Origin of the sequence: Nocardioides sp. NBC_00163 (assembly GCF_045206295.1) — a bacterium.
Classification (GTDB): Bacteria; Actinomycetota; Actinomycetes; order Propionibacteriales; family Nocardioidaceae; genus Nocardioides.
This window is the reverse complement of the sequence record NZ_CP108155.1, coordinates 4,806,573-5,263,700: the sequence shown is the minus strand read 5'-3', so window position 1 is coordinate 5,263,700 and position 457,128 is coordinate 4,806,573. Positions and strand designations below refer to the sequence as shown.

At 69.8% G+C, this 457,128-nt stretch carries 424 protein-coding genes, 4 tRNA genes, 2 pseudogenes and 2 riboswitches (2 of these 432 running past the window's edge); of the genes and pseudogenes, 123 read left to right on the top strand and 307 right to left on the bottom strand.

What is annotated here, in order from left to right:
• Positions 1-759: the 5' portion of a DUF3068 domain-containing protein gene (locus tag OG801_RS25220; RefSeq protein WP_355018320.1), read on the bottom strand. The gene continues 204 nt to the left of window position 1, outside the view; only the first 759 of its 963 coding nucleotides appear in the window; its start codon is at positions 757-759; its stop codon lies beyond the left edge, outside the window.
• A gap of 110 nt (positions 760-869) precedes the next feature.
• On the opposite strand from OG801_RS25220, the gene OG801_RS25215 reads away from it, so the two are divergent.
• Complete coding sequence (locus tag OG801_RS25215) at positions 870-2,789, top strand: hypothetical protein (RefSeq protein WP_406031822.1); 1,920 nt, start codon at positions 870-872, stop codon at positions 2,787-2,789.
• Positions 2,717-3,808, top strand: a pseudogene (locus OG801_RS25210) (acyltransferase family protein); the annotation flags it as partial. The gene OG801_RS25215 and the pseudogene OG801_RS25210, both read left to right, overlap by 73 nt.
• Positions 3,809-3,873: 65 nt before the next feature.
• Here OG801_RS25210 and OG801_RS25205 read toward each other — a convergent pair.
• Positions 3,874-8,121, bottom strand: a complete 4,248-nt coding sequence (locus OG801_RS25205; RefSeq protein ID WP_406031821.1) for an alpha-(1->3)-arabinofuranosyltransferase family protein — start codon at positions 8,119-8,121, stop codon at positions 3,874-3,876.
• Entirely contained in the window at positions 8,088-8,885 is a 798-nt protein-coding gene (locus OG801_RS25200) for a class I SAM-dependent methyltransferase (protein WP_406031820.1), read from the bottom strand. Before OG801_RS25200 ends, OG801_RS25205 begins: the two co-directional genes overlap by 34 nt.
• 134 nt (positions 8,886-9,019) lie before the next feature.
• Here OG801_RS25200 and OG801_RS25195 point away from each other — a divergent pair, with 134 nt between their 5' ends.
• Positions 9,020-10,177, top strand: a complete 1,158-nt coding sequence (locus OG801_RS25195) for a glycosyltransferase family 4 protein (RefSeq protein WP_355018316.1) — start codon at positions 9,020-9,022, stop codon at positions 10,175-10,177.
• Between the two features lie 64 nt (positions 10,178-10,241).
• On the opposite strand, the gene OG801_RS25190 is transcribed toward OG801_RS25195, so the two are convergent.
• Together OG801_RS25190 and OG801_RS25185 are read right to left on the bottom strand one after the other, a co-directional pair.
• Positions 10,242-10,397: a hypothetical protein gene (locus OG801_RS25190; protein ID WP_160024268.1), complete on the bottom strand. Its 156-nt coding sequence runs from the start codon at positions 10,395-10,397 to the stop codon at positions 10,242-10,244.
• Between the two features lie 20 nt (positions 10,398-10,417).
• Positions 10,418-12,121: a hypothetical protein gene (locus OG801_RS25185; protein WP_406031819.1), complete on the bottom strand. Its 1,704-nt coding sequence runs from the start codon at positions 12,119-12,121 to the stop codon at positions 10,418-10,420.
• 172 nt (positions 12,122-12,293) lie between these two features.
• Between OG801_RS25185 and OG801_RS25180 the strand changes: the two genes are divergently transcribed.
• Complete coding sequence (locus tag OG801_RS25180; RefSeq protein ID WP_355018475.1) at positions 12,294-13,535, top strand: oligosaccharide flippase family protein; 1,242 nt, start codon at positions 12,294-12,296, stop codon at positions 13,533-13,535.
• Positions 13,536-13,686: 151 nt separating this feature from the next.
• On the opposite strand, the gene polA is transcribed toward OG801_RS25180, so the two are convergent.
• Entirely contained in the window at positions 13,687-16,374 is a 2,688-nt protein-coding gene (gene polA, locus OG801_RS25175) for a DNA polymerase I (protein ID WP_406031818.1), read from the bottom strand.
• A gap of 102 nt (positions 16,375-16,476) precedes the next feature.
• On the opposite strand from polA, the gene OG801_RS25170 reads away from it, so the two are divergent.
• Complete coding sequence (locus OG801_RS25170; RefSeq protein WP_355018313.1) at positions 16,477-16,947, top strand: hotdog fold thioesterase; 471 nt, start codon at positions 16,477-16,479, stop codon at positions 16,945-16,947.
• 56 nt (positions 16,948-17,003) lie between these two features.
• On the opposite strand, the gene OG801_RS25165 is transcribed toward OG801_RS25170, so the two are convergent.
• Positions 17,004-18,248, bottom strand: a complete 1,245-nt coding sequence (locus tag OG801_RS25165; RefSeq protein ID WP_355018312.1) for an ABC transporter substrate-binding protein — start codon at positions 18,246-18,248, stop codon at positions 17,004-17,006.
• Positions 18,249-18,575: 327 nt separating this feature from the next.
• Between OG801_RS25165 and OG801_RS25160 the strand changes: the two genes are divergently transcribed.
• Entirely contained in the window at positions 18,576-19,148 is a 573-nt protein-coding gene (locus tag OG801_RS25160; RefSeq protein WP_406031817.1) for a GNAT family N-acetyltransferase, read from the top strand.
• A 64-nt stretch (positions 19,149-19,212) separates the two neighbouring features.
• On the opposite strand, the gene OG801_RS25155 is transcribed toward OG801_RS25160, so the two are convergent.
• From OG801_RS25155 to OG801_RS25135, 5 genes are all read right to left on the bottom strand, one after another.
• Positions 19,213-19,992: an ABC transporter ATP-binding protein gene (locus OG801_RS25155; RefSeq protein ID WP_378680199.1), complete on the bottom strand. Its 780-nt coding sequence runs from the start codon at positions 19,990-19,992 to the stop codon at positions 19,213-19,215.
• Positions 19,989-20,939, bottom strand: coding sequence for an ABC transporter ATP-binding protein (locus OG801_RS25150; protein ID WP_406031816.1), 951 nt, complete (start codon positions 20,937-20,939; stop codon positions 19,989-19,991). The genes OG801_RS25155 and OG801_RS25150 overlap by 4 nt, the downstream gene beginning before the upstream one ends.
• Before the next feature lies 1 nt (position 20,940).
• Positions 20,941-21,933: a branched-chain amino acid ABC transporter permease gene (locus tag OG801_RS25145; protein WP_355018308.1), complete on the bottom strand. Its 993-nt coding sequence runs from the start codon at positions 21,931-21,933 to the stop codon at positions 20,941-20,943.
• 8 nt (positions 21,934-21,941) lie between these two features.
• Positions 21,942-23,282 carry an ABC transporter permease subunit gene (locus OG801_RS25140; RefSeq protein ID WP_355018307.1) on the bottom strand — a complete coding sequence of 447 codons (1,341 nt, stop codon included), beginning with the start codon at positions 23,280-23,282 and terminating at the stop codon, positions 21,942-21,944.
• Positions 23,283-23,449: 167 nt separating this feature from the next.
• Positions 23,450-23,989, bottom strand: coding sequence for an ANTAR domain-containing response regulator (locus OG801_RS25135; RefSeq protein WP_406029389.1), 540 nt, complete (start codon positions 23,987-23,989; stop codon positions 23,450-23,452).
• A gap of 165 nt (positions 23,990-24,154) precedes the next feature.
• On the opposite strand from OG801_RS25135, the gene OG801_RS25130 reads away from it, so the two are divergent.
• A tRNA-Leu gene (locus OG801_RS25130) sits at positions 24,155-24,230 on the top strand.
• 77 nt (positions 24,231-24,307) lie between these two features.
• Here OG801_RS25130 and pyk read toward each other — a convergent pair.
• Together pyk and OG801_RS25120 are read right to left on the bottom strand one after the other, a co-directional pair.
• Positions 24,308-25,777 (bottom strand): pyruvate kinase, encoded by a 1,470-nt coding sequence (pyk, locus tag OG801_RS25125; protein ID WP_355232074.1) that lies wholly within the window; start codon positions 25,775-25,777, stop codon positions 24,308-24,310.
• Between the two features lie 205 nt (positions 25,778-25,982).
• Positions 25,983-27,116 (bottom strand): NAD(P)/FAD-dependent oxidoreductase, encoded by a 1,134-nt coding sequence (locus tag OG801_RS25120; protein WP_355018304.1) that lies wholly within the window; start codon positions 27,114-27,116, stop codon positions 25,983-25,985.
• 123 nt (positions 27,117-27,239) lie between these two features.
• On the opposite strand from OG801_RS25120, the gene OG801_RS25115 reads away from it, so the two are divergent.
• The gene (locus tag OG801_RS25115) at positions 27,240-28,352 is read left to right on the top strand and encodes a helix-turn-helix transcriptional regulator (RefSeq protein WP_355018303.1); all 1,113 of its coding nucleotides are present in this window, start codon (positions 27,240-27,242) and stop codon (positions 28,350-28,352) included.
• A gap of 116 nt (positions 28,353-28,468) precedes the next feature.
• Here the strand turns inward: OG801_RS25115 and OG801_RS25110 are convergent, their stop codons facing one another.
• The 7 genes from OG801_RS25110 to trpC all read right to left on the bottom strand — a co-directional run bounded on the left by OG801_RS25110 (position 28,469) and on the right by trpC (position 39,208).
• A complete protein-coding gene (locus tag OG801_RS25110; protein ID WP_406031815.1) occupies positions 28,469-29,935 on the bottom strand; it encodes a glutamate synthase subunit beta in 1,467 nt (488 codons plus the stop codon).
• Positions 29,928-34,484, bottom strand: coding sequence for a glutamate synthase large subunit (gltB, locus tag OG801_RS25105; protein WP_406031814.1), 4,557 nt, complete (start codon positions 34,482-34,484; stop codon positions 29,928-29,930). The genes OG801_RS25110 and gltB overlap by 8 nt, the downstream gene beginning before the upstream one ends.
• Before the next feature lie 277 nt (positions 34,485-34,761).
• The gene (gene lgt, locus OG801_RS25100; protein WP_406031813.1) at positions 34,762-35,721 is read right to left on the bottom strand and encodes a prolipoprotein diacylglyceryl transferase; all 960 of its coding nucleotides are present in this window, start codon (positions 35,719-35,721) and stop codon (positions 34,762-34,764) included.
• A gap of 28 nt (positions 35,722-35,749) precedes the next feature.
• Positions 35,750-36,355 (bottom strand): SCO family protein, encoded by a 606-nt coding sequence (locus tag OG801_RS25095; protein WP_406031812.1) that lies wholly within the window; start codon positions 36,353-36,355, stop codon positions 35,750-35,752.
• Positions 36,352-37,161, bottom strand: coding sequence for a tryptophan synthase subunit alpha (trpA, locus tag OG801_RS25090; RefSeq protein WP_406031811.1), 810 nt, complete (start codon positions 37,159-37,161; stop codon positions 36,352-36,354). Before trpA ends, OG801_RS25095 begins: the two co-directional genes overlap by 4 nt.
• Entirely contained in the window at positions 37,158-38,417 is a 1,260-nt protein-coding gene (trpB, locus tag OG801_RS25085) for a tryptophan synthase subunit beta (RefSeq protein WP_406031810.1), read from the bottom strand. The genes trpA and trpB overlap by 4 nt, the downstream gene beginning before the upstream one ends.
• Before the next feature lie 8 nt (positions 38,418-38,425).
• Positions 38,426-39,208, bottom strand: a complete 783-nt coding sequence (gene trpC / locus OG801_RS25080) for an indole-3-glycerol phosphate synthase TrpC (RefSeq protein ID WP_406031809.1) — start codon at positions 39,206-39,208, stop codon at positions 38,426-38,428.
• A gap of 149 nt (positions 39,209-39,357) precedes the next feature.
• Between trpC and OG801_RS25075 the strand changes: the two genes are divergently transcribed.
• Positions 39,358-39,696, top strand: a complete 339-nt coding sequence (locus OG801_RS25075; protein ID WP_355021878.1) for a DUF4190 domain-containing protein — start codon at positions 39,358-39,360, stop codon at positions 39,694-39,696.
• Between the two features lie 80 nt (positions 39,697-39,776).
• Here the strand turns inward: OG801_RS25075 and OG801_RS25070 are convergent, their stop codons facing one another.
• The 3 genes from OG801_RS25070 to hisI all read right to left on the bottom strand — a co-directional run bounded on the left by OG801_RS25070 (position 39,777) and on the right by hisI (position 40,956).
• Positions 39,777-39,977: an HGxxPAAW family protein gene (locus OG801_RS25070; protein ID WP_350661342.1), complete on the bottom strand. Its 201-nt coding sequence runs from the start codon at positions 39,975-39,977 to the stop codon at positions 39,777-39,779.
• 74 nt (positions 39,978-40,051) lie between these two features.
• A complete protein-coding gene (locus OG801_RS25065; protein ID WP_355021877.1) occupies positions 40,052-40,603 on the bottom strand; it encodes a Trp biosynthesis-associated membrane protein in 552 nt (183 codons plus the stop codon).
• Positions 40,600-40,956: a phosphoribosyl-AMP cyclohydrolase gene (hisI, locus tag OG801_RS25060; RefSeq protein WP_355021876.1), complete on the bottom strand. Its 357-nt coding sequence runs from the start codon at positions 40,954-40,956 to the stop codon at positions 40,600-40,602. Before hisI ends, OG801_RS25065 begins: the two co-directional genes overlap by 4 nt.
• Positions 40,957-41,129: 173 nt before the next feature.
• Here hisI and OG801_RS25055 point away from each other — a divergent pair, with 173 nt between their 5' ends.
• Positions 41,130-41,384: a CD225/dispanin family protein gene (locus OG801_RS25055; protein ID WP_355021875.1), complete on the top strand. Its 255-nt coding sequence runs from the start codon at positions 41,130-41,132 to the stop codon at positions 41,382-41,384.
• The gene (locus OG801_RS25050) at positions 41,381-41,797 is read left to right on the top strand and encodes a DUF2752 domain-containing protein (protein WP_406031808.1); all 417 of its coding nucleotides are present in this window, start codon (positions 41,381-41,383) and stop codon (positions 41,795-41,797) included. Before OG801_RS25055 ends, OG801_RS25050 begins: the two co-directional genes overlap by 4 nt.
• 8 nt (positions 41,798-41,805) lie before the next feature.
• On the opposite strand, the gene OG801_RS25045 is transcribed toward OG801_RS25050, so the two are convergent.
• A complete protein-coding gene (locus tag OG801_RS25045; RefSeq protein ID WP_406031807.1) occupies positions 41,806-42,555 on the bottom strand; it encodes a helix-turn-helix domain-containing protein in 750 nt (249 codons plus the stop codon).
• A 105-nt stretch (positions 42,556-42,660) separates the two neighbouring features.
• Here OG801_RS25045 and OG801_RS25040 point away from each other — a divergent pair, with 105 nt between their 5' ends.
• Positions 42,661-43,053: a nuclear transport factor 2 family protein gene (locus OG801_RS25040; RefSeq protein WP_406031806.1), complete on the top strand. Its 393-nt coding sequence runs from the start codon at positions 42,661-42,663 to the stop codon at positions 43,051-43,053.
• 10 nt (positions 43,054-43,063) lie between these two features.
• Here OG801_RS25040 and OG801_RS25035 read toward each other — a convergent pair whose 3' ends face one another.
• Both OG801_RS25035 and OG801_RS25030 read right to left on the bottom strand, forming a co-directional pair.
• Positions 43,064-44,881: an ABC transporter ATP-binding protein gene (locus OG801_RS25035; protein WP_406031805.1), complete on the bottom strand. Its 1,818-nt coding sequence runs from the start codon at positions 44,879-44,881 to the stop codon at positions 43,064-43,066.
• A complete protein-coding gene (locus OG801_RS25030) occupies positions 44,878-46,662 on the bottom strand; it encodes an ABC transporter ATP-binding protein (protein ID WP_355021870.1) in 1,785 nt (594 codons plus the stop codon). Before OG801_RS25030 ends, OG801_RS25035 begins: the two co-directional genes overlap by 4 nt.
• A gap of 88 nt (positions 46,663-46,750) precedes the next feature.
• Between OG801_RS25030 and OG801_RS25025 the strand changes: the two genes are divergently transcribed.
• Both OG801_RS25025 and OG801_RS25020 read left to right on the top strand, forming a co-directional pair.
• On the top strand, positions 46,751-47,374 hold the full coding sequence (locus tag OG801_RS25025; protein WP_406031804.1) for a TIGR03085 family metal-binding protein: 624 nt from the start codon (positions 46,751-46,753) through the stop codon (positions 47,372-47,374).
• 309 nt (positions 47,375-47,683) lie between these two features.
• Entirely contained in the window at positions 47,684-49,111 is a 1,428-nt protein-coding gene (locus OG801_RS25020; protein ID WP_406031803.1) for a YncE family protein, read from the top strand.
• Positions 49,112-49,222: 111 nt separating this feature from the next.
• On the opposite strand, the gene hisF is transcribed toward OG801_RS25020, so the two are convergent.
• The 12 genes from hisF to hisD all read right to left on the bottom strand — a co-directional run bounded on the left by hisF (position 49,223) and on the right by hisD (position 57,849).
• A complete protein-coding gene (gene hisF / locus OG801_RS25015) occupies positions 49,223-49,984 on the bottom strand; it encodes an imidazole glycerol phosphate synthase subunit HisF (RefSeq protein WP_406031802.1) in 762 nt (253 codons plus the stop codon).
• On the bottom strand, positions 49,981-50,730 hold the full coding sequence (gene priA / locus OG801_RS25010) for a bifunctional 1-(5-phosphoribosyl)-5-((5-phosphoribosylamino)methylideneamino)imidazole-4-carboxamide isomerase/phosphoribosylanthranilate isomerase PriA (RefSeq protein WP_406031801.1): 750 nt from the start codon (positions 50,728-50,730) through the stop codon (positions 49,981-49,983). Before priA ends, hisF begins: the two co-directional genes overlap by 4 nt.
• 157 nt (positions 50,731-50,887) lie before the next feature.
• On the bottom strand, positions 50,888-51,607 hold the full coding sequence (locus OG801_RS25005; protein WP_406031800.1) for a VOC family protein: 720 nt from the start codon (positions 51,605-51,607) through the stop codon (positions 50,888-50,890).
• Between the two features lie 63 nt (positions 51,608-51,670).
• On the bottom strand, positions 51,671-52,141 hold the full coding sequence (locus tag OG801_RS25000; RefSeq protein WP_406031799.1) for an SRPBCC family protein: 471 nt from the start codon (positions 52,139-52,141) through the stop codon (positions 51,671-51,673).
• On the bottom strand, positions 52,138-52,806 hold the full coding sequence (locus tag OG801_RS24995; RefSeq protein WP_406031798.1) for an isochorismatase family protein: 669 nt from the start codon (positions 52,804-52,806) through the stop codon (positions 52,138-52,140). The genes OG801_RS25000 and OG801_RS24995 overlap by 4 nt, the downstream gene beginning before the upstream one ends.
• 15 nt (positions 52,807-52,821) lie before the next feature.
• Positions 52,822-53,274 (bottom strand): DinB family protein, encoded by a 453-nt coding sequence (locus OG801_RS24990; protein WP_406031797.1) that lies wholly within the window; start codon positions 53,272-53,274, stop codon positions 52,822-52,824.
• 52 nt (positions 53,275-53,326) lie between these two features.
• The gene (locus tag OG801_RS24985; RefSeq protein ID WP_406031796.1) at positions 53,327-53,758 is read right to left on the bottom strand and encodes a DUF1801 domain-containing protein; all 432 of its coding nucleotides are present in this window, start codon (positions 53,756-53,758) and stop codon (positions 53,327-53,329) included.
• 9 nt (positions 53,759-53,767) lie between these two features.
• Entirely contained in the window at positions 53,768-54,100 is a 333-nt protein-coding gene (locus tag OG801_RS24980) for a hypothetical protein (RefSeq protein ID WP_355021860.1), read from the bottom strand.
• Complete coding sequence (gene hisH, locus OG801_RS24975) at positions 54,101-54,760, bottom strand: imidazole glycerol phosphate synthase subunit HisH (RefSeq protein WP_355021859.1); 660 nt, start codon at positions 54,758-54,760, stop codon at positions 54,101-54,103.
• Positions 54,761-54,839: 79 nt separating this feature from the next.
• Positions 54,840-55,454, bottom strand: a complete 615-nt coding sequence (gene hisB / locus OG801_RS24970) for an imidazoleglycerol-phosphate dehydratase HisB (RefSeq protein WP_406031795.1) — start codon at positions 55,452-55,454, stop codon at positions 54,840-54,842.
• Positions 55,451-56,545 carry a histidinol-phosphate transaminase gene (locus OG801_RS24965; RefSeq protein ID WP_406031794.1) on the bottom strand — a complete coding sequence of 365 codons (1,095 nt, stop codon included), beginning with the start codon at positions 56,543-56,545 and terminating at the stop codon, positions 55,451-55,453. The genes hisB and OG801_RS24965 overlap by 4 nt, the downstream gene beginning before the upstream one ends.
• A complete protein-coding gene (gene hisD / locus OG801_RS24960) occupies positions 56,542-57,849 on the bottom strand; it encodes a histidinol dehydrogenase (RefSeq protein ID WP_406031793.1) in 1,308 nt (435 codons plus the stop codon). Before hisD ends, OG801_RS24965 begins: the two co-directional genes overlap by 4 nt.
• Before the next feature lie 138 nt (positions 57,850-57,987).
• Here hisD and OG801_RS24955 point away from each other — a divergent pair, with 138 nt between their 5' ends.
• The 3 genes from OG801_RS24955 to ybaK all read left to right on the top strand — a co-directional run bounded on the left by OG801_RS24955 (position 57,988) and on the right by ybaK (position 59,450).
• The gene (locus tag OG801_RS24955; RefSeq protein ID WP_406031792.1) at positions 57,988-58,194 is read left to right on the top strand and encodes a hypothetical protein; all 207 of its coding nucleotides are present in this window, start codon (positions 57,988-57,990) and stop codon (positions 58,192-58,194) included.
• Positions 58,195-58,269: 75 nt separating this feature from the next.
• On the top strand, positions 58,270-58,938 hold the full coding sequence (locus OG801_RS24950) for an LON peptidase substrate-binding domain-containing protein (protein WP_355021854.1): 669 nt from the start codon (positions 58,270-58,272) through the stop codon (positions 58,936-58,938).
• Positions 58,938-59,450, top strand: coding sequence for a Cys-tRNA(Pro) deacylase (ybaK, locus tag OG801_RS24945; protein ID WP_406031791.1), 513 nt, complete (start codon positions 58,938-58,940; stop codon positions 59,448-59,450). The genes OG801_RS24950 and ybaK overlap by 1 nt, the downstream gene beginning before the upstream one ends.
• Positions 59,451-59,503: 53 nt before the next feature.
• Here ybaK and OG801_RS24940 read toward each other — a convergent pair whose 3' ends face one another.
• The 3 genes from OG801_RS24940 to dnaE form a co-directional block, all read right to left on the bottom strand.
• The gene (locus OG801_RS24940; RefSeq protein ID WP_355017893.1) at positions 59,504-61,024 is read right to left on the bottom strand and encodes a hypothetical protein; all 1,521 of its coding nucleotides are present in this window, start codon (positions 61,022-61,024) and stop codon (positions 59,504-59,506) included.
• 88 nt (positions 61,025-61,112) lie between these two features.
• Complete coding sequence (locus OG801_RS24935; protein ID WP_355017894.1) at positions 61,113-61,742, bottom strand: hypothetical protein; 630 nt, start codon at positions 61,740-61,742, stop codon at positions 61,113-61,115.
• Positions 61,727-65,311 carry a DNA polymerase III subunit alpha gene (gene dnaE / locus OG801_RS24930; protein ID WP_406031790.1) on the bottom strand — a complete coding sequence of 1,195 codons (3,585 nt, stop codon included), beginning with the start codon at positions 65,309-65,311 and terminating at the stop codon, positions 61,727-61,729. Before dnaE ends, OG801_RS24935 begins: the two co-directional genes overlap by 16 nt.
• A 161-nt stretch (positions 65,312-65,472) precedes the next feature.
• On the opposite strand from dnaE, the gene mmuM reads away from it, so the two are divergent.
• Positions 65,473-66,336 carry a homocysteine S-methyltransferase gene (gene mmuM, locus OG801_RS24925; protein ID WP_406031789.1) on the top strand — a complete coding sequence of 288 codons (864 nt, stop codon included), beginning with the start codon at positions 65,473-65,475 and terminating at the stop codon, positions 66,334-66,336.
• A gap of 1 nt (position 66,337) precedes the next feature.
• Here mmuM and OG801_RS24920 read toward each other — a convergent pair whose 3' ends face one another.
• The 22 genes from OG801_RS24920 to mraZ form a co-directional block, all read right to left on the bottom strand.
• Positions 66,338-66,805, bottom strand: a complete 468-nt coding sequence (locus OG801_RS24920; RefSeq protein ID WP_406031788.1) for a GNAT family N-acetyltransferase — start codon at positions 66,803-66,805, stop codon at positions 66,338-66,340.
• On the bottom strand, positions 66,783-67,649 hold the full coding sequence (locus OG801_RS24915; RefSeq protein WP_406036302.1) for an RluA family pseudouridine synthase: 867 nt from the start codon (positions 67,647-67,649) through the stop codon (positions 66,783-66,785). The genes OG801_RS24920 and OG801_RS24915 overlap by 23 nt, the downstream gene beginning before the upstream one ends.
• A 71-nt stretch (positions 67,650-67,720) precedes the next feature.
• Positions 67,721-68,260, bottom strand: a complete 540-nt coding sequence (gene lspA, locus OG801_RS24910; protein ID WP_406031787.1) for a signal peptidase II — start codon at positions 68,258-68,260, stop codon at positions 67,721-67,723.
• A 29-nt stretch (positions 68,261-68,289) separates the two neighbouring features.
• Entirely contained in the window at positions 68,290-68,718 is a 429-nt protein-coding gene (locus OG801_RS24905; RefSeq protein WP_160024321.1) for a TraR/DksA family transcriptional regulator, read from the bottom strand.
• A 469-nt stretch (positions 68,719-69,187) separates the two neighbouring features.
• On the bottom strand, positions 69,188-69,955 hold the full coding sequence (locus OG801_RS24900) for a DivIVA domain-containing protein (RefSeq protein WP_229788310.1): 768 nt from the start codon (positions 69,953-69,955) through the stop codon (positions 69,188-69,190).
• Between the two features lie 152 nt (positions 69,956-70,107).
• A complete protein-coding gene (locus OG801_RS24895; protein WP_141803932.1) occupies positions 70,108-70,593 on the bottom strand; it encodes a cell division protein SepF in 486 nt (161 codons plus the stop codon).
• A gap of 116 nt (positions 70,594-70,709) precedes the next feature.
• Positions 70,710-71,414, bottom strand: a complete 705-nt coding sequence (locus OG801_RS24890; RefSeq protein WP_406031786.1) for a YggS family pyridoxal phosphate-dependent enzyme — start codon at positions 71,412-71,414, stop codon at positions 70,710-70,712.
• Positions 71,414-72,124, bottom strand: coding sequence for a peptidoglycan editing factor PgeF (pgeF, locus tag OG801_RS24885; protein WP_406031785.1), 711 nt, complete (start codon positions 72,122-72,124; stop codon positions 71,414-71,416). The genes OG801_RS24890 and pgeF overlap by 1 nt, the downstream gene beginning before the upstream one ends.
• A 9-nt stretch (positions 72,125-72,133) precedes the next feature.
• On the bottom strand, positions 72,134-73,363 hold the full coding sequence (ftsZ, locus tag OG801_RS24880) for a cell division protein FtsZ (protein ID WP_355017902.1): 1,230 nt from the start codon (positions 73,361-73,363) through the stop codon (positions 72,134-72,136).
• A 184-nt stretch (positions 73,364-73,547) separates the two neighbouring features.
• The gene (locus OG801_RS24875; protein ID WP_406031784.1) at positions 73,548-74,462 is read right to left on the bottom strand and encodes a cell division protein FtsQ/DivIB; all 915 of its coding nucleotides are present in this window, start codon (positions 74,460-74,462) and stop codon (positions 73,548-73,550) included.
• A 17-nt stretch (positions 74,463-74,479) separates the two neighbouring features.
• On the bottom strand, positions 74,480-75,898 hold the full coding sequence (murC, locus tag OG801_RS24870; RefSeq protein WP_406031783.1) for a UDP-N-acetylmuramate--L-alanine ligase: 1,419 nt from the start codon (positions 75,896-75,898) through the stop codon (positions 74,480-74,482).
• Positions 75,895-76,971, bottom strand: coding sequence for an undecaprenyldiphospho-muramoylpentapeptide beta-N-acetylglucosaminyltransferase (gene murG, locus OG801_RS24865; RefSeq protein WP_406031782.1), 1,077 nt, complete (start codon positions 76,969-76,971; stop codon positions 75,895-75,897). The genes murC and murG overlap by 4 nt, the downstream gene beginning before the upstream one ends.
• Before the next feature lie 13 nt (positions 76,972-76,984).
• Positions 76,985-78,277 carry a putative lipid II flippase FtsW gene (gene ftsW / locus OG801_RS24860; RefSeq protein WP_357355996.1) on the bottom strand — a complete coding sequence of 431 codons (1,293 nt, stop codon included), beginning with the start codon at positions 78,275-78,277 and terminating at the stop codon, positions 76,985-76,987.
• Between the two features lie 108 nt (positions 78,278-78,385).
• A complete protein-coding gene (gene murD / locus OG801_RS24855; protein ID WP_406031781.1) occupies positions 78,386-79,858 on the bottom strand; it encodes a UDP-N-acetylmuramoyl-L-alanine--D-glutamate ligase in 1,473 nt (490 codons plus the stop codon).
• The gene (gene mraY / locus OG801_RS24850; RefSeq protein ID WP_406031780.1) at positions 79,840-80,958 is read right to left on the bottom strand and encodes a phospho-N-acetylmuramoyl-pentapeptide-transferase; all 1,119 of its coding nucleotides are present in this window, start codon (positions 80,956-80,958) and stop codon (positions 79,840-79,842) included. Before mraY ends, murD begins: the two co-directional genes overlap by 19 nt.
• Positions 80,959-81,096: 138 nt before the next feature.
• Positions 81,097-82,557 (bottom strand): UDP-N-acetylmuramoyl-L-alanyl-D-glutamate--2,6-diaminopimelate ligase, encoded by a 1,461-nt coding sequence (locus OG801_RS24845; RefSeq protein WP_406036301.1) that lies wholly within the window; start codon positions 82,555-82,557, stop codon positions 81,097-81,099.
• A gap of 151 nt (positions 82,558-82,708) precedes the next feature.
• Positions 82,709-84,424: an MFS transporter gene (locus OG801_RS24840; protein WP_406031779.1), complete on the bottom strand. Its 1,716-nt coding sequence runs from the start codon at positions 84,422-84,424 to the stop codon at positions 82,709-82,711.
• Between the two features lie 56 nt (positions 84,425-84,480).
• Entirely contained in the window at positions 84,481-84,915 is a 435-nt protein-coding gene (locus OG801_RS24835) for a MarR family winged helix-turn-helix transcriptional regulator (protein ID WP_406031778.1), read from the bottom strand.
• 153 nt (positions 84,916-85,068) lie between these two features.
• Entirely contained in the window at positions 85,069-86,895 is a 1,827-nt protein-coding gene (locus OG801_RS24830; protein ID WP_406031777.1) for a peptidoglycan D,D-transpeptidase FtsI family protein, read from the bottom strand.
• Positions 86,896-86,907: 12 nt separating this feature from the next.
• The gene (locus tag OG801_RS24825; protein WP_355017911.1) at positions 86,908-87,504 is read right to left on the bottom strand and encodes a hypothetical protein; all 597 of its coding nucleotides are present in this window, start codon (positions 87,502-87,504) and stop codon (positions 86,908-86,910) included.
• The gene (rsmH, locus tag OG801_RS24820; RefSeq protein ID WP_355017912.1) at positions 87,501-88,511 is read right to left on the bottom strand and encodes a 16S rRNA (cytosine(1402)-N(4))-methyltransferase RsmH; all 1,011 of its coding nucleotides are present in this window, start codon (positions 88,509-88,511) and stop codon (positions 87,501-87,503) included. The genes OG801_RS24825 and rsmH overlap by 4 nt, the downstream gene beginning before the upstream one ends.
• Before the next feature lie 250 nt (positions 88,512-88,761).
• Positions 88,762-89,184, bottom strand: a complete 423-nt coding sequence (mraZ, locus tag OG801_RS24815; protein WP_008363047.1) for a division/cell wall cluster transcriptional repressor MraZ — start codon at positions 89,182-89,184, stop codon at positions 88,762-88,764.
• A gap of 289 nt (positions 89,185-89,473) precedes the next feature.
• Between mraZ and OG801_RS24810 the strand changes: the two genes are divergently transcribed.
• From OG801_RS24810 to OG801_RS24800, 3 genes are read left to right on the top strand one after another with little or no spacing between them, the layout of a single operon-like run.
• Positions 89,474-90,427 (top strand): MoxR family ATPase, encoded by a 954-nt coding sequence (locus tag OG801_RS24810; RefSeq protein ID WP_355017913.1) that lies wholly within the window; start codon positions 89,474-89,476, stop codon positions 90,425-90,427.
• 29 nt (positions 90,428-90,456) lie between these two features.
• Positions 90,457-91,749: a DUF58 domain-containing protein gene (locus tag OG801_RS24805; protein ID WP_406031776.1), complete on the top strand. Its 1,293-nt coding sequence runs from the start codon at positions 90,457-90,459 to the stop codon at positions 91,747-91,749.
• On the top strand, positions 91,749-94,037 hold the full coding sequence (locus OG801_RS24800) for a transglutaminaseTgpA domain-containing protein (protein ID WP_406031775.1): 2,289 nt from the start codon (positions 91,749-91,751) through the stop codon (positions 94,035-94,037). Before OG801_RS24805 ends, OG801_RS24800 begins: the two co-directional genes overlap by 1 nt.
• A 24-nt stretch (positions 94,038-94,061) precedes the next feature.
• Here the strand turns inward: OG801_RS24800 and OG801_RS24795 are convergent, their stop codons facing one another.
• The 5 genes from OG801_RS24795 to OG801_RS24775 all read right to left on the bottom strand — a co-directional run bounded on the left by OG801_RS24795 (position 94,062) and on the right by OG801_RS24775 (position 97,804).
• On the bottom strand, positions 94,062-94,430 hold the full coding sequence (locus OG801_RS24795; protein ID WP_160024339.1) for a DUF3040 domain-containing protein: 369 nt from the start codon (positions 94,428-94,430) through the stop codon (positions 94,062-94,064).
• A 144-nt stretch (positions 94,431-94,574) separates the two neighbouring features.
• Positions 94,575-95,780 (bottom strand): DNA polymerase IV, encoded by a 1,206-nt coding sequence (gene dinB / locus OG801_RS24790; protein ID WP_406031774.1) that lies wholly within the window; start codon positions 95,778-95,780, stop codon positions 94,575-94,577.
• Positions 95,781-95,804: 24 nt separating this feature from the next.
• A complete protein-coding gene (locus OG801_RS24785; RefSeq protein ID WP_355017917.1) occupies positions 95,805-96,530 on the bottom strand; it encodes a methyltransferase domain-containing protein in 726 nt (241 codons plus the stop codon).
• Positions 96,531-96,579: 49 nt separating this feature from the next.
• Positions 96,580-97,041: an SAV_6107 family HEPN domain-containing protein gene (locus OG801_RS24780; RefSeq protein ID WP_406031773.1), complete on the bottom strand. Its 462-nt coding sequence runs from the start codon at positions 97,039-97,041 to the stop codon at positions 96,580-96,582.
• Positions 97,042-97,210: 169 nt separating this feature from the next.
• Complete coding sequence (locus OG801_RS24775; RefSeq protein WP_355017919.1) at positions 97,211-97,804, bottom strand: hypothetical protein; 594 nt, start codon at positions 97,802-97,804, stop codon at positions 97,211-97,213.
• A 143-nt stretch (positions 97,805-97,947) separates the two neighbouring features.
• Here OG801_RS24775 and OG801_RS24770 point away from each other — a divergent pair, with 143 nt between their 5' ends.
• Positions 97,948-98,583 carry a DUF4126 domain-containing protein gene (locus tag OG801_RS24770; protein ID WP_355017920.1) on the top strand — a complete coding sequence of 212 codons (636 nt, stop codon included), beginning with the start codon at positions 97,948-97,950 and terminating at the stop codon, positions 98,581-98,583.
• Positions 98,580-99,905 (top strand): phytoene desaturase family protein, encoded by a 1,326-nt coding sequence (locus OG801_RS24765; RefSeq protein WP_406031772.1) that lies wholly within the window; start codon positions 98,580-98,582, stop codon positions 99,903-99,905. The genes OG801_RS24770 and OG801_RS24765 overlap by 4 nt, the downstream gene beginning before the upstream one ends.
• 7 nt (positions 99,906-99,912) lie before the next feature.
• Here the strand turns inward: OG801_RS24765 and metF are convergent, their stop codons facing one another.
• The gene (gene metF, locus OG801_RS24760; RefSeq protein WP_406031771.1) at positions 99,913-100,803 is read right to left on the bottom strand and encodes a methylenetetrahydrofolate reductase [NAD(P)H]; all 891 of its coding nucleotides are present in this window, start codon (positions 100,801-100,803) and stop codon (positions 99,913-99,915) included.
• A 34-nt stretch (positions 100,804-100,837) separates the two neighbouring features.
• Between metF and OG801_RS24755 the strand changes: the two genes are divergently transcribed.
• Entirely contained in the window at positions 100,838-101,923 is a 1,086-nt protein-coding gene (locus OG801_RS24755) for a polyprenyl synthetase family protein (protein WP_355017923.1), read from the top strand.
• A 6-nt stretch (positions 101,924-101,929) separates the two neighbouring features.
• On the opposite strand, the gene OG801_RS24750 is transcribed toward OG801_RS24755, so the two are convergent.
• Together OG801_RS24750 and sigK are read right to left on the bottom strand one after the other, a co-directional pair.
• Positions 101,930-102,601, bottom strand: a complete 672-nt coding sequence (locus tag OG801_RS24750; RefSeq protein WP_355017924.1) for an anti-sigma factor — start codon at positions 102,599-102,601, stop codon at positions 101,930-101,932.
• Positions 102,591-103,193, bottom strand: a complete 603-nt coding sequence (gene sigK / locus OG801_RS24745) for an ECF RNA polymerase sigma factor SigK (protein WP_406031770.1) — start codon at positions 103,191-103,193, stop codon at positions 102,591-102,593. Before sigK ends, OG801_RS24750 begins: the two co-directional genes overlap by 11 nt.
• A gap of 101 nt (positions 103,194-103,294) precedes the next feature.
• On the opposite strand from sigK, the gene OG801_RS24740 reads away from it, so the two are divergent.
• Entirely contained in the window at positions 103,295-104,857 is a 1,563-nt protein-coding gene (locus tag OG801_RS24740; RefSeq protein WP_406031769.1) for a molybdopterin-dependent oxidoreductase, read from the top strand.
• On the opposite strand, the gene OG801_RS24735 is transcribed toward OG801_RS24740, so the two are convergent.
• From OG801_RS24735 to OG801_RS24725, 3 genes are read right to left on the bottom strand one after another with little or no spacing between them, the layout of a single operon-like run.
• Complete coding sequence (locus tag OG801_RS24735; RefSeq protein ID WP_406031768.1) at positions 104,858-105,280, bottom strand: barstar family protein; 423 nt, start codon at positions 105,278-105,280, stop codon at positions 104,858-104,860.
• A 5-nt stretch (positions 105,281-105,285) separates the two neighbouring features.
• Positions 105,286-105,702, bottom strand: coding sequence for a ribonuclease domain-containing protein (locus OG801_RS24730; RefSeq protein WP_406031767.1), 417 nt, complete (start codon positions 105,700-105,702; stop codon positions 105,286-105,288).
• A gap of 33 nt (positions 105,703-105,735) precedes the next feature.
• Positions 105,736-106,107 carry an Rv2175c family DNA-binding protein gene (locus OG801_RS24725; protein WP_355017929.1) on the bottom strand — a complete coding sequence of 124 codons (372 nt, stop codon included), beginning with the start codon at positions 106,105-106,107 and terminating at the stop codon, positions 105,736-105,738.
• Positions 106,108-106,220: 113 nt separating this feature from the next.
• On the opposite strand from OG801_RS24725, the gene pknB reads away from it, so the two are divergent.
• The 4 genes from pknB to OG801_RS24705 all read left to right on the top strand — a co-directional run bounded on the left by pknB (position 106,221) and on the right by OG801_RS24705 (position 111,050).
• The gene (gene pknB / locus OG801_RS24720) at positions 106,221-108,359 is read left to right on the top strand and encodes a Stk1 family PASTA domain-containing Ser/Thr kinase (RefSeq protein WP_406031766.1); all 2,139 of its coding nucleotides are present in this window, start codon (positions 106,221-106,223) and stop codon (positions 108,357-108,359) included.
• A 2-nt stretch (positions 108,360-108,361) separates the two neighbouring features.
• Positions 108,362-109,270, top strand: a complete 909-nt coding sequence (locus OG801_RS24715) for a deoxyribonuclease IV (protein ID WP_406031765.1) — start codon at positions 108,362-108,364, stop codon at positions 109,268-109,270.
• Positions 109,271-109,454: 184 nt separating this feature from the next.
• Entirely contained in the window at positions 109,455-110,414 is a 960-nt protein-coding gene (locus tag OG801_RS24710; RefSeq protein WP_406031764.1) for a hypothetical protein, read from the top strand.
• A gap of 168 nt (positions 110,415-110,582) precedes the next feature.
• Positions 110,583-111,050 carry a GNAT family N-acetyltransferase gene (locus OG801_RS24705; protein WP_406031763.1) on the top strand — a complete coding sequence of 156 codons (468 nt, stop codon included), beginning with the start codon at positions 110,583-110,585 and terminating at the stop codon, positions 111,048-111,050.
• A 99-nt stretch (positions 111,051-111,149) separates the two neighbouring features.
• On the opposite strand, the gene OG801_RS24700 is transcribed toward OG801_RS24705, so the two are convergent.
• Both OG801_RS24700 and OG801_RS24695 read right to left on the bottom strand, forming a co-directional pair.
• Entirely contained in the window at positions 111,150-112,490 is a 1,341-nt protein-coding gene (locus OG801_RS24700; protein ID WP_406031762.1) for a class II 3-deoxy-7-phosphoheptulonate synthase, read from the bottom strand.
• A gap of 110 nt (positions 112,491-112,600) precedes the next feature.
• Positions 112,601-114,019, bottom strand: coding sequence for an APC family permease (locus OG801_RS24695; RefSeq protein WP_406031761.1), 1,419 nt, complete (start codon positions 114,017-114,019; stop codon positions 112,601-112,603).
• A 189-nt stretch (positions 114,020-114,208) separates the two neighbouring features.
• Between OG801_RS24695 and OG801_RS24690 the strand changes: the two genes are divergently transcribed.
• From OG801_RS24690 to OG801_RS24675, 4 genes are read left to right on the top strand one after another with little or no spacing between them, the layout of a single operon-like run.
• Positions 114,209-115,051: a DUF1028 domain-containing protein gene (locus OG801_RS24690; protein ID WP_406031760.1), complete on the top strand. Its 843-nt coding sequence runs from the start codon at positions 114,209-114,211 to the stop codon at positions 115,049-115,051.
• The gene (locus OG801_RS24685) at positions 115,048-116,517 is read left to right on the top strand and encodes a glycerol kinase (protein ID WP_355017936.1); all 1,470 of its coding nucleotides are present in this window, start codon (positions 115,048-115,050) and stop codon (positions 116,515-116,517) included. The genes OG801_RS24690 and OG801_RS24685 overlap by 4 nt, the downstream gene beginning before the upstream one ends.
• Complete coding sequence (locus tag OG801_RS24680) at positions 116,514-116,978, top strand: hypothetical protein (protein ID WP_406031759.1); 465 nt, start codon at positions 116,514-116,516, stop codon at positions 116,976-116,978. The genes OG801_RS24685 and OG801_RS24680 overlap by 4 nt, the downstream gene beginning before the upstream one ends.
• A gap of 29 nt (positions 116,979-117,007) precedes the next feature.
• Positions 117,008-117,880 (top strand): metallophosphoesterase, encoded by an 873-nt coding sequence (locus tag OG801_RS24675; RefSeq protein WP_406031758.1) that lies wholly within the window; start codon positions 117,008-117,010, stop codon positions 117,878-117,880.
• Between the two features lie 92 nt (positions 117,881-117,972).
• Here the strand turns inward: OG801_RS24675 and OG801_RS24670 are convergent, their stop codons facing one another.
• Positions 117,973-119,307 carry an endo-1,4-beta-xylanase gene (locus OG801_RS24670; RefSeq protein WP_406031757.1) on the bottom strand — a complete coding sequence of 445 codons (1,335 nt, stop codon included), beginning with the start codon at positions 119,305-119,307 and terminating at the stop codon, positions 117,973-117,975.
• 193 nt (positions 119,308-119,500) lie between these two features.
• Here OG801_RS24670 and OG801_RS24665 point away from each other — a divergent pair, with 193 nt between their 5' ends.
• Positions 119,501-120,028 (top strand): GNAT family N-acetyltransferase, encoded by a 528-nt coding sequence (locus OG801_RS24665; protein ID WP_406031756.1) that lies wholly within the window; start codon positions 119,501-119,503, stop codon positions 120,026-120,028.
• 14 nt (positions 120,029-120,042) lie between these two features.
• On the opposite strand, the gene OG801_RS24660 is transcribed toward OG801_RS24665, so the two are convergent.
• From OG801_RS24660 to OG801_RS24645, 4 genes are all read right to left on the bottom strand, one after another.
• A complete protein-coding gene (locus OG801_RS24660) occupies positions 120,043-120,936 on the bottom strand; it encodes a hypothetical protein (protein WP_406031755.1) in 894 nt (297 codons plus the stop codon).
• Positions 120,937-120,961: 25 nt separating this feature from the next.
• Complete coding sequence (locus OG801_RS24655) at positions 120,962-121,804, bottom strand: arylamine N-acetyltransferase (RefSeq protein ID WP_406031754.1); 843 nt, start codon at positions 121,802-121,804, stop codon at positions 120,962-120,964.
• Positions 121,805-121,812: 8 nt separating this feature from the next.
• Positions 121,813-122,223 carry a flavin reductase family protein gene (locus OG801_RS24650; protein ID WP_406031753.1) on the bottom strand — a complete coding sequence of 137 codons (411 nt, stop codon included), beginning with the start codon at positions 122,221-122,223 and terminating at the stop codon, positions 121,813-121,815.
• A gap of 74 nt (positions 122,224-122,297) precedes the next feature.
• On the bottom strand, positions 122,298-123,050 hold the full coding sequence (locus OG801_RS24645) for a lysophospholipid acyltransferase family protein (RefSeq protein ID WP_355017944.1): 753 nt from the start codon (positions 123,048-123,050) through the stop codon (positions 122,298-122,300).
• Positions 123,051-123,148: 98 nt separating this feature from the next.
• Between OG801_RS24645 and OG801_RS24640 the strand changes: the two genes are divergently transcribed.
• Positions 123,149-123,637 (top strand): hypothetical protein, encoded by a 489-nt coding sequence (locus OG801_RS24640; RefSeq protein WP_355017945.1) that lies wholly within the window; start codon positions 123,149-123,151, stop codon positions 123,635-123,637.
• On the opposite strand, the gene OG801_RS24635 is transcribed toward OG801_RS24640, so the two are convergent.
• The 5 genes from OG801_RS24635 to OG801_RS24615 are packed head-to-tail and all read right to left on the bottom strand — an operon-like array spanning position 123,634 to position 127,675.
• Positions 123,634-124,599, bottom strand: coding sequence for an ROK family protein (locus tag OG801_RS24635; protein WP_406031752.1), 966 nt, complete (start codon positions 124,597-124,599; stop codon positions 123,634-123,636). The two genes, OG801_RS24640 and OG801_RS24635, sit on opposite strands and share 4 nt — an antisense overlap.
• A 24-nt stretch (positions 124,600-124,623) precedes the next feature.
• The gene (locus tag OG801_RS24630) at positions 124,624-125,577 is read right to left on the bottom strand and encodes an ROK family glucokinase (protein ID WP_406031751.1); all 954 of its coding nucleotides are present in this window, start codon (positions 125,575-125,577) and stop codon (positions 124,624-124,626) included.
• A gap of 3 nt (positions 125,578-125,580) precedes the next feature.
• Positions 125,581-126,003, bottom strand: coding sequence for a DUF5304 family protein (locus OG801_RS24625; RefSeq protein ID WP_160024370.1), 423 nt, complete (start codon positions 126,001-126,003; stop codon positions 125,581-125,583).
• Positions 126,000-127,232, bottom strand: a complete 1,233-nt coding sequence (locus OG801_RS24620) for an ArsA family ATPase (protein WP_406031750.1) — start codon at positions 127,230-127,232, stop codon at positions 126,000-126,002. Before OG801_RS24620 ends, OG801_RS24625 begins: the two co-directional genes overlap by 4 nt.
• Positions 127,229-127,675 (bottom strand): SRPBCC family protein, encoded by a 447-nt coding sequence (locus tag OG801_RS24615; protein WP_406031749.1) that lies wholly within the window; start codon positions 127,673-127,675, stop codon positions 127,229-127,231. The genes OG801_RS24620 and OG801_RS24615 overlap by 4 nt, the downstream gene beginning before the upstream one ends.
• 132 nt (positions 127,676-127,807) lie before the next feature.
• On the opposite strand from OG801_RS24615, the gene OG801_RS24610 reads away from it, so the two are divergent.
• Entirely contained in the window at positions 127,808-129,601 is a 1,794-nt protein-coding gene (locus tag OG801_RS24610; protein WP_406031748.1) for an AMP-dependent synthetase/ligase, read from the top strand.
• 77 nt (positions 129,602-129,678) lie between these two features.
• On the opposite strand, the gene OG801_RS24605 is transcribed toward OG801_RS24610, so the two are convergent.
• From OG801_RS24605 to OG801_RS24590, 4 genes are all read right to left on the bottom strand, one after another.
• On the bottom strand, positions 129,679-130,911 hold the full coding sequence (locus OG801_RS24605; RefSeq protein ID WP_406031747.1) for a M48 family metallopeptidase: 1,233 nt from the start codon (positions 130,909-130,911) through the stop codon (positions 129,679-129,681).
• A 94-nt stretch (positions 130,912-131,005) separates the two neighbouring features.
• Positions 131,006-132,208 (bottom strand): hypothetical protein, encoded by a 1,203-nt coding sequence (locus OG801_RS24600; protein ID WP_406031746.1) that lies wholly within the window; start codon positions 132,206-132,208, stop codon positions 131,006-131,008.
• Between the two features lie 38 nt (positions 132,209-132,246).
• Positions 132,247-133,233 carry an NlpC/P60 family protein gene (locus tag OG801_RS24595; protein ID WP_355017953.1) on the bottom strand — a complete coding sequence of 329 codons (987 nt, stop codon included), beginning with the start codon at positions 133,231-133,233 and terminating at the stop codon, positions 132,247-132,249.
• A gap of 17 nt (positions 133,234-133,250) precedes the next feature.
• A riboswitch (cyclic di-AMP (ydaO/yuaA leader) is annotated at positions 133,251-133,455 on the bottom strand.
• A 96-nt stretch (positions 133,456-133,551) separates the two neighbouring features.
• Positions 133,552-133,734 (bottom strand): hypothetical protein, encoded by a 183-nt coding sequence (locus OG801_RS24590; protein ID WP_091049976.1) that lies wholly within the window; start codon positions 133,732-133,734, stop codon positions 133,552-133,554.
• A 122-nt stretch (positions 133,735-133,856) separates the two neighbouring features.
• On the opposite strand from OG801_RS24590, the gene OG801_RS24585 reads away from it, so the two are divergent.
• Together OG801_RS24585 and OG801_RS24580 are read left to right on the top strand one after the other, a co-directional pair.
• A complete protein-coding gene (locus tag OG801_RS24585; protein WP_406031745.1) occupies positions 133,857-135,122 on the top strand; it encodes an NYN domain-containing protein in 1,266 nt (421 codons plus the stop codon).
• Positions 135,123-135,204: 82 nt separating this feature from the next.
• The gene (locus OG801_RS24580) at positions 135,205-137,115 is read left to right on the top strand and encodes an APC family permease (RefSeq protein WP_355017955.1); all 1,911 of its coding nucleotides are present in this window, start codon (positions 135,205-135,207) and stop codon (positions 137,113-137,115) included.
• Here the strand turns inward: OG801_RS24580 and OG801_RS24575 are convergent.
• Positions 137,096-138,991: a hypothetical protein gene (locus OG801_RS24575; protein ID WP_406031744.1), complete on the bottom strand. Its 1,896-nt coding sequence runs from the start codon at positions 138,989-138,991 to the stop codon at positions 137,096-137,098. The genes OG801_RS24580 and OG801_RS24575 overlap by 20 nt on opposite strands.
• 82 nt (positions 138,992-139,073) lie before the next feature.
• Between OG801_RS24575 and OG801_RS24570 the strand changes: the two genes are divergently transcribed.
• Complete coding sequence (locus OG801_RS24570) at positions 139,074-140,792, top strand: DEDD exonuclease domain-containing protein (protein ID WP_406036300.1); 1,719 nt, start codon at positions 139,074-139,076, stop codon at positions 140,790-140,792.
• A 23-nt stretch (positions 140,793-140,815) separates the two neighbouring features.
• Entirely contained in the window at positions 140,816-141,094 is a 279-nt protein-coding gene (locus OG801_RS24565; RefSeq protein ID WP_141803873.1) for an Lrp/AsnC ligand binding domain-containing protein, read from the top strand.
• Between the two features lie 33 nt (positions 141,095-141,127).
• Here OG801_RS24565 and trpD read toward each other — a convergent pair whose 3' ends face one another.
• Both trpD and OG801_RS24555 read right to left on the bottom strand, forming a co-directional pair.
• Positions 141,128-142,165, bottom strand: coding sequence for an anthranilate phosphoribosyltransferase (trpD, locus tag OG801_RS24560; protein WP_355017958.1), 1,038 nt, complete (start codon positions 142,163-142,165; stop codon positions 141,128-141,130).
• Entirely contained in the window at positions 142,162-142,572 is a 411-nt protein-coding gene (locus OG801_RS24555; RefSeq protein ID WP_355017959.1) for a hypothetical protein, read from the bottom strand. The genes trpD and OG801_RS24555 overlap by 4 nt, the downstream gene beginning before the upstream one ends.
• Before the next feature lie 216 nt (positions 142,573-142,788).
• Here OG801_RS24555 and OG801_RS24550 point away from each other — a divergent pair, with 216 nt between their 5' ends.
• From OG801_RS24550 to OG801_RS24530, 5 genes are all read left to right on the top strand, one after another.
• On the top strand, positions 142,789-143,376 hold the full coding sequence (locus tag OG801_RS24550; protein WP_406031743.1) for a heme-copper oxidase subunit III: 588 nt from the start codon (positions 142,789-142,791) through the stop codon (positions 143,374-143,376).
• A gap of 13 nt (positions 143,377-143,389) precedes the next feature.
• Positions 143,390-144,271, top strand: coding sequence for a cytochrome c (locus OG801_RS24545; RefSeq protein ID WP_355017961.1), 882 nt, complete (start codon positions 143,390-143,392; stop codon positions 144,269-144,271).
• The gene (locus OG801_RS24540; RefSeq protein ID WP_406031742.1) at positions 144,268-145,431 is read left to right on the top strand and encodes a Rieske 2Fe-2S domain-containing protein; all 1,164 of its coding nucleotides are present in this window, start codon (positions 144,268-144,270) and stop codon (positions 145,429-145,431) included. Before OG801_RS24545 ends, OG801_RS24540 begins: the two co-directional genes overlap by 4 nt.
• A complete protein-coding gene (locus tag OG801_RS24535; RefSeq protein ID WP_406031741.1) occupies positions 145,428-147,155 on the top strand; it encodes a cytochrome bc complex cytochrome b subunit in 1,728 nt (575 codons plus the stop codon). The genes OG801_RS24540 and OG801_RS24535 overlap by 4 nt, the downstream gene beginning before the upstream one ends.
• Positions 147,156-147,275: 120 nt before the next feature.
• A complete protein-coding gene (locus tag OG801_RS24530) occupies positions 147,276-147,626 on the top strand; it encodes a hypothetical protein (protein ID WP_406031740.1) in 351 nt (116 codons plus the stop codon).
• Here the strand turns inward: OG801_RS24530 and OG801_RS24525 are convergent.
• The 10 genes from OG801_RS24525 to OG801_RS24480 all read right to left on the bottom strand — a co-directional run bounded on the left by OG801_RS24525 (position 147,623) and on the right by OG801_RS24480 (position 157,174).
• A complete protein-coding gene (locus tag OG801_RS24525) occupies positions 147,623-148,474 on the bottom strand; it encodes a MurR/RpiR family transcriptional regulator (protein ID WP_091049949.1) in 852 nt (283 codons plus the stop codon). The two genes, OG801_RS24530 and OG801_RS24525, sit on opposite strands and share 4 nt — an antisense overlap.
• Positions 148,471-149,349 (bottom strand): phosphonate ABC transporter, permease protein PhnE, encoded by an 879-nt coding sequence (phnE, locus tag OG801_RS24520; RefSeq protein WP_406031739.1) that lies wholly within the window; start codon positions 149,347-149,349, stop codon positions 148,471-148,473. Before phnE (OG801_RS24520) ends, OG801_RS24525 begins: the two co-directional genes overlap by 4 nt.
• Positions 149,346-150,170, bottom strand: a complete 825-nt coding sequence (gene phnE / locus OG801_RS24515) for a phosphonate ABC transporter, permease protein PhnE (RefSeq protein WP_406031738.1) — start codon at positions 150,168-150,170, stop codon at positions 149,346-149,348. The genes phnE (OG801_RS24520) and phnE (OG801_RS24515) overlap by 4 nt, the downstream gene beginning before the upstream one ends.
• Positions 150,167-150,970 (bottom strand): phosphonate ABC transporter ATP-binding protein, encoded by an 804-nt coding sequence (gene phnC / locus OG801_RS24510; protein ID WP_406031737.1) that lies wholly within the window; start codon positions 150,968-150,970, stop codon positions 150,167-150,169. Before phnC ends, phnE (OG801_RS24515) begins: the two co-directional genes overlap by 4 nt.
• Positions 150,967-151,941, bottom strand: coding sequence for a phosphate/phosphite/phosphonate ABC transporter substrate-binding protein (phnD, locus tag OG801_RS24505; RefSeq protein ID WP_406031736.1), 975 nt, complete (start codon positions 151,939-151,941; stop codon positions 150,967-150,969). The genes phnC and phnD overlap by 4 nt, the downstream gene beginning before the upstream one ends.
• Positions 151,935-152,672 (bottom strand): hypothetical protein, encoded by a 738-nt coding sequence (locus tag OG801_RS24500; protein WP_355017969.1) that lies wholly within the window; start codon positions 152,670-152,672, stop codon positions 151,935-151,937. The genes phnD and OG801_RS24500 overlap by 7 nt, the downstream gene beginning before the upstream one ends.
• Before the next feature lie 150 nt (positions 152,673-152,822).
• The gene (locus tag OG801_RS24495; protein WP_406031735.1) at positions 152,823-154,031 is read right to left on the bottom strand and encodes an Ig-like domain-containing protein; all 1,209 of its coding nucleotides are present in this window, start codon (positions 154,029-154,031) and stop codon (positions 152,823-152,825) included.
• Positions 154,032-154,182: 151 nt separating this feature from the next.
• Complete coding sequence (locus OG801_RS24490; protein WP_355017971.1) at positions 154,183-154,599, bottom strand: cytochrome c oxidase subunit 4; 417 nt, start codon at positions 154,597-154,599, stop codon at positions 154,183-154,185.
• A 5-nt stretch (positions 154,600-154,604) separates the two neighbouring features.
• A complete protein-coding gene (gene ctaD, locus OG801_RS24485; RefSeq protein ID WP_350661549.1) occupies positions 154,605-156,287 on the bottom strand; it encodes a cytochrome c oxidase subunit I in 1,683 nt (560 codons plus the stop codon).
• On the bottom strand, positions 156,284-157,174 hold the full coding sequence (locus tag OG801_RS24480; protein WP_355017972.1) for a cytochrome c oxidase subunit II: 891 nt from the start codon (positions 157,172-157,174) through the stop codon (positions 156,284-156,286). Before OG801_RS24480 ends, ctaD begins: the two co-directional genes overlap by 4 nt.
• A gap of 175 nt (positions 157,175-157,349) precedes the next feature.
• Between OG801_RS24480 and OG801_RS24475 the strand changes: the two genes are divergently transcribed.
• Together OG801_RS24475 and OG801_RS24470 are read left to right on the top strand one after the other, a co-directional pair.
• Positions 157,350-158,459, top strand: coding sequence for a cysteine desulfurase family protein (locus tag OG801_RS24475; protein ID WP_406031734.1), 1,110 nt, complete (start codon positions 157,350-157,352; stop codon positions 158,457-158,459).
• Positions 158,456-158,692 (top strand): sulfurtransferase TusA family protein, encoded by a 237-nt coding sequence (locus OG801_RS24470; RefSeq protein WP_355017974.1) that lies wholly within the window; start codon positions 158,456-158,458, stop codon positions 158,690-158,692. Before OG801_RS24475 ends, OG801_RS24470 begins: the two co-directional genes overlap by 4 nt.
• Positions 158,693-158,777: 85 nt before the next feature.
• Here the strand turns inward: OG801_RS24470 and OG801_RS24465 are convergent, their stop codons facing one another.
• Positions 158,778-159,761 (bottom strand): carbohydrate kinase family protein, encoded by a 984-nt coding sequence (locus OG801_RS24465; RefSeq protein ID WP_406031733.1) that lies wholly within the window; start codon positions 159,759-159,761, stop codon positions 158,778-158,780.
• Between the two features lie 119 nt (positions 159,762-159,880).
• Between OG801_RS24465 and OG801_RS24460 the strand changes: the two genes are divergently transcribed.
• Complete coding sequence (locus OG801_RS24460; protein WP_355017975.1) at positions 159,881-160,096, top strand: hypothetical protein; 216 nt, start codon at positions 159,881-159,883, stop codon at positions 160,094-160,096.
• 84 nt (positions 160,097-160,180) lie between these two features.
• Here OG801_RS24460 and erpA read toward each other — a convergent pair whose 3' ends face one another.
• The gene (gene erpA, locus OG801_RS24455) at positions 160,181-160,534 is read right to left on the bottom strand and encodes an iron-sulfur cluster insertion protein ErpA (RefSeq protein ID WP_350661565.1); all 354 of its coding nucleotides are present in this window, start codon (positions 160,532-160,534) and stop codon (positions 160,181-160,183) included.
• 64 nt (positions 160,535-160,598) lie between these two features.
• The gene (locus OG801_RS24450) at positions 160,599-161,684 is read right to left on the bottom strand and encodes a glycerate kinase (RefSeq protein WP_406031732.1); all 1,086 of its coding nucleotides are present in this window, start codon (positions 161,682-161,684) and stop codon (positions 160,599-160,601) included.
• A 94-nt stretch (positions 161,685-161,778) separates the two neighbouring features.
• Here OG801_RS24450 and OG801_RS24445 point away from each other — a divergent pair, with 94 nt between their 5' ends.
• Positions 161,779-162,828, top strand: a complete 1,050-nt coding sequence (locus tag OG801_RS24445) for a DUF695 domain-containing protein (protein ID WP_406031731.1) — start codon at positions 161,779-161,781, stop codon at positions 162,826-162,828.
• 63 nt (positions 162,829-162,891) lie between these two features.
• Positions 162,892-164,064, top strand: coding sequence for a quinolinate synthase NadA (gene nadA / locus OG801_RS24440; protein ID WP_355017978.1), 1,173 nt, complete (start codon positions 162,892-162,894; stop codon positions 164,062-164,064).
• Between the two features lie 32 nt (positions 164,065-164,096).
• Here nadA and OG801_RS24435 read toward each other — a convergent pair whose 3' ends face one another.
• The 16 genes from OG801_RS24435 to OG801_RS24360 form a co-directional block, all read right to left on the bottom strand.
• Positions 164,097-164,738 (bottom strand): response regulator transcription factor, encoded by a 642-nt coding sequence (locus OG801_RS24435; RefSeq protein ID WP_350718968.1) that lies wholly within the window; start codon positions 164,736-164,738, stop codon positions 164,097-164,099.
• Positions 164,735-165,967: a histidine kinase gene (locus OG801_RS24430; RefSeq protein ID WP_355017979.1), complete on the bottom strand. Its 1,233-nt coding sequence runs from the start codon at positions 165,965-165,967 to the stop codon at positions 164,735-164,737. Before OG801_RS24430 ends, OG801_RS24435 begins: the two co-directional genes overlap by 4 nt.
• A 17-nt stretch (positions 165,968-165,984) precedes the next feature.
• Positions 165,985-167,334: an FtsX-like permease family protein gene (locus OG801_RS24425; protein WP_406031730.1), complete on the bottom strand. Its 1,350-nt coding sequence runs from the start codon at positions 167,332-167,334 to the stop codon at positions 165,985-165,987.
• Complete coding sequence (locus OG801_RS24420; protein ID WP_406031729.1) at positions 167,334-168,101, bottom strand: ABC transporter ATP-binding protein; 768 nt, start codon at positions 168,099-168,101, stop codon at positions 167,334-167,336. The genes OG801_RS24425 and OG801_RS24420 overlap by 1 nt, the downstream gene beginning before the upstream one ends.
• Before the next feature lie 109 nt (positions 168,102-168,210).
• A complete protein-coding gene (locus tag OG801_RS24415; RefSeq protein WP_406031728.1) occupies positions 168,211-169,632 on the bottom strand; it encodes a sensor histidine kinase in 1,422 nt (473 codons plus the stop codon).
• Positions 169,629-170,354 (bottom strand): response regulator transcription factor, encoded by a 726-nt coding sequence (locus OG801_RS24410; protein WP_406031727.1) that lies wholly within the window; start codon positions 170,352-170,354, stop codon positions 169,629-169,631. The genes OG801_RS24415 and OG801_RS24410 overlap by 4 nt, the downstream gene beginning before the upstream one ends.
• A gap of 60 nt (positions 170,355-170,414) precedes the next feature.
• A complete protein-coding gene (locus OG801_RS24405) occupies positions 170,415-172,271 on the bottom strand; it encodes an efflux RND transporter periplasmic adaptor subunit (protein ID WP_406031726.1) in 1,857 nt (618 codons plus the stop codon).
• Positions 172,268-173,149 carry a DUF5666 domain-containing protein gene (locus OG801_RS24400; RefSeq protein WP_406031725.1) on the bottom strand — a complete coding sequence of 294 codons (882 nt, stop codon included), beginning with the start codon at positions 173,147-173,149 and terminating at the stop codon, positions 172,268-172,270. The genes OG801_RS24405 and OG801_RS24400 overlap by 4 nt, the downstream gene beginning before the upstream one ends.
• Before the next feature lie 31 nt (positions 173,150-173,180).
• Positions 173,181-174,410, bottom strand: coding sequence for an ABC transporter permease (locus OG801_RS24395; protein ID WP_406031724.1), 1,230 nt, complete (start codon positions 174,408-174,410; stop codon positions 173,181-173,183).
• Positions 174,407-175,117: an ABC transporter ATP-binding protein gene (locus OG801_RS24390; protein WP_406031723.1), complete on the bottom strand. Its 711-nt coding sequence runs from the start codon at positions 175,115-175,117 to the stop codon at positions 174,407-174,409. The genes OG801_RS24395 and OG801_RS24390 overlap by 4 nt, the downstream gene beginning before the upstream one ends.
• The gene (locus OG801_RS24385; RefSeq protein WP_406031722.1) at positions 175,114-176,394 is read right to left on the bottom strand and encodes an efflux RND transporter periplasmic adaptor subunit; all 1,281 of its coding nucleotides are present in this window, start codon (positions 176,392-176,394) and stop codon (positions 175,114-175,116) included. Before OG801_RS24385 ends, OG801_RS24390 begins: the two co-directional genes overlap by 4 nt.
• 99 nt (positions 176,395-176,493) lie before the next feature.
• Positions 176,494-177,273, bottom strand: coding sequence for a class I SAM-dependent methyltransferase (locus OG801_RS24380; RefSeq protein WP_406031721.1), 780 nt, complete (start codon positions 177,271-177,273; stop codon positions 176,494-176,496).
• 5 nt (positions 177,274-177,278) lie between these two features.
• Complete coding sequence (locus OG801_RS24375) at positions 177,279-177,878, bottom strand: hypothetical protein (RefSeq protein WP_406031720.1); 600 nt, start codon at positions 177,876-177,878, stop codon at positions 177,279-177,281.
• A 175-nt stretch (positions 177,879-178,053) separates the two neighbouring features.
• On the bottom strand, positions 178,054-178,962 hold the full coding sequence (gene htpX, locus OG801_RS24370) for a zinc metalloprotease HtpX (protein WP_355017991.1): 909 nt from the start codon (positions 178,960-178,962) through the stop codon (positions 178,054-178,056).
• 4 nt (positions 178,963-178,966) lie between these two features.
• Positions 178,967-179,245, bottom strand: a complete 279-nt coding sequence (locus OG801_RS24365) for a PspA-associated protein PspAA (protein ID WP_355017992.1) — start codon at positions 179,243-179,245, stop codon at positions 178,967-178,969.
• Positions 179,242-180,024 (bottom strand): PspA/IM30 family protein, encoded by a 783-nt coding sequence (locus OG801_RS24360; protein WP_355017993.1) that lies wholly within the window; start codon positions 180,022-180,024, stop codon positions 179,242-179,244. Before OG801_RS24360 ends, OG801_RS24365 begins: the two co-directional genes overlap by 4 nt.
• A gap of 184 nt (positions 180,025-180,208) precedes the next feature.
• Between OG801_RS24360 and OG801_RS24355 the strand changes: the two genes are divergently transcribed.
• Positions 180,209-180,793 carry a DUF3043 domain-containing protein gene (locus OG801_RS24355; RefSeq protein ID WP_406031719.1) on the top strand — a complete coding sequence of 195 codons (585 nt, stop codon included), beginning with the start codon at positions 180,209-180,211 and terminating at the stop codon, positions 180,791-180,793.
• Here OG801_RS24355 and OG801_RS24350 read toward each other — a convergent pair.
• Positions 180,784-181,176, bottom strand: a complete 393-nt coding sequence (locus tag OG801_RS24350; protein WP_355017995.1) for a hypothetical protein — start codon at positions 181,174-181,176, stop codon at positions 180,784-180,786. The genes OG801_RS24355 and OG801_RS24350 overlap by 10 nt on opposite strands.
• On the bottom strand, positions 181,176-181,520 hold the full coding sequence (locus OG801_RS24345; RefSeq protein WP_406031718.1) for an STAS domain-containing protein: 345 nt from the start codon (positions 181,518-181,520) through the stop codon (positions 181,176-181,178). The genes OG801_RS24350 and OG801_RS24345 overlap by 1 nt, the downstream gene beginning before the upstream one ends.
• Positions 181,521-181,635: 115 nt before the next feature.
• Here OG801_RS24345 and OG801_RS24340 point away from each other — a divergent pair, with 115 nt between their 5' ends.
• From OG801_RS24340 to OG801_RS24330, 3 genes are read left to right on the top strand one after another with little or no spacing between them, the layout of a single operon-like run.
• A complete protein-coding gene (locus tag OG801_RS24340; RefSeq protein ID WP_355017997.1) occupies positions 181,636-182,370 on the top strand; it encodes a response regulator transcription factor in 735 nt (244 codons plus the stop codon).
• The gene (locus OG801_RS24335) at positions 182,367-183,758 is read left to right on the top strand and encodes an ATP-binding protein (RefSeq protein WP_406031717.1); all 1,392 of its coding nucleotides are present in this window, start codon (positions 182,367-182,369) and stop codon (positions 183,756-183,758) included. Before OG801_RS24340 ends, OG801_RS24335 begins: the two co-directional genes overlap by 4 nt.
• A gap of 5 nt (positions 183,759-183,763) precedes the next feature.
• Complete coding sequence (locus OG801_RS24330) at positions 183,764-184,405, top strand: GerMN domain-containing protein (protein ID WP_406031716.1); 642 nt, start codon at positions 183,764-183,766, stop codon at positions 184,403-184,405.
• Positions 184,406-184,423: 18 nt separating this feature from the next.
• Here OG801_RS24330 and dapB read toward each other — a convergent pair whose 3' ends face one another.
• A complete protein-coding gene (dapB, locus tag OG801_RS24325; RefSeq protein ID WP_406031715.1) occupies positions 184,424-185,170 on the bottom strand; it encodes a 4-hydroxy-tetrahydrodipicolinate reductase in 747 nt (248 codons plus the stop codon).
• Positions 185,171-185,349: 179 nt separating this feature from the next.
• On the opposite strand from dapB, the gene OG801_RS24320 reads away from it, so the two are divergent.
• Positions 185,350-185,817 (top strand): class I SAM-dependent methyltransferase, encoded by a 468-nt coding sequence (locus OG801_RS24320; RefSeq protein WP_336738557.1) that lies wholly within the window; start codon positions 185,350-185,352, stop codon positions 185,815-185,817.
• Positions 185,818-185,918: 101 nt separating this feature from the next.
• Here OG801_RS24320 and OG801_RS24315 read toward each other — a convergent pair whose 3' ends face one another.
• The 16 genes from OG801_RS24315 to rimP form a co-directional block, all read right to left on the bottom strand.
• Entirely contained in the window at positions 185,919-187,280 is a 1,362-nt protein-coding gene (locus tag OG801_RS24315; RefSeq protein WP_406031714.1) for a M16 family metallopeptidase, read from the bottom strand.
• A gap of 5 nt (positions 187,281-187,285) precedes the next feature.
• On the bottom strand, positions 187,286-189,547 hold the full coding sequence (locus tag OG801_RS24310; protein ID WP_355018002.1) for a polyribonucleotide nucleotidyltransferase: 2,262 nt from the start codon (positions 189,545-189,547) through the stop codon (positions 187,286-187,288).
• Positions 189,548-189,815: 268 nt separating this feature from the next.
• Positions 189,816-191,000 (bottom strand): molybdopterin-dependent oxidoreductase, encoded by a 1,185-nt coding sequence (locus OG801_RS24305; RefSeq protein ID WP_406031713.1) that lies wholly within the window; start codon positions 190,998-191,000, stop codon positions 189,816-189,818.
• Positions 191,001-191,023: 23 nt separating this feature from the next.
• The gene (locus OG801_RS24300; protein ID WP_355018004.1) at positions 191,024-193,111 is read right to left on the bottom strand and encodes an MMPL family transporter; all 2,088 of its coding nucleotides are present in this window, start codon (positions 193,109-193,111) and stop codon (positions 191,024-191,026) included.
• A gap of 126 nt (positions 193,112-193,237) precedes the next feature.
• Positions 193,238-193,513 (bottom strand): 30S ribosomal protein S15, encoded by a 276-nt coding sequence (gene rpsO / locus OG801_RS24295; protein ID WP_008363208.1) that lies wholly within the window; start codon positions 193,511-193,513, stop codon positions 193,238-193,240.
• A gap of 300 nt (positions 193,514-193,813) precedes the next feature.
• On the bottom strand, positions 193,814-194,989 hold the full coding sequence (locus OG801_RS24290) for a hypothetical protein (protein WP_406031712.1): 1,176 nt from the start codon (positions 194,987-194,989) through the stop codon (positions 193,814-193,816).
• Positions 194,986-195,312 carry a PadR family transcriptional regulator gene (locus tag OG801_RS24285; protein ID WP_045548854.1) on the bottom strand — a complete coding sequence of 109 codons (327 nt, stop codon included), beginning with the start codon at positions 195,310-195,312 and terminating at the stop codon, positions 194,986-194,988. The genes OG801_RS24290 and OG801_RS24285 overlap by 4 nt, the downstream gene beginning before the upstream one ends.
• 104 nt (positions 195,313-195,416) lie before the next feature.
• Positions 195,417-196,295, bottom strand: a complete 879-nt coding sequence (locus tag OG801_RS24280; RefSeq protein WP_406031711.1) for a hypothetical protein — start codon at positions 196,293-196,295, stop codon at positions 195,417-195,419.
• A gap of 48 nt (positions 196,296-196,343) precedes the next feature.
• The gene (locus OG801_RS24275; RefSeq protein ID WP_355018007.1) at positions 196,344-197,291 is read right to left on the bottom strand and encodes a bifunctional riboflavin kinase/FAD synthetase; all 948 of its coding nucleotides are present in this window, start codon (positions 197,289-197,291) and stop codon (positions 196,344-196,346) included.
• Positions 197,292-197,399: 108 nt separating this feature from the next.
• Positions 197,400-198,272: a tRNA pseudouridine(55) synthase TruB gene (gene truB / locus OG801_RS24270; RefSeq protein WP_406031710.1), complete on the bottom strand. Its 873-nt coding sequence runs from the start codon at positions 198,270-198,272 to the stop codon at positions 197,400-197,402.
• Positions 198,269-198,733 (bottom strand): 30S ribosome-binding factor RbfA, encoded by a 465-nt coding sequence (rbfA, locus tag OG801_RS24265; RefSeq protein WP_406031709.1) that lies wholly within the window; start codon positions 198,731-198,733, stop codon positions 198,269-198,271. Before rbfA ends, truB begins: the two co-directional genes overlap by 4 nt.
• Positions 198,734-198,811: 78 nt before the next feature.
• Positions 198,812-201,742, bottom strand: coding sequence for a translation initiation factor IF-2 (gene infB, locus OG801_RS24260; RefSeq protein WP_406031708.1), 2,931 nt, complete (start codon positions 201,740-201,742; stop codon positions 198,812-198,814).
• Between the two features lie 93 nt (positions 201,743-201,835).
• A complete protein-coding gene (locus OG801_RS24255) occupies positions 201,836-202,108 on the bottom strand; it encodes a YlxR family protein (RefSeq protein WP_406036299.1) in 273 nt (90 codons plus the stop codon).
• A gap of 184 nt (positions 202,109-202,292) precedes the next feature.
• The gene (locus OG801_RS24250; RefSeq protein ID WP_406031707.1) at positions 202,293-203,126 is read right to left on the bottom strand and encodes an alpha/beta fold hydrolase; all 834 of its coding nucleotides are present in this window, start codon (positions 203,124-203,126) and stop codon (positions 202,293-202,295) included.
• Positions 203,127-203,153: 27 nt separating this feature from the next.
• Positions 203,154-204,131: a transcription termination factor NusA gene (nusA, locus tag OG801_RS24245; RefSeq protein ID WP_355018013.1), complete on the bottom strand. Its 978-nt coding sequence runs from the start codon at positions 204,129-204,131 to the stop codon at positions 203,154-203,156.
• A 3-nt stretch (positions 204,132-204,134) separates the two neighbouring features.
• Positions 204,135-204,617, bottom strand: coding sequence for a ribosome maturation factor RimP (rimP, locus tag OG801_RS24240; RefSeq protein WP_355018014.1), 483 nt, complete (start codon positions 204,615-204,617; stop codon positions 204,135-204,137).
• Between the two features lie 178 nt (positions 204,618-204,795).
• On the opposite strand from rimP, the gene OG801_RS24235 reads away from it, so the two are divergent.
• Together OG801_RS24235 and OG801_RS24230 are read left to right on the top strand one after the other, a co-directional pair.
• On the top strand, positions 204,796-205,233 hold the full coding sequence (locus OG801_RS24235) for a hypothetical protein (RefSeq protein WP_406031706.1): 438 nt from the start codon (positions 204,796-204,798) through the stop codon (positions 205,231-205,233).
• Entirely contained in the window at positions 205,230-205,661 is a 432-nt protein-coding gene (locus OG801_RS24230; RefSeq protein ID WP_355018016.1) for a DUF4439 domain-containing protein, read from the top strand. Before OG801_RS24235 ends, OG801_RS24230 begins: the two co-directional genes overlap by 4 nt.
• 215 nt (positions 205,662-205,876) lie before the next feature.
• Here the strand turns inward: OG801_RS24230 and OG801_RS24225 are convergent, their stop codons facing one another.
• The 3 genes from OG801_RS24225 to OG801_RS24215 all read right to left on the bottom strand — a co-directional run bounded on the left by OG801_RS24225 (position 205,877) and on the right by OG801_RS24215 (position 209,751).
• Entirely contained in the window at positions 205,877-206,581 is a 705-nt protein-coding gene (locus OG801_RS24225; RefSeq protein WP_355018017.1) for an HAD family hydrolase, read from the bottom strand.
• Between the two features lie 45 nt (positions 206,582-206,626).
• Entirely contained in the window at positions 206,627-207,871 is a 1,245-nt protein-coding gene (locus tag OG801_RS24220; protein ID WP_406031705.1) for an acetyl-CoA hydrolase/transferase C-terminal domain-containing protein, read from the bottom strand.
• Between the two features lie 119 nt (positions 207,872-207,990).
• Positions 207,991-209,751, bottom strand: coding sequence for a proline--tRNA ligase (locus tag OG801_RS24215; RefSeq protein ID WP_406031704.1), 1,761 nt, complete (start codon positions 209,749-209,751; stop codon positions 207,991-207,993).
• An 89-nt stretch (positions 209,752-209,840) separates the two neighbouring features.
• Between OG801_RS24215 and OG801_RS24210 the strand changes: the two genes are divergently transcribed.
• A complete protein-coding gene (locus tag OG801_RS24210) occupies positions 209,841-210,848 on the top strand; it encodes a hypothetical protein (RefSeq protein ID WP_406031703.1) in 1,008 nt (335 codons plus the stop codon).
• A 12-nt stretch (positions 210,849-210,860) separates the two neighbouring features.
• Here the strand turns inward: OG801_RS24210 and OG801_RS24205 are convergent, their stop codons facing one another.
• The 4 genes from OG801_RS24205 to OG801_RS24190 all read right to left on the bottom strand — a co-directional run bounded on the left by OG801_RS24205 (position 210,861) and on the right by OG801_RS24190 (position 215,307).
• Entirely contained in the window at positions 210,861-211,706 is an 846-nt protein-coding gene (locus tag OG801_RS24205) for a GNAT family N-acetyltransferase (protein ID WP_406031702.1), read from the bottom strand.
• Positions 211,707-211,762: 56 nt separating this feature from the next.
• On the bottom strand, positions 211,763-212,422 hold the full coding sequence (locus OG801_RS24200) for a hypothetical protein (protein ID WP_406031701.1): 660 nt from the start codon (positions 212,420-212,422) through the stop codon (positions 211,763-211,765).
• Between the two features lie 118 nt (positions 212,423-212,540).
• Positions 212,541-213,323: an SDR family NAD(P)-dependent oxidoreductase gene (locus OG801_RS24195; protein WP_406031700.1), complete on the bottom strand. Its 783-nt coding sequence runs from the start codon at positions 213,321-213,323 to the stop codon at positions 212,541-212,543.
• Positions 213,307-215,307 carry a hypothetical protein gene (locus tag OG801_RS24190; protein WP_406031699.1) on the bottom strand — a complete coding sequence of 667 codons (2,001 nt, stop codon included), beginning with the start codon at positions 215,305-215,307 and terminating at the stop codon, positions 213,307-213,309. Before OG801_RS24190 ends, OG801_RS24195 begins: the two co-directional genes overlap by 17 nt.
• A 221-nt stretch (positions 215,308-215,528) precedes the next feature.
• Here OG801_RS24190 and OG801_RS24185 point away from each other — a divergent pair, with 221 nt between their 5' ends.
• From OG801_RS24185 to OG801_RS24175, 3 genes are all read left to right on the top strand, one after another.
• On the top strand, positions 215,529-215,684 hold the full coding sequence (locus OG801_RS24185) for a hypothetical protein (protein WP_355018025.1): 156 nt from the start codon (positions 215,529-215,531) through the stop codon (positions 215,682-215,684).
• Positions 215,681-216,094 carry a hypothetical protein gene (locus tag OG801_RS24180; protein WP_406031698.1) on the top strand — a complete coding sequence of 138 codons (414 nt, stop codon included), beginning with the start codon at positions 215,681-215,683 and terminating at the stop codon, positions 216,092-216,094. The genes OG801_RS24185 and OG801_RS24180 overlap by 4 nt, the downstream gene beginning before the upstream one ends.
• 351 nt (positions 216,095-216,445) lie before the next feature.
• A complete protein-coding gene (locus OG801_RS24175; RefSeq protein WP_406031697.1) occupies positions 216,446-217,285 on the top strand; it encodes a hypothetical protein in 840 nt (279 codons plus the stop codon).
• An 8-nt stretch (positions 217,286-217,293) separates the two neighbouring features.
• Here the strand turns inward: OG801_RS24175 and ispG are convergent, their stop codons facing one another.
• The 6 genes from ispG to OG801_RS24145 all read right to left on the bottom strand — a co-directional run bounded on the left by ispG (position 217,294) and on the right by OG801_RS24145 (position 227,490).
• The gene (gene ispG, locus OG801_RS24170) at positions 217,294-218,448 is read right to left on the bottom strand and encodes a flavodoxin-dependent (E)-4-hydroxy-3-methylbut-2-enyl-diphosphate synthase (protein ID WP_355018028.1); all 1,155 of its coding nucleotides are present in this window, start codon (positions 218,446-218,448) and stop codon (positions 217,294-217,296) included.
• A gap of 22 nt (positions 218,449-218,470) precedes the next feature.
• Complete coding sequence (locus OG801_RS24165) at positions 218,471-219,829, bottom strand: M50 family metallopeptidase (protein WP_406031696.1); 1,359 nt, start codon at positions 219,827-219,829, stop codon at positions 218,471-218,473.
• Entirely contained in the window at positions 219,826-220,950 is a 1,125-nt protein-coding gene (dxr, locus tag OG801_RS24160; RefSeq protein ID WP_355018030.1) for a 1-deoxy-D-xylulose-5-phosphate reductoisomerase, read from the bottom strand. The genes OG801_RS24165 and dxr overlap by 4 nt, the downstream gene beginning before the upstream one ends.
• A gap of 50 nt (positions 220,951-221,000) precedes the next feature.
• Positions 221,001-223,622, bottom strand: coding sequence for a substrate-binding and vWA domain-containing protein (locus OG801_RS24155; protein ID WP_406031695.1), 2,622 nt, complete (start codon positions 223,620-223,622; stop codon positions 221,001-221,003).
• Between the two features lie 247 nt (positions 223,623-223,869).
• A complete protein-coding gene (locus tag OG801_RS24150) occupies positions 223,870-225,906 on the bottom strand; it encodes an acyltransferase family protein (RefSeq protein WP_406031694.1) in 2,037 nt (678 codons plus the stop codon).
• 141 nt (positions 225,907-226,047) lie between these two features.
• Positions 226,048-227,490 (bottom strand): gamma-aminobutyraldehyde dehydrogenase, encoded by a 1,443-nt coding sequence (locus tag OG801_RS24145; protein ID WP_406031693.1) that lies wholly within the window; start codon positions 227,488-227,490, stop codon positions 226,048-226,050.
• 117 nt (positions 227,491-227,607) lie between these two features.
• Here OG801_RS24145 and OG801_RS24140 point away from each other — a divergent pair, with 117 nt between their 5' ends.
• Complete coding sequence (locus OG801_RS24140) at positions 227,608-228,996, top strand: aspartate aminotransferase family protein (protein WP_406031692.1); 1,389 nt, start codon at positions 227,608-227,610, stop codon at positions 228,994-228,996.
• Here the strand turns inward: OG801_RS24140 and OG801_RS24135 are convergent.
• On the bottom strand, positions 228,983-230,410 hold the full coding sequence (locus OG801_RS24135; protein ID WP_406031691.1) for an amidase: 1,428 nt from the start codon (positions 230,408-230,410) through the stop codon (positions 228,983-228,985). The two genes, OG801_RS24140 and OG801_RS24135, sit on opposite strands and share 14 nt — an antisense overlap.
• 82 nt (positions 230,411-230,492) lie before the next feature.
• Here OG801_RS24135 and OG801_RS24130 point away from each other — a divergent pair, with 82 nt between their 5' ends.
• Positions 230,493-231,137: a TetR/AcrR family transcriptional regulator gene (locus OG801_RS24130; protein ID WP_406031690.1), complete on the top strand. Its 645-nt coding sequence runs from the start codon at positions 230,493-230,495 to the stop codon at positions 231,135-231,137.
• Here the strand turns inward: OG801_RS24130 and OG801_RS24125 are convergent.
• On the bottom strand, positions 231,108-231,722 hold the full coding sequence (locus OG801_RS24125) for a hypothetical protein (protein ID WP_355018037.1): 615 nt from the start codon (positions 231,720-231,722) through the stop codon (positions 231,108-231,110). The two genes, OG801_RS24130 and OG801_RS24125, sit on opposite strands and share 30 nt — an antisense overlap.
• Positions 231,723-231,739: 17 nt before the next feature.
• Here OG801_RS24125 and OG801_RS24120 point away from each other — a divergent pair, with 17 nt between their 5' ends.
• Positions 231,740-231,913 carry a hypothetical protein gene (locus tag OG801_RS24120; protein ID WP_355018038.1) on the top strand — a complete coding sequence of 58 codons (174 nt, stop codon included), beginning with the start codon at positions 231,740-231,742 and terminating at the stop codon, positions 231,911-231,913.
• 118 nt (positions 231,914-232,031) lie between these two features.
• Here the strand turns inward: OG801_RS24120 and OG801_RS24115 are convergent, their stop codons facing one another.
• Positions 232,032-233,420, bottom strand: a complete 1,389-nt coding sequence (locus OG801_RS24115) for an NAD(P)/FAD-dependent oxidoreductase (protein WP_406031689.1) — start codon at positions 233,418-233,420, stop codon at positions 232,032-232,034.
• 124 nt (positions 233,421-233,544) lie between these two features.
• On the opposite strand from OG801_RS24115, the gene OG801_RS24110 reads away from it, so the two are divergent.
• The 4 genes from OG801_RS24110 (at position 233,545) to OG801_RS24095 (ending at position 237,787) form a co-directional block, all read left to right on the top strand.
• Entirely contained in the window at positions 233,545-234,018 is a 474-nt protein-coding gene (locus OG801_RS24110; RefSeq protein ID WP_008363265.1) for an Lrp/AsnC family transcriptional regulator, read from the top strand.
• Positions 234,015-235,394, top strand: a complete 1,380-nt coding sequence (locus OG801_RS24105) for an NAD(P)/FAD-dependent oxidoreductase (RefSeq protein WP_406031688.1) — start codon at positions 234,015-234,017, stop codon at positions 235,392-235,394. The genes OG801_RS24110 and OG801_RS24105 overlap by 4 nt, the downstream gene beginning before the upstream one ends.
• Positions 235,395-235,449: 55 nt before the next feature.
• Entirely contained in the window at positions 235,450-236,763 is a 1,314-nt protein-coding gene (locus OG801_RS24100) for a hypothetical protein (protein WP_406031687.1), read from the top strand.
• 151 nt (positions 236,764-236,914) lie between these two features.
• Positions 236,915-237,787, top strand: coding sequence for a serine protein kinase RIO (locus OG801_RS24095; RefSeq protein ID WP_406031686.1), 873 nt, complete (start codon positions 236,915-236,917; stop codon positions 237,785-237,787).
• A 60-nt stretch (positions 237,788-237,847) separates the two neighbouring features.
• Here OG801_RS24095 and OG801_RS24090 read toward each other — a convergent pair whose 3' ends face one another.
• Both OG801_RS24090 and OG801_RS24085 read right to left on the bottom strand, forming a co-directional pair.
• Positions 237,848-238,438, bottom strand: a complete 591-nt coding sequence (locus OG801_RS24090) for a hypothetical protein (RefSeq protein WP_406031685.1) — start codon at positions 238,436-238,438, stop codon at positions 237,848-237,850.
• Positions 238,439-239,032: a TetR/AcrR family transcriptional regulator gene (locus OG801_RS24085; RefSeq protein ID WP_357360784.1), complete on the bottom strand. Its 594-nt coding sequence runs from the start codon at positions 239,030-239,032 to the stop codon at positions 238,439-238,441.
• 71 nt (positions 239,033-239,103) lie between these two features.
• On the opposite strand from OG801_RS24085, the gene OG801_RS24080 reads away from it, so the two are divergent.
• Entirely contained in the window at positions 239,104-239,982 is an 879-nt protein-coding gene (locus OG801_RS24080; RefSeq protein WP_406031684.1) for an oxidoreductase, read from the top strand.
• 18 nt (positions 239,983-240,000) lie between these two features.
• Positions 240,001-241,113, top strand: a complete 1,113-nt coding sequence (locus OG801_RS24075) for an LOG family protein (RefSeq protein ID WP_406031683.1) — start codon at positions 240,001-240,003, stop codon at positions 241,111-241,113.
• On the opposite strand, the gene OG801_RS24070 is transcribed toward OG801_RS24075, so the two are convergent.
• Positions 241,088-242,248 (bottom strand): glycosyltransferase family 4 protein, encoded by a 1,161-nt coding sequence (locus OG801_RS24070; protein ID WP_406031682.1) that lies wholly within the window; start codon positions 242,246-242,248, stop codon positions 241,088-241,090. The two genes, OG801_RS24075 and OG801_RS24070, sit on opposite strands and share 26 nt — an antisense overlap.
• Positions 242,249-242,435: 187 nt before the next feature.
• On the opposite strand from OG801_RS24070, the gene OG801_RS24065 reads away from it, so the two are divergent.
• A complete protein-coding gene (locus tag OG801_RS24065) occupies positions 242,436-242,870 on the top strand; it encodes a hypothetical protein (RefSeq protein ID WP_406031681.1) in 435 nt (144 codons plus the stop codon).
• Positions 242,871-242,897: 27 nt separating this feature from the next.
• Here OG801_RS24065 and rlmN read toward each other — a convergent pair whose 3' ends face one another.
• From rlmN to rpsB, 8 genes are all read right to left on the bottom strand, one after another.
• Positions 242,898-244,022 carry a 23S rRNA (adenine(2503)-C(2))-methyltransferase RlmN gene (rlmN, locus tag OG801_RS24060; RefSeq protein WP_355229282.1) on the bottom strand — a complete coding sequence of 375 codons (1,125 nt, stop codon included), beginning with the start codon at positions 244,020-244,022 and terminating at the stop codon, positions 242,898-242,900.
• A 121-nt stretch (positions 244,023-244,143) separates the two neighbouring features.
• Positions 244,144-244,542, bottom strand: a complete 399-nt coding sequence (locus tag OG801_RS24055) for a hypothetical protein (RefSeq protein ID WP_355018072.1) — start codon at positions 244,540-244,542, stop codon at positions 244,144-244,146.
• Between the two features lie 79 nt (positions 244,543-244,621).
• Positions 244,622-245,125, bottom strand: a complete 504-nt coding sequence (locus OG801_RS24050; RefSeq protein WP_406031680.1) for a histidine phosphatase family protein — start codon at positions 245,123-245,125, stop codon at positions 244,622-244,624.
• A 15-nt stretch (positions 245,126-245,140) separates the two neighbouring features.
• Positions 245,141-246,049, bottom strand: a complete 909-nt coding sequence (locus tag OG801_RS24045; protein WP_355018074.1) for a phosphatidate cytidylyltransferase — start codon at positions 246,047-246,049, stop codon at positions 245,141-245,143.
• Between the two features lie 161 nt (positions 246,050-246,210).
• Entirely contained in the window at positions 246,211-246,765 is a 555-nt protein-coding gene (gene frr, locus OG801_RS24040; protein ID WP_406036298.1) for a ribosome recycling factor, read from the bottom strand.
• 62 nt (positions 246,766-246,827) lie between these two features.
• Positions 246,828-247,541 carry a UMP kinase gene (gene pyrH / locus OG801_RS24035; protein ID WP_355018075.1) on the bottom strand — a complete coding sequence of 238 codons (714 nt, stop codon included), beginning with the start codon at positions 247,539-247,541 and terminating at the stop codon, positions 246,828-246,830.
• Positions 247,542-247,709: 168 nt separating this feature from the next.
• A complete protein-coding gene (gene tsf / locus OG801_RS24030; RefSeq protein WP_355018076.1) occupies positions 247,710-248,519 on the bottom strand; it encodes a translation elongation factor Ts in 810 nt (269 codons plus the stop codon).
• 48 nt (positions 248,520-248,567) lie between these two features.
• Positions 248,568-249,497: a 30S ribosomal protein S2 gene (gene rpsB, locus OG801_RS24025; protein ID WP_406031679.1), complete on the bottom strand. Its 930-nt coding sequence runs from the start codon at positions 249,495-249,497 to the stop codon at positions 248,568-248,570.
• Between the two features lie 421 nt (positions 249,498-249,918).
• On the opposite strand from rpsB, the gene OG801_RS24020 reads away from it, so the two are divergent.
• Positions 249,919-250,542: a peptidoglycan DD-metalloendopeptidase family protein gene (locus OG801_RS24020; protein ID WP_406031678.1), complete on the top strand. Its 624-nt coding sequence runs from the start codon at positions 249,919-249,921 to the stop codon at positions 250,540-250,542.
• Positions 250,543-250,672: 130 nt separating this feature from the next.
• On the opposite strand, the gene OG801_RS24015 is transcribed toward OG801_RS24020, so the two are convergent.
• From OG801_RS24015 to rplS, 8 genes are all read right to left on the bottom strand, one after another.
• The gene (locus tag OG801_RS24015) at positions 250,673-251,635 is read right to left on the bottom strand and encodes a tyrosine recombinase XerC (RefSeq protein WP_406031677.1); all 963 of its coding nucleotides are present in this window, start codon (positions 251,633-251,635) and stop codon (positions 250,673-250,675) included.
• Between the two features lie 29 nt (positions 251,636-251,664).
• Positions 251,665-252,837, bottom strand: a complete 1,173-nt coding sequence (dprA, locus tag OG801_RS24010; RefSeq protein ID WP_406031676.1) for a DNA-processing protein DprA — start codon at positions 252,835-252,837, stop codon at positions 251,665-251,667.
• Complete coding sequence (locus OG801_RS24005; protein ID WP_406031675.1) at positions 252,834-254,417, bottom strand: YifB family Mg chelatase-like AAA ATPase; 1,584 nt, start codon at positions 254,415-254,417, stop codon at positions 252,834-252,836. The genes dprA and OG801_RS24005 overlap by 4 nt, the downstream gene beginning before the upstream one ends.
• Positions 254,417-254,782, bottom strand: coding sequence for a YraN family protein (locus OG801_RS24000; protein ID WP_160024477.1), 366 nt, complete (start codon positions 254,780-254,782; stop codon positions 254,417-254,419). The genes OG801_RS24005 and OG801_RS24000 overlap by 1 nt, the downstream gene beginning before the upstream one ends.
• Before the next feature lie 139 nt (positions 254,783-254,921).
• Entirely contained in the window at positions 254,922-255,230 is a 309-nt protein-coding gene (locus OG801_RS23995; RefSeq protein ID WP_045550889.1) for a DUF2469 domain-containing protein, read from the bottom strand.
• An 83-nt stretch (positions 255,231-255,313) separates the two neighbouring features.
• A complete protein-coding gene (locus OG801_RS23990) occupies positions 255,314-256,006 on the bottom strand; it encodes a ribonuclease HII (protein WP_406031674.1) in 693 nt (230 codons plus the stop codon).
• Positions 256,003-256,905, bottom strand: a complete 903-nt coding sequence (lepB, locus tag OG801_RS23985; protein WP_355018083.1) for a signal peptidase I — start codon at positions 256,903-256,905, stop codon at positions 256,003-256,005. Before lepB ends, OG801_RS23990 begins: the two co-directional genes overlap by 4 nt.
• A 76-nt stretch (positions 256,906-256,981) precedes the next feature.
• Complete coding sequence (rplS, locus tag OG801_RS23980) at positions 256,982-257,332, bottom strand: 50S ribosomal protein L19 (RefSeq protein ID WP_350661736.1); 351 nt, start codon at positions 257,330-257,332, stop codon at positions 256,982-256,984.
• A gap of 250 nt (positions 257,333-257,582) precedes the next feature.
• On the opposite strand from rplS, the gene OG801_RS23975 reads away from it, so the two are divergent.
• On the top strand, positions 257,583-258,794 hold the full coding sequence (locus OG801_RS23975; protein WP_406031673.1) for a Fic family protein: 1,212 nt from the start codon (positions 257,583-257,585) through the stop codon (positions 258,792-258,794).
• A gap of 59 nt (positions 258,795-258,853) precedes the next feature.
• On the opposite strand, the gene OG801_RS23970 is transcribed toward OG801_RS23975, so the two are convergent.
• The 14 genes and pseudogenes from OG801_RS23970 to OG801_RS23905 all read right to left on the bottom strand — a co-directional run bounded on the left by OG801_RS23970 (position 258,854) and on the right by OG801_RS23905 (position 273,058).
• A complete protein-coding gene (locus OG801_RS23970; protein WP_355018085.1) occupies positions 258,854-260,110 on the bottom strand; it encodes an ammonium transporter in 1,257 nt (418 codons plus the stop codon).
• Positions 260,111-260,266: 156 nt separating this feature from the next.
• A complete protein-coding gene (locus OG801_RS23965) occupies positions 260,267-260,653 on the bottom strand; it encodes a GNAT family N-acetyltransferase (protein ID WP_406036297.1) in 387 nt (128 codons plus the stop codon).
• A 102-nt stretch (positions 260,654-260,755) separates the two neighbouring features.
• A pseudogene (trmD, locus tag OG801_RS23960) lies at positions 260,756-261,424 on the bottom strand (tRNA (guanosine(37)-N1)-methyltransferase TrmD); the annotation flags it as partial.
• Positions 261,421-261,981 (bottom strand): ribosome maturation factor RimM, encoded by a 561-nt coding sequence (gene rimM, locus OG801_RS23955; RefSeq protein WP_406031672.1) that lies wholly within the window; start codon positions 261,979-261,981, stop codon positions 261,421-261,423. The pseudogene trmD and the gene rimM, both read right to left, overlap by 4 nt.
• Before the next feature lie 176 nt (positions 261,982-262,157).
• Positions 262,158-262,400, bottom strand: a complete 243-nt coding sequence (locus OG801_RS23950) for an RNA-binding protein (RefSeq protein ID WP_355018087.1) — start codon at positions 262,398-262,400, stop codon at positions 262,158-262,160.
• A gap of 5 nt (positions 262,401-262,405) precedes the next feature.
• Positions 262,406-262,888 carry a 30S ribosomal protein S16 gene (rpsP, locus tag OG801_RS23945; RefSeq protein WP_160024482.1) on the bottom strand — a complete coding sequence of 161 codons (483 nt, stop codon included), beginning with the start codon at positions 262,886-262,888 and terminating at the stop codon, positions 262,406-262,408.
• 164 nt (positions 262,889-263,052) lie between these two features.
• Positions 263,053-264,126, bottom strand: coding sequence for an amidohydrolase family protein (locus OG801_RS23940; RefSeq protein ID WP_406031671.1), 1,074 nt, complete (start codon positions 264,124-264,126; stop codon positions 263,053-263,055).
• A 14-nt stretch (positions 264,127-264,140) separates the two neighbouring features.
• On the bottom strand, positions 264,141-265,748 hold the full coding sequence (locus OG801_RS23935; RefSeq protein ID WP_406031670.1) for an FHA domain-containing protein: 1,608 nt from the start codon (positions 265,746-265,748) through the stop codon (positions 264,141-264,143).
• Between the two features lie 168 nt (positions 265,749-265,916).
• Positions 265,917-267,809 carry a glycoside hydrolase family 3 protein gene (locus OG801_RS23930; RefSeq protein ID WP_406031669.1) on the bottom strand — a complete coding sequence of 631 codons (1,893 nt, stop codon included), beginning with the start codon at positions 267,807-267,809 and terminating at the stop codon, positions 265,917-265,919.
• Between the two features lie 238 nt (positions 267,810-268,047).
• Positions 268,048-268,410, bottom strand: coding sequence for a hypothetical protein (locus OG801_RS23925; protein WP_355020061.1), 363 nt, complete (start codon positions 268,408-268,410; stop codon positions 268,048-268,050).
• Positions 268,411-268,422: 12 nt separating this feature from the next.
• Complete coding sequence (gene ffh, locus OG801_RS23920) at positions 268,423-269,985, bottom strand: signal recognition particle protein (protein WP_406031668.1); 1,563 nt, start codon at positions 269,983-269,985, stop codon at positions 268,423-268,425.
• A 100-nt stretch (positions 269,986-270,085) separates the two neighbouring features.
• Complete coding sequence (locus tag OG801_RS23915; protein ID WP_406031667.1) at positions 270,086-272,308, bottom strand: [protein-PII] uridylyltransferase; 2,223 nt, start codon at positions 272,306-272,308, stop codon at positions 270,086-270,088.
• Between the two features lie 23 nt (positions 272,309-272,331).
• On the bottom strand, positions 272,332-272,670 hold the full coding sequence (locus OG801_RS23910; RefSeq protein ID WP_008363338.1) for a P-II family nitrogen regulator: 339 nt from the start codon (positions 272,668-272,670) through the stop codon (positions 272,332-272,334).
• A 49-nt stretch (positions 272,671-272,719) separates the two neighbouring features.
• Entirely contained in the window at positions 272,720-273,058 is a 339-nt protein-coding gene (locus OG801_RS23905; RefSeq protein ID WP_141803747.1) for a P-II family nitrogen regulator, read from the bottom strand.
• Positions 273,059-273,254: 196 nt separating this feature from the next.
• Here OG801_RS23905 and OG801_RS23900 point away from each other — a divergent pair, with 196 nt between their 5' ends.
• Positions 273,255-274,301, top strand: coding sequence for a class I SAM-dependent methyltransferase (locus OG801_RS23900; RefSeq protein ID WP_406031666.1), 1,047 nt, complete (start codon positions 273,255-273,257; stop codon positions 274,299-274,301).
• 8 nt (positions 274,302-274,309) lie between these two features.
• Here the strand turns inward: OG801_RS23900 and OG801_RS23895 are convergent, their stop codons facing one another.
• The 20 genes from OG801_RS23895 to OG801_RS23800 form a co-directional block, all read right to left on the bottom strand.
• Entirely contained in the window at positions 274,310-275,878 is a 1,569-nt protein-coding gene (locus OG801_RS23895) for a glycosyltransferase (RefSeq protein ID WP_406031665.1), read from the bottom strand.
• A 190-nt stretch (positions 275,879-276,068) separates the two neighbouring features.
• A complete protein-coding gene (locus OG801_RS23890; protein ID WP_406031664.1) occupies positions 276,069-277,031 on the bottom strand; it encodes a sugar phosphate isomerase/epimerase family protein in 963 nt (320 codons plus the stop codon).
• 31 nt (positions 277,032-277,062) lie between these two features.
• A complete protein-coding gene (locus tag OG801_RS23885) occupies positions 277,063-278,070 on the bottom strand; it encodes a sugar phosphate isomerase/epimerase family protein (protein ID WP_406031663.1) in 1,008 nt (335 codons plus the stop codon).
• 28 nt (positions 278,071-278,098) lie between these two features.
• Complete coding sequence (locus OG801_RS23880) at positions 278,099-279,472, bottom strand: alkaline phosphatase family protein (protein ID WP_406031662.1); 1,374 nt, start codon at positions 279,470-279,472, stop codon at positions 278,099-278,101.
• The gene (gene eboE / locus OG801_RS23875) at positions 279,469-280,653 is read right to left on the bottom strand and encodes a metabolite traffic protein EboE (protein WP_406031661.1); all 1,185 of its coding nucleotides are present in this window, start codon (positions 280,651-280,653) and stop codon (positions 279,469-279,471) included. The genes OG801_RS23880 and eboE overlap by 4 nt, the downstream gene beginning before the upstream one ends.
• Entirely contained in the window at positions 280,650-281,507 is an 858-nt protein-coding gene (locus OG801_RS23870; protein WP_406031660.1) for a TatD family hydrolase, read from the bottom strand. The genes eboE and OG801_RS23870 overlap by 4 nt, the downstream gene beginning before the upstream one ends.
• Positions 281,507-282,112, bottom strand: coding sequence for an EboA domain-containing protein (locus OG801_RS23865; RefSeq protein WP_406031659.1), 606 nt, complete (start codon positions 282,110-282,112; stop codon positions 281,507-281,509). The genes OG801_RS23870 and OG801_RS23865 overlap by 1 nt, the downstream gene beginning before the upstream one ends.
• Positions 282,109-282,984 (bottom strand): sugar phosphate isomerase/epimerase family protein, encoded by an 876-nt coding sequence (locus OG801_RS23860; protein ID WP_406031658.1) that lies wholly within the window; start codon positions 282,982-282,984, stop codon positions 282,109-282,111. Before OG801_RS23860 ends, OG801_RS23865 begins: the two co-directional genes overlap by 4 nt.
• Complete coding sequence (locus tag OG801_RS23855; protein ID WP_406031657.1) at positions 282,981-283,829, bottom strand: SCO3242 family prenyltransferase; 849 nt, start codon at positions 283,827-283,829, stop codon at positions 282,981-282,983. Before OG801_RS23855 ends, OG801_RS23860 begins: the two co-directional genes overlap by 4 nt.
• Complete coding sequence (locus tag OG801_RS23850; RefSeq protein ID WP_406031656.1) at positions 283,826-284,992, bottom strand: inositol-3-phosphate synthase; 1,167 nt, start codon at positions 284,990-284,992, stop codon at positions 283,826-283,828. The genes OG801_RS23855 and OG801_RS23850 overlap by 4 nt, the downstream gene beginning before the upstream one ends.
• On the bottom strand, positions 284,989-285,810 hold the full coding sequence (locus tag OG801_RS23845; RefSeq protein ID WP_355020075.1) for a ThuA domain-containing protein: 822 nt from the start codon (positions 285,808-285,810) through the stop codon (positions 284,989-284,991). Before OG801_RS23845 ends, OG801_RS23850 begins: the two co-directional genes overlap by 4 nt.
• A 60-nt stretch (positions 285,811-285,870) precedes the next feature.
• Positions 285,871-287,046 carry a Gfo/Idh/MocA family protein gene (locus OG801_RS23840; protein ID WP_406031655.1) on the bottom strand — a complete coding sequence of 392 codons (1,176 nt, stop codon included), beginning with the start codon at positions 287,044-287,046 and terminating at the stop codon, positions 285,871-285,873.
• An 82-nt stretch (positions 287,047-287,128) separates the two neighbouring features.
• The gene (locus OG801_RS23835; RefSeq protein WP_355020077.1) at positions 287,129-288,166 is read right to left on the bottom strand and encodes a substrate-binding domain-containing protein; all 1,038 of its coding nucleotides are present in this window, start codon (positions 288,164-288,166) and stop codon (positions 287,129-287,131) included.
• An 80-nt stretch (positions 288,167-288,246) separates the two neighbouring features.
• The gene (locus OG801_RS23830; RefSeq protein ID WP_355020078.1) at positions 288,247-289,302 is read right to left on the bottom strand and encodes an ABC transporter permease; all 1,056 of its coding nucleotides are present in this window, start codon (positions 289,300-289,302) and stop codon (positions 288,247-288,249) included.
• Positions 289,299-290,858 (bottom strand): sugar ABC transporter ATP-binding protein, encoded by a 1,560-nt coding sequence (locus OG801_RS23825; RefSeq protein ID WP_406031654.1) that lies wholly within the window; start codon positions 290,856-290,858, stop codon positions 289,299-289,301. Before OG801_RS23825 ends, OG801_RS23830 begins: the two co-directional genes overlap by 4 nt.
• Positions 290,855-292,117, bottom strand: a complete 1,263-nt coding sequence (locus OG801_RS23820) for an ROK family protein (RefSeq protein WP_406031653.1) — start codon at positions 292,115-292,117, stop codon at positions 290,855-290,857. Before OG801_RS23820 ends, OG801_RS23825 begins: the two co-directional genes overlap by 4 nt.
• Positions 292,118-292,345: 228 nt before the next feature.
• Entirely contained in the window at positions 292,346-294,478 is a 2,133-nt protein-coding gene (locus OG801_RS23815) for a PQQ-dependent sugar dehydrogenase (RefSeq protein WP_406031652.1), read from the bottom strand.
• Positions 294,479-294,634: 156 nt separating this feature from the next.
• Positions 294,635-295,840: an ROK family transcriptional regulator gene (locus tag OG801_RS23810; RefSeq protein ID WP_355020082.1), complete on the bottom strand. Its 1,206-nt coding sequence runs from the start codon at positions 295,838-295,840 to the stop codon at positions 294,635-294,637.
• A 30-nt stretch (positions 295,841-295,870) separates the two neighbouring features.
• A complete protein-coding gene (gene ftsY, locus OG801_RS23805; RefSeq protein ID WP_355020136.1) occupies positions 295,871-297,004 on the bottom strand; it encodes a signal recognition particle-docking protein FtsY in 1,134 nt (377 codons plus the stop codon).
• 18 nt (positions 297,005-297,022) lie between these two features.
• Positions 297,023-297,277 carry a hypothetical protein gene (locus OG801_RS23800; RefSeq protein WP_355020083.1) on the bottom strand — a complete coding sequence of 85 codons (255 nt, stop codon included), beginning with the start codon at positions 297,275-297,277 and terminating at the stop codon, positions 297,023-297,025.
• A gap of 168 nt (positions 297,278-297,445) precedes the next feature.
• Between OG801_RS23800 and OG801_RS23795 the strand changes: the two genes are divergently transcribed.
• Positions 297,446-298,438, top strand: a complete 993-nt coding sequence (locus OG801_RS23795) for a glycosyltransferase family 2 protein (RefSeq protein WP_406031651.1) — start codon at positions 297,446-297,448, stop codon at positions 298,436-298,438.
• A gap of 26 nt (positions 298,439-298,464) precedes the next feature.
• A complete protein-coding gene (locus OG801_RS23790) occupies positions 298,465-299,508 on the top strand; it encodes a methyltransferase domain-containing protein (protein WP_406031650.1) in 1,044 nt (347 codons plus the stop codon).
• A gap of 136 nt (positions 299,509-299,644) precedes the next feature.
• Here OG801_RS23790 and OG801_RS23785 read toward each other — a convergent pair whose 3' ends face one another.
• The 8 genes from OG801_RS23785 to OG801_RS23750 all read right to left on the bottom strand — a co-directional run bounded on the left by OG801_RS23785 (position 299,645) and on the right by OG801_RS23750 (position 310,758).
• A complete protein-coding gene (locus OG801_RS23785) occupies positions 299,645-300,655 on the bottom strand; it encodes an FUSC family protein (protein ID WP_355020086.1) in 1,011 nt (336 codons plus the stop codon).
• 81 nt (positions 300,656-300,736) lie between these two features.
• The gene (locus OG801_RS23780; protein ID WP_406031649.1) at positions 300,737-301,357 is read right to left on the bottom strand and encodes a maleylpyruvate isomerase family mycothiol-dependent enzyme; all 621 of its coding nucleotides are present in this window, start codon (positions 301,355-301,357) and stop codon (positions 300,737-300,739) included.
• A 20-nt stretch (positions 301,358-301,377) separates the two neighbouring features.
• A complete protein-coding gene (locus OG801_RS23775) occupies positions 301,378-304,536 on the bottom strand; it encodes a glycosyltransferase (protein WP_406031648.1) in 3,159 nt (1,052 codons plus the stop codon).
• A gap of 106 nt (positions 304,537-304,642) precedes the next feature.
• A complete protein-coding gene (locus tag OG801_RS23770) occupies positions 304,643-305,095 on the bottom strand; it encodes a thioesterase family protein (protein WP_355020089.1) in 453 nt (150 codons plus the stop codon).
• Between the two features lie 18 nt (positions 305,096-305,113).
• Positions 305,114-307,183, bottom strand: coding sequence for an acyltransferase family protein (locus tag OG801_RS23765; RefSeq protein WP_406031647.1), 2,070 nt, complete (start codon positions 307,181-307,183; stop codon positions 305,114-305,116).
• Positions 307,180-308,916 carry a glycosyltransferase family 2 protein gene (locus OG801_RS23760; protein WP_406031646.1) on the bottom strand — a complete coding sequence of 579 codons (1,737 nt, stop codon included), beginning with the start codon at positions 308,914-308,916 and terminating at the stop codon, positions 307,180-307,182. Before OG801_RS23760 ends, OG801_RS23765 begins: the two co-directional genes overlap by 4 nt.
• A complete protein-coding gene (locus OG801_RS23755; protein WP_406031645.1) occupies positions 308,913-310,001 on the bottom strand; it encodes a glycosyltransferase in 1,089 nt (362 codons plus the stop codon). The genes OG801_RS23760 and OG801_RS23755 overlap by 4 nt, the downstream gene beginning before the upstream one ends.
• Positions 310,002-310,227: 226 nt before the next feature.
• Positions 310,228-310,758 carry a hypothetical protein gene (locus OG801_RS23750; RefSeq protein ID WP_406031644.1) on the bottom strand — a complete coding sequence of 177 codons (531 nt, stop codon included), beginning with the start codon at positions 310,756-310,758 and terminating at the stop codon, positions 310,228-310,230.
• A 138-nt stretch (positions 310,759-310,896) separates the two neighbouring features.
• On the opposite strand from OG801_RS23750, the gene OG801_RS23745 reads away from it, so the two are divergent.
• Positions 310,897-311,583, top strand: a complete 687-nt coding sequence (locus OG801_RS23745) for a hypothetical protein (RefSeq protein WP_406031643.1) — start codon at positions 310,897-310,899, stop codon at positions 311,581-311,583.
• Positions 311,584-311,668: 85 nt separating this feature from the next.
• On the opposite strand, the gene OG801_RS23740 is transcribed toward OG801_RS23745, so the two are convergent.
• On the bottom strand, positions 311,669-312,619 hold the full coding sequence (locus OG801_RS23740; protein WP_406031642.1) for an ATP-binding protein: 951 nt from the start codon (positions 312,617-312,619) through the stop codon (positions 311,669-311,671).
• 58 nt (positions 312,620-312,677) lie between these two features.
• Positions 312,678-313,226, bottom strand: a complete 549-nt coding sequence (locus OG801_RS23735) for a CGNR zinc finger domain-containing protein (protein WP_406031641.1) — start codon at positions 313,224-313,226, stop codon at positions 312,678-312,680.
• Positions 313,227-313,252: 26 nt separating this feature from the next.
• Between OG801_RS23735 and OG801_RS23730 the strand changes: the two genes are divergently transcribed.
• Entirely contained in the window at positions 313,253-313,447 is a 195-nt protein-coding gene (locus OG801_RS23730; RefSeq protein WP_406031640.1) for a hypothetical protein, read from the top strand.
• A 30-nt stretch (positions 313,448-313,477) separates the two neighbouring features.
• Here OG801_RS23730 and OG801_RS23725 read toward each other — a convergent pair whose 3' ends face one another.
• On the bottom strand, positions 313,478-314,053 hold the full coding sequence (locus OG801_RS23725) for a TetR/AcrR family transcriptional regulator (RefSeq protein WP_406031639.1): 576 nt from the start codon (positions 314,051-314,053) through the stop codon (positions 313,478-313,480).
• Positions 314,054-314,086: 33 nt separating this feature from the next.
• On the opposite strand from OG801_RS23725, the gene OG801_RS23720 reads away from it, so the two are divergent.
• Positions 314,087-314,494 (top strand): nuclear transport factor 2 family protein, encoded by a 408-nt coding sequence (locus tag OG801_RS23720; RefSeq protein WP_406031638.1) that lies wholly within the window; start codon positions 314,087-314,089, stop codon positions 314,492-314,494.
• 1 nt (position 314,495) lies between these two features.
• Here the strand turns inward: OG801_RS23720 and smc are convergent, their stop codons facing one another.
• From smc to OG801_RS23645, 15 genes are all read right to left on the bottom strand, one after another.
• On the bottom strand, positions 314,496-318,035 hold the full coding sequence (gene smc / locus OG801_RS23715; protein WP_406031637.1) for a chromosome segregation protein SMC: 3,540 nt from the start codon (positions 318,033-318,035) through the stop codon (positions 314,496-314,498).
• Between the two features lie 288 nt (positions 318,036-318,323).
• Positions 318,324-319,439, bottom strand: a complete 1,116-nt coding sequence (locus OG801_RS23710; RefSeq protein WP_406031636.1) for a polysaccharide pyruvyl transferase family protein — start codon at positions 319,437-319,439, stop codon at positions 318,324-318,326.
• A 243-nt stretch (positions 319,440-319,682) separates the two neighbouring features.
• Positions 319,683-319,880: a hypothetical protein gene (locus tag OG801_RS23705; RefSeq protein WP_141803713.1), complete on the bottom strand. Its 198-nt coding sequence runs from the start codon at positions 319,878-319,880 to the stop codon at positions 319,683-319,685.
• Between the two features lie 182 nt (positions 319,881-320,062).
• Positions 320,063-320,866 (bottom strand): DUF6576 domain-containing protein, encoded by an 804-nt coding sequence (locus OG801_RS23700; RefSeq protein WP_355020103.1) that lies wholly within the window; start codon positions 320,864-320,866, stop codon positions 320,063-320,065.
• A gap of 85 nt (positions 320,867-320,951) precedes the next feature.
• The gene (locus OG801_RS23695) at positions 320,952-322,109 is read right to left on the bottom strand and encodes a glycosyltransferase family 2 protein (RefSeq protein ID WP_406031635.1); all 1,158 of its coding nucleotides are present in this window, start codon (positions 322,107-322,109) and stop codon (positions 320,952-320,954) included.
• 14 nt (positions 322,110-322,123) lie between these two features.
• A complete protein-coding gene (locus OG801_RS23690; RefSeq protein WP_406031634.1) occupies positions 322,124-323,398 on the bottom strand; it encodes a hypothetical protein in 1,275 nt (424 codons plus the stop codon).
• 7 nt (positions 323,399-323,405) lie between these two features.
• The gene (locus tag OG801_RS23685) at positions 323,406-324,338 is read right to left on the bottom strand and encodes a glycosyltransferase family 2 protein (RefSeq protein ID WP_406031633.1); all 933 of its coding nucleotides are present in this window, start codon (positions 324,336-324,338) and stop codon (positions 323,406-323,408) included.
• A complete protein-coding gene (locus tag OG801_RS23680; RefSeq protein WP_406031632.1) occupies positions 324,338-327,445 on the bottom strand; it encodes a DUF4422 domain-containing protein in 3,108 nt (1,035 codons plus the stop codon). The genes OG801_RS23685 and OG801_RS23680 overlap by 1 nt, the downstream gene beginning before the upstream one ends.
• Before the next feature lie 93 nt (positions 327,446-327,538).
• A complete protein-coding gene (locus OG801_RS23675; RefSeq protein ID WP_406031631.1) occupies positions 327,539-328,693 on the bottom strand; it encodes a glycosyltransferase family 8 protein in 1,155 nt (384 codons plus the stop codon).
• A 322-nt stretch (positions 328,694-329,015) separates the two neighbouring features.
• Positions 329,016-329,882, bottom strand: a complete 867-nt coding sequence (mutM, locus tag OG801_RS23670; RefSeq protein WP_406031630.1) for a bifunctional DNA-formamidopyrimidine glycosylase/DNA-(apurinic or apyrimidinic site) lyase — start codon at positions 329,880-329,882, stop codon at positions 329,016-329,018.
• Positions 329,883-329,894: 12 nt separating this feature from the next.
• Positions 329,895-330,593 (bottom strand): ribonuclease III, encoded by a 699-nt coding sequence (gene rnc, locus OG801_RS23665; protein WP_355020137.1) that lies wholly within the window; start codon positions 330,591-330,593, stop codon positions 329,895-329,897.
• A gap of 20 nt (positions 330,594-330,613) precedes the next feature.
• Positions 330,614-330,799 carry a 50S ribosomal protein L32 gene (rpmF, locus tag OG801_RS23660; RefSeq protein WP_008358292.1) on the bottom strand — a complete coding sequence of 62 codons (186 nt, stop codon included), beginning with the start codon at positions 330,797-330,799 and terminating at the stop codon, positions 330,614-330,616.
• 66 nt (positions 330,800-330,865) lie between these two features.
• Positions 330,866-331,420, bottom strand: coding sequence for a YceD family protein (locus tag OG801_RS23655; RefSeq protein ID WP_355020110.1), 555 nt, complete (start codon positions 331,418-331,420; stop codon positions 330,866-330,868).
• A gap of 40 nt (positions 331,421-331,460) precedes the next feature.
• Positions 331,461-332,840: a hypothetical protein gene (locus OG801_RS23650; RefSeq protein WP_406031629.1), complete on the bottom strand. Its 1,380-nt coding sequence runs from the start codon at positions 332,838-332,840 to the stop codon at positions 331,461-331,463.
• Positions 332,792-333,796, bottom strand: a complete 1,005-nt coding sequence (locus OG801_RS23645) for a lysylphosphatidylglycerol synthase domain-containing protein (protein WP_406031628.1) — start codon at positions 333,794-333,796, stop codon at positions 332,792-332,794. The genes OG801_RS23650 and OG801_RS23645 overlap by 49 nt, the downstream gene beginning before the upstream one ends.
• A gap of 24 nt (positions 333,797-333,820) precedes the next feature.
• Here OG801_RS23645 and OG801_RS23640 point away from each other — a divergent pair, with 24 nt between their 5' ends.
• The 7 genes from OG801_RS23640 (at position 333,821) to OG801_RS23610 (ending at position 342,872) form a co-directional block, all read left to right on the top strand.
• A complete protein-coding gene (locus OG801_RS23640; RefSeq protein ID WP_406031627.1) occupies positions 333,821-334,897 on the top strand; it encodes a glycosyltransferase in 1,077 nt (358 codons plus the stop codon).
• A 23-nt stretch (positions 334,898-334,920) separates the two neighbouring features.
• The gene (locus tag OG801_RS23635; protein ID WP_406031626.1) at positions 334,921-335,676 is read left to right on the top strand and encodes a class I SAM-dependent methyltransferase; all 756 of its coding nucleotides are present in this window, start codon (positions 334,921-334,923) and stop codon (positions 335,674-335,676) included.
• A gap of 81 nt (positions 335,677-335,757) precedes the next feature.
• Entirely contained in the window at positions 335,758-338,538 is a 2,781-nt protein-coding gene (locus OG801_RS23630) for a YfhO family protein (protein WP_406031625.1), read from the top strand.
• Positions 338,539-338,603: 65 nt separating this feature from the next.
• A complete protein-coding gene (locus tag OG801_RS23625; RefSeq protein ID WP_406031624.1) occupies positions 338,604-340,217 on the top strand; it encodes an acyl-CoA synthetase in 1,614 nt (537 codons plus the stop codon).
• A gap of 141 nt (positions 340,218-340,358) precedes the next feature.
• Positions 340,359-340,646, top strand: a complete 288-nt coding sequence (locus OG801_RS23620; protein ID WP_355020117.1) for an enoyl-CoA hydratase-related protein — start codon at positions 340,359-340,361, stop codon at positions 340,644-340,646.
• A gap of 256 nt (positions 340,647-340,902) precedes the next feature.
• Positions 340,903-341,904: a glycosyltransferase family 2 protein gene (locus OG801_RS23615; RefSeq protein ID WP_406031623.1), complete on the top strand. Its 1,002-nt coding sequence runs from the start codon at positions 340,903-340,905 to the stop codon at positions 341,902-341,904.
• On the top strand, positions 341,901-342,872 hold the full coding sequence (locus tag OG801_RS23610; RefSeq protein WP_355020119.1) for a lysylphosphatidylglycerol synthase domain-containing protein: 972 nt from the start codon (positions 341,901-341,903) through the stop codon (positions 342,870-342,872). The genes OG801_RS23615 and OG801_RS23610 overlap by 4 nt, the downstream gene beginning before the upstream one ends.
• Here the strand turns inward: OG801_RS23610 and OG801_RS23605 are convergent.
• The 8 genes from OG801_RS23605 to OG801_RS23570 form a co-directional block, all read right to left on the bottom strand.
• Positions 342,781-344,325, bottom strand: a complete 1,545-nt coding sequence (locus OG801_RS23605; protein WP_406031622.1) for a phospholipid carrier-dependent glycosyltransferase — start codon at positions 344,323-344,325, stop codon at positions 342,781-342,783. The two genes, OG801_RS23610 and OG801_RS23605, sit on opposite strands and share 92 nt — an antisense overlap.
• A 123-nt stretch (positions 344,326-344,448) precedes the next feature.
• Entirely contained in the window at positions 344,449-346,203 is a 1,755-nt protein-coding gene (locus OG801_RS23600; protein ID WP_406031621.1) for a hypothetical protein, read from the bottom strand.
• A 317-nt stretch (positions 346,204-346,520) separates the two neighbouring features.
• The gene (locus OG801_RS23595; protein ID WP_406031620.1) at positions 346,521-348,197 is read right to left on the bottom strand and encodes a hypothetical protein; all 1,677 of its coding nucleotides are present in this window, start codon (positions 348,195-348,197) and stop codon (positions 346,521-346,523) included.
• 108 nt (positions 348,198-348,305) lie between these two features.
• Entirely contained in the window at positions 348,306-349,004 is a 699-nt protein-coding gene (locus OG801_RS23590) for a class I SAM-dependent methyltransferase (protein WP_355230117.1), read from the bottom strand.
• Positions 349,005-349,109: 105 nt separating this feature from the next.
• Positions 349,110-349,601 (bottom strand): pantetheine-phosphate adenylyltransferase, encoded by a 492-nt coding sequence (gene coaD / locus OG801_RS23585; protein ID WP_406031619.1) that lies wholly within the window; start codon positions 349,599-349,601, stop codon positions 349,110-349,112.
• 20 nt (positions 349,602-349,621) lie between these two features.
• A complete protein-coding gene (gene rsmD / locus OG801_RS23580; protein WP_160024539.1) occupies positions 349,622-350,185 on the bottom strand; it encodes a 16S rRNA (guanine(966)-N(2))-methyltransferase RsmD in 564 nt (187 codons plus the stop codon).
• 9 nt (positions 350,186-350,194) lie between these two features.
• Positions 350,195-352,483, bottom strand: a complete 2,289-nt coding sequence (locus OG801_RS23575; protein ID WP_406031618.1) for an ATP-dependent DNA helicase RecG — start codon at positions 352,481-352,483, stop codon at positions 350,195-350,197.
• 13 nt (positions 352,484-352,496) lie between these two features.
• Positions 352,497-354,140, bottom strand: coding sequence for a DAK2 domain-containing protein (locus tag OG801_RS23570; RefSeq protein ID WP_406031617.1), 1,644 nt, complete (start codon positions 354,138-354,140; stop codon positions 352,497-352,499).
• Positions 354,141-354,378: 238 nt separating this feature from the next.
• Between OG801_RS23570 and OG801_RS23565 the strand changes: the two genes are divergently transcribed.
• Both OG801_RS23565 and rpmB read left to right on the top strand, forming a co-directional pair.
• Positions 354,379-355,407: a methyltransferase domain-containing protein gene (locus OG801_RS23565; protein ID WP_406031616.1), complete on the top strand. Its 1,029-nt coding sequence runs from the start codon at positions 354,379-354,381 to the stop codon at positions 355,405-355,407.
• Positions 355,408-355,532: 125 nt separating this feature from the next.
• Positions 355,533-355,718: a 50S ribosomal protein L28 gene (gene rpmB / locus OG801_RS23560; RefSeq protein WP_141803692.1), complete on the top strand. Its 186-nt coding sequence runs from the start codon at positions 355,533-355,535 to the stop codon at positions 355,716-355,718.
• A gap of 58 nt (positions 355,719-355,776) precedes the next feature.
• Here the strand turns inward: rpmB and OG801_RS23555 are convergent, their stop codons facing one another.
• Positions 355,777-356,733, bottom strand: coding sequence for a thiamine-phosphate kinase (locus OG801_RS23555; RefSeq protein ID WP_406031615.1), 957 nt, complete (start codon positions 356,731-356,733; stop codon positions 355,777-355,779).
• 188 nt (positions 356,734-356,921) lie between these two features.
• Here OG801_RS23555 and OG801_RS23550 point away from each other — a divergent pair, with 188 nt between their 5' ends.
• Complete coding sequence (locus tag OG801_RS23550) at positions 356,922-357,158, top strand: Lrp/AsnC family transcriptional regulator (RefSeq protein WP_091049571.1); 237 nt, start codon at positions 356,922-356,924, stop codon at positions 357,156-357,158.
• Between the two features lie 39 nt (positions 357,159-357,197).
• Positions 357,198-358,154 carry a D-alanine--D-alanine ligase gene (locus OG801_RS23545; protein ID WP_406031614.1) on the top strand — a complete coding sequence of 319 codons (957 nt, stop codon included), beginning with the start codon at positions 357,198-357,200 and terminating at the stop codon, positions 358,152-358,154.
• 133 nt (positions 358,155-358,287) lie between these two features.
• Here the strand turns inward: OG801_RS23545 and OG801_RS23540 are convergent, their stop codons facing one another.
• The 4 genes from OG801_RS23540 to OG801_RS23525 all read right to left on the bottom strand — a co-directional run bounded on the left by OG801_RS23540 (position 358,288) and on the right by OG801_RS23525 (position 362,921).
• Positions 358,288-359,241, bottom strand: a complete 954-nt coding sequence (locus tag OG801_RS23540) for a type IV toxin-antitoxin system AbiEi family antitoxin domain-containing protein (protein ID WP_355020129.1) — start codon at positions 359,239-359,241, stop codon at positions 358,288-358,290.
• Positions 359,242-359,533: 292 nt separating this feature from the next.
• Positions 359,534-360,649, bottom strand: coding sequence for a hypothetical protein (locus tag OG801_RS23535; protein ID WP_355020130.1), 1,116 nt, complete (start codon positions 360,647-360,649; stop codon positions 359,534-359,536).
• 20 nt (positions 360,650-360,669) lie between these two features.
• Positions 360,670-362,160 (bottom strand): UDP-N-acetylmuramoyl-tripeptide--D-alanyl-D-alanine ligase, encoded by a 1,491-nt coding sequence (locus tag OG801_RS23530; protein ID WP_355020131.1) that lies wholly within the window; start codon positions 362,158-362,160, stop codon positions 360,670-360,672.
• Positions 362,161-362,183: 23 nt separating this feature from the next.
• Positions 362,184-362,921, bottom strand: coding sequence for an alpha/beta hydrolase (locus tag OG801_RS23525; RefSeq protein WP_355020132.1), 738 nt, complete (start codon positions 362,919-362,921; stop codon positions 362,184-362,186).
• An 87-nt stretch (positions 362,922-363,008) separates the two neighbouring features.
• Here OG801_RS23525 and OG801_RS23520 point away from each other — a divergent pair, with 87 nt between their 5' ends.
• The gene (locus OG801_RS23520; protein ID WP_406031613.1) at positions 363,009-364,076 is read left to right on the top strand and encodes a trans-sulfuration enzyme family protein; all 1,068 of its coding nucleotides are present in this window, start codon (positions 363,009-363,011) and stop codon (positions 364,074-364,076) included.
• On the opposite strand, the gene ggt is transcribed toward OG801_RS23520, so the two are convergent.
• Entirely contained in the window at positions 364,073-365,902 is a 1,830-nt protein-coding gene (gene ggt / locus OG801_RS23515; protein ID WP_406031612.1) for a gamma-glutamyltransferase, read from the bottom strand. The genes OG801_RS23520 and ggt overlap by 4 nt on opposite strands.
• A 175-nt stretch (positions 365,903-366,077) precedes the next feature.
• On the opposite strand from ggt, the gene OG801_RS23510 reads away from it, so the two are divergent.
• Positions 366,078-367,730 (top strand): glycosyl hydrolase family 18 protein, encoded by a 1,653-nt coding sequence (locus OG801_RS23510; RefSeq protein ID WP_406031611.1) that lies wholly within the window; start codon positions 366,078-366,080, stop codon positions 367,728-367,730.
• Between the two features lie 124 nt (positions 367,731-367,854).
• On the opposite strand, the gene OG801_RS23505 is transcribed toward OG801_RS23510, so the two are convergent.
• Both OG801_RS23505 and OG801_RS23500 read right to left on the bottom strand, forming a co-directional pair.
• Complete coding sequence (locus tag OG801_RS23505; protein ID WP_160024550.1) at positions 367,855-368,865, bottom strand: NAD(P)H-dependent glycerol-3-phosphate dehydrogenase; 1,011 nt, start codon at positions 368,863-368,865, stop codon at positions 367,855-367,857.
• Between the two features lie 79 nt (positions 368,866-368,944).
• Entirely contained in the window at positions 368,945-369,709 is a 765-nt protein-coding gene (locus OG801_RS23500; protein ID WP_355022150.1) for a lysophospholipid acyltransferase family protein, read from the bottom strand.
• A gap of 61 nt (positions 369,710-369,770) precedes the next feature.
• Between OG801_RS23500 and cofC the strand changes: the two genes are divergently transcribed.
• Complete coding sequence (cofC, locus tag OG801_RS23495; protein ID WP_406031610.1) at positions 369,771-370,412, top strand: 2-phospho-L-lactate guanylyltransferase; 642 nt, start codon at positions 369,771-369,773, stop codon at positions 370,410-370,412.
• Here the strand turns inward: cofC and OG801_RS23490 are convergent.
• Positions 370,409-370,990, bottom strand: a complete 582-nt coding sequence (locus OG801_RS23490) for a hypothetical protein (RefSeq protein ID WP_355022148.1) — start codon at positions 370,988-370,990, stop codon at positions 370,409-370,411. The genes cofC and OG801_RS23490 overlap by 4 nt on opposite strands.
• Positions 370,991-371,153: 163 nt before the next feature.
• On the opposite strand from OG801_RS23490, the gene OG801_RS23485 reads away from it, so the two are divergent.
• Positions 371,154-372,431, top strand: a complete 1,278-nt coding sequence (locus OG801_RS23485; protein WP_406031609.1) for a hypothetical protein — start codon at positions 371,154-371,156, stop codon at positions 372,429-372,431.
• Positions 372,432-372,646: 215 nt separating this feature from the next.
• Here OG801_RS23485 and leuD read toward each other — a convergent pair whose 3' ends face one another.
• Together leuD and leuC are read right to left on the bottom strand one after the other, a co-directional pair.
• The gene (gene leuD, locus OG801_RS23480; RefSeq protein WP_160024554.1) at positions 372,647-373,252 is read right to left on the bottom strand and encodes a 3-isopropylmalate dehydratase small subunit; all 606 of its coding nucleotides are present in this window, start codon (positions 373,250-373,252) and stop codon (positions 372,647-372,649) included.
• 1 nt (position 373,253) lies between these two features.
• Positions 373,254-374,666 (bottom strand): 3-isopropylmalate dehydratase large subunit, encoded by a 1,413-nt coding sequence (gene leuC, locus OG801_RS23475; protein WP_355022082.1) that lies wholly within the window; start codon positions 374,664-374,666, stop codon positions 373,254-373,256.
• 143 nt (positions 374,667-374,809) lie between these two features.
• Here leuC and OG801_RS23470 point away from each other — a divergent pair, with 143 nt between their 5' ends.
• Complete coding sequence (locus OG801_RS23470) at positions 374,810-375,532, top strand: IclR family transcriptional regulator (RefSeq protein WP_008358359.1); 723 nt, start codon at positions 374,810-374,812, stop codon at positions 375,530-375,532.
• A gap of 53 nt (positions 375,533-375,585) precedes the next feature.
• On the opposite strand, the gene OG801_RS23465 is transcribed toward OG801_RS23470, so the two are convergent.
• Genes OG801_RS23465 through OG801_RS23455 form a run of 3 tightly spaced genes read right to left on the bottom strand, consistent with a single transcriptional unit; the run spans position 375,586 to position 377,995 of the window.
• Positions 375,586-376,029, bottom strand: a complete 444-nt coding sequence (locus tag OG801_RS23465; RefSeq protein WP_406031608.1) for a hypothetical protein — start codon at positions 376,027-376,029, stop codon at positions 375,586-375,588.
• Positions 376,029-376,508 (bottom strand): methylated-DNA--[protein]-cysteine S-methyltransferase, encoded by a 480-nt coding sequence (locus tag OG801_RS23460; protein ID WP_406031607.1) that lies wholly within the window; start codon positions 376,506-376,508, stop codon positions 376,029-376,031. The genes OG801_RS23465 and OG801_RS23460 overlap by 1 nt, the downstream gene beginning before the upstream one ends.
• Positions 376,508-377,995 (bottom strand): Ada metal-binding domain-containing protein, encoded by a 1,488-nt coding sequence (locus tag OG801_RS23455; protein WP_355022085.1) that lies wholly within the window; start codon positions 377,993-377,995, stop codon positions 376,508-376,510. Before OG801_RS23455 ends, OG801_RS23460 begins: the two co-directional genes overlap by 1 nt.
• Positions 377,996-378,169: 174 nt before the next feature.
• On the opposite strand from OG801_RS23455, the gene OG801_RS23450 reads away from it, so the two are divergent.
• The 6 genes from OG801_RS23450 (at position 378,170) to hutI (ending at position 386,420) form a co-directional block, all read left to right on the top strand.
• Positions 378,170-379,324, top strand: a complete 1,155-nt coding sequence (locus OG801_RS23450) for an LCP family protein (protein ID WP_406031606.1) — start codon at positions 378,170-378,172, stop codon at positions 379,322-379,324.
• 17 nt (positions 379,325-379,341) lie between these two features.
• Entirely contained in the window at positions 379,342-380,889 is a 1,548-nt protein-coding gene (hutH, locus tag OG801_RS23445; RefSeq protein ID WP_406036296.1) for a histidine ammonia-lyase, read from the top strand.
• Positions 380,890-380,897: 8 nt separating this feature from the next.
• Positions 380,898-382,553, top strand: coding sequence for a urocanate hydratase (hutU, locus tag OG801_RS23440; RefSeq protein ID WP_406031605.1), 1,656 nt, complete (start codon positions 380,898-380,900; stop codon positions 382,551-382,553).
• A gap of 126 nt (positions 382,554-382,679) precedes the next feature.
• Positions 382,680-383,903: an allantoate amidohydrolase gene (locus OG801_RS23435; protein WP_406031604.1), complete on the top strand. Its 1,224-nt coding sequence runs from the start codon at positions 382,680-382,682 to the stop codon at positions 383,901-383,903.
• Positions 383,900-385,195, top strand: a complete 1,296-nt coding sequence (locus OG801_RS23430; RefSeq protein WP_406031603.1) for a formimidoylglutamate deiminase — start codon at positions 383,900-383,902, stop codon at positions 385,193-385,195. Before OG801_RS23435 ends, OG801_RS23430 begins: the two co-directional genes overlap by 4 nt.
• Positions 385,196-385,274: 79 nt before the next feature.
• Positions 385,275-386,420: an imidazolonepropionase gene (gene hutI, locus OG801_RS23425; RefSeq protein ID WP_406031602.1), complete on the top strand. Its 1,146-nt coding sequence runs from the start codon at positions 385,275-385,277 to the stop codon at positions 386,418-386,420.
• Between the two features lies 1 nt (position 386,421).
• On the opposite strand, the gene OG801_RS23420 is transcribed toward hutI, so the two are convergent.
• Positions 386,422-386,994 (bottom strand): helix-turn-helix domain-containing protein, encoded by a 573-nt coding sequence (locus tag OG801_RS23420; protein ID WP_406031601.1) that lies wholly within the window; start codon positions 386,992-386,994, stop codon positions 386,422-386,424.
• A gap of 18 nt (positions 386,995-387,012) precedes the next feature.
• Between OG801_RS23420 and OG801_RS23415 the strand changes: the two genes are divergently transcribed.
• Entirely contained in the window at positions 387,013-387,552 is a 540-nt protein-coding gene (locus OG801_RS23415; RefSeq protein ID WP_406031600.1) for an arsinothricin resistance N-acetyltransferase ArsN1 family B, read from the top strand.
• Between the two features lie 21 nt (positions 387,553-387,573).
• Here the strand turns inward: OG801_RS23415 and OG801_RS23410 are convergent.
• The 6 genes from OG801_RS23410 to OG801_RS23385 all read right to left on the bottom strand — a co-directional run bounded on the left by OG801_RS23410 (position 387,574) and on the right by OG801_RS23385 (position 391,451).
• Positions 387,574-387,646 (bottom strand) — tRNA-Glu (locus OG801_RS23410).
• Between the two features lie 164 nt (positions 387,647-387,810).
• Positions 387,811-387,883: transfer RNA gene (locus OG801_RS23405), tRNA-Glu, on the bottom strand.
• 63 nt (positions 387,884-387,946) lie between these two features.
• Positions 387,947-388,018, bottom strand: a tRNA-Gln gene (locus OG801_RS23400).
• Between the two features lie 121 nt (positions 388,019-388,139).
• Positions 388,140-389,078 carry a CPBP family intramembrane glutamic endopeptidase gene (locus tag OG801_RS23395; protein ID WP_355021009.1) on the bottom strand — a complete coding sequence of 313 codons (939 nt, stop codon included), beginning with the start codon at positions 389,076-389,078 and terminating at the stop codon, positions 388,140-388,142.
• Positions 389,079-389,097: 19 nt separating this feature from the next.
• Positions 389,098-390,627, bottom strand: a complete 1,530-nt coding sequence (gltX, locus tag OG801_RS23390) for a glutamate--tRNA ligase (protein WP_406031599.1) — start codon at positions 390,625-390,627, stop codon at positions 389,098-389,100.
• An 11-nt stretch (positions 390,628-390,638) separates the two neighbouring features.
• Positions 390,639-391,451: a fumarylacetoacetate hydrolase family protein gene (locus tag OG801_RS23385; RefSeq protein WP_406031598.1), complete on the bottom strand. Its 813-nt coding sequence runs from the start codon at positions 391,449-391,451 to the stop codon at positions 390,639-390,641.
• A gap of 70 nt (positions 391,452-391,521) precedes the next feature.
• Here OG801_RS23385 and OG801_RS23380 point away from each other — a divergent pair, with 70 nt between their 5' ends.
• The 4 genes from OG801_RS23380 to OG801_RS23365 all read left to right on the top strand — a co-directional run bounded on the left by OG801_RS23380 (position 391,522) and on the right by OG801_RS23365 (position 395,235).
• Positions 391,522-392,367, top strand: a complete 846-nt coding sequence (locus tag OG801_RS23380) for a 3-methyladenine DNA glycosylase (protein ID WP_406031597.1) — start codon at positions 391,522-391,524, stop codon at positions 392,365-392,367.
• Between the two features lie 68 nt (positions 392,368-392,435).
• A complete protein-coding gene (locus tag OG801_RS23375) occupies positions 392,436-393,524 on the top strand; it encodes an alpha/beta fold hydrolase (RefSeq protein WP_406031596.1) in 1,089 nt (362 codons plus the stop codon).
• 44 nt (positions 393,525-393,568) lie between these two features.
• Complete coding sequence (locus tag OG801_RS23370) at positions 393,569-394,177, top strand: pentapeptide repeat-containing protein (RefSeq protein ID WP_406031595.1); 609 nt, start codon at positions 393,569-393,571, stop codon at positions 394,175-394,177.
• A 20-nt stretch (positions 394,178-394,197) separates the two neighbouring features.
• Entirely contained in the window at positions 394,198-395,235 is a 1,038-nt protein-coding gene (locus tag OG801_RS23365; RefSeq protein ID WP_406031594.1) for a DUF2330 domain-containing protein, read from the top strand.
• Here OG801_RS23365 and OG801_RS23360 read toward each other — a convergent pair.
• Positions 395,221-395,790, bottom strand: coding sequence for a TetR/AcrR family transcriptional regulator C-terminal domain-containing protein (locus OG801_RS23360; RefSeq protein ID WP_406031593.1), 570 nt, complete (start codon positions 395,788-395,790; stop codon positions 395,221-395,223). The two genes, OG801_RS23365 and OG801_RS23360, sit on opposite strands and share 15 nt — an antisense overlap.
• Positions 395,791-395,901: 111 nt before the next feature.
• Between OG801_RS23360 and OG801_RS23355 the strand changes: the two genes are divergently transcribed.
• From OG801_RS23355 to OG801_RS23345, 3 genes are read left to right on the top strand one after another with little or no spacing between them, the layout of a single operon-like run.
• The gene (locus OG801_RS23355; RefSeq protein ID WP_406031592.1) at positions 395,902-396,510 is read left to right on the top strand and encodes a biotin transporter BioY; all 609 of its coding nucleotides are present in this window, start codon (positions 395,902-395,904) and stop codon (positions 396,508-396,510) included.
• Complete coding sequence (locus tag OG801_RS23350; protein WP_406031591.1) at positions 396,503-397,207, top strand: energy-coupling factor ABC transporter ATP-binding protein; 705 nt, start codon at positions 396,503-396,505, stop codon at positions 397,205-397,207. The genes OG801_RS23355 and OG801_RS23350 overlap by 8 nt, the downstream gene beginning before the upstream one ends.
• A 2-nt stretch (positions 397,208-397,209) precedes the next feature.
• Positions 397,210-397,809, top strand: a complete 600-nt coding sequence (locus OG801_RS23345) for a CbiQ family ECF transporter T component (RefSeq protein WP_406031590.1) — start codon at positions 397,210-397,212, stop codon at positions 397,807-397,809.
• A 122-nt stretch (positions 397,810-397,931) separates the two neighbouring features.
• Here OG801_RS23345 and OG801_RS23340 read toward each other — a convergent pair whose 3' ends face one another.
• From OG801_RS23340 to OG801_RS23305, 8 genes are all read right to left on the bottom strand, one after another.
• Positions 397,932-399,338, bottom strand: a complete 1,407-nt coding sequence (locus tag OG801_RS23340) for an amidase (protein ID WP_406031589.1) — start codon at positions 399,336-399,338, stop codon at positions 397,932-397,934.
• 9 nt (positions 399,339-399,347) lie between these two features.
• Positions 399,348-400,307, bottom strand: a complete 960-nt coding sequence (locus OG801_RS23335; RefSeq protein ID WP_355021020.1) for a GNAT family N-acetyltransferase — start codon at positions 400,305-400,307, stop codon at positions 399,348-399,350.
• Positions 400,308-400,407: 100 nt separating this feature from the next.
• Positions 400,408-400,947, bottom strand: coding sequence for an NADPH-dependent FMN reductase (locus OG801_RS23330; protein ID WP_406031588.1), 540 nt, complete (start codon positions 400,945-400,947; stop codon positions 400,408-400,410).
• A 64-nt stretch (positions 400,948-401,011) separates the two neighbouring features.
• Complete coding sequence (gene cimA, locus OG801_RS23325) at positions 401,012-402,622, bottom strand: citramalate synthase (protein ID WP_406031587.1); 1,611 nt, start codon at positions 402,620-402,622, stop codon at positions 401,012-401,014.
• Positions 402,623-402,792: 170 nt separating this feature from the next.
• Entirely contained in the window at positions 402,793-404,298 is a 1,506-nt protein-coding gene (locus OG801_RS23320; RefSeq protein WP_406031586.1) for a serine/threonine-protein kinase, read from the bottom strand.
• Positions 404,299-404,444: 146 nt separating this feature from the next.
• Positions 404,445-405,524: a branched-chain amino acid aminotransferase gene (locus OG801_RS23315; RefSeq protein WP_406031585.1), complete on the bottom strand. Its 1,080-nt coding sequence runs from the start codon at positions 405,522-405,524 to the stop codon at positions 404,445-404,447.
• Between the two features lie 120 nt (positions 405,525-405,644).
• Positions 405,645-406,700 carry a 3-isopropylmalate dehydrogenase gene (locus OG801_RS23310; protein ID WP_406031584.1) on the bottom strand — a complete coding sequence of 352 codons (1,056 nt, stop codon included), beginning with the start codon at positions 406,698-406,700 and terminating at the stop codon, positions 405,645-405,647.
• 9 nt (positions 406,701-406,709) lie between these two features.
• Positions 406,710-406,877: a hypothetical protein gene (locus OG801_RS23305; RefSeq protein ID WP_355021026.1), complete on the bottom strand. Its 168-nt coding sequence runs from the start codon at positions 406,875-406,877 to the stop codon at positions 406,710-406,712.
• 267 nt (positions 406,878-407,144) lie between these two features.
• On the opposite strand from OG801_RS23305, the gene OG801_RS23300 reads away from it, so the two are divergent.
• On the top strand, positions 407,145-407,714 hold the full coding sequence (locus OG801_RS23300) for a class I SAM-dependent methyltransferase (RefSeq protein WP_355021027.1): 570 nt from the start codon (positions 407,145-407,147) through the stop codon (positions 407,712-407,714).
• Positions 407,715-407,733: 19 nt separating this feature from the next.
• Here OG801_RS23300 and OG801_RS23295 read toward each other — a convergent pair whose 3' ends face one another.
• Positions 407,734-408,429, bottom strand: coding sequence for a DsbA family oxidoreductase (locus OG801_RS23295; RefSeq protein WP_406031583.1), 696 nt, complete (start codon positions 408,427-408,429; stop codon positions 407,734-407,736).
• A 148-nt stretch (positions 408,430-408,577) separates the two neighbouring features.
• Here OG801_RS23295 and OG801_RS23290 point away from each other — a divergent pair, with 148 nt between their 5' ends.
• Positions 408,578-409,495, top strand: coding sequence for an ATP-binding cassette domain-containing protein (locus OG801_RS23290; protein WP_355021029.1), 918 nt, complete (start codon positions 408,578-408,580; stop codon positions 409,493-409,495).
• Complete coding sequence (locus OG801_RS23285; protein WP_355021030.1) at positions 409,492-410,310, top strand: ABC transporter permease; 819 nt, start codon at positions 409,492-409,494, stop codon at positions 410,308-410,310. Before OG801_RS23290 ends, OG801_RS23285 begins: the two co-directional genes overlap by 4 nt.
• 182 nt (positions 410,311-410,492) lie before the next feature.
• Here OG801_RS23285 and ilvC read toward each other — a convergent pair whose 3' ends face one another.
• The 3 genes from ilvC to OG801_RS23270 form a co-directional block, all read right to left on the bottom strand.
• Complete coding sequence (gene ilvC / locus OG801_RS23280; RefSeq protein WP_406031582.1) at positions 410,493-411,518, bottom strand: ketol-acid reductoisomerase; 1,026 nt, start codon at positions 411,516-411,518, stop codon at positions 410,493-410,495.
• 121 nt (positions 411,519-411,639) lie between these two features.
• A complete protein-coding gene (gene ilvN / locus OG801_RS23275) occupies positions 411,640-412,203 on the bottom strand; it encodes an acetolactate synthase small subunit (protein ID WP_141792540.1) in 564 nt (187 codons plus the stop codon).
• Entirely contained in the window at positions 412,203-413,954 is a 1,752-nt protein-coding gene (locus tag OG801_RS23270) for an acetolactate synthase large subunit (protein WP_406031581.1), read from the bottom strand. Before OG801_RS23270 ends, ilvN begins: the two co-directional genes overlap by 1 nt.
• Positions 413,955-414,330: 376 nt before the next feature.
• Between OG801_RS23270 and OG801_RS23265 the strand changes: the two genes are divergently transcribed.
• Positions 414,331-414,813 carry a nitroreductase/quinone reductase family protein gene (locus OG801_RS23265; RefSeq protein ID WP_406031580.1) on the top strand — a complete coding sequence of 161 codons (483 nt, stop codon included), beginning with the start codon at positions 414,331-414,333 and terminating at the stop codon, positions 414,811-414,813.
• A gap of 10 nt (positions 414,814-414,823) precedes the next feature.
• Here OG801_RS23265 and OG801_RS23260 read toward each other — a convergent pair whose 3' ends face one another.
• On the bottom strand, positions 414,824-416,944 hold the full coding sequence (locus OG801_RS23260; protein WP_406031579.1) for a prolyl oligopeptidase family protein: 2,121 nt from the start codon (positions 416,942-416,944) through the stop codon (positions 414,824-414,826).
• A 54-nt stretch (positions 416,945-416,998) separates the two neighbouring features.
• Between OG801_RS23260 and OG801_RS23255 the strand changes: the two genes are divergently transcribed.
• Positions 416,999-418,336: an ABC1 kinase family protein gene (locus OG801_RS23255; RefSeq protein WP_406031578.1), complete on the top strand. Its 1,338-nt coding sequence runs from the start codon at positions 416,999-417,001 to the stop codon at positions 418,334-418,336.
• A 4-nt stretch (positions 418,337-418,340) separates the two neighbouring features.
• Here the strand turns inward: OG801_RS23255 and OG801_RS23250 are convergent, their stop codons facing one another.
• The 3 genes from OG801_RS23250 to OG801_RS23240 form a co-directional block, all read right to left on the bottom strand.
• Positions 418,341-418,751, bottom strand: coding sequence for a VOC family protein (locus OG801_RS23250; protein WP_406031577.1), 411 nt, complete (start codon positions 418,749-418,751; stop codon positions 418,341-418,343).
• A gap of 46 nt (positions 418,752-418,797) precedes the next feature.
• The gene (locus tag OG801_RS23245) at positions 418,798-419,115 is read right to left on the bottom strand and encodes an SHOCT domain-containing protein (RefSeq protein ID WP_355021036.1); all 318 of its coding nucleotides are present in this window, start codon (positions 419,113-419,115) and stop codon (positions 418,798-418,800) included.
• A gap of 71 nt (positions 419,116-419,186) precedes the next feature.
• Positions 419,187-420,443 carry a multidrug effflux MFS transporter gene (locus OG801_RS23240; protein ID WP_406031576.1) on the bottom strand — a complete coding sequence of 419 codons (1,257 nt, stop codon included), beginning with the start codon at positions 420,441-420,443 and terminating at the stop codon, positions 419,187-419,189.
• A 58-nt stretch (positions 420,444-420,501) separates the two neighbouring features.
• On the opposite strand from OG801_RS23240, the gene OG801_RS23235 reads away from it, so the two are divergent.
• The gene (locus OG801_RS23235) at positions 420,502-420,966 is read left to right on the top strand and encodes a MarR family winged helix-turn-helix transcriptional regulator (protein WP_406031575.1); all 465 of its coding nucleotides are present in this window, start codon (positions 420,502-420,504) and stop codon (positions 420,964-420,966) included.
• Here OG801_RS23235 and OG801_RS23230 read toward each other — a convergent pair.
• The 7 genes from OG801_RS23230 to OG801_RS23200 form a co-directional block, all read right to left on the bottom strand.
• Positions 420,944-421,648: a GNAT family N-acetyltransferase gene (locus tag OG801_RS23230; protein WP_406031574.1), complete on the bottom strand. Its 705-nt coding sequence runs from the start codon at positions 421,646-421,648 to the stop codon at positions 420,944-420,946. The two genes, OG801_RS23235 and OG801_RS23230, sit on opposite strands and share 23 nt — an antisense overlap.
• A gap of 48 nt (positions 421,649-421,696) precedes the next feature.
• Positions 421,697-422,197, bottom strand: coding sequence for an MFS transporter (locus OG801_RS23225; protein ID WP_406031573.1), 501 nt, complete (start codon positions 422,195-422,197; stop codon positions 421,697-421,699).
• A gap of 33 nt (positions 422,198-422,230) precedes the next feature.
• Positions 422,231-422,794 carry a pyridoxamine 5'-phosphate oxidase family protein gene (locus OG801_RS23220; protein ID WP_406031572.1) on the bottom strand — a complete coding sequence of 188 codons (564 nt, stop codon included), beginning with the start codon at positions 422,792-422,794 and terminating at the stop codon, positions 422,231-422,233.
• A gap of 6 nt (positions 422,795-422,800) precedes the next feature.
• The gene (gene ilvD / locus OG801_RS23215; RefSeq protein ID WP_406031571.1) at positions 422,801-424,648 is read right to left on the bottom strand and encodes a dihydroxy-acid dehydratase; all 1,848 of its coding nucleotides are present in this window, start codon (positions 424,646-424,648) and stop codon (positions 422,801-422,803) included.
• A 57-nt stretch (positions 424,649-424,705) separates the two neighbouring features.
• Entirely contained in the window at positions 424,706-425,680 is a 975-nt protein-coding gene (locus OG801_RS23210; protein ID WP_406031570.1) for a M28 family metallopeptidase, read from the bottom strand.
• Positions 425,677-426,603 (bottom strand): CapA family protein, encoded by a 927-nt coding sequence (locus OG801_RS23205; protein WP_406031569.1) that lies wholly within the window; start codon positions 426,601-426,603, stop codon positions 425,677-425,679. Before OG801_RS23205 ends, OG801_RS23210 begins: the two co-directional genes overlap by 4 nt.
• Positions 426,604-426,803: 200 nt before the next feature.
• A complete protein-coding gene (locus tag OG801_RS23200; RefSeq protein WP_406031568.1) occupies positions 426,804-427,871 on the bottom strand; it encodes a WD40/YVTN/BNR-like repeat-containing protein in 1,068 nt (355 codons plus the stop codon).
• Positions 427,872-428,009: 138 nt separating this feature from the next.
• On the opposite strand from OG801_RS23200, the gene OG801_RS23195 reads away from it, so the two are divergent.
• From OG801_RS23195 to OG801_RS23175, 5 genes are all read left to right on the top strand, one after another.
• On the top strand, positions 428,010-428,777 hold the full coding sequence (locus OG801_RS23195; protein WP_406031567.1) for an HAD family hydrolase: 768 nt from the start codon (positions 428,010-428,012) through the stop codon (positions 428,775-428,777).
• Positions 428,774-431,419 carry a glycosyl hydrolase family 65 protein gene (locus OG801_RS23190; protein WP_355021047.1) on the top strand — a complete coding sequence of 882 codons (2,646 nt, stop codon included), beginning with the start codon at positions 428,774-428,776 and terminating at the stop codon, positions 431,417-431,419. Before OG801_RS23195 ends, OG801_RS23190 begins: the two co-directional genes overlap by 4 nt.
• A 30-nt stretch (positions 431,420-431,449) precedes the next feature.
• On the top strand, positions 431,450-432,337 hold the full coding sequence (locus OG801_RS23185; RefSeq protein WP_406031566.1) for an EamA family transporter: 888 nt from the start codon (positions 431,450-431,452) through the stop codon (positions 432,335-432,337).
• A 118-nt stretch (positions 432,338-432,455) separates the two neighbouring features.
• Entirely contained in the window at positions 432,456-432,713 is a 258-nt protein-coding gene (locus OG801_RS23180; RefSeq protein ID WP_355021049.1) for a hypothetical protein, read from the top strand.
• Positions 432,710-433,633, top strand: a complete 924-nt coding sequence (locus OG801_RS23175) for an alpha/beta fold hydrolase (protein WP_406031565.1) — start codon at positions 432,710-432,712, stop codon at positions 433,631-433,633. Before OG801_RS23180 ends, OG801_RS23175 begins: the two co-directional genes overlap by 4 nt.
• 1 nt (position 433,634) lies before the next feature.
• Here OG801_RS23175 and OG801_RS23170 read toward each other — a convergent pair whose 3' ends face one another.
• Genes OG801_RS23170 through OG801_RS23150 form a run of 5 tightly spaced genes read right to left on the bottom strand, consistent with a single transcriptional unit; the run spans position 433,635 to position 438,820 of the window.
• A complete protein-coding gene (locus OG801_RS23170; protein WP_406031564.1) occupies positions 433,635-434,432 on the bottom strand; it encodes an ECF transporter S component in 798 nt (265 codons plus the stop codon).
• The gene (locus tag OG801_RS23165; RefSeq protein ID WP_406031563.1) at positions 434,429-436,018 is read right to left on the bottom strand and encodes an ABC transporter ATP-binding protein; all 1,590 of its coding nucleotides are present in this window, start codon (positions 436,016-436,018) and stop codon (positions 434,429-434,431) included. Before OG801_RS23165 ends, OG801_RS23170 begins: the two co-directional genes overlap by 4 nt.
• On the bottom strand, positions 436,015-437,130 hold the full coding sequence (locus OG801_RS23160) for a CbiQ family ECF transporter T component (protein ID WP_406031562.1): 1,116 nt from the start codon (positions 437,128-437,130) through the stop codon (positions 436,015-436,017). The genes OG801_RS23165 and OG801_RS23160 overlap by 4 nt, the downstream gene beginning before the upstream one ends.
• On the bottom strand, positions 437,127-437,729 hold the full coding sequence (locus OG801_RS23155; protein WP_406031561.1) for a hypothetical protein: 603 nt from the start codon (positions 437,727-437,729) through the stop codon (positions 437,127-437,129). Before OG801_RS23155 ends, OG801_RS23160 begins: the two co-directional genes overlap by 4 nt.
• Positions 437,730-437,746: 17 nt before the next feature.
• On the bottom strand, positions 437,747-438,820 hold the full coding sequence (locus OG801_RS23150; protein WP_406031560.1) for a prenyltransferase/squalene oxidase repeat-containing protein: 1,074 nt from the start codon (positions 438,818-438,820) through the stop codon (positions 437,747-437,749).
• A gap of 86 nt (positions 438,821-438,906) precedes the next feature.
• A riboswitch (cobalamin riboswitch) is annotated at positions 438,907-438,988 on the bottom strand.
• Between the two features lie 99 nt (positions 438,989-439,087).
• Between OG801_RS23150 and OG801_RS23145 the strand changes: the two genes are divergently transcribed.
• Entirely contained in the window at positions 439,088-439,723 is a 636-nt protein-coding gene (locus tag OG801_RS23145) for a hypothetical protein (RefSeq protein WP_406031559.1), read from the top strand.
• A 10-nt stretch (positions 439,724-439,733) separates the two neighbouring features.
• Here the strand turns inward: OG801_RS23145 and OG801_RS23140 are convergent, their stop codons facing one another.
• The 6 genes from OG801_RS23140 to ligA form a co-directional block, all read right to left on the bottom strand.
• On the bottom strand, positions 439,734-440,498 hold the full coding sequence (locus OG801_RS23140; RefSeq protein WP_350663910.1) for an NYN domain-containing protein: 765 nt from the start codon (positions 440,496-440,498) through the stop codon (positions 439,734-439,736).
• 131 nt (positions 440,499-440,629) lie between these two features.
• Positions 440,630-442,138: an Asp-tRNA(Asn)/Glu-tRNA(Gln) amidotransferase subunit GatB gene (gene gatB / locus OG801_RS23135; RefSeq protein ID WP_406031558.1), complete on the bottom strand. Its 1,509-nt coding sequence runs from the start codon at positions 442,136-442,138 to the stop codon at positions 440,630-440,632.
• On the bottom strand, positions 442,135-443,631 hold the full coding sequence (gene gatA, locus OG801_RS23130) for an Asp-tRNA(Asn)/Glu-tRNA(Gln) amidotransferase subunit GatA (protein WP_406031557.1): 1,497 nt from the start codon (positions 443,629-443,631) through the stop codon (positions 442,135-442,137). Before gatA ends, gatB begins: the two co-directional genes overlap by 4 nt.
• Entirely contained in the window at positions 443,628-443,927 is a 300-nt protein-coding gene (gene gatC, locus OG801_RS23125) for an Asp-tRNA(Asn)/Glu-tRNA(Gln) amidotransferase subunit GatC (RefSeq protein WP_091049380.1), read from the bottom strand. Before gatC ends, gatA begins: the two co-directional genes overlap by 4 nt.
• Before the next feature lie 66 nt (positions 443,928-443,993).
• A complete protein-coding gene (locus tag OG801_RS23120; RefSeq protein WP_406031556.1) occupies positions 443,994-446,258 on the bottom strand; it encodes a glycosyltransferase in 2,265 nt (754 codons plus the stop codon).
• 25 nt (positions 446,259-446,283) lie between these two features.
• Complete coding sequence (gene ligA, locus OG801_RS23115) at positions 446,284-448,398, bottom strand: NAD-dependent DNA ligase LigA (RefSeq protein WP_406031555.1); 2,115 nt, start codon at positions 448,396-448,398, stop codon at positions 446,284-446,286.
• Positions 448,399-448,632: 234 nt separating this feature from the next.
• On the opposite strand from ligA, the gene OG801_RS23110 reads away from it, so the two are divergent.
• Complete coding sequence (locus OG801_RS23110) at positions 448,633-450,126, top strand: hypothetical protein (RefSeq protein ID WP_406031554.1); 1,494 nt, start codon at positions 448,633-448,635, stop codon at positions 450,124-450,126.
• 6 nt (positions 450,127-450,132) lie between these two features.
• Here OG801_RS23110 and OG801_RS23105 read toward each other — a convergent pair whose 3' ends face one another.
• From OG801_RS23105 to OG801_RS23090, 4 genes are read right to left on the bottom strand one after another with little or no spacing between them, the layout of a single operon-like run.
• Positions 450,133-451,230, bottom strand: a complete 1,098-nt coding sequence (locus OG801_RS23105) for a hypothetical protein (protein WP_406031553.1) — start codon at positions 451,228-451,230, stop codon at positions 450,133-450,135.
• 9 nt (positions 451,231-451,239) lie between these two features.
• Positions 451,240-452,238 (bottom strand): methionine synthase, encoded by a 999-nt coding sequence (locus OG801_RS23100; protein WP_406031552.1) that lies wholly within the window; start codon positions 452,236-452,238, stop codon positions 451,240-451,242.
• Positions 452,235-453,335 (bottom strand): tRNA 2-thiouridine(34) synthase MnmA, encoded by a 1,101-nt coding sequence (gene mnmA / locus OG801_RS23095; RefSeq protein WP_355020608.1) that lies wholly within the window; start codon positions 453,333-453,335, stop codon positions 452,235-452,237. The genes OG801_RS23100 and mnmA overlap by 4 nt, the downstream gene beginning before the upstream one ends.
• Positions 453,336-453,360: 25 nt before the next feature.
• Positions 453,361-454,554: a cysteine desulfurase family protein gene (locus OG801_RS23090; RefSeq protein ID WP_406031551.1), complete on the bottom strand. Its 1,194-nt coding sequence runs from the start codon at positions 454,552-454,554 to the stop codon at positions 453,361-453,363.
• 81 nt (positions 454,555-454,635) lie between these two features.
• Here OG801_RS23090 and ppk2 point away from each other — a divergent pair, with 81 nt between their 5' ends.
• The gene (gene ppk2 / locus OG801_RS23085) at positions 454,636-455,526 is read left to right on the top strand and encodes a polyphosphate kinase 2 (RefSeq protein WP_355020610.1); all 891 of its coding nucleotides are present in this window, start codon (positions 454,636-454,638) and stop codon (positions 455,524-455,526) included.
• Here ppk2 and OG801_RS23080 read toward each other — a convergent pair.
• Positions 455,445-456,188 (bottom strand): phosphotransferase, encoded by a 744-nt coding sequence (locus OG801_RS23080; protein WP_406031550.1) that lies wholly within the window; start codon positions 456,186-456,188, stop codon positions 455,445-455,447. The two genes, ppk2 and OG801_RS23080, sit on opposite strands and share 82 nt — an antisense overlap.
• Positions 456,189-456,686: 498 nt before the next feature.
• Positions 456,687-457,128 carry the 3' portion of a DUF222 domain-containing protein gene (locus tag OG801_RS23075; protein ID WP_406031549.1) on the bottom strand. Its footprint extends 830 nt past the window's final position, so 442 of the gene's 1,272 nt are visible here — the last part of the coding sequence; its start codon lies off the right edge, out of view; it ends in the stop codon at positions 456,687-456,689.

Here is a 457,128-nt window from a genome sequence, read left to right as displayed (position 1 = left end):
GTAGCTCATGTCCGCGTCGATCAGCACCGTGCCATCGCTGGTGACCATCTTCTGGGTCGCGCTCTGGTCGATGTAGGAACCGGTGGTCGGCTCGACGTAGATCGTCTGGGTCGCCTCGTAGGTGCCCCGGATGTCGTCCTCGGTGTCCTTCACCTCGTCCTCTCCCGCCGAGAGCGACGCGTCGTCCTCGGAGGCAGCGACCTCGAACTGGTAGGTCTTCACGCCCTTGACGTCGACGTCGTCGACGTAGGTGGCGATGACGGTCGTGCCGAGCGTGTCGTCCCAGTACTCATAGTCGTGGCGCTCGGTGTCGAACGGGAACTTGCCGGCCAGGCCGGTCATGCCGTCGACGGCCCGGTCCTCACCTACGTACTTGGCCTGGTCCTCGACGACCTCGGAACTCTTGCGGTCCATGGCGTAGGCGCGCTCCGTCGTGGTCACCACGCGGTCGTCGTCCTCGGCGCGGGCGCACGGAGGCGTGTCGCCCTCCTGGATCATGATGCAGCCGGCCTCGACGAAGACGACGACGTCGTCGGTCGACTCCTTCGGCGCCGCCTCGGTGGTCCGGGTGTACTTCACCGGAACTGGGGTATCCGACTTGGCCAGCGCGCCGCTGGCGGTGCCGTCCAGGACGGTCGTGGTGTTGACGTTGAGCGGCACGGTCGCCGCGGCGTCCCGGCCCCAGAAGCCCGCTACCGCGGCAGCGGCCAGCGCAAACGCGCCGACCAGCAAGAAGATGTAACCAATCACTCTTCGCATGTTTTTGCCCCTCCCAAGGCCTCAGTTCCCCCCTCGATCCGCGAACCGTAGCAGCAATACCTGGGCAGGTGTGCAACGGGTCACAAACTGCTGTGCGACACTTCCTCTTCGTGTCCTCCCCCCATCCCACAACCACTGCTGCCGGGCACACCGGCGGGCCAGCCGACGCGCCCGCTGCCGACGGCCTGCTCGCGACTCCCCGCAACGTCGTGGCGACCGCGCTCGCCCTGATCGTGGCCCAGCTCGCCTTCCGCGCCTGGGCGCTGAGCGGCTCGTGGTACCGCTTCGACGACGCGAACTTCATGTCGAAGCTGATGTCCGACGGCCTCTCGGCCGACCTGCTCTTCCACGGGTTCGCCGGACATCTGATGCCGGGAGCGTTCGCGCTGACGGCCTACAACTTCGGCCTCGACCCGTACGCCTGGGCCTACCCGGCCGCCGAGCTGCTGGTGCTGCAGGCGATCGCGAACCTGGGCGCGCTGGTCTTCCTCTGCTCCGCATTCGGGAAGCGGCGCGGGATCCTGCCGCCGCTGGCGCTGTTCCTGTTCAGCTCGATCAGCCTGCCGGCGTTCCTGTCCTGGGGTCCCGGGATCACCCAGCTGCCGTTCCTCGCCGCGATCTTCTGGGGGTCGTGGGCACACCTCAACTACCTGCGTACGCGGCGGTTCCGCTGGGCTCTGCTGGCGATGCTCATCACCCTGGCCGCCATCGCCTTCGGCGAGAAGGCGATGCTGCTGTTCTGGCCCTACGCCGTGCTGGCACTGGGCTGGTTCGCGAGCGGTGACATCCTGACCCGGCTGCGGACCATCATGGGCCGCTACCTGCCCGGCGTACTCCTCTACGGGGTCGTCTCGATCGGCTCCGTGGTCGCCTACCTCACCCTGGGCGCGGGCTCGTCGAAGGCGTCGGGCAGCTCTGACGCCAACGGGTTCGCGCTGGTCGCACAGCGGTTCCTGCTGGAGTCGTGGGCGCCCGGCGTGGTCGGCGGGCCGCTGCGCTGGAAGTGGATCGAGGGCAACTCCGCCGGCTGGGCCGAGCCCGGCGCGGTGGTCTCGGTGCTCGCCGTCGGCGTGCTGGCACTGCTGACCTTCGAGCTCGCCCGCACCCGCTCGATCGCGCTGCGGGCCTGGTGGCTGGTCGGCGGCATCCTCGTCATCGACATCGCCCTGATCACCGCCATCCGGGCCGGCGGCGTCGGCGCCGACATCGCGCTCGCCTACCGCTACCTCACCGACACGATCGCGGTGACCGCGATGGCGCTCGCGCTGGCCACGCTGCCGCTGCGCGGGGCCGTGGAGACGCTCACCCCGACTCGTACGTCACCCTTCCTCGACGTCCCCCGGCGGGTCGCCGTGGCGACCGCGGTCGTCGCCGCCCAGGGGCTCTTCTCGTCCTACTCCTACACCCAGGGCTGGCACGACGACGACAACACCCGGCGCTACATCGACACCGTCCGCGCCGACCTGGCCGAGGTCGAGGAGCCGCTGCCGATGGCCGACGGACCGGTGCCCGAGTGGATGGTCTGGGGCGCGTCGTACCCCTACAACCAGGTGAACCGGGTGCTCCGGCCGCTGTCGGACAAGATGGCGTTCCCCCGGGCCAGCACCGACAATCTCTACCTCGTCGACAAGGACGGCCACATCCGGCCGGCCCTGGTCGAGCCCGAGCGACGCTCGGTCGGCGCCGTCGACCCGACGCCGAGCCTGGACCAGTGCAAGCTGCGCGTGCGGCAGACGCCGCTCGAGGTGGGCCTGGACGGCGGCGTCGACGGCGCCGGGTGGTGGATCCGGGTCGCCTACGTGGCTGCCGCCAAGGACGCTGGCCGGATGCGCGTGACCGCCGGCGACCACTCCTACGATGTCGAGGTCGAGCCCGGGTTCCGCAGCCTCTACCTGCGCACGGGCGAGGGACGCTTCGACACCATCGGCCTCCAGAGCCTGACTCCGGGGTCGAAGCCATGCCTGGGTGGCATCGAGGTCGGCAGCGTGGTGCCGTTCGGCGACCCGATCTCAGGGCCTGTGGAGGACTGATGATGGACGGCCGAAGCGAAGCCCGAGGCGATATGGATCGCCGATTCCTCACGCTCGACGCGCTGCGCGCCGTCGGGGCGCTGATGGTCGTGCTGACCCACGTCGCGTTCCACACCGGCCGCTACCCGCAGGGCTGGACCGGGGCCATGCTCGCCCACTTCGACCTCGGCGTGGCGCTCTTCTTCGTGGTCTCCGGGTTCCTGCTGGCCAGGCCGTGGTTCGCGGCCAGCGCCGCCGGAGCTCCGCCGCCGAGCACCGGACGCTACCTGTGGAAGCGGGCGCTGCGGATCCTGCCGCTCTACTGGGTCGTCGTCGCCGTCTGCCTGATCGCCGCACCCGCGAACTCCGACGTCGGCGTCGGCGGCTGGATCGCCAACCTGACCCTGACCCAGATCTACACCCAGGACACGCACGCCTACGGCCTGGCGCACATGTGGAGCCTGTGCACCGAGGTCGCCTTCTACCTCGCGCTGCCGCTGGTGGTGCGGCTGCTGACGCCGCGAGACCGCCTGGACGTACGCCGCGTGCTCGTCGTCTGCCTGCTGCTCTCGATCGGCGGCGTGGCCTTCGCGGCCGGCGCCCGGACCTGGTTCGACCAGCCTTTCGCGGCGGAATGGCTGCCGGCCTACCTGCCGTGGTTCCTGGCCGGCACCGCGCTCGCGGCCTGCTCGGTCGACCCGGGCATGCGGGCGCGGCTGGACGCTGCCGCGCGCGACCTGGCCGGCTGGTGGCTGCTGGCGCTGGGGCTCTTCGTCGCGGCCTGCACGCCGATCACCGGCCCGACCGGGCTGGTCGATGCGCCGACGCCGGCCGAGTCGGCGCTCAAGTGCGTGCTCTACGGCGCGGTCGCCGTGTGCGTCATCTTCCCGCTGGTCTTCGGGCCCGAGCTCGACGGCCCCGTACGCCGCTGGCTGGCCAGTCCGGTGCCCAGCGCCCTGGGCGAGATCTCCTACGGCGTCTTCTCGATCCACATGTTCGTGCTGCTGATGGGCATGGAGCTGCTCGGGTTCGGCACCTTCAACGACCGCTTCTGGACCGTCCTGGGGATGACGCTCGCCGTCACCATTCCGATCGCGGCGCTGTCCTACATCTTCTTCGAGCGCCGGATGATGCGGCTGCGCGGCTGGCGTCCCTCCGGGCGCCGGCCGAAGCGGCGGCCCGAGCCGGAGCCTGACGCCGAGACCGTGCCCGCGTCTGCGTCAGAGCCCGGTGAGACCGAGGCGGCCGCGGCGACCAGCACGATCGCGACCAGCGAGAGCGCCTGAGCCGTCCAGGCGGGCGGGTCCCAGGGCAGGTCCCAGGCTGTCGGGAGGATCTCGACGGCCAGGGCGCCGGCGAGCAGCGCTGCCCCGGACCCGGCGGCCAGGAGGCGTACGAGAGCCGGCCGGCGGCCGGTCAGGCGTGGCAGCAGCCAGGCGACCACGGCGGCCAGGGCGCCCCACCAGCCGGCGAGCAGACCTGCCACGAGGACCAGCAGAACGCCGTCGTACCACCGCCACGGCGCGGCCACGGGGAACAGCTCCAGGCTCGGCGGGGTGCCGCGGCGGCGCCATGAGGTCACCAGCGCGAGCGCCAGGACCAGCGCCGCGCCGCCCGCACCGGCGATCAGCCCGGCACGGTAGGTGTCCTCGGGCGCGAAGCCGAAACGTACCTCTCCCCCGGCGCCGGCGGGCACGATCCAGCCCTGCTGCCAGCCGTCGACCCGCTGGGCGCGCAGGACCTCGCCGTCCAGGGTCGCGGTGGCGCCGGTGTTGATGTTCTGCGGGAGCACGAGGACCCGGTCGTACGCCTCGGCGGAGACCGTCGCCGAGACCGCGGTGTCGCGCTCGTCGCGCTCGACCTCGACCGCCTCCGGGGATTCCGCATCCGCGATCACCTCAGCGCTGAGCTCGAGGCTGTCGACGCGGAGCGCATCCACCGGGTCGGCGAGCAGGGTGTTCTCGCCGGCAGCCAGGTTGATCGGGGCCGTACCGCAGACCCTCAGCGGCAGCTCGCCACCGCGCAGCAGGGCGGAGAGCGACCCGTTGACCGCCGTACGCAGCACCCGCTCGCCGACGCGGATGGGAGGACCGTCGGCGCAGCCTGCCCGAAGCGTCCCGTCGCCGAGCGGACGGCCGTTGACCTCCAGCTCGGAGATGCCGGCGGGGAGCTCGGTCGCGTCGGCCATGCTGGAGGGCTGGTCGTAGGCGGCGTCGGTCTCGGTGATCCGGATCCGGAGCCGGTCGGTGCGCCAGCCGCTGGGCACCGCGACGTCGCCGTCCGAGTCGACCTCGCGGGTGACCGTGCGCTTGGGGCGGCGCAGGTCGGTGATCTCGACCTCGGTGGGGATGCTGACCGGGGCGGCCTCGTTGACCACGAGCCGCAGCGACCTGATCCGCTGCCGCTCGGACAACCCGAGGGTCACCGTGGCCGGGCCGGTCGACGGCGCCCGCCAGGACGTGCCGTCGTCGCCGTCGGCCATCGCGAGCGCCGACTGGGCGATGTCCCCGCTGCTCGGGGCGGTGATGTCCACGCCGGCGAGGGCTGCGGCCGCCGCGGCGTAGGCGTGGTCGCGGCGCAGCGACACGGTCCCGGTGACGTCGAACGACTGTCCGCGGGTGAGGGTGATGAGCCGATCCAGGTTGTCGCCGTCGTCGCCGTTGGCGGCCAGGAACGGCTCGCAGTAGAGCACGCCGCCCTGGTCTATGCAGCCGCTGCGGTCGGTGTCGCGACCGAGCCGGATCTTGCGGATCGTGGTGTCCTCCGGCGGCTCCGGGAGCGCGACCAGGCGCTGGGCGTCGACGCCCTCGATGTCGAGCTCGCTGATCCCCCAAGGGCCGTAGGCGGTGGCTCCGCGGGCGGTGATGGTGAGGTTGCGCGCGCTGAACCCGGTGAGGTCGTACGTCGCCTCCTCCCCCGGCAGCGGGGCGTAGACCTTGCGCATCTGGGCACCGGCGACGAGCTCGAGGCGTTCGACCCCGACGACGTTCGCAGGGATCGTGATGGTGACCTTGCCGAGGTCGGTCTCGTCCTCGAACCGCACCCGGAACCAGGCGCCCTCCGGGGTGCGGTCCCATCCGGTCTCGGTGCGCCACGCGGTGTCGGGGTCGCCGTCCAGGGCCGCCGAGGGCGCCCGGCCGCGGTCGACCGGGACCTCCTCCGGGGTCGCCGCCGAGCTGGAGGCCTCCACGGCCTCGACCCCGCGCCAGACCATGGTGCTCTGCCACCGCTCCTGATCCTCCAGGTAGCGGTGGAAGCTCTCGGGCTGATCGGAGTCGACGCCCTCCTCGGCGGTGCGGGTCGCGGAGGAGTTGGCGCGGACCCCGGAGAAGAGGGTCGTACGCCGCCGCTGGCCGTCGGTCAGGATGACGTCGGCCCTCTCCTCGGAGCCGTCGGCGTCCGACCGGGTGTCGTCGGCGGTCAGCACCGCCGGCGCTCCGCTGGCGGGCTCACCGGGGTCGCCCATCACGGTCGTCTTCGCCGGGATCAGGGTGCCGTCGGCGGTGGCGCCGTCGACCTCGTAGATCTCGATCGGGGGGTACTCCCCGGCCAGTCCCCCGTCGACGAGGACGCGGGTGCCCTTCTCGCGGTGGTAGGTGGTGTTGCCGAACTCGGTGCCGAAGCTCGCCTCCCGGGTCAGCCCGGGCGACTGGGCGAGGGTGGCGTGGACCAGGGAGGGCGGCGGGGCGCCAGTGGTGCCCCAGTGCAGGTCGTTGCGCACCAGCAGCCGGGTCACGCCGGCCTTGGCCAGCATCGGGGCGAGGTCCGCACTGGGGGTGCCGCGCTCGATCTCCTCGGTGACCCGGTCGAGCCAGACGACGTTGCCGGGCTCGGCCAGCGGCACCACGCCGCGTACCGCCCAGCGGGAGTCGGCGTAGGGCTGCAGGACCTCGTCGTGGGTGCTGCCCCACAGGTAGTCGCCGAACCGGGCGGCCGGGACCACGAGCGTCACGCCGCCGTCGTCGTTCTCGGAGAGGTAGTCGGCGGCGTCGGTCCAGAAGGCCGGGACGTTCTCGATCGACCCCGGTGGCGGCACCTGGCCGCGCACCCAGGGCACCGCCAGGCCGGCCAGCGCGGCCACCACGGCGATGACGAACACCCTCCTGAGCCACTGCGCGGCCTTCGTGGCCGTCCCGGAGGCTCGCGCCAGCTCGGCGCGGAAGAGGATGGTCTCGACGGTGAGCACGACCCCGGCGGCGAGCCCGAGACGGAGCACCGCGTCGTACTTGTGGCTGTTGCGCACCGCGGCCAGAGCGCCGTCGACGAGGTCCTGACGGGCCTCGGCTCCCCAGCCCGCCAGCGCGCCGGTGTAGCCGATCCCGACCAGGACGGCGCCGGCCAGCACGCAGCCGATCAGGAACCGGGTCTCGGGGTGGCGACGCGCGCGGCCGATCCCGGCCAGCCCGGCGAGCCCGATGGCGACGACGGCGGCCGCGTCGAGAACCAGGAAGGGCGTGGCGTGCAGGCTCTGCCCGGCCGGGTAGTAGAGCGGGTCGGCGTACGCCACCCAGTCGGAGGTGCCGAGCAGCGTCGGCAGCAGACCGGTGGTCGAGGAGGTCACCGCGGCGGTCTCGATGTAGTCGAGGAAGGGCGGGATGTAGCGGCCCTGGAGCACCAGCGGGATCGTCCACCACAGGGTGGCGAGGATGGTGAACACGCCCCACAGCGCCAGTGCGGCGAACCGCCGGACACCGGTCCTGGTCAGCAGGAAGACCACGCCCGGGACGATCACCGCCGAGACCGCGGTCGCGTTGACCCCGCCCGCGCAGGCGACCGCGAGGGCGGCCACGGCGCACCAGCGCACCAGGTCCTTCGCCGTGGTCGTGCCGCTGGCCCGGATGACCGCGAGCAGCACCCACGGCGCGACCGCGGTCGGCCACAGCTCGGCCGAGTTGGCGCCGAGGATGGTCATCACGCGTGGCGTCAGGACGTACGCGGCGGCACCCGCGACCTGCGCCCACGGCCGCCCCAGCTGCAGCTCGCGGGCCACCGCCAGCACGCCGAGGAAGGCCAGGTTGAGCAGCAGCGCCCACCACAGCCGCTGGATCACCCAGTCCGGCAGCTGCGCCAGCTGGCCCAGACCGTAGAAGGGACCCATCGGCCACAGGTAGCCGATCGCCTGGTTCTGCACCTGACCGAAGGCGCCCTGGGCGTCCCACATGTTCAGCGCCCGGGCCAGGAAGGTCCACGGGTCGGCGCTGAGGTCGAACTTGGTGTCCGCGACGATCCGGCCCGGGGCCTGGGTGAACGTGATCGCGGTCAGGATCGCGACGTACGCGATGAGCCGGAGTTTTGAAGTGGCGCTCGGCGGGTCCGGGGTCACGTCTTGCGCAGCACGAGCAGGAGGTTCCATGAGAGCACCTCCCTCACCACCGGGACCCGCATCAGCCACGCCGCCCACGCCGGGTGGTAGCGCGGAACCGCAGCCAGGATCTCGGCGTTGCCCGCCCGGCGCTGGGCGCGCGCCCAGCGCAGCCCGGCGGAGGCGGTCGCTGCGTACATCGACTCGCCGAACTTGTTCTTGGGCTCGTGCCCGTACTTGCGCAGGTAGCGGCGGCGCGCGTACCGGCCGCCGAGCAGGTGCCACGGGCTGGTCTCGTGGCCGCCCCAGGGACCCCACCACAGCGTGTAGGAGCAGAAGACGACGCCCCCGGGCCTGGTGACCCGGAGCATCTCGTCCAGCATGGCTGTCGGGGTCGGGACGTGCTCGAGCACGTTGGAGGAGTAGCAGGCGTCGACCGAGCCGGTGCGGACGGGCAACCGCATCCCGTCGCCCAGCATGCTGCCCTCGGCGACGATCCCGGCACCCTGCATCTCACCGGCGTCGGCGTCGAGCGCGAGGTAGGTCGCGCCGGCCCTCATGAAGGCGTCGCGGAAGTAGCCCGGGCCACCGCCGACGTCGAGCAGGACCGTGCCCTGAAGTGTCTCTCCGTCGGTGTAGTGCGCGAGCTGGCCGACCGAGTCTGCCGCCAGCGCGGTGTAGAAGCGCGCGGGATCGGTCTGCTCCACGCGGAAGTCACTGAAGAGGCGTACGGAGCGCCGCAGCGTCGCCCGCCAGCCGCTGCCGACCGGGGCGTCGATCTGGTCCCCGCTCCGGGGGTCGAGGAGGTTCGGCACGGCGGGAACCCTAACCGAATTACCCCAACGGGTGTGCATTTGGTCACGAAGTGTCCTACTCTCCGGTAACTGCGTGACCCCTGGGGAGGGAGCGCTCAGTGCGGGGAAACTGCGAGTCAGGGGAGAACTGAGTTTTGCGCGCCAACGAGGGAGCGCAGCTGGAGGGTCGCCATGTGGCGGTCTTCAGCTGGCGCGATACAGACAACCCTGAAGCCGGTGGAGCCGAGCACTATCTCCACCAGATCACCGCCGGACTGGTCGGCGCGGGAGCACGGGTCACCGTGTTCACCGCCGCCTATCCAGGGGCGCGTGCCCGGGAGGAGCGCGACGGCATCCGCTACGTACGCCGCGGCGGCAAGCTCAGCATCTACCTGTGGGGCGTGCTGCTGCTGGCGCTGGGCCGGCTGGGCCCGATCGGCCGCGTCGACGCGGTCATCGATGTGCAGAACGGGCTCCCGTTCTTCTGCCCGCTCGGCACCAGGGCGCCGGTCACGGTGCTCGTCCACCACGTCCACCGCGAGCAGTGGCCGGTGGTCTACCCAGGGCTGTCCGGACGGATCGGCTGGTGGGTCGAGTCGTGGCTCGCGCCGCGGCTCTACCGTCACAAGCAGTACGTCGCGGTCTCCCGCGCCACCCGGGCCGAGCTGGCCACGCTCGGCGTCGACCCCGCCCGGGTCGCGGTCGTGCACAACGGCGCCGCCCCGGCGCTGAGCGACCGGCCGGCGAAGACCGAGCACCCCTCCATCTGTGTCGTCGGGCGGCTGGTGCCGCACAAGCGGGTCGAGCTCGCCGTGGACGCGGCGGTGGCACTGCGGGCGTCCTACCCGGACCTGAGGCTGAGCATCGTGGGCGGCGGCTGGTGGGCCGACGAGCTGGCTGCGTACGTCTCCCGGGTGGGGGCCGGCGACTTCGTCGAGATGCTGGGGCATGTCGACGAGGAGACCAAGGAGTCGGTCTACGAGCGGTCCTGGCTGATGGCGCTGCCGTCGCTGAAGGAGGGCTGGGGCCTGGTCGTCACCGAGGCCGCCCAGCACGGCACCCCGACCGTCGCCTTCCGCGACGCCGGCGGGACGACCGAGTCGATCGACGACGGCGAGTCCGGGGTGCTGGTCGACGACCAGGCCGGCTTCGTGGCCGCGCTCGACCACCTGCTCGGCGACGAGATCCGCCGCAAGGAGCTGGCCGAGGGTGCCCGGTGGCACGCGCGCAAGCACACCTGGGAGCAGAGCCAGCTCAACTTCAACGCCGTGCTCGCCTCCGCGCTCCAGGGGCACGTGGTCAGCGCGGACTGACTGCTCGTAGAGATTGAGAAGAGGCCCGGCGGATCACCGCCGGGCCTCTTTCGCTTTGTCGAGCTCAGTCGTTGGTGCCGTACTGAACCGTCGACTCAGAGACGCTCGGAGGATTCTCGACGGTGTTGTCCGTGCTGCTGGTGACGACTCCGACGATGGTCGCTGCGGCGACTCCGCCGCCGACAAGAATGCTGGCGACGATGGCAATGATGTTGCCCATGGATATGTGACCTCCCTCTCCTAGCGGCGAACTTTAGCAGCCGGCCGGCGAACAATACTGATCAGTAGCAGAACTGTTGATGTTGTGGCTCCGAGCCAGGCCAGGCCGTATGCCACCCACGCGACGATCACCGCCGTCAGCGCCACCGGGCCCATGGCGTACGCGGCCGGCTGGGTCGCCTCCCCCGGCAGGCGCTGCAGGACCAGGTCGCCGCTGTCGTGGACCGTCTCGCCCGCTATCTGCGGCGCCTCGCCCGCGGTGCGGTCGGTGATGACGTACCCGATCCCGAGGCGGCTCAGCTCGGCCGCCCGCGCTTCGGGGTCCGGTGCGGCGAGGGCCTCGGCGGCGGCCGTTGCGCGCGGGTCCTCCCCCTCGATCTCGGTCTGACCGATGACGAGGTCGCCGTTGGTCACGCTCGCCCTGGGCAGCATCCTCGGCAGCGGATCGAGGACGGGACGATGTTCGTTCCACGCCGGCGCTCGGTAGGCGGACCAGGGCAGGACGAGTACGTCACCCGGTGCCGACTCCTCGGCGAGCGTCGCGCTCGCCTGCTGCCAGGACGTCGGGTAGTCGGCCGTGCCGATGCCGCCGGCGAGACCCCAGGCGGCGTCGGGCAGGACGGCGACCGGGGCGAGGACCAGGGCGACGGCGGCGGCCCATCGTGGTGCGGTCCCGCGAAGCCGGTCGCGCAGCGCGTCGACCCCGGCCGCGACGGTCAGGACGAGCAGCGGCAGGCACAGCGGAAGCAGACGGCTGCTGTCCCGCATCAGCGCGAGACCGGGGATGTCCTGAGCGAGGTCGTCGAGGGCCTCGGGCGCCGCCCAGCCGGCGACGGCGATCGCCATCCCGGCCAACCACAGCCCCAGGATCGCGATCCGTTGGCTGTCGGAGACCCACCACCGCCGGAGTCCGGCACCGATCAGCGCCACCAGGAGCGCCAGGGCCACCCAGGCCGGCCAGCTCTCGCGGCTCGCGGGGACGACCGAGGTGTTCCAGATCCCGCCGAGGGTCAGGGCTGCCAGCGGGGCGGGCAGGGCGTCGCCGCGCAGCGCGAAGACCTCGAACCCGGTCGCCGACGCCGCCTCGCCCGCGTGAGCCAGGCCCGCGATCACCCAGGGCGCGTTGACCGCGGCCACCATCGCGAGCAGCAGCACCGGTCGCCGGCCCCGGCGCAGACCGGTCGCGAGCAGTACGGCGGCCGACACGATCCCCGCACTGGCGCTCAGGCTCCCGACGAGCAGGACCGGGAGCAGCCACAGGGGGCCGCGCTCGGCCGGGTCGGGTTCAGTCGCGACCCACCGTCGGCCGGCCAGCACCAGCCAGGGCACCGCGGCATAGGCCAGCAGCATCGGCCAGTGGCCCATCCACAGCCGCTCGGCGACGTACGCGCTCCATACGGTCAGGCTCACCACCGCCAGCCGCGCGGCGAGCGAGCGCTCCCGAACCAGCTCGGCGGCACCCGCCCCGGCGAGGACCAGCGCTCCCACCAGCACGAGCTTCTGCAGCGCGAGGCCCGGCACGACCTCGTCCAGCACCGCGATCACGGCGTCGGAGGGCACCGCCCGCGGCAGCCCGGACCCCAGGCCGAGCACATCCCGGGTCAGCGCGAGATCCGGCACCCACACCATGTCGTAGCTGAGCACGAACCCCGCCCCCAGCGCCGGCCCCAGCATCAGCACCGCCAGCACACCCGCCCACACGGTCGGGGCCGCCCGTTCGATCACGCGGCAACCCTAAGCCCTCCCCAGGCCCCGCCCCGCCGAGAAGTCACCCCGGTCGCGCGAGACGTCAGTTACGTCGGACGAGACGTCAGTTGTGGCGATCGAGTTCCGGTCCTGGGCGGATGCCGGTGCCGGCATGTGACCCGCCGCACCCTAGGCTTTCCAAGTGCCCACGATGACCGCCAGCCCGACCAGCGCCCGCCGGCGCAGGCTGTCCGCGCTCATCCGCAGCAGCGGCTTCCTCGCCGTCTGCATCATGGTCACCAACATCGCGACGTACGGCTTTCAGATCATCGCCGCCCGGATCCTCGGCCCCGGACAGTACGGCGGCGTCGCGTCGATGATGTCGCTGCTCCTCGTGGTCGGCGTCGTCCAGCTCGGCATGCAGGCGACGGCGTCGCGACGGGTGACCGAGACGCCCGGCCAGGAGCGCGTCATCGAGCAAACGGTGCTGCGAGCGACCTACCGTGCGGCCATCGTCGTCGGGATCGTCATGCTCGCCGCCTCGCCGCTGGTGTCGCGGGTGCTGCGGCTCGACTCCATCTATCCCGCTCTGCTGGTCGCGGTGTGTGCCGTACCGCTGACCATCATGGGTGGTCAGGCCGGGGTGCTGCAGGGTGAGCGCCGTTGGCTCGCCCTGGCGATGGTCTACCTGGCTCTCGGTATCCCCCGCGTCATCGTCACCACCGCCGCGATGTGGATCCGCCCCACCGAGGGCGCCGCCATGGCCGGCGTCGCGCTGGCCCAGTTCGCGCCGGCGGTCGTCGGATGGTGGGTGCTACGACGTCGCGCCGACACCGAGGCGAGGCCCGGGCCGGTGAAGCCCGTCGTCGTCGAGATGCTCCATGGCTCGTTCGCGCTGCTGGGCTTCTTCGCGCTCTCCAACGTCGACATCCTGATCGCGCGCAACGTGCTCACCGACCACGTCTCCGGCCTGTACGCCGGTGGCCTGATCCTCACCAAGGCGGTGCTGTTCCTACCGCAGTTCGTGGTGATCATCGCCTTCCCGTCGATGTCGGCCGAGGCCAGCCGCCGCTCCGCGCTGGTCAAGTCGCTCGCGCTCGTCGGCGGTCTCGGCGCGTGCGCGATCGCCGGCTCGTGGCTGCTGTCGTGGCTCGCGATGATCTTCATCGGCGGCCCCGACTACGCCGAGATCGAGGGCCTGCTCTGGGTCTTCGCGATCCTCGGCATGGTGCTGTCCGTACTCCAGCTGCTCGTCTACTCGGTCCTGGCCCGGCGCAGCCGGCTCTCGGCGTACCTTCTCTGGATGGCCGTCGCCGCCGCCCTCGCTCTCGGCGCGATGCAGACCACCGTCGAAGGCCTCGTCTGGACCGTACTCATCGTCGACGCCGCCCTCGCCGCCGTCCTCCTGACGGTCACCTTCTGGCGCCTCAGCCAGACCCCACACCGCGCCTGATCCACCGAGGCGTCACCCCCGCACACCGAGACGTCAGTTGCGTCGGCCGAGATGGCAGTTGTGGGCGACGAAAGTAGAGTTTCGTCGCCCACAACTGCCGATTCGACCTACCGAATTGACGTCTCGGACGACGTACGGGACGCCTCGGCGCTCAGTGGGCGGCTTCGTGCCAGGACAGGCCGGTGCCGACGGAGACGTCGAGGGGGACGTTGAGGTCGGCGGCAGAGCCCATCTGCTCGCGTACGAGCGACTCCAACGCCTCCCGCTCCCCCGAGGCGACCTCGAAGACGAGCTCGTCGTGGACCTGGAGGAGCATCCGGGAGGAGAGGCCGGCCTCGTCGAGGGCGGCCTGGACCCGCAGCATGGCGACCTTGATCAGGTCGGCGGCCGAGCCTTGGATGGGGGCGTTGAGCGCCATCCGCTCGGCGGTCTCGCGCCGCTGGCGGTTGTCCGAGAGCAGGTCGGGCAGGTAGCGGCGGCGGCCCATGATGGTCTCGGTGTAACCGGTGCGCCGTGCCTCCTCGACCAGGCTGCGCAGGTAGTCGCGGATGCCACCGAAGGTCTCGAAGTACTCCTCCATCAGCCCACGCGCCTCGCTCGGCTCGATCCCGAGCTGCTGGGAGAGGCCGAAGGCGGACAGGCCGTAGGCGAGGCCGTAGTTCATCGCCTTGATCTTGGCCCGCTGCTCGACCGAGACCGCGTCGGGGTCGACGCCGAAGACCCGAGCGGCGGTGATCGAGTGGAAGTCGCGTCCGGAGCGGAACGCCTCGATGAGCAGCTCGTCCTCGGACAGATGCGCCATGATCCGCATCTCGATCTGGCTGTAGTCGGCGGTCATCAGCGACTCGAAGCCGTCGCCGACCACGAAGCCCTTGCGGATCCCGCGACCCTCCTCGGTGCGTACCGGGATGTTCTGCAGGTTGGGCTCGGTCGAGGAGAGCCGCCCGGTGGCCGCGATGGTCTGGTTGAAGGTGGTGTGGATCCGGCCGTCGTCCTGCACGGTCTTCAGCAGGCCCTCGATGGTGACCCGCAGCCGAGTGACGTCGCGGTGACGCAGCAGGGCGAGGAGGAACGGGTGCTCGGTCTTCACGTAGAGCTGCTGCAGCGCGTCGGCGTCGGTGGTCCAGCCGGTCTTGGTGCGCTTCGTCTTCGGCATGTCGAGCTCGTCGAAGAGCACCACCTGCAGCTGCTTGGGCGAGCCGAGGTTGATCTCCTTCCCGATCACGCCGTAGGCGTCGTCGGCCGCCTGCTTCATCTGGCCGGCGAAGTGTCGCTCCAGGGCGTCGAGGTGCTCGGTGTCGACCGCGATGCCGGTCTTCTCCATCCGCGCCAGCAGATGCAGCAGCGGAAGCTCCACCTCGGAGAGCAGGCGGTGTCCGCTGGCGGCCTCGACCGCCGAGTCGAGCTCGACGGCGAGGTCGAGCACGGCCCTGGCATAGAGCATCGAGGTCCTGGCCACGCCGTCGCCACCGACCTCGTCGTCGCCGAAGAGCGACTCCTGGCCACCGTCGTCCTCCTGCTTGAGCTCACGCTTGAGGTAACGCAGCGTCAGGTCGGCGAGGTCGTAGGAGCGCTGGTCGGGCGCCACGATGTAGGCCGACAGCGCCGTGTCGGTCACCAGCCCGCCCAGGGACCAGCCGTGGGCGTCGATCGCCAGCTCGGGCCCCTTGGCGTCGTGCATGATCTTCGGCTTCGACGCGTCCGCGAGCCAGCCCGCCAGCGCGGCTTCGTCCTCGGGGGTGAGCTCCTCCACCCCGACGTACGCAGCCCGCTCCTGCGTCGCGAAGCCGAACCCGTCCACGCGGCCGGTGCCGGAACCCCAGGTCCCGCGCACATGCACCCCGACGGGCGTGGCCCCGAGCTCCTCGAGGAACGTAGCGACGGCACCGGGCGCCAGCATCTCGCCCTCAAGTGCGAACCCGCTCTCGTCGACCGGGACGTCGTCCTCGGGAGCGAGGACGTCGGTGATCCGGGTGCGGATCTCGCCGCGGAACTCGAGCTCGTCGAGGAGCTCCAGCGCGGCTGCCCGGTCCCACTCGACCCGCCCGAAGTCTGCCGGGCCGACCTCCAGGGTCAGGTCTCGGACCAGGGCGTTGAGCCGCCGGTTGCGCATCACGTCGCCGAGGTGGGCGCGAAGGTTGTCGCCTGCCTTGCCCTTGATCTGGTCGGCGTGGGTGATCACGTTGTCGAGGCCGTCGTAGGTGTTGATCCACTTCGCGGCGGTCTTCGGGCCGACGCCCGGGATGCCGGGCAGGTTGTCGGAGTCCTCCCCCACCAGCGCGGCGATCTCGGGATAGCGGTGCGGAGGGACCCCGTACTTCGCCTCGACGGCCTCCGGCGTCATCCGCGCCAGGTCGGAGACACCACGCATCGGATAGAGAACGGTCGAGGACTCGGTGACCAGCTGCAGCGAGTCGCGGTCGCCGGTCAGGATCAGCACCTCCATCCCGGCCTCGAGCCCCTGGGTCACCAGGGTCGCGATGATGTCGTCGGCCTCATAGCCAGCCAGCGAAAGGTGGCGGATGTGGAGTACGTCGAGCAGTCGCTGGATCAGCGGCAGCTGGGACTTGAACTCGTCGGGGGTCTTGTTGCGCTTGGCCTTGTATTCGGAGTATTCCTCCAGCCGGAACGTCTGGCGCGACAGGTCGAAGGCGACCGCGACATGGGTCGGGGTCTCGTCGCGCAGCACGTTGACCAGCATCGAGGTGAAGCCGTAGACGGCATTGGTGTTCTGCCCCGTGACGGTCGAGAAGTTCTCCACCGGGAGGGCGAAGAAGGCCCGGTAGGCCAGCGAGTGCCCATCGAGAAGGAGCAGTCGGTCACGCGTCACGTCAGCCACGGTCCGACTCTATCCACGACCACCGACAACGGCGCGACCGCGGGTCGAGACCCGCGCGTCCCCCGGGCGCCGACCCCGTACGGCACATGCGACGATGCATCCATGACCGATGCATCGACCACCGACCAGACCGTCTCGCCGAGCGACAAGACCGCGGGCGAGACGTTCTTCGCCTCGCTCCCCCACGGCATGGGCGGCCTCAACGACAAGATGGGCGTCAAGATCCTGGAGATCTCCGCCGAGAAGGTCGTCGGCACCATGCCGGTCGAGGGCAACACCCAGCCCTACGGGCTGCTGCACGGCGGCGCCTCGGTCGCGCTCGCCGAGACGCTCGGGTCCACCGGCTCCGGCATGCACGCCGCGTCCATGGGCAAGCTTGCCGTCGGCGTCGACATCAACGCCACCCACCACCGCTCCGCGACCTCCGGCATCGTCACCGGCACCGCGACAGCCATCCATCTCGGCCGCAGCTCAGCGGCCTACGAGGTCGTGATCACCGACGAGCGCGGCAAGCGGGTCTGCACCTCGCGGATCACCTGCTCGCTCATCGACGCCGACCGGATCTCGATGTAGGCACCTACGTCGAAGGGCCCCGGAGCGTGTCGCTCCGGGGCCCTTCACTGGGTGGATCAGACTTCCCCAGCGATGTACTTGACGGGGGCGTAGGTCGCCTTGTCGTTGTACTGGTAGATACCGATGGACGCGGCCGTCGGGCTACCGGTCTCGCCGAGCTCGATCGGACCGGACTTGCCGTCGTAGTCGATGTCCTTGCCGTCCTCGACGAGCGCGAGGCAGTCGGCGTACGTCTCGCACTTCTCACCACCGGTGGTGATGTCGACGATCTCCTCGGCGATGGCCTCGCCAGCGTCGCTGTCAGCCTTCACCGCGGCCAGCGCGGAGACGATGGTCGCGTCGTAGGACTCGGCAGCGTAGGAGTAGTCGGCCAGCTTCGGGTCGACCTTCAGCAGCTGCTCCTTGAAGTCACCAGTGGTCTCGGCGCCCGGGAGGGTGCCCTTGACACCCTTGAGCTCACCCTTGGTGAAGTCCTTGGAGTAGTCCGACAGGTTGCCGTCGACGAAGTACGTCGGCAGCTTGGCCGGACCGGCACCCGCGGCGATGAGCTGCGGGATGAGCTTCTTGGTCTCCTCGAAGGCCACGACGACGACCGCGTCGGCACCCGAGCCGGCGACCTCGTTGATCTGGGCGTCGAACGAGGTGGCGTCCTCGGAGTAGAACGCCGTGGTGGCGACCTTGGAGCCGGCACCCTCGAGGTTGGCCTTGATCTCCTCGGCGAGCGTCTCGCCGTAGGCGTCCTGGCGGGCCAGGATCGCCACGTTGGTGCGCTTGTCCTCGAGCAGCAGGTTGGCCATGACGGCGCCCTGCAGGATGTCGGACGGAGCCGTGCGGAAGTAGAGGTCCGCCTTGGCGAAGTCGCCCTCGTCGAACTCGGTCGAGGTGTTCGCCGGGGAGAACATCACGGTGCCCGACGACATGATCTTGTCGATCACGGTCATCGACACGCCCGAGGACGCGGTGCCGACGATGACGTCGGACTTGGCGTCGATGAGCTTGTCGGCCTCGGTCGGGGCGATCGCGGAGGTGGTGTCACCGGAGTCTGCTACGACGGACACGACGTCCTTGCCGAGCACACCACCGGCGGCGTTGATGTCCTGGATCGCCAGGTCGGAACCGGCGAACTCGGGCGGGCCGAGGAACGCGAGGCTGCCGGTCTGCGGGAGAAGCTGCCCGATGGTGAGAGTGCCGTCGCCCTTGGCGGCGGCCTTCTTCTCCGGCTCCTCGGAAGCGGTCTCGCCGCCGCAGGCGGCGAGGGTGAAGCTGAGCGCCAAGGCGCCGGCGCCTGCGGTCAGCTTCATCCAGGTAGAGGATGATGAGTTCACTGCTTAGTCCCTCTTTCGTATGGGCTGGCCCGACTCACGTCGGACCTTGCGGAGACACATTAGAGACGCTCGGAGGGTGAATCACCCGAGGGACCTGTCTTTTCACCAATCCGTTACATCTCCCCCATGGCATCATTGCCTGGGTTGCCGCCATCATCGGCTCCGTAATATCGGCGCCGTGGTGACCAATAATCACTCGGGAAACCCGATTCCGCCCAGGAACAGCCACGATCGTGGAGGAATTGTGATCATCTGTACGCACGGCACTCTCGGAGGACGGACTCGATGAGGGTGCCGGTGACGATGCGAGAGGCACGAGCCGATGACGCGCTCTTCCTCCTCGGCATCTGGCAGGACTCGCTGCGGATGGCGGACGCCCAGGACCAGCTGAGCGACCTGGAGACGATCATCCGTGCCGCCGACGCCTCCCCCGACCAGCGCCTCTTGGTCGCCGAGTGCGGCAGCGAGCCCGTCGGGGCGGTCTACGTACGCGCGACCACCTTCGGTCCACTCAACCTGGAGCCGACGGTGCAGATCTTCGCGCCCCATGTCGTTCCCAGCTTCCGCCGCCGGGGCGTGGGCCGGATGCTGATGGAGTCGGCCGTCGCCTTCGCCGAGGAGCGCGGGGTCAGGACGATCGCGGCCGCGGCAGCCGCCGGTGGCCGTGACGGCAACCGGTTCCTCGCCAGGATCGGCCTCGGCGCCCAGGCCGTCATGCGGGTGGCCCCGACCGCGGTCGTACGCTCCCGGCTCACCGTCCTGGGCCGGGCCCTGCCCCACCACGCCCGTCTGCAGCGCGGCCCGAAGCAGTCCAGCGCCGTCGGCGAGCTGCTCGCCGCCCGGCGCTCCCAGCGACGCTCGCACACCGTCGCCTGAGCACGAACGAGCCGGGCCCCGGAGCAGCATGCTCCGGGGCCCGGCCGTATCAAGACGTACGCCCTCAGTCCTCCTTGGCACCCAGGGTGCCGAGGTAGAGCTCGATCACCTTGGGGTCGTCGGCGAGCTCGCGCCCAGCGCCCGTGTAGGCGTTGCGGCCCTGGTCGAGCACGTACCCGCGGTCGCAGATCTGCAGGCAGCGGCGGGCGTTCTGCTCGACCATCACGACCGAGACACCCGCCTGGTTGATCTTGCGAGTCTGCACGAAGACCTCGTCCTGCATGACCGGCGAGAGGCCCGCGGAGGGCTCGTCGAGCAGCAGGACCGACGGCTCCATCATCAGCGCCCGGCCCATCGCGACCATCTGACGCTCACCACCGGAGAGGCCACCGGCACGCTGCTTGCGGCGCTCACCGAGGGCAGGGAAGATCCCGGTGACGAACTCGAACCGCTCAGCGAACTTCTTCGGGGCCTGGTAGCAGCCCATCTCGAGGTTCTCCTCGATGGTCAGGCTCGGGAACACGTTGTTGTTCTGCGGGACGAACCCGATACCCCGCGAGACCAGCTCGTCAGCACGCTTGCCGGTGATGTCCTCACCGTTCAGCTTGACCGTGCCCTCGTGGATCTTCACCAGGCCGAACAGCGCCTTGAGCAGGGTCGACTTGCCGGCACCGTTGGGGCCGATGATGCCGACCAGCTCGCCGGGCTGGCAGTAGAGGTCGGTGTCGTTGAGGATGTTGACCCCGGGAAGGTAGCCGGCGATGAGCCCGTCGGCGCGGAGCACCGCACCATCGGCCTCGCTCAGATGCTGCTCGCGGAACTTCTCCGCATCGGTGGAAGTCACTTCGAGTCCTCCTCTTCGACGATCTCGCCCTCGAGCTCTGCCTCGACCTCTGCCTCGAGGACCTCTTCGTCGAGCTCGCTCAGGTCGGTGTCGTGGTGGGCCCCGAGATAGGCATCGATGACACGCTGGTCGGCCATGACCGAATCAGGAGTGCCCTCAGCGACGATCTTGCCCTGGGCCATCACGATGACCCAGTCGGAGATGTCGCGGACCATGTCCATGTCGTGCTCCACGAAGAGGACCGTGCGGCCCTCATCGCGCAGCGACTTCACGTGACCCAGCAACGACTGCTTCAAAGCTGGGTTCACCCCCGCCATCGGCTCGTCGAGCATGACGACCTCAGGGTCGACCATGAGCGCGCGGGCCATCTCGAGCAGCTTGCGCTGACCGCCGGAGAGCGAGCCGGCGAAGTCCTCGCGCTTCTTGTCCAGCAGGAACCGGGCCAGCAGGTCGTCGGCCTTCGCGGTGACCTCGTCCTCCTGGTTGCCCCAGAGGAACTTGAACGGCGCGGCCCAGATCCGCTCACCCTTCTGTCCCGTGGCGCCCAGGCGCATGTTCTCGATCACGGAGAGCTTGGCCAGCACCTTGGTGAGCTGGAAGGTGCGCACCATCCCGAGGCGGGCGACCTTGTAGGGCGCGACGCCCTTGAGCGACTTGCCCTCCAGGCTCCACGAGCCGGTGTTGGGCTGGTCGAAGCCGGTCAGCAGGTTGAAGAACGTCGTCTTCCCGGCTCCGTTGGGGCCGATCAGCGCGGTGATCGCACCACGCTGGATCTCGACGTGGTCGACGTCGACGGCGGTGAGTCCTCCGAACGTACGCGTGATGTGGTCGGCGACGATGATCGGGTCGGACTTCTTGCTGCCCGGCTCCGTGCTCGCCCCGACCAGGCCCGCGGGCCCGGTCTTGCTCGCCACGTCGTTCGTCTCGGTGCTCGTCTGGTCAGTCATGTCAGCGTCCATCGATCGCGATCTCCCTACGGTCGCCGATGATCCCCTGGGGACGGAAGATCATCAGCAGCATGATGGCCAGCCCCAGCATGATGTAGCGGATCACACTGGCCTGGGTGTCGGTCATGATCACCGTCGGGATCCATCCGCCCTTACCTGCCGACTGGCTGAAGAACGAGCCTAGCCCCGCGATCAGGAACCAGAACAGGACCGAGCCGATGACCGGGCCCATCACCCGGCCCGCGCCGCCGAGGAGCAGAGCGGCGAAGGCGTAGAACGTCATCAGCGTGGAGTAGTCGCTCGGCACGACCGAGGCCTGCTTGAGCGCCAGGAACATGCCGCCCAGACCACCGATGACACCACCGAGAGCGAGCGCCTGCATCTTGTACGCGAACACGTTCTTGCCCAGCGAGCGGACCGCGTCCTCGTCCTCACGGATCGAGCGGAGCACACGGCCCCACGGGCTGCGCATCAGCGCCCACACCAGCAGGCAGCACAGCGCGACCAGGGTCCAGCCGACGGTCAGCGACCACAGGTCGCCGCGCCCGAAGGAGATGAACCCCAGGTCGATGCCGCTGCTGTAGGGGTTGGCCTCCTGAAACGGCCTGGCGTAGCCGTTGAGCCCGTTGGAGCCACCGAAGGTGTCCTTCATCTCCACCGAGCCGAAGACGAACCGCAGCACCTCCGCCGCGGCGATGGTGACGATAGCCAGATAGTCGGCACGCAGACGCAGCGTCGGCACACCCAGGACCACGGCGAGCAGCAGCGGGGCCACGATCGCCATGACGATACCGAGCCAGAACGGTGCCCCGTAGGTGACCACGGAGACGGCCAGACCATAGGCGCCCACCGCGACGAACCCGGCCTGGCCGAAGTTGAGCAGCCCGGTGTAGCCGAAGTGGATGTTGAGGCCTATGGCGGCCAGGGCGAAGACGATTGCCTGCGGGCCGAGTGCCTGCTGCAACGCTGCCCGGAGAATGTCGAGAATATCCATTGTCTCTCCTACCCGAGCCGCTCTTTACGACCCAGGATGCCCTGGGGCCGCACCAGCAGGATCACGATCATGATCAGCAGCGGGCCGATCTCCTTGATCGAGGCGGGCACGCCGAACAGCGGCCCGAGCTCGTAGACGAGCCCGATCACCAGCGAGCCGACGAGAGCGCCCCAGATCGTGCCGAGACCACCGAGGGTGACCGCGGCGAGGATGACCAGCAGGATCCGCATGCCCATGAAGCTGTTGACCTGCAGCTGCATCGCGTAGAGCACACCGGACAGCGCGGTCAGCGCGCCACCGATCACCCACGCGTTGGTGATGACGCCGTCGACCCGGAGGCCGGAGGACGCGGCCAGTGCCGGGTTGTCCGAGACCGCGCGCATCGCCTTGCCCATCCGGCTCTTGGCCAGCCACAGGCAGACCGCGGTGATCGTGATGATCGCGACCAGCACGATGACCACCTCGCGGTCGGCGAGCGAGAGACCGAGGTAGTACCAGTGCTGCTCGCGCTGCTGGCCGTTGTACTGCGACAGCGACCGGGTCGAGGAGCCGTAGAAGTACTGGAACAGGTAGCGCAGGAAGATCGCCAGGCCGATCGAGACGATCATCATCGCGATCAGGCCGGTGCCGCGCCGGCGCAGCGGGCCCCACAGGATCTTCTCCTGCGCGAAGCCAGCCAGGCCACCGAGGAGGACCGCGATGATGCCGGCGAGGAGCACCGAGACCGAGGCCAGGGCGCCGGTCTTGAAGACCTGGTCGAAGGTCCAAGCCATCAACGCACCGAAGGTGAGCATCTCACCGTGGGCGAAGTTGGACAGGCCGGTCGTGCCGAAGATCAGCGAGAACCCGAGGGCAGCCAGGCACAGGACCAGTGAGAACACAAGGCCCGCACGCAGGTTCTGTGCGAGGTCCTTGCCAAAGTTGGACTCCTCACCGGCGGTGACACCGATCGGGAAGATCGCCCGGTTGTTGGGGCCCTGGAAACGTACCTGGACGGTGGCTTCACCCTTGGTGTTCTCGTCGAGGATCGTCCCTTCCGGGAGCGTCTTCTCGTCGAGGGTCACGGTGTACTTCCCGAGCTCATCGACGACGATGATCGCCACGCCCTGGTCGTCGGTGACGCCCTCACCGGCCTTCTCGCCGTCCTTGCTGACCTCGAGGGTCACTCCCGGGATCGGTTTCGGATTGCCTTGGGCATCCTTGTTGGCCTCGTCCTGAAGCGTCACCTGGATCGCGGTGGCGTCCGGCGGTGGGGTCTCGGTTGCCTGTGCGGCACCCGGGCTCCCAACCAACAGCACCATCAGCGCACCGATGAGCGCGACGAGGACTCTGTAGAGCCGCTTGCGCACGTGGGTACTCCTGCCTGTGTGTCCTAAAGACGGACCCTGACACCAGCTGAATACGCTGGTCGGCCGGATCCGCGCGGGCAGTCTAGGCCGAGATCACCCACGAACAAGCCACAGGTTGACCCTCATCTGAGACCGCAACCGATCTGTGACACGCCGTTTACACGGATTCAGGTACGTGGCCCACTCACGCCGTGCTCGATGACGCCCTCGGCGACCTGGCGCATCGACAGCCGCAGGTCCATCGCGGTCTTCTGAATCCACCGGAAAGCGTCGGGCTCGCTCAGCGTCAGACCCTCCTGCAGGATCCCCTTGGCCCGGTCGACCGCCTTGCGGGTCTCCAGCCGGTCGGTCAGACCGGCGACCTCCCGCTCGAGCTGGGCGAGCTCCTGGAAACGGCTCACCGCCAGCTCGATCGCTGGCACCAGGTCGGTGATGTTGAACGGCTTGACCAGGTAGGCCATCGCACCCGCGTCTCGGGCCCGCTCCACCAGGTCACGCTGGGAGAACGCGGTCAGCATGACCACCGGCGCGATCCGGTCGCGCGCGATCGCCTCCGCCGCCGCGATCCCGTCGAGCACCGGCATCTTCACGTCGAGGATCACCAGGTCGGGTCTGTGCTCGGTGGCGAGCTCGATCGCGGCCTTGCCGTCTCCCGCCTCACCGACGACGTGGTAACCCTCCTCGGTGAGCATCTCCTTGAGGTCCATCCTGATCAGGACCTCGTCCTCCGCGATGACGACCGTACGCCGCGCCTGGCTCTCCGGGGTGCTGCTGGGGTTGCTCTCCGTCACGAGCACAGACTAGGCCATGAGCAACCATGTCCCGAGGTGATCTTGCCCTCTGCGCTCATGTAGGTTTTGACCGGCCGAGATGCCCCGGTAGTCCAACGGCAGAGACGATGTGCTCAAACCACATACAGTGTCGGTTCGAATCCGACCCGGGGCACCACAGACCAGAGGCCGTGGAGCGCGATCCGCACCAGGTGCGTACAGCGCTCCACGGCCTCGGTCCGCAGGTCGTCTCGACTAGCTCTTGCGCTCGTAGGCGGGCGCGACCTCGTTGATCGCGTCGCCGATGCGGTGGATGCGCAGGGCGTTGGTGGAGCCGGGGATGCCGGGAGGCGAGCCGGCGATGATGACGACGAGGTCGCCCTCCTCGACACGGCCGAGCTTGAGCAGGTTCTCGTCGACCTGGCGGACCATCTCGTCGGTGTGCTCGACCTCGTCGGTGCGGAAGGTCTCGGTGCCCCAGCTGAGCGCGAGCTGGCTGCGTACGGCATCGGAGGGGGTGAAGGCGAGCAACGGGATCGCGCCGCGCAGCCGGGAGAGGCGGCGGGCGGAGTCACCGGAGGTGGTGAAGGCGACCAGGTATTTCGCGCCGACCCGGTCGGCGACCTCGGCGGCGGCCTTGGCGATCACGCCGGAGCGGGTGTGCGGGTCCCAGTCGATGGGGCTGAGCTCGGCGGCGCGGCTGCTCTCCGAGGAGAGGGCGTGGCGCTCGGTGGCGGCGATGATGCGGGCCATCGTCTCGACGGTGTGGATCGGATAGTCCCCCACGCTCGTCTCGGCGGAGAGCATCACCGCGTCGGCACCGTCGAGGACGGCGTTGGCGACGTCGTTCGCCTCGGCGCGGGTGGGCGCCGGGTTGGAGATCATCGAGTCGAGCATCTGGGTGGCGACGATGACCGGCTTGGCGTTGAGGCGGGCCAGCTCGATGATCCGCTTCTGCAGGAACGGCACCTCCTCGAGCGGGCACTCCACGCCGAGGTCGCCACGGGCGACCATGAACATGTCGAAAGCGGCGATGACCTCGTCGAGGTTGTCGATCGCCTGCGGCTTCTCGATCTTGGCGATGACCGGGACGACGCGCCCCTCCTCGTCCATGATCTTGCGGACGTCCTCGTAGTCCCTCGCGTTGCGCACGAAGCTGAGCGCGATCATGTCGACGCCGAGCTTGAGCGCGAACCGGAGGTCCTCCTCGTCCTTCTCGGACAGGGCCGGCACGGAGACGGCGACGCCGGGCAGGTTGATGCCCTTGTTGTTGGAGACCGGCCCGCCGACCAGCACCTCGGTGTGGACCTCGGTGTCGTCGACCGCGGTGACCCGCAGGCGCAGCTTGCCGTCGTCGATCAGGATCGGGTCACCGACCTTCACGTCACCGGGAAGGCCCTTGTACGTCGTCCCGCAGATCTCGTCGTCACCCTGCACGTCGCGCGTGGTGATCGTCCAGGCCTGGCCGCGTCGCAGCGTCGCGGAGCCTTCCTTGAACCGCTCCAGCCGGATCTTGGGCCCCTGCAGGTCGGCGAAGATGCCGACGCTGTGCCCGCTCGCGGCGGCCGCCTCCCGCACCAGCGCGTAGTTGCTGGAGTGGTCGTCGTGGGACCCGTGGCTCATGTTCATCCGGGCGACGTCCATGCCTGCGTAGACGAGCTCGCGGATGCGACGCTCCGTCCCGACGGCGGGTCCCAGGGTGCAGACGATCTTCGCTCTTCTCACGGGAGCCCAGACTACCCCTCTGGATCGTTCAAACCAGCACTCGGACCACGTCCTGATCAGGCCGTTCGTTCAATGTTTACGCCGCCACCGGCGGCTAGCCCGTCGCCGCAGGCCCCGGCAATGCACGTGTGCGACAAACTCCTCGCCACAAGTGTGTAGGAGCGGCGCCGGGCCGGTGGTAGGTGATCGCGAACAGTAGTGTCGATCAGCGAGCCCGAAGTTCCTTGGCGATTGCCTTGGCGGCGTGTCTGGCTTGTTTGGCGGCGTACCCGATCTGTGCGGCACGTGGGACGAAGCCGATGAAGCGCAGCCCGGGTTCGGCGGCCACCTTGCCGGTGGCTGTGGGACGGCCCTGCTCGTCGAGCACGCCGAGGTGGCCGACCACCTTCGCCAGCCCGCGTCTGAAGCCGGTCGCACAGACGAGGGCGTCGGGGCGGATGGTGCTGCCGTCGACCAGGTGCACGGTGTCACTGGTCAGCGAATCGACTGCGCCGACGACATCGAAGGCACGGTCACGGATGGCGGTGATGACCTCACGGTCGACGATCGCAGGAGCGACCCCGAGCCGCTCACTCCGGGCGAAGATCCCCTCTTCGGGTGCGGGGAGCCCGAACTCGCTCAGGTCGCCGATGGCGAGTCGGCGTCCGAAGCGGGCGATGGCATCCGCGATCCGGACGGGCGAGTTGTGGAGAGGGATCGCGATCACGTCGCCGGGCAGGCCCAGCGGACCTTCGCGCAGCATGATGTTCGGCGGTGTTCGTACGGCGAGCCAGACCTTGGCCGCGCCGCCGGTGGCCAGGTCGAAGGCGAGCTCGAGGCCAGAGCTGCCGGAGCCGACGACGAGGACCGTGCGCCCGACGAAGGCAGCGGGGTTGGCGTAGCGCGAGGAGTGCACCAGGTCACCGATCCACGACTCGCGACCGGGCCATTCGGGCAAGAAGGGCTCATGGTCGTAGCCCGTCGCCATGACGACCTGGGGAGCCTCGAAGACACCGCCGGAGGTGATGATCCGCCAGCCGTCCCTGCTCCGCTCGATCCGCTCGGTCGAGCAGCCCAACCGCAGCTCGATGCCGCCGTCCGTCGCGTGCTGCTCGAGATGGGCGATCACCTGGTCGCGGGTGGGGTACGTCGGTGTTCCCTTGGGGTACGGGCGCTTCGGCAGGTGCGAGAACTGCCGTCCGGTGTTCAGGCAGAGCCGGTCGTAGCGACTGCGCCACGAGGAGCCGACCTGGTCGGCCCGGTCGACCACCAGCGGCCGGACGCCGCGGTCGGCAAGCGCCACCGCGGCTGAGAGGCCCGAAGTCCCAGCGCCGATGATCACGACCTGTCGGGGGTGCATGTCAGGCCAGTGATCGGTTCGGGAGTGATGTCGTCCATGCCTCCACCATCAGCCCCCTGGACGCGGAGGTAACTCCCAGATTTCTGGGCTGTTCATCTGGTGCTGCGGGCCTATCGTGGAGCCATGGACGCCGACAGGCTCGCCGACCAGCTGCACGGCCTCGCCCGTGACGGACTGGCCTGGACCGACTATGTGGCCGCGGCCGACCAGCTCCTCGGTCGAGCCATCGACTTCGACCGGTCCTGCTGGCACACGGTCGATCCGGGCACGGTCTTGCTGACCGGCAGCGTCAACCGCGAGGTGAGCTGCAGCGGGTCGTGGCTCGCGGAGTTCGAGTACGTCGTCGAGGACGTCAACAAGTGGAGCTTCCTCGCACGCTCCGGCCGACTGGCCGGCTCCACGAGCCAAGCCACCCACGGCACGTTGACGCGCAGCGCACGCCATCGCTCACAACGTGACTTCGGCATCGGAGACGAGCTCCGGGGAAGCATGGTTGACGGGGATGGCTACTGGGCCGCCGTCGGGCTGCTCCGCGACGATGGCCGTGCCTGGTTCGCCGACGAGGACGTCGCCCTGCTCGCCGGCCTCTCCGCCGTCATCGCCGTCGCCGCACGTCGCGCGCTGGTGAGCACCATCGCGGCCGAGACGATGGCTGGCTCGGTCGGCCCCGGGGTGGTGACCTTCGACGCCGACGGCAGGGTCGAGTCACTGACACCCGCGGCCGAGCAGTGGATCGGCCTCATGACCGAGAACCCGCCACCCGACACGCCCGGGGAATCCAAGGTCCTCCAGGCCGTGGCCGCTCGAGCCCGCAAGGCGACGGACGGCGACCCCCTCGAGACGGCGGCACGCGCCCGCCTGCGAGCCGCCGACGGCACCTGGCTCCTGCTCTACGGCAGTCGGCTCAGCGGCGGTGACGGCCGGACCGTGGTGGTCATCCAGCAGGCCTCGCCCTCCGAGGTCGCGCCGCTCGTTGCTCTCGCCTACGGACTGACTCCGCGCGAGGTGGACGTGACCCGCATGTGCATCGCCGGCCTCACCACCAAGGAGATCGCCGCGCGGCTGCACCTGTCGGCGTACACGGTCCAGGACCACCTCAAGGCGATCTTCGAGAAGACGGGTGTGCGGTCACGAGGAGCGCTGCTCGGGCAGGTATTTCTCGAGCACTACATTCCCCGCTGGCAGCCACTGGAGCACGCACCCGAAGGCTGGCACGGCTACCAGTCGCGCCCCTGACTGCGCGCTCCCTCGCGCCCGTCGGTCGTCCGCTCATAACCCGACTGGCCCGGCACCGCCGATGTGGAGGTGCCGGGCCAGTGGTCGGCACGCCGTTGTGCCTAGGCCTGTGGGCCTCAGACCATCAGTTGCCGGTCCGTCGGACGGATCGGCGCGGGCAGGTTGGTCGAGCCGGTGAGGAAGGTGTCGACGGCGGCCGCGGCGGCGCGGCCCTCGGCGATCGCCCACACGATCAGCGACTGTCCGCGACCCGCGTCGCCGGCGACGTACACGCCGGGGACGGAGGTGGCGAAGGAGTCGTCGCGGGCGACGTTGCCGCGAGCGTCGTACTCCACACCCAGCTGGGTGAGGAGGCCGTCCTTCTCCGGCCCGGTGAAGCCCATGGCCAGCAGCACCAGGTCGGCGGGGATCTCCTTCTCGGTCCCCTCCTTCTCGGTCAGCTTGCCGTCGATGAACTCGACCTCGACGAGCTTCAGGGCGCGTACGCGGCCGTCCTCGGTGCCTAGGAACTCCTTGGTGGAGACGGCGTAGACCCGCTCGCCACCCTCCTCGTGCGCGGAGGCGACCCGGTAGGTCATCGGGTAGGTCGGCCACGGCTGAGCATCGGGACGCTCCTCCGGCGGACGCGGCATGATCTCCAGCTGGGTGATCGACTCCGCGCCCTGGCGGATCGCGGTGCCGAGGCAGTCGGCGCCGGTGTCACCGCCACCGATGATGACCACGTGCTTGCCCTCGGCCAGGATCTGGTCGGGGACCGCCTCGCCGAGCGAGGCCCGGTTGGACTGCGGCAGGTACTCCATCGCCTGGTGAATCCCGTCGAGCTCACGCCCGGGGACCGGCAGGTCGCGACCGACGGTCGAGCCGTTGGCCAGCACGATGGCGTCGTAGCGGTCCCGGAGCTGCGCACCGGTGATGTCGGTGCCGACGTCGACGCCCGGACGGAAGACCGTGCCCTCGCGGCGCATCTGCGCCAGGCGCTGGTCGACCTGCGACTTCTCCATCTTGAACTCCGGGATGCCGTAGCGCAGCAGCCCGCCGATCTTGTCGGCCCGCTCGTAGACGGCCACGGTGTGGCCCGAACGGGTGAGCTGCTGGGCGGCGGCCAGGCCCGCGGGGCCGGAGCCGATGACGGCGACCGCCTTGCCGGAGAGCCACTCGGGCGGCTGCGGCTTGACGTGGCCCGCGTCCCAGGCCTTGTCGATGATCGCGACCTCGATGTTCTTGATCGTCACCGCGGGCTGGTTGATGCCCAGCACGCAGGCGGCCTCGCACGGAGCCGGGCAGAGACGACCGGTGAACTCGGGGAAGTTGTTGGTCGCGTGCAGCCGCTCCGAGGCGCCCTCCCAGTCGTTGCGCCAGACCAGGTCGTTCCACTCGGGGATGATGTTGCCGAGCGGGCAGCCCTGGTGGCAGAACGGGATGCCGCAGTCCATGCAGCGCGAGGCCTGGGTGTTGATGATCGGCAGCAGGGTCTTGCCGACCTTGCCCGGGTAGACCTCGTGCCAGTCCTTGACTCGCTCATCGACCGGACGACGGGTCGCGACCTCGCGACCGTTCTTCAAGAAACCCTTGGGGTCAGCCATGAAGGACCTCCATAATCCGCGCGGCAGCCTCGTCCTCGTTAAGACCCTCCTCGAGGGCCTCCTCCTGGGCTTCGAGCACGCGCTTGTAGTCACTGGGCATGACCTGCGTGAAGCGGGTCAGTGAGTTCGGCCAGTCGGCCAGGAGCGCCTCGGCGACGGCCGAGCCGGTCTCCTCGAGGTGGTCGCGGACCAGCTGCTCGAGCTCGGCGGCGTACTTCTCGTCCACCGGGGTGGCATCGTCCAGCTCGCTGTTGAGGCGCTGCTCCTCGAAGTCGAGGACCCAGGCGACCCCACCGGACATACCGGCCGCGAAGTTGCGCCCGGTCGGGCCGAGCACGACGACACGACCGCCGGTCATGTATTCGCAGCCGTGGTCGCCGACACCCTCGGTGACGATGCAGGCACCCGAGTTGCGGACCGCGGCCCGCTCCCCCACGCCTCCGCGGATGTGGATCCGCCCGCTGGTGGCGCCGTAGGCCAGCGTGTTGCCGGCGATGATGTGCTCCTCGGCCCGGAACCCGGCCGTACGCTCCGGGCGGATGACCACCCGGCCGCCGGAGAGGCCCTTGCCGACGTAGTCGTTGGCGTCGCCCTCCAGGCGCAGCGTCAGGCCGCTCGGGATGAACGCGCCGAAGGACTGGCCCGCCGACCCGGTGAAGGTGATGTCGATCGTGCCCTCGGGCAGGCCCTCGCCGCGGTAGCGCTTGGTGATCTCGTGACCCAGGATCGTGCCGACGGTGCGGTTGACGTTGCGGATCGGCAGCTGGGCGCGTACGGGCTCGCCGCGCTCGAGCGCCGGGGCCGCGAGCGGGAGCAGCTCGCTGACGTCGAGCGACTTCTCCAGACCGTGGTCCTGGCCCTTGGTGTTGTAGAGGGCCTGGTCGGAGAACTGCTGCGGCGACTCCACGCGGGTGAAGATCGGCGACAGGTCGAGCCCGGAGGCCTTCCAGTGGTCGATCGCGTCGCGGGCGTCGAGCGCCTCGGCGTGGCCGACGGCCTCGTCGATGCTCCGGAAGCCGAGCTCGGCGAGGAGCTCGCGGACCTCCTCGGCGATGTAGCGCATGAAGTTGACGACGTACTCCGCCTTGCCGGTGAACCGCTCCCGCAGGACCGGGTTCTGGGTGGCGACGCCGACGGGGCAGGTGTCGAGGTGGCAGACCCGCATCATCACGCAGCCGGAGACGACCAGCGGCGCGGTGGCGAAGCCGAACTCCTCGGCACCGAGCAGCGCGGCGATGACGACGTCGCGGCCGGTCTTGAGCTGACCGTCGGTCTGCACCACGATCCGGTCGCGCAGGCCGTTGAGGAGCAGCGTCTGCTGCGCCTCGGCGAGGCCGAGCTCCCAGGGACCACCGGCGTGCTTGAGCGAGGTCAGCGGGGAGGCACCGGTGCCGCCGTCGTGACCGGAGATCAGGACCACGTCGGCGTGGGCCTTGGAGACACCCGCGGCGACGGTGCCGACGCCGACCTCGGCCACGAGCTTCACGTGGACGCGAGCGCTCGGGTTGGCGTTCTTGAGGTCGTGGATCAGCTGAGCCAGGTCCTCGATCGAGTAGATGTCGTGGTGCGGCGGCGGGGAGATGAGGCCCACGCCCGGCGTCGAGTGACGCGTCTTGGCGACCCACGGGTAGACCTTGTGGCCGGGCAGCTGGCCGCCCTCACCGGGCTTGGCGCCCTGGGCCATCTTGATCTGGATGTCGTCGGCGTTGGTCAGGTATTCGCTGGTGACGCCGAAGCGTCCCGAGGCCACCTGCTTGATCGACGAGCGGCGCTTCGGGTCGTAGAGACGATCCGGGTCCTCGCCGCCCTCGCCGGTATTGGACTTGCCGCCGAGGAGATTCATCGCGACGGCGAGCGTCTCGTGAGCCTCCTTGGAGATCGAGCCGTACGACATCGCGCCGGTCGAGAAGCGCTTGACGATCGCCTCGACGGGCTCGACCTCGTCGATCGAGATCTTCTGGCGACCCAGCTCCTCGGCACCCTTGAGCTTGAAGAGCCCGCGCAGCGTCATCAGTCGCTCGGACTGCTCATTGACGCGGTCGGTGTACTGCTTGAAGACGTCGTAGCGGCCGCTGCGGGTGGCGTGCTGGAGCCGGAAGACCGTCTCCGGGTCGAACAGGTGCGGCTCACCCTCGCGGCGCCACTGGTACTCGCCGCCGATGGGCAGCGCGCGGTGGGCGTTGGCGACGCCGTCGCGCGGGTAGGCGGTGGCATGCCGCTTCGCGACCTCCTCGGCGATCACGTCGAGGCCGATGCCGCCGAGCTTGGAGGTGGTGCCGGTGAAGTAGCGCTCCACGACCTCCTTCGAGAGGCCGACGGCCTCGAAGATCTGCGCGCCGGTGTAGGAGGCGACCGTGGAGACGCCGATCTTCGACATCACCTTGAGGACACCCTTGCCGAGCGCCTTGATCGTGTTGGCCATCGCCTTCTCGGCGTCGGCCTTCACGTAGTAGCCCTCGTAGGCGAGGTCCTCGACGGACTCGACCGCCAGATAGGGGTTGACCGCGGCGGCGCCGTAGCCGATCAGCAGGGCGACGTGGTGGACCTCGCGTACGTCTCCAGCCTCGATCAGCAGGCCGACCTGCGAGCGGGTGCGCTCGCGGACCAGGTGGTGGTGGACGGCGCCGGTCAGGAGCAGCGACGGGATCGGCGCCATCTCCTGGGTGGAGTGGCGGTCGGAGAGGACGATGATGCGCGCGCCGTCCTCGATCGCCTGGGAGACCTCGGCGGAGATCTCGTCCAGGCGCGCCTGAAGTGCCTCGGCCCCGCCGTCGACCTCGTAGAGGCCGCGGACGATGTGGACCTGGAAGCCCGGCATGTCGCCGTCACGGTTGATGTGACGGATCTTGGCCAGGTCGTCGTTGGAGATGACCGGGAACGGCAGCACGATCTGACGACACGAGGCCGGTCCGGGGTTGAGCAGGTTGGACTCGGCGCCGATGGTGCCGTTGAGGCTGGTGACGAGCTCCTCGCGGATCGCGTCCAGCGGCGGGTTGGTGACCTGCGCGAAGAGCTGGGCGAAGTAGTCGAAGAGCATTCGCGGCTTGTCGCTCAGCGCCGCGATCGGGCTGTCGGTGCCCATCGAGCCGATCGGCTCGGCGCCGGTGTTGGCCATCGGCGCGAGCAGGATCCGGAGCTCCTCCTCGGTGTAGCCGAAGACCTGCTGGCGGCGGGTGACGCTCGCGTGGGTGTGCACGATGTGCTCGCGCTCGGGGATGTCGTCGAGGCGTACGAGACCGGCGTGGAGCCACTCGTCGTAGGGGTGCTCGGCGGCGAGCTCGGACTTGATCTCGTCGTCCTCGATGATGCGGTGCTCCGCGGTGTCGACGAGGAACATCCTGCCCGGCTGGACGCGGCCCTTGCGGACCACGGTGGCGGGGTCGATGTCGTCGAGCACACCGGCCTCGGAGCCGAGCACGACCAGGCCGTCCTCGGTGACCCAGTAGCGGGAGGGCCGCAGACCGTTGCGGTCGAGGACCGCGCCGATCTGGGTGCCGTCGGTGAAGACGACCGACGCGGGGCCGTCCCAGGGCTCCATCAGCGAGGAGTGGAACTCGTAGAACGCCTTGCGGGCGGGGTCCATCTCCTCGTGCTTCTCCCACGCCTCCGGGATCATCATCAGCATGGCGTGCGGCAGGCTGCGGCCGGCCAGGTGGAGGAGCTCGAGGACCTCGTCGAAGGAGGCCGAGTCGGAGGCGCCCTCGGTGCAGATCGGGAAGAGCCGCTCGAGGTCGCCGGGGATCAGCTCGGACTCGAGCAGCGACTCCCGCGCCTTCATCCAGTTGCGGTTGCCCATGACGGTGTTGATCTCGCCGTTGTGGGCGATGAACCGGAACGGGTGGCTCAGCGGCCAGCTCGGGAAGGTGTTGGTCGAGAACCGGCTGTGGACGACAGCGATCGCGGAGGCGACCCGCTCGTCGACCAGGTCGGGGAAGACCTCGGCCAGCTGGGGCGTGGTGAGCATGCCCTTGTAGACGATGGTGCGGCTCGACAGCGACGGGAAGTAGACGTCGGTCTCCTTCTCCGCGCGCTTGCGCAGGCAGAAGGAGAGCCGCTCCAGGGCCAGACCCGTGACGCGCTGCTTGGCGCCGGCGACGAAGAGCTGGCGGAAGGTCGGCATGACCGCCTTGGCGGTGGCGCCGAGGGAGTCGGGGTTGACCGGCACGTCACGCCACCCGAGGACCTCGAGGCCCTCCTCGGTCGCGATCTCCTCGACCATCTTCACGGAGCGCTCGACCTGGTCGGCGTCGCCGGGGATGAAGGCGGTACCGACGGCGTAGGCACGCTCGGCCGGAAGGTCGAAATCGACGACCTCACGAAGGAAGGCGTCGGGGACCTGCAGCAGGATCCCGGCGCCGTCGCCAGAGTTGGTCTCGGCGCCGGCGGCGCCGCGGTGGTCGAGATTCACCAGGGCACGGATGCCCTGCTTCACGATGTCGTGGCTGGCCACGCCGGTCAGCGTCGCAACCATGGCGACGCCGCAGGCGTCCTTCTCGAACCGAGGGTCGTAGAGGCCCTGGGGGGATGGATACGAGTGCTCGTACGGCACCGGGATCTCCCGTCTGTCCGGGCTCAGGCACGCACCGACCGACGCAGCCCAATAGCCCCGGATTTCTGACTCTGCTTCGAGTCCAGTCCGGAGCGGGGGATGTCTGCGACGAGTGCGCGCGCCCTTGCGGGGATGAAACTGGCAATCTGCAGGGGACAGCGTTGGCCCGCGCGAGTGCGGCTAGGTTACCACTGTGTCACGCGTAGGTTGCGAACGAGGGTCCATCGGTGGACACCCTCCCGCGAGGCGCTACGTTGCGCCCAATATCTGCGTCTGATCAGGCCTTTGTCGAGGATTCCTCGTCGTCGGTCCCGTTGTCGGCTGCGTTGCCGTCAGTGTCGCTCGCGGGTTCGTTCTCGGTGTCGTCGGTGTCGTTCTCGATGTCGTTCGCCGGGGCCTTGGCAGGATCGCTGTAGACCTCCTCCTCGAGACTACCCCGGCCGGTCACGGTGGCGTACGTCCACCACGCTGCTGCCAGGACGAACAGGATGATCGACATCCACTCGCTCCAGCGCAGGCCGAGCACGTTGACCAGCTGCACGTTGTCGATGCGCAGGGTCTCGATCATGCCGCGGCCGAGGCAGTAGGCCATCACATAGAGAGCGACCACACGGCCGCCGCCCAGACGCAGCTTCTTCTGCAGGTAGACGATCACGAAGAAGGCGAGGATGTCCCAGCAGAACTCGTAGAGGAACGTCGGGTGGAACGTGGTGCCGACCGGGAACTGGCTGGGACCGCCGGGGTAGAACGACGGGTCGATCTCCAGCCCCCAGGGCAGGTCGGTGGGCCTGCCGAAGAGCTCCTGGTTGAACCAGTTGCCCCAGCGGCCGATGCCCATCGCGAGCAGGCAGGTCGGGGCGATCGTGTCCAGCAGCGGGACGATCTTGATGCCCTTCTGCTTCGCGCCGATGACCGCGCCCACGGCGCCGAGCGCGATCGCGCCCCACACACCGAGCCCGCCGCGCCAGATGTAGAGCGCCTCGATCGGGTTGGCCCCGTCGCCGAAGTAGAGCTGCCAGTCGGTCATGACGTGGTAGATCCGGCCGCCGACCAGGCCGAACGGAACCGCCCACAGCGCGATGTCCTGGATGTCGCCGGCCCGGCCGCCGCGGGCCTGCCAGCGGCGCTCGGAGACCCATACGGCGACGATGATGCCGAGGATGATCGCGAAGGCGTAGCCGCGCAACGGGACCGGCCCGAGCCAGAGCACGCCTTCGGCGGGGCTGGGGATGGACATCGGGAGGATCATGCGGGGCCCTTCTTGGCTACTTCTGAGTGAGAAGGCGGTGGATGTCGTCGGCGAACTGCTTGGGAGAGGTGTTCATCGACCACACCACGCTGGCCTGTCCCTGGGAGACCGCCGAGACGTGGGTGTCGTGGACCCCGAGATCGTAGCCCCCACTGGGTAGCCGGTCGGCCTCCCCTATGTAGAGCCGCATCGACTCGGCCAGGGTGACGATCTCCTTCAGGTCACCGGTGAGGCCGATGAAGTCCTTGCCGTAACGGTCCAGGTACTCGCGCAGGACCTCCTCGGAGTCGCGCGCCGGGTCGGTGGTCACGAACACGACCTCGACCTTCTCCCGGTCCGCGTCGTCGAGGCGAGTCAGTGCCGCGGTCAGGCTCGACATCACCAGCGGGCACTCGTCAGGGCAGCTGGTGTAGCCGTAGAAGACCAGCGTCAGCGGCCTGTCGGCGTCGGTGGCCAACGAGTACGGCTGGCCCTCGGTGTCGGTCAGGGCGATGTCGGAGAGCTGGTACGGAGTGTGCTCCTGCCCGGTCATGGCCGAGGCCGGCGCCTGGCCGGTGCCGGCCGCGCCGCAACCGGTGAGCACCCCGATGAGGACGAGCAGGACGGGTAGGAGATGCCTCAACGCGCGCGGACTCCCGCGGCCAGGTCCTCGGTCAGGCTCGCCAGCGCTTTGAGCGCCGCCTGCTCGTCGGAGCGGTTGTCCAGCAGCGTACGCACGAAGGCGGAGCCGACGATGACCCCGTCGGCGTACGCAGCCATCTCGGCCGCCTGGGCGCCGTTGCTGACTCCGAGACCGACGCCGACGGGTAGGTCGGCCCCTGATCGGTTGAGTTTCTTCGTGCGGGCGACCAGCGGGGCGGCCAGGTCGGAGGTCTTGGCGCGGGCGCCGGTGACGCCCATGACCGCGGTGGCGTAGACGAACCCTCGGCACTGGGCCGTGGTCATCGCGATCCGCTCGTCGGTGCTGCTCGGCGCGACCAGGAAGACCTTGTCGAGGTCACGGGCGTCGGCGGCCTCGATCCACTCCTGCGCGAAGTCGGGGGTGATGTCGGGCGTGATCAGGCCCGCGCCGCCCGCGTCCTGCAGCTGCTGGGCGAAGCGGTCCACACCGCGGCGCTCGATCGGGTTCCAGCTGGTCATCACCAGGGTCGGCACCCCGGTCGCGGCCACGGCCTCGACGACGCGGAACACGTCGTCGACACGTACGCCGCCGTCGAGCGCCTGCTGCACCGCGTCCTGGATGGTGGGGCCGTCCATGACCGGGTCGGAGTAGGGCAGGCCGATCTCGATGATGTCGCAGCCGGCCTCGACCATCGTCGTCAGCGCCTCGATCGAGCCCTCGACCGTCGGGAAGCCCGCCGGGAGGTAGCCGACCAGGGCGGCGCGGTTCTCGGCCTTCGCCTTCGCGAACGCTACCGACGTACTCACTTTGCTTCTCCCTGCTTGCTGTCCCCGAGCCCGAAGTAATCGATGGCCGTGCCCATGTCCTTGTCGCCGCGACCGGACAGGTTGATCAGGATCGTGGCGCCCTCGCCGTGACGCTCCTTGATCTGCGGCGCGATCTTGATGGCGCCGGCGATCGCGTGGGCCGACTCGATCGCCGGGATGATGCCCTCCGAGCGCGAGAGCAGCGCGAAGGCGTCCATCGCCTCCTTGTCGGTGACCGAGGTGTAGGAGGCGCGGCCGGACTTGGCGAGCCAGGCGTGCTGGGGCCCGACCCCGGGGTAGTCGAGACCGGCGGAGATCGAGTGGGACTCGATGGTCTGGCCGTCGTCGTCCTGGAGCACGTAGGTGCGGGCGCCGTGGAGCACGCCCGGGTCGTTGGCCTGGATGGTGGCGGCGTGCCGGCCGGTCTCGAACCCGTCTCCCCCGGCCTCGAAGCCGTGGATCTCGACGTCCTCGTCGTCCAGGAACGCGGTGAAGAGGCCGATCGCGTTGGAGCCACCGCCGACCGCGGCGAGGACGGCGTTCGGGAGGCCGCCGAACTGCTCGAGGGACTGGGCCCTGGCCTCGTCGCCGATGCCGCGCACGATGTCCCTGACCAGCGTCGGGAACGGGTGCGGCCCGGCGGCGGTGCCGAACAGGTAGGCGGTGTGGTCGACGCTGGCGACCCAGTCGCGTAGTGCCTCGTTGATCGCGTCCTTGAGGGTGCCGCTGCCGGAGGGCACCGGGACGACCTCGGCGCCGAGCAGCCGCATCCGGGCCACGTTGAGCGCCTGGCGGTCGGTGTCGACCTTGCCCATGTAGACGGTGCAGTCGAGACCGAAGTAGGCAGCCGCGGTCGCGGAGGCCACGCCGTGCTGGCCGGCGCCGGTCTCGGCGATGACCCGGGTCTTGCCCATCCGCTTGGTCAGCAGTGCCTGGCCGAGCACGTTGCGGATCTTGTGGGCGCCGGTGTGGTTGAGGTCCTCGCGCTTGAGGAGGACGCGTACGCCGAGCTGCTCGGAGAGCCGGGTCGCGTGGTAGAGCGGGCTCGGCAGGTTGGCGTAGTCACGCAGGATCGCGTCGAACTCCTCCACGAACTCCTTGTCGGCCTTCGCGTCCTGCCACGCCTCGTCGAGCTCGATGAGCGCCTTCATCAGCGCCTCGGGCATGAAGCGGCCGCCGAATCCCTCGGCCTCGCCACCGAACCAGCCGAACTCGTCGGCGTCGTAGCTCGTCGTTTCGTGGATGTGAGTTGTCATGGCTGGTCCTAGCCTTGGATTCCGGTGAACTCGGCGACCGTGCCTTGCGGGTCGCCATGCTTGACCAGCGCCTCGCCGACCAGGACCGCGTGGGCCCCTTCGGCGACGTGGCGCTTGACGTCGGTGGCGGTGAAGATGCCCGACTCGGCGACCTTCACCCGGTCCTCGGGGATGAGCGGCGCGAGCCGTCCGAAGACGTCCTGGTCGATCTCCAGGGTCTTCAGGTTGCGGGCGTTGACGCCGATCAGGTCGGCGCCGATGTCGACCGCCCGGGCGACCTCGGCCTCGTCGTGGGTCTCGACCAGCACGGTCAGCCCGAGCTCACGCGCCTGGTCGTAGAGACTGCGCAGCGTGTCGTCCTCCAGCGCGGCCACGATCAGCAGCGCGAGGTCGGCGCCGGCTGCCCGGGCCTCCAGCAGCTGGTAGGGCTCGACGATGAAGTCCTTGCGCAGGATCGGGGTGTCGACGGCGGCGCGGACCGCGCGCAGGTCGGCGAGGGACCCGCCGAAGCGGCGTTCCTCGGTGAGCACCGAGATCGCGGCGGCACCGCCGGCGGCGTACTTCTGGGCCAGCTCGGCCGGGTCCGGGATGTCGGCCAGGGCGCCCTTGGAGGGGCTCTTCCGCTTCACCTCGGCGATCACGCTGCTGCCCGCCGCACGGAAGTGCGGCATCGGGTCGCGGGGCGCGTCGACGTCGGCCAGCAGGGCCCGCAGATCCGCCTCGGACACCGTCGCCTGGCGCTGCGCCAGGTCCAGACGTACGCCGTCGATGATCTTTTCGAGCACCGACATGTTTAAACCTCTCGTTTCCGGGTATGACCCACGTGCAAAGCCTCTCACCCGAACCGTGACACGCCCGATTTGGCGCCACAGTGCGGGCGGGAAACGTTAAGTTTCTTCCATCTCTACCCAACTCGCCTGACTTTGGAGGTCAGACACACATGAGCTACGGAACTCCTCCGCCGCCGCCCCCGTACGGTTCGCCGGCACCCGGGCAGCAGCCCGGTCAGCCTGCGGGCAACAACAAGAAGGCGATCTGGGCACTTGTCCTCGGCATCCTCGGCTGTATCTGCTGCGGAATCTTCACCGGTATCCCGGCGATCATCCTCGGCAAGATGGCCCAGAACGAGATCGATGCCTCCGGCGGAGCGCAGGGCGGGCGTGGCATGGCCACCGCCGGCTTCATCCTCGGCATCGTCGCCATCGTCCTGTTCGTCATCGGGCTCATCCTGAACCTGTCCGGTGCTCTCGACTTCAGCGGCAGCACCACCACGTACTGAGCTGAGTCCATGTGAGCTCGGCTCTTTGAAATCAGCGAGGCCCCCGGCGATTCCGCCGGGGGCCTCGCTGTTTCACAAGCTCAGTGTGACTCGACGTTGAAGCCGAGCTTGGCGAGCACGATGAAGAGCAGGCCGCCCGCGACGGTGACGGCGACGCCGACCCAGAAGACGAACCAGCTGATCGGGTCGAGCATCATGGCGACGCTTCCGATGAGGAAGCCGAGGAGGCCGACCGCGACTGCGATCCAGGCTGCCGGGGTGTTGCCGTGGCTGGCGGACATGCGATGACTCCTCTACGAGTTCTCTTGCTGAAGCGAAGCCCGAAGCGATGCAGGTGGGCTTGGCTGCAGTGTATTCATTGATCCCCCGTTGTCGGGTCCCGACCCTCGTCCAACGACTTCCAGACATCGATCGTGGACTGCTCCTCCAACGGCTTCTGCTCCGGCTTCGCGGTGGCCGGGGCGTCGTACCTGCGGCCCATCTCGGGCCACGAAGGAGCCAGGCGTACGGCCGCGACCGCCGCCGCGACGGTCAGGACCCCGCCGAGGAGCGCGAGGTAGGGCCAGGGGGTGGTGGTGTGCTCGGTCTCGCCCCAGACCACCTCGGAGTCGATCGCCCGGCCGAGCGCGTCGATCCCGGCATGGCCGAAGAAGGTGACGATCACGCCGATCCCGGCCAGGCCCGCGAGGGCGGCCACCAGGCGGCGTACGAGACCTCGGGTGACCAGGACCACGCCCCAGGCCGCGAGGGCGACCAGGGCCAGGCCGGTGGTGGCCGGCGAGTCGTTGAGGTCGGTCGGCATCTGGGCCGGGGCGGTCACCTTCACCCATTCGTTGGAGCCGGCCCACGCGGCCAGGGCCGCGCCGGCGAGTCCGGCGATGACGGTGGGGCCGAAGGTGGCCTTCATGAGATCAGGCCGGCGTCGAAGCAGGTGTGGTCGCCGGTGTGGCAGGCGGGGCCCTCCTGGTCGACCTTGAGCAGGATCGTGTCGCCGTCGCAGTCCAGGCGGACCTCCTTGACGTACTGCCGGTGGCCGGAGGTCTCCCCCTTGACCCAGTACTCCTGCCGGCTGCGGGACCAGTAGGTCGCCCGGCCCGTCGCGAGCGTGCGCGCCAGGGCCTCGTCGTCCATGTAGCCGAGCATCAGCACCTCGCCGGTGTCATGCTGCTGCGCCACCGCGGGCACCAGCCCGTCGGGGTTGCGCTTGAGGCGGTCGGCGATGGCGGGGTCCAGTCCCTCGCTCGTGGGTCCAGTAGTCACGCCTCCAGTATCCCGCCGGGCAACAGTACGGACACAACCGGCATGTCGCGGCGCTGATCGGGCGCCCTCGAGGCCCCGGGCTGCCAGACTCTGCCGGTCATCTGGGCCGGTCTCGGTACGGCCCTGTCAGCCGACTCGTCGAGTCGACTATTCAAACTGGAGAACACCGCACCATGGCTAACCCCACCCCGCAGCCGGCACCGGCGAAGCAGACCGACACCAGCGCCCTCGTGATCGGCATCCTGGTCACGCTCTTCTGCTGCCTGCCCTTCGGCATCGTCTCGATCGTCAAGGCCGTCCAGGGTGACGCCGAGGGCGCCAAGAAGTGGGGCATCATCGGCGCCATCACCGGCGTCGTCGTGATCGTCCTCTACATCATCGCCTCGGTCGTCCTCGGCGTCGGCATGGCCCAGTCGGGGACCATGTGACCACACCCTCACGGGTGCGCGCGGGGCTCGTCCCACTGGCCGTCGTGGCCGGCGGGGCGGGCCTCGCGGCCGTCTTCGCCACCTCTCCCGGGCTCGTCGCCTACGTTCCGCCGTGCCCGATCCACGCTCTCACCGGCATCGACTGCCCCGGCTGCGGGATGACGCGCGGCACGATGTCGCTGCTGTCGGGTGACGTCTCCGGCGCGATCGGCCACAACGCGCTGATGTTCCTGCTCGGGCTGCCGATGCTCGCGCTGCTCTGGCTCTTCTGGCTTCGCGGCCGCGTCGGCGGTCGCCCCGCGCCCGGCTGGGCGCGCTCCCCCGCAGCCCTCTACTCCTGGCTGGCGTTGACCGTCGTCTTCACGGTCGTCCGCAACCTGCCCTGGGCGCCGTTCACCGCACTCGCGGCGTAGCGTCGCCGCTACCGGTCGGCGAAGTACGCGGCGCTGGCGTCGTCGGCCGGGTAGTACGACTCGATCGCCACCTCGTCGAGGGTGATGTCCATCGGGGTCCCGAAGGTGGTGATCGTCGAGAAGAGGTTCAGCTCTCGGCCGTCGACACGAAGCGTCATCGGGATCACGACATCCGCCTCGAGCGCGAGCGACCATTCGTCATCCTGGCCGACGGGTGCCAGCACCTCCTCGTAGAGCCGGGTCAGCTCGGGGTCCGCGACGATGGCGAGCTGACGCCTGACCCGCGCTCGGAACACTGCACGTACGTCGGCCAGGTTCACGACGAGAGGTGCCAGGCCCCGAGGGTCGAGGCCGAGGCGTACGAGGTTGACGGGTGGTTCGAGCAGCTCGGGGTCGACGCCGGCGAAGAACCGGTCGACCGCGCGGTTGGTCATCAGGATGTTCCAGCGACGGTCGACCACCAGGGCCGGGTACGGCTCGTGGGCACGCAGAACCCGGCCGATCGCGTCGCGAGCGGCCGCGAGCGCATCGTCCTCGAGGGGCCGCTGGGTGTAGCGCGGCGCGAAGCCGGCGGCGAGCAGGAGTCGGTTGCGGTCCCGGAGCGGGATGTCGAGCTGGTCGGCGAGCCGGAGGATCATGTCGGTGCTCGGCCGGGACCGGCCGGTCTCGACCAGGCTGACGTGGCGTGCCGAGACATCGGCGGCGATCGCCAGGTCGAGCTGGCTGAGGCGACGACGATGCCGCCATTCCCGCAACATCTCGCCCACTGTGTACACAGGCCCCAGGATCGCTCATCAGCAGGTCGTGCGCCATGAACTCCCATGTCATCGACACCGGTCCGGGACGCCGAACACACTGGCGGCATGACCACACAGAGCACATCCACGGACGCCGTCAGGGCTGTCACCACCGCCTTCGCAGGGCTTGTCGCGACCGGTGACACCGGGCCGCTCGAGCAGCTGCTCGCCCCGGACTTCCGCCAACATCGACCGGACGCGACCTCGTCCACCAAGGAGCAGTGGCTCGACGCCGTCGGCGGCTCGCTCGAGCGGATCGACGGCATGGAGGTCGAGGTGAAGCACGTGCTGGCCGCCGACGATCACGTCGTGATGCACACCCGTCGCCGGCTGCCGGGCGGACCCGAGATCACCGTCGTCGACATCTGCCGGTTCGAGGGCGCGATGATCGCCGAGGTCTGGGAGATCATCGAGCCCGCCGCCGAGGCCGCCGCCCACCTGTCGTGGTGGGACGCCTGAGCTCTCGGTCTCAGCTGCCCTGCTGGGCGACCCAGGAGGCGTGCAGGCGTGCGTACGTCGAGCCGGCCTGCGCCACCAGGTCGCTGTGCGGGCCGCGCTGGGCGAGGCGTCCGGCGTCGACGACGATCACCTCGTCGGCCGCCTCGGCGGTGGAGAGCCGGTGGGCGATGGTGACCGACGTACGACCGCTCATCAAGCGCTCCAGGGCCCGGTTGATCCGCATCTCCAGCCGCGGGTCGACGGCGGAGGTCGCCTCGTCGAGGACGAGCAGGTCGGGGTCGGCCAGCTGGGCTCGCAGGAGCGCCACGAGCTGGCGCTCGCCGGCCGAGAGCGACTCGCCGCGCTGCCCGACACTGGTGCGGACGCCGGCGGGGAGACCGGCCAGCCAGTCCCCCAGGCCGAGGATCCGGGCGGCCTCCTCGATCTCCTCGTCGGTCGCGTCCAGCCGCCCGTAACGGACGTTGTCGGCCAGGGTGGAGTCGAAGAGGAAGCCCTCCTGCGGGACGAGCACGACGCTGGTGCGCAGCGAGGCGTTGCCGATCTCGCGTACGTCGACGCCGTCGAGACGGACCCGGCCGTCGGTCACGTCCATCACCCGGGTGAGCAGCTTCGCGATCGTCGACTTCCCCGACCCGGTCTCGCCGACCACGGCGACCCGGCGGCCGGGCGCGATCTCGAAGGAGATGTCGTGCAGGACCGGACGGCCGCCGGGGTAGGCGAAGGTGACCGCGTCGAACTCGATCGAGAGCGGGCCACGGGGCAGGACAGTGCCGGCCGCGCCCGGGTCGACGAGGTCGGCGGGCGTGTCCAGGATCCCGATCGTGCGCCGCCAGGAGGCGATCGCGTTCTGCGCGTCGGTGAGGATCTGCGTACCCATCTGCACCGGGCCCACGAACAGCGTCACCAGGAACGCGAAGGCCAGGATCTCGCCGACGGTCAGCGCGCCGCTCGTGCCCTGGTAGGCGAGCGCCAGCAGGACGCCACCGACGATCACGCCGGCGTTGGCGAGGCCGCCGGAGAGGCCACCGAGACTGAAGAAGACCGAGGTGTAGGCCTGAGCCTTGATCTGGGCGGCGCTGGTGGCGTCGATCTCGCGGTCGATGCGCTCCTGGGTGCGGTCCTCGACGGCGTACGCCTTCACCACGGCCGCGCCGACGACCGGCTCGGAGACCGCGGAGAGCATCTTGGCGACCTGGCGGCGGGAGAGGGTGTAGGCCGCGGACAGCTTGCGCTGGAAGAACCGCAGGCTCAGGAAGAGCGGGCCGAAGCAGAGCCACACCAGGATCGCGAGCTGCCAGGAGTAGATCACCATCACGACGGTGGCGATCAGCATCTGCCCGATGCTGACGATGAAGAGCAGACCGCCGAAGACGATGAACTGGCTGACCTGGTCGACGTCGCTGGTCACCCGCGAGACCAGCGCCCCGCGGTGCTCGGTCGACTGGGTGAGCATCGGCAGGTCGTGGACGTGCCGGAAGGCCTTCGTACGCAGCGTCGCCAGGCCTCGCTCGGCGGCGGTGAAGAGCCGGCTGGTCATCTTGAACGACGCCCAGCCGGTGACCGCGATGGCGACCACCGCGATGAGGCCGGCGCGCAGGACGTAGCCGAGGTCGGGGCCGTCGGGACCGCTGAGGCCGTTGTCGAGGGTCTGCTGGACGACGACAGGTACGACGACCTGCCCGACGCTCGCGACCACGGCCAGCGCGAAGGTGCCGCGGATGCCCTCGACCAGCTCCGGGGAGTGCTTGATGCCCCGGCGGATGGTCTCGATCGCACCGAGCTCCTCGCCGCTGCCGACCCGGGTCTCGGGCTCGAGGGTGGCGGTCACTGGGCGGTCTCCGGGGTCTCGTAGGCGTTCACCAGGCGGGCGTAGGACTCGTCGCGGGCGAGCAGCTCGGTGTGGGTGCCGCGGTCGCGGATGCGGCCGTCCTCGAGGTGCACGACCTCGTCGGCGAGCGCGATGGTGGCCTTGCGGTAGGCGACCACGATGAGGCTGGTGTCGTTGGCGCCGTCACGCAGCGCGGCAAGGATGCGCTGCTCGACCTCCGGGTCGACCGCCGAGGTGGCGTCGTCGAGGATCAGGAGTCGTGGGCGGCGTACGAGCGCTCTCGCCAGAGCGAGGCGCTGACGCTGCCCGCCGGAGAGGCTCGCGCCCCGCTCGCCCAGGGTGGTGTCGAGGCCCTTCGGCAGCGCCGTGACGAAGCCGTCGGCCTGGGCCGCCTTGAGCGCCGACCAGACCTCGTCGTCGGTGAGGTCGGCGCCGAGGGTGACGTTGCCGCGTACGGAGTCGTCGAAGACGAAGGCCGTCTGCGGCACCAGCGCCGCGACCCGGGCCCACTCCCCCGCGCCCAGGTCGCGCAGGTCGGTGCCGTCCAGGGTGATCCGGCCGGTCTCCGGGTCGACCAGCCGCGCGAGCAGCATCGTCAGGGTGCTCTTGCCCGCGGCGGTCTCGCCGACAATCGCGACCGTACGCCCCGGCTCGACCTCGAAGTCGACACCGTCGAGGAGCGTCGGGCCGCCGGCGTAGGCGTAGGAGATGCCGTCGACCCGGACGCGGGCGCCGGTCGGCTCGCGGCTGGTCGTCTCTTCGCCGTAGGCCAGACGTCCGGTCGCGTCCAGCACCCGCTGGACCCGCCGGTAGCCGACCACGCTGCGCGGGAACTCCCCCAGCAGCCAGCCGAAGGAACGGATCGGGAAGGCGACGATGGTGAGCAGGAAGCTGATCTGGACGACGTCACCGGGCGCCGCGGCACCGCTGGCGACACGGCCGACGCCGACGGCCAGGACGGCGAGCACCCCGATGTTGGGCAGCGCGGCCAGGATCGGGTCGAAGGCGGCGCGGAGCCGGCCGGCGTGGATGTTGACGTCGCGCAGCTCCTGGGCCTTGTCCTGGAAGCGGGTGGTCTCCTCGGCCTCGCGGCCCAGCGTCTTGACGACGAGCGCGCCGTCGAAGGACTCGTGGGCGATCCCGGAGAGCTCCGCGCGCAGCTGCTGGGCACGGGTCATCAGCGGGGAGGAGAAGCGCTGGAAGACCAGGTTGGCGACGACGACCGCCGGGAACACGAGGATCGCGACCGAGGCCAGGACGACGTCGGTCCAGAACATCTGCCCGATCGCGATCACCATCATCGCGAGCGTCCCGACCGCCATCGGCAGCGGCGCGATCGGCGCCCATGACGCCTCGACGTCGGAGTTGGCGTTGGAGAGCAGCTCGCCGGTCGGGTGCCGGTGGTGCCAGGCGAGGGGAAGCGCCAGATACTGCCGGGTGACCGCGCGGCGCGAATGGGCCTGCATGCGGTACTGCATCACCCCGGCGCCCAGCCGCCGCGCCACCACCCCGACGGCCCGCAGGATCGCGACACCGACGAAGAGTCCGACCACGGCCCACAGCCAGCCGGCGCCGATCTCGCCGTCGCGCAGCGCCGGCACCAGCACATGGTCGGTGGACCAGCCCAGCACCCAGGCGTCGGCGACGGTCAGCGCACCGAAGAGCGCGGAGCCCAGAGTCGAGAGGGTGAAGACCGCCCACTCGCGCCGGATGGCGACTCCGAGAACCTTGAACCCGTCGGTCGTCGTGGCCCGCTGGGGTATTTGTTCCTCGTCGCTCATCTCGAGGTGAAGCCTAGGTCAGCACCGTGACTGCGACGAATTTTTTTGAAACCACCCTGCGCTGGAATGGCTCGATAAGGTGCAGGCCGTGGCTTCCTTCGCGCGCTCCGAGCGCATCGCCCTGTGCGACACCGCCGTCTCCCTCGGGCCGACGGCCCCGACGCTCTGCGAAGGCTGGGAGGTCAAGGACCTGCTGGTGCATCTGCTCGTACGCGAACGCCGCCCGTGGGCAGCGGCGGGCAACCTCCTGCCGCCGCTCGCGCCCGTGCTGAGGAAGGCGGAGGCTGCGTACGCCGCCCAACCGCTCGAGTCTCTCGCCGCCCGTCTCCGCGACCCGAAGGGCACGCCGTTCGCGCTCGGTCCCGTCGAGAGGGCCGTCAACACCGTCGAGTTCTTCGTCCACCACGAGGACCTCCGCCGCGCCCAGCCGGGCTGGGAGCCGCGTACGCTCCCCGCCGCTGCCGAGCGAGACCTCTGGCGCACCCTGAAACTGCTCGGCAGGGGCCTGGTCCGCTCCGCCGACATGCCGCTCGTGGTCAGCAACGGCATCGACACCGCCACCCTCCGCGCCGGCGACGAGCCCGTCACCATCACCGGCCCGGTCGGCGAGCTCATGCTCTTCTGCTTCGGGCGGCATGAGGTGCGGGGCTTGTCCTTCGACGGCCCGGCGGAGCGGATCACTCAGCTGGAGAACGCCAGGCTCGGGTTCTGAGGCTGATGTTTCTTATTGGGCTGGCGGCTTGGGAGCTTGGGCGGTCGGCCTGACTGCGTCGGTCGACCTGTGAACGGAATTTTCTTTCCGTCCGGGGACCAGTTCGGCAGATGGTGTCGGGGAGGCGAACGAACTTTCGTTCGCCTCTGAGGGTGCCTCGGCCGGGGGTGGTTTTGCTGGGGTTGCGGAATTTTTCTTCCATCGCGCGGAGACCTCTTGTCTCGCGTCGGCGTACGCCTACCCGCCCGTAACCTCCCGCCCCCAGAGACGTTGTGTCTCAGATAACCGAATCCCCCAGGAGGTCCCACGATGCGTCGTGCGGCAGCAGTCACCGTCGCCATGCTCTTCGTCTTCTCGCTCAGCGCAGCCGCTCCAGCAGTGAGCGCGAGCGCGACACCAGAGCTGCGGGACGTGATGGTCGTGGGCAACAACTGGGACGGGACGGCTTCGATTGTCGATGCTCGCAGCTTCGACGTGCTGCGCAAGGACATCGACCTGGTGCCAGACAAGGACGAGGAGATCGCCGCGATCCACCAGGATCCCGAGCGACTGGCCATGTACTACCTCGTCCGCTACGGCCCCGGCGAAGGCAACGACCAGCTCGTGGACGACATGTTCACGACCCGGGACGGCAAGCTGCTGGCGGTCTCGCGTCCCAGCCTCGCCGATGTGGTCTGGATCGACATCGAGAAGGCGCTCGCGGGCGCGCCGGACTCCGTCGTGGTCGAGCAGCAGATGGACGGCCACCGCACCGACCACATGGGCCTCTCCCCCGACGGCACCAAGCTGCTGGTCTCGGACTCGACCTCGCGCTCGGTGCACGAGTACTGGATGGGCGGTGCGGGCGACCCGCGGACGGGTGAGCGGCTGCGTACGTTCGAGTCGGGCGAGACGCCCCACGAGAACAACTACTCGAAGGACGGCTCGCGCATCTTCCACGCCTCCATCGGTCGCGTCTACCTGCCCGGCGACCAGAAGGAGATCTCGCTGGACTCGCTGCCGCTGATCAACCTCGACCAGCTCGGCCTCGGCACCATTCCCGGCACCGACCTGCTTCCGCCGATCAAGATCGGCCCGATCCACGACGCGATCAAGGGCGACCGCTGGTTCGAGATCGTCGACGAGTCCACCTTCGAGGTCTCCCAGCGCTGGGAGATGGGCAAGGAGCTGGAGGAGGCCGGCTACCCGTCGATCTCCTCAGCCGTACGTCCGATGGCGGTCGCCCCCGGTGAGCGGTTCATCTACTTCCAGATGTCGTTCCTGCACGGCCTGGTCGAGTTCGACACCCAGGCGGCCGACATCGACGGGAAGGTCGGCTACTCCACCGGCTCCGTCGAGGAGCCACGCACCGGCGCCGTCACCCGAGTCATCCAGCTCCCCAAGCGCACCCCGCTGCCGCGCGAGCTCTACGTCAACGACTCCGCCCATCACGGCCTCTCGATCGACTCCAAGGGCGAGACCCTGTGTGCGGCGGGGACGATGGACGACTACGTCGCGATGGTCGACCGCTCCAGCGGCGAGCACACCATCCTCGACGAGGAGACCACCGGCCACTACTACGGCAAGCCCTACTGGACCACCGAAGGCCCCGGCAACACCTGCTGGGCATCACTGTCCGACGCCGACGCGCTCGCCGTGATCGACTTCCGCACCGGTGAGGAGCTCGCCTACCTCGACGTCGGCAACCACCCCCAGCGCGTACGCCACGGGCAGATCCCGAGCTCGCTGCTGAGCTAGCCGCCCGCGCCAGGGCGCAGAATCCCGCCATGGCGGGATTCTGTCGGGCACCTTGCCCCGCGGGCGCAGCACTTTCCCGCCATGGCGGGATTTTGCCGCGCGGGGCGACCGTCAGCGAACAGCCGCGCCCGCGCCGGAGAGCGCCTGCTTGACCTCGGCGATCCGCACCTTGCCGAAGTGGAAGATCGTGGCCGCGAGGACGGCGTCCGCGCCGGCGTCGACCGCGGGCGGGAAGTGGTCGGCCTTGCCGGCGCCACCGGAAGCGATGACCGGGACGGTCACCTCGCTGCGTACGGCCTTGATCAGGTCGATGTCGAAGCCGTCCTCGGTGCCGTCGGCGTCCATCGCGTTGAGCAGGATCTCACCGGCACCGAGCTCGACGGCCTTGGCCGCCCACTCGATCGCATCCAGGCCCGCTGACCTGCGGCCGCCATGGGTGGTGACCTCGAACCCGGAGTCGGTGGCCGGCGCCCGCCGGGCGTCGACGGACAGTACGAGCACCTGGTTGCCGAACCGGTCGGCGATCTCGGCGATCAACTCCGGGCGGTCGATGGCCGCGGTGTTGACCGCGATCTTGTCCGCGCCGGCACGAAGCATCCGGTCCACGTCGTCGACGCTGCGGATGCCGCCGCCGACCGTGAGCGGGATGAAGACCTGCTCAGCGGTGCGGGTGACGATCTCGAGCGTAGTCGCGCGCCCCTCGTGGGAGGCGGAGATGTCGAGGAAGGTGAGCTCGTCGGCGCCTTCCTTGTCGTACGTCGCGGCCAGCTCCACCGGGTCGCCGGCGTCGCGCAGCTCCTTGAAGTTGATCCCCTTGACGACGCGGCCGGCGTCGACGTCGAGACAGGGGATGACGCGTACGGCCAGGGTCATGACTGGTCCCCGCGCGGCCGGCCGAGCGTGAGATCGAGCGCCTCGGCTAGGTCCAGGGACCCGGTGTAGAGCGCCGTGCCGGCAATGGCACCCTCCACGCCGATCCCGACCAGGCCCATCAACGCCTCGATGTCATCGATGGTGGTCACTCCCCCGCTCGCCACGACCGGGCGGTCGGTGGCCTCGCAGACCGCGCGCAGCAGGTCGAGGTTGGGGCCCTGGAGCATGCCATCCTTGTTGACGTCGGTGACGACGTAGCGCGCGCAGCCCTCGGAGTCGAGGCGGGTGAGCGTCTCGTAGAGGTCGCCGCCGTCCTTGGTCCAGCCGCGCGCCGCGAGGGTTCGCCCGCGTACGTCCAGACCCACCGCGACCCGGTCGCCGTAGGTCGCGATCGCCTGCCGGGTCCACTCCGGGTTCTCCAGCGCCGCGGTGCCGATGTTGACGCGGCGGCAGCCGGTCGCCATCGCGGCCTCGAGCGACTCGTCGTCGCGGATCCCACCGCTCATCTCGACCTTGATGTCGAGCTTGCCGACGATGCCGGCGAGGATCTCGCGGTTGTTGCCGTGACCGAACGCGGCGTCGAGGTCGACCAGATGGATCCACTCGGCCCCGGTCTCCTGCCACCTCAGGGCAGCCTCGTAGGGATCGCCGAACCGCTTCTCCGACCCGTCCACGCCCTGGACCAGCTGCACCGCCTGTCCGCCCTTCACATCGACGGCCGGCAGGAGCTCGAGGTAGTCACCCATGGGGACGATCCTATGTTCTGTACGCCGCCACCCCTGCCCCGCCGTCCTGCTGCGAGACGGTTCTTCCATCAAGGTATGCAGACGAAGGAACACATCCCTCCCGGAGTTCCGCGCGGGAAGCGGCCCTTCGGCTGCATACCTTGACGAAGGAACACACCTAACAAGGCGCCAGCAGCTCGAACTCGTACGCATCCGGGTCGGTCATCCTCGCCCACCGCCCGTCACCGTACGTCTCGGCAACGACCGTGGCGCCGAGCCCGACGAGGCGCCGGATCTCATCAGCAGGGCCGGTGTCCTCGGGCGCGATCAGGTCGAAACGGAACCGGTCCCGCGGCCCACGCGGCACCGGTGGCGGCCCGCCCCAGGCGACCTTGGCGCTGCCCGACGGTGTCGCGACCGCGGTCTCGCCGTCCTGGTCCCAGACCAGCGGCCAGGCGAGCGCCGCGCTCCAGAAGATCCCGGTCTCCCGCGACCCGTCCGCGGCGACCTCCCCCAGGAACCCGGTCCCCGCTAGCCAGCTGTTGCCGGCCGGGATCACGCACAGCTCGTTGCCCTCCGGGTCGCCGAGCACGATGTGGTCCTCGTCCGGCCGCTGCCCCACGTCGACGTGTGTGGCGCCGAGACCGATCAGCCGGTCGACGGTCCGCTGCTGGTCGTCGGCCAGACTGCTGGTCAGATGGAGATGGTGCGGGTTCTCGATCGTCTTCGGCGCGTCGGTGGGCAGGAACCGGATCCGGAGGTCGTCCTCCGCTCGTGGCAGCAGCCGGATCTCGTCGCCATTCGTCTCGGTCTCCCGGCGCAGCACCGCTGCCCAGAACTCCGCGACCCGCTCCGGGTCGTTGGCGTCAATACAGATCCCGAACCGCCGAGGTGTCATGTTCGGCAACTTAGGTCGCGCCGGGACCGGTACGCAATCGGTTTCGGAGCCGCGCCGACGGAATCAGTCCGTACCGGCGGGCCGCGCGGCCACGGTCGCCAGCTTGGCCAGCCCCTTCTCCATGTCGGGCGCGATCGCCTTCTCCATCGAGTAGAACTTGGTCATCAGCCCCATCACACCGCTCACCGACCCGGCATGGGTCCACTTCAGCTGCGTACCGCCGGCGACGGTGGCCAGGTCGAAGCTCACCGTGCTCCGGCTCTTGAACGGCTTCAGGAATCCCAGCGCGACCTCGATGTGCTCGGGGCGCGACTCGGTGACCTCCATCGAGCCGGCCCCCGCGCGCTTGTTGCCCGACCAGGCATAGCGCGCGCCGACACCGGATTCGGCGCCCGAGTAGGTCCGCGACATGTCCGGGTCGAGCTCCTCCCAGGGCGACCAGGCCGGCCACTGATGGAAGTCGTCGAGCATCGCGTGCGCGCGCCCGATGTCGCACGGCAGGATCGCGGATCTGGAGACCTCGTAATCGGTCATGTCCCGACACTACATCCGGCGGCGACGAGCCCGAGGACATCGTCGGTGCTGCGTACGTCGCCGAAAGTGCGATAGATGGTCGTCAGCGTCGCGTTGTGGGACTCGTCGTCACGACCGGCGGTGGCGTCGGCGACCAGGATCGTGCGATATCCCAGCGTTGCCGCGTCCCGCGCCGTCCCGGCGACGCAGACCTCGGTGAGCGTGCCGGTGACGACAACGGTCTCGATGTCACGCTCCCGAAGCTCGTCATGCAGCGTCGAGCTGCCCGGAAAGAGCGCGCTGGTCGCGGTCTTCTCGACGAGCACGTCGCCATCGTGCGCCTCCAGACCAGGCCCGAGCCGCCCCTCGATCGGCCCCGCGCCACCGCTGCGCCGGAACATCTCGGCGACCTCCTCCCCGCGGAACTCCCGCGCCCAGGTCGTCGGTCCGGGGTCTCCCGGCACAACCCATGCGACGACGCCGCCGGCCCCACGGAGGACATCCGCCAGCAGACGTACGTTCGGGGTGATCGCGTAGCACGTCTCGTTCGCCTCGTAGAAGAACGGCACGAGATCGACGACGACCAGCGCGGTCCTGGCCGGGTCGAGGCTCTCGTACGCGTGCCGCCTACCCCGCCTAGCCTCGTGGCGTGCGTACTCCCGCTCGGAGATCGCCCACCTGTGCACGCTCGGCGCCACCACTCAGGCGCTCTCGGGGTTGACGCCGACCGAGCCGTCGATGGTCTCGCGGAGGATGTCGGCGTGGCCGGCGTGACGGGTGGCGTCGCAGAGGCGGGCGGCCATGATGTTGAAGAGCATGACGTCCTCGTTCCACCACGGCACGTGGCCGGGAGCGTCGATCGGGAGCGCCTCGATGGTCGCGTCCACGTGGGACCAGACGCTGCGGTAGAGGTCGAGGACATCGCTCCGGCTCTCGTGCTCCGTCGCCCGGTGGGTAGCGTCCCACCATCCGGCGGTGCCCCACGGTGGAAGGTCGACCGGTGGCGTACGGCCGAAGACCTCGCCGAAGTAGCGGGCGTCGGAGAGGGCGTTGTGCTTGACCAGCCCGAGCAGGTTGGTGCCCGTCGGCGTCATCGGGCGGCGGACGTCATGCTCGGAGAGCCCCTCGAGCTTCCACACCAGCGCCTCGCGCACGCCACGGAGCTGTCGTGCAGATGAGCCTTCGCGAAGTCGTCGATCACGACGCTCATCCCTCCGCGGCGCGCTTGCCGTAGGTGCCGCCGGTGAGGGTGGCGTACGAGCGCCGGATGATCTCCTCGAGAACACCCAGATCGACCGCAGCGACGTCCTTGAGGTAGAGGCAGCCGACGCCGTGGGTGTGTTGGCCGAGGCGGGCGAGGAGGTCTTCATGGGCCGAGATGCCGTCGTTGAGGTACACGACCGAGGCGGCCTTGCGGGGCGAGAAACCCGCGGCCGGGGCATCGCCCTCGGTCCCGCTGGCGTACTTGTAGTGGTACTCGCCGAAACCCACGATCGCGGACCCGAACATCCGAGGCTCCGCCCCGGTGGCGCGTCGCATCAACTCCAGCAGCGTGGCGGCGTCCCGACGACGATCCGGAGGCTCGACAGCCTCGATGAACCCCACCGGATCGGCGTCGGTCCAGGTCGTCTTGGCCATCCGGCCACTTTAGCGGCGGAACAGCATCGTGTAGACAACCGGCGCGACCAGCACCGACGCTACGCCCGCGAAGACCACCGTCCCGACGTCCTCGGTGACGAGGTAGACGAGCGCGTTGAGGAGGAGCAGGACGACGATCAGGATCCGTACGTTGCGTCGCCGGCGCTCCGCGAGCGCACTGACCGGCCGGGACCGGCGAGCGGGAACCCAGCCGGTCAACCGCTCCCGCCGGGCTCGGCGGGAGGCGGACCTGGCCGTCCGGGCGGCCCGCTCCTCGGCGGCCTGGGCGGCCAGCCGCTCACGCTCAGCGCGGGCCTTCGCCCGGGCTCCGGTCTGGGCCACCTACGCCGCCTTCAAGGAGGACACCCAGTTGCGCAGGACCGCGGCGCCGGCGTCGCCGGACTTCTCCGGGTGGAACTGGGTGGCGCTCAGCGGGCCGTTCTCGACGGCGGCCACGAACCGGTCGCCACCCCCAGAATCAGGCCCAGTCTCCGCCCAGGTGACCAGCGGCGCGACGGTGCGGTCGTTGGTGACCAGGGTCCAGTCGCGTACGCCGTAGGAGTGCACGAAGTAGAACCGCTCCTTCTCGACGCCCGCGAACAGGGACGTCCCGGACGGCACGTCGAGCGTGTTCCAGCCCATGTGGGGCACGATCGGTGCCTGGAGACGCTCGACGACTCCGGGCCACTCGCCACAGCCCTCGGTCTCGACACCGTGCTCGATGCCGGTCTCGAAGAGGATCTGCATGCCGACGCAGATCCCCATGACCGGGCGACCGCCGGCGAGCCGGCGGGCGATGATCCGCTCGCCGCGGATCGCGCGCAGGCCCTTCATGCAGGCCTCGAAAGCCCCCACACCGGGCACCAGCAGACCGTCGGCCGCCATCGCGGCGTCGAGGTCACCGGTCAGCTCGACCGAGGCACCGGCGCGCTCGACGGCGCGGACGGCGGAGCGTACGTTTCCGGAGCCGTAGTCCAGGACGACGACGGAAGGTGCACTCACAGCACCACGTCCGTGACGCAAGCGCCAGAATACGAACGCGGCGCTGTAGGGACACGATTGTTCACTCGCTGACGCTCGCTCACAGTGCGCCCTTCGTCGACGGGATCCCGGTCTCGCGCGGGTCGTAGGCGATCGCGTCGCGGAACGCCCGCGCGAACGCCTTGAACTGCGTCTCCACGATGTGGTGCGGCTCCCGCCCGGCGAGCACGTTGACGTGCATCGTCAGGTGGGCGTGGTGGGCGATGGAGTCGAAGATGTGCTGGGTCAGGGAGCCGAGGTAGGGCACCCCGGAGCCGCCGAGCAGCACGTACTGCTGGCCCTCCGGCTCGCCGGTGTGGACCGAGTAGGGACGGCCGGAGACGTCCACGACGCACCGCACCAGGGCCTCGTCGAGCGGGACGGTCGCGTCGCCGTAGCGACGGATGCCCTTCTTGTCCCCCAGCGCCTGGCGCAGCGCCTGGCCGAGCACGATCGCGGTGTCCTCGACGGTGTGGTGGGCGTCGATGTGCACGTCACCCTCGGAGTGCACGGTCAGGTCGACGAGGGAGTGCCGTCCGAAGGCGGTCAGCATGTGGTCGTAGAAACCGACGCCCGTCGAGACGTCCACCCGACCTGTGCCGTCGAGGTTCACCTCGACGACGACCTTCGACTCCGAGGTCTCCCGCTCGATCCGGGCAGTTCGTGCCGAACTCATACGCGTGCTCCGTTCACATCGGTCAAAGCTTGCTTGAAAGCGGTCATCTCGTCGGGCGTCCCGACCGAGACCCGCAGCCATCCGTCGGGCCCGGTCTCGCGGATCAGCACGCCGCGGTCGAGCAACCCCTGCCAGACCGCGTGCCGGTCGGCGTAGCGGCCGAAGAGGACGAAGTTGGCGTCCGAGTCGGCGACCTCGAGCCCCTGCTCACGCAGCCACTCCACCAGCGTGTCCCGCTCCTCGCGAAGATCGGCCACGTAGCCCAGCAGCTCCGGCGCGTGCCGCAGGGCCGCGCTCGCCGCCGCCTGGGTCACCGCGGAGAGATGGTAGGGCAGGCGTACGACGCGAATCGCGTCACAGATCGCCGGGTCGGCCGCCAGGTAGCCGAGCCTCAGCCCGGCTCCGGCGAACGCTTTGGACATCGTGCGGGTGACGACCAGGTTGCGGTGGCGGTCGAGCAGTTCCAGCGCCGAGGGCACCCCGGTCCGCCGGAACTCGCCGTAGGCCTCGTCGACCACGACGATGCCGCCGTCGCCGACAGCCTCGCACAGCATGGTGACCGCCTCGGGCGGCAGCGCGGTGCCGGTGGGGTTGTTGGGGCTCGGCAGCAGTACGACGTGGGGCCGGGTCTCCTCGACCAGCGCCCGTGCCTTCTCGAGATCGATCGCGAAGTCGCTCTCGCGGTGTCCGACGACCCACTCGGTGTTGGTGTCGCGGGCGTACTCCGGATACATCGAGTAGGTCGGCGCGAAGCTGATCGCGGTGCGCCCGGGACCACCGAAGGCCTGCAGCAGCTGCAGCATCACCTCGTTGGACCCGTTGGCCGCCCACACCTGCTCCGGCGCGATCTGCGCCTCCACATCCGAGGAGAGGTACGCAGCCAGCCCCTCCCGCAGCGCGACGAACTCGCGGTCGGGGTAGCGGTTGAGCGTGCGCGCCGCCTCGCCGACGCTGGCCGCGATGTCGGCGACCGTCTCGGCGGAGGGCTGGTAGGGGTTCTCGTTGACGTTGAGCTGGACCGGGACGTCCAGCTGCGGAGCGCCGTAGGGCTCGATCCCGGCGAGCTCGGCACGGATCGGCGGCCAGCTCATGAGAACCTCACCGACACGGCCGCGCCGTGGCCCGGCAGGTCCTCGGCCTCGGCGAGCGTGACCACGTGGTCCTTGACCGCGGCCAGCCCCTCACGGGAGTAGTCGACGACGTGGATCGACTTGGTGAAGGCCCGCACCGAGAGACCCGAGGAGTGGCAGGCGCAGCCGCCGGTGGGCAGCACGTGGTTGGACCCGGCGCAGTAGTCACCCAGCGACACCGGAGCGTAGGAGCCGACGAAGATCGCGCCGGCGTTGCGGATCCGGCCGGCGACCCGCGCGGCGTCGGCGGTGTGGATCTCGAGGTGCTCGGCGGCGTACGCGTTCACGACGTCGACGCCCTGGTCGATGTCGTCGACGAGCACGATGCCCGACTGCGCACCGGTCAGCGACGTACGGATCCTCTCGACGTGCTTGGTCGCGGCGACCTGCTTGTCGAGCTGGGCCTCCACGTCGGCGGCGAGCGTCTCGGAGTCGGTGACCAGCACCGATGCGGCCAGCGGGTCGTGCTCGGCCTGGGAGATCAGGTCGGCGGCGACGTAGGCGGCCTCGGCGGTTTCGTCGGCGAGGATCGCGATCTCGGTCGGGCCCGCCTCGGAGTCGATCCCGACCTGCCCCTTGAGCAGGCGCTTCGCGGTGACGACGTAGATGTTGCCGGGACCGGTGACCATGTCGACGCGCTCGCACGGATCGACCCCGTAGGCGAACATCGCGATCGCCTGGGCGCCGCCGACGGCGTAGACCTCATCGACGCCCAGCAGCGCGCACGCGGCCAGGATGGTGGGCTGCGGAAGCCCGCCGAACTCTCTCTGCGGCGGGGAGGCCAGCGCGATCGAAGGCACTCCGGCGACCTGCGCCGGGACGACGTTCATCAGCACCGAGGAGACGAGCGGAGCCAGACCACCAGGCACATAGAGCCCCACGCGCCCCACCGGCACCTTGCGGTGCGTCACCCGGGCGCCGGGCGCCAGGTCGGTGACCGCGTCCTTCTCGAGCTCGGCGGCACAGGTCGTACGCAGCCGCGCGATCGACTCCTCGAGCCCCGCCCGGATCGCCGGGTCCAGCTCGTCGAGCGCCTTGGTCAGCGCCCCGGTGGGGACCCGGATGTCGTCGACGCGCACGCCGTCGAACTTCTCGGAGAACTCGGCGATCGCCTCCTGGCCGCGCTCGCGGACGGCGTCGATGATCGGCTGCACCGCATGAGTGGCCGCCTCGATGTCGAACTCGGCACGCGGAACGGCGGCGCGGTAGTCGATGGTCGAAGCGGCGCCTCTGTCGGCACCCCTCAGGTCGATGCGGCGGATCATGCCTCAAGTCTACGAGTGGGCGGCCTCCTGAGCCGATCTGCCGACGCCACGCGGACGCCGCGCGACACGCGGCGGAGAGACGCATACGGCGCCCCGATCCGGGTACTCGGAACTCCGACCCACCAAAGGAGGATCGTCATGGCACTGACACGACCGTTCCACCGACAAAACCAGCAAGCAGCCGAGAACCTGCCCAGCGTGGGGCTGAGCACCGACCAGCTCACCTGGGGCGCCGTGATCACCGGCATCGCCCTCCTGGCCGTGATACTCGTCGGGGCCGTCCTCGGCGCCGCCGGCGGTCAGCGCTACCACACCAAGATCGACCGGGCGGTCTACGACGACTGACGGCTCGGGTCGGCTGCTGAAACAACACGGGGGTTCGCGGGCGCACACGCCCGCAGCCCCCATAGGTTGGTGCCCGTGAACGAGCGCCAGCGACTACCCATGTTCCCGCTCAACGCGGTCCTGTTTCCCGGCGTGACGCTGCCGCTGCGCGTCTTCGAGGACCGCTATCGCGCGATGGTGCACCACCTGCTCCGCCAGGAAGAGGAGGACCGCCACTTCGGCTCGGTCGCGATCCGCGAGGGCTACGAGGTCGGTGAGACCGGTGCCCAGTCGCTCTACCGCGTCGGGGTGAAGCTGCTGATCACCGAGGTGGAGCGGCACGAGGACGGTTCCTTCGACCTCGAGGTGCTCGCGGTCGACCGGATCCGGATGGACAGCCTGGTCAGCTCGGGCGACTTCCCCGTCGCCGACGTCGAGGACCTCCCCGAGGACCACGTCGCGGTCCCGAACGCGATCGTCGACACCGCACGGGCGACCTTCACCGCCTACCGGGCCGCGCTGCTGGAGTTCCGCGACGACCCGTTCTCCGGCTCGCTCCCGAAGGACCCGGAGTTCCTCTCCTGGACCATCTCCGCCACCACTCCCCTGCCGATGCCCGAGCGGCAGTCGCTCCTGGAGGCACCCGATGCCGGCGTACGCCTCGGCATGGCCACCGACCTGCTCCGCTCCGAGCTCAAGGCGATGAACGTCATCCCCTCGCTGCCCGCGACCGAGGTCGCCCGCACGAAGTGGTCCCCCAACTGATGCCCAAGAAACAAACCGGGAAGCAGGCCGGAAAACGGGCTGGCGGAGGCACCCCCGCGACCGTGGCCCTCACCCAGGCCGGCATCGACTACACCCTGCACCCCTACGAGCACGATCCGCGCGCGGAGTCCTACGGCCTGGAGGCCGCCGAGGCCCTCGGCGTCGAGCCGAAGCGGGTCTTCAAGACGCTGATGGCCTCCCTGGACGGGAAGCTCGTCGTCGGCATCGTCCCCGTCACCGGCCAGCTCGACCTCAAGGCACTGGCGCGCGCTCTGGGTGGCTCGAAGGCGCAGATGGCCGAGGTGGCCGCGGCCGAGCGCGCGACCGGCTACGTCGCCGGCGGGATCTCACCCGTCGGCCAGAAGCGTCCCCACCGGACCGTCCTGGACGAGTCCGCGACGACGTACGACTCGATCTACGTCTCCGGCGGCCGACGCGGCCTCGACATCGAGCTCTCCCCCGCCGACCTGATCAAGATCACGTACGCCACCACGGCCCCCATCGCCAGATGACCCGCCGAGTCGGCGCGAACTGACCGAAACCCACGCCGAGTCGGCTCGGCAGGTCAGTCGACGGTGATGCGAGCCAGGGCTCGCGAGGTGTCGCCGTCGAGGTAGGCACTGAAGCCGAGCTGGCCGAGCGCTTCGATGTCGTCGGCGACCTCGGGAGCCTCGGCTGCCGCCAGCTCATCGAGACCGTCGAAGTCGAGGTAGACCACCCCGGAGGAGTCCTCGGCGTTGGGGACCGCGTTCTTGAACTTGTCGGTCTCTGCCAGGCCACCGTCGGCGAGCAGGTCCTTGCTGTAGTCCCCCATCCCGACAGAGGTCACCTCGCCCTCGCTGTCGACGCTGACGATGCCCTCGGCACCGAAGCCTGCGGTGAGGTCGCCGACGAACTTCTCGACATCGGCGGAGTCGGCACCGTCGAGCTTGATCCCGATGTCCAGGGAGTCCGGAGCGCTCAGGTCGATCTCGCCGGCCGCGATCGCGAAGCTGTCACCGAGGAGCTTCTCGAGGTCGCCGGGCGCCATCCCGAGCATCTGCGTGAACTGGTCCTCCGCGCCGCTCCCGGCCAGACCGGTCGTGAGCCAGCCATCGGCCGGGTTGGCCGCGATCACCGCGGTGGTGTCCTTCGGAAGCGTGCCGGCGAGGGTGCCGGCCTCCATGGACTCGGCCTGCTCGCCCATCGACGAGGCGGCTTCGAGCTCGAAGGCGTTCTCGTCGGCACGTACGGTGAAGGCCGCACCGCCGAAGTCCTTCATCGCCGACCGAATCGTGTCGGCAAGGGCAGCCGGGTCTGGCAACGGCGCGATCCCACCCATCGGGTTCTCGGCGAGCTCACCCTCGGCCTCGTCGAACGCGCCGTTCTCAGCCGCCTCGGCGATGGCGTCCGGCAGCTCCTTCGCGGCGTACGCCGTGATGAACCCGGTGCCGCCGACGTCACCGGTCCACTTCTCGAAGCCGGCGTCCTCGGCCAGGGTGCCGGCCGCCACCGCCTTCTCGATCGTGGCGAGGTCGCCGTCGGTCTCCGCGATGAGCGCCCACCCGTCACCGACCGACCAGGCCGACTCCGAGCCGCCGCACTCGGCGAGCTTGGGAAGGCCGGCCTCGGCATCGGACTCGTCGGTGACCTGGAGTGCGAACGCGAGCACCGGTTCCGCGTCCGTCGGGACTGCGCCGACCGCGGCCTTGTAGCCGATCCACGGCTCGACGTCCTTGGCGAAGTCGAGGTCGTCACAGGCGTTGGTGAACAGCGCCTCGCGCGGGTCCTCGCCCTTCTTCAGGCCGAGCTCCTTCTCGAGCGAAGGCAGCTTGCGCAGCGTCGGCAGGGCGCTCTTGGCCTCGGTCAGGTCGATCTCGGCGTAAGCGACGGTCGAGGCGGGGAACGCTTCTGCCGGGGAGCCACCGGCGCTGCTCAGTGCGACCGCGGTGACGGTGCCGGCGGTCGCCAGCACAGCGACGCCCACGACGGCTACCGCGCCGATGACCAGCGGCTTCTTGCTCTTTCCGGCGGGCCTTCCGCCGAGATCGAGGATCTCTGTCGCCTCCGGTCCGGACGGGCTCTGACCGGGCATGTTCTCTGACATCAGTGACTTTCAGGTTCTGTCGGTCAGCATGGTGCCAACCGTCCAACCTGTTGAATCTACGCCGCCCAACGGAGGCTGTCCGCCGAATTTACCTTTCGGTCGCGGACTGCTGCCCGTCGAGCTCGTGATCCGCGGGAGGGTGCGGCGCCCACATCAAGAAGATGACCATCAGCGCCAGCATCGCCGAGCCCGGGACGAGCAGGACCAGCCACGGCGAGGCCAGCTGGAAGCTGTCCTCGAGCACGGTGCCGTCGGCGGCACCCTTGGCGAGACCATTGGGGTCCTCGGGCGAGAGCAGCGAGGTGATCAGCAGCATCAGGCCGCCACCGATCGCACCGCCGACCATCAGCGCACCGAGGGTGACCAGCTCGGAGCGGTTGAGCCAGACCGCGGCCGCGATGCCGACCAGCAGGCCGAGCACGATCGCACAGACCGAGAACCAGGCGGTCGCGGCGAAGACGCCCTGATCGATGTTCTGCCCGATGGCGGGCGGGTCGATCGAGATGAGCCCCCGGTACCACTTGTCCTCGAGCACCATCCCGGTCGGCGGCGTCCACAACGTCGCCGCCGCGAGACCAGCCGCAAGGCCGCCGACGATGAAGGCGGCCACGATGATGGCCACCTGGACCAGCACCGGGCGGGACAGGTCGGGGCGGGCGGAGCGGTGGCCGGTCGCGTAGAGACTGGGCGGCGGCGGCACGATCAGATTGTCAGGCATCCTGGTCCGAGGAGTTGTTTGAGGTCGGCGAACAGCTCGGGAGTCGGTGCCACCCGCAGCCGGTCATCGAGCTTCATGACCCGGGTCGCGTCCCGTGTCATCAACCGTAGCCTGACCTCGGCTACTCCGGGATAGGTGGTCAGTACGTCACGCAGCGACGCGATCACCTGCGGCGTGCACCGCGTCGACGGCAGCGAGATCACCACCGGCCCCCCAGCCGCACCCGGGCCGCCGGTCAGGTCGGGGACGGTGACCTCCTGGCCACGCAGCTCGGGCTGGTCCTTGTCGCGGGAGAGCTGGCCCTTGACCCGGATGATCCCGTCCTCGACCAGATGCGGCGCGGCCAGCTGGTAGGACGACGGGAAGAGCAGCACCTCGACCGAGCCCTCGAGGTCCTCCAGGGTCACCGTCGCCCACGCGTCGCCCTTCTTGGTGATACGCCGGTTGACGTTGGTGACCAGCCCGGAGACCGTGACGGTGGTGTTGTGGGGCCGCGTCTCGTCGGTCATCAGCTGACCGATGGTGCAGTCGGTACCGTTGGCGAGGACGTGCTCCAGGCCCATCAGCGGGTGGTCGGAGACGTAGAGACCCAGCATCTCCCGCTCATGGCCGAGCAGGGTCATCTTGTCCCACTCGTCCATGTCGGGGATGGCCACCGAGACGCCGAAGCCGTCGCCTCCGTCCTCGTCGAGGCCGCCGAAGAGCGAGTCCTGGCCGATCGCCTCGTTGCGCTTGATGTCGATGTACTGGTCCACGGCGGTCTCGTGGATCGCCACCAGCGCGCGACGGCGGTGCTTCATGTCGTCGAAGGCACCGGCCTTGATCAGCGACTCGATCACGCGCTTGTTGCAGGCTCGCTCGGGCACCTTGGAGAGATAGTCGTTGAAGTCCTCGAACCGGCCCTTGGAGGTGCGGGCCTCGACGATCCCGTCGACCACCTGGGCGCCGACGTTGCGCACGGCGGTCAGGCCGAAGCGGATGTCGCTGCCGACCGCGGTGAAGTCGTGGGCGGACTCGTTGACGTCGGGCGGCAGCACCGCGATCTTCATCCGGCGACACTCGTTGAGGTAGATCGCCATCTTGTCCTTGTCGTTCTTGACCGAGGTCAAGAGCGCGGCCATGTATTCGGTCGGGTAGTTGGCCTTGAGGTAGGCGGTCCAGTAGGTGACCACGCCGTAGGCCGCCGAGTGCGACTTGTTGAAGGCGTAGTCGGAGAACGGCAGCAGGATCTCCCAGATCGTGTCGATCGCCTTCTGGGAGTAGCCGCGCTCGAGCATGCCGGCCTGGAAGCCGGCGTACTGCTTGTCGAGCTCGGCCTTCTTCTTCTTGCCCATCGCGCGGCGCAGGTTGTCGGCCTGTCCGAGCGAGAACCCGGCCAGGACCTGGGCGATCGACATCACCTGCTCCTGATAGACGATCAGGCCGTACGTCTCCCCCAGCACCTCTGCGAGCGGCTTCTCGAGCTCGGGGTGGATCGGCACGATCGGCTCGCGGCCGTTCTTGCGGTGGGCGTACTTGTTGTGGGAGTCGGCGCCCATCGGGCCGGGCCGGTAGAGCGCGGAGACCGCGGTGATGTCGGCGAACCGGTCGGGCAGCATCGAGCGCAGCAGCGCGCGCATGCCACCACCATCGAGCTGGAAGACGCCGAGCGTGTCGCCGCGCTGCATCAGCTCGTAGGTCGGCTTGTCGTCGAACGGGACCTCCTCGAGCACCAGATCGATGTCGCGGTTCGCGCGGATGTTGCCGAGCGCGTCCTCGAGGGTGTGGAGGTTGGAGAGGCCGAGGAAGTCCATCTTGACCAGGCCGAGCGCCTCACAGGTCGGATACTCGAACTGCGTGACGACCTGGCCGTCCTGCTTGGGCTCCATCAGCGGGACGACGTCGATGATCGGCTCGGAGGCCATGATCACGCCCGCGGCGTGGATGCCGGTCTGCCGGATCTGGCCCTCGAGACCGAGCGCGGTCTCGTAGATCTTGCGGACGTCGGGGTCGGTGTCGTGCAGGGCCCGGAAGTCGCCGCCCTCGCCGTAGCGCTTGTGGTCGGGGTTGAACAGCTCCTTGAGCGGAACCCCCTTGCCCATCACGTCGGGCGGCAGCGCCTTGGTGATCCGGTCGCCGATCGCGAAGCCGTGGTCGAGGATGCGGGCCGCGTCCTTGATCGCCTGCTTGGCCTTGATCCGGCCGAAGGTGGCGATCTGGGCGACCTTCTCCGCGCCGTACTTCTCCGTGACGTACTTGATCGTCTCACCGCGGCGGTGGTCGTCGAAGTCGATGTCGAAGTCGGGCATCGAGGGACGTTCGGGGTTGAGGAACCGCTCGAAGAAGAGTCCGTGCTCGAGCGGGTCGAGATCGGTGATCCGCAGCGCGTACGCCACGATCGAGCCGGCACCGGAACCACGGCCCGGTCCGATCCGGATGCCGTTGTCCTTGGACCACTGGATGAAGTCGGCGACCACCAGGAAGTAGCCCGGGTAGCCCTTCTGCAGGATGACGTCGATCTCGAACTCGACGCGGTCCCGGACCTCCTGGGTCGTCTTCTCACCCGGGTAGCGCAGCTCGATGCCGCGCCAGGTCTCCTTGCGCAGCCACGACTCCTCGGTCTCGCCCTCGGGGATGTCGGCGAGCGCCATGTAGCCACCGGTCGACTCGGTGAACTGGACGTCGCAGCGTTCGGCGATCAGCAGGGTGTTGTCGCAGGCCTCGATCAGGTCCTGCCGGCCCCACAGCTCGCGCATCTCGGCGGCGGTCTTGATGTAGTAGCCGCTGCCCTCGAACGCGAACCGCTTGCCGCCCTTGGAGTAGGGCGGCTCGGTCATCCGGCTGCCCGACTGGACGCACAGCAGCGCCTCGTGGGCGGCGGCGTCCTCGGGGTTGTTGTAGTGGGAGTCGTTGGTCGCGACCGGGCGGATGTTCATCGCCTTGCCGAGCTTGAGCAGGTCGTCGCGGACCCGCTTCTCGATGGAGATGCCGTGGTCCATCAGCTCGAGGAAGACGTTGTCCTTCCCGAAGATGTCCTGCAGCTCGCCGGCCTCCTTGAGCGCCTCGTCCCACTGGCCCAGCCGCAGCCGGGTCTGGATCGCGCCCGAGGGACAGCCGGTGGAGACGATGATCCCCTTGGAGTGCTCGGCGAGGATCTCCTTGTCCATCCGCGGCTTGAAGTAGTAGCCCTCCAGGCTCGAGCGGCTCGAGAGCCGGAAGAGGTTGTGCATCCCCTCGGTGGACTCGGCCCACATCGTCATGTGGGTGTAGGCGCCACCACCCGAGACGTCGTCGCCGCCCTCCTGCGCCTGGTCGCCCTTGCCCCACCGCACCCGCTTGCGCTCGCCGCGCGGGGTGTTCGGCGTGATGTAGGCCTCGATGCCGATGATCGGCTTCACGTCGTGCTTGCGGGCCTTCGACCAGAAGTCGTAGGCGCCGTGCATGTTGCCGTGGTCGGTCATCGCGATCGCCGGCATCTCCAGCTCGGCGGTGCGCGAGAACAGCCCGTCGAGGAGCGAGGCTCCGTCCAGCATCGAGTATTCGGTGTGGACGTGCAGGTGGACGAATGAGTCCTTGGAGCCGGCCGCCATTGGCGTGGAGCCCTCCTCGAGGTCGAACGGATGGAGCGGGCGCAGGAGCCCGTGCTCAAACGGACGACCTGGGGGAAGGACTACAGACTATCTGGCGGCACCGACAGTTTCGTCGACGCCCCAGGGCGTTTCTCGGGCGGCTGGCCGTACAGTCTTGAGTCATGGTGACGATCCTCGACGGCGGCCTGTCCAACGCGCTGGAAGCACGCGGTCATGACGTCTCCGGAGCCCTGTGGACGGCCCGGCTGCTGGACGAGTCACCCGCGGAGATCGCCGCGGTCCACCGCGCCTACTTCGCCGCCGGCGCCGACGTCGCCACGACCGCCAGCTACCAGGCCAGCGTGCCCGGTTTCGTGGAGGCCGGGATGACCCAGACGTACGCCACCGAGCTGCTGCGCCGCAGTGTCCGCGTCGCGCGTGAGGTCGCTGTGGAGGCTCCCGGACGCCTGGTCGCCGCCTCGATCGGGCCCTACGGCGCCTACCTGGCCGACGGGTCGGAGTACCGCGGCCGCTACGGCGTCTCGGCGGCCGTACTGCGTGACTTCCACGCACCCCGGCTGGCGCTGCTCGAGACCGAGGACCCCGATCTCATCGCGGTCGAGACCATCCCCGACATCGAGGAGGCCGAGGTGCTCGTCGACCTGCTCGACGACATCGGCCTCCCGGTGTGGTTCTCCTACTCCTGCGCCGGCACCCGCACCCGCGCCGACCAGCCCCTGGCCGACGCACTGGCGCTGGCCGCGGGCATCCGCTCGGTCGTCGCCGTCGGCGTCAACTGCTGCGACCCCGCCGACGTCCCCGCCGCCATCCAGCTGGCCACCGCCACCGGCGAGCCCGCCGTCGTCTACCCCAACACCGGCGAGACGTACGCCGACGGCGCCTGGACCGGCACCCCTCGCTTCCGGCCCGGAGAGGCCCTCTCCTGGGTCAGCGCCGGGGCTGAGTACGTCGGGGGCTGCTGCCGCGTCGGCCCCGCCGAGATCGCCCGCATCGCGGCCGAGATGGACCACCTCAAGGGCGAGTAGGTCAGGGCCAGGCCATCCGTACGTCGGGGGTCTTCTCCTGGTTGGCCGAGCCGTCGGTCCGCTCGACCTCGCGCAGTCCGTGGCGGGCGTAGAAGGCCCGCGCCGGGGTGTTCATCTCGAAGACCCACAGGCCGAAGCCGTCGGCGGTCAGCGACTTCACCAGGTCGAGCAGCATGGTGCCGAGGCCGGCGCCCTGGGCGCGGGGGTGGACGAAGAGGTCGTCGAGCCAGGTCGGGGTGAAGGCGACGAAGGCCGAGACGACGCCGTCGACCTCCGCGACCCAGACCTGCGACCCCTTCTGGGGCGCCAGGACCTTGACCGCGAGCCACTCCCGGATGTCCGACTCCGGGTAGATCGGCGCCGGCATCGGCGCGGCGGCACGTGCCTCGACGTAGGTGCGGACGATCTCGGCGATGTCCTCGGACTCCGCCGGGCGGAGCACCGCCTCAGTCGGAGTCGCGAATGACATCGAGGGCGTGCTGGAGGTCGTCGGGGTAGGTCGACTCGAAGGTGACGTACTCACCGGTCTCCGGGTGCTCGAAGCCGAGCTGCACCGCGTGCAGCCACTGCCGCTCGACCCCGACGCGCCGCGCCAGGGCGGGGTCGGCGCCGTAGGTGAGGTCGCCGACGCACGGGTGCTTCAGCGCCGACATGTGGACGCGGATCTGGTGGGTGCGCCCGGTCTCGAGGTGGATCTCGAGCAGCGAGGCGAACCGATGCGCCTCGAGCGTCTCGTAGTGGGTCACCGACTGACGCCCGTCCGCGCGGACCGCGAACTTGTAGTCGTACTTCGGGTTGCGCCCGATCGGTGCGTCGATCGTCCCCTCGAGCGGGTCGGGGTGGCCCTGGACCAGCGCGTGGTAGGTCTTGTCGACCGTACGCTGCCGGAACGCGTTCTTGAGGACGGAGTAGGCGTGCTCGGACTTGGCGATCACCATCACGCCCGAGGTGCCGACGTCGAGGCGCTGGACGATGCCCTCGCGCTCCTTGGCCCCCGAGGTGGAGATCCGGAAGCCGGCCGCGACGAGGTGGCCGACGACGGTCTTCCCCTGCCAGCCCGGCGAGGGATGGACGGCCACGCCGACCGGCTTGTCGATCACCACGAAGGCGTCGTCGTCGTAGATGATCTTGATGCCCTCGACGATCTCGGGCTTGATCTCGAGGGGGTCTGCCTGCGACGGGATCGTCGCGTCGAGCATCGACCCGGCACTGACCCGGTCGCTCTTGGCCACGGCCGAGCCGTCCACGGTCACCAGCCCTTCGGCGATCAGCTCTGCCGCACGGGTGCGGGAGAGGCCGAACAGCCGCGCCATGGCGGCGTCGACCCGCTCCCCCTCCAGACCGTCGGGGACGTGCAGCGTGCGCTGGTCGGCGTGACCGAAGTTCACTTCTTCTCGCCCTCGGGCTCGTCCGAGGTGTCATCGGACTCGTCCGCGGCACCGCCGTCGATCGACCCGTCGAGCCCGATCCCCTTGAACGAGAAGATCACGATCAGCACCGCGGCGACGTTGATGCACATGTCGGCGACGTTGAAGATCGGCCAGTTGGGCAGCTGCAGGAAGTCGACGACGTGCCCGACGTAGAAGCCCGGCTCACGCATGAGCCGGTCGACCAGGTTGCCGCTGATGCCGGCGACCAGGATGCCGAGCGCGATGGCCCAGCCGCGGTGACGCACCCGGCGCGCGAACCAGAGCACACCGATCGTGGCCGCGATCGAGAGCGTCGTGAAGACCCAGGTGTAGCCGGTCCCGGTCGAGAAGGCTGCTCCCGGGTTGCGGATGATGTTGAACTGGAGCACCGAGCCGATGAACTCCTGCGGCTGCCCGGGAACGAGCGTCGCGACCGCCCAGAGCTTCGTGATCTGGTCGATGACCAGCAGAAACACTGCGACGGTCGCGAACTCGGCCCATCGAACAGGGCGCACGTCGGACTCAGGACCGGTATGTGCGTCGCTCAGCGACGCTCCTCGCGCTGCTTGCATGTCATGCACAGTGTGGCACGCGGGAACGCCATGAGCCGCATCTTGCCGATCGGCTCCCCACACGACTCACAGATGCCGTACGAGCCGTCCTCGAGGTATCCCAGGACACGCTCGATCTGGGCCAGCTTGTCCTTCTCGCTGTTGACCACGGTCAGCTCGTGGTCACGCTCGAAGCTGGTCGCGCCCATGTCGGCCTGGTCCTGGCCGGCGCCGTCGCCGGAGTCCTTCATCAGGCCGGAGAGCTCGGCTTCGAGAGCGGTGAGCACCTCGAGGCTGTGAGCTCTCATCTCGTGAAGCTCGTCGATGACCTCGTTGAGCTCATCCTTCGTCCACGGGTCCTCGCCGTCCTTGACCTTCAACTGGTCAGGAGAGACGACGGTCTTGGTTGCTTTCTTAGGCACGGCACTCGCTTTCTGGTGTGTGACACGGCCCCCCGGGCCGCACGGTGGTCAGTTATGGCTTAGGCGCTCGCCGCGGCCACCGACGTGGAAGCCGTGACGTAGGAGCTGGTATTCCCAGAAAGCTCGGGCGTCGCCACCTGGACGCGCCCGACTGCCGCGCTGGCGCGACACCTCATCGGTACAGACATGGAGTCCCCTTTCTCCTGCCGTCACTTCGCGCCGCCGAGTCGGTGCGGAGTGCGTGCCCGGAATGTAGCCCGGGATTCGGCTCCACTCAACTAACACACCGAAACTGCACGCATATTGGTCCGCAGCGCGGAAAAACTCCGAAATCCTCTTACAGGACCCGCCTCACCTGCTACAACGCGTTCCTGCCGCAGCCGGCGGGCTCCGTCAGGACACAGCGGACGTACGCATCGGCCGGCCCCGCGATGCGGGACCGGCCGATGGAAGCCTGACTACGAGGACCTCAGCCCTCGTCCTCCCCCAGGATGGAGCGCAGGCGCTTGGGCGCCGGGCCCGACTCGTTGACGGCGGCGGCCATCACGGGCGCCTGTGACTCAGCCGAGTTGTTGAGCGCGTCGAGCTGCTGCGTGAAGTAGCTCTTCAGGCGGGAGCGGTACTCACGCTCGAAGTTGCGCAGGGTGTCGACCTCGGTGGTCAGGTTGTCCTTCTCACGCTCGAGCTCGCCGAAGAGCTGCTGGCGACGCTCGGCGGTCTCGCTGTCGAGCATCTGCGCACGGGTGCGCGCGTCGGCCTCCATGCGGTCGGCCTTCGACTTCGACTCGGCCTCGAGGCGCTCGGCCTTGGTGCGAGCCTCGCCGACGATCTTGTCGGCGTCGTTCTTGGCAGTGTCGATGAGCGCGTCGTGGTTGCGCGTGGCCAGCTCGAGCAGGCGCGCGGCGGCATTGGACGCCTCCGGCACGGTCTCGACCCGGATCGTCTCGATGCCGCCGGTCTGCGGTGCCTCCTGATACATCGGCATCTGGTGCGAGACCGGCTCAGGAGCCGGCATCGGCTCAGGAGCAGGCGGCTCGGGAGCCATCGGGAAGGACGGACCCCCACCCGACTGCGCAGATGCCAACTTCCCGCGAAGGTCGTCGTTCTCCCGGGTGAGACGTGCCAGTTCGGCCTCGACCTCGTCGAGGAACTGGTCCACCTCGCCCATGTCGTAGCCCTCGCGGAGCCGGACGGGAGTAAAGCGCTTGTTGCTCACGTCCTCTGGCGTCAGCGGCATGACCTCACCCATTCATTACTCGGTTGACTCAGACGTACGGACTGCACCGCCGGGGGGCGGCATCAGGTAATGCTGTCGAAACTCTAGCGCCTGTCCGTAGACATGCCAGATGCGGACCGCATCCAGGCACCTACGAGCAGGTGTCGAAGGCCTCAGCTCTGGTTGAAGAAGCCGCCCTCAACGATCCTCTGCTTTGCCTCAGCCGTGACCGAAACGTTCGCAGGTGAGATAAGAAACACCTTGTTGGTGACCCTCTCGATGTTCCCATAGGTAGCAAAGATCAGGCCGGCCGCAAAGTCGACAAGCCGTTTCGCGTCCGGATCGTTCATCTCGGTGAGGTTCATGATCACCGGCGTGCCGTCGCGGTAGTTCTCGCCGATCTGACGCGCTTCGTTGTAGGACGTCGGGGTCAGCGTGATGATCTTGGAAAGCTCTGCCACTGCAGGCACCACCGTTGCTCGTCGCCGCTCGGAAAGGTCAGCCACCGGAGCCGGGCGTGACTGCTTCGACCGCACCGGCGCCTTGACGGCCTGGTGGGAGCGGGTCTCGTCGTCGTCACCCTCGTAGACATCGTCGTCGTACCCGGTGTCCTCGAGCAGGCCGAGGTATTCACCGAACCTGCGCATCGCGCCGCTCATGCCGCCACCTCCGTAGGGCAACCACAAGAATACGGACGCGGCGGCCTGAGGTTCCTAGCCGTTCGCTGACGCTCACTCATGTAGCCACCTTCCCCAAAGTATTGCTTCCCGAGACATTACTTGACAGTTGGCCTCTGTCCGAGGACCGCAGACCCAACACGTACGTGTGTCGCGCCATGGGCAATCGCCTGCTCCAGGTCGCCGCTCATCCCCGCCGACAGCACCGTCGCGTCGGGATACTCGACCAGGAAGTCCTCCCGGATCCGCGCCAGCCGGACGAACGCCGGCTCCGGTTCCTCACCGAGAGGCGCGACCGCCATCAGCCCCCGCAGCCGGAGCCCGTCAGTCGCCTCGACCTCAGCAGCCAGGTCGCGTACGTCACCGGGATCCGCCCCGGCGCGACCCTCGCGCCCGGGCGGGTCGAGGGATACCTGCAGGAGGACGTCGAGGATCTGGCCGCGCTCCCCCGCGCCGCGGCTGAGCCGGGGCAGCAGCGAGGACCGGTCGACGGACTCGACCACGTCGGCGTAGCCGGCCACGGCGGCCGCCTTGTTGGACTGGAGCCCGCCGATGTAGTGCCATCGCAGACCGAGGTCGGCGCACTCGGCCGCCTTGGCCGCCGCCTCCTGGTGGCGGTTCTCGCCGACGTCGGTGACGCCGAGGCCGGCCAGGATGCGTACGTCGGAGGCGGGGAAGAACTTGGTGACCACGACCAGGTGGACATCGTCGGCGGGGCGACCGGCGGCCTTGGCGGCCACCGCGACCCGCTCGCGGGTCTCGGCGAGCCCCGCGGCGATCTCATCGGCGCGATCGGTCGCCATCAGGCACCACGCAGCCGGATCAGGGCGCCCAGCGACATGCCGGCGCCGTCGCGACGGTAGGAGTAGAGGTCGTCGGACTCGCGGGTGCAGCGGCTGGCGTCGACCGTCTCGACGCCCTCGCGAGCCAGCTGGGCGAGCACTCCGGCGCCGACGTCGAGGCTCGGGGTGCCCCAGCTCGTGGTGGCGCGTGCGGCCGGCTCGACCGCGACGATCTCCTCCTGCATCTCGGCAGGCACCTCGTAGCACTTGCCGCACACGTGCGGCCCCACCCAGGCGCTGATCCGTGTCGCGCCGAGCGCGCGCATCCGGGCGACGGTCTCGGGCACGACCCCGGCCGCCATCCCCTTGCGTCCGGCGTGCGCCGCGCCGATGACCCCGGCCGCCTCGTCCGCGAACAGCACTGGTACGCAGTCGGCGGTGCGGACCAACAGCACCAGGTCACGCTCGGTGGTCACGATTCCGTCCGCCTCGGGGCGGGTGCCGCACTCCGCGTCGACGACCGCGTTGCCGTGGACCTGGTAGAGGTCGGCGTAGGGCGCGCCGTCGGCGAAGTCGGCCAGCAGCAGCCGATGGTTCTCGGCCTTCGCCTCCGGCGAGTCCGAGCCGTTGACCGCCAGGTTGAGCTCGGCGTACGGAGCGAGACTGACCCCGCCGTACCTGTCGGTGAACGCCAGGTCGACGAGGCCTGCTGAGGCTCGGAACGAATACAAGCGAGGGACCTACTTCAAGAAATCGGGAACGTCGAGCTCATCGTCGCTGTACTGGACGCTCGGAGCAGGCTTCTTGGCGACCGGGGCCGGCTCGGCCGGCGGAGCCGCGGGCGGAGGCGTGGCCGGGGCCGGCTTGGCCGGCGCGGCGGCCGGGGTCTCCTCGGCCTCCTCGGTGCGCCGGGTCGCGACCGCGGTGGCCACGGCGGCGGTCTCACCGTTGTTGGTGGACTGGGAGGCGCTGGAGCGGCCCTGCACGCTGCCGAGCGCCGAGGCGCCCTCGCGGCGCTTGGGCATGCCACCGTCGAAGCCGGCGGCGATCACCGTGACCCGGACCTCGTCACCGAGCGCGTCGTCGATGGTCGCGCCGAAGATGATGTTGGCTTCCTCGTGGACCGCGTCGGCGACCAGCGCGGCGGCCTCGTTGATCTCGAAGAGGCCGAGGTCGGAGCCACCAGCGATCGAGAGCAGGACCCCGTGGGCGCCGTCGATCGATGCCTCCAGCAGCGGCGAGGAGACGGCCATCTCGGCGGCCTCGACGCTGCGGTTGTCACCGCGCGCGGAGCCGATGCCCATCAGCGCCGAGCCGGCGTTGGACATGACCGACTTCACGTCGGCGAAGTCGAGGTTGATCAGGCCGGGCGTGGTGATCAGGTCGGTGATGCCGGAGACACCCTGCAGCAGCACCTGGTCGGCCTGGCGGAACGCGTCCATCACCGACACGTTGCGGTCCGAGATCGACAGCAGGCGGTCGTTGGGGATGACGATGAGGGTGTCGACCTCCTCGCGGAGCTTGCTGATCCCCTCCTCGGCGGAGTTGGCGCGACGACGGCCCTCGAAGGCGAACGGGCGGGTCACCACACCGATGGTCAGGGCGCCGAGGGAGCGGGCGATGCGGGCCACGACCGGGGCGCCACCGGTGCCGGTGCCGCCACCCTCGCCGGCGGTCACGAAGACCATGTCGGCGCCCTTGATGACCTCTTCGATCTCGTCGGCGTGGTCCTCGGCGGCGCTCTCCCCGACGCTCGGGTTGGCGCCGGCACCGAGACCGCGGGTGAGCTCGCGACCGATGTCGAGCTTGACGTCGGCGTCGCTCATCAGCAGCGCCTGGGCGTCGGTGTTGATGGCGATGAACTCGACCCCCTTGAGGCCGACCTCGATCATCCGGTTGACAGCGTTGACGCCGCCGCCACCGATGCCGACGACCTTGATGATCGCCAGATAGTTCTGTGCAGCTCCCACGGTGGTCGCCCCTTCGATCGATGGTTGGTTCTTACGGCCGGTTCTTAACCCTTACCCTCAGCCTGAGGGTTATAGTTATGTCAACCTCGCCGTTCTCAGAACAGTAGGCAGACGTACGTCCTCAAACTGGCGCGACACGCGGACGCGGATCAGTTGTGCCCATCCGTTGCCGTCCGGTAGAGGATCAGTCGACGCTCTTGCTGGTGACGGGCTGGCCGGGTACGGAGACGTCGTAGCGGGCCACGTCGGGCTCGGCCTTCATCAACGCGACCAGCACGTCGGCCTTGGTGTCGGACTGGGCGCTGCTCCCCCACACCACGCGCTTGTCGTTGCGCAGTTCCAGGGAGATCGAGTCGACGGTGGTCACCTCGACGTGGTCGACCGTCTTGGCGAGGTCGGGCGGGAGCGCCGAGGCCACCGCGGCGGCCTCGCGGAGTGCGTCGGAGTTGGTGCCGGTGACGGTGTTCACCATCGGCAGACCTCGCGGCGCCTTCTTGTAGTCCCAGAAGACGGTGCCGGTCTCGTCGAGCGCACGGAGCCGGCCGCCGATGGAGACGACGGCCACCGGCGTACGTTCGGTGACGTCGACCCGGATCTTGTCGGGCCACTCGCGCGAGACGTTGACCGAGCGCACCATCGGCAGCCCGTTGAGCACGCGCACCTGCACTGCCTCGAGGTCAGCGGTGGCCAGCGGCTCGCCGACCGGGACCGCCGCGAACTCGACGACCTGCTTCGCGCTGGTCATCTTCATCGAGCCGTGCACGGAGGTGCCCTTGACCTGCAGCCAGGTGGAGAAGTAGACCGCCCAGATCCCACCGAGCAGGAGCGCGATGACCAGGGTGCCGACGATCAGATAGCGCCACGCCAGCCAGCGCCGGCGCCACTGGCGCCGGGCGAAGGCCTTACGGCTCTTCAGGGTCGCCGAATCGACCGCCGCAGGCTCGTCCTGAGACTCCTCCGACTCCGGTTCGGTGCTCGACTCAGCACCGCCCTTGGCCTCCTCCGAGTCCAGGTCGATCTCGCGCTCCCCCGACGCCGACTGGGCGATCTCCAAGGCCTCGGCGATCTCCGTCTCGACGCCCGACCCCTTCTCCCCCATGCTCGCCTCCCCCAGCGTTACTGCTCTGCCGTACGTAGCCTGGCGAGCACCATCGGGCCCACCTCGGTCACGGTACCTGCCCCGAGCGTCAGAACCAGGTCACCCGGTCGGGCGCGGCGGGCCAGCTCGGCGGCGGCCTCCTCGAGCCCAGCGATGCTGACGACCCGGTCGGGCGGCAGCGGCACCGCGTCGGCGACGAGCTTGCCGGTGACCTCGGGGTCGTAGTCCTCGCGGGCGAGGTAGACGTCGAGGACGACGACCTCGTCGGCGGCGCCGAGCACGCGTCCCATCTCCTCGCCGAAGATCCGGGTGCGGGAGACCATGTGCGGCTGGAAGGCGACGATGAGCCGCCCCTGCCCCGCCACGGACCGGCCGGAGACGAGGTCGCCGGCGATCTCGGAGGGGTGGTGGGCGTAGGAGTCGTAGACGCGTACGCCTGCGGCCTCTCCCTTGCGCTCCATCCGCCGCCGGGTGCCGGTGAACGACTCCAGCCCCGCCTTGAGCAGGTCGAAGGAGTGACCGAGACGCAGGCCAACGGTCAACGCGGCCAGCGCGTCGGCGACGTAATGGCGCCCGGGGATCTGCAGCGTGATCCGGCCCAGCTCGTCGAGCCCGTCGACGACGGTGAAGGAGGATGTGGTGCCCTCCAGGACGATGTCGACGGCGCGTACGTCGGCCAGCTCCGACTCACCGACGCCGATGAAGCGGCGGCCGAGCGAGTGGGCGACGTGACGCAGGTCGGCGGCGCCGGGGTCGTCGATGACCGCGACCAGGAACCCGTCGGGAGCCAGCCGCCCCACGAACTGGGCGAAACCCTCGCGGTAGGCCTCCTCGGTCCCCCACTGGTCGAGGTGGTCGGCCTCGACGTTGGTGACGACCGCGGCGTACGGCTTGTAGACCAGGAAGGCGCCGTCGGACTCGTCCGCCTCGGCGACGAACAGGTCGCTTGAGCCCTCGGCGGCGTTGGTGCCCGAGGCGGCCAGCTCGCCACCGACGGTGTAGGTCGGCGCAGCGCCCGCAGCCTGCAGGGAGACGGTCAGCAGCGAGGTGGTGGTGGTCTTGCCGTGGGTGCCGGCGACGGCGAGGACGCGGCGGCCCTCCATCACCGAGGCCAGGCCGGCCGAGCGCGGGTAGATCCGCAGACCCTTCTCGACGGCCGCGACGTACTCGGGGTTGTCCTCGCGGATCGCGGTGGAGACGATCAGCGTGTCGACGCCGTCGACCTGGGAGGCGTCGTGACCGACGTAGACGGTCGCGCCCTCCTCGCGCAGCGCTGCGACCATCGACGAGTCGGCGCCGTCGCTGCCGGAGACCTCGATCCCGCGGGCCAGCATGACCCGGGCGATCGCGGACAGACCCGCGCCACCGATGCCGATGAAGTGGACCCTGCCCAGATGCTCGGCGGGAAGGATGTGCTCAGGAACCGGAACTCTCATGACCTACCTCCTTGCGCCGTCTCCATCACGATCCGCGCCAGCCGTTCGTCGGCGTCGCGCGGCACCAGGTCGCTGGCGGCCTTCGACATCGCCTCGAGGCGGGCGCGGTCGGTGACGATCGGGGGTACATGGCTGGTGACCCAGGCGGCGTTCATGTCGGCGTCGGAGACGAGCACGGCGCCGCCGGCGTCGACGACGGCGCGGGCATTGAGGGCCTGCTCGCCGTTGCCGATCGGGAGAGGTACGTAGACGGCCGGGACCCCGACGGCGCTCGCCTCGATCACCGAGTTGGCGCCGGAGCGGCAGATCATCAGGTCCGCGGCCGCCAGCGCGAGGTCCATCCGGTCGACGTAGTTGAGCACATGGTAGCCGGGGCCGGGCGAGACCAGCTCGTTCTTCGGGCCGATCACGTGGAGCACCTGGATCCCGTTGCTGGCCAGCGCCGGGTAGGCGCCGGAGACCGACTCGTTGATCGTCCGGGCGCCCTGCGAGCCGCCGGTGACCACGATCGTGGGGCGGTGCTGGTCGAGCCCGAAGAAGCTGCGGGCCTCGGCGCGCAGCGCCCAGCGGTCCATCGTCGAGATCATCCGGCGGATCGGCAGCCCGATGTATTCGGCCTTGGGCAGCTTGGTGTCCGGGAAGCTCACCGCGACCCGGTCGGCAACCCGGGCTCCTGCCTTGTTGGCGAGACCCGGCATCGCGTTGCCCTCGTGCACGACGATCGGGATGTGGCGCCGCTTCGCGGCGAGATAGGCCGGCATCGAGACGTACCCGCCGTAGCCGACGACGACGTCGGGCCGGATCCGGTCGAGCACCTCGTAGGTCGCGTCGACCGCGCCCTTGAGGTTGGCCGGCACCTTCAGCAGGTCGCTGCTGAGCTGGCGCGGCATCGGGACCGGCGGGATCAGCTCGAGCGGGTAGCCCGCGGCGGGAACGACCTGGTTCTCCAGGCCGCGAGGCGTGCCGAGGCAGGTCACCTCCACGCTGGGGTCCAGACGGCGCAGGGCGTCAGCCGTGGCGAGCAGGGGGGATGTGTGTCCGGCGGTGCCACCACCGGCGAGGAGGGCCTTCATGATGCGTCCGAACTTAGCGGTTGCGTTGAGCGGACCGGTAAGCGGCTGCCTGGCGTGCCCGATCCTTTGCCAAGGCTTTACGCTGCTTCAGCGCAGCGGCCGCCGCCGGTTCACGACGGGCGAAGCCGATCACGACGCCCAGCGCCACCATCGACGGGATCAGCGCCGAGCCGCCGTAGGAGACCAGCGGCAGCGGGATGCCGATGACGGGCAGCAGTGCGAGCACCATGCCGACGTTGATGATCATCTGGCCCAGCAGCCAGACCAGCACGCCGAAGCTGAAGTAGCGTACGAACGGCCGGTCGGTCTGGCGCGCGACCTTGACCAGCGCGAAGGCGAGAGTCAGGAAGAGGCCGACGACGAGCAGGGTGCCGACCAGGCCGAGCTCCTCCCCGAGCACCGCGAAGATGTAGTCGGTGTGGGCCTCGGGCAGGTCGCCCCACTTCTGCTGCGACGCCCCGATCCCCTGGCCCAGGATGCCGCCCGAGCTGAGTGCGTAGAGGCCGTGGGAGGGCTGCCAGCCCTGTCCGTGGTAGTCCTTGAACGGGTCCGCGAAGCTGGTCAATCGGGCGAGCCGCTCGGTGTCGGTGCTGATCAGGAACAGCACCGAGACACCGATGATCGAGATCGCCATCCCGAACAGCCGCCCGGGCGCCCCGACCACCCACAGCATCCCGAGCACGATCGCGAAGAAGACCAGGGCGGTGCCGAGGTCCCGGCCGGCGAGGACGAGCCCGGTGGCCAGCGCGATGCCCGGCAGGACCGGCATCAGCACCTCGTGGAGGCTGTCGAGCCGGCGCTCCTTGAGGGCGTAGACGTGGGCCGCCCAGAGCACGATCCCCAGCTTGGCGATCTCGCTCGGCTGGATCTTGACCGGGCCGGCCCCGATCCAGTTCTGCTGTCCGTTGACGTCGTGGCCCAGGAAGATCGTCAGGAAGAGCAGCACGCAGGCGATGACGTATCCCGGCCAGGCCAGCCGTCGCAGGTGCTTCGGCCGGATCCGGGAGGCGATGAACGCACACGGGATGCCGATGATCACCCACAGCACCTGCCGCCCGACGATCGCGTAGGAGTTGTCCATCTGGGTGTAGGCCCACACGCTCGAGGCGCTCAGCACCATGATCAGCCCGATGGTCAGCAGCAGGGCGGTGCTGGTGAGCAGCAGGTAGTAGGCGGCCAGCGGCCGGTTCAGCGCCACTCGCAGCGCGTGGAACCAGGCCTTGAGGTAGCCGAGGACCGACTTCGGGTACGCCTTGGCCTGCTCGGCCGAGCCGGAACCGGTCTGGTCGGGGCTGGTGGTCGTCACGGCCTACCTCCCAGTTGCGGTGCGACGTACGTCCATTACATTCTCGCCGCCGTCTCCGCGTTCGCGGCGCATCTCCCCCGCGTGTCGCCCCTGCCGAGGCGGGTGGGGTCAGAGCTGGCGGCGTACGGCGTCGGCGAAGGCTTCGCCGCGGGCCTTGTAGTCGCGGAACTGGTCCTGGCTGGCGCAGCCGGGGGCCAGGAGCACGGTGTCGCCGGGCTTGGCCAGGGCTGCGGCGATCTCGACGGCCTCCGCGAGAGCGGCCACGCCGTCGGGGTCGTCGAGCTCGACGATCTCCAGGTCACCGGCGTGGGCGGCGAGGGCGGAGGCGATGACGTCGCGGTCCTGGCCGATCAGGATGACGGCCCGCAGCCGGTCGTGGATGGAGGCGACCAGGTCCTCGAAGCGGGCGCCCTTGGCCAGCCCGCCGGCGATCCAGATCACCGGGTCGTAGGCCTGCAGCGAGGCCTGCGCGGCGTGCGGGTTGGTCGCCTTGGAGTCGTCGACCCAGGTGACGCCGCCGGCCTCGGCGACGACCTCGATGCGGTGGCCGTCGGGGCGGAAGGACTTCAGTCCGTCGCGTACGGCCGCCTGGGAGACCCCGTGCGCCCGGGCTAGCGCGGCCGCGGCCAGCGCGTTCTGGACGTAGTGGGGGGCGGAGGAGGCGAGGTCGGAGATCTGGCACAGCTCCGCGGCGGAGGTCTGACGCTCCTCGATGAAGGCCCGGTCGACCAGGATGTCCTCGACGATCCCGAGCTGACCCACCGCCGGGGTGCCGAGGGTGAAGCCGACCGCGCGGGCGCCCTCGACGACGTCGGCCTCCTCGACCAGGTGCAGCGTGGCCTCGTCGGCGACGTTGTAGACGCAGGCCCGCTCGACGCCCTCGTAGACGCGGCCCTTGTCGGCGGCGTACTCCTTCATCGAGGGGTACCAGTCGAGGTGGTCCTCGGCGATGTTGAGGACGACGGCGGCCTCGGCGCCCATCGAGGAGGTGTAGTGGAGCTGGAAGGAGGAGAGCTCCACGGCGAAGACGTCGTAGGGCTCGGGGTCCATCACGGCCTCGACGATCGGCAGGCCGACGTTGCCGACGGCGACGGACCGGAGCCCGGCGGTACGCAGGATGTTGTCGAGCATCTGCACGGTCGTGGTCTTGCCGTTGGTGCCGGTGACCGCCAGCCAGGGGGCGGCGTTGTCGGGGTCGCGCAGCCGCCAGGCGAGCTCGACCTCTCCCCAGATCGGGATCCCGCGCTCGCGCGCCTGGGCGAGCAGCGGAGCCGTCGGCCTCCAGCCCGGTGAGGTGACCACGACGTCGACGTCGTCGGGCAGCACGTGGGTGGCGCCCTCGCCGAGGCGTACGTCGGCACCCAGGATGCCGAGGAGCTTGGCCTTCTCCTGGCGCTCCTCGTCGCCCGGCGACTCGTCGAGCGCGATCACCGAGGCGCCCAGGTGGGTGAGGTTGTCGGCGGCGGCGAAACCGGAGACGCCGAAGCCGGCCACGACCGCCTTCACGCCCTCCCAGGAGTCGTTGCGGCCCAGCTTGTCGAGCTTGGCGTTGGGGTCAGTCATCAGATCGTCGCCACCCATTCGGCGTAGAAGATTCCCAGACCGGCCGCGACGCAGAGGCCGGCGATGATCCAGAACCGGATGGTCACGTTGACCTCCGCCCAGCCCAGGTGCTCGAAGTGGTGATGAATGGGCGCGATCCGGAAGATCCGCTTCCCGGTGCCCGTCACCTTGCGGGTGATCTTGAACCAGGCCGTCTGCATGATCACCGAGAACGTCTCCATCACGAAGAGCCCACCGAGGATGATCAGCAGGAACTCGGTGTGCGACAGGATCGCGAACCCGGCCAGAACCGAGCCGAGCGCGAGCGAGCCGGTGTCGCCCATGAAGATCTTCGCGGGGCTCGCGTTCCACCACAGGAAGCCGATGCAGGCACCGCTGATCGCGGCGCCGAGGATCGCCATGTCGAGCGGGTCGCGCACCTCGTAACAGGTGCCGATCTCCACGCTCGGGCGGCCGCAGCGCTGGTTGTTCTGCCAGATGCTGATGATCGTGTAGGCGGCGAAGACGATCGCCGAGGAGGCCGCCAGCAGTCCGTCGAGGCCGTCGGTGAGGTTGGTGGCGTTGGAGGTGCCGGTGACCATCACCCAGAAGATCGCCAGCAGGAGGGCGCCGCCGAGCCAGTAGAGCACTCCCTCGCCGCCGAGGAAGTGGGGACCGAAGTCGCGGATGAAGGAGAGCTGGTCGGCCGCCGGCGTGATGCCGTCGTCGTTGGCCATGCCCGGGTGGATCGCCACCGCGCCGAAGCCCACCGCGACCAGCGTCTGTCCGACCATCTTGGACCACGCGCGCAGACCGAGGTTGCGCTGCATGAAGACCTTGATGAAGTCGTCGACGAAGCCGACCGCGGCCATACCGACCAGCAGGAAGACCAGCAGGTAGGCCGTCGCGCTCGGTGCGTCGCCGGTCAGCAGCTTGGCGCTGAAGAAGCCCACCACCACCGAGATCACGACGGCAACGCCACCCATGGTCGGGGTGCCACGTTTGACGTGGTGGGTGGTCGGACCGTCCTCGCGGATCTCCTGGCCGTAGCCCAACTTCGTGAACTGGACGATCGCAAATCGGGTGCCGAGCAGCGAGAACAGAAGCGCAATCGCTCCGCTCAGCAAGATCGCTCTCATGTCAGCCGGGTGCCTTCCTTGCCATGCCGTTCCTGGTCCTTGCCCCCGGGCCGGTGTGCATAGCGAAGACACCGGCCCCCGGCATTCTTCCCTACGGGCTCGCCGGCTCTGCGGCACCCCGCCGTATCAGCACATCGATCACTGTGACGCCAACGCCGTACGCACGACCTCGCGGTCGTCGAACGGGTGGGTGACGCCGTTGATCTCCTGGCCCGTCTCATGCCCCTTACCTGCGACGACGACGATATCGCCGGGCTCGGCGAGGCTGATCGCGCGGACGATCGCGGCCCGCCTGTCACCGATCTCCTCGACGCTCGCGCTGCCGCCGGTGGTGCCGTCCAGCACCTGTCGCCGGATGCTCGCCGGATCCTCGGTGCGGGGGTTGTCGTCGGTGACGATCACGTGGTCGGCCAGCCGCGCGCTGATCTCCCCCATGATCGGCCGCTTGCCGGTGTCGCGGTCTCCCCCGGCCCCGATCACGACGATCAGCCGGGACTCGGTCAGCGGACGGAGCGTGCCGAGCGCGGCCTCGACCGCGTCCGGCTTGTGCGCGTAGTCGACCACGACGGTGAACGGCTGGCCCTCGTCGATCCGCTCGAGCCGTCCTGGGACGCCGGAGCCCTTCGCAAGGGCGGTGGCGACATCGCGTACCACCGTCTCGTCGCCGTACGCGTGGTGGATGCTCGCCAGGGCGGCGAGGGTGTTGCTGACGTTGTAGTCGCCGGCCAGCGGGCTGGCGCCCGGGAACTCCAGGCCGTCAGGGCCATGGACGGTGAAGCTCGAGCCGTCAGGGCGCAGCTCGACGTCGGTGGCGCGCCAGTCGGCGGTGTCGTCGTGCAGCGCATAGGTGAGGATCGGGATGGTCGCCTCGGCGGCGAGGCGGCGGCCGTGCTCGTCGTCGATGTTGACGATGCCCAACATTGCCCGCTCCGGGGTGAACAGGTCGGCCTTCGCCGCGTAGTAGTCCTCGACCGTCTCGTGGAAGTCGAGGTGGTCGCGGCCCAGGTTGAGGAAGACCGCGACGTCGAAGACGACCCCGTCGACGCGCCCCATGACCAGGGCGTGGGAGGAGACCTCCATGGCGCACGCCTCGGTCCCCTCCTCGACCATCCGGGCGAAGAGACCGTGCAGGTCGGGAGCCTCGGGCGTGGTCAGCGGCGTCTTCACGTCGCGGCCGCCGATCCGGGTGCCGACGGTGCCGATGACACCGGCGCGGTGGCCGGCGTCGAGCAGCGCGCTCTCGGCCAACCGGGTGGTCGTCGTCTTGCCCTGGGTGCCGGTGACCCCGATCAGCCGGAGCCTGCCCGACGGGTTGCCGTAGACGCGGGCCGAGAGCGAGCCGAGCACCTTGCGCGGTTTCTCGACGAGCAGCACGGGCACCTCGCCGAGGCCCTGGGCCTCCAGCTCGGCGGCGCCGGCGGCGTCGGTGAGGACCGCGACCGCTCCGGCCTCGACGGCACTGGCGGAGTAGCTGGCGCCGTGCGCGCGGCTCCCGGGGAGCGCGGCGTAGAGGTCGCCGGGCAGCACCCGTTGGGAGCTCAGCGTGACCCCGGTGACGCGGGCCTCGCCCCGTACCTCCAGGCCGAACTCGCCGGCCAGCTCGGCCAGCGTCACCGGCTCGGTCACTCGCGGGCGGGTCGGGCTCTTGGGATCCGCCGTCTCGTACGCACTGCTCACCTGGCGAAGGTTATCCGCCCGGCGGGACCAGGTCCCGCCGGGCCGACATCAGGCGTGGCGTCTCGGCTCGCGTTCAGGCGTGGCGGAGCTGGGTCAGTGCTGCTGCACTGAGCTCGTGCGGCTCCTGGCCGGGAACGACGAGCACGACGGGTACGCCGGCGTTCCGCACGACCGCGGAGGTGATCGAGCCGTCGGCGAGCTGAGCGGCGCGGCCTCGGGGCGAGGAGCCGAGCGCGATCGCGCGGACCCGGGCCTCGGTGGCGTACCTGGCCAGCACCATCCCGGCGCTGGCGTGGTCGCCGACGCTGTGCAGCACGAGGCCGGTCGCGGTCACGCCGCGGGCGGCGAGGCGGTCCAGGTGGGCGCGTACGGTCGCAGCGGCCATCTCCGGCTCCTCGGCGTCGATCGCCAACTCCTCGACCACCTCGGTCTCGCGGACGTGGACCACCTCGAGCGGTGCGCCGTCGGCGGCGGCCATCTCGGCGGCCCGGTCGACGACGGCGTCGGCGTCGAGGGTGGCGCCGACGGCGACCAGCACCGGCCGGCCCTCACCGCGGACCGGGCCGACGGGCTCGAGCGTCGGGGCGACCGGCTCTGCGGTCTCGGCCGACTCGGCGGCCGTGATCAGCTTGTGGCCGCTGGCCAGGACGGGGATCGCGATCAGGAAGGCCGCGGCGCCGACGCAGAAGGCCACCGACTGGTCGGTCGCCTCGGCGATCTTGCCCGCGGCGAAGGGTGCGAGGCCGCCGCCGATGAAGCGTACGAAACCGTAGGCGGAGGACGCGATCGGCCGCTCCACCGGCGAGACCAGCATGACCGCCTGGGTGGTGAGCGTGTTGTTGAGGCCGACGAAGATGCCGGACAGGATCACGGCCACGATGACCACGGTCGGCGAGGAGACGCCGAGGCCGATGACGGCGAGCAGTGCGCCGAGACCGAGCAGGTTGACGTAGAGGGTCGGTGCGGTGCCGAAGCGGCGCTGCGCCCACGGCGCACCCCACACGGCGAAGACGGCGACCAGGATGCCCCAGGCGAAGAAGACCCAGCCGAGCTGGAGCGGGTCGTGCAGGCCCATCGGGTAGGGCGCGTAGCCGAGCAGGGTGAAGAAGCCCCAGTTGTAGAGCAGCGCCATGATGCCCATCGTCAGCAGCCCGCGGTGGCGCAGCGCGGCGAGCGGTGCCAGCAGGGTGACCTTCTTCTCCGGCTTGGGCGTCGGCGGCAGGAAGACCAGCGTCGCGACCAGCGCGATCGCCATCAGCGCGGAGACGCCGAAGAACGGGCCGCGCCAGGAGATGCCCCCGAGGACGCCGCCGAGGAGCGGACCGACCGCGATGCCGAGGCCGAGCGCGGTCTCGTAGAGGATGATCGCCCCCGCGAACCCGCTGGTCGCCGAGCCGACGATCACGGCGAGGCTGGTGGAGATGAACAGCGCGTTGCCCAGGCCCCAGCCTGCCCGGAAGCCGACGATGCCGTCGACGCCGTCGACGGTCCCGGCCAGCCCGGCGAACACCACGATCAGCACCAGGCCGAGGATCAGCGTCCACTTGGCGCCGATCCGGCTGGAGACCCAGCCGACGCCGATCATCGCCACGGCGGTCACCACGAGGTAGCTGGTGAACAGCAGCGACACCTGGGCGGGCGTCGCCGCCAGCTCCTCGGCGAGCACCGGCAGGATCGGGTCGACGAGCCCGATGCCCATGAACGACACCACGCACGCGAACGCGACCGCCCACACGGCGCGTGGTTGCTTGAACGGACTTGCGGCAGCTGCCCCTTGGTGGGAGCTCATTTTTCTTGCCTCTTCTCAGACGTTGGTTTCGTACGCGTCGCCGGCAGGCCGGCGCGTCAGGAATCGAGCACGGCGTCGACGAGCCGGTCGAGTGCGGGCAGTGCAGCCGCGATGGCGGCACGGTCCTCGACGGAGACCCGGGCCAGGGCGGCGTCGAGCACACCGGCTCGCTGCCCGCGCCTGGTCTCGAGGACCTCTCGTCCGGTGTCGGTGACCTCGACGAGGACCGCCCGCCTGTCGGCGTCGTCGGCGACCCGGGCGAGCATCCCCTGCTGGGTGAGCCGGTTGACCAGCTGCGTCATCGCGGGTTGGGACACCCCGGCGACCTTTGCCAGGTCCGTGACCCGCTGCGGTCCCGTCCTCGCCAGCCCGGCCAGCACCGTGGCCGCCGTCGGCGACACGTCCCCCGCGGTCGACACCTCCCGCACCAGTCGCACCACCTTCTCGAGGGCGAGCGACAGGTCACGTCCGGAGGCAGAAGTCGTGCACACAGAAGAAACATAACATACCTATGTTATGCATTCGACGGATCAACTGTCTCATCCGTCACAGCGCACAGGCAATGCCTGCACTTCTCCGGTGTTGCATTGCCCGAGAAGTGCAGGAATACCCGGTGAACCGGGTATTCCTGCAACCGGCGCAACTCACCAACCAGTGGGCATCTTCGAAGGCTCGGTGCCGGTCGGCGGGACGCCGTAGCGGCGCAAGGCGAAGGACATGATCTGGGAGAAGACCGGGCCGGTGACGGTGCCACCGCCACCGCCGTTGCCGGGGTTGTGGATGGCCACGTAGACCGTGAACCGCGGGTCGTCGGTGGGGGCGAAGCCGCCGAAGGAGACCGTGGTGGTGCCGTCGTAGCACTTGCACTCGGAGTTGACCCGCTGCGCGGTGCCGGTCTTGCCGGAGACGCGGTAGCCGGGGACGGCTGCCTGCGGAGCGGTGGCGTTGTCCGGGTCGTTGATGACCCGCTCCATCATCTCCGCGGTCTGAGAGGCGGCCTCCTCGGAGACGACACGGGTGCGATCCGCGGTGTCGGTGCCGACCTCGATGCCGGAGTTGTTGGTGGCGCTCCCGGCGATCAGGCTGGGGTCGATGCGTACGCCGCCGTTGGCGATCGTGTTGAGCGCGGCGGTCATCTGCACGGCGTTGACCGAGATCGACTGGCCGAAGTCGATGCGGTCCTCGTCGGCCGGGTTCCAGGTCTCCGGCGAGGCGAGCAGACCGGCCGACTCGGTGTCGAGGCCGAGGCCGGTGCGCCGGCCCTGGCCGAAGGCGGAGAGGTAGTCGCGCAGCTGGCCGTCCTCGTACTTGTTCGCGGCCATCACGGTGCCGATGTTGGAGGACTTCGCGATCACCCCGGCCAGGGTGAGCTTCTCCATGCCGTGCTCGTACCAGTCGTGGATGTCGGCGTCGCCCGAGCGATAGGACCCCGGCACCTTGAGCCGGGTCGAAGGCGAGACGAGCCCCTGGTCGAGCAGGCCGGCGACGGTGAGCACCTTCTGCACCGAGCCGGGCTCGTAGACGTTGGAGAGCGCGTTGCTCCCGCGCAGCGTGTTCGGTGATGCCCCCGGATCACGGGCGTCGAAGGTCGGGTAGTCGGCCAGACTCAGGATCTCGCCGGTCTGGGTGTCCATGACCACCGCCATCCCCGACTCGGCGCGCGACTTCTGCACGGCCTCCATCAGGGTCTGCTGCACGTAGTACTGCAGGTCGCGGTCGAGGGTGAGCTTCAGGTCGTCGCCGTCTACGGGAGCGACGCGGTTGTTGGTGCCCAGCGGCATCCGGGTGCCGCTTACCGGGCTGGTCGCGTCGTATTCCGCATGCCCGTCCTTGCCGGCCAGGTGCTTGTCGAAGGCGGCCTCCAGGCCCGCCAGCGGGCGCTGGTCGTTGCCGAGGAAGCCGACCAGGTTGGCCGCGACGTCGCCGTTGGGGTAGTTGCGCAGCGGGTCACGGCTGGTCCACAGCCCCTGATAGCCCTCCTTGCCCGCCTTCTCGACCGCGGCGGTCGCCTGGGTCGCGGGCACCTGACGCTTGATGTACTGGAACCGGCTGCCGTCCTTGCGGAGCTTCGCGAGCGCCGAGGCGTAGTCGACGCCGAGCTCCTTGGCCAGGAACGCGGCGATCGCCGGGGCGTCCTTCTTCGTCTGCTTCGGGTCGGCCAGCACCATCAGCCCGTCGGAGGAGTCGGCCAGCGCCTCGCCGTCACGGTCGAGGATCTCGCCGCGCTCGGCCGGCAGCACGACATCGACGACGTTCTCGGCGGCCGCCATCGCGGCGTACGAGTGCGGGTCGATGCCCTGCAGCTGCACCAGCCGGCCCCCGAAGACCGAGAGCACCATCGCCACCAGGATGAAGCCGACGCGGAGCCGGATGTGCACCGGCCCGCGTCGCTGCGTCGCCTTCGGCGTTGACCTCGAGGCAGAGCTGCGCGCCGGCCGGCGGACCTTCCGCTTGACCTGTCGCTGGGCCATCGCTCCGCTCCCCTACCGAGCCTCGCCCGAAGACGTACGCTGCTGCTCCTCGGCCGTCTGCTTCTCGGCCGCCTCCTGCTCGCGCTTCTTCTCGGCGAGCTCGGCCGCCTTCTTCTTCGCGGCGGCCGCCTCGGCCGCCTTCTGCTCGGCGACCAGCACGCTGTAGGGCTTGGCGACCTTCGGGTGCAGCGGCGGCGTCGCAGACCTGTCGGCCGCGGCCGCCTCGCCCTCGATCTTCGCCTCGGGGACCCGGAGCATGGCCGCGTTCTGCGGGACGACCATGCCGAGATCCTTCGCCTTGGCGGCGATCTTGTGCGGGTCCTCCATCTTCTTCAGCTCACCGTCGAGCGCCTGCTCCCGTGCAGCCAGCGTGGTCGCCTGCTCCTGGAGGCGCGCCTCTTGGAAGGCCGACTGCTGCATGGAGGTGTTGAAGACGAGCAGACCCACGACGCCACCGATGAGCAGCATCGAGACGAGCACGACGAACGGCAACCGCGGCGCCATCGGGGCAGGCAGCGGCGCCGGCACGGCGGTGAGCCGTGTCTGGGTCGTCTCGTTGGCCCGGTCCGGGCTGCGCACGGGCGCCTGTGGCGCGGCGGCGATGCTCATCTGGCTGCTCCAGGGTTCGACTTGGCTGTATTGGCTCTTGGGTTGGTTCGGGGCTTGACGCGCTCCACCGCGCGCAGTCGCACCGAGGCGGCGCGCGGGTTCTCCTCGATCTCGGCCTCGTTGGCCTGCTCGGCACCACGGGTGAGCAGGCGGAACGACGGCTCGGCCTCGGGCGGCACGAACGGCATGTCGGGAGGTACGTCCAGCTTGGTCGCCTCGGTGAAGGCCCGCTTGGTGAGCCGGTCCTCGAGCGAGTGGTAGGACTCGACCACCACCCGGCCCCCGACGCCGACGGCCTCGAGAGAGTCCGGCAGTGCCGTACGCAGCGCCCCGAGCTCGTCGTTGACCTCCATCCGCAGCGCCTGGAAGGTGCGCTTGGCCGGATGTCCGCCGGTGCGACGGGCAGGTGCCGGGATCTCCGCGTAGAGAAGCTCCACCAGAGGCCCGCTCGTCGTGAACGGCACCGTCTCGCGACGCTTGACGATGGCGTATGCGATCTTCTTGGCGAACTTCTCCTCGCCGTAGTCCCGCAGGATCCGGGTCAGGTCCGCCGCGGAGTAGTTGTTGAGGACGTCCGCCGCGGTCTGACCCCGGGTGGCATCCATCCGCATGTCGAGCGGCGCGTCCTCCGCATAGGCGAAGCCACGCTCGCGCTGGTCGAGCTGCATCGAGGAGACACCGAGGTCGAAAAGGACCGCCTGGACCTCGTCCAGGCCCTGCCCGGCGACGACGTCGAGGATCTCGTCGTAGACCGCGTGGACGCCTGTCCACCGGTCGCCGAAGCGGGCCAGCCGCTCCCCCGCGATGCCGAGGGCATAGGTGTCCCGGTCGATGCCGATCACGCGTGATCCAGGGATCCGCTCGAGGACGGCCTCGGTGTGACCACCGTGACCGGTCGTGCAGTCGACGAGCACGCCACCATCGGCGAGCGCCGGCGCGAGCAGGTCGACGATGCGGTCGAGCATCACCGGCACGTGCTTCTGGTTCGTCACCGCCTCGACCCCCATCGCACGGCTTCGTCTGGTGTGTGTTCTCCCCCAGCTCTTTGGCAGAGCTACGGGCTGACAACGCCACGGATCCGCAGAGCCAGGTCTCATGCCCGCTCCGTCACCACCTGTGCCGTCCGGAGCCGGGGAAGGTGCCCCGGATGGCTGGATGAGTGGAGCGGGACTGAGACCTCGTCCTGCGGATCCGCTGTTGACTTGTTTCGTTTCTGATCAGCTCTGCTGCTTGTCGCTTTGTCGATCTGTCCCTTTATCAGTCCGTCGACTCGTCGAGGTCTGCGAACTTGGCCTGTGCACCCGCGGAGTACTCCGCCCACTTGGCCGGGTCCCAGATCTCGATCCGGTCCATCACACCGATCACGACCACGTCCTTGACGATCCCGGCGTAGTCGCGCAGGAGCGGCGGAATGCCGATCCGGCCCTGCTTGTCGGGTGTCGTCTGCTCGGCCCCCGCAAAGAGGACACGGGCGTAGTCACGTGCGTCCCGAGAGGTGAGCGGCGTCTGCTGGGCCCGCTGCGCCTCCTGCATGAAGACGTCCTCGGGCCACACCACGAGGCAGTTCTCCTGACCTTGCGTCACGACAACCCCCTCCGCCAGTCGATCTCGGAACTTTGCCGGGAGGAAGATCCGGCCCTTCTCATCGAGCTTCGGCGTGTACGTGCCCATGAAGAACATGTGCTCGCCCCCGCGGTCAGCTCAACGTGGATCGTTCCTCCACTTTGCCCCACCGTACCCCACAATCCCCCACATTCAAACCACCTTCCTCCCCCACGAGGCGATTTCCCACCACCGCCCACTCACCCGGCCCGCGTGGCGCGGAAGCCGGCGGCATACCGCCTACAGGTCACAGTCGGGTGAATGGCGCAGACGCCCGTGGCGCTACCCCGTACGGTGTTCCCATACGCAGGGTGAGTCGGAAGGACGCGACGTGACGACGCCGTTGGAGGCCCCAGGATCGGGTCCAGTGCATGGGGCAGAGATCGAGACATTGGTGCGGGTCGCGGGCCGCATTCGCGACAGCATCGAGAAGGTGATCGAAGGAAAGACCGACGTCGTCGACTCCACGCTGACCGTGCTGCTCGCCGAGGGACACCTCCTGATCGAGGACGTGCCCGGGGTCGGCAAGACCCAGCTCGCGAAGGCGCTGGCGCGCTCGATCGACTGTTCGGTGCGCCGCATCCAGTTCACGCCCGACCTGCTCCCGAGCGATGTCACTGGGGTGTCGATCTTCAACCAGAACACCCGGGAGTTCGAGTTCCGCCCGGGTGGCATCTTCGCCAACATCGTGGTCGGCGACGAGATCAACCGTGCCTCCCCCAAGACCCAGTCGGCATTGCTGGAGTGCATGGAGGAGCATCAGGTCACCGTCGACAACGTGACCTACCAGCTGGACTCGCCGTTCATGGTGATCGCGACCCAGAACCCGATCGAGATGGAGGGGACGTACGCCCTCCCCGAGGCGCAGCGCGACCGGTTCATGGCGCGGGTCTCGGTCGGCTATCCGCCGGTGGCCTCCGAGATTGCGATGCTGGCCAGCCACAGCGCGGCCAACCCGCTCGACGACCTCGACCCGGTCACCGACGCCGTGGAGATCCGCAAGCTCGTCGGCGTCGTCAACCAGATCTACGTCTCGGAGGCGGTCCGCCGCTACACCGTGGCGCTGACCGCGGCGACCCGCACCAACAACGAGCTCGCCCTGGGTGCCTCGCCGCGGGCGAGCCTCCACCTGCTGCGGGCCGCCAAGGCTCATGCCGCCCTGCACGGACGCGAGTTCGTCCTCCCCGATGACGTACGCAGGCTGACCGGTCCGGTCCTTGCCCACCGTCTCCTCCCCAGCGCCTCCGCGGCGATGCACGGCCGGTCGGTCACCGACATCCTCGAGTCCGTCGTGTCCGCCGTGCCGGTGCCACAGTCCTAACCCTCGGGCCGACTTCAAGGAGGGGCGCGATGCGTGAGGCACTGTCCGGCCTGACCGTCCGGGGCCGGGCTTTCCTGGCCGCCGGGATCACCGCCATCGTCTGCGGGATCCTGCTGGACCAGTCCACACTGTCCCGGATCGGGATGCTGCTGGTCGCACTGCCGCTGGTCACAGCGGTCGTCGCCGCCTGGGGCCGCTACCGGCTCGCGCTCGTCCGCCACATCGAGCCGCACCTGACCGAGGCCGGTCAGCCGGCCAGGGTAGAGCTCACCATCGCCAACGAGGGCCGGATCCCCACCGGGACCCTGCTGCTGGAGGAGACGGTGCCGTACGCCCTGGGTGGGCGCCCGCGCTTCGTGGTCGACCGGATCGGCTTCGGGTGGCGCCACAAGCTCGGTTACCAGATCCGCTCCGAGATCCGGGGCCGCTTCGACATCGGCCCGATGCGCGTGACCGTGGCCGACCCGTTCGGCCTGGTCGAGCTCAACCGCGCCTTCCAGTCCACGGTCCCGTTCACGGTCACCCCGAGAGTGGTCCCGTTGCCCCCGACTCCCCTGACCGGCAACGCCACCTCGTCGGGCGACTCCCGGCCGAGGGCGTTCCTCGGGGGCAGCGCGGAGGACGTCACGGTGCGTGAGTACCGCCGCGGCGACGAGCTGCGGCGGGTGCACTGGCGCAGCTCGGCGCGGCTCGGCGAGCTGATGGTGCGCCGCGAGGAGCAGCCCTGGCAGGCTCGTGCCACCGTCTTCCTCGACAACCGTCGCTCGGTCCACCGCGGCCAGGGTGCGGGCTCCTCCTTCGAGCACGCCGTCGTGGTCGCCGCCTCGGTCGCGGTGCACCTGGTCGAGGCCGGCTACTCGGTGCGGCTGGTGACCTCCGGCGGAAACACCCCCGGCGCCGCGGGCAGCGGTGAGCTCAACACCGGCTGGCACGACCGCGAGGGCCAGGCCGACGCGGCCGCCCTGCTGGAGGCGCTCGCCGTGGTCGAGACCGTCCAGCACCACCGCATCGACGCCTCCTGGATCGGCGAGGCCGGGCAGGGCGGAGTCACCGTCGCGGTGCTCGGCTCGTTGGACGAGGACGACGCCGGCGTGCTTCGCCGGGTGCGACACCACACCGGGGCAGCGCTCGCCTTCTCACTCGCCGTCGACGGCTGGAGCGCGGTGCACCTGGCGCCGGAGCAACGGCGGCCCAGCGGCGTACCTCTGCTCATCCAGCACGGCTGGAAGGCGGTCGAGCTCGGGGTCGGCGACTCGGTGGCCACGCGCTGGCGCGAGCTCGGCACCCGGGGCGCGGCTGCGGGAGCGGGGGCAGCGCGATGATGACCTCCCGAGACGCACGCGGCGTGGTGCCCGCGATGGCGGTGCCGCTGACCTGCTTCCTGACCGTGCTGTTCGCGCTGTCGTCGTGGGGCTCGTTCACGAGCACCCGGTTCCCCTACCTCGGCCCGATCCTGGTCGCCGGCCTGCTCGTGGTCGGCACCGGCATCTCCGCGCGGCTGCTGCGCGTGCACGGCTCGGTCGTGGTCCTGCTGCAGGTGCTCCTCGGCACGATCGCGACCGGCCTCCTGGTCGTCCAGCACCCCTTCCCCATCACCGGCGGCGGCCGGGCACGGGTCACAGCCGAGATGACAGAGGCGTACGTCGCGTTCAACCCGTTCGACCTGCCGATGTCCGGGTCGGGGGTGGCGCCCTACCTCATCCCGGGCGGTGTCGCGGCGGTGCTGCTGGCCGACATCCTCGCCGTCTCGCTGCGGCGGCCGCCGATGATGGGGCTCGTGGTGCTGGGCGTCTTCACGTTGCCGTTCAGCATCATCGGCGCCGGTGGCGGAGGCGGGGTCTCCTGGGTCGTCTTCGCGCTCACCGCGATCTCGTTCCTGGTGATGCTCCGCCTCGACCGAGCCCAGCAGCTGAGCCGCTGGGGCCGGCGCCTCGACGACGACCTTCCGGTGGTGCCCGCCGCCGGGCCGGCGGTCATCGGCGTCTCCGCGGTCATGATCGCCCTGCTCACCCCGGCTTGGATGCCCAGCCCGAACGTCTCCCTTCCCGGCCTGGGGCCGGGCGACGGCAACGGCCCCCTGCGAGTGATCAACCCGACCGTCGGACTCTACGACGACCTACGCCGGCAGAGCGACCAGGTGATGGTGTCCGTGACCCCCGTCTACGGCGACACCGAGACTCCTCCATCCTATCTCCGCGTCGGAGCCCTGACCAAGTTCACCGGCACGGAGTGGACCTCGGGCAACCGCGACGTACCCTCCGACCACAGCGGCGTGGCCACCTTCGAGCCGCCGATGTCCGACCCGACCCTGCTCGGCGATCCCACGACCTACCAGCTGCGGGCGAGCGCGAAGTTCCAGTCGACCTGGCTGCCGATCTTCGCCCATCCCCTTGAGGTCACCGCCCGGGGTCCGTGGCGCTACGACGAGGACACCCTCGACTTCATGTCCACCGAGGGCAGGGACCAGACCGTCGCCGGGCAGAGCTGGCGGATGACCGCCGCCCCGGTCGAGCCGACCCAGGAGCGCCTCCTCGCCGCCGGCGACCCCGGCGTCGGCGCCCCACCGGGTATGACCGACCTGCCGCTGCTCCCCGACGAGATCGAGGAGATCGCCCTGGAGCGGACCGCCGGCCAGGACCGGCCGTTCGCCAAGGCGGTCGCCCTGCAGAACTGGTTCCGCCACAGCGGCGAGTTCACCTACAGCCTGGAGCGTGACGTCGGCGCCGACAGCGCGGCCCTGCTGGACTTCCTGACCGACAACAAGATCGGCTACTGCCAGCAGTACGCCACGGCCATGGCCGTGCTCGCTCGCGAGCTCGGCATCCCGGCCCGGGTCGCCTTCGGCTTCCTGGGCGGCGACCGGGACGAGGACGGCGTGTGGCAGTTCCGCGGCCGCGACCTGCACGCCTGGCCCGAGCTGTGGTTCGAGGACATCGGCTGGATCCGCTTCGAGCCGACCCCGTCGGCCGCCGACACCAGCGAACCCGGCTACACAACGGGTGCGCTGGGCAACGCCCGCAACGAGCCGGAGGCGCCTGTTCCGAGCGCCGGCGCGAGCGTCGACCCGGTGCCCAACCGCCCGCAGCGCGAGGAGCCGGACACGCCCGAGGTCGCCGACACCGGCACCGAGGACTCCAACGCCGGCGCCGTCTGGACCGGTCTGGGGATGGTCGCCCTGGTCGGCCTGATCGCGCTCGCGGCGCCGGCCGTGATCCGGCGCAGGCGGCGTACGACGCGGCTCGCGGGCGACGCCGAGGCCGGCTGGAGCGAGCTCGGCGACACCGCGATCGACCTCGGTCTCCCCTGGACCGGGACCCGTTCACCCCGGGAGGAGGCCACCGGCCTGGCCCCGCATCTGCAGGATCGCGAGCCGATGCTCGCGCTCCAGCGGATCGTGGCCGCCGTCGAGCGCAACCGCTACGCGGAGCGCCGCGACGCCGCGGCGGTCGGGGACGACGTACGCCTGGTCTCGGCCACGCTCAGGGGGCACGCCGATCGGCGTGCCCGTCGCCGGGCACGCCTGTGGCCGGCGTCGGTCTTCCGCCGCCGGCCCGCGCCAGCCTCCGACGGACCGGTCGCGCGGTCCGAGCGGGAGCTGATCTCGTCCTAGAGGTCCCTCTGAGAGGTCGTTCTCTCAGAGGTCGTTGTCGCGGCGGCGCTGCTTCCAGCGCTCGCTGGCCCGGTCGAAGAACGAGCTGCGGGGCGTGTGGTCCCCGTCGTCCTCCTCGACCGCGGCAGCACCACGAAGAGCGGTGAGCAGCACGGAGGTCGAGGCCAGCATCACCAGGAAGCCGACCACCCCGACGATCCACATCCGTGAGATCACACCGGTCATCAGCAACGCGACACCACCGGCGAGCACGATGCCCGCGATGACCGCATGTCGACGTTGGGCACGGCGCAAGGCCGTGCCTCGGAGGGCGGAGGCGAACTTCGGGTCCTCCGCCGAGAGCGCGCGCTCCATCTGCTCAAGCAGGCGAAGCTCCTCTTCCGAGAGTGGCACCGTACCTCCCATGTCCTGTTGGGGCATCTCCAAGTCTAGGCTGGCCACCCTGAAGGCGGTAGTGAGCCCAGAAAATTCTTGCCCCTTGACGTTCTGCCACATGGCACAACCAGGACCGATTGTGTCAAGCGAAGTGGCGGGTGCTCAACCCCGGCCCTGATCGAGCAGGCTCGCGCGGCGTACGAGGCTGGATCCGAAGCGTTCGGCGACCTGGTCGATGGCGCGATCGGCCTCGGACCAGCCCCGCTCCCGCTCGCCGAGCACCATCTGCCGGTCGGTGCCCTCGCGGGCGACCAGGTGCTCGACCCGGACCCCGACCAGGCGCAGCGCCCGGCCCCGGAGATTCAGCTCGTCGTAGAGGCGGACCGCGATGGCGTGCACCTCCTGGGTGACGTCGGTGGGATCAGGCAGCGTGCGCGAGCGCGAGATGGTCTTGAAGTCGGTGAACCGCACCGTCAGCGCGACCGTGCGGCCGACCGTGCCGGCCCGCCGCATCCGCCGGGTGACGCGGGCCGAGAGGCGCAGCAGCTCCCGGACGATGTCCTCGCGGTCGCTCAGGTCGTGACCGAAGGTCTCCTGGGCGCCGGTGGACCGGTCGGGCAGGTCGGGGCCCAGCCGCCCCGTCAGCTCGCGCTGGTCGGTGCCGGTGGCGAGTCGGTGCAGGTGGCCGCCGAGGCGCGGGCCGAGGATCTGGTGGAGGGTCGGCACCGGGGTGCGCGCGATGTCGCCCACCGTCTCGAAGCCGAGCCGCCGCAGCCGGGTCCTCGTGCTCGGGCCGACGCCGTAGAGCTCACCGACGTCGAGCGGGTGGAGGAAGCCGGGGATCTCCTCCGGCCGGACGACCACGACGCCGTCGGGCTTCGCCGTGCGGCTGCCGACCTTGGCCACGCTCGGGGTGGGCGCGACGCCGACCGAGCAGGTGATGCTCAGCTCCTCGGCGATCTGGCGGCGGATCCGCTGGGCGATCTCCTCGGGGCTCCCGAAGAGCCTGGTCGCTCCCCGTACGTCGAGGAACGCCTCGTCGACGCTGACCACCTCCACCAGCGGGGTGGCGCGGCGGAAGATCTCGCGGACCTGATGGGAGACCTCGGCGACCTCACCGAAGTCGAGACGGACCGAGACGAGCTGAGGGCACAGCCGTCTCGCCATCGAGCCCGGCATCGCGGCCCGCACGCCGTAGGCCCGCGCCGGATAGTTGGCGCAGGTCACCACGCCACGGGCGTGTCCCCCGACCACCACCGGCTGGTCCCAGAGCTCGGGCTGGTGCCTGATGGCCACCGACACGAAGAAGGCGTCCATGTCGACATGGAGGATCGGGGTGGCCTCCGGAGCGCCAGCGGAGGAGGTCACCCCGATCCTCCAAGGACGCGCCTGTCAGCGAAGCGAAGCGAGCAGATGCACCTGCGAAGCCAGCGGCAGGTAGTCAGCGCGGGTAGATGCCCGCTGCTCCAGATCGACCAGTGCGTTGGTCGCACCCGGGTCGACATCGAGCAGCGACCCGGGAACGTGATCCACGAAGACACGTACGCCACGAACGTCCGAGACCGCGAAGCCGGCGGCCTCGAGCAGCCCGGTGACCTCGTCGAGCGCGAAGCGTCGACCGGAGCGCCCCTGGGAAGTGGTGTCGTCGAGAAGCTCGGCGGCCTGCGCGAAGTGGCCGGCCAGAGCGCGGGAGAGGACGGCGGCGGTGCGCTGGGCGACCAGCAGGCTGAGCGTGCCGCCCGGACGGAGCACCTCGCGGATCCCCGCCAGTGCGGCAGCAGGGTCGGGAACGACCTCGAGGACGCCGTGGCAGAGCACCACGTCGGCACCGCTGGGGTCGGCGACGTCGGAGAGTGCGGCCAGGTCGCCCTGCCGCGCGTCGACGGAGACGCCGGCCTCGCGCGCCCGGCGGTCGAGCGCGGCCAGCGCATCGGGGCTGGGGTCGACGACGGTGACCCGGTGGCCGAGCCCGGCGATGCGTACGGCCGAGGTGCCGGTGCCGCCGCCGATGTCGAGGACGTCGAGCGGGCCGGAGGCCAGGACCGGGTCGAGCGCGTCCCAGACGGCGACGGTCCGGGCGCCTGCCCGACGACTGGTGGAAGCGGAGCCAGCTGACATGGGGCCAAGCGTAGGCCCTGCCTCCCACCCTGCGTACGCCACACCTGGATCAGCCCACGAGGCGGTCGTGCCGGAGCGGGGTGGCCTGCGAGGTGTGGGCCATCAGCCCGAGCGACTCCTCGACGACGGCGAGGAACCGGTCGGCCTCACGCACCTGCTCGTCGGCCTCTTCCGCGGTGACCGCACGGATGGAGCCGGCCTCCGCGGCGGCGCGCTTGGCGGCACCTGCGGCGAAGTAGTCGGCCCACTCGGAGAGCTCGGGCGCGACCTTCTTGAGGCGGACCCAGGCGTTCCACGGGCGACGGCGACCGGCGCGGCTCGCGGCCTCGACGGGATCGGTGCGGGCGGCGATCAGCGCGGCGGCGGCCTGGAGTGCGGCGACGTGAGCGATGGCGTACCTGCTCGGCACGTCGTCGGCCACGATCGCCTCCGCGAGGGTCTCGGTGGCTCGGAAGAGGTAGCTGTGCGTCGTGGCCGGCAGCAGATGCATCGGGTCGTCCTTCTCGCTCACGGTCGACCCCGCAGTGGACGGCTCCGGCGGGCGTCGGGGGTCGAGGACGACGCCCGCCAGAGCCTGGTTGTTCGAACATCTGTTCGAACACGTGATCAAACTACACCCCGCCACCGACAGTCACAAGACGTTTCGGTGGCGGGGCGTGTCGAGCGGTGCTGCGGGTCGCTCAGTCGTCGGCGACGGCGCCGCGGATGAGGTGCGGCGGGTGGATGTAGCGGGTGTTGGCCGGCAGCCACATGACCACCAGCAGCCCCGCGGCGATGACGATCGCGATCGTGGTGAGCACGCTGATGATCACCGGCGGGCCGGTCAGGATGCCGCCGACGCTGGCCACCGCGGAGATGAACACCAGGAACGTGATGACGATGCGGGCCCACTCGAAGCCGTTGCGGAGGAAGACCGCGAGCACGCCGAGCATGACGGCCATCACACCGAACAGGGTGATCGCGGGGGCGATGAACGCCGGCGCGCTGACCCGGTTGTCGGTGGGCGGGTTGATGAGGGCCTCGAGCCCCTCGGTCTCCAGGATGCGCTTGGCCGAGGCGTTGCCCTCCGCCCACGCGCGCACCAGGTCATCGGAACGCAGCACCATGACCACGACCACGACGGCGCTGAACGCGATCAGACCGACGATCAGCCGGACCGCCCACGTCATCTCCCGCGGCACGGGCTCAGCAGCGAGGGCGGCGACCTCGTAGGCGACCTCCGGGTCCTCGTTCACGACCACACCTTCGTTCTCGTCGGGTGTCGTCATGGTCATCCGGTCTCCTTGCGACGTGGGGGGAACTCTGCGTTGATCAGCCCATTCTGCCGCACGGGGCACAACGGAGGTAAATACGGGATCGCGTGCGCCTGGTCTCGGGCCGGGTCCGGGTTGTCGGTGTCGTACGCCAAGATGTCTCCATGGAATCTCTAGCGCTGACCTTCTCCAGCGGGTGGGCCAGTGGCATCAACGCATACCTGGTCGTGCTGGTGCTCGGCGTCGTGCAGCGTACGACGGGGGCAGAGGAGATCCCTGACGTGCTCGGCACCTGGCCGGTGCTGGCGGCCGCAGGGGCGATGTTCGCGATCGAGTTCGTCGCGGACAAGGTGCCCTACGTCGACTCGACCTGGGACTCGATCTCCACGGTGATCCGGCCCACGATCGGCGCCGTGATCGGCGTGCTGCTCGCCGGTGAGGCCGACTCGCTCAACGCGGCCGTCGGCGGCGTCGTGGGCGGCACCTCGGCGTTCATGTCCCATCTGGTCAAGGCCAGTGAGCGGCTGGCGGTCAACTCCTCCCCCGAGCCGGTCTCCAACTCGGTGGTCAGCCTGGCCGAGGACGGCCTCGTCCTCGGCGTGGTCTGGTTCGCGACCGAGCACCCGCTGGCCGCCGCCGGCATCGCCGCGGCCCTGCTGGCGACCGGGCTGGTGCTGGTGTACTTCATCATCCGCACGGTTCGTGGAGGCTGGCGCAGGCTCACCCGCCGCGGAAGACGGGGTGCCCCGCCGCCGGAGGAGCCGTCCGACGGCACGACCAAGCCCTACCCCGTCCAGTGACGAGCATTGTCGTCCTCGGGGGCGGGTACGCCGGGATGGCCAGCGCCGCGAGGCTGGCCAAGCTCGGCCACTCGGTGACCCTTCTCGAGGCCTCCGGTCAGCTCGGTGGCGCTCTGGTGCCGGTGCGTGAGGAAGGGTTCACCTGGGACGCCTCGGCGACCTCGACGCTGCTGCCCGCGGTGATGCGCGACCTGTTCCGCAAGTCCGGGCGGCCGGCCGAGCGTGAGCTCGAGCTGGTGCCGATGGACGTCGTCCGCGAGCACCGGTTCGCCGACAAGACCTCGGTCTCGGTGCCCGGCGGCACCCGTGGCGCCCAGCTGGCGGCCTTCGACGAGCTGGGCCCGGGCATGGGCCAGCGGTGGACCGACTACGTCGCCAGGTTCAGCGAGGACTGGGAGGTGCTGCGCCAGCACTACTTCGAGGTGCCGTGGGAGCCTTCGGCGCTGCCCGCGGCCGTCGCGGAGCGGTTCCGGTCCCGCGAGACCCTCCACAAGCGGCTGCGCAAGACGTTCAAGGACGAGCGGCTCCGGCTGGTCGCGGCGCACCCGTTCGTCGCGGCGGGGCAGGAGCTGCGTGACGTACCTGCCTGGGCGGGGCTCACCGCCTATCTCGAGCAGCGCTTCGGCGCCTGGCGGGTCGAGGGCGGGATGGGGGTCGTGGCCGAGGTGCTCGCCGCCCGGATGACCACCCGCCGGGTCTCGGTGCAGACCGCGACCCGCGTGGAGGACATCGTCGTACGTGACGGACGGGCGGTCGCGGTCAGCACCACCGCCGGGGAGATCGATCTCGGCGCCGACGGAGCGGTCGTGGTCGCCTTCGACCCGCGCTCGCTGCCGGCGCTGCGGCCGCTGGTGGAACGTACGCTGCCGGCGATCCCGCCGATGACGTTCCACCTCGGGCTCTCCTCGCTGCCCGAGCACCTCGTCGATCTTCCCGACGAGCTGGTGCTCCACGGCGAGCCGACCCTGGTCGTACGCACCCGTGGGCTCGCCCCCGAGGGGCAGCACGCCTGGACGATCCACTCCCACGGCAAGCTGATGGAGGACGTCCTGCTGGCGCTGGCGCGCCACAAGATCGACCTGCGCGAGCACGTCGTGCATCGTGTCGACCTGGGCGCCGCCGAGCTCGTACGCCGCTGGCGCGGGTCGCCGCTGGGCGTGAAGTGGGCGGGGCGCGGCACGGTGTTCCAGCGCCTCGGTCCGCGCACCCCTCTCCCCAACGTCTACGCCGCCGGCGCCCACGCGACGCCCGGCTCCGGGCTGCCGTTCGCCGGGCTCTCGTCCGCGCTGGTCGCGCAGTCGATCGGGCCTGCCGAGAAGTGAGCGCCGCCTAGACCGTCACGTTGAGCTTGGCGAAGATCTCCAGCGTCGCCTTGGAGCGGTTGAGCGTGTAGAAGTGCAGCCCCGGAGCGCCTCCGTCGAGGAGCTCCTGGCAGAGCTCGGCGGCCACGGCGATGCCCTCGGCACGGATGTCGGCGGGCTCGGGGCCGGCGGCGCTGAGGCGCTCGACGATCTCCTCGGGGACCTCGGCGCCGATCAACTCGCTCTGGCGGCGGATGGCGGCGAGATTCAGGATCGGCATGATCCCGGGCAGGACCGGGATGTCGACGCCGCGGGCACGAACCCGGTCGACGAGGCCGAAGTAGTCGGCCGCACGGAAGAACATCTGGGTGACCGCGAACTCCGCGCCGGCCTTCGCCTTGGCGACCAGCACGTCGGCGTCGGCCTCGAGCGACTCCGCGCTCGGGTGACCCTCCGGGAAGGCGGCGACGCCGATGCGGAAGTCGCCGCGCTCGCGGGCCAGCTTCACCACGTCGATCGCGTAGTCGAGGCCGCCCGGGGTCGGGGTCCACTCGGCACGCGGCCCCTCGGCGGGGTCGCCGCGCAACGCCATCACGTGCGCGACTCCCTGCGCCGCATAGGAGTCCAGGATCCCGGCGACCTCGTCGCGGGTGTGGCCGACGCAGGTCAGGTGGGCGACCGGGAGCAGCTCGGTCTCCGCGGCGATCCGGCCGGTGATGGCGACCGTCTTGTCACGGGTCGAGCCGCCGGCGCCGTAGGTGACGCTCACGAAGGTGGGGCGGTAGGGCTCCAGCGCGCGCACGGCGTTCCACAGCTGCTCCTCGCCGGCCTCGTCCTTCGGTGGGAAGAACTCGAAGGAGAACGAGCGCTCGCCTTGGTTGATCAGCTCCGCGAGGGAGCGTCCACGTCCAGTCACCATCGGGCCATCCTAGGCAGTGCCCTAGGCTCGGAGAGTGAATGAAACGTGGGACGCCGATGAATTCCGCAGTCGCGTCCAGGGGGCACTGGACACCTTCCTCGAGACGCAGTCCCAGCGGCTGGCTCCGCTCGGTGACGAGGTCGAACCGCTGCTGCGCCGGGCCCGCGAGTCGATGTCCGGCGGCAAGCGGCTGCGGGCCGCGTTCTGCTACTGGGGCTTCCACGCGGTCCGCCCCTCCCCCTCGCCGGCCGAGGAGGAGTCGCTCGTCCGGGCGGCCGCCGCGCTCGAGCTGCTCCAGGCTTCGGCGCTCGTTCACGACGACGTCATCGACGACTCCGACACCCGGCGCGGAGCGCCGGCCGCGCACCGCGCGTTCGAGGCCGACCACTCCGCCGCGGGCTGGCCGGGCCGGTCCCGTGCCTATGGCGACGCCGCGGCCGTGCTCCTCGGCGACCTGCTGCTGACCTGGTCGGACGAGCTGCTGCGTACCTCTGGGTTCGGGGGCGCCGAGACCTCCGCCGCCCTGTCGGTGTTCGACCACACTCGCAGCGAGGTGATCGCCGGGCAGTTCCTCGACATCACCGTCCAGGCCCGCGGTGCCGCGGACGTCGAGGCAGCGATGAAGGTGGTGCGCTACAAGGCGGCCAAGTACTCCGTCGAGCGCCCGCTGCACGTCGGCGCCGCGCTGGCCGGCGCCTCACCGGAGCAGATCGAGGCACTGTCGGCCTACGGCCTCCCCGTGGGCGAGGCCTTCCAGCTCCGCGACGATCTCCTCGGCGTCTTCGGCGACCCCTCGGTCACCGGCAAGCCCGCCGGCGACGACCTCGTCGAGGGCAAGCGCACCGTCCTGGTCGCTCTCGCCCTGAAGGCGTCACCGCCCACCGACGCCGACCTCCTCGACCGCTCCCTCGGCCAGCCGCTCACCGTGGACCAGGTTGCGGCGCTGCGTACGATCATCGCCTCCTCCGGCGCCGAGCAGCAGGTCGAGAAGACCATCACCGAGCTCGCCGACCAGGGCCTCACCGCCCTCGACGACGCCAAGTCGTCAGGCGTCCTCGACGCGAACGCCGCCGAAGTCCTCCGCGCCCTCGCGACCGCCGCCACCCAGCGCACGGTCTGACCGGCGTCAGAGGCGCTCAGCGGGCATCTCGAAGAGGACCTTCTCGGAGGGCTGGTCGGAGCCGCCCGCGGGTTCCATGGTGACCATCAGGTCGCCGTCCTCGACAGGTACGGCGACGGCCATCTCCTCGTCGAGGACACCGGCGGACTCCATGCCGGCGTCGGTGTGCCACCAGACCTGGTAGGTCATGCCGGCTGGGCGGTCGAGGTGGGCGGTGTCGACGGCGACCATGTGCATCTCGTGCGACATCGCGACCATCAGCTCGCCGTCGGAGGTCTCCTCCTTGTGCATCCGCGCGTCCGGGGCCGACATCACCTCGGCGGCGGTCATCGCGGGCGGGTCGTCATCTCGTACGACGCCGACCGTCACGCCGACACCGATGACCAGGGCTGCGACCGCGGCGATCACGCCCGCGAACCAACGACGACGGGGGCGGCCCGCGGCGACAGGCCGGAGCTGCGGAGTCTCTGAAGCCGTACGCATCACCCGTGCGCGCAGCGATGCCGGAGGGGTCTCGACGACCTGACCTGCGAGCGACGCGGTCGCCGACCGCAGCGAGTCGACCTCCTCACGGCAGTCGGGGCAGGCGGCCAGGTGCGCCTCGACCTCTGCTCTCTCACCCGGCTCCAACGCGTGGAGGAGATAGGCCCCGACCAGACCGTGCACGTCAGGCGCCATCCCGAACCTCCAGACAGTCACGAAGACGGATCAGCCCATCGCGCATCCGCGACTTCACCGTCGGCAGCGGCCGGCCGAGCATCTCGGCGACCTCGGGATAGGTGAAGCCCTGGTAGTAGGCCAGCCGCACGGCCTGGGACTGCAGCGGCGTGAGGGAGTCCAGGCAGCGGCGTACGCCTTCGTGCTCCGCCGCCGTGACCACAGCATCCTCCGGGCCGGCGACGTCCACCGGCTCACGCCGGGCGACGTGCTCCTCCCGAGCCCGCGAGGCCTGCGTGGAGCGCACGGTGTCGACCGCTCGACGGTGCGCGATCGTCAGCACCCAGGTCCGGACAGTGCCGCGCGACGGGTCGAACCGGGCCGCCTGGCGCCATATCTCGGTGAACACCTCCTGGGTCACCTCCTCCGCACGTGAGGGGTCGCGCACGACCCGCCGGGCGACACCGAAGACCAGCGGAGACAGGTCGTCGTAGAGCCGGCCGAAGGCATCGAGGTCGCCACCGGCGACCGCGGCGAGCACCGCCGCGGGGTCCAGGTCGTCATCGGGGTCAGGTGGCGACTCGTCGCCCACGACCCGCAGCGCTCGCCGCACGCGCACCCCTTTCGACAAATGAAAGATCTCATCCCGGGTTCGCAGCCGAAGAGTGGGAGGATTGGTCCCATCCGCCCATCGATCGGCCACGAACCCACAGCATGACATCCGGCAACCTCGCCGAGCAGAAGGCCTCGGGCTCCGCTTCGGCACCACGTCTTCCGTACGGCCCCCTCGCGGGCATCGCCGCCGGCGTACTCGGTCTCGGCGTCGCCGAGCTCATCGCCGCCCTGGCCGGCGGCGCCTCGCCGCTGCTCGCGCTCGGCGATCGGGTCATCGACCTCACCCCGCGCTGGCTCAAGGGGGCGGCGGTCGCCACCTTCGGCACCGCCGACAAGCCGATCCTGCTCGCCTGCGTCGGGCTGGTCACGCTGGCCCTGCTCGGCGTCGCAGGCGCCCTGGCCGTACGCCGTCCCATCCTCGGCGCGGGCATGCTCGCGCTCCTCGGGGCCATCGACATCGCCGCTCTCCTGGCCGACCGGGCCGGCAACGGGACGACCGGGATCGTGGCGATCGTGATCGGCCTCGCTGTCGGCATCACCGCACTGATCCTCCTGACCCGGCCCCTACGTGACACCGACAGCCCGCCCACCGAGGCCGAGGCACCCGACGGCTTCGACCGTCGCAGGTTCCTGGTCGCCGCGGCGGCGGTGACCGCGGTGGGTGCGGCCGGCGGGGTCGGCGCCAAGGTGGTCACCGCGCGCCGGCTCCCGGCGACGAGGGTGGCCATCCCCGCGGCCGTCTCCCCCGCCGCGCTCCTCCCGGCGGGCGCGGAGCTCCGGATCGACGGGCTGACGCCCCACCTGACCCCCGTCGACGACTTCTACCGCATCGACATCGCCCTGCTCACCCCACGCGTCGACGTCGCCGACTACCGGCTCAAGATCCACGGCCTGGTCGACGACCCGGTCGAGCTCACCTACGAGGACCTGCTCGCGATGCCGCTCTACGAGCGCCGCGTGACGATCTGCTGCGTCTCCAACGAGGTGGGCGGCGACCTGATCGGCAATGCGACCTGGACCGGCGTACGCATCCGCGACGTCCTCAAGCGTGCCGGCCTCTCCCCCGACGCCGACGCGGTGAAGTCCACCGGCGCCGACGGCATCACCATCGGCACCCCGCTCGAGGCGCTCACCGACGGCCGCGACTCCCTGCTCGCGATCGCCCAGGACGGCGAGCCGCTGACCCGGGACCACGGCTTCCCCGTACGCATGGTCGTGCCCGGCCTCTACGGCTACGTCTCGGCGACCAAGTGGCTCACCGAGCTGGAGGTCACCCGCTTCGCCGACTTCCGCGCCTACTGGACCGACCGCGGCTGGTCCGCCGAGGGCCCGATCAAGACCGAGTGCCGCATCGACCTGCCTGGAGACGACGTCATGCCCGGTGAACGCACCATCGCCGGCGTCGCCTGGGCGCAGCACCGGGGTGTGAGCAAGGTCGAGGTACGCATCGACGACGGCCCCTGGCAGCCCGCCACGCTCGCCGCCGAGGACAGCATCGACACCTGGCGCCAGTGGACCTACCGCTGGGACGCGACCGAGGGCGAGCACCGGATCGAGGCGCGGGCCTACGACCGCACCGGCACTCCGCAGACCGCCGACGAGGCGCCGCCCGCTCCAGACGGAGCCACCGGCTACCCCACCCGCACGGTCAATGTCGGGTGATCAGCCCAGGTCGGTCAGGTCGGTCTCCGGACCGTCCCCGCGCAGCAGCACGGTGAACGCCGGCCGGTCCTCGGAGATCTCCACGGCCCGGTCCTGGAGGACTCGGACGATCCTGTCGAAACCGGCACGATCCGCGTACGCAGCGCACCCCCACGTCTCCCACAGCAGCACCGTGGGCGCGGAGAGATCGCGCAGGGAGTCCCAGAGCGCGTCGAGGTTGCGGCCGAAGTGGGCCGGGAAGCCCAGCGCGGCGCCGATGGCGCCGAGCACCTCGTCCTTGGTCTCGGCCACGTCGGCGATCTGCGCCAGCGACCAGCCCGCGCCGGTCACCGACTCGGAGAGGTCGGCCGCGGCCAGCTCGGTGTGCCAGCGATAGACGCCGGGATCGACCTTTCCCGCTAGAAGACCTGCCAGTCCACTCATCCCCATCACCCCCGGTCGATCCGTGAGAACGACTCGTAGTGGTCCTCGGTGAAGTAGAACTCCCCACCCTCGCCTGTGACGATACGCCGCGCGCCCCGGTCATCGGAGCCGGGCGTCGGCACGGTGTATTCGGCGTAGTAGCCCGACGCCTCCTCCGGCAGGATCCCCTCGCGGTTGCCGAAGGTGCTGCCGTCCTTGCCCGGGTAGGGGAACGGGCCGCCGGCGTCGATCAGCTCGAGCGTCTCCACGCCCTCGGGCGGCAGGTCGGACTCCGCGATCCAGGCGAGGCCGCTCTCCGGGTCGGTGCCGGTCTTCCCGCCACCGTCCGCCCCGGAGTCACCTCCGGTGCCGCCTCCACATCCGGCGACCAGCGCCATCAGGACGGCGATCAGCAGGCCAACCAGGGCGTACTTCGACCTCAAGAGGTTCCTCCGAGACGTACGGAACGGGCGGTCCTACAGTGCCATGGCCTGGGCCCGGCGCTTGACCTCCGACCCGCGGTTCTCCCGAAGCGCGTCGATCGGGCGGCCGGGAAGGTCGTCGTCGAGGAAGAGCCAGGCGATGATCTCGCGATCGTCGTAGCGTCCGTCGTGGAGCACGTGCAGCAGCCCGCCCAGACCCTTGACCGGCAGACCGTCCTGGATGAACAGGGCCGGGATGTGCTGGCCCTTCACCCCCGGAGGCACCGCCGCGGCGAGCTCGTGCTCGCGGATCATGGTGCGCACCTTCCCCACGGTCACTCCGAGCAGCGACGCGGCCGTAGCCCAGTCGATCCACTCTTCAACCAGGACACCCAGATCCTGCTCCGCCAACCGCAAGTCACTCATAACAATCACATTACCGGCCCAGGTAGCCGGTCCGGAAAGTCGTGAGTGGGACCCGCTGGTCCGTACCATTGCCCGGTCCGGAATACTTCTCCAACCGGAGACAGGAGGATCGCGTGGCTAGTGAGGCGGACCCCCGTGACGACGTCATCGGGCGCCACGGCGGAGGCTCGGCTACCGCATCCGAACCCCTTCTGGGCAAGGTCTTGGGGATGCGTTACCGGATCGTCGAGAAGGTCGCGAAGGGCGGCATGGCGACGGTCTACGTGGCCCACGACATGCGCCTTGACCGCATCGTCGCCGTCAAGGTCATGCACCAGGACCTCGACGAGGAGGGCAACTTCGCCGAGCGGTTCGTACGCGAGGGCAGGTCTGCCGCGAAGCTCTCCCACCCCAACGTGGTCGCCGTCTACGACCAGGACGAGGACGACGGCGTCGCCTTCCTTGCGATGGAGTACATCGAGGGACACACCCTGCGCGACACCATCGCCTCACAGGCTCCGCTGGGCGCGGCGAAGGCGCTGGCCTACATCGAGCCGATCCTGAGCGCGATGACCGCGGCCCACGCGGTCGGGATCGTGCACCGCGACATCAAGCCCGAGAACGTGCTCATCACCACCGGTGCCGCCTCGATCTCGCAGCGGGTCAAGGTCGCCGACTTCGGTCTGGCCCGGGTGATGAACAACAACTCCAACGACGCCACCACCGGCAACCTCGTCGGCACCGTCTCCTATCTCGCGCCCGAGCTGGTCACCGAGTCCAGGTCCGGGCCGCGGTCCGACGTCTACGCCGCCGGCGTCGTGCTCTACGAGCTGCTCACCGGCCGCAAGCCGCACAGCGGTCCCTCGCCGGTCGAGATCGCCTACAAGCACGTCCACGAGGACGTCCCACCGCCGTCGAAGGCAGCCCCCGGTATCCCCCGGTACGTCGACGCCCTGGTCGCCCGCGCGACCGCCCGTGATCCCGAGCTGCGCCCGGCGGATGCCGGCGTGCTGCTGCGCATGGTCAACCGGGTCATGGCCACCCTGTCCGCGGGCATCTTCGACGACCCCGACCTCACCGCCGACCTGGCGCTCCCTCGGCCCGGCGCGCCCGAGCAGGGCGCCGGTGGCACCGACTCCCCGGCACGGGCTCACGACGAGTCCGGCGCCGAGACGACTGCCGTCCTGCCCGCGCTCGGCCTGGGTCCGTCCGGACCGTCTGGACCGTCTGGACCGTCCGGTCCGCCGCCGGGTCGTCCCCCGGGTCCGCCGGGACCGCCGCCTCCGGGCGTCGGACTCCCCGCGGGCACCCGGCTCTCGCTGAGCGAGCCGGAGGAGAACGTACGCATCGCCCCGACCCCCGCGCAGCCGAAGCAGCGCTGGAGCATGCCTGCGACCTGGAAGGGCCCGATCGCGATCGGAGCCGCCGTGGTGGCCGTCGCGCTGGTGGCGAGCGGCCTGTGGTGGTTCATCGACGGCCGCTACGAGCGGGTGCCCTCGGTGGCCGGCCTGAGCAAGGCCGCAGCCACCACGCAGCTACAGGACGCCGGCTTCGAGGTCTCGGCCAACACCGAGTTCTCCGACACCGTCGAGGAGGGCGTCGTGATCGACTCCGACCCCGGCCGCGACGACAAGGCGCTGCCCGGATCGACGGTCGAGATCAGCGTGAGCAGGGGCGTCGAGGAATACTCGGTGCCCAAGGTAAAGGGCATGCTCGCCGACGACGCCCAAGACGAGATCCGCGACAAGGGCCTCGGCGTCGGCGACCCGATCGAGAAGTTCAACGACAACGTCCCCGAGGGCCACGTCATCAACTCCCAGCCGCGCCCCGGCACCCTGGTGCGGCCCGGTAAGGCGATCGTGCTCGTGATCAGCAAGGGTCCGGCTCCCGTCGACATCGTCGACTGGACCGGCCGCAGCGCCGAGCGCGCCAAGAAGTCGCTGGAGGCCGACGGCCTGAAGGTCGAGATCCAGGAGGAGGAGAACCAGGAGATCCAGCCCGGCACCGTGCTCAGCCAGAGCCCCAACTCCGGCACCCTCCCCAAGGGCGAGACCGTGACCCTCGTGGTCGCCAAGGGCCCTGCCGCTGTTCCGGTTCCCAACGTCGTCGGCGCCGACAAGGCCACAGCCAGGCAGGCTCTCGAGGCTGCCGGATTCAAGGTCAAGGAGGAGCCGGAGGCCGGCATCAACCTCGGCCTCGGCTACGTGACCCGTCAGGAGCCGGCGAGCGGCGAGGCTCCCTACGGCTCCGAGATCACGATCTGGCTGAACTGACCTTGACCACTTCTCGGACCTCCCTTCGCAACCCGATCGGCACCCACGTACAGGTCGGCAAGGGTCTCGTCGCCGGTGCCCTCGCCAACACCGACGCGGTCGGCGGCGAGACCCTGCAGATCTTCGTCGGCAACCCGCGCGGCTGGGCGCTCTCGGCCGGGAAGCCCGCCGAGGACAAGGCGTTCCGGGCAGAGCTCGAACGGCGCGGCATGCGTGCCTTCGTCCACGCCCCCTACCTGGTCAACGTCGGCTCGCCGACCCCGGCCACCTACGAGAAGTCGGCCGCCCTGGTCGCCCACAACCTCCGCCGCGCCGCCGACATCGGCGCCGAAGGGGTCGTCATCCACACCGGCTCCTTCGTCTCCCCCGACGGGGATGCGACCGAGAAGCACGCCGTCGCGATGAAGCAGGTACGCGAGGCGCTGCTGCCGGTGCTCGACGAGATCTCCGCCGAGGACGCGCCCTGGCTGCTGCTGGAGCCGACCGCCGGCCAGGGACGCTCGCTGTGCGCGGGCGTCGAGGACCTGCCGGGCTACCTCGAGGCCGTCGACTTCCACCCCAAGGCCGGGATCTGCCTGGACACCTGCCATGTCTTCGCCGCCGGCGCCCCGCTGGACGAGCCCGGTGGCGCGACCGCGTGCGTCGACCGGATCGTCGAGATCGGCGGCCCCGGACGGCTCCGGCTGATCCACGCCAACGACTCCAAGGACGTACGGGGCAAGCACCTCGACCGCCACGAGCAGATCGGCCGCGGCCACATCGGCACGACGGCCTTCGAGGAGCTCTTCGCGCATCCGGCGACCGACGGAGTCCCCTTCATCCTGGAGACTCCCGGCTCTCGCGACGCGGACAACCCCGATATGGCGCTGCTCCGCGATCTGCGGGCATCGGCCCAAGGTCAAGGCGGGTGACCTAGGCTTGGGAACGCACGGGAGTGATCTTCGACGCCATGGGGGTGGCATGACCAGCTGCGCACAGTGTGGACACCGGCTGTCCGATGAGCCGGCGTGCCCGATGTGTGGACTCGAGGTCGCCACGGAGCCCGACCGAGCAGCCGAGGCTGACTCCACCGATGTAGAGGAAAGGACGCCGCCCGTGTCCGCTGCTGAATCGAAGCCCGAACCCATCCAGCGTACTGCGAACGATGACGCCACGCCCGATGAGCTCGACGAGCCCAACGAGGCGACCGTTATCCGGAAGCCCGTCTCCTCGACGGCCCCTGAGGCCGTCGAGAGCGAGCCCGACGCGGCGCAGACCTCCCTGAGCCTGCCTCGGATCAGTGCCTACGGCGACGACAACGTGCCGGGTCCGGCATCGTCGGCCTCCAACGACGAGCCCGCCGAGCGCACTTCGAGGCGCCAGGCGCCGTCCGTCGAGGAGAAGCTCGACACCGATGACGAGCCCGACGGGACCACCGCGGTCCGTCCGGCGTACGCACCGCCGACCGCCCCGCCGCCGACCACTCCCCCGCCGGCACACGAGCCGGCCGCCGCGGAGCAGGCCGTGATCCCCGACCCCGAGCCGTCGCCCGTCCCGGACCCCTCGCCCTTCCCGGAGCCGACGCCGGTCCCGGAACCCGAGCCCGTCCCCGACCCGACCCCGGAGCCTGGTCCCCTTCCCGGGCCCGAGCCCGTCCCCGAGCCCGAGCCGGTCTCCGAGGTCACGGTCGAGGCGGCGTACCAGCCCTTCGTCCAGCCCTCCGGGATGCTCGTCCAGGAGTCGCGCAACGGGCAGGTCCGCCACTGGGCCCCGCCGCAGGAGCAGGAGACTGCGGCCGAGATCTACGAGCCCGAGCCCGCCTACGCGACCGGCTACGCGGAGGATGCCTACGCGACCGAGGAGGCCGGCGACTGGCAGACCGGCTACGGCTACGTCGCCGAGCAGGAGCCGATCGAGCAGGACTTCGGCGACTACGGCGCCCAGCAGGAGTACGTCTCCTCGTTGATGGCCTCCGAGTCCGAGGACAACCCCTCGACCTGGATCGTGCTGCTGTGGGTGGGCGCGATCTTCATGATCGTGATGCTCGTGCTCGGCATCTGGCTGATGACGCTGTAGCCGCCTAGTGCCCCGCACCTCAATTCCGCACCGCAAGTCGCACGCTGCGCACGCGCCTCGCTGCGTTGGCGCCGCTCGGAAGACGCCCGGTATGCCGTCGCGACGCCGCCTTGCGATGCACGCACGCATCGCACGACTTGCAGCACGGACTTTCGGATTGGGGCACTGATGCCGAGGATCATCGTCGCCGAGATCAGCAGCGACGAGCAGCGCGCCCTTGCGCTCGACGTCTGGCGGGCGGCCAACGCCGCCCGCCGCCGCACCGCCACCGAGGCCCGCATCCGCCGCGTCCGCGAGAAGCTGGGCTCCGCCGAGCTGGCGCTGCTCGCCCACTACGGCACCCGCCCGGCGGGCATGCTGGTGGCCGAGACTTACCTCGTCGACGGCGTACCCCTCCCCGGCTACGGCCACATCTCGATGGTCTTCGTCGACCCCGCCGTCTGGGGCTCCCACGTCGGCACCGAGATGATCCGCGACCTCCAGTCACGCGGCTGGGAGGGCCTCAGCGTCTGGACCCGCACCGACAACCGGCGCGCCCAGCGCCTCTACGAGCGCACCGGCTTCACCGACACCAACAACCGCAGCATCCTCCACGACGGCGACGAGATCATGCAGCTCGCCTGGGCGCGTGAATGAATACCCGGTTAACCGGGGAAACCTGCACTTCTCAGGTGTTGCAATGCCAGAGAAGTGCAGGAATACCCTGTTAACCGGGTATTCCTGCGACGCATGTGACTAACGGGACCGCAACATCTCCGCGACCTGGAACGCCATCTCGAGCGACTGGACGCGGTTGAGGCGCGGGTCGACGACGGACTCGTAGCGGTGCACGAGGCCGGCCTCGTCGAGCTCCTCGCCGCCGCCGATGATCTCGGTGACGTCGTCGCCGGTGTTCTCGACGAGGATGCCGCCGGGGACGGTGCCGAGGGCGTGGTGGACGTCGAAGAAGCCCTGGACCTCGTCGAGGACGTCCTCGAAGCGGCGGGTCTTGTAGCCGTTGGAGGTGGAGAAGGTGTTGCCGTGCATCGGGTCGGAGATCCAGGTGACGTTGACGCCTTCGGCGGTGATCTTCTCGACCAGCCCGGGCAGCCCGTCGCGCACCTTCCCCGCGCCGAAGCGGGTGATGAAGGTGAGCCGGCCCTCCTCGTTCTTCGGGTTGAGCTTGGCGGCCAGCGCGAGCGCGTCGTCGGGGGTCGCGGTCGGGCCGAGCTTGCAGCCGATCGGGTTGTTGAGGTGGCGGAAGTATTCGACGTGGGCACCGTCGAGCTGACGGGTGCGCTCACCGATCCAGACGAAGTGGCCGGAGACGTTGTACGGCGTCTCGGTGCGCGAGTCGATGCGGGTCATCGCGTGCTCGTACTCGAGCAGCAGCGCCTCGTGGGAGGAGTAGAAGTCGACCCGGTGGAACTCCTCCGGGTCGGCGCCGATGGCCTCCATGAAAGCGATCGCGCGCTCGATCTCGGAGCCCATCGCCTCGTACTTCGCGCCGACGGGCGAGTTGCGCACGAACTCGGAGTTCCAGGTGTGCACCTGGCGCAGGTCGGCGTAGCCACCGGTGGTGAACGCGCGCACGAGGTTCAGGGTCGAGGAGGACGCGTGGTAGACGTCCAGCAGCCGCTGCGGGTCGGGGATGCGGGACTTCTCGGTGAACTCGAAGCCGTTGACGGCGTCGCCGCGGTAGGCGGGCAGGGTCACGCCGTCGCGGGTCTCGGTGTCGGAGGAGCGCGGCTTGGCGTACTGCCCCGCGAGGCGGCCGATCTTCACGACCGGGACGGAGGCGGCGTACGTCAGGACCACGGCCATCTGCAGCAGCACGCGCAGCTTGTTGCGGGTGTTGTCGGCGGTCGCCTCGGCGAAGACCTCGGCGCAGTCGCCGCCCTGCAGGATGAATGCCTCACCACGGCCGGCGGCGGCGATCGAGCTCTTGAGCTGGTCGCACTCCCCCGCAAAGACGAGCGGCGGCTGGTTCCTCAGCTTGTCGACCGCCGCGGCCAGCGCGGCCGGGTCGGAATAGGTCGGCTGCTGAAGGGCTCCGATGGCGTGCAGCTGCTCGAGGGAGGGGAAGGCGTCGTTCACGAGCCTCAGGGTACGCGGATCACCCGGTTGTTACGAAGTCATCTCAGACACGGCAGGGCCGGCGTACGTCCTCGAGAGAACGTATGCCGGCCCTGACCGAATTCACCCGGTTACTTGTCGTCCTCGGGGTTCACGTCCATGTGCTCGATGTCTTGGAAGTGCGGCGGCTCGTCGTCCTTGTTGGCGAACTTGTTGATGAGCCAGGTGATGGCCCACAGGATCACGCCGATGACCATCAGGCCGCCGGCGATCTCGTAGACGATCCCGTCTCGGTCGACCCACGGGCCGGCCAGGTAGATGCACAGGATCGCGGCGATGGGCGGCAGCCACCTCGGCGCGGTGAAGAACACCTTGTCGGTGTCGGCACGTCGGTTGCGCAGGACCACGCAGGCGATGTTGACGATCGCGAAGACGCACAGCAGGAGCAGCGCGGTCGTCGAGCCGAGGTTGGAGACGATGTTGCTGTCCGGGTCGCTGGAGACGTACCAGATCAGCAGCAGCGCCAGCACCGTGGTGAAGATGATCGCGATGTAGGGCGTGCGCCGGCCCGGCAGGACCGCGCCCAGCTGCTTGGGCAGCACCCGCTGCTTGGCCATGCCGTAGACCAGCCGGCTGGCCATCAGCATGTTGATCAGCGCGGTGTTGGCGACGGCGAAGACCGCCAGGAACGGGAACACCTTGTCGATCGGGAAGTCAGGAGCGCCCTTCTCGACCACCTCGAGCAGGGCCCGGCCCTCGGACTCGCGGATGGTCTCGAGCTCTCCGGGGCTCAGCACGCTGACCACCGAGACGGCGACCAGGATGTAGAGGAGCGCGGCGGCACCCAGGCCCATGAACATCGTGCGCGGGAAGATCCGCTCCGGCTCCTTGGTCTCCTCGACCATGTTGACCGCGTCCTCGAACCCGACCATCGCGAAGAACGCCACCGAGGTCGCCGCGGTGACCGCGAAGACGACGCCCATGTCGGAGTAGTCCTCGAAGGAGATCAGCTCGGACATCTCCGCCTTGCCCTGGGCGATCACGTAGAAGCCGACGCCGATCACGATGCTCAGCGCGAGCATCTCGACGATCGTGAGGACGATGTTGAACTTCACGCTCTCACCCACGCCGCGCAGGTTGATCAGCGCGAGCAGGACCATGAAACCCAACGCCAAGGTGGTGACGGCGCCTTCGCTGGGCGCGTCCATCCAGCCGTTGATCTCCAGACCGCCGAAGAAGTTCTGCGCCAGCGTGTTGGCCGAGGTCGACGCGCTGGTGATGCCCGAGCAGGCGACCGCGAAGGTCACCATGAAGGTGAGGAAGTGGATGCCGAACGCCTTGTGCGTGTAGAGCGCGGCGCCGGCGGCGCTGGGATACTTCGTCACCAGCTCGAGGTAGGAGAACGCGGTCATGGTGGCGACCACGAAGGCGAGCAGGAACGGCAGCCACAGGATGCCGCCCACATAGCCGGCCATGGTCCCGGTGACGGCATAGACGCCGGCTCCCAGGATGTCACCGACGATGAAGAGCAGAAGGAGCCAAGGCCCCATCACTCTCTTCAACTCGGGTGTTTCTTCTTTCGCCAGGGTTGTCATGATGTCCTTCCTGGTCACGTTCGAAACTCAGTTCCGAAATTGGGATGAAGGGATCCCTCAATCAAAGCCCAACCTCGCCGTCAGGTGTACGACAATTCGTCAACACGCCGTAACCGGACGAAATTTCGTGGATAGGGTCACGCCATGACCTTCTCCATCGTCGCCAGAGCAGTTGATCCAGGCACCGGGGAGCCCACCTGGGGTGTGGCCGTCGCTTCGAAGTTCCTCGCCGTCGGATCGGCCGTCCCGGCCGCCGTCGCGGGAGTCGGAGCCATCGCCACCCAGGCCGAGGCCAACGTCGCCTACAAGGGTCTCGCGCTCGCTCACCTCGACGACGGTGCGACCGCTTCGGTCGCCCTCGAGAGGCTGCTGGAGGAGGACGAGCGACGGGACCACCGTCAGGTCGGCATCGTCGACGTCGACGGCAACGCCGCGTCCCACACCGGACCGTCCTGCTTCGCCTGGGCGGGTGGCCGGACCGGCTCCACCGAGGATGGGGCGTACGCGATCCAGGGCAACATCCTCACCGGCCCCGAGGTGGTCGAGGCGATGGAGGCCGCCTGGTTGGCCTCCTCCCCCGAGGAGCCGTTGCAGCACCGACTCCTGGCGGCCCTGGCCGCGGGCGACGAGGCCGGCGGCGACAGCCGCGGCCGGCAGAGCGCGGCCCTCCTGGTGGTGCGCGAGGAGGCCGGCTACGGCGGCAACGACGACATCGCGGCCGACCTCCGGGTCGACGACCACGCGGCGCCGATCACCGAGCTGAAGCGGCTCCTGGATCTCAGCGACTTCTACCTGACCGCGTCGACCGAGGCCGAGAAGGTGCAGGTCACCCCGGAGATCGAGGCCGAGGTGGAGACGTACGCCGCGGCGCAGGGCGCCTCGGGCTTCCTCGCCTGGGTCGCCACCGAGAACTACGAGATGCGGGTGGCGGAGGACCTGTCCTGGATCGACCGGCGCATCCTCGACATCGTCAGGACGCCGAAGTGAGTGCGATCCTCGCCATCGACGCCGGCACCACCGGTGTCACGGCCCTGATCGTTACCGAGAAGGGCGAGGTCGCGGCTCGGGGCTATGAGGAGTTCGACCAGCTCTTCCCCAGCCCGGGCCGGGTCGAGCACGTGCCCGAGGGGATCTGGCAGGCGACCCTCGAGGCGTGCCGTACGGTCCTCGCGGCCCACGGCAAGGACGACCTCGTCGGCATCGGGATCACCAACCAGCGCGAGACGGTCGTGCTGTGGGACCGGGAGACGCTGGGGTCGCCGCGGCGGGCGATCGTGTGGCAGGACCGGCGTACGACCGCGATGTGCGCCTCGATGGCCGACCACGACGCCCGCGTCCGGGAGCTGACCGGGCTCCGCCTGGACCCCTACTTCAGCGCGACGAAGCTGGCCTGGATCCGTGAGAACGAGCCGCACACCTGGGCGCACGTGGAGTCGGGGCGCTACGCGATCGGCACCGTCGACTCCTACCTCATCGCCCGGATGACCCGCGGCATGCACCACGTCTCCGACGTCTCGAACGCGTCGCGGACCCTGCTGTTCGACATCGGCGCCAACGACTGGTCCGACGAGCTGTGCGACCTCTTCGGGGTGCCGCGCGACGCGCTTCCGGAGATCGGTCCCAACTGGGGCGAGGGCGTGGTCACCGACCCGCGCTCCTTCCTGGATCTCTCGCTGCCGATCGCCGGTGTGGCCGGGGACCAGCAGGCGGCGCTGTTCGGGCAGGCCGCGTTCGAGGTGGGCGACTCCAAGTGCACCTACGGCACCGGCTCGTTCGTGCTGACCAACACCGGCACCACCCCGCAGCGGTCGGACTCCGGCCTGCTCACCTCGCCGGGCTGGATGTCGCCCGACGGAGAGGTCACCTACGTCCTCGAGGGCTCCATCTTCGTGACCGGCGCCGCGGTGCAGTGGTTGCGCGACGGCCTGCAGATCATCGGCTCGGCCGCGGAGACGGAGGCCCTGGCGCACACCGTCACCTCGTCCGAGGGCGTCGTGTTCGTGCCCGCCCTTACCGGCCTCGGCGCGCCCCACTGGGACCCCGACGCCCGCGGCACGATCATCGGCATCACCCGCGGCACCACCCGCGCCCACATCGTGCGGGCGACCCTGGAGGCGATCACCTTCGAGGTACGCGACGTGATGGCCACCATGCCGACGCCCGTCGCCTCGCTCAACGTCGACGGCGGCGCGGCCGCCAACAACCTGCTGTGCCAGCTCCAGGCAGACCAGCTCGGGGTCGACGTCTCCCGCCCTCGCTACGTCGAGACCACGGGTCTCGGCGCGGCCTTCCTCGCCGGCCTCGGGGTCGGCGTGTGGTCCTCGTTCGACGAGATCCGCGAGACCTGGGCCCTGGACCGCACCTTCTCCCCTGACGCGTCGCGCCGCGATGCGGCCGATGAGGCGTACGCCTCCTGGACCCGGGCCGTCGAGCGCTCCCGACAATGGGCATGAGCACACCGCGACGGGTGCCCTGGTGGGGCTGGGCGCTCGTGGCGGGTGCCGTGTTCGTCGTCCTCGTGCTGGTCGTTCTCGTCGGGCTGGTCGCCTGGGTGGGCACGGACCTCGATGAGTCCGCGGAGGCAGAGCCGATCGATTGTGTCGAGCTCGCCCAGGCCGTCGGCGTGCCGGACCTGCCGGCCGGGAGCGCGGCTGCGACCTGCACCTACGTCGGGTTCCAGGACTGGCAGATGGAGGGCACCATGACGGTCCCGCGTTCCGATCTCGACACCTGGCTCGCGCAGGTTCCCGGCTCCCCCGTGCTGGGCGAGGCCGGCTGCACGGACGCGGTCGCCTGCGTCCAGGTCGACCTCACCCAGGTCGAGGAGGAGGTCGACGCCCACTACCTCAACATCGCCGTCCTCGGCGAGCACGACGGCGTGGCCGAGGTCCGCATGTCAGCCTTCACCACCTGACCCCTTTCGACTCGGACAGGAAGCACACCTTGACCCGGATCCTGCATCTCTCCGACACCCACGTCACCGCGACCGGCGCCGACATGGACGGCGTCGACGCCGTCGCCGCTCTCGAGCGCATCCTGCATGACGCCCGCCACCTGCCCGGCCTGGACGCCGTCGTGGTCAGCGGCGACATCGCCGATGACGGCTCGGCCGCCGGCTGCCGCTCGGTCATGGAGCGGGTGGGTGCGTTCGCGGCCGAGCGCGGCATCCCGCACCTCTACTCGACGGGCAACCACGATGCCCGCGGCCCGTTCCGTGAGGTGCTCGGCAGCGGGCATCGCGATCCCGACGGGAGCGACCGCGGCCGGCTGCTCGATCCCGACTCGGAGCTGTGCGCGGCGGTCAGCTTCCTGGGCGACCTCAGGGTCATCACCATCGACAGCCTGGTCCCGGGCAAGACCCACGGCTTCCTCGACGAGCACCAGCTCGCCTGCCTCGCGAACGAGCTGGCCACTCCGGTTCGCGACGGAACCGTCCTCGTCCTGCACCATCCGCCCCTTCACCTCGCCTCGGTCCCCTACGTCGCCGATGTCGTCCTGCGAAACATCTCCGCCCTGGGCCGGGTGGTGCGGAGCAGCGACGTACGCGCCATCCTCACCGGACACCTGCACTTCCAGGTCAGCGGATTCCTCGCCGGCGTACCCGTCTGGGTGACGCCCGGCGTCGTCACCCGCATCGACACCACCGCTCCCCCGCGTCTCGTACGCGGCGTGCTCGGCGCCGGCGCGACCGTCGTCGACCTCGCCGACCCGGCCTCCCCCACCTTCCACGTGCTCTCCGCCCGCGACCCACGCGCGGGCGAGCAGGTCTACCTCTACGACCCCGCCTCCGGAGAGGATGCCCTCGAGGAGCTCTGAGGCGACCGTTCGCCACTGTCCGACGACGCAGCCTCGGCTGCGGATCATCCGCAGCCGAGGCTTCAGGCGTATCGGTGTCGGGCGTATCGGTGTCAGGCCGCGGTACAGGTCGCGGTCGGTGTCGCGGTGTTCCCGCCCGAGTAGAGCGTGATCCCGAACTGGTTGCCGTTGCCGTTCGGTGTGGCGGTGAGCGTTCCCGACGTCCCGGAGACGGTCGCGTTCCAGGCGTTCTGCAGGCTCTGGCCCGAGCCCGTGCTGATCCGGACCACCCAGTCGTCGGTGCCGCTGACGGCGAACACGGTGTTGAACCGGTCGTTCCAGGACTCGGTCCGGGTGACGCTCACCGTGCAGCTACCGGCCGGCGGGTTGGACCCGCCGTCCGCGGTGTTGAGCTGGTCGAGGACGTAGCCGTAGGCCAGCTTCTTGTTGCCGGAGCCGTCGAAGAGCAGCGGGGTGTCCGAGGCGCGCCACGAGTCGGTGTCGCGTACGCCCCAGACGGTGATGCCGGTGCAGCGGGTCACCGCCATGCAGGCCTGGGTCACACCGCGGAACTGCTCGGCCTGCGAGGTGCCGGACCCGGCGATGTCGAGCTCGGTGATCTGTACGTCGACACCCAGGTCGGCGAAGTTCTGCAGCGTGACGTGGTAGTTGCTCGGCACCGGGTTGCCCGAGTTGAAGTGGGCCTGGAAGCCGACGCAGTCGATGGGTACGCCGCGCGACTTGAAGTCGCGGACCATGTTGTAGACGGCCTGCGTCTTCGCGTGGCTCCAGTTGTCGGTGTTGTAGTCGTTGTAGCAGAGCTTCGCGTTCGGGTCGGCGGAGCGGGCGGCACGGAAGGCGGCCTCGATCCAGTCGTTGCCGGTGCGCTGCAGGTTGGAGTTGCGGCGCGCCCCGGAGGAGCCGTCCTCGAAGGCCTCGTTCACCACGTCCCAGGCATAGATCTTGCCGCGGTAGTGGCCGGCGACGCCGGCGATGTGATTGAGCATCGCGCTGCGGAGCGAGCTGCCCTCCATGTTCTGCATCCAGCCCGGCTGCTGTGAGTGCCAGGCCAGCGCGTGCCCACGGACCCGCTTGCCGTTCTGGATGGCCCAGTTGGCGATCTGGTCCCCGGAGGAGAAGCTGAACTGGTTCGGCGACGGCTCGGTCGCGTCCATCTTCATCTCGTTCTCGGCGGTGATCATGTTGAACTCGCGGTTCGCGATGGTCGTGTACTGCGAGTCGGACATCCGACTCGCAGCGATGGCGGTGCCGTAGTAGCGGCCGGACTCGGCCGCGGCTGCCTGCAGGGTGGAGCCGTCGGCCCGGGCGGGTCCGGCGACGGCAGTGATGGCGATGCCGCTGGTGATCACCAAGGCGGCGAGCGTGGTGAAGGCGGCGGTTCCTCTGGCCTTCATGGCGCGCAGGGGTCTGACACGAACTCGGGTCATCATCGATCCTGTTCTCCCGGAATGAAAGGTGGTCGGTGTACCTCAGAGCTCGCGCGAACTCGCTCGAAAACGTTATCGACATCGTTTTACAGAGTCAATGGTTTCTGTCGAATTCACGTGACTTACCTCACACAGAAATCCTGGTCCTGGCCGTGCGGCAAGGACACTGCAGAGTCATGACACGCTTTGACACGTGCCCTTCACCCACCGCATCGCGACCCAAGAAGACATCCCGAACCTGACGGCGATCATGAACGTGTCGATCGGAGAGCTCCAGAAGGGCTTTCTGACCGCGGCCCAGATCACCTCGAGCCGAACCGTGATGGGCATCGACACCCAGCTGATCGAGGACGGCACCTACTTCGTGGTCGAAGAGGACCATCAGATCGCCGGCTGCGGCGGCTGGAGCAGGAGGGCGACGCTCTACGGTGGCGACCACACCCCGGGCCGCGAGCCGAAGCTCCTGGACCCGCAGACGGACCCGGCCAGGGTGCGGGCGATGTACACCAACCCGGCCTTCGCCCGACGCGGCGTGGGCAGGCTGATCCTGGACCTCTGCGAGCAAGCCGCGGCAGCGGAGGGCTTCACCACCCTCGAGCTGATGGGCACGCTGTCCGGCGAGCCGCTCTACACGGCGTACGGCTTCGAACCGGTCGAGCGGATCACCGACGACCGTGGCGGCGCACCCGTCCCGCTGGTTCGGATGCGGAAGAGCATCTGAGCCGGCGACCGGCCCTATCCGCCGAGGCGCTCGACCTCTGCGGCGGCGGAGTCGCGGGCAGCGGCCGCCTCGGTCACGGCGGTATCGGCGGAATCGCGGGCATCCTCCGCCTCGGTGAGCTCGTCGTCGACGTCGGCGGCGGTCGACTCCAGGTCGGCCAGCCGGCGGCGTAGCTCGTCGATCTCCGACTTCACCTGGAGCGACCTCGCCTCGATGTCCTTGAAGGCGGACATGGCCTTGTCGCGCTCCTCCTCGGCACCGGACAGCGCGGACTCGGCCTCCGTGAGCGCCTCCTGGGCCTCGTCGAGCGCCGCGGTGTCGGGCAGGTCCGGGACCGCCCGCAGCGGCTCCGGGGGCGGCGGGACGACCTCGGGGACCTCGAAGCCCAAGGCGTCCGGCAACGCGACGGCGTCCGCCGCGTTCACGGCGTCGATCCCGGTGGCGGCCAACGCGGAGATGAGCAGGCCGCTGCGTACGGCCTGGGCCGCGGACTCGTCGATCATCGCCGCGGTCAACGTCGCCTCGACCTGGGTGGCGACCGCCTCGGTCACCCGGAGACCGTGCTCGCGCGCGAGGCCGCGAGCGCGGGTCGTGACCGCCGCGGTCAGCTGGCGCCGCTGTTTGGTGAGCTCCCGCAGCTGGGCGGCGTCCATGCCCGTCTGCGCCTCGCGCAGCAGGGCGCCGACCGAGATCACCTGCTCCACCTGCTCGGTCTCGTAGCGCACCAGCAGGTTCACCACCCACGCCGCGGTCGAGGGCTTCTTCAGCGCCTTGACCGGACCCGCCAGGGGCGTGCCCTTCAAGCTCTTGACTTGCGCGTCGCGTTCCGGTGTGAAGTCGGCCAGCGGCAGCCCGTAGAGCTCGGCCGCGATGTCGAGCAGCTCGGGGGCAGGTGCGTCGTCGCTCATGTCCGCCATCTCAGCACGTCGCCGACTACCGCGTCAGCAACCACTCGTCGTAGTCGGCGGCCTGTCGCTTGTGGAGCTCGCGCAGCGCGTCGTCCTCGACCCCTGCGAACGAGAGCCCGAGGCCCTCCAGCGCCATCGACCACTCCTCGAAGTCGCGCAGCTCGCGCGTCACCGCACCCTCGCCGATCCGGGTGTAGCGGATCGAGCGGACGGTGTCGGCACCGGTCGCGTCGCGTCGCTGCACGACCAGCTTGCTCGTGTAGGGCCCGGGCGGCGTGGCGAGCGCCGGATGTCTGGCCGCGACCTCGTCCAGGCCGACCACGCCGCGGATAAGGTTGCCGTGGAAGGACCCCGCCGGATCGTGGTGGAAGGTCCAGCCGTCCGCACCCACCCGCACCAGCCGGTAGACGAAGCCGTTCTGCCGGAAGTGCCCGTCGACCAGCGGCAGCGGCTCCCGGAAGGCGTCGCCGAAACCCAGATCCGGCCACCAGCGCCCCTCCGGGTTCTCGGCCGTCGGCAGACCGCGGACCTCGAAGGCGAGATGGTCCAGCTCCCCGCTCGGGCCGGTGGTCTCGATCAGCTGGCCGGGGCGGCGTACGACCTCGAACCCCAGCTCCTCCAGAACCAGCGCGACCAGCCCGTTGTGGTGGAAGCAGTAGCCGGCGTTGCCACCGGCGGCGACCCGCTCCAGGGTCTCCCCCGGGTCGACGGAGTGCGGCGCACCGAGCGCGCCGATGGCCGCGAGCATGATCGAGAGGTTGTCGTAGGGAAGCGTGTCGAGATGGCGGTGATGAAGATCGACAAGCGTCTCGTACGTCGCCTCCGGCCGCCCTTCGATGCCGAGCAGTCGCAGATAGCCCTCGATCATTTCGCCCCTCATTCTCGACCCAGCCTCCCGTGCCGGTGGACCAGCGGGTCGGCGTCGTCACCGACCTCGAGCGCCACGATCTCGCACGTCGCCAGAGCAGACCAGCCGATTTCCTGCATCGACACCAGGCGCACGCCCGCCCAGGTCGGCGCGTCGGCGAGCCGACGGCCGAACTCCGTCGTCTCCCACGACCCGGACCGGAACGCGCCGCCGGGAGCGGGAGCGGTGCCTCCGAAAGCCTCGGCGAGGTCGCGATGGCGCCAGTGGAGCAGCGACACGACCCCCACGCCGGTCTCCTCGAGCTCGTCACGGAGGTCCGAGTCGGGATCGAGCAGACCGAGGACGGCGCCGGGCGACCCGTTGGCCACCATCAGCGAGGAGACCGTGAGCCCGGCGGACCCACATGTCCACAGCGACACCCGCCCACCCAGACGACCGCGCAACCGGCGTACCGGATCCTCCGGCGTCGGGAACGGGTGGGACGAGTGGATCGTCAGGCTACGTCCTTGGTAGGCCCGGTCTTTGCCGACCCGGAGGACTTCTTCGTGGGCTTCTTGCCGTCGGCCAGCTTCTTGGCCTCGGTGGCGTACATGTCGACGTACTCCTGACCGGAGAGCTTCAGGATCTCGTAGACGATCTCGTCGGTGATCGCACGCAGGATGTAGCGGTCGTTGGTCATGCCCTCGTAGCGCGAGAAGTCCAGCGGCTTGCCGTAGATGACCCGCGGGTGCACGAGCTTGCCGAACTTCTTGCCCGGAGGCGCGATCACATCGGTGCCGATCACGGCGACCGGGATCACGGGCGCACCCGTGTCCAGTGCCAGTCTGGCGATGCCGGTCCGTCCCCGGTAGAGCTTGCCGTCGTGGGAGCGGGTGCCCTCGGGGTAGATCCCGAAGAGCTCGCCCTCGGCCAGGACCCGCTTGGCGGCGATGAGCGCCCCCTCGGCGGCGGTAGCGCCACCGCGGTCGATCGGCACGTTGCCGGTGCCCGAGAAGAAGATCCTCTGCAGGAAGCCCTTGGGGCCCGTTCCGGTGAAGTACTCCGCCTTGGCGACGAAACGCACCATCCGCTTCATGCCGAGCGGCATGAAGAGCCAGTCGGCGTAGGAGAGGTGGTTGCTGGCCATGATCGCCGGGCCCTTGCGCGGGATGTTCTCCGTGCCCTCATAGGACGGCCGGAAAACCGCCCGAAGGAGTGGCCCGATCGCGACCCACTTCAAGAACGAGTAGAAGAGCTTCGTCGACACCCCATCGCCTTCCCTATTTGCCTTCGACCGGTCAGCCTATAACGAGACAGGTACTTCTACTCCCGCACCCTGTCATGAGATCCGGCTAGGCTGGAGGAGTGAGTGACCGAGACGACCGGCCCGAGGACGCGACCGGGGCCTCCGACGACGCCTCCGTGCCTTCGGAGGGCCAGCCGTCGGACGACGAGGCATGGCGCGAGATCGTCGAGAACTACGGCGACCGCCCCGCCCTCGAGGAGGAGCCCGTCGCCCGCGATCTCTTCGAGAAGAAGATCGACATCGTCGAGACCGTCGACGAGCCGGACGCCTATGACGACATGTGGCGCGACGACGAGGAGGGCTACGTCCCGCCGCCTCCGCCGCCGCTTCCGAAGCCGACCCCGGCACGCCTGCTGGCCTGGATCGGGGTGCTCGGCGCACCGGTCGCCGTGCTGGTCCTGATCGTGGTCACCCAGATCACCGGCCGGAACTTCAGCAGCTGGGTCATCGGTGGCCTGGTCGCCGCCTTCCTGGCCGGCTTCGTCTACCTGCTGGCGACCATGCCGTCCGAGCCCCGCGACCCCTGGGACGACGGCGCTCGCGTCTAGCTCTGGCTCGCGGTGAGGCGGCGAGCCAGGATGCTCGCGCCCACCACGCCGGCCTCCGCGCCGAAGGCGGTCGCCACGATCTGCGGCACCTCGCGGTGCAGGCGGCCGACGAGCGAGGCCTCCAGCGCCGTGCGCGCCGGCGCCAGCAGCAGGTCGCCCGCGGTGGAGACTCCCCCGCCGACGACCAACAGCTCGGGGTCGAAGGCGGCCACGAGGCCGGCCATCCCGACCCCCAGCCACGACCCCACCGACTCGTACGCAGCCAGCGCGAGCGCATCGCCACGAGCCGCGGCGGCGGTGACCGCCGGGCCGGTGATCTTGAGCGGGTCGCCCGCGGCCAGCTCGTCGAGCGCGCAGCCGGCGTACTCCTCGGTCTCCACGCGGGCGCGCACGAAGGCGACCAGCGCGTTGCCGGAGGAGTACTGCTCCCAGCAGCCGGTGAGGCCGCACTCGCACGGGAGCCCGCCGGGCACGACCTGCATGTGGCCGAACTCGCCGGCCATGCCGTTGCGGCCCCGTACGATCCGGCCGTCCAGGACCACGGCTCCGCCGATGCCGGTGCCGAGGGTGATGAGCAGGGCCGAGTCGACGCCGCGGGCCGCGCCGAGCTCCAGCTCGGCCAGCGCGGCGCAGTTGGCGTCGTTGTCGAGCGCCACCCGAGTGCCCCATCGCGAGGAGAGCCGGGTCAGAGTCGGCTCGCCTCGCCAGGGCAGGTGGGGCGCGAACATGACCCGCTCCCCGGCGGCGTCGACGAACCCCGCGGCGGCCAGGCCGACGCCGGCGACGGGCCGGCCGGCGGCCACCTCGGTGACCGCCTCGGTCAGCGCGTCCTCCACCAGCTCCAGCTCGACCCGGCGTCCGGGCGTGCTGCGCTGAGCGGTGCGGAGCACCTCTCCGTCCGGCGAGACCTCCGCCGCGAGCACCTTGGTGCCGCCGATGTCGACACCGATGTGCAGGCTCACTTGTGCAGGCTCACTTGTGATGGCTCACTTGCGAGCCAGGTCCGCGGCGCCGATCAAACCTGCCTGGTTGCCGAGCGTCGCCTTGCGGACGTCGAGCATCGGCCGGTGTCCGCGGCCGGTCAGCTGAGCCTGGAAGGCACGCCGAGCGGGCCCGAGCAGCAGGTCGTCGGCCTCGGCCACTCCCCCACCGATGGCCACCACGGCCGGGTCCAGCACGGCGGCGATCGAGGCGATCCCCTCGCCGAGCCAGACGCCGAGGTCGGTCAGCGCCTCGATCGCGAAGGCGTCCCCGTCGCGGGCCGCCTCGGTGATCAGCGGGCCCTTGATCTTGTCGAGGTCACCCTCGGCCCGGTCCAGGACGTCGCGGGCCAGCAGCGAGCCGCCGCGCGCGGCGGAGCGGACGTTGCGCACCAGGGCCGACCCCGAGGCGTACTGCTCCCAGCAGCCGCGGTTGCCGCAGCCGCACAGGTGGCCGTTGGGCACGACCCGCATGTGGCCGATCTCGGCGCCGACGCCGAAGGCGCCGCGGTAGAGCTCGCCCTCGAGCACCAGGCCGCCGCCGACACCGGTGCCGACGGTCACCAGCATCATGTTGTCGACCTCGGCACCCGCGCCGTACTCGAACTCGCCCCACGCGGCCGCGTTGGCGTCGTTCTCGATCACGACCGGCAGCTCGAGGACCTTCTCCAGGCGCTCCTTGAGCGGTACGTCGCGCCAGGCGATGTTGGGCGCGAACATGACCGTCGAGCGGCCCTTGTCGATGTAGCCCGCGGCGCCGATGCCGACACACTCGATCGGGTGGCGGGTCTTGAGCTCCAGGACCACCTCGATGATGGCGGCCTCGATGGCCTCCGGGCTCTTCGCCGGCGACTCGACGCGGTGGTCCTCGATGATGTTGCCGTCGTGGTCGACGACGCCGCCGAGGATCTTGGTGCCACCGACGTCGACACCACAGGCGAGCTTCTTCGTCGTCGTCATGCCTCAGCTCCAGCCGTCGAGATCGATCCGTTCGACCTTCTCCGAGCGCTGCGCCCAGTCCCGGGTCGCATCTTCCTCAGCCCGCACGCCATCACTGTGAGCATCCTCGCCTTCACTAGGGCCAGCACCCGGACTCGTGGCCGCCGCATTGAGCACCGTGACCGCGGCCTGCATCAGCGACGCGGCAGCGCTGGCCAGGTGCACCTTGACCTCCGGACTCGACTCCCGGAGGACATGTACGGTACGGCACAGCGGGCAGTAGGCACACTCCGGTGCCCCGGTATCGAGATGCTCTCCGACCGCCTCGGTAAAGTGGCCGATCCGGGAGTCCTTGGCCCACTCGCCGATGGCTTCCATCAGCCGGCCGAGCTCCTCGGCGGTCGACCCCAACGGCTCGTCCGCCCACTCGTGGCGCTGCTCGCTCACGATAACTCGCTCTCGGTGTTCGTCGTCTGACGAGAAAACGTTACCCGCAGCTCCCCGCCCTCGACCCGCGCCCCGCTGACGCGCATCCGGGCGAGTGCGGCAGGAAGGGTCAGCAGGCGCCGGTAGGCACCCACGGTGATCGCCAGCTCGTCGCCGTTGCGGCCCAGCTGCACCTGGTCGCGGGCGACCCACTGGGCCAGCCCGGGCAGCGCCAGATGCACGATCGTGGCGTCGCCGGTGGTCTCGGTGCGGAACGGAGCCTCGGTCTCGGGGACGGCCAGCGGGTCGACGCTTCCCGTCCATGCATAGGCTGCCTCGGCGACCTCGAGCAGGTCCTCGACCCCCACCGGCTCGGTCGGCCGGTAGAACGAGCGCCAGACCGGCAGGCCTTCGAAGGAGGCGCCGACGTCGCCGAGCACGTCGTCCTGGGCCTTGACCCAGCCGGCGCGCCAGTCGTCGGAGCCGCCGGCCGGGAAGATCCGGTTGGCGACGACACCGTCGACGCGGTAGCCGTAGAGGGAGAGCGTCGTCCAGGACCGTCGTGCCTCAGCGAGCACGACCCGCTCGGGGGTCAGCACGATGCGTACGGACGCCTCGGGGCCGGACAGCAGGGCACGGACCTCCGCGAGCTCGTCGTGGAGCCGCACCAGGGCGTCGAAGACGGAGTCGCCGGGCATCGGCACCCCGGCGGCCTTGGTCAGCACCGGCTTGAGCGCCTTCACCATCTTGCGCTGCACCGGGAGGATGCGCTCGAGATACCAGCCCAGGGCCTCAGGAAGGGCGAGCAGCCGCAGCGTCTCGGCGGTCGGGGCGCAGTCGACCACGATCGTGTCCCACTCCCCCGAGACCGCCATCCGGCGCAGCTCCAGGAGCGCGAAGACCTCCTCGGCACCGGGGATGATGGTCAGCTCCTCGGCGGCGATCCGGTCCACCCCGATCGTGTCCAGGACGCTCAGCAGATAGCCCTGCACCTCCGCCCACGACTCCTCGAAGCGGCGCTGGGCATCGACATGCTGGACGTAGAGGTGCTCGGTGACCTGGACCGGCTCCGAGCCCAACGCACTCTCACTGTGCCCGTCGGAGATGGCGAACGCATCGCCCAGGGAGTGGGCGGCATCGGTCGAGAGGACCAGGGTGCGCAGGCCGCGGGCCGCGGACATCGCCGCGGTGCCGGCCGAGACGGTCGACTTGCCGACGCCGCCCTTGCCGGTGAAGAGAAGGATTCTCACGAAGGCATGCCCTGCTTCTCGACTCTCTGCTTGAGGCCTCGCAGCGCGGTGTCGATCAGGACCTTCTCGCCCTTGCGCTTGAGCATGCCGATCAGCGGGATGCTCAGGTCGAGCGCGAGCCGGTAGGTGACCTCGGTGCGACCACCGAGATCACGCAGCACGTAGGCGCCGTCCATCGACCGCAGCAGGTTGCCCTTGACCAGCGACCAGGTCACCTGGCGGTCGTCGTCCCAGTCGTACGCCAGGGTGTACTCGTCCTTGATCGGCGCGACGTCGAGCACGAACCGGACCTGCTCGCCCCGCCCGTCGACGCCGGTCTCGAGGACGCTGACCTCCTGCATGCCCTTCGCCCAGGCCGGATAGGACTTGAAGTCCGCGATCACCGCCATCACTGCCGAGGGCGCGGCCTCGATCACGATCGTCGAGGTGGTCTGATCGGCCATCGGTGGTGTCCTCACTCCCTGACTTGCTAGGTGCCATGGAGCGTACCGGATAGCATCCCGGTGAAATGGTCGGGCTGTGACGGGGGTAACCTCCGGTTCGAACCCACCTACCATCAGTATGCGGAGGCCCTTGTGCGTGAGTTCTCCACGCCCGCGACGTACGTTGTTCCCCCCACCGGCAGTCTGAGCGACGATGTCGTGCGCAACGCCGCCGAGGCACCCGATGCCGCCGTCCTCAGCCGGCCCGGCGCGGACGGCTCCTGGGTCGACGTGACGTCGTCCGAGTTCCTCGCTGAGGTCTCGGCGGTCGCCAAGGGACTGATCGCGGCGGGTGTCGGTGCTGGGGACCGGGTCGCGCTGCTCTCGAAGACGCGCTATGAGTGGACGCTGATCGACTACGCGGTCTGGTTCGCCGGCGCGACGACGGTGCCGATCTACGAGACCTCCTCGGCCGAGCAGATCGAGTGGATCCTCCAGGACTCCGCCGCCGTGGCGATCATCGCCGAGGACGCCGGCCACATGAGCCGGATCAGCGAGGTCCGCGCGGCCTGCACCGCGCTCAACAGCGTGTGGTCGATCAACGACAACGCCGTCGACCTGCTGGTCAAGCTCGGGGCCGACATCACCGACGAGCAGCTCGAGGCCCGCCGCAGCGCGGTCACCCCCGACGACGCCGCGACGCTGATCTACACCTCCGGCACCACCGGCCGCCCGAAGGGCTGCGTGCTGACCCACGGCAACTTCATGTTCGAGCTCGGCGTCGTCGTCGACTCGCTCGACGGCCTGTTCAACATCGAGGGCCGCAGCACGCTGCTGTTCCTGCCGCTCGCGCACGTCTTCGCGCGGATCATCCAGATCGGCTGCATCACGTCCCGCACCCGTCTGGGCCACACCCCCGACATCAAGAACCTCGTCGCCGACCTCGGCACCTTCCAGCCGACCTTCGTGCTGGCCGTGCCGCGGGTGTTCGAGAAGGTCTACAACACCGCCTCGCAGAAGGCCGTCGCCGACGGCAAGGGCCGCATCTTCGACATGGCCACCGAGGTCGCGATCGAATACTCCCGGGCCACCGAGACCGGCAAGGCGCCGTTCCTGCTCGCCGCCAAGCACAAGCTGTTCTCCAAGCTCGTCTACGGCAAGCTGCTCGCCGCGCTCGGCGGCAACTGCTCCTACGCGATCTCCGGCGGGGCACCCCTCGGCGACCGCCTGGGCCACTTCTACCGCGGCATCGGCGTCACCGTCCTGGAGGGCTACGGCCTCACCGAGACGACCGGCGCGCTCACCGTCAACCTGCCCGAGGCGTTCAAGATCGGCACCGTCGGCCGGCCGATTCCCGGCACCTCGGTGCGTGTCGCCGATGACGGCGAGCTGCTCTTCAAGGGCGGCCAGGTGCTGAAGGAGTACTGGCAGAACCCGGCCGCCACCTCGGACGCGAAGACCGAGGACGGCTGGTTCCACTCCGGCGACCTCGGCGAGGTCGACGACGAGGGCTTCGTCAAGATCACCGGCCGCAAGAAGGAGATCCTGGTCACCGCCGGCGGCAAGAACGTCGCCCCGGCCGTCCTCGAGGACCGACTGCGCGCCCACGTGCTCGTCGACCAGTGCATCGTCGTGGGCGACGGCCAGCCGTTCATCGGCGCGATCGTCACCGTCGACCCCGAGGCGCTGCCCACCTGGGCCGAGGCCAACGGCAAGTCCGGCAACATCGAGGACCTCGTCGAGGACGAGGACCTGCGCGCCGCCATCCAGAGCGCCGTCGACGACGCCAACAAGGCGGTCTCGAAGGCGGAGTCGATCCGCAAGTTCGCGATCATCCCCGAGTCCTGGACCGAGGAGGGTGGCCAGCTCACCCCCAGCCTCAAGCTCAAGCGCAACGTGGTCATGCGCGAGTTCAGCCACGAGGTCGACGCGCTCTACAGCAAGTAGAACCACGCCGAGTCGGCTCGTTCTGACGAGCCGACTCGGCGGTGTTTTCGGTGAGGACGAGCCGACTCGGCGTTCTGTCAGTCGAGCACCCGATGGGCGATCGCGATGCGCTGCAGGGTCGTCGGGTGGGAGCCGAACCACCACTGCGACCAGGCCTGCGGTGACGGGTCGGAGAGCGAGCGGGCACCAAGATCGTGCTGCAGCTGGATGAATGACTCCAGGTCGCCGGTGGCGTGGAGCGCGTCGACGTCGGCGCGGGCCTCGACGTGTCGGCTGAGGCCGTTCTGGATCGGCATCGCCAGCACGCTGGCCAGCGCGAAGACCGCCATCAGCATCGGGACGGTTTCGGGGGTGGCGTACTCGTCCTGGCGGCGGTAGGACAGCAGCAGGCCCAGCAGGCCGACGCCGGCGGCCGCGCCGGCGGCGCCGATGACCGTGCCGACCAGGACGTCGTCGTGCTTGGCATGGGCGAGCTCGTGGGCGACGACGGAGAGGACGGCGCCGCGCGCGGCCGCACCCCGCTGCGAGTCGACGAGGTTGTCGTAGAGGACGACTCGGCGGGTGGAGCCGAAGCCGGTGACGTACGCATTGAGCGAGGTCGTACGCCGGGAGGCGTCGACCACCAGGACGTCGTCGAGCTCGACGCCCTCACGCTCGGCGATCGCCATCACCTCGGTCCGGAACTGGCCGCGCGGCAGTGGCTCGAATTCGTTGAACAGCGGCTCGATGACGACCGGGTAGACGAACGAGCCGACCACCACCAGGGCCGCGACCATGGCGGCGGCGACGGCGGGCCACCAACGCCGGCTGAGACGGATGCAGGCGAAGAGGGCGAGCAACGCCACGGAGGTGGTGACGATGCCGACGACCTGGTTCAGCAGCGAGTCGCCCAGCCAGGGCCCCCACGCCTGCCGGGAGAGCCCGTAGCGCATCTGCAGCCGGTGGATGGCGATCCCGAACGGCAGCGTCGCGATCCAGCCGAGCAGCGTGACCACGGCGACGGCGAGCACCACCCGGAGCAGCCACGGCCCACGCAGCCGCGCCACCAGACGCCGGCCCAGCGACGTGAACCCGAGCACGCACGCGACCACCAACGAGACGACGAGCGAGGCCCGGCTGATCCAGCGAGCGGTGCCGGAGTAGGCCAGCATCCGCTCCAGCTCCTCGGGCGTGAACACGTCACGCTCGTCGGGCAGGTCGAGCGCGCCGCCCGGGAAGGGATGCCACGGGATCAACGTCCAGGCGAGCACCACGAACGCCACCGCGCCGAGGACGAGAACCACCCAGGACGTACGCCGCGTTGCACTCACGCCGCCACCTCCGTAGCGCAAGCGCCAGGATACGGACGCGGCGGCGTGTTATACGCATGGTTCACTCGCTGACGCTCGCTCACTTCTGCCCCCGTCATCGAGCCGAGTGTGACAGATGAGTCCGCCAGCGGGCGGTCAGCTCGTCCTCCCCGAAGCCGAAGCCGGCCTGCAGCGCCTTCTCCAGGCCGATGCCGCGACCGGTCTCCTCGTAGAGGTCGACCAGGGCCTGCTCACCGCCGGCCTCGGCAAGCACCTCGCAGGCGAGCCAGGCGGCTTCGTACTCCGCGCCAAAGTGCTCCGAGCGGGTGTTGAACTCGGCCTTGCCCGGCAGGTGGTCGGGGGCGCCGTTCTCGCGGACCTGGGCGAGGATCTGGCCGGCGGTCTTGGACAGCGGCAGCTTGGTGTCGCGGAGCGCGACGTAGTCGGCGAAGCCCTCGACGAGCCACATCGGCCGGCGGGTGTTGGTCGCGGCGTCGGTGGCCGCGTGGGTGGCCTCGTGGGTGATGACGATCTGGGCGCCGGGGGCGTCGAGATCGCCGATGACGCCCTGGTTGACCCACACGTGCAGCGGCGTCCCGGCCTTCGTGGATCCGTCGACGGTCGCGGTCACCGCCGCGACGGCGGCGTACGTCCCCGGCTGCGCGCCGAGCGCGGAGTCGAGGCCGTTCGCGGGCACCTCGAGGACCAGGCGCGGGTCCTTCCAGGGGATCACCTTGCGGACCCCGGCGACAGCGGTGGTGGCCAGCTCGGCGTAGCGGTCGGCGACCTCGGCCGACGCCTGGGCGACCACGAGGGTGGAGCCGGTGCGGCGCACCTCGACCGGGCCGCTGAGCCACAGCGGCAGCCGGGTGCCCTGGGCCGCCGAGAACCCGGTGATCGCGCCCTCGGCGTCGAAGCCGACCTTCAGCTCCTCGGTCAGCGCCGGGTCGCCGGGCGTGCGCCACGACATCTCGACGTCGGCCGTCCAGGAGCCGTCCGGCTCCACGTTGCCCGACTCGGCGACGTACCTCGCGGTGACGTCCCCGATGCCGATCGCCCGAGCGTTGCGCACCGCCACCGAGGCGGCGTCCTCTCCCTCGGGCTCCGCCCCGTCACGTACGCCGTCGACCAGCTCCGCCAGCGAGGCCCTGGCGCCTTCGGTGTCGGCGCGCACGACCGGCGCGCTGCTCGGGGTCGGCGCGACGTACTCGCCCCCGCCGGTCAGCCGCCAGCCGACGAACCCGGCGAGCAGCATCACCAGCACGAGCCCGGCCCCGATAAGGGCCGGACGGGAAAGAAGAGAGCCGACCGTTCGCACCTGCGAACGATCGGCCTCTTCGGGGTGCTGGGTCAAGCTCAGCCCGGGCGGACGGCGCCCGTGTAGGGCATCTCGTCCATCGGGGAGACCTTCACACCGGTGCTCGGGTTGGAGGCGTGCACGATCATGCCGTTGCCGATGTAGATGCCGACGTGGCTGATCGGGCTGTAGTAGAAGACCAGGTCACCGGGGGCGAGCTGGTCGCGCGAGACCTGGGGTCCGCTGCTGTACTGCGCCGAGGAGGAGTGCGGGAGCGAGACGCCGGCCTGGCCCCAGGCACCCATGGTGAGGCCCGAGCAGTCCCACGACTCGGTGCCGGTGGCGCCGTAGACGTAGGCGTCGCCGACCTGGGCGAGGGCGTAGTCGACGGCCGCCTTGGCGCGGCCCGAGGGCGGCGGCAGGTTGCCCGGGATGCTGGTGTCGGTGGACTGGAACTCCTCCAGCTCATCGGCCTCCAGCTCGTCGAGCTCGGCCTGGGCCGCCTCGTACTTCTTGTCGATCTCGCTCTTCTTCTGCTGCATGGTCGTCTTGACCTTGGCCATCTGGGACTTGGCGTCCTCGGTGGCCTCGCGGCGGACCTGGAGGGCCTCCGCCTCGGTGTTGTACCGGGCGAGCAGGTCGGCCTGCAGCGCGTTGTAGGACGAGACGGTGGAGAGACCGGCGAGGAACTCCTGCGGGTCCTCGGAGGTGATCACCTGGCCGACGGCAGAGACGTCAGAGCCCTCGAACTGCCGCAGCACGGAGTCACGGAGCTCTGCGCGGATCTTGTCGAGCTCCTTGCTCTGACGCTTCTCGTCGGAGCTGAGGTCGTCGAGCTGGTCCTTGAGGTCCTGAAGCCGCAGCTTGGCGTTGCTGTAGTCCTCGTTGGCCGCCTCGGCCTGGGTGTAGAGCTTGTCGACCTTCTTGCGAACGTCGTCGATGTCAGGGTCTGCCTGGGCGGGGGTCGCTGCGGGAATGATCCCGGCGACACCGATGGCGGCGATGCCGGCTGCTCCGGCAATGAGTCGCTTCCGGTCGCGTGTCACGAGCGGACGGTCTCCTTGTGTGTAGTCGTTGACGCCTACCGGGTGAGCTGACGGGTTCAGGCACGACCTGCCTTACCACCGCTCCTCGATCTGGTCTCCCAGATCGCCCTTGCGGCGGATGCACCCCAGGTGATCGCACTCCGTTCTCACGGCGTACGACCGGTGTGGTTCCCCGGCTCCTGGCCCGCCCCGAAGCGGGCCTGGACTAAGCGCGACACTCGCGTGGGCCGGTTGACCCACTTCCACGAGCGCCAAGTTCCTGCGCACACTAGCCGACGGCATCCCCCACCTGCCAACCACCCACGCCCAAAAGTTCGGCTACATCCCTTCCACCATGCGAAGCGGCGGGACCAGTCCACCCTCGGCCAGCACGTCGAGCGCCCGGCGCTCGTCGTCCTCGATGGTCAGCTCCGGAGGCGGCCCCAGAAGCACGGTGACCACGCAGTCGTGGCACGCCAGTCCCCGCACGAGGCAGGTGTCACAGTCGATTCTCGTCGTCATGTTGTGACGGTCTCACCGAGCACCGACATTTTTGCTTTCGTCCGGTTGCGTCCGGCGTGTCATCACCATCGCAGCACGGTATTCGAGGCGGCGATCGCGGACCGGGTCCCTACACTTGGAGCATGGAGGTCTCCGCGTACGCGACGCTCCCCGACACGGTCCGGGGGCGCATCGTCGCGCTCACGGCCGGGGTGCTTCCCGACGTGGCGCGTCTGCCGCCCGCGCTCAAGCGGATCGCGGATTTCGCGCCCGCCCGGCGGGCCAAGGCCGGCGGCGCGATGATCGCCTCGGTGCTCGAGAGCGACGACGAGGTCCGGGAGAAGGTCGGCAGCCAGCTGCGACCGGCGTACGTCTCCGAGGGCTCCTCCGACGACGTGGTCCTCCCCGAGGATCCGGCCGAGGCGGCCGCGGTCGTCTGGCTCATCCGCCCCGACGGCTGGGAGGTCTCGCTCAAGGAGGCCCTGGACCGGCTGGAGGCCGCCGCGGTGCCGGTGGTCGACGCCGAGGTCGCCCGGCTGCGCGGCAAGCTCGCCGCGGCCGAGGACGAGCTCCGCGAGGTGCGTGCCGACCGCAAGGCCCGCCTCGACGACCTCAAGGCCGACAACACCGCACTGCGACGCAAGCTCGGCGAGGCCCGGGCCGCGGCACGCGAGGCCGGCACGGGGCTGGACGAGGCCCTGACCGAGGCCCGCACGGCGCTCGCCCGCGCCGAGGACGAGGTCGCCGCGCGTGACCGCCAGCTGCGTCAGCTCCGCAGCCAGATCGACAAGCTGGAGCGCGAGGCGGCCGCCGAGCGGCGTACGTCCAAGACGGACCGCGAGGACGCCTCGCTGCGCGCCCGGTTCCTGCTCGACACGCTGCTCGACGCGGCCGGTGGCCTGCGTCGCGAGCTGGCGCTGCCGCCTGTCACCGGCACCCCGGGCGAGCGGGTGGAGGCCGAGCTGGCCTCCGCGGACGCCGCCGCCGGTGCCGGGGTCACCAGCAGCGCCCACCTCGAGCAGTTCCTGGCGATGCCGCGGGTCCGGCTCATCGTGGACGGCTACAACGTCTCCAAGGCGCTGTGGCCCGACTCGGCGCTCGATGCCCAGCGGCTGCGGCTGCTGCGGGCGATCGCGCCGATCGCCGCCCGCACCGGCGCGGAGACGACCGTCGTCTTCGATGCCCACTCCGCATCCGTACGCCCCACCGCGGTGCCTCCGCGCGGCGTCAAGGTCCTCTTCTCCCCCGAGGGCGTCATCGCCGACGACGTCATCCGCGACCTCGTCGACGCCGAGCCCGCGGGCCGCGTCATCCTGGTGGCCACCGACGACGCCGAGGTCGTCAAGGACGTACGCCGCGCCGGCGCCCGCACCGTCCCGCTCTCCTCGCTCTCGCCCCTGCTCGGTTGATCCAGCAGGCTTCCTGCGCCACACCGGCCTGATTCGATAGGTTCTCCCGACGTTCGAATCATCGGGAGTGGGAGACCAGCGCGTGCGGCACACCCTCAGCGCGATCGCCAGGATGATCCTGTGCGCCGCGGGATTCGTGATGTCCATCTACGGCAGCGTCCAGCTCAACGCCCTCAAGTCGCCGGGATTCCGCGAGCTGCTGCACGAGTCGAGCTTCTGGGTCGCGGCCGTCGGGGGCCTGATGACCGCGATCGCCTTCGAGGCGATGCGACGGGCGCAGGTTCCCGCGGTTCCCGCTCCGCAACCGGCCGAGTCCGTCACCACACCTGTTGCTCCCGTGGCCCACGATGAGCCCGCGAAGGACGAGAGGGACGAGCGACCCGCCGATCAGGCCGACAAGCTGAGCCTCGTCGAGGTCGTCGGTCTCGCCGCGGGCGGCGTCATCGGATCGGGCTGGCTCCTGGCCGTCCCCACCCTCCACGAGAGCCTGGGCGAGGCCGCGCTCCTCGGCTGGGCCGCGGGCGGCGTACTCATGCTCACGATCGCGGTCGTGATGGTCGAGTTCGGGCTCATCTCCCAGCGCACCGGCGGGCTGCTGTTCCACCCGCACGACGCCTTCGGGCCGCTGGTGGTGATCATCCTCGCGGCGTCCCTGTGGATCTCGTACGCCATCAACCCGGCGGCCCAGGCGGCAGCGGCGGTCAACGGGCTGGCCGAGATCGTCCCCGCCCTGGCAGGCGACGGCGGGCTCACCGGGATCGGATCGACCCTGGCGGTGCTGGTGACTGCCGCGATCATCGCCTTCGTCCTGCTGCCCCGGCGGCTCGTCCTCCGCACGAACGCGGCCCTGACGCTGCTCAAGATCGCCATCCCGGTGGTCTTCGTGGTGTGCCTGGCGCTCGCCGTCCCCGCTCCCCTCACCGGCCCGGGACCGGCCGCCGGGCCCACCTCGACCGGCGTGCTGAGCGCGCTGATCACCAGCGGCGTGATCTACGCCTACATCGGCTTCCAGGCGCCCTTGGACGTGACCGGCGAGGTCCGTGGCGGCCGTCGCGAGGTGGCGAGGCGGGTGCGCTGGGCGGTCTACGGCACGGTCGTCGGCTCGTTCCTGCTCTACTCCGCCCTCCAGCTGGTCTACGCCGAGCACATGGCCGGGTCCGGGGCCGAGCACGGCACCTCGTACGCGCGCCTGACCGACGCGGCCACGCTGGCCGGAGCGCCGCTCGACTGGCTGGTCGTGCTGGTCCGGATCGCCGCGATCCTGGCGCCGATCGGGTCCGGCATCGTGTTCACCTACGCCCTCAGCCGCGAGGTCTACGCGCTCAGCGCGGAGAGGTACGTCCCCAGCGGCCTGCACGAGCCGCGGGCATCACGGCTCCCCGGCCGCACCAGCGACTCGTTCTGGCTGATCCTGCTCGTGAACCTGGTGCTCGCGCTGGTAGTCCTGGTCGCGGTGGGCGGCGACTGGCAGACCCTGGCCGTGCTCAACACCATCCCGATCCTGATCCTGTACGCGGTCACCTGCGTCGTCCTGGCCGTGCGCTCCGACCTGCTCGGGACGGGTGCCCAGCGACTCCTCCCGTTCGCGGCGTACGCAGCCTTCGTCGCCATCGCGCTGGTCGTCAACGAGTCCGCGTGGGACCGGGTGTGGAAGGGCGTGGCGGTGATCGGCTGGGGATCGCTCGTCCTGCTCGTGCTCCCCTGGCTCCATCATCTCCGGGTCCCCGGCCTGGGCTGGTACGACGCGAAGAACCACGGCGCGCGCCTGGTCTCGCGCGACCCGGCGAACCGCCCGTTCGTCGTGCTGGCGCTGTACCTGGTCGCGCTGACGCTGCTGAGCGCCGTCCGCCACCGGATCGACGACGACTCCGTGTGGAGCGTGTGGAGCCTGCGCGCCCTGGTGATGATCGTCGCCTCGGGCGCGTTCGTCCTCCTCGTCGGTGCGGGGCGCCGCTACCTCAGGCAGACCCGGCTCACGACGACCCGGCCCTGACCCACTCGGCCTCCTCCTCCTGGCCGGCGGCGATCAGGGCCTCCACCACGGCATCGACCCGGGCCCGGTCCTGCCACCGCCCCACGGAGCGGCGCAGGACCCCGGCGCGACTCGCCTCCGGATAGCGGTGCAGGCGCAGCCGTGTGGTGATGCCGACGATGTCGGTGGGGGTGACGCTCTGCGCCTGGTCGAGATAGCGGATCAGCAGCCGGTCGGCCGTGCCGGCGAGCTCCTTGCAAAGGAGCTGGTGGGCGGTCTCGGCGATCGTAGGCCCGGCGCCACGGCGGTTGATCGCCTCGTCGGCGAGGTGATGCCAGGACGTACGCACCGCGTCGGTGAACCCCGCCGACTCGAGGGCGGCGAGGCACTCGGCGTACCAGGCGACGTACGTCTCCTCGGTCGGTGCCGGGTAGACGAGCAGATCCTCGGCCAGCCGCCAGCCGACGTCGGCGGCGACGGCCGACCGGCCCCGCCTGCCGACCCGGGAGGGAACGTGCCCGAGCAGACCCACGATCTCCTCGGCGGGGCGGAGCCGGACCAGGGTCGCGGCGTGGCGACGAAGGTCCTCGCCCAGCGTCTTGCCGTGGCCATCGGCGAGATAGCCGGCGATGCCCTCCACGACGGCGGACGCCATCGGCTCGCGGTCCGCGCCCTCCGGGGTGAGCACCCAGTGGAGCAGCTTCCGGGTGGTCTCAGCGGACGGCTGGGCCCACGACCAGCGGTCGAGGAAGTCGCCGAGCCGCTCGATGTGGCCGCTGTGGGCGAGCGCGCGGACGAGCATCGCCGCCTGGGCCTCGTCGCCCTCCTCCATGAGGGTCTCGCAGATGCGCTTGAGGTTCATCGGCGTCGCGTCGCCGGCCATCGCTGCCAGGAGGCTGTCGCGGCCGGGTCCCCGGCTGCCCCGCAGCAGCAGCACCACGTGCTCGCGCGCCTCCTCGGCGTTCTCGCTGCCGTCGAGACGCAGTTTGAACCAGTCCTCGAGCACGCGGCCGCCCGGGCACAGCTCCCAGAACGCCGCGACGAGATCCTGCTGCTGGGCGGGACCCGGCGCCCGGCCGAGGTCACCGATCGCGCCGAGGGTGCGCCAGAGCAGGTCCAGGGCGATCTCACTCAGCCTCGGGCTGGCGCACAGCGCGACGTAGAGCAGGGCCTTGTCGAGGTTCGAGCGACCGCTGGCAGGGGCTGCGAACTGCTTCACCGTGTCGTTGACCAGGTCCGGCGCCCCGAGCAGGTGCAGCGCCCGGAGGAACCGGGCGATGTCGGGGACGGTCCGCTGACGGAGTACGTCATGGATGACGGCGTAGGCGATGGAGGCGTCGTGCTCGGTCTCGATCGCGAGCCGGGCCGCGTCCTCGGGCGGGCGGTGCAGCGCCGCGGCCGCGATCAGGATCACCCGGTCCGCGGCGGACTCAAGCGACGTCGCCACGGCGGCCAGATCGCCGTCCGCGAGCCGGCCATAGGCGTGCAGCGCCTGGACCGCGATCGCCGGATGGCCCTGCGTACGCAGCTCCGCGAGCCAGGCCACGAACCGGTCGACACCTTGGGCCGAGACCCGGGCGAAGGCGTTGTCGATCAGCTTCTGGGTGTTGAGGACCTCGTCGGCCTTGGCGCCGTCGAGGACGGTGACGTACTCGACCAGGCCGGCCAGATCGCCGGTCAGCGTGTCGAGCACGCGTTCGTTGAACCGCAGCGCCGCGGTCTGTCCGTCCTCGCTCAGCAGGGTCCTGGACTGCTCGCCGGCTTCGGCCGGCTCGGCCTGCAACCTTCCCGAGCGAGCGAACCAGCGCGCCCAGGGACGGTCCTCGTTGCCGGACGTCGACCCCTCGGTGCCGCTGTTTCTCGCAGCGATCGCCCACACCTCCCCTGTCGCTGCCACACCCTAGTGGGCAAAGACTGTCGGCGGCACTCGCTAATGTGTTCGCATGAGCACGGCAGCGGTGAGGGAGGCGCGGAAGGAGATGCGGGCCCGTGCCGTGGCCCGTCGCCAGCGCGAGCAGGCCACCGGAGGCTGGGAGGCCCAGCGGGGCTTCGACGAGCTGGGCAGGCCGCTGCGCGACCTGACCTTCTGCGTGGTCGACCTGGAGACCACCGGCAACAGCCCCGACAACGGCGGCATGATCACCGAGATCGGCGCGGTCAAGGTGCGCGGCGGCGAGGTGCTGGGCGAGTTCCAGACCCTCGTCAACCCCCACACCGGCATCCCGCCCTCGATCGCCGTGCTGACCGGGATCACCAACTCCATGGTCGCCTCCTCCCCCACCATCGAGTCGGTGCTCCCGGCGTTCCTCGAGTTCGCGGAGGGCTGTGTGCTGGTCGCCCACAACGCCCCCTTCGACGTGGGCTTCCTCAAGCACTTCGCCGCCGAGCAGGAGCGGCCCTGGCCGCGTTTCGAGGTGCTCGACACGGTGAAGATCGCCCGCCGGGTGGTCACCCGCGACGAGGCGCCCAACCACAAGCTCGGCTCGCTGGCCAGGGTCTTCGGCTCCCCCACGACCCCCAACCACCGCGCCCTCTCCGACGCCCGCGCGACGGTCGACGTCCTCCACGGCCTGATGGAGCGCCTCGGCAACATCGGCGTGCAGACTCTCGAGGACCTGGCCGTCTTCTCTGCCAAGGTCACCACTGCCCAGCGCAAGAAGCGCCATCTGGCCGAGGACCTGCCGCACGCACCCGGCGTCTACCTGTTCAAGGACGACAAGGGCCGGGCGCTCTACATCGGCACCTCCAAGGACCTCCGCACCCGCGTACGCACCTACTTCACCGCCTCCGAGACGCGCTCGCGGATGGGCGAGATGGTTGGGCTGGCAACGACCGTGCAGGGCATCGAGTGCGCGACGGCGCTGGAGGCGGGGGTGCGCGAGCTGCGGCTCATCGCCGAGCACAAGCCGCCCTACAACCGCCGCTCGCGACGCCCGGAGAAGATGCACTTCGTCAAGCTCACCCAGGAGCCGTGGCCCCGGCTGTCGCTGGTCAAGCAGGTGCTCGACGATGACGCGGACTATCTCGGCCCGTTCGGCTCCAAGAAGGTCGCCGAGAAGGCGCTCCAGGCGCTGCACGACACCTTCCCGATCCGGCAGTGCTCCGACCGGCTCCCGCTGCTGCCGCACCGGACCCCGTGCGTCCTCGCCGAGCTCCACCGCTGCCTGAGCCCGTGCGACCAGAGCATCCCCTCCGAGACCTACGCAGCTCTGGTGTCCCGCGTCCGCGAGTCGCTCCTCCACCGGCCCGACGAGGTGGTCGAGAAAGTCACCGAGCGGCTCACCGGCCTGGCCGAGCAGGAACGGTTCGAGGAGGCGGCCGTCCACCGCGACCGGCTGACCTCCTACCTGCGCGCCGCCGCGCGCGCCCAACGGCTCACCGGCCTGACCCGGCTGCCCGACCTCACCGCGATCCGGCGTGAGGACGACGGCCGCTGGGCGGTCCACGTGGTCCGTCACGGGCGCCTCGCCGGGGCCGGGGTGATCCCGCGTGAGGCCAGCGCCCACGCCTACGTCGCCGACCTCCAGCTCAGCGCCGAGACGGTCCTGGCCGCCCCCGGTCCGGTGCCCGCCGCGAGCGCCGAGGAGACCGAGCTGGTGCTGCGCTGGCTGGAGTCCCCAGGCGTACGCCTCGCCCACGTCGAGGGCGAGTGGACCTGTCCGATCGGCGGTGCCGGCCGGCGGGCAGCGGCGCTCTAGGACGATCCGCTAACGTGACCTGCGTGATCACAGCGATCGTCTTCATCAATGCCGAGGTCTCCCAGATCCCCGAGGTGGCCGAGGCCGTCGCCGCCATCGACGGTGTCAGCGAGGTCTACTCCGTCACCGGCCAGATCGACCTGATCGCCCTGGTGCGCGTCCGTGCGCACGAGGACGTGGCCAACGTCGTCGCCGACAAGGTCAACAAGGTCCCCGGCGTGCTCGAGACCGAGACCCACATCGCCTTCCGCACCTACTCCCAGGTCGACCTGGAAGCCGCCTTCTCCATCGGCCTGGACTAACGGGCGCAAGCCCGTCGTGTGTAGCCGAGTAGCTCAGCGAGCGGTCGCGGCAACCCACCGGTCGAGCACAGCCTGAGCGGAACCGGAGTCGATCGCGTCGGCCGCGCGAGCGATGCCGCCCGCGAGCCGCTCGTCGACGCTGCCGGACCCGGCGTCGTGGACGGCGAGAGCAGCACCGGCGTTGAGCACGACAGCGTCGCGTACGGCGCCCTTCTCCCCGGCGAGCAGGCGACGGACGACGGCGGCGTTGTAGGCGGCGTCGTCGCCGCGCAGGTCCTCGGCGGTGGCCCGGCCGATGCCATGGTCGAGCGGCTCGACGGTCGCCTCGGTGACGACACCCTGCGAGACCATCCACACGTGCGAGGTCGTGGTGGTGGTGAGCTCGTCGAGGCCGTCGTCGCCGCGGAAGACCCAGGCGTCGACGCCACGGCGGGCGAAGACGCCGGCCATGACCGGCGCGGCGGAGGCGTCGGCGCAGCCGATCGCGGAGGACGCGGGGCGGGCCGGGTTGGTCAGCGGGCCGAGCAGGTTGAAGACGGTGGCGATGCCGATCTCCCGACGGGCCACAGCAGTGTGCCGGAACGCGGGGTGGAAGGCCGCCGCGAACAGGAAGGTGATCCCGGCCTCCTCGGCGACCTCGCCGACCCGGGAGACGTCGAGGTCGAGCCGGATGCCGAGCGCCTCGAGCACGTCGGCCGATCCCGACTTGGAGGAGGCGGACCGGTTGCCGTGCTTGACGATCTTGGCCCCGGCGCCGGCCGCGACGATCGCGGACATCGTGGAGATGTTGACCGAGAAGGACCGGTCACCACCGGTGCCGACGATGTCGAGCACGCGCCCGGGCACGAAGATCGGATTGGCCTTGGCCAGCATCCCGTCGGCGACCCCGGCGAGCTCGTCCACGGTCTCGCCCTTGGCACGCAGCGCCACCGCGAAGGCGGCGATCTGTGCGGGCGTCGCCTCTCCCGAGAGGATCTCCCCCATCGCCCACGCCGCCTGGTGCGCGGACAGGGACTGTCTCGCGACCAGCGTGGTGAGGACCTCGGGCCAGGAGTGGGGCGCGGACGTCATGCGTCAACGTTAACGGGCCGCAGCAGTCCCACGACCGTCCGGGCCAGCTCGAACGGGTCGAGCGGGTGCGGCACGGTGGCTTCCGCACGCGACCAGGTGCCGAGCCATGCGTCCTGAGGACGACCGATGAGGACCACGATGGGCGGAGCGTCCTTCACCTCGTCCTTGACCGCCTTGGCGATCCCCAGCCCGCCGGCCGGCGCGGCCTCCCCGTCGAGCACGGCCAGCGCCAGGCCACCGGCATCGAGCTGCGCACGCACGGCCGGCTCGGTGGCCACCTCGACGTACTCCACCTCCGGCAGAGACGGGTGCGGGCGGCGCCCCAGAGCGAGGATCACCTGCTTGCGTACGTCGACGTCGTCGCTGTAGACGAGGATCTTCAGTGAATTCGAGGTGGTGTCGGTCACACCCCGATGCTAGCGCCAACACCATGCCCTGAGGCCACATGTCACACACAGAACCTGAGCGGTGTCTAGAGGTGTAGCAGCTCCCTGAAACACGACACACAGGGTCCCAAGAAGACTCTGGGAAAGGGGCAGGACATAATGGCGGGCGTGGCGACAGTATCGACTCTTCCAACAGCCCGCCTGCACGGGCATCACGACCGTCCGAGCATGGTCAGCGTGGGGACGATCATCTGGCTCGCAAGCGAGCTGATGTTCTTCGCGGCGCTGTTCGCGGCCTACTTCACGATCCGCGCGGTCAGCCCCGAGGTGTGGGAAGCCAACACCTCCGGGCTCAACATCCCGTTCGCGGCGGTCAACACGACCATCCTCGTGCTGTCGTCGTTCACCTGCCAGCTCGGCGTCTTCGCCGCCGAGCGCGGCCAGGTCGGACGTAAGGGCTCCCTGCTCGCGATCCGCCTGTGGGGCCTGCGTGAGTGGTTCATCCTCACCTACCTCATGGGCGCGGTCTTCATCGCCGGTCAGGCGACCGAGTACGCCGCCCTGGTGCAGGAGGGCATCGCCCTCAATCGCGGCATCACCGGTCCCGACGACCCCTACGGCTCGGTCTTCTACCTGACGACGGGCTTCCACGGTCTGCACGTCACCGGCGGCCTGATCGCCTTCCTGTTCGTGCTCGGCCGGACGTACGTCGCCAAGCGCTTCACCCACGAGCAGGCCGTCTCCGCGATCGTCGTGTCCTACTACTGGCACTTCGTCGACGTGGTGTGGATCGGCCTGTTCGCGACCATCTACCTCCTCAAGTGACCAAGGACTGAATGTGCGTCTACTGAACCGCTCCGTCGGTCGACTGTCGCGGCACCGTCGCCGCCCGTTGGCCGGTGCCGCCGTGCTCCTGGTCGCCCTGTTGAGCACCGGCGGCGCGTACGCCGCGCTCGCCCCGGCCTCCCAGGCCGAGCAGGAGAAGGACAACGCTGCTCTCGTCGCCGAGGGCAAAGAGCTCTTCATGATCAACTGCTCCACCTGCCACGGCTCCAACGGTGAGGGCATCACCACCCAGAACGGGAAGCTCTACGGCCCCTCCCTGATCGGTGTCGGTGCCGCCTCCGTCGACTTCCAGGTCGGCACCGGCCGGATGCCGATGGCCCAGCCCGGCGCCCAGGTCGAGGTCAAGGACCCCAGCTTCAACCAGGACGAGATCGACGCCTTGGCCGCGTACGTCGCCAGCCTCGGCCCCGGCCCGGCCGTCCCGGAGCCGGAGCAGTACGACCCGGACACCTTCGAGTCCGAGGAAGAGAGGGAGGCCGCGGTCGCCCTCGGTGGCCAGATCTTCCTGACCAACTGCACCGCCTGCCACAACTTCACCGGCGCCGGCGGCGCGATGCCGCGCGGCGGCGAGGCTCCGAGCATCCTCAACACCGACCCGAAGCACATCTATCAGGCGATGCTGACCGGTCCGCAGTCGATGGACACCTTCTCCGACGGCAACATCAGCCCGGAGGAGAAGAAGGCGGTCATCGCCTACATCGAGACGATGAAGGAGCAGCCCGACTACGGCGGCTTCAACAACGGTTCGCTCGGTCCGGTGACCGAGGGCATCGTCGCCTGGGTGGTCGGGCTCGGCGTCCTGGTGGCCTTCGCCACCTGGATCGCCGCGCACACCACGCGCACCAACCAGACCAAGAAGGGATCTGCCAAGTGAGCAGCGACCTCAGCGAGATCGAGAAGCACGACGACTCGCACCCCGAGCTCAACGCGCACACCGACGCGCTGCTGCCCGACCCGGGCATGCACGAGCATCACTGGCGTCCCACCGACGTCGACCCCAAGGCGGAGAAGCGCGCCGAGCGCCAGGTGAGCGCCTTCTTCGGTCTCTCCGCGCTCTGCTCGGTGCTGTTCGTCGTTGCGTACTTCGCCATCGAGCCGGGATACGACGGTGACGTGTGGTTGGGCTTCGGCGCCTCCAACCTGGCCCTGGGTGCGAGCCTCGGTTTCGCGCTCCTCTTCCTCGGCATCGGCGTCATCCAGTGGGCCCGCAAGCTCGTCGTCGACATCGAGGTCTCCGAGGAGCGCCACCCCGCGGCGTCCTCCCCGGCGACTCGCGAGGCCGCCATCGCCGACCTCAAGGCGGCGCTGCACGAGTCCGGGATGGCCCGCCGGCCGTTCATCCGCAACGCGATGATCGGCTCGGCCGCCCTGCTCGGCCTGCCCGCGATCGTGATGCTGAGGGACCTGGGCGAGACCAACGCCCAGATCACCGAGGCGCAGCCCTACCCCGGCGCCGGTCTCGAGCACACCGTCTGGGATGCCGGCGTGCGCGTCGTACGCGACGTGGTCGGCACCCCGATCCGTCCGGGCGACCTGGAGATCGGTGACCTGGTCAACGCCGAGCCGGCGACGATCTTCGACGGCAGCCTGCACGGCGCGCCGCTGCAGATCGCCAAGTCGAAGGCGGCCACCATCCTGCTGCGGATGGACCCCAACGACATCGACAACGACGTGACCCGCAACTGGTCGGTCAACGGCATCGTGGCCTACTCCAAGATCTGCACCCACGTCGGCTGCCCGATCTCGCTGAACGAGCGCACCACGCACCACCTGCTGTGCCCGTGCCACCAGTCGACCTTCGACCTCGCCGACCACGGCAAGGTCATCTTCGGGCCGGCCGGCCGCCACCTCCCGCAGCTGCCCCTGGGCGTCGACGCGGACGGCTTCCTCGTTGCCCTCTCGGACTACCCTGAGCCTGTGGGCGTCAGCTTCTGGGAACGCAACACCTACGACATCGACGAGATCTTCGACGACTGGTCCAAGGACTATGCCGCCGATGCTGAGCAGTTCGGCTACAAGGAGGGCGGACAGTGAGCACCGACACGTCCAAGGTTGCCGCCAGCAACGGCACCGAAGCCGCTGCCCCGGCGGGCAAGCCGACCAAGGCGGGCGCGGCCGCGAACTGGGCCGACGAGCGCCTCGGCATCGGTGGCCTGAGCAAGTTCCTCTCCCGCAAGATCTTCCCCGACCACTGGTCGTTCATGTTGGGTGAGATCGCGCTGTGGAGCTTCGTGGTCCTGCTCGTCACCGGCGTCTTCCTGACCCTGTGGTTCACGCCCTCGATGGCTGAGATCACCTACCAGGGGTCGTATGCGCCGCTGCGCGGGATCGACATGTCCGAGGCGATGGCATCGACGTTGCGCATCTCCTTCGACGTACGCGGCGGCCTGCTGCTGCGCCAGGTCCACCACTGGGCGGCGATGCTGTTCATCGCCTCGATGATGATCCACATGATGCGCGTGTTCTTCACCGGCGCGCACCGCAAGCCGCGTGAGATCAACTGGGTCATCGGCGCGACGCTGCTGCTCCTCGGCACGCTCGAGGGCTTCACCGGCTACTCGCTCCCCGACGACCTGCTCTCCGGCACCGGCATCCGGGCCGCGGACGGGTTCATGATGGCGATCCCCATCGTGGGGACGTACCTCTCGTTCTTCCTGTTCGGAGGCGAGTTCCCAGGCGACGACATCATCCCGCGCCTGTTCACGATCCACGTGCTGCTGATCCCAGCGATCCTGCTGGCGCTGATCGGTGCCCACCTGATCCTGCTGATCTACCACAAGCACACCCAGTGGCCTGGACCCGGACGCACCGAGAAGAACGTCGTCGGCTACCCCATGGTGCCGAACTACATCTCCAAGATGACCGGCTTCTTCTTCATCACCTTCGGTGTGACCGCCCTGCTCGGCGCCTTCTTCTCGCTCAACCCGGTGTGGAAGTTCGGCCCCTACGACCCGACCAAGGTCACCGCGGGCTCGCAGCCTGACTGGTACATGGGCTGGCCCGACGGCGCGCTGCGGATCATGCCGGGCTGGGAGTCGCACTTCTGGGGCTCGACCTGGTCGTGGAACATCTTCTTCCCGGTCATCGTGCTGCCCATGGCGGCCTGGATGGTCGTGCTGATGCTCCCGTTCATCGAGGCCTGGATCACCGGCGACAAGCGCGAGCACCACCTGCTCCAGCGCCCGCGCAACGCCCCGACCCGCACCGCCACGTTCGTCGCGCTGATGACGTTCTACGCGGGCTTCTGGGCCGCAGGCGGCAACGACATCATCGCGATCAAGTTCGACCTCTCGATCAACCAGATCACCTACTTCCTGCGGGCGTTCGTGTTCCTGGGTCCGATCGCGGCGTTCATCATCACGCGTCGTTGGTGCATCTCGCTGCAGCGTCACGACAACGAGAAGCTGCTGCACGGCTACGAGACCGGCACGGTCATCCGTACGCCGGAGGGCGCCTACCACGAGAAGCACCTCCCGCTTCCCGTGGACGAGGCCTACGCCATGACCGTCCGCGACCGCGGCCGGGCCGGCGAGGAGCCGGAGCTGAAGAAGAACGGCAAGCCGACGTTCCGCGCGAAGCTCCGGGCCTTCTACTACGACCACGACGTGGACAAGCCGACCCCCGAGGAGCTCAGCGAGGCGCACCACCACGCCGAGCACGAGGCCCACGAGCTGGCCGCCCACGAGGGTCACCAGGTCGACGGTCACGACTTCGACGATCACCGTCACTCGGCGATCGAGGAGCCCCTCAGCCACTGAGGTTGAATCCGTACGCCACGTGGCGCCGTTCCCTCCGGGGGACGGCGCCACGTGCGTTTTGCTCGGGTGGGCTGGAAACCCCTTTTACCAATCGCCACGTTGGCGTCTAAGGTCCAGCACATGACCGACCTCCAGGCCCGCCTCCGAGCCGACCTCCTCACCGCCCGCAAGGCTCGTGACACTGCAGCGACAGCCGTGTTGCGCTCGACCCTGGCGGCGGTCTCGAATGCCGAGGCGCAGCCGGTGGCGGAGGCCTCGCTGGCAGCAGATGGCCCGATCGCGGGTGCCGCCATCGGTGTCGGCGCGACCGAGGCTGCCCGACGCGAGCTCACCAACGACGACGTCCGCGAGATCATCTCCGGCGAGCAGAGCGAGCGGCTCGCCGCAGCGACGGACCTGGAGTCCCACGGCGCGGGCGAGAAGGCGGAGCAGCTCCGCGCTGAGGCGGAGCTGCTCGCGAAGTATCTCTAGCCCTGCGGGTCGAGCTCGCCGCCGACGACCTCGAGCACCCGGGCGCGTACGTTGGCCGCGGCCTCGGGGTCGCGGGCTGCCACAGCGGCGACGAGTGCGTTGCCGAGGATGAGCTGCGGGATCCGGATGATCGAGTCGAGCTCCTGGCGGAACCCGGCGCGACCGCCCTGCGGGGTGACCAGCTCGACCTCGGCGAGCTTGGTCAGCTGGGTGCCGGTGAAGGAGGTCAGCGCGATGACGGCCGCTCCCCCGGCGACGGCCGCCTGGGCGACCTGGATGGTGGGCGCGGTGGCGCCGGTGCCGCTGACGACGACGCAGACGTCACCCGGCTGGAGCAGACGGGCGCGGATGAGCTGGTCGAGGTGGTCGCTGGGCGCGACGGTGCTCAGCCCCTGGGAGCCCAGTCTCATCGCGATGTCCTGGGCGACCGGCGAGGAGACGCCCGTCCCGGCGACCAGGATCGAGCGCGCCTCGGCGAGGAGCTCCACGGCCCGGGTGACCTGCTCCTCGGAGAGGAGCCCGACCATGTCGGAGGCGGAGTCGGCGATGTCGGCGAAGAAGGAGCGCACCACCGTCAGCGGGCTGCCTCCCTCGGTCGTCTCGGTCTTGGCCGTGCCCAGGTCACGCGCCAGCAGCACCTTGAGGTGCGGGAAGCCGCGGAACCCGAGTCTCTGCGCGGCTCTGACCACGGTCGCGGTCGAGACGGAGGCCTCGGCGGCGATCTCGGCGGTGGTCGCCTCGATGGCCCACTCCGAACGGGTCAGCACGACCTCGGCGACCGCGCGCTCGGAAGGGTTGAGCCGCGGCATTGCGGCCCGGATGGCGGGAAGGACCGGCGCACTTGTCATGCCGCCACCACAGTGGCTTCGGCGCCGTGCAGGATCCGGTGACGCAGCGCTGCTGACAGCTGGTCGACCAGGATCGTCACGATGATGATCACAGCTAGCATGATTCCACCCCACTCCCACTCACGGCCCCGAAGGACACGGTTTAATAACGCACCAATTCCACCAGCGCTCACGACGCCGAGGATCGCGCTTGCCCTGATGTTCACCTCGAAGCGGTAGAGCCAGAACGCCACGGTCTCCGGCATCATCTGCGGGATCACCGCCGTGCGGATCCGCTGCCACCATGTCGCACCGGCCGCCGTGACGGCTTCGACGGGACGTGGGTCGACCGACTCGATGTTCTCCAGCGTCAGCTTGCCGAGCGAGCCGATCGAGTGGATGCCGATCGCCATTGCTCCGGCCATCGGATTGAGCCCGAACAGCGGCAGCATCACGATCACCGCCAGCAGGATCTCCGGGACAGCGCGGATGGCGTTGAAGAAGAGCCGCACCGGCATGCGTACGACCAGCGGCGCGGTGGTGGAGGCGGCCAGGAACGCCAGCGGGAACGAGAACAGCGCTCCCACGCAGGTGCCGATCCAGGCGAGCGCCACCGACTCCCCCATCAGCTTCAGCGCCTGCAGCCACCAGTCCCCGTAGGTGAGCTCCGGGTCGGCCTGGCCCTCGGGATGCGCTCCCGGCCAGGTGAGCACGCCGTCGAGCATCTGGCCGGCGTACTGCAGGATCTCTCCGGGGAACTGCGGCAGCCGCTCCCACTTGGCGTCGTCCAGCGACCATCCGGCCACCAGCACGATGCCGATCAGCGCGAGACCGACCGCGGTGTAGGGCCACTTCGGCGGCGGCTTCGGCCGCGTCGTCGCTGTCGCCGAGGTCATACCAGCCTCCGGCGCAGGAACTGGGAGAGCAGGTCGATCGCGATGACCACCACGAAGATGACGATCACGACTGCCGCCAGCCGGGCATAGTCGGCCCGGTTGAAGTAGAGCATGATCAGCTGCCCGATCCCGCCGGCCCCGACCGCCCCCAGCACCACGGAGGCGCGGATGTTGAGCTCGAAGACATAGAGGACGTACGAGGCGTAGTTGGGCAGCACGGCAGGCACGATCGCGACCCGGGCCCGCTGCCAGCGGGTGGCCCCGGCGGCGTCGAGCGCCTCCAGGGGGCCGGGATCGACGGCGTCGATGCTCTCCGCGGTCAGCTTGGCGACGATGCCGATGTTGAAGATGGTCAGCGCCAGGATCCCCGGAAGCGGGCCGGTGACGACGGCGACGAAGACCAGCGCGTAGGCCATGTCCGGAAGCGACCGGATCACCGACATCACCGGCTTGGTGACCCGGTAGACCGCGGGAGGCGCGCTCACCTTGGAGCCCAGCAGAGCGACGCCGAGGGCGATCAGCGAGCCCACGAAGGTCGCGATGATCGCGACGGCCGCAGTCTCCTTCAGCGCGGTCCACAGCCGCGAGGACGGGTCGGTGATCTCCGCCCACTCGGGGTGCACGACCTCCTCGAGAATCCTCGTCAGCATCGGCCACTGCTCGATGACCGGCGCGAGCGAGAAGTCGATCGCCCAACCCGCCACCACGGTGACGGCGACAGCGCCGAGAATGCCCCCGATGAGCAGCGGGCTCGGGGGCGGCTGCGCCGGACGCACCGGGTTCGGCGGGCGGTCCGGGCGGTCGAGGGTCACCTGACTCATGCCAGGACGTCCTCGGCGGTCAGCGAGCGCCCGTAGATCCTCTCGAAAACGGCGTCGTCGGCGTCGGCCGCAGGACCGTCGAAGACCACCTCACCCGCGCGCATGCCGATGATCCGGTCGGCGTAGCGCCGGGCGAGATCGAGGAAGTGCAGGTTGACCACAGTGGTGATACCGAGATCGCGGTTGATCCGTTGCAGGTCACGCATCACCAGGTTGGCCGTCGGCGGGTCCAGGGAGGCGACCGGCTCGTCGGCGAGCACCACCGACGGCTGCTGCGTCAGCGCGCGGGCGATCGCGACCCGCTGCTGCTGCCCGCCGGAGAGCTGGGAGGCGCGTACCCACGCCTTCTCGACGATCCCGACTCGCTCCAGCGCCTCGAAGGCGATCTCCTTGTCGGCCTTGGTGTGCAGCCCGAAGGCCGACCGCAACCACGACTGGGCGTGCAGCCGCCCGGTGAGCACGTTGCCCATCACCGAGCGGCGGGTCACCAGGTTGAACCCCTGGAAGATCATCCCGATCTCGGCACGCAGCCGGCGCAACCGACGCCCGCGCGCCGTGGCCACCTCGGTCCCGCCGACCGACAGCGATCCCGAGGTGACCGGCACCAGGCCGTTGATCGTGCGGACGAGCGTCGACTTGCCGGCACCGGAGAGCCCGACGACCACGACGAACTCCCCCGCCGGGATGGTCAAAGAGACCTTGTCCAGGCCGCGGGTGCCGTTCGGGTAGACCACGGAGACGTCGTCGAAGACGATGCTGTGCCCACCACCGGTCGCACCCCCGGGATCCGAGCCGCTCATTCGCCGAAGTTCTCCTCCACGGACTTCGCCTTCTTCAGCGCGGCCGTGTCGACCTTCTCCAGCCCCTCGATCTCGTAGACCGCCTTCAGCGTCTTGAGGCCCTTGGGGTCCTTCGCCATCGCGGTGAACGCGTTGGTCACCTTCGTACGCAGCTCCTTGGAGAGGCCGGCGGCGACGACGATGCCGTCGTTGGGGATCTCGGTGGAGTAGGCGAAGACCACGACCTCGGAGGCGACCTTCGGCTCGTCGGCCGCGACCTCCTCGCGGGCGTCGTCGAAGCTCACCCCGATCGGGTAGTCACCGCGCGCGACGGCCAGGACCGCGGCGTCGTGGTCGCCGGCGAACTGCGCGTCGAGGTCGACCAGGGCGTCGCCACCGGTGACCTGACCCCACTGGGTGGCCGGGTAGTAGTAGCCCGAGGCGGAGCCCTGGTCGACGAACGCGATCGAGGTCCCGGGCTTGATCTTGGCGAGCGCCTCCTCACCGGCGGGACCGGTCTTGGCGGCGTCGGTGCCGTTGCAGTACTTGAAGCCCTCGACCACCTTGACCTCGTCGGCGCAGTAGGTCTCGGGGTCGTTGGTGAACCACTGGGTGTGGTAGGTCCCCGAGCCGAAGCGCACCGACTGCAGGACCGGCACCGCACCGGCCTGGTCCTCGGCCTGGACCATGCCGATCGGACCCAGCATCGCGACCTGCGCCTGGTCGGCCTTCATCGCCACGATCGCGGCGGCATAGCTCTCGGTCACCTCGGCGCGTACGGGGATCCCGATCTTGTCGCCGAGGAACGACTCCAGGCCCTTCGCGCTCTGGGTGATCGAGTCGACGTCGCCGGAGGGCACCAGCGACAGCACGATCTCCTCGGGGTCCTCCGCGGGCGCGGTGCTCTCCTCCCCACCGCAGGCGGCGAGCGAGAGGGCGAGCGATGCGGCGGCACCGACCACCAGCAACCGGTTCCTGGGGGTTCTCAACATTGGACAGACTCCTTGAGGGGGTGAGCTGCTATGAAGGATGACGGGTCATTCGACCAGTCCGAGACTGCGGGGTACAGCTCCACGAACGATCCTGCACGAACATGGGCCGGTCCCTGCCGGCGGTCGAAGGCGTCAACGTATGCAGCAACACAACCACGCTCGACGGCGGGAGCAAGATCATTGCGCCAGATGTCGCCGACCGACATCAACCACTCCGGCGTGTCGGCGGCGCCGACGTGGTCGAGGAAGGCGTCCAGGTGCCCCTTCATCCGGGTCGGCTTGAGCGCGTCGGTGCACACCTCGTCGACCACGTCGCGTACGCCGAGGTGCTCCAGGATCGCGTCCAGCCCGCTGCCACCGGGCGAGTTGGTCAGGATCACCCGATGCGCGTCGATCCCGTCGAGCAGGTCGACGAGCCCCTCGGGCGTGCGGATGTCACCCGGGTGCTCGCTGATCGCCGCCCGGCTCGAGACGTACGCAGCGCTGAGCTGCTCCTCGGAGACCCCGGCCGCCAGGCCCAGGATCTTGACCGCCTCATAGCCGTCCTGAGCGCCTGTCAGCGTCTTCGGGGCGGTCTCCGGCAGTCTCTGCCCGAGGAAGGCCGCTGCGGTCTCCAGAAGCGCCTCAGGGGCGTCGGTGAGGTCCGCCACCCGGGTGGCGTAGAGAAGTGCCGGTGTGTCTCCGAGACACACCGTGCCGTCCAGGTCGAGCACCAGCACAGGCCGAGGCAACGAGTCCACCTTCCAAGGCGGCGCGGGCCGTCGGGGTCAGCCCTGCGCAACGCGATTACGTGTTAGGTGGAAAGTAAGTAAAGGCGCTGACGGACGCAAGCATCAACCGCATGATGTCGCACGCTAATTGCTGCAATGCACAATATCGACTCAGGCGAGTGCAGACCCCGCCTGGTATTCGCCGTAGGAGGTGTTCCAGTCGCCCCAGCCGTTGCTGAAGGTCATCTGGCGGTTGGTGCCGACGGTCTCGACGACATCACCGCGGCGGGTCATGTCGTAGAGGAACTTGGCGTTCTCGTCGCTCATCCCGGTGCAGCCGTGGGAGACGTTGGCATTGCCCTGCTGCGCGACCGACCACGGCGCGCCGTGGATGAACTCACCGGAGAACGTCAGCCGCATGGCCCACTTCACGCCCTCCATGTTGTAGTACTCCCGGTCGCCCTGGTTGATCCCGATGGTCTCGGAGTTCATGGTCTTGCGCTTGAACTTCTCGATGATCACCTTCACGCCGCTGCGGGTGATGAACCCTTCCTTACCGGTCGTGATCGGGATGGTCCTGATCTTCTGCCCGTTCTTGAAGACTTCCATCTGGTGGGTCTGCGCGTTGGCGCGGTAGATGTGGGCGTCACCGGTCTTGAACGTGATCTCGCGGTCCTTCTGGCCGAAGATGCCGCCACCGGCGGGGACCGAGTTGATGTTGAGCTTCACGTTGATCGTGGAGTTGGCCTGCCAGTAGGTGCGCGGGCGGTAGTGCACTTCCTTGTCGCTCACCCAGTACCACGACCCCTCCTGCTTCGGGGTTGACTCGACGATCATCTTCTTCTCGAAGGCGGCCTTGTTCTTCACCGGCAGGTCGTACGTCACGATGATCGGCATCCCGACGCCGACCGTCTCGCCGTCGAGCGGCGCGATCGATGGGTAGGTCTGGCGGTCCAGGCCGAGATCCTCGGTGGAGAACTTGACCTCGCTCGTCTGCTCCAGACCGTCGTCGCCGGTGGCGGTGACCGCGAGGGTGTAGGAGGCGGTCGGCTCGAGCACCTCACCCGCGCTCCAGCTGAGCCCGTCCTCGGTGATCGTGCCCCGCACCTTGGTGCCCTTGGCGCCGGTCAGCATGACCTCGTCGAGACGCCCCTTGGCCACATCGACCTTGACGACCTTGTCGACCGCGACGCCGGTGGCGTTGTTCTCGATGTTGGGCGTGATCTGCACCGTCGGCTCGGCGGGCTTCTTGGGCTCCTTCGAGGCCGGGTCCGCCCCGCACGCGGCAAGCACCGGCGCGATGGCCGCCGCTGCCGTGGTCAACAGCACCCGGCGGCGGGCAAGAACGGACGGGCGGCGAAACGGTGACTGCGTTGACACGGTGAGACTGCTCCAGACCTGATTCATTTACCCCGACGCCCTGAACCGGGACGTGGGCGCGATAACCCTACCGGGCATCACCAAGAGCTTCCCAAGAAGGTAAGCGGGGCCCGATCCATCTCGGATCGGGCCCCGCGTACGTTTCATCTGCTCAGTGCTTGAACTCGCCTCGGTAGTACTCGAAGTTCCAGCCGGCGAGGGCCAGCAGGCCGAGCACGGCGGCGATGATGAGGAGCCACCAGGCGGCCATCGCCACGGCGAGGACCACCAGACCGAAGGTGAGGCCGGCCCACAGCGGCCACCAGGAGAACGGCGGGAAGAAGCCGTACTCCCCGGCGCCCTCGGCGATCTCCCCGTCCTCACGGTCCTCGGGACGCGGGTCCATCTTGATGGCGTGGAAGCCGAGGTAGACGGTGATCATCGCGAACAGCAGCGTGCACATCACCAGCGCCGAGGTGCCGGTCCAGTCGCCGCCCTCCTCGGAGGCCGCGGTGACGAGCCAGTAGGCCGGCGTGACCAGCACCATGAAGGCGGTGCAGACCACGAAGATCCAGGCTTCAGACTTCATCGGGGTCAGCCTTCCTTGTTGGAGCTGGTGGAGGCGAGATCGTCCTCATCGTGCTCCAGCGCGGCGATCTCCGGGTGGTGGAGGTCGAAGGCCGGGGACTCCGAGCGGATCTTCGGGATGGAGACGAAGTTGTGGCGCGGCGCCGGGCAGGCGGTGGCCCACTCCAGCGAGCGACCCCAACCCCAGGGGTCATCGACCTCGACCTTGGGCGCGTTGCGGGAGATGTAGAGGTTGTAGAAGAAGGGCAGCATCGACAGGCTCAGCAGGAACGCGCCCACCGTCGAGAACTGGTTCAGGAAGGTGAACCCGTCGCTGGGCAGGTAGTCGGCGATGCGTCGCTGCATGCCCTCGACACCGAGCCAGTGCTGGACCAGGAAGGTCGCGTGGAAGCCGACGAACAGCAGCCAGAAGTGGACCTTGCCGAGGCGCTCGTCGAGCATCCGGCCGGTCATCTTCGGCCACCAGAAGTAGAAGCCGGCGAACATCGCGAACACGACGGTTCCGAAGACCACGTAGTGGAAGTGCGCGACCACGAAGTAGGAGTCGGAGACCTGGAAGTCGAGCGGCGGGCTCGCCAGGATGATCCCGGTCAGACCACCGAAGAGGAAGGTCGTCAAGAAGCCGATCGACCACAGCATCGGGGTGTCGAAGCTGACCGATCCGCCCCACATCGTGCCGATCCAGTTGAAGAACTTCACCCCTGTGGGCACCGCGATCAGGAAGGTCATGCCGGAGAAGAACGGCAGGTTGACCGCGCCGGTGACGAACATGTGGTGCGCCCACACGGCCACCGAGAGGATCGCGATGCCGAGGGTCGCGGCGACCAGACCGACGTAGCCGAAGATCGGCTTGCGGCTGAAGACCGGGAGGATCTCGGAGATGATGCCGAAGAACGGCAGCGCGATGATGTAGACCTCGGGGTGACCGAAGAACCAGAACAGGTGCTGCCACAGGATCGGGCCACCATGGGCGGCGTCGAAGACGTGGGAGCCGAACTGGCGGTCGGACTCGAGCATCAGCAGCGCGGCCGCGAGGATCGGGAACGCGATCAGCGCGAGGAGCGCGGTGACCAGGGTGTTCCAGGTGAAGATCGGCATCCGGAACATGGTCATGCCCGGCGCCCGCATGCAGATGATCGTGGTGATGAAGTTGACCGAGCCGAGGATGGTGCCCAGACCGGCCATGTAGAGACCCATGATCCACAGGTCGCCACCGACACCCGGCGAGTACTGCGCGCTGGACAGCGGCGTGTAGGCGAACCAGCCGAAGTCGGCCGCGCCGGTCGGGGTGAGGAAGCCGCTGGCCGCGATCAGGCTGCCGAAGAGGTAGAGCCAGTAGCTGAACATGTTGAGCCGCGGGAAGGCGACGTCGGGAGCGCCGATCTGCAGCGGCATGATGACGTTGGAGAAGCCGAAGAACAGCGGCGTCGCGAAGAGCAGCAGCATGATCGTGCCGTGCATCGTGAACAGCTGGTTGAACAGCTCGTCGTTGACGACCTGCTGTCCCGGGAAGGCCAGCTCCGAGCGCATCAGCAGCGCCATCAGGCCGCCGATCAGGAACCAGACGAACGACGTGACCAGGTACATCTTGCCGATCAGCTTGTGATCGGTGGTGGTCAGCAGCTGGTAGATCTGCGTTCCGAGCGGCTTGCGGCCCTCGGTGACCGGGCGCGCAGCGGTGGCGGTCACTCGCCCTCCTCCTCGTCAGTGGGGATGTCGTCGGCGGGGCGGGTGGACTTGCCACCACCGAGCAGCGGGCGCTCGGCCTCGAAGCCGTTCTGCGCCAGCGTGTCGACGTAGGACTTGTAGTCGCTCTCGGAGACGATCGCGACCTTGAAGATCATCCGGGCGTGGTAGACGCCGCAGAGCTCGTAGCAGGCCCCGCGGAACGTGGTGCCCTCGATGAGGTCCTCCGCGCTCGGGTCGAAGGTGGCCGTGGCCTCCTTCGTGGTGATCGAGTAGTGGTTCACCCGACCCGGGATGACGTCCATCTTCATGCCGAAGTCCGGGACGCCGAAGTTGTGGATGACGTCGGCCGAGCGCAGGTTGAACCGCGTGGTGGTCTTCTCCGGGAGGACCAGCGTCGGGATGTGCGAGCCGGTGCCCACGACGTAGCCGTAGCTGTCGTAGGCGAACTCGTCGTCGACGAGGTTCTCGTCCGCGCTCACGTCGGGCTCACCGATGCCGTGGTTGAAGGTCCACTGCCACTGCTGGCCGGTCACCTCGATCACGTTGGTCGGGTTGCCGTCGTCCAGCATCTCGTTCTGGACCTTGACGGTGTGGTCGAAGAACACGATCACCATCAGGACCGGGGCGATCGTGTAGAAGATCTCCAACGGCAGGTTGTAACGCGTCTGGACCGGGACGTCGGCGTCGCTGCGGCGCCGGTAGCGCCAGATCGCCCAGAAGATGAGCCCCCAGGTCAGGACACCAGTGATCAACGCGGCGATCCATGCGCCCTGCCACAGGGCGAGGTTGTGATCCCCCTGCTCAGAACGTGGCTCGGGGAAGCCGAAGCGCGCCGCCTCGTCCGAACAGCCACTCAGCAGGAGGGCGCCGGCCGTCAGCGTCGCCACCAGCGCACCACGTCGGGCGCGGGCGTGGGACGGAGTCGTTCCGGCCCCTGGCAAGTGCAGACCCACTACGAGCCTCTCTCTCATGCGAACACTCAGATGTCGGCAGACTACCGCGAGCGCCTCCGGATTCATCTTCAGGGGTTCCTCATGTCGCGTATGGCTACCGTTGGGTTCTGTGACCGACCGCTTCACCTACCTCGACGCCGCCTCGGCCGAACCGCTCCATCCCGCCGCGCGGGAAGTGCTGCTCGCCGCGGCGGATCAGGGGTACGCAGACCCCCGCCGCCTCCACCGGCCGGCCCGGAACGCCGGGCTGCTGCTCGCGAACGCCCGCGAGGTCGTCGCCGAGGCGCTCGGGGTGCGTCGAGATGAGGTGCTTTTCACATCCTCGGGGACCGCCGCCGTGCACGCGGGCCTGCTGGGGCTCGGGTCACGTGGCATAGGTCACAGCGCCGTCGAGCACCAGGCCGTCATCGACGCCGCCCGATGGTCGCAGCGCTCCCCCGTCACCGAGCTGACCGTCGACGGCGCGGCCCGGGTCGAGGTCGCCGCCGTCCGGGACGCGGTGCAGACCGGAGACGTCGACGTGATCGCCGTCCAGCAGGCCAACCACGAGGTCGGCACGCTCCAGCCCCTCGACGAGGTCGCCTCCGCCGCCGGCCCGGCGTCCCTCTGCGTCGACGCCGGCGCCGCCATGGGCCGACTGCCGCTGCCGTCGGTCGGAGACGCCATCGCCGGCTCCGCCCGCAAGTGGGGTGGCCCCGGCGGTGTGGGAGTGCTGGTCGTACGCCGGTCCGCCCGGTGGCGCTGGCCGTTCCCGGGTGATGAGTGGTCGCGTACGGATCAGGGGTTCACGAACATCCCCGGGGCCCTGGCGGCCGCAGCGGCGCTCCAGGCGGTCGTCGCCGAGCGCGAGGAGGTCAACACTCGCCAGCACGAGCTGGTCGCGCTGGTCAGGGAACGCGTCCGGACGGAGATCCCCGACGTGGACGTCGCCGGGCCCGCCGAGGACCGGCTCCCCCACCTGGTGACCTTCTCGGCGCTGTACGTCGACGGCGAGGCGCTGGTGACTGCGCTGGACCGAATCGGTGCCGGTGTCGCCAGCGGCTCGGCCTGCACCTCCGACACCCGCGAACCCTCTCGCGTGCTTGCTGCCATGGGAGCGCTGACACACGGTAACGTTCGGCTATCGCTGACCCGCGACACGACGCGAGAGGATGTGGAGCGCGTGCTCGACGCACTGCCCGGGATCGTCAAGGACCTACGCGCCGAGGCCGGCCTGTGAGCGCGCCCAACATCACCCTCGACTGCCGCGGCCAGGCCTGCCCGCGACCGATCATCGAGCTCGGCCGCCACCTCGGCGACGTCGAGGTCGGCGAGGTCATCGCCGTCGCCGCCGACGACGTGGCCGCCCACCACGACGTACCCGCCTGGGCCCGCATGCGCGGCCAGGAGTTCGTCGGTGAGGCGGAAGCCGAAGACGGCGTACCCGTCTATCGGATACGCCGTCTGAGCTGAGCGGACGGAATACCCGGTTAACCGGGTATTCCTGCACTTCTCTGGCGTTGCATTGCCAGAGAAGTGCAGGAATTGCCAGAGAAGTTCAGCTCTTGATGTGCGGGGCGATCTGGTCCGCGGCGGTGTCGCCGTAGGACTCACGGACCCGGGCGACGAACTCCTCGGCGGTGAAGGAGTACTCCTGCGGGCCGACGGTCTCGACGCAGTAGGCGGCCAGGACGCAGCCGACCTCGGCGGCCTGCTCGAGCTCGCAGTCCCAGGCCAGCGCGGCCAGGAAGCCGGCCCGGAAGGCGTCGCCGACTCCGGTGGGCTCGACGGCGTTGACGTTCTTCGCGGCGGGCAGCTCGATCGCGTCCTCGCCCTTGCGCTGGATGCGTACGCCGTCCTTGCCGAGCGTGGTGACCTGGGTGCCGACGCGGGCGAGGACCTCGTCGGCGGACCAGCCGGTCTTCTGCTGGAGCACGTGCGACTCGTACTCGTTGGTGAACAGGTAGGCGGCGCCGTCGACCAGCTCGCGGATGAGCTCACCGTCGCCGAAGGCGAGCTGCTGGCTCGGGTCGGAGATGAAGGTGTAGCCGCGCTGGCGAGCCTCCTGGGTGTGGCGCTTCATCGCGTCGGGGTCGTCGGGCGCAATCAGCACGAACGACGGCTCGCCGACCTTGTCGGCGATCGGGCCGAGCTCGATCTCGCGGGCCTCGGCCATCGCGCCCGGGTAGAAGCTGGCGAACTGCGCCATCGCGGTGTCGGTGGTGCACACGAACCGCGCGGTGTGCAGCGTCTCGGAGACGTGCAGGTGGTCGCAGTTGACGCCGTGGCGCTCGAGCCAGGAGCGGTAGTCGGCGAAGTCCTCGCCGACCGCGCCCACGAGCACCGGCGCCAGGCCGAGGTTGGCCAGGCCGAAGGAGATGTTGGCGCCGACGCCGCCGCGGCGGATCTCGAGGTCGTTGACCAGGAAGCTCACCGAGAGCTTGTCGAGCTGGTCGGCGACCAGCGAATCGGCGAACTTTCCACCGAAGCTCATCAGGTGGTCGGTGGCGATGGAGCCTGCGATCAGGAGTGAACCGGACATGCGCGGAACCCTACCGGCGGGACCTCGGGCGACGTTAAGGCTCGACCGTAGACAGGAGATGAAATATTACCGCTGAGTCCGCCTTCTGCTACCCGTTGGTAGTGCTTACCGTCGTTTGCATGACAGACATGCGCGTTCCGTACGACGACCTCGACAGCCCCGCGCAGCTCTGCGCCGACTGCGCCGCCGCCGACAGCGCGCTGCGCCTGCCCGCGCCACGGGTACGCGAAACGGCCCGCCCCGCGCCCGCCATGCGGATGCAGGCCCGCGAGCCGGGCGACACCGCCATGCTCGAGGCCTGCGGCCATGTCGCCAACGACCTCGCCCTGACCTGATGGTTTTCGGCCTCCCGGAATGTGGAGGCCACCAAATACCAGCAGCCCCTGCCTACGCGGCAGGGGCTGCTGACGTTCTGGGACTCAGTGGAAGGAGTCTCCACAGGCGCATGAGCCGGTGGCGTTGGGGTTGTCGATGGTGAACCCCTGCTTCTCGATGCTGTCCACGAAGTCGATCATGGCGCCGTTGAGGTAGGGAACGCTCATCCGGTCGACGACGACGGAGACACCGTCGAAGTCGGTGACGACGTCACCGTCGAGGGTGCGCTCGTCGAAGAAGAGCTGGTAGCGCAGGCCGGAGCAGCCACCGGGCTGCACCGAGATGCGCAGGCTGAGGTCGTCTCGGCCTTCCTGCTCCAGGAGGCTCTTCACCTTCGAAGCGGCAACGTCGCTCACGTTGATGGAGTCTTCGCGGCGTTCGGTCGTCTGCTCGGTCATGTAGCTGGGCTCCCTGTGCGTGGGTGCGGGTGTGTCTTAAGGCTCAATCGTCGCACATCATCGGTTATTCCCGCTGGTCGGCGGACCACGTCCGGGCCACCCTGGCGGCGACCTGGACCAGGGAGTCGTACGCCTGGCCGAGCGCCTGCTCCTCGCCGACGCTGTCGACGAGCGAGTAGGCGGCGTCGATGCCGAGCGTACGCATCTCCCGCCCGCTCATGCTGACCTTGCCCGCCAGCACGATGCAGGGCCGCAGCGCCTGCTCGGCCAGCCTGGCGACCCCGGCCGGTACCTTCCCGGCCGCGCTCTGCGGGTCGAAGGAGCCCTCACCGGTGATCACCAGGTCGGTCCGGGCGGCCAGCTCGGGCAGCCCCAGCAGATCGGCGACGACGTCGAACCCCGGCCGTCGGGCGGCCCCGAGGAGCAGCAGCGCGAACCCGATCCCGCCGGCCGCCCCCGCGCCCTTCTCGGTCGCGGTCTTACGCGATGTGGCGGCGGCCAGGTCTTGGAGCACACCGTCCCAGCGGGGCATGGTCTCCTCGGCCAGCCCCTTCTGCTCGCCGTAGACCTTGATCGCGCCGAAGAGCCCGGTGAGCGGGTTGTCCACGTCGCTGGCGATCACGATCTCGAGGCCCAGCGGCTCGGGGAGCGTGACCTCGGTGATGCCCTCGAGCCCGGCGACCCCGGCATCGAGCGGCCGGTCCGCGGTGGCGCCGAGCGCGGCGAGCAGCCCCGCTCCCCCGTCGCTGGTGCCCGAGCCGCCGAGGCCGACCACGACCGCGGTCGCGCCGGCGTCACGGGCGGCGCGGAGCAGCTGGCCCACTCCGTACGAGCTCGCCTGCTCGGCTCCCTTCCCGCCGGTCAGGTGCAGGCCGGCCGCCTGGGCCGACTCGACGTAGGCGGTCTCGCCGTCGACCAGCACCTGAGCGGTCACCGGCTCTCCGTGCGGACCCCTGACCTCGACCTCCAGGAGGTCGCCACCGAGTACCTCGTGCAGCAGCTCGAGGAATCCCGGTCCGCCGTCCGCCATCGGCGCGAGCGAGAGCTCGTCGAGGGGCGCCGTACGCCGCCAGCCCTCCGCGATCGCGGCGGCCGCTTGGGCGGCGGTGAGCGTGCCTGCGTACTTGTCGGGGGCGATCAGCACTCGCATGGCCGAAACCTACCCGTGCACGGAAGCACCAGGTGTTCCACCTGACGCTTTCAGTCTCGTAACCATTCCGCATGCGTCGCGTTAAGGTCGTTTCGTGCGGATCTTCGGGCGGCGCGGGGCCAGCGACTCAGAGACCAGGCGGATCAATGGCTTCTGGACCTGGTGGGCCCAGAAGGGCGCTCTGGCCTGTGGCGCGGCGCTCGACGCCGACGACCAGGACGCTCTCGTCGCGCTGCTGGCCAGGCGGATCGACGCGATCGAGGCCGGTCTGAGCTGGGAGGTCGGCCCCGGGCCGTTGGGCGGCCGGCTGCTGGTCGTCTCGGCCGGCGGCAACCCCGACCATCGTGCGCTGGCACGCCGCTGGCTGCTCGCCGCCCCCGAGCCCGACGGTGTCTCGCCCTGGGAGTTCAGCGACCAGCGCCCGCCCGTCGACGATCCGGTCGAGGCGGTGCTCACCACCCCCGGCGGCGCCGCGATCCGGCTGGCCGACATGCTGGTCGCCGCCCGGCAGAACGGCGCTCACTTCGACCTCACCCTCTTCCACCCGGCCTTCCCCGACCTCGCCGACGACGCTCGTCTCCAGGTCGCCTTCCACGCCCTCGACACCACGCTGGGCGAGTCCAGCACAGAGCTGTGGATCGGCGAGGTCGACACCACCACCGCCCGACCCCGCGACGGCTTCGGCCTCGACGGGCTGAGCGTCGCCGTACGCAACCTCCGCAAGGAGTACGTCGACCCCGACGGCAACCCGGCCTGGGTGCTGCTCCACGGGGAGAGCCCCCAGGGGCCGGTGATCGCGAGCGCGGTCGTGCCCCTGCACCCGGTCACCGCCCCCAACCTGACCCATCACGTCGGCGTGATGGTCCCCTACGTCGGCTTCGGCGAGCGGGGTCTCCCCTCGGCCGACGCCCTGCGCGAGCTCGGCCAGCTCGAGGACCGGCTCGCCTCGACCCTCGGCCCCGACGGCCGCGTCGTGGCGCACGAGACCACCAACGGCGTACGCCTTCTCCACGCCTACGTCGACCCCACCACCTCGGCGCCGCAACGGCTCGAGGACACGGTCGACGGCTGGGTCCACGGCGACGTCGTCACCCGGGTCGACACCGACCCGGCGTGGGATGCCGTACGCCCCCTGCGGGCTTGATCCGTACCACCATGTGACCCATGCCACGAGGGCGCCGAGCCCTCGACATGTATTATCGTCATCATGACGACTGTCGACCTCCCGCTGCTCCCCCTGGGGCGTGGCACCGACCTGAACTCCGAGCGTGGCGTCGAGTGCCCCGGCGATCTGCCGGCCGCCTCCGACCCCGACCTGGTCAAGCGCGCGCTCGCCGCCAAGGAGAAACTGGGCGAGAAGGTGTTCGTCCTCGGACACCACTACCAGCGCGACGAGGTCATCCAGTTCGCTGACGTGACCGGGGACTCCTTCAAGCTCGCGCGCGACGCCGCCGCCCGGCCGGACGCCGAGTACATCGTCTTCTGCGGCGTGCACTTCATGGCCGAGTCGGCCGACATCCTCACCTCGCCGTCGCAGGCGGTCATCCTCCCCGACCTCGCGGCCGGGTGCTCGATGGCCGACATGGCGCGCCTGGGCCAGGTCGAGAAGGCCTGGGAGGCGCTCTCCGAGGCGGGCGTGGCCGAGCAGGTCGTGCCGGTGACGTACATGAACTCCTCCGCCGACATCAAGGCGTTCTGCGGGCGCCACGACGGCGTCGTGTGCACCTCCTCCAACGCGCAGGCCGTGCTGGAGTGGGCCTTCGACCAGAAGGACGATGCCAAGGTCCTCTTCTTCCCCGACCAGCACCTCGGCCGCAACACCGCCGTGCTCAAGCTCGGTATGTCCCTGGGCGACTGCGTGGTCTGGGACCCGCTCAAGCCCGGTGGCGGCCTCAGCGCCGAGGAGCTGCGGGCGGCGAAGGTGATCCTGTGGAAGGGCCACTGCTCGGTCCACGGCCGCTTCTCCCCCGACACCATCGACGACCTGCGTGCCGAGATCCCGGGTGTGCAGATCCTGGTCCACCCCGAGTGCCAGCACGAGGTCGTCCTCAAGGCCGACCTGGTCGGCTCGACCGAGTTCATCATCTCGACCATCGAGGCCGCTCCTGCTGGGTCGGCCTGGGCGATCGGCACCGAGCTCAACCTGGTCAAGCGCCTCGCCAACGCCCACCCGGACAAGCGGATCGTCTTCCTCGACCGCACCGTCTGCTACTGCTCGACGATGAACCGCATCGACCTCCCCCACCTCGTCTGGGCCCTCGAGTCCCTCGTCGAGGGCCAGGTCGTCAACCGCATCGAGGTCGACCCCGACACCGAGCGCTACGCCAAGCTCGCCCTGCAGCGCATGCTCGACCTCCCCGGCAAGACTCAGGACGACTGACCCTGTCCGCCCGGCGCCGAGATGGCGCCGGGTCAGGTGTCGTTGAGCCAGGCCAGGACGGCGAGCACGCGACGGTTGTCGTCGCTCGCCTGGGGCAGGTCGAGCTTGGTGAAGATCGAGCTGATGTGCTTGCCGACCGCCTTCTCGGTGACGAAGAGCCGGGCGGCGATGGCGGCGTTGGAGCGGCCCTCGGCGATCAGCGTCATCACCTCGCGCTCCCGCTCGGTGAGCCGGTCGAGCGGGCGTTCGCGGCGGGTGAGGAGCGCGGCGACGACCTCCGGGTCGAGGACCGTCCCGCCGCCGGCGACCTGGCGCACCGCCGCGAGGAAGGCGTCGACGTCGGCGACGCGGTCCTTGAGCAGGTAGCCGACCGCGCCCTCGCCCCCGGCGAGCAGGTCGCGCGCGTAGAGCGGCTCGACGTACTGGCTCAGCACCAGCACCGGAAACCCTGACCGCGCCTGCCGGGCCTCGATCGCCGCGGTGATGCCCTCGGTGGTGAAGGACGGAGGGAGACGTACGTCGACCACCGCCGCGTCCACGTCCGGCCGGACCAGGGCCCGAGCCAGGGCGGGCGCGTTGTCGACGGCCTCGACGACCTCGATCCCGCCCGCTTCGAGGATCCGGGTCAGGCCGACGCGCAGCAGCGCCTGGTCCTCGCCCAGGACCACCCTCAGATCCGGCAAGGCACCTCCAGGGTGATCAGGGTCGGGCCGCCGGAGGGGCTCTCGACCTCGACGGTGCCGTCGAAGGCGGCCAGCCTGGTCGCGACGCCGGCGAGCCCGTGTCCGGTCGCGTCTGCACCGCCGCGGCCGTTGTCGCCCACCACGATCCGCAGCCGCTGCCCGTTGTGGCTGCCGCGTACGAACGCCCGGTCGGCGCCGGAGTGCTTGACCGCGTTGGCCAGGCACTCGGCCACCGCGAAGTATGCCGCCGACTCGACCGGGTCGGGCAGCCGCCCGGGCAGCTCGATGGCGACGGTGACCGGCAGCGGCAGTCCGGCGGTGAGGGCCTGGACGGCTCCCACGAGGCCACGGTCGGCGAGCACGGGCGGCAGGATGCCGCGTACGACTCCACGCAGGTCCTCCAGCGCGGACACCGTGGTCTCGCGGGCCTCGCGCAGCAGCGCCGCGGCGGCGTCGGGGTCGGTCGCCATCAGCTTCTCGGCCAGCCCGACGCTCATCCCGACGGCGGCGATCCTGGCCTGGGCACCGTCGTGGAGGTCCCGCTCGATGCGACGCAGCTCGGCCGCCGAGTGGTCCAGCGTCTCGGCACGGGTCGACTCGACCTTCTCCACCCTGGCGGCCAGCGTGGCGACCTGCCCCTGGCCGAAGATGCCCCGCTCGGCCAGCGCCCGCGCCCGGACCAGGCCCGGGGTCGCCATCCACCACACCAGCAGCAGCGGACCAGTGAGCAGGAGCAGCAGCCAGGCCACCCAGGTGATGCCGGCGAACGCCAGGATCAGCCAGGTCAGCGGCGCGGTCAGGAACGCCGCGGGCAGCAGGGAGAGCACGAAGCCTCCGGTCGCCGAGAAGCAGCAGAAGGCGAAGTCGCGCCAGCGCGCCTTGTCCCGAAGCCACCGGAACGGCCGGGCGAGGACCGGCAGCGCACTCAGGTCCGCGTACGTCTCCGGCATCCTCTCCCCGAGGAGCATCCCGCTCACCCGGCGATGCACTCCGGCGACGGCCTGGGTGGCCGGCACCGCACCCAGGGCGATCCCGATGCCGACCCCGAACACCAGCCCGAGCGGGATCGAGAGCACGGTGAGGATCGCCAGCACCAGGGCGGGGGCCATCATCAGGGCATAGCCCAGCGACAGTCCGGTCAGCCGGAGCCGCTCGACGAGCGCCTGCCCGCTGAACGGCTCCGGTCGCACGGTCCGGATCGGTGCGTCCCAGTCGGTCATCAGGAGTGAGTGTGACATCAGCGAGCGCCGGACGTCGTGCGTAATGCCCGGCTCGTCGCGCCGGCCGCGGAGGCCAGCGTGAGCGCCACGGCACCGGCGATCAGCAGGGGCGGCAGCCAGAGCTGTGCGTCGGGGACCAGGCCCTCACCCCGGACGTAGGCGAACGGGACGATCGTCGCCTGGGCGGCGAGCAGCCCGACGACGGTGCCGACCGCGGCGACCACACCGGCCTCGGCGAGGATGGAGCCGCGCACCTGACCTGGAGTGGCGCCGAGCAGCCGCAGCCTGTGCAGCTCCAGGCGGCGGTCGGCGAGGAGGGCGGCGAAGGCGTTGACGACCATGATCGCGGCGAACGCGCAGATCATCGCGGTGACCACGTTGTTGAGCAGGTTTGCCGTCTCGAAGCCCTCGGCGACCTCCGGGGGCAGACCGGTGGGCAGCGTTCGCTCGTCGATCCCGACCAGCATCAGGATGCTGACCGCGGCCGCGGAGAGCACCATCACCGGAGCGAGAACCCCTGCAAGCAGGTGGGACCTGCGCGAGGTGTTGTACGCCGCCAGGTGACCGCTCGTGCCGCTCAGCAGCGGCCGCAGCACCCAGCTGCCGGCCCGCAGCAGCAGCGGTGCCAGCGCGGCGAGACCCACCGCGACCACAAGGCCGAGGGAGCCGGTCATCGCCATCGCGTCAGACGGGTCAGCGGCGTCCTTGCCCGTTGCCATGGTCATCACGACCATGGTCGTGGCGAGGCCGACAGCGACCACGGCCACCACCCAGCGCCACCAGGCGATCCGACCGGTGCCTGTCCTGGCTTCGGAGAGGGCGACCGTCGCCGGTCCCCGGGAGGCGCGTGACCCAGCCATGCCGGCAGCAGCCAGGGAGACGAGCAGGAGCAGGACGACGGTCGCGGCGAGCGCGACCCAGCCGCCCGAGTGGGCGACCTGCTCGCTCACGACGCCACCGGACTGCAGCAGATCGAGGAGCGCTCGGCTGGTCAGGCTCGCCACCACGGCGCCGAGGACGGTGGCGGCGAGCGCGACCACGAGCGTCTCCGCCCGCACCAGGGCGCGTACCTGACGGGGCTCGGCGCCGACGGTGCGCAGCAGGCCGATCTCGGCCTCACGCTGCCGGACGGTGATCCCGACGGTGGAGACGATCGAGAAGAGCGCGATGACGGTGCCCCAGGCTCCGACCACTCCCCCGAGGATGAGCAAGGTCTCCCGCTCGGCGCTCGGCGTGCCGGGCTCGAGCGCGACCTGGATGAACGGCGTGAACGAACCCATCACCGCTGTGCCCAGCAGGATCGCGACGAAGGTCGCGGTCATGGCGGTGGCGCGGTGGCGCAGCGAGCGCAGTGCCAGGGTCAACATCACACCATCTCCCGCTCGGCCCGGGCGGTGAGCTCGTCGAGATGTGCCATCTGGCCGGCGACGGCCTCGGCGGCGGGGTTGTCCATCTGCCCCACGGCACGGCCGTCGACGAGGAAGACCACGCTGTCCGCGTAGGCAGCGGCGACGGGGTCGTGGGTCACCATCACGACGGTCGCACCCAGCTCGCGCACGAGGCTCCGGAGCAGGGCCAGCACCGAGGCCGCCGTGTGGGAGTCGAGGGCTCCGGTGGGCTCATCGGCGAGGACGATGTCGGGACCGGTCACCAGCGCCCGGGCGATCGCGACCCGCTGCTGCTGGCCGCCGGAGAGCTGTGCCGGCAGGTGGCCGATGCGATCGCCCAGGCCGACGCGGTCGAGCAGCTCGCGGATCCGGCGGCGGGCAGCCGCGTCGATCCGGCCCCCGGCCAGCCGCAGCGGCAGCGCGACGTTCTGCTCGGCGGTCAGGTAGGGCAGCAGGTGGAAGCCCTGGAAGACGAAGCCGATCCGCTCGCGGCGCAGCCTGGTCCGGCGTGCCTCGGTCAGCTCGGTGACGTCCTGGCCGGCGATGACGACCCGGCCGCCCGTCGGCTGCTCCAGCGCTCCGGCGCAGGTCAGGAAGGTGGACTTGCCGGAGCCGGAGGGCCCCATCACGGCGGTGAACGTGCCCGGCGCGCAGGCCAGGTCGAGTCCGTTGAGCGCGGTCACGGCGGCCGCGCCGGTGCCGTAGGTCCTGGTGAGGCCGGTGACCTCGAGGGCGGGTGTGGTCATGGGTGGCTCCTGCGGTTTCGGGTGGCTGATGTCACCCTTCGACGCTAAGGAACCCGCCGCTCACCCACGATGGGCTCAAGGAGCCGAACCGGGTAGGGAAAACCCCACCTCAACCCTGCGGCGAGCGCGGGAGACGTACGGCGATCGTGGTGTCGCCCGGGGCGCTGGCGAGGGTCACGGTGCCGCCGTGGGAGGTGACGATGGCGTGGACGAGGGCGAGCCCGAGGCCGGCACCGCCGTCGCGCTGACGGGCCTCGTCGGCGCGGGTGAAGCGCTCGAAGGCGTGCGGGACCAGGGCCGGCGGAAAGCCGGGGCCGTCGTCGTGGACGTCGAAGCCGTCAGGACGTACGCGGACCGTGACCGTGGTGCCGGCGGGCGTGTGCCGGCGCTCGTTGGTGAGCAGGTTGCTGATCACCTGGTGGAGGCGCTGGGCGTCGCCGGTGACGATCACCTCGGCGTCATCTGAGTCGGCGTCGGCCGGTAGCTCGAGCCGCCAGGTGTGCGAAGGGGCGACGACGCGGGCGTCGTCGACGGCCTCCAGGAGCAGCCGGGTCAGGTCGACCGAGTCGCGGGCGAGCGGGCGGCCCTGGTCGAGGCGGGCGAGCAGGAGCAGGTCCTCGACCAGCGCGGTCATCCGCAGCGACTCCTCCTCGACCTTGCCGAGGGCCGTCGGGACCGCTTCGGGCCGCTGCTGGGCCAGCTCGGTGTAGCCGCGGATGGTGGTCAGCGGGGTGCGCAGCTCGTGGGAGGCATCGGCGACGAACTGGCGTACCTGCTGCTCGCTGCGGTGACGTTCGGCCAGGGAGGTCTCGACGTGGTCGAGCAGCGAGTTGAGCGCGGCGCCCACCTGGCCGACCTCGGTGTCCTCGTCGGTGAGCCGCTCGGGCACCCGCTCGGTCACCGAGACCTCGCCGGAGGAGAGCGGCAGCGCGGCGACGGTGTGGGCAGTCGCGGCGACCTCGCGCAGGGGGCTGAGCTGGCGGCGGACGACGACATAGCCGACGCCCGCAGCGGCCAGGACGCCCAGCAGGGTCAGCAGGGCCTCCCAGAAGATCAGGCTCTCGATCGTGTTGTCGACCTCGTCGGTCGACATCCCGACGACCTGTACCGCCTGCTCGCCGGTGTCGAGGAATCCGGACTGGGCGATCACGCGGAAGCTGCCTTGATCCAGCTCGACATCGTGTAGGCGGGCGTCGACACGTACATCCTCGAGAACCTCCAGGTCTGCGTCGGACAGCTCGTCGTCCGCGTCCGGGTCGAAACCACCGACCTGGCTGTCCGCGGCAGAGGAGGCTGGGATGAGCGCTCGGATCGCACCCGGCGGAACATTGATCATGCCCGCCGGCCTCGGGCGGTTCACCGACCCCGCCATCTCCTTGACGTCCCGGTCAAGGCGGTCCATCAACGTCTCGCGCAGCGCGATCGTGGCGAAGGTGGCGATCAGGAGCGAGACGACCAGCACCAGGGAGACCGCGGTGATGACCAGGCGCGAGCTCAGCGGCGCGACCAGCCGCTTCAGCCGGAGGCTCACTCAGCGGCCTTCAGCACGTAGCCGGCACCGCGCATGGTGTGGATCATCGGCTCGCGGCCGGCGTCGATCTTCTTGCGCAGGTAGGAGATGTAGAGCTCGACGACGTTGGCCTGGCCGCCGAAGTCGTAGGACCAGACCCGGTCGAGGATCTGGGCCTTGGACAGCACCCGGCGGGGGTTGCGCATCAGGAAACGGAGCAGCTCGAACTCGGTGGCGGTGAGCGTGATCTCCTCCCCGTCACGGTGCACCTCGCGGGAGTCCTCGTCCATCGTCAGGTCGCCGACGCGGATCACCGAGTGCTCCTCAACCCTGGTCGCGCCGGCCCGCCGCATCAGCCCACGCAGCCGGGCGACGAGCTCCTCGAGCGAGAACGGCTTGATCACGTAGTCGTCACCGCCCGCGGTGAGCCCGGCGACCCGGTCCTCGACCGCGTCCTTGGCGGTGAGGAAGAGGACGGGTACGGCCGGGTTGGTCGACCGCACCCGGCGCAGGACCTCGAGCCCGTCGAAGTCGGGCAGCATCCAGTCGAGCACGATCGCGTCGGGAGCGGTCTCCTTCGCGGCGGCCACGGCCTTGGTGCCGGAGTGGGCCATGGTGATCTCCCAGCCCTCGAACCGCAGCGCCATCGCGATCAGCTCGGCGATGTTCACCTCGTCGTCCACGACCAGCACCCGCAGGGGCGAGCCGTCGGCGCGGGTCAGGTCCTTTCCTCCAGCAGTCATGACCCCATCATGCGGCTGTTTGCTGTGTGGTGCCTGTGAGGTCGCTGTGGCGTGTCGATGTCATCGCTGACCACCGCCCGGCGGCTGTCCGACGGGCCCGCCACCGGGCATCTGGACGACACCGCTGCCCGTACGCCCGAAACCCTGCTGCTCGGAGGTGTCACCGCTGGGCAGGTCCTGGGAGAGGTCCGCCAGGACGACCTGCTGACCCTCCTCGAGGCCGTCGGTGACCTCGATCCGGGTGGAGCCGAGGAGGCCGGTGGTGACCTGCTGGCGCTGGGTCGTGTCGCCGTCGACGACCAGCACCGAGCCGTTGGAGAGGGCCGAGGCCGGGACGGTCACGACATCCTCCGCGGCGCCGACCACGACCTCGACCGTGGCCATGTTGCCGGCGAGGAGGTCGAGGCCCGTCTCGTCGAGGGTGACCGTCACCGGGAACGTGCTGCTCCCCGAGGATGTGTCGGGCACCTGGCCGACCAGGGTGACCTTGCCCGGCAGCGCCTTCTCGCCGCCGGCCGGGGTGACCTCGGCGACCTGGCCGGTCTCGAGCTGCTCGACCTGGGTAGCGCTGACGTCCAGCTCGACGCTGGTCAGGCCCTCGGCGATGAGGGTCACCGCCTCGGTGCCGGCCGAGGCGCTGTCTCCCTCCTGCACCGCGACGGAGGCGACCGTGCCCGTGGCCGGCGCCTTCAGCACCGCGCCCGCGAGCGCGGTCTTGGCCTCGGCCACCTCGGCCTTCGCCTGGTCGATCTCGGCCTGGTCCTTGGCCAGGGTCGCGGCGGTCACGCTCCCACCTGCGCCGGAGGCGTTCGACCCGCTCTCGCTCTCCCGGCCGCTCTGCTCACCCTGGGAGCCACCGGTGCTGGGCATCTCACCGGACTCGCCTCCGGCACCGGGCTCCCCGCTGGCGCCACCCGCACCGCCGGAGGGCTGCTCGGCCCCCTGCTGGGGCTGGCCGCCGGACTGGTCCGGGTTCTGACCGCTGGACGAACCAGCGGCCGCGAGGGTCTCGTCGAGCTGCGCGCTGTAGTCCACCAGGTCGGCCTTCGCGGACTTCACCGCCCCCTTGGCGTCGCTGAGGGACGACTGGGCCGAGCCGAGCAGCCCGACGACCTCGGAGACGGTCCCGCCGGCCGAGCCTTGGGCACCGAGCGCGTTCTCCAGGTCCTCCTGGCAGGAGGTGGAGGTGTCGTCGGCACAGGACTCCTGCGCCGCCTTCAGCGCGGCAGCGAGCTCTCCGCCCTCGTCGAGGGTGCCGCCGGAGGCGACCAGCGCGGCCAGCTTCTCCTGGGCCGAGGCGAGGTCCGTCTGCGCGGTGCCGAGCCGGGTGTCGGCCGTGTCGAGCGCCTTCTGGGCCGAGACGACCGCGTCCTGCAGCTCCTTGACCTTGGCGACGAGCTCGGCGGTAGAGGAGCTACGCACGGCCGACGTCGCCCCGGTCCAGAGCGCGGCGACGGTCCCACCCGAGGAGCCGGTCACCGAGCTCGGCGAGGCGGTGGCCCCGGAGGAGGACGCCGAGCTCTCCGACGAGGTGACACCGGAGACCTGAGCCTCCTTGTCGCTCTCCAGCTGCGCCCGGGCCGCGGCCAGCGTGGCCTTGGCGGAGGTGAGCGACTTCTTCAGTGACGTACGGTCCAACCGGGCCACCACCTGGCCCTTCCTCACGGTGTCGCCCTCGGTGACGACGGTCTCCACGGTCCCGTCAGTGGCGAAGGCGAGGTCGGCGCGACCGTTGGGCGCGACGGTGCCGGTCAGCGAGAGGGTCTGCTCCACATCGCCGGTGGTGACCGCGGCGGCGCGGTAGCCGGCCGAGGACGAAGCGGTCGCTGCGTACGCCGTGTAGCCACCGCCCGCGACCACGATCAGCGCCGCGGCACCGGAGGCCGCCTTGACCCAGGTGCGGGAGACGCGCCTCACGAGGACGCTCCGTCCTGGCCCGGCAAGCCGCCCGGCATCCCGCCGCGGCCTCTGATGCCGGTGGCGCACTCGCCGTCGACGGGGTCGGAGACCGAGATCCGCTCGGCGGTGACCGCCCCGGTGTCGTCGGTCTCGCCGGTGGCGGTGACGCAGGTGCCCACCACGAGAGCGCTCTTCGTCGCCGTCCCGGTGGTCGTGTAGGTGGTCTCGGACCCGACCGTCACGCTCAGCGAGGTCGTCTCCTCGGAGTCGCGCGAGGTCGCCGCCACGGTGAAGCCCGAGTCGCTGACCGCGGTCACCTCACCCGAGGCGCCCATGCCACCGCCCATGTCACCGCCCATGCCTCCGGGACCGCCCGACGGCATCCCCTCAGGCATGTCGCTGGGCAGATCGGTGGGCATATCGCTGGGCATCCCCTCAGGCCGCTGACCGCCTCCGAAGCCGCCTGCGCAGGACCCGTCGGTCTTCTCGGTGATCCGGACGGTGCCCGCGGTCATGGCGGTCTCGCTCGACTCGGAGCCGTCGGCAGTCGTGACCATCACGCAGCTGCCGACCGTGACGTCGGCCAGCGCGGCGCTGATCTGCTGGCTGATCGTGGTCTCGTCGGTGTAGGTGACAGCGGTCTGGGCGTCGCTGCTCTGGACCTGCAGCGTGCTGCCGTCGATCGCGGCGATCTCGCCGGAGGCCCCCGGCATGCCGCCGCCCATCCCCTGGCCCTGCCGCTGACCCTGGCCGTACCCCTGCCCCTGCCCCTGCTGATCCGTGGCCGCGTCGCCATCGGAGCCACAGCCGCCCAGTGCGACGAGCCCGACCGTGGCGAGGGCCACGAGTGACAGCGTGCGAGCCCGTCGCGCGCCGGGTGTGAATGTGTTGGTCATCGAGATTCCTTCGTACGTCGAGATGGTGGTGTCACTCGCTGCGGAGCGCGTCGATCGGGGTCAGGCGAGCGGCCCGGCTGGCGGGGTAGACCCCGAAGCCGACGCCGAGTGCCAAGGAGGTGACCAGCGCGGCGGCGGTGGCCAGGAGGGACAGGGAGACGGGCTGGTCGATCAGACCGGGAAGCCCCCAGGCGCCGACGGCGGCGATGACGATGCCGACGACACCACCGGCCAGGCCGAGCAGGGATGCCTCGGCCAGGAACTGCCGCCGGATCACCGACGGGGTCGCGCCGAGCGCCTTGCGCAGACCGATCTCCCGGATCCGCTCGGTGACGGAGACGAGCATGATGTTCATGACGCCGATGCCGCCCACGAGCAGCGAGATCGCCGCGATGCCGCCGAGCAGCACCGTCAGGGTCTTGTTGGTGGCGTTGGCGGTCTCGACCAGCGAGTCCTGCGAGGAGATCGAGAAGTCGGCATCGTCGGCGCTCACGCCGTGCAGGTTGAGGAGCAGCGCATTGATCTCCTGGTAGGCCGCCGGCAGGGCCTCGTCGGAGACCGCCTCGACGTAGACCGTCGAGACCGAGCTGCTGGTCGAGCCGGTCAGCGACTTCGCGGTGCCCATCGGGGTGACCGCGGTGTCGTCCTCGGTGGAGCCCGACGAGCTAGCCCCGGTCGACTCCAGCACCCCGATCACGGTCAGCGCGGTGCCGCCTACCGAGACCGTCTCGCCGACGGGGCTGGCCGGCCCGGTGAAGAGCTCGGCGGCGGTGTCGGCGCCGAGCACGACGACCTTCGCACCCGAGGCCACCTCCTCGGAGGTGAAGAACCGGCCGGTGGCGACCTCGCGCTTGCGCACCTGCGGCCACGTGGTCGTGGCACCCACCAGCGAGGTCGTCCAGTTGGTCGAGGCGGTGTCGAGCTGCGCGTTCGAGGTGGTCACCGGGGCGACCGCCTTCACGTCCGGCGCGGCCGCGTCGTCATCGAGCGCCTCGGCGTCGGAGAGGGTCAGCGTGGAGGCCGACCCGAAGCCGCCGCGTACGCCCGAGGAGTCGGTGGAGGAGCCCGGCGAGACGATCAGCAGGTTGCTCCCCAGCGCGCTGATCTGGCTCTTGACCTGGTCCTGCGCACCCTGGCCGAGGCCGACGGTGAGGATCACCGAGGCGATGCCGATGACGATGCCGAGCATCGTCAGCAGCGACCGCAGCCGGTGCGAGCGCACCGCGTCCCAGGCGGTCGCGAGAGTCTCGGCCCAGCTCATCGTGCACCTCCGGCGAGCACCGGCTCGTCGGCCGTGATCAGGCCGTCGCGGATGGTCAGCCTGCGGCCGGCGCGCGCGGCGACGTCGTGCTCGTGGGTGATCAGCACGATGGTCCGGCCGCTCGCGTGCAGCTCGTCGAGCAGCGCGAGCACGGCCTCGGTCGATCCGGAGTCGAGGTTTCCGGTCGGCTCGTCGGCCAGGATGATGTCCGGCTCGGTGACCAGCGCCCGGGCCACCGCGACCCGCTGCTGCTGACCGCCGGAGAGCTCGCCGGGACGGTTCTCGAGGCGGTCGCCGAGCCCGACCCGCTCCAGGGCCCGGGCGGCGCGCTCGCGACGCTTCGACCTGGGCACACCGGCGTACATCAGCGGGAGCTCGACGTTGCGCCAGGCCGGCAGGCTCGGCAGCAGGTTGAACTGCTGGAATACGAAGCCGATCCGCCGATTGCGTACGTGGGCGAGGGATGCCTCCGACATCGTCGAGACGTCCTCCCCGCCGAGGTGGTAGCTGCCTTCGGTCGGCACGTCGAGGCAGCCGAGGATGTTCATCAGGGTCGACTTGCCCGAGCCGGAGGGCCCGATCACGGCGACGTACTCCCCCGCGTCGATCTCCATGTCGACTCCGCGCAGTGCCTCGAACTCGATCGAGCCGGATCGGTACGTCTTCCGCACGCCGTCCACGGAGACGACCGGGGCGCTCGCGCTCACCGACCGCCACCCATCTGATCGGGCATCCCGCCACCGGGGAACTGACCGCCACCGGGCATCTCCCCCATCTGCCCGTCACCGCCGAAGCCGCCGAAGCCGCCCTCCTGACCGCCTTCCTGGCTCCCGGACCTCGAGCCGCCGGGGCGGGTGAAGGCCTCGATCTCGACCGTGTCGCCCTCGGCGAGCCCGTCGGTGATCTCGGTCGTCGCGCCGTAGACCTCGCCGATCGTCACCTTCGTCTTGACCGCCTTGCCGTCGACGACCTTCTGGACGTACGCCTGGTCGCCGTCCGTCGTGATCGCGGCGCTGGTCACGGTGAGCACGTCCTCGCGCTGCTTCACGGTGATCTCGGCCGTGGCCGAGGTGCCCGGGTAGAGGTCGTCGCGCTCACCGGTGACCGTGATGCTCACCGGGAAGACCGCAGCGCCCGAGGAGCTCGTCTCGGCGACCTTGCCGACCGTCGCGACGGTGCCGAAGACCTCCTCGTCGACCCCGTTGACGGTGACAGTCGCCTGCAGACCCTTCTTCAAGGAGTCCGCATCGTCCGCGCTGACGGTCGCCTCGACGACGTGGTCTCCCGCCGAGACGATCGAGACGGCGCCGGTGCTCGTCGAGTCCGTGGAGCTGCCAGAGCTCGCGCCGCCCGAGTCCTCGCCCATCGGCAGGTCAGAGCCACCGGATCCACCGGAGGAGGACGAGCCCGAGGAGCCCGACGATGAGCCCACGACGTCACCGACGGCGAGGTCGAAGGCGGTCACGGTGCCGCCGATCGTGGCGCGCAGCACGGCATCGTCCACGGCCTCGCGAGCGGAGTCGAGGTCTGCCTCGGCGGCCGCGACGGCGGCCTCGTCCGAGGCGATCTGTACGTCCGAGGCCCCCGAGGACTCGTCGGTGTCGAGCTGCTCCTGAGCGGCGGTGAGGGCCGACGCGGCCGCGGTGCGGGCGGCGACCAGGGTGGTGTCGTCCACCCGGGCCAGCGGGTCACCCTTCTTCACGGTGTCGCCCTCGGCGGCGTAGATCTTCGTCACCGTGCCGGATACCTCGAACGACAGGTCGGCGGTCTCGGCCGCCTCCACGGTGCCGCTGGCCGACACGGTCTCCTTCACCGTGCCGGACGTCGCCTGGACCTGCATCGCCTGCGCCTGGGCGGTGTCCTCGCGGGTGAGTGCCCACGCGCCCGCTCCGCCACCGACCACCACTGCCGCCACCCCGGCGGCGAGCAGGATCCGGGCTGTACGCCCCAGCCTCCGCCACCGCTCCGTGAGTCTCTTGCGCACCACACTGCCTCTCTCCTACGCCCCGGCGGCGCCGGAGGCCTGACGAGAGGACTGTCGTGTGCGTGGCTATGCGGGAGGTCGGCTCCGGCTGTGGGGAACCTATGAATCAGGCGCGTCGACGGCCCGGCGGGCGGTGTGGACCATCAGGTCCGCGCGCACCTCCACCTGCTCAGGAAGAACCGCGGCCAGGTCGGCGAAGAGCGCGGACCGGTCGGCGGCCGAGAGGATCCGGATCGCGGAGATGGTGTCGAGGTGGCGCACGTAGTCCGCACGGGCGAGGGTGAACCGGCGCGGCACCTCCCGCTGGCGTACGTCGCTCAGCCGACCGTCTGCCAGCATCTCGTCCCCGGGGAACAGCATCGGCGCGTCAGCCGCAGACGGCGGCGGCAGGTGGCGGCCCTCCGGGGCGTACGCCGCGATCATCTCGTCCTCGATGGCCGCGACCTCGTCGTCGGCCAGTACGAACGGGCCGCCGAAGAAGGCCACCACTCCCCCGTCGCGGACCAGGGCGGTGGCGAGGTCCCACCGCGTCGCCGGCGCCGTCCAGTGCCAGGCGGCGGCAGCGTAGAGCAGGTCGAACGGCTCGTACGCCGCCGCGTCGAGCTCCTCCAGAGCAGCGTGCACGGTGGTCACCGGCAGGCCCGCGCACTCACGCCGGAGCACGCCGAGCATGTCGGCGTCGGGGTCGGTGGCGACCACCTCGATCCCGGCGGCCGCGAACGTCCGGGTCGCCTTCCCGGTGCCGGCACCGACCTCGATCGCCCGTCGCACCGGGCCGTCGGCGACGTCCTTCACGAGCGCGACCAGGTCCTCGGGGTAGCCGGGCCGGAAGCGCTCGTAGTCCTCCGCGACCGCTCCGAAGCTCCGTGCACGTTCCACAGGTCTCAGAGCCCGGGGGCTCCCCAGACGGCGAGCCAGCGGGAGAGGTCCTTCTCGACCGGTAGATCGCCCTCGATCGCGGTACGGACGTTGATCTCGAGCAGGTTGTCGCGCTGCTGCGGGCCGGTCGGGACGAAGGGGTAGAAGGTGCCCTGCTTGTAGAGGTAGATCAGGCCGACGCTGCGCCCGTCGGCGCCCGCGCTGCTGTCGCGGAAGGCGATCAGCGAGCACAGCAGCCCCGGGCCGAAGCCGTTCATCTCCAGGGTGGTGTTGACCGCGTGCAGGTCGGTGACCAGGCCGGTGATGTCGGGGTTGGCCGGGTCCAGCGGCTCGTGGTCGACGCTGAGCCAGGTGAAACCGAACTCGTCGACGCTCGTGGTCACCGTCGGCGCGCTCTCGGAGGCGCCGAGCAGCTCGACGATGTCCTTCTGCGTGCCGGCGAACCCTGCGCCGGCCGCGGCCCGGTAGCAGACCGCTCCGTCACCGGTCGGGACCAGGCCGAGCGAGGTCTGCATGGTGAGCGCGGCCGTCGGCACCGCGAACAATGCGTCGAGGTTGGCCTGCTTCGGCCGCGTACGACCCGTGATGACGTCCCAGAAGCCCACGTCGCCGACTTTACGACGTGGGGATCAATAGGAGAGCGCCGGCCCTGCGCCGCGATGCACGCACGCTGGCGGCGTTGGCGCTCCTTCACAGACGCCCAGTCTGCGCTCGGAGCGCCGCCTTGCCATCGCACGCGCCTCGCGACGCAGGACTCGGCGCCTATTGATCCCCACGTCGTTACTGGGTCGGGCGGCCGAGCTCGGCCTCGATCCGGGCGAGCTGCTCCAGGCGCTGCTCCAGCGAGGGGTGCGTCGAGGTGAGCGTACGCAGCGACTGGCCGCTGATCGCCGGCGCGATGAAGAACGCGTTCATGGCCTGCGACGACCGCAGGTCGCGGCTCGGGATAGCGGAGATCTCACCGGTGATCTTCTGCAGCGCGCTGGCCAGCGCGCCCGGCTTCATGGTCAGCTGCGCGCCGGCCCGGTCGGCGGCCAGCTCGCGATAGCGCGACAGCATCCGCAGCAGCAGCCAGGAGACGGCGTAGACCGCCAGCGAGACCAGCAGCACCACCAGCCACACCGGGAGACCGTTGTTGTTGTCGCGGCGGCCGCCACCTGCGTACGCACCGTACTGGGAGCCGCGGCTCAGCATCCCGGCCACGATGCCGGCCGAGGAGGCGACCGTCATCACCAGCACGTCGCGGTGGGCGACGTGGGAGAGCTCGTGGGCGAGCACGCCCTCCAGCTCCTCGGCGGTCAGGCGCTGCATGATGCCGGTGGTCACCACGACCGCGGACCGCTTCGGCGAGCGGCCGGTGGCGAAGGCGTTGGGCATGTCGGTGTGCGCGATCCCGACCCGCGGCTTCGGCATGTCGGCCAGCGTGCACAGCCGGTCGATCATCGCGTGCAGCTCGGGCGCCTCCTGGGCCGACACCTCGCGCGCGCCCATGGCGCGCATCGCGAGGGTGTCGGAGGCGTACCACTGCCACCAGGCGATCCCGAGCCCGACGATGCCGATGATCGGCGCCCACTGCGCGGGCATGACGAACATCAGCGCCACGATGAGCCCGACGAACAGCGCGCCGAGCAGGAACATCACCGTGGTCATCCGGACGGTCAGCCCGGCATCACCCTGGAAGCGTGACATGTTTCTAACCGGGGATGAGGCCCTCGTCGCCGAGCATCTCGGAGACCTCGGCGAGCGTGGAGCCGGGTCCGGGAAGGATCAGGTCGGAGGAGTCGATCGCGTCGACCGGGTGGGCGGTGCCCATCGAACGTACGCCATCGAGCAGGGCCTCCAGGGCCGCGTCGAAGACGGCCTCGTCGGTGCCCTTGCAGGCGGTCTCGACCGCGGCGTCGAGCTGGTTGAGCTTGTCGACGGCGGCATCGTCGAGGTCGTACTGCCCCTCGCCCAGGATGCGTACGATCACTGCTCGGCCTTCTTCTCGGTCGACTCCACGTCGATGACCGGCGCGTTGGCGTCGGCACCGGGCAGCGCCTGCGTCTGCTGCGGGGCGTTGATGCCCTTCAGCGCGGCGAGCTCGGCCTCGACGTCGCTGGTCGAGCTGAGCGCGTCGAGCTGGCGGGTGATGTCGTCGGTGGGACCGGCGGTGAGGTCGTCGAGGGCACCGGAGGCGAGCAGCTCGTCGACGGCGCCGGCACGAGCCTGCATCTCCAGGGTCTTGTCCTCGGCACGCTGCATGGCCATGCCGACGTCGCCCATCTCCTCGCCGATGCCGGAGATCGCCTCGTTGATCCGGGTCTGCGCCTCGGCGGCGGTGTACGTCGCCTTGATGGTCTCCTTCTTGGTGCGGAAGGACTCCACCTTGGCCTGCAACCGCTGCTGGGCGAGGGTGAGCTTCTCCTCCTCACCCTGAAGCGTGGCGAGCTGGGTGTTGAGGTCGTTCATCTGCTGGGTGAGACCGCTCTTGCGCGTAAGAGCCTCGCGGGCAAGATCCTCGCGGTTCATCTCGATGGCCTTCTGGGCCTGCTGGGTGAGCTTGTCGGACTGCTGCTTGAGCCCGTTGATCTGCAGCTCGACGCGCTTGCGGCTGGTCGCGACGTCCGCGACACCGCGGCGCACCTGCTGCAGCATCTGAAGCTGCTTCTGGTAGCTGTAGTCGAGCACCTCCCGTGGGTCCTCGGCCTTGTCGAGCGCCTTGTTTGCCTTCGCCTTGAAGACCAGGCTCAGCCGCTTCATCACACTCATCGGTTCCCTTTACGCCTCTCATATGCGGCCGACCGCCGGCCGCCCCGCGTCGTCGCTTGCCGCTGGACTCTCGTGGTCCTAGGACAAGTGTTGCCTCTCACCTTAGGCCGGGTCCACAAAACTCGCTGTCAGGGTCCTTCGGGATATCCTGTATGTGTCCCAGCCAACAGTAAGAGGTCACCCGTTGTTCGGTCGCAAGTCCCCCGCCCCGCAGGTCGTCGAGCCCGAGAACCCGGTCAAGGAGACCGGTAAGGGTCGTCCGACCCCTTCGCGCAAGGAAGCGGAGGCGGCCCGCAAGGCGCGGCTCAAGCAGCCGCGCTCCCGCAAGGAGATCAACGCCGCCAACCGCGCCCAGCGCTCCGAGCAGGGCGACAAGATGCGCCAGGCGATGAAGACCGGCGACGAGCGCTACCTTCCGCTGCGCGACAAGGGCCCGGTCAAGCGGTTCATCCGCGACTGGATCGACGCCCGGTTCACCTTCGCCGAGATCGTGCTCCCGGTGCTGATCATCGCGCTCGTGGTGCCCTACATCAGCCTCGAGCTGGCGATGTACTCCCAGCTCTTCACCCTCGTCGTGATGGCCACCGTGATCATCAACCTGATCGCGCTGCGCTTCCTGCTCCGCAAGGAGCTCAAGCGCCGCTTCCCCGACAACGACCTCAAGGGCACCACCTACTACGCGATCATGCGCTCCATCCAGATCCGCCCCCTGCGCCTGCCGAAGCCGCAGGTCAAGATCGGCGCGCAGCTCCCCGACGACTACCGCTGAGTCTCGGACCCGGGAGGGTCCTCGACCTCGCAGATCAGGCTGGCGCCGCCCATGCGGTGCTGGAAGCTCCAGGCGCTGGCCAGATCGGTGAGCTTGTCGGCGATGAAGGGCTCCGGTGCCGCCGCGGGCATCGAGGTGAGCGTCCAGACCGTGGAGAGCTCGACCCGGGTCGGCGTACGCCATGCCAGCTTGACCCAGATCTCGCCGGGCAGGTTCGAGATGGCCACATGGACGCCGAAGGCTGCGAGCACCTCGAGCCGGTTGGCGGCGCGGTTGCCGACGACCCGTGAGTCGGTCCACGCCCGTACCTGGCTCATCGCCTGGTCCGGCGTCAGCAGATCGGCCGCATCCTCGCGGTCGGTCTCGTGGACGTAGTTGCTCATCAATTGACCTTTCGGGTGGGGGTTGGTGCGGCCGGAGCCGTCTGGATGTCCCAGATGGTGTCGAGGCCCGCTCGTCGAAGCCGTCCGGCAAGCGCCGGATCGGCGTTCCGGAGACGTAGGGGCACGCCCCGCGTCCCGCAGCGCCGTTTGGCCCACAGCAGCGCCGCGACGGTCGTCGAGGAGAACTCGGTCAGGCCGGACAGGTCGACCACGACCGCCTCAGGACCTCCCCCGAGCATCTCCGTCAGCCGCCAGCGCAGGTTGTGGATCGCCCGCAGGCAGGTGGCGTCCGAGAACGGGACGACGACGATCTCGTCGACCGGGTAGAAGTCCGCCTCGCTCATGCCGCACACACTGCCCAGGCTGTATGGAGGTCCTTTCGCAGTTTCGTGTCAGTTTCGTGTCACTTCCGGCGGGCAGGCCACCACGAGTCGGCCTCCCACCCGTTCGGGTGAGACGATGCGAGACGTGCAAGAGGCAGCCAAGCGAGTGCTCATCCTGGAGGACGACTACGGGCTGCGTACCTCCCTCCGGCTCTTCCTCGAGCAGGAGGGATACGTGGTCGGTGAGGCCGACGATGCCGAGATCGCCCTCGATCTGGCCGCCGCGGAGCCGTTCGACGTGATGCTCGTCGACCTGATGCTCGGCGGCATCGACGGCTTCACCTTCATCCGCAACGTTCGCCCGCGGACGACCGCTCCGATCATCGTGATCAGCGCGCGAGACGGATCCAAGGACGTGGTCGCGGCGCTGGAGGCAGGAGCAGACGACTACGTACGCAAGCCGTTCGACGTCGCCGAGGTCAGAGCCCGGATCAAGGCCGCGCTGCGGCGCCCTGACTACCCGGTCGCTCCCACCTCGGGCGGCTACACCCCCATCGGGGGTGTCGTGCTCGACTCGACCGACGGGCCGCTGGTCTTCGACCCGGCGGCCGCCACCCTGCGTCGCGGCCCCGAGGATCTGCACCTCACCAGCACCGAGTTCAAGCTCCTGCTGGCGCTGGCGACCAGCCCCGGCCGGGTGATGACCCGCGAGAACCTGGTCAACCAGATGTGGCCCGAGGGCCACCACGGTGACGTCCGGGTGGTCGATGTGCACGTCAGCCGGTTGCGCAACAAGGTGGACAACGACCCGGTGACCGGCCGGGTCATCTCGACGGTGCGTGGACTGGGCTACCGGCTGGATCCGCGATGAGCCGGCGGCCGGTCCTACGCGGGCTTCGCGCCAACGTCGTGGCGGCCTTCGCTGCCGGCGCCCTGTTGATCAGCCTGATCCTCGCCTTCAGCACCTACTTCTCCGCGCGGCACTACCTGATCGTCCAGCGCGAGCGGAACGCACTGCAGCAGGCCTACATCGACGCTGCCCTGGTCAAGGAGCGGCTGCGCACGAACGGCGTGAACGTCGCCGAGGTCCTGTCCGAGATCGCCCCGCCGAGGCGAACCACGGTGTTCGTCCACCAGGACGGCCAGTGGTATTCCTCCGATCTCACCACGCAGGTCCACGACGCCACCAGCAACGTCGCGACCAGCGTCGAGGCCGGAGAGGTCGCGCTGACCTGGACCGATACCGGCAACCGGCCCAACATCGTGGTCGGCGTCCCGCTCGAAGGGGTGGACGCCGACTACTACGAGGTCACCCACGCCAAGGAGCTCAGCGAGACCCTCGACACGATGGGTTACTCGCTCGCGATCTCAGCGGCCATCACGACCCTCGCCGGCGGAGTCCTGGGGTGGTACGCGGCCCGGCGGGTGCTGCGGCCGCTGCGGCAGGTCGCGCTGGCCGCCGCCAGGATCTCCGCCGGAGAGCTCGACACCCGGGTCGAGGCGACCGACGACCCCGATCTGGCGACCCTCACCGGGTCGTTCAACACGATGGTCGACACCGTCGTCGAGCGCCTCGACCATGACGCCCGCTTCGCGGCCGACGTCAGCCACGAGCTTCGTACGCCGGTCGCCACCCTCACCACGAGTCTCGGTGTCCTGCAGGGCGACAGCACGCTCTCGCCGAGCTCGGCGACCGCCGTCGGGCTGATGGCCGGCGAGCTTGACCGGTTCCGCGGCGCGCTCGAGGACCTGATCACCCTGGGACGACTCGACGCGGGCGTGCGCGAGTCGGAGTGGGAGGTGCTGGGTGTCGCGGACCTGGTCGCCGCCACCCTCGCCGAGGCCGAGATCGACGACAGGGTCACCGTCGACGTCCCCGCGGATCTCGCGATCTATGCCGACCGGCTCCAGGTGCACCGGGCGCTGGCCAACCTGGTGCGCAACGCGGAGACCCACGGCGGCGGCCTGACCGCGGTGCGCGCGATCGCACGCCGCGGCTACGCGGAGATCCATGTCTCCGACTCCGGACCCGGCGTCCCCGCCGCCGAACGAGAACGCATCTTCGACAGGTTCGCCAGGATGGGCGCCCGCGGCGCGACCACCGGGAGCGGACTGGGGCTGAGCATCGTCGAGCAGACCGCGCAGCTCCACGACGGCTCGGTCTGGTGCCGCGAGGCGGACTCCGGCGGAGCCGACTTCGTGCTCTCCTTCCCACTGGCACCCACGGCGAGGACCGCCGCGGCTCGAGAGGCGACATGAGGGCGGTGCGTACGTCCTGGGCGGCGGGCGCCGCCGGCCTGCTCCTGCTCGCGGTGACGTCGTGCGGAGTCCCCGATGACGACGAGGTACGCACCGTCGACCCTTCGGAAGTGCCGTACCACCTGCTCGAGGACGTGGACGAGGTCCCCTCGGGCGCGGCGCGCGGTCTCGCCGGTCCCCGCCTCTACTGGGTCGACGCCGAGGACCGGCTCGTCGGCCGGCCCGCGGCGAGCTTCTGCGCGAAGACCCTGAGGGGGGTCGCCAAAGACATCCTCGACCAGCTCGGCGACGGACCCTCGGCGCGCGATCTGGGCTCCGGGCTCGGCACGGCCCTGCCTCCGGAGAGATGGCTGAAGCTCGTGGCGATCACCCATCGCACCGCCCACCTCCGCGTCTCCCTCGACGACACGCTCGCCACCAACCGGGTCGTGCTCGCGACGGCGCAGACGGTGCTGTCACTGACCTCGATCCCCGGCGTGGACCAGGTGGAGATGGAGTACGACGCCGGGCCGCTGCAGGTACCGCGGTCCTCGGGTGAGCTCGCCGACGGACCGCTGCGGCACGACGACTACCGCAGCCTGCTCGCCGACCCCGCCGAGCAGCCCAAGGACGAGTCGCTCGAACCCAGCGACCTCTGCCCGGGCTGACCTGACTCCCCGGCGGTCTCAGACGAGACCGAGGACTTCCTCCAGGCCGACCGTGAGCCCCGGCCGCGAGCCGATGCCGCGGATCGCGGCGAGCACGCCGTGGGCGAAGGAGGCGTGCGAGAGCGAGTCGTGACGGATGGTCAGGAGCTCGCCGACACCGCCGAGGATGACCTCCTGGTGGGCGACCGATCCGGACATCCGCAGGGAGTGGACCGGGATGCCGTCCACAGAGGCCCCACGGGCCCCGTCGAGGGCCGAGGTGGTCGCGTCGGGCGCCGGGTCCACCCCGGCCTCGCGGCGCGCCGCAGCGACGAGCTCGGCGGTCCTGCGTGCCGTCCCCGATGGGGCGTCAGCCTTCCGCTCGTGGTGGGTCTCGACGATCTCCACCGACGGGAAGTGGGCGGCGGCGAGCTCGGCGAACCGCATCATCAGCACCGCGCCGACCGAGAAGTTGGGCACCACCATCGCGCCGACGCCCGGGTTCTTCGCAAGCCAGGTCTCGAGCTGCTCGACGCGGTCGGGCCCGAAGCCCGAGGTGCCGATCACCGTGTGCACGCCGTGGGACAGACAGAACTCCGCGTTGCCCATCACCGCCTCGAGCGTGGTGACGTCGACGGCCACCTCGGCACCGGCGTCGGTGATCGCCGAGAGCTCGTCGTCGCGACCGATCCTGGCGACGAGCTCCAGGTCGTCAGCGGACTCGACGGCCTCACAGACCGCCGAACCGAGCTTTCCACGTGCACCGAGAACAGCCACCTTAGTCATGAGGCCACACCTTATAGATCACGCTCCAGCAACGATCGACCACCATCCGGTGAACAAATTGCGAGGCTTGTTCAGAGCTTGTCGAAGGGGCTGTGCGCGGAACCGTATGAGGATCTGGCAGTCTTGGACCCATGGTGGTGCAGACGATCCCTGCTCGGATCCGTTGGGCCGTTGATTTCATGGACATTCAACCGAACGATCATGTCCTTGAGATCGGCTGTGGCCCGGGGGCTGGTGCCGAGCTGATCTGTAGCCGGCTGGAGACCGGAAAGCTGTTTGCGATCGACCGCTCGGAGTCGGGTGTCGATCGTACGAAGCGACGCTGCGCGAAGTACCTGGAGGCAGGACGCCTCACGGTCCGCCAGATCGACCTCGCGACGCTGCGGGTCCCGGTCAAGCGGCTGACGAAGGTGTTCGCGTTCAACGTCAACCTGTTCTGGGTGCGTGACGCATCCGCCGAGATAGCGTTGCTCCACGAGCGCGTGCTCCCCGGCGGCACGGTCAACCTCTTCTACGAGGCCACCCAGCGAGAGCAGGTCCCCGAGATCATCGAGAAGTCGAGCAAGGCCCTGGCCGACGCCGGCTTCCGCGTCTCCATCGTCGACTCCAAGGTCCCCGCTGCGGTCGGGATCATCGGCAAGCGCTGACCCCAAGCGCGCCGAAGCGTCACTTTCTGACGCCGAATGGTCCATTCGGCGTCAGAAATCGACGTCTCGGGCTCAAAAATCGACGTCTCGGCGGGCTTGGGTCAGGCGGGGCCCACCACGGCCAAGATCTCGGGTCGGGTGAGGATCTCGGCGGCCACCTCACGGCACTCCTCCAGAGTGACCGCGTCGATCCGCGCCAGCACCTCGTCGATCGAGTAGAGCTCGCGGTGGACCAGCTCGGCGCGGCCGATGCGGGACATCCGTGACGCCGAGTCCTCCAGGCCCAGCACGAGGCCGCCACGGAGCTGGCCCTTGCCGAGCTCGAGCTCCTCGGCGGTGATGCCGTCGCGGGCGACGGCGGCCAGCTCGGAGCGTACGACCTCGAGGACCTCGTCGAGCTTGGCCGGCAGGCAGCCGACCTGGACCCCGAAGAGACCCGTCTCGGCGTGGCTGTAGGCGTAGGAGAAGACCGAATAGGCCAGGCCCCGGTGCTCGCGGACCTCCTGGAAGAGCCGTGAGGAGGTGGCGCCGCCGACGGCGGTGTTGACCACCTCGAAGGCGAAGCGGCGGTCGTCGCCGCGCTGCAGACCCTCTCGGGCCAGGATGACGTTGACCTGCTCCAGTGGCCGCTGGGCGCTGATCTCGCCGGGTGCGACCTCGAGCGGCGACCCCTCACGCGGAGGCACCGGCGCGGCCGATCCCCGCAGGAAGCCCGAGCCGGAGAACGCCTTCTCCACCATCGCCACGACCTCGTCGTGGTCGACGTTGCCCGCGACCGAGACGACCATCCTGGGCGCCACGTAGTGGGCCCGGTAGAAGTCGTTGATCTCCTCGCGGGTCAGCGCGGCGATCGAGGCCTCCGTGCCGGCGATGCCCCGCCCGAGCGGTGTCTCGGCACCCCACGCCTGCGCGGAGACGAGGTTGTGGATCACGTCGTCGGGGTCGTCGTCGTGCATCGCGATCTCGTCGAGGATCACGTCACGCTCGGCCTCCACGTCCTCCCCCGTGATCAGCGAAGAGGTCAGCATGTCGCCCACGACGTCGATCGCCAGCGGCAGGTCGACGTCGAGCACCCGCGCGTGGAAGCACGTGTACTCCTTGGCGGTGTAGGCGTTGAACTCCCCACCGACGCGGTCCAACGAGGAGGAGATCTCCAAGGCCGTACGCGACGGGGTGCCCTTGAACAGCAGGTGCTCGAGGAAGTGGGAGCAGCCGTGCTGACGCGCGGTCTCGTCGCGGGACCCGACGCCGATGAAGACGCCGATGGCCGCCGAACGGACCCCGGCCATCTGCTCGGTCACGATCCGCAGGCCCGAGGGATGGACCGTGCGGCGTACGAGCGACGTCACCGCGCCGTTGACCTCGGTCTGCTCGAGCGTGACGGTGGTGCCGGGCTCCTGGTTATAGCCGGAGGACCGGCCGACACCTGCGTGTCGACCGGTCCCCCGGGTGGTGCGTGACACCAAGGTCACTCCTCGTCTGCGGCCTCGGTGGCGGTCTCCGCAGGAGCTTCCTCGGAAGGAGCCTCCTCCTCGAGCACCGGGGCCAGCGAGAGCTTGCCGCGGTCGTCGATCTCGGCGATCTCGACCTGGATCTTCTGGCCGACCTCGACGACGTCCTCCACCGACTCGACCCGCTTGCCGCCGTTGAGGGCGCGCAGCTTGGTGATGTGGAGCAGGCCGTCCTTGCCCGGGAGCAGGGCGACGAACGCGCCGAAGTTGGTCGTCTTCACGACCGTGCCGAGGTAGCGCTCGCCGACCTCGGGCATGGTCGGGTTGGCGATCGCGTTGACCGCCGCACGGGCGGCCTCGGCGGCGTTGCCGTCGGTCGCGCCGATGAGCACCGTGCCATCGTCCTCGATGGAGATCTGGGCGCCGGTGTCGTCCTGGATCTGGTTGATGACCTTGCCCTTGGGCCCGATCAGCTCGCCGATCTTGTCGACGGGGACCTTCACGGTGATGATCCGCGGGGCGGTCGGGGCCATCTCGTCCGGGGTGGAGATCGCCTCGGACATCACCTCGAGGATCGACAGGCGGGCGTCCTTGGCCTGGTTGAGGGCCTGCGCGAGGACCTCGGCCGGGATGCCGTCGAGCTTGGTGTCGAGCTGCAGCGCAGTGACGAACTCCGCGGTGCCGGCGACCTTGAAGTCCATGTCGCCGAAGGCGTCCTCGGCACCGAGGATGTCGGTGATCGCGACGTACTTGGTCTCGCCGTCGATCTCACCCGAGATCAGGCCCATCGCGATGCCGGCGACCGGAGCCTTCAGCGGGACACCGGCCTGCAGCAGCGACATGGTCGAGGCGCAGACCGAGCCCATCGAGGTGGAGCCGTTGGAGCCCATCGCCTCGGAGAGCTGGCGGATCGCGTAGGGGAACTCCTCGCGGCCCGGGAGCACCGGCAGGAGGGCGCGGCGCGCCAGGGCGCCATGGCCGACCTCGCGGCGCTTGGGCGAGCCCACGCGGCCGGTCTCACCGGTGGAGAACGGCGGGAAGACGTACTTGTGCATGTAGCGACGGTGCTTCTCCGGGGAGAGCGTGTCGAGCTGCTGCTCCATCTTGAGCATGTCGAGGGTGGTGACGCCCAGGATCTGGGTCTCGCCGCGCTCGAACAGCGCCGAGCCGTGGACCCGCGGGATCACGCCGACCTCAGCGTGCAACGGACGGATGTCGGCCAGGCCACGACCGTCGATGCGGACCTTGTCGCGCAGGACCTGCTCGCGGATGGCCTTCTTGGTGATGGCCTTGTACGCCGCACCGATCTCGCCCTCGCGACCCTCGAACTGGGCGCCGATCTTCTCGAGCAGGGCGAGCTTGATCCGATCGCCCTCCTCCTCGCGCTCCAGCTTGGTCAGGACGCGCTCGCGCGAGCCCTTGACGCTGTAGAGGTCGGTGACATCGGCGCCGACGGTGGCCTCGACGGCCTCGTAGACGTCGTCCTGGAAGTCCAGGAAGACCGGGTAGTCCTGCACCGGCTTGGCCGCCTGCTTGGCCAGCTCGGCCTGAGCCTCGACGAGCTGCTTGATGAACGGCTTGGCGGCGTCGATACCACCGGCCACGATGGCCTCGTTCGGGGCCTGGGTGCCGGACTGGACGAGCTCCCAGGCGACCTCGGTGGCCTCAGCCTCCACCATCATGATGGCGACGTCACCGGTGTCGGTGACACGGCCGGCGACGACCATGTCGAAGACGGCGTTCTCGAGCTGGCTGTGCGACGGGAAGGCGACCCACTGGCCCTCGATCAGGGCGACGCGAACGCCGCCGACCGGGCCGGAGAACGGCAGGCCGGAGAGCTGGGTGGACATGGACGCGGCGTTGATCGCGAGCACGTCGTAGGGCTGGTCGGGGTCGAGCGCCATGACGGTGATGACGACCTGGACCTCGTTGCGCAGACCCTTCTTGAAGGTCGGGCGCAGCGGGCGGTCGATCAGGCGGCAGGTGAGGATCGCGTCCTCGCCCGGGCGACCCTCGGAGCGGAAGAACGAGCCGGGGATCTTGCCCGCGGCGTACATCCGCTCCTCGACGTCGATCGTCAGCGGGAAGAAGTCGAAGTGCTCCTTCGGGGTCTTGCCTGCGGTGGTCGCCGAGAGCAGCATCGTCTCGTCATCGAGGTAGGCGGTCACGGAACCCGCGGCCTGCCGGGCGAGCAGCCCGGTCTCGAACTTGACGGTGCGGGTGCCGAACTTGCCGTTGTCGATGGTCGTCTCGACGGCAGTGATGACTGGTTCAGTCAAGGATTCGTCCTTGTCTAGGTCTCGGAGCGCCCCCGCGCCGGGCATGTGCACTCGTTGTGCACGGGGCCGGTCTTCGATCGAGACCCTCAGGTCGGCAGAACAGACCTGGGAATCACTACCGAGGACCGAGCCGGACGGGCGGGCCGCTCCTGGTGATGTGTTTCGTTTTCCGAGTGCCCGCGCCGCTGGCGCTAGCACTCATCGCTCAGCCTATCCGTCCCCTGCCCGAAATGCGGAACGGAGGCACGCGCGTGCCTCCGGCGGGGCATCACACGACGGTGACGGGGTGACGTACGACGGCGTCGAAGAGGTAGCCGCCGGGATTGTGGGAGGCGACGTCGGGCTGGCTGCGGCCGGCCCGGTCGGTGGCCCGGACGAGGATCTCGTACGCCCCCGGCTCGGGGTTGCGCCAGGTGTGGTCCCACTGCGCCCAGCCGAGGCCGTGGCCGCCGGTCGGGCGGCCCGGCGCGTGCGGAACCGCCCGCGCCCAGGTCTCTCCCCCGTCGGTGCTGATCTCGACACGCGCGATCGGCGCGGCACCGGACCAGGAGCGGCCGCTCAGCACGATCCGGTCACCGGCCGGGATCTCGGCGTTCCACTCGAGCTCGAGGGCGGAGCGGACCGGGTTGACGGTGAGCGGGCCGTCGACGTTGTACCACTTCGTGTCCCACGGCGAGGTCAGCACGCTCGTGGACACCTCCAGCGAGCCGAGCCACTTGATGCTCGCGATGCCGATCCAGCCGGGCAGCAGCAGCCGTAGCGGGAAGCCGTGGTCGGGCAGCAGGTCCTCACCGTTGGCGCCCCAGACGAGCAGGGCGTCGTCGAAGGCCTTCTCGATCGGGAACGGGCGCCGCACCCGGCCGTAGTCGACCCCCTTGTCCACATAGCTGGCGTCGAGCCCGCTCGCCTGCACCGAGACCGCGTCCTGACGGATGCCGGTGGCGGTCAGGACGTCCGCCAGGCGTACGCCCTTCCAGCGGACCGCACCCACCGCGCCCAGCGTCCACTTGGTGCCGCTGACCTCCTGGCCCTGCTGGGTGAGGAAGAAGCTGCGGCCGTTGCCGGTGCACTCGTGCACCGAGGTCGTCTCGACGTGCCGGAAGGCCTTCAGGTCGTCGAGGGTGAGCCGGACGCCGGCAGGGTCGCGCAGCCCGTCGCCGAAGATCTCCAGCTCGTACGTCTCGGGGTCGATCTGCGGGGTCGCGGTGTGGTTGCGCACGAAGAGGTCGGCCTGCGGGGTCAGGTAGCGGCGCGGGTCGACCGAGTCCCAGCGGGTCTCGGCGTTGGTGCCGTAGTCGATGAACCGCTCGACGGGCAGCGGCTTGAGGATCGCGGGAGCACCCGCGGCGGCGCCGGCCGTCACCGAGTCAGTGACCTGGGTGGTGCCCACCGCTGCCGCCCCGAGCGCCGCGGTGGTGAGGAAGGTGCGTCGGTTCAGACCTGGGGACGTCATGCCGGGATATTAACATGACCAACTTACTCTTGTTTAGGTTTCGCCAGCCGACTCGGCCACCAGATCCGGTCGCCGGCATCGAGGTTGATGGCGGTGACCAGGATCGACCGGACGATCATCGTGTCGAGCATGACCCCCAGCGCGACGGTCACCCCGATCTCGGCCAGGAAGACCATCGGCAGCGAGCCGAGCACCAGGAACGTCGCGGCGAGCACGACGCCCGCCGAGGTGATCACGCCACCGGTCGAGGTCAGGCCGACGAGCGACCCCGCCCGGGTGCCGAGGACCTCCGCCTCCTCACGCACCCTGGTCATCAGGAAGATGTTGTAGTCGATGCCCAGCGCGACCAGGAACACGAAGGCGAACAGCGGGAACCCCGGGTCCGTGCCTGCGAAGCCGAAGACGAACTCGAAGAGCAGCACCGAGATGCCGAGTGCCGCCCCGAACGACAGGATCACCGTGCCGAGCAGGATCAACGGGGCGAGCAGCGCCCGCAGGAGCACCATCAACACCAGCAGCACGACCAGCAGGACGATCGGGATGATCACCAGGTTGTCGCGCTGACTGGCGTCGAGGGTGTCGAGCATCATCGCCGAGGTTCCGGTGACCAGCGCGCCCGAGCCGTCCGCCTCCTGCACCGCCGAGCGTGCGGCGGCCACGATGTCGTACGCCTCGGGCGAGGTCACGTCCGCATCGACCACCGCCGCGATCGCGACGACGCCGTCCTGCGGCGGGCCGAGCGGGAAGCTCACCATCTCCCCCGCCGGGGTCTCGGTGGGCACCAGCCCGTCGACGCCGTCGAGCGCCTGCTGCACCTGCGCTTGCGCCGCCGCGTCGGCGACCACGAGCAGCTGGTTGGACTGGTCGGCCATCTCGTGATCGACCAGCACCTGCTGGCCGGTGATCGAGTCGAACTCCTTGGTGTAGGTCTCGTCCGATGCCAGTCCGTTGGCGTCGAGCCGGAACAGGCCGAGGCAGGCGAGGAGCAGGAGGCCGGTCGTCACCACCCAGACCCTGCGCGGCCGGACCGAGACCATCCGGCCGACTCTCGCCCACAGTCCGGTATCGGTCGGGTCCTCCGACCCGAACGCCGGACGCTTCGGCCAGAAGACCCAGCGGCCGCAGATGACCAGCAGGGCAGGCAGCAGGGTGACCATCGCCAGATAGGTCACCCCGATCCCGACGGCTACGACCGGCCCCATCCCGGAGGTCGAGTTCATCTCCGCGAAGGTCAGACAGAGCATGGCCAGGGCGACCGTCACGGCGCTGGCGAGGATCGCCGGGGCGGCACGATGCAGGGCATGCGCCATCGCGTCGTGACGGTCCTCGAAGTTGCGCAGCTCCTCGCGGTAGCGGGAGACCAGCAGCAGGGCGTAGTCGGTGCCGGCACCGATCGCCAGGATGCTCAAGATGGCCTGGCTCTGGCCGTTGACGGTCAGCCCTGCCTCCTTCGCCAGGAAGTAGACCAGGCCCATCGTCACGCCCAGGCCGACCACCACCGAGACGATCGGGAAGAGCCAGAGCACCGGGCTGCGATAGACGAACAGCAAGATGACCACGACCACCGCGAGCGCGGCCAGCAGCAGGGTCGTGTCGATGCCGCCGAACGCCTCCGCCGCGTCGGCCGCGGAGCCCCCCTGGCCGGTGACGTGCAGTCGTACGCCGTCGTGGTCGGCGATCCCGCGGACCTCGTCGACGAGGTCGGGCATCTTGTTCCAGCCGTCGGAGCCGAGGTCGAAGGTCACGGTGAGCTGGGCGACCTCGCCGTCCTCGGACAACCGCGGCGGCTCGATCTCGCCCTCGACCCCGTCGAGACCGCCGAGCTCGGCGATGTCACCCGAGGCGACCGCAGCGAGGTCGGCTCCGGTGGTGGTGGTCGAGGTGTAGACGAGCGTGGTGGGGATCGCGTTGGGGTTCTGGAAGGGGCTCATCTTGTCGAACCCGCGGGTCGACTCCGCCGACTCCGGCAGCCAGGAGCTGGCCTCGTTGTTCTGCACCTCGGTCAGCTTCCCTGCGAACCCGCCGAGGGCCACCACGGCGAGCAGCCAGAAAACGACCACGACGTACTTGGTCTTCGGCCCGGTCAGTTTGCCCGCAATCTGTCGATGCACGGGCTCCACACTGCGCCTGATTCACCCGAGAACGGTCAGGAATGCCCACTCGGGCCCAACCTTCCCTAAAACAGGCGAACGGGCCGCCCCCGTAGGGGCGACCCGCTGCGTACGAAGATCAAGAGATCAACGACGAAGGCCGAGCTTCTCGATGATCGAGCGGTAGCGCTCGATGTCCTTCTTCTGAAGGTAGTTGAGAAGGCGACGGCGCTGGCCGACGAGCAGCAGCAGGCCACGACGGCTGTGGTGGTCGTGCTTGTGCTCCTTGAGGTGGTCGGTCAGGTGGGAGATGCGGTGCGACAGCAGCGCGATCTGCACCTCCGGCGAGCCGGTGTCACCCTCGGTCGTGGCGTACTCGGCGATGATCTTCTTCTTGGTCTCCGCGTCAGTTCCAACTGCCATGCGAAGGCTCCCTTCCGGCCCGTAGGCCTACTCGTTGCGCGGCGCGCCCGGGCCTGTTCACCGGGGCACTCTTGGTCCGCGGCCGATTTCACGGCTTGAGCCGCCGACCCCCATGGGTCGACAACCCGAGAAGATTAACAGCGAGCCGGCGTACGCCCCGAATCGCCGCCGGATCACGCCACGATCACGAGACGCGCCACCAGCCGGCGCAACCTCCACCAGAACTTCATCACTCTCCCCCTCGTCTCTCCCGCCACTGGGTTCGACGCTGTGGAGCCGGGTTCGGTTGCATCGGTCAGCTCATGGTTTCCCAGCGGCGCTCGGCGAGGCGCTGGGCGAGGCGCTGGGCGAGGCGCTGGGCGAGCTCGTCGTGATCCCGGGAAGCGACGCCTTCGGTACGGTCGCCAGCGGCGGCTCCTGGATCGCCGGTGCGTCCTCGCTCCCGTCCGCGAACGCGTTCGGGTCGAGCGCGGTGCCCGGCTGGACGCGGCTGGGCAGCGGGAAGACGTTGTAGAGCTGCGCGGCACCGTTGGACCACGGGTAGAAGATCCGTGGCTGCAGCGGCTCACCGGTCATCTCGTCGGTGCAGACGACCTCGGCCATGTCGAGCTCGTCGCCGGTGACCGGCGGGAGCGGAGCGGCGCTCGTCGAGGTGCAGTCGGGCTGGGTGACGACGTCGATCGGCTTCCCCTCCTGGTCGAAGAGCTGGACGCCGGTCAGCGGCTTGCCCGAGGCGTCGTACGGGTAGATGTTGCTGACCCACTTCCCGTTGGAGTAGATCCCGGCCTGCTCGTCCATCGGCGCGGCGTACCCGCCGCCGGCGCCGGCCTCGTTGAAGCCGTCGCTCCAGCCACGGTCGTAGTCGGTGCTGCCGCCGCCCCCGCTCGCCCAGGTCATGAAGAGCACGAACGCGGCGAACGTGTTCAGGCCCAGGAGCACGACCCGTGCGGCGGTCCCACGCTCACCACCGGGCCAGACGCGTCCGGCGCCGATGAACATGCTGACCGCCACCGCGACGATGAGCAGCAGCACGGCCGGGGCGCTCGACATGCTCCACCCGAACATCGCCGAGACCAGCCAGGCCGCGGCCCAGGCACGCACGATCCACCACAGCGGCCGCAGCCAGGCGACCACGGGCCCCAGGTCCGTACGCAGCAGCTCACCGCCCTTGGCGACCGCCGCGTCGAAGCGGTCGTGGCCTGCGTCCAGGAGCCCGTCGACCCGCTCCGCGAACCCGCGAGGCGCCTTCACGCCCACGGGGATGCCCGCGGCGGCCCGCAGCTCCTTTGCGTACTCGACCGGGTCGCCGAGCGCGTCGGGACCGCGCTCCTCGACCAGCTCGGTGAAGTCGGCCTCGAGCCCGTCGGTGATGTCGCTGAGCACCTCCGGGTCGAGGTCGTCGAGCTCGCGGCGTACGCGAGCCAGGAAGAGCCGCACCTCCGGCGCGACGTTCGGCTCGGCATCTGTGGTCGTCATGCGCTTGCCCCTCGGAGGATCTCGGTGACGGTGGTGGAGAAGTGGGACCAGTCCTCGCTCTGCTGCTTGAGCTGGCCTTGGCCGGCAGGTGTGATGCCGTAGTACTTGCGGTGCGGACCGGACTCCGACGGGACGACGTAGGAGGTCAGGGCGCCGGCGGCGTACAGCCGCCGCAGGGTGCCGTAGACCGAAGCGTCGCCGACGTCCGTGAGCCCGCTGTCGCGGAGCTTGCGGACGATGTCATAGCCGTACGCGTCCTCGCCGTCGACGACGGCCAGGACGGTCAGGTCGAGCACCCCTTTGAGCAGCTGGGTGGTATCCATGCTTGGCACACTACTACGCAGTGCGCACTACTTGCCAGAGCATTGCACCGCGCGCCGCCGAGGAGCTCAGCGACGTCGAGCAGCCGGCCGAGGATTCGGGTCGACTAGGACCGGCCGCGCACGTCGCGGACGAAGTCCTTCCAGGCGGCCGTGTCGCCGGCCGGACCAGTGGCCCGGGTGGGGCCGGTGAAGGTGCGCACCTGAACGGGCTGAACGGGCCGCCCCGACGGCGAGGCCGGCGCGAGGCGGGTCTGGGCGGTCGGCACCGCGACGCTGGCGCGCAGCTGCTGGCCGTAGCCACCCGGCGCTCCCCCAGGTCCGCCGGGACCGCCAGGACCCGCGGGACCACCAGGGCCGCCGGATCCGCCGGAGATGAGCGAGGACATCGGCGTGTACTCCTCCACCTCATCGCTCTTGCCCGGCACCGCGAGCCAGATCAGCGCGATCAGGAACCCGGTCGCCCACCCGTAGGTCAGTCCGTACGCAGCACCCGACTCGAGCGCTTCGCCGAGCGTGGCCACGAACGACGCCGAGCTGCCGGCGAGGTAGGAGTAGAGGCTCCCGGCGACCTGTCCGGCGGCGGTGGCGACGATCGCGGCGAACCAGCAGCCGAGGAACACCGGCCAGAACGCCCGCGGCCAGATGCCGATGGTGCCGAGCCAGGTCAGCAGCCAGGTGAGCACGAAGACGGTGCCGGTGAGGACGGCGGAGTTCACCAGCTCGTCGCCGGAGAAGAGGCCGCTGAAGGAGCCGTCGCCGAAGTAGGTGAGCCGGTCGCCGAGCAGCGCGGCCACCCAGCCGGCCGAGTCGGTGCCGTTCTCCTCCATCCAGGTCGAGAACGGCGCGGAGCCGGAGAGGAACTGCAGGACCCAGAGGCCACCGGTGACCAGGACCGCGTTGAGGAAGGCCGGGATGCCGCCGCGGGGGCGCTCGGCCTCGACCTCGGTCTCGTAGGCGGACGTTGGGGTGGGGTGGGGATCCATAGCCAACAATTCAACCGCACCTGGACCCTGCTGAACAGGCCGCGGGGTCTACGGCTCGGTAAGACCCTGCTGAAGGATGGGTCGCGCCCGCACCACGTCGGCGCGCATCTGCTCGACGAGCGCGTCGATCCCCTCGAAGGCGACCATGCCGCGCAGCCGTTCCACGAAGGCGACCTCGACCTCGACGCCGTAGAGCTCCAGGTCGTCGCGGTCGAGCACATAGGACTCGACCCGGCGCCCGACCACGCCCTCGAACGTGGGGTTCGTGCCGACCGAGATGGCGGCCGGGAACCGCTCGCCGGTGTCACGCCTCGTCAGCCAGCCCGCGTAGATGCCGTCGGGCGGCACCGCGGTCAGCGAGTCGGTGGGCACGTTGGCCGTCGGGAACCCGAGCTCGCGGCCACGCTGGTCGCCCTTCACGACGACGCCGCGCACCGAGTAGGGACGGCCCAGCGCCTCGGCGGCGCCGGAGACGTCACCGGTCGCCAGACACGTACGGATGTAGGTCGAGGACCACACCTGGGGCCCGCCGTCGAGCGGGATCCCCTCGGCGGAGAAGTCGTGGATCTTGCCGTAGGCGACCAGGTCGGCCACGTCGCCGGCGGCCTTGCAGCCGTAGCGGAAGTTGGCGCCGACCACGCACGCCTCTGCGTGCAGCGCGTCGACGAGCACGCGCTGGGCGAAGTCGTCGGGTGACCAGTTGGCCATCTCCATGTCGAACGGCAGCGCGAGCACCGCATCGGCACCGGCCGCGAGCAGGAGCTCGGCGCGCTCCTCCATCCTGGTGAGCACACCGGGGGCGTGCTCGGGCCGCAGCACCGCCATCGGGTGCGGGTCGAAGGTGACCGCCACCAGGGTGAGCTCCTTGGCGTCCGCCACCTCTCGCCCCCGGCGCAGCACATGCTGGTGCCCGAGATGGACGCCGTCGAAGTTGCCGACCACGACACAGGTGCGGCCGAGGTCGGCGGGCACCTCGCTCAGACTTCTCCAGAACACGTCGCCAGAATATCCACCCTCGCTCCCCTTCCCGGGATCCGGGCCACCTGACAAACCAAGCAGAACGCGTTCCACCGCGCCGAGCCGTCGCCCCTGCGGGCCGAGACGTCAGCCGACGAAGACGGCGGTCGCCTTGGCGGTCTCGGGTCCGACCGGCTCGTAGAGCGCGAGGAACTCGCCGTCGGGGGCGAAGACGGCGGTGAGCCCGTCGACGGTGATCTTCAGCTTCCGGCCGAAGCGGACGTCCTGCGCCTGCTCCTCGGAGAGGTCGTAGGGGGCGAACGCGGCGCGGGCAGCCTCTGCCAAGGGGAGCGCGGCGAACTCGTCGCTGAGCTCGTCGAGCGTCTTGGCGACGTCGAGACCGTAGGGCCCGACCGCGGTGCGGCGCAGCATCGTCAGGTGGCCGCCGACCCCGAGCTCCGCACCGACGTCGCGGGCGATCGCCCGGATGTAGGTGCCCGAGGAGCAGCGGACGGAGATGTCGACGTCGACCACGTCGCCCTCGCTGCGGATCTCGCCGACGGTGAGCTCGTGCACCGTGACCGGCCGGGCCTTCAGCTCGACCTGCTCCCCGTCGCGTACGCGCTGGTAGGCGCGCTTCCCGTCGACCTTGATCGCCGAGACCGCGGTCGGCACCTGGAGGATGTCGCCGACCTGGGTGGCGAAGGTGCTGCGTATGCGCTCCTCGTCGATGCCCGCGGCAGAGCGCGTCTCCACTACCTCGCCCTCGGCGTCATCCGTGGTCGTCGAGACGCCCAGCCGCACCGTCGCCGAGTAGGACTTCTCGGTCAGCATCAGGTGGCCGAGGAGCCGGGTGGCGCGCTCCACCCCCAGAACGAGTACGCCGGTGGCCATCGGATCCAGGGTGCCGGCATGCCCGACCTTGCGGGTGCCGGCCAAGCGCCGTACGCGCGCGACGACGTCGTGGGAGGTGATCCCGGCAGGCTTGTCGACGATGACGAGACCTGACGGGGCAGTCACTCCTCGTCGTCCTCGTCGTCCTCGTCCCAGTCGTCCTCGCGCGGCTTCTTGTAGGGGTCGGCCTCACCTGCGTAGTTCTCCCCACGCGCAGCGGCGACCGCGTCGTCCTGTGCCTTGGCGCGCGCGAGCACGTCGTCGAGGTGGCGGGCGGTCTCCGGCAGCGCGTCGTGGATGAACTCCAGCGTCGGCGCGGTGCGGGTGCCGAGCTGCTTGGCGACCTCGGAGCGGATCAGCCCCTTGGCCGACTCCAGCGCCGCCGCCGTACCAGCGAGTTCGGCCTCCGAGTCCGCTCCCAGCACTGTGTAGAAGATCGTCGCGTTCTGGCTGTCGCCGGTCACCCGCACATCGGTGATGGTGACGAAGCCGATCCGGGGATCCTTGATCCGCCGCTCCAGCATCTGAGCGACAACGACCTTGATCCGGTCAGCGATCCGACGAACCCGTGGGCTACTCATGTTCACACTCTCTCAAATAATCGAAGCAAATCGAGACGTTGGCCGGGCCGCGACTGCGACCCGGCCAACGTCAGAGGCTCATCTTCAGCCTCGGGGAATCTCCACCATCTCGAAGGCTTCGATGATGTCGCCTTCCTTGATGTCCTGGAAGTTCTTCAGGACCAGACCGCACTCGAAGCCCTCGCGGACCTCGGAGGCGTCGTCCTTCTCGCGGCGCAGCGAGGCCAGGTCGAGGTTGTCGGCCGCCACGGCGCCGTCGCGCAGGACGCGAACCTTGGCGTTGCGGCGGATGAGGCCCTCGGTGACCATACAACCGGCGATGTTTCCGGTCTTCGACGAGCGGAAGATCGCACGGATCTCCGCCTTGCCGAGGACCTTCTCCTCGTACTCCGGCTTGAGCATGCCCTTGAGGGCCGCCTCGATCTCCTCGATCGCCTGGTAGATGACCGAGTAGTAGCGGATCTCGACACCCTCGCGATCGGCCAGCTCCGTCGCCTTGCCCTGCGGGCGGACGTTGAAGCCGATGATGATCGCGTCGGAGGCAGCAGCCAGGTCGACGTTGGTCTCGGTGATCGCACCGACACCGCGGTCGATGACCCGGATGGAGACCTCGTCGCCACCCACGTCGATCTTGGCCAGTGCGTCCTCGAGCGCCTCGACCGAACCGGACACGTCGCCCTTGAGGATGAGGTTGAGCTCCTGGCTCTCGCCCTTCTCCATGGAGGCCATGAAGTCCTCCAGCGTGCGGCGTACGCGGCGCTTGGCCTGCTGCGCGGCACGCTCGCGTGCCTCGCGCTTCTCGGCGATCTGGCGAGCCATCCGGTCGTCCTCGACGACCAGGAAGCTCTGACCGGCACCCGGCACCGCCGAGAGACCCAGGACCATCGCCGGACGCGACGGGGTCGCCTCGGTGATCTCGTGGCCGTACTCGTCGATCATCGCGCGGACACGGCCGTGGGCCGGACCGGCGACGATGGACTCACCCACGCGCAGCGTGCCGCGCTGGACCAGGATGGTCGCGACCGGGCCGCGACCGCGGTCGAGGTGAGCCTCGATCACGATGCCCTGCGCGTCCTGGCTGGCGTTGGCCTGCAGGTCGAGCGAGGCGTCGGCGGTCAGCACGACGGCCTCGAGGAGGCCCTCGATGTTGATCCGCGACTTGGCCGAGATCTCGACGAACATGGTGTCGCCGCCGTACTCCTCGGGGATGACGCCGTACTCGGTCAGCTGGCCACGGATCTTGGTCGGGTCCGCCTCCGGCTTGTCGATCTTGTTGATCGCGACCACGATCGGGACACCGGCCGCCTTGGCGTGGTTGAGCGCCTCGATCGTCTGCGGCATCACACCGTCATCCGCAGCGACCACGAGGACCGCGAGGTCCGAGGACTGCGAGCCACGGGCACGCATGGCGGTGAACGCCTCGTGACCCGGGGTGTCGATGAAGGTGATCTTTCGCTCTTGGCCGTCGACCTCGGTCGATACCTGGTAGGCACCGATGTGCTGGGTGATGCCACCGGCCTCGCCCTCGATGACGTTGGCGTCACGGATGGCGTCGAGCAGCTTGGTCTTACCGTGGTCGACGTGACCCATGACGGTGACGACCGGCGGTCGGACCGTCCAGTCGGACTCGTCGCCCTCGTCGCCGAGCTCGATGTCGAAGGACTCCAGCAGCTCGCGGTCCTCGTCCTCGGGGGAGACGACCTGGACGATGTAGTTGAGCTCCTCACCGAGCAGCTCGAGGGTCTCGTCGTTGACGGACTCGGTCGCGGTGACCATCTCACCGAGGCCGAACAGCATCTGCACCAGCTGAGCCGGGTCGACGTTGATCTTCTCGGCGAAGTCGGTCAGCGAGGCGCCACGGGCGAGACGCACGGTCTCGCCGTTGCCCTTGCGTACGCGGATGCCGCCGATGGTCGGGGCCTCCATGGCCTCGAACTCCTGGCGACGCGCCCGCTTCGACTTCCGGCCACGGCGCGAGGGACCACCCGGGCGACCGAAGGCACCCTGGGTCGTTCCGCGACCACCGGGACGACCGGCACCGGGGCGACCGCCACCGGGACCGCCGCCGAAGCCGCCGCCACCAGGACGACCGGCACCGCCGCCGCCACCGGGACGACCCGGAGCACCAGCACGACCACCGCCGCCACCGGGACGACCCGGAGCACCGGCACGACCACCGGGACCGCCACCAGGACGGGCACCGAACGCGGCCGGGGACTTCGGCATCATCGCCGGGTTGGGACGCGGCATGCCGGGACGGCCACCTGCCTGGCCACCCTCACGGGCAGCAGCAGGACGCGGCGGACGCTGGTCGCCGCCGGCCGGGGCACCGCCCTGGCCACCTTGACCCTGGCCTCCACCCTGGCCGCCGGGACGCGGACGCCCCATGCCCTGGTTGGAGGAGAACGGGTTGTTGCCCGGGCGCGGAGCGCCGGGCTTGCCGACCGGACGCGGTCCGGGACGACCGGCACCACCGGTGCCACCCGCGCCACCGCGAGCCGCGGGGGTCTGCGGACGGGCGCCGGGCTTCGGGGCACCAGGCCGGGGCGCACCCGGCTTGGGAGCGGCCGAGCGGCGGTCACCGGACGGCGCAGCGTTCGGGGCGGGCTTGGGAGCGGCCGGAGCAGCGGACGCCGCGGGGGCGACCGGCGGAGCCTCGGCCTTCTTGGCCGGGGGCTTCGGGCCGGGCTTGGGCGCAGCCGCCTTGGACGCCGCGGGCGCCTCAACAGGCTTCTCGGGCGCCGTGTCCGCAGCCTTCTTGGGGGCCGCGGGCCTGGGAGCTGCCGGCTTGGGGCCGGGCTTGGGGGCGGCCTTCTCGTCCGAGGACGCGGAACCACCCTTGCCGCCGGCCTTCAGGCCGGGGCCGATCTCCTTGCGGAAACGCATCTCCGCAGGGAGCTCGACGGTCGAGCTCGCCGACTTGACGAACTCACCCATCTCCTTGAACTTCTCGAGAACGAACTTGCTCTCGACTCCGAACTCTTTGGCGAGTTCGTGGACTCGGGTCTTAGCCACGTTTCTCCTTCTGGCCACAGACCCAAATCCGGGTTGAAACTGTGACCACTAATGGTTGTAGAACACGCTCATCGCGAAGTACTCATCGAGTGCTCATGAGCTTTTGCTCCAGTTCCTGGTCAGTTGACCGTCGGCGACGGTCGTGGATGTGTGGCGCGTGTCAAGGTAGTCCTCCACCGGTGCGCTGGAAAGCCCGCCCTCGGCCCCCCTGCCTTTCGGGAACAGGGCCCGGGTGAACGCCTTCCGGCGCACCGCGAGTTCGTAACACTCACGCGTGGGGTGCACATGCGCCCCTCGCCCGGGTGCGGTGGCTGTCGGATCGGGCACCACGGCCGGCTGGCCGTTGCGGTCCGAGCCGGCGGTCACCCGCAACAACTCGCGCTTGGCGGCTCGCTTCCGGCAACCCACGCACGTACGGACAGGTCCGTTCTGCGTAGTTTCTTCGAGGCGTGCCACCGATCCTTAACACTACCGCTTCCGGGGTTCGGTAGACGAAACCGGGGCACAGGTCGTTCTTATTCCGTGACCCGTCCTCACCACATGGCGGCGATCACAAGACCGCGGCGATCTCCGGCCAGGCCCGCAGGCCGAGCTCGCGGTCGGCCGTCTCCGAACCACCCCACGCGAGCCGCTGGCTGAGCGGGAGCACCGGCTCGCCCGGCAGCACGACGCGGTGGCCGGCGTCGGGATGGGTGACCACGACCGTGTCCAGGTCGTGGGCCGTACGCCGCCGCCGGACCGCCTCGGCGGCGAGGACCGAGGGCCACAGCGCGTCTCCTCCCCCGGCGACCAGGACGACATCACCGGCGATGCGCTCGACCGGGATCGTCGCGGCGGGCACACGGTCGGCGTACTTCTCCAGGGCCGAGAGGTAGGCCTCGCAGAACGAAGGGAGCTCCCCGCCTGCCTCCTTCACCGCGTCCTCGATCGCCTCGTCGTCGAAAGGCACGAACGGCACCTGCTCGCCGCGCAGCGTCCAGGAGGACCGCTGCGGGCGCTCGTCGCTGAGGCCCGCCCAGGAGACGTACGTCGGGGAGATCCCGACCACCGCGTCGATCTCGGGATGCAGGGTGCCGAGCAGAAGCGCGGCCTGCGCGCCCCAGGACGTCCCGAGCACCACCAGCCGCTGATAGCGGGAGAGGAGGTCGGCGAGGACGTCGTCGAACGTCTCGAGCGGTATCAGCCGAGCCTCGCCCGGCTGTCCGGGACCGCCGAAGTAGCGGATCGACGCCGCGGCCACCCCGTGCGAGGCGAGCATCCGGCACCGGTCGGTCTCGATCCGCCCCGATGACCCCGACAGCACGAGTACGCCGGTGGTGGCCCCTTCCGGCTCCAGCAGGACGCCCTCGGAGCCGGTCAGAGTGGTCTCACGCACGCTCGCCATGCCGCACAGGCTAGCGAGCCGTGATGGTCATGCGACCGGGGTCTCCTCGTCGGAGCGGATGTCGATGCGCCAGCCGGTCAGGCGGGCGGCCAGGCGGGCGTTCTGCCCCTCCTTGCCGATGGCCAGGGAGAGCTGGTAGTCGGGCACCACGACACGGGCCGACTTGGTCGCCTCGTCGATGATCTGCACCGAGGAGACCCGGGCCGGTGAGAGCGCGGAGGCGACGAGCACCTTCGGGTCCTCGGACCAGTCGACGATGTCGATCTTCTCGCCCTGCAGCTCGGACATGACCTGGCGGACCCGCTGGCCCATGGGGCCGATGCAGGCGCCCTTGGCGTTGACGCCGGGGACGGTCGACTTGACCGCGATCTTGGTGCGGTGGCCGGCCTCGCGGGCGATCGCGGAGATCTCCACGGTGCCGTCGGCGATCTCTGGAACCTCGAAGGAGAAGAGCTTCTTGACCAGGTTGGGGTGGGAGCGCGAGAGGGTGATCTGCGGGCCGCGCATGCCCTTGCGCACGCTGACCACGAGAGCCTTGATCCGGGTGCCGTGGCTGTAGTCCTCGCCCGGCACGCGCTCGGAGAGCGGGATGACGCCCTCGAGCCGGCCCAGGTCGACGAGCACGTCGTCGGGGTTGCGGCCCTGCTGGATGACGCCCGAGAGGATGTCGCCCTCCTTACCGGAGAACTCGCCGAACTTCACGTCGTCCTCGGCGTCGCGGAGCCGCTGCAGCACGATCTGCTTGGCGGTGGTGGCGGCGATCCGGCCGAAGCCCTCGGGCGTGTCGTCGTACTCCCCGACGACGTTGCCCTCGTCGTCGATCTCGGCGGCCAGCACGCGTACGTGCCCGGTCTTGCGGTCCAGGTCGACCCGCGCCTTGGTCTGGGAGTCGCCGGTCTTGTGGTAGGCGGTCAACAGCCCCTGCTCGATCGCCTCGACGAGCACATCGAGCGAGATCTCCCGCTCCCGCTCCAGCATCCGCAGGATGCTCATATCGATGTCCATGGCCTACTCCCCCTCGTCGATCCGCTTGAACTCGATCTGCACAAGCGCCTTCTTCACGTCCGCGTACGCCACATCGCGGCGCTTGCCGCTCACCTCGAGGCTCGCGCGCTCCTCGTCGGACTCCTTGACCCGCCCGGTGAACGCGGAGCCGTCGGCGGTGGTGACCTTGACCAGGCGACCCTTGTTGCGGCGCCAGTGGCGCGGCAGGGTCAGCGGCCGGTCGACCCCGGGAGAGGTCACCTCGAGCGTGTAGGGCTGCTCGCCCATGACGTCGGACTCGTCGAGGACCCGGTTGACCTCACGGGTTGCCTCGGTGACCTCCTCATGGGTGATCCCACCGTCCTTGTCGACGGCGATCCGCAGGATCCGGCGCTTGCCGGCCGGCGTGATCTCCACGGCCTCGATGTCGAAGCCCAGGGCCTGAAGCGGGTCTGCGAGGGCCTTTTCGATGGCACTCGCGATCGCGTCCTTCCGCTCAGCACTCAACGCGATCTCCCTGCATCCTGTTGTCCGGTCCTGTTGGCTGGTCCAATTGTTTGGGCCTCCGAGCACACGGCCCCGCTGATGAAACCATACCTGTACGCCTCGGGCGTCTCGAACAGCGCGCGGCTGTGTTGGAAAGCCGCTGACGCGACTCTCGCCGGGTGTGGTTAGGGTTCCTCACGTGACCAGCGCACGTGCCCTCCGGATGCTCTCGCGGCGCACCGCTGTGGGTGTCGCCGTGGTTGCCCCGCTGGCCGCCTCGGCGTGTTCGGCCTCGGAGATGCTGGATCCTGTCAAAGCCCCTCCACCGAGCACTCCCCCGGCCCCCACCAACCCCGACCAGAGTGTGATCGACGCCACGGTCGCTGAGATCCTCGGAGCCGACGAAGGCGCCCCGTCCGCGTTCGTGCAGCTCCATCGCGTGCACATCGAGGCGCTGGCGCCGACCAAGGGCGTGACCGCGGCGCGGACGGCCGGGCGCTGGCAGGAGCGTCAGCTCGCCCTGGTCACGACGCTCACCGCCGCGGCCGGGCGCGCGGCGGACCCGCAGCTGATCACGCTGCTCGCCTCGGCCGCCGCCGGTCAGCAGCAGCTCCTGCACGGACGAGGTCTCGTATGACGACCGCGACCTCGGCCTCGACCGAAGCGGTCCAGGCGGCGCTCGCGGTCGAGCACTCCGCGATCTATGTCCTGGGCGCCCTGGGCGGGCGCACCTCGGCGGCGTCCTCGCCGGCTCTGGCGCGGGCGCTCACCGATGCGTACGACGACCACGTGAACGCCCGGGAGGCGCTGGCCGCGCACGTGGTGGCCGCCGGGATCGAGCCGGTCGCGCCCTCCGCCGTCTACGACCTGCCCGGCCGGATCGGGTCGGAGACGGGCATCGGCGCCGCGGCGCTGCGGCTGGAGCAGGACACCACCGCGACCTATCTCTCGTTGGCCCCGAAGGCGACCGGCACCGACCGGACGCTGCTCATCCAACTGCTCTGCCGGGCGGCCGCGCGGCAGCTCGATCTGGGCGCGAAACCGCGCGCGTTCCCGGGTACCTGATCCCTAAAAGCCGAGATGGCCCGCGAACCGTCCGGCGCGGGAGACTCCCGAGATGTCTCCCGAGACCGGGCGGCTCGCGGGCCAGGTTTTGGCCTGGACACGAGGCCTGAGAAGTCGCCTGGGGCTGAACCTCTCTTGCAGAAGTATGCAATCCCCGCTCAGAATGGCCCAGACCCGCAAAAGCGCATTGCAAGAACTTGCAACTTTTCCCGGCGTCATTCCCAGGAGCGAACGATCTGGTGTATGTCGCTCAGTCGTTGTGCGACGGCCTCCGGAGAGCCCTCGCTGTGGCCCACCTGGCTGCTCGGGATGTTGCTGTGCGGGATGTGGATCGCCCGCAGACCGGCCTTCTGAGCACCGTACACATCGTCGAAGAGCCTGTCGCCCACGTACACGCATCGAGACGGATCCGAGACCTTCACGGCCTCCATCGCCGCGTGGAACGCCTCCGCGGCAGGCTTCGTCCAGGGAACCTCGGAGGTGTAGACGTCTCCGTCGAGAAGGTCGAGCACCCCGTCGCGCTCGAAGAACCCGCGGTGCCACGCACGCGGCCAGATCGTGTTGGACAGCACCCCGACACGTACGCCGTCGGCGCGGAGCGCCTCCCACAGCGGCCCGACCTCGGGGTCGGTCAGGGTGTGCGGCTCCCAGAACTCGTAATAGGCGTCGAGCAGGTCCGGGTCGTGCTCGAGGCCGGCCTCGTCGAAGAGGTCGCCGATCGCCGAGCTCTGCTGGTGGTCGCGGCTGCGGGCCCAGATCGTCTCGCCGGCCTGGTGGAGCCTGGTCGCGTTGACCGGGTGGTCGTCGTCGCAGGCACCGCTCACCGCCTGCGCGAGCGCCAGCGACTCCGCGTGGAAGTCGATGTCGTGCCACTTCGTCAGCGTGCCGCCCCAGTCGAAGATCACCGCGTCGATCGCCATGGCCACGACCCTAGCGGTGCGACACCCGCCGACTCATCGTGATTTTCAGCGGGTCAGCTGCGCCGAGTCGACCAGGTCGGTGAGCTGCGCGCGGAAGTCGGGATGTGCGCAGCGGTCGATGATCCGCCGAGCACGGGCGGCGGGAGAGATGCCGCGCAGGTCGGCCACGCCCTGCTCGGTGATGATGACCTGCACATCGTGCGCGGTGTGGTCGACGTGGCCGACGAACGGCACGATGCGCGAGATGGTGCCTCGCTCGGCGGTGGAGGGGGCGGCGAAGACGTTGAGATGGGCGTTGCTCGCGAAGTCACCCGAGCCACCGAGGGCGTTCACGTTGCCGTGGATGTCGGCCTCGGCCATCGAGTCGATCGCGATGAGGCCGAGCCGCCGGATGACCTCGGGGTGGTTCGATATGTCCTGCGTGCGCAGCAGGACCCGGCCCTTGTAGTGGTGGACGTCGTCGTTGAACCGGCGCGCGCCCGCCTCGGAGAGGCCGAAGGAGGTAGCCGAGACTCCGATCAGCTTTCCGGAGTCGAGCAGGTCGAGGAGACCGTCCCGGACGGTGTCGGTGTAGGCCGTCAGGTGCTCGAACTCGGCGTCCTGGAGCCCGGTGAGAACCGCGTCGGCGACGGGACCCGCACCGGCGTGGAGCGGAAGCAGGCTGTGGTGCAGGCGGCCGTGGCGTACCTCATGGCGGAGGAAGTCCACGACGAGCTCGGCGATCGCCCGGCTCTCGTCGTCGATCACGCGCGGCGGTGAGCCTCGGTCGGGGCGATCGGTCTCGACGACGGCGACGACCTTGGCCGGATCGACGAGCAGGAAAGGGTCACCGATCCTCTGCATCGGCGTCGTCAGCTGGATCGGCGCCCGCGCCGGCGGCAGCTGGGAGCCGTGATGGATGTCGTGGAAGCCCTCGAACCCGCGCGGATGCCAGCTGTTGACCTCGAGGATCACGGCGTCGGCGACATCGAGCCACGTCTGGTTGTTGCCGACGCTGCTCCCCGGGACGAGCAGCCCGTTGGGCAGGATCGCCGCCACCTCGACCACCGCGACGTCGAGAGCGCCGTAGAACCCGGAGGCCGCGTGCTGGGCGACCCGCGAGTGACGTACGTCGACGCCCTCCGGCCACTCCCGGACCAGCCCCAGGGCCTCAGGCACCGCCTTCGGTCGCCCGCTTCCGGCGAACCCGGAGAACGCCACCGTCTTCCCCGGCCCGATCCCCGCAGCCGCCTCCGCGGCGCTCGCCACCCGCCAGGCGAGCGTACGGTCAAGAATCCTGTCCCCGGTCATGGGGTCGATCTTGCCGCATTCCCGGCGGTTGGAATCCCCGGTTAACCGGGTATTCCTGCGCTTCTCAGGCGTTGCAACACCCGAGAAGCGCAGGAAACACCCGAGAAGTTCCCGTTATGTCAGCCGCGGACGATCTCGGTGAGGTGGGCGACGGCGGCGTCGAGAGCGACCTCGGTCCTCTCGCCGCTCTTGCGGTCCTTGACCTCGACCTTGCCCTCGACCAGGCCCTTGCCGACGGTGACGATGGTCGGGACGCCGATGAGCTCGGCGTCCTTGAACTTCACGCCAGGCGAGACCTTGGGGCGGTCGTCGTAGAGCACGTCGATGCCGGCGGCCTCGAGCTCACCGGCCAGCTTCGCTGCGGCCTCGAAGACGGCGGCGTCCTTGCCGGTCGCGACGAGGTGGATGTCGTACGGAGCGACATTGCGGGGCCAGGCGAGGCCGATGTCGTCGAGGGTGCCCTCAGCGACGGCTGCCACGGCGCGGGTGACGCCGATGCCGTAGGAGCCCATGGTGACGGTGACGAGCTTGCCGTTCTCGTCGAGCACCTGAAGCCCCAGCGCCTCGGCGTACTTGCGGCCGAGCTGGAAGACGTGGCCCATCTCGATCCCGCGGGCAAGCGTCAGCGGGCCGGAGCCGTCGGGAGCCGGGTCACCCTCACGGACCTCGGCGGCCTCGATGGTGCCGTCGGGGGTGAAGTCCCGGCCGGCGACCAGATCGATGACGTGCTTGCCCTCGACGTTGGCTCCGGTCACCCAGCGGGTGCCGGTGACCACGCGCGGGTCCACGAGATACCGGATCCCCGATGCGGACGACTCCCCCAGCACCTCGGGACCGATGTATCCCTTGATCAGCTCGGGGTGCTTCTTCAGCTCGACATCGTCCATGGGCTCGACCTCGATCGGCTCCAACTGGCCCTCGAGGCGCTTGATGTCGACATCGCGGTCACCGGGCAGGCCGATGGCGAGCGGCTCGACGGTGCCGTCGGGGTGACGCAGCGTCACCAGCACGTTCTTCAGCGTGTCGCCGGCCTCCCAGGGGCGGTCGTCACGCGGGAATGCGGAATTGAGGTGGTCGACGAGCGTCTGGATCGTCGGGGTCTCGGGGGTGTCCTCGGCGTGGGCGGCCGGCACGTCCTCGTAGGAGAGCGGCCCGGGGGCCAGCGTCGTGACCGCCTCGACGTTGGCGGCGTACCCGCCGGGCGAGCGTACGAACGTGTCCTCGCCGGCCTCCGAGACGGCCAGGAACTCCTCGGAGGCCGAGCCGCCCATCGCGCCGGAGGTGGCCTTGACGATGACGTACTCGAACCCGAGGCGGTCGAAGACCTTGACGTACGCCGCGCGGTGGGCGTCGTAGGCCGCCGACAGCCCCTCGTCGGTGTAGTCGAAGGAGTAGGAGTCCTTCATGATGAACTCGCGGCCGCGCAGCAGCCCCGCGCGGGGACGCGCCTCGTCGCGGTACTTCGTCTGGATCTGGTAGATCGCCAGCGGCAGGTCCTTGTAGGAGCCGTAGAGGTCCTTGACCAGGAGCGTGAACATCTCCTCGTGCGTGGGACCGAGCAGGTAGTCGGCCTCCTTGCGGTCCTTGAGCCGGAAGATGCCGTCGCCGTACTCCGTCCAGCGGCCGGTCGCCTCGTAGGGCTCGCGCGGCAGCAGCGCCGGGAAGTGCACCTCCTGGGCGCCGATCGCGGCCATCTCCTCGCGGATGATCCCCTCGACCTTGCCGAGCACGCGCAGGCCCAACGGCAGCCACGAGTAGATCCCCGGAGCGGCGCGGCGGATGTAGCCGGCACGGACAAGCAGCTTGTGGCTCGCGACCTCGGCGTCGGCGGGATCCTCACGCAGGGTCCGCACGAACAGGGTCGACATACGGGCGATCATGCGGGCAAGCGTACGGCGCACCGGACCGGTCCCGCGAACCGGTTAGGAGCGTGTTGCAACCGACCCCCTCCCGCACACGTCGTCCCTCCATGAGACGTATCCGAATCCCGGCACTGGCCACGGCCATCCTCGTTGCTCTCATGCTCCCGGTCTCGCTGACGACACCGGCTTCTGCGGCGGCTCCGACCGTCGACGTACGTCCCCTTCCGCTGCCCATCGGCGACAGCCCGACCGTTCCCTACCTGCACCGTCCGTCGTCCGAGTCGGTCTCGGTGGTCGACCCGGCGACCGGCATGAAGACGCCGGTCGCCCTCGTCGGCGACGACCTCGACGAGTTCGCCCTTCTGGGCCGCTCAGCCAGCGGGTTCGTGCTGCGGGTCCGCAACCGCAACATCGACCGGATCATCCGGGTGCAGCTCGATGTCGCGCAGAGGTCCCTCACCGACATGTACTACGCGGACAAGGCCAGGCTGTCGGCCGACGGCCGCTACCTGCTCAAGACGGCCACCCTGAGCAGCGGCGGAATCCAGGCCCAGGTTCGCAGCGCCACCACCGGCGCGGTCGTCGCCCGCCACACCTTCAGGGCAGCCACCAGGCCCGATCCGATCGACGTGAGCGGCACCCGTGTGCTCCTCGGCGCCTACAGCACCCCGCGCACCCTGGTGTGGGACTGGAAGGCCAGCACGGTCAAGACGATCGCCTCCCGGGCGGCGTACGCGGGCAGCTTCGCCACCAACCGGCTGGCCACGTACACGAAGGACCCGTCGAACCTCGACGCCTGTTCGGTGGTCTCGACCGTCACCGCGCCCGCGACGACTCTCTGGCGCGGGTGCTTCGAGGCAGTCGCGTCGTTCTCACCCGACGGCGCCCGCTTCGCGACCAACGCGATCGAGCACGAGAACCACGCCGACGTGGTCCGCCGCCGCAGCCTCCGCGGCACGTTGCTCACCACCTACCGCAACCCCAACGGGCTGTGGATGTACGGCTGGGAGACCAACACCCGGATCCTGATGCGGTCCCACCCGAGCAGCGGCACGCCCTGGCTGGTGCGCTGCGAGGCCACCGACTGCGAGCGAGCTTGGCGGGCGTACTCCTAGAACAGAGCCAGATCAGAACATGATGGTGGAGAAGCGGGCCGTCTCGAGGAAGCCGGCCCGCTCGTAGGCGCGGCGCGCGGGGGCGTTCCACTCGTTGACGTAGAGCGAGACGCGCGGAGCGATCTCGCTGCGGACGATGTCGCAGACCGCGGCCATCCCGCGGGCGGCGAGGCCCTCGCCGCGGCGGTGCTCGGGTACCCAGACCCCTTGGATCTGGGCGGCTTCGGGGGTCGCGCAGGCGACCTCGGCCTTGAAGACGACCTCGTCGTCCTCGATCCGGGCGAAGGACCACCCGCGCGAGATCAGCTGGAGCACCCGGGCACGGTAGAGGTCGCGGCCGCCGCCGGTCTCCGGCGAGATCCCGACCTCCTCGGTGTACATCGCCACGCACGCCGGATAGAGGGCGTCCATGTCGGCGCGGACGGTGCGGCGTACGAACGGGTCCGGCTCGACGAGACTCTGCAGCTGCTGCTCGAGATGAGGCTGCTCCCAGCGCTGGTCGCGCGGCGTGCCCCAGGACTCGCCGATCGAGCCCCACAGCGCCCGCACCGCGGCCTGCCGCCCGACGACCGTCGAGACCGTGCGGACCCGGCTGCGGGCCCGCTCGCCGAAGGCGTACGCATCCTCCTCGGTGGCCTGGATGGGGACCAGGTTGGCGCCGACATGACAGGCCGCGACCAGGTCGCCGCCGTCCCATCGGCCCCAGATCTCACCGCCGAGCCAGCGCGGCTCGAGGTTGGTGGTGCGCGCCCGGTACTCCGCGAACACGTTGACCACCGGATCCTGCGCGGTCAGGTCGAGGAACGCGCTGAGATCACCCGCGTGCAGCGGGCGGATCCCCTGGCGCGTCGTCAGCATGTCACCGAGCCTAGGGCCAATCCGGTTGTACGTCGCCCTGCGGCTCGCGGACCGAGTCAGCCAAAGACGCGTTCGATCGTGTGCATTCGCTCGCGGATGGTCTTGAGACGTACGTCCTGGCCGGCCTCGCCGGTGTCTCCCCAGACCGCCCGGCCCACCATCACGCCGCCGGCGCCGAGCGCTTTGACCCGCGGCAGACGATCGCTGAAGTCGTCCCAGTCCATCCCGTCGGACCGCGCGACCCAGGAGGCTCGTCCGAGGTCGGCACGCTCGATGCTCTCCAGGCCATCGTCGTTGACCTTGAGCTTGAGCACGATGCCGCCGCACCGTGACCGCGTGGCGAGGGCGGCCAGATCCTCGAGGCAGCCCGGCGTCGTGCAGTACGGCTCGAGGAAGACCCGGTCATAGCCAGGGAGACTCTCCAGGATGTCGAGGGCCATCCGCGCGCACTCGGTCTGGTGGTCGTCGAACCCGACCTTCACCGCGTCCGTCGATCTCGACGGGACGACGAGCTCATCGACGGTCTCGATGTCCGGGAGCCCGGCGCAGGCGAGCTCGCGGCGTACGTCGCCGTGGCCCTGCGTGGGACGCACGACGATGCCCCAACGGGGGGTGTCGGCCACCAGATCGAGGATGTCGGGCCGGATGTCGGAGGAGTCCGGGGTGCGGAACAGCGCATCGTCTGCGTGATCGATGGCAAGCCAGAAATTGGTCAACGTTGTCGCCAGTCTGAAGAGGGGAAACAAAGACGTGTGGAGGCGCTAGGCGAAGCCTAAACAGCCCGGCGGCGCATCAGTTGCATCTCGGGTAAATTGCAGATTTCGCGCCGCGGGGTCAGTACTCGCCGCCGTCTGCGACGACACACTGGCCGTTGATGGCGCTGGCCATGTCGGAGGCGAGGAAGACGCAGACCTTCGCGACGGCGTCGGCGGTGACGAACCGGTGTCCGGGGATGCGCGCGGCCCGGTAGGAGATGTACTGATCGACCGTCACCCCCTCCTTGCGGGCGTGCTTGACGAAGACCTGCCGCGACGACTCGCTCCACATCGGGCCGGGCGCGACGACGTTGGCCCGGACGATGCCCTCCTCCTCCTGCGCGATCGCCTGGGCGAGGCCCGTCAGCGCGTGCTTGGACACGCCGTAGGCGGCCCGTCGTGACGGCGTACGGATCCCGAAGACGGAACTGACCAGGACGACCGCCCCGGACCTGGCCGCCCGAAGCTTCGGCAGCGCGAGCGAGGCCGTGCGCCACACCGAGGTCAGGTTGAGATCGAGGGTGTGCTGCCACTCGGACCGGTCGATCTCGGCGACCGTGTCGGGGCTGGGGTTGATGCCGGAGCAGTTGATGAGCCCCGACAGGGTCTCGAACGCGGCGAGCGTCTCGGCCAGGGCGTCCACACCGTCGTCGGTGGTCAGGTCACCCTCCACCCGCGCGACCGCACCGGTCTCGTCGGCGAGGTAGGCGAGCTCGGTGGTGCGGCTGTAGCCGTGCACGATCACAGGGGTGCCTTCGGCGCTCAGCCGGCGCGTAACGGCGCTGCCGAGGTCGCCGGTGGCTCCGAGGACAAGCACTGGTGGCCGAGGCTGTGCGCCCGGCGACTCAGGCAGTGTGCTCATGGCGCTCCTTGATCCGTTGGATCGCCGTCCTCACCACTTCCTCGTGGCTGGGCGGCAGACCAGTGAGAGCTTCAAGATGGCTCAGGCAAGAGATATCACCCATTTGCCCGAGCCGATATGCGGTTATCGGAATCGCCGGCGTGAGCACCGGGTGATCCAGCCTACGGACCAGCGCCTCGGTGATGTCGGTGTCCACGCGGAGCGCGTCGCGCTCTCGGCCGACGGTCCGTGGATCCTCTTCACGGTCGAGGATCTGGAGGTAGCCGTCGACCGGTACCCGACCGCGCAGGATCAACTGATACATCGCCGCCTTCCGCAGGAACAGCGACTCGAAGGCCTCCAGCACGAACTCCAGCTCGTCCCAGTAGCGCTCCGGCGCCTGGCCGAGGAGATCGCCGTAGTCCTCGCGCTCCTCGGTCAGGTAGAGACAGATCAGCCGGTCCATCCAGGACAGGCTCTCGCGTACGCTCAGCCGGGCCACGGCATCCAGGTCTCCGGGCTGGAACCCGGCCTTGAGGAAGCTCATCACCATCCCGCCGAGGTGCATGTGGACGAAGCGGGCACCGTCGAGCGCCATCGCGCGTCCGTCGCGCAGCCGGTCGCGGATGCTCTCGGCCACGAAGTAGCGGTAGAAGGTCTCGTGGGCGAACTCGGCGGACTCCACCGAGTCCTTGGTCCGCCCGCTCACCCCGAAGACCTCGGGGTGGTCGAGCAGGTCGGCGATCCATTCGTACGTCAGGAAGTCACGTTGCCTGGTGATGTCGAGATCACGCTGCAGGTTGGCGAAGAGCCACTCCGAGACGCGCGGGACCGGGATCAGGTCCTGCTCCTGCGAGCCCGGTTCGTCCATCCCGGTGAACAGGTCCCAGGCGATGTCGCGGTAGGTCTGGAACCTCACCCTGCTGGGGATGCGTGAGCTCTTCCGGTCCCAGGGCTGCCCGCAGATGTGCTTGAGGTGGACGGTGTAGCCGTCCCACAGCGTCCGGGGAGCAGGAGCGCCTTCCTCGATGGAGGCGTAGAGCTGCTTGAGGACCAACGGCGTCGCCGGGAAGAAACCGCCGCCGCGCTCCATCTCGGCGGCCAGATTGCTCAGCTTCTCATCGCCCCCGCGCTCTTCGCCGAGAGCGCGCACCTCGACCGGGGAGATCGGCTCGACGCGTACGACCATCGCCGACTCGACCCCGAGGTCCTCCAGCCGGGCCGGGCTGCGCAGCTGTTCGGCGAGCTCGTCGCGCTCGGTCTGCAGGTTGCGCTTGCTGATCACCACGAACCGTCCACCGCGGCCGAAGGCCGAGCGCAGCTCGCTCAGATCGGGGCGGGTGACGCCGTGCTCCTCGGCGCTGGAGGAGATCAGGTCGAAGTCGTCGATCACGATCGGCGAACGGTCCTCGTCGACGAGAGCGCCGTAGTCGACCGCGCCGTCGCGCAGGCTGATGTAGCGCACCGGCTCCTGCGAGGCGGTCCACTCGCGGGTCTCCACCGTCTTTCCCGAGCCGGAGGGGCCGGTGAGGAAGAAGAGGTTGGAGTCGGGGTCATCCAGCCACCGGCCCAGCGCCTCGATGAGCGGGATCGTGGGCTGCTCCGTCGTCAGTCCGCCCAGCGCAGCCACCCGAGCCCGCGGGAAGGTCAGCCGCGAGCCGGTGGCGGCCGGTGCCGCCGGTATGGCAGGTTCCAGCACGGGCCCGGGCACCGCGGTGCCCTCGCCACGCCAGGCGTACGCCTTCCACCACTTCGCCTGCCAGATGCCGGTGTTCTTCCGGATCCACTCGCCCCGATGGGCCGGGTCGAGGGTGCGTGGCACCGCCCCGCCGACCACGCGGATGAGCTCGTCGAGCGGCATCAGCTTCGAGCCGGACGTACGCCGGTAGAAGGTGCTCCGGGCCATCGCCACACCGGCGCCACCGTCAGCTTTTCCGGTCACCTGCCGGACCCAGGCGCGCAATTCGCCGTTGAACTGCTCTGGTGAGAGAGATTCGTCGGTCATTGCCCCTCGCCGAGTCGCCCGCGTTCGCGGTTGAGAGTATCTCGCAGGCGTCCCAATTCTGTCCCAGAAACGTCCCAACTGACCTGGGACTGTCTTTACTTCGTCCCCACTCCCACCCGCCCTCTGGTGGGACGGATGTGGCCTCCGCCACCGTGGAGATGTCCCCACCGGGACAGCGCCGGCCCCACCTACGGGCCCCACCGCTGAAGGAGATGATGACCATGAGGAACCACAAGTTCAGCATCGCCACCTTCGCCGTCACGCTTCTTGTCGTGTTCGGCTTCAACCAGCTGCTCAGCGCCGAGCCGCCCAAGTGCGAGGCAGCCGCCGGCACCTCGTCCGTGTCCGTCGTCCTCACGGAAGGAGTGCTGTCATGATCAGTGACTTCATGCGCCCTGGCGAAACCGTCCGGGCCCGCGGCGGCACCCGCTCCGGAAAGCGCGGTGTCGTCGTCGCCACCGCCGCAGGCCGCACCAAGGTCCGCTTCAACGGCAGCAGCGGCACTCGCTGGGTGCGCACCGGCAACCTGACCTCCACCGGCAGCGGCTCGCTGTCCTGGATCCTGCCGGTCAAGGCCGCACTCGTCCTGTTCCTGGTCGTGCCGGGCATCCGGTTCGTCGTCGTCCACCTGTGGACCCACGGCGGCTTGGACGGGTTCGCCACGGCCCTCGGAATTCAGATGGGCCAGGCGGCGGTCGCCTGGGGCCACCTGATCGCCACGGACCCTCTCGGAGCACTGCTCCACCTCGGGTTCCTCGGCGTGGTCTCGAGGCTGATGCACTGGTGAGACCACAAGATCTTCGAGACGTACGCAGGGGGACGTCTCGGAGCATAAGGGGAAAGGCCCGGCCCGAATGGACCGGGCCTTTTCAGTGAACCGGACACGCTGTCCGGAGACTGGCGATACATTTGCGGGACTCCAGCAGGACCCGCGCAGGACTGATCCAGGACCGGAACTGAACCGACCAGGTCCGACCGGGAGGACGAGATGGCTGAGGAGCCCGACGCCCCCGCCGCTCTCAACCGGGACCTACGTACCTGGGTGCGGAACTGGACAGGCCAAGGGATCGGGCAGATCGCGAAGCGCGCAAACATCAGCCACAGTCGCGCGTACGCCGCAACGGCCGAATCGAACCTCGTGCCACGTGACCTCCTGCGTGCCGTCGTGCGTGCCGCCGCACCGCCTTCGTTGAACGACGGACAGCGCCAAGCTTGGATCGGCGAATGGGCTCAGGAATGGGACCGACGTTGGGAGGCTGCCGAGGCAGCCACGCGCGGTGAGCAGCCTCGACCACGCCCACCGGCACCGGTCATCGAGCACGCATCGGCTCCGCCGGCCGTCCCGAACACGATCGGCCGCCTTGCGCCGGAGATCGCCCTGGCCGCGTTGGCCCCGATCACGGACGACGCAGTGCGGGAGATCGCATCCAGGCACGTGTACATCGCGCGGGAGCCGGTCCTGATCGGCCATCATGAGCAAACCTCCATCGGGGTCTACCTCGACCTGCACACCGCATCGTGCGATCCACGGAACCGAGAGACCCTCGCCCAGTTCCTCGCTGGACAGGTCGAGCACGCGGTCGGCCGGCTCGAGGCCGCAAAGACGGTCATCGCCACCCCGCGGGAGGGCAACACACTGGTCACCAGCCGAGTTGCCGAACTGTGCGGCGTTCCGTTCTTGATGGTGCGCACCTTCAGTCGGCCACGTTTCGGGTTCCCGGTCGAGGGCACCTTCACCGAGGGGCACGAGGCACTGCTCGTCGACGACCTTGTCATGGGCACGCTGATTCCCCGCACTGCCAACCTGCTGCGGACGCACGCGGGTCTCGCAACCCGGCGCTGCGTCAGCATCTTCGAGCGTGCCGACGTCGGCGCACGCGGCACCGTCGCTGACGCGGACGTCCGTCTCGACGCGGCGTACGTCATCGACGACGGCTTGATCGCTGCGCTTCGGCGTACCTTCGATCAGTACGACTAGCTGGTTGATCAGCCGCTGACCGAGACCTGCGCGCCAGCGCCCTCGACAGGCTCCATGCCCTCGGCGATCTTCATCGCCTCCTCGATCAGGGTCTCGACGATGGCGGCCTCGGGGACGGTCTTGATGACCTCGCCCTTGACGAAGATCTGGCCCTTGCCGTTGCCGGAGGCGACGCCGAGGTCGGCCTCGCGGGCCTCACCGGGGCCGTTGACGACGCAGCCCATGACCGCGACGCGCAGCGGGACCTCGAGGCCGTCGAGACCCGCGGTGACCTGCTCGGCGAGCGTGTAGACGTCCACCTGGGCGCGGCCGCAGGACGGGCAGGAGACGATCTCGAGGCGGCGCGGCTTGAGGTTGAGCGACTCCAGGATCTGGATGCCGACCTTGACCTCCTCGACCGGCGGCGCGGAGAGCGAGACGCGGATGGTGTCTCCGATGCCCTGGCTGAGCAGGTGGCCGAAGGCGACCGAGGACTTGATCGTGCCCTGGAAGGCCGGGCCGGCCTCGGTGACGCCGAGGTGGAGCGGCCAGTCGCCGGCCTCGGCGAGCAGCTCGTAGGCGCGCACCATCACGACCGGGTCGTTGTGCTTGACCGAGATCTTGAAGTCGTTGAAGCCGTGCTCCTCGAAGAGCGAGGCCTCCCAGATCGCCGACTCGACCAGCGCTTCGGGGGTGGCCTTGCCGTACTTCTCCAGCAGCCGCTTGTCGAGCGAGCCCGCGTTGACGCCGATCCGGATCGAGGTGCCGTGGTCCTTCGCGGCCGCAGCGATCTCCTTGACCTGGTCGTCGAACTTGCGGATGTTGCCCGGGTTGACCCGGACCGCCGCGCAGCCGGCCTCGATGGCGGCGAAGACGTACTTCGGCTGGAAGTGGATGTCGGCGATCACCGGGATCTGCGACTTCTTCGCGATCGCGGGCAGCGCGTCGGCGTCGTCCTGGCTCGGGCAGGCCACCCGGACGATGTCGCAGCCCGACGCGGTGAGCTCGGCGATCTGCTGCAGCGTGGAGTTGACGTCGGAGGTGAGCGTCGTCGTCATCGACTGTACGGAGATGGGGCTCTCGCTGCCCACGCCCACCGAGCCGACCTTGATCTGGCGGGTCTTGCGGCGAGGGGCGAGCACCGGGGCGGGTGCCTCCGGCATACCGAGGGGGATCGACGTCATGTCTACCAATCTTACGGGCGGGTCAGGCTTGGAGATGAAGTGGGACGACGAGGTCGGCGACGATCAGGACAACACCCATCACCAGGAGCGCCGAGGCCACGACGTACGCCACCGGCAGCAGCTTCGCCGGGTCGGCATGGCCCGGGTCGGGCCGCCGGAAGACCTTGGCGAAGGCGCGGCGTATGCCCTCCCACAGCGCGGTCGCGATGTGACCGCCGTCGAGGGGCAGGAGCGGGACGAAGTTGAAGATGCCGATGAACAGGTTGAACCCACCGACCAGGAACGCGAAGCTGGCGACCTTCTCGCCGACGTCGAGGCCCTCGTGGGCCGCGATCTCACCGGCGATGCGGCCGCCGCCGACGATGCTGACCGGGCTGTCGGCCGAGCGCTCCTCGACACCGACGATCGCGAGCGCGACGTGCCAGACCTTGACCGGCAGCCTCAGCAGCGAGTGGACGGCGTTCTCCGCCATCACACCCATCTCCTTCAGCGCATAGACCGGCCCCTCCTTGGTGGTGACCACGTGCGACTCGGGAGACATCCCGAAGAAGCCGACCTTCGCGGTCTCCGGGTCGGCGCTGGTGTCGTCGAGGTCCTTGACCCGCTCCTGCACGACCGTCTGGGTGTGCAGCGTCATCCGCTCACCGTCGCGCTCGATGACGATGGTGGCCTCGCCGTCCATGTTGTCGCGGATCAGCTCCTGGGCGACCGCCCACGAGGTCAGCTCGGTGCCGTTGAACGAGACCAGCTCGTCGCCGGGCTTGAGTCCGGCGTCGGCGGCCGGGGTCGGCTTGTCGCTCGCGCGGCACTCGCGGCCCTGGTCCTCCCAGGTCAGCAGGCACTCCTGCAGGCTCGAGACGACCGGATGTCCCTTGTCGACGACGTTCTCGCGGACCCCGTAGATCCCGAAGACGCCCCACAGCACGAAGAACGCGATCGCGATGTTCACCGTGGGCCCGCCGGCCATCACGATGACCTTCTTCCACCACGACATCTTGTAGAACAGCCGCGGCTCGTCCTCGGGACGGATCAGCTCCCACTCGGCCGAGCGCGCGTCGCTGATCAGCTGGGTGAACATGCCGGTGTTGGACTTGCGCACCTTGAGCGCACCGTCCTCGGTGCGCTCCCCCAGCTGGTCGGCACCGGGCGGCAGCATCCCGAGGATCTTGACGTAGCCACCGAGCGGGATCGCCTTGAGGCCGTACTCGGTCTCGCCGACCTGCTTGGACCACACCGTCGGCCCGAAGCCGATGAAGTACTGGGTCACCTTCCCGCCGAACGCCTTCGCCGGGATCATGTGGCCGAGCTCGTGGAGCCCGATCGAGACCAGGATCGCGAGAATGAAGCCGATCACGGCCAAGGTGTAGAGCAAATAGCTCATGGACGGGTCTCCAGGATCCGAGTGGTCTCCTCGCGCGCCCAGGCGTCGGCGGCGAGCACGTCCTCGATGGTGAGGGTGCTTTCAGAGCGTACGCCGTGATGCCGCGCCATCACCTCCGCAATCGTGTCCACGATGCCGGGGAACGGGATCCGGCCGTCGTGGAAGGCGTCCACGCAGACCTCGTTGGCCGCGTTGTAGACCGCGGGGTGGGTGCCGCCGCGGGTGCCGGCCTCGCGGGCGAGGCGCACCGCAGGGAACGCCGAGTCGTCGAGCGGCTCGAAGCGCCAGTCGGCGGCCTTGGTCCAGTCGATCGGCGTCTCGGCGTCCGGCACCCGATCGGGCCAGGCCATCCCCATCGAGATCGGCACCAGCATCGTGGGCAGCCCGAGCTGGGCGACCACCGCGCCATCGGTGAACTCGACCATCGAGTGGATGTACTGCTGCGGATGGACGACGACCTCGATCCGGTCGAAGGGTACGTCGAAGAGCAGATGCGCCTCGATGACCTCGAGACCCTTGTTGACCAGGGTGGCGGAGTTGGTCGTGATCACCCGCCCCATCGCGAAGTTGGGGTGCTTGAGCGCCTGCGCCGGGGTGACCTGGGCGAGCTCGTCGCGGGTGCGGCCGCGGAACGGCCCTCCGGACGCGGTCAGCACCAGCTTGCGTACCTCCTCGGCGCGGCCGGCGCGCAGGCTCTGGGCGATCGCGGAGTGCTCGGAGTCGACGGGGACGATCGTTCCGCCGGAGGTCGAGCTTGTCGAGACCACCCGCTTGACCAGCGGGCCGCCGATGATCAGCGACTCCTTGTTGGCCAGGGCGAGCGTGTTGCCCGCCTCCAGCGCGGCCAAAGTCGGGCGGAGACCGACGGCGCCGGTGATCCCGTTGAGCACCACGTCGGCGGCCTGGGCGGCGGCCTCGACCGAGGCTTCCTCCCCCAGCCCGGAGAGCTTGGGCGCGAACTCGGCCACCTGTGCCTCGAACAGCTCCTTGTTGGCCCCGCCCGCGGTCAAAGCCACGACCCGGAACCGGTCCGGGTTGGCCCGCACCAGGTCGAGGGCCTGGGTGCCGATGGACCCGGTGGAGCCGAGGATCACCACGTCGCGTGGTCGCTGCTCATTCACCCGCCCATCTTCCCAGCAGAGGCTGAGAAGGCGCCAAGCGGTAGGCCCCGTCAGGAGACTTTCCCGGCAAGCCCCTGGAAGACGTCGACCAGGACGCGGTCGAGGTTGGCCACGTCCGCGGGCTCGCTCAGGTTGCGCAGCGCTCCCCCGGTCTCCTCCGTCAGCCTGCCGAGCACGCCGATGGGTGCCTGGTCCCCGATCCCGACGGCGATGACCGGGATCGCGCCTTCGCCGCCGATCTCGTCCATCAGGGCGTCGAGGCTCTGCGGCGGGTTCTGGCCACCATCGGAGAGGAGGACGATCACGGTACGGTCCGAGACCTCGGTCTCGGAGGCGTCGATCGAGGCGCTCGCGTCGCGGATCGCGTCGTACAACGGCGTCTCGCCCAAGGCCCTCAGGTCACAGATCTCGCGCTCGAGCTGCGCACGGGTCGTACTGCTCAGTGGCTTGATCTCGGTGGAGGTGTCCTTCCCGGCAGGCGGGAACCAGTCCAGGCCCACTGAGTCGCGGCCGTCCTTGAGCTCGCCGATGGCGTTGAGCGCCGCGCTCTTCGCAACCTGGAGGTACGTCGGGTTGTCGGTCGTCTCCTCGGTGCAGGCGTCGGTGAAGCCGTCGAGGCGGACACGGCGGTCCTGACCGTCGATCTGCTCCATCGAGCCCGAGGTGTCGACGGAGAGCAGCACGCGTACGGGAAGGCGTACGTTCTGCCACTGGTGCCGCCACTGGTTGACCGTCTTCGGTTCCGGCCATGGGGTCACGGTCTCGACGTCGTCGGCGTCGATCACCTCCCGGAGCTGATCGGTGACCTTCTCCGGCTCACCAGCGGCTCGGAACCCCCAGGCACGAAACTCCTTCTGCGCCTTCTTCGTCCTCAGGTAGTCGACGAAGGCCTCCGACACCGACCGTTTGGCCTCGTCGGAGTCGAGGGAGGCCATCGGGACCGCGGGGTGGTCGAACGCATAGATCGTGTCGTCCGGGCTCACCGCGACCATCCGGCGGTCATCGTCCACCGTGTCGCGGCAGGAGAAGTCGTCGGAGCCGAGCGGGTCCTGGCAGTTGTAGAGGTACGCGGTCTGCTCCTGGGCCACCACGGCATCCATCTGGGCGAGGAGGTCCGGGTTCTGGTAGACGCGGTTCATCAGCCGGGTGATGTCCTCGCCGGCCAGCTCGTCGGGCACCGAGGCGATCGCGTCGCGCAGCAGCCCGACCGCGTCCTCCTCGTCGTGGTCGGCGACCAGCGCCTCGTTGAGGGCCACCGAGGTCGCCATCCCCGAGGTCGAGCCGATCGGGTCGTCGATAGCGATCGACAACTCACCACCGGCGGCCTTGGTGAGGAGCTCGTCCCAGTCGGGCGAGCCCGAGAGCTTCTCCCGCCTCGCTGCGGGCATCAGGATCGACAGGACGGAGGAGGCGACCGAAGTCCACTCGCCGTCGTTGTCGGCCAGCTCGTCGCCGCCGTCCTCACCGAGCTCGCCCGCACCCAGGAGCTCCGGCCAGACCGACTCCGTCGGCAGCCAGAGGTCCGGCTTGCGCGCCTCGACGACCTCGCAGTCATCCGGGTCGTCGACCGCGCACTCCAGCCGGTCGTCGGGGGCCGCGGCCCAGCCGGTGGCGATCGCCTCGGCGGCGTCACCCGAGTTGACTCCGAACACCTCGACATCGGCGCACGCGCCGTCATCGCCTCGGTACTCCTCGTTGAAGTCGGTGGCCAGCTGATCGATGAGACCGTCCTTCTCGGTGCTGACCACGACGCTCAGCCTGGTCGCGTCTCCTTCGCAGGCTGCTGCCGGAACCAGACCACCACCGCCGGAGCCGAGGATCGGCTGGACCGCCGCCAGCAGGGCGATCACCGCGGCGACCGCGACCGGGACCAGCCACCCGGTGCTGCGCCACCAGGAGGCACCGCCCACCAGGGCCCGCGCCTTGTCGCGGGTCAACGGCAGGTAGCGCGGACCGCGGTCGTCGGTGCCGTCGAGCAGTCCGACGACCTTCCGGTTGCCCGTCTGCAGCAGCGGCGCACCGATCAACTCCTCGCCGGTCGCGGTCTTCTCGGCGTCGAGGTTGACGACTCGGTTGTGCTCGCCCACCGCGTGCGCACGTCCGCCGAGCTCACGGTTGCCGTCCCCGTGCCAGGCCTCGGCGACGACCAACGCGTTCTCGACGTGTCGCCGGACCAGCGAGGCACTCTTCACCTGCCGGGGCAGCTTGTCCTCGGGCATCAGGGTGAGCAGCGCATAGCCACCGGGCAGCGCGGTCACGGCGACGTCGCGAGACTCCGCCGGAAACTTCCAGTGGACCCGCACGAACATCCCGTCGGTGACCGTCGTCGCCTCGCTCGCCGCGAGGACGACGGCCGCCGAGGTCATCAGGTGGCGCTTGGTCACCGGGAACGCGTAGCCGACGAGCTCCTCAGCCTTGTCATAGACCGCTGCGGTCATCATCAGGGCCGCTGACGTGGCCGGGATGGCGCGCTTCCTCGCCGCGTCCCAGGCGAGCAGCGCGTTGAGCACGACCGCGACGACGACGCAGCCGATGCCCGCGACGACGGCGAAGATCCCGGCCTGACCTTGGAAGACGGACTGGAGGTAGGCGAGCGCTGCCATCGTCACGGCGCCCACCACCGACGTCAATGCCCACGGCTTGGCGGACGACAGGTCCGGGTGTTGCGCCATCCGAGTCTCCTAGCGGGCATCGATCCGATCGCGCGGAGTCTAGTGAAGGCTATTCGAATCGCACGGCGAAAAGAGCCCGATTGCCTGAAGGACGACAGGGCAGACGACCCAGGAAATAGCAACAGCCCCGGACTCCCCCACGGGTCCAGGGCTGCGCATGAAACGTTTTGCAACGTCTGCCCACAATTAAGCCACAAAGATGCACGCAAAGGCAAATCCCGAAATGCGCGTCCCAGTTAAATTTGCGTCAGATCAGCGGCGCGAGGATGACGCCGAGCCGCGGCGTGACGTGGCGGACCCACGACTCGGTCAGGTGCGAGCTGTCGTAATAGGTGACCTTCTCCCCCACGACCAGCGGGCAGCGGTCCTCGGCGCAAACGAACCGCTGGGTGTCGACGTACGCCGCCTTGGTGCCTTCCAGCGCCGCCTCGGTGAGCTCGTTGCTGCTGGTCTCGCGCGAGTCGCGGTCGCTGAGGCAGGAGCTCTGGTCGGCGTCGGGGGCGCTGATGCAGTCGGCGGGGTTGTGGTCGACGGCGGGTACGTCGCCGAGGACGACGACCCTGCGGGAGATCTCCCGATACGCCTTCACGGTGCTGCGAACCGCCTGCGACCACTGCTCGTCACGGTCCATCCCGTCGTATGTCTTCGGCATGAAGAGCTGGCCGCGAGCCGTCGAGACGATCGTGTCGGGGTCAAGGCGCTCGAGCTGGTCCGCAGACCAGTCGCGGAAGTCGTCGCACTCGGCCTGGGTCATCTTCTTGCCGCGGTGCTGGACCGGGTAAGGGGCGCAGCCGACCTTCACGACCGGCACGACCCGGAAGCCGTTCTCCTTGCCGAGGTCGTCGAAGGCGGTCAGCCACATACCTGCGTGGGAGTCGCCGACGACGGCGACGGTCTTCTTCGCGTCGGTGTCGCCGAGGGTGCAGTCGGCGCCGCGGGTGTCTCCGTAGTTGGCGTAGCAGTCGCCGTACGTCTTCTGCCACCGGTCCTCGGTGATCTCCTCGCCGAGCACGGCCGGCGGGATCGGGCCCCCGCGGTCGGCGATGTCGAGGGCGGCGCGGAGCTCGCGCTGCACCTGCGGCGGCCCGCCAGTCTCGGCGGCGGTGTCGGGGACCTCGTTGGCCGCGAACCACGCCTGTGCCTCGGCGGCCCGCTCCTTCTCGGCGTACGCGGCATAGCCGGTCGTCAGCCAGCCGCTGCCGACCGCCAGCACGAGCGCTGCCGGCCACAGGGCCAGCGAGCGCAGCCCGTGGGAGAGCACGGGCACCTGCTTGCGCTGGAACGGGAGCTCGATGAAGCGGTGACTCAGCACGGAGAGGAGCAGCGCGGCGGCGACCGCGACCGTCATCTCGAGCGCAGCGTTGCCGAGATGGAGGAACTCAGGGGCGAGCACGATCAGCGGCCAGTGCCACAGGTAGAGGGAGTAGGAGATGTCGCCGACGTAGCGCAGCGGGCGGATCGCGAGCAGCCTCGCGGTCGGGGCGTTGGCGCCGGAGGCGAGCAGCGCGACCGTGCCGAGGGTGGGCACCAGCGCCTGCCAGCCCGGGAACGGGGTGGCCTCGCTGAACGCGACCGTGGAGATGAGGATCGCCGCGGCTCCGCCGAGTCCGGCGGCGACGCTGGCGGCTCCCTTGAGCCGGCCGCCCCAGCAGGCCAGCAGCGCGCCGGCGGCGAGCTCGTAGGCGCGGGCCGGGGTGGAGAAGTAGGCGGCTGTCGGGTTCTCGCCGGTGGCATGGATCGACCAGGCCAGGCTCGCGACCGCGATCACCGCGGCGACGATCGTGAAGCCCTTGCGCCCGAGCTTGGGGATGAGCAGGAGCGCCAGGACCGGCCAGACGAGGTAGAACTGCTCCTCCACCGAGAGCGACCAGTAGTGCTGGAAGGGCGATGGCTCGCTGGGCTGGAAGTACTGCACCCCCTCGGCCGCGAAGTGCACGTTGGCCAGGAAGAACGCCGCCCAGGTGCCGTCAGCGGCCGCGTCGGTGAGCCGGGTGGTGGGCAGCTGCCAGGCGGCGTACGCCAGGACGACCAGGATCACGAGAGTGGCTGCCGGCAGGATCCGGCGGGCGCGGCGCGCGTAGAACTGCGGGATGCTGACCGTGCCTGATGTGTCGGCCTCGCGCAGCAGCAGGGTGGTGATCAGGAAGCCGGAGAGGACGAAGAAGACGTCGACGCCGACGAACCCGCCCTCGGTGTGCGGGACGCCCGCGTGGGCAGCGACGACCAGACCTACGGCAACGGCCCGGAGACCTTGGACATCTGTCCGCCATTGCTTGGCTGACATGTGGGGTGCACCTCGTGTGGGGGTTCGGCTGCTTCCATTGCTGGGTCCGTGTCGCGGAGGTGCGCGAAACGGCCCTCGATGCTTTCACGGACATGGTCTGTTCGCGTATCGAGGGTCGCCGGTCGACCTGTTCCTTTGGTGTCAACCTCCGAGGTAGGACATCACGTGCTTGATCCGGGTGTAGTCCTCGAACCCGTAGACGGAGAGGTCCTTGCCGTATCCGGAGTGCTTGAAGCCGCCGTGGGGCATCTCGGAGATGTAGGGGATGTGGGTGTTGATCCACACCACGCCGAAATCGAGGCGCTTGCTGACCCGCAGCGCGGTGGCGTGGTCCTTGGTCCATACGCTCGACCCGAGGCCGTAGTCGACGTCGTTGGCACATCTGAGCACCTCGGTTTCGTCGGCGAACCGCTGCACCGTGATCACCGGGCCGAAGATCTCGTGCTGGATCTGCTCGTCGTCCTGGCGCAGGCCGGCCAGGACCGTGGGCTGGTAGAAGTAGCCGTTCTCGCCGCCAACGACTCGTGCCGGCGCGCCGCCGGCTGCGATCGTGGCGTGGTCCGGGAGGCGGTCGACCATGCCCGCGACCCGGGCGAGCTGGCCGGGGTTGTTGAGCGCGCCGACATCGGTGTTGTCGGCGGGGAGGCCGACAGTGGTGTTGCGGGCCGCCTCGGCGAGAGCCGCGACGAACTCGTCGTGGATGCCCTCCTGCACCAGCACCCGGGTCGCGGCGGTGCAGTCCTGACCGGCGTTGAAGTAGCCCGCCGCGGCGATACCGGCGACCGCCTTGTCGATGTCGGCGTCGTCGAAGACGATGACCGGCGCCTTGCCGCCGAGCTCGAGGTGGACACGCTTGACGTCCTGCGCCGCGGTCGCGGCGACCTCCATCCCGGCGCGCACCGAGCCTGTGATGGCGACCATCTGGGGCGTCTTGTGCCGGATCAGCGCGCGCCCGGTGTCGCGGTCGCCGGTGACGAGGTTGAGCACGCCCGGCGGCAGGAACTCCTGGGCGATCTCGGCCAGGAGCGCGGAGCTGGCCGGGGTGGTGTCGGAGGGCTTGAGCACGACCGTGTTGCCGGCAGCCAGCGCCGGGGCGATCTTCCACGACATCATCGCGAGCGGGTAGTTCCACGGCGTGACCTGCCCGATCACGCCGATCGGCTCGCGGCGGATCCAGGAGGTGTGGTCCTGTAGGTATTCGCCTGCGCTCTTCCCCTCCAGGGTCCGCGCCGCGCCCGCGAAGAAGCGGAAGTGGTCGATCGTCGGCGGCAGTTCCTCCTCCAGGGTCAGCTGGAACGGCTTACCCGTGTCCTTGACCTCCACGGCAGTCAGCTCCGCGGCCCGGGCCTCCATTGCATCGGCGAGCCGGAGCAGCGCCAGGCTGCGCTCCTGGGGTGTGGTCTCGCCCCAGGTCGCGAAGGCCGATGCGGCCGCGGCGTACGCCTGGTCGACGTCGGCCTCCCCCGACATCGCGGCCTGCGCGTAGACCTCGCCGGTGGCGGGGTCTACGACGTCGTACGTCGCGGCGTCGGCGGCCTCACGCAGCTCGCCGCCAATCACGTTCCTGAAGGTCTGGTCAGCCATGCGGTAGAGACTAACTCCTTCCCGTAACAGGGATGTCACAACTGAATCCGAAGTGATAATCGCACTTTGAAACGGATTCGCTTGCGAAAGCGAGAGGCGTTGGGTGACCATTGAGTCATGACCGGCAACTACGAGCAGCTGCAGCGCGACGCCAAGGACCATCTCTGGATGCACTTCACGCGGCATTCGAGCTATGCAGAGGCCGACGTGCCGATCATCGCCAGGGGTGAGGGCGCCTACATCTACGACATCGAGGGCAACCGCTACCTCGACGGTCTCGCGGGGCTCTTCGTCTCCCAGGTCGGCCACGGGCGCGCGGAGCTCGCCGACGCCGGCGCGGAGCAGGCCAAGCAGCTGGCCTTCCACCCGCTGTGGTCCTACGCGCACGAGCCGGCGATCGAGCTGGCCGCGCGGCTGGCCTCACTCGCCCCCGGCGACCTGAACCGGGTCTTCTTCACCAACTCCGGCTCCGAGGCCGTCGAGACCGCGTGGAAGCTCGCCAAGAACTACTTCAAGCTCAAGGGAAAGCCGGGCAAGCACAAGGTGATCGGGCGCAACATCGCCTACCACGGCACCACCCACGGGGCGCTGTCGATCACCGGCCTCGCCGACATCAAGGCGCCGTTCGAGCCGCTGGTCCCCTCGACCTTCCGGGTGCCGAACACCAACATCTACCGCGCCTCGGAGATCACCGGCGGGCTGATGGACGGGAGCGACCCGGAGGCGTTCGGACGCTGGTGCGCCGACCAGATCGAGGTCGTGATCCGCGCCGAGGGGCCCGACACCGTCGCCGCGGTCTTCCTGGAACCGGTGCAGAACTCGGGCGGCTGCTTCCCGCCTCCCCCTGGCTACTTCCAGCGGGTGCGGGAGATCTGCGACGAGTACGACGTGCTGCTCGTCTCCGACGAGGTCATCTGCGCCTACGGGCGGCTGGGCACGATGTTCGGCTGCGAGCGGTTCGACTACGTGCCCGACATGATCACCACGGCCAAGGGGCTGACCTCGGGGTACGCGCCCCTGGGTGCCACGATCATCTCCGACCGGCTGATGGAGCCGTTCCTGACCGGTGAGGAGACCTTCTACCACGGCTACACCTTCGGCGGTCACCCCGTCTCCACCGCGGTGGCGATGGCCAACCTCGACCTCTTCGAGGCCGAGGACCTGCTCGGCAACGTACGCCGCAACGAGGACGCCTTCCTGGCCACGCTGTCGAAGCTGAAGGACCTGCCGGTCGTCGGCGACGTACGCGGCACCGGCTACTTCTACGGCATCGAGCTGGTCAAGGACCGCGCGACCAAGGAGACCTTCACCGAGGAGGAGTGCGAGCGGATCCTCTACGGGTTCGTCTCCAAGGCGCTGTGGTCCGAGGGCCTCTACTGCCGCGCCGACGACCGCGGCGAGCCGGTCATCCAGCTCTCCCCGCCCCTCACCGTGGGCCAGGCCGAGTTCGACGAGATGGAGCAGATCCTGCGCCGGGTGCTGGAGAAGGCCTCTACGATGCTGTGATCTGCCCGTCGTGGATCCGGGGCCACGGCGACTGCTCCTCGAGGGCATAGGCGAGCTCGAGAAGCGTCCGCTCGTCGCCGTACGCCGCGGAGAGCTGGACCCCGATCGGCAGCCCCTCCTCGCTGAGCCCCATCGGCAGCGAGATCGCCGGCGCACCGGTGATGTTCTGCAGCGGGGTGAACGCGACATGGCGAACGAGCCGGTCGACGAGGTCCTCGAACGGCACGTTCGGGGACAGATGACCCAGCGGCGGGGTGACACCGGCGACGACCGGGCACAGGACCACGTCGTGATGGTCGAAGACGGAGGCGTACGCCGCCGCGGCCCGCCGCAGGCGGAGCAGTGCGGTCGGCGTCCGGCGCCAGCCGCCGGAGGCGAAGGCGTGACGCAGGCCGTCGGTGAGGCCGTCGAGGCGGCCCTGGTCGAGCGTCCGGTCGATGGTCAGGCGGCCCAGGTTGCCGGCGAGGAAGGCGAGCAGACCCCAGTAGCTGAGGAAGTCGTCGCCGAAGCGCGCGTCGACGGGGATCGGGACCGGCTCGACGCTGTGGCCCTGCTCCTCCAGCAGGGTCGCGGTGCGTTCCACGGCCGCCTTCGTCGGCGTGTCCACGACGGCATCGGTCACCGACTCCATAATCAACGCGACCCGGAGCCGCCGCCGCGCGGGGCCCTCGACGAGCCCGAGGGGCGGCAGCGCCGGGTTGCGCCAGTGCCGCTCGAGCGCGGCGTGGAAGGTCGCGGTGTCGCGGACCGTACGCGTCACCACCCCTTCGCTGACCATGTTGATCGGGAGGGTGCGGGCCATCTCGCCGTCGATGTGCCGGCCGCGGCTGGGCTTGAGCCCGACCAGTCCGGCGGCCGCGGCCGGGATCCGGATGGAGCCACCGCCGTCGTTGGCGTGCGCGAGCGGCACGGCGCCGGCGGCGACCAGCGCCGCTGCCCCGCCGGAGGATGCGCCGACGGAGTGGCGCGTGTTCCAGGGGTTGGGTGTCGGCGGCCCGCTGCGGAACTCGGTGGTCGCGTTCAGCCCGAACTCGGGCATCCGGCTCTTGCCCAGCACCGTCACCCCGGCACTGAGGAACTGGGTCGTGTAGCGCCCGTCGTGTGCGGCCGGACGCGCGCGGAACGCCTCCGACCCGTGGTTCGTCGGCATCCCGAGCAGGTCGGTGTTGTCCTTGAGCAGGGTCGGCACACCATGGAGCAGGCCGGTGTCGGCCCCCGCGCGACGGGGCGCGTCGTAGGCCTCGTACGCCATCGCGTGCAGCCCCGGGGCCACCTGTCGCAGCCGGGTGATCGCCGCCGTCTCGACCTCGGTCGCACTCAGCTCGCCGGATCGGATGAGGTGGGCGAGCTCGACGGCGTCGTGGTCGCCGAGGGCGTCGTCGGTGAAGGCGTGTACGCGGGCCGGTGCGGTCATGTCGGACAGCGTGCTGGATCGGCTCTTAAAAGTCTAGAAGATCTTCCAGACTTCTTGCCGGCTCGCGTGAAACACTCTGCCCATGAAGCGACGGCACGGTGACAGCGCCAGGCAGCGACGCGACGCCCTCGTCCACGCCACGATCGAGGTGGCCGCCGAGAAGGGCATGGCCGGGGTCACCCATCGGGCCGTGACCGAGCGCGCCGGGCTGCCGCTGGCCACCGTCGGCTACTTCTTCGACTCGATCACGGACCTGGCGGCCGAAGCGATGCGCACGGGCGTGGCCGAGGACGTCGCCCGGCTGCGTACGCTCGCCGACGAGCTCGCCGCGACGGAGTCCGGCACCGACGCGATGGCCGAGGCGTTCGCCGCGGCGCTGATGTCCCCGCCGGCCGACTCGCTCGCCTTCCTCGAAGGGTTGCTCCACGCCGCCCGCGAGCCGCAGTTCCGCCCGGTGGTGGCCGAGGCGCTCACCACCGGCCGTGCCGTCGCGGACCGCGCGGCGACCGTGGCGGGCGCGACCCGGACCGACCCCGACTCCCTGCTCGCCCTCGTGCACGGCTACCTGCTGCACGCCCTCGCGGCGCCCGACCTGGTAGACCCCGATGCCCTGCTCCGTGGGCTCCGTGCGCTCGTCATCGGCACCCTGGTCGAGAGCGGAGAGGTCTCCGTCGCCCTCCGCCTCGCCGGCCGCGGCTCAGCCGAGGACGCGTACCTCGCTACCTAGGACCGCCCCGTCCTGCAGGGTCAGGTGGTCGCCGGACCAGAAGCGACCCGGGTCGTAGTAGTTGGTCGGGCGCTCGTCGTCGAGCAGACCCATCTCCTGGTAGGTGGCAGCGACGACCTCGGCACAGAAGACCTGTTCGAGCCCGGCCTTCGAGCGCACCCTCCCCCGCGCCCAGCGTCCGGCCAGCGCGGCGGTCGAGGGGAACGGGGTGCCGTCGAGCCGGGCGATCGTCCGCAGCAGCGCGTCCTCGCGCGGGCGGTCGATGTCGGCGGTCAGCTGGCGCAGCCAGACCTGCTGCTCGTAGCGACCGGCCCACTGCTCGACCGCGGCACGCAGATCGTGGAGCTGTACGCCACGGTGGTGGGTGCCGGTATAGAGATCGAGCAGCCCCTTGCCGAGCTCGGCATGCCACATCAGCGGCGGCAGGTCATCGAGCACCACCGCCATCCCGACATGGTTGACCGGGGCGTTGCTGAGCATCCGGATCGCCCGGTCGGCGACCGAACGCCCGCGGAAGAGCCACAGATCACCGGTCCGGGTCTGGTCCACGGCGTCGGCAAGGGAGATAGTGGTGTCATCAGACATCGTGAGCAGGGGGTCCTATGAGTTTCGGCAGTGCACGCGTGTGGAAGATCGTGGGAATGGCCGGCCTGGCCGGGGTCACCGCGACAGGCGTCATCATCGCGCGCAACCACCGCCAGCGTACGCAGCGCACGCCGGAGGAGATCCATGCGAAGCTCCGCGAGCGGGTCGCGGCGGCGCAGGACGCTGCTTGAGCCCGGTGCAGGGATACCCGGTTAACCGGGTATCCCTGCACTTATCAGGCAATGCAACACCCGAGAAGCGCAGGAATTGCCTGTACACCGTGACGGATGAGGTTCGAGTGACTCGCCGCTAGGAGTCGAAGCCGAGCCCGAGCCGGTCCATCGTCCGCAGGAACAGGTCGCGGCGCCCGCCGTTGGCGTCGGCCTTCCCTAGCGAGCGGACCATCATCGAGATGCCGGCGTACCGGGCAGGCTCAGGAGGGAACGGCAGCGGCTTCGAGCGCACCATCTCCAGCGACGTACGTTCCGTCTGCTCGCCGCTGAGGAGGTCGAGCATGACCTGGGCGCCGAAACGGGTGGCTCCGACGCCGAGACCGGTGTAGCCGAGCGCGTAGGCGACGCGGCCGGCGTACGCCTTGCCGAAGAAGGCCGAGAAGCGGGTGCAGGTGTCGATGATCCCGGCCCAGCGGTGGGTGAAGCGCAGTCCCTCGAGCTGCGGGAAGGTCTCGAAGAAGTGGCCGGCCAGCTTGTCGTGGGTGGCACCGGTCTCCAGCTCCGGGGAGATCTTCGAGCCGAAGTGGTAGATCGCATCGTAGCCGCCCCACAGGATGCGGTTGTCCCTGGTCAGGCGGTAGTAGTGGAAGTGGTTGGCGGAGTCGCTGACGCCCTGCCGGTTCGCCCAGCCGATGGCGTCCATCTGTTCAGCGGAGAGTGGCTCGGTCATGAGTACGTAGTCGTAGACCGGCACGGTCATCATCCGCAGCCGCCGCAGCAGCGGCGGGAAGGCGTTGGTGGCCAATGCCACCCGCCCGGCCCGGACCGACCCCGCGATCGTCGAGACCCGCATCCCCGAACCGTCACGCTCGAGACCTGTGACCGCGGAGCCCTCGTGGATCACCACACCGGCGTCCAGACAGGCCTGCCGCAATCCCCAGGCCAGCCGCGCCGGCTCGATCGTGGCCGTGTCACCGACCACCTCCAGGCCACCGAGGTAGGTCGGCGAGCGGAGCTCGTCCCGCACCGCGGTCTCGTCCAGCAGTCGGTGCTTGATGCCGTGCTCGGTCAGCGCGGTCGACCACTCGACGAGGTCGTTGACCTCGTGCGGGCGGGTGGCGACGTTCAGCGCACCGGTGAGCTGCCAGTCGCAGTCGATGCCGTGATCCTGGACAGTCGCCGCCATCTCGTCGAGATTCTGCTGGCCGAGCCGGTCCAGTGTCGCGAGCTCGTCGGGCCAGCGCTCCAGACCGTTCCAGAAGCCATGGGTCAACGACGCCTCGGCGAAGCCGCCGTTGCGGCCCGATGCCTGGTCCCCGCACTGGCCGGCCTCCAGCAGCACCACCGACCACGACGGAAACCGCTCACGGGCCAACAGCGCTGTCCACAGCCCCGAGTATCCGCCTCCGACTACCACCAGATCCGCCGACGCCACCCCGAGCAGAGGCGGCAGCGGCGCTGGCTTCGCAGGGTCGTCCAGCCAGTAGACGGCGGGCTTCGCATCGGTCAGCGAGACATGGTTCACGACGCCCACTATGACAACTTCAGAGCCCTTCAGCCACACACAATGTACGGAATCATGGAAATTGTTCGTTACACACGACGGATTTCGTTGCATCTGGCCACGGCAAACAGGTTGACTGGGCGCCATGACCACTCGCAAGCGCAACGGGGGCGCTCACCTCGACGAGGTCAACAAGCTGATCATCGAGCAGCTCCAGCAGGACGGGCGGCGCAGCTATGCCGCGATCGGCAAGGAGGTCGGCCTGAGCGAGGCCGCGGTGCGGCAGCGCGTGCAGCGCCTCGTCGACAGCGGCGTCATGCAGGTCGTCGCCGTCACCGACCCGCTCGAGCTCGGCTTCGCGCGGCAGGCCATGATCGGCGTACGCACCTCCGGACCGATCGAGGGGATCGCCGACGAGCTCGGCAAGCTCGACGAGGTCGACTACATCGTCATCACCGCCGGCTCCTACGACCTGCTCGTGGAGGTCGTCGCCGAGAGCGACGAGGCCCTGCTCAACCTCGTCTCCAGCAAGATCCGCGCCATCGAGGGCGTGGTGAGCACCGAGACGTTCATGTACCTCCACCTGCACAAGCAGACCTACGCCTGGGGCGTCAGGTGAGCGAGTATCCCGAGATCAGCCTGTGGCACGAGACCGCCGGCGACACCTGGGAGCCGCGGCCGGCGCTGATGGGCGACATCGAGGTCGACGTCGCGATCGTGGGTGCGGGCTACACCGGCCTGTGGACGGCCTACTACCTGGCCGAGGCGAGGCCCGACCTGAAGATCGCGATCCTCGAGGCCGAGGTCGCCGGGTTCGGAGCCTCGGGCCGCAACGGCGGCTGGTGCTCGGCCCTCTTCCCCGCCTCGCTCGACAAGGTGGCCGCGGGCTCGAGCCGGGAGGCCGCTCTCGCCCAGGACCGGGCGATGCGGGCGACCGTCGACGAGGTCATCCGGGTCGCCGATGCCGAGGGCATCGAGGCCGACATCGCCAAGGGCGGCACGGTCGTCGTGGCCCGTACGCCCGCCCAGCTCGAGCGCGCCCGCGACGAGGTCGAGCACGCCCGCTCCTGGGGGCTCGGTGACGCCGAGATCTCCCTGCTGGACCAGCCCGCTGCCCAGAAGCGGCTCGCCGCGACCAGCACCCTCGGTGCGACCTACACCCCCGACTGCGCCGCACTCCACCCCGCCAAGCTCGTCCGCGGCCTGGCCCGCGCCGTCGAGGCCCGCGGCGTCACGATCTACGAGCAGACCCGGGTCACGTCGATCGGTCCGCACCAGGTGAGGACGGACAGCGACGTGGTCACCGCCGACGTCGTCGTACGCGCCACCGAGGGCTACACCCCGACGCTGGCCGGCCTCGAGCGCGAGGTCATCCCGGTGCGCTCCCTGATCATCGCCACCGAACCGCTCTCGGACCTGGTCTGGTCGAGCATCGGCCTCGAGGAGCGCGAGACGTTCTCCGACGGCCGGCACCTGCTGATCTATGGGCAGCGCACCGCGGACGACCGGCTGGTCTTCGGCGGCCGGGGCGCTCCGTACTCCTTCGGGTCGAAGATCACCCACGCGGATGCCTCCGACATGCGCACCCACCGCCGCCTGCTGGCGACCCTGATCGAGATGTTCCCGGCCGTACGCGGCCACAAGGTCACCCACCGATGGGGCGGCGTGCTCGGCATCCCGCGTGACTGGCACGCCTCGGTCGGCTACGACCCCGCCAGCGGCCTCGCGCACGCCGGCGGCTACGTCGGCGACGGCGTCGCGACCACCAACCTCGCCGGCCGTACGCTGCGCGACCTGGTCCTCGGCACCGAGTCCGATCTCGCCGCCCTCCCCTGGGTCGGTCACGTCTCACCGCGCTGGGAGCCGGAGCCGCTGCGCTGGCTCGGCGTCAACGCCGGCCTGCGCGCGATGACCATGGCCGACGCCGAGGAGACCGCCACCGGCAAGGGCTCACTGGTCGCCCGGGCCGTCGCTCCGCTCGTCGGCGGTCACTGACCCGTTCTGGGCGAGGCTTAGGCTGCGGCTGTCGTCTCGGGATCTCGGAGGAATCATGGCTGTCTCGCCCGGTGCCAAGAAGGCGCTCATCGCTGTTGGTGTATTGACCGTCGCTGGGGCGCTGCTCGTCGGGATCGGCCACTGGCGAGCCCACGATCTGGTCGCCGGCGACGTCGTGTGGCACACGGAGGTCGACCGCGCGGCCGGCGAGGCAGTTGTCGTACGCGGCCGGATCTACACCTACGAAGACGACCAGCTGATGATTCGTGACCTGGGGACCGGGAAGGTCATCGCCGAGGAACTCCAGGACGGGAACTGGGCTCACGTCGGGGATGGCGGCCACGTAGCAACTGTCGGGGTCGAGCAGATCGCGATGTACGACCGCAACGGCAAGCTGGCGTGGCAGCAGGCCACGGACGACCTCTACCATCCGATCGCCATCAGCCTCGACGGGCAGCTCGACGCCGTCGTATGCGAAGAGAAGGCGTGCTCCACGGTTCACTTCGACGCCTCGGGACAGGAGACCACTCGCACTCCGCGGCTCTCGCCGGACCTCGCTACCCCCGTGTACGTAGGCTCCGGCACCTTCGAGGACACGCACGTGCGGCGAGTCCCGACGATCGCGACCGACATCGACCCGAAGACCCACTCCGTTCGGCAGCTACGTGACGGCAAACCCTTGGGCGCTCCGATCACGCTCCTCGATGACCACACGGCGGCGCAGGTCGGTGATCTCCTCGTCGGCGTCTCTCGCGAGAACGGCACCTGCACCTTCACCGCAACCAGAGCAGGCATCCGGGCTTGGACGACCACGACGCCGTGCCCGGAGCTTGGCTTCCCCGAGGTCGACGTGTTCGCGGACCGCATCTATCTCAACAGTCGCTCCGGCGACGCCTATGACATCGTCACCACGGACCTCGAGGGCCGGCGAGCCTCCAGCTTCCGGGTCAGTACCGGACCGATCGAGGAGTCGGACAGAACCCAACTGTCGCCGACCCCGGCCGCAGTCGTGCTCACGGTGACCGACCAGATCTCGGCGTACTCCCCGACGACCGGGAAGCGCCTGTGGACCGAGGACCTGAACCGAGCGTCCCACGATGTCCTCGAGAAGACGAAGAAGGTCTACCCCGGCGTCGAGGTCAGCGGCCCGGTCATCGATCGCTTTGGGAACGACCCGCGACCGGTGGCGCAGCTCGCGGTCGGGCGGGACCTGCCGGCCTACACGCACACCTTCATCGACTCCGAGTCCGGCAAGGAGTCGGCGAAGCTCGCCGCACCGTACGGCTCTGTCGCCCACGGTCTCGAGGACGGCCGGGTCCTCGTCCTCGGGCGGGACGACGTGTGGCTCGTCTCGTCAGATCCCGAATAAACCTGTTGCGTACGCCGGTCGCGGTCCTCCACCATGGAGCGCGACCGGCGTCCTCGTCCACGAGACGCCCCTGATCGAGAGGAGCAGACCATGACTGTCGTTGTCCTGTGCCTGCCCACAGACCGCATCTCTCGTATCAGGAGCACCCGAAGTGACTCAGGAGAACATCTCCGCTGATCCTCTCCAGAGGATCGACCCGAATTTCGTCTTCGACTTCCAGGCCTACGACGACCTGGACGACGGACAACGCTGGTCCACCTGGCTCTCCGTGGAGCCGCTCTCCCGTGGACCGGAGCCTCGCCCGGACTGGGTGGTGACCTCTCAGGGCGCCATCGACACCGAGCTCGGCATCCTCAAGACCGGCAAGGAGGCCGACGCCTTCCTGGTGGTACGGGCCGACCCGCTCTTCCCGGAGCTGGAGGCGCTGATGGTCGCCAAGCGCTACCGCGACGCCGACCATCGCACCTTCCACCGGGCCGCGAGCTATACCGAGGGCCGTTCTGTCAAGCGCTCTCGTGACGAGCGCGCGCTCAAGAAGGGCTCGACCTTCGGCCGCGAGGTCGCCAAGGCCGAGTGGGCCAACGCCGAGTGGAACGCGCTCGTACGCTGCTGGAACCTCGGCCTCCCGGTCCCCTATCCGGTCCAGATCGACGGGACCGAGATCCTGATGGAGTGGATCGCGGTCGACGACGGCAACGGCGAGTTCGAGACGGCGCCGCGGCTCGCCCAGACCCGGCCGGAGCACCACGTCCTGGAGATGTGGTGGGACGGGCTCGTCGACGCACTGGCCACGATGGTGCAGGCCGGCCTGGTCCACGGTGACCTCTCGCCGTACAACATCCTGGCCCAGCAGGACCGGCTCGTGATCATCGATCTCCCCCAGATCATCGACCTGGTCGGCAACCCGCTGGGTTTCGACTTCCTGCTCCGCGACATCACCAACGTCGCGAAGTGGTTCCAGGCCCGAGGCCTGGAGGTCGACGAGCAGGAGGTCTACGCCGACCTGATGGCCCACGCCTTCTGAGCCCGCCGTGTGCTGCCAGGAGTACGCAATGACGCACTCCTGGCAGCACAGCGCGACGGTTCAGCCGCTGAAGGAGCAGACCTTGGGGGCTCCTTTGAAGAAGAGGTGCCCCAGGATCGAGTTACCGAGAAGCTGCGTACGCATCGTGACGCCCGAGGGATGCTCCAGATCGGCGGAGTCGAAGTCGCGGTTGGCACTGGAGACCATGCCGTTCAGATTCTCCCGCTTGCTGATCCGCCATCCGTGGTCGGCGAGGTAGTCGAGGATCTCGACATATCCGGCAGCTCCCACCTCGCTCACCTCATCGAAGGCAACCTCCTCGGTCGCCTCCCACACGAACCAGGCACCAACCTGGACCAGATGGTGGTCCGACTCGTCGACGCGGCACTCGTCCACCACGGCATCCTCCGGCCAGCGGAGCCCCTCAGGCGTCGGGATGGAGTTGATCTGCTCGAGGTGGGGTTCGAGCTTGTCACGCCAGACCTCGAGCGCCTTCTGGTCCGTGACGACCGCGCGCTCCGCTTGTCTGCTCTTATCCACGCTCGCCCGGATGACAAGCCCTGCGAGCAGTAGGAGGGTGCAGAGGATCGCGATGCCGATCCCCACTTCGACGAGCACGCCGCGCGCCGCCACCGCGCGAAGAAGGCGCATCTAGCGGGCCAGGCCGCGCATCAGGGTGGCAACGACGTCCTCCAGCATCCGCTGGGACTGCTCGGGCGTCACGAAACCGGAGCCGACGAAGGTGGCCAGGCCCTGGATCGCGGCCAGGACGGTGACGCCGATGACCTCGGGGTCACCGTCGACGACCTCGCCACGGGCCTGGCCCTCGGTGAGCAGGGCGGTGGGGTGGGCGAAGGCGGCGGCGACGGCCTCGGCGATCTCGGCGCCGGAGGTCTCGCTGTGCTTGCGTGCGAACATCACCGAGAGCAGTGCCGGGTTGTCGGTGGCGAACTCCAGGTAGGCCGAGGCGAAGGTCACCAGGTCATCGGTCAGCGAGCCGCGGGTGGCCAACGCAGCGTCCATCACCTCGCCCAGCCGCCGGAATCCGGCGACCGCGAGCGCGTCGAAGAGCGCGTTCTTGTCGCGGAAGTGGGCGCTCGGCGCAGCGTGGCTCACGCCCAGATCACGGGCGATGCCGCGCAGCGAGAGCGCGTCGGTGCCCGACTCGCGCAGCACCTCCTCCGCACGGCGGAGCACCGCGGCGCGCAGGTCGCCGTGGTGGTAGCGGGTCATCGTCTCGGTCATCAGGCACACCTTATCGAGATTTGACCGATATTGGCATTGTCAAGATTCTTGGCACCGCCTAGATTGGAGTCATGACCGAACAGAAGTGGACTTCCGAACGGCTGCCGTCCTTCGACGGCCGCACCGTCATCGTCACCGGCGCGACCAGCGGCCTGGGCCGCGTCGTCGCCACCCAATTGGGCGCGAAGGGCGCCCGCGTCGTCCTGGCCGTACGCAACGTCGCCGCCGGCGAGGAGGTGGCCGCGACGATCGGCGGCAGGGCCGAGGTGCGGGCGCTCGACCTGGCCGACCTCAGCTCGGTGCGGCACTTCGCCGAGGAGTGGGAGGGTGAGATCGACGTACTCATCAACAACGCCGGGATCATGATGGTGCCCAAGCGCCTCACGACCGACGGCTACGAGAGCCAGTTCGCCACCAACCACCTGGGACACTTCGCGCTCACCAACCTGCTGCTCCCCCACATCACGGACCGCGTCGTGACGGTCGCCTCCTCGGCTCACCGCTGGGGCGGCTTCGACCTCGACGACCTCAACTGGGAGCGGCGCGACTACCGGACGGAGCGGGCCTACGGGCAGTCGAAGATCTCCAACCTGCTCTTCACCCTCGAGCTCCAGCGGCGTCTGGAGGGCACCGGGCTCCGCGCGTACGCCGCCCACCCGGGCTACGCCGCGACCAACCTGCAGGGCCACACCGGCAACCTGGTCAAGCACGCTCTCATGGCTATCGGCAACCGGGTCGTCGCGCAGTCCGCGGAGGCGGGCGCCCTCCCGACCCTGTACGCAGCCAGCCAGGACCTGCCGTCGGGAAGCTACGTCGGACCGGACGGGCTCGGCGAGTACCGCGGCAGCCCGACGCTCGTCGGCCGCACCGCGGTCGCCTCCGACCCCGAGCTCGCCCGCAAGCTGTGGACCGAATCCGAGAGCCTGACCGGAGTCTCCTGGCCACTGTGAGTCGGTAGGTTTCTCGGTATGAAGCATCACCGCGGACGGCATGTCGACATCGAGTCGGTGGAGGAGCTCGACGGGCATCTGGCGGCGGGGGCGGGGAGCCTCAGGGGATGGCGGCTGCGGTCGCTGGACCTGAGCTCGCGTTCGGAGACCCTGCGGGAGACCGAGCTGGCCGGCGCCACCTTCCTCGGGTGCACCTTCGCACCCGGGGACGGCGACTACGCCGAGGACGAGGGCGCGCTGGTGATGCCGGTGATCCCCGAGACACCCGTCGACGTCTACCGCTCCCGGCTCTACACCGCCGAGGAGCTCTACGACGACCCGGTCTATGCGCGGAGCCTGGATGCGAGGGCGTACGCCTGGCTGCAGCAGCCGCTCGACGCCGACGACGAGCTCGCTATCACCCTCCACGACCACGCGATCGACGCCGCTCTCGAGGCATGGGTGCGGGCGCGACGCGACGAGGGCACTCGGATCGTCGGGATGATGGGCGGTCACGCGCTGCGGCGCGGCGAGGAGGGCTACGCGACCGCCGCCCGCCTCGCCCAGCACCTGGCGAACCGCCATGTCGTCGCCACCGGCGGCGGCCCGGGAGCCATGGAGGCCGCCAACCTGGGCGCCTTCCTCGCCGGGGCACCGAAGACGGTGCTCGACGATGCGCTCGCGGCGCTGGCCACGGTGCCGTCGTTCCGGCCCTCGATCCGGTCTTGGGCGCAGGTGGCTCTGGACGTACGGAACCAGGTCGAGGGCAAGCCCGGAAGGTCGCTGGGGATCCCGACCTGGCACTACGGGCACGAACCGCCCAACGTCTTCGCCGGGGCGATCGCGAAGTACTTCCGCAACGCCACCCGCGAGGCGGTGCTGCTGGAGGTCTGCGACGGCGGGATCGTCTTCCTGCCCGGCGCCGGCGGCACCGTGCAGGAGGTCTTCCAGGACGCCTGCGAGAACTACTACGCCGACGCGAGCGCGGTCGCGCCGATGGTGCTGGTCGGGCGCAGCTACTGGACCGAGGAGCTGCCGGTCTGGCCGCTCCTGCAGGCCCTGGCCCGTGGCCGCGCGATGGAGGGCCACGTCCACCTCGTCGACACCGACGAGGAGGTCCTCGACGTCATCGCAGCCGGCGCGCCCGGATGACGTCGCGGTAGTGGTCGACCAGGGCGGCGTTCACCGCGCCCCAGGACTTGTGCGCGACGCTCTTGCGGGCCGCGCGCCCCATCCGCAGCCGCAGCTGCGGGTCGTTGTGGAGCAGCGCGACGTGAGAGGCGAGGTCGTCGCGGCTGCCGGGCTCGTAGAAGAACCCGGTGACGCCGTCGGCGACCAGGTCCAGCGGCCCGCCCGAGCGTGGCGCGACGACCGGGACCCCGGAGGCGAGCGCCTCCTGGACCGCCTGGCAGAACGTCTCGTGAGAGCCGGTGTGCGCGAACACGTCGAGGGAGGCGTACGCGGCCCCGAGCTCCTCCCCCTGCAGCACGCCCATGAAGGTCGCGTTCGGGAGCAGGTGCCGCAGTTCGCGCTCCTGCGGGCCGCCACCGACGAGCACGACCTTGTACGCCGGGTTGTGCGCGAGCGGAGCCAGCAGGTGCAGCTCCTTCTCCTGGGCGAGGCGGCCGACGTACCCGACGATGGTCTCCCCGTTGGGCGCGAGCTGGGCGCGCAGATCATGGTCGATGCGGCTCGGGTGGAACAGCTCGACGTCGACGCCTCGCGGCCACAGCCCGGTGCGCTGTACGCCGAGACCCTCGAGCTGGGTGAGGGCCGACGAGCTCGGCGCCAGGGTGCGGTCGGCGGCCGAGTGCGCCTGACGGGTGAGCATCGCCGCGGCCTGCGGGCCGCCGACTGCCTTGTACTTGTCCCAGAAGCCGACCAGGTCCGTCTGGTAGATCGCCACGCTCGGGATGCCGAGCTCCTTGGCCACCAGCACCGCCTGCCGCCCGAGCAGCGCGGGTGAGGCGACGTGGATGACGTCGGGGCTGAACCGGCGCATCACCGCGCGCAGCTTGCGCCGCGTCTCCAGGCCGACACGGAAGTCCTTGTAGACCCAGAACGTCGCACCACGGGTGCGGGTCACCGGGAACCCGGCGTACTCGGTGGGCCCGGTGGGGGCCACGACCTCGACGGTGTGGCCGTCGATCGCGAGATGCTCCAGGACGCGGCGTACGGAGTTCGTCACGCCGTTGACCTGGGGCAGGAACGACTCCGTGACGATGAGGACACGGAGCGGCTCTGAGTTGGCGGCGACCAGCGGGACCCGATCGAGGCTGATGCTCATGTTCCTGATCGTGAGCGCCGTCCGGCAACGTGACCCCCGACTTGGTTGACGGGTCGGTGAACCTCCCGTGGCCAGAACTCCGTACCGGGCGACAGCTGGTCCGGGCGGTGTCATCAGCGGAAACACCGCGTGACTCTCAGAAATCTGGGGCTTGCCGCCCGATCGCTCACTTTGCCACGATCGCGGCATGACCACCGATGAGGAGCACATCCGGCCCGAAGGCGTCGACGACCTCACCGTCGAGGCGCTCGGCTCCATCAGCGAGGCACTCGAAGCGATCGAGATCGCCCGCGGTCATCTGTATGCACTGCATCGCATCACCGGAACGGCCGACCTCACCCTCGGCAAGGGTGTCCAGCAGCTGCGCGAGGCCGGCCACACCGAGCTGGCGGACACGTTCGAGCGCGAGCTCGTAGGACGCAACGTGCTCCACGGCAGGTGGACGTTCCAGATCGTCGAGGAGTACGACGACGGCTACTACGCCACTTTCAAGCGTCTGGAGAAGGAGGCTCGCGAAACTCTCGTCGAGGGCAAGCGGCACCTCTACGAGTCGGAGATGAAGGAAGTACGCCGCACCCAAGGCCGACACGGACACGAGAGCCGGCCCGAGCCAGGGGCTTGAGCCGGCCGACCGTGCAGTCCCGTCGCGCTAGGACACCGACTGAGCGGCGAGCTGGCCGCAGGCGCCGTCGATCTCACGGCCGCGGGTGTCGCGGACGGTGGTGGAGATGCCCTTGGCCTCGAGGCGGCGTACGAACTCACGCTCGTCCTCCGGGTCGCTCGCGGTCCACTTCGAGCCCGGGGTCGGGTTGAGCGGGATGAGGTTGACGTGGACCCAGCCCCAGTCGCCGTAGGAGTTGAGGACGTCGGCGAGCATGTCGGCGCGCCAGCCCTGGTCGTTGATGCCGCGCATCATCGCGTACTCGATGGAGACCCGACGCTTCGTGACGCGCGCGTAGTTCCAGGCGGCGTCGACGGTCTCGGCGACCGAGAAGCGGGTGTTGATCGGGACGAGCTCGTTGCGCAGCTCGTCGTCGGGTGCATGCAGCGAGAGGGCGAGGGTGACCGGGATGCCCTCCTCGGTGAGCTGCTTGATCCGGGGTACGAGGCCGACGGTGGAGACGGTCACATGGCGCGCCGAGAGACCGAGGCCTTCGGGCGCCGGCGAGGTGAGGCGGCGGACCGCGCCCATCAGCGCCTTGTAGTTGGCCATCGGCTCGCCCATGCCCATGAAGACCACGTTGGAGAGACGACCGGGGCCGCCGGGGATCTCGCCGCTGGCCATCTGCCGGGCCGCGACGACGACCTGGTGGACGATCTCGGCGGTCGACATGTTGCGCTCGAGACCGCCCTGGCCGGTGGCGCAGAACGGGCAGGCCATGCCGCAGCCGGCCTGGGAGGAGATACAGACCGTGGCGCGGTCGGTGTAGCGCATCAGCACCGACTCGACGAGTGCGCCGTCGAAGAGCTTCCACAGCGTCTTGCGGGTGGTGCCCTTGTCGGCCTCCTGCTGACTGATCGGCGTCATCAGGTCGGGCAGGAAGGTGTCGACCAGCTCTTGGCGCTGGCCGGCGGGAAGGTCCGTCATCTTCTCAGGGTCGTCGACCAGCCGCTCGAAGTAGTGCACCGAGAGCTGCTTGGCCCGGAACCCCGGAAGCCCGGCCTCCTTCGCCGCGTCCTGACGGCCGGCAAGGTCGAGGTCGGCCAGGTGGCGCGGCGGCTTCCCGCGGCCCTTGGGCGGCGCCATCACCAGGGGCAGGCGGCGCCCCTCCATCGCGGCGGCCTCGGCCTCAGGGCTGTGCGGGGCCGGTACGTTCGCAGGGTCGGGCTCGGTCACGCATCCATTGTCCCACCGGGGTGCGGCGTACGGCTAAACCTGGATCCGGCCCGCTCGGTCAGCCAGTCTTCAGCAGGATCCAGAAGACCAGCGAGCCGACGCCGACCACCACCAGCACGGTGAGGATGATCCCCAGCCAGACGAACTCGGCCAGGCGGCGGGTCTTGCGCGGGATGAGCAGAGCCAGGGGCACCAGCAGGGTCAGCGCCACCCACGGGAACAGCTCCTCGGCCCGCTCCTGACCGACCACCCAGGTCAGCAGCGCGCCCCAGGTGCCGGGCACGAGGATCGCGTACGCCAGGCCGATGTAGAAGCCGACCAGGGCTGCCACGGTCGGGTGCGAGTCGTGCAGCCATGCAGACAGGCCACTGGACCCCGAGGAGTCCTCCTCCGGGCCGTGATCTGCCTCGACGTCTGGATCGGGGTCCACGTCGAGGTCCGCGGGACGCTGGCTCACTCTTCAACCGTAGCGCCGAACGACGACTTCCTTTGGTAAAGAATCGCTGCCCCAACGAACTCTGGGTGATTGCGGCCGATCAGGCGTCGACGGTGATCAGGTCCGGGAAGGCGAGGTCTCGCCACCGGGCGAGATCTGGCGGCGTGCCGGTCAGCTCGCTCACCAGGACTGTCCAGGCCGTGCCGTGGCCGATGAGCACGGCGTCTTCGCCCGCGTGGGCCGAGAGGATTCCGGCAACGGCCTTCGTCACTCGGGCGCGGCACTCCTCGAGCGGCTCCCAGCCGTCGTACGCCGGCACCGTCGGCTCCGCGAACGCCCGCTCGACCGTGGGGTGGAAGTCCTCGACCCAGGCCTCGCCGCGGCGGTGCTCACGGAGAGCGTCGACCACGCCGACGTCGCCGTCGGTGAGGAGCTGGGCGGTCTGCTGTGCCTTCGGCTCGGGCGAGGAGTACCACGCGGCGCCGACCGGGAGCCGGTCACGCAGCGCCCAGACGTCGTCGAACCCGGCCGGGTCGAGCTCCCAGTGCTCCGCGGCGACGCCGCGCACCTGGATGGGTCGTCCGTGGCGTACGAGGAAGAGCATCCGGCTAGAACCCGCTCAGAAGACGGCGTAGTGGAGGATCAGCCAGACCGGGGCGACGGTCGCCAGGAGCGAGTCGAGGCGATCCATGAGGCCGCCGTGGCCGGGGATGATCTGACTCATGTCCTTGATGCCGAGGTCGCGCTTGATGACCGACTCGACCAGGTCGCCGAGGACGGCCATCACGCAGGCGACCACGCCGAGCGCGACACCGACCCACCAGGCGCCGTCGAGCAGCCATACGACCAGGCCGACGCCGGTCGCGACGGTGAAGACCACCGAGCCGGCGAAGCCCTCCCACGACTTCTTCGGGGAGATCACCGGCGCCATCGGGTGCTTGCCGAAGAGGACCCCGGCCACGTAGCCGCCGATGTCGGACATGATCGTGAGCAGGACCCAGACGATGATGCCGCGTACGCCGTCGTCCGAGAGGCCGCCCGAGGTCCAGCCGCCGCCCTCGCGGAGCATGAGCGCGACGAACGAGCCCAGGAACGGCAGGTAGAACAGGGTGAGGACGGAGGCTGCTGAGGTGCGTACGTAGCCATCGACCCCACGCCGCAGCACCCACAGCATGATCACCAGAGCGGTCACCGCGGTGGCCGTCACCAGCGCGTCGGAGCCCAGGAAGTAGGCGACCAGGACCATCACCGTGCCGCCGATCATCAGCGGCTGCTCGGGGACGTCCATGTCCTTGGCCATCAGGCCCCGATGGAGCTCCCAGACCGCGGCCACGACACAGCCGACGACGATCAGCATGAACGCCGTCTTCACGAACATCAGGCTCAGCGCGATCGCGACCAGGAGGACGACGGCCGAGCCGATCGCTGCGGGCAGGTTGCGGCCGGCGCGCCCGTAGTCCTTCTTCGGCGGCTCGGAAGCTGACGGAGAAGGAGACGGCGGCGTCTGGCTCACAAGGGATTCCTTCATGCTCAGGTCTTTCCTCTGGATCCCGACCGCGCCGCTTGTGGGGCTCGACTGCGTCGCTGGCTGGATCTCGACACGCGGTCGCCGCTTCGCAAGCTCAGCGGCGCGCTCGCTCGATCTTTTCGCGTTGCGACCCTGCTCGCTTCGCTCGCAGGGTCACAGGCTCAAACCTCGAGCAGCTCGGCTTCCTTGGACTTGAGCAGCTCGTCGATCGTGTCGGTGTGCTTCTTGGTGAGGCCGTCGAGGCGCTTCTCGGCACCGGTGACGTCGTCCTTGCTGGCCTCGCCGTCCTTCTCGAGCTTCTCGAGACCCTGCTTGGCCTTCTGGCGCACCTGACGCACGGAGACGCGGCCCTGCTCGGCCTTCTCCTTGGCGAGCTTGATGTATTCCTTGCGGCGCTCCTCGGTCAGCTCCGGGAAGACCGCACGCAGGATCTTGCCGTCGTTGGACGGGTTGACGCCGAGGTCGGAGTCGCGGATCGCCTTCTCGACGTTGGCCATCGCGCCGATGTCGAAGGGGGCGATGTTGATGATCCGCGGCTCGGGGCTGGTGAACGAGGCGAGCTGCTGGATCGGCGTCGGAGTGCCGTAGTAGTCGACCAGGATCTTGCTGAACATCTGCGGAGTGGCGCGGCCAGCACGGATGGTGGAGAAGTCCTCACGCGTGGAGTCCACCGACTTCACCATCTTGCTGTCGGCCTCGTTGAGGATGTCGTTGATCACCGGATGCTCCTGTGCGCTCGTAAGTGTTGTGTTGTGGGTGGCGTGTGGGCTCGTGCCGCTCAGCCAGCGGTGACGAGCGTACCGATCTTCTCACCCTGGACGATCCGGTAGACCGCCCCCTCGTCCTCCGCGCCGTAGACCACGATGGGCATCTTGTTCTCCATGCAGAGGGCGAACGCGGTGGCGTCGGCGATCTTGAGCTGCTTCTGCAGTGCCTCGCCGAAAGTGATCTCATCGTACTTCGTCGCCGTCGGGTCCTTCTTCGGGTCGGCGGTGTAGATCCCGTCGACGCCGTTCTTGGCCATCAGGACGACCTCGGCGTGGACCTCGAGGGCGCGCTGGGCGGCGACGGTGTCGGTGGAGAAGTAGGGCATGCCGGAGCCGGCGCCGAAGATCACGACACGGCCCTTCTCGAGGTGACGCATGGCCTTGCGCGGGATGTAGGGCTCGGCGACCTGGCCCATCGTGATCGCGGTCTGCACCCGGGTGTCGACGCCTTCCTTCTCGAGGAAGTCCTGCAGCGCGAGGCAGTTCATGACGGTGCCGAGCATGCCCATGTAGTCGGCGCGGGACCGGTCCATGCCCGCCTGCTGGAGCTCGGAGCCGCGGAAGAAGTTGCCACCGCCGACGACGATCGCGATCTGCACGCCGGAGGCGGCGACAGCGGAGATCTCCTTGGCGATCGAGGCGACCACGATGGGGTCGACGCCGACCTCGCCACCGCCGAAGTTCTCTCCGGACAGCTTGATCAGGATGCGCTGGTAGCGGGTCATGCCGTGGCCTTTCCTGGGGCGACGTCTTGCGGGGTGGTGCATGTGGGGATGGCGTACGAAAGGGCCGGTCCGATGATCACCATTCGGTTCATCGGACCGGCCCCTTTCGTCGTACGTTGCTGCTCAACCTAACTGATCGCGCGCCGTTGGCGCGGAGTCAGGCTCGGTTCAGGCGCCGACGTCGAAGCGGGCGAACTGCTTCACCTGCGTGTTGGCGGCGTCGAGGACCTGCTTGACGGACTTCTTCGACTCGAAGACCGACTCCTGGTCGAGCAGGACGATCTCCTTGAAGAACGCCTTGATCCGACCCTCGACGATCTTGGCGACGGCAGCCTCGGGCTTGCCCTCCTCGAGCGTCTTCTTGGTGAGGACGTCCTTCTCGGCGTCGACCACGTCGGCCGGCACCTCGTCGGAGGTGAGGTACTGCGCCTTGAGCGCGGCAGCCTGCTGGGCGGCCTGCTTCGCGGCCGCCTCGTCACCCTCGTAGGCGACCAGGACGCCGAGGCTCGGCGGCAGGTCGGAGGCCTTCTTGTGCAGGTAGACCGTGGTCTCACCCTCGAAGTAGGCGACCTGGCCGAGCTCGATCTTCTCGCCGATGGTGCGGGCGAGCTCCTCGACGGTCTCGCCGACGGTCTTGTCGCCGAGCGAGATGGCCTTGAGGGCCTCGAGGTCGTTGACCTTGTTGGCGTCGGCGGCCTCGACGATCTGCTGGGCAGCAGCGACGAAGCTCTCGTTCTTGGCGACGAAGTCGGTCTCCGAGAGGAGGCTGACCAGAGCGTTGCCGGAGGCGGCGACGAGGCCGGCCGAGGTGGTGCGCTCCGCGGCCCGGGCGGCGGCCTTGGCCGTGCCCTTGACGCGAAGGATCTCGACAGCCTTGTCGAAGTTGCCGTCAGCCTCGTCGAGCGCCTTCTTGCAGTCCATCATGCCGGCCTGGGTCAGCTCACGGAGCTTCTTGACGTCGGCAGCGGTGTAAGCCATGCGTGTCTTCCTCTGACTTGTTAAGTGGCTTTGGGTGGACGATGAGGCTCAGGCCTCGGCCGGGGCCTCGGCCGAGGCCTCGGGGGTCTCGGCGGGGGTCTCGGCGGGGGTCTCCTCGGCCGGAGCCTCGGTGGTCTCAGCGGCCTCGGCGGCGGGGGTCTCCTCGGCCGCGGGGGTCTCCTCGGCCTTGGCCTCCTCGACGGCCGGGGTCGCCAGGAGCTCGCGCTCCCACTCGGCCAGGGGCTCGTCGGCGGTGGTGGCGCCCTCGGTGCCCTCGGTCTTGCCACCAGAGCGGGCGATGAGGCCCTCGGCAACAGCGTCGGCGACCACGCGGGTCAACAGGCCAACGGCGCGGATGGCGTCGTCGTTCCCCGGGATCGGGAAGTCGACCAGGTCGGGGTCGCAGTTGGAGTCCAGAATGGCGACGATCGGGATCCGCAGCTTGCGGGCCTCCTCGACTGCCAGGTGCTCCTTGTTCGTGTCGACGATCCACACGGCGGACGGCGTACGGCCCATCTCGCGGATGCCACCGAGGGTCTTGTCGAGCTTGTCGCGCTCCCGCTTCATCTGCAGGAGCTCCTTCTTCGTGCGACCCGAGCCGGCGACGTCGTCGAAGTTGACCTCGTCGAGCTCCTTGAGACGGTTGATCCGCTGGTGCACGGTCTGGAAGTTGGTGAGCATGCCACCCAGCCAGCGCTGGTTGACGTAAGGCATCCCGACGCGCGTCGCCTGCTCGGCGATGGCCTCCTGGGCCTGCTTCTTGGTGCCCACGAACATGATCGTGCCGCCCTTGGCCACGGTCTCCTTGACGAAGGCGAAGCTGCGGTCGATGTAGGCCAGCGACTGCTGAAGGTCGATGATGTAGATGCCGTTGCGGTCCGTGAGGATGAACCGCTTCATCTTCGGGTTCCAGCGACGGGTCTGGTGTCCGAAGTGGACGCCGCTCTCGAGGAGCTGGCGCATGGTCACGACTGCCATGATGTTTTTTCTCCTAGGTGGTGGCCCGCGTGTGCACCGCTGGTGGCTCGACCTTGCGTTTCTCGAGGTCGGGCGGGTGTTGGCGCGAGCCGGTCGGTTTTCAGTTTCGCGCCCATCAGTGCTGATGGGCCCTGACGCCTGCACGCGGTCCGACCTGAGCGTTCTGCTCGGGACTGAGGGCCGCGCCCGCGGGCGACCGGCGTCTCGGAGCGAGGCACCGTCGCGGTCTGCTGGCGTGCGAAGTCAGCCCACAGGGGCTGCCGGTCCAAGACTAGCCGCCGACCCGGGTCTCGGGCCAATCCTCCATGACCGGCTCCGGCGCGGGCCGATCAGTGTCCACAGGGGTGTCTCGGGGCGGGGTTATCCACAGGACGTACGCCGCTCGTTGTGCGGGTCCTCGATCCGGGGTTGTCTGCTCGTCATGACCTCGTACCGCCTCTCCGACCGGGCCCGTGCCCTCGTCGCGGCCCTGTTCCTCGTCGTCCTCATCGCCCCGGCAAGCCCAGCCCTCGGAACGCCACGTGCCGAGGTGGCGCCGTCCGGCGCCTCGCTGGGTGGGGCAGTGGGTCACGACGAGGGTCCGAGCCCGGTCGGAGAGACCGACGAGGCCCCCCAGGGCGAATGGCCGCTGGCGCCCCAGCCGGAGGTCGTGCGCCGCTTCGACCCGCCAGATGCTCCGTGGGGTGCGGGTCACCGCGGCGTGGACCTGGCCGGATCGCCGGGCGCGATCGTACGCGCCGCGATGGCCGGGACGGTCGCGTTCGTCGGAGTGATCGCCGGCAAGGCGGTGGTGAGCGTTGACCACGGAGCCACACGGACCACCTATGAGCCAGTCGTGGCCACCGTGGCCGTCGGCGCTCCGGTCGCGGCCGGAGCGCCGTTGGGCCGGCTCGGTATCGCCGGCTCCCACTGCTTCCCCGCCGCCTGCCTGCACTGGGGCTGGATCCGTCACGCCGACGATGTCTACCTCGACCCGCTCCTGCTCGTCGACGCCCCGCGGCCGGTCCGGCTCCTCCCCCTCTGGCGCGGCGACCCGGTCCGGTAGGCCGAATCCGCAGTTGTGGCGGGCTGAAACTGTAGTTGTGGGCGACGAAGCTCGACTTTCGTCACCCACAACTCACTTCTCGGCCCGCCACAACTACACACTCGGCCGACGCGGGTGACGTCTCGGCGGGTCAGGCGCGGGGGTGGGCCTGACGGTAGGCCTTGCGGAGCCGGTCGCTGCTGACGTGGGTGTAGATCTGGGTGGTGGCCAGGCTGGCGTGCCCGAGGAGCTCTTGGACCGAGCGCAGGTCGGCGCCACCCTCGAGGAGGTGGGTGGCAGTGCTGTGGCGCAGGCCGTGGGGGCCGAGGTCGGGGGCGCCGGGGACGTCGGCGAGGCGGCGGTGGACGAGGGTGCGTACGGCACGCTGGTCGAGCCGGCCGCCGCGAGCCCCGAGAAACAGGGCCGGCCCGGAGGACTCGGTGACCAGCTGCGGACGGCCCCGGACGACCCAACGGTCGAGCGCCCGGACCGCGGGGCCGCCGAAGGGCACCATCCGCTCCTTGCGTCCCTTGCCGAGCACCCGGATGACGCGGCGTTCGTAGTCGACATCGTCCAGGTCGAGGCCGACGAGCTCACCGACGCGGGCACCGGTCGCATAGAGCATCTCCAGCACGGCGATGTCGCGCATCCCGACCGGCGTGCCGTCCTCGGCCGCTGTGATGGCGGCGGCGATGAGGGACTCGACCTCGTCGGGGCGCAGTACGGGCGGAAGCGTCCGGTGGGCCTTGGGCGAGCCGAGCGCGGCACCGGCGTCGACCTGCGCCCGACCGGTCCGGACCAGCCATCCGCAGAAGACCCGGGCCGCGGTGGCCCTCCGGGCCAGGGTCGTACGTGAGTGGCCGGTCGTCTGCTGCTTGGCCAGCCAGCTGCGCAGCGTGCGCAGGTCGATCGCCTCGGGCTCGGTGCGGCCCATGCGGCCGGCGTGGTCGAGCAGGCTGCGGATGTCGCCCAGGTAGGCCCGGACCGTGTGGTCGGAGAGCCCGCGTTCGGCGCTGAGGTGTCGCTCGTAGTCCCCGAGCAGCGCGGCGTAGACCTCGGGGAGCTCCGCATCCGCGGAGCCGCCTTCCGGGTCCCCCTCGGGTTCAGCGCTCACCCGGGTCAGGATAGGTGCTTGCTCGGACCTCAGGTGCGAGCCGCGCCCGGGGCCAGCTGCCACCCGTCGGGGAACCGCTCGGCGAGACCGAGCGCCTCGAGTCGCGACAGCGCGGTGCCGGCCGTCTTCGGGTGCAGGCATGCCGACCTCGCGATGGCGAGCTGTGAGGAGGGGCTGCTCACCGGGACCGCATCGAGGACCTGCTTCTCGACGGAGGTCAGCGAGTCGCGGCGGCGTACGGGGCCACGGGGTTCCTCGGGGACCGCCTCCCCCATGTCGCCGACGAGCTCGCGTACGTCGAGACCGTCGGTCACCAGGACGCCTTTGCCACTGCGTACGAGCTCATGGGTGCCGACCGAGGTCATCGCGCCCACCTGACCGGGCACCGCCATTACGGGTGTGTTGATGCTGTAGGCCCAGTGGGAGGTGTTGAGGGAGCCGCTGCGCGCTGCCGCCTCGACGACCACGGTGCCCCGGGCGAGGGCGGCGATGATCCGGTTGCGGGAGAGGAATCGATAGCGGGTGACCGGGAACCCGGGCGCGATCTCCGAGATCACCGCTCCGCTCTCGGCGATCGCGTCGATCAGGCGCCGGTTGCGGAGCGGGTAAGGAACGTCGACGCCACCCGCGAGAACGGCGACGGTGCTCCCCGGTGGGCCGGTGAGGGCGCCTCGGTGTGCGGCCGCATCGATGCCGACCGCAGCCCCGGAGACGGTCACGAAGTCGTTGACCGCGAGGTCGGCCGCGATCCGCGCCGCGGCGTCGGCACCGTAGGAGGTCGCGTCCCGGGACCCGACGATCGCGACCGACCGGTCGAGATCGCTGAGCAGGAGCGGTCCCCGCACCCACAGGCCGAGTGGGGTGCCGGTGCGGTATTGAAGATGCTCCTGACCGGCGAGCCGCTCGACCTGGGTGGGCCACTCCTCGTCGCCGGGGATGACGTAGCGGAACCCGGCGTTGGCTGCCCGCTCCAGGTCGCGGTCGGGGTGGATCTGGGCGAGCCGCAGCCTGGCTTCGAGGCCGTCGTCGCCGAGGTCGGGATCCTCCTCGGCGAAGCGTCGGTAGACCTCGGTCGCGGTGGATCCCACCATGCAGGTGTCGAGCAGCGGGGTGCCGGGCTCGATCAGCTGGGTCAGCGCGATCCGGGCCAGGCGCTCACGCTCGAGGTCGGTGAAGCTCGGTGCGACGGGCGCCGCGGTCACGCCGACCTCCCTTCGAACGCCGACACCGTGAGCGAGCCGCCGTTGCGCAGCGCGAGCGCCGTCTCGGTCTCGGTGACGCCCGGCCAGTCGACCCCGGCGAGGTCGGCAACCGTCCACGCGAGGCGATGCACGCGCACCGCGCCACGACGGGTCAGGGCGCCGGAGAAGATGCGTGAGTCGATGAGCGCCTCGGCCGATGGCGGCAGCGGCCAGTTGTCGCGCAGGGCGATCCCGCTGGCCTGGCCATTCAACCGCCACCCGAAGTCGGCGTAGCGCTCGCGTTGACGGCGCCTGGCCGCCGTGACCCGTTCGCGGATGTCGGCGCTGTTCTCCGAGCCCCACGGGTCATGGTTCTGCTCGGACATCGGTCGCAGCGTGCGGATGATGTCGATGCGGTCGGTGATCGGTCCGGAGACCTTCCGCTCGTAGGACTGGCGCTCATTGGCGCGGCAGATGCAGCCGTCCTTGGTGATCGAGGCGTCGAAGTTGCCGCACGGACACGGATTGGCGGCGAGCACGACGAGGGTACGAGCCGGGAGCGTCACCGACTCCTCGCCTCGCGACACCGTGATGTCGCCGCTCTCGAGCGGCTCGCGCAGGCACTCGATGACGTCGCTCTTGAACAACGGGAACTCATCGAGGAAGAGGACGCCGGCGTGCGACAGCGAGACCTGGCCCGGGCGGACCCGGCCGGTGCCACCGCCGACGATGCCGGGTTTGGAGGCATCGTGGTGGGGAGCCGCGAACGGCGGCCGGGTCAGGAGCCCTCGGTCGACGTCGAGCACCCCGGCCAGCGACTGCACCGCCATCACCTCCAGCGACTCCTCACGCGAGAGATCGGGCAGGATCGTCGGGATCCGCTCGGCGATCGAGGTCTTGCCGCAGCCCTTCGGTCCCTTGAGCAGCAGGTGGTGTCCACCGGCGGCCGCGACCTCGACCGCGAAGCGGGTCTCGGGCATGCCGCGAAGATCGGACATGTCCATGTCGTCGAGCCTGCGGTCACCCCGCCACCCGAGCAGGCTGCCGCCCGTGCCGGTCGCAACCGGCGGCGCGTCGGGCACCGGCTCGCCACGCAGCTCTGCAACCACCTGGCCCAGCGACCGGAACCCCAGGACCTCCATCCCTGGCACCATCCGCGCCTCGGCCACCTGCGGCTCCGGCACGACCACCCGAGCGATCCCGGCGTGGGAGGCGGCGAGCACCATCGGAAGCACACCGGAGGTCGGCCGCAGCCCGCCGTCGAGCGCCAGCTCCCCGATGAAGACCGTGCGTTCCAGCCCGATCGTCTCGAGCTCGCCACCGGCCGCGAGGATCGCCAACGCCATCGAGAGGTCGTAGTGCGAGCCGCCCTTCGGCAGGTCGGCCGGTGAGAGCAGCACCGTGATCCGCTTGGTCGCGGGCCACTCGAGATCCGAGTTGATGATCGCCATCCGGACCCGGTCGCGCCCCTCGGCCAGCACGCTGTCGGCACGACCGACCAGCGTGAGCCCGACCAGGCCGGGCGAGACGTCGGCCTGCACGTCGACCAAGTGGCCGACAGCGCCCCGAAGGGCGACGCCATGAGCTCGCGCGTATCCCATCACAGGCCCCTGACGTGCTCGACCAGCGCCGAGCCACGGGGCGCGTGCATCACCGCGACCAGATCGATCCGGATCCCCGGAGCTCGCACGTCGTGCTGCTCCAGCCAGGCGATCGCCAACCGCTTCAGCCGGTCGAGCTTGGTCTTGTCGACCGCCTCGTGCGGCGTACCGCACCCGTCATGGCTGCGGGTCTTCACCTCGCAGACGACGAGGGTGTCGCCCTCGCGCAGGACCAGGTCGATCTCCCCGTCAGCGCATCTCCAGTTGCGGTCGAGCACGGTCATGCCCGCCTCGACCAGATGCCTCTCGGCGACCGATTCGCCGTAGTTTCCCAGCGCGATCCGCGCCGGCGCCGTTGAACTCATCATGGACCTCCTGCCCTTCGGCTTCGAGGTCCAGACTCATCGCGAGCACCGACAATCCGGGCTGGTTCCGGGGCACCTGGGGATAACCCCGGATCGAGATCGCCCTGTGGACGGTAACTGGCCCGAGATCAGCCGTACGTCAGTCCAGCGGCTGGTCGATGTCGGTCGGATTGAGCGTCTCGACGTTGACGTCCTTGAAGGTGAGCACCTTGACCGCCTTCGCGAACCGGGCCGGCCGATACATGTCCCACACCCAGACGTCGTTCATCGACACCTCGAAGTAGACATCCCCCGAGTCCGTACGCGCCCGCACGTCGACCTGGTTGCACAGGTAGAAGCGGCGGTCGGTCTCGACGACGTACTTGAAGATGCCGACCACGTCGCGATACTCGCGGTAGAGGGTCAGCTCCATCTCGGTCTCGTACTTCTCGAGATCCTCCGCGCTCATGCCGCCGCCTCCGTAGAGGAAAGCGAAGAATACGGACGCGGCGGCCTGAGGTCATTGGTCGCTCGCTGGCGCTCGCTCATGTCTTAAGACTCTAGAGCCAACACCGGCGAAGAGCCGGGAAGACTCCACGAGCGACGGTGATATGCCGACGGTCCCAGGCGCTCCAGCGCCGCGATGTGGGCGGGCGCGGAGTAGCCCTTGTTGTCGGCCCAGGCGTAGTCGGGATATTCGTCGTGGAGCGCGACCATCAGCGCGTCGCGCGAGGTCTTCGCCAGGATCGAGGCGGCGGCGACGGCGGCGCACTTCATGTCGGCCTTGATCATCGTCGTCACCGGCGGCACCTCGACCTCCTCCACCATCTGGGAGACCTCACCGAAGAGGCCCTCCTGCACGGGCGGGGTCAGATAGTTGTGGTTGCCGTCGAGCAGCAGCGCGTCGGGACGTACGTCCAGGGCACTCAACGCTCGCTGACCGGCCAGCCGCATCGCGGCCATGATCCCGACCTCGTCGATCTCGGAGGCCAGCGCGTGCCCGACAGCCGAGTCGACGGCCCAGCGGCGCACCTTCGGCGCGAGCATCTCGCGAGCCTCGGGAGTGAGCAGCTTGGAGTCGCGTACGCCCTGCGGCGCTGTGCGGGTCGCCGCGGAGATCACCACGATCCCGATCGAGACCGGTCCACAGAGCGCGCCGCGCCCCACCTCGTCGACGGCACCGAGATGGGTGACGCCCTCGCGCAGCAAGGACCGCTCGACTCGCAGGGTTGGCGCACTGCTCACTGTGCCGGCACGTCCTCGAAGCTCTCGGGCCGGTGGATCCACTTCGCCCGGTCCAGCGGCCAGCCCAGCGCGACGACCTTGCCGACCACGTTGTCCTCGGGCACCCAGGGCACCAGCGCGCAGTCGGTCTCGTTGGCCGTGCACATGTGGACGGTCGAGTCGGCCGAGTTGGCCCGGTTGTCGCCCATCACGAACAGCGAACCCTCGGGCACCGGTCCGGCCTCCCAGTGGCGGTTGCCGGGCATCGGCCCGAAGCACTCGCCCTCCTTGTTGGGGCGGCCGCACTTGGTCTGGGAGGGCCGAGCGTACGGCTCGTCGATCGGGACGCCGTTGACGATCAGCCGACCCTGCTTGTCGCAGCACTCGATGACGTCGCCGGGGACACCGATGACACGCTTCACCAGGTGGCCGCCCTCGGGGTAGAGACCGATGACCGCGAGCGCCTTGCCGAAGAGATTGCTGGGGCCGGCCGACTCGTCGACACCGAGCCAGGAGCCCGGGTCGGAGAAGACCACGACATCGCCGCGCTGCGGCGTGCCCGCGAGCCAGTAGGACGGCTTCTCGACCAGCACCCGGTCGTCGGTCGCCACCGACGGGCCGCCCTGCAGGCCGGGCTCCATGGACTCCGAGGGGATGTAGAAGGCCTGCACGAACAGGGCCTTCACGACGATCGCGACCAGCACGGCCAGCACGACCAGGACGATGCCCTCCTGCCAGGCCGACAGGCGGGGCTTGTGCTCCTCCTCGCGGCGCGGGCCGTTGGCCGGGCCCGGCTGCTCAGAGGCCCAACGCGGGGCTTGAGGAGAAGACGAGAACGACCGCGATCCCCCCATCTCGGGCCCGTCCCAGCGGGCCTGGGGCCCTACGCCGACGGAAGGATCGCGGTCGTTCGAAGTCACGCGGTGAGTCTAGAGACTCCCTCCACAACGAGCCTCATCGACTCGCAATGCTCAGGAAACCCTCAGACCTCCCGACTCACGCCTCGCGGCGCTCCTTGATCTTCGCCTTCTTGCCGCGCAGGTTGCGCAGGTAGTAGAGCTTCGCGCGACGGACGTCACCACGGGTGACGACCTCGATCTGCTCGAAGATCGGGGAGTGCAGCGGGAAGGTGCGCTCGACACCCACGCCGAAGGAGACCTTGCGGACGGTGAAGGTGCGGCCGATGCCGGAACCGTGGACGCGGATCACGACGCCCTGGAAGACCTGGACGCGGGACCGGTTGCCCTCGACGACCTTCACGTGCACCTTGACGGTGTCACCGGCGCGGAACTCCGGCAGGTCGTCGCGCTTGGCGACGTTGCCGACCTCAGCGAGTACGTTGCTCATCATTTTCTCCTCACGCTCGCCACAGGCCGATCGCGGTCATCCATGCCCTGGTCAGGGCGATCTTTGGCGGTGGTCCAGCCACGCTGGCCGGCGGCGTACGGTTCCCCCTGTGGCAGGAGCCCGTCGCGACACCTCCGGGTGTCATCTTCGGAGCGTGCTTCGGCCGACTGGACCGGCCCACAAGTCTGCCACAGCGCCGCGGAACGCCGGGAATCGAGACGTACGTCGCGCCCCCTGCGAGGATTCCCCCGTGACCGACACCGACTGGCCACCGCACACCTACGTGACGCGCCCCTACAAGCAGCGGATCCCGCGCGGTCCGCGCGTCGACCGGCTGCTCCGCGAGGTCACGGTGGCACTGCCGCCGCACATCGCCGACCTCGACCTGGCGCTGGAGCGGCCGGTGGCGGCGATGACGACCGCCAGTGCGGGCGCGCTGCGCCATCTCGACCTGGTCCACGGCCGGACGATGGACGGGCTCAACCACCTGCAGCTGCGCACCGAGGCGATCGACTCCTCCAAGATCGAGCACGTGGAGGCCAGCCTGGCCGACTACGGTCGGGCCCTGCTCGGCATCGGTGCCAATTCCTCGGCGACCTCGATGGCATCCGCGACCCAGGCGATGCAGCGGCTGATCAGCGAGGCCGACACGACCCGGAAGATCACCTCCGACGCGATCCTGCGCGCTCACCGGGACCTGTTCGTACGCCATCCCGACGAGGCGGCCAACGCCGGCAGGTTCCGCGTCGTGCAGAACTGGGTCGGCGGCTCCGACTACGCGCCCCGCGACACCCTCCACGTACCACCGCCGCCGGAGACGGTTGTCGACTACATCGAGGACCTCGTCGCCTTCGCCAACCGCGATGACCTCTCCCCCATCGCCCAGGCGGCGATCGTGCACGCCCAGTTCGAGTCGATCCACCCCTTCATCGACGGCAACGGCCGTATCGGGCGGGCGCTCATCCACGCCGTGCTCCGACGACGCCGCGCCTCGCGCCACCTGGCCGTCCCGATCGCCTCGGCGCTCGTCGCCCATCGTGACCGCTACTTCGCCGCCCTCAACGACTACCGGGCCGGCACCGCGTCCACGATCATCGCCATGCTCGCCGCCTCGACGACCATCGCGACGACGGAGTCGTGGAAGACGGCCGAGACGCTGGAGAGCATCCGGCGCGGCTGGGGCGAGGCGGCCGGCGACCCACGACCCGGGTCTGCTGCGTACCGCCTTCTCGACCTGCTCACCGAGGAGCCCATCCTCAACGCCGAGCTGGTCACCAAAAGCCTCGGGTACGAGGACCCCACCGAGACGATCGACGGCTTGGAGCGAGCCGGGATCCTCACCCGCACCAAGCGCACCCGCCGCTCCCCCGTCTGGGTGGCGCCGGCGGTGCTGGCCGAGGTCGAGGATCTCAGCACCCGGATCCAGGACCAGGCCCGGCAGCTTCCCTACGGCCCTCGCTGAGATACGCCGCGAGGCCCGCCCCGGCGAACCGGGACGGGCCTCGCGGCCGAAGCGATGACTCAGGCGAGCTCGGAGTAGCCCGGCTCGTGGAGAACGGTGTCGATACCGGCGACCTCGTCCTCCTCCTTGGCGCGGAAGCCGATGGTCTTCTCGATCGCGAAGCCGATGATGAAGGCCACCACGAACGAGAAGGCGATCACGGTGATCGAGGAGAGGAACTGTGCTCCGAGCAGCTTGAAGCTGCCACCGAAGACGAGGCTGCCACCGGTGAGCGACTCCATTCCGAAGATGCCGACCCACAGGCAGCCGATGAAACCGGCGACGAGGTGGATGCCGACGACGTCGAGCGTGTCGTCGAAGCCGAGCTTGAACTTGAGCTCGACGGCCAGGGCACAGATGGCACCGGCGACGAGGCCGAGGACGAGGGCCCAGACCGGGCTCACGAACGCGCAGGCGGGCGTGATGGCGACCAGGCCGGTGACGATGCCGGACGCGGCGCCGACGGCCGTGGGCTTGCCGTCCTTGAACTGCTCGACGACGATCCAGCCGATCAGGGCAGCGGCCGGGGCGATGATCGTGTTGATGAAGATCAGCGAGGTCTGACCCTCGTCGGCACCGAAGACACCGGTGTTGAAGCCGAACCAGCCGAACCACAGGATCGCGGCACCGATCAGCACGAGCGGTACGTTGTGAGCGACCGTCTCCTCCTTGGAGAAGCCGACCTTGCGGCGACCGAGCACGAGCGCCAGGGCGAGCGCCGCGGCACCGGCCGACTGGTGGATCACCGTGCCGCCGGCCCAGTCGAGGGCACCGCCGAGGCCGTAGACGTTGTTGGCGAGCCAGCCGTAGAAGTTGCCCTCGCCGTCCACGCCCCAGATCCAGCGGAAGGTCGGGAACACCACGAAGGTGGCGAAGAAGACCGCGAAGATCATCCACGGCCAGAAGCGCGCACGGTCGGCGACCGCCCCCGAGACCAGGGCGACGGTGATGATGCAGAAGGCGACCAGGAAGGCGTGTGCGCCGAACAGGTTGCCCGCGTCACCGCTGCCCGCGGAGGTCACGAGGTCGGTCATGCCGAAGTCCTCGAAGGGGTTACCGAACAGCTTGCTGCCACCGCTGGTGCCGTTGCCGGCGATGCCGGTGCCGCCGTAGAGGACATAGAGGATCGTCACGACGGCGATCGAGCCGAAGCTCAGCATCATCATCGAGACGACGGACTTGGCCTTCACCAGACCGCCGTAGAAGAAGGCGAGGCCGGGGGTCATGAACATGACCAGGGCCGCGCACAGGAGTTGCCATGCAAGTTCGACAGACATTCAGTGCCTCATTGATTGAGTCTCGGGATGTGGCTGTGACGTCACGCGAGCCACGTCGCTCGTCGTACGTATTGCCCGGCATCGTTGCGACGCAACGTTTCAGAGACAGATGCCTTGTGTTACAGAAAAGTAACAGAGTCTTGGGTTGCCGATCCGTTACCGACGAGACGCATGTGTCTTCGTCATGATGACTGCGCCTGGCGGAGCCTCGAGGTCGCGGCGCAACCGGAACCCCGACTTCTTGTAGATCTTCTGGTTCCGCTCGCTCTTGGCTCCGGTGAATAGCGCGTACGTCGTGGCGGTCGCCGGGGCCACGGCCTGGATGTGGTCCAGCAGCTGACGCCCGAGACCTCGCCCCTGGAGGTCCGGGGCGGTCATCAGCCGTCCGATCTCCCAGACGTCGCCCTCGAGCCGGGCACGGACCGAGCCGACCAACCGGCCGGCGGAGCGGACCACGTAGACGTCGTGCGTCTCCAGAGCGCGCGCGGTGTCCTCGAGCGACTCGTGCAGCGGCGGGATCTCGACGCCGGGGTTGTCGTGCATCTCCTGCACCCAGCAGGCGAGCTGCAGCGTGTGCAGCTCGGGGACATCAGCGCGTACGGCGGGCACGATCTCCCACTCCGTGGCTGCTTGGGATGCGTGGAGCAGGTCGGGGCGGCGTACGGAGGTCCGGGCCACCGCCTGGTCGTGGCGCCACTGCGCGATGCGCTTGTGGTCGCCGCTGAGCAGCACCTTCGGGACCTCGAGGTCACGCCAGGACGCGGGCTTGGTGTAGACCGGGTACTCCAGCAGGCCGTCCTCGTGGGACTCCTCCACGAGCGACTCGGCGTTGCCCATGAACCCGGGGAGCAGGCGTACGACGGCCTCGGTGATCGCCATGGCGGCCACCTCTCCCCCGTTGAGCACGTAGTCGCCCAGGGAGATCTCGCGGACCTCGGCGCGGGTCGCGGCATGGTCGAGCACGCGCTGGTCGATGCCCTCGTAGCGGCCGAGCAGGAAGACCAGCCTCTCCCGGGTCGACAGATCGCGAGCCAGGGCCTGGGTGAACGGCTCACCGCTCGGCGTCGTCACGATCACGGTCGCGCCGTCGATCGCCAACTCGTCGAAGGCCTCGCCGAACGGCTCCGGCTTCATCACCATCCCGGCGCCACCGCCGTAAGGCGTGTCGTCGACGGTGCGGTGTCGGTCGCGGGTCCAGTCGCGTACGTCGTGGACGTGCATCTCCAGCAGCCCCGACTCGATCGCCTTGCCCGGCAGGCTCAGCCGGAGCGGCGCGAGGTAGTCGGGGAAGATGGTGAGGTAGTCGAGCCTCACGTGGCGTCGCCCTCGTCCTCGTCGAACGGCGTGACCAAGCCGGGGCGGTCGGCGATGACGACCTTCTTCTCGGCGAGGTCGACGACCGGCACCAGCGCCTTCACGAACGGCACCAGCGCGTCGCGCCGGTCCGGGGTACGGATCGTCAGCAGGTCCTGGGCTCCCCCATGGACCAGCGCCTTCACCGTGCCCAGCTCGCGGCCGTCCTCGTCGAAGGCGGTCAGGCCGACGAGCTGATGGTCGTAGTACTCGTCGGGGTCCTCGGGAGTCTCCTCGGCCGGGACGTCGGCGAAGAGCAGCGTCCCACGAGCGGCCTCGGCCTCGTTGCGGTCGGTGATCTCCTCGAAGGCGACCTGGAGCACCTGCCCGTGCCAACGGGCGCCCTCCACGGTCAACTGCTTGGCGGCGTACGCCGATCCCTTCGGCGGCTGCGCCCGCAGCACCGTGCCCTCGGCGAACCGCCGGTCGGGCTCGTCGGTGCGCACCTCGACAGTCACGAACCCCCGGATGCCATGCGGCTTGCCGATCCGTCCGACCAGCACCTCGATCAACTCCACAGGAGTGAGATTAGGGGCTGTGGGGTTCCGGGCAGGAATCACCGGTTAACCGGTGATTCCTGCACTTCTCAGGCGTTGCATTGCCAGAGAAGTGCAGGTTTACCCGGTTAACCGGGTAAACCAACGGGCGCCACCCCCGAAGGAGTGACGCCCGTTGTGCGTTGATGCAGCCGTGCTCAGCGACCGCCGTCGACATCGACGAAGTCGATCCGCGCGCCGGCCTTGCCGGCCAGCGCTGAGATGACCGTACGGAACGCGGTGGCGGTGCGGCCGCCGCGGCCGATCACCTTGCCGAGGTCGTCGGGGTGGACCCGGACCTCGAGGACGGAGCCGCGACGAAGCTGCTTGTCGCGCACGCTCACCTCGTCCGGGTTGTCGACGACTCCTCGGACGAGGTGCTCGAGAGCTTCGGCGAGCATGCTGCTCAGGCCTCGGCCTCGGCGGCCGGGGTCTCCTCGGCCTTCGGCTCCTCAGCCTTGGGCTCCTCGGCCTTGGGCTCCTCAGCCTTCGGCTCCTCAGCCTTCTTGGCGGACTTCTTCGTCACGGCCTCGGCACCGGCGGAGGCGTGAGCCTCGGCGAGGGCCTTGTTGAAGAGCTCGAGCTTGTCGGGCTTCGGCGGGGCGACGCGGAGGGTGCCCTCGGCGCCCGGGAGGCCCTTGAACTTCTGCCAGTCGCCGGTCACCTTGAGGATCGCCTCGAGAGCCGGGGTCGGCTGGGCGCCGACACCGAGCCAGTACTGGGCGCGCTCGGAGTCGACCTGGATGAAGCTCGGCTCCTCCTTGGGACGGTAGAGACCGATCTCCTCGATGACAGCGCCATCGCGCTTCTTGCGCGAGTCGACGATGACGATGCGGTACTGCGGAACCCGGATCTTGCCCAGGCGCTTCAAGCGGATCTTGACAGCCACTGTTGGTGGTATTCCTTTGGAATCGAATATGGGTGAAGAGGCCCGTGTCGGTGTGGGGACACCCGTCAGGCAACTTCGGCGGGCACTGTTGCGCTGGGTGAGAGGGTCCCTGCGCACAGGACACACAACTCAGTTTGCCAGAGGTGGCCGGGAGCGGCGAAATCTCAGGCGTAGACCTTCCCCCGGAGTACGACGGCGGCCGGCCGGGCGAGGACGGTGAGGTCGTCGAGGGGGTTGGTGTCGTAGACGACGAAGTCGGCGGGGTCGCCCTCGGCGAGGCCGGGGTTGTGGCCGAGCCACTCCCGGGCGCGCCAGGAGGCGGCGCCGAGGACGACGTCGGCGGGGAGGCCCAGCCGGTGCATCGCGAGCACCTCCCGAGGGAGTACGCCGTGCAGCTGGTCCCCCGCGCCGTCAGAACCTGCGTAGAGAGCGACCCCCGCCTCGTGGGCGCTCATGATCGTCTCGCGACGGCGGGCGTAGAGGTCCTCCATGGTGGCGGCGTACGTCGGGAACTTGGGTGCTGCGGCGGCGGCCAGGTCGGGGAAGATCTCGAGCTGGGCGACGGTGGGGACCAGTGCGGTGCCCTGTTCGGCCATGGCCTCGACGAGATCCGGGGTCAGGCCCGTGCCGTGCTCGATGCAGTCGATCCCGGCCTCGATCAGGCCGGGCAGCACCTCGTGACCGAAGCAGTGCGCCGTGACCCGCGCGTCGTTGTCGTGGGCGACCTTGATCGCCTCGGCGAACGACTCCGCCGGGAAGGACGGCTTCAGGTCCCCCTCGGCACGGTCGATCCAATCGCCGACGAGCTTGACCCAGCCGTCACCGGAGCGGGCCTGCCGCTCGACGGCCTCGGCCAGGCCGTCGGGCTCGACCTCGTCGGCGTAGTTGCGCATGTAGCGCTTCGTACGTCCGATGTGGCGGCCGGCGCGGATCAGCCGGGGCAGGTCCTCGCGGGACTGGACCCAGCGGGTGTCGGCGGCGGAGCCGGCATCTCGCAGGAGCAGCGCGCCGGCGTCGCGGTCGGCGATCGCCTGGGCCTCCGCGGTCTCCTGGTCGACGGCGCCGTCGGGACCGAGTCCGATGTGGCAGTGGGCGTCGACGAGACCGGGCACGATCCAGCCCGAGGCGCCGGTCTCCGCCCCCGACGGCCGCTCGTAGGTGATGCGGCCGTCGAGGACGTACAGGTCCAGCACCTCTCCGTCGGGAAGGACCGGGCCGGAGAAGCGCAGAGCAGTCATGTGACGCAGGTTACCTAGTTGCCCGGCACCTTCACGCCGGCGGCCTCGAGGATCGGGAAGTGCTGGGCGAGCGGGATGACCTGACCGGTGACGACGTTGTTGTCGTCCCACCCGATGGAGGTCGGTACGCCGACGAGCTCACCGTCGTCGTTGACCGCGGCGCCACCGGAGTTGCCGCTGGAGATCCGGGCGGTGACGTCGAAGACCGCCCGATCCTCCCCTTCGAAGGAGAGGATCGTCGCCACGTTGCCCTCGGCGACGGTCGGCGGCTGGAAGAGCACGCCCTCCTTGTCCGCGAAGCTCTCCTTCGGCAGCATCGGGAAGCCGATCGTGGCGATGAAGTCGCCGCGGTCGACCGCGTTGGAGTCGCCGAGCGAGATCGTCGGCAGGTCCAGCGAGGACGGGTTCACCGCGTTGCCCTCGCCGTCGGCGACGATCTGCACGACCGCGCTGTCGACCTCGCCGTCGGACTCGATGACCTTGGCGATGTAGTCGGGCTCACCGACCTTGTAACCCTCGGCCGGGTCGGTCATGTGGATGTTGACGAACTCGGGCGAGACCTCGCCCTTGGCGGCGTACTCGGGGATCTTCGCCGGGTCGGCGACGTGGGCGTTGGTGAGGATCTTGCCGTCCTTGGTGACGATCGACCCGGATCCCATCGCGATGGTGTCCTCGGTCGGTGCGTACGTGATCCAGACGGCGGCCCGCTGCGCACTGTTGAGCTCGTCCTTGGTCAGGCCGGTGTCCTGGGCGGCCGACTCGCCGCCGGGCACGACGAACATCGCGACCACCAGTCCGATGACCACGACCGCGGCCGCGGCGCCGATCCCGCCCCACAGCAGCAGCTTGTTGCGGCGCTTGGCGGCGGCACGGGCGACCTCGACCTCGGCGGCGTAGATCGGGATGACCTTGAGAATCTCGCCCGCGACGGGGTGGCCGAGGCGGATCTCGGTCTCCTCGTCGATCTCCTCCCTGACCAGCGGCTTCCCCTTGAGGAACGACCCGGTCTGGGAGCCGTTCTCGAAGGTCCAGCCGCCAGGGATGGCCACCAGCCGGGCGTGCTGGCGCGAGACGCCCTGGTCCTCCAGCACGACCGAGTTGTCGGCCGCGCGGCCGATGGTCACCGTGACCGGGTGGCGGAAGCGGTGCTCCTTGCCCTCGGCGACCAGCAGCAGGTCGGGTCCGGTCGGTGCGGTCGGCGGCTGGCCGGGAGCGACCGGCCGCGCCATCCCGGGCGCGATCGTCATCTCCGAGATGTCCTGGGTCGCCGACGGCGCCGGGGGCGCGGGCGGGAGGTTGCCGGGCGGGGGCGGAGCCACCGGTGCCGCCCCGGACGGCGCCGCGGTGGCGCCCGCCATCGCCGGCGGAGGCGGCGGAGCCGGCGCCTGGGCACGCGGAGCACCCGCCGCGACCGGCGCGTCGTCGAGAGTGACGGTGATCGTCGAGCCCGGCCCCACCGGGCCGAGCTGGATCTCGGTCGCCCCGGTCAACGGCACCTCGGTGACGCGGCTGCCGGAGACGTACGTCCCTCCGGCGGAGCCGACGTCGACCAGCTTCCACCCGGACGGGTCCGGGCGCAGCTCCGCATGAGCGCGGGAGACGGAGGATGACGAGAGCACCACGTCGGCATCAATCGAACGCCCTATTCGGACGATCTTGTCGGGCGGGAAGCTGAGCGCTCGTCCCGATACGTCTACGCGAAGCGTCTGCATGCACGAATCATGCACCGAAATGGCCCGATCCAAGCGTCGCGAATCGAAGATTCGCACAACTCGGACCGGGCCTTTTCGCTAGCGGTGGGTCTTCAGACCGTGTCCGTACGCAAACAGCGGGTCATAGTCGGAATCGCCGATGTTGATCGGCTCCTGGTCGACCGAGCGGGGCCAGGTCACCGGGAGCTTGCCGGTGAACGGACGCTTGCTGAAGAGCACGTCGGCGACGCCCTTGCCCTCGCTACCGGGCAGCCAGGAGGCGACCAGGGCGTCGATCTGCCCGAGCAGCTCGGGCGGGATGATCATCGGACGCCCGGAGACGACGAGCACCGTGCAGGTCGCCGCGGCCGCGCAGACCGTCTCGATCGCCGCGGTGTCGGCGTCGCTGAGGTGCATCGTCAGCGCCGGCCGCTGCACGCCGCCCTCGCCGGGGTCGTAGCCCCAGCGGGGACCGCCGACGTCACCGAAGCCCTCGGCGTACGGGTGCTCGCCGACGACCACGACGCCGTGTGAGCCGGCCGGGACCGGCGCGGAGGCGTCGGGCGAGTGGGTCACCTCGCCGCGGGCAGCGGACTCGATGCCGTCGAGGATGGTGTCGCCGGGGATCTGGTGGGTCGAGTTGCCCTGCCAGGTGATCGTCCAGCCGCCGGCCTGGTCACCGATGCTGTCGGCCTTGCTGCCCGCGACGTAGACGTCGTCGCGCCCGGAGAGCGGCAGCGTGTGCTTGTTCCGGAGCAGGACCTGCGACTTGGCCACGGCCTCGCGCGCGACGCGACGGTGGGCGGCACTGCCGATCTCATCGATGTTGCGCCGGTCGGTGAACGGCTTCTCGAAGAGGCCGAGATCGAACTTGGCGGTCAGGATCCGGGAGACCGCGTCGTCGATGCGGGCCATCGGGACGGCGCCGTCCTCGACCGCGGCGGTCAGCGTCTCGATGAACTGCGGGTAGCCGACGGTGTCACCGGAGAACGGCTCCATGAACATGTCGACGCCGGCGTTGACCGAGATGGCGACCTGCTCGGCGTACGTCCCCGGGATCTGGTGGATCGCCCGCCAGTCGGAGATCACCAGGCCGTCGAAGCCCTGCTTCTCCTTGAGCCAGCCCGTGACGAGCTCCTCGTGGGCGTGCATCTTGAGCGGGTTGCCGAGGCCGTCCTCGGTCCAGTCGACGCTGGAGAAGGACGGCATCACCGAGCCGACGTCGTGCTTCTTGATGGCGGTGACGTACGGCGAGAGCGCCAGCTTGTCGAACTCGGCGCGCGAAGCCTGGGTGATGCCCTGGTCGATGGTGTAGTCGCCCTCGCCGGTCCCGAAGGTCGTGAACCCGTCGCCGGCGAAGTGCTTGGCAGTGGCCAGGACGCGGTCGGGATCGTCGAGCTCACCCTTGTCGCCCTGGAGCCCTTCGATCATCTGCGCCATCTGGGCGGCGAGCTTCGGGCTCTCCCCGAAGGACTCGTACGTCCTCCCCCACCGGTCGTCGCGGGCGACGCAGATGCACGGGGCGAAGTTCCACTGCGGGCCGGAGGCGCGGGTCTCCTCCGCGGTGATGTGCCCGATCCGCTCGGCGAGCTTCGGGTCGCGGGTCGCACCGAGTCCGATGTTGTGCGGGAACACGGTCGCGCCGTTGAGGTTGCCGTGACCGTGGACCGCGTCGACGCCGTAGAGCAGCGGGATCCCCAGCCGCGTCGAGAGCGCCTGCTCCTGGAAGGCGTCGACCGTGTCGGCCCAGGCCTCCGGGGTGTTCTCGGCGGGGGTCGAGCCGCCGCCGGACAGTACGCTGCCGAGCCCGAGCTCGGCGATCTGGCCGGGGTTGGCGGCGACGTCCGCGCGCTCGGCCTGGGCCATCTGGCCGACCTTCTCGGCCAGCGTCATCCGGGCCAGCAGATCGGCGACGCGGGTCTTGGTGGCGAGGCGTGGGTTCTTGTAGGGCAGCGCGTGGCCCGAGCGCGTGAGCGCATCGGTGGCGGACACGCTGGGGGACGCTGCGGTTGACGCTGGGGCTACGAGGAGCGTGGCGCAGAGCAGGCCGGCGAGAGCCGAGGCTCCGCCGATCGCGCCGCGCTGTCTGTGTGTTCGCACGGGACAGGCCTCCTGAGAGTGATCTGTCGGCACCTCGGCGTTGGGGTGCCGCGGCTCGTGAGAGCGCTCCCAGCGTGACGGCGATCACAATCGCGGTCAATGGCTACGCGTGCGTAACCCCTCGATTTCCTCAGATCTGGTCAAGCAACCAGGACGGTCCCAGAGCTGTAGCGCCGCCACAGCGGGCCTGGAGCAGACGGTCGGCGGTCACCAGCGTCACCCGGTCGCCCTTCTCCAGCGCCTCACGGACGACACCGACGATCGCGGCGTCGCCGTCCTTGGGCGCGTGGACCGTGTGCACGTGGGCGTCCCTGCCCGGACGTACGCCGCCCTTGGCCTGTCCCTCCAGGACCAGGACGATCCGGTCCTGCGGGAGATCGGCGACCAGCAGCGACTCGTGAAGCCGGCGCGCGGCGCCGGCCCGGTCCTTCCACCAGCCGTCCGGGCGGGCGCCCACGACGTTGGCGCCGTCGACGACGAGCACCGTGCTCACCTGGAAGGACTCCTACTTGAGGAACTTGGAGAAGTCCGAGGGCAGGTTGAGATCGGCGGCGGCCTTCTCGTAGTCGATCTCCTCGCCACCCGGCATCCCGAACGGGTTGGCGGCAGCCGGCTTCTTCTCGGCATCCGCCTTCGCCTGCTGAGCGGCCTTGGCCGGGTTGCCGGACTTGCGCGCCCCCTTGCCCTTCTTCTTCTGGGCCACCTGCTTGGCGCCGGCACGCTTGCCGAAGCTCGCACCGGGCGCGCCGGGCATCCCGGGCATGCCGCCGCCGGAGGCGAGCTGCTTCATCATCTTCGACGCCTCGGTGAAGCGCTGGATGAGCTGGTTGACGTCGGAGACCTGGCGACCCGAGCCCTTCGCGATGCGGGCGCGGCGGGAGCCGTCGAGGATCTTCGGGTTGGCGCGCTCCGCCGGCGTCATCGACTGGATGATCGCCTGGATCCGGTCGATCTCGCGCTCGTCGAAGTTGTCGAGCTGCTCGCGGAACTGGCCCATGCCCGGCAGCATGCCCATCAGCTTCGACATCGAGCCGAGCTTGCGCAGCTGCTGCATCTGCTTGAGGAAGTCCTCGAGCGTGAACTCGCCGGTCGCGATCTTGGCCGCGTCCTTCTCGGCCTGCCCCTGGTCGAAGGTCTTTTCGGCCTGCTCGATCAGGGTGAGCATGTCGCCCATGTCGAGGATGCGGCCGGCCATCCGGTCGGGGTGGAACAGGTCGAAGTCGGTCATCTTCTCGCCGTTGGAGGCGAACATGACCGGCTTGCCGGTGATCTGGACGATGGAGAGCGCCGCACCACCGCGGGCGTCACCGTCGAGCTTGGTGAGCACCACGCCGTCGTAGCCGACGCCGTCGAGGAAGGCCTGCGCGGTGTTGACCGCGTCCTGACCGATCATCGCGTCGACGACGAAGAGGACCTCGTCGGGGTTGACCGCCGCCTTGATGTCGGCGGCCTGCTTCATCAGCTCCTCGTCGATGCCGAGGCGGCCGGCGGTGTCGACGATGACCACGTCGTGGAGCTTGCGCTTGGCCTCCTCGATGGCGTCACGAGCCACGTCGACCGGGTTTCCGACACCGTTGCCGGGCTGGGGTGCGTAGACGGGAACGCCGACGCGCTCACCGTTGACCTGGAGCTGGTTGACCGCGTTGGGGCGCTGCAGGTCGGCGGCCACCAGCAGCGGGGCCTTGCCCTGCTCCTTCAGCCACAGCGCGAGCTTCGCGGCCAGGGTGGTCTTACCGGCACCCTGCAGACCCGCGAGCATGATCACCGTCGGGCCGGTCTTGGCGTAGCGGAGCCGGCGGGTCTCGCCACCCAGGATCGTGACCAGTTCGTCGTTGACGATCTTGACGATCTGCTGGGCGGGGTTCAGCGCCTGGCTGACCTCCTCGCCGCGCGCCCGCTCTTTGACCCGGCCGACGAACTCGCGCACCACCGGCAGCGCGACGTCGGCCTCGAGCAGCGCGATGCGGATCTCGCGAGCGGTGGCGTCGATGTCGGCATCGGTGAGGCGGCCCTTGCCCCGAATGTTCTTGAACGTCGTGGCGAGCCGGTCGGAGAGCGTGGCGAACAAAGCGGTCCTTCAGCAGAGTGGTTGTCCTGCCAAGACTAACGAACTGTTGTGTGTGGGGTGCTATTCGGCAGGCGCCATCGGGGTCCCGAAGCTCACCGAGCTACCTCGGTGAGCACTCGAGGGCCGCGCGGACCGCATGGGCCGCCTCGGCCGCCCGATGCTCGGCGAGGACTCCGGCCGAGGCCTCCTGGAGGTAGAAGACGTCGACGGCCTGCGGGCCGAGGGTGGAGATGTGGGCGGAACGGACGGCGATCTCCATCCGCGCCAGCGCGACGGCGACGGTGTAGACGACCCCGGGACGGTCGATGGTGCGCACCTCGAGGACGGTGGCCTTGCTGGATGCCTCCGGACGTACGACGACCGAGGGCTCGCTCCCCCGCGCGGCCGCGCTCGGGGCCAGCCGGGTGGCCGGGTCGAGGCGGCCCTCGGTGATGGCGGAGAAGCGCGTGCGCAGCACCGCGGCGTCGACATAGGAGTCGTCGAGGTCCCACACGCTGACCCCGAAACCGCCCTGCTGCCAGGCACGACACGCTCTGACCGGCAGCCGCGCGACCGCGAAGGTTGCGGCCAGGTCGGCGAGCAGGCCGAGCCGGTCGGGCGCGATCGCCCAGACCCGGGCGCCGTCGGCGAGCGGCTCGGCGCGGAAGGAGGTCGAGCCCGAACGTACGCTCTCGGGGATCTCCACCGCGGCCTGCGGCCGCTCCCCCGCGGCGACGCCGGTGTCGAGGACCCGAGCGGCGCGCCGGGCGAGGTCGAGGATGAGCCGGGCCCGCCAGGTGCTCCAGGCCTGGGTGCTGGTTGCCCGAGCGTCGGCCTCGGTGAGCGCGGTGAGCAGCGCGAGCGCCTCGGCGTCGCCCATCGTGTCCACCATCAGGTCGACGGTCGCCGGGTCGTCCGGGTCACGGGTGGTCGCGGTCGTGGAGAGCAGCAGGTGCCAGCGCACGAGCTGCGAGATCAGGTCGACCTCCTCGTCCGGGAACCCCATCCGGGAGGCGATCCGGCGGGCGATCGGCTCCCCCGCCACACTGTGCTCGGTCAGCGACCCCTTGCCGATGTCGTGGAGCAGCGCCGCAACCAGCAGCACGTCCGGGCGGGCCACGCGTGGCAGCAGCGCGACCGCCTCGATGCAGGTCTCGATGGTGTGCCGGTCGACGGTGAAGCGGTGGATGATCGAGGCGTGCGGAAGCAGCCGGATCCGCTCCCACTCGGGCAGGATCCGGGAGACCGCGCCGGTCTCCTCCAACGTCTCCCAGACCGCGAGCAGCCCGCGTCCGGCACCCAGGAGTCGTACGAAGAGATGCCGCGCCTCCTCCGGCCACGGCTCGGCCAGCGCCGGGGTGTCCCGGGCCAGTCGCGCAGCGGTCGGCGGCGCCAGCGCGACCCCGTGCTCGGCGGCGAGCGCCGAGGCCCGCAGCAGCATCAGCGGATCCCGCGACGGGCGGGCGCCCGGCACCAGCACCACCTCGCCCGAGGCGAGCGCCAGACCGTTGCCCAGCGGCGCGAGCCGCGGGCGGCGCGGTGCTCCGGGGCGCGAGCGTTCCAGGACCCCGTCCACCCGTCGCCACGCCAGGCGGGAGAGATGGGTGAGGCGGCGGCCGATGGTGCGTACGTGGGCCTGTGCCGTGCGGGCGTCGGCCAGCTCCAGCCGCTCGGCGAGCTGGTCCCACATCTCCGGCACGACCCGGTCGGTGGCCCGGCCGCCGATCTCCTGCACGAGATCACGTACGTCGAGCAGGGCGCGGCGCGACTTCTCCAGGTCGACCGCGGGCACGTCGACGAGCCAGGTGGCCACGATCGCCTTGATCACGACCGCATCCCGCAGCCCGCCGTACATCTCCTTCAGATCGGGCACCGAGGCGTGCGCGAGCTCACCGGCGCGCCGGTGTCGCTCCACGCTCATCGTCCTCAGCTCGGGCAGCAGGGCCCGGGCGTGCTTGCGCCAGTGCGCCAGCATCGTCGTACGCAACCGCAGCACCAGCCCGCGGTCGCCGGCCAGGTGCCGGATGTCGAGCAGCCCGAGGGCGACCCGGAGGTCACCGGTCGAGGACGAGAGCATCTCGGAGAACGACCGCACCGAGTGGTCGAGCTTGGGCGCGGTGTCCCAGAGCGGATACCAGACCTGCTCGGCCACCGACCCCGGCGAGACGGCGTCGTCGTGCACCAGGACCACGTCCCAGTCGGAGAAGGGCGCGAGCTCCCCGCGCCCGTATCCCCCGACCGCGACGAGGGCGACCCCGACATCGGGGCCGCCCGCGGCGGCGTACGCCTTGGCGCACTGCTCGTCTGCCTCGGCTGTGCGCTCCGCCCGACCCTCAGCGGTCACGCCGCCCCCTCGCTAACGCAGAATCAGATCGCGGCGTCGTCGCGGTCGCCGGTGCGGACCCGCACGATGGTCTCCAGCGGGGAGACCCAGACCTTGCCGTCACCGATCCGCTCGGTCTTCGCCGAGGTCTCGATGGCGCTGACCACGGACTCGACCTCCTCGTCGGGCACGGCGATCTCGATGCGGATCTTCGGGACCAGGGCGACGTCGTACTCAGCGCCGCGGTAGACCTCGGTGTGACCCTTCTGCCGGCCATAGCCGGAGACCTCGGAGACGGTCATGCCGGTGACACCGACAGCTTCGAGGGCGACGCGAACGTCCTCCCACTTGTGGGGTTTGATCACTGCGGTGACGAGCTTCATTTCTCTCCTCCGGTGGGATTCGATGGACCGGCACTCGGACGAAGCCTAGTCAGAGCGCCTCGGCATCACGTGCACCGGTCCGAACACGGACGACGGACTCGATCGGGCTGAGCCAGACCTTCCCGTCGCCGATCCGTCCGGTCTGTGCGGTCTTCACGACGATGCCGACGACGTCCGCGGCATCCTCGTCCTCCACGACGATCTCGATGCGGATCTTCGGCACCAGGGCGATGTCGTACTCGGCGCCGCGGTAGACCTCGGTGTGACCCTTCTGCCGGCCGTAGCCGGAGACCTCGGAGACGGTCATGCCGGTCACGCCGAAGGCTTCGAGGGCCTCGCGCACGTCCTCCCACTTATGGGGCTTGATCACTGCGGTCACGAGCTTCACGAGAGGGCGCCTCCAGAGGTCCTTGATCCTGTCATCTTCGCCGCCACCTTGACCCGGGGACGTTTCGACACCCCGAGGCGTCTGTTTCCACTGTGTAACAGACCATTTCACCGTACGTCGCCGAAGCGTCGAAACAGCCTGTAAATCACCCGTGCCGAAGCCGCGCGGCGCCGCCAAAGGTCGCTACCCTCGTCGCATGTCGCACTACGCCGTCGAGATCGACCTCGATCACCGCAACACCAGCCATGTGCAGGTCATCGACCTGGCTGAGTCCGCCGTCGCGGCGGGCAGTGGGAAGCGGGTCCTCGACGTCGGCTGCTGGACCGGCGAGATCGGCCGGATCCTCACCGAGCGCGGCTGCACCGTCACCGGGATCGAGATCGACCCGGAGGCGGCGAGCCTGGCCGATAAGGTCCTGGACACGGTGGTCGTCGCCGACCTGGATGTGACCCCGCTGACCGAGATCGTCGAGCCCGGCTCCTTCGACGTGGTGATCTTCGCCGACGTCCTCGAGCACCTCGTCGACCCGCGGGCTGCACTCGAGCAGGCCCGTGACCTGCTCGCCCCCGGCGGCCAGGTGGTCATCTCGATCCCCAACGTCACCCACGGCTCGGTCCGCCTCGCCCTGCTCCAGGGCCGCTGGCAGACCACCGACACCGGTCTCCTGGACCGCACCCACATCAAGTTCTACTCACGCGAGGGGCTGCTGCAGCTCTTCACCGAGGCGGGCTACGCGGTCGAGGACCTGCGCGGCACCACGGCAGACCCTCTCAACGTGGAGGTCTCGGTCGACCCCGGCCTGCTTCCCGAGGTGGCCGTGGAGTGGGTACGCCAGCAGCCCGACGCGCTGGTCTACCAGTTCCAGCTGGCCGCCCGGCCGCTCGCCGACGGCGAGGTCGCGCCGGCCGCCCCCGAGCTTGCCCAGGCCGCCCCGGCCGACGAGGTCCGGCTCCGCGACGTATACACCCAGAGGTTCGAGGAGGTCACCCGCTCCCGGCTGGCCACCCGCGACCACATCCTCGGCATCCAGGCCTCCGCCAACTCCGCCCAGGCCCGGGTCGGCACGCTTTCCAAGCAGCTGCGCGAGGCCCGCGAGGTCAACCGGCGCCGCCGCGAGCGCATCGAGCGGCTGCGCGGCAAGGTCGCCGGCCTCGAGGCCGACCTGACCTACGCCACCCGCTACCCGGTGCGGAACTTCGGCCGACGGGTCGTACGCCGCCTCCGCCGAGCGGCCCAGGGCTGACCGCCGAGTCAGCGGACGCCGTTGGAGTACGCCTCGCGGACGTCCTTGTAGTTGCCCCAGCGGTTGTTGATGAAGTCCTTCTCCCAGTCGTGGACCGCGTTGTCGCGGCTGACGGACTCGAAGTGGAAGAGGGTGACGTCGTGGAGCCAGACCAGGCGCAGGCCGAGTGAGCGACGTACCTTGAGGCACAGGTCGACGTCGTTGTAGTTGACCGGAAGCCGTTCGCTGAAGCCACCGGCGTCGAAGAAGACTTCGCGCCGCATCGCGACGCAGGCGCCGGTCAGCGCGGAGGTCTCCCGGTTGATGTGCAGCTCGCCGTGGTTGCCCCGCTCCTCGGGGCGGGCACGGTAGTAGGCGTGGGTGATGGTGCCGCTGCCGTAGACCAGGCCGGCGTGCTGGATGCGGTAGTCCTCGAAGAGGAGCTTGGGGCCGGTCATGCCGACGTCCGGCTCGCGCAGCGGCGCGATCAGGTTCTCGATGACGCCCTCGGAGTAGGCCTCCATGTCGTCGTTGAGGAAGATCAGGACGTCACCGGTGGCGTGGGCGGCGCCGACGTTGCACTTGGCGCTGAAGCTGAACTTCTCCTTGAACTCGACGAGCTTGATGTCGGCACCCTCGATCGCCCGCAGCGCCTCCAGCACCGGGGCCGGGGTCGGGGTGTCGTAGACGATCACGAACTCGACGTTGCGGTGCTTGGTGGAGGCGACCACGGAGCGAACGGTCTCGACCACCATCGCGCGTTTCTCGCCCCACACGATCGCGCTGGTGCCGATGGTCGGGATGATCACGCTGACCGGGGTGTCCAGGTCGGGCTCCCGCTCGACGCGGTAGAGCCCGGGCGAGACGCCGCGTGAGGCCGTGGCCCGGATCCCGAGCCGGTCGAGGTGAGCCTGCACGGCACGTACGCCGGCGTCCCAGGCGTACGGCTTGGCGTGGTTGTCCGCCGCGGCGGAGCCCGGTACCTGGCGCCAGTGGTAGAGCACGCCGGGGACGTGGACGATGCGCCGCGCGCGCTCGCTGACCCGCAGCACGAGGTCGTGGTCCTGGGAGCCGTCGAAGCCCTCCTGGAAGCCGCCGACCTCCTCCACGACCGAGCGGCGGAACACCGAGAAGTGGGTGCAGTAGTTGTGGTGCCGCAGCCGTTCCGGGGACCAGTCGGGCTTGTAGTAGGCGTCGCGGAGCTCGCCCGCATCCGACATCAGGTCCTGGTCGCTGTAGGCGTAGTCGAGGTCCTCGAACCGGTCGTAGGCGCGGACCATCTTCTCCAGCGCGTTCGGCTCGAGTACGTCGTCGTGGTCGAGCAGGGCGATCAGCTCGCCGGTCGCCTCCGCCAGCGACGAGTTCGAGGCGGCCACGATGCCACCGTTCGCCGCACGCTCCACGATACGCACCCGCGGCTCCTTCGCCGCCAGCTCCCGCAGCCGCGGCAGCACCCAGGGCGCGGGCGAGCAGTCGTCGCTGAGGACCCACTCCCAGTCCTCGTGGGTCTGGCCGAGAACCGACGCGATCGTGTCCTCGAAGGCATCGGCGGGCGGGTTGTAGACAGCGGTGATCAGCGATACCCGGGGCGATGGCATGGTCTTCAGCCTATGACCCTCACCGAGGGTTCGCGGAACCCGACACGGGGCACTCGCCCGTTTGGGGGATGGTCGTCATCCCGACTTCTCGGAGGGTTCACCGAGCGTCTGGAAGGAGACGGCAGCCGCCCCGCAGGGAGGGTCGGGGGCGGCTGCCGAGTCTTGCCTGACGAACTTCAGATGGCGTACGTCAGTAGCGCAGGCCACGCAGGTAGGAGTAACCCACCTCCGCGGTCTGGATCGGGGTGACGTCAGGGCTGTCGTTCTCCACGATGTAGTCCTCCACCTGGTGGGCGCGGAAGATCTTGGCGAAGTCGATGAACCCCGTGCCGAGGTCGACGTGGTCGCCGGTGGCCTCGTTGCGGTCCTTGACGTGGTACTGGCGGACCTGGAGCGGAGACCGGTCGACGACGTCGATCGCGAAGTCGATCGCCTCGTCGCTGGACATGCCGAGGTTCACGCCGCCGGTGACGGCCCAGTAGAGGTCCACCTCGAGGTGGACGTAGGCCGGGTCGAGCTCCCGCATGAACACGTCCCAGGGCGTGACCCCGCCACCGAGATCAGTGGTGAACTCATGGGCGTGGTTGTGGTAGCCATAGCGGAAGCCGCGCCGCTTCGCCGCCGCCGCCTCGTTGTTCATCTGGTCGGCCCAGGCCTGCCAGTCGGCGAGCGAGCTGGAGGCCAGGTAGGGCACGTTGAGGTAGCGGACCCCGAGCGTCTCAGAGTTGTCGAACTTCGTCTCGAGCGCGGCGAAGCTGCTGCTCAGACCGTCGTGGCTCGAGTTGGAGCGGATCCCGAGCCCGTCGAGGACGCCTCGGATGTCCTCGGCGGTGCGCCCGTAGAGACCGGCCAGCTCGACGCGGTCGTAGCCGATCTGCGCCAGCTTCGCCAGCGTCGCGTCGACACCTGCTCCGGTCATGATCGACCGCAGCGTGTAGAGCTGGATGCTGATCTTGTCGGCAGGGACCCGGCGGCCGCCACCGTGGCCACGACCGGAACGTACGCCGTCAGCGGCTGCCGGTGCGGCCAGAGCACCGCTGACTCCGAGCGCGGCGGCACCCGCGGCGGCGCCGCGGATGAGGGAGCGCCGGCTGAGGCCGCGCTTTTCGAGTGAGCGCTGCAGCGCACCGTCACCGTCGAATCCAAAACACATCTCGTAACTCCTTCTTCTTGGGTGTAGCGGGTCAGTCGGCGGTCGAGAACGCCGCGTCGAAGGCCGCCTCGGGGGCGTCGAAGGCGAGTCGGCGGACGAACTCGAGCGCCTCAGGGGCACCGACGAGGCGGTCCATGCCGGCGTCCTCCCACTCGACCGAGATGGGGCCGTCGTAGCCGATGGAGTTGAGCATCCGGAAGCACTGCTCCCACGGCACGTCGCCGTGGCCGGTGGAGACGAAGTCCCAGCCGCGGCGCGGGTCGGCCCAGGCGAGGTGGGAGCCGAGGCGGGCGTTGCGGCCGTTGCCGGTCTGCATCTTCGTGTCCTTGCAGTCCACGTGGTAGATCCGGTCGCGGAAGTCCCACAGGAACCCGACCGGGTCGACCTGCTGCCACACCATGTGGCTGGGGTCCCAGTTGAGCCCGAAGGCCTCGCGGTGGCCGATCGCCTCCAGCGTCGCGACGGTGGACCAGTAGTCGTAGGCGATCTCGGAGGGGTGGACCTCGTGGGCGAACCGCACCCCGCACTCGTCGAAGACGTCGAGGATCGGGTTCCAGCGGTCGGCGAAGTCCTGGTAGCCGGCCTCGACCATCGCCTGAGAGACGGGCGGGAACATCGCGACGTACTTCCAGATGGAGGAGCCGGTGAAGCCGACGACCGTCTTGACCCCGAGGTTCTTCGCCGCCCGGGCGGTCATCTTCATCTCCTCGGCGGCGCGCTGACGTACGCCCTCGGGGTTGCCGTCGCCCCAGATCTTCGCGGGCAGGATGTCTTTGTGGCGCTGGTCGATGGGATCGTCGCAGACCGCCTGGCCCTTGAGGTGGTTGGAGATCGTGAAGACCTTCAGGTTGTGCTTGGCCAGCAGGTCCAGCTTCGCCTGGACGTACGTCTCGTCCTCGGCGGCCTGCCAGACGTCGAGGTGGTCGCCCCAGCAGGCGATCTCGAGGCCGTCGTAGCCCCACTCGGAGGCGAGGCGGCAGACCTCCTCGAACGGCAGGTCGGCCCACTGGCCGGTGAAGAGCGTGATCGGTCGGGTCATGGTGTTAGTCCTTCCTCAGGGGAGCGGTTCAGGGGAGCAGGGATGCAAGCAGGTCGCGGACCTCGATGGCCTCGAACCGGTCGCGCTTGGCGGAGGCGTCGGAGCAGACGAGCACCGGGCCGTGCTCGGGGTCGTCCGGCAGCCGGCCGTGGCTGCCGGAGACGGGGGCGGGGTCGAGCGGCACCACGCTCATGGCGTAGCGCAGCCCGGCTGTCTTACGGGCCAGCGTGGTGGCGGCACGCAGCTTCACCCAGCGGTCCTCGGGATCGAGGAACAGCTCGGCGGGGTCGTAGCCGGGCTTCTTGTGGATCTCGACGCCGCGGGCGAAGTCGGGTGCGTTCGCGTCGTCGAGCCAGTAGTAGTAGGTGAACCAAGCGTCCGGCTCGGCCACCACGACGAGCTCACCGGCGCGCTCATGGTCGAGTCCGTACGCCGCCTGGCCGGCGCGGTCGAGGACCTCGGCCACACCGTCCAGACCCTGCAGCAGGTCGCGCACCCGGTCCAGGTCGGCGGGGTCCTTGATGTAGACGTGGGCGATCTGGTGGTCGGCGACCGCGAAGGCCCGCGACGTCCACGGGTCGAGCAGCTCGCCGGTGGCGTTGTGGTGGACGTGCAGGAGGCCCTCGCGGCGCAGCAGCCGGTTGACGTCGACCGGGCGGGTGGCGCGGGTGATGCCGTACTCGCTCAGCAGCACGACGCGTACGCCTGCGGCCTCGGCGTCGTCGAGCAGCGGCGCCAGGGTCGCGTCGACGTCGCGGGCCGCCTGGACGGCCTGCGGGCTGTCGGGGCCGAAGCGCTGCAGGTCGTAGTCGAGATGCGGGACGTAGACGAGGGTGAGGTCGTGGTCGGGCATGACCTTGCGGGCGGCCGCGACGATCCAGGCCGAGCTCTTGATCGAGGCCGTAGGACCCCAGTAGGTGAACAGCGGGAACGGGCCCAGCTCCGCGGTGAGGGTGTCGTGGAGCTCGGGCGGCCAGGTCCAGCAGTCCGGCGACTTCTTGCCGTCGGCGTGGTAGGCCGGGCGCGGGGTGACGGTGGTGTCGACGTCGGCACCCATGGCGTACCACCAGCAGATGTTGGCGACCTTCGCGCTGGGTCGCCGGCGGCGGACGACGTCCCACAGCTTCTCGCCCTGCACCAGCGCGTTGTGCTGGCGCCACAGGAGCACCTCGCCGAGGTCGCGGAAGTACCAGCCGTTGCCGACGATGCCGTGGTCACGCGGCAGCGCGCCGGTCAGGAAGGTCGACTGGACCGAGCAGGTGACCGCGGGCAGCACCGTGCCCAGCTCGGCGGTGAACCCCGACTCCCCCACCTGCCGCACCCGCGGCATGTGCTGGAGCAGCTCGGGGGTCATGCCGACCACATCGATGACCAGCAGCTTGTCGTTCGTACGCTCGCTCATGCCGATGCCTCCTGCAGCTGCTCGAGACCGGCCTCGACGAGCCGGTCGCGGGTCCAGGCCAGCTCGGCCGCGATTCCCGCGACCAGGCCGCCATCCCCGTCCGGACGGACCTGCTCGGGCAGGACTCCCCAGGTGTAGGTCTCGACCTCGAGGTGGTCGGTGTGCGCCACCGGGCCGCCGAGGAGCGCGTCGAGCGTGCCCGCGAGGTGGTCGCGGGTGCTGCGCAGCGGCGGGGCCGGGTCGGCGTGGAGAGGTACGTGGAAGTGCACCCGCCAGGGATGCTCGGCCGGCAGCGGACGATGGCCGGTGAGCGCCTCCGGCAGGTCGTCGCGGCTGTCGACCCGCGCCCCGCGCGGCTCGCGGGTCTGGTGGAGGAAGCGGTCCTCGGCGTAGGAGGCCAGGGCCTCCCGGGTCGCCGGGTCGCTGGGGTCGTCGGCGTGCAGGGCCGCGGAGACCTGGACCTTGACGACCGGCAGTCCGGCCACGCGAAGCCGGTCGAGCGCCTCGGTGGCGTCCTCGAACTGGGTGGCGAGGTGGCAGGTGTCGACGCAGATCCCGAGGTGGTCGGGGGCCAGTCCGGCGAGCCGGGTGACCGCGTCCCGGGTCGTCTCCACGACGCAGCCGGGCTCCGGCTCGAACCCGACCCGCACCGGCCGGCCGTGCTCGGCCTCGATGCCGGCCAGGCCGTCGGCGAGCTCGCCGATCAGCTCGCGCGCCGCCCGGTCGCGGTCGGTGAACCAGGGGGTGCGCCAGCCCAGCGGAAGGGTCGAGATGCTGCCGCGTACCGCATCGTCGGGCAGCAGCGCCGACAGCACCCGGGCGCAGTCGAGGGTGTAGTCGAGGCGGCGCCGGGTGGACCAGTCCGGGGAGTAGACGTCGCGCTTCACGACCGGGGCATGGAACCCGGCGTACGGGAAGGCGTTGAGGGTGACGACCTCCAGGCCGTGGCGGTCCAGGCCGGTGCGCAGCCGGTCGAGGGTGGCCGGGTCGCCGGCCAGCTCGTGCGCGGTCGCGGCGGGCAGCCACAGACCGAGGCCGAGCCGCTGGACGCCGAGCCGGGCGCGTACCTCGCCGGCGTAGCGGCGGAGCTGGTCGAGGATGCCGTCGACGTCCTCGGCGGGGTGCACGTTGCTGCAGTAGCCGAGGTGGACGACCGTGCCGTCGCGGTGCCGGAACCTCATGCCCGCTCACCTCGCAGCAGCGAGTTGCCGGCGAAGGTCGCGCCCTGGTCGGCCGCAGGTACGTCGAGCAGCAGCCGTCCGCTCTGGCCGAAGAACTCCACCGGGTTGCGCCACAGCACCCGGTCGACGTCGTCCTCGGTGAAGCCGGCCGCGAGCATCGCCTCGCCGGTCACCCTTGTCCGGAGCGGATCCGACCTGCCCCAGTCGGCGGCGGAGTTGACCAGCACCCGGTCCAGCCCGCGCCGCTGGAGGATCGCGACCATCCGGTCGGGGTCCATCTTGGTGTCGGGATAGATCGAGAAGCCCATCCAGGCGCCTGCCTCGTCGACGACGTCGACGGTCATCTCGTTGAGGTGGTCGACGACGACCATCCCGGGCTCCATCCCGGCCGCCTCGACGAGGTCGAGGGTGCGGCGGGTCCCGGCCAGCTTGTCGCGGTGGGGCGTGTGCACCATCGCGGGCAGCGCGAACTCGCGGGCCAGCTCGAGCTGGCGGCTGAACGCCTTCTCCTCGTCCTCGGTCATCGAGTCGAAGCCGATCTCGCCGACCGCGACGACGCCGTCCTTGGCAAGATAGCGCGGCAGCAGGTCGAGGACCGGCGTGCAGCGCGGGTCGTTGGCCTCCTTCGGGTTGAGCGCGATCGTGCAGTGGTGGGCGATGCCGAACTGCGAGGCCCGGAACCGCTCCCAGCCGACCAGCGCGTCGAAGTAGTCGATGAACGAGTCGACGCTGGTCCGCGGCTGGCCGAGCCAGAAGGCCGGCTCCACCAGGGCGCGGACGCCGGCGGCGTACATGGCCTCGTAGTCGTCGGTCGTGCGCGAGCTCATGTGGATGTGCGGGTCGAAGATGCGCATCAGGACTCCCGAGTGGTCTGAGTGGGGGCGGGAAGGAAGGGCAGGGCATCGACGGGCACCTCGCGGCCGGCCGCGCGCCGCTCAGCGGCGTAGTCGGCGACCATCCGGCGCAGCTCGTCATCGGATCCGTCGGGTCCGTCGAGGCCGGCCACCAGCCGCAGAGGTACGCCGACGAAGAGGCATTTGAGGACGGCCTGGCGCCACGCGGCGGGATCGAGACGAGCGGCGTACGTCCCCAGGGCGGCTGCCACCAGGCGCGGGTCGTTCGTTCGCAGCGCGTCGTGGAGCAGGTCGACGGCGCGGTCGCCGATCACGTCCTCGAGGTGGCCGAGGCCGAGCAGGACCGCCCGCCGCTCGTCGGCATCGCCGAAGCGGTAGAGGTCGTGCACCTCGGTGCTCAACGTGTCGGCGTCACCCGCCAGGCCGCGGCCGAGCGCCACCAGCAGCCGCACGCGTACGTCGTCCTCGACCCGTTCCGCGCCCGGCTCCGGCGAGGTGCCCGGAGTGCGGCCGATCTCCCTGGCCGCGGCCGGGAAGCGGGTCCTGATCCGGGTGGGGTCGGCCTCGATCTCGGCGCACCACTCGGCAAGGAGCTTCTCGTTCATGCGCCCACCTCCTCGGGTCGGGGCAGGTCGTCGAGGGTCTCGCGCAGGAACGCGAGGGAGCGCTCGGCGACGGCCGGGGCGGCATGGGACTGGCGGGGCAGCTCGAGCGCGGCGAGCCCGGTGTAACCGATCTCGACGAGGGTGCCGAGCGCGGCGGCGAAGTCGACCTCGCCGGTGCCCAGCTCCAGGTGCTCGTGGACGCCCTCGACCATGTCGTCGACCTGCACGTTGGCCAGCAGCGGACCGGCGAGGCGGATGGTCTCGGCCATCCCCCGCGGCTCGTTGCACACCACGTGGCCGAGGTCGAGGGTGACCCGCAGCAGCTCCGGGTCGTCGAGGCGATGGCGCAGCTCGATCACGGAGTCGAGGGTGGCGACGAAGTGCCCGGGCTCGGGCTCGACGGCGCACACGACGCCGCGGCGGGTGGCGACGTCGAGGACCCGCCACACCCCGTCGCACAGGCGTCCCCAGGCCCGGTCCTCGTCCACGCCGTCCGGCAGTGTGCCCGACCAGAACGAGACCGCCTCGGCGCCGAGGTCGGCGGCCACCTCGACCGCCCGGTGCAGGTAGTCGACCCGGCGGCTCGCGTCGGGGCCCGGGTGCAGCAGGGTCGGGTAGTGCTTGCGGAGCGGATCGAGGATGTAGCGAGCTCCGGTCTCGATCACGACCGACAGACCGAGCTCGTCCAGCCGGCGGCCGACCTGGGCGACCCGGCCCGCCAGGTTCGGCCGGAAGGGGTCCAGGTGAAGGTGGTCGAGGGTCAGTGCGACGCCGTCGTAGCCCAGCGCGGCCAGGAGGCTCAGCGCGTCCTCGAGCCGGTGGCTGTGCATGCCGTTGGTGCCATATCCGAACCGCAACGTGCTCGTGCTCATGTCGGTGACACCACCTTCGAGGCGGCCTTGGCGATCGGGCCGGCGGCCAGCAGCGCGACCGCGGCCAGCGGTGAGCGGCGAGCGACGAGCGCGGCCTGGAGCGGGATCATCCCGCGGATCCCGGCGCCGGTGGCCCGCCGGACGGTCCCGGCATCCGGCGAGGAGACCGCGGCGAGCTGGGCGGAGCCGACACTGCGTGCGTACGTCGCGGCGAGGGCGACGGGAAGCACCGCCCGTCCGTGGCCGGCCGCCGCGGCCGCGGTCAGGACCGTGACGCCGCCGGCGAGACTCGCGGTGGCGGGCCGGGTGCCGTGGACCTCGCCCCGGCTGAGCAGGGTGACCCCGGCGGTGTGGGCGGCGAGCAGACCGGCCGGCACCAGCCCCGCCCGCGTACGTCCGCTCGCACTCGCCCCGAGCAGCACGTCGAGGCCACGGGCCGCAGCCATCGCGACCGGCCCGGCGGAGGTGTCCTTCAGGACGGTGTCGTAGGCCCACACCGTCCCGGCCAGGGCGGCCGCCGTCACCGCGGCCGGACGCCCGCCGGCGAGCCCGGCCAGCCCGACACCCGCCGCAGTGAGCCCGACTGCCACCCCCAGCGCCTGCCGTGGGCTGATCCGGCCCGACGGGATCGGCCGCTCCGGGCGCTCGACGGCGTCGAGGTCCCGGTCGGCCCAGTCGTTGAGCGCCATCCCGGCCCAGTAGAGCGCCACCGAGGCGGCCGGAATCGCGACCGCGCGGGCCCGCAGCGGACCGGCCGCGGCGGCCCCGGCCAGGGTGTCCCCCGGCACGGTGAGGGCCGCCGGCAGCCGGACGAGCTCGGCGAAGGCTCGGGCGCGAGACGTCATCCGCCCACCCGAGCGCACCACGCGACCAGCTCTTCCCACTGGGTGCCGAGCCGGTGCTCGGTGGAGCCGGCCGGGTCCTTGAAGAAGAACCCGAACGGGAGCGGTCCGCTCTCCCCCACCTCCTGCGCGCGCAGGACGAGCCGGGCGAGGTCGAGCACCAGGGGCGCGGCCAGTGCGGAGTCGCAGCCGCTCCAGGTGAACTGCAGCGACATCCGCACCCCGAGGAACCCCTCGAAGGAGACGTGGTCGATGGCGGTCTTCCAGTCGCCGTGGTCGGGGACGTAGTCGATGTGCATCGGGCCTTCGACCGGGTGACCGAGCATCGCCTCCAGCCCCTGGGCCTTGGTGACGAGCTTGCTCTGCGCGTTGGCCGGGTCGGCGAGCGTGGCGCCGTCACCACCACCGAGCATGTTGTACGAGGCCCAGGCGTTGACCTGCAGCGCCCGCGTCGAGAACATCGGCGCCAGCGCCGACTTCAGCAGCGTCTCCCCGGTCTTCCCGTCCGAGCCCGCCCACGGGAGCCCCGCGCGCTCGGCGAGGGTGACGAGTACCGGCAGCCGCGGCCCGGGACTGGGCGTGAACGAGACGACCGGGCAGCCCGCCCGATAGGCGGCCAGGACGTAGACGGAGCTGGCCGGCAGCGGGGACTCCCCCGCGGCCAGCGCCGCGTCGAGGGCGTCGGGGTCGGCGAGCGGTCCGCCGTCCACGACCTCGGCCGGCGGCTCGGTGCTCGCTACGTCGATCACGACCACGCGCTCGAGCCCGTGCTCGTCGCGGAAAGCCACCAGATCGGCGGTCAGCCGCTCGACCGCGACACCTTGCGGCTCGGCGCCCGCTGGGTCATAGCCCGTACGCAGCCGCCCCTCGACCTCCTCCAGCTCACCGGCGATCGCCGGCAGGATCCCGGCGGGAACGACCCCGCCAGCGGCGAGCCGCTCGGCCCGCTTCAGCAACGGGTCCGCCCGCAGATCGTGCCCACCGATCACCAGGTCGTCCAGGGACGGCAGCCCGGCGGCGGCGATCTCCGGCTGCTCGGCGACCAGCCCGACCCGTCCGGCGAGCCCGGCCCGGACGGCCAGCGCGCCGACCGTCGTCGTGACGCCCACCGATCCGCAGGCGCCGACCAGCCAGAGCCCGACCCTCCCGTTCATCGGTCCGCTCATCTGTCCGCCTCGCAGCGGAACCGGGCGACCCCGGCGACCATCTCGATGCCGCCGAGCACGTGGGAGAGGAACTCCGGCTCGGTGAACGACTCCGAGGTGTGGCCCATGCCGGTGTAGAAGGCCCGGCCGCCGTCGTAGCGGTGGCACCAGGCGATCGGGTGCGGGTTCCCCATGGCGTGCTGGCCCGGGTCGTAGCTGCGCTCGTCGAGGTCGGCGAGGACCCGGATCGAGTCGGCCGGACGGTCGCGGAAGCTGTACCACTCGTCCCAACGCGTCCACCGCTTCGGCAGCTCGGCCGTCGCCGCGGTGTTGTGCCCGTGCACCTTCACCGTCGCGGTCTGCTGGGCGGGGTGACCGGCGAAGTAGGCACCGACGAGGCCTCCGTACCAGGGCCAGTCGTACTCGGTGTCGGAGGCGGCGTGCACGCCCACATAGCCGCCACCGTCCTGGATGTAGCGCTCGAACGCGGCCTGCTGGCCGGCGTCGAGCACATCACCGGTGGTCGAGAGCCACAGCACCGCCTCGTACGCCGCCAGGTCGGTGTCGTTGAACACCGCCGCGTCCTCGGTGGCGGTCACCGTGAAGCCGTTCTCGGCCCCCAGCCTCTCGATCGCCGCGATGCCGTCAGGGATGGAGCCGTGCCGGAACCCGGCGGTCTTGGAGAACACCAGGACGTCGTACGTCCCAGCCCCCTCGCCCCCGCCGGGGCGGTCGGCGCTCGCGGCGGGCGTCGGTGACAGGCCCGGGGCGAAGGCGGCCACCGCCACCAGCCCGATTCCCGCGATGAGTGTCCGGAACCTTCTCGATCCGTGCTTCATATGCGTATCCCTTCTGTGCTCAACGGTTTGAACAGGCTGGAATCGGCCGAGCGGGGTGGGTCAGGTGGGGATCTCCTGCCACGTCCTGGTGTCGGAGCTGGTCTCGACAGCGGCGAGCACGCGCTGCACCTGGAGTCCGTCGGCGAACGTCGGCGTCGGCTCGGTGCCGTCGCCGAGCGCTCGGACGAGGTCGACGACCTGGTGGGTGAAGCCGTGCTCGTAGCCGAGGCCGTGGCCCGGCGGCCACCATGCGGCCACCCACGGGTGCTCGGGCTCGGTGACGACGATCCGGCGGAAGCCGCCCTCGGCGGCCGGCAGGGTCGCGTCGTGGAAGTGCAGGACGTTCATGTCCTCGAAGTCGAAGGCCAGGCTGCCCTTCGACCCGTTGATCTCGATCCGGATCGCGTTCTTGCGGCCGGTGGCGAAACGGGTGGCCTCGAAGGAGCCGACCGCTCCCCCGGCGAACCGAGCCAGGAACACCGCGGCGTCGTCGACGGTGACCGGACCGCGCTCGGCCCCGGCGGTGGCGGAGAGCCCGGATGAGGTCTCGGCCACGGGACGTTCCTTGACGAAGGTCTCCAGCATCCCGGAGACCTCCAGGATCCGGTCGCCGGTGATGTGCTGGGTCAGGTCGATGACGTGGGCGCCGATGTCGCCGAGCGCACCCGAGCCGGCCTTCGTCTTGTCGAGACGCCAGCTCAGCGGGGTCTCGGGGTCGGCCAGCCAGTCCTGGAGATACTGCGCACGCACGTGGTGGAGCTCCCCGAGACGACCGTCGGCGACCAGCTTCCGGGCCAGGGCGATGGCGGGCACCCGGCGGTAGGTGAATCCCACCATCGCCCGCACTCCACGCTCGGCGGCCACCGCGGCGGCCGCGGCCATCCGCTCGGCCTCGGCCACGCTATTGGCCAGCGGCTTCTCGCAGAGCACGTGCTTGCCGGCCTCGAGCGCGGCGATCGCGATCTCCGCGTGGGTGTCGCCGGGCGTGCACACGTCGACCAGGTCGACGTCGTCGCGGGCGATCACGTCGCGCCAGTCGGTGACGCTCTCCTCCCAGCCGAACCGGGTGGCGGCCTCCGCCACGCGGGTCGCGTCACGGCCGCAGAGGATCTGCATCCGCGGGGTCATGGGAAGGTCGAAGAAGCGGTGGGCACTGCGCCAGGCGTGGGAGTGGACGGCACCCATGAAGGCATAGCCGATCATCCCCACCCCGAGCGTGGCGTTCTGCTCGGTCATCGGAACTCGATCCTGTGTTTCGGTGGTGTCGCTCCGCGCCCGAGCGCGGAGCGATCTTGCGGTCTGGCTGGGTCGGGCTCGATCAGGACTCGAATGCCGTGTCGAGGAACTCGCCCACGTTCTCCTCGGTGACCACCGGCGCGTCCAGCTGGATGGTTCGCGGCACGGTCACCTCGACCAGGTCGGACATCGCCTTGTCCTGCACCAGGAGCCGGGCGAGCTTGATGCCGTCCGCGGCCTGCGTGGAGGGGTAGATGACCGTCGCCTTGAGGACGCTGTCACCGGACTCGATCTCGCGCATCGCGTTCGCCGAGCCGGCGCCGCCGACCATGGTGAACTCGTCGCGGCCGGCATTGTTGATCGCAGCGAGGACGCCGACGCCCTGGTCGTCGTCGTGGTTCCACAGGAAGTCGATCTTCGGGGCCGCCTGCAGCAGGTTGCCGGCGGCCTTCTCGCCACCCTCGACGGTGAAGTCGGCGGCGACCCGGTTGTCGACGTCGAGGCCGCACTCGCCCAGCGCGTCCTTGAAGCCTTGGCTCCGGTCCTGGGTCAGGGGCAGCGAGTCGATGCCGGCGATCTCCGCGACGATGGCGTTCTCGTTGCCGTCGGCCTGCTCGCAGACGTACGTCCCGGCCGAGACGCCCATGCCGTAGTTGTCGCCGAGCACGGTGACGCGGGCGGCGTTGGGGTCGTTGAACTCACGGTCCACGTTGATGACCGGGATGCCGGCCTCCATCGCCTTGAGCGCGACCGGCGTCATCGCGGCGCCGTCGAAGGGCAGCAGCACGATGGCGTCGACCTTGTCGTTGATGAAGGTCTCGACCTGGCTGATCTGCAGGCTGACGTCGTTGGTTCCCTCCGCCAGGCGAAGCTCGACGTCCTCGTAGGAATCGGCGGCTGCCTTGGCCTGCTCGCTGATCGCGCCCATCCAGCCGTGGTCGGCGGCGGGGGCCGAGAAGCCGATGACGACCTGGTCGCCCGCTTCGTCGTTGGAGCCGGCCTCGGCGTTGGACGTACCCCCGCCCTTGTCGGACTCCTCGGGGGTGTTGCTGATGCACGCCGAGAGGGCAAGCACCGAGAGGCCGGCGACGACGATTTTTGCTGTGGACTTCAGTTTCATGGAAGTGCTCCTAGATCGTGCGAGGTGGAGAAGGGATTGGTCCGAGACCCGAGGACGGCTGGCTGGACGGCGTAGGGCGGTCATGACCCGGGCTGTCGTGAGAACCGCTTCTGCAGCAGCACGGCGGCGATGATGATCAGGCCCTTGGTGAATGCCTGAGCCGAGATCGAGAGGTTGTTGATCACGAACACGTTGGTGAGGGTCATGAAGATCAGCACACCGAAGACGGTGCCGACGATGGTGCCGCGCCCGCCGGAGAGCAGGGTGCCGCCGATGACGACCGCGGCGATGGCGTCGAGCTCGTAGAGCTGGCCGTGGGTGGCGCTGCCGGTCGTGGTGCGGCTGACCAGCATGACCGCCGCGATGCCGCAGCAGAGACCCACGAGCACGTAGAGGAGCACGGTGTGGCGGCGTACGTTGATGCCGGCCAGGCGCGAGGCCTCCGGGTTGCCGCCGATGGCCAGGGTGCGCCGGCCGAAGGTGGTGCGGTTGAGCAGCACCCAGCCGATCACGGCCACGATGGCGAAGATCCAGATCAGCACCGAGACCCCGAGCACGTCGCGGGAGAGCGCATCGGTGAAACCCGGCACGCTGACGATCTGGGTCTTGCGTGCAGAGATGATCTCGGCCAGACCGCGGGCACTGGCCATCATGGCCAGCGTCGCGATGAACGGCACCACCCCGCCGTACGCCACCAGCAGGCCGTTGATCAGACCGGCGCCCGCGCCGACCAGGAGCGCCGTGGTGACGATGAAGATCCAGTGGTAGTCGTTGGCCATCGCCTGCGTGGACAACGTCGTGCACCAGACCGAGGAGAGCGCGACGAGCGCGCCCACCGAGAGGTCGATGCCACCGCCGGTGATGACGAACGTCATCCCGATGCTGACCACGCCGATCACCGCCGCGAGGCGCAGGATCGTCATCACGTTGTCGACCGAGGCGAACCGTTCACCGCCCGTGATGACGCCGACCAGGGCCAGCAGCGCCAGCGCCAGGACCAGGCCCAGGTTGTGGCCCGCGCCGCTGCGCAGCAGCTGGCCGAGACCACCGGGCTCGGCCCGGCGGGCCGCCTCCTTCTCGACCCGAGCCGTGTCCTCCTGGGCCACAGCAGCGTTCGTCGGGTTGGTGTCGCTCATGCGACCTCTCCTTCCATCACGAGGTCCAGGACCTTCGACTCGTCGATCTCGGTGGCGGGTCCCTCGTGGACGACGGAGCCCTCACTGATGACAAGGACCCGGTCGGCGAGACCGAGCACCTCCTCCACCTCGCTGGACACCACGACCACGGCGACACCTTCGTCTGCCAGGCGGCGGACGAGGTTGTAGATCTCGGTGCGCGCCCCGACGTCGACGCCCCGGGTGGGCTCGTCGAGGAGCAGCACCTTGCAGTCGCGCAGCAGCCAACGGGCGAGCACGACCTTCTGCTGGTTGCCGCCCGACAGGTTGCGGACCGGCCGGTCCACCCCGGCCGGACGTACGTCGAGCGAGCGGCTGAGCTCCTCGGCGGCGCGGCGCTCGGCGCCGCTGTCGAGGAAGCTGCCCTTGGAGAACCGGCTCAGGGACGAGACGGTCACGTTGCGGTAGACCGCCTGGTCCAGCAGCAGCGCCTGGCTCTTGCGCTCCTCGGGAGCCAGGCCGATCCCTGCGGCCACCGCGGCACGCACCGAGCCACGGCGCAGGCGGCGGCCGTTGACGGTGACCGTGCCCGCGCTGGAGCGGCGGGCGCCGTAGACCGTCTCGAGGATCTCCGAGCGGCCAGAGCCGACCAGGCCGGCCAGACCGACGATCTCGCCGGCGTGGACGCGGAGATCGATGTCGTGGAAGCGGTCACCGGACAGGCCGGTGGCCTCGAGCACCGGCGTGCCGTCCCGACCGGGTGCGATCGCGGGACGCTCGGGGAAGACGTACTCGATCTGGCGGCCGGTCATCAGCGTGATCAGCTCCCGGGTCGGGGTCTCCTCGACCGGGAGCCCGGTGGCCACGGTGCGGCCATCCTTGAGGACCGTGATCCGGTCGCCGATCTGGCGGATCTCCTCGAGGCGGTGGGAGATGTAGATGATCGCGACGCCCTCCGCGGTGAGGCCGCGCATCACCCGGAAGAGGTTGTCCACCTCCTCCTGGTCGAGGACCGCCGACGGCTCGTCGAGGATGAGCAGGCGGGTGTCGTGGGACAGCGCCCGGGCCATGCTGACGATCTGCTGTCCGGCCGGGGAGAGGTCGCCGACCAGCTTGTTCGGGTCGACCTCGCTGTGGCCGAGCCGGGCCAGGAGCGTACGCACCCGCTGAGTCGCCTCGCCGCGGCGGCTGAACCCGGCCGTGGCGAGCTCGTGGCCGAGGAAGATGTTCTCGGTCACGGTGAGCCCGGGCACCAGGTCGAGCTCCTGGTAGATCGTCGAGATGCCGCGCTTCATGGCGGCGACCGGCGTGGTCAGCCGGACCGGCTCGCCATCCCAGAGGATCTCCCCCTCGTCGGGCTGGTACGCCGCCGAGAGCACCTTGATGAGGGTCGACTTGCCGGCGCCGTTCTGCCCGAGCAGGCAGTGCACCTCCCCCGCGCGGACGTCGAGGTCGACGCCGCCGAGGGCGAGCACGCCGGGGAACCGCTTCACGATCCCGGTCATCTCGAGCAGTACGTCACCCCCGTCTGCGCTGGCGGCGGGGCCGTCCGGCGACGGCTTCGGGGTCTGGGTCATCGGGTTCCTCCGTGCAGGTCGGCGAGAGCGGTGGGGTCGGAGAGCACCGGCTCCAGGGAGACCAGTGCGCCGCCGCGTACCGCGGCGGTCGGGCCGAAGGCGGAGATCGCGACCCGGGTGCCACCGGCACGCGGCGCGAGGACGTCCGCGGCGAGCCGCGCCTCGACGGCCGGGCGCAGCCACTCGCCGAGCACGGCGTAGTAGCCGCTGAGCACCACGGTGCCGGGGTTGAGCGTGTTGACCAGGACGGCGGCGCCGGTGCCGAGCCAGGTCCCGACCTCGTCCAGCGCGGCCAAGGTGCGGCCGTCGGCGAGCCGGGCCCGCTCGACCAGGGTGGCGAGCCGCTCCTCCAGGGTCAGCACGGGGTCGCGAACCGGGTCGTCGGGGTCCGTGGCCGCCTCGAGCAGCGCCCGCAGGCCGACGACGGTCTCCCAGCAGCCGGTGCGGCCGCAGCCGCAGCGGCGCCCGCGAGGGTCGATCGGGAAGTGGCCGATCTCGCCGGCCCAGCCGTGCCGCCCCGGGGCCACTCGGCCACCGCTGACGATCGCGCCGCCCAGGCCGACCTCGCCGTAGAGCACCACCATGTCGGCGCGGTCGGCGTCGGCGGGGTCGAGCTCGGCGGTGGCGGCGAGGGTGGCCTCGTTGGCCACGTGCACCGGCGGCACCGGCGCGGCGTCGGCGGTCAGCCGGAGGCGTACGTCCTCGGCGGCGTCGATGTCGCGCCAGCCGAGGTTGGGGGCGAGCGTGACGCGCTGGGTGGCGGTGTCGACGAGGCCCGCGACGCCGACGGTGACGCCCGCGACGGTGGCGCCGGCGGTCCGTGCCTCGGCGAGGGCGTCCTCGACGAGACCCGCGAGCTCGGCCAGCACGCCCTCGGGCGGAAGGCGCCGGCCGTCGATGCCGCGGCGGAACTCGGCGATCACCGTCCCGGCGAGGTCGACGGCGACGACGGCGAGGTGGTCGACGTTGATCTCCGCACCGATCCCGCACACCGAGCTGCCGACGAGCCGGACCTGGACGCCGGGGCGGCCGGCGCCGCGGCGGTCGGCGTCCTCGCAAGTGACCAGCCCGAGCTCGGCGAGCTCCTCGATCAGTCCGGTCGCGACCGTGCGGGTCAGCCCGGTCTCCTCGGCCAGGCGCCCGCGCGAGCGCGGGCCACGGTCGCGGAGCGACCGCAGGAGCAGCCCCATCCGCGCGGTCCGGACGGCGGCCGGGTCGGCGGTGGCGGAGACCCGCACGGTGATGTCTGCGTCGCGCACGGTTGCCTCCTGTCCGGGGTGGGTCGCCCATCGTGGGCAGCCTGTGATGGCAGTCACAGAATTCGGTGACTGAGAGACAAACTAGTGACCTTTCTCACGTTGTACAACCCTTTCGCGGCGGTTTCTGCAAAGTTTCTGTCGAACTTTGAAAAGTGATTGGACAAAGTAGCCGAAAGGGGCACCCGACCAGAGTTGGCCGAATGCCCCTTTCAGGGTCGATCGCGAGGGTCACTCGCTGGGTGCGATCACCACCTCGTCGGTGCCGGTGAGCGCCGGGATGTCGCCGTCACCGGGGTCGGTGTACTCCGCCACGAAGACGGCGTTCAGGTCGTCCTGCCCGGGGTCGTGGCCACCGGGGACGGTCGTCACGATCGAGCCGCTGCAGCCGTTCGCGGTGGACTGCGGGTGCCCGTGCTCGTCGTGGCCCAGGACGTACGTCACCGAGACCCGGTCGCAGTCCACAGCCTGGTCGTCGGTCACCTCGACCTGGAACTGGACGGTGTCACCGAAGTGGAACGCCTCGCCGGGCGCCGGGCTGGTCGTCAGGGTCACCACCGGAACGTCGTTGCCGACGATCACGTCGACGTCCGCCGAGGCGTGCTTGCCACGACCCGCCTTGCCCTTGTCGGTGACGGTCAGGGTCGCACGGTAGGCCCCCGGCTCGTCGTAGGTGTGGGTAGCGGTCTTCCCGGTGGCGTCGAAGGTGCCGTCACCGTCGAAGTCCCACTGGTAGACGAGGCGGTCGCCGTCAGGATCGGTCGTCCCGGCACTGTCGAAGGCGACGGTCAGCGGCGGCTGACCGGCGGTCTTGTCGGCGCTGATGACCGGCTTCGGGCTGTGGTTACCGGTGCGGGCGATGTAGTCGATCCGGGAGACCTGGGCCTCCTCGTTCTCGCTGAAGAACCCATCGCCGTACTCGAGCATGTAGAGCGAGCCGTCCTTGCCGAACTCCAGGTCCATCACGTTGTCCGTGGCGAACGAGGAGAGGACTGACTCGATCCCGGTCAGGTTCCCGTCGGCGTCCAAGCGCATGCCCTTGATGTAGTCGCGGGTCCACTCGGCGAGCAGCGGGACGCCGTCGTAGTACTGCGGCCACGCACCAGACCGCGGCCCGGACGCCACGGACTTCTTGAAGTCGTACACGGGGCCCGCCATCGGCCCGATGCCGCCCTGCGTACCGAGCTCGGGGAACTCCTCGGACTGGCCGTAGGAATACCACACGGTCGGCTGGGTGACCGGCGGCAGCTGGGTCAGACCCGTGTTGTGCCGAGAGTCGTTGACCGGGGCGTCACAGTCGAACGCCGGCCCTGAGGTACCGGTCGCGAAGTCGTAGTCGCGATAGGGCAGCTCGGCGGTCGCGCACAGCGGCCAGCCGTAGTTGGCAGGCTCCGTGACGACGGTCCACTTGCCCTGGCCGGCAGGCCCGCGCTCTGGGTTCGCAGCGGAGGCGTCGGGCGAGTAGTCGGCCACGAAGACGCGGTCGGTCTGCGGGTCGATCTCGATCCGGAACGGGTTGCGCAGGCCCATCGCATAGATCTCCGGACGGGTCTTGGGCGTGCCCTTCTTGAAGAGATTGCCCGTCGGGACGGTGTAGCCGCCCGAACGTCCCGGCTTGATCCGGACGAGCTTGCCGCGCAGGTCGTTGGTGTTGGCGGCCGTACGCCTCGCGTCGAAGGCGGGGCTGCGGTTCTCGCGGTCGTCGAGCGGGGCGTACCCGTCAGACTGGAACGGGTCGGTGTCGTCGCCGGTGGCGAGGATCAGGTTGCCCGCGGAGTCGAAGACGATGTCGCCGCCGACGTGGCAGCAGCGCCCCCGGTCCACCGGTACGTCGATGATCTGCTGCTCGGTGGACAGGTCGATCTTGCCGCCGGCGAACTTGTAGCGCGAGAGCCGGATCGCACCCTTGAAGGGCTCGAAGTCGGCGGGCGTGCCGTACTCGGGGGCGTCACCCTCGTTGACGTCCGGCGTGGCCGGATCGTCGACGGGGGTGTTCATCGGCGGTGAGTAGTAGACGTAGACCCACTTGTTGGTCCGGCCGTTGTATCCGGGGTCGAGCGCGATGCTCTGCAGGCCCTCCTCGTCGTGCTGGTAGACGTCGAACTGGGCTGCGACGCTGTTGACGCCGGTGTCGGCGTCGTTGAGCCACACCTTCCCGGCGCGGGTGGTGTGGAGGACGTCCCCGTTGGGCAGGACCGCGAGGTCCATCGGCTCACCGGGGCGGTCGTTGAGGGTCACCTTCTCGAAGTCGGTGTCAGGCGGCGGGGCAGCCGTGGGGGCCGCGTCCGCGGACGTCGTGAGGGGGAGAACCAGGAGGCCGGAGACCACGGTGGTGGCGACGCTCCAGAGGGTGAATCTGCGCACGGTCCATCTCCTTCTCTCGCTGCATGGGAGGGGAGCGAGATCGTCCGCGAACGTATCGATGTGACGCCGGTCACGTCAAGTGACTTGCGTACTTTCGCAAGATGATTTCGAAAGATGGGACGTTAGTCCGCCTCTGAGGTGGCCCGGGAGCCGGGTCTACGCCTCTCCGCTGCTGGGCGCGTACACCGAGGCGCTGATCAGGTGGGCGGCCCCGATGACGCCGCCCTCGTCACCCAGCTCACTGAGCACGATCGGGAGGTTGCCGGTCGCCAGCGGCAGCGAGCGACGGTAGGTCACGCTGCGGATCTCGGCGAGCAGGCCATGGCCCAGCTTGCTGACCCGGCCGCCGATGACGATCAGGCCGGGGTTGAAGAACGAGACCAGGCTGGCCAGGACCTGGCCGATGCGGTGTCCGCTCTCCCGGATGAGCTGGACAGCCTGGGCATCGCCACGGGCCACTGCGATGGCGATGTCCTCGGCGCTCAGCTCGCCCTTCTCCGCGAGCAGCTCGGCCAGCACCGGAGAGCGTCCCGAACGGGCCGCGGCGAGCGCCTCGCGAGCGAGCGCCGCCCCTCCGGAGAACGCCTCGAGACAGCCGGTGTTTCCGCAGGCGCAGGTGGGCCCGAAGTCCTCGACGCGGATGTGGCCGATGTCGCCGGCGCAGCCGTCGACGCCGCGGTAGAGCTCCCCGTCGACGACGATCCCGCAGCCGATGCCGGTGCCGATCTTGACGTAGAGGAAGTCACGAGCGGTCCGGGCGACGCCGGCGTGCTGCTCCCCCGCCGCGAGGACGTTGACGTCGTTGTCGAGCACGACCGGGCAGCCGAGCTCCCGGGCGACTGCGTCTCGCACCGGGTAGCCGTCCCAGCCCGGCATGATCGGCGGGGACACCGAGACGCCGCGGTGGAAGTCGACCGGCCCGGGTACGCCGACGCCCGCGCCCATCGGCTCGGTGACGTCGTGCTCGTCCAGAAGGGCGCGTACCTCGTCGAGCGCGGTCGCGAGCACCTTCTCCGGGCCGCTGCGGATGTCGCACGCCCGGGTGCGGGTGGCGATCACCGACAGCCGGCCGTCGGTGAGGCCCACCGACATGCTGGTGGCGCCGATCGAGATGCCGACGAACCGGATGTCCGGCGCGAGGTCGACCAGGGTCGAGCGCCGGCCGCCCCGGGAGGCCGCCGGCCCGACCTCGTGGGCCATGCCCAGCTCGGTGAGCCGGCCGACCTCGGCCGCGATCGTGGTGCGGGAGACGTTCAGTCGGTCAGCGAGCTGAACCCGCGACAGCGGGCCCTCGTCACGGAGCTGGGCGAGCAGTCGTGCCTGCATGGAAGTCTCGGCCCGGCCGGCGAGTGAATGGCGCATACCGGCGATCCTGCCATGTGGCACAGGGAGTTAGCCCAGGAGCGCGTCGACGAAGGCCTCAGGGGTGAACGGAGCCAGATCGTCGGGGCCTTCACCGAGGCCGACGAGCTTGACCGGAACACCGAGCTCGCGCTGCACGGCGACGACGATGCCACCCTTGGCGGAGCCGTCGAGCTTGGTGAGGACGATGCCGCTGACCGCGACGGCCTCGCTGAAGACGCGGGCCTGGATGAGGCCGTTCTGGCCGGTGGTGGCGTCGAGGACGAGCAGCACCTCGGTGACCGGGGTCTGCTTCTCGATGACGCGCTTGACCTTGCCGAGCTCGTCCATCAGGCCGGCCTTGTTCTGCAGCCGGCCGGCGGTGTCGACGATGACGGTGTCGACGCCGGTGTCGAGGCCCTCCTTGACCGAGTCGAAGGCGACGCTGGCCGGGTCGGTGCCCTCCGGGCCGCGTACGACCTCGACGCCGACGCGCTCGCCCCAGGTGGTCAGCTGCTCGGCGGCAGCGGCACGGAAGGTGTCGGCGGCACCGAGGACGACCTTGCGGTCCTCGGAGACCAGGATGCGGGCGAGCTTGCCGGTGGTGGTGGTCTTGCCGGTGCCGTTCACGCCGACCATCAGCACCACGCCGGGAGCGCCGTCGGCGCCGCTGACCTGGAGCCGGCGGTCCATGCCGGGGTCGACCAGCTTGATCAGCTCGTCACGCAGCGCCGCCTTGACGTCGGACTTGCCGCCCTCGACGCGCAGCCGGGTGCGCAGCCCCTCGACCAGCTCCTGGGTCGGGGTGACGCCGATGTCGGCGGTGAGCAGCAGGTCCTCGATGGACTCCCAGGTGTCCTCGTCGAGCTTGTCGGACGAGAGTAGGTTGAGCAGCCCGCGACCCAGCGCGTTGGAGCCGGCCAGGCGCTGGCGCAGCCGCACCAGACGGGAGGCGGTGCTCTCCGGCTTCTCGATGACCGGCGCGGCGGGCTCCGCCGGCACCGTCTCCGGCTCGGCCTCCCCGACCGTCGGCTCCTCCGGGCGGGTGATGACATCGGTCCCCGCCTGGGTCGGCAGCGAACGCTCCTTGCGGCGCCGGGTGCTGGTGACCAGACCGGCGATGCCGCCGCCGATGATCGCGACAGCGGCGACCGCGATGATGACGATGAGGGTGACCATGTCCATGGGCCTCATCCAATCAAACTAGGCGTTCTTTTCCGTAGTTCCTGGCTTGCGCTCACCGAGCAGCTCGGTGAGACGGTCCTCACGGCGGGTCTGCAGGCGCGTGGCCGGGCTGAGCGTGGGGGCCGTGTCGACGGCCCGCTCCATCGCCTTGCCGAGCTTGGTGGCGTACGGCATCTTCTGTCCGCGGTGGGGGAAGACCGTGTAGACGATCACGAGTCCGGCCAGCGCGACGATGACGAACATCGCCACGAAGATGACAAGGATGGTCGTCACTGGCTCGGCCAGCCCCCTTCTGGATACTCACGGACGGCGTCCACCCTCGCACACCTCGCCCCCGGAGCACACAACGGCACGCGCGGGCACGCGCGCCCGCGCCCGGGGTGTCCCGTCGTACGGCGCGGGATCTCGACAACGTACACCGGGCCGGTAGTGTTTCACGGCATGAGGATCATCGGGACAATGATGGTCCGGGACGAGGTCGACATCGTCGCCGCGATGATCGAGCACCACCTGGACCAGGGTGTCGACACGTTGATCGTCACGGACAACGCGTCGGTCGACGGCACCACCGAGGTGCTCGAGCGCTATGCCGCCACGGGACGGGTCGAGCTCCACCACGACCCTGTCCACGAGAAGCAGCAGGGCAAGGTCGTCACCTCGATGGCCCGACGTGCCCGCACCCACTTCCGCGCCGATTGGGTCCTCAACCTCGACGCCGACGAGTTCCTGGTGCCGAAGGACAAGGGCCTGACCGTACGCCAGGCGCTCGAGGCCACTCCCCTGTCGCTGAACGCGTTCACCGTCGAGGTCGAGAACCTCGTCGGTCCGCCCGAATGGACCGGCGGCGGCATCAATCGGCTCCAGTGGCGCGACCGGCGCTCCGACGAGCGCCTCGAGGCGGTCGGGCTCCACGCGCATCCGACGCCCAACGCGATCCACCGCGGCGAGTCGGACATCAAGGTCGTCCAGGGCAACCACTTCGTCTCGCTGATGAGCAACGGCCAGCCGCCCGACGAGGTCGCCCTCGAGGTGCTCCACCTCCCCTGGCGCTCCTGGGCCCAGCTCGAGCGCAAGGTGATCAACGCCGGCAAGGGCTACGAGGCCAACCCCGACCTGAAGCCGAGCCCGCGCCACCACGGGATGCGCGACTACCAGCGCTACCTGAGCGGCACCCTGCAGGACGCCTACCTCGCGCGCACGCCGACCCGGGCCGAGCTCGCCGCAGGGGCCTTCTCCGGGGACTACTCGTTCGACGACTGGTTGACCTACCACCTGCACATCGTGCTCGGCCGCGCGCTCGTCCTCGACCTCATGCGTGACGTGCTCGACCCCGAGAACGACAAGGCCGTGCCCGACGACGAGCACGCTCTTGGTGCCGAGCGCGGCCGGGCCGCACTGGCCGCCGAGCCCTACATCCCACCCCGCACCAGCTGAAAACTCTCTTCTCAGGAGGACCTGTCTTGCCCACCTTCAGGGGCGCCGTACGCCGCGGCCTCGCCGCCGCAGGTCTGCAGACCGTCCGTGCCGCCGATGCCGAGGCCGCGCGCCTGCACGACCGGATCGACGAGCTCAAGCAGCGCAACCAGAAGCTGCGTACGAAGGTGGAGGGGCTGCAGGGCGACCGAAACCGCACCACTGCGGTGCCGGCCATCCCGGGACTGGACCGGCTCGAGCTGCGTCGCGAGCAGGTGCTCGCCGGGGTCAAGCCCGACGCCCTGATCCTGGAGATCGGCCCCGCGCACAACGCGATCCTGCCCAAGCGGGACGGCTATGACGTACGCATCGTCGACTATCTCGACCGCGAGGGTCTGGTTCAGCGCTACGCCGGTTTCTCCCAGTACGACCCCGATGACATCGAGGAGGTCGACTACGTCTTCCGGCCGGGAACTCCCTGGTCAGACGTGATCCCGGAGCGCTTCGACCTCGTCGTCGCCTCCCACGTCATCGAGCACACCACCTCGATGATCGACTTCATCAACGAGTGCGAGAAGCTGCTCAACCCCGAAGGCGTGCTCGCCCTCGTCATCCCCGACCACCGCTACTGCTTCGACCGCTTCCGCGAGCGCGCCTCGCTCTCGCGGGTCATCGACGCCTCGCTCTACCCGTCGTCGGTGCACACCATGGGCGCGGTCATCGAGGAGCGGCTCAACGCCGCCAAGCACGGCGGCATCACCGCCTGGGGTCCGCGCCACAAGGGCGACTACACCTTCGCCCACGCCCTTGAGGCCGTGAAGGCAAGTGGCGAGGAGGCCCAGCGCGGGGAGCGCTACATCGACACCCACAACTGGGTCTGCACCCCCAACCACCTCCGCCTTCTGCTCCAGGACCTCGCCGACCTCGACTTCATCTCGATGCGGGAGACGTCCTTCCACGACACCGTCAAGCACGAGTTCTTCATCAACCTCTCCCCCACCGGCGAAGGCACCGGCCTCACCCGCGAGGAGCTCGTCGTCCTGGCCGACGACGAGCGCCGCGTCCTCGATCAGGCAGTCTTCGAGAAGTAGCCGAGGCGTCACTCCCGTCGGCCGAGACGTCAGCCCGGTCGGCCGACTCGGCACTGCCGTGACGTCTCGACCGACGTAAGTGACGTTTCGCCCGCCATATGTGACGTTTCGGCCGACGTACGTGACGCCTCGGCGGTCAGCGGCGCCGGAACTCGCGGAGGGCGAGGGCGGCGGCGAGGCCTACGACGACGCCGAGGAGGGTCTCGGCGAGGCGGGACCAGAGCAGGGCGTCGACGGGCTGCGGGTGGCCGAGCTGGACCATCAGCAGCGAGAGCGGGGTGATGGCGACGAGGGCGAGGCCGTAGTGACGCCCGACGAGCAGCTCGGTGATCCCTTGGAGCGCGGCGACGACCACCGCGACGACGAGGGCGGGGAGCGATACCGAGAGCAGCACCGCTGCCAGGACCAGGCCGACCAGGGTGCCGGCCACGCGCTGCAGCCCGCGGGTCGTCTGCGCCAGCAGCCCGGTGACGCCGAACGGCACCGCCGCAGCCACCATCGCCCAGTAGGTGTGACTGAGCCCGAGCGCGGTGGAGATCGTGCCGGCGACCACGACCGCGACGACGACCGCGGTCGCGTGGTCGAGGCGTACCTCACCGCGGCTGGCCTCGACCGAGGCTCCGCTGCCGACCAGCCGCTCCTCGAGCAGCCCGAGGAGCACGGCGACCAGGGCCGCGGCGGCTGCTACGCCGACGGCCACCCAGACACCCGACAGGGTCACCGGGAGCGCGGCACACGTCGCCACCGCGAAGACCGGGAACATCGGTCCCGGCGGCCGCAGCACGAACCGGTCCGAGAGCATCGACCCGGCCGCGGCCCATACCGCGGCGACGGGAATGACGAGCCAGGCCCGGTGCGGGGAGGTCGCGACGAGCGCGCCGCACAGGACCGCGGCACACATCAGCGCCCCGGCGGCAGTCTGGGTCCGCCAGCGTCCTCGCAGCGGCTGGCGGCCACCGTAGATGGAGGCGAAGGTGCCGAAGCAGGCGTACGCGGCCAGCTCGATGTGTCCGATCCCGGCCAGTGCCACCAGCCCGACCAGCAGCGTCGCGCTCGCGCGCCACGCGGGCGAGCGGCTTCCTGGCGCCGGTGAGATCCGGATCGACTCCTGCATCAACCGCTCGAGCCGGCTCCGGTCGCTGGCCAAACCGTCTCCCCCATGCCGTGGTGCCGTCATCGCTTCAGACACCATACGGCCACCTGGGCGAACCCAGATGGTCCGGAGCGCTCAGCCCAGCCGGCGTCGCAGCTCGGGGACGCCGTCTCCCTTGAGGTCCTCGAGCACCTCGCGCCTTCCGGCCATCGCCATGACGAGATCGAGCAGGCGGCCGTTGACCTCGGGGCCGTCGCCGGTCACGAACTCGGCGTCGACCGCTCGGAGCCGGAGTCCCTCGACCAGCGACTTGCTGTTGACCGCGAAGTCCTTGGTGGCGAAGGACCTGGCGACCGCAGCGAGCCCTTCGGGGTCGGGATCGTGCCGGATGCCGAGGGGCCGCCGGATGTCCTCGCCGTGCACGACCATCTCCCCCAGCCCGCCGACGCTCTCCGTCCGAGGCAGCCGGATGGGCCCGATCACGGCGTACATCTCGAGCGTCTCCTCCGGCGAGGATCCGCGGAACTCCTCGAGCCGCTTGCGGTTGTGTACGTCCGGATCGAACCGCGCCCCGATCATGCTGCGCAGCCAGGCCGGGAACGAGAGTCGTGAGGCCGCACCGAGGTGCGACACCACCTCCTCCGCGTCCCACTCCCCGCAGAGGGTGGCCGCGCGCCACTGCTCGGGCGAGAGCGACCTCAGGTCATCGACCAGTGCGTCCCGTTCGCGCAGCTGGATCACCGACAGCTTCGTCATGCGGACACTCTGACAGGTCGCTAGGAGCGGTCGCGCTTGGCGCGCTCCTCGAGCGCGATGTCGAGGAGGGATCGGGCGCGGGCGTCGAAGCCGTGGTCGCGGTGGATGCGGGCAGCCTCGGCGCGGATGTGCTCGTCGGTGCCGAAGACGACCGAGGGGTCGGGCATCGAGGACCATTTCACCAGGTCCTCGGGGGTCTCGTAGACCTGCACGGTGTCACCGAACACCTCGCGGAGACCGACGACGTCGTCGGAGATGACCCGGGCACCGGAGGCGACGGCGTCGAAGAGCCGGTTGGAGATGAAGCCGTAGTCGCGCATGTCGGCCCAGTGGTCGTTGAGCACGACCCCGGCGGCCCGGTACTCGGCGCCGAGCCGGGTGTTGGACATGAACTGGGCCTTGACGTAGTGGCGCGGGATGTAGGGCTCCCAGCCGTGGCCGTAGACCGACAGAGGCAGTCCTGCCGAGACCGCATCGTGGATGATCGGGCGCTCGACGTCGCGCGAGGTGCCGACGAAGAGCACCGCGTGACCGGAGTCGGGCAGCGCCCGGTCGGGGTTGAACAGCTCGGGGTCGGTGGCCTGTAGCAGCGGGTCGATGCGGATGCCCCACCGTGCCGACATCCGCTCGGCCCAGATCGGCCCGGCTGCCAGCAGCCGGTCGAACGAGGCTGCTTCGGCGCGGGTGACCGCGTCGGGGTGGGAGATCACCCAGCCGATGTTGATCCGGCCGTCGGGCGCCGGGAAGTAGCGCGAGAGACCGCGCAGGGTGACCACGACGTCGTCGTCGAGCGCGCTCGGCCGCTCCCACTCGTAGTGGTGGTCGACGACCGCCGACTGGCCGAGCCTACGCAGCGATCGGGCCAGCGCGCGGGCGAAGTGGGTGTCGCCCCACCGCTCGCCCTCCGGCGCTCCTGGCGCGGAGATCTTGATCGACCAGCGCAGCTGTGGGATGCCCTCGACGACCGAGGCGCGCGGCATCGGGGCGAGGATCGGGCGGGTGGCGGCGTACGTCTTAGCAGGGCCGGTCGGGTTCCCGGCCGCCGCGCGGCCGACGACCTGGTAGCCGCAGGCCGCCCAGGCGGCCACGTCGTCGCGGGGCTCGGTGCGCCCGGCCCAGCGGTCGAGGTAGATCAGCCGGTTGCGCGGGGCGCGGGCGAAGCGGCCCTTCGACTTCGACTCGTGGTGGACGACCTCGGAGGAGGTCACGACCCGGAACGAGCCCGGACGCAGCGCGGCGAGCCGGTGGCACAGGTCGACGTCCTCCATGCCGTTGGTGAAGATCGGGTCGAACCCCTCACATGCGACGACGTCGCGATAGCGCATCACCAGCGCCGCGCCGGTGAGCGCGGAGAACGGGTGGCCGTCGAGACCGGCGGCGTCCTCGGGCGGGTACTCGGCGAGCATGTTGTAGGGCAGCCCGCCGTAGGGCGGGAAGACGACCCCGGCCGACTGCACCGACCCGCTCGGGTAGAGCAGCAGCGGCTGCACCGCGAGCACCTCGGGATCCTCGAGAGCCGAGACAAGCGGCTCCAGCCAGCCGGCCAGGGCCGTGGTGTCGTTGTTGAGGAAGACCACGGTCTCGCCGGTGACGTACGGGATGGCGAGGTTGTTGCCGAGCGCGAAGTTGTGGTTGACCGTGCTGTGGACCACCTTCACCTCGGGGAACCGCAGCGGCAGCGAGTCGAGCACCGCCGAGACGCGGGCCGAGGAGCCGTTGTCCCAGACCACGATCTCGAGCCGCTTCTCCCCCGCGCCGTGCTCCATCACGGCCTCGACCGCGCCCACGGTCAGCAGCGAGTCGTCGTAGGTGGGGATGACGACCGAGACCACGTCGGGGTCAGGGGTGCGCGAGCCGAGCGCGTTCCAGTCGATGAAGGTCCGGTTGCGTACGACGTCCTCCCACGACTCCAGGTCGTGAGGGTCGAGCGGAAGCCGGTCCTGGCGCGGACGGCGCGGGTTGATGCCCTGACGCCGCTCGACGCCGACCTCGGGCACCACCTCGACGGTGGCCTGGGAGGTCAGTCGCAGCGCGAGGTCGTAGGCCCAGCCGAAGCCGATGTCGTCACGGGGACCACCGACCTCCGCCAGCAGCGGCGCGGAGATCAGCAGTCGCGAGAGCAGGGTCCGCATCAGCGGACCGGGCACGTCAGTCCCCGGCGAGGCCGGAGGTACGTCGACGGCGAACCGCTGCTCCTCCTGCCAGGGACGCTCCAGGACGTCGGCGACCAGCGGCCTCCCGGCCGCCTCGGCCACCGAGACCAGCCGCGCGAGACGGCCGGGCGTCCAGACGTCTCCCCCAGCGACGTACGCGACGAAGTCGCCGCTCACCTGCGAGAACGCCGCGACCACACCGGGCTCGCCGCGGTCCGGGTCGCCGAGCACCACCCGGGCGCCAGGGGTGACCTCAGGGATGACCTCGGCGACCGACGGGGTCAGGCCGCGGTCGATGACGATGATCTCGGTGCTCACCCCGGTCTGGGCGGCGACGCCGTCCAGCGTCGCGCGAGCGAGCTCGTCGGAGGCGCCCAGATCGACGATGACGGTGACCGTGCCTGCCGGCTCACGACCAGCCAGCGGGGCAGGGGCGCGGTCGATGTCCGGCCGCCAGGTCTTCGGGCCGCCCTGCCGGGCCTGCCACTCCGCGCGCCGGTCGCGGATCCAGTCGCGCAGGTCGGGGAACCGGCCGTCGACCTGCTCCAGCCAGTCGTTGGCGCGGCGTCCGTTGCGGGCGCCGCGGTCGACGTAGTGACCGATCGCGCCGCCGTAGAAGTTCTCGGTCTTGCGCCGCTCGGTGTAGCCGTCGGTGTCGAAGAGCGGGTGCGTCGGCTGCAGCCACAGCTCGGCGCGCAGCCAGTAGAGGAACGGGTCCTGGTCGCCCATCTGCTTGCGCAGCCGCGGGGTCAGCCGCGCGAGGAAGAACTCCGGGTCGAAGAGCGGGCTGGGCTGCGCCAGCGGCTTGGCCGGGTCCTGCTCGAGATAGTGCCGGGCGGCCCGTTTGCGGTCGAGGCGCTGACCGACCTGCTCGGCGTACCACTCGTGGTCGAACAGCGGGCAGTCGACGAGCAGACGTACGTCGTCGGCCCGGCTGTAGAGGGGCGAGTCGTTGTAGACCTTGCGAGCAAGGTCTCGCCCCCTGCGCAGTCCGCCACGTGCGATGCGCTTCAACTCTTCGTCCACAGAGGTCCCCCAAGACGCTCTAGATCGTGCTACGGCGGTGGATCAGCCTGTCACAGTGCCGGACAACGGTGAATGGCGCCACGCAAGATTTAGCGAGGCGTCACGGTCAGTTCTGCCGCCACAGCGGCATGACCGCCTCCCGGATCTCGTCGGGCATCGGCGTCACCGGACGTGACGCGTCGGTGTTGTCGACGTAGACGTGCACGAACCGGCCCTCGGCGGCGGCCTCCTCGCCCGGCCCCTGGAAGAGCCCGATCCGGTAGATGACCGACGAGCTCCCGACCTTGTCGACGACCAGCCCGGCCTCGACCGGCTCGGGGAACCCGATCTCGCGCAGGTAGCGGCACGAGGTCTCCGCGACGATCCCGATCTTCGGCAGCTTCCGCACGTTCACGCCGGTCGTCTCGAACAGGTAGGCGTTGACGGCGGTGTCGAAGTACTCGTAGTAGGTCGCATTGTTGAGGTGACCGTACGCGTCGTCGTCGCGCCAACGGGTGGTGATCGTGCGCCAGTGCACGTAGTCGGCGCGGGTCGGGGCCTTGCGGTCAGGAGTGCTCATCGCCGCTGATCTTAGATCCTAGAGCTCGTCCTCGACCGCACGGACCAGATAGGGCGCCAGCGTCATCGAGAAGGTCGCGGTGATGTGGCTCCGGTCGCGATAGGCCTGCACGTGGCCGACCACCAGGGGACACCGGTCCTCGTCGCAGTAGGCCGCAGAGAGGTCTATCAGCGAAGCGCCCGGCCCTGCCAGGCGAACCGCCTCGGCGAGCGGGTCAGAGGTGGCGTACGCCTCCTGGCGGGTCATCTCGCACGCGCCGGCGTCCGCGAGCGTCTCGATCTCGTCGAGGCAGGTCGCCGCCTCGGGGGTGAGGTACGGGTTGTCTGCGAGCGCGACGATCTTCGTGCCCCGCTCGAGGATCGGCTTCCAGGCCTGCGCGAGCTGGTCGGCGGCCGGGTCCGGCTTGCCGGCCGCGAGGTTCGGATTGCGGCGTTGGGTGACCAGCACGACGTCGTACGCCTCCTGGTCGAGCTGCTCGATCAGCGCCTCGCGGTAGGCGCGGCGCGGGTCACCCGCGGTGGCCGGGAGCAGCCCACCGCCGTTGGCGACCAACGTGTCGACCGACCAACCTGAGCTCTCGGCGACCCGGGTCAGGCCGGGGATCAGCGAAGCGCCGTGCGAGTCACCGACCAGCGCGACCCGGAGCGCATCCGGGTCGTCGGAGCCGAGGTGGCAGACCTTGGGGCGGGCGTCGGCGGCGTACGTCTCGATCTCGGGGAGATAGCACCGGTAGGCCCGGCCGGTGTCATCCTTACGGGCGATCGGCGCAGGGAGAAGCACGCCGTCGAGCTCCGGGTTCCGGCACCCCTCCATCAGGTCGGCGGCACCGAAGCACTCGGTGTCTCCCGATGCGAGCGCCTCAGCCTGAGCGCGACTCTCCTCGACCAGGTTGCGTCCATGCAGGATCCCGGGAACCGCGACGGCGGCGACCAGGGCCGCTCCGAGCACCCCGAAGAGGATGGCCCGCGGGGTGGTCCCCAGGATCGGTCCGGTGCGGAACGGCGTCTCCACGAACCGGTAGGTCAGGGCCGCGAGGCCGATGGTGACCAGGAGGATCAGCGGCTCGCGGAGCCAGGTGCCGAGCACGGGGCCGGTCTCGGGGAGCACGACCACGAGCGGCCAGTGCCACAGATAGAGCGAGTAGGAGACCGTCCCGATCCACTGCACGAGCGGATGGCCGACGACCCAAAGCCCGAGGCCGCGGGGCGCGCCCGCCCAGATGACCAGCGCGGTGCCGACGACCGGCAGCAGCGCCACCCAGCCCGGGAACGGCAGCGAGTCGTTGAAGAGCAGCAGCGCGCCGAGCACCCCGAGCCAGCCGGCCACCGCTGCGTACGGCGCCCAGCGCCCGGGCACGCGCTTGAGGGAGAGCGGCAGCACAGCGACGAGACCGCCGACCGCGAACTCCCAGGCGCGCGCGTAGGTGACGAAGTAGGAGTCGGCGCCGTCCATCGCGGTGACATAGACCGAGGCCGCGAAGCTGACCACGAAGACGGCGAGGAAGACCGCCCGGATCGCCGTCAGCCGCGCCTTCGGCCGTCGCCGGGTCAGGAGCGCCACGGCGACGATCAGCAGCGGCCAGATGAAGTAGAACTGCTCCTCGACCGAGAGGGACCAGTAGTGCTGCGCCGGCGATGGCGGGTCCTCGGCGGCGAGGTAGTCGACCGCGGCCCAGGACAGCTGCCAGTTCTCCACGTAGAACGCGGCCGCGACCGTCTCCCGCAGAAACTGCTGCCACAGCGCCTCCGGCACCAGGACGTACGTCGCCGCCGCACTGCACAAGAGCACCAGCAGCGCCGCCGGAAGCAGCCGCCGGATCCGGCGCGCCCAGAAGGCGCCCAGCCGTACCCCGCCGGGCTTGGCGGCCTCCCGCACCAGGTGGGAGGTGATCAGGAAGCCCGAGATGACGAAGAAGACGTCGACCCCGGCATACCCGCCGCGGATCGCCCCCGGCCACAGGTGGAAGAGCACGACACCGAGCACAGCGGTCGTACGCAGCGCCTGGATCTCGAGCCGCTTGTCCCGAACCGGCTGCCCGTCCTGCCCAGGCTGCCCGTCCTTGGCGGGCGCGACGGCGACTGCGGTCACCGGCGCACCCCGCGGACGATCCGGCCCGCCACGCGGCGGGCCTTGCGGACGCCCCGTTCGCCGAAGGTCAGCGGGATCTCGATCCCGTGGCGCGGGCGGCCGTCGAGCTCGACGATCTGAGCACGCTCGCCGATCCGCTCGCCGATGACGTCCTCATGGATGACCACCGGCCCGTCGAACTCGCCCAGCGCGTCGCGGCCCTCGAACCGCATCCGCCAGCGACCGCCCGAGAGCGCTGCGGTCGGCAGCGCGACTTCGAGGCTGCCGGAGGCGAGCTCTGTGGCGTCGTAGTCCAGCGTCCGGCGCCGGCGGTCGTGGAGAAACACGACGCGGAGCCTAGCGGGCCCCACCATCGTGTGAGCCAGGTGCAGGTGCGCGCGGCCGTCGACGAGCGAGAGCGAGGTGGCGGTCACCGGGTCGGTCGCGCCCGAGACCACCTGGCGCAGCAGCTCCGGGCCCTCGTCGAGGGCCGCCATGATCCGGCCGAGCCGCCAGCCCGGCGCCTCGCCGGCGTCGCCGGCCCTGACCGCCTCGGCGACCGCGGTGAACAGGTCGCGGTGCTTGAGCACCAGGTCGGCGAGGTCGTCCCCGACGAGCGTCTCGTCGCCCAGTGAGATCGTCGCGACGGCGTTGACCAGCGGCCGCTGGAGCGTACGCAGCGGCACCACGCCGCTGTCGGCGACCAGCTGCAGCGTCTCCAGGATGTCGGCGACCGCCCGGTCGCCCCAGCGGACGTCCTCGCCGATCAGCCGGGCCGCGGTCGCCCACTGACCCGACTCGACCAGCCGCCAGCCCCACCGCTTGTCGCGCTCCAGGTCGTCGACGACGCCGTCGTCGAAGAGCGCCATCAGCTCGGCGACCAGGACCCGCGCCGGCTCGAGCGCGGCTGGGTCGATCGCCGCCATCCCCCGCAGCGCCCGGACGATCGCCATCCAGCCGTCGGCGTCGAAGATCAGCGAGGCGTACTCCGCGCGCACCTCCGGGTCGCCGAGCGCGACGATCCGCCGGGCACAGCGCAGCTCCTGCTCCAAGTAGCTGATGATCCCCGCCGGCGAGTGCGACTTCGCCGTCATCGACCCCGGCCCGGGCCGGTCCCGGTAGACGTAGACCGTCTCGGTCACGATGTCGAAGCGGGCCGTGGTCAGCGCGTGGACCATCGGCTCGATGTCGTTGGACCGCGAGGCGTCGGGGAACGAGATCTTGGCCGCGTCCCAGAAGTCGCGCCGGAAGACCCGGTTCCAGCAGGCGCGGTTGCGCAGGGCCGACGGCGCATCGGCCAGCCTCACCAGGGTGCGCTCCTCGTCGAACGCCGGCCACGCCCGCACCGGCCACCAGACCCGGTCGCTGAAGAGCTTGAAGAACCGGCCGACGACCATGTCCGAGCCGGTCTCCCGCGTCTTGCGCAGCATCGCGGCGTACGCCCCGCGGGGCACCAGGTCGTCACCGTCCGCGAACGCGAGGAAGCGGCCGCGCGCCAGCGAGACACCGTGGTTGCGCGCCTGTCCCCCGCCCTTCCCGGGCGAGCGGACCACCGTCAGGCGCCGGTCGCGGGCGGCGTACGCCTCGGCGATCTCGAACGTCTCGTCGGTCGAGCCGTCGTCGACGACGATGACCTCGAGGTCCACCGGTTCGGCAGGCGTGGACTGGTCCTCGAGGATCGAGGAGAGCAGCTCGCCGACCCACAGGCCGACATCGTGCGTCGGGACGACGACGGAGAGCTCAGGCGTGGTCATCGGGCTGCACCCTCCAGATCGCCGGCCAGCTCGTCGAGCAGCCGCAGGTAGTCGCGCGACATGTCGTAGGGCGTGTACGCACGGGTGAACTCATGCGCGGCCCGATGCCGCGACTCCTGCCCGTCCAGGGCCTCCAGGATCGCCGCGGCCAGCGCCACCGGCTCATCGGGTTCCGGTGCATACGTCACCACCCAGGGCTGGTCGGCGAACTGCCGCGCGACCGGGGTGTCCGCCGGGATGAGTGCGGTGCGGCCGAAGGTGCCGGCGGCCAGCAGCGAGCCGGAGTTGAGGATGCGCCGGTACGGCAGCGCCACGACGTCGCTGGCCCGCATCCAGTCGGCGAAGTCGGCGGTCTCGACGAACCCGAGCCGCTTGACGATGTTGGGCGCCGAGAGCATCTCCTCGACCGTCTCCACGTCGGAGGCGGGCACCACCTTGCCGGCCACGACGAAGGTCAGGTCGGGCACCTGCTCGGCCGCGATCTCCACCGCCCGGCAGAGCACGTCAAGGCCCTTGTACGCCCGGATCTGACCGATGAAGCCGACCGTCGGCACCCCCTGCGGGACCCCGATGCGCTCGCGCGAGGCGGCGTCGTCACCGCCATCTGGGTAGACGCCGAGGTAGGACGAGTGCGGCAGGTCGACAACCTTGTCCGGCGGGAGCGCGTAGTAGGCCGCGGTCTCCTCGACGGTCGCCGGGTTGAGCTGGATGATCCGGGACGCGTAGCTCGCCAGCGCCTTGGCGACCGCGAGCTCGACATCGACGTAGTCGGCCTCGTGGGCGATCGAGTTGTGCACCGTCCACAGCACGTCGGCGCCACGATCGCGCAGGCCGCTCAGCACGTCCTCGAACCGGGCCGCGTTGGCCCACGCGTCCTCGAGGCTCTCGCAGCCGGCGGTCACCGGCGAGGTCCAGTGGACGTGGAGCACGTCTCCCCGCCCCATGTGCTCCGCGCGCGCCTCGAGCCGGTGCAGCCCCTGCACTCCTTCGACCACGTCCCAGCCCGCCGCCCGCGGTGCCACGGTGAGCATCGTGAGGTAGGGGTTGCTCCGGTAGTAGGGGAACGACAGCAGGGTCGAAGGCATGTGGGGGGTCCTCAAAGTACTTAACCGTGACGATCCCCCGAACGCCGAGACAAGGTCTCGCCGGTGCCCCGGTTGGCCGGTGACCGGAGGATTCTAGGCAGGCAAAAGAACCCACCTTGACCACTCAGACGGCTTCCCTGCATGCCTTCATCACGGGTTCATCGATGGTTCATCGAACCCACCCCTCCTGGTGGCCCTCGAGCGGACGTCCGTCCTTGGCTACACGTCAGTAGCCAAAGCCGCCTCCGTTGTCATCCGGCGTGGACGATTCCGACGGGGCCGAGGACCCGTCGGTCCGCGCCGCCGCCCACACGAACTGGGTGCCCTGGAAATCATCCGTGAAGCCGTCACCCTGGAGCTCGCCGGCGCCCTCCTCGACGAAGGTGTACAGCGGCAGGCCGTCGTACGTCAGCTGTGACGATCCGTCGGGACGCTCCACCATCCCGAACTTGCCGTCAAGCGTGGAGTTCGCCGCGTCGACGTCGGCGTCGGACGCGACGAGCGGCTCCCAGAAATCCGCGCAGGTGTCGACGCAGTGGATCTGTCCATCCTTCTCGACCTCTGCGGTGTAGAGCGTGTGCCCCTCGGCATCGGTGAGCACGTCGGTGTCGTCGACCTCGGCCACAGAAACGAGCGCTGATCCGCCGCCGGCGTCCGATCCATCCGCGCCGTCGTCGCTGCCGCAACCCGCGGCGAAGAGTGCCGTGGCAGCAGCCGCAAGTACGGCCCTAGCCAGGAAGAAAGTAGAAGGTCTCATACCAGGTACACGGGCCAACCCGCACCGCGGTTCATCGAAACCAGGAGACCGTACGTCGGTGCGCTGGTAACACCCGACCCTGAGAGCCGGGGTTGATCGCGGCCGCGCGTCGGCGCATGCTCGGAGTAGGAGGTTGCGATGAAGCCCTCACGCATTCCCGACGGCATCCCGGTCCTGTCACCTGGCCGGCATCGAACGCCACGACGCGGCGCATGCTTCATGGAGCTCGCCTCGGTGCTCGCCGGTGAGCGGTGGAGCGATCATCCGTCCTGCACTCATCCCTTGCTCGCCCATCTAGCAAGGCTGGTGAACGATCACACCAGCGACGGCGGACGCCAGCAGCTGGCACCACTCATCCCCTCGGTCGTGGGCCGACGCGGAAACGACCGGACATGGCTCGCGGTCGCGGTCGCAGTAGCGGCGCAGGCCATCTCCGACGTCCCCGAAGCGAAGCAGCGCCCGCTGGCAGCTGGGCTGCTTCAAGCTGAGCGTTTGTGCGCGGATGCCGAGCCCGATCTGGCGGCCACCCGGCGGGAGACCCAGCTCGCGCTCGCGATGGTTCCTGGCGCGGTTGCCTGGGTCGATCGTCTTGGGATCCGAAGCCGGATCGACGCCAAGACCTTCGCCAGGCGTTGCGCGCCGACGATGGTCCAGTGCGCCGTCGATGGGGTCGTGGCGAGCGCCAGCCCCGATCATGACGGACGGCTGGGCGCTCTGCTCGAGGTCGGCATCGCGGCTTGTCCCGCGCCAGACTCGGAGATCGCCGCACCTGCATTCACAGGTACCCAGAGCCTTGCTATGGCGTCCCCGCGCCCAGTGGAGTAGACAAGCGCGGGAACCTCGTCAATATCCGCTCTTGCCCTTCGGCCTCGGCGGAAACCGTCGTCGGGCCCAAAGGCCTGATCAACCGTCACCCAGCGCCGTCTCTCGCCTTCGCCCACTCGTCGTACGGCACCGGGTCGGCGTCGTTCTCCGCCTGGCCGACGATGCTCTCGGTGAACCAGGTCCGCAGCGAGACCATCTCCGGCGTGGAGCGCAGGGTGAGCAGCTGGTGGGTCTCGCTGAGCTCGTCGGCCAGGTTGTCCGCGGCCAGCAGCTCACGCAGCATCGGGGCCATCTCACGAGGGAGGGTCATCTCGATGTCGACATACTCCAGGCCCGCCGCGGCTGCATCCAGGGCGGTACGCCGGCCCATGTGCCGCGCGAAGGCCGGTCGCGTCACCAGACGCTCGATGAGCTCGCCGAGCTCGCGCGGCGGGGTCGGGCCGTCTTTGGAGTCGATGAGCTGGAGCTCACGGACGAGATCGTCGAGGCGCTGGTCGATCTGGAGCCCCAGCTGCACCGGGCAGGCGGGGAGCCGCACGGTGACCCAGTCCGCGGGAAGGGCGGCCGGCTCCGGCATCGCCTGCTCGCCGTACTCCACCATCGGAGGCCGTACGTCGTGCTCGACGCCGTCGCCGGCGAGCTCGGCCCAGATCCGTCGCCCTTCGACGCGCTCCTCGATCCCCCACGACTCCGCCAGCACCGACACGATCGCCAACCCGCGCCCGGTGGTGCCCTGGCTCTCGAGGGGAGGAGGGGCCACTGCCGGGAGCGGGACCAGCGCGCCGTCGTCCTCGACGCTGAGCCGTACGCCCGGCTCGAGGTCACGCAGACGGACGTGCATATAGGGGCTGCCGCTGTGCAGGGCGGAGTTCGCCGCCATCTCGGTGACGCACAGGGCGGCATCGTCGACGAGATGCCCGCGCCCCCACTCCACGAGCCCGTCGGTGACGAATCTGCGCGCACCAGGCACGCTCGCGGTCTCCGCCGCAAGGCGCACCCGCAGCTCGGGGCGGCCTCCGTCGGACACGGACTTCATGGGGTCAGTGTGCCTCGCGCCAGCCCCAGCCGTCAGCGACTCGACCTGACAGCTCTGATCAGTGGGGGGTCAGCGAGCGCCGGGCGCGGTGCCGGCGGACCGCGGCGCGATTGGCGCAGCGGACCGAGCAGTAGCGCTGCCGTCCGTTGCGGGTGACGTCCACGACCACCGCAGCGCATGGATCCCCCTCGACCTCCCCGGCAGCACACCGGCTCAGGCGATGGATGCCCCGAGTGGTCAGGTGCAGCGCCGTGCCCACGCTGATCACCGCTCGCAGCACGTCGGGAAGCGAATCGTTGACGTCGTCGCGGTAGTGGATGTGCCACCCTTCCCGCCCATGGTCGGTCAGCCTCGGGTACGCAGTCGCCTGCGCCATCAGCTCGTTGAGCAACCGCGCCCTCTCGCCCGGCTCCGACGCATCGACGACGCGAAGCCACTCATCGATCACCAGCCGGGTACGCCTGTGGTCGTCTGGAGACTCAGCGAAGTCCATCGTCATCCCGAACTCCCGGGTCCGGGCCTCGATCCCGACCCGGTCCTCGGGCCAGTCGTCGGCGAGCGAGGCGGCCATGAGCACGGCGTACTCACCGTAAGGGTTGAGATGCATAAGACCATTACAGCACAGTGGTGATCATGACCGACAGCGCAACAGAGGAGTCCCGGCGCACGGACGCCACCCACGACCACGGCTGGCTCACCGAGTCCAGCCATCAGACTTCGGAGGGCCAAGTCGTCTACGTGCGCTGCGCAGTCTGCGGCGTACGCCGCGTCGACCTCCAGCCTCACCCGCACCTGCCGCCGCGGCCGCTGAGCCGCGAGCAGGGGTGACAGGAGGAGCGTCCCTCCGGAAGTGCCGTATCAGTCGAGCGCTCGCAGCACCAGTGCCACCGCGCGTTCGCCGCCCAGGGGATGGACGTAAGCCGCGTGCGCGGCCGCGACGATCGCGGTCAGGTCGCGCTCGTCGACGTCCGCATGGACAACGCCCGCGTTATGAGCACGAGACAGAAGGACAGCCATCGCGCGATCGAGGTCAGCGACCGGACCGGACACCGCGGTGTCGATGTCGCCGGCACGAACCCGCAGGCGGGCGGCGAGCTCGTGGGTCGCCGCTCCTTCGGTGACCAGGTGCACCAGAAAGGCACGCAGGGCCGTGCCGGGGTCGTCGGACTCTGCGTACGACGACGCCGTGGCGACGAGATCCTCAACCGCCGCCGCGAGCACCGTCTCGACCAGATCGGCCTTGGTGGCGAAGTGCCGGTGGACGGTGCCTGCACCGACACCGGCACGCCGGGCGATCTCGTCAAGGGACACGTCAGGCCCTTCGGTCGTGAACGCGGCGCGCGCCGCGGCCACCACCTTCGCGCGGTTGGCGACCGCGTCCGCACGGAGCGGAGCGCTTGAAACGGGGCGTGCGCCCCGTTTAGGGTGAGTCATATCCAGATTCTTCCATGGAGCTCAGGAGCCCAGATGCCACTCACGACCGCGGACCGGCTGGCCATCCACGAGCTGGTGTCCCTACACGGCCACCTGGCCGACGACGGGCGCTCCGAAGATCTTGGGCTGCTGATGACGCCCGAGGCGTCGTATGACGTGACCGCCTATGGCCTAGGGGTGGTCACGGGGCTGCCGGCGCTCATCGAGCTCTTCGCCTCCGGGCCCGGCGACCAGCCCGTCGGTCACCACGTCACCAACGTGATAGTCACAGCCGATCCCGACCGCGACGACCGGGCCAGCGTGCGCTCCAAGGGGCTCTCGGTCATGGCGAACGGACGTACGGGCACGGTCGTCTACGAGGACGACGTGGTGCGAACGGCCAGCGGCTGGCGCATCAGCGCTCGGATCGTCGTTCCGTCGCGGCCAACGCGTCAGGCGTGAGTCAGGCAGGCTGGGCGTCGCGGAGGCGCTGCGAGATGACGGTGGTGACACCGTCGCCGCGCATGGTGACGCCGTAGAGGGCGTCGCCGACCTCCATGGTGCGCTTCTGGTGGGTGATGACGAGCAGCTGTGAGGACTCGCGCAGCTCCTCGTAGATCTCCAGGAGCCGGCCGAGGTTGGTGTCGTCGAGCGCGGCCTCGACCTCGTCGAGGATGTAGAACGGCGAGGGGCGCGCCTTGAAGAGCGAGACCAGGAACGCGACGGCCACCAGGGACCGCTCGCCACCGGAGAGCAGCGAGAGCCGCTTGACCTTCTTGCCCGGCGGCCGCGCCTCGACCTCGATGCCGGTGGTGAGCATGTTGTCCGGGTCGGTGAGCACGAGCCTGCCCTCACCTCCCGGGAAGAGCCGCGCGAAGACGTGGTCGAAGGCGACGCGTACGTCCTCCCAGGCCTCGGTGAAGACCTGCTCGACGCGGTTGTCGACCTCCTTGACGATGTCGAGGAGGTCCTTGCGGGTCTGCTTGAGGTCCTCGAGCTGCTCGGTGAGGAACTTGTGGCGCTCCTCCATGGCGGCGAACTCCTCGAGGGCGAGGGGGTTGACCTTGCCCAGCGCACGCAGGTTCTTCTCGGCGATCTTGAGCCGCTTGGCCTGCTCGGCACGGACGTACGGGATCGGCTCGCGCTCGTTGCCGTCCTCGTCGGGGTGCTGCGGGACCAGCTGGTCGGGGCCGTAGTCCTTCACGATCGCCTCGGCGTCGAGGCCGAGCTCCTCGAGGATCCGCTCCTCGAGCTGCTCGATCCGCATCCGCTGCTGTGCGCGGGCCATCTCGTCACGGTGGACGGAGTTGACCAGCTCCTCGAGCTCCTTGCCGAGGTTGCGCAGCAGCGAGCGGCACTCGCGCAGCGCCTGCTCACGTCCGGCGCGGGACTCCTCGATCTCGGTGCGGGCCCGGGCGGCCTGCTGCACCGAGAGCTCCAGACGGTCCAGCGCGTACGCCACCGCGGTGCCGACCGCTCGCGCGGCCTCGCCTTCGCGACGCATCTGCTCACGGCGGGCGGCCGCCTTGGCGCGCTGCTCACGCTCCTGACGGGCGGCGCGGAGCAGCCCTTCGGCGCGGCCTGCCAGCGCGCGGGCGCGCTCCTCGGAGGTACGCAGCGCCAACCGCGCGTCCATCTCGCGCTGTCGTGCGTCGCGGGCGGCCTGGGCCAGCTCGTCGCGGGCGCCGATGTCGGGCTCGTCCTCGGGGTCCTCCTCGGCCATCGCGAGGCGCTCCTCGAGCTCGGCGAGCCCGGCGACGGCGTTCTCGCGCGCCTCCTGCGCCTGCTCGACGGCGGCCAGCAGCCGCTCGGCCTCGCCGCGAGCCGCACGCGACTGCGCCCCGAACTGGCCGAGCTCCTCGGCCACGGCGGCCAGGGTCGCGTCGGACTCGTGCAGCTTGGCCAGCGCCACGTCGACCCGCTTCTGCGCGGCCAGCCGCTCGGCCTCGAGCCGGGAGGTCTCGAACGTGGCCCGCTCGGAGACCGCGTGGGCCTCGGCGAGCTGGGCGGTGGCCTCGTCGACCGCGGCCTGCACCTCGATCAGGCTGGGCACGCTGGAGGAGCCGCCGGAGGCGACGTGGGCGCCGATCAGGTCGCCCTCACGGGTCACCGCGGTGACCTCGGGGTCCTCCCCCACGAGCGCCTGAGCGGTGGCGAGGTCCTCGACCACCGCGACCTTGTCGAGCAGCCGCGCCACCGCGGGCCGCAGCACCGGCTGGCACTCGACCACGTCCAGCGCGTACTCGGCGCCGGAGGGCAGCGCCGGCCAACCGCCGGTCTCCCCGGGCGAGCCGCCCAGGAGCAGCCCGGCGCGGCCGAGGTCCTCGGCCTTGAGGTGCTCGATCGCCCCGACGGCACGCTCCGCGGACTCGACGACGACCGCATCCGACGCGGTGCCGAGCGCCGCCGCGATCGCGGCCTCGTAGCCGGAGCGCACCGCCAGCAGCGACGCGACCGACCCCAGCACCCCGGGAAGGTCGGAACCGAGCAGCGCGCCGGCGCCGTCCTTGCGGTTCAGACCCATCTCCAGCGCGTCCTTGCGGGCGGCCAGGGTGGAGCGGTCACGGTCGGCCTGCTGCGCCTCGGCCTGCAGCTTGGCCAGTCGCTCCTCGATGTCGTCGAGGGCCGCGGCGGCGGCCTCGTGCTCGGCGTCGAGGCCCTCCTCCCCCGCGTCCAGCCCGGCGACCTTGGTCTCCAGGGCGGTGAAGTCGCGCTGGGCCCGCTCGGCGCGCGCCAGCGCCTCCTCACGAGCAGCGGTCAGGCGCCCGACCTCGTCATCGGCGGCAGCGGCCCGCGACTTGAGCGCGTTGACCTGACCGGTCAACCGGGCCAGCCCCTCGCGACGGTCGGCGGCGGCGCGCTCGAGCCCCTTGACCCGGCGCTCCTCCTCGGCCGCCGCATCCTCCGCTTCCTTACGAGACTCGACGGCCTCCTCGAGGGAGTAGCGCAGCTCCTCGACCTCGGCGTCGGCGGTCTCCTCCTGCTCGCGCGCCACCTCGGCCTGGGCCTCAAGCTCCTCGGGGTCGCGCCCCTGGCGCACCTCCAGGTCCTCGGAGCCGGCCGCGTTGCGCACCCGCTCGGAGGCCAGCGACTGGGTGCCTCGCAGCCGCTCGCGCAGCGAGTTCAGCGCGAACCAGGTTTCCTGGGCGGCGGCCAGCGCCGGGAGGTCCTCGCGCAGCGCCGCCTCGAGCACGGCCTCCTGCTCCCGTCCCTCCGTGATGGTCTCCTCGACCTCGGCACGCCGGGCCAGCAGCGCACCCTCGTCGGCGAGCTCCTTGTCGAGCTCGGTCTTGGCGGTGACCAGGTCGTCGGCGTAGATGCGGGCCTTGGCGTCGCGTACGTCCATCTGCACCGTCTGCGCCTGCCGGGCGACCTCCGCCTGGCGGCCGAGCGGCTTGAGCTGGCGGCGGATCTCGACGAGCAGGTCCTGGAGCCGGTCCAGGTTGACCTGCGTGGAGTCGAGCTTGCGCAGCGCCTTCTCCTTGCGCTTGCGGTGCTTGAGGACGCCGGCGGCCTCCTCGATGAAGCCGCGGCGGTCCTCCGGGGTCGCGCGCAGGATCGTGTCGAGCTGGCCCTGGCCGACGATGACGTGCATCTCGCGGCCGATACCGGAGTCACTGAGCAGGTCCTGGACGTCCAGCAGCCGGCAGGATTGTCCGTTGATGGCGTACTCCGAGCCGCCGTTGCGGAACATCGTGCGCGAGATGGTGACCTCGGCGTACTCGATCGGCAGCGCCCCGTCGGTGTTGTCGATGGTCAGCGAGACCTCGGCGCGGCCCAGCGGGGCGCGCCCGGCCGTACCGGCGAAGATGACGTCCTCCATCTTGCCGCCACGCAGGCTCTTGGCACCCTGCTCACCCATGACCCAGGCGAGCGCGTCGACCACGTTGGACTTGCCCGAGCCGTTGGGGCCGACGATGCAGGTGATCCCTGGTTCGAGCTCGAGGGTCGTCGCGGAGGCGAACGACTTGAAACCCTTCAGCGTCAGACGCTTGAGGTACATCGGCTTCTCCCCCGGCTCAGGACCACGTGGTCGTACACAGTTCGCAACACATCAGCGTGGCTGAGGTGAGCCAGCAAATCTAATCGCCGCTGCTCAGGGGAACCCCAGCGGGTCGAGGATAACCCGCCGGGCCTGTCGATCTGGGGACCTCGAGGTCGAGCCCGCTGGTCGAGCCGCCGGAGCCGCTAGGCGGAGGCGTGTCGAGACCAACACGGTCGGCTCAGGCTCGATAGGACCGTGTTGGTCTCGACACGCTCGCTGGCGCTCGCGGCTCGACCAGCGGAATCTTCAGAGCCCCAACGTCCGCTTCACCTCGGCCCGCAGCTCCCGCAGATGGGCGTCCGCGGCCGTACGCAGACCAGCGACCGCCTCGGGGTCCGGGATGACGCGCTCGGTGAACCGCTCGGCCAGGTCGGCGGCGTCGAAGGCGGAGACGTTGGCCTCCAGCCCGATGCGCTTCATGAAGTTGCGGTTCTTGTTGGTCGCGATCATCACGATCGACGGCACGCCGTACATCGTGGCCACCACCGAGCCGTGGAACTTCATGCTCGCGAACGCGGTGCACTCCCCGATCGCCCGGGTGAGCTCGTCGAGGTCTTCGGTGTAGACGACCTCCTTGCCCGGGATGTCGAGGTCGTCGGCGTTGGCCACGTCGCGGCGACCGACCTCCATCGTGCCGAGGATGAGGTGACGTACGCGCCACCCCTCCGCGATCGCCTTGCCGGCCATCTCCTCGACGCGTGAGTAGTCGTCGGGCTCGTCCAGGTTGGGCCGGTAGCGGGTGACCACGCCGAGGATCGGCGCCCCCTCGGGCTTGGCCGCCGGAGGGAGGTCCAGCGAGCAGACCATGTCGGGAGCGACCTTGATGTCGAGGTCGGCGGAGATGTTGTCGAGGATCCAGTCGGCGGTCGGCTGGTCGCGTACGCCGATGAACTTCACGTTCGGGTGCTCGAGGAACTTCTTGTGCCTCTCGATGATGTGGGGCTTGATCTCGGTGTTGCGGTAGATCGGGACCCCGACACCGACCACGAAGACCGGCTTGGCCAGCATCTTGTGGTTGAAGTAGCGCGGGTCCGCCTGCCACGACTGCAGGATGTCCCCGCCCCCGATGAGGATGGCGTCCACCTCGTCGACGATCTCGGGCAGCGGCCGGTCGTAGTAGGGCTTGGTCATGTTGTCGGCCAGCACCCGCAGCTCGAACTCCTCGCCGAAGTACTGCTCGTAGACCGACAGGAACAGCTCGTCGCCGTAGTTGCCCGCCCCGAAGAACCCGGCGAGACCGATGACCGGCTTGCGGCCCCGTCGCTCACGGCGGGCCAGCGCCGCCCTGATCTGCTCCTTGAGCGGGGCGGGAAGGCGGCGAGCCGCGGACCGCAGGACCGGGTGATGGCGCAACGAGGACAACGGAGAGCTCCTGGGGGATCACGAAACGGGCCGCCGACGGCGGCGAACCGCGCGAGCGTAGCGACGCCGGGTTGTCCCCGACGCCCATCGGCCGAACCTGAGGTGAACGCTCGGCGACCATCTACCCCGGTGGTCGAGCTCGTCGAGACCCCGAAAAGGCTGAAACCGACCCTGAATACCAGAGTCGGTTCCCCCTGAACGAGAAATGGCTCTCGCTCATGGTGTTGCAGAGTTGCCCGCAGGTCAGGCGGGCTGCATCTCCTGCATCGAGGTGTCCAGGTCTGCGGTGTGAGCCGCGACCAGAGCGTCGTTCTCCGTCTTCAGAGTGAGAACGAGATCCTCGAGCTCACGCACACGTGCACGCAACCGAGCATTCTCGGCGGTGAGGTGGGCGGGAGTCCGCAGGTCGCTGCTCATGTAACCGATCAGCGCCTTCGCCATGAATACGTTTCCTTCGTTGGAATCACTAGAAGTTCCCGCGATACCGGGCCGTCTACAAGAGTGACACCGTTATCGACAAGCGTCAACGTCACGCGTCCAAAGCCGGGACCTCCGACCATGCATTCACCGCGAATACGGCCGAAACTTGAGTGGATCGCACTCAACTTCGGCTGATCTCCGCCTCAGCCGCGGCGTCGGCGCTCCCGCAGCTGCATGAGCTCCTTCTTCTCCTTGCTGGTCAGCGAGTCGGCCCCCTCGGCGTGGATCTTGTCGAGGAGCTCATCCATCCGCTGGTCGTCCTTGGAGACGGTCGAGGACTCCCAGGGACCGGTGACAACGGTCGGGCCCGACTTACGCTTCTTGGCCTTGGCGGGCTTCGCCGGCTTCGGCTGGCCCGGGCCGCCAGCCACCTGCGGGATCCAGGGGAACCGGTCGAGCAGCCCGAACTGACGCGCCACGAAGGCGTTGACGAAGAGGCCGACGACGAAGACCAGCAGCATCACCCAGCTGCGGTAGCCGAGGTACTGGATCAGCTGGATGCCGACAAGGATCACGCCGAAGAGCCAGGCCGGGATGTTGAACATGAACATCCGGTCGGGCCACTGCGCGATCCACAGCAGCACCACCATCATCTCGAGCATCCCGAGACCGGCGAGAACGTACGTCGGGTCCAGCACCGCGCCGAAGAGGACAGCCAGGAACGAGAGCACCCCGGTGAACGCCACCAGCAGCCAGGCGAACCGAACCTTGCCGAGCTCGTTCCGCTCGAGGTCGGAGCCGAAGTACCAGAAGAAGAAGATCGCCAGGACGTCGAAGATGCTGAACTGCGGGTAGGCGAACGGCCAGGTGAACAGCGTCCACAGCTTGAGCTCGGCGAGGTTGGGCTGGATCAGGGCCAGCCCGGCCAGCACACCCTGTCCACCCATCACGGCGAAGAGGATCAGCCCGACGATGCTCGCGAAGACCACGAGCCACGTCGTGGTCACCCCCAATGAACCGATGTGGAACCAAGGCTCGTGGGGGTAACGACCGCCTGGGGTCAACCGGAAACGTTCTCGCACGGGGCCGAGCCTATCCACGCATTGGTTGCCGCGTCAGCAGGGCACTCCCACCGACCTGCTCGATGTTGCCCAGATCCGGGGGCAGCGCCGGATCGTTGCGCCACGGATGCTGCCGAAAGGCCGCCCGGGCGCCGTACCTGTCGATCATCGCGATCAGCGCGACGAGGTCCTCGGCACGGTCCTGGGCGACCAGCCACGCCATCAGCCGTTGGGCACGTGGGACCGCCGTGTTCTCGAACGGAACCCCGGCGTCGTACCAGAACTCCAGGACGGCGCCGCGCAGCAGCTTCCAGTAGCGGCTCGGGTCCTCGGTGTCGGGGTGGACGGCCGCGCGGAAGTGCTCCCACATGTCGATCGGCAGGACCTCGACGAGCAGGGTTTCCATGAGCTTCGCCGAGCCGGCCGCGCGTACGAGCTCGACGGTCTGGCGCTTGGTGTCGATCCGCTCGACGAGGTTCGCGATCTGCGCACGCCGCTGCGTCGCCGAGGACCGGTCGGACCGGACCTGCCAGTCGTAGACGATCTCCGTCATGACGTCGAAGGAGTCGGCGGCGAGGAACACCTGGGTGAGGGCGACCTGGTCCTGGTAGCGAGTGCGCTCGGGGAAGGCGATCGCGTTCTCCGTCCAGAACGACCGCCGGAAGATCTTGTTCCACACGAAGATGTCGGCGAGCATCAACGGCGCGTCCTCGATCCGGCACCTGAGCCGTTCCTCCGCGTGGTTGCGACGCATCAGCGGTGTCGTGAACCTGCGCTCCACCCCGCCTTCGACCGCGACCCGCTCGGCCGCACCGACCGCGAAGTCCGAGCCCGTACGTCGCAGCGACCGCACCATCGCCGACCAGGCATCGTGCGGCAGGGTGTCGTCAGGGTCGACGAACGTCAGCAGCTCTCCTGTCGCCGCGTCGATCCCGGTGTGACGCGCGCGGGAGACTCCCGAGTTCGGCTGGGTGATGACGGTGACGCAGGCTTCCTCGGCGGCAAGCCGCCGCAGGATCTGCGCCGACCCGTCGGTCGAGCCGTCATCGACGACGATCACCTCGAGCTTCGAGATCTCGCTCCGCGGCTGGTCCAGGATGCTGCGCAGGCTCTTCTCGACGTACTCCGCCACGTTGTAGACCGGCACGACCACGCTGAGCGTCGGCCTGCCCCGCAGCAGCCCTCTCACCCAGCGAGCACCTGTCACCGTGGGAGGTCCTTTCCGGCCAGTCCGATGTCGAAGGTGAAGATCTCCTCGAAGTCACCTCGAGTTGCGACGTACACGCTGCCCGAGTTGATCCCGGAGATGAAGTAGTCGGCCTCGGACATCACCGTCAGGGACGCCACGTAGCGGTAGAGGCTCGTCAGGTTCTGCGCCGTTCCCTTCTTCGGGTAGCGGGCGACCAGGTACGGGATGGAGACGTCGGGGTCGTAGTCGACCTGCACGACCGGGAGCACCGTCACAAGGTCCCCGAACTCCTTCACCATGGACTCGCAGTACTGCCGGTCCTCGGAGGCGAACAGGACGGTGTCGATGTCATGGCGGGTCAGGAAGTCCCGCGTCTGGGCGATCACCTGATCGATCGACGGCTGCAGCTCGTGACCCCGAAGGTGAGGTGAGTCGGGGGCCATCCTGCGGAACTCCATGCCACGCGCGTAGACCGCGAGCACCTTGCCTCTCGGCTCGGGCAGGTGGCTCTCGCGGACGATGTCGATCACGGCCTGCAGCGCAGACGTACGCCGGAAGCAGTCCCCGAACCGGTCCCGGACCATCTCGCGGAACTCGTCGTCCAGGAAGATGCGTCGTGTCGAGACGACCGTCGGACGCCGCGAGTGACACACGATGACGTGCTTCGCCCGCAAGGCGTCCGCGACGCTCACGCCGCTGACGTCTTCGTAGAAGTAGTTGAAGGCGTTTCGGGTCATGAAGTCGTCACGACCGGCGGCGAAGTTGCTCTCGTACGTCTGCCAGTCGACAACCGGGACGAAGTCGTTCTTGCGCGCGTGCACGACCTGGTTCAGCGCATGCAGGTACTCGGCGAAGAAGCCCGAGGGCCATCCCAGGGTGCCGCACAGATACAGCACCTCGTCAGGGCGTTCGTCCCCGAAGCTGAAGTACGCCTCGTCCTCCTCGATCCTGTCCCGCAGCCACTCCGGTGCGTCCATCGACTCACCGCGAGTGATCAGGAGCTCGGCGAGCAGGTCGGCGGCACCGATCAGCCGCCTGTCCTTGGGCCTGTCCTTGGGCCGGCCGTCAGCGACGAAGACGTCCCGCGGGTCGGCGCCGTCCAGGAGCCGGCGGAACGCCTCGGCGCTGCGGACCGTAACGACCTCGTACTCGGCTCCGAGCGCGCGGCACAACGCGGTGGCGAGGACGGAGTCGTGCTCGCGGTGGTAGACGACCGAGTCGCCCCTGGTCAGACCCGCGACCCTCTCATCGATCCTGGGGTGACCCGGCATCAGGCTCTTGCGTGGCATCGGCGCCCTACCCCGCTCGGGCCTCGGTCACCGAGGGGTGACCTTCGGCGATCATGGTCGAGATCTCGGCGGCCGCCTGCTCGGACGGCGCCCACTTCATGCACTCGATCAGCGTCTCGAGGATCTTGACGTCGCCGAGGAGGATGCGCGCGGTGAAGCGGGAGCGGTACTCCGTGGTCAGCCGCCACCAGGCGAGTTCCCTCAAGTCATCCAGACCATTGTCGGAAGCGTCTCTGAGAACGTCTTGGAGGCCGGCGAGGACCGCGAGCGTTCGGCGGTGGTTCCAGTCGAGCTTCTGATGACCCCACCGGTAGCGGTACGTCGGTTCCGCCAGTGCGTAGAACTCCCCGGCCGCCACCATCGCGCGGACGAAGAAGGGCGGATCCTGGAAGCGGATGAGCTCGGGGAACCCGATGTCGTGGGTGCGCAGCAGGTCCAGCGAGTAGATGAACCGATGGAACCCGTAGTCGAACTGGTAGTCGGCGTACGTCAGCAGCTCGTCGCGCTCGAAGGTGTACTTGTCGTAGATGCCCTCGAACTTCGTCCGCACCCAGGTCGGGTGCTGCTCGCTCCATGATCCGCCGGCGATGGCGACGCCGTGCGTCTCGGCGGCGTCCCACAGCTTCTGCAGCGTCGTCGGTTCTGGATACAGGTCGTCCGGATCCATGAACGCGACGTACTTGCCGCGTGCCTCGGCGATGCCCCGGTTCCGGGTCACTGCGACTCCGGCGTTGGCCTGCGACATCACCCGGAACCGGGCGTCGTACCGCTCATAGTCCCGCAGGATCCGCAGCGAGCGGTCCGAGGAGCCGTCGTCGATGCAGATGTACTCAACGCCCGTCAGCGTCTGCCGAACCAGACTCTCCATGCACTGGTCGAGGTGCTGCTGCACGTTGAACGCGGGCAGGACGACGCTCAGTCGGATCTCGCGCTCCGCCATCAGATCAGACCCAGCTCTCGCAGGTCGGGCGACATCGCGAGCCAGACCGTCTTCGTGCCGGAGCAGGTCTCCGCCACGGCATCGATCCCGGCATCACGGAGTGCGGTCAAGATGGCATCGGCCGTGCGGGTCACGGCCGGTCGGTCGTAGTCGTCGAGAACGATCACGAACCGGTCCGAGAGACGCTGCGGGATCAGATCGAGAACGTCGATCCGCGTGTAGACGTTGTCCTCGTCCTCCACCGGCCCGGCGACGATGACCAGGTCGGAGGTGGTCTCCTCCGTCGCCTGGTCGAAGTCCCGATAGCGGACGACGGAGTCGCCCCTGAAGCTCGCGCTCTCCAGGCCGAGAGCCGTGATGGTGGTGCTCGTCAGCTCGGTTCCTTCGCCGAACGCCTCGATCCATCCCTGGTCGTGCTCGATGACCTGGTGCCGGACGTCCGGGTGACTCGCGGCGTACTGTGCCGTCATCGTGGTCGCCTGGCCGAGACCGAGCTCCATAACGGCGGACGGTCGCATCTCCTCGAGGATCCGGTGAAGGGCGATGAGGAACGGGTATCCGGCCGGCCGACGGCCCGGGGCGAGTGCCGTTCCCTCCAGCCACGGGCTCGCTGAGACGCCGTCGTGGAACCTCGCCGCCCAGGCTGCCTCGCTCGACGAGCGCGCCGCGCCCAGGGCCTTGCCGTAGACGTCCTCCGTGCGCTCGGCGAGCTCTTCGACCTGCTTGCTGACGAGCGCGAGCTTCTCCATCTCGTCGCTCGCCTCCCCAACCATCTTGGCGAGCGACTCGCTGGACTGGACGATGGCGTCGAGCGTACGCATCGAGGCGTCCTCGATGGTCCCCACGGTCATGCGCTCGGAGGCACGAACCAGGCCGACGACCTCCTCGAGCATGTTCTCCAGGTGCGCCATCGACCTACCCAGCTCCACCTGCTTGGCCTCGACGTCGCGGTAGCCGCGTCGGATCAGCCGGCGCTGCTCGTCGGCAGTGCTTGCCGCTTGGTGCTTCGAGGCTGGCATCGCTCGTGCGTAGAGCCGCTTGATGCCGCCGGACTGGTCGGCCGGCTCCGGGGCTGCGGGCATCGGGCGGAGCTCGAGGTCCTTCCCAGCAGGCCTCGCGCCCGGCCCGCCGGCAGTCGGGTTCACCCGCGCCGACTGCTCCGCCGCGGGAGCCTCCTCACCTGCTCGGCGCTTCCCGTCACGCACCTTGCGAAGCGGCATGGTCGCGGCGCGTCCGACCTTGAAGGAGACCGAGCCGCGGGTGTCCGCGAGCTCGCGATCGCGGTCTCGCACCGCGCGCTTGAGCTGCCTGACCTCCCGCTCGAGCCGCACGGACGCCAGCACCGCGTCCTGGTACTCGGCCGTCTCCCCCGCCTTGCGGGACTGGTCCTCTGCTCGGCGGCGCGCCCGACGCGCCTCGACCAGATCACCTCGATACCTGACGATCCGCTCGGTGGAGGTCGACATCGCGTCCGCGAGGTAGGCCGCAGAGATCTCGTCGCGTACCGGGCTCAGCGCGGCGTAATGCCACCAGCGGTCGGCGAAGTCCGTCGAGGCGTCCTTCCAAGGCTTGCGCTTGTCGGCGTAGTGGATGATCACCGGCGAGCTCATCGCCTGTTCCCACTCGTCCTTCGAGTAGCTCTCCTTGACGCCCGTCCACCCCCAGAACTCGTTGAAGTTCTGCGGCAGGTACTTGGTCATCACGTTGAACCGGAAGGGCAGCGAGAGGATCCCGTCGTAACAGGCGACGTTGAGGACGTCCTGGTCGTCGGACTCGAAACCCTTCGTCGACAGCTCGATGAACCTCTCGACGAGGCCGTCGTGGCGGATCTTCTCCAGATTCATCAGGAGCACGCCCGCGTTGACATAACGGTCGTAGGAGGGCAGCCCGATCTGCGCCGCCTTCTCGTCCGTCTCCACGCGGTAGCTGGCCGCGTACACGCCGGCGAGGTACTTGTCGTCGAGCACCTGACGGAACAGCGGTGTGAGGTCGCGCTCGACCACCAGGTCGACGTCGAGGTAGATGCACCGTTTGAGCTCGGGGAAGAGCGTGGGGATCATCAGCCGGAAATACGTCTCGACCGTCACGTGCGACGTCGTGATCGTGATGTCCTTGAAGCTGTCGACCACGACGAAGTTGATCTTCGTGCCGGGATAGGTGGTCTCGAAGCTGAGCAGCTTGTCGCGTACGTCCTCGGGATACTCCTCGGCCACCAGCACGTTCACCTCGTAGCTGGTGTTCGGCTGGGCATTCTCCAGGAGTGAGGTGATCGTCACCGCGAGCGGCTTGGAGTAGTTCAGGTCGGCAGCCATGACCACCGGAATCGTGTGCGGACCCTCGGCCGTCGTACGCGGCAGGGCACGGCCGCGCAGTCCCCGGGCGAGCATCTCGGTGATGAAGATCCCGGTCAGCCACTCCGAGACGAACATCCGCTTGCCCTCCATGTCGGCACGGACCTCGAGCTCCTCGAGGGTCGTGAACATGAAGTCGGCATACTCGAAGTACATCGCCTTCGGCATGATGAACATGTTGCAGAAGATGGCCTTGTTACCGGCGAGGTACGCCTCCGCGGATGCCGCGAAGTCCGGGAAGCGCTCCCCGATGATCGCCACCGCGGTGTCGAGGTCCTCGATGTGGTGGTTGCGCTCGAAGTGGTCGCGCACCGTCTTGCGGAAGTGCGGTCGCGGGTAGACGAAGTCGCAGTCGGCGAGGATCTCCTCGAGCACCTCGCGGCTGTAGCCGAGCGTCTCACCGAGGTACTCCGGAGCACCGAGGTTCGTCAGCTCGTACTCGGTCCGGTCGCCGTCCTTGAACATGAAGTGCCGGCGATAGTGCATGAAGCCGACGTACTCGGGGTCGCCGAGCTCCTCATAGTGCCTCCAGGCCCAGTAGAGGGCCGACATCTCGTTGTAGGAGGCGTTCTTCTCCGAGATGTTGTCACCGGTGTCGTCACCGGTGGAGTTCTCGAGGAGCCACTTGAGGTCCTCGCTGTCCTCCGGCAGCCGCTGACGGGCGAGTGCCCGACCAGCGTGGATCGGGGTCAGGATGTCGTCCTTCAGCAGGACGTCGGGCTTGTGGTACGCGAGGAGGAGTTTGATCGAGCTCACCGTGGGAGATTTCCTTTGATCCGAAACATCGAAGCAGTGTTCGCTGACGCGAGGGCGTGACGTCACGCCATGGGCATGGGTGTGGCTAGTGACTCACCGCTTGATCGAGTTCCTGATCCGGCGAGGAGCGGCGGTCACCAAGGACCCGACACGGAAGGTCACCGAGCGCAGCGTGGCCTCGAGGGCCTTCTCTCGACCCTCCAGCTCATGCTCGAGGTGGACCACCCGGTTCCGCAGCCGGGTCCGAAGCCCCGTGGTGAAGCCGGCGGCGGTCTCGACCGCACCGGAGAGATAGGCACTCATGATCTCGGCGCCCATCGGGCTGAGCGAGGCGTAGTGCCACCAGCGCTCGGCGAAGTCGGCGCCGGCATCGATCCACGGCTTGCGCTTGTCGGCGAAGTGGATGACGACCGGCGAGCGCATCGCCTCCTCATACTCGGCCGTCGTCCACACCAGACGGGTGGCGGGCCGGGACCAGAAGTCCTCGAAGCTCTTCGGGCCGTACTTCGTCATCAGGTTGAAGCGCAGCGGGAGATGATGGATCCCGTCGTAGCAGACGATGTTGATGATGTCCTGGTCGTCGGAGTCGAACTCCTGCGTGGAGAGCTCCATGAACCTCTCCACGAGCCCGTCCTCGCGCATGCGCCGCAGGTTCATCAGCATGACTCCGGCGTTGATGTAGCGCCGGAAGGACGGCAGGCCCATCTTCTGGGCGACCTCGTCGCCGCGCAGGTGATAGGTCGCGGCAGGGACGGCGGCGACGTACGCATCCTCGACGTCGTGCCCATAGAGCTCGCCCAGGTCGCTCTCGACAACGATGTCGGAGTCGAGGTAGATGATCGTGTCGAGGTCCGGGAAGAGGTCGGGCAACTCGAGGCGGAAGTACGTCGGCACCGTGAGATGTGAGGTCGAAACCGTCACCTCGGAGAAGGCCTCGACGACGACGAAGGTGACCGTCGTGCCCGGGTAGCGGGCCTCGAAGCTCTGGAACTGCTGGCGTACCGCCTCGGGGTACTCCTCGGCTACCAGGATCCTCAGGTCGTAGCTGGTGGCCGGCGCCGCGTTCTCCAGCAATGAGGTGATCGTCACCGCCAGCGGCCTGGCGTAGTTGAGGTCGGCGGCCATGGCGACCGGGATGGTGCGGGTCTGCTCGGCCTGAGCGTTGGCTACGCGGGGTTGCGGTAGTTCCAGATCCTGCGGGCGCGTTGTGGGCGCATGATCGGATACGGCGAGCTTGTGGGGAGCCACCTGTTGTCCTTGTCGAGCTGTTGACCAACCCGATGGCGCGGGCGTGTGGTTCACGCCTGTGCCGGTATGGGTGGGCCGTGGTTTGTCTTCCCCGAGATCCGGATGACCACGTCGCCACCCGGCAAAACCGCCAGCCCGAACAAGGCGGTGCGTCGTCTGCTGCCCCCCGGCTGGTGCAGAGCTGCACCCAGGACGAACGACCGAGAGATTAACCCAACCGAATCCGGATCACTTAACTTTCGTCGACGATTTTCGGAAGCGTCACAGGGCTGCAATATTCGCGGCCCCGAAGGGGCCGTGAGCAATAGCCCAGATGGGCTATTTACCCCTGGATTCGGCGGACTCGAGGTGCCGGCTGGCAGGTGGGGCAGAAGTAGGAGGAGCGGTTCATGAAGGCGGTGCGGCGCATCGGGGCACCGCACCGATCGCAGGGCTCGCCCTCACGTCCGTACGCAGCGAGCGACCGCTCGAAGTAGCCGGACTCGCCGTTCACGTTGACGTAGAGCGCGTCGAAGGAGGTGCCGCCCTGGGACAGCGCTTCGGTCATCACGTCGCGTACGTGACCGAGCAGCTCGCGCACCTTCGGGCCGGTCAGCCGGTCCCCCGGCCGTTCGCCGTGCAGCTTGGCGCGCCACAGGGCCTCGTCGGCGTAGATGTTGCCGACGCCGCTGATGACGGTCTGGTTGAGCAGGATCCGCTTGATGCCGCTCGATGAGCGGCGTACGCGGGCCACGACCGCTTCCGCGGCGAAGGCGGCCTCGAGCGGGTCGGGGGCGATGTGGACGATCTCGGGCGGGAGCTCGGCTCCCCCGGGGCTGATCGAGAGGCCGCCGAACATGCGCTGGTCGACGAAGCGGAGCTCCCGACCCTCCGCGGCGCCGTCGAGACGGATCCGGACGCGCAGGTGCCGCTCGTCGGGCGAATCCGGCGGCTGGACGAGCATCTGGCCGCTCATGCCGAGGTGGGCCATGAGGGCGTCACCGGAGTCGAGCGGCAACCAGAGATACTTGCCGCGGCGACGGGCGCCGACGAGCACGCGGCCCCTCAGCTCCTCGGCGAAGGCCGAGGCACCGGCGAGGTGGCGGCGTACGGGCCTGGGGTGCAGGACCTCGACGGCGACGATCCTCGCGCCGAGTACGTGGCGCTCGAGGCCGGCGCGTACGACCTCGACCTCGGGGAGCTCAGGCAAGGACAGTCCGTCTCAGGCGGAAGAAGAGGCCGCAGCCTGGATCTCGCCGTAGGCCGTCTCCGCGGCGGCCTGCTCGGCCTCCTTCTTGGAGCGGCCGACGCCGTTGCCGTAGAGCTGCTCGCCGACTCGGACCTTCGCGGTGAAGGTCTTCATGTGGTCGGGGCCCTCGTCGGTGATGACGTATTCGGGCACACCGAGGGCACGCTCGGCGGCGAGCTCCTGCAGGGAGGTCTTCCAGTCGAGCCCGGCGCCGAGGTCGGAGGCCGCCTCGATGAGGGGGTCGAAGAGTCGGTGGACGAGGACGGTGGAGACCTCGATGCCACCGGAGAGGTGGACCGCTCCGATCACCGCTTCCACGGTGTCGGAGACGATCGACGCCTTCTCGCGCCCACCGGTGGCCTCCTCGCCACGGCCCAGCTTGATGTGCTGGCCGAGGCCGATGGCCTGACCGACCTCGGCCAGGGCGCGGGCGTTCACAACTGCCGCCCGCAGCTTGGCCAGCTTGCCCTCGGGCAGGTCGGGGTGGATGCGATACAGGGTCTCGGTGACCACGACGCCGAGCACCGAGTCGCCCAGGAACTCCAGGCGCTCGTTGGTGGGCAGGCCACCGTTCTCGTAGGCGTAGGACCGGTGAGTGAGCGAACGCTCAAGCAGCTCGGGGTCCAGGATCGGATCCCCGAGCGCTTTGCGAAGCTCGGCGTAGTTGGTCAGGAGACTAACCGCGTGTCAGATCAGAGGACCTGGCGACGCTCGGCGCGAGCGCCGTACTGGCCGCACTCGCCGCACGCACGGTGCGGGATGTGCTTGGCGCCGCAGGCGGGGTTCGCGCACGTCACCAGGGTCGGCGCAACGGCCTTCCAGGCCGAGCGGCGGTGACGGGTGTTGCTGCGCGACATCTTCCGCTTCGGGACAGCCACTGTTTTCTCCTCTTATTCGGCCGGTCGGATCTCGACCGGCTACTGAAGCCTAGTTACTGGCGAACTCTAGTTGCTGGGCTCATCATTCAGCGAAGCCAGCCCCGCCCAGCGCGGGTCGACCTTGTCGCCGTGGTTGTGCCCGGGATCGTCCGCGAGCCGCGCCCCGCACTCGGGGCACAGTCCCGGACAGTCGTCCTGGCACATCGGCTGGAACGGCAGTGCGAGCACCACCGCATCCCTGAGCACCGGCTCGAGGTCGATCAGATCGCCCTCGGTCCGGCTGGTCTCGTCGTCCTCGTCAGGGGCCTGGCCGTCACGAGAGTCGTTGTAGACGTACAGCTCCTGGATGTCGACCTCGGCTTCGTCCTCGATCGGCTCCAGGCACCGCACGCACTCGCCCTCGAGGACAGCAAAAGCCGTCCCCGTGACCAGCACACCCTCCATGACCGCCTCGAGCCGCAGGTCGAACTCGACCGGCGAACCCTCGGGGACAGAGAGGACTTCGATACCAAGATCCGCCGGCGCCGGCACCGTCAGCTCCACGTGACGCTCGGACCCCGGGCGGCGGCCGAGCTCGCGTGTATCGAGCACGAGCGGCGCTCTCGGGTCCAGGGCAGTCATGTTTCACTTCCGGATGAGGGCACGACAGATCAGATAGATCTTAACGGGACCGGGCGACGGCGACCAAAAGGACGGTCACCACACCGGCCACGCACGCGATACCGGCGATGCCCGTCGCGACCCAGGCCGCCGACTGGAAGACCGGTGCGGTGGCCAGGTCGCCGCCGGAGGGGTTCGGCGGAGCGATGTGGGCGGCGAAGACCGCGAATGCCGCCGCGGCCCAGACCGCGACCGCCGGCCCCGCCAGGCGCGGCGTGGCGGCGAGCCCGAGCGCGGTGAGCAAGCTGGTGACGACGGTGAGCGGGATGAGATAGCGCCAGTACGCTCCCCCGCCACCGGCCGCGTACTTGAGCTGGATCCCGACAGTGACCACGGTCAGGGCGAGCAGCAGCAGCGCCGTCGCCACCCGGACGGGCTCGCGTCGCGACCGGGACAAGGCGCGGAGGCTGACCACCAGGCCGAGCACGAGCGGGGCGAGGGTGAGCACGGCACCGATGGTGACGTGCTCCTGGAGCGCCGGCGGGATCAGCAGCTGGCGCCAGATGTCGGGGTCGGTGGCGACGTCGAGCACGGGGCGTACCTCCCGTTCCTGGAGGGGGCCGCCGGGCTTGCCGACGAGGTCGGTCTGCATGCCGGACCAGTTGCCGGTGGCGCGGAAGTTGCGGAGGTAGAACCACGCGTTGACGGCGACGGCGAGGAGCACCGCGACGCCCAGACGCAGGATGCCCGACCAGTCGCGGCGCGGGCCGAACAGCCAGACCATGCCGAGGGTCGTCGCGCACAGGCCGATGAAGACGACACCAGGCAGCCGGGTGCCGAGGGCGGCCGCGGCGTACAGACCGAAGAGCACCAGCCCGCCGGTCCGGGATCCGTGGCGGAGCAGCCAGACCGTCTGGCCGACCAGGAGGGTTGCCCACAGCACGAACAGGTTGTCGTTGAAGACGACGCCACCGAGCCTGGTCAGGGCCGGGCTGAGCGCGGTGACGAGGCCGGCCGCGATCGACACCTCGGGGCGGCTGGGGACGATCTGGCGCGTCGTCCACATCACCGCGGCCACGACCAGGCAGGTGATCACGAGGACGATGCCGCGGGCGGCCATGCCGGCGGCGAGCAGGTGGCCGGCGTCGGTGAGCGGTCCGACCACGGGCGCCAGCAGCAGGTAGAAGAGCGGTGGGTGCTGGCCGGTCCAGTCGAAGGGCAGCGTGTAGCCCCAGATCTGCGGCATCCGCATCGGGTCGCCGATGCTGATCAGGGTGCCGTGCCATAGCTGGTAGGCGTGGTCGACATGGGCCACCTCGTCCTTGGTGCCGTAGAGCGGCGAGGAGAGCGCATAGCCGGCACACACGCCGGCGCAGGTGATGAGGTTGGCGATCAGGCCGGCGGTCCAGAGCTGTGGTGCGGTGGGCCGTGCGGTGGGCACAAAGATCTCCCGAGTGGTTCGTTGGCTTGTGGGGCTGGTGAGGGGATGTCGCCGGCGCGACGGGTCAGGAAGGCGGCGACCAGGGCGACGACGACGTCGGCCACGACGGCGATGCCGCGGGCCAGCAGCGCGACCAGCAGCGCCAGCCCGGGCGAGAGGACGCCGGAGAGGGCGACCACCAGGACCGCCTCGCGCAGCCCGGCGCCGGCCGGGAGCCCGATCGCGGCCATGCCCAGGCTGAACCCGAGCGCATAGCCGCCAACGCTGGCCAGCAACGAGGGCAGCGGGTCGCCACCCAGGCCGACCACGACCACCCAGATCTGGAGGCCGAGCAGGAGCCAGACCACGCCCTGCAGCGCCAGCGCCGTGCCGATCCCCCGCCAGGTCGGCAGCACCTCGAGCGGCTCACGACGCAGCAGCCGCAGCCCGGTGTCGGCGACCTTCGCGAAGACCGGCGGATGCAGCGCCACCAGGATCAGCGGCAGGAGCAGGACCGCCCACCAGTAGCGCGCGAACGTCTCCTGGCCGAGGAACGGCATCAGCAGCACCGACACCATCACCCCGGCGCCGACGGCGATCGCCAGCACGAGGACACCCTGGGTCAGGGACGTACGCCGCGGCACCCGCTCGGCGCGGGCGAGCTCCATCTGCCCGACGATCGTCCACACCGAGCCGGGCAGGTACTTCCCCAGCTGGCTGACGTAGAAGATCCTGGCCGCGGGCACGAGCGGCAGGGGCGAGCCGAGATCGGCCAGCACCACCCGCCACATCAGCAGCGCGACACCCTGGGCGAGCACGGTCAGCAGAAAGGCGACCCCGAGCACCCATGGCGGCAGCTCCTCGAAGCCCCGCACGAGCGCGTCCCAGTTGCGGTGGACCGCGTACGCCGCCACCAGGACGACGATCACGACGACCACCGCCTTGAGCGGCACCGCCTTCGTCCAGCCTCGGCCCACATCGTCGCCTTCGGCACCTACGACGTGGCCTCCCATCCGCGGGTCGCGGTACTCATCGAGGGCTTACGCGCCTGTGGCGCGGACGTCACCGAGGTCAACCGGCCGCTCGGCCTGGACACCGCGGCGAGGGTGGCGATCCTGCGACAGCCGTGGCGGCTGCCGCTGCTCGTGCTGCGCCTGCTGACCTGCTGGAACGGGCTCGTCGTCGAGTCGCTGCGTCGACGTCGGCGCGGGCGTCCCGACGCCGTCCTGGTCGGCTATCTGGGCCACTTCGACGTGCACCTGGCCCGTCTCCTCCACCCGCGTTCGACCATCCTGCTCGACCACATGGTCTCGGCGGCCGGGGTCGCCACCAACCGACGGCTGGCCGGCTCCGGCGGGTTGAAGCTGCGCCTGATGAAGGCGATCGACGCGATGGCGCTGAAGCAGGCCGACGTGGTCATCGTGGACACGGTCGAGCAGCAGGCCGGACTGCCCGAGGACGTACGCCGGCACTCGGTCGTGTGCCCGGTCGGTGCCACCACGGAGTGGTTCGACGCGGGTGCCAGGGCGCTCGAGCGGCCGACCGAGGCGCCGCTGCAGGCGGTCTTCGTCGGCCTCTTCTCCCCCACCCACGGCGCCCCGGTGATCGCCGACGCCCTCGACATCCTCGCCGACGACGAGCGGATCGAGGTGACGATGGTGGGGCAGGGCCAGCAGTACGACGAGGCTCGGCTCCTCGCGGCGGGCAACCCGCGCGTCTCCTGGGTCGACTGGGTCGACGCCGAGGACCTGCCCGACTTCGTCGCCGGGTTCGACGTCAGCCTCGGCATCTTCGGTACCGTCCCGCAGGCACGCCGGGTGGTGCCCAACAAGGCGTTCCAGGGCGCCGCCGCCGGCGCGGTCGTCGTCACCTCCGACACCGCGCCCCAGCGGCGGATGCTGGAGAGCGCGGCCATGCTCGTCTCTCCCGGAAGCCCCGAGGAGCTCGCCTCGGCCCTGACCAAGCTCGCCGACGACCCGGACGAGGCCCAGCGCCTCCGCGAGGCCGCCTACGAGCAGGCTCGCGAGCACTACACCCCGCAGGCCGTCGCCTCCCCCATCCTCGAATGTCTTTCGTGAATCCACCCCGACCCAGGAACCAGATGACGCTCAACGCCACCGACCGCCCGCTGCCTCCGCTCGCACCTCGCGCCTGGCTCCGCTACGACGTCGTCAGCCGGATCATCGACCGGCTGGCGCCGACGACAGCGCTGGAGATCGGCTGCGGCCAGGGCGCCTTCGGAGCCCGCCTGGCCACCCGCGCCGACTACCTCGGGATCGAGCCGGACGCGGACTCGTTCGCGGTGGCGTACGAGCGGATCACGTGCCTGGGCGGCACGGTGCTCAACGCGATGTCCTCGGAGCTGGAGTCGGGGAGGACGTACGACATGGTCTGCGCCTTCGAGGTGCTCGAGCACATCGAGGACGACAAAGGGGCGCTGGCCGAATGGGTCACTCACATCCGCCCGGGCGGGCAGCTGGTGCTGTCGGTGCCGGCCTTCCAGGAGCGGTTCGGGCCGATGGACCGGCACGCCGGGCACTTCCGTCGCTACAGCCCCGAGGAGCTCACCCACCGGCTGGAGGAGGCTGGTCTGGGCGAGGTCGACATCACCGTCTACGGCTGGCCGCTCGGCTACGCCCTGGAGGCGGTCCGCAACCGGATCGACGCCCGGAAGCTGGAGAAGGTGGGCGACCTCACACCCGAGGAGCTCACCCGGGCGACCGGACGTACGTTCCAGCCCAGCGGTCAGCTCAAGGGCGCCGCCATCGCCCTCGCGACCAGCCCGTTCATGGCCCTGCAGCGGCTACGGCCGGACACGGGCACCGGTCTGGTGGCCGTCGCGACCAGGCTCGACTGATCCGCCGGCCAGAAGACAACTTGACCGACCTACCGCGCGCGCTACCGGCGCCCGTTCCCGACTACTCATAGATTTCCGGCTGTGATCCCATCCGATCGGTGGCGCGCGGGCGTCGTCCTGGCGCTCCTTCTCCTCTTCGTCGCGGTGACCTTCGGTCCCGCGCTCGTGGGACAAGGCATGCTGCTGGACACCGGATGGCTGCACGCGATGATGCCGTACGCCGCCGACGGCCCGATCCCGCAAGGGACGCTGTGGTGCCGCGGCGACACCTGGGACTACTACCTGCCAGGCGTCGAGAACATCGTCGAGGGCGTACGCCACGGCAACTGGCAGACCTGGGCGCCCTACGAGGTGGGTGGCGCGCCGCTGGCCTCGCTGCCGAACCACGCGGTGCTGAGCCCGGTCTCGTGGCCCTACTGGGTGATGCCGATGTGGCTGGCGCCGGCCTGGGTGAAGCTCACCGAGCTGGTCCTGGTGCTGGCCGGGATGGTGCTGTTCCTCGGCCGGCTCGGGGTGCGGCGCAGCATCGCGCTGGTCGCCGGCCTGGTCTTCTTCACCTCCGGGTTCATGATGATGTGGACGAACTGGCCGCACACCAAGGTCGCCTGCCTGGTCCCGCTGCTGCTGTGGGCGCTGGACCGTGCGGTGCGGGAGCGCGGCGCGCGCGACCTGGCCGCGGTCGGCCTGGTCGTCGGCGCGATGCTGCTCGGTGGGTTCCCGGCGGTGACGATGTTCGCGCTGACCCTGGGCGGGATCTACGTGGTCGTCCGGGCGCTGGCGCTCCGGGACGTGCGCCGCACGCTGGTCGCGAGCGGTATCGCCGTCGGCGGGGTCGGGCTCGGGGTCGCGCTCTCCGCGGTCCAGGTGCTCCCCTTCGCGCTCAACATGAGCGCTCTCGGGCTCGACGGGCGGGTCCCCAATCAGGTCAAGCCCGCCAGTCTCGTGCTGACGACGGTCGCTCCTGACGCCTACGGCACGTGCGTCGACGGGCTCTGGTTCGGCGAGGACAACCCGATCGAGTCGATCTCCTTCATCGGCGTCGCGGCGCTGATCCTGGTCCTGTGCGCCCTGATCGTCAGGCTCCCCGGCGGTCGCCGCCCCTCGAAGCCCACCCTGCTCGCGGTCGTGCTGGCCGCGGTCGCCTGGCTGCTGTGGATCGGCGGGCTGCCGCTCGAGCTGCTCCAGAAGCTGCCCGGCTACAGCTCCAACAGCTTCGGGCGGGCGAACTCGATCTTCGGGTTCCTGTGCGCGGTGCTGGCCGGGATCGGGCTGGAGCGTCTCGTCCAGCGGGCCGAGGTGTCGCCGCCTGCTGATGAGGAGGGTCGGTCCTGGCGTCCGCGTCTGGTGGTGTCGCTGGTCCTGCTGCTGGCGGCTGCAGGGGTGGCTGCGTACTTCCTGTATGCGGCGTACGCCTACATCGACGGCGCCCCTCGTCCGATCCCCGACATCGCCGCGAAGCTGCGGGTGCCGGCGCTGCTGGGAGTGGTCTCGGTCCTCGCGGTGGCGGCGACGCTGCTGCTGCGTGGCCGGCTGCGACTGCTGGGGCCACTGGTGCTCGTGCTGGCGGTGCTCGCGCAGAGCACGATGTTCGCGCGCGAGGTGCTGCCGCTGACCGACCGTGCCGAGTTCTACCCGGTCACGCCGGCCCACGAGTTCCTGAAGGAGAACCTGGGAGAGGAGCGCTACGGCGCTTCGAGCTGGGAGCACACGGGCGTTGCCGACCACTACCGGCTGCGTACGCCGACCGGCCATGAGTTCACCTCGGCGGAGTGGAAGGCGCTGATCGCCGCGGTCAGCCCGGACGCCCAGCTGTCCCCGACCTACAGCGACTTCCCCGCCAACGTGCCCACGCCGGGGCGTCAGCCGGTGCTCGACCAGCTCTCCGTCCGTTACTGGGTGACCCAGCCGATGGAGGTCATCGGGGCATCCGAGCCGACGCCGGTGCCGGTCGCGCAGCGGCAGCCGCTGACCGTCATGCCCGGCCAGCAGGCGACGTGCCAGGTCCCGCAGGGCGACCTGCGCGGGATCGAAGTCACCGTCCCCGACGGCCTGAAGCCGCGGGCACAGACGCCGACGGTCGTCCGGGTGAGCGTCGGAGCCGGCGCCGAGAAGGTCACCTCGGAGCGGGCCATCGCCGTGAACCGGCCGCTCAAGCGCGGGGAGAAGCTGCGCGTCGCCGTGCCCGACCACCGCTTCGCGTCCGGTCCGGTGCCGGTCACCATCTCGTTCTCGGGGAAGAAGAAGCCTGTCCGCCTGGCCGGTCGAACCGACGGTTCCGCGGTCTGCGCCGCGGTCCGGCCGGAGAAGGGCGACGGGCTGCGGGTGGTGCACGCCTCGGCCGGCGCGGTCGTCTACGAGCGCGCGAGCGCGCTGCCGCGGATCCGCTGGGCCGGCACCAGCGAGGTCGTCACCGACGGGCCCACGCGAGTGCGGCGCCTGACCGAGGGCGTCGCGCCCGGCACGGTGCTCCTCGACGACGACTCGACCCCGGCCGCGTCCGGCTCGACCGCCCAGGTCGACGTACGCCGCGACGAGGCCGAGACGATCTCGGCCGAGGTCGCCGCCGACGGAGCCGGCTACCTCGTCGTCGCCGACTCGATCGCCCGCCCGGGCTGGTCGGCGACGGTCGACGGCCGCCCGGTGGACCTGGTCGCCGGCAACCACGCCTTTGCCGCGGTGCCGGTCCCCGACGGCGCACACACCGTCACCCTCCGTTATGACGCGCCCGGTCTGCGGGCCGGGGCGGTGATCTCCGCAGTCGGCGTACTTGTCCTTCTTGGCCTCCTGTTCGTCCCGACCGTGTTCCGCAGATGGCGGCGAAGCAGGAACGACTCCTCGGCCCCGAAGGATGCCGACGTCTAGAACACGTTCCACCCAGCGACACCGCAGGCGTGACACCGGTCCGTCCACGTACCAAGGTCTCGCTCATGGCTGTTCAGATCGCCGACCTGTTCGAGCACGTTGTCGACGTCGTCCCGGAGCGACCGGCGCTGATCGCCGGCGAGGTGCGCTACACGTACGCCGAGCTGGACGCGGAGGCCAATCGCTTCGCTCGCCACCTGCTCGGTGCCGGGATCGAGCCGGGCGAGCATGTCGGGCTGATGGCCCGCAACGTGGCCGAGCACGTGGTCGCGATGCTGGGGTGCTTCAAGGCGCGGGTGGTGCCGATCAACATCAACTACCGCTACCTCGAGGCGGAGCTCGACTATCTCTTCGAGAACTCCGGGATCGTCGGCCTCGTCCACGAGGAGCGTTATGCACCGGTGCTGGCCGGGGTCGTGCCGAAGCACGAGCACCTTCGGCACGTGGTGTCGATCCCCGACGGCAGCGGCGAGAGCACTGCCTATCAGTCCATCGACTGGCGCACGGCTCTCGATCGCGAGCCCACGACGAGGGGGTTCGGCGAGCGCAGCGCCGATGACGTCTTCATCATCTACACCGGCGGGACGACGGGTTACCCCAAAGGCGTGGTGTGGCGGCAGGAGGATGCCTGGAGGGCTCTGGGCGGCGGCATCGACTTCGCGACGCGGAAGCCGATCGAGGAGCTCGCGCCGTCTCAGGCCGCGGCCGAGGATCCATCGCCGCTGGTCACTCTCCAGCTCGGGCCGGTCATGCACTCCAGCGGGCAGTGGGCGATGCTGATGCGGTTCATCACCGGCCACACCAGCGTAATTCTTCCCAAGTTCGACCCAGCGACGATCTGGCGGACCGTCGAGGCCGAGGGGATCAGCACGATCTCGCTGGTCGGGGACGCGATGGCACGACCGCTGATCGAGGAGTTCGAGCGCGGCTCCTACGACGCCAGCACGCTGACCACCGTGACCAGCGCGGCCGCACTCTTCTCCGCCGAGGTCAAGGAGCGCTGGATCAAGACCTTCCCGGACGCCGTGGTGCTCGACGTCATCGGCTCCTCCGAGACCGGGATGACCGGCAACGGACGGATCGAGCAGGCGACGCTCGCGGACAAGGGCTCCCTTGTGCACCTCGGCCCCGGAACCGCCGTGATCGACGAGCAGCACCGGATCATCGATCCCACCGAGGTAGGCGCGATCGGGCTGATGGCACGCTCGGGCGCCATCCCGATCGGCTACCTGGGCGATCCGGAGAAGACTGCGCGCACGTTCATCGAGATCGACGGCACCCGGTACGCCGTGCCCGGCGACTATGTCCAGATCGAGGAGGGTCATCGGCTGACCCTGCTCGGACGCGGGTCGGGCTGTATCAACACCGGCGGCGAGAAGGTCTATCCCGAGGAGGTCGAGGTCGCCCTCAAGTCGCACCCGGGAGTCTTCGACGCGCTCGTCTTCGCGCTCCCCGACCCGACCTACGGTCAGCAGGTCGCAGCCCTCATCGAGCCCCGGCCAGGTGTCGCACTCGGCGTCGAGGACGTCCGCGCGCACCTGCGCACGCGGCTCTCGGGCTACAAGGTCCCGCGCACCGTGCACGTCGTCGAGAAGGTGCCACGACACGTGACCGGCAAGGCCGACTATCGCCGCGCCCGGGAGATCTCCGACGCCCTCCGCGCCGAGAAGGCGAGCTGACCATGTCGTACGTCACGGTCGACCGCCCCGCCGACGGCGTCGCCGTCCTCACCCTGGACCGAGTCGGCCGGGCGGCCACCGCACACCGAGGGGCTCGCCCGACCGGGCTATGCGTTGCGGTCGCTGGATCTCCTGGAGGACGTGATCGGAACGATCCGCCGCCTGCACCAACCGGTCATCGCAGCGGTCAACGGTGCGGCCATCGGTGGCGGGCTCTGCCTGACTCTCGCCTGCGACGTCCGGATCGCCTCCACCGCGGCGTACTTCCGTGCAGCCGGTTCGATGGAGAGCTACATGCCGATCGAGGGCATCGGCCAGCTCTACCTTCGCCTGCTCACCGACAACTTCGAGGAAGCCACGCGCGCCCGCAAGGAGGGGCGGCCGGCACGCTTCCGCGACGACCTACCCCGACCTCAGGCCCGTCCCTAGCCCACCGAGCCGCTCGGCCCACAGGCAAAGGAACGGACACGGCGTAGACCGGCGTTGAACACCAGGTTGCCTTAGCACATACGCCGGATGACACCCGCGAGGGGGCGTGGGGCCGCGGAATCCACGCGGTAATGTGGCAGCTCAGAAGCCCCTCATCTGCCCGAATCCCGTGTTCGGTCCCACTACTTGCCCTGAGGTCCCTGTGAAGCTTGTCGTTCAAGTCCCCTGCCTCAATGAGGAGGAGACACTCCCGTCCGTGCTCGAGTCGATTCCGAAGCAGATCCCCGGAATCGACGAGATCGTGATCCTGATCGTCGACGACGGGTGCACCGACCGGACGGTCGAGGTGGCCAAGGAGCACGGCGTGCGCGAGTTCGTGCACCACTCCCGCAACCAGGGGCTGGGCCGTTCCTTCCACGACGGGGTGGTTCGCGCGCTCGAGCTGGGCGCCGACATCGTGGTCAACACCGACGGCGACAACCAATACCCGCAGGACCGCATCACCGACCTGGTCCAGCCGATCATCAACGGCCAGGCCGACATCGTCATCGGCGACCGGCAGGTCGACCGGATCGAGCACTTCTCCGGGCTGAAGAAGAAGCTGCAGAAGGTCGGCTCCAAGGTGGTCAACATGGCCGCCGAGACCGACCTGCCCGACGCGGCCAGCGGCTTCCGCGCCTACTCGCGCGAGTCGCTGATGCTGCTCAACACCGTGACCCGCTTCTCCTACTGCATGGAGACGATCATCCAGGCGGGCAACAAGCGGATGAAGATCGCCTCGGTGCCGATCGAGACCAACGCCAAGACGCGTGAGTCGCGGCTGTTCAAGTCGATGCCGGAGCACATCGCGAAGTCGGGCGCGGCGATCGTGCGCTCCTACATGATGTACAAGCCGTACGCCATCTTCGTCTGGCTCACCGCCTTCTTCTTCGTCCTCGGGGCGATCCCGTTCCTCCGCTACCTCGTGCTGTGGATCAGCGGCGACAACGGCAACCACATCCAGTCGCTGCTGCTCGGCGGCGTGCTGATCAACCTGGCCTTCATGTCCGCGATGCTCGGCGTGATCTCCGACCTGATCCGCACCAACCGGGTGCTCATCGAGGACGACCTGGAGCACACCAAGAAGGCTCGCTTCGGCAAGTCCGGCACCGAGATGCTTCGCGACCAGACCTCGGTCGCCGAGTTCGACCTGCCGCACACGCCGCGCACGAGCAAGTCATCTGCCCAGTCCGGCGAGACGTGGACGACCAGCCTGTGACGACAACCCACTCCGGCCCGGTCTCCGCCACGGGGGCCGGGTCGTCGGCTACGCCCGGCCCGACGAAACCCAGCCTTGGGAAGCGGCTGCTCAAGATCGCGCTCGCCCTCGTCGTCGTGCTCGGCGGCGCCTACCTGGTCTGGCGCCAGCGTGCCGACCTGGCCACCGCGGTCCAGGAGCTGAGCCTCGGTCGCGTCGCGATCGCCGGGGTCCTGGCGATCGTCGGCACCATGCTGATCGGCCAGACCTGGGTCGCCCTCCTGCACGGCATGGGCATCCGGCCGTCGCTGCGCGACTCCCACTCGGTCTTCTACGTCTCCCAGCTGGGCAAGTACCTGCCCGGCTCGGTGTGGCCGGTCGTCGCGCAGATGCAGTTCGGGCTGCGTTGGGGCGTCGCGCGCCGGACGATGCTCGGCGCCAACATCCTCTTCATGGGTGTCGTCGTCGCCAGCGGCATCAGCGTCGGCGCGCTTCTGCTTCCCTGGTCGTCACCGGAGGGCCTCGACCGCTACTGGTGGCTGCTGCTCCTGCTGGTGCCGCTGGCCGTCTGCCTGCACCCGCGCGTCGTCCCGGGCGTGCTCGACTGGCTCTTCGCCCGGCTCGGCCGGGAACCCCTCAACGTACGCCTCACCGCGCGGGGCCTCTTCACCGCGATCGGCTGGGCGGTGCTCGCCTGGGTCGCCTTCGGCCTCCACCTGGCCGTGATGATGCAGTCGTACGCCTCGATCGGGCTGCTCGAGGTCGCGGCCGCGACCGGCGGGATGGCCCTGGCGTGGGCAGCGGGGATCGCGTTCATCCCCGCCCCGGCCGGCGCCGGGATCCGTGAGGGTCTGCTCGCCCTCACCCTCGGCCCGATCATCGGCGTCCCCGAGGCGCTCACCGTCGCGCTCGCCTCGCGGGTCCTCCTGCTCCTTGCTGATGTACTGCTGGCTGCGCTGGGAGCGGTTGTCGGGCGGCGTACGTCCTGACCGGCCGGGCCACGAGGCAGACGGCGACCAGACCACAGACAACGCCTGCGGCGACCACGAGCTCGGCCCCTCGCGACTCGGAGTTCGGCAGCCGGCCGGCGTAGGTGGCCGAGCTGACGAACCAGTCGAAGATCAGCAGCGCGTACGCACCCAGCGCGAGGGTCATCGCGGCCGCCGCGAGCTGCGCCCGCGACTCACGGGAGCCGAGCGGGATCAGGTCGACGAGCGCCATGACGCCGACGGCGAGCGCCGTGGCCAGCAGGGGCATCAGCGGCATCAGGTAGCGGTCGTTCGGGTTCCCGCCACCCGCGACGAACCCGACCAGGTTCGCCAGGATGACGGCTGCGTGGACCATGAGCAGCAGCCACCCGGCGCGAGAGGTGGGCAGGTGCGTCGGCCCGGTGGCTCTGCGTCGGACGAGCAGCACGAGAAGGCCGATCACCGCGACGACGGCCAGCACGTCGGCCGCCGCCGCGTACCCCTCGGCCAGCACCGGCGCCCACAGGCGCTCGTACCAGTCCTTCCAGAGCGAGCCGTCCGTCAGGATCTGCCACCAGGTCCCGTTCGGCTCCCGGTCGAACTTGTCCAGCAGCGCATCGGTGGCGGTCGGGTCGCCGTAGAGGACGATGTTGCGGACGTAGAACCATCCGGTGGCGAGCGCCGGAACGCCGGTGGCCACAGCCGAAGCCGCCAGAGCGCGGATCACGCCGCGGCGCGAGTGGTCCCTCAGCAGCAGAGCCACCGCGATCACCGCCCCGCACAGGACGACGGTCAGGACCCCCGGCGCCTTCGCCCCTGCCGCGGCCGCCCCGGCCAGCGCGACCAGTGCCAGGCGCCCCGGCGACAGGCCCCGGTTCAGGATCCGGATCGTGGCCAGCTGGGTCAGCGACGACGCTGCCACCGCGACCCCGTCGTTGGCGATGTGCCCTCCGGCGCTCACCAGCACGGCACACGAGGCGCTGATCCCCGTGGCCAGGAACGCGACCGTCTCCCGCCGGGTCACCTCGAAGGCGATCAGGCCCACCAGCAGTACGCACAGGGCGGAGCCGACCGCATTGATGAGCCGCATCCCGACGACCATCACCTGAGGTGCGTCCAGCGCCCCGGCCGCGGCCACGAACGGCAGCGACATCAGGTAGTAGAGCGGAGGGTGGTTGGCGGTCCAGATGTGCCGGTGCGGCTCATCCACCATCGTCCCCAACCCCTCGACGACCTGCGGATACCGGCGGGCATCCGTCGTCACGGGCGTGTCGATGGTCGGCAGCCGCCCCGAGGCCAGCTCCACCGCGTAGCCGGCGTTCGGCCCCTCGTCGCGGGTCTGGTACTGCAGGGCCCGGGTCAGCGCGACGTAGCTGCTCAGGCTCAGCGCGAAGAACGCCATCAGCACCATCGCCGCCAGCAGCCGCTTCTGGAGTCGTACCTCGGCGCGGTCCTCGTGGGGAGAGCGGAGCATTCACGACCTTCGGATGAGCTTGCGGACCGAAGGTGAGCCTATGTCAGGTTCTCCCGTGCTCTCGTGCTCTGGCCGCGTGTCCTTTGAGTTGACTCTTGTCTTCGGTCGTACGTGCCATGACGACTAGGGCAGCTTGCTGGAGGTCCTGGTGCCGTCGGGCTCGACCGTGACAGCCCGCTTCTCGAACGGCTCCAGCGAGCGGTGTGCCCAGATGCGGAAGCGCTGGTGTTCGTCCGCGATCCAGACCTCGGCGCAGGGCTCGTAGTCCTTCTCGATCGCGGTCTCCACCCAGCCGCCGCGGGCCATCGCGGTCGTCTGCAGCACCACCGGGACCTCTCCGCCGGCCATCATCGCCGTCAACTGCTTCTCGTTGCGATCGAAGTCGTAGTGGAACAAGTAGAACGGCGTCGGGTTCTCGACATCGAGGGCGTCATACAGCGACAGCTGGTTGCCCAACACGAAAGCGGTGCGGGCTCCCTTCAAACACCGTGTCATCTCGGGTTGTATCGCGTCTCCCCAGACCTCGGCGGCCTCGAGTTGACGACTGTCGCGGCTCAGGTCGTCGACGTGCTCGATGGCTGCGGCCAGGGGAACCACCCCCAGAACGAGGCAGGCGCCCACGGACACGGCGACCAGCCTCGCCCGCAGCCTCGTGCCGATCATCATGACGCTGACCAGGAACACGAGGATCACTGGACCGGCGAGGCTGTGCGCGCCGAAACCGAAGGCAAGAGCTGCACCCACCCATGCGGCCCCCGTCGCGAACCCCACGACCGCGGTCACCGTCTGCCAAGTGGACATGGACCTCGGCCGGCTCGGCAACGAGATCTGGTCCCTGCGGTCGTACACGTCGCAGAGGACGAAGATCAGAGTCGCGAACACCAGAGCGCTCACGGTCTCGGCGTGCCCGGGCCCAGGGCGCCGGATGGGGACGGTCGCGAGAAGAAGAGCACACAACGCGAGGAACCGCGTCGGGTCGCTCGCCAGACGCCAGATGACCGGCACGAACACCAGCAGCAGGAGGAAGGGATAGACGGCGACGATTTCGTAGCCCTCCCCGTCGGACGGCACGTCGAAGACGGGCCAGCCGAAGTGTTTCGGAAACTGCTGGGCCTGACCGAAGACGACCTGGCGGTTGAGCTCGGCGAGGCTCATTCCGTAGCCGATCCGGTAGAACAGCACCTCCGACACGATTCCGGCCAGGATTCCGGCGGCGAGGGCGACGCATCGTGTCAACCTCTCCCGCAGCGCTGCCTTGTCCCGCCCGATGAGCTCGTACAGTCCGGCCGCACCGGTCAGCAGGATCGCCAGCTCGACGTGCTGCCAGAAGAGGGCCGCCGGCACCAACACCCGCACGACCAACGACCATCGTCCGGAGTCGAGCCGACCTCCGGGCAGGAGGATGAACGCGAAGACGACAGGGAGGACGTACTTCACCTGAGCGGGCGACGCGAGCGTCAGGACAGCCAGCGCCATTGCGGCCATCGCAGCCGGATGTACGCGTCTGCGCAGCCCCATCGCGGCCACGAGGATGGCAGACAGGGTCACGCCGAAGAAACGGCCCAGGAGGAACTCCCACCACAGGGGATCGCCACCGGCCAGGCGATAGACCAGGCTGTTCACCCACCACGAACCGGCGTTCCAGCCGTGCTGGAAGTCGACCAGCGGGACCGCACCCTCGGCCGTGAGCTTGCCGAGGTAGTACTGCGCTCCTCTGTCCCCGGTCAACGGCTCCATCTGCGCGGTGAGGGTGTGGGCGGCATGTACGACGGCGACGACGACGATCACCGCGAAGGTCGCCCATCTGACCAGGCCGATGGGTTCACGCCCTCCGTGTGCGTCCGAGGGGATCGCCGTCGTGGCCGCCGGATCGAGCATGCTCTGAAAGTACGCGCTGCCGCAGGCTCCAGTGGGTCGAACGGAGTCTCTGGTTTTTGGACGTAGGCGTTGCTTTTCTTGTGTTCAACGACTGTTGCGCGTGACTGGTCATGGGCCGCAGACACTCACCCACGGAAGGTGACCGTTCCTCGCCTACGCCAGACATGGAGTCTCCGCGTGAAAGAAAAATTTCTTTCACCCCGCCAACCCCACCCCGGTCGAGGCAACATCTTGCGGCGAACGAAAGTTCGTTCGCCCGTTGAGAACACCCTCCCCAAATGGGTCGGCGGCAAACCCCAACCACAAACACAGCACCCTCAGCGCGTCGACCCCATCGCCCCACCCCGAACAGTGAGATCCCGCTGCTGAACATCACCACGAGACTTGTGAGTCCAGATCGTCACAGTCGTTGCCTGCTTCTCGATCCTCACGACCGAGCAGGGGACGTAGTTGGCGCGGATGGCGTCGGTGAGCCAGGGCTGCGGCGTGTGCAGCGGCATCGTCTCGATGATGACCGGGATCGAGCCGTCCTCGAGCTGAGGCACCAGCACGTCCTCGTACTGCGCGAAGTCGTAGTGGAACAGGTAGTAGGGCGTCGGGTTGGTGATCTCCAGAGCGTCGTAGAGCTCGAGATAGTTGGGCATCACCAGTGCCTCGCGGGTGCCGGCGCTGCAGCGTTCGTACTCGGGGCCCGCCCAGCGGGCGATCGAGTCGCTCACTGCGAAGGACTGCGCGTCGCGGCGCATGTCGTCGAGGTGGTTGACGGCGGCAAGCGCGGGTACGCCACCCAGCACTACCAGCGCGCCGGCCGAGACCGCGGCGGTGGCTCCGCGGAGGAACGCTCCTCCGAGGACCGCCCCTGCGATCGCCAGCGTCACCAGGAGGACCGCGCCGAGCATGCTCTGCAGGCCGAAGCCGATCCAGAGGGTGGCGGCAGCCCAGGCTGCCCCGAGCACGGCGAGAGGTAGCGCGATCATGGGCCGCGGTCGCGACTCGGTCAGCGGGATGCGGCGCTCGTAGAGCTCGGCCACCGCCAGGACGACGGCAAGGAGGACGAGGGCGGAGACGGTGGTGGTGTGGGGGTTGTCGACGCGCCGGATCGGGACGACGACGAGGACCAGTCCGGCCAGCGCGATCAGCCGGGTGGAGTCCGAGATCCGCTGCCACACCAGCGGCACGAAGGGGATCAGCAGCGCGAACGGGTAGAGCGCCAGGATGAAGAAGCGCCCCGACTCGGTCGGTAGGTCGAAGAAGTTCCACACGGCGTACTGCGAACCCTCGTGCGTCTCGGTCTGCCCGAGGATCACCTGTCGGTTGAAGTCGGCGAAGGAGAGCCCCCACACGAGCTTGTACGCCACCGCTTGGACGACCAGCCCGAGCACGAATCCACCGGACAGCTGCACGCAGTTGAGGATCCGGGTACGCCAGGGCGCCGCGCGCCGCGCGAACAGCTCGAAGAGCCCCGAGGCGCCGGTGAGGAGCACGGCCAGCTCGACGTACTGCCAGAAGACGAGGGCCGGGAGGAGCACCCGCGCGGCCGCGGCCAGGCGTGGGCGGGACTCGAGCCAACCGGTCGGCAGCAGGACGAAGACCCACAGCAGGCAGATCGTGTACTTGATGTGCAGCGGGGTGGCCAGCAGGAGCACGCCGAGCGCGAGCGCGATCATCACGGCCGGGTGCAGCCGCAGGCGGAGGCCGATGGCGGCGGCGAGGACCGCGCCAAGGCCGGCGCCGAGCAGGCGGCCCCAGAGGAAGTACCAGATCGTCGGGCTGCCGCTCGCGATCGCGTAGAGCGCCGCGTTGACCCAGAACGAGCCGGCGTTCCAGCCGTGCTCGAAGTCGACCAGCGGGATCGCGCCGTGGGCGGTGATCTCGGCCAGGTGGTACTGCGCGCCGAAGTCCTGCGTCAGGAACGAGCCGTTCTGGGCGCCGACCGAGTAGGCCGCCCAGACCAGCGCCACGACGCAGACCCCGGCGAAGGTCGCCCAACGCACAGCTCCGACTGGTTCGTTTCGCTCCCCCGGTGATGCCATGCGCCAGACCTTAGAGCGCGTAAGCGGCGGCGTGGATAATCCACGCCGCCGCTTACGAAACGTACGAGATCAGCCCTTCGTGAGGACCGAGGTGCGCTCCGGGTAGGGCAGGGTCGGGGTGAGACCGGCGTGAATGGTCTCCTTCATCCCCGAGGCGGCGATGGCCTCGACGTAGCGCTTGCGGCGGCTGTTGTCGAAGACGATGATCCCGCCGGGAGCGAGCCGGTCCTTGGCCTTCTCCAGGCACGCCTCACGGGCACGCCCGTCGATCACCACGAGGTCGAACTCGCCGTCGACGTCGTCGATGGAGTTGACGTACGCCTCGAAGTCGAGGCCCGCGTGGCCCTCCTTCTGCGAGGGGACGACGGGGTTGTCGCTGGCGACCGGCTCGATGACCCGCAGCGAGATCTTCTCCTCGCCGGCGAGCTCAGCCTGCATCATCTCGCCGAAACCCTTGTGGTGCTCGACGGAGTGGATCTCGTCGGCGCGACGGGAGAGCCAGATGGTGGAGGCGCCGGAGCCGTACTCGTAGATCCGGATCGGTCGCTCACGCTCGCTCAGCCACGCGTCGACCGCGGCGATCGCGTCGTAGGTCCACCACGGCACGTCGAGCTTCGCCATCGCCAGGGAGTCGTAGACCTTGGTCAGCGAGTGGGCCCAGTGACGCCAGCGCTGCTCGACCGGCGGCGCGGTCTCCTTGGCGAGTCCCGTCTTCGTCAGCCCGCGACCGACGGCCTTGAGGGAAGCGGCATAAGACTGCTTGGCCAAGGAAAGCGGGGAACGACCTGAGGTGGACATTGATCTCCAGGGAAAGGATTGTCGGGGAGCCCTAGGAAGGACTACCCAGGGAACGATACCGGCGAACGCTCCCCCTTACTCGGAACGTTCTGCCAAACGCTTGGTGAGTCGCGCAAGAACATCCGGCGGCAGGAAAGCCGACACATCCCCACCGAAATGGGCCATCTCCTTGATCAGCGAGGAGGAGACCGCCGCCCAGCGCGGGTCGTTCAGCAGGAAGACGGTTTCGACGCCGGTCATGTGGGCGTTCATCTGCGCCATCGGCGCCTCGTACTCCAGGTCGGGCGCCCCGCGCAGCCCCTTCACGATCGCCTGGGCGTCGATCTCGACGCAGAAGTCGGTGACCAGACCGGTGAACCCCTGGACCCGTACGTTGCCCAGCGGAGCGGTCACCTCGGTGATCATCTCCATCCGTTCCTCGGCCGCGAACAGGCGCTTCGACTTCGACGGGTTGACCCCGACGGCGACGACGACCTCGTCGAACATCGCCGAGGCGCGGGTGAAGATGTCGAGGTGGCCGAACGTGGGCGGGTCGAACGAACCCGGGCACACCGCGCGACGCGTCATTGTCTTCTTCTTTCTTTGGGTCAGTCCGGCGCGTGGCCGTACCAGAGCGTGGTCTCGCCGTACTTCTTCGACTTCTGGTCGGTGAACCCGTCGGGCCAGACCGGCTCGGGGCTGCGTGCGGACCGCTCGACGACCACCAGGGCGCCCGGAACCAGCCAGCCGTGCTTGACCAGCAGCGCGATGTCCTCGGAGACGGCGTCGTCGGAGAGCGGGTAGGGCGGGTCGAGGAAGGCCAGGTCGTAGGGAGCCGGCGGCGGCGTCACCAGGGTGCTCGCCACGGTGGCCGCGACCACGTGGGCCCGCGGGAAGCCGAGCTCCTTCGCGTTGGACCGGATCACCCCGGCCGTACGCCTGTCCGACTCGACCAGGGTCACGACCCCGGCGCCGCGGGACCATGCCTCCAGCCCGACCGCGCCGGTGCCGGCGTAGAGGTCGAGGAAGCGCAGTCCGGCCAGGGAGCCGTAGGAGGACTCGATCGCCGAGAAGAGCGCCTCGCGGACCCGATCGGTGGTGGGACGGGTCCGCACCCCCTTGGGAGCGAGTAGGCGTCGCCCTCCTGCGACGCCACCGATGATCCGAGTCATTGGGATACCTTAGGACTTTTCCAAGTAGTCGGCGGAAGCGGACTCCTCGATCTCGGTGACCCGCTCGGCCAGGAGCGGTGCGGTCGCGAGCTCCGGGTCGGCCTCGAGGAGCGCCTCGGCCGCCTCGCGCGCCTCCAGGATCGTCTCCTCGTCACGGAGCACACGCAGGCTCTCCAGGCTCGATCGCCGGCCCGACTGGGAGGCGCCGAGCACGTCTCCCTCGCGACGCTGGTCGAGGTCGACCCGGGACAGCGCGAACCCGTCGGTGGTCTGGGCGACCGCGTCGAGGCGGGTCCTGGCCGGGGTGCCGGCCTCGGCGTGGGAGACCAACAGGCACAGCCCGTGCAGCCCGCCACGGCCGACCCGGCCGCGCAGCTGGTGGAGCTGGGAGACGCCGAAGCGGTCGGCGTCGAGGATGACCATGGTGGTGGCATTGGGTACGTCCACGCCGACCTCGATCACGGTGGTGGCGATCAGCACATCGATGTCGCCGGCGGCGAAGGCGCTCATGGTGCGCTCCTTCTCCTCGGCGGGGAGCTTGCCGTGGAGCTTGGCGACGTTCAGCCCGTGCAGCGGGCCGGTGGTCAGCTCCTCGGTGACCTCGTCGACGGCGGAGAGCTGGGCAGGGGCGGCCTTGACCTCGTTGCCGTCGGCGTCGAAGTCGCGCTGGTCGCTCTCCCCCTGCTCGGACTCGTCGCCGCTGATCCGCGGGGCGACGACATAGACCTGGTGGCCCTTCTCGACCTCTTCCTTGACGCGTTCCCACACCCGGGCGATCCACGCGGGATGCTCCACGAGCGAGACCAGGTTGGTCTGGATCTCGGCACGCCCGGCCGGGAGCTCGGTGAGGGTGGAGACCTCGAGATCGCCGAAGACGGTCATCGCGACCGTGCGGGGGATCGGCGTCGCGGTCATCACCAGCAGGTGCGGTGGGGTGCCGGCCTTGTCGGTCAGGGCGGCCCGCTGCTCGACGCCGAAGCGGTGCTGCTCATCGACGACGACCAGGCCGAGGTCGTCGAACATCACCTGGTCCTGAAGCAGGGCATGGGTGCCGACGACGATCCCGGCCTCGCCTGTGGCGATCCGGCTCAGCGGCCCCTTGCGCTGGGTCTTGGTCATCGAGCCGGTGAGCAGGTCGACATGGGTCTGCTCCTGGTCGCCGGCGAAGAGGCCGCCGGCCAGGCCGCTGGCGGCCAGGTCGCCGAGCATCGCGGTGATCGAGCGGTAGTGCTGCTGGGCGAGCACCTCGGTCGGCGCCAGCAGCGCGGCCTGGCCCCCGGAGTCGACGACCCGCAGCATCGCGCGCAGCGCGACCAGCGTCTTGCCGGAGCCGACCTCACCCTGGAGCAGGCGGTTCATCGGGTGGGGCTGGGCCAGCGCCTCCTCGAGCTCCTCGCCGATCTCCGCCTGTCCCTTGGTGAGGGTGAACGGCAGCCGCGCGTCGAGGGCCTCGAGCAGGTGGTGGGCCCCGCCGGTGCGCGCGGTGGTGCCCAGCGCCTGGAGCGCCCTCCGCCGGCGTCCCAGGACCAGCTGCAGCCCGAGCGCCTCCTCGAACCGGAAGCGGTGCAGGGCGCGCTGGACGTCCTTGAGCTCATGGGGCGCGTGGATCAGGTCCAGGGCGTCGCGCAGCCCCGGAACGGCGTACGTCTCCCGCAGCTGCTCCGGGAGCACGTCGGTGACGCGATGTCCTGAGCCTGTCGAAGGGTCCTCGACGACCTGCCGGGCGAACCGCACCGCGCGCATCACGTCCCAGTGCTGGAGTCCGGCGGTGAGCGGGTAGATCGGGAAGAGCTCGGTCAGCTCCTCGACCGCCATCTGGTTGTCGGCCGCCTCGGCGGCGTTCTCGGAGTCGGACGGGTCACCGAAGACGACCATCTGCGGGTTGGCCAGCTGCCACTCGCCGCGGAACGACCCTGCCTTGCCGACGAAGACGCCGCGGACGCCCGGGGCGAGCACGCCGCGCCGCCACTCGGCGATCCGCTGCGACTTGGAGAAGAAGGTGAGCTGCAGGTCGGCGGTGCCGGCCTTGAGCTGGGTCTCGACGCGGAAGGCGGGCCGGCCGGTGCGGCGGTCGGTGTGCTGCCGTACGACGCTGCGGACCACCTCGCCGAGCACCGTGAGCATCTCACCCTCGTGCAGCTGCGGCGTCTGGCTGAGGTCGGCGGTGCGCAGGTAGCGCCGCGGGAAGTGGTAGAGCAGGTCGCCGACGGTGCGCAGCCCGAGACCCTTGGTGAACTTCGTGGCGTGCTTGCTGTTGCCCAGCACGGCCTCGATCGGCGACTCGAGGGTGATCGGCACCGTCTCTTCTCCTCTACTCCACCGACATCAGGAGGGGGTAGCGCTCCTGGCCTCCGTCGTACACCATCACATCAACGGCCGGGTGGTTGGCAGCCAGCCACGCCGCGACGGCCCCGGCGAGCTCGCCCATGGGGTCCTCGAGGCCGGAGACCAGCGTCACCAGCTCGCCGCCACCACCGATGAGCCGGGCGAGCACGTAGGTCGCACATGTCTCCAGCTCCTGGCCGACCTTGACGAAGTCTCCGTCGAGCACCCCGAGCGCGTCGCCCGGCATACACGGCCCGGCCATGGTAATCGCTCGGGTGTTCGAGATGGTGACCGCACCATGCCGCGCGTGTCGCGCGGTGGCGGTCATCTCGAGCACGTCCTTGTCGAACTTCCGGCCGGGCTCGTGGACCGCGATCGCCGCCAGCCCCTGCACCTGGCTGCGGGTCGGGATCACCGCGACGTTGATGTCGAGGTCGTCCTCGGCGGTGCGGGCCGCGGCCTCGGCCGACTGCCGGGTCGGGGCGTCGTTGGGGAGCACGATCACCTCGGTGGCACCGGAGGCGGTGATCGCCTCGAGCAGCTCGGAGGTCGTCGGGCGCCGGTGCGGGCCGCCCTCGATCACGATCGCGCTGGCACCGCGGAAGAGCTCGGCCAGACCCGGCCCGGCCGCGAACGCGATCACCGCCCGGCCGGCGCGAGTCGCGTGGCGATGGGCCTGGCCGGCGATCTGCTCGGCGAAGTGGGTCACGTGGATCCGGTGCGGCCGCCCGGCGTTGATCCCCGCCTCGATCGCGGCGCCGACGTCGTCGACGTGGACGTGGACGTTCCAGATGCCCTCGCCACCGACCACGACCAGCGAGTCGCCCAGCGGCTGGAGCCGCTTGCGAAGAACGGGGATCGCGGCATCCTCGGCGTCGAGCAGGTACATCACCTCGTACGCCGGCCCGCCGGGCTCCAGCGCGTGGCCGTCGGCCGCGCCCATGCCCGTCTGGATCGGGATCGGGATGTGCGGGGTGCTCGGCATCGGCGTCTGCGGGCTCGGACGGCGTCCGGTCAGGGCGGTCTCGAAGGCGTCGAGCAGCACACAGATTCCGCGGCCACCGGCGTCGACCACCCCGGCAGCGGCCAGTGCGGGCAGCTGCTCCGGTGTACGGGCAAGAGCGGCGCGGGCCGCGCTGGCGGCGACCGACATGACGTCGCGGGTGCGTGCGGTCTCGTCGATCTCGACGCACGCCTCGGCCGCGTCCGCGGCGGCCCGGAGCACGCTGAGCATGGTGCCCTCCTGGGGCTCCCCCACCGCGGCGTACGCGGCGTTGCCGGCGCTGCGCAGCGCGTCGGCGAAGACCGTGGCGGTGCGCTCCTCCTCCGTGGCCTGGATCAGGCGGCGCAGCAGGGCGCCGATCATCTCGGCCAGGATCACGCCCGAGTTGCCGCGGGCATCCAGGAGCGCGCCGCGCGAGAACGCGCGCAGTCCTTCGCGCCAGTCGTGGCCGGTGAACTCGCGCAGCCGGTCACGGGCCGCGGCGATCGTGAGGTAGAGGTTGGTGCCGGTGTCGCTGTCGGGCACGGGAAAGACGTTGAGCGCGTCGATCTCCTCGCGGTGCGACGCGAGCGCGTCGGTCGCCAGGTCGCCGAACCGGCGGAACAGATCGAGCTTGACCTCGGCCACGCTGCCCTCCCTACTCCTCTACACCCCTGCATACACCCAGACACCGTGACGCCGGACACACTTCCCGGTATCGCGGCCCCCAGGGTAGGCGGTGCCTGGGTACGGGGTAAACGACGGGTGAACAAATCCGAGGCTGCAGCAAAGTCACGAACGAGTAACACCTTCTGCCGAGTTGCGCCCCACCTCGGTGACGATCATCCCTAGTGTTGAGGCGTCCCCAACGCCGAAGGACTCACGGATGTCGATTCCGACCCCGACCCCACGCGCGAAACGCGTCAACGAAATCTTCGACTTCTCGGCCGGGCGCGGCCTGGAGATCGGACCCCTGCACCAACCGCTCGTCCCCCGAGATGCCGCGGAGGTCTCCTATCTGGACCTCTACGACCGCGACCGGCTCTACGAGTCGTACGCCGAGCATCCCCAGGTGAATCACGACACCATCCCCGAGATCGACTATCCGATGTGGGACGGCACGCGGATGCGTACGCTCGAGGAGGCTGCCAAGGAGGGTGCCCCGTTCGATTGGGCGCTGGCCAGCCACGTCGTCGAGCACGTCCCCGACCTGGTCGGATGGCTGGCGCAGGTCGAGGCCGTCGTCGCTCCGAACGGAGCTCTCGTCCTGGTCGTCCCCGACCGGCGCTACACCTTCGACGCCCATCGCCCGCCCACGACGATGGGCCAGATCCTGCAGGCGTACGAGGCGGGCGACACGACCCCGTCGGTGCGCGCCGTCTTCGACCACCACCGGAGTGCGGTCAACACCGACGCCAAGCGCCTCCACCACCGCGGGCCGAGCGAGGCCGAGACCTGTATCCACGACCTCGGCTACACCAGGGCCCAGGTCGAGCGCGCCCGCCGGGGCGAGTACGTCGACTGCCATGTGTGGACCTACACCGACCGCTCGTTCCCCGAGATCATCGCCGAGCTGCGCCGCCTGGGGCTGACCGGCTGGTCGGTCGAGTCCCTCCTGCCCGTGCCGGAGAACGACATCGAGTTCTACGTCGTCCTGCGCCGCGGCCTCTCCCCCGACCTCCCCGCCGTGCCCGCCATCCCGGACTGGGTCGAGCACGGCCTCGAGTTGCGCGACGAGGTCGCCAAGCTCCGTGAGGTCGTCGCGGACCAGCGGCGGCGGCTCGAGTCGCAGCGCAAGCAGCTCGCCGGCCAGCGCGCCGAGATCGACGATCTGCGCGGGTCCAAGCGGTGGAAGCTGGCCACCGCACTGGCCGCGCCGCTGGACAGATGGCGGGATCGCCGCTCGGACGACTGACGATTTCGCCGGGCACAGCCGGACGGGCTACGCTTGTTCGGTTGTCTCGGCAGGGCAGCCGTTCATCGCGCCCGCCGACACTATCCAATCGACCTCGATCATCTATTCAACCTCAGGAGTTCACGGTGGCTGCCGTCTGCGACATCTGCGACAAGAAGCCGGGCTTCGGCAACAACCGGCCGTGGTCCAAGAAGGCGACCAGGCGCCGCTTCGACCCCAACATCCAGCGCGTTCGCGCCGTCATCAACGGCACCCCGAAGCGCATGAATGTCTGCACGACCTGCATCAAGGCCGGCAAGGTCGCTCGCTGACCCGGGATCTTCCTCGCACGAAGGCCGCTGCCCATTCGGGCAGCGGCCTTCGTCGTTCTCAGAAGTGCGTCCAGCCCGTCGAACCCTCGTAGACCTTCCCGTCGACCGTGACCGGCTCTCCACCGGGCTCGCCGATCGTCCCGATCACGGTCCATCCCTGCGGCAGCTCGACGTCAGGCGGGAACGCGGCGAGCAGGGAGTGGTCCTCTCCCCCGCCCAGCACGAACGCGAGCGCGTCGGCCCCGGTCGCCGAGGCGACCGCGTTGAGCTCGTCGGGGATGGTCAGCGCGGCGGTGTGCACGTCGATGGAGACCTCCGAGGCATCGGCGATGTGCCGGGCCTCGGACAGCAGCCCGTCGGAGACGTCGATCAGCGCCGAGGCACCCGCTGCCGCAGCGGCGGGGCCGGCTGCGTACGGCGGTTGTGGGCGTCGGTAGGCATCGACCAGCACCCGTGGTGACCGGAACCCTCGCTTGAGGATCGCCAGGCCGGCCGCGGCCCACCCCTGGCGGCCGCACAGCGCGAGTAGGTCGCCGGGCTCCGCGCCCGAGCGCAGCACCGGTGCCTGGGCGACCGCGCCGATGGCGGTCACGGAGATGACGATCTGGTCGGCGCCGGTGACGTCACCGCCGACGACCGAGGCCCCGACCAGCGCGCACTCCGCGGCGAACCCCTCCGCGAAGTCGACCGCCCACTCGGCAGGAAGGTCCGAGGGAAGGGCGAGCCCGAGGGTCATCGAGTGCGCGACACCACCCATCGCGGCTATGTCGGCGAGGTTCTGGCCCGCCGCCCGGTGGCCGATGTGGGACGCCTCGGCCCAGTCCCGCCGGAAGTGGCGGCCCTCGACGAGCAGGTCGGTCGAGACCACCACATGACCCTGCCTGACCCGCACCAGCGCGGCGTCGTCGCCGGGACCGACCAGCACCTGCTCCCCCTGAGCGAAGTGCTTGGTCATCTCGGTGATCAGCCCGAACTCACCTATGTCGGCGAGCGTCGTGTCCCTCGGAAAAGCCATGGCTCCATCCAACCCTCCTCGCCACGCGCGGAGATACCGGGACACGCATCACTCCGTCTCCGAGCTTCGCTCGGTCACTTCCTCGTTCGTCTTATCCCCAGGGTCGGTGTAGGTCGATCGATAGATAACGCGATAGGTTACTTGCCTGACGTTGTGCCAAGGAAGGCACGGAGAACAGGAGCAGCACAATGGTCGTACAGGCGTACATCCTCATCCAGACCGACGTCGGCAAGGCCGCAGAGGTCGCCACCGAGATCGGCAAGATCCAGGGCGTGACTCTGGCTGAGGACGTCACCGGTCCGTACGACGTGATCGTCCGCGCTGAGGCTCGCAACGTCGACGAGCTCGGCAAGCTGGTCGTGGCCCGCGTCCAGAGCCTCGAGGGCATCACCCGCACCCTGACCTGCCCGGTCGTCCACATCTGAGATTGACGGCTCTTCCCGGCCGTCTGTTAGAACGAACCCATGAGCACACCTCCTCTTTCCGGACCTGTCGCCGTCATCGCCGGCGGGCTCAGCCACGAGCGCGACGTGTCGCTGGCCTCTGGCCGCAACCTCGTGCGCGAGCTGTCGGCGCTGGGCGTGGAGGTGGCTGCGTACGACTTCGACCGGGCGCTGCTTCACAACCTCGAACGCGACAAGGCGGTCGTGGCGCTGCCGGCTCTGCACGGCCAGTTCGGTGAGGACGGCGAGATCCAGACGCTCCTGGAGCTGATCGGGATCCCGTACGTCGGCACCGTCTCCACCTCCTGCCGCGTCGCGTTCGACAAGACGGCTGCCCGCGAGCTCCTGCGCCGCGGAGGCATCCCTGTGCCGGACTCGGTCTCGCTGTCGTCCACGACGTTCCGCGACGTCGGGGCGCCGGTGCTGATGGAGCACGTCATCTCGCGGTTGGGTGAGCGGGTCGTGGTCAAGCCCTCGCGCGGCGGCTCCGCGCTCGGCGTCACCGGCGTCGACGGCCTCTCCGCCCTCCCCGCGGCCCTGGTCAAGACCTACGCCTACTGCGACGAGGCGCTCATCGAGCGCTTCTACGCCGGCATCGACGTCTCCGTGGTCGTCCACGAGCAGGATTCGGGCCTCTCATACATGACGCCAGTGGCCATCGACTTCAGCAAGGGCCACGAGTTCGACTTCGCGGCTCGCTACACCGCGGAGTTCGTCGGCTTCGGCCGCCCCGACCTCCCCGACGCGCTGCTCGCCGAGCTCGGCGAGACCGCCGTACGCGCCCACGAACTGCTCGGCATGCGTGACATCTCCCGCACCGACTTCATGGTCACCCCCGACGGCAGCTTCGTCGTCCTCGAGGTCGCCATCACCCCCGGCGCCACCGAGACCAGCGTCTTCCCCTTCGCCGCCAAGCACGACGGCACCTCGATGGGCGAGGTCACCCTCGCCCTTCTCAAGCGCGCCCTCGCCCGCTGAGCGGCCGGTCGCCAGGGATACCCGGTCGACCGGGTATCCCTGGACATGACGGGCACTGAAACACCCACCCAGTCCATGAAATGCCCGTCAAGCCCTGCCGTACGTCTCACCAACCGGACCGCGAGAACAGTCATCAAGCCGCCGCGCGCGCAAAGGCAGCGCGGATCCTGGCGGCGACCCGCTCGGGGCTGGCGAGATCGGCCCACGTCAATCGGATGCACCGCCAACCCGTGAGTTCTTCGATCATCTCCTGTCGGCGCTTCTCCCTGAGCACCACGTCAGTGACCGACTCACCCTCGCGCAACAACTCCTGATACTTGATACGGCCGTCGAACTCCACCCACACCCCGTACTCCGGCCATGCGAAGTCGAGTCGAGCGACTACGCTTCCCGAGTCATCGGATACCTCGTATTGCGGACAAGGCATCGGCAGCGCTTGGGCGAAGCAAAGGTGGAACACGCGCCCCTCGCCCACGGACTCGATCCGGCCATCGGCGAGCCGGAGGACCAAGTCGGTGGTCAAGGTCTGAGGCCAATGATCCATCGCACCGGCATAGCGCTGGACGACCTGTTCCATCGTGACCAGCTTGCGATGCAGGAGGCAGCTCGCGAGGACGAGACCGACCTCGACCCGTGCCATGGTGGTGACCTCTAGTAGGGCCCTCACCGGCGAGGTTACGTCGACGTCACCAATACGCACGACATCGCCTTCGACCAGGCGTCCGCGATGCTGCTGGACGCCGGCCTCCTTGCGCCCGCTCTTTCCGTCTCGTCTCGTCAGGTGCAGGTTGCGAAGGTCGAGTCCCCACGTAGGCACCGCTTCGGGGTAGAGGGCGATCGCGGACGTATGGGAGATCACCACCTCCGTCTTCGCCTGCTTCGCCGCGGCTCGGGCGCGCACCGCGTGCTGAGAGCGTTCATCGAGTGCGGCAAACGGCGCGGCGTTCACGTACGCCCCGCGTCGGGCGCGTGCGAACTGACCAGACCGGACGGCTCGCAGGATCGCGGCATCGTCATAGCCCGACGCAAGCAGCTCCCGCCGCAGTCGGATTGGCATGAGACGTACATCATCGGGATCTAGGTTCATGCCGCTCAGCCTGGCCATGACCTAGGACAGTCTTCGAGGCCCGGAGGCCTCTCTGTGGATAACTCGAACCTCAAGTGCACCTGTGGACGCCAACCGGCCCGAGTCACCGTCACCGTGGCTCGGGCCGGCTCAGAAATTGAGACCGTCGGGTCAACTTGACGGGCACTTCGTGGACTGGACGGGTGTTTCAGTGCCCGTCATGCCCAGGGATACCCGGTCGACCGGGTATCCCACGCCCGCCACAGCCGCGCCGACTCGGCGTGGTTTTCGGTCAGCTTGCGCCGACTCGGGCTCAGCTCAGGCCGGTGAGCTTGCCGGCGATACCGCCGGCGGCCTTGAGGGCGACGCCCTCCTCGAAGTTCCGGGTGACCTGGGGGATGTGCTTCTCGGCCTCGGCGATGGCGCTGGTGAGGACCTCGGAGGCGGGGGTGTCGGGCCACAGGTAGAGCGAGAGGGCGCCGGGGATGGAGTTGACCTCGTTGATGTAGACCTCGCCCTTGCCGTCGGAGAGGAAGTCGATGCGGAGGATGCCGGTCAGGCCGGTGAGCTCCACGACGCGTACGGCCAGGTCCTTGATCTGCTTGGTGACCGACTCCTCGACCTGGGCCGGGAACTCGCGCGGGGAGGAGGAGAGGCCGTCGGTGTGGACGTACTTGGCGGAGTAGTCGTACATCTTCGCCTCGTCCGAGCGCAGCGGACGCTCGACGTCGCTCACCGCGACCTCGGGGGCGGTGCGCACCGAGGCGTTGAGGTCGAAGAGGTCGGGGCGGTACGGCTCGACGACCGCGCCCGCACGCAGGTGCGGGGAGGTGTTGAGAAGCGCCAGTCCGGTCTCGTAGTCGTCGACGACCTCGATGCCGATCGAGGAGCCACCGAAGCGCGGCTTGACGATGTAGGGGCCCTCGAAGGACGGCGCGGCGTAGCGCGACAGGAGCTCACGAGAAAGCGACGGGAGGCCGGCGTTCAGCATGACCGCGCCGAAGGCGAGCTTGTCCATGCCGAGCGCGGCCGCGGCCGGGGTCGCGCCGGTCGCCTTGAGGCCGGCGAGCTCGAAGAGCCACTGGATGCCGCCGGCCTCGCCTGCGCCACCGTGGAAGGCGGAGAGGATCGGGCCGGTCTCGAGGCGCTTGCCGCCGCCGAAGCCGCCGACGGTGTAGAACCCGTCGCCCTTCTCGGAGCCGAGGCGGAACTCGACGGCCTTGGAGCCCTTCGGCTCGCCGCCGAGGAAGTCACGCGCCTCCTGCTTGGCGGGCACCAGGAACCACTTGTCGGAGCGCGCCCAGTAGAGGCACGTCACCTCGACGCCGGCACCGGAGAGGACCCGCTCGGCCTGCAGGCCGGTGAGGATGCTGATGTCGTGCTCGGCGCTGGGACCGCCGAAGACGATGGTGGCCTTGGTAACGCTCATGGTGAAAGCTCCTGGGGGTCCTACGCGTAGTGGTCGGGGAGGTCGTTCTCGTACAGCACCACGTCGCCCTCCTTGGCCGCGGTCAGAGCATGATCCGCTGCCGCCTTACGGCTCTCGAACGCAGTGGTTCGCGCTGGCTCCCCCGAACGCAGCGCTTTTCGGTTGGTGCGACCGACGATGCACAGCCGCATCTTGTCGGAGGCCGTGGCAGCCTGCGCGAACTCGATGTTGCGCGCGGCCTGCTCAGTGCCCAGCTCGACCATACCGGGCGTGATGGTCCACACCGTGCCCGACTCCCCTGCCAGCCGCTTGGCCTTCGCGAGCGCCGCGGCGGCTCCGGTGGGGTTGGAGTTGAAGGTGTCGTCGACGACCCAGACGCCGCCGGGCGTCCTGTTGGCCTCGGCGCGGTGGGGCGTGCCGGGGATCGACGCCAGCCGCTGGGTGATCGTCTCGATCGGGACCTCGACCGCGAGGGCGAGGCCGACGGCGATCGCCACGTTGATCGGGTGCCCGACCTCGTCGGGCAGCTGGACGGCGTACGTCTCGCCGTTGATCTGGAGCGCGCCGTCGGCCACCACGACCTCGGCGGTGGTGCCCGGAACGGCGGAGCAGGCGATGACGCGCTTGCTGGCGCGGAGGTTCTCGGCGATGAGCGCGAGCTCGGGTACGTCGATGTTGAGCACCACGGTCGAGGCCTTCGGGAGGATCTCCGACTTGGCCTTCACGATCGTCTCGCGCGACTTCATCCGCTCCAGGTGGGCCTCGCCGATCGTCGTGATGGCGGCGACCTCCGGCGGGAAGATCTCGGTCAGCTCGGCGATCTCGCCGGGGCCGTAGGTGCCCATCTCGGCGACGAAGATGTCGGTGCCGGGCTGGAGGCGGTCGTTGACCGCGCGGGAGAGGCCCATCGCGTTGTTGAAGCTCGCCGGCGAGGCCAGCGTCGACCAGCGGCCCTGCATGAGGTGGGTCGCGTAGTTCTTCGTCGAGGTCTTGCCGTAGGAGCCGGTGATCGCGACGATCCGCGGACTGACCTTCTTGATCGTGGCGGCCGCCTGGACCTGCCACTTCTTCGCCATCGCCTTCTCGATCGGCCACATGATCGCCAGCGCCGCCTCGGCCAGCGGGACCGCGAGGATCGGGAGCAGGCCCGCAGCGGCCGGGACGACGAGCGCGATCACGACGGTGACGATCGCGTGCAGCACGAACAGCACACCGGCCAGGCGCTTGACGCGGTCGGTCCACACCAGCCGCTTGGCGCCGGTGAAGCTCATCCCCACCGGCCAGCCGATGAACAGCAGCGCGCCGACGAGCGCGCCGTAGGGCAGCACGAACGAGGCCAGGCAGACCACGACGACCGCGCCGAGCAGGATCGCCTCGACCGGGCGTGCCTTGATCCAGATCCACTCGATCGCGAACAGCCGCGTCGGCTCGTAGTGCTCACGCTGAGCGACCCGCAGCCAGCGGTAGTACGAGACCAGGGTCAGCGCGGAGGTGACCAGGACGATCCACATGCTTCTTCTTCAGCCCCTCAGATTCAGTTCGTACGAAGTTCGTCGATGGCGCCTCGAAGGCTCTTGACCAGCCCTGCGTCGAGCAGGTGCGCGGACCCGGGGACGATCTCCAGGGTCGCGTTCTCCCCCAGGATCTCCATGGCCTCACCGGGCATCCAAACCGGTGCGGCGGTGTCGTTCTCGCCCCAGATCAGGCGGACCGGAAGGTCCTTCGGGATGGCTGCCAGCTGGTCGCCGTAGGACTCGTTGACGACCTTGACGAAGATGTCGCGGATGATGCCCTTGGCGTTGCGGTAGTCGGTCGAGCCGTACTTCTCCCGCAGCGCCTCCATCCGTGCCTCGGGGATCAGCCCCTTGGAGTGGAGCCAACGGCCGATCCGGTAGGCGAGCTTGGGCTTGCCACCGGTCTTCGGACGGAACAGCGGCACGCCGGTGAGGACGATGCCGCGGACGAGCTCCGGGCGGGCCGCGGCGAGCTGGACGGCCACCCGGCCGCCGAAGCTGTGGCCGACGAGCACCGGGCGGTCGAGACCCTCGAGGATCTGGGCCAGCCACTCGGCGTACTCCTTGCTTCCCCAGGCCTCCTCGGGGGCCGGGGTCGCGCCGAAGCCGGGCTGGTCGAGCGCGAGCGCGTCCATGCCCTCGAGCGTCGAGCCCCAGTCGCTGCGGTTGCGGGCCCAGCCGTGCAGGGCCACGACGGTGGCAGCATCCTTGCCGTGCTTCTCACCGAAGGCACGTCCATCCAGCAGGGTCGTCAACACGGCCGCAACCTTATCCGGGACCATGCGCTGAGCCGTAACCGCGCGGCGCGTGAGCCCGGTTGTCGAGCGGGCAATAGGGTCGAAGTCATGGATCACAAGCCCGCCACGATCGCCGTCCACGCCGGGCGGCCGGCCCACGAGCCCGACCAGCCGCTGAACGTACCGATCACGATGGCCTCGACCTATGTGGCCGGCGGGGACAAGGAGTACGGGCGCTACACCAACGACTCGTGGGTGGCGTTCGAGGAGGCGCTCGGGCAGCTCGAGGGAGGGCGGGCGCTGTCGTTCGCCTCAGGGCTCGCGGCGATCGCGACGCTGCTCGACCTGGTCAACGACTCGGTGGTCGTGGCGACCGAGCAGAGCTATCTGGGGACCATCGGCCAGCTGGCCGACCTCGAGGGGCGCGGCCGGCTGACGGCGCGCCTCGCGGACTTCTCCGACACCGCCGCGGTCGTGAAGCTGCTCGAGAAGCTCGACGGCGAGGTCGCGCTGGTCTGGGTCGAGACCCCGACCAACCCGGGGATGCAGCTCGCCGACCTGCCGGCCGTCATCGCCGCCGCCCACAACGCCGGGGCGCGGGTCGTGGTCGACAACACCTTCGCCACTCCCCTGCTCCAGCAGCCGCTCGCGCTCGGCGCGGACATCGTCATCCACTCGGCCACCAAGTTCATCGCCGGCCACTCCGACGTCGTCATGGGCGCGGTCGTCGTCTCCGACGACACGCTGTGGGACGTACTCAAGGCCCGTCGCGACCTCCTCGGCGCGATCCCCGGCCCATTCGAGGCGTGGCTGGCGCTTCGCGGCATCCGTACGCTGCACCTGCGCGTCGAGCGCTCCTCCGCCAACGCGGCGACCCTCGCCGAGCGCCTGGCGGCGCACCCGGCGGTCGCTGAGGTCCGCTACCCCGGGTTCGGCGGCATGCTCGCGGCCGTAATGCCCACCGCGGAGCAGGCCGATCTGCTCACCCACTCCACCTCGCTGTGGGTCAATGCGACCTCCCTCGGCGGCGTCGAGTCCACGTTCGAGCGCCGTCGCCGCTGGAAGACCGAGTCGGCGACGGTGCCCGACGGGCTGGTGCGGATGTCGGTCGGGGTCGAGGACGTCGACGACCTCTGGGCCGACCTGCTCCAGGCGCTGGACCGCATCGGGAGCTAGTGGGTCGGCGACACCGGGCTCACCACCAGCGCGGACCCGCCACCGCGTCGCCACGGCTCGGCGGTCGAGGTCAGCAGCCCGTCGGGACCGATCTCGATCGCGGTGGCCGCGCCGAGCTCAGCGGTCGGGGCGAAGGTGTGCCCCAGCGACGTCAGTGGCCCTCCGTACGCCTCGATGAAGGCCGGCTCGGCACCGGTGCTCGCCGCGTTGCGCTGGGAGACCCGCGGCGCCGCCATCGCCTCGGGCAGGGTCCGGTCGCGCGCGTACCGCTCGATGAGGATCTGGAGCACCGTGGTGATGATCGTCGAGCCGCCCGGTGAACCGACCGCCAGCACGGGCCGGCCGTCGGAGAGGACGATCGTGGGTGACATCGAGCTGCGCGGGCGCTTGTTGGGCTCGATCCGGTTGGGGTCGTCGGCCCGGTAGGTCGTCGAGAAGTCGGTCAGCTCGTTGTTGAGGATGAAGCCGCGGCCGGGCACGGTGATGCCGGATCCTCCGGTCTGCTCGATGGTCAGGGTGTACTCGACGACGTTGCCCCATCGGTCGACCACGGTCAGGTTGGTGGTCTCGAGGTTCTCGGTGTCCCTCGCGGTCTCGCCCGCACCTTCCGCGCCGTCGCAGACCCCGTCGAAGTCGTACGCATCACCGGCCGCCACGGGCTTGGGCTGGGCCGCCGCGGGGTCGATGGCGCAAGCCCGCTCGGCGGCGAAGGTGTCGTCGAGGAGCGCCTCGACGGGTACGTCGACGTGGTCGGGGTCGCCGAGATAGGCGCCCCGGTCGGCGAAGGCGATCGCGCTCGCCTCGAGGAGATGGTGGTAGGCCTCGGTGTTGGTCATCCCGGCGAGCTCGTAGCGCTCCAGGATGTTGAGCGCCTCGCCCACCGAGGTGCCGCCCGAGGACGGCGGGGCCATCCCGTAGACGTCCAGGTCACGGTAGGTCGAGTGGGTCGGCTCGCGGTCGGGGGCGGTGTAGGCGGCGAGGTCCTCGGTGGTCACCCAGCCGGCCGGAACCGGGAGGTCGGTGTCGTCGCTCTTGGGCGGCTCGGCCACCGTCGCGGCGATCTCCGCGGCCAGCGGGCCGCGGTAGAAGGCCTTCACGCCCTTGCGGGCGAGCAGGTCGTAGGTCGCGGCGATGTCGGGGTTGCGGAACCGGCTGCCGATCTCGGGCGCGGATCCTCCGGGAAGAAATAGTTCGGCAGTGGAATCGATCGCTGCGAAACGTTCCGCGTTGTCGACGGTCTGCTGGCGGAAGGTCTGGTCGACGACGAAGCCCCGGCGAGCCAGCCGCGCCGCCGGCTCGAGCGACTTGGCGAGCGACCGCGTGCCCCACTTCCTCAGCGCCTTGTCCCAGGTCAGCGGGGTGCCGGGCACTCCGACCGAGGCGCCACTGGTGACCATGTCGGGGAAGAATGGATACTCCTTCCCCGTCTCGGGGTCGATGAACGCGTCGCGCGGCATCGCGGCCGGCGCCGTCTCCCGCCCGTCGATCGTCTCGACCTCGCCGGTACGCGCGGAGTAGTGCACGAAGAAGCCGCCTCCGCCGATCCCGGCCGAGTAGGGCTCGGTCACGCCGAGCGCCGCAGCCGTCGCGACCGCTGCGTCGGTTGCGTTGCCGCCCTTGCGCAGCACCTCGAGCCCGACCCGGCTCGCGTCGGCGTCGACGCTCGCCACCGCGCCTCCGTAGCCGACCGCGGTGGGCACCTTCGGTGGTGGTGGCGCCAGCCTCTCCTCCGGGGCGGCGGTCGCCCCGGCGTACGGGACCAGGGTGGCCAGCGCGAGCGCACCTCCGGTCAGTGTGGCGACAACTGCAGAGCGGCGTCCGAGCATGGCGATCTCCCAGAGATTGGCGGCTCATCGAACGTACTACTTCGGCGCCGACCTCGAATTACGTTCTGAAATTCCTTAATTAGTAAGGGTTGCTTACAAACAAACCGACTGCCACCATCGAATGGCGATTCGGGCGCCTGGTGCCCGAGCCAGCCATCACCTCGGAGGTGTCACCATGCATGTCGCCTTGCCCTCACGAAGATCACGCCGGACAGCCGGCCTTCTCATCGGCGCACTCGCCGGAGCGCTCGCCCTCACCGGCACGCTCGTTCTCACCAGCACCCCGTCCAGCGCATCGCTGACGACGGCCGCCGCGGAGCCGACCGCGATCAACGGCTACCGCAACGTCGGCTACTTCGTGCAGTGGGGTGTCTACGGCCGAGCCTTCAAGCTCAAGCAGCTGGAGACGTCCGGGGTCGCCGACGACCTCACCCACCTCAACTACGCCTTCGGCAACATCCACCACCAGACGCTGACCTGCTTCGAGGCCAACAAGGCTCAGGGCGAGGGGCCCAACGGCTCCGACGGCGCCGGTGACGCCTACGCCGACTACGGGATGTCGTACGCAGCCGACGCCTCCGTCTCCGGCACGGCCGACACCTGGGACCAGCCCCTGGCCGGCTCCTTCAACCAGCTCAAGCAGCTCAAGGCGAAGCACCCGGACCTGAAGGTCCTGCTCTCGCTGGGCGGTTGGACCTGGTCGAAGAACTTCTCCCTCGCGGCGGCGACGCCGGAGTCGCGACGCAAGTTCGTCTCCTCCTGCATCGACCTCTACATCAAGGGCAACCTGCCGGTCATCGACGGCCGCGGTGGCACCGGAGCGGCCGCCGGCGTCTTCGACGGCTTCGACATCGACTGGGAGTGGCCGGGCTCGCCCAACGGCAACGCCGGCAACCACGTCGACCCGGTCAACGACCGCGCCAACTTCAAGGCGCTGCTGGCCGAGTTCCGCTCCCAGCTGGACGCGCTGGGATCGACCACGGGCAAGGACTACCAGCTCTCCGCGTTCCTCCCGGCCAACCCGCAGGACATCGAGGCGGGCGGCTGGAACGACCCGGCGATCTTCAACTCCCTCGACTTCGGCAACATCCAGGGCTACGACCTGTGGGGTGCCTGGGACCCGACGCTGACCGGCCACCAGGGCAACCTCTACGCCGACCCCGCCGACCCGCGCCCCGACGGCAAGCGGTTCAGCGTGGACGAGTCGGTCCGGGAGTACCTCGATGCCGGCATCTCACCGGCCCAGCTCGGGCTCGGCATGGCGGCGTACGGCCGTGGTTGGCAGGGTGCCACCTCCTCCGCCCCGTGGGGTCCGGCGACCGCCGCGGCACCAGGGACGTACGAGGCTGGCAACGAGGACTACGACAAGCTCAAGTCTCGCGGCACCGACCACTACGACGCCGCGACCGGCGCCGGGTGGCGCTACGACGGCAACCAGTGGTGGAGCTACGACAACAAGCGCACGATCGCCCAGAAGGCGGCGTACGCCATCTCGAAGGGCCTCGGCGGAGGCATGTGGTGGGAGCTCTCCGGTGACCGTCAGGGCGAGCTGATCGGCACCTTCGCCGACGCCATGCGCAACGGCACCGGCGGCCCGGTCGAGGAGCCGGACCCGACCGACCCGCCGACCGAGGAGCCCACGGACCCGCCGACCGAGGAACCGACCGACCCGCCCGGCGGGGCGGCCGCATGGTCCGCGACCACCGTGTACGTCGCCGGTGACCGCGTCACCTACGGCGGTCACCTGTGGGAGGCCAAGTGGTGGACCCAGGGCAACACCCCGGGCACCGAGGAGTGGGGCCCATGGAAGGACCTCGGCACCGCCTGACCCGCTGATCCTCCATCAAGGTATGCAGAGAAAGGCCCGCTTCCCGTGCGGAACTCCGCACGGGAAGCGGGCCTTCGGCTGCATACCCTTCGACAGGCTCAGGACACCGCCTTGACGAAGGAACCTACTCGGTCTCGGCCTTCGTCGGCCGCTCGAGCATCTCGTCCATGATCTCGCTGACGGTCTTGGCACCGGAGACGACGTCGTCGACGTACTGCGCCAGCGGCACGTCGACCCCGACCTTCGCGGCCAGCTCGCGCAGCGAGTGGGACGACTTGGCGCCCTCGGCGACCTGGTGGCTGGAGGCGAGGATGTCGGCGGTGGTCATGCCCTTGCCGAGCTTCTCCCCGAACGTACGGTTGCGGGAGAGCGGCGAGGAGCAGGTCGCGGCCAGGTCGCCGAGGCCGGCCAGACCCATGAGGGTCATCGGGTTGGCGCCGAGCTGCATCGCCAGGCGTGCGGTCTCGGCGAGACCGCGGGTGATCAGCGACGCCTGGGTGTTGTCGCCGAACCCCATCCCGGCGGCCATCCCGGTCGAGATCGCGACCACGTTCTTGTAGGCCCCGCCGATCTCGCAGCCGACCACGTCGGTCGAGGTGTAGGGACGGAACGCGGGCGAGTGCACGCGCGCCTGGATCGTCTTGGCGACCTCCTCGTCGGCGCACGCCACCACACCGGCGGCGGGCTCGCGACGGATGATCTCCTTGGACAGGTTGGGACCACTGACCACCGCGATCCGCTCCGGCCCCGCACCGGTGACGTGGGCGATCACCTCGCTCATCCGCTCGAGGGTGCCGAGCTCGACACCCTTCATCAGCGAGACCAGGGGTACGTCCTGGGGCAGGAACGGCGCCCAGTCGGTGAGGTTGGCGCGCAGCGTCTGCGACGGCGCCGCGAGGACGACCAGATCGGCTCCGTGCGCGGCCTTCTCGATGTCGTGGGTGGCGCTGATGTTGTGCGGCAGCTCGGTGCCCGGGTGGTAGTCGGGGTTCTCGTGGGTGTCGTTGATCGCCGCGGCGACCTCCTCACGCCGCGCCCACATGGTCACGTCGTTGCCCGCGTCGGCGAGGATGACCGAGAACGCGGTGCCCCATGAGCCCGCTCCGAAGACCGCTACCTTGCCAAGCTCGCTCACGCCGCCACCTCCGTAGCGCAAGCGCCAGAATACGGACGCGGCGGCGTGTTGTGCTCATGGTTCACTCGCTGGCGCTCGCTCAATTGTCGTCCTTCTTCTTCGTCTTGCGGGGGTCGCCGGTCGCGTTCACACCGGCCTTCTTCGGGTCGAAGAGCTCGCTGGGCGGCTCCTCCTCCCGGATGTCGGCCACCAGGCCGACGATCGCCTTCATGATCCGGTCGGTCGCCTCGTTGACGACCGCCGGCGTGTGCTCCTGGACCTCGAGATCCTTCAGGTCGACCGGGTCACCGATCTTCATCTGGATCATCTTGCGACCGATCAGGTGCGGCTTGAGAGAGTACGCCGGAAGCAGCTCCTGGGCTCCCCACTGTCCCACCGGGTAGACCGGGGCACCGGTCGCGAGCGCGATCCGCGCCGCACCGGACTTGCCGCGCATGGGCCAGCCGGTCGGGTCCTTGGTGATGGACCCCTCGACGTAGACGACCACGATGCTGCCCTCGTTGACGGCCTTGACGGCCGCGTCGAACGCCGACGCACCTGCTGTCCGATCCACGGGGATCTGCCGAGCGGCCCGCAGGAACTTGCCCAACGGACCCTTGAACAACGCTGCCTTGGCCAGATAGCTCGGCCTACGTCCGTAGTCCCACACGATGTGCGCGGCGGTGAACGGGTCGATCTCGGAGACGTGGTTGAGCGCGAACACCGCTCCCCCGCTCTCCGGGATCTTCTCGCCGCCCACCCACTGGTGCTTGGTGGTGGCGAGAAGGACGGGCTTCACGATGCCAACAGCCACGGTCCACGGCCAGCCGAGCTTGCCCTCCTGGAACTTCCGGTACTTTCCCACGCAGGGCAGGCTACCGGGCCATCTCCGCGTGGTTGTGAGATACCTGTCAGGATCTACCTCGATGCCTGTACCTGCACCCGGTTACGTCGTACTGCTACCCGTCAAGCCTCCGGCGCGCGGCAAGTCCCGGCTGGTCGGAATCGAGTCGCACGAACGGGCGGATCTCGCCCGCTCGTTCGCCCTCGACACCGCCGAGTCGTGCCTGGCCGCCTCCGGCGTCGGCGCCGTGCTGGTGATCACCGACGACTCCTACTTCGCCGCCGACGTCGCCCGTCTCGGCGCCGCCGTCATCCCCGACGGGGTCAGCGGAGACCTCAACGAGACCCTCGTGCAGGGAGCGCTCGAGGCCCGGCGCCGCTGGCCGGGGCTTCGCCCCGTTGCCCTGTGCGGCGACCTGCCCGCACTCCGCTCCACCGACCTGGACGCGGCACTGAGCGCGGCGGACGGGTTCGGGGCTGCGTACGTCGAGGACGCGGCGGGCGGGGGCACCACCCTCTACACCGGGACCCACGACCGGTTCCGGCCCGCGTTCGGGCCCGGGTCCGCCACCGCCCATCGTGACGGCGGCGCCCATCCGCTGGAGGGAGACCTCCGCTCGCTGCGCCACGACGTCGACACTCTCGAGGACCTCGAGACCGTACGCAGCCTGGGCCTCGGGCCGCGTACGACTCTCGCCTCCGTGCGCGTCGGGAGTCCGGGCTAGGAGTCGCCGGACGGCGTCTCGGTCTCGGTCGCCGGGCTTGTCGATGCCCCGCTCGCGGGAGCCTTCTTCGCCGCGGTCGTCTTCTTCGCCGCTGTCTTCTTCGCGGGAGCCTTCTTGGCGGTCGTCTTCTTGGCTGCGGTCGTCTTCTTCGCCGCCGTCTTCTTGGCAGCAGTCTTCTTCGCGGCCGTCGTCTCCGCAGGCGTCGTGTCTGCGGGCGTTGCCGCGGCAGAGGTCTTCTTCGCCGGGGTGGTCGCAGCGGAGGTGGTCTTCTTGGCCGCTGGGGTCTTCTGGGCCGCGGGGGCCTTCTTCGCGGTCGTCTTCTTGGCGGCGGTCTTCTTCGCCGCCGGAGCCTTCGTGGCCGTCGTCTTCTTCGCCGCGGTCGTCGTCTTCTTCGCGGGGCTCTTCTTGGCAGTGGTCTTCTTGGCGGCGGTCTTCTTCACCGGCTCGGCGACCGGCTCAGCGGGCGGCTCCACGACCGGCTCAGCGGCCTTGGCCGGCGCCTTACGCCGCCCTGGCCGCGGCACCTTGACCTTGCCGGACACCACGTCGGCGACCAGCTTCCCGGCCGTCTCCCGCACCGCGCCGACTACTCTTCCGGCCTGTTTGCCTGCATCAACTACTCGTTTTCTCACCACCCGATCGACCTTAGGCCATCTCCGGGACTTCCGGACATACCGACGGCATGTGAAAACGGATTGTTCACCTGATCGCTCCTGATTCCGACGCCTTCACGTGGTTACCGTGGAGAGACTCGGGGCACGTCCGCAGCATCGCTTCGACATCGCAGCCTTCGGGAGACAGGACGAGGAAGGTACGACCATCACCGACGTGCACATCGACGAGGAGCCGCCCGCCGTGGTGCTCGAGGAGCCGCAGACCACGGTGAGGCCCAGCCGCGCCGGGATCCTGTTCTCGGCCTGCATCATCCTCGCGCTGATCGCCTCCGTGGCCTGGCTGGCCGTCCACACGACCCGGCTCGCCGAGGGCCGCACGGGCGCCAACGTACCGACGCCGGCGCCGCCCGCTCCGACGGTCCGCAACAGCGAGCCGGCCATCCCCGCGACGTACGCCGATCTGCCCGTCGGCCCCGCGACGACCCTGCCCTTCGTCGACCAGGCCGGCCGGCTCCAGCTCGGCGCGAAGCCGCAGAAGGTCTTCGGCTCCCAGATGAGCGTGGCCGGCTGGACGGTGCTGATGTACGAGCGCGCCGACAAGCCCGGTCCGGTGTGGATCGCGCGGCGCGGTTCGACCATCCAGGTCCCCGGCCTGTGGACCCAGCCGGTCCTGAGCAAGGACGGCAACCAGCTCTTCGCGCTCCAGCAGACCGACGACGCCGTCTCCGCCCTCGTCGCGGTGGACACCACGACGGGCGAGGAGACCGACCGGCTCGTGCTCGAGGGCACGCCTGCCGCCACCGCGGTCCTCGGCACCGACCGCACCCGGGCCTACTTCCGCACCGGAATCGTGCCCGCCCCGCCGGCAGTGCCTGGCAACTACGGCGAGCTCACCGTCTCCCGGCCGCCGGTGACCGCCTGGGATCCGGGTGAGGCCACCCAGCGGATCTCGCTGCCGCTCGGCTACCAGCAGCTGATCCCGCTGCGCCGCGGCGTACTCCTCCACAACCCCAGCGAGTGGGAGGCCCGCTTCGCCGCCATCGAGGCCGACGGCAGCCTCACCCAGCCCGGCGTCCACGCACCGCTGCCGGGCTCGGTCGCCGACTCTCCCGACGGCTCGATCGTCGCCATCGCCCGCAACCCCAGCGACCCCGGGATGATCAGCTACGGCGCCGAGCGCGGCATCGCGGTCAACATGAGCACCTCCGAGCACATCGATCTGCGCGTACCCGACTCCGTCGAGAAGGTCCGCGTCGCCGGCTTCGAGTCCGACCGCAGCGTCGTCCTCTACACCGCGACCGCTGCCGAGTCCTGGTACCTCCGCTGCTGGGTCGACACCGGCTCCTGCGACCGCATCACCGGCTCCCAGCGTGGTGCCGAGGGCCGCCAGATCCGCCTCCCCTAGCGCCGAGAAGGCAGGTACGTCGGCCGAAACGCCAAGTACGTCGGCCGAGAAGGCAGTTGCGTCGGCCGAGAAGGCAGTTGTGGGAGACGAGAGTGCACTCTCGTCTCCCACAACTGACGGTTCGATCTATATAACTGACGTCTCGACCAACGCCGGTGACGTCTCGGCCAACCTAGGTGACGCCTCGGCCGACGCGAGCGCCTTCTCGGCGATGCTCAGGCGTGCAGGGTGACCGGCTTGAAGGAGGGCCGGGTCGCCTCGTACGTGGCGATGTCGTCCTCGTGGGACAGCGTGATGCCGATGTCGTCGAGGCCCTCGAGGAGGCGCCAGCGGGTGTAGTCGTCGATGTCGAAGGAGTCCTCGATGGCGTCGGGGCCCTCGCCTGCGCGGACGGTGCGCGACTCCAGGTCGACGGTGATCTGGGCACCGGGGTTGTCGTCGAGGTAGTCCCACAGCTTCTGGACGACCTTCTCGTCGACCTTCGCCGCGAGCAGGCCGGCCTTGCCGGAGTTGCCGCGGAAGATGTCGCCGAAGCGGCTCGAGATGACCACCCGGAAGCCGTAGTCCATCAGCGCCCAGACGGCGTGCTCACGCGAGGAGCCGGTGCCGAAGTCGGGGCCGGCGACGAGGACCGAGGCCCCGGCGTACGCCTCGTTGTTGAGCACGAAGGTCGGGTCGTTGCGCCAGGCGGCGAAGAGGCCGTCCTCGAAGCCGGTGCGGGTCACGCGCTTGAGGTAGACCGCGGGGATGATCTGGTCGGTGTCGACGTTGCTGCGGCGCAGCGGCACACCGGCGCCGGTGTGGGTGGTGAACTTGTCCATGTCAGGCCTCCACGAGAGTCAGGTCGGCGGGCGAGGAGAGGGTGCCGCGTACGGCGGTCGCGGCGGCCACCTCCGGCGAGACCAGGTGGGTGCGACCGCCCTTGCCCTGGCGACCCTCGAAGTTGCGGTTGGACGTGGAGGCCGAGCGCTCGCCGGGGGCGAGGGTGTCGGGGTTCATGCCCAGGCACATCGAGCAGCCCGCGCCGCGCCACTCGGCGCCGGCGTCGAGGAAGATCTTGTGCAGACCCTCCTCCTCGGCCTGGAGGCGCACCTTGGCCGAGCCGGGTACGACCAGGAAGCGGGTGCCGTCGGCGACCTTGTGGCCCTGGATGATGTCGGCGGCCGTACGCAGGTCCTCCATGCGCCCGTTGGTGCAGGAGCCGAGGAAGACGGTGTCGATGTGCACCTCGCGCATCGGGGTGCCGGCCTCGAGACCCATGTAGGTCAGGGCCTTCTCGGCCGCGATCTTCGCGTCGGCGTCCTCGAAGTCGTCGGGGCTCGGGACGGCGGCGCCCAGCGGGACGCCCTGGCCCGGGTTGGTGCCCCAGGTGACGAACGGGGTGACCTCGGCGGCGTCGAGGACGATCTCCTTGTCGAAGACGGCGTCCTCATCGGTGACCAGCGACTTCCAGTGCGCGACGGCCTGGTCCCAGTCGGCACCCTTCGGAGCCTCGGGCTTGTCCTTGATGTAGGCGAAGGTCGTCTCGTCGGGAGCGATCATGCCGGCCTTGGCGCCCCACTCGATCGACATGTTGCAGATCGTCATCCGGGCCTCCATGGAGAGCTCACGGATGGCCTCGCCGCGATACTCCACGATGTAGCCCTGGCCACCGCCGGTGCCGGTCTTGGAGATCAGGGTGAGGATCAGGTCCTTGGCGCTGACGCCGTCGGGCAGGGCGCCGTTGACCGTGACAGCCATGGTCTTCGGCTTGTCCTGCATCAGCGTCTGGGTCGCCAGCACGTGCTCGACCTCGGAGGTGCCGATGCCGAAGGCGATGGCGCCGAACGCGCCGTGCGTCGAGGTGTGCGAGTCACCGCAGACGATGGTCATGCCCGGCTGGGTGAGCCCCAACTGCGGCCCGACCACGTGCACGATCCCCTGCTCGGCGTCGCCGAGCGGGTGGAGACGTACGCCGAACTCCTCGGCGTTCTTGCGCAGCGTCTCGACCTGGGTACGGCTGACCGGGTCGGCGATCGGCTTGTCCCAGTCGAGGGTCGGGACGTTGTGGTCCTCGGTGGCGATGGTGAGGTCGGGACGACGCACCTTACGGTTGGACAGACGCAGGCCCTCGAAGGCCTGCGGACTCGTCACCTCGTGGATGAGGTGAAGGTCGATGTAAAGGAGATCGGGCTCTCCCGCGGTCGACCGGACGACATGCTCGTCCCACACCTTCTCCGACAAGGTCCTGCCCATGACACGTTCTCCATCTGGCATCTTTGGTCTGTAGTGGCCGGTGGCGGTTCGAGCGTTGAATCGCAATGTCAGATCCGCCACTTCCAGTCTGCTTCTCCGAGCGTAACGTTGCATCTCAGGTTCTGAGAAGTTAGTCTTGCGATATGGACAGTTCCAGCGGTGTGGGCGTGCTCGACAAGGCCGCCCTTGTGCTCACAGCTCTCGAATCCGGCCCGGCGACCCTGGCCGGTCTGGTGGCCGGGACGGGTCTCGCCCGTCCGACCGCACACCGTCTGGCGGTCGCCCTCGAGCACCACCGTCTGGTCGCCCGCGACATGCAGGGCCGCTTCGTTCTCGGCCCGCGACTGGCCGAGCTGTCCGCCGCCGCCGGCGAGGACCGACTGCTGGCCACCGCCGGGCCCGTCCTGGCGCGTCTGCGCGACATCACCGGTGAGTCGGCGCAGCTGTGGCGGCGCCAGGGCGACTTCCGCGTCTGCGTCGCCGCCGCCGAGCGCCCCTCCGGCCTTCGCGACACCATCCCCGTCGGCTCGCAGCTGACGATGCGTGCCGGGTCGGCCGCTCAAATACTGATCGCGTGGGAGGACCCCGAGCGCCTCCACCGCGGCCTGCAGAACGCCGCCTTCTCCGCCGCCGCCCTCTCCGGCATCCGCCGCCGCGGCTGGGCTCAGTCGATCGGCGAGCGCGAGGCCGGCGTCGCCTCGGTCTCCGCTCCCGTCCGCTCCCCCGGCGGCAAAGTCATCGCCGCCGTCTCCGTCTCCGGCCCCCTCGAGCGCCTCACCCGCCAGCCCGGCAAGATGCACGCTCCCGCCGTCCTCGCCGCAGCCGACCGGCTCTCGGAGTCGCTGCGGCGCGCGGCTGCGGAGTAGCTGCTGTCACTCCAGCCCCAGGGATACCCGGTTGACCGGGTATCCCAGCGACCTCAGCCGCAGATCTCCCGCACCGCGTCGCGCACGGCCTTGAAGTCCTCCGTACGCGTCTGGTCCTCGGCCGACCCGACGATCACCGCCACGCTGTAGTCCTCGAAGAGCCGGGGCTCGGCGTCCTCGAGGTCACCCGCGACCAGCACGACCACGCCGGCCGCGGTGCTCTCCGCGAACCGCACCGACCAGGTCGGCTGCTGGAGCCCGCCGACGCGTTCGATCGTGTCCTTCGCCTCGTCGCTCGACACGTCCTGGTCACATCTGACCCGGCCGTTGACCAGCAACGCGTTCTCGGTCTCGCTCCGGGTCTCACTGGTCGCGGGCTCCGCAGGTTCGGCAAGCTCCTCCGCGCCGCACGCGGCGAGAGCAGCCAGGAGCGCGGCGGCCACCACCGACGTACGCCACAACTGCGGTCTCGGACGCCACAACTGCAGTCTCGGCATCAGAAGAGGACGCCGCTCTCCAGGCCCAGCAGCGTCGTCTTGCGGTCGAGGCCACCTGCGTAGCCGGTCAGGGAGCCGTCGGCGCCGACGACGCGGTGGCACGGGATGACGATGGGGATGGGGTTTCTGCCGTTGGCGAGCCCGACGGCGCGGGCGCCGTGGCCGGTCAGCGAGAGGCGGCCGGCGATCTGGCCGTAGGAGGCGGTCGTGCCGTACTCGATCTGCTGCAGCTGCTCCCAGACACGCGTCTGGAACGCGGTGCCCGAGGGCGCCAGCGGGAGGTCGAAAATCGTCCGGTCACCCTTGAAGTACTCGGCGAGCTGCCGGGCACATTCCAGCAGCAGCGGATCCGAGTCGGACCGCTCCCCGAGCACCCGGCCCTTGGCGTAGTCGGCCGGCATGAAGTCGATCGCGGTGATCGCGCCGTCGTGCGCGACCAGCCGGAGCTCGCCGACGGGCGAGTCGATGAGAGTCCACATCACAGTTTCTCCAAGGCAGTCAGTGAGGTCCACAGGTAGAGCAGGGCGTACGAGCGCCACGGCCGCCACGCGGCGACATCCGCCGCGGGCGCACCGAGCACTTCCAGCGCTCGTTTGATGCCGACATCGGTCGGCAGGAAGACATCGGGATGGCCGAGAGCACGTAGCGCGACGTAGTCGGCGGTCCAGGGTCCGACCCCGGGCAGGCTGATCAGCTGCTCGTGCACGACGTCGCGGTCGGTGCCGCGGTCCAGCTGTAGCTCGCCGGAGGCGAGCGCCGCGGCCAGACCGGTGACCGCACGCCCACGCGAGCGCGGCATCGGCATGCCGGCCGGGTCGGCGGCGGCAAGGGCGTCCGCGGACGGGAACAGATGGGTGAGGCCGTCGATGTCGGTCGCGATCGGGCGGCCGTGCTCGGCGACGATCCCGGCCAGCACGGTGCGCGCACCGGCGACGGAGACCTGCTGCCCCACGATCGTACGCAGCGCCAGCTCGCCCCCGTCCACGGTGCCGGGCACCCGCAGCCCCGGCAGGGCCAGGGCCAGCGGGCCGATCACCTCGTCCCCGACGAAGACGTCGCCGACCGCACGCGGGTCGCAGTCGGCGTCGAGCAGCCGGCGGGCGCGCTCGACGGCGGCGGTGGTGTCCCGCAGGTCGGCGAGCTTGAAGGTCGCATGGACGAAGCCGGTCTCGCCCTCGGGGATGTCGGCGAGCTCGAGACGCAGTGTGCCGGGCCCGTTGGGCAGGTCGAGCGTCCGGGCGAACCACCGCCGCCCGCCGTCGACCCCGGCGACCTCGACGCCGGGCACCAGGTGATCGCGCAGGAACGCATGCAGCGCGCGCCCGGCGAACGGCGTACGGACGGCGAGCCGCAGCGCGATCGTCCCATCGGCCCGGCGCCGCGACCCACGGCGCCCGCGGAGCTCGGTCGGCGAGGCCGCATAGACCTCGCGGACGGTGTCGTTGAACTGACGTACGCTCGAGAAGCCGGCCGCGAAGGCGATGTCCGCGAAGCCGAGCTCGGTGGTCTCGACCAGCGTCCGGGCGGTCTGCGCACGGCGCGCCCTGGCCAGCGCCAACGGACCGGCGCCGAGCTCGGTGGTCAGCAGCCGGGTCAGGTGGCGAGGTGAGTAGCCGACCCTGCGAGCCAGGCCCTCGACGCCTTCCCGGTCCACGACGCCGTCGGCGATCAGCCGCATCGCGCGCCCGGCCAGGGTCGCCGCCACGTCCCACTCCGGACTGCCCGGGGTGGCATCGGGGCGGCAGCGCTTGCAGGCCCGGTAGCCGGCCGCCTGGGCCGCCGCAGCGGTCCGGTGGAAGGAGACGTTCACCAGCGCCGGGGTCCGGGCCGGGCACGAGGGCCGGCAGTAGATCCCGGTCGAGGCGACCGCCGTGTAGAAGATGCCGTCGAAGCGCCGGTCGCGCGAACGAACAGCGCGGTAGCACGATTCGAAGTCGAGTCCGTTCACGCTCGTCGTCCCATCCATGTCCACCATGTTGCCGCGTTCGGAACGAAATTACGCGCGGTTTTCGGACAGTGCCTTCCTCATGGTTTCACAATGCCGTTACCTGAAGCAGCAACCTCTCGGCTCACTGGCGCGTACAACCTGTGTGGGCTGCACACGCAGACGGTCCGCTCAGGCGGACGGGCGAGGAGGGTGATGAGGACCGAAACGAGGTCGGGGACACGTACGGTCGTGCTCACCGTGGTGGTCACGATGCTGTTCTTGGCGGTCGGCACCGGGATCGGCAGCTGGGCGTTCTACAGCCACCTCAACCGCAACCTCGGCTCCGGGGGCGACATCAACCACCTCCTCGACGAGCCGGAGACCGAGGACGAGGGCCCCAAGCAGCCGCTCAACATCTTGATCCTGGGCACCGACGGACGTGACTGCGACGGCTGCTCGATCGACGGCGAGGGTGGCTCCGGCGGCTCCGACAGCACGATCCTGCTGCACGTCTCCGCCGACCGGACCTCGGCATACGGCGTCTCGATCCCCCGCGACGCGCTCGTCGACCGGCCGGAGTGCACCGCCGCGGACGGCACCACGATCCCCGAGGCGAGCGGCGTGATGTGGAACGAGGCCTACGCCGTGGGCGGCCCGATCTGCACCGCCCGCCAGACCGAACTGCTCACCGGGATCCCGATCGACCACTACATCGCGCTCGACTTCGCCGGTTTCCGTGGGATGGTCGACGCCGTCGGCGGCGTCACGATCTGCATCCCGGAGGCGATCGACGACGAGGAGCACAACATCTTCCTGCCCGCCGGCACCCACAACCTGCGCGGCAAGCAGGCCCTCGACTATGTACGCAACCGCTCCTCGACCCCCAACGCCGACCTGGGCCGGATGCGGCGTCAGCAGTACTTCCTCACCGCCCTCGCCACCAAGGTCCTCTCCGCCGGCACCCTGACCCGCCCGCGCCGCCTGGCCACGTTCGCGACCGAGCTCTCCAAGAGCATCACCACCGACATCGGCTCGGTCGCCGGGCTGGCCGACCTGGCCGGCGAGATGCGCAGCCTGGATCCGTCGAGCATCGAGTTCGAGACCGTACCCAACCGGGCCTACCCCGCCGGCGACCCCAACTGGGGCCGTCTCGAGATCCTCCCGGCGGCCGATGAGCTGTGGGCGCGGATGCTCGATGACCGTCCGCTCCACGACACGACGGCCTCCGCCGCCCCTTCGCCGACAACCTCTGCCACACCGGGAAATCCCGAGGTCAGCGCCTCACCGGACGAGGTTCCTGCCGACTCGGTGAGCCCCGAGGACCAGGAGAAGGACGCCGCCGACAACGGCCTGTGCTCACCCGCCTGAATGTGATGTGATCCACTCTGGTCATGACCTACACCACGGTTCCCGTCGGGGTCGGTGCCCTCACCTTCGATCAGGTAGTCGCCGTCGCCCGTCACAACACCCCCATCACCCTGACCGACGAGTCCCTGACCGCGATGGCCACGAGCCGCGAGCTCATCGAGTCGCTGGCTCACGACACCCGGCCCCACTACGGCATCTCGACCGGTTTCGGCGCCCTGGCCAACACCTCGATCCCGCCCGAGCACCGCGCACAGCTGCAGGCCTCGCTGGTCCGTTCGCACGCGGCCTCCTCGGGCGCCGAGATCGAGAAGGAGGTCGTACGCGGCCTCATGCTGCTGCGTCTCTCGACGCTCGCCACCGGACGGACCGGTGTGCGCCCCGAGGTCGCCCAGACCTACGCCGCACTCCTGAACGCCCAGATCACTCCGGTGATCGGTGAGTACGGCTCGCTCGGCTGCTCCGGCGACCTGGCCCCGCTGGCGCACTGCGCGCTCGCGGCGATGGGCGAAGGAGACGTACGCAACGCCGACGGCGACCTCGTCCCCGGCGCCGACGCGCTGGCGGCCGCCGGGATCACCCCGGTGCAGCTGCGCGAGAAGGAGGGGCTGGCGCTGATCAACGGCACCGACGGGATGCTGGCGATGCTCGTCCTGGCGCTCGCCGACCTCGACGACCTGGTCGCCACCGCCGACATCGCCGGAGCGCTCAGCATCGAGGGCCTCCAGGGCACCGACAGCGTCTTCGCCGAGGACCTCCAGGCCCTACGCCCGCACGCCGGCCAGGCGACCTCGGCGGCCAACATCCGTGCCGTCCTCGCGGGCAGCGGCATCGTCGCCGACCACCGCGGCACCGGGTTCACCCGGGTGCAGGACGCCTACTCGCTGCGCTGCGCGCCCCAGGTCCACGGCGCGGTGCGCGACACCATGGCCCACGCCGCCCGGGTGGCCGAGACCGAGCTCGCCAGCGCGGTCGACAACCCGGTGGTCACGCTCGACGGCCGGGTCGAGTCCAACGGCAACTTCCATGGCGCACCGATCGGCTACGTACTCGACTTCCTGGCAATTGCCACCGCCGACCTCGCCTCGATCTCCGAGCGTCGCACCGACCGCTTCCTCGACAAGTCGCGCAACCACGGGCTGCCGCCGTTCCTCGCCCATGACCCCGGCGTCGACTCCGGGCACATGATCGCGCAGTACACGCAGGCCGGGATCGTCTCCGACCTCAAGCGCCTCGCCGTCCCGGCATCGGTCGACTCCATCCCCACCTCCGCGATGCAGGAGGACCACGTCTCGATGGGCTGGAACGCCGCCCGCAAGCTCCGCCGCGCGATCTCCGGGGCTCAGCAGGTCGTCGCCATCGAGATCCTCACCGCCGCCCGTGCGATCGACATGCGCGCCCCCGAGCGGCCCGGCCCGGTGGGTGCCGCGCTGGTCGAGGAGATCCGCAAGCTGGTCCCCGCCCCCGGCCCGGATCGGTTCCTGTCCCCGGACATCAAGTCGGTCGTCGGCCTCGTCGCCGACGGCACCCTTCTTTCCCGTGCGCGCTCGCTCACTTCAGTGATGTGATGAGCGACATGAGCGAACCACGCACTGTCCGCGCACCGCACGGCCCCGAGATCACCGCCAAGAACTGGCAGACCGAGGCCGCCAAGCGCATGCTGATGAACAACCTCGATCCGGAGGTGGCCGAGCGTCCCGACGACCTGGTCGTCTACGGCGGCACCGGCCGGGCCGCGCGGTCCTGGGAGGCGTACGACGCCATCGTCCGCACCCTCGACGAGCTCGAGGCCGACGAGACCCTGCTGGTGCAGTCCGGCAAGCCGGTCGGCGTCTTCCGCACCCACGAGTGGGCACCCCGGGTCCTGATCGCCAACTCCAACCTCGTCGGCGACTGGGCGACCTGGCCGGAGTTCCGGCGGCTGGAGTCGCTCGGCCTGACCATGTACGGCCAGATGACGGCCGGCTCGTGGATCTACATCGGCACCCAGGGCATCCTGCAGGGCACCTACGAGTGCTTCGCCGCCATCGCCCGCAAGCGGTTCGGCGGCACCCTGGCCGGCACCGTGACCCTGACCGGCGGCGCCGGCGGAATGGGCGGTGCCCAGCCGCTCGCGGTCACGCTCAACGAGGGCGTCGTGATCGTCGTCGACGTCGACGCGGCCCGTCTCCAGCGCCGTGTCGACCACGGCTACATGGACACCGTCGCGTCGTCGCTCGATGACGCCCTGGCCCAGGCCGAGGAGGCCAAGAAGTCCCGTACGCCGCGTTCCATCGGCCTCGTCGGCAACTGTGCCGCGGTCTTCCCGGAGATCCTGGCGCGCGAGGTCGAGATCGACATCGTCACCGACCAGACCTCGGCGCACGACCCGCTCTCCTACCTCCCGCTGGAATACACCGTCGAGGAGTGGGCCTCGCGGGCCGCGGAGGACCCGGACGACTTCACCGATAAGGCGCAGGCCTCGATGGCCAAGCACGTCGAGGCGATGGTCGGGTTCATGGCTCGTGATGCCGAGGTGTTCGACTACGGCAACTCGCTGCGCGAGGGCGCCCGTCTGGGCGGGTTCGCGAACGCGTTCGCCTTCCCCGGCTTCGTCCCCGCCTACATCCGACCGCTCTTCGAGGAGGGCCTCGGCCCGTTCCGCTGGGCAGCGCTCTCGGGTGACCCCGAGGACATCGCCAAGACCGACCGGGCGATCGTCGACCTCTTCCCCGAGAACGAGGGCCTCAAGCGCTGGATCACCCAGGCCGGCGAGAAGGTGCACTTCGAGGGCCTGCCGGCGCGGATCTGCTGGCTGGGCTACAAGGAGCGCCACCTCGCCGGGCTGAAGTTCAACGAGATGGTCGCCTCCGGGGAGCTCTCGGCGCCGGTCGTCATCGGTCGCGACCACCTCGACTCCGGCTCCGTGGCCTCGCCCTACCGCGAGACCGAGGCGATGAAGGACGGGTCCGACGCGATCGCCGACTGGCCGCTGCTCAACGCGCTGCTCAACACCGCCTCCGGCGCGAGCTGGGTCAGCATCCACCACGGCGGCGGCGTCGGCATCGGCCGCTCCATCCACGCCGGTCAGGTCTGCGTCGCCGACGGCACCCCGCTCGCCGCGGAGAAGATCGAGCGGGTCCTGACCAACGACCCCGGCACGGGCGTCATGCGCCACGTCGACGCGGGCTACGAGCACGCGCGCGATGTCGCTCGTGAGCGGGGCCTCAACGTCCCGATGCTCGACGCCTGACAGCGGCCACGACTGTGATGGTCTCACCAGCGGTGGCCCCGCTGGTCGAGCCGCCGGAGCCGCTAGGCGGAGGCGTGTCGAGACCAACACAGCTCCTTCTCCGAACGACCTGAACCAAGGACCTGAATGACACTCGACGTCGTCACCCTGCTCAACGAGATCGCCGAGATCGGCCGCGACCCCGTACGCGGCGGCTACTCCCGGCATGTCTATGAGCCGGCAGAGCTGGAGCTGCGGGAGTGGTTCCGGCGTACGTCCGTGGGCCTCGGGCTCGAGGTCGAGACCGATCGCAACGGCAACATCTGGGCCCACTGGGGCCGTGGGGACGGGGCGATCGCGATCGGCTCCCACCTCGACTCGGTGCCGGGCGGGGGCGCCTACGACGGCCCGCTCGGGGTCGCCTCCTCACTGGCCGCGGTCTCGGCGCTGATGGAGGAGGGCTTCGCGCCTGCTCGGCCGGTGACGGTCGCCGCATTCGGCGAGGAGGAGGGCTCGCGGTTCGGCATCGCGTGCCTGGGCTCGAAGCTGATGACCGGCGCACTTCCCGGCGCGACGGTGGCCGCGCTCACCGACGAAGCGGGGGTGACGTACGCCGAGGCCTGCCGTGCCGACGGTATCGACCCGGCGGGGCTCGGCCGCGACGAGGAGCGGCTGGCGAGCCTGGCGGGGTTCGTCGAGCTCCACGTGGAGCAGGGCATCGGGCTCGCCGACCTGAACGCTCCGGTCGCGGTGGCCTCCTCGATCCTGGCTCATGGCCGCTGGAAGCTGGTCTTCTCCGGTGAGGGCAACCACGCCGGCGCGACCCGGATGCGCGACCGGCGCGACCCGGTCGCCGCGATGGCCGCCGCGGTCCTGGCCGCCCAGCGCATCGCGTCGGCCCACGACGGTGCCGACTCCGCCCGGGCCACGATCGGCCGCCTCACTCCGATCCCGGGTGGCACCAACGTCATCGCCTCCCGGGTGGATGCCTGGCTCGACGTACGCGGCGACACCGACCCGCAGACCCGAGCCCTTCTCGAGGAGATCCTGAAGGCCTCCCACGCTTCCGCGGAGGAACACGGTTGCACCCTGGAGGTCACCGAGGAGTCCTACGTCTCGACCGTCCACTTCGACCCTGACCTGCAACAACGCCTGGTCGGTGCGCTGGGCGGGGTTCCGGTGCTCGCCACCGGCGCCGGCCACGACGCCGGCATCCTCGCTGCCGAGATCCCCACCGCCATGCTCTTCACCCGCAACCCCACCGGCGTCTCCCATTCCCCCTACGAGACCGCCACCGAAGAGGACTGCCGCGCCGGAGCGAGGGCGCTGACCGAGGTCGTCCGACTGCTGGCGAGCGAGCCCCGCAAATGACCCGGATACATGCCGAACGGGCGCTGGTCGAGGGCCGCGAGCTCACCGACGTCGTGATCGAGGTGTCCGACGGCCAGATCACCGCGATCACCCCGGGCGGGAGCACCGAGCCGGCCGACCTCCGCCTCGGCACCGTGCTCGCCGGCTCCGGCAACGCTCACTCGCATGCGTTCCACCGCGCGCTGCGCGGCCGTACGCACGACCAGGGTGGTGACTTCTGGCGCTGGCGCGAGCAGATGTACGCCGTCGCCGACCGCCTCACCCCCGACTCCTACGAGCGCCTGGCCGAGGCCGTCTTCGCCGAGATGCTGGTGACCGGCTGGACCGCCGTCGCGGAGTTCCACTACGTCCACCACCGCCCCGACGGGACGCCCTACGAGGACCCCAACGCGTTCGGCGCCGCGCTCACCAGGGCCGCGAGCGCCGTCGGCATCCGGCTGACGCTCCTCGACACCCTCTACCTGACCAGCGCCCCAGGCAGGCCGCTCCTCCCCGAGCAGAGCCGCTTCGGGGACGGCACCGTCGAGGCCTGGCTCGACCGTTGGCAGCGGCTCCATCAGACGCACGCCGTCGGCGCGGCCATCCACTCGGTACGCGCGGTCTCGCCCGACGACATCGCGATCGTCGCCGAGCGCCTGCGCGCCGAGGTGCCCCTCCACGTCCATCTCTCCGAGCAGCCCGCGGAGAACGAGCAGTCGCTCGCCGCGTACGGACGGACGCCCACGCAGGTCCTAGCCGACGCCGGCGCCCTCTCCCCGCGAACCTGGCTGGTCCATGCCACGCACCTGACCGACGCCGACATCGCCCTGATCGCCGGCTCCGGTGCGGGGGTGGTGATGTGCCCGACCACCGAGGCCGACCTCGGCGACGGCATCGGACCCGCCCGCGAGCTGTCCGACGCAGGCGTGCGGATCGCGCTCGGCTCCGACCAGAACGCGGTCATCGACCCCTGGCTCGAGGTGCGCGGTCTGGAGGCGGGCGAGCGGCTCCGCAGCCGGCAGCGCGGACGCTTCTCCCCCGCCGACCTGGAGACCGCCCGCGCCGGCTCCGGCTACGCCGCCTCCGGCCTCCCGGGCGGCCTTCGGATCGGAGCCTGCGCCGACCTGGTGGAGATCGACCCCGATTCGGTACGCACCGCCGGAGCCGCGCTCGACCAGCTCGCCCTGGTGGCGACCGCCACCGACGTACGTCGCGTCGTGGTCGGCGGGCGCGTCGTGGCCGAGGACGGCCGTCTGGCCGACGGTCGCGACCCGGCCGCCATGTTCACAGAAGCGTTGAAGGAGCTCGGATGAGCGAGCGTCAGCGAGCGACCAGTGGACCTTTCATCGGGCCGCGTCCGTATTCTGGCGCTTGCGCTACGGAGGTGGCCCGATGAGCCTGTTGCTGACCAACATCGGTGAGCTGACCACCCACACCGCCGAGCACGGCACCCTCCATGACGCAGCCGTGGTGATCGAGGACGGCCGGATCGCGTGGATCGGTCCCGCCGACCGCGCTCCGGCAGCGGACACGCGGGACGACCTCGACGGTCGCGCGGTGCTCCCGGGCTGGGTCGACTCCCACACCCACCTGGTCTCGATGGGCGACCGCGCCGAGGAGTTCATCGATCGGATGGCCGGCCGGCCCTACGAGGCCGGCGGGATCATGCGTACCGTCGAAGCCACCCGCGCCGCCACCGACGACGACCTCCGCGCCCGGGCGCGCTGGCTGCGGGCGGAGGCATACCGTGGCGGCACCACGACGATCGAGGCCAAGACCGGTTACGGCCTCGACGTCGTGACCGAGCAGCGCCTGGCCCGGATCAGCGCCGAGCACGCCGAGGTGGTCACCTACCTCGGCGCTCACGTCGTCCCCGCGGGCGTGGACCGTCGCGCCTACATCGACCTCGTGACCGGCCCGATGCTCGCCGCCGTCGCGCCCCATGCGACCTACATCGACGTCTTCTGCGAGCAGGGTGCCTTCGACGTCGAGGAGTCCCGCGAGATCCTCGAGGCCGGCCGCGCCGCAGGCCTCGGCGTCAAGCTCCATGGCAACCAGCTCGGCGAGTCCGGCGGTGTTCAGCTGGCAGTCGAGATGGGCGCGACGAGCGTCGACCACTGCAACCACCTCAGCCCGACGGACATCGACGCGCTCGCCGGGTCGGAGACCGTGGCAACGCTCCTTCCCGCCTGCGACCTCTCCACCCGCGAGCCCTTTCCCCCGGCGCGCGAGCTGGTCGACGCCGGCGTGACGATCGCGATCGCGTCCAACTGCAACCCCGGCTCGTCCTTCACGACCTCGATGGGGTTCTGCGTCGCCACCGCCGTTCTCCAGCAGCGCCTGACCTTCGAGGAGGCTCTCTGGGCGGCGACGGTCGGTGGCGCCACGGCGCTCGGCCTCGACGGCTCGGCGGGACGGATCAGCGACGGTCGCCGCGCCGATCTGCAGGCACTCGACGCCCCCTCCGCCAAGCATCTGGCCTACCGCCCCGGGGTTCCCCTCACCCACAAGGTCTGGAGCAGCGGCAACCCGGTCTGACTCACCCGCGCCGCTTGCCGATCACGACCAGGTAGCGGCAGGGCTCGTCGGTCGGATTGACGAAGACGCAGTCGGCGGGCGGCCCCAGCTGCAGGCAGTCACCCGCGTCGAGCTCGTGGACGAGGTCACCCTCGACGAACCGCAGATGCCCCGAGAGCACCCAGATCTGCTGCTCCTTGAAGTGGTACGCCGAAGCGGGCGAGGCCACCGACGCACCGGCCGGGAACTCCACCTCGACCAGCTCCAGGATCCCGCGCGCGGGCGGGGAGACGGCGCGGCGTACGTAGCCGGTCTCGGGGTCCGTCCACTCGGTCTGCTCCGAGCGCCGAGCGACGCGCACGGCATCCCCTTCGGCCCGCGCGATCAGCTCCGACAGGGTCACCTCCAGCGCCCCGGAGAGCCGGGTGAGCAGGACCGCGGTCGGCTGTGCCTCGCCCCGCTCGATCTTCGAGATCATCGCCCGGGAGACCCCGGACGCCTCCGCGAGCCCCGCGACGGTCATCCCGAGCGCCTCCCGCGCCGACCTGATGTTGGACGCCAGGGCCTCACCGAACTTGTCACTATCGTCAGCCACGTGACTACTATAGGAGACATGCCTCCTGCCTGGACCATCCGCCACGCGACGCCCGCGGATGCAGCCGCCTGCGCGGCGATCTACGAGCCGTACGTCCGCGACACCGTCATCTCCTTCGAGACCGAGCCGCCGACGGCCGAGGAGATGGCGCGCCGCATCGAGTCCTCCCTGGCCGAGCATGCCTGGCTGGTCCTGGAGACCGAGGGCGAGGCCGGGCCGGAGGTGCTCGGCTATGCGTACGCCACCCAGCACCGCACCCGCGCCGCCTACCGCTGGGCCTGCGACGTGTCGATCTACCTCGACCGCGACCGGCGCGGCAACGGCGCCGGCAGGGCCCTGTACGCAGCCCTCTTCCCATACCTGAAGGAGCGCGGCTTCCACCGCGCTCTCGCCGGGATCGCCATCCCGAACGAGGCCAGCCTCGGCATCCACCGATCCTTCGGCTTCACCGAGGTGGGGACGTACACAAGGATCGGCTGGAAGTTCGACGCCTGGCACGACGTCACCTGGATGCAGCTCGACTTGGACCCGGAGAACCAAGAAGCCCCGAGCCAGTGACTCGGGGCTTCCCGTGCGTTGTACCCCCGACCGGATTTGAACCGGCGTTACCGCCGTGAGAGGGCGACGTCCTAGGCCGCTAGACGACGGGGGCTTGCACCTCCCGCGATGACCTTTCGGCCCCGCGGGCAGGAGAAACATTACCGGATGACCTGGCGATCCCCCACATCGGGACCCTCTCCGAAACGGCCACAACCACACCCACAACGGAAATGGCGAAGAGCCCCGAGTCAGTGACTCGGGGCTCTTCCTGCGTTGTACCCCCGACCGGATTTGAACCGGCGTTACCGCCGTGAGAGGGCGACGTCCTAGGCCGCTAGACGACGGGGGCTTGCAGCGGGTGAAACCTTAGCGAACCGCTTCGGTGACTCCCAAATCCTCCGGAGAGGATCCGCTGGGCTACTAGGACTCGAACCTAGAATAACTGGACCAGAACCAGTCGTGTTGCCAATTACACCATAGCCCATCGTCTTGGTTGACTTAGCCGCAGAGGCCGCCAACAAGAGCGATCCGGCCCTCGGGATTTCTCCCTCGAACCGAGAGGAAACATTACCGGCGAGGCCCCCAGGCTACGAAATCGGCACGCCCTAAACAGTCTTCGTCGTGGTCGAGAGGCCCGCGGACCGCGCTGCCCACACGGTCAGGGCCAGGAAGACGCCCGACTGGACCAGGGTGACCGGGATCCGCCACCACGACCCTTCGGTGGTGTTGAGCACCGTCGAGATGTCGCCGAAGGCCACGGCCATGCCGAGGCTGACGAAGTTGTTGAGGACGTGCATGGCGATGCCCGCCTCGATGCCCCCGGTGGCGATCACGCAGATGCCGGCGACGATGCCGAAGGCGAACCGGTCCAGGAACAGCGGCAGGTCCTGGGACCCGTGGGCGAAGGCGAAGAGCAGCGCGGTGATCGTCACCGAGACCGTACGCGCGCCCAGCATCCCGCCGAAGAGCGATCCGAAGGTCTGGAAGATGTAGCCGCGGAAGAGGTACTCCTCCCCCGCCGCCTGCAGCGGGGTGAGCAGCACGATCACGAGCACGAAATCGCGCATGGTGCTCGTCCAAGGGTTGAGGGTGTTGGCGCCGAGGTCCTCTCCCGGGATCGGCAGCCGGGAGGCGATGATGACGGTGACCACCATCGTGATCGCCGCGATCCCGAGACACTGCAGCAGCCATCGCCAGCGGATCCGTCGCTCGACCGAGGCCAGCCACCCCGGTCGCAGCCCGTGCAGCGCCCAGCACAGCAGCATCGCCGCCGGGATCGCTCCAGCCAGAGACAGCAGCAGGAACGCCAGTGACTCCGGCGTGACGTTCTCCACGTCGGCCACACGGACCATCCCGTTGGAGACGTCGTCGCCGGCGAGCACGAAGAAGACCTCGAACGCGGCCAGAACCACCGCGGGCGAGACGAAGAAGACACACAGACCGATCAGGATGAGTCCGATCAGGGGTCGTCCCCAACCACTGCGCCCGCTGCGCTGCACCTGGTAGTACGCCAGTCCCGAGGGCGGCTCCATGACCGTGCTCATCCTGCCCGTCCTGCCACGCTCAGCTCCTCCCGAGAACCGCCTTCAGGCGCCCCAGCGTACGCTCCCGACCGAGCAGCTCCATGGATTCGAACAGTGGCGGGCTGATCCGCTTGCCGGTCACCGCGACTCGCACCGGGCCGTACGCCTTGCGTGGCTTGAGCCCGAGACCGTCGATCAGAGCCGCGGTCAGCGCGTCCTGGATCTCGGCCGTCGACCACGTGTGGAGCCCCACGAGAGCTTCGTGGGAAGCGCGGACGACACCCAGGCCCTCCTCGTCGAGCAGCTTGGCGGCGTCGTCCTTGTCGAGCGCGAAGTCGGCCTCAGGGACGAAGAGGAACCGCAGCATGTCGGAGGCCTCGCCGAGCTTGTTGATCCGCTCGGCGACCAGCGGCATCGCGGCCTCGAGCATCTGCGCGTCGGCGTCGTTGACCGGGTCGCTGATGATCCCGTCGGCCTTGAGGTAAGGGATCACCCGGTGGGTGATCTCCTCGACCGGCAGCAGCCGCATGTGGGAGGCGTTGATCGCCTCCGCCTTCTTGACGTCGAAGCGGGCCGGGTTCTTGACCACGTCGTGGATCTCGAAGGCTTCGACCATCTCCTCCATGGTGAAGATGTCGCGGTCGGCCGCGATCGCCCAGCCGAGCAGCGCCACGTAGTTGAGCAGCCCCTCGGGCAGGAACCCCTCCTCGCGGTACTTCAGCGCGTGCGCCTCCGGGTCGCGCTTGGAGAGCTTCTTGTTGCCCTGGCCCATGACGTAGGGCAGGTGGCCGAACTCCGGTGCCCGCTCGGCCAGGCCGACCTCGACGAACGCGTCGAAGAGCGCGATCTGCCGAGGGGTCGAGGACAGCAGGTCCTCGCCGCGGAAGACGTGGGTGATGTTCATCGTGGCATCGTCGACCGGCGCGGTGAGCGTGTAGAGCGGGTCGCCGTTGGCACGCGCGAGCGCGTAGTCGGGGACGTGCTTGGTCTCGAAGGTCACCTCGCCGCGGACGAGGTCGTTGAAGGTGATCGAGCCGTCGGGCATGCGGAACCGCGGGACCGAGGAGCGGCCCTCGGCCTCGTACGCCTTGATCTGGTCCTCGCTCAGGTCACGGCAGTGGTTGTCGTAGCCCTGGGCCGGGGCCTCGCCCTTGATCCCCTCTGCCTTCGCGGCCTTGTAGGCGGCCAGGCGCTCCTCGTAGCGGGCAGTGGTCTCCTCGCCGGTGCAGTAGCACTCGTAGACGTGGGAGGAGGCGCGCAGCCGGCCGAGCGCGTCGGCGTAGATCTCCGAGCGCTCCGACTGGCGGTAGGGGCCGTAGGGGCCGCCGACCTCGACGCCCTCGTCCCAGTCGAGGCCGAGCCAGCGCATCAGGTCGATGAGCCCGTCGTAGGACTCCTGGGTGTTGCGCGCCTTGTCGGTGTCCTCGATGCGGAAGACGAAGGTGCCGCCGTGGTGGCGCGCGAAGGCCCAGTTGAACAGGGCGGTACGGACCAGGCCGACGTGGGGCGAGCCGGTCGGCGAGGGTGCCATCCGGACGCGGTAGTCCTTCGGCTCGAGTGTGCCGGTCATTCCAATGTCAGTCAACGCTGTGCCACCTTGTTGGTCAGAGCTCCGAGCCCCTCGACGAAGATCTCGATCTCGTCGCCGGGCTCCATGGGGCCGACACCCTCGGGGGTGCCGGTGAGGATCACATCGCCCGGCAGCAGCGTCATGACGCTGCTGATGTGGGCGATCAGCTTCGGGATGTCGTGGACGAGGTCCTTCGTGGACCCGTCCTGGACGACGTCACCGTTGAGGAAGGTCTGGATGCGTACGCCGGCGGAGAGCTGCTCCGGCTCGACGTCGGTCTCGATCCAGGGACCGAGCGGGCAGAAGGTGTCGTAGCCCTTCGCCTGGGAGAAGTGCTTGAGCCGCCGCTGCACGTCGCGCGCCGTGACGTCGTTGGCGACCGTCATCCCGTAGATGACGTCCTTCACCTTCTCCACCGGGACGTCGCGGCAGATCCGGCCGATCACGATCGCGAGCTCGCCCTCGAAGTGGAGATCCTCGACGTTGCTCGGTCGCTGGATCGCGTCACCGGGGCCGCAGACCGCGGTGTTGGGCTTGATGAAGAAGAGCGGCTCCTCCGGCACCTCGTTGCCGAGCTCGGCCGCGTGCTTGGCGTAGTTGCGGGCGACCGCGACCACCTTGCTGCGCGGGATGACCGGCGCGAGCAGCTTGACGTCTTCGAACTTGTGGACCTGGTCGGTGATGTTGACACCCGAGAACAGTGGGTCGCCCTGGAGCGCGACGACGGTCGCGTCCTCGCTGAGCTGGCCGTAGCCGTCGAGGTCCCCCATGACGACGCCGAACTGGGGCTCGCCACCCTTGGTCGTGAATCTGGCGATGCGCACGTGCTGAGCCTATCCGGACCCGTCGCCACGATTCACTTCACTATGCGACGCCTTCGTAGGCTTGTACGTCGTGGAGGTGCTGTCGCGTTCGGAGTGGACCGCTCGCGCGGCCGCTCACCGCTCGCGCCTGGCGCCCTATGTCGAGCCGCATCTCGCCCGCCGCGGCGCCCGGGTCAAGCACCCGGTCAACGACTTCCTCTTCACCTACTACTCCTACCGGCCCGCCCAGCTGCTGCGCTGGCACCCGGGGTTCGGGGTCAGGCTGTCGGACGCTGCGGAGTATTCCTCGTTGCGCGGCTATGCCGACGGCACCGTCTCTCCCGACTTCCTCGCCGACAAGCGTCTGCTCCTCGAAACCCTCCTGAAGCTGCTGCGGGCCACCGCCTCCCGCGAGGCCAACTTCGGATGCTTCGGCCTCCACGAGTGGGCGATGGTCTACCGCTTGACCCCCGAGCAGGTACGCCACGCCGACTGGCCCCTGCGGCTCGGGACCACCGGCACCGACCGCGTGGTCGAGTCCCACCGCATCGCCTGCAGCCACTTCGACGCGTACCGCTTCTTCACCCCGCCCGCGCTGCCCCTCAACACCCTCTCGCCGCGATCCGACGACCGAGCGGCCTTCGAGCAGCCGGGCTGCCTGCACGGCAACATGGACCTCTACAAGCACGCCTTCCGGCTCTCGCCGCTGGTCTCCTCCGACCTCATCGCCGACTGCTTCGAGCTCGCCTGGGACATCCGCACGATGGACATGAAGGCCGCTCCGTACGACCTCGCCGAGCTCGACCTCGACCCGATCCGCATCGAGACGGCTGCCGGAAAACAGGAGTACGCCGCCGCCCAGCGCGCCTTCGCCGAGCGAGCCGCCCCGCTCCGGGAGCGGCTGGTCGCCGAGTGCGAGCGGCTCATCGAGGCGTAACGGACGTCACACACGGTGGGAGCGTGCTCCCGCCGTGACCTCGCCGGACGGGTTACGTTAAGCCCACAATGGCCATCCTCCCCCACCCCCGCCAAGCTGCCGCCTCGATCGCCACCACGGTCAGCGCCGCCGCGGGGAACGTCGCGCACTCGCTGCTCTACGGCGGGCTCGCCGATCTGCGGCCGATGCCGCGTACCTTGATCGACGACGGCAACCGACGCGAGCTCTACCACTACCGGCCGGCGGCAGGGACGACGCCGGAGGGCGACCCGGTGCTGCTGGTGACGCCGCTGGCGGCGCCGGCGATCTGCTACGACCTGCGACGCGGCTGCTCGGTCGTCGAGCACCTGGTGGGGACGAACCGACCGACCTATCTGGTCGAGTACGGCGAGGTGAACTTCGCCGACCGCAGCCTCGGCATCGAGCACTGGATCGCGCACGTCGTGCCGGAGGCGATCCGGTCGGTCTCCGAGCACGCGGGCGGGCGGCCGGTGCACGTGGTCGGCTGGTCGCTGGGCGGGATCTTCACGATGCTCGCCGCCGCGGACGCCCCCGACCTCCCGATCGCCTCGCTGGCGGTGCTCGGCTCGCCCTGCGACGTACGTCAGGTGCCGTTGATCGCGCCGCTGCGGCCGCTGCTCAACCTGCCGCCGGGCAACCTGGTCACCACCGCTTACCAGGCCTTCGGGGGCGCTCCGAAGCCGCTGGTCAGGTGGGCTTTTCAGATCTCCTCGGTCGACAAGATGTTCACCAAGCCGGTCGCGAAGCTCTCCAACCTGGCCGACCGTGAGTTCCTCGCCCAGCTCGAGGCGGTCGACCGGTTCACCGACAACATCATCGCCTACCCGGGACGTACGTTCGGGCAGCTCTACCACCACTTCTTCCGCACCAACGCGATGTTCAGCGGGCAGATCGACCTCAGTGACGACCACTCCGTCTACCTGCGCGACGTCAAGCAGCCCACGCTCGTCGTCGCCGGCGCCAACGACGGCATCGGTCCCGTCGCCTCGGTCCGACCGCTGGTCGACCTGCTCACCGGCGCCGAGGAGCTCCGCTTCGAGATCGTCCCCGGCGGCCATCTCGGCCTGCTCACCGGCCGCGCAGCCAGAGACAACACCTGGCCCCTCCTCGACGAGTGGTTCACCCAGCACGACTGAGCCGGACCGTCACAGTGTCGGTGGCGGGTGGCAGGGTGTGCGCCATGCCGAACCCACCCGCCGAGGCGACCGAAGAGCACTTCCGCAACGAGGACTGGTACGCGGCCGACCTCACCGGGGCTCGGTTCGTCGACTGTGTCTTCACCGATGTCGACCTCACCGAGGCGACGACGTCGGCGGCGCTCTTCGAGCGCTGCACGTTCCACGGCGGGCGGTTCAACGCCTCGACCCACGTCGGCTCGGCGTTCGTCGGCTGTGACTTCCGGCGGACCAACTTCTTCGACTCGACGTTCGAAGGCTGCAAGCTCAGCGGGAGCGAGTTCTCGAACTGCACCCTGCGGCCGCTGAAGGTCACCGGCGGCGTGTGGCGCGGGGTCTCGTTGCGCGGCGCGAACCTCGCCCGGCTCGACCTGTCCGGTCTGGACCTGCGCGACGCCGACCTGTCGCTGGCCGACCTCACCGACGCGGTCCTGCGAGACACTCGGCTGGACGGAGCCACGCTCCAGGAGACGACACTGCACGGTGCCGACCTCCGCGGGGCCGGGCTCGACCGGGTCGATCTCGCCGCCGCATCACTGCGCGGCACCAGGCTCGATCTCGCCGGCGCCGTGATGCTCGCCGAGCTGCACGGCGCGGAGGTCGAGACGGCATGATCACCGATAGGTTGTCCGCCATGTCTCGTGGAGCGATTCGCATCGCGTTGGTCGCTGTCATCGCCGGCCTGCTGCTGGTCCCCGGTTCCGCGCGTGCGTGCGCTTGCGGAGCGGCGTACGTCCCGGAGGGGCACACCGTCGAGGCCGGGGAGGAGATCGCGTTCCTGAGCTGGGCGGAGGAGGGCGAGCGGGAGCGGCTCGAGATGCTGCTCGGGATCACCACTGAGACGCCCGACCTCGCGGTCCTGGTGCCGACGCCGACGGTCCCGGACGTGACCCAGGGAGACCCGGAGCGGTTTGACGAGCTGGCCCGGCTCACGACCCCGCCGCCGGAGAAGGACTGGTCGCTCTTCGACGAGGACGGTGCCGGGGCGCCACCCGGAGCCGCGCCGGACGTCATCTCGCGGACGGTGCTCGAGGATGTCATCGCGACCGTCATCGAGGGCGGGGACGCGAGCGGGGTGGCGACCTGGCTGCGTACGAACGGGTATGCGGCCAAGCCCGAGCTCGAACCGGTCATCGCCGACTATCTCGAGGAGGGCTGGCGGTTCACGGCGGTCAAGATGCGCGGCGACAAGCCGTTCGACGGGTACGCCGACCCGATCGTGCTCACCTTCGACACCCCGACCCTCGTCTACCCGATGCGGCTCAGCTCGGTCGCCGACGATCTCGGCGAGGTCACGGTCTTCACCCTCGACCGTACGTTCCGGTCGCCGCTCGCCTCCTGGACGACCTCGGAGGAGCCCGAGGCCGCGGTGGAGCTGGTCGAGGACGGGGTCCACGACGACGTGCTCGACAACCTCGTCGAGCGGGGCCAGAACCGGCTGACCAAGTGGACGTTCTCGATCGAGGACCCGGCGGCGCTCACCAGCGACCTCGAGCTCGCCCGGGAGCCGGAGATCGCGGAGACCTTCGCGCCTGCCGCGACCGAGTCCGCACGAGACGCCGAACGGAACCTCTCCCCGTGGGTGGCCGTGCTCAGCGGAGCGCTCGGCCTCGTCGTCGGGGCCGGGGCGGTCCTGCTGCTGCGCAGGCGCCGGTCCTCAGCGGTCGGCTGAGGCCTCGCGGACGGCCTTGGCCATCGAGATGCCGGCGGCGATCAGGCCCAGGCCGGTGAGGAAGTCGTCGGTGTCGCGTACGTCGTCCTCGATGGCGCCCGCGGCGGCGGCCTGGAGGTGGGTCTGCTCGTCGACGGCGTGGCCGTAGACGAAGTGGAGCAGGGTGCGGGCGGCGACGGGGGCGAGATCGCCGAGGCCGCCGTCGCTCAGCGCCGCGACGAGGTCGTCGTGGGGCTGCGTCGCGCCCAGCCCGAAGGCCCAGACGGTGGCGACGACCTCGGCACCGTCGCGGTAGGCGAGCAGCGAGTCGCGCAGGTCGGTGCAGATGCCGGTGACGCGTACGTCCCAGGCGCCCGACGGCTCGTGCCGGCCGCGGAGCAGGATCTCGTCCGCCACCGCGGCCAGCAGGGACTGCTTGTTGGCGAAGTGGTGGTAGAGCGCGCTGGGGCGTACGCCGAGCTCGGTGCCGAGCCGACGCATCGTCAGGTCGGCGAGACCGTAGTCGTCGAGGACCTGCAGCGCGCGGGCGACGACGTCCTCACGGCGGTATCGCATGTTGCTCCCAGGGGCCGGGTGGTGGGACGAAGTGGACGAAGACGTACGTCGACCTTAACCTGAACACCGTTCACCTGACCAAGGTTCAGGTCTGAGTACGCAGGAGCGAGTATGACCGAGTCCCCCACCAGCACGGAGTCGACCCCTACGGCCAGGTCGCCGCGCCTCGACGCCACCGACCTCGCGTTGGTCGCCGCGTTCGCGGCCCTGATCGCGGTCTGTTCCTACCTCGCCGCCATCCCGATCGGCGCCGCCGGGGTCCCGCTGACGCTACAGGGATTCGCGCTCCTGCTGACCGGCGCGCTGCTAGGCCCGCTGCGCGGGACCGCCGCGGTTCTCCTCTACCTGCTGCTCGGGGTCGCCGGCCTCCCCGTCTTCGCGGGCCACGCGGCCGGGCCGGGCGTCTTCGTCGGCGTGACCGCCGGCTACCTGTGGTCCTTCCCGGTCATGGTGCTCGTGGTCGGCCTGCTGGTGAAGTACGTCCTGCGAGGCCGCCGCACCAACCCGGTCCTCGTCTTCGCCGCCTGTGTTGTCGGCGTCGTCATCAACCACGTCGGCGGCATCATCGGCATGGCCGTCGTGCTTCATGTCGACCTGCTGAAGGCCGCGGCCTTCGACGCTCCCTACTGGATCGGCGACTTCATCAAGGCCGCGGTCGCCGCGGTCGTCGCCTCCCAGGTCCACCGCGCCTTCCCGAAGCTGCTCGCGCGACGTGCCTGAGATCTGTTTCGAGGCCGCCGAGGTCCGGGTCGAGTCCCCGGATCTCGACGACGAACGCACCATTCTGCACCCCACCACCCTCACTCTGACCGAGCAGCGGATCGGGATCATCGGCAGCAACGGCTCGGGCAAGTCGACCCTGGCCCGGATGATCAACGGCCTGGTCACCGCGACCGCCGGGAGCGTCTCCGTCGACGGCCTCGACGTGGCCCGCAAAGGCGCCGCCGTACGCCGGCGCGTCGGGTTCACCTTCACCGATCCGGCCGCCCAGCTGGTGATGCCGACCTGCATCGAGGACGTCGAGCTGTCCTTACGCAGGACGGTGAAGGACCGCGTACGCCGCAAGCAGGTGGCACTCGAGACGCTGGCTCGGTTCGGGTTGTCCGAGCGGGCCGAGGTCAGCGTCCATGCCCTCTCCGGCGGCCAGCGCCAGCTGCTCGCGCTGGCCGGCGTGCTCGCCACCGAGCCGGAGGTGCTCGTCACCGACGAGCCGACGACGCTGCTCGACCTGCGCAACACCCGGATGGTCGGCGACCTGCTCCTCTCGCTCCCCCAGCAGCTGATCCTCGTCACCCACGACCTAGACCTCGTCCGCCGCTGTGACCGCGTCCTCGTCGTCGAGGACGGTCGCGTCTGCTACGACGGCGAGGCCGACGCGGCGATCAAGCACTACGTGAGGACGGTGAGCGAGGAATGAGCATGACCGTCGGGCTCTACCGCGCCGGCGACACCGTCCTCCACCGGCTTCCGGTGGGTGCCAAGCTGCTCGGCCTGGCCGTCCTCAGCGTGGCGATCGTGGCGCTGCGCGGGCCACTGCTCGCGGCCGGCTTCCTCGTCCTCGCCGTCGCTCTCGCGCTGATCGGCCGGCTCGACCTGCCCTCCACCGCACGTGCGCTGCGCGCCGTACTCCTCATCGCGCTCCTGGTCGCGCTCCTGCAGTGGTGGCTGTTCACCTTCGACCGGGCGGTGGAGTCCCTGCTCGACCTGGTTTCGCTCGCCCTCCTCGCGCTCACCCTGACCGTGACCACGCCGACCACCGAGACCCTCGACGCCGTTGTGCGCTGGCTTCGGCCTCTGCAGCGCTTCGGGCTCGACCCGGAGCGGGTCGCGCTCACGATCGCGATGGCGATCCAGGCCCTTCCCGGCACCCTCACCCTGGCTCAGGAGACCCGCGACGCCGCCCGTGCACGCGGCCTCGGACGCTCACCCAGGGCGTACCTGACACCCTTCGTCATCCGCGTCGTCGCCCGCGCCCACGAGACCGGCGACGCCCTCAAGGCCCGCGGCCTCGGCGACTGACCCCCCGCCGAGGCGTCACTCCGGTCGGCCCAGAAGTCACTGCCGTCGGCCGAGTTGGCATGCGGGTGCCATCTCGGCCGACGCAAGCGACGCCTCGGCCGACGCGGGTGACGCCTCGGCGACTACCAGCCGGGAGGGAGCCGGTCGGCCCAGGGAGCGGCGGCTTCGATCTGGGCCGCGAGGGAGAGCAGGAGGGGCTCCTCGGCGGGGCGGGCGGCGAGCATGACGCCGACCGGGAGGCCGTCGGGGGTCCAGTGGAGGGGTAGGGAGATGGCGGGCATGCCGGTGACGTTCCAGGCGGAGGTCCAGGGGGTGAACTCCTTCTGCGCCTGGAAGTCGGCGGCGGGGTCGGCGTCGTCACGGATCGCGCCGACCAGGGGCGGCGGGGAGGCCAGGGTCGGGGTGAGCACTGCGTCGTAGGGCGCCAGCGCCTCCAGCGCCATGGCGGCGTACCGGCGCAGCTCGGCGATCGCCAGCCCGAACTCCGGGCCGCTGTACGCCTCTCCCCGCTCGGTGAGCCAGCGGGTCAGGGGCCGGATCTGGGATCGCTGGTCGGGGGCGAGGTTCACGACCGCCATCGCGGTGCCGACCGCCCAGACCGTCTCGAAGACCGCGACCGCCTCGACCGGCAGCGGTCGCGGGATGTCGATGATCTCGTGGCCCAGCGACTCCAGCAGCGACGAGGCGTTCTCCCAGGCGGCGACGCACTCGGGGTCGACCGAGGTCGGGGCGATCAGCGGCTCGATGAACCGGGCGATGCGCAGCCGACCCGGAGGCCGCTCGCACGCGTCCAGGAACGGAAGCGGCTCCTCGGGAGCCCAGAAGGGATCACCCGTACGCCGCCCCGCGAGCACGTCAAGGAAGGCCGCCGCGTCCCGCACCGAGCGCGCGATCGGACCGGCGGTGGCGAGCCCAGCCGCGTCGCCGTACATCGGCGACGGGGAGATCCGCCCGCGGGTGGGCTTGAGGCCGACCAGACCGCAGCACGAGGCCGGGATCCGGATCGAGCCGCCGCCGTCGGAGCCCTGCGCGACCGGCACCAGCCCGGCGGCGACCGCCGCGGCAGCACCTCCGGAGGAGCCACCGGCGATCCGCGTACGGTCCCAGGGGGTGACGGCGGGCGGTGCCACGTCCGGCTCGGTGTAGCAGGGCGAGCCGAACTCGGGGGTGTTGGTCTTCCCGAGCGAGATCATCCTGGCCGCCTCGATGGACAGGGTGACGTTGTCGGAGATGTCGGGTACGAAGTCGGCGAAGGCAGCCGACCCGAAGGTCGTACGCAACCCGCGGGTGAGGTTGAGGTCCTTGATCGCGGTGGGTACGCCCCACAGCGGCGAGGCGCCGACCGGCTTGACCACGAGCTCACGAGCGCAGGTCGAGATCCGCTCCTCGGCCACGGTGACGAAGGCGCCGACGTCGTCGAGCCTGGCGATCCTGTCGAGGTAGTGCTCGGCGAGCTCTCCCGGGGAGACCTCGCATCGATGGAGCAGCTCTCCCTGTTCCAGGGCGGTCAGATCATGAAGCTCGGCCACCCCTGCAGACTAGTGGCCAGAGCGCCACTCGTCCTCGAGCATCGCGTAGTGCACCAGTGTCGTCCACTCGCCCTTGAACCACTCCGCCTCGCGCTCGACCGCTTCCTTCCGCATCCCGAGCCGCTCGATCACCCGCGCCGAGGCGGTGTTGCGCTCGTCGACCCTGGCGGTCACCCGGTGCAGGCCGAGGCCGTCGAACGCCAGGCCCAGCAGCGCCCGTGCGGTCTCGGTGGCGAAGCCGCGGCCACTGAACTCGGGGTTGAAGGCGTAGCCGATCTCCCCCGACCGCTGCTCCTTGCTGTGCCAGAAGAGCACCACGTCGCCGATCAGCCGGCCCTCGTGCTCGACGGCGAGGCAGAGCACCTCACCCTCGCGGCGCAGGACGGAGAGACGCCTCTCGGATGCGTACGCCTTTCGCAGCTGCTCGCGGTCACGCGGCACCGGCGGGATGTAGCGGCAGACATCCTCGAGCGAGAGATAGGCGTGCAGGTCGTCGAGGTCGCGCTCGACGTCGATCGGGCGCAGCGCCAACCGCTCGGTGGTGACCGGATAGTCCGGCGCAAGAGCGGGCTCGGCGAGCTCTTGGAAGACACTCAAATGCAGCCCCGCCGGCCCGTCGAGACGGGCGTTGAGCGACTCCCACGGGGTGCGGGTGGGTGGCGCGACGAGGGTGGCGCCGCCATCGACGAGCCTGGAGGCGACGGTCGCGGAGTCCTCGACCTCGAACGCCACCCGGACGTGGCCGGCCGCCGGCTGCCCGACCTCGACCTCGTCGATGTAGGCGTGCTGGGCGGAGTTGGCGAGCTCGAGCGTGGCCTGGCCGGCGTCGAGGATCGTCACATGAGCCTCACCGGGGCCGGAGAAGGCGGCCTGCTCGGGAAGGCCGAGGGTGTCGCGGTAGAAGGCCACCGCCTGCTCGTAGTCCTTCGCCTCGACCACCAGACGGAGTTGCTTCACGGGTCCACTCATGACCGCAACGTACGGCCGAATCGCCCGTCGCGCACGCGATAAATGACAGCAGGGCAGGTCACCCCCGCGGACCTGCCCTGCTGCGCTACCCGGATCGGGGTCAGACGGCGGCCGGCTGGAAGCCCGCGAGCTTCTCGACGGCCTCGCGGAAGCGGGCCTGGGCCTCGGCGTCGGTGAAGACGTCGATCTCGTGGACCGGCTGGGAGACGATGGCGTCCTCGACGACGATGGCGCCGCCGATGCCGGCCGAGCGCGCGGCGTCGGCGTGGGACCACTTGGCACCGTAGGGGGTCGGGGCGACGCCGACGACCGAGAGGATCTTGCCCTTGAGCACGCCGGCGGCGTACGGGCGCGAGAGCCAGTCGATCGCGTTGTTGATGACGGCAGGCATGGTGCCGTTGTACTCCGGGGTCACGATGAGCACGCGGTCCGCCTCGTCGATCACCTTGCGGAGCTGGCTCACGGCCTCGCCCGGGTCGGCCTCGAGGTCCTCGTTGAAGAACGGCACGTCCGCCAGTCCGTCGACGATCTCCAGGACGACACCTTCAGGCGCCTCGGCGACGAGCTTCTCGGCGAGCTTGCGGTTGATGGAGTCGGCGCGCAGGCTGCCAACGAGTACGGCGATACGGGTGTCGGTCACGGGTTCTCCTCGTAGGACGCGGATAGTTCAATGTTTAAGTGTTGAACGCCCGCGCCCCGGGGAATCATTCCGTGACAGCGGCCCCCGGGGGTGTGGTCTCTCCCACATGCCGGCGCAGGCCGAAGGTGAGCCCGTCGACCAGGGCTTCCCACGACGCCTCGATCACGTTCGACCCGACACCCACAGTCGTCCACGACGTCGTGCCGTCGGAGGTCTCGATCAGCACCCGCGTCCTGGCGTCGGTGCCGTGTCCCTGGTCGAAGAGCCGCACCTTGAAGTCGATCAGGTCGAAGTCGGCGACCACCGGGAAGGCACGCGTGATCGCGGCCCGCAGCGCCTGGTCGAGCGCGTTGACCGGGCCGTTGCCCTCGCCGGTCTCGACGTGACGTACGCCGTCGGCGTGGATCTTCACGATCGCCTCGGTCGTCGAGCTGGTCTCCGGGCCGCCACCGCGGGCCTCGGAGATGACCCGCCAGGACTCGACGTCGAAGAACGACGGCCGGGCGCCCTCGACCTCCTCGATCAGGAGCAGCTCGAAGGAGGCGTCGGCCGCCTCGAAGGTGTAGCCACGCTGTTCGGCCTCCTTGACCCGCTCGGTCACCCGGGTCACCAGGTCGCGGTCGTCGGAGAGGTCGTAGCCGAGCTCGCGCCCCTTCAACTCGATCGAGGCCCGCCCAGCCATGTCCGAGACCAGCAGCCGCATGTCGTTGCCGACGCCGGCCGGGTCCATGTGCTGGTAGAGGTTGGGGTCCACCTTGATCGCGGAGGCGTGCAGCCCGGCCTTGTGGGTGAACGCGGAGGCACCGACGTAGGGCTGTCGGCCCGCGGGCGGCACGTTGGTCACCTCGGCCACCGCGTGCGCGACGCGGGTCGCCTCGCCGAGCAGGCCCGTCGGCAGCACCTCGCGGCCCAGCTTCAGCTGCAGGTTGGCGACCACGGAGACGAGGTCGGCGTTGCCCGTACGCTCCCCGTAGCCGTTGATGCAGCCCTGGACGTGCATCGCGCCGGCGTCGACGGCGGCCAGCGAGTTGGCGACCGCGCACCCGGTGTCGTTGTGACAGTGGATGCCGACCGCCCCCTGGGTGGCGCTGCGGACGTCGTGGACGACGTCGGCCACCCAGCCCGGCAGCATCCCGCCGTTGGTGTCGCACAGCGCGACCACCTCGGCACCCGCCTCGTAGGCCGTCTTCAGGACCTCCAGCGCGTAGTCGCGGTTGGCCCGGTAGCCGTCGAAGAAGTGCTCGGCGTCGAGGAAGACCTGCTGGCCCTCTTCGCGCAGGTGGGAGACCGTGTCGCGGATCATCGCGAGGTTCTCCTCGAGCGTGGTGCGCAGCGCGAGCTCGACGTGGCGGTCGTGGGACTTGGCGACGAGGGTGACGACCGACGCCCCGGAGTCGCGGAGCGCGGCGACCTGCGGGTCGTCAGCAGCCCTCACGCCGGCCCGGCGCGTCGACCCGAACGCCGCCAGCCGCGCGTGCTTGAGGTCGAGCTCGGAGACGGCCCGCTTGAAGAACTCGGTGTCCTTCGGGTTCGCGCCGGGCCAGCCGCCCTCGATGAACCCGACGCCCAGGCCGTCGAGGTGCCGGGCGATCGCGAGCTTGTCGGCGACGCTGAGGTTCAGGCCCTCCTGCTGCGCACCGTCGCGCAGGGTGGTGTCGTAGACGTGGAATTCCATGGCTCTGTGTCCTCGGGTCCTCGGGCTGGGCTGGGCTGGGCAACAAAAAACCCTCTCGGGAACGAGAGGGTGGCGCGTCGGGCAAGGCTCGACGCGCTAGCGAATGATGATGACGTACGTCGTCATGGCCCTGATACTGCCACGAAATCCCATCCCGGGGGACGGGCGTCTCACCAGCCGAGGAGCTCGACCCACCACGGCTCGTCGCCGCCGGAGAACTGCGAGCCATCCTCGGCGAGGGTCTGGATCGGGAAGAGCGCCAGGGTGACGACGACGGCGAACCCGAGGATCCACGGCACCCATCGCGCCGAGATCCGATGGACCGTCTTGGTCACCGGGTCCCGCAGCCGGTCGCGTCCGGAGCCGGTCCACAGCGCGCCGACGAACGCCAGGCCGGCGAAGCCCAGCGCCGCCTCGAGGGAGAGCTGCAGGGCGAAACCGAGCAGCACCGCCGCCACCACGAACCCGAAGCCCCACACCCCGACGACGAACGTCTTCGGGAGCGAACGGACCAGCCGCCAGGGAGCGCCGATCAGCAGCCGGGGCGCGTCGTGCCACTTGCGACCGCGATACCACCGCCACCGGCGCAGATCGCCGGCGGCCAGCGTGGCGGCGCGGATCAGCCACGCCGCGCCGAGCACGGCCCAGAAGCCGACGCTCGGGAAGGCGGCGATCACGCCAACGGCGAAGGCGAGCAGGCCGAGCCAGACGGCCCCGCGGCGCAGCTTCTCCAGGCCGCTGTCCTGGCGCGGCTTGCGCTGACGAAGAGGGGTGAACGGCGCGGCCGGGGTGGTGGCCTTCTCGCGCTCGGCCCGGTCACTCAGCGAGAGCTGCTCGACCGGCCTGTGCACGAACGGCCGGCGCGGCGTACGCAGCCACTCGCGCACCTCGTCCAGCGTCGGCCGGTCCGTGGGGTCGGGTGAGAGCGCCTGGCCGAGCAGCCCGCGCAGCGGCTGCGGCACCCCCTCGAGGTCGTGCTCACCGCGCCGGGCGCGGTCCATCAGCTTCATCGAGTTGCCCTCGCCGAAGGGCGGCCGGCCGGTCGCTGCGTACGCCACCACGGAGGCCCACGAGTGCACGTCCGAGGCCGGGGTGGCCGGGTCGCCGACCGCGATCTCGGGCGGCAGGTAACCGGGGGTGCCGATCAGCAGGCCGGTCACGGTGATCTTCGGGTCGTCGGCCACGCGGGCGAGCCCGAAGTCGATCAGGATGGGCGTACGCCCCTCCATGATGATGTTGGCCGGCTTGATGTCGCGGTGGAGGACGCCGACGGCATGGCAGTCGGCGATGCCCTCGGCCAGATCGCTGGCCAGCTGCTCGACCTCCTCGCGCGAGAGCACGCCCTCGTTGACGATCTTGTCGTGCAGCGTCGGCCCCGGGACGTAGCGGGTGGCCAGCCACGGCACCTCACCCCACGGGTCGGCGCCGACCACGCCGGCCACCCACCTGCTCCGCACCCGCTGCAGCGAGGAGACCTCGCGCGCGAGCCGATGGCGGCCCTCCTCGTCCCCCACGAACTGGGTACGCAGCACCTTCAGCGCCACCCGCTCACCGCTCGTGCGGTGGCTGGCCAGATGGACCCGTCCCATCCCGCCCTGTCCCAGCAGGGAGAGCAGGTCGTAGTCACCAACGGTGTCCCGTTGGGTCGCCGGGAGACGGCGAGGGGCTGTCGTCACGAGACAAACCTTATCCGCCGCAGCCGACACCCCGCCCAGGCGTCACCCGCGTCGGCCGAGACGTCGCTCGCGTCGGCCGACACGGCACCGATCTGCCATGTCGATTCGCGGGAGTGACGCCTCGACCTGCGTACGTGACCTCTCGGCTAGACGATCTTGCGCATCCAGCCGAAGGTGTCCTCGGCCCGGCCGAACTGGATGTCGACGAGCTGCTTGCGGATGGTCTTCCAGACCTCGCCCTCACCGGCGGAGGCGATGGAGCCGCCCTCGTGGACGAGCTCACCGACCGGGGTGACGACGGCGGCAGTGCCGCAGGCGAAGACCTCGGTGATCTCGCCGGACTCGACGCCGGCCTTCCACTCGTCGATGGCGAACTTGCGCTCCTCGACGGTGTAGCCGAGCTTGCCCGCGAGCTCGATGATGGAGGCGCGGGTGATTCCCTCGAGGATCGTGCCGGTCTCGGGGGTGACGATCCGGCCGTCGGCGTGGACGAAGTAGAGGTTCATGCCGCCGAGCTCCTCGACGTACTTGCCCTCCTGCGCGTCCAGGAAGACCACCTGGTCGCAGCCGTTGGCCGACGCCTCGGCCTGGGCGACCAGGGAGGAGGCGTAGTTGCCGCCGGTCTTGGCCGCGCCCATGCCGCCGCGGCCGGCGCGGGTGTAGTCCTCGGTGAGCCAGATCCGGACCGGCTTCACGCCGCCCTTGAAGTAGGAACCGGCGGGTGAGGCGATGACCATGTAGGTCACGTGCTGGGCCGGGCGCACGCCGAGGAACGACTCCGAAGCGAACATGAAGGGCCGCAGGTAGAGGCTCTTCTCATCGCTCTCCGAGGCCTCGGGCACCCAGCGCTGGTCGACCTTGACCAGGTCGAAGACGGTCTGCACGAAGTCCTCGATCTCGAGGACGGGCAGCGCGAGCCGCTCGCTCGAGCGGGCCATCCGGGCGGCGTTGGCCTCGGGCCGGAACGACCAGATCGAGCCGTCCGCGTGCCGGTAGGCCTTCATCCCCTCGAAGATCTCCTGGGCGTAGTGCAGCACGGCTGCCGACGGGTCCAGGCTGAGCGGTGCGTACGCCTCGATGCGACCGTTGTGCCAGCCCTGTTCGGGCGTCCACTCGACGGTGAGCATGTGATCGGTGAAATGGTTGCCGAAGCCTGGGTTCGCCAGGACCTCCGCGAGCTGCTTGTCGGTGGCCGGTTGGGTCGACAATGTGGTGCTGATCTCCATGACCATGAGATTAGTCCTGTTCTACGAGTGCTGTGCCATTGCGGCAGGGGTAAGTGATGCGGACGGACGAAGGGGCCGGGCGCAGATTCGTCTGCGCCCGGCCCCTTCGGGGATGAGCGTCTAGCTGGCTACGCGGGCGGCGATCGCGTCGCCGACCTCGGAGGTCGTACGTGGCTCGGAACCGCGCTCGGAGAGGTCGGCGAGCACGGCGGCGTCGATGGCGGCGGCAGCCTCGGGGTGACCGAGGTGCTCGAGCAGAAGGGCCCCGGACAGGATGGCCGCGGTGGGGTCCGCCTTCTGCTGGCCGGCGATGTCGGGGGCGGAGCCGTGGACCGGCTCGAACATCGAGGGGAACTCCCGGGAGGAGTTGATGTTGCCGGAGGCGGCCAGGCCGATGCCGCCGGTGATGGCGGCGGCGAGGTCGGTGATGATGTCGCCGAAGATGTTGTCGGTGACGATCACGTCGAAGCGGGCCGGGTCGGTGGCGAGGAAGATCATCACCGCGTCGATGTGGAGGTAGTCCACGGCGACGTCGGGGAACTCCTCGGCGACCTGCTGGGTGATCCGCCACCACAGCGAGCCGGCGTTGACGAGCACGTTGGTCTTGTGGACCAGGGTCAGCTTCTTGCGCGGGCGCGCCTGGGCACGGGCGAAGGCGTCGCGTACGACCCGCTCCACGCCGTAGGCGGTGTTGATCGAGGTCTCGGTGGCGACCTCGTGCGGGGTTCCGACCCGCATCGCGCCACCGTTGCCGACATAGAGCCCCTCGGTGCCCTCGCGCACCACGACGAAGTCGATCTCGCCCTTGTCGAGCACGGCCGGCGACAGCGGGGAGATCGCCCCCGGGAAGAGTCGCGACGGACGCAGGTTGACGTAGTGGTCCAGCTCGAAACGGAGCTTGAGCAGGAGCCCGCGCTCCAGGATTCCGGGAGGCAGGTTCGGGTCGTTCGGCTTGCCGCCGATCGCGCCGAGCAGGATGGCGTCCTGCTCCTTGATCTCGGCGAGAACGGACTCGGGGAGCACCTCACCGGTGGCGAGATAGCGCTCGGCGCCGAGGTCGTAGCGGGTCTGCTCGAACTTCACCGGAGAGGCGATCTCGAGCACCTTCAGCGCCTCGGCGGTCACCTCCGGTCCGATGCCGTCGCCGGGGATCACTGCGAGGTTGGTCGTAGACATACGGCGAGACTAGTTGTCGTCGGGCAGCTGGCCGCCGTTGTCCCGCAGGTCGAGCGCCTGCTGCACCGCGGCGATGGTGTTCTCGACGCTGTGCGGGTTGTCGGGGTCGTGGCTCGCCGGGCCCCACTCGCGGCCCTTGTTGTATTCGGCAGGGCTCTCGGGGTACATCGCGTACATGGCTTCTTTCCTTCACACATCGGGGAAACAGAGGGTGTGGGAGAGAAGCCGGGGTCTTTGGAAGACGGAAGCCACCGCGACGAGGTGGCTTCTCCTGCGGTCGTTACCGCCGGGCCCCGTCGCGGCACTCGAGTACGAGAAAAATGCTCCGCATGGTGTTCTGACGTTAACCCGGCAGACGCTTCCAGAGAGCAGATCTGGACGAATGGTCCGCCATCCGAGACACCCGTGCGCGCGCTCACACGCGATATCGGGAAGACTGGCCCTGTGAGTGCACCCCCAGAGCTTCCGGACATCGTGACCCGCGCCTTCGACGTCTCCCGTCGCGCGGGCTATGTGTCGTTCTGCCGCAACGAGACCGGGCGGCTGCTGGCGACTCTGGCGGCCACCCGGAGCGGCACCATGGCCGAGTTCGGCACCGGGTGCGGTGTCGGCACCGCGTGGCTGCGAAGCGGCGTACGCGGGGAGGCCGCCCACATCGTCTCCGCCGAGCTCGACGAGCACCTAGCGAAGGAGGCCGCCGAGATCTTCGCCGACGACTCGCAGGTCGAGGTGATCGCAGCCGACTGGGGCATCCTGCGCGACCGTGGCCCGTTCGCGCTGCTCTTCCTCGACGCCGAGACCCCCGGCGGGGTCTCCCCCGACCAGCTCTCCGACCTCGTCGAGGAGGGCGGCATCGTCGTCATCGACGACCTCATCCCCACCGACCTGTGGCCGCCGATCGTCTACGGCCGCGTCGACAGCCTGCGCGAGTCCTGGCTCACCGACGAGCGCTTCACCACCGTCGAGGTCATGGTCGCCGCCGACACCAGCGTCCTGCTCGCCACCAAGCGCTAGGCCGTTCCGGCCCGGCGGCTCAGATCGCGCAGCCGTCGGGACCGCAGGCGTCGCCCTCGCCGACGAGCGTGAGCGCCGGCTTGGTCTCGGCGTGCACCTTCTCCAGGAGCTGGCTGAACAGGTCGGTCGGCTGGGCGCCGGAGACGCCGTACTTCCCCTCGACGACGTAGAACGGCACCCCGGTCGCGCCGTAGGCGCGGGCTTGGTCGATGTCGGCCTGCACGTCGCCGGCGAACTCGTCGCTCGCGAGGACCTCGTCCACCCGGCCGGCGTCGAGGCCGACGTTCACCGCGGCCTGCTTCAGGACGGCGTGGTCGCCCATCGACTCACCGCGGGTGAAGTACGCCGCGAGCAGCTCCTCCTTGAGCACGGCCTGCTTGCCCTCGGCCTTGGCCAGGTGGAGCAGCCGGTGGGCGTCGATGGTCCGCGCGTGCGGGGTGTCCTCGTGACGGAACTCGAGCCCGGCCGCGGCGGCGGGCACGTTGGCCTGCTTCATCATCTCGCGGGCCTGGTCGACCGAGGCGCCGAACTTCTTCGCCAGGGCCTCGACCGTGGTCTCGACGGGCACCTGCGGCGCGCTGGGGTCGAGTTCGAAGGAGTGGTAGACGATCTCGACGTCGTCGCTGTGCTCGAAGCGCTCCAGGGCTTCCTCGAGGTGGCGCTTGCCGATGTAGCACCAAGGACAGACAACGTCGGACCAGACATCAATACGCATGCTCTGAGAACGTTTCGTCCGGTACGAAACATTCCACAGCGGACTGATCTACCCCGAGACGGTCTCAGGGGAGATCAGGGGAAGGTCCAGGCACCCGCCAGGGATCTGCCCGACGCGCCCGAGGGCCGCCTGGCACCAGGCTCGGAGCATGATCCAGATCGATGCCCTCTCCAAGAGGTACGGCAGGTTCACGGCCGTCGACAACGTGACCTTCACCGCCGAGCCCGGCCGGGTGACCGGCTTTCTCGGCCCCAACGGCGCCGGCAAGTCCACGACCATGCGCATCCTGGTCGGACTCACCGATCCGTCCTCCGGCAGCGCCCACCTCCTGGGCCGCCACTTCTCCCAGCTGCCCAACCCCGGTCGCGAGGTCGGGGTGCTGCTGGACGCCTCCGCCCAGCACGGCGGCCGCACCGGCCGGGAGATCCTGACCCTGGCCGCCCGCACCATGGGGCTGCCGAAGTCCAGCGTCGCCGAGACCCTCGACCGGGTGAGCCTGACCGAGGAGGAGGCCGGTCGTCGCGTACGCAACTACTCCCTCGGGATGCGGCAGCGGCTCGGCATCGCGACGGCCCTGATCGGCGACCCCGAGGTGCTGATCCTCGACGAGCCGGCCAACGGCCTCGACCCGGCCGGCATCCGCTGGATGCGTGACCTGCTGCGTGGCTTCGCCGACGACGGCGGCACCGTGCTGCTCTCCTCGCACCTGCTGCACGAGATCGAGGTGATCGCCGACGACATCGTGGTCATCGGCAACGGCCGCATCGTGGCGCAGGGCACCAAGCAGGAGCTGCTCACCAGCGGCGAGACGTACGCCCGTTCCAGTGATCCCACCTCACTCGGCCGAGCCCTCCAGCGGGCCGGCCACACCGCCGAGCTCACCACCGAGGGAGCCGTCCTAACCGACGCCGACCTCACCACCGTCGGCCAGATCGCCTTCGACACCGGGCTCGTGCTGACCGAGCTCCGCGCCGCCGACGGCGCCGGCCTGGAGGAGATGTTCCTCCAGCTCACCGCCGAGACCCAGCGCGACCATCTCGAAACCCTGGAAGGGAACGCAGCATGACCACCACGACCATCGCCCCGGAGCCGGTCAACCCCGCCGCGGTACGCCGCCGCGAGCGGGCCGTGCCCGCCCCGATCCCCTTCGGCCGTATCGCCGGCGTCGAGCTGCGCAAGATGTTCGACACCCGGTCCGGGTTCTGGCTGATGGCCAGCCTGGTCGTGCTCGCCCTGGCCGCGACCGCCGCGATGCTCATCTTCGTGAACGCCGACGACCTCGACTACGAGAGCTTCGCTACCGCCTGGGGCATCCCGATCTCGGTGATCCTGCCGATGATCGCGGTGCTCGCCGTCACCAGCGAGTGGAGCGCCCGCAGCGCTCTGACCACGTTCACCCTGGTGCCCGGGCGAGGTCGGGTCATCGCCGCGAAGGCACTGGTCACCGCCATGGTCGGCGTCGTCTCGATCGCGGTCGCGGCGGTCGTCGGCGCGCTCGGCTACCTCGGCGCCGCCACCATCATGGACCTCGACCCGGTCTGGAACCTCTCCTTCGGCGAGCTCGCCCGGGTCACCCTGGTCCAGGAGATCGGGATGTTCATGGGCTTCATGCTCGGCATGGTCTTCCGCAGCTCCCCGGCAGCCATCGTCGCCTACTTCGTCTACTCCCTCGTCCTCCCGACCGTCTCTTCGGCCCTGGCGTCGACCAACACCTGGTGGGCCGAGCACGCCAACTGGTTCGACCTCAACTGGGCGACCATGAACCTCTACTCCGAGACGACCGCCAAGATGTGGGCACAGCTGGGGGTCGCCAGCCTGATCTGGCTGATCATCCCTACGATCGTCGGCCTCCGCCTGGTCCTCAAGTCCGAGGTCAAGTAACCCGCCGAGTCGGCGCAAGCTGACCACAAATCCAGCCGAGTCGGCGCGTTAGAACGCGCCGACTCGGCTTGGGTTTTGACGAACAGTTGGGGTCAGCGGGCGGCTGAGCCCGAGCGACCCTTCGGGCCGCTGGGTCGCTTGCTCGGCGAACAAGCCAACGCTCGCTGGCGCTCGCGAGCTCGTTACCTCGCTGCGCTTCCCTCGGTGTAGTCGTCGTCGGACTGGCTCCACGAGAAGTGGGCGCGCAGGGCCTTGCCGGTGGCCTCGATCGGGTGACCGGCCTCCTCCTCGCGCAGCTTCTGGAACTCGGCCGCGCCGTTGTCCTGGTCGGCGATGAAGCGGGCGGCGAAGGAGCCGTCCTGGATCTCGGCGAGCACCTGCTGCATGGTCTCCTTGACCTTCGGGCCGATGACCCGCGGGCCGGAGACGTAGTCGCCGTACTCAGCGGTGTCCGAGATCGACCAGCGCTGCTTGGCGATGCCGCCCTCCCACATCAGGTCCACGATGAGCTTGAGCTCGTGGAGCACCTCGAAGTAGGCGATCTCGGGCTGGTAGCCGGCCTCGGTGAGCGTCTCGAACCCGGCCTGGACCAGGTGGGACACGCCGCCGCAGAGGACAGCCTGCTCGCCGAAGAGGTCGGTCTCGGTCTCCTCGGTGAAGGTCGTCTTGATGACGCCGGCGCGGGTGCCGCCGATGCCCTTGGCGTACGACTTCGCGAGGTCCCACGCGGACCCGGAGGCGTCCTGCTCCACGGCGATGATGTCCGGGATGCCGCGGCCGGCGACGTACTCACGACGGACGGTGTGGCCCGGGGCCTTCGGGGCGACCAGGATCACGTCGACGCCCTCGGGCGCCTTGATGTAGCCGAAGCGCACGTTGAAGCCGTGGCCGAAGACGAGGGTCTTGCCGGCGGTCACGTGGGGCGCGAGCTGGTCGTTGTAGAGACCACGCTGGTGCTGGTCGGGGGCGAGGATGACGATCACGTCGGCCTCGGCCGCGGCGTCGGCCGGCGCGAGGACCTTGAAGCCCTCCTCCTCGGCCTTGGGGGTCGACTTCGAACCGGGCTGCAGGCCGATGCGCACGTCCACACCGGAGTCACGCAGGTTGAGCGCGTGGGCGTGGCCCTGGCTGCCGTAGCCGATGACGGCAACCTTCTTCGCCTGGATCAGCGCGAGGTCGGCGTCGTCGTCGTAGAAAATCTCAGCCACGAGGGCTTCTCCTTTGGGTTTGGTGATTCTGGGGAACTTATCGGGGTTTTCCTGCACTTCTCAGGTGTTGCAATGCCAGAGAAGTGCAGGAATACCCGGTTAACCGGGTATTCCGCCCGGCTCAGACCGCGGAAGGCGGAGCAGGCACAGCCACGGATCGCAGGCTGCGCTCGGAGATCGACCGGGAGCCGCGGCCCATGCCGACCATGCCGGACTGGGAGAGCTCACGGATGCCGAAGGGCTCGATGACCCGGAGGAAGTCGTTGAGCTTCCCGGTGTTGCCGGCGAGCTGGACGATGACGGTGTCGGTGGACACGTCGACGACCTTGGCCCGGAAGAGCTGGATGGTGTCGAGCACCTGGCTGCGAGTCTCCGTGGTGGCGGTGATCTTGACCAGCATGAGCGCGCGCTGGACGCGCGTCTCAGGCTCGAGCTCGACGATCTTGATCACCTCGACCAGCTTGTTGAGCTGCTTGGTGACCTGCTCGAGGGGGGTGTTCTCGAGATTGACCACGACCGTCATGCGGGAGAGCTCGTCGTGCTCGGTCGGCCCCACCGCGAGAGATTCGATGTTGAAGCCGCGGCGCGAGAAGAGCGCGGCCACGCGGGCCAGGACGCCGGGCTTGTTCTCGACCAGGACGCTCAGCGTGTGCTTGCCGCCGGTCTTCACGGGCTGGATGCTCATCAGAGGTCGTCCTCGTCGAACTCGGGCGCGAGGTCGCGCGCGTACTGGATCTCGTCGTTGGAGGAGCCGGCGGCGACCATCGGCCACACCATGGCGTCCTTGTTGACCCGGAAGTCGACGACGACGGGCATGTCGTTGATCTCCATGGCCTTCTCGATGGTGGCGTCGACGTCGTCGGCGGAGTCGCAGGCGAGTCCGACGCAGCCCATGGCCTCGGCCAGCTTGGGGAAGTCAGGGATGCGCTTGGGCTGGCCGTGGGACTGCAGGTTGGTGTTGGAGTAGCGCTCGCCGTAGAAGAGCGTCTGCCACTGGCGCACCATGCCCAGGTTGTCGTTGTTGATGATCGCGACCTTGATCGGGATGCCCTCGATCGCGCAGGTGGCCAGCTCCTGGTTGGTCATCTGGAAGCAGCCGTCGCCGTCGATCGACCACACCGTGGAGTCCGGGCGGCCGACCTTCGCGCCCATCGCGGCCGGGACGGAGTAGCCCATCGTGCCGAGGCCACCGGAGTTGATCCAGGTGTTGGGGTGCTCGTAGCCGATGAACTGCGCGGCCCACATCTGGTGCTGGCCGACGCCGGCGGTGAAGATCGTCTCCTCGCCGGAGATCTTGCCGAGCCGCTCGATGACGTACTGCGGCGAGAGGCCGTCCGCGGGGAGGTCGTAGCCGAGCGGGTACGCCTTCTTGATCCCGGCCATGAACGCGACCCAGCCCTCGTAGTCGCCCTCCTTGCCGGCTTCCTTCTCGGCGGTGAGCACCGTGATCAGGTCGGTGAGGACCTCACGCACGTCGCCCACGATCGGGACGTCGGCGTAGCGGTTCTTGCCGATCTCGGCCGGGTCGATGTCGGCGTGGATCACCTTGGCGTTGGGGGCGAAGGAGTCCAGGTTGCCGGTGACGCGGTCGTCGAAGCGGGCACCGAGGCTGATGATCAGGTCCGACTTCTGCAGGCCGGCGACGGCGGGGACGGTGCCGTGCATGCCCGGCATGCCGAGGTGCTGCGGGTGGGAGTCGGGGAAGGCGCCGCGCGCCATCAGGGTGGTCACCACCGGGATCCCGGTGAGCGTGGCCAGCTGCAGCAGCTCGCGGTGGGCGCTGGAGCGGATCGTGCCGCCACCGACGTACAGGACCGGCTTCTTGGCCTCCAGCATCAGGCGCGCCGCCTCGCGGATCTGCTTGGCATGCGGCCTGGTCACCGGGCGGTAGCCCGGCAGGTGGAGCTCGGTCGGCCACCGGTAGGTGGTGGTGGCCTGCAACGCCGACTTGGTGACGTCGACGAGGACCGGACCCGGCCTCCCGGAGGAGGCGAGGTGGAAGGCCTCAGCGACCCGCAGCGGGATCTCCGCGGGGTCGGTGATGAGGAAGCTGTGCTTGGTGACCGGCATCGTGATGCCGCGGATGTCCGCCTCCTGGAAGGCGTCGGTGCCGATCATCGCCGCGCCGACCTGGCCGGTGATGGCCACCATCGGCACGGAGTCCATGTTGGCGTCGGCGAGCGGGGTGACCAGGTTGGTCGCGCCCGGGCCGCTGGTGGCCATGCAGACCCCGACCTTGCCGGTCGCGGCGGCGTAGCCCTGGGCAGCGTGGCCGGCGCCCTGCTCGTGACGTACGAGGATGTGGCGGATCTTCGAGTCCATCAGCGGGTCGTACGCCGGAAGGATCGCTCCTCCCGGAATGCCGAAGATGTTCTCGGCCCCCGCTGCTTCCAGCGACTTGATCAGGCTCTGCGCGCCTGTCATCTGCTCGCTCATGTCCGCCGTCCTACTCATCAGAGCTGTCTACTCATGGGCTGTGCTCGGTCATTTGGCTTGGGCTGCTTGTGCAACAAAAAACCCTCCGGCCCGGCGGGCAACGGAGGGAGACGCGTCGTCTGGGGCCAGTGGCTCCTAGGCGACGCGCCTGATAAGTACGAGAATGCTGTTCAGCATGCCCACACGTTAACCCCATGTGTCGCGCCGTGTCACCTCACCCTATCGCGCGTCCCATGATCTGAGATCACCGTCCCAGTATCTGTCAGTCGTTCGGCTGGAGCGGATCTCAGGGTTCTCACCGAAGCGACCGGCCCGCCGCCGTCGATACGCTGGCCGGACAAGTGGATCTCGGGTCTGACTGCCCATGGAGGCAACGATGTCGACCGACGAGAAGAAGAAGTCCCCGTGGCTGCCGCCACGCTGGTTCATCCGCGCCGCGTGGTGGTTCCACCGCCGGCTGTACGCCGCGGGCGGGGCCCGCTTCCTGCGCCGCCCGCGCGCCGGCCGGGCTGGCATGCTCAGGCTGACCACGGTCGGGCGCCGCACCGGACAGGAGCGTTCGGTCATCGTCTCCTATGTCCCCGACGGGTCCGGCTACGCCACGCTCGCCATGAACGGCTGGGCCGACCCCGCCCCGGCGTGGTGGCTCAACCTGCAGGCGCATCCCGAGGCACGCGTGGAGACGGTCGAGGGCGGCGTACGCGAGGTGCGTGCGCGCGAGGCCGTCGGCCCCGAGCGCGACCGGCTCTGGGAGCTGCTCGCAGCCGTGGACGACGGGTGGGGCGAGCTCGACGACTTCGCGGCTCGCCGCTCGCACCCCACCCCCGTCGTGGTCCTGGAGCCCACCGGGCCCGAGTAGCGGACCCGGCTCAGGCCAGGCCCAGCCGCTCGCGCAGGAAGGTCCAGGCGAAGGCGGAGAGGTGGGCCGACTGCGCGTTGTTGGCGGCGCCGCCGTGGCCGCCCTCGATGTTCTCGTAGTAGGTGACGTCCTTGCCGGTCGCGGCCAGGAGCGCGGCCATCTTGCGGGCGTGGCCGGGGTGGACGCGGTCGTCCTTGGTGGAGGTGGTGAGCAGGACGGGCGGGTAGTCCCGGGCGCCGTCGAGCAGGTGGTAGGGCGAGAAGGTCTTGATGAACTCCCACTCCTCCGGCACGTCCGGGTCGCCGTACTCGGCCATCCAGCTCGCCCCGGCGAGGAGATGCGAGTAGCGCTTCATGTCCAGCAGCGGCACCTGGATCACGACCGCGCCGAACAGCTCGGGGTAGAGGGTGAGCATGTTGCCGGTCAGCAGCCCGCCGTTGGAGCCGCCCTGGATCCCGAGGTGCTGGGCGTCGGTCACGCCGGTCTCGACGAGGTGGCGGGCGACGGCGGCGAAGTCCTCGTACGCCTTGTGCCGGTTCTCCTTGAGCGCCGCCTGGTGCCAGGCCGGGCCGTACTCCCCTCCCCCGCGGATGTTGGCGACGACGTAGACGCCGCCCTCGCTGAGCCAGGACCGGCCGACACCGGCGGAGTAGCCCGGCGTCATCGGGATCTCGAAGCCGCCGTAGCCGTAGAGCAGGGTCGGCGCCGGTCGGCCGCTGCCGGCGAGGGCGGCCTCGGCACCGACGATGAAGTAGGGAATCCGAGTGCCGTCCGCGGAGGTGGCGAAGCGCTGCTCGGCGCGAAGCCCCGCGGTGTCGAACCAGACCGGCGCCGACTTGAGCGGCTCGATCGTCTCCGCACCGATCTCGGTCAGCCCGTACGTCGTGGGAGTCAGGTAGCCGCTGGTGACAACCCAGACCTCGTCGGACTCGACCGCGTCGACGGCGCGGGTGCCGACCGCGGCCACCGGGTCTGTCGCGGGGAACACGGAGCGCGTCCACTCGCCGGAGGACGACGGGGTGAGCACATGGAGTTGGTTCTTGACGTCCTCGAACACGTTGAGGACGAGGTGGTTGCGGGTCCAGGTCGCCCCGGCGAGCGAGGTCTTCGCGGTGGGCTCGAAGAGCACGGTGAGGTCGCGCTCACCGGCCAGGAACCGCTCCGCGTCGGTCGCGAGCAGCGAGCCGGCGGCGTACGTCGTTCCGGCGACGGTCCACTCGTCGCGAAGCTCGATGACGAGCCACTCGCGGTGGAAGCCGGCCTCGGCGGAGTCGGGGATGTCGAGCTTGGTGAGGGTCTGCTCGGGGGTGCCGGGGTCGGTGGCGACGTAGGTCTCGGACTTGTAGAACGCGATCGAACGGCTGACCAGGTCGCGCTCGAAGCCGGGGGTGTGGATGCGGCGGGCGGAGATGTACATGTCCTCGTCGGTGCCCTCGTAGACCACCGCCGCGTCCTCGAACGGGGTGCCACGGCGCCACAGCTTCACGATCCGCGGGTAGCCGCTCGGAGTCAGCGATCCCGGGCCGAAGTCGGTGAAGACGTAGACCGCGTCGGGACCGCACCAGGAGAGCGCGCCCTTCGCGCCGCCCTGCTCGACGGCACGGGTGAAGCCACCGTCGGCCGGGTTCACGAAAGCCTTGGTGATCAGGTCGAACTCCCTCGTCACGTCGGCGTCCGAGCCGCCCGGGGAGAGGTCGACGAGCACTTTGCGCCACGGCTCGCCGGGCTCGGGGCGGAGCACCGAGGCACCGTGCCAGACCCAGCTCTCACCCTCCTCCTCGGCGAGCGCGTCGAGGTCGAGCAGGATCTCCCATTCGGGGGTGTCGGTGCGGTAGGACTCCGGCGTGGTGCGCCGCCAGATGCCGCGCTCGTGGTCGGCGTCGCGCCAGAAGTTGTAGAGATGCTCGCCGAGGCGCGAGACCTCGGGCACCCGGTCGTCGGAGTCGAGGACCTCGAGGATCTGCGCCTCGATCTTGGCGAAGACGGGATCGGCGCCGACGCTCGCGTGAGCCTCCTCGTTGCGAGCCCGGACCCAGACCAGCGCCTCGACCCCTTCGACCTCCTCCAACCAGCCGAACGGGTCCTCCCCGGCGGGGTCGAGCGGGGTCACGATCGTCAGCTCAGAGGTCATGCCGGAAGGCTACTTCGGGGTGTGCAAGTTGCAGCCGACAGGCACAATTGCGGCATGAACGAGGCGGAGGGGTCGTCGAAAGGTTTGCCGCGGCGAGCGGCGACGCGGACGGCGAAGCTGGCCGCGCTGCCGATGGGGTACGCCGGGCGCAAAGCGCTCGGGCTCGGAAAGCGGATCGGGGGCAAGCCCGCCGAGGCGGTGCTGGCCGATGTGCACCAGCGTACGGCCGACCAGCTGTTCCGCACCCTGGGCGAGCTCAAGGGTGGCGCGATGAAGTTCGGGCAGATGCTCTCGGTGATGGAGGCGGCGCTGCCGGAGTCGCAGGCGGCCCACTACCGCGCCCAGCTCACCCGGCTCCAGGACTCCGCTCCCCCGATGCCGACCGGGATCGTACGCGGCCTGCTGGCCCGTGACCTCGGCACTGACTGGTCCGAGCAACTGGTCGAGCTCTCCGAGAAACCGGCCGCCTCGGCCTCGATCGGGCAGGTGCATCGGGGCCGGTGGTCCGACGGCCGCGAGGTCGCGGTGAAGGTGCAGTACCCGGGCGCCGACGAGGCGCTGCGAGCCGACCTGCGCCAGATCGGCCGGGTCGCGGCGATCGGCAACGCGGTGGTTCCCGGGATGGACGTCAAGGCGCTGGTCGCCGAGCTGCAGGAGCGGGTCGTCGAGGAGCTCGACTACCCGAAGGAGGCCGGGGCCCAGCACGTCTTCGCCGAGGCGTACGCCGACCATCCCCTCATCGACGTCCCCGATGTCGTCGCGGTGGGGCCCTCGGTGCTCGTCACCGAGTGGGTGGAGTCGGAGGGCTCGATCGCGAAGGTGATCGCCGAGGGCACTCCCGAGGAGCGCGACCACTACGGCGAGCTGCTCGCCCGGTTCTGGTTCTCCGCGCCCGGGCTGACCGGGATGCTCCACGCCGACCCGCATCCGGGCAACTTCCGGGTCCTTCCCGACGGCCGCATGGCCGTGCTCGACTTCGGGCTTGCCGCGCGGCTCCCCGAGCGGGGCTTCCCCGAGCCGATGGGGCGGCTGATCCGGATCGCCGCGACCGGCGACGCGGATGCCCTGGTCGCGGGCCTGCGCGACGTGGGCTTCATCCGCGAGGGCATCAAGGTCGAGCCGCAGCACGTGCTCGACTACCTGGCGCCGTTCGTGACCCCGGCGCTGGAGGAGCGCTTCCGGTTCACCCGGGAGTGGATGCGCGAGGAGTTCAAGCGGATCAACGACCCCAAGGATCCCGCCTACACGGTTGGCCTCAAGCTCAACCTGCCGCCGTCCTACCTGCTCATCCACCGGGTCTGGCTCGGTGGTCTCGGGGTGCTGGCGCAGCTCGACGCGGAGGCGCCGTTCCGGTCGATCCTCGAGGAGTATCTGCCCGGGTTCGCGGGCTGAGGGGTCAGGGCAGCAGCGTCTGTCCCACCGGGCCGGGGTTGTAGGCGATCTCCCAGCGCACGCCGTCGGGGTCGGCGAAGTAGCCGGTGTAGCCGCCCCAGGCCCGCTCCTCGGCAACCGAGGCGTCCCGTCCGAGCGACCGGGCGAGCTCCAGGACGCTGTCGACCTCCTCGCGGGTGGCGACGTTGTGGGCGAGAGTGAACGGCGCGACGCCGTCGGCGACGGCGATCGTGCCGACCTCCTCCTCGAACTCGCCCCGATCCCACAGCGAGAGGATGACGTGCTCACCGACGCGGATCATGATGACCCCGTCCTCCTCCAGCTCGGGGGCCCAGCCGAGGCCGTCGACATAGAACGAACGGCTCGCCGCCACGTCGGCGACGGCCAGGGTGATGAAGCTGATGCGCTGGTCCATGACAGCAACACTGCCATGGACCAGCGGGGGCGTCAGGCGTCCACTGTCAGGCTTCCTTGGGCCGGCCCGGCTTCTCGCGGAGGACGTCGCGACGAGCCCGGTACTCGTTCTCGTCGATCTCGCCCGCGGCGTACCTCTCGGCCAGCCTGGCCTCGCCCGCGCGCCGCGGCCCTTCGGCCACCCGCTTGCGGTTGAAGAGGACGACCGCGGTGATGATCGCCGCGATCACCAGGAACCACAGGATCGGGAAGATCGGCCAGAACGCCGGCGGCCCTCCCCCGTCGTGCCATGGTCCGTTCTCGCGCCACGGGCCCCAGTTGTCGCCGGTCACGGCGAGGGTCGCCACCGTCTCGTTGATGCTCATTGCTCGTGTCCTCTCTGTTGGGCTTCTCGATGCCCTCCAGACTGCTGCGCGCGAGCCACCCGCACATCGGCTCAGGAGCGGGGGCTGCGTACGCAATCGTGCGTAGGCCGCCCCGCGAGGACGAACGCGACACAGGCGATGACCGCCGAGGTCACCATCACGATCGCCGCCGGCACGGCGGTGCCCTCTCCGCCGAGACTGACCAGCGGCGAGACCAGCGCGGCGAGCCCGAACTGGAGGGCGCCGAGTAGGGCCGAGGCGCTGCCGGCGGCACGAGGCACCGACTCGAGAGCGAGCGCGGTCGCGTTGCCGAAGACCAGGCCGAGGGGCGCGACGGCGACGAAGACCGCGACGGCGAGGAGACCGACCGGTAGGCCGGTGAGCGCGATGGCCAGGAACAGCACGGTGCCAGCGAGAGAGACCGCGAGCCCGAGCCCCACCAGGCGGCGTACGTCGACCCGGCCGGCGAGGTTGGCCGAGGCCGCGCTGACGATCATGAGGGCGAGCGCGTTGAGGCCGAAGAGCAGGCCGTACGCCATCTCGCTGAGGCCCATCATCTCCTGGTAGAGGAACGGCGAGGCCGAGATGTAGGCCATCATCACTGCGAACCCGAACGCGAAGGCCAGCGTGTGGCCGACGTAGCCCCGCGAGCCGAGCTCACCGGCCACCGACCCCTGGTCGACCCGGGCGGCGCGGAGCTCGGCGCGGCGGACGGGCGGCAGCGACTCGCGTACGACCGCGAGGACCACCACGAGCATCAGCACCGCGATCGCGAGCACGACGGCGAGCACACCGCGCCAGCCGAGCGGCCCGGCGATGAAGCCGCCGGCCAGCGGCGCCACGACCGGGGCGACGCCGCCGACGACCATCATCAGGCTCATCGCGCGTGCTGCGGCGGGCCCGTCGGCGCGGTCGGAGACGATCGCGCGGCCGAGCACCATGCCCGCGGCCCCGGACAGACCCTGCACGAGCCGGGCAACGACGAGGAGCTCGACGGTCGGCGCGAAGACGGTGGCGAGGCTCGAGAGCACGAAGACCGCGGCACCGACGAGAAGAGGCGTACGTCGCCCGACCCGGTCCGAGAGCGGCCCGAAGGCGAGCTGGCCCACGGCGACGCCGACGAGGAACGCCGTGAGCGTCAGCTGGATGCTCGTGGCGTCGGTGCCGAGGTCGGTCACCATCGCCGGGAACGCCGGGAGATAGAGGTCGGTCGCGAAGGGCGCGACGGCGGAGAGAAGGGCGAGGACGAGCAGCAGCGCCGGCCCGATCGCGGGAACGGCAGGCCGAGGCGGCGGCTCGAGGGTGGAGGTGGCGGCGGGCGAGGTCATGCGTCCAATATTAGTTATGTTTTCATAATTATGAAAGAGCAAGCACTAGACTGCGAGCATGCTTACTCGCGCCGACGCCGACGAGCTCGCCGACCTCGCGGAGATCGTCTCGACCCTCGCCCGCGACATCGAACGCCACCACGCCGGTGATCCCGGGATCACCGAGCTCACGACGGGCGAGCAGGCGGTGATGCGCTACGTCGACCGCCACCCCGGTGCCACCCCCAGCGAGATCGCCCGGGACGTCGGCATGCAGCGGCCCAACATGAGCGCCACGTTGCGCCGACTCGAGGACAAGGGCCTCGTCGTACGTTCGGAGGGCGTCGGCGACAGACGGGGCAAGGTCGTCACCCCGACGCCGCACGCCGCCGAGAACCTGCGCCGACTGCGCGCGGTGTGGAGCGACGCGCTCGCCCCGGCGGCGGGCGAGCCGGACCTGGCCGAGCTCACCGCCCGGCTCAGCGCCATCCGCGACCTCGTCGCGGCCAACCGCGACAGGCTCAGCGCCGGGTCAGGTCGCTGAGCGCAACCCGCTGACCACCGTCGGCATCGAAGTTGTCGGGCGCGAGCCAGCGCTCGTGGCCCTCCCGAACGCCTCGCCACTCCTCGGCGGTCACCGAGAACCAGTCGGTGTCGCGGTTGCGGCCCTTGACGACCATGTGGTTGCGGAACCGGCCCTCATAGCTGAACCCGAGCCGCTCCGCGGCCCGCCGGGACGGTTCGTTGAGCGAGTCGAGCTTCCACTCGAAGCGCCGATAGCCCAGCGTGTCGAACGCGTGCCGCATGAGCAGGTGGATCGCCTCGGTCGCCGCTCTGGTGCGGGCGAGCGCGGACCCGAAGAGCACTCCGCCGACCTCGATGCTCCCGTTCGCCGGATTGATCGCGTGGTAGCCCGCGACCCCGCTCGCCCGGCCCTCCCGCTCCCCCTCCTTCGGGACGAATGCGAACGGCACGACGTCGACCGCGTCGACGAGCCCCGCCAGGTGCATCCACAGGTCCTGCAGCGAGGTCGGCATCGCGATCGGCCGGTAGGTCCACAGGTCGGCGTCGTCGGGGCCGCAGACCGCGGCGTAGAGGTCCGAATACTGTGCCGACGAGAGTGGCGCGACCCGGACGTAGCGTCCCTCGAGGGTCACCGGTTCGGGCCACGGCCGCGCCTCCCAGCCTTCGACGACAGCACCGACGGGATACGAAAAAGCGGTCACGGCGGTCATTGTCTCCGACCGCCGTGACCGTTGCTCGGGAGGCCGCGCTCAGGCGGCTGCCGCGTCCACCGTGGCGAGCGAGCGCCGGGCGCTGCCGAGGGCGAGCATCCCGATCAGGCAGCCCAGGAGCAGCACCCCGGCCAGGACCATCACCGACTCCACCGCGAACCTGTCCGCGAGCGGCCCGAAGACGATCATCGAGACCGGCATCGACACCGACATGACGATCCCGTAGAACCCGAACACCCGGCCGCGCATCGAGTCCTCGACCTGCTCCTGCAGGACCGTCGCGGCGGGCACCAGCAGCGTCTGGAAGAGGACGCAGATGACCAGGCCCGCGATGGAGAACACCCAGAAGTCGGTGGAGACGCCCAGCCCGATGACGAGCACCCCGACACCGATCGAGGCGGCCACCATCAGCCGCGCCCGGCGCTTCACCCGGGGCCCGAAGACGGCCATCATCGCGCCGCCGACGACCATCCCGACGCTCCAGAACAGCTCGTTGACGCTCAGCATCCAGACCTCCTCGCCGAAGCTGCGCGTGATCACGGTTGCCGCCGGTTTCGACAGTCGCGGAGACGGCTACTCGGGTGCAGGGTCGAAATCGAACGCCGGGAGCCCGTCGAGACTGGCCAGGTTCTTCCGGCGCCGATACTCGGCCGACCCATCGACTCCCTTGCGCTCGAAGTACGCCGGAAGCAGGTCGCGCTCGCCGACGTACGACATCAGCGGGACGGCGAAACCACAGGAGTCGGAGACCCGCTCGATGTCAACGACGACGACCGCCCGGGCACCGGGAAGGTCCGCGAAGCGGCCGGCCAGGTCGGCGTACTCCTCGTCGTAGCGGGTCACGACCCGGCCGCGACCGTGGAAGCGGACGATGTTCGGCGCCCCGTCGAAGGCACAGAACATCACCGTGATCCGGCCGTTCTCACGCAGGTGCGCGATCGTCTCGCTGCCACTCCCGGTGCCGTCGACCCACGCGAAGGTGAGCTCGTCGAGCATCCCGAAGGTGCCCGGGATCCCCCGTGGCGACACGTTGACGTGGCCCTCGCCAGAGAGCGCTGCGGTGGCTACGAAGAAGACGACCTGGCGGTCGACGAACTCCCGCAGCCGGCCCTCGACGCGCGCATGAACCTTTCCCACGCCCGTTTACTCGGGCACGAGGCGGTAGGCGCCGTCGGAGGCCGAGGTGGCCATCGAGGCGTACGCCCGCAGCGCCGCGGAGACCTTCCGGTCCCGGTCTGCCGGGGTGTAGGGCTTGTCCCGCTTCTCCTGGGCGACGCGACGCTGGTCGAGGACCATGTCGTCGACGTCGAGGGAGATCGAGCGGTTCGGGATGTCGATGGAGATCTGGTCGCCGTCCTCGATGAGAGCAATCAGGCCGCCGCCTGCTGCCTCCGGGGAGACGTGTCCGATCGAGAGGCCGCTGGTGCCGCCGGAGAAGCGGCCGTCGGTGATCAGCGCGCACTTCTGGCCCAGACCACGGCCCTTGAGGAACGAGGTCGGGTAGAGCATCTCCTGCATCCCCGGCCCACCCTTCGGGCCCTCGTAGCGGATCACCACGACGTGGCCGGCCTCGACCTTCTTGGCGAGGATGCCGTCGACCGCGGCGTCCTGGGACTCGAAGACGATCGCGGTGCCGGTGAAGGTCAGGCAGTCGTCGGGAACACCGGCAGTCTTCACGACACAGCCGTCGGGGGCGATGTTGCCCGACAGGATCGCCAACCCGCCGTCTTCAGAGTAGGCGTGCTCGAAGTCGCGGATGCAGCCCTCGGCGGCGTCGGTGTCCAGGCTCGCCCAGAGGTTCTCGGTGGAGAACGCCTCGGTCGTACGCACCCCACCCGGGGCGGCGAGGAAGAGGTCGAGCGCCTCCTGACTGGGGTTCTCCGCGCGGATGTCCCAGGTGCCCAGCCACTCGTCGATCGTGTCGGAGTGGATGGTGTGGACGTCCTCGTTGAGCGCACCACCACGGCGCAGCTCGCCGAGGAGGGCGGGGATGCCGCCGGCGCGGTGGACGTCCTCCATGTGGTACTTCGGGCTGTTGGGGGCGACCTTGCTCAGGCACGGCACTCGGCGCGAGATCGCGTCGATGTCGTGGACGTTGAAGTCGAGCTCCGCCTCACGCGCGGCCGCGAGCAGGTGCAGCACGGTGTTGGTCGAGCCGCCCATGGCGACGTCGAGGGCGACCGCGTTCTCGAAGGCGCTGCGGCTGGCGATGTTCCGTGGCAGGACGGACTCGTCGCCCTCCTCGTAGTAGCGGCGGCACAGCTCGACGACCGTACGTCCCGCCTCCTCGAAGAGCGCGCGGCGCTTCGCGTGGGTGGCGAGGGTCGACCCGTTGCCCGGCAGGCTGAGGCCGATGGCCTCGGTGAGGCAGTTCATCGAGTTGGCGGTGAACATGCCGCTACAGGAGCCGCAGGTCGGACACGCGGAGCGCTCGACCGTGTCGAGCAGCTCGTCGCTGACCGCCTCGTTGACCGAGAGCACCATCGCGTCGACCAGGTCGAGCTTGTCGTGGACCAGGCCCTCGACGGCGACCGTCTTGCCAGCCTCCATCGGGCCGCCGGAGACGAAGACGACGGGGATGTTGAGACGCAGGCTGGCCAGCAACATGCCGGGGGTGATCTTGTCGCAGTTGGAGATGCACACGATCGCGTCGGCGCGGTGCGCCTCGACCATGTACTCCACCGCGTCCGCGATCAGCTCGCGGCTCGGCAGCGAGTAGAGCATCCCGGCGTGGCCCATCGCGATGCCGTCGTCCACGGCGATCGTGTTGAACTCCTTGGCTACTCCCCCGGCCTCCTGGATCTTCTCGGCGACGATCTTGCCGAGGTCACGGAGGTGGACATGGCCGGGCACGAACTCGGTGAACGAGTTGGCGATCGCGATGATCGGCTTGCCGAAGTCGTCATCGGTCATGCCGGTCGCGCGCCACAGCGCGCGGGCACCCGCCATGTTGCGGCCCGAGGTCGAGGTTGCGGAGCGAAGAGTGGGCATGCCAGAAGGCTAGACCGGTTCGGGTGGATCGTTCGACCCGGCGACGAACGGCGGACGTCAGGCGAGCCAGGCAAGCATGATCCGGCCGGTGCGCACGAGCTGGGCCGGGTCGACGACGTCGGGTGTGTCGGCGGGTGAGTGGTAGGCGGCGTATGGAGTCGAACCGAGGCGCACGCCGGGCAGGCCCGCCCGTACGAAGGACCAGTGGTCGCTGGAACGGTTGGGGGTCTGGGAGCAGGCGGTGGTCGGCACCTTCGCGCGCCTTGCCGCCGCTCGGAGGCTCGCCAGGGTGCGGTCGAGTCCTGGGCGTGCGCCGCACGCCGGGACAGCCTCCCCTACGCCGACCCGGTCCAGTGAGACCATGGCGGCCAGCGACCTGCGCTCGACGGGCGTGAGGGACGCAACATACGCGCGAGAGCCGTAGTGGTGGTCGTCGTCGGTCTCGCCTCGCGGCTCCTCGGAGCCGAAGACGACCAACCGCACCGGCACCCTCGTCGACCGTCCTGCGGCCGTCTCGGCGATCGCCAGCAGCACAGCCACGCCGGACGCGTTGTCCTCCGCACCCGGTGCCTGCGGGACGGTGTCGAGGTGGGCACCGACCAGGAGCCACGGCTGCCCGGGGCGTACGTCTCCTCTGTCGGCGACCAGGTTGACCGACTCCCCCGCGCTGACCGGGATGCCCCACGAGACTCCGGCAGGCGTCTGGAACCGCTGTCGGTGCACCTGCCAGCCGAACCCTGCCAGCTGTCCCTCGACCCAGGCTGCGGCTCGATGGTAAGCGGGCGACGTCCCGGGTCTCGGGCCGATCTCACCCGCCAGATGGCGTACGGCGTCGGTCGCTGTCCCGACGCGGAGCTGCTCGGGTGTCAATGGCGGGGCGGCCTGGGTCCCGCTCGGGGTGGGCGAGGGCTTGGACGCGGTGGCCGGCGCTGTCGCGGTGGTTGTCGGAGAGGTCTCGGGGGTCGGTGGCGCCTCACCGCACCCGGTGAGGACGAGGAGGGACCCGGCCGCGAACGCGATGCGACGGATCATGGCCTCGCCTGCCCAAGGATCCGGGCCGCCTCACGACCACCCACCACGCGTGGAGCAAACGTCTCGGGATCCATCCGGTAGGGCACGAGGTTCAGATCCTCCAGCGTGGCGCCGCGGAAGGTCGCCTCGAGAACGACGCCCTCCATCGTCTGGGACATGAAGTCCATGTCGAAGACGAAGTTTCCGAGCGAGTGGATGACCGGTACGCCGCCGACCCGCTCGAGCGGCTGGACCCAGTGCGGGTGGCCGCCGGCGACAAGATCCGCCCCGGCAACGACGAGACGACGGGCGACATGGCGCTGGATTGCCTCGGGGCGATGGGTGTACTGCGTACCCCAGTGCGGCAGCACCACCACGACGTCGGCAACCTTCTCGGCGGCTCGGACCTCCCGCTCGACCCGGCGCAGGTCGGCATCGACGAGAGGACCCGTACGTGGCGGCATCCGCACCGAGAAGGCGCCCGGGTCGCTCCTCGTCGCCCGAGGCGTCTCGCCGATCGCGTTGAACCCCAGGAACGCGAAGGTGATCCCGGCTCTCTCCACCACGGCCGGCCGGGCAGCCGCGTCGAGATCCCGCCCTGCCCCGAACGGCACGATCCCCGCCCCCGATAACGCCTCGACCGTCTCCGTCAGCGCCCGGTCACCGAAGTCACCTGTGTGGTTGTTCGCCAACGAGATCGCATCGAAACCAGCCTCCCGCAGAGGCCGCAACAGCTCCGGCCCAGCACCGAAGGAATCGCCACCCTGAGTCGGACTCCCTGCTTTCGACAACGTCGACTCGAGATTGCCTACGGTGATGTCAGCGCCCGCCAAGCGCGCCTGCATCGGAGCCAGCGCCGCCGCCGCATCGGGCACCCCGCGGGTCAGCATCAGATCCCCGACGACGGTCAGCCGCACTCGCGGCTCCGCAGCAAGGGTGGGCACCGGGACCGACGAGGACGAGGGAGGGGCCTGCGTCGTTGGGGACCCGACTGGTGTGCCGGCGCCACAGGCGGACAGCGCGCATACGAGCACGGCGGTGAGCCAGTGGCATCCCATACATCCAGCATGCCCCCAGACCAAGGATCCTGTGCAGCCTCGACCGACCGCATCGAGGACGGCAACACGCTACGGATCCGTGCGCCTCAGATCTTCGCGGCCCTGACCACCATCACATCGGGGATGTCGCGGAGGATCTCGCGCCAGGTCTCGCCGGCGTCGGCGGAGGCCCAGACCGAGCCGTTGCGGGCGCCGAAGTAGACACCGGCGGTCTCGTGGTCGTCGGCGCACATCGCGTCGCGCATGACACCCACGTAGAAGTGGTCGGGCAGGCCCTTGTCGAGCGCCTCCCAGTGGTCGCCGGCGTCGCGCGAGCGCCACACGATCGGCTTGGCCTCCGGCGGGTAGCGGGACTCGCCGGCACCGATCGGGAAGGTGAAGATCGTGTCGGGCTCCTTCGGGTGGACGACCATCGCGAAGCCGAAGTCGGTGGGCAGGCCGTCGGCGATCGACTTCCAGGAGGCGCCCTCGTCGTCGGAGCGGTAGACGCCGCCGTGGTTCTGCAGGTAGAGCCGCTCGGGACGGGCGGAGTGGCGGGCGACCTTGTGGACGCACTGGCCGAACTCGGGGTACTGCTGCCCCTCGGGCAGGAAGACCGCAATGATGCCGTTGTTGCGCGCCTCCCAGGTCTCCCCGCCGTCGCGGGTCTGGTAGACGCCACCGGTCGAGATCGCCGCGGTCACCGAGTCGGGATCGGTGGGGTGCGGCAGGATCGTGTGGAACGCCTGCCCGCCGAAGCCCTCGTTCCACTCGGTGCGGTGCGGGTGATCCCACAGCCCGCGTACGAGCTCGAAGGACGCGCCACCATCACGTGATCGGAAGATCGCACCGGGCTCGACGCCCGCCCAGATCGTGCCCTCCGGCAGCCCGGGCTGGAGCTGCCAGATCCGGGCCAGGCTCGCGTCGACGTCCTCGGGGAACGACATCGAGGTCTCGGTCCAGGTCTCGCCGCCGTCGGCCGAGGCACGCACCAGCGCACCCATCCACAGCGAGGAGCATCCGGCAAGGACTCGCCCGGTCCCGGGCTCGATCATGGCGGAGTAGATCTCCTCCATGTCATGGTGCGGACCGGTGAAGTCCCAGTCCTGCCGGGCGTCGTCAGAGCGCCCTATCCACAGACCCTTGCGGGTCCCGACCAGCAGCTGCGTACCCATGCCTTCCAGCATCCACCCGCTCGCCGTCTGTGGCCAGGAGATTTCAGCGAAAGAACGACGAGGGAAAACCTCCGGCATCGGCGACACCGGCGGGGCCTGGTTCTTCGGCCTGGGCCGCCCAGCCCCTAGCCTGAAGTCATGACCAGACCTGTTGCCTGGGAGACGTTCACCGCGATCCTCTTCGACCTGGACGGCGTGATCACGCCGACCGCGGTCGTGCACATGCGTGCGTGGGAGGAGATGTTCAACGCCTACCTGCAGGAGAAGACCCCGGGGGCGCCGGCCTACACCGACCAGGACTACTTCGCGTACGTCGACGGCAAGCCGCGCTACGACGGCGTCCGTGACTTCCTCGCCTCCCGCGACATCAAGCTTCCCGAGGGCACCCCGGACGACGCGCCCGAGCTCGAGACCGTCTGCGGTCTCGGGAACCGGAAGAACAACGCCTTCAACATGGTGCTCGAGCGCGACGGCGTGGAGGCCTACCCCGGCTCGGTGCGCTTCCTGGACTATCTGGCCACCCTCGACGTCCGGATCGGCGTGGTTTCCTCGTCGGTCAACGCGCCGACCGTGCTGAAGGCGGCGGGGCTGCTGGACCGTTTCGAGACGGTCGTGTCGGGAGCCGTCGCAGATGAGCAGGGCCTGCCCGGCAAGCCTGCACCGGACACCTTTGTCTACGCCGGTAAGGTCCTCGGAGCCACCCCGAGCGAGGCCGTCGTCCTCGAGGACGCCGTCTCCGGGGTGCGCGCCGGCAAGGCAGGAGATTTCGCGCTCGTCGTCGGGGTGGACCGTGGCGCAGGCCACGACACCCTCACGGCCGCTGGCGCCAGTCTCGTCGTATCCGACCTTGCTGAACTTGTCCCCAATGGACACAGTCCAGACCCTGCTCGAGGAGCACAGCAGTGAGAACCAACGTCGGCCCGAACCCCTTGGACCGGGCCCGTTACCCCATCGACCCGTGGCGGCTGGTGGAGACCAGCTACTCCCCCGACGACCTCGGTCTGACCGAGACGATCTTCAGCGTCGCCAACGGCTATCTCGGCATGCGCGGCACCCCCGAGGAAGGTCGCCCGACCTACGCGCACGGCACCTTCATCAACGGGTTCCACGAGACCTGGCCGATCCGTCATGCCGAGAACGCCTACGGCTTCGCCAAGACCGGCCAGACCATCGTCAACGCCCCTGACGCCAAGATCATGAAGATCTACGTCGACGACGAGCCGCTGACCTTCGGCACCTCCGACCTGGAGGAGTACGAGCGGGTGCTCGATTTCCGCGAGGGTGTGCTGCGGCGGCATCTGGTGTGGCGTACGCCCTCGGGTAAGCGGGTCGCGATCAAGTCGACCCGGATGGTGTCGATGACGCAACGCCATCTCTCGATCCAGACCCTCGAGATCACGATGCTGAGCGGCGCGGCGCCGATCGTGGTCTCGTCCCAGCTGCTCAACCGGCAGGACGGCAAGGACGAGTACCACGTGCCGTCGGCGGCGCTCGGCGAGGGCATGGACCCGCGCAAGGCCTCCGCCTTCGACACCCGCGTCCTGCTACCGCAGATGTCGGTCGCCGACGAAGAGCAGATGACCCTCGGCTACCGGTGCGCCAACTCGGGGATGACGATCGCCGTCAGCGCCGCCCACCAGATCGACACGCCGGACTCGGTCGAGACCGTCGTCCGTGCCGAGGACGATCTGGCCAAGACGGTCTTCCGGGTCGACGCGACCGAGGGCAGCACGCTGCGGTTGCAGAAGACCGTGGCGTACCACACCTCTCGCGGGGTGCCGGTGCGTGAGCTGGCCGACCGCTGCGGACGTACGCTCGACCGGGCGATCCGCCTGGGCGTCGGTCACTTCGAGCGCGACCAGCGCAACTGGTACGACGAGTTCTGGTCCGCTGCCGACGTCGAGATCTCCGCCGCCGAGGCGGACGACGCCGAGGACATCTCCGCGGCCCAGCAGGCGATCCGGTTCAACCTGTTCTCGCTGGCCCAGGCGACCGCCCGCACCGACGGGCTCGGCGTCCCCGCGAAGGGGGTCACCGGCTCCGGCTACGAGGGCCACTACTTCTGGGACACGGAGTGCTACGTCGTTCCGTTCCTCTGCTACACCCAGCCCGAGGTCGCCCGCAACGTGATGCACGCCCGCTCGGTGATGCTTCCCGCGGCCCGGCAGCGGGCGCTGGAGATGGCCGCGAAGGGCGCGCTGTTCGCCTGGCGCACCATCAACGGGCAGGAGGCCTCGGCCTACTACGCGGCCGGCACCGCGCAGGTGCACATCGATGCCGACATCGCCTTCGCGCTGATGAAGTACGTCTACGCGAGCGGTGACACCGGCTATCTCATCCGCGAGGGCGTCGACATCCTGGTCGAGACCTCGCGGATGTGGGCCGACCTCGGCTTCTGGCGCCACAACGGCGAGCCGTCCTTCCACATCCACGGGGTGACCGGGCCGGACGAGTACACCACGGTGGTCAACAACAACCTGTTCACCAACGTGATGGCCCGCTACAACCTGGAGAAGGCCGTCGAGACCATCGAGATGCTCCGGGCGGACTATCCGCGCGAGTATGCGCAGGTCATGGGCCGGCTCGACATCTCCCCCGACGAGGTCGAGGAGTGGGGTCGCTGCGCCGCCGCGATGCACATCCCCTACGAGGAGGGGCTCGGCATCCACCCGCAGGACGACAACTTCCTCGACCGCGAGGTGTGGGACCTGCCCAACACCCCCGACGACGTACGTCCCCTGCTGCTGCACTACCACCCGCTGGTGATCTACCGGTTCCAGGTGCTCAAGCAGACCGACGTGGTGCTCGCCCTCTTCCAGCAGGGCAACCGGTTCACCCCTGAGCAGAAGCGGGCCGACTTCGAGTACTACGACCCGATCACCACCGGCGACTCGACGCTGTCGGCTGTCGTGCAGTCGATCGTGGCGGCCGAGGTGGGCTACCAGGAGGACGCGCTGCGCTACTTCTACGACGCGCTCTACGTCGACCTGCACAACATGCACGGCAACACCGTCGACGGGATGCACATCGCCTCCACCGGCGGTGTGTGGGGCGGGCTCGCGTTCGGCTTCGGCGGGATGCGCGACTACGACGGGAAACTCTCCTTCGACCCGCGCCTGCCGGTCCAGTGGGGCTCGCTGACCTTCCGGGTGCAGTGGCACTCGACCCGGATGCAGGTCGCGCTGACCAGCGACCAGATCGTCTTCACCGTCGTGGACACCCCGGGCGAGGAGTTCGACATCCCGATCAGCGTCCGCGGGGAGGAGTTCGTGGTCTCGAAGGGCTCGCCGGTCATCGTGCCGCTCGCCGACCAGGGGCCGCGGATCGGCACCCACCTCGACGAGGAGCCCCACGGCGGCATCCGCCCCGACGGATCGCGGATCACCGCCACCGTGCCTGCGCCGATCCCGCCGGAGATCTACGAGCAGGACCACACCGAGCACGCCACGGTCCCGCACGACTCCCGGCGCGGGTCCGAGCGGCTCGCGGAGGAGGCCAACAAGGCCACCAACCTGTCCAACATCTCGCAGACGGACTCGGCGCAGTAGCGGGTCTTTACGTGGTCCTAGACTGACCGGGTGGTCACAGCTTCCTCCTCTCTGCGGGCGAGGCTGGCCCACCCGGTCGTCCTGGTTCTGATCGGGATCGCGTCGGTGCAGATCGGCGCGACCTTCGCGAAGTCGCTCTTCGACGAGGTCACCCCGACGGCCATGGTCTGGCTGCGGCTGACGCTGTCCGCGCTGATCCTGCTGGCGATCACCCGGCCCCGGGTCCGCGGTCTCTCGCGCCGCGACTGGCTCGTGGTGGTCGCCTTCGGGGCCTCGCTCGGGCTGATGAACTGGGCCATCTACCAGTCCTTCGCCCGGCTCCCGATCGGGATCGCGGTCACCATCGAGTTCATCGGACCGCTCACGATCGCGCTGGTCACCTCGCGGCGGGCGCGCGACCTGGTCTGGGTCGCACTGGCGGCCGCGGGAGTCGTGCTGCTCGGTCTCGAGCCCGGCCGGATCTCGATCGTGGGCGTGTTGTTCGCGCTGCTCGCGGGGGCCTGCTGGGCTGCGTACATCGTGCTGTCGAAGGCGACCGGAGCACGCTGGGAGGGGCTCGACGGGCTCGCCCTGGCCTCCGCCGTCGCGGCGGTGGCGCTGACGCCTGCGGCAATGGCGTACGCCGACGGGCTGGGGTCTCCGCACGTGTGGCTGGTCGGGCTGATGGTGGGTCTGATGTCCTCGGTGATCCCCTACTCCCTCGATCTCGTCGCCCTGCGTTCGATCAAGTCGGGGCTCTACGCGATCCTGATGTCGCTGGAGCCGGCCGCCGGCGCGCTGGCCGCGATCCTGATCCTCCACGAGGGGCTCTCGGTCCTGCAGTGGCTGGCCATCGCGTGTGTCGTGGTCGCCTCCGCAGGCGCGACCCGCACCGGCAAGCCGGAGCATCACGTGCCGGCGGAGTCGACCCCGGTGTAGTGGGGCGTTTCACACAAGCGACATCCGCACGTCACTGACTCCGAACGTTGAGGTCACTACAGTTCGGTGACAACTCCCCCTCGCCGCCCGGTCCCCGCCAGTCCTTGGAGTTGCTCCGTTGTCGACCATCACCGCCCCCGTACACACCGCTGCCGTCGCCCAAGTCGCCGCCCTCCTCGCCGCTCGCACCGCGGGGCGAATGGTCGGCCCGTTCCTACGACCCATCCAGCTGCTGCTCGCCTGGCCGGTGGCCTCCCAGCTCGTCGCCCGGCACAACGCCAAGGCCGCCGAGGAGGCGCTCCTGCTGCGGCGTGCGGAGCGTGAGGATGTGCAGAACTATCTCCAACTGCTCGCTTCGGAGAGAATGTCTGCATGACTGTTCCGCGGGCGATGGCCGAGTCCACTGTCGCCTTCCGGGACGTGCTCTCGGACGACGGCACCTTGATCCGCGCGTGGACCAACGACCCTGAGGGCGTGATCGAGGGGCCGACGGTGCTGCTGTGCAACGGCCTCGGCACCAGCCCGTGGAACTGGCCGGCGCTGCTGCACACCTCGTGCGGCGTACGCGTCGTCTCCTGGCAGCACCGCGGCACCTCCGGCTCGGCGCGGCCGAAGGACCCGGAGCAGACCACCTCGAGGCACTTCGCCGAGGACGCGCTGTCGGTGATGGACGCCTTCGCGCTCTCCCGGCCGGTCGTGATGGGCTGGTCGATCGGGGTCAACACCGCGTTCGAGCTGGCCGCAGACCATCCCGAGCGGGTCTCTGGCGTCTTCGGTGTCGCCGGGGTGCCAGGTGACACGTTCAAGTCGATGCTGGGGCCGCTGCGGCTGCCCGCCCCGGCGGCTGCTCTCGTGACCCGCACCGCGTCGAGGGTGCTGTGTCGCACCGGCTCCCTGATCACTCCGCTGGCAGCGCGTCTCCATCTCGGCCCGCGGGCGATCGAGGTGTTCTCCAAGGCCGGCCTGATCGGCAAGGTCCCTGATCCCGAGCTCGCCGCGGCAGCACTGGCGGAGTTCCTGACCACCCCGGTCGAGTGGTACTTCCACCTCGCGCTGCGCACCTCCCAGCGCCGCCCGGTCTCGCTGCGCCGGATCAAGGTACCGGTCGTGCTGGTCGCGGGCACCCGCGACCTCATCGCCGGTGCGCGCCACATGTCGCGGGTCGCTGCCGGGGTCAAGAACGGCACCTTCGTCGAGCTCGAGGGCACCCACTTCGTACAGATGGAGCAGCCCGAACGCGTCCACCAGCTGCTGCTCGCCTTTCTCGCCCGGGTCTCCGAGCACCAGCGCGTCTGACCTATCCGGTGGTCGAGCTTGTCGAGACCACCACGCCGGTGACCGTGGCCCGGCGGGCGACGCGACGCAGGGTGGCCAGGACAGCGGGACCGAGCAGAGCGATGGCGACGGCGGTGGTGATCGCGCGCACGGTGTCCCAGCTGCTGGTCGAGGTGACCAGGGTGTAGCGCAGGAACGTCGCCAGGTTCTCGGCGAACGCCGCACCGGGTTCGTAGGAGAGGTTGCCGCTCGCGCCGGGCACCGTGACCCCGGTGAGCAGCGGCCAGCCCTGCAGGTTGAGGAGGAGCCCGTAGGCGTACGAGGCGAAGATCCCGTACGCCGCCAGCAGTCCGATCTCCCGGCGGCCGCTCGCGCGCGGCAGGAGCCCGGCTCCCATCGCCACCCAGGCGGCGCCGAGCATCTGGTAGGGCAGCCAGGGTCCGACGCCGGCGGTGACGAGCGCGGCGACGAACAGGCTGGTGCAGCCGAGGACGAAGCCGAAGGCCGGCCCGAAGACCCGCCCGCCGAGGATGAGCATGAAGAAGACCAGCTCCACCCCACCGGTGCCGGCGGAGACGGCGCGCAGGACGGCCTCGATCGCGCTGAGCACGCCGAGGACAGCGATCATCCGGGTGTCGATGCCGCCCGTGGAGAGCTCGCTCAGCAGCACCACCAGCATCAGCGGAAGCAGCGCCAAGAAGATGAACGGAGGCTGCACCCGGTCGTAGCCGTGGAGCAGCAACGGCCAGCCGAACATCATCAGCCCGGCCACGGAGATGATCGCGAGCAGGACCGCCGTGCGAGGTGAGAACCTGATCATCTCTCGCCCACCGCCTCGACGATCTCGCGTACGTTCAGCCACCCCGGGCCGAAGACCTTGCTCACCTGGGGCGCGAACGCCGGCGACTCGGCCGTGACGGTGCGTACGTCACCGGCGGAGACCACCTCACCGTCGGCGAGCACCACCACGTCGTCGGCGGCCTCGGCGACGAACTCGACGTCGTGGGTCGCCACCAGGACCGCCTTGCCGGCCTCGGTGAGCTCGCGCAGGATCTCGGACAGAGCGTGCTTGGCGGCATAATCGAGGCCGCGGGTCGGCTCGTCGAGGAGCACGACCGGCGGGTCGGCGCTCAGGATCAGCGACAGCGCAAGAGCCAGGCGCTGGCCCTCGGAGAGGTCGCGCGGGTGCTGGCCGTCGGGGATGCCGGGGACGAGGCTGTCCAGGATCTCCCTCGTCCGCGGCCCGCCGGCGTCGCACTCCTCGGCCACCGTCTCCAGGTAGAGAAGATCGGCCGCGGTCTGCGGCAGCAGCCCGACGAGCTCGCGTCGCTCTTCGGGGTCGAGGGTCGCCGGATCCTTGCCGCCCACGTCCACCGACCCGGCCAGCCGCTTGTGGGTCCCCTGCAGCGTCCACAGCAGCGTCGACTTGCCCGATCCGTTGCGTCCCATCAGCGCCGTCACCCGCCCCGCGGGTAGCTCGATCGAGACGTCGTGCAGGACCGGCGTACGTCCTCGGGTGACGGTGAGCCCGGAACTTCTCAGGCTTTTCCTGCGCTTCTCTGGCGTTGCAACACCTGAGAAGTGCAGGGATACCCGGTTAACCGGGTATTCCAACGACCGCGCCCGCCGCCTCGCATCCCGAACCGTCAGCGGCAGCGGCGACCAGCCGAGCTCGCGACCGAGCTCGACGAGCGGGGGGACGATGGGCGAGGTCTCCAGGACCTCGGCGGGGTCGCCGACGGCAACGGAGCCGTCGCCGACGAGGAGCGCGATGCGGTCGGCGAACGGCACGACCCGCTCGAGACGGTGCTCGGCGAGGACGACGGAGGTGCCGAGGTCGTGCACCAGCCGGGTGATGGTGGCAAGGACGTCCTCGGCGGCCGTGGGATCGAGGGCGGAGGTGGGCTCGTCGAGCACGACGACCCGGGGGTGGGTGGTGAGCACCGAGCCGATCGCGACGCGCTGCTGCTGCCCTCCCGAGAGGGTACGCAGCGACCGCTGCCGCAGCTCGGCGATGCCGAGCAGGTCGAGGGTCTCCTCGACCCGACGCCGCATGGTCGCCGGCGGGAGACCGAGCTGCTCCATCCCGTAGGCGAGCTCCTCCTCGACCGTGTCGGTCACGAACCCGGCCACCGGGTCCTGCCCGACGTAGCCGATGATCCCGGCGCGCTCGCGCGGCGGCGTACGGACGATCGAGGCCCCGTCCAGCAGGACGTCCCCGTCGAGCACGCCGCCGGAGAAGCGCGGCACCAGGCCGGCGAGCACGCCGAGCAGGGTCGACTTCCCCGAGCCGGTCGGACCGGAGACGAGCAGCAGCTCGCCCTCCTCGATGGTGAGGTCGACGTCCTTGAGCACGTGCTCGGAGGAGTCGGGCGGGGTGAACGTGATGCCTCGCAGCTCGATCATGCGGCTGCCTCCTCGTGGACGAGCGATGATGCCGGTAGCGGGGCGGCGACGGCCGGGACCAGCCCGACGAGCACACCGGCCATGGCGGTCAGCGTGACTTCCGGGAAGGTGCTCACGCCCGGAAAGGCGATCGGGACCTGGTAGCGGGCGATCCACCAGCCCACGGCGACGACCGCGATCCCGCTCAGCGCCACCACGACCTCCGGCCAGCGCCACCGGTCGGGCCGGTAGACGGTCCGCGTCACCCGGCGGCCGGCGAGCGTCAGCCCACCAGCGGCGGCGCCGGAGCCGAGCGCGAGCATGGTGGCGGCCAGCCAGCCTGGCGTGGTGCCGTCCAGCACCGCGTAGACGCCGACGCAGAGCCCGACGAGCGAGACCAGCATGAGCGCCGAGGTGATCCGCCTGGTGGCGACCGGGACGCCGGCCGTACGTCCGTAGCCGCGCGTGTCCATCCCCGCCGCCAGTGCCATCGACCGCTCCAGGGCATCCTCGAGCACCGGCACCAGGAAGCGGCGCAGCCGCTTGACATTTCCGGTCGCACCGGCACGTAGTCGTTGCGCGGCGCGCACTCGCTGCACCGACTCGGCCAGCTGCGGCAGCACCGTCACCGCGACCACGACGGCGGTGCCGATCTCGTAGAGCGCCGGCGGCAGCGAGCGCAATAGCCGCTTCGGGTTCGCCAGCGCGTTGGCCGCGCCGACGCAGATCACGATGACGCCCAGCCGCATCCCGTCATAGAGGCCGGCCAGCAGCGCCTCGCGGGTGAGCGGCCCGAGCAGCCGGATCCCCAGCACCCACTCCGGGAGCGGGACCTCGGGCAGGTCGAGGATCACGTGCCCCGGCACGGCGCCCAGGAGCACCCGGAAGAGCACCCGGGTCACGACGATGAACACCGCGAGGCCGACGTAGAGCCGGAACGCCTTCGCCCACGGTTGGTCGCCACGGCGCGCGGCGACCACGACCGACACCACCCCCACTACGAGCAGGAGCAGCAACGGGTTGGTGGTGAAGGAGGCGTACGCAGCCATGCCGATCGCCCACACCCACCAGGCGACGGGGTGCAGGTCACGGGGCAGATGCGCGACCGCGGCAGTACGCAACAGCTCGCTCATCGTCGGCGCCACCACACGGCACCGGCGACGGTGAAGAGTGCGAAGATCCCCGCGGGCGCGACCCAGGTGGGCAGATGCTCGGTCCCGGAGGCCGAATCCGTCGGCTCCTCCGGAGATAACTCCGGCGACGGGCTTGAGGGCGCCCCCACAGCATCCCCAAGCTCCGTCGCCGGAGCGGTAACGACATCGTCGTCTATCCACGTGAACGCAACACCCTGCCCGGAGGTCACGCTGATTTCGGTAACATTTCTGGAGGCATAGCTCCAGGCCCCCGAATCGTCGGTGATCCACAGCGACCAGTACGCGTCGGCAGGCGGCATCTGGGCGCAACCGGCGGCTTTCGGCCGCTCATCGACGCGACATACGACGCTGGGCATCGAGGTCACATAGGTGAGCGGTTGCCCCGCCTTCTCGAAGAGGTCGGCGCCGGTGTCGCCCTCCCCGGGCTGGACACAGGTGACCTCAGGGCCGCCACCCAACGCGTTGGGCTCGACGACGACAGTGACGCCCTTACAGGCCTCGGCGGACGAGGCCGCAGACACGGCGGAGACTGGGGTGAAGACAGGTGCGGTGGCCCCGGCGAGGATCGCCAGGGCCACCAACGAGGATCGCAGGATCAGCACGAGCTCTTCGCGGTCGCATCCTTGGGCAGGAAGACCAGCGACGGCAGCGCCTGGGCGGCGGCGAGGCGGTACATCCCCTCGGACTCCTTGGTCAGGCCCTTGGTGTTGCCCTCGGTCAGCGCGGCGTCGTCGTAGGCCACCGCGCCGGCGTCGTCGCCACAGGTCACGACGTGGTCGGCGACCCAGCTCGCCGCCTTCTCCGCGGCGTCGGTCTCACCGGCGCGACCGAACGCCCACCCGGCCAGGCCGGTGGTGTTGGAGTTGGCGATGTTGCCGGTGGCCGCCTTGAACGACCCGTCCTCCGCCTGGGTCTCCTTCAGCCACTCCACGCCGGCTTTGACGGCCTTCTCCGCCTCCGGGGACGCCACCCCGGACAGGGCGATCAGCGCGAACGCGGTGGCGTCGGCGTCGGGGACGGCCTTGGGATCGGCGTCGCAGGTCTGATCGGCGGCTGAGGGGTCGGCCGCGAAGGTGACCCGGAACCACCCCTCCTCGCACTGCTGCCCGGCCAGGAACTCCGTCGCGGCCGCGGCCTCCTTGCTCTCGGCGTTGTTCAGCGCCCACACGGCGTACGACTGTCCGATGGTGTTGGAGTAGTCGGCCGCCTTCTTGTCCTTGGGATCGAGCTCGTCGGCGATGCGGCCGTTCTCGGCGACGGTGCCCTCGAGCTGCTTGAGCAGACCGGGGTCGGAGGCATCGACGTTCTGCTGGAGGACGAGCGCCTTCGCGGTCGCCCCTGCCGAGGTGATCGTGCCGAACCCGGGCGAGGTGTACGCCTTCTTGTTCTCCATCACCGCCGAGGCGATCGTGGAGATCTCCTCGTCGTAGCCGCCGACCTCTGCCAGCGCGATCCCGATGTCGGCGCTGAGCCCGAAGTCGTCGGTGCCGTACTGCGCGTTGCGGGCCACACCCTCCGGCGCCTGGGCCACGAGCCAGTCGGCCACCGAGGTGGACACCTTGGCGTCGTAGGTGGGCTTCTCCCCCTCCTCGACGGCTTTCTCGCCACAGCCGGCGAGCGAGGTGAGGGCGAGGGCGGCGGCGATGCCACCGAGGACGGTCTTCTTCATGGTTCCTTCCGCGCTGTTCGTCGGGAAGGCCCAGGGCCGACCCGCTGCTTTCCACGACAGCGTCAGGTCAGTACGCGTCCGTCGGTAGGTGCTCCGGCTCGCCCAGGACGCTCTCGCTGCCTGGGCCTACGGTTGCGGGTCAGCGCCGGGATTCGACCGGCTTCCCCTACCACGGCGTGTGTTGATTGAGGCTCTGCTAATTCGGGGCAATCCTATGCCGGGCGAGCCCTGCTTGCGGGATCGCCGACAAGCAGTCACTCTGTCCCCATGCGCCACAGGATTCTCGGCCTTGTCGCAACCTCGATCTCGGCCACCCTTCTCGCCCTCTCCCCGACCACGACGGCCGGCGCGGAGGAGGCACGGACATCGGTCACGTACGCCGATCTGGTCGCCATGTTCGGCGAGAAGGTGGGTGACCGGAGCACCGTCGAGACCGGGCTGCCGAGCCTCAACCGCGCCATGGCCGATGCCGGGATCACCACCGCCTACCGGCAGGCGGCGTATCTGACCACGCTCGCCAACGAGAGCTCCTTCCACCACGACGCCAGGGGCCGCGACAAGCGGAAGTTCACCGGTCGCGGCTACATCCAGCTGACCGGCGAGGCCAACTACACCGACGCCGGCGCCTACTTCGACATCGACCTGCGCCGCCGCCCCGAGCTCGCCCGGTCGCTGGACTACAGCGCGCCGATCTCGCGGTGGTACTGGACCGTCGCCCGCGACATCAACCCGCTCGCCGACGACCTCGACATGGGCGGCGTCAACGCGGCGATCGGCTACCCCCGCAACAAGGAGGAGGACACCGAGCGCTGCCGCGACTTCAAGGCCGCACTGAAGCACCTCCACGGGTCGGTGCCCAAGGGCGTCAGATGTGCTCGCCCGGCCACCGCGCAGACCCAGTAGAGGACGTACGTCACTTCTTGGTGCGCTTGTCGCTGACCGCGATCGCCGAGGTGCCCTCGTCCTTGAGCTCGAAGAGGTCGATCGCCTTGATCAGCTTGGTCCAAGTAGCGTACCCGTAGTTGCGCGGGTCCTCGGAGGACTGGTTGCGGATGCGGGAGACCACGGTGCCGACCAGTGCCCAACCGTCGTCGTCGGCGGCCGCGGCGATGGAGTTGCGCAGCAGCTGGATGAGGCGGGCGTTGCGCTTCAGCGCCTGCCCGTTGGTCGCCGAGGACGACTGCTTGCGGGTGCGCGTGGTCCCGGGCTCGGCGTCGACCTCGGTCTCCTCCTCGGAGCCGCCGAGCTTCTCCACCACGGTAAACCGGGTGCAGGCACTCTTGAACGGCGCCGGCGTCTTCTCCCGGCCGTAGCCGTAGACCGCCCGGCCCTTCTCCCGCAGGTAGTGCACCAGCGGCGTGAAGTCGGAGTCGGAGGAGACCAGCGCGAACGCGTCCGGGATCGCCGCGTGCAGCAGCTCGACGGCGTCGATCGCGAGCGCCATGTCGGAGGCGTTCTTGTGCGCGGTCAGGTCGAACTGCTGCATCGGCCTGATCGCGGCATCGTGCAGCTCCTCGATCCAGCCCTTGAGCTCGGACTTGGTCCAGTTGCCGTAGGCCCGCCGGATCGTCACCTCGCCATACTCGGCCAGGTCGTTCAAGATGTCGTCGATCTTCGAGGCAGGCGCGTTGTCAGCGTCGATGAGCAGTGCGATGCGGAAGGGCTCGGTCACGGTCACGCCGGACAGTCTGCCAGTGCACCCCGTCCCCGAGTCGGCTCATCCTGACCAAAACCACCGCCGAGTCGGCGCGTCATGACGCGCCGACTCGGCGGAGTTTGTTGTCGGGACGAGCCGACTCGGCGTGGGTCTTAGGCGAGCTTCTCCAGGATCAGCTCGCGGACACGCTTGGCGTCGGCCTTGCCGCCAGTCGCCTTCATGACCGCGCCGATGAGCGCACCGGCTGCGGCCTGGTTGCCGCCGCGGATCTTGTCGGCGACCGCGGGCTGGGCGGCGATGGCCTCGTCGACGGCGGCGCCGAGCGCACCGTCGTCGGAGACAACGGCGAGGCCACGGGCGTCGATGATCTCCGAGACCGTGCCCTCACCTGCGAGAAGACCCTCGAAGACCTGACGGGCCAGCTTGTCGGTCAGCGTCTTGGCGTCGACCAGTTTCTGAACCTCGGCGACCTGGACCGGAGTGACACCGAGCTCGGCGAGCTCGACGCCACGGTCGTTGGCGCTGCGGGAGAGCTCGGCCATCCACCACTTACGGGCGGCCTGTGCGGAGGCACCTTCGGCGACCGTCGCCTCGATCAGCGACAGAGCGCCGGCGGCCCAGACGTCGCGCATCTCCAAGTCGGAGTAGCCCCACTCGACCTGCAGGCGAGCCCGCTTGTCAGCGGTGCGCTCCGGCAGGCTCGCCCGCAGCTCCTCGACCCACTCGCGCGACGGCGCGACCGGGACGAGGTCGGGCTCGGGGAAGTAGCGGTAGTCGTCGGCGTCCGACTTCGGCCGGCCGGCCGAGGTGGTGCCGGTGTCCTCGTGGAAGTGGCGGGTCTCCTGGAAGATCGCCTCCCCCGCGTCGAGGATCCCGGCGTGGCGCGACATCTCGAAACGTACGGCACGCTCGACCGAGCGCAGCGAGTTGACGTTCTTCGTCTCGGTGCGGGTGCCCAACGTCCCGGACCCCTTCGGGGACAGCGACAGGTTGACGTCGCAGCGCATCGAGCCCTGGTCCATGCGTACGTCGGAGACACCCAGACCCAGCAGGATCTCGCGCAGCGCGGCGACGTAGGCCTTCGCGACCAGCGGTGCCTTGGCACCGGTGCCGAGGATCGGGCGGGTGACGATCTCGATGAGCGGGATGCCCGCGCGGTTGTAGTCGACCAGTGAGTAGTCGGCGCCGTGGATGCGGCCGGTCGCGCCACCGATGTGGGTGGTCTTGCCGGTGTCCTCCTCCATGTGGGCGCGCTCGATGTCGACCCGGTAGGTCTCCCCCTCGACCTCGACGTCGAGGTAGCCGTCGTAGACGATCGGCTCGTCGTACTGCGAGGTCTGGAAGTTCTTCGGCATGTCCGGGTAGAAGTAGTTCTTCCGGGCGAACCGGCACCACTCCGCGATCGAGCCGTTGAGCGCGAGGCCGATCCGGATCGCGCTCTCCACGGCCTTGGCGTTCACGACCGGCATCGAGCCGGGCAGGCCGAGGCAGGTCGGGCAGACCTGGGAGTTGGGCTCGCCACCGAACGTCGCCGGGCAGCCGCAGAACATCTTGGTGTTGGTGTTGAGCTCGACGTGCACCTCGAGCCCGAAGGCCGGGTCGTAGCGCTCCAGCACCTCGTCGAAACCGACAAGACCCAAAGAATCAGGCACAGCGGTCATCGGGCCACCTCCAGCTTGTCGATCGAGAGCACCGGGCCGATGGCGCCCTCGAGCGCGGCACCGACGCGGTAGAGACGGGCGTCCTCCAGGACGGGAGCCAGGAGCTGTACGCCGACGGGCAGCCCGTCCACGTCGGAGACCCCGGCCGGGACGGAGATTCCGGGCGTGCCGGCCAGGTTGGCCGGGATGGTGGCCAGGTCCTGCATGTACATGGCCAGCGGGTCGTCGAGCTTGGCGCCCAGCGGGAACGCGGTGCTCGGGGACGTCGGCGAGACCAGCACGTCGACCTGCTCGAAGGCCTTCTTGAAGTCCTCGATGATCAGCGTGCGGATCTTCTGCGCCTGACCGTAGTAGGCGTCGTAGTAGCCGCTGCTCAGTGCATAGGTGCCGAGGATGATGCGGCGCTTGACCTCGTCGCCGAACCCGGCGTCACGGGACGCCTTCATGACGTCCTCGGCGCTCGGGTCGCCGTCGGGAGTGACCCGCAGGCCGTAACGCATCGCGTCGAACTTGGCCAGGTTGGAGGAGCACTCCGCCGGCAGGATCAGGTAGTAGGCCGCCATCGCGTGCTCGAAGCTCGGCGTGGAGACCTCGACGACGTCGGCACCCAGCTTGGTGAGCAGGTCGACCGACTCGTTGAACTTGCGCATCACGTCGGGCGCCCAGCCCTCGCCCGCGAGCTCCTTGATGACGCCGACCTTGACGCCCTTGAGGTCACCGGTCGCGCCGGCACGGGCCGCGTCGACGAGCCCGGTCACCGGGGTGGTCGTCGACGTGGAGTCGAGCGGGTCGTGGCCGCCGATGAGCTCGTGCAGCAGGGCGCTGTCGAGGACCGTGCGGGTCACCGGACCGACCTGGTCCAGCGAGTTGGCCAGGGCGACCAGGCCGTAGCGGGAGACGGACCCGTAGGTCGGCTTCACGCCGACGGTGCCGGTGACGGCACCCGGCTGGCGGATCGAGCCGCCGGTGTCGGTGCCGAGCGCCAGCGGCGCCTCGAAGGCGGCGACGGCCGCGGCCGAGCCACCACCGGAGCCGCCGGGGATCCGGTCGAGCTTCCAGGGGTTCTTCGTCGGGCCGTACGCGGAGTGCTCGGTGGAGGAGCCCATCGCGAACTCGTCCATGTTGGTCTTGCCCAGGATCGGCAGACCGGCTTCCTTGATCTTCTTGACCACGGTCGCGTCGTAGGGCGGAACCCAGCCCTCGAGGATCTTGGAGCCGCAGGTCGTCGGCAGGCCGGTGGTGGTCAGCACGTCCTTGACCGCGATCGGTACGCCGTCGAGGGCATGCAGCGCGTCACCGTTGGCCCGGCGCGCGTCGGAGGCGGCGGCCTGGGACAGCGCGCCCTCGGCGTCGATGTGCAAGAAGGCGTGGACGTCGCCGTCGACCGCGGCGATCCGGTCGAGGTGGGCCTGGGTCAGCTCGACCGAGGTGGTCTCACCGGCGGCAAGGGAGTCGGCCAGGTCGGCGGCCGACTTCAGAATGAGGTCACTCACTGCTCGTCCCCCAGGATCCGCGGCACCGAGAATCGCTGCTCCTCGACGGCAGGCGCACCGGAGAGCGCCTGCTCCGGCGTCAGGCCGGGCACGACGACGTCCTCACGGAAGACGTTGGTCATCGGAAGCGGGTGGGAGGTGGCAGGCACGTCGTCGCCGGCAAGCCCCTGGATCGAGGCGACGGACTCGAGGATCACCTGAAGCTGCGGGGCAAGGTGATCGAGCTCGGCGTCGCTGAGGTCGATGCGGGCGAGGTCGGCCAGGTGCGCGACCTCGTCGCGGGTGATTTCTGGCATGCGCACATCCTAGGTGTCAGCGGCCCCAACTCTCACGTCGGTAACGCAGAGGCGAGCAGATGACGCCTATGGGGTCTTGTTCGGGCCGCCGCCGTTGGACGGCTTGTCGGTCGGCCTGCCCGCCGAGCTCGGCTGGGCGGGGGCCGCCTGGGTCGGATCGGCACCGCGAGTGGGATCGGTCGACGGGGTCGGGTCGGCGGCTTGGGTCGGCCGGGTGCTGGCCGTGGAGCCCGCACCGCTCGATGACGGCTCCGGGGCCGGGGTCGGGTCCGCGGTCGGCTCCGGCGGCGGGCTCCGTGCGGGCGTGGGCCGGTCCTCACCGTCGCGCGGCTTCTTCTCGAGCGCACCGTGGACATCGCCGACCTCGGGTACGTCCGGGCTGCCCACGGGCGCCGCGAGCGCGACCAGTCCGGCGAGCATCACCGAGCTGAAGGCGAGCACCAGTCCCCCACGCCGAGCAGCGGGAGCCGCGGCGGCGCTCCATGCCCAGATCCGCTCGCGACGGCGTCGCAGGTCGGCGGGCAGGTCGCTGTGGATCGCCGCCCAGCTGTTGATCGGGGCCAGCCCGTAGCCGATCCCCTGGAAGCCGAGCAGCGCCGCGATGGCGAGCCCGGTCGCCCCGCCGAGTGCGCCGACCAGGACCGCCATGGCCAGGCAGGCGACCGCGGCGAAGGTCTCCACCAGGTTGCCCCGAACCACGTCTCGCACCCGCGGCTGCCCCTTGATCTTCGGCGTACGCAGGAACGTGCCCTCGCGCGAGACCAGCCCGAGCCAGGAGGCACGTGCGACGGTCGCCCCGAGCGCCAGCCACAGCCCGAAGGCACCGATCGCGTCGCGCCAGGAGGCCCCGCTGCGCAGGCGGACCAGTGCGATCGAGCGGGCCGCGCCGAAGAGCACCAGCGCGACGGCGGCGAACAGAAGGAGCCCCGAGAGGCGGCGTACGACAAGTCCCCCGCCCAGCATCAGGTCGAGAGCGCCCGAGATCAGGAAGAAGGTGAACAGGGCTCCGGCGAGGTCCCCGAACCACTGCAGCCCGCCGACGAGGTAGGCCCAGCGCTGCGACAGGGTCATCTGGTTCTCCTCGGTGCGACGTCCGGGCATCAGCGAGCGCCAGTGCATGCGCAGGATCTGGATGCCGCCGAAGCACCACCGGAACCGCTGCTTCTTGAGCGTCTCGAAGGTCAGCGGCATCACGCCGCGGCCGTAGGAGCGGTCGACGTGCATGCCGTTGTAGCCCATCTTCAGCAGCCGCAGCGACAGCTCGGCGTCCTCGGTGATGCACCACTCGTCCCAGCCGCCGGACCGGACCAGCGCGGAGGCGCGGATCAGCCCCATGGTGCCGCCGAAGATGGCGCCGTTGCGCTCGTTGCGAGACACCTGGCTGACGTCGAAGAAGTAGCCGTAGGAGTGGTAGAGCCGGCGGAAGTACGCCGAGACGTCCCAGTCCCGGTAGTCCTGCGGTGTCTGCACGAAGGCCACCGACTCGTCGCTGAACAGCGGGGCGTTGTGGGCCAGGAAGTCACGGGCGACGTGGTAGTCGGCGTCGACGATCCCGACGACCTCGGTGAGCGGGTTCATCCGGGCCAGCGCGTAGTTGAGCGCCCCCGACTTGAACCCCGGCCAGTTGGCCAGGTGGATGAAGGTGACCCCGTCGTACTGCTCGCAGAAGTCCTGCACCGGCCGCCACAGCGCGGGGTCGTCGGTGTTGTTGTCGATGACCAGGATCTCGTACGCGTCGTAGTCCAGCTCGAGCATCCGCTCGAGGGTCTCGATGACCATCTCGGGCGGCTCGTTGTGGGTCGGGACGTGCAGGCTCACGAACGGACGGCCCCATCCGGGGTGGTGCTCGCCACGCACCGGCCAGCCACGCCAGCGGCGCCGGGCGAGCACGTCGACCATCTCCCACAGGTAGCCCACGCCGATCAGGAAGACGAAGACCTCCAGCAGCCACAGCAGGCTCGACAGCGTCGTCGTCCACGCTCCGGGATGGACCGTGACCGTCCACAGCCCCACGTAGGTCAGGTAGAGCAGACCCACGTCGATGGTGAGCGCCCAGGCGACCAGGCCGCGTACGTCCCAGTCCCGCGCCGCGGGCAGCCAGGCCAGCAGCGAGGCACCGAGGACGACGGCCCCGATCGCCGCCCGGGTGGCGTCCTGGCCGAGCAGCAGGCCGGCTCCGAGGGCGACCATGGCGGTGAGGGTCGCCGCGAGGACCGCCGTGCCCGCGGAGAGCGAGCCGGTACGCGGCATACGGATCGTGAACAGAAGCACGGTCGCCGGGACCAGGAGGACCGCGGCGACCGTGAGGAGTGGGGGAAGGGCCTCGAGCACGAGGCCACACTATGGGGGGTATTTTCTAGCCGAGTCCAGCGGGTCCGGCCTCCAGCAGAACCTTGAACGCCGCCTCGTCGAGGATCGGCAGGCCGAGCTCCTCGGCCTTGGCCGCCTTGGAGCCCGCGCTCTCACCGACCACGACGTAGTCGGTCTTCTTCGAGACCGACCCCGCGGCCTTGCCGCCTCGGCTGATGATCGCCTCCTTGGCGCCGTCGCGGGAGAAGTCCTCCAACGACCCGGTGACCACGATGGTCAGGCCCTCGAGGGTGCGCGCCACCGACGCGTCGCGCTCGTCTTCGAGGGAGACCCCGGCCGTACGCCACTTCTCCACGATCTCCTGGTGCCAGTCGACCTGGCGCCACTCGACGATGGCCTCGGCGATGATCCCGCCGACGCCCTCGGTGGCGGCCAGCTCCTCCTGGGCGGCGGCCCAGATGGCGTCCAGCGAGCCGAACTCGGTGGCCAGCGCCCGGGCCGCGGACGGACCGACGTGGCGGATGGAGAGCGCGACCAGCACCCGCCACAGCGGGACCTGCTTGCGCTCCTCCAGGTTGCGCAGCAGACCCAGCGCGTTGGCGTTGAGCACCCGGTCGCCGGCCCCGGCCTCCTTCTCCGCCTTCTTCGCGGCCCGGGTGAAGAACGCCGTGGTGGCGAGCTTGGCCTCGTCGAGCGAGAAGATGTCGCCCTCGTTGGTGATCACCTCGGCGGCCAGCAGCGCGTCCGCCGCCTCGTAGCCCATCCCCTCGATGTCGAAGGCACCTCGTCCGGAGGCGAAGAAGACCCGCTCCCGCACCTGCGCGGGGCAGCCGCGGTGGTTGGGGCAGCGCAGGTCCTTGTCGCCCTCCTTCTGCTCGGCGAGCGTGGTGCCGCACGCGGGGCACTCGGTGGGCATCACCCACTCCGGCAGCCCCTCGGGCCGCAGCGGCAGCACCGGGCCGAGGATCTCCGGGATCACGTCGCCTGCCTTGCGCAGAATGATGGTGTCGCCGGGGCGTACGTCCTTCCGCTTCACCTCGTGGGCGTTGTGTAGCGTCGCGCGCTCGACGGTCGAGCCGGCGACCTTGGTCGGCTCCATGACGCCGAAGGGCGTGACCCGGCCGGTGCGGCCCACGCCGACGTCGATCGCGAGCAGCTTGGCGTTGACCTCCTCCGGCGGGTACTTGTAGGCGATCGCCCACCGTGGCGCGCGGCTGGTCGAGCCGAGGCGGCGCTGCAGCGAGATGTCGTCGACCTTGATCACGACACCGTCGATCTCGTGCTCGGTGACGTCGTGTCGGTGCTCGCCGAAGTAGCTGATGAACTCCTCGACCTCGGCAAGGCTCTTGAGCACCTTGACCCGCTTGGAGGTGGGCAGCCCCCAGGCCTTCAGGGCTTCGTACGCATGCGACTGGGCGACCGGCCGGAAGCCCTGCCGGGCGCCGATGCCGTGGCAGACCATGCCGAGCTCGCGGGTCGCAGTCACGCGCGGGTCCTTCTGGCGCAGGGAGCCGGCGGCGGAGTTGCGCGGGTTGGCGAACATCGGCTTGCCCGCGTCGACCAGGGAGGCGTTGAGCTTGTCGAAGGCCTCGATCGACAAGAAGACCTCGCCGCGCACCTCGACCAGGTCGGGCACCGGGAACTCGTCGGTGCCGGTGAGCCGGTGCGGGATGGACTTGATGGTGCGTACGTTCGGGGTGACGTCCTCGCCCGTGCGGCCGTCGCCGCGGGTCAGCGCCCGCACCAGGCGGCCCTTCTCGTAGAGCAGGTTGATCGCCAGGCCGTCGACCTTGAGCTCGCACAGCAGCTCGGCCTGGCCGGCACCGTCCTTGGCGATCCGGGCATGCCAGCCGGTGAGCTCGTCGAACGAGAAGACGTTGTCGAGCGACTCCATCCGCTGCAGGTGGTCGACCGCGGTGAACTCCGTCGAGAACGTGCCACCGACCTTCTGGGTCGGCGAGTCGGGGGTACGCAGCTCGGGGAACTGCTCCTCGAGCTCGTTGATCCGGCGCCACTTCTGGTCGAAGTCGGCGTCGGAGAGCGTCGGGTCGTCGAGCACGTAGTAGCGGTAGCGAGCGTCCTCGATCTGCTCGGCGAGCTCCTGGTGCTCGTTCTTCTGCTCAGGGCCGGCGTCGGTCACGTCATCGTTCACGGGCACCATCTTGCCTGGTCCCGCCGACAATTTCCGACCACATACCCACCCGGGCGTTTTCGGCGTTTCACCAGCCCAAACGACTCTCAACGCCCTCAATATCGACGCAACCCGTCAACACCTGGGTGACGCGGCTCACGATGGAGGGTAAAGCAGGCTACCTTCCACCCCCGTCGGGAGAGGCGGGCCGACATCAATCCCCCAAGTGACCGCCTTGTGAGGTCTGCGGTGTTTTCTCGGCTCGTGGTGACGCTGTTGACGGCGCTCGCGCTCCTGCTGGCTCCGGTCGGCGCTACGCACGCGCTCGGGCTGGGGAGCGTGTTCTCCGACGCAGAGGTCGAGGTGTCGATCGTCGAGCAGTCGAAGGACGGCGTGGTACTCAATGTCCACGGCACCGACTACACCGGCAAGGATCCGGGCATCGAGATCGCGCTCAACCCGGTCGGCTACCGCGGATCGGGCACGAGGAGCACCTTCGTCAAGTCAGTCGTGATCAATCCCGACAACCCCGACGACTGGACCTACGCGTTCACTCTCGACGCCGCACAGGTCGCCGACCTCGACCCCGGCACCGACTACCAGATCATGACGATGCGCGGCGGTGGCCGCGACCTCTACGACTCTGCCGATTCGCGGGCGGTGGGCGTCCCCTTCGACTTCGATGCGCTCACTCAGCCCAGCAGCTCACCGACCCCGGAGGAGCCTTCGGACGACACGGGGTCCTCGGACGGTTCAGGCACGGGCTCGGGCACGGGCTCGGGCGGCGGTACGTCCTCGGGCCGGACCACAGGTGGCGACTCCGGCGACGGGGCCGGTGCCGGCTCCGGCGAGAAGCCGACGAAGAAGGCCTCCAAGAAGCCCTGGACCGCGCCCGAGGAGCCGCCGACGGTCAAGGGCCTGAACCTGACCGGGATCGACGACGCCTCCGTGGACGCCGAGGACGTGATCCATGCCGAGGCCTCCGGCTTCAAGCCCAACGAGACCGGCATCAGGGTCGTCGTCTACTCGACCCCGCTGGTGCTCTCGACCAGCGTCAAGGCCAACGGTCACGGCGTCGCGAAGTGGTCCGGCCGGCTTCCCAAGGACATCGGCCTCGGCAAGCACACCCTCACCTTCCAGGGCTCGGTGAACCGCGGGATCTCCTTCGTCGTGACCGGCACCCCGAGCGACGGCGAGTGCGTCCAGAGCGACTGCGCCCCGAAGACAGAGGCTGTCAAGCTGGCCGCACCGGCCGAAGAGGGCGGCGTCGGCCCGCTCACCTGGATCATCGTGGCCTCGATGATCGTTCTCGCGCTCGTGGCCAGTGCCGTCGCGCTGCTCTCCGGACGCCGCAAGCGCGAGCAGGAGTGGGACGCGCCGGGCTACGCCCAGGCCCCGCGGTATCCCGCAGACCCGCGACAGGCATCGGGGCCCTACCCGGCCCACCCTCGCCAGCAGCCCCAGTCCCGACCCGAGCCTCCGCTCCCGCGCCGGCTACCCGAGGGCCAGGAGCCGATCCGGCGCCAGCCAGGTCCGCGCCAGCCGGGCCCGCGCCAGCCCGATCCTCGCCAGCCCGTTCCGCGTCAGCCGAGCCACCGCCAGCCGGGTCCCCAGCACCTGGAACCGCAGCACGCGGCTCCCCAACTGCAGCCCGCTCGTCGCCAGCCGCGGCCGCCCGAGTCGTTCGCACCGCCGAGCCAGCGGGGTCAGGCCTACGACAGCCCGACCTACGAGGGCCAGCGGGTCGCCGGACGCTGAGCGCGCTCAGCCGACCAGCGACTCACCCCGGCTGGCGGTCTCGGCCGCAACCGTCGGCCACAGCGTCTCCAACGCCACCTCGAGCCCGGACAGGACCGGGTCGAGGTCGTCGCCGGGGAACGGTGCGGGCGCCTGCTGGCGTACGACCGCGCAGAACGCGGGAAGGTCACCCTCCGCCTCATGGCAGCGGACGGTCTCGGCCGACCCGTCGCTCCAGCCGTCGTAGCCGTCGGTGTCGCCCTTGGAGCAGGTGAGGGTCGTGGGGCACTTCCGCTTCCCGGCGGGCAGGTTCGGGGCATGGACCGCCGTGACGGTGCCGCCGGGGGTGGTGCCGACGACGCCGAAGGCACCCTTGCCGTAGGCCGAGACGTCGGCCTTCTCGAAGGAGTCGATGTCGGCGTACGCCTTGGTCTCGAGCAGTCCCGCCGCGATCGCCCCGGCGGTCAGAGCGACCTCGTCGGTGCCGTTGGCACCCTCCGAGGGAAAGCCGCTGACCTGTGCCTTCGTCATCTTCATGGTCGTCTTCGTGCCGAGGCGCGGGTCGGTGACCAGAGCGACCAGATCGTCCACGCTCACCTCGAGATCGAGCTTGCGGGGGTCGCCGGTGATCTTCTCGCCAACGTACGCGGCCCGGCGCTCCACTCCCCCGGACGCATGCGAGACCATCAGCTGACCGGGGGTGCCGTCGTCGGTGGCGAGGTCCCAGGCGACAGTCGAGGTGCCGGTAGCGGCCTTCATCTCGACACAGCCCGACATGCCGTCGTGGCACCAGGTCGAGAGCAGGTCGTCGTCGACCGCGCCGGCCTTGACCTCCAACGAGTGGTCGGCTCCCCACAGGAGCACGGTGCCGACCTCGTCCTGCTCGAAGTAGACGTCGCCGCCCTCGAACGCCTCCGGCTGTACGGGCACGCGCTGGAGCGTGATCGCCGCGATCGCCTCGGGAGTCGCGGGCTGGTTGCCGGGCCTAAGATCGGCCGGGTCGATGCTCGCCGCCTGTGTCGGCCTGGGCTTCTCGTCCGCCTCGGCCGCCTCACTCACGTCGTCGCTGCCACAGCCGGTGAGCAGAAGAGCCGCGGCCAGCAGTGCCATCCCCCGTTTTTGCATGAGGGGAATCTACGCCACGTGACGTGCACTTTCGGTGAGGATTCGCAGGACGGTGCGAGCCCATCGCCCGTCGGCGCCGGCGAGGCCGCACGCGGGCGTCAGCACGATGTCGTGGGCAGCATCCAGGCCGAGCATGTCGAGCCAGCGCTCCACGGTCTCGGTGACCGACTTGTCGGTGGGCGCGGCGCCCGCCGGAGCGATCGCGGGGACCACACCGAGCGCGACCGTGTCGCCCGCCTCCAGGGCCGTGGCCAGGTCGTCGTGGTCGGCGGCGGTGAGCTGGGTCAGGTCGACGCTGATCCCCTTCGCCCCGGCCCTGCGGACCAGGTCCAGCGGGGTCCCGGGTGCGCACGAGTGCACCCACGGGATCGCACCCTCCTCGGCGATCGCGCCGAGCACCCACTCCAATGCCTGGGAGGCCTCGGGAAGGTCGATGCTGCGGTGCTTGCCGAACCCCGAGGCGGTCGGCACCTGGGCGTTGAGCACGGCGCTCAGCGCCGGCTCGTCGACCTGGACGACCAGCGTGTCCGCGCCCGGGAGGCGACGGCGTACGTCGCGGATGTGGGTGCGTACGCCGTCGGCCAGCGCCTGCGCCAGGTCACGCCGGGCGCCGTGGTCGGCGAGCAGCTTGTCACCACGCGGCCGCTCGACCGTGGCGGCGAGGGTCCAGGGTCCGGCGACCTGGACCTTGAACGCGCCGCCGCCGGAGGTGAGCGGAGAGTCCTGGACCAGCTCCTCGACGGTGTCGAGGTCCTGGGCGAGCAGGCTGCGGGCACGCCGGTGGTCGACCCCGGCGGAGCCGGAGGTGCCGGTCAGGCGCCAGCCCGCGGGCTGCAGGTCGGCGTCGAGCCCCTCGAGGACGGCCAGCGCCCGGCCGGTCATGTTCGCGATCGCGCCACGCGCCGGCAGCTCGGGAAGGTGCGGCAGGTCGGTGAGCTCGCCGAGCACGACGCGGCAGGCCTCTGCGTAGTCCTCACCAGGCAGCGACCCGACTCCGGTAGCTCTCACGCGAGAGCCACCCGGCGGGTGTTGGAGATGGTGACCGAGCCGACGACTCGGGTGCCTTCGTAGATGACCGCTGCCTGGCCGGGCGCGATGCCGTAGGCGGGGTCGAGCAGCTCGATCTCGGCCCCCTCGGGGACCACCGTCACCCGGGCCCGGTGCTCGTCGCCGTGCGCGCGCAGCTGGACGGTGCCCTCGAGGACGCCCTCGGGCGCACGCCCGGCCCACCGCGGCCGGATCCCGGAGAGGCCGTCGACGGCCAGGTGCTCTCGGGGCCCGACGGTGACCGTGCCGGAGACCGGCTCGATGTCGAGCACGAACCGCGGCTTCCCGTCCGGCGCCGGCTTGCCGAGGCGGAGGCCCTTGCGCTGCCCGATCGTGTAGGCGTACGTCCCCTGGTGCTCGCCCAGGACCTCACCGGTCTCGTCGACGATGGGCCCGGACTCGTTGGGCGCCCGGTCGCCCAGCTTCTCGCGCAGCCAGCCGGCGTTGTCGCCGTCGGCGACGAAGCAGATGTCGTGGGAGTCGGGCTTGTCGGCGACGAGCAGGCCACGGCGAGCCGCCTCCTCACGCACCAGCGGCTTGGGGGTGTCGCCGAGCGGGAACAGCGAGTGCTCGAGCTGGGCCTGGTCGAGCACGCCGAGCACGTAGGACTGGTCCTTGCCGGCGTCGACGGCGCGGTGCAGCTCGACGAGCCCGTCGGCGCCGTTGCGAAGCGTCGCGTAGTGGCCGGTCGCGACCGCGTCGAAGCCGAGCGCGAGCGCCCGGTCCAGCACGGCGGCGAACTTGATCTTCTCGTTGCAGCGCAGGCAGGGGTTGGGGGTGCGCCCCTCGGCGTACTCCGACATGAAGTCCTCGACCACGTCCTCGTGGAAGCGGTCGGAGAGGTCCCAGACGTAGAACGGGATCCCGATCACGTCCGCGGCACGGCGGGCGTCGTTGGAGTCCTCGATCGTGCAGCACCCGCGGGCGCCGGTGCGGTAGGACGCCGGGTTGCGCGAGAGCGCCAGGTGGACGCCGGTGACGTCGTGGCCAGCCTCCTTCGCGCGGGCGGCCGCGACGGCGGAGTCCACTCCCCCGGACATGGCGGCGACGACTCTCATCCCCGTTCCCATCAGCAGAGTCCCATCAGCGCTGCAACCCCGCAGCCCGGCCGCGCTCGACCGCAGGCCCGATGGCCGCGACCAGCCGGTCCACGTCCTCGGCGGTCGTGGTGTGCCCGAGCGAGAAGCGCAGCGAGGAGCGCGCCTGCTCATCCGACTGGCCCATGGCCAAGAGCACGTGAGAGGCCTGAGGTACGCCGGCCGAGCACGCCGCACCGGTCGAGCACTCGACCCCGGCGGCGTCGAGCAGCATCAGCAGCGAGTCGCCCTCGCACCCGGGGAAGGCGATCTGGGCGTTGTTGGGCAGCCGGTGACGGCCCAGCGGCGCGAGGGCCGGGCCGTTGAGGTGGGAGTTCGGAACGACCGCCAGCACCTGCTCGACCAGCTGGTCGCGCAGGGCGCCGACCCGGGTCGCGTACGCCTCCTGCTCCTTGACCGCGAGCTCGACGGCGGCCGCGAAGCCGACGATGGCCGCGGTGGCGTGGGTGCCGCTGCGTACGTCTCGCTCCTGGCCGCCTCCGTGGACCAGCGCCGTCAGCTCGAGCTCGCGGCGCACGACGAGCGCCCCGGCGCCCACCGGGCCGCCGAGCTTGTGGCCGGTCAGCGAGAGCGCGTCGACGCCGCTGGTGGCGAAGTCGACCGGCACCGAGCCGACCGCCTGGACGGCGTCGGAGTGGACCGGGATGCCGTACTCGGCGGCGATCTCGGCGATCTCGGCGACGGGCTGCAGCGTGCCGACCTCGTTGTTGGCCCACATCACCGAGATGAGCGCCACCGAGGCGGGATCGCGCTCGATGGCCTCTTTCATCGCGGCGAGGTCGATGCGCCCGGTCGCGTCGCACGGGACGAGCTCGACCTGTGCTCCCTCGGTCGACTCCAGCCAGTGCAGCGGGTCGAGCACGGCGTGGTGCTCGACGGTGGAGGCCAGGATGCGGGTGCGCGCCGGGTCCTGGCCGCGGCGGGCCCAGTAGGCACCCTTGAGCGCGAGGTTGTCCGCCTCGGTGCCACCGGAGGTGAAGACGACCTCACCCGGCCGGGACCCGAGCGCCGCGGCGATCCGTTCTCGGGACTCCTCCAGCACCCGGCGGGCCCGGCGACCCGATGCGTGCAGCGAGCTCGCGTTGCCGACCAGTGCCAGCTCCGCGGTCATCGCCTCGATCGCCGCCGAGGCCATGGGAGTGGTGGCGGCGTGGTCCAGATAGACGGTCCGGGCATTCATCGTCTACCAAGGTTACGGCCCTATGGCGATGCTTGCTGAAACGTCGACGCCCGTTCACCTCCTCTGCCTAAGGTCGTGTGCATGTCCCAGGGATTCCGCGAGTACATCGACAACCTGATCACCGAGGGTCACACGATCGGCGAGGATCACGATGACGACCCCGTACTCCTGGACCCGGCCGGCAAGGCAGTCGACACCTGGCGCGAGAACTATCCCTACACCGAGCGGATCGCGCGCGAGGTCTACGACGAGCAGAAGTACCTTCTCCAGGTCGAGCTGCTGAAGTTCCAGCGCTGGAACGACCGCGTCGGCGGCAAGCACGTACTGCTCTTCGAAGGCCGGGACGCGGCCGGCAAGGGCGGCACGATCAAGCGGTTCATGGAGCACCTCAACCCTCGCTACGCCCGCACGGTCGCGCTGTCCAAGCCGTCGGACCGTGAGTCGCAGCAGTGGTTCTTCCAGCGGTACGTCCAGCACCTGCCCACCGCGGGCGAGATGGTCCTCTTCGACCGCTCCTGGTACAACCGCGCCGGCGTCGAGCGGGTCATGGGCTTCGCCTCCGACGACCAGTACGAGCAGTTCATGCACCAGGTGCCGCTCTTCGAGCAGATGCTCGTCGACTCCGGTATCACGCTCACGAAGTTCTGGTTCTCGGTGGGACGATCGGAGCAGCGGACCCGCTTCATCATCCGCCAGATCGACCCGGTACGGCAGTGGAAGCTCTCCCCGATCGACGTGCAGTCGTTGGACAAGTGGGACTCCTACACATCCGCCAAGGAGGAGATGTTCCGCCGCACCGACACCGACTGGGCGCCCTGGACCACGATCCGCTCCAACGACAAGAAGCGCGCCCGCCTCAATGCGATGCGCTACTTCCTCGCCCACCACGACTACGACGAGAAGGACCCAGAAGTCGTCGGCACCCCCGACCCCCTCATCGTCCAGCGAGGCATCGACGCCGTCGGCGACTGACCGATAGCCCGGCCACAGGATGCGCCGCGACGAACGCCCCGCGCACATCCGCCGGCGTCGGACGCCAGTGGTGGTAGCGGGTCCCGCGCCCAGATGATGTTGGCCGACCTGAAGTCGTTGCCGACCAGCTGGGCGCCCGGTGCCGGCGGCTCGTCGGTGGGGATCAGCTCCGGGTAGTCGGCCATCGCCGCATGCATCCTCGCGAGCATCTCGCCCGCAGCCCTGACCTGCTCGGGATCGGTGATGTCCAACAGCTCACCATCGACCACCCGCTGCAGCCCGAGCGAGAACCCGTCGACCTCCACCTGGACCCTGCCGTCCCGAGCCGCCTGCGGGATCGACACAGGTATCCCACGCTCCCCCAGCCACACTGTGAGCCGCGCGATCACCGCCAAGCGCGCAAACACGCGTGGCCGCATCGACCACTTGGCGATCATCCGACAGCCGTCGACGGTGATCCACGCCAGACAGTTGGCATCGCTGACCACCAGCCGTTCACAGCCAGCCACCCTCAGCCCCCAGTGCTCGGCCAGTACGCCGGTCAACCAGTCCGTCGCCTCTACCGCGGAGGCGAAGCCGAACCGCTCGGTCAGCGCGGCATCTGGATCGGCCGACTCCCAGAGCATGCTGATCGGCGTAGTCAGCGCTTCGGCTTCGGTCATGGGTCGCAGTCAAGCAGGTGGGGTGTGGGCGTTGTTGGGTGTTGCGTGGTGCTCAATCTTCGATTGGCTGGGGCCGCCGACCCTTTCGGGGAAGGTGTTCTCGAGTCGGCGGCGGGGTTTGGCGCGGATTCCTTTGGTTGGGTACGGGCTTGGAATTTCGGGCCGGCCGCTCCTGGCGGCGGAGGCTCTGCTCGTGCTTTTACAAGACGATGACACCTTGTGAACGCTTCACGAGCATGGCCAGGGATATGGGCGTCGACGATGCCTGTCGTGGCGGCTCGCGCAGGCGGACGGGCAGGGTCATCTGGCCACGCGTACAGCGCCCGGCAGGATTTCCAGATGCAGTGGGCCGGTTCGGGCTGGCGTACTCGGAGAAGATCCCGGGGCTGGCGGCTGCACCGCGGCAGCGGCAAGACCAGAAGTTGCGCGAGGACTCAGATCAGCGAGCGCTGCATGGGGTCCGATGAATCCGGGCACGCCAGCGCAGGCCGCCCCGGATCAGCCGGTTCGGGTACGCCGAGTGAACCGGATCCGACCATCCGGAAGTCGCTCATACCCGTAGTTGGCGTCGTGTATTCGGCGATGGTCACTGGGACACAACAGCACCATGTTTGCCAGGTCGGTTCGGCCGCCTCCGGACCAGGGTTTCAAGTGATGCGCTTCGGTCCAGGCCGCTGGGGCGTCGCAGTCTTCGGCTTGGCAACACTTGTCTCGTAGCCGGAGGGCGCGGTGTTGGATCGGATATGCCAACCGGGCGGTCCTGCCGAAGTCGAGGATCTCGGAATCGGTGCCCAACACGACCGGGACCAGATCTGCGTTGCAGGCCATCCGGCGGGCCTCGGCGGCGGTGATCTGCTCACCGTCGAACCCCAACGCCGCGGTGCCGAGTTCCTTGCGGAGGTCCTCCACGCTCATGGTGATGAACACCGTGGTGCCGTGC

Excerpts from the sequence above, each read along its gene's own strand:
- OG801_RS25205 (WP_406031821.1), bottom strand. The coding sequence starts at position 8,121 with ATGGAACCTCCTGCTCGTGCTGCGCAAGACGTGACCCCGGACCCGCCG.
- OG801_RS25190 (WP_160024268.1), bottom strand. The coding sequence starts at position 10,397 with ATGGGCAACATCATTGCCATCGTCGCCAGCATTCTTGTCGGCGGCGGA.
- OG801_RS25180 (WP_355018475.1), top strand. The coding sequence starts at position 12,294 with ATGACCGCCAGCCCGACCAGCGCCCGCCGGCGCAGGCTGTCCGCGCTC.
- OG801_RS25170 (WP_355018313.1), top strand. The coding sequence starts at position 16,477 with ATGACCGATGCATCGACCACCGACCAGACCGTCTCGCCGAGCGACAAG.
- OG801_RS25165 (WP_355018312.1), bottom strand. The coding sequence starts at position 18,248 with ATGAAGCTGACCGCAGGCGCCGGCGCCTTGGCGCTCAGCTTCACCCTC.
- OG801_RS25160 (WP_406031817.1), top strand. The coding sequence starts at position 18,576 with ATGCGAGAGGCACGAGCCGATGACGCGCTCTTCCTCCTCGGCATCTGG.
- OG801_RS25150 (WP_406031816.1), bottom strand. The coding sequence starts at position 20,939 with ATGACTGACCAGACGAGCACCGAGACGAACGACGTGGCGAGCAAGACC.
- OG801_RS25145 (WP_355018308.1), bottom strand. The coding sequence starts at position 21,933 with ATGGATATTCTCGACATTCTCCGGGCAGCGTTGCAGCAGGCACTCGGC.
- OG801_RS25135 (WP_406029389.1), bottom strand. The coding sequence starts at position 23,989 with ATGGACCTCAAGGAGATGCTCACCGAGGAGGGTTACCACGTCGTCGGT.
- OG801_RS25120 (WP_355018304.1), bottom strand. The coding sequence starts at position 27,116 with ATGCACCCCCGACAGGTCGTGATCATCGGCGCTGGGACTTCGGGCCTC.
- OG801_RS25115 (WP_355018303.1), top strand. The coding sequence starts at position 27,240 with ATGGACGCCGACAGGCTCGCCGACCAGCTGCACGGCCTCGCCCGTGAC.
- OG801_RS25110 (WP_406031815.1), bottom strand. The coding sequence starts at position 29,935 with ATGGCTGACCCCAAGGGTTTCTTGAAGAACGGTCGCGAGGTCGCGACC.
- lgt (WP_406031813.1), bottom strand. The coding sequence starts at position 35,721 with ATGTCCATCCCCAGCCCCGCCGAAGGCGTGCTCTGGCTCGGGCCGGTC.
- trpB (WP_406031810.1), bottom strand. The coding sequence starts at position 38,417 with ATGACAACTCACATCCACGAAACGACGAGCTACGACGCCGACGAGTTC.
- trpC (WP_406031809.1), bottom strand. The coding sequence starts at position 39,208 with ATGTCGGTGCTCGAAAAGATCATCGACGGCGTACGTCTGGACCTGGCG.
- OG801_RS25075 (WP_355021878.1), top strand. The coding sequence starts at position 39,358 with ATGAGCTACGGAACTCCTCCGCCGCCGCCCCCGTACGGTTCGCCGGCA.
- OG801_RS25070 (WP_350661342.1), bottom strand. The coding sequence starts at position 39,977 with ATGTCCGCCAGCCACGGCAACACCCCGGCAGCCTGGATCGCAGTCGCG.
- OG801_RS25065 (WP_355021877.1), bottom strand. The coding sequence starts at position 40,603 with ATGAAGGCCACCTTCGGCCCCACCGTCATCGCCGGACTCGCCGGCGCG.
- OG801_RS25055 (WP_355021875.1), top strand. The coding sequence starts at position 41,130 with ATGGCTAACCCCACCCCGCAGCCGGCACCGGCGAAGCAGACCGACACC.
- OG801_RS25045 (WP_406031807.1), bottom strand. The coding sequence starts at position 42,555 with ATGTTGCGGGAATGGCGGCATCGTCGTCGCCTCAGCCAGCTCGACCTG.
- OG801_RS25040 (WP_406031806.1), top strand. The coding sequence starts at position 42,661 with ATGACCACACAGAGCACATCCACGGACGCCGTCAGGGCTGTCACCACC.
- OG801_RS25030 (WP_355021870.1), bottom strand. The coding sequence starts at position 46,662 with ATGAGCGACGAGGAACAAATACCCCAGCGGGCCACGACGACCGACGGG.
- OG801_RS25020 (WP_406031803.1), top strand. The coding sequence starts at position 47,684 with ATGCGTCGTGCGGCAGCAGTCACCGTCGCCATGCTCTTCGTCTTCTCG.
- hisF (WP_406031802.1), bottom strand. The coding sequence starts at position 49,984 with ATGACCCTGGCCGTACGCGTCATCCCCTGTCTCGACGTCGACGCCGGC.
- priA (WP_406031801.1), bottom strand. The coding sequence starts at position 50,730 with ATGGGTGACTACCTCGAGCTCCTGCCGGCCGTCGATGTGAAGGGCGGA.
- OG801_RS25005 (WP_406031800.1), bottom strand. The coding sequence starts at position 51,607 with ATGACACCTCGGCGGTTCGGGATCTGTATTGACGCCAACGACCCGGAG.
- OG801_RS25000 (WP_406031799.1), bottom strand. The coding sequence starts at position 52,141 with ATGACCGATTACGAGGTCTCCAGATCCGCGATCCTGCCGTGCGACATC.
- OG801_RS24985 (WP_406031796.1), bottom strand. The coding sequence starts at position 53,758 with ATGGCCAAGACGACCTGGACCGACGCCGATCCGGTGGGGTTCATCGAG.
- hisB (WP_406031795.1), bottom strand. The coding sequence starts at position 55,454 with ATGAGTTCGGCACGAACTGCCCGGATCGAGCGGGAGACCTCGGAGTCG.
- OG801_RS24965 (WP_406031794.1), bottom strand. The coding sequence starts at position 56,545 with ATGAGCTGGCCGCCGATCCGTGCCGAGCTCGCCGGGATCGAGCCCTAC.
- hisD (WP_406031793.1), bottom strand. The coding sequence starts at position 57,849 with ATGATCCGCCGCATCGACCTGAGGGGTGCCGACAGAGGCGCCGCTTCG.
- OG801_RS24955 (WP_406031792.1), top strand. The coding sequence starts at position 57,988 with ATGGCACTGACACGACCGTTCCACCGACAAAACCAGCAAGCAGCCGAG.
- ybaK (WP_406031791.1), top strand. The coding sequence starts at position 58,938 with ATGCCCAAGAAACAAACCGGGAAGCAGGCCGGAAAACGGGCTGGCGGA.
- OG801_RS24940 (WP_355017893.1), bottom strand. The coding sequence starts at position 61,024 with ATGTCAGAGAACATGCCCGGTCAGAGCCCGTCCGGACCGGAGGCGACA.
- OG801_RS24935 (WP_355017894.1), bottom strand. The coding sequence starts at position 61,742 with ATGCCTGACAATCTGATCGTGCCGCCGCCGCCCAGTCTCTACGCGACC.
- dnaE (WP_406031790.1), bottom strand. The coding sequence starts at position 65,311 with ATGGCGGCCGGCTCCAAGGACTCATTCGTCCACCTGCACGTCCACACC.
- mmuM (WP_406031789.1), top strand. The coding sequence starts at position 65,473 with ATGGTGACGATCCTCGACGGCGGCCTGTCCAACGCGCTGGAAGCACGC.
- OG801_RS24920 (WP_406031788.1), bottom strand. The coding sequence starts at position 66,805 with ATGTCATTCGCGACTCCGACTGAGGCGGTGCTCCGCCCGGCGGAGTCC.
- OG801_RS24915 (WP_406036302.1), bottom strand. The coding sequence starts at position 67,649 with ATGGCGCGGCTGTTCGGCCTCTCCCGCACCCGTGCGGCAGAGCTGATC.
- OG801_RS24900 (WP_229788310.1), bottom strand. The coding sequence starts at position 69,955 with ATGCCGCTGACGCCAGAGGACGTGAGCAACAAGCGCTTTACTCCCGTC.
- OG801_RS24895 (WP_141803932.1), bottom strand. The coding sequence starts at position 70,593 with ATGAGCGGCGCGATGCGCAGGTTCGGTGAATACCTCGGCCTGCTCGAG.
- OG801_RS24890 (WP_406031786.1), bottom strand. The coding sequence starts at position 71,414 with ATGGCGACCGATCGCGCCGATGAGATCGCCGCGGGGCTCGCCGAGACC.
- OG801_RS24875 (WP_406031784.1), bottom strand. The coding sequence starts at position 74,462 with ATGGGGGAGAAGGGGTCGGGCGTCGAGACGGAGATCGCCGAGGCCTTG.
- murC (WP_406031783.1), bottom strand. The coding sequence starts at position 75,898 with ATGAGAGTTCCGGTTCCTGAGCACATCCTTCCCGCCGAGCATCTGGGC.
- murG (WP_406031782.1), bottom strand. The coding sequence starts at position 76,971 with ATGAAGGCCCTCCTCGCCGGTGGTGGCACCGCCGGACACACATCCCCC.
- murD (WP_406031781.1), bottom strand. The coding sequence starts at position 79,858 with ATGGGTGGCGACGATCTGATGACTGACCCCAACGCCAAGCTCGACAAG.
- mraY (WP_406031780.1), bottom strand. The coding sequence starts at position 80,958 with ATGAGAGCGATCTTGCTGAGCGGAGCGATTGCGCTTCTGTTCTCGCTG.
- OG801_RS24840 (WP_406031779.1), bottom strand. The coding sequence starts at position 84,424 with ATGAGCTCCCACCAAGGGGCAGCTGCCGCAAGTCCGTTCAAGCAACCA.
- OG801_RS24830 (WP_406031777.1), bottom strand. The coding sequence starts at position 86,895 with ATGGCCCAGCGACAGGTCAAGCGGAAGGTCCGCCGGCCGGCGCGCAGC.
- OG801_RS24825 (WP_355017911.1), bottom strand. The coding sequence starts at position 87,504 with ATGAGCATCGCCGCCGCGCCACAGGCGCCCGTGCGCAGCCCGGACCGG.
- rsmH (WP_355017912.1), bottom strand. The coding sequence starts at position 88,511 with ATGGGGGTCGAGGCGGTGACGAACCAGAAGCACGTGCCGGTGATGCTC.
- mraZ (WP_008363047.1), bottom strand. The coding sequence starts at position 89,184 with ATGTTCTTCATGGGCACGTACACGCCGAAGCTCGATGAGAAGGGCCGG.
- OG801_RS24805 (WP_406031776.1), top strand. The coding sequence starts at position 90,457 with ATGCGTGAGGCACTGTCCGGCCTGACCGTCCGGGGCCGGGCTTTCCTG.
- OG801_RS24800 (WP_406031775.1), top strand. The coding sequence starts at position 91,749 with ATGACCTCCCGAGACGCACGCGGCGTGGTGCCCGCGATGGCGGTGCCG.
- OG801_RS24785 (WP_355017917.1), bottom strand. The coding sequence starts at position 96,530 with ATGTCAGCTGGCTCCGCTTCCACCAGTCGTCGGGCAGGCGCCCGGACC.
- OG801_RS24775 (WP_355017919.1), bottom strand. The coding sequence starts at position 97,804 with ATGACCATGACGACACCCGACGAGAACGAAGGTGTGGTCGTGAACGAG.
- OG801_RS24770 (WP_355017920.1), top strand. The coding sequence starts at position 97,948 with ATGGAATCTCTAGCGCTGACCTTCTCCAGCGGGTGGGCCAGTGGCATC.
- metF (WP_406031771.1), bottom strand. The coding sequence starts at position 100,803 with ATGGTGACTGGACGTGGACGCTCCCTCGCGGAGCTGATCAACCAAGGC.
- OG801_RS24750 (WP_355017924.1), bottom strand. The coding sequence starts at position 102,601 with ATGGCGCCTGACGTGCACGGTCTGGTCGGGGCCTATCTCCTCCACGCG.
- OG801_RS24740 (WP_406031769.1), top strand. The coding sequence starts at position 103,295 with ATGACATCCGGCAACCTCGCCGAGCAGAAGGCCTCGGGCTCCGCTTCG.
- OG801_RS24735 (WP_406031768.1), bottom strand. The coding sequence starts at position 105,280 with ATGAGTGGACTGGCAGGTCTTCTAGCGGGAAAGGTCGATCCCGGCGTC.
- OG801_RS24725 (WP_355017929.1), bottom strand. The coding sequence starts at position 106,107 with ATGAGTGACTTGCGGTTGGCGGAGCAGGATCTGGGTGTCCTGGTTGAA.
- OG801_RS24705 (WP_406031763.1), top strand. The coding sequence starts at position 110,583 with ATGCCGAGGATCATCGTCGCCGAGATCAGCAGCGACGAGCAGCGCGCC.
- OG801_RS24695 (WP_406031761.1), bottom strand. The coding sequence starts at position 114,019 with ATGGGGCCTTGGCTCCTTCTGCTCTTCATCGTCGGTGACATCCTGGGA.
- OG801_RS24690 (WP_406031760.1), top strand. The coding sequence starts at position 114,209 with ATGACCTTCTCCATCGTCGCCAGAGCAGTTGATCCAGGCACCGGGGAG.
- OG801_RS24680 (WP_406031759.1), top strand. The coding sequence starts at position 116,514 with ATGAGCACACCGCGACGGGTGCCCTGGTGGGGCTGGGCGCTCGTGGCG.
- OG801_RS24670 (WP_406031757.1), bottom strand. The coding sequence starts at position 119,307 with ATGACCCGAGTTCGTGTCAGACCCCTGCGCGCCATGAAGGCCAGAGGA.
- OG801_RS24660 (WP_406031755.1), bottom strand. The coding sequence starts at position 120,936 with ATGAGCGACGACGCACCTGCCCCCGAGCTGCTCGACATCGCGGCCGAG.
- OG801_RS24655 (WP_406031754.1), bottom strand. The coding sequence starts at position 121,804 with ATGATCGAGGGCTATCTGCGACTGCTCGGCATCGAAGGGCGGCCGGAG.
- OG801_RS24630 (WP_406031751.1), bottom strand. The coding sequence starts at position 125,577 with ATGACGACGACGAAGAAGCTCGCCTGTGGTGTCGACGTCGGTGGCACC.
- OG801_RS24615 (WP_406031749.1), bottom strand. The coding sequence starts at position 127,675 with ATGGCCGATCAGACCACCTCGACGATCGTGATCGAGGCCGCGCCCTCG.
- OG801_RS24590 (WP_091049976.1), bottom strand. The coding sequence starts at position 133,734 with ATGACGACGAGAATCGACTGTGACACCTGCCTCGTGCGGGGACTGGCG.
- OG801_RS24585 (WP_406031745.1), top strand. The coding sequence starts at position 133,857 with ATGGAGGTCTCCGCGTACGCGACGCTCCCCGACACGGTCCGGGGGCGC.
- OG801_RS24570 (WP_406036300.1), top strand. The coding sequence starts at position 139,074 with ATGCGGGCCCGTGCCGTGGCCCGTCGCCAGCGCGAGCAGGCCACCGGA.
- trpD (WP_355017958.1), bottom strand. The coding sequence starts at position 142,165 with ATGACGTCCGCGCCCCACTCCTGGCCCGAGGTCCTCACCACGCTGGTC.
- OG801_RS24530 (WP_406031740.1), top strand. The coding sequence starts at position 147,276 with ATGACCGACCTCCAGGCCCGCCTCCGAGCCGACCTCCTCACCGCCCGC.
- OG801_RS24525 (WP_091049949.1), bottom strand. The coding sequence starts at position 148,474 with ATGACAAGTGCGCCGGTCCTTCCCGCCATCCGGGCCGCAATGCCGCGG.
- phnE (WP_406031739.1), bottom strand. The coding sequence starts at position 149,349 with ATGACCTCGGCGACAGCGACGACGCGGCCGAAGCCGCCGCCGAAGTGG.
- phnE (WP_406031738.1), bottom strand. The coding sequence starts at position 150,170 with ATGAGTCAGGTGACCCTCGACCGCCCGGACCGCCCGCCGAACCCGGTG.
- phnC (WP_406031737.1), bottom strand. The coding sequence starts at position 150,970 with ATGAGCGGCTCGGATCCCGGGGGTGCGACCGGTGGTGGGCACAGCATC.
- phnD (WP_406031736.1), bottom strand. The coding sequence starts at position 151,941 with ATGTTGAGAACCCCCAGGAACCGGTTGCTGGTGGTCGGTGCCGCCGCA.
- OG801_RS24490 (WP_355017971.1), bottom strand. The coding sequence starts at position 154,599 with ATGAAGTCTGAAGCCTGGATCTTCGTGGTCTGCACCGCCTTCATGGTG.
- OG801_RS24465 (WP_406031733.1), bottom strand. The coding sequence starts at position 159,761 with ATGTCCGGTTCACTCCTGATCGCAGGCTCCATCGCCACCGACCACCTG.
- OG801_RS24460 (WP_355017975.1), top strand. The coding sequence starts at position 159,881 with ATGACAGACATGCGCGTTCCGTACGACGACCTCGACAGCCCCGCGCAG.
- erpA (WP_350661565.1), bottom strand. The coding sequence starts at position 160,534 with ATGACCGAGCAGACGACCGAACGCCGCGAAGACTCCATCAACGTGAGC.
- OG801_RS24450 (WP_406031732.1), bottom strand. The coding sequence starts at position 161,684 with ATGCGAGTGCTGATCGCCCCCGACAAGTACGCAGGCACGCTCACCGCC.
- nadA (WP_355017978.1), top strand. The coding sequence starts at position 162,892 with ATGACGACTGTCGACCTCCCGCTGCTCCCCCTGGGGCGTGGCACCGAC.
- OG801_RS24430 (WP_355017979.1), bottom strand. The coding sequence starts at position 165,967 with ATGACCGACTGGGACGCACCGATCCGGACCGTGCGACCGGAGCCGTTC.
- OG801_RS24425 (WP_406031730.1), bottom strand. The coding sequence starts at position 167,334 with ATGTTGACCCTGGCACTGCGCTCGCTGCGCCACCGCGCCACCGCCATG.
- OG801_RS24420 (WP_406031729.1), bottom strand. The coding sequence starts at position 168,101 with ATGACCACACCCGCCCTCGAGGTCACCGGCCTCACCAGGACCTACGGC.
- OG801_RS24410 (WP_406031727.1), bottom strand. The coding sequence starts at position 170,354 with ATGACTGCTGGAGGAAAGGACCTGACCCGCGCCGACGGCTCGCCCCTG.
- OG801_RS24400 (WP_406031725.1), bottom strand. The coding sequence starts at position 173,149 with ATGACCAACACATTCACACCCGGCGCGCGACGGGCTCGCACGCTGTCA.
- OG801_RS24395 (WP_406031724.1), bottom strand. The coding sequence starts at position 174,410 with ATGAGCTGGGCCGAGACTCTCGCGACCGCCTGGGACGCGGTGCGCTCG.
- htpX (WP_355017991.1), bottom strand. The coding sequence starts at position 178,962 with ATGTCACGCTTCCAGGGTGATGCCGGGCTGACCGTCCGGATGACCACG.
- OG801_RS24360 (WP_355017993.1), bottom strand. The coding sequence starts at position 180,024 with ATGAGTGTGATGAAGCGGCTGAGCCTGGTCTTCAAGGCGAAGGCAAAC.
- OG801_RS24350 (WP_355017995.1), bottom strand. The coding sequence starts at position 181,176 with ATGAGCAACTACGTCCACGAGACCGACCGCGAGGATGCGGCCGATCTG.
- OG801_RS24345 (WP_406031718.1), bottom strand. The coding sequence starts at position 181,520 with ATGAGCGAGGCGGACTTCTACCCGGTCGACGAGATCGTCGTCGTCCCG.
- OG801_RS24340 (WP_355017997.1), top strand. The coding sequence starts at position 181,636 with ATGCGAGACGTGCAAGAGGCAGCCAAGCGAGTGCTCATCCTGGAGGAC.
- OG801_RS24335 (WP_406031717.1), top strand. The coding sequence starts at position 182,367 with ATGAGCCGGCGGCCGGTCCTACGCGGGCTTCGCGCCAACGTCGTGGCG.
- dapB (WP_406031715.1), bottom strand. The coding sequence starts at position 185,170 with ATGACTAAGGTGGCTGTTCTCGGTGCACGTGGAAAGCTCGGTTCGGCG.
- OG801_RS24320 (WP_336738557.1), top strand. The coding sequence starts at position 185,350 with ATGGACATTCAACCGAACGATCATGTCCTTGAGATCGGCTGTGGCCCG.
- OG801_RS24305 (WP_406031713.1), bottom strand. The coding sequence starts at position 191,000 with ATGACGTCCCCAGGTCTGAACCGACGCACCTTCCTCACCACCGCGGCG.
- rpsO (WP_008363208.1), bottom strand. The coding sequence starts at position 193,513 with ATGGCAGTTGGAACTGACGCGGAGACCAAGAAGAAGATCATCGCCGAG.
- OG801_RS24290 (WP_406031712.1), bottom strand. The coding sequence starts at position 194,989 with ATGACGACCACAGATGCCGAGCCGAACGTCGCGCCGGAGGTGCGGCTC.
- OG801_RS24285 (WP_045548854.1), bottom strand. The coding sequence starts at position 195,312 with ATGGATACCACCCAGCTGCTCAAAGGGGTGCTCGACCTGACCGTCCTG.
- OG801_RS24280 (WP_406031711.1), bottom strand. The coding sequence starts at position 196,295 with ATGGATCCCCACCCCACCCCAACGTCCGCCTACGAGACCGAGGTCGAG.
- OG801_RS24250 (WP_406031707.1), bottom strand. The coding sequence starts at position 203,126 with ATGGCGAGCGTGCGTGAGACCACTCTGACCGGCTCCGAGGGCGTCCTG.
- nusA (WP_355018013.1), bottom strand. The coding sequence starts at position 204,131 with ATGGACATCGATATGAGCATCCTGCGGATGCTGGAGCGGGAGCGGGAG.
- OG801_RS24230 (WP_355018016.1), top strand. The coding sequence starts at position 205,230 with ATGACGACCGCGACCTCGGCCTCGACCGAAGCGGTCCAGGCGGCGCTC.
- OG801_RS24225 (WP_355018017.1), bottom strand. The coding sequence starts at position 206,581 with ATGGCGATCGACGCGGTGATCTTCGACTGGGGCGGCACGCTGACGAAG.
- OG801_RS24220 (WP_406031705.1), bottom strand. The coding sequence starts at position 207,871 with ATGACCGGGGACAGGATTCTTGACCGTACGCTCGCCTGGCGGGTGGCG.
- OG801_RS24215 (WP_406031704.1), bottom strand. The coding sequence starts at position 209,751 with ATGATCGCCCGTATGTCGACCCTGTTCGTGCGGACCCTGCGTGAGGAT.
- OG801_RS24210 (WP_406031703.1), top strand. The coding sequence starts at position 209,841 with ATGAGACGTATCCGAATCCCGGCACTGGCCACGGCCATCCTCGTTGCT.
- OG801_RS24205 (WP_406031702.1), bottom strand. The coding sequence starts at position 211,706 with ATGCTGACGACGCGCCAGGGGATCCGCCCGCTGCACGCGGGTGATCTC.
- OG801_RS24195 (WP_406031700.1), bottom strand. The coding sequence starts at position 213,323 with ATGAGCACACTGCCTGAGTCGCCGGGCGCACAGCCTCGGCCACCAGTG.
- OG801_RS24190 (WP_406031699.1), bottom strand. The coding sequence starts at position 215,307 with ATGACCGACGAATCTCTCTCACCAGAGCAGTTCAACGGCGAATTGCGC.
- OG801_RS24185 (WP_355018025.1), top strand. The coding sequence starts at position 215,529 with ATGAGGAACCACAAGTTCAGCATCGCCACCTTCGCCGTCACGCTTCTT.
- OG801_RS24180 (WP_406031698.1), top strand. The coding sequence starts at position 215,681 with ATGATCAGTGACTTCATGCGCCCTGGCGAAACCGTCCGGGCCCGCGGC.
- ispG (WP_355018028.1), bottom strand. The coding sequence starts at position 218,448 with ATGACGTCGATCCCCCTCGGTATGCCGGAGGCACCCGCCCCGGTGCTC.
- OG801_RS24165 (WP_406031696.1), bottom strand. The coding sequence starts at position 219,829 with ATGAGCTATTTGCTCTACACCTTGGCCGTGATCGGCTTCATTCTCGCG.
- OG801_RS24155 (WP_406031695.1), bottom strand. The coding sequence starts at position 223,622 with ATGGCGCAACACCCGGACCTGTCGTCCGCCAAGCCGTGGGCATTGACG.
- OG801_RS24150 (WP_406031694.1), bottom strand. The coding sequence starts at position 225,906 with ATGTCAGCCAAGCAATGGCGGACAGATGTCCAAGGTCTCCGGGCCGTT.
- OG801_RS24145 (WP_406031693.1), bottom strand. The coding sequence starts at position 227,490 with ATGGCTGACCAGACCTTCAGGAACGTGATTGGCGGCGAGCTGCGTGAG.
- OG801_RS24140 (WP_406031692.1), top strand. The coding sequence starts at position 227,608 with ATGACCGGCAACTACGAGCAGCTGCAGCGCGACGCCAAGGACCATCTC.
- OG801_RS24135 (WP_406031691.1), bottom strand. The coding sequence starts at position 230,410 with ATGACCGCACCGGCCCGCGTACACGCCTTCACCGACGACGCCCTCGGC.
- OG801_RS24130 (WP_406031690.1), top strand. The coding sequence starts at position 230,493 with ATGAAGCGACGGCACGGTGACAGCGCCAGGCAGCGACGCGACGCCCTC.
- OG801_RS24125 (WP_355018037.1), bottom strand. The coding sequence starts at position 231,722 with ATGTCTGATGACACCACTATCTCCCTTGCCGACGCCGTGGACCAGACC.
- OG801_RS24120 (WP_355018038.1), top strand. The coding sequence starts at position 231,740 with ATGAGTTTCGGCAGTGCACGCGTGTGGAAGATCGTGGGAATGGCCGGC.
- OG801_RS24110 (WP_008363265.1), top strand. The coding sequence starts at position 233,545 with ATGACCACTCGCAAGCGCAACGGGGGCGCTCACCTCGACGAGGTCAAC.
- OG801_RS24100 (WP_406031687.1), top strand. The coding sequence starts at position 235,450 with ATGGCTGTCTCGCCCGGTGCCAAGAAGGCGCTCATCGCTGTTGGTGTA.
- OG801_RS24090 (WP_406031685.1), bottom strand. The coding sequence starts at position 238,438 with ATGCGCCTTCTTCGCGCGGTGGCGGCGCGCGGCGTGCTCGTCGAAGTG.
- OG801_RS24085 (WP_357360784.1), bottom strand. The coding sequence starts at position 239,032 with ATGACCGAGACGATGACCCGCTACCACCACGGCGACCTGCGCGCCGCG.
- OG801_RS24080 (WP_406031684.1), top strand. The coding sequence starts at position 239,104 with ATGACCGAACAGAAGTGGACTTCCGAACGGCTGCCGTCCTTCGACGGC.
- OG801_RS24075 (WP_406031683.1), top strand. The coding sequence starts at position 240,001 with ATGAAGCATCACCGCGGACGGCATGTCGACATCGAGTCGGTGGAGGAG.
- OG801_RS24070 (WP_406031682.1), bottom strand. The coding sequence starts at position 242,248 with ATGAGCATCAGCCTCGATCGGGTCCCGCTGGTCGCCGCCAACTCAGAG.
- OG801_RS24065 (WP_406031681.1), top strand. The coding sequence starts at position 242,436 with ATGACCACCGATGAGGAGCACATCCGGCCCGAAGGCGTCGACGACCTC.
- rlmN (WP_355229282.1), bottom strand. The coding sequence starts at position 244,022 with ATGGAGGGGCGCCGCCTGCCCCTGGTGATGGCGCCGCCCAAGGGCCGC.
- OG801_RS24050 (WP_406031680.1), bottom strand. The coding sequence starts at position 245,125 with ATGCTCTTCCTCGTACGCCACGGACGACCCATCCAGGTGCGCGGCGTC.
- OG801_RS24045 (WP_355018074.1), bottom strand. The coding sequence starts at position 246,049 with ATGAAGGAATCCCTTGTGAGCCAGACGCCGCCGTCTCCTTCTCCGTCA.
- pyrH (WP_355018075.1), bottom strand. The coding sequence starts at position 247,541 with ATGACCCGCTACCAGCGCATCCTGATCAAGCTGTCCGGAGAGAACTTC.
- tsf (WP_355018076.1), bottom strand. The coding sequence starts at position 248,519 with ATGGCTTACACCGCTGCCGACGTCAAGAAGCTCCGTGAGCTGACCCAG.
- rpsB (WP_406031679.1), bottom strand. The coding sequence starts at position 249,497 with ATGGCAGTCGTGACCATGCGCCAGCTCCTCGAGAGCGGCGTCCACTTC.
- OG801_RS24020 (WP_406031678.1), top strand. The coding sequence starts at position 249,919 with ATGACCTCGTACCGCCTCTCCGACCGGGCCCGTGCCCTCGTCGCGGCC.
- OG801_RS24005 (WP_406031675.1), bottom strand. The coding sequence starts at position 254,417 with ATGGGATACGCGCGAGCTCATGGCGTCGCCCTTCGGGGCGCTGTCGGC.
- OG801_RS24000 (WP_160024477.1), bottom strand. The coding sequence starts at position 254,782 with ATGAGTTCAACGGCGCCGGCGCGGATCGCGCTGGGAAACTACGGCGAA.
- OG801_RS23995 (WP_045550889.1), bottom strand. The coding sequence starts at position 255,230 with ATGAGCGCGGAGGATCTCGAGAAGTACGAGACCGAGATGGAGCTGACC.
- rplS (WP_350661736.1), bottom strand. The coding sequence starts at position 257,332 with ATGAGCAACGTACTCGCTGAGGTCGGCAACGTCGCCAAGCGCGACGAC.
- OG801_RS23970 (WP_355018085.1), bottom strand. The coding sequence starts at position 260,110 with ATGTCTGTCGAACTTGCATGGCAACTCCTGTGCGCGGCCCTGGTCATG.
- OG801_RS23965 (WP_406036297.1), bottom strand. The coding sequence starts at position 260,653 with ATGCACGACAACCCCGGCGTCGAGATCCCGCCGCTGCACGAGTCGCTC.
- OG801_RS23950 (WP_355018087.1), bottom strand. The coding sequence starts at position 262,400 with ATGCTCGCCGAAGCTCTCGAGCACCTCGTCCGAGGAGTCGTCGACAAC.
- OG801_RS23940 (WP_406031671.1), bottom strand. The coding sequence starts at position 264,126 with ATGACTGCTCTGCGCTTCTCCGGCCCGGTCCTTCCCGACGGAGAGGTG.
- OG801_RS23910 (WP_008363338.1), bottom strand. The coding sequence starts at position 272,670 with ATGAAGCTCGTCACCGCAGTGATCAAACCCCACAAGTGGGAGGACGTT.
- OG801_RS23900 (WP_406031666.1), top strand. The coding sequence starts at position 273,255 with ATGTCGCACTACGCCGTCGAGATCGACCTCGATCACCGCAACACCAGC.
- OG801_RS23895 (WP_406031665.1), bottom strand. The coding sequence starts at position 275,878 with ATGCCATCGCCCCGGGTATCGCTGATCACCGCTGTCTACAACCCGCCC.
- OG801_RS23890 (WP_406031664.1), bottom strand. The coding sequence starts at position 277,031 with ATGTGTTTTGGATTCGACGGTGACGGTGCGCTGCAGCGCTCACTCGAA.
- OG801_RS23885 (WP_406031663.1), bottom strand. The coding sequence starts at position 278,070 with ATGACCCGACCGATCACGCTCTTCACCGGCCAGTGGGCCGACCTGCCG.
- OG801_RS23880 (WP_406031662.1), bottom strand. The coding sequence starts at position 279,472 with ATGAGCGAGCGTACGAACGACAAGCTGCTGGTCATCGATGTGGTCGGC.
- eboE (WP_406031661.1), bottom strand. The coding sequence starts at position 280,653 with ATGAGGTTCCGGCACCGCGACGGCACGGTCGTCCACCTCGGCTACTGC.
- OG801_RS23870 (WP_406031660.1), bottom strand. The coding sequence starts at position 281,507 with ATGCGCATCTTCGACCCGCACATCCACATGAGCTCGCGCACGACCGAC.
- OG801_RS23865 (WP_406031659.1), bottom strand. The coding sequence starts at position 282,112 with ATGAACGAGAAGCTCCTTGCCGAGTGGTGCGCCGAGATCGAGGCCGAC.
- OG801_RS23860 (WP_406031658.1), bottom strand. The coding sequence starts at position 282,984 with ATGAGCACGAGCACGTTGCGGTTCGGATATGGCACCAACGGCATGCAC.
- OG801_RS23855 (WP_406031657.1), bottom strand. The coding sequence starts at position 283,829 with ATGACGTCTCGCGCCCGAGCCTTCGCCGAGCTCGTCCGGCTGCCGGCG.
- OG801_RS23850 (WP_406031656.1), bottom strand. The coding sequence starts at position 284,992 with ATGAGCGGACCGATGAACGGGAGGGTCGGGCTCTGGCTGGTCGGCGCC.
- OG801_RS23845 (WP_355020075.1), bottom strand. The coding sequence starts at position 285,810 with ATGAAGCACGGATCGAGAAGGTTCCGGACACTCATCGCGGGAATCGGG.
- OG801_RS23840 (WP_406031655.1), bottom strand. The coding sequence starts at position 287,046 with ATGACCGAGCAGAACGCCACGCTCGGGGTGGGGATGATCGGCTATGCC.
- OG801_RS23835 (WP_355020077.1), bottom strand. The coding sequence starts at position 288,166 with ATGAAACTGAAGTCCACAGCAAAAATCGTCGTCGCCGGCCTCTCGGTG.
- OG801_RS23830 (WP_355020078.1), bottom strand. The coding sequence starts at position 289,302 with ATGAGCGACACCAACCCGACGAACGCTGCTGTGGCCCAGGAGGACACG.
- OG801_RS23825 (WP_406031654.1), bottom strand. The coding sequence starts at position 290,858 with ATGACCCAGACCCCGAAGCCGTCGCCGGACGGCCCCGCCGCCAGCGCA.
- OG801_RS23810 (WP_355020082.1), bottom strand. The coding sequence starts at position 295,840 with ATGCGCCATTCACTCGCCGGCCGGGCCGAGACTTCCATGCAGGCACGA.
- ftsY (WP_355020136.1), bottom strand. The coding sequence starts at position 297,004 with ATGGACATGGTCACCCTCATCGTCATCATCGCGGTCGCCGCTGTCGCG.
- OG801_RS23795 (WP_406031651.1), top strand. The coding sequence starts at position 297,446 with ATGAGGATCATCGGGACAATGATGGTCCGGGACGAGGTCGACATCGTC.
- OG801_RS23780 (WP_406031649.1), bottom strand. The coding sequence starts at position 301,357 with ATGACGAAGCTGTCGGTGATCCAGCTGCGCGAACGGGACGCACTGGTC.
- OG801_RS23770 (WP_355020089.1), bottom strand. The coding sequence starts at position 305,095 with ATGAGCACTCCTGACCGCAAGGCCCCGACCCGCGCCGACTACGTGCAC.
- OG801_RS23760 (WP_406031646.1), bottom strand. The coding sequence starts at position 308,916 with ATGACCACGCCTGAGCTCTCCGTCGTCGTCCCGACGCACGATGTCGGC.
- OG801_RS23755 (WP_406031645.1), bottom strand. The coding sequence starts at position 310,001 with ATGCCTTCGACCCTGCTGTCGTTCCCCTACTACCGGAGCAACCCCTAC.
- OG801_RS23750 (WP_406031644.1), bottom strand. The coding sequence starts at position 310,758 with ATGAGACCTTCTACTTTCTTCCTGGCTAGGGCCGTACTTGCGGCTGCT.
- OG801_RS23745 (WP_406031643.1), top strand. The coding sequence starts at position 310,897 with ATGAAGCCCTCACGCATTCCCGACGGCATCCCGGTCCTGTCACCTGGC.
- OG801_RS23740 (WP_406031642.1), bottom strand. The coding sequence starts at position 312,619 with ATGAAGTCCGTGTCCGACGGAGGCCGCCCCGAGCTGCGGGTGCGCCTT.
- OG801_RS23735 (WP_406031641.1), bottom strand. The coding sequence starts at position 313,226 with ATGCATCTCAACCCTTACGGTGAGTACGCCGTGCTCATGGCCGCCTCG.
- OG801_RS23730 (WP_406031640.1), top strand. The coding sequence starts at position 313,253 with ATGACCGACAGCGCAACAGAGGAGTCCCGGCGCACGGACGCCACCCAC.
- OG801_RS23725 (WP_406031639.1), bottom strand. The coding sequence starts at position 314,053 with ATGACTCACCCTAAACGGGGCGCACGCCCCGTTTCAAGCGCTCCGCTC.
- OG801_RS23720 (WP_406031638.1), top strand. The coding sequence starts at position 314,087 with ATGCCACTCACGACCGCGGACCGGCTGGCCATCCACGAGCTGGTGTCC.
- smc (WP_406031637.1), bottom strand. The coding sequence starts at position 318,035 with ATGTACCTCAAGCGTCTGACGCTGAAGGGTTTCAAGTCGTTCGCCTCC.
- OG801_RS23705 (WP_141803713.1), bottom strand. The coding sequence starts at position 319,880 with ATGGCGAAGGCGCTGATCGGTTACATGAGCAGCGACCTGCGGACTCCC.
- OG801_RS23690 (WP_406031634.1), bottom strand. The coding sequence starts at position 323,398 with ATGCCACGCAAGAGCCTGATGCCGGGTCACCCCAGGATCGATGAGAGG.
- OG801_RS23685 (WP_406031633.1), bottom strand. The coding sequence starts at position 324,338 with ATGGCGGAGCGCGAGATCCGACTGAGCGTCGTCCTGCCCGCGTTCAAC.
- OG801_RS23655 (WP_355020110.1), bottom strand. The coding sequence starts at position 331,420 with ATGACTGCCCTGGACCCGAGAGCGCCGCTCGTGCTCGATACACGCGAG.
- OG801_RS23635 (WP_406031626.1), top strand. The coding sequence starts at position 334,921 with ATGACGCTCAACGCCACCGACCGCCCGCTGCCTCCGCTCGCACCTCGC.
- OG801_RS23625 (WP_406031624.1), top strand. The coding sequence starts at position 338,604 with ATGGCTGTTCAGATCGCCGACCTGTTCGAGCACGTTGTCGACGTCGTC.
- OG801_RS23605 (WP_406031622.1), bottom strand. The coding sequence starts at position 344,325 with ATGCTCCGCTCTCCCCACGAGGACCGCGCCGAGGTACGACTCCAGAAG.
- OG801_RS23600 (WP_406031621.1), bottom strand. The coding sequence starts at position 346,203 with ATGCTCGATCCGGCGGCCACGACGGCGATCCCCTCGGACGCACACGGA.
- coaD (WP_406031619.1), bottom strand. The coding sequence starts at position 349,601 with ATGACGCGTCGCGCGGTGTGCCCGGGTTCGTTCGACCCGCCCACGTTC.
- rsmD (WP_160024539.1), bottom strand. The coding sequence starts at position 350,185 with ATGACTCGGATCATCGGTGGCGTCGCAGGAGGGCGACGCCTACTCGCT.
- OG801_RS23565 (WP_406031616.1), top strand. The coding sequence starts at position 354,379 with ATGTCGATTCCGACCCCGACCCCACGCGCGAAACGCGTCAACGAAATC.
- OG801_RS23555 (WP_406031615.1), bottom strand. The coding sequence starts at position 356,733 with ATGGCTTTTCCGAGGGACACGACGCTCGCCGACATAGGTGAGTTCGGG.
- OG801_RS23550 (WP_091049571.1), top strand. The coding sequence starts at position 356,922 with ATGGTCGTACAGGCGTACATCCTCATCCAGACCGACGTCGGCAAGGCC.
- OG801_RS23545 (WP_406031614.1), top strand. The coding sequence starts at position 357,198 with ATGAGCACACCTCCTCTTTCCGGACCTGTCGCCGTCATCGCCGGCGGG.
- OG801_RS23540 (WP_355020129.1), bottom strand. The coding sequence starts at position 359,241 with ATGAACCTAGATCCCGATGATGTACGTCTCATGCCAATCCGACTGCGG.
- OG801_RS23535 (WP_355020130.1), bottom strand. The coding sequence starts at position 360,649 with ATGAGCGTTACCAAGGCCACCATCGTCTTCGGCGGTCCCAGCGCCGAG.
- OG801_RS23530 (WP_355020131.1), bottom strand. The coding sequence starts at position 362,160 with ATGTGGATCGTCCTGGTCACCTCCGCGCTGACCCTGGTCTCGTACTAC.
- OG801_RS23520 (WP_406031613.1), top strand. The coding sequence starts at position 363,009 with ATGGATCACAAGCCCGCCACGATCGCCGTCCACGCCGGGCGGCCGGCC.
- ggt (WP_406031612.1), bottom strand. The coding sequence starts at position 365,902 with ATGCTCGGACGCCGCTCTGCAGTTGTCGCCACACTGACCGGAGGTGCG.
- OG801_RS23510 (WP_406031611.1), top strand. The coding sequence starts at position 366,078 with ATGCATGTCGCCTTGCCCTCACGAAGATCACGCCGGACAGCCGGCCTT.
- cofC (WP_406031610.1), top strand. The coding sequence starts at position 369,771 with ATGCCTGTACCTGCACCCGGTTACGTCGTACTGCTACCCGTCAAGCCT.
- leuD (WP_160024554.1), bottom strand. The coding sequence starts at position 373,252 with ATGGACAAGTTCACCACCCACACCGGCGCCGGTGTGCCGCTGCGCCGC.
- leuC (WP_355022082.1), bottom strand. The coding sequence starts at position 374,666 with ATGGGCAGGACCTTGTCGGAGAAGGTGTGGGACGAGCATGTCGTCCGG.
- OG801_RS23470 (WP_008358359.1), top strand. The coding sequence starts at position 374,810 with ATGGACAGTTCCAGCGGTGTGGGCGTGCTCGACAAGGCCGCCCTTGTG.
- OG801_RS23465 (WP_406031608.1), bottom strand. The coding sequence starts at position 376,029 with ATGCCGAGACTGCAGTTGTGGCGTCCGAGACCGCAGTTGTGGCGTACG.
- OG801_RS23460 (WP_406031607.1), bottom strand. The coding sequence starts at position 376,508 with ATGTGGACTCTCATCGACTCGCCCGTCGGCGAGCTCCGGCTGGTCGCG.
- OG801_RS23455 (WP_355022085.1), bottom strand. The coding sequence starts at position 377,995 with ATGGATGGGACGACGAGCGTGAACGGACTCGACTTCGAATCGTGCTAC.
- OG801_RS23450 (WP_406031606.1), top strand. The coding sequence starts at position 378,170 with ATGAGGACCGAAACGAGGTCGGGGACACGTACGGTCGTGCTCACCGTG.
- hutU (WP_406031605.1), top strand. The coding sequence starts at position 380,898 with ATGAGCGAACCACGCACTGTCCGCGCACCGCACGGCCCCGAGATCACC.
- OG801_RS23435 (WP_406031604.1), top strand. The coding sequence starts at position 382,680 with ATGACACTCGACGTCGTCACCCTGCTCAACGAGATCGCCGAGATCGGC.
- OG801_RS23430 (WP_406031603.1), top strand. The coding sequence starts at position 383,900 with ATGACCCGGATACATGCCGAACGGGCGCTGGTCGAGGGCCGCGAGCTC.
- hutI (WP_406031602.1), top strand. The coding sequence starts at position 385,275 with ATGAGCCTGTTGCTGACCAACATCGGTGAGCTGACCACCCACACCGCC.
- OG801_RS23415 (WP_406031600.1), top strand. The coding sequence starts at position 387,013 with ATGCCTCCTGCCTGGACCATCCGCCACGCGACGCCCGCGGATGCAGCC.
- OG801_RS23395 (WP_355021009.1), bottom strand. The coding sequence starts at position 389,078 with ATGAGCACGGTCATGGAGCCGCCCTCGGGACTGGCGTACTACCAGGTG.
- gltX (WP_406031599.1), bottom strand. The coding sequence starts at position 390,627 with ATGACCGGCACACTCGAGCCGAAGGACTACCGCGTCCGGATGGCACCC.
- OG801_RS23375 (WP_406031596.1), top strand. The coding sequence starts at position 392,436 with ATGGCCATCCTCCCCCACCCCCGCCAAGCTGCCGCCTCGATCGCCACC.
- OG801_RS23370 (WP_406031595.1), top strand. The coding sequence starts at position 393,569 with ATGCCGAACCCACCCGCCGAGGCGACCGAAGAGCACTTCCGCAACGAG.
- OG801_RS23365 (WP_406031594.1), top strand. The coding sequence starts at position 394,198 with ATGTCTCGTGGAGCGATTCGCATCGCGTTGGTCGCTGTCATCGCCGGC.
- OG801_RS23360 (WP_406031593.1), bottom strand. The coding sequence starts at position 395,790 with ATGCGATACCGCCGTGAGGACGTCGTCGCCCGCGCGCTGCAGGTCCTC.
- OG801_RS23355 (WP_406031592.1), top strand. The coding sequence starts at position 395,902 with ATGACCGAGTCCCCCACCAGCACGGAGTCGACCCCTACGGCCAGGTCG.
- OG801_RS23345 (WP_406031590.1), top strand. The coding sequence starts at position 397,210 with ATGACCGTCGGGCTCTACCGCGCCGGCGACACCGTCCTCCACCGGCTT.
- OG801_RS23335 (WP_355021020.1), bottom strand. The coding sequence starts at position 400,307 with ATGAGTGGACCCGTGAAGCAACTCCGTCTGGTGGTCGAGGCGAAGGAC.
- cimA (WP_406031587.1), bottom strand. The coding sequence starts at position 402,622 with ATGGAATTCCACGTCTACGACACCACCCTGCGCGACGGTGCGCAGCAG.
- OG801_RS23315 (WP_406031585.1), bottom strand. The coding sequence starts at position 405,524 with ATGGAGATCAGCACCACATTGTCGACCCAACCGGCCACCGACAAGCAG.
- OG801_RS23310 (WP_406031584.1), bottom strand. The coding sequence starts at position 406,700 with ATGTCTACGACCAACCTCGCAGTGATCCCCGGCGACGGCATCGGACCG.
- OG801_RS23305 (WP_355021026.1), bottom strand. The coding sequence starts at position 406,877 with ATGTACGCGATGTACCCCGAGAGCCCTGCCGAATACAACAAGGGCCGC.
- OG801_RS23295 (WP_406031583.1), bottom strand. The coding sequence starts at position 408,429 with ATGCGTATTGATGTCTGGTCCGACGTTGTCTGTCCTTGGTGCTACATC.
- OG801_RS23290 (WP_355021029.1), top strand. The coding sequence starts at position 408,578 with ATGATCCAGATCGATGCCCTCTCCAAGAGGTACGGCAGGTTCACGGCC.
- OG801_RS23285 (WP_355021030.1), top strand. The coding sequence starts at position 409,492 with ATGACCACCACGACCATCGCCCCGGAGCCGGTCAACCCCGCCGCGGTA.
- ilvN (WP_141792540.1), bottom strand. The coding sequence starts at position 412,203 with ATGAGCATCCAGCCCGTGAAGACCGGCGGCAAGCACACGCTGAGCGTC.
- OG801_RS23270 (WP_406031581.1), bottom strand. The coding sequence starts at position 413,954 with ATGAGCGAGCAGATGACAGGCGCGCAGAGCCTGATCAAGTCGCTGGAA.
- OG801_RS23265 (WP_406031580.1), top strand. The coding sequence starts at position 414,331 with ATGTCGACCGACGAGAAGAAGAAGTCCCCGTGGCTGCCGCCACGCTGG.
- OG801_RS23260 (WP_406031579.1), bottom strand. The coding sequence starts at position 416,944 with ATGACCTCTGAGCTGACGATCGTGACCCCGCTCGACCCCGCCGGGGAG.
- OG801_RS23255 (WP_406031578.1), top strand. The coding sequence starts at position 416,999 with ATGAACGAGGCGGAGGGGTCGTCGAAAGGTTTGCCGCGGCGAGCGGCG.
- OG801_RS23250 (WP_406031577.1), bottom strand. The coding sequence starts at position 418,751 with ATGGACCAGCGCATCAGCTTCATCACCCTGGCCGTCGCCGACGTGGCG.
- OG801_RS23245 (WP_355021036.1), bottom strand. The coding sequence starts at position 419,115 with ATGAGCATCAACGAGACGGTGGCGACCCTCGCCGTGACCGGCGACAAC.
- OG801_RS23240 (WP_406031576.1), bottom strand. The coding sequence starts at position 420,443 with ATGACCTCGCCCGCCGCCACCTCCACCCTCGAGCCGCCGCCTCGGCCT.
- OG801_RS23235 (WP_406031575.1), top strand. The coding sequence starts at position 420,502 with ATGCTTACTCGCGCCGACGCCGACGAGCTCGCCGACCTCGCGGAGATC.
- ilvD (WP_406031571.1), bottom strand. The coding sequence starts at position 424,648 with ATGCCCACTCTTCGCTCCGCAACCTCGACCTCGGGCCGCAACATGGCG.
- OG801_RS23210 (WP_406031570.1), bottom strand. The coding sequence starts at position 425,680 with ATGATCCGTCGCATCGCGTTCGCGGCCGGGTCCCTCCTCGTCCTCACC.
- OG801_RS23200 (WP_406031568.1), bottom strand. The coding sequence starts at position 427,871 with ATGGGTACGCAGCTGCTGGTCGGGACCCGCAAGGGTCTGTGGATAGGG.
- OG801_RS23195 (WP_406031567.1), top strand. The coding sequence starts at position 428,010 with ATGACCAGACCTGTTGCCTGGGAGACGTTCACCGCGATCCTCTTCGAC.
- OG801_RS23175 (WP_406031565.1), top strand. The coding sequence starts at position 432,710 with ATGACTGTTCCGCGGGCGATGGCCGAGTCCACTGTCGCCTTCCGGGAC.
- OG801_RS23170 (WP_406031564.1), bottom strand. The coding sequence starts at position 434,432 with ATGATCAGGTTCTCACCTCGCACGGCGGTCCTGCTCGCGATCATCTCC.
- OG801_RS23165 (WP_406031563.1), bottom strand. The coding sequence starts at position 436,018 with ATGATCGAGCTGCGAGGCATCACGTTCACCCCGCCCGACTCCTCCGAG.
- OG801_RS23160 (WP_406031562.1), bottom strand. The coding sequence starts at position 437,130 with ATGAGCGAGCTGTTGCGTACTGCCGCGGTCGCGCATCTGCCCCGTGAC.
- OG801_RS23150 (WP_406031560.1), bottom strand. The coding sequence starts at position 438,820 with ATGAAGAAGACCGTCCTCGGTGGCATCGCCGCCGCCCTCGCCCTCACC.
- OG801_RS23145 (WP_406031559.1), top strand. The coding sequence starts at position 439,088 with ATGCGCCACAGGATTCTCGGCCTTGTCGCAACCTCGATCTCGGCCACC.
- gatB (WP_406031558.1), bottom strand. The coding sequence starts at position 442,138 with ATGACCGCTGTGCCTGATTCTTTGGGTCTTGTCGGTTTCGACGAGGTG.
- gatC (WP_091049380.1), bottom strand. The coding sequence starts at position 443,927 with ATGCCAGAAATCACCCGCGACGAGGTCGCGCACCTGGCCGACCTCGCC.
- ligA (WP_406031555.1), bottom strand. The coding sequence starts at position 448,398 with ATGGTGCCCGTGAACGATGACGTGACCGACGCCGGCCCTGAGCAGAAG.
- OG801_RS23105 (WP_406031553.1), bottom strand. The coding sequence starts at position 451,230 with ATGCAAAAACGGGGGATGGCACTGCTGGCCGCGGCTCTTCTGCTCACC.
- mnmA (WP_355020608.1), bottom strand. The coding sequence starts at position 453,335 with ATGAGAGTCGTCGCCGCCATGTCCGGGGGAGTGGACTCCGCCGTCGCG.
- OG801_RS23090 (WP_406031551.1), bottom strand. The coding sequence starts at position 454,554 with ATGAATGCCCGGACCGTCTATCTGGACCACGCCGCCACCACTCCCATG.
- ppk2 (WP_355020610.1), top strand. The coding sequence starts at position 454,636 with ATGTCCCAGGGATTCCGCGAGTACATCGACAACCTGATCACCGAGGGT.
- OG801_RS23080 (WP_406031550.1), bottom strand. The coding sequence starts at position 456,188 with ATGACCGAAGCCGAAGCGCTGACTACGCCGATCAGCATGCTCTGGGAG.